Origin of the sequence: Lentisalinibacter orientalis (assembly GCF_040706535.1) — a bacterium.
Taxonomy (GTDB): Bacteria; Pseudomonadota; Gammaproteobacteria; order Steroidobacterales; family Woeseiaceae; genus Lentisalinibacter; species Lentisalinibacter orientalis.
In genome coordinates this window covers 1,759,852-2,217,321 of sequence record NZ_JAPDRJ010000001.1, presented here as the reverse complement: position 1 = coordinate 2,217,321, position 457,470 = coordinate 1,759,852, and the positions used below count along the sequence as shown (strand labels likewise).

Genomic DNA, 457,470 nt, shown 5'->3' with positions numbered 1-457,470 from the left:
AGGCATCGACAATCGCGGCGACGACGTCCTGGGCCTTCCGCCGGTTAACGTCTCTGAAAGAGATATCGAAAACGTTCTGGTCGCGATTGCCGCTCACCTGGATACGCTTCTGGAGGTTCGTGATCAACTCCTCCATCTCCTCCGGCGTGTCCGCACGCAGGTCCAGGTCCGTCTCTCTGGCCACGCTTTCGAGATTGGGCCGCGTCAGGAGGGCGCGGCTGACCGCTTCGACCTGAGCTGAAACGTTATCGGACAGCGCTAGGCCTTCGAAAACCGGCCCCATGAGACTCTTGGTGTCCACATAGACTTTCGCGCTGGCCGCATACTCGTCGGGCATCGAGTAGACATAGAACCAGCCGAACACGGCTATGAGCCACGCCACGCCGGCCGCCCACCAGCGGTAGCGCCACATGCCACGGAGATGCTCCAGTATCTCGGAGATGATTTCCTGGATATTCAAGGCGGGACTTCCTCGCTCAGAAGAACGATTCGGGGATAATCAGGACGTCACCCGGCAGCACCCGGATGTTCTCCTCGATACGACCGTCGTTCAGCAGATCGTCCAGCTTGACCCGGATATCCACCGATTCGCCGTTCACCTTGCGCACGATCTTCGAACGATTTCCGGCTGCGAATTCGGACAACCCTCCGACCTGGATCATGACGTCCAGCACGGTCATCCCTTGCCGGTAGGGAACCGCCGCAGGCTCCGCCGCCTGACCGACGACACGCACCTGTTGCTGCGCCTCTCCCTCGAAGCCCTGCATGATGACGGTTACGACCGGCGAGCGCACGTATTCCGCAAGGACCGTCTCGATATCCCGGGCCAGCTCTGTAGGCGTCTTGCCCGCAGCCTGCAGGTCCTCGACAAGGGGCGTCGATATCCTGCCATCGGGGCGCACCTGCACCGACGTGGACAGGTCCGCGTGATCCCAGACGAATATCTGCACACCGTCTCCCGGGCCGATTCGGTACTCGTCGGACTGCGACGCTACTTCTTCCGGCAAATTCCCAGCGTCGTAATCCGCACCGGCGCAGGCAGAAAGTGCGAGTGCAGCCGACAGAACCACCAGTGCTCTCAGTCGTGTCGTGTTGAACATAAGCGGCTCGTAACCCCCATAATTTTTCAAGACTATCACCGAATTAAGGAAGTTTGCTTAACTTGGTTGGCACTTCTCCAATGAGCGTACTCAGAGGGTTTCCAGGAGTTCCTCGGCGGCCCCCCGGCTCGCGAACTCCTCGTCGGAGGCGAGCAGTTCCTGCAGCAACTGCCTGGCCTCACCGGATTCACCCGCCTTCGCCAGAGCCGCCGCCAGATGGTACTTCACCTGGGCACGCCCATTGCTCAATTCCAATGCTCGTCGCAGCGTCGAGATGCCGTCATCCAGATCGCCGGTATTGACCTGTATCCAGCCGAGGGTGTCGGCCACCGACCCGTTCTCCGGCGACTGAGCGTACGCCCTGCGGGCTATGTCCTCCGCCCGTGAGTCGCCCCTCTGGAAGTACTCCCAGGCGAGATTGTTCAGGGCAACGAAGTTTTCGGGGGCAGTCTCGAGTACCTGCTCGTACTCGGCTATCGCCCGGTCGCTGTCACCCTCACTCTGAAATCGCTGCGCGACTATCAGGCGCATATCAGCATCCAGGGGACGCTTGTCCAGATAGGAAAGGACCGGCCGCTCGGGCTCCGGCAGATCGCCCAGGTTACGAATGCGGAAAGCCCGGAGGACCAGCCGGCGATCATCATCGCGTAATTCCACCGCCCGGTCGTAGGCAACTGCGGCCGCCGCGAAATCGCCGGCAGAGGCGAGCAGCTCGCCCTCGAGAGCATAAGGCAGGCCGTCCTGAGGATGGCGTTCCTGCAACCTCTTCGCAATTCGCATGGCCCCTTCCGTATCACCCTGCCTGGCGAGAGTGGCTGCCAGGATCAGGGATGCCCGGAGGTTATCGGGATCGCCACCGCCGGCTTCACGTATAGTCTGCTCCGCCGTGGCCTCGTTGCCCAGGGCCATCTGCGCACGGGCCTCGTTCATGCGGTAGGTCGTCTCCTCGGCATCGAGATCGCCGGCGCGCTCGAAATTGACCACGGCCGCTCCGTTGTCGCCAAGTCCGGCCTGCGCCAGGCCGAGCAGGTTGTAGGCCTCGGCGTTATTGTCCGCCAATGCGATGGCCTCCTCCGCGCTGGCTCGCGCCTTCTCGAATTGCCGATCCTCGATATATAAACGTGCCAACAGCAGCCTTGGCGCGAAAGCGGCGCTATCCGCCTGCCGCGCTTTCTCCAGCCACTCCATGGCTGCCGCGCGATTCTCCATCCGCGCCTCGAGCTGCGCGAGGGCAACCATCAGGTTTGCCGCATCCGGCGCCCTGTCGAGTGCCGCGAGGTATTGCGTCCTGGCTTCCTCGAGGTTGCCCGTCCGCAGGTCGATCCGCGCGATATTCACGTAGCTGGCAACCTCGTCGGGTGCAAGGTCGCGAGCCGCGACGAAACTCTTGCGGGCCTGATCAAGACGATCCATGGAGAGCGCAATACCGCCCTTGAGGTTCAGGATGCGCGAATCCTCCGGCCAGCGCTCGGACATGGCTTCCGCCTCGGCCAGCGCGGATGCCGGATCCCCGCGGCGCAGCGGCGTCATTACCTGCAGGAGGTCGCGTCGGTAGCTGGCGTCGCCAGCCTCGGCCGGCAGATCCGACATCAAGGCTTCGGCCTCCTCGATGCGGCCCGCGGCGAGATAAGCACTGACGAGGTCCAGCTTCCGCTCAATGTTATCGGGATCCCGCTCGAGGCTCGCCTCCAGGAAACCGATGGCATTGTCGTACTGCCCCGCCGCCATGCTTGCCCGGACCGCAAGGCCCAGAGCGGCCACGTTTTCATCCTCGGCATCGAGCACGGGCCGCAGAATCTCCGCCGCCTCTTCGGCGCGGTCCTGCCGCAGGCGCGTCTCTGCCAGCAGCCGGCGCGCGTCCACATTATCGGGTGCGGCGGCCACGACAGCCGACAGATGCATCTCCGCCTGGCCGAGATTGCCTCTCTGCAGGTGTACCGCTCCCATGAGGAACTGAGCGGGGCGGTATTCCGGAGCCGCACTCAGGACCGCCTGTAGCTCGTCCTGTGCCGTCTCGAAATCCTGCTCGGCCACGGCGACGCGCGCGACAAGATACTTCGTGATGACGTTTCCGGGCGACACTCCGACGAGTTGGTTTATCGCTGCGCGCGCACCGGCAGTATCTCCTGCGGCCAGGCGCGACTCCACGAGGCCGCGGAGAGCGGAGATGCGATCACCGTCGTCGCCCTCGGCTTCCGCAAGCTCAAGAGCCTTCACGAAATCCGTAATCGCAGCGTCGGCATTACCTGTTGTGAGGTGCAACGAGCCCGAGGCGAGCCAGGCTGCCGTATGATCCGGGTCCATCGCCAGCGCCTCTCCCAGAACGCGGCGCGCCGCCTCGAAGTCCCGTTGCGCGGCAAAGGACGATGCGACACCGAGTTTCGCCTCGATGTCCGAAGGGCTCGATTCGAGCACCTCGAGGAAGATATCTCTCGCGGACTCCGGCAGCCTGAGCCCCATGTGAGCATTTGCGCGGAGCTTGAGAATTTCGAGGCGTTCCGACTCGCTGGAACCTATTTCGGGTCGGAGCTCGTCCAGCACTTCGTTGAACTGCCCCAGCTGCAGCATCGCCCGACCCAGGTCCGCGGCCACCGTGTTGAGGGGCGCACCGAGCTCCACCGCTCGCCGCAGTTCCTTCTCGGCAGTCGCCGCGTCTCCCTGCCTGAGAGCCGCCCGGCCCAGCAGTTCCCTGGCTGCGCGGTTATCCGGCTCCTGTTGCAGTATGTTACGGAGGTCTATGACCGCCGCCCGGTAATCGGCCTGCTGATAAGCCTCCTGGGCTCGCTCCAACCTGGCTTCATTGGTTAGCGCCAGACCGCACGCAGCGGTGGTGGCAAAGATAATCGCTAGCAGGGAGCGCACGGCGACGCTCCGGCCCGACGGACGGAAAACTCTAAGCATATTCAGGCGGTCCCTCGTCGTAAGTCCCTGTAATGACTGGCAAGTACCAGAGGCCACTTTACGTCAGTCCGGGACCCGGATTCTATACCGCCGGGCGGTTTGCGCCATGGGAAAATAGTACTTACCGAATGTGATGGCTGTCACAATGCTCCCATGGCGGTCGCGCGGCGTCCTGCGTGCTCCCGGCCGGGGCCTCGCGGGCCAGTGCGGCGCCGGTCACGAGCGGGGTGAGTGGTAGGCGCGGGTAGGGATCGAACCTCCGACCTCTGCCATGTAATGACAGTGCTCTACCACTGAGCTACGCGCCTGCTACTGCCGGCTAGAGTAACCGATCAAGGCCACATGCGGAGGGACTAAGTCACAAATCGCCCTGTGAAGGCGCCACACAAGAAAAACCCCGCGCGAGGCGGGGTTTCTGGGAGAAACTCCTGAGCGGCAGAGTCAGCGGTTACGGCGTCTGCGTGCCACGCCAACCGCTAGCATGCCAAGCCCCAGCAGGCCGAGCGTTCCCGGCTCCGGCACTTTGCTGTACTCGACGACATATCCGGTCATCGTATTGCGATTGTCCATATCGTCCCAGAGCGGTAGCGAAGGCCAGAAATGCAGGTAATGCTGGGTGCCGCCGACACCATTGTTGGGTTCGCCACTGGCCCAGCGCGACGCTGCAAACACGGGGTCCCAGTACTCGCCGCTCGCCCAGGCCCAGCCACCGTCAGGCTCGGCCGACAGATCGCTCTGGTAGCCACCCAGCCAGTAGCTGTCGAACGGGCCGGTCGCACCACTTACCAGTTCTGCGACGAAGCTATTTTCGGCTTCGCTGGTCAGGGAGACCAGGTAGCCGCCCATCGATTCCGCCAGCGCCGATGCTTCCTCCCACGTCAGGGAAGAGCCATGATCGATGACTTCGTAAGCATTTCCATTGCCACCGTCGCTCTCGGACCAGATGATCGGATCCGCATGGGCGATGCCGGTCATGAGCGTGAGCGTCAGGATCAGGGACATCGTCGCTTTCATTGGCTTTCCTTGTTCGGGCAAGAGTTGTCTCGCTACCGAACAAGCAAGTTGCGGGCCAAGTTTGTAACTTTATGATTCTGTTTAACAAAGTTTGATGCTTGAGTCCGTGATTTTGGACTTGTAAACACTTCCGACACTGGGCGGGGATGTTGTGGTTCTTGTGACACCATATATTTGGTGGTGGCGTCGGGCCGAGAGTGGGGAAGGCGGGTGATCGGGGCTAAAGCCCCTCCTACATTGCCAGGGGGAGCACCATCGAAACTCGGGTTCCCTCCCCCACGACGCTCTCCACGTGCAGCTCGCCGCCGCTGGCTCTCACCGTCTCCCGGACCTGATAGGCGCCGATGCCCATCCCGGAGGTGCCCTTGGTGCTGTCGAAGGGCTTGAACAGCCGGGTCTCGATGAACTCGCGTTCCATGCCCCGGCCGGTATCGATGACCCGGATGGCGCACTCGCCGCCGCAGGGCTCGACGGTCACGCGGATGCTCCCGTCCGCGGGCGTGGCGTCCTGCGCGTTGCGGATGGCGTGGATCAGCGCCGCCAGCAGCCGTTCCCGATCCGCCCGTATCCACAATCGGTGATCACCGATCTCCGTGCGCGGCTCGGGCCGGCGGTCGGCGCACTGGGAGACCGCCTCCATCACCAGCTTGCCCACTTCGATGCGGCTCGCGGCCTGCATGGGCGCGCCCTGCTTGAGCTGCTCCAGCACCTTCTTCATCCGCGCGACGCCGCTCTCCACCGTACGGATGGCGTCGTCGATGAACTCCGGCTTGTCCTTGTGCTTGTGGGCGTTTTCCACCACCAGGGACTGCTGGGCGATCAGATTCTTGAGGTCGTGCATCAGGTAAGCCGTCAGGCGGTTGAAGGCCTCGAACTGGCGGCTCTCGGCCAGCTGGTATTTCTTCTGCTCCTGGTCGAGATAGCTCGCGATCTGGCGCCCGGCGGTCTTCAGCAGGTCGTGGTCCTCGTAATTGAGGCTGCGCGGCCGCTCGGAGCGCGCGAGGGCCACGAAACCGAGCATCTGCTCCTCGCCCACCAGTGGCACGATCACGCCGGGCGGGTCGACGCCCAGCACGCCGAGATCGGCTTCCAGGCCCTCGTAGCGCGGCGGCTCGCGCCGGTACTCGTCGGCGTCGATCACCCAGCCGCTCTGCTCCAGGAACCAGGGCAGTGAGTGTTCCGCCGCCAGGCTCTCGCCGTCCGGCCCGGTGTTCCAGCCCGCCGTGCAGCGAAAGCGGCCGTCCTCTCGCAGGTAGAGCACGCCGGCGGGTGCCTCCAGGATGTCGCAGAGCGCCTTGATGCCGCGCTTGGCCAGGGGCAGGCCCGGCTCCTCGGGCGCCGACAGCGTATGCATCAGGCGCAGCCACTCCTCGCGATAGTCGTAGCGGTTCCTGAAGAAGTGCTTGCTGATGAAGACCTTCAGCTGCGCCCGCAGCCGCTCGGAGAAGATCAGGATCCCGAGTATGAGGATGGCTGCCGCGAAGAAGACCACCTGCCCCGCCGGGCCCCACTCTCCACCGAAGACCTTGATGTAGTAGCCGACCGCGGCCATCAGGATGAGGTAGACGCCCACGCCCATCAGGGTGGTGGTGTAGAAGACCACCTGGCGGGAGACAAAGATGCCGACGGACCAATCCGGGTTGCGCTGGGCGGAGACGGCGATCAGCGGCACGCAGAAGGCCGCAACAATACCGCGCACGCTCCAGAGCACCTGGTCGATGCGACCGAACAGAATGGCCTGGGAATAGAGCACCAGGTCGTAGGCGAACAGGCCGAGCAGCCCGAGGCAAAGAAATTTCAGTGCCGCCCGCTGGGCGGAGCGGGCGTTGCGATAAATCTGCTCCACCATGATCAGCGCGAACAGCGACAGGCCGAGCGAACCCGTGATGAGCGCCTGACCGACGCCGGGAGACGGCATGCCGGCCGCCTCGGCAATAAACAGGCCGACGCCGCCCAGCAGCACGGCAGCCGCCAGCGCGGGCCCACCGAATACCAGCACCCGGTGGCCGGCGCCGCCGCCGAGGCCGCCGGCGAAGAGCGCGGAGAGGAAGACCAGCCAGGCGCCGTTCCTGAGCGTCTCGGCCACGAAGACCTTCAGCACGCCGAGGGCGGGGTCCGGCGACAGGCTCACGGCCAGGGCGATACCCCACAGTGCCGAGAAACCGGCGGCGGTGGTGAGCAACGCTCCATGGAGACGCCCCTGCCAGCTGGTCAGCAGCAGGACGGTGAGGATCAGGAATGCCGCGCCAGCCAGGCCGTAGCCGATCGCGGGCAGGCTCGCGAGCATGGTTCTAGCGGGCGCCCTTGCCCCAGAGGATGACTTCGGCGGTCTGCAGCATGATCACCAGGTCCAGCAGCAGGCTGTGGTTCTTCACGTAGTAGAGATCGTACTGCAGTTTCTCGATGGCGTCCTGTTCGGTGGAGCCGTACTGGTACTTGAGCTGGGCCCAGCCGGTGATGCCCGGCTTCACGGTATGGCGCTCGGCGTAGAAGGGGATGTTCTGCTTCAGCTGTGAGACGAACTCCGGCCGTTCCGGCCGGGGTCCGACGACGCTCATCTCGCCTTTGAGCACGTTCAGGAGCTGGGGCAGCTCGTCGAAACGCAGCTTGCGCAGCACACCACCCACCCGCGTCACCCTGGGGTCGTTCTTCTCGGCCCATTGCGCCTGACCCGGCGCCTCGGCGTTCTGGATCATGCTGCGGAACTTGAGCACGTCGAAGTTCTCGCCATAGAGACCGACCCGCCGCTGACGGTAGAACACCGGTGCGCGGAGGCCGTCCTCCAGCTTGATGGCCAGGGCGGAGACGGCCATCACCGGCAGCGCGATGACCATCGCGAGCAGGCTCACGAACAGGTCCAGGCCGCGTTTGGTGGCCCGGCGCAGCGGCGTGATGCGGAAGCCGGAGGAGAAGATCATCCAGCTCGGGTTGACCAGATCGATGCGGATCTTGCCGGTCTCGCGCTCGAGGAAGCCGAGCAGGTCCATGCAATCGATGCCCCGCACCTTGCAGGCCAGCAACTCGTCGATGGGCAGGTTGCCACGCCGGTCGTCCATGGCCACCACGATCTCGTCGGCCTCGCGCTCGAGGGCTATCGCCAGCAGCGGCCTGTCGTGGTCAACATACCTGTCGCAACGGTTAACGCTGCCGTCACCGGCGGCGCCCACGTTCGCCACGACCCGGAATCCACGTCGATCGGCCTTTCTGCGAATCTCGCGGATGGCGGCCGCCCGTTTGCCGGCGCCGAAGACCAGCGTGCGACGGCGGAAGATGTTCTCGTCGGCGGTACGCAGGAAGTAGTACCGGATGCCGGAGAGTCCGGCGAAGGCCACCAGCGCGGCGATGGCGGCCACACCCCGGGTCGGCGCCACCTGCGGGAACGTGTACCAGACGACGGCCAGCGGGAAGCCGGCCAGGATGAAGGCAACCGCCAGGCGGGCAAGCGACTCTTTGAAATACAGGCGCTGATGGAACTGATAGAGCCCGAGCGCGATGAGGCAGATGCAGACGATGACCGCCAGCACCGCCGCCTGGGGCCAGATCGGCCCGTGGATCAGCGAGTACGCCTGGAAATTCCAGTCGAACCGCGCCCAGGCGGCCACGTACAGCGATGCGAACACCACCGCGCATTCCGCGGCAGCCAGCAGCACCACCGGCAGCCGCAGGTAGTTATTGAACAGGCGGAATGGCATCAGGCCGATATGCACCGTGTCTCCCGGCGTGCGGGCATGGGTATTTTACCAGTGGGCTAACGAATCCCACCGGGCCCTGTTGTTGATTGACATTATAGGCCAAAGGTTTCAGCAGGTTGTGACGCATTCCACAGAATTATGTGAAACACTTATCAACCGGCCGAGTCAGGATAGCGGGCCCGCGTGACGCGCGGATGACTCCCGGTTTCGTGCACGCGTTGCTCGCCGCCGAAATTCGCGCCGCAGCGTGACGGGACTTGAGCTTGCGATGCCGGTCATCCATGCTTTCCGGCGCCTAGACGAAGACAGGTGACTTTGTTGGCCGGAATCCCCAGGAAGCAGGATGGCAAGCGCGGGTCGGGCGGACTGCTGGCGCTGCTCGACACGCTCGAGCCGCTCGACGAGCCCTTTCCGGACATCGACGAAGACCTCCCGCGCGCCGAAGAGGTGGACATCCCCGCTCAACCGACCTCGACGCCCGATACCGGGTCACGACCTCGCCAGGTGCGGTCGCCGGCCGACGACGGGCGAGAGGGGTGATATCGACCCATAGACCGTTATTGCGCCTGCTCGTCCTCGCCGGCTTCGGCGTCGTCATCCTCCTGCTCGGCCACCTGCTGCCGCTCGGCGGCCACTCCTACATCGGCCAGTCGCTGCGGGACTCCCTGCACGGCCTGGCGTTCTTCGTCTTCACGCTGATCATCTTCCGGCTCGCGCTGCCGCGGCTGGGCGTTTACGGCGCTGCGCTGTTTGCGGCCGCCGCCTCGCTCCTCGCGGGCCCGGCCGGCGAACTCGCCCAGTGGCTCAACGGCCAGGAATACTCGCTCCGGGACATCGGCCAGGATGCGCTCGGCACGGCCGCCGCGCTGTGTCTGATGATCGGCCGCCACGGCCGCCGGGAAGGCCGCCTGCGGGCCGACCGGGCCCGCGCCGTGATGGCCGGCGGCGGTTTCCTGCTGATTGTGGTGCTCGCGCCGGTAGTCTGGTGGACCTGGGTGCTCGCGGCCCGCACGGCCGCGGCGCCGGTGATCGCCGACTTCGAGGGTGCGTGGGAGACGGCGCTGATTACCGCCGGAGAGCGGGTGGAGACTCCCGCGGCGTGGCCCGCGACCGGGGATTACCTGCTCCGAGTGGAGACGCCGGCGCGGCGCTACGCCGGCGTGCAGTTCCGGGATCCATACCCGCACTGGGGCGGGTTCACGGAGCTGCGCTTCGTCGCGGCGACCGGCGACGGCGCGAGCCACAACCTGACGCTGCGCGTCCACGACGAGGCCCACGACAACCGCTTCGCCGACCGCTTCAACCGGACCTTCGCGATCGGTCCGGAGCCGCGGAAGTACTGCATCCCGCTCGCCGACATCGAGAACGCGCCGGAGGGCCGCCGCATGAATCTCGCCGCCATCGAAGGGATGACGTTCTTCCTGATCGATACGGAAGGCACCGAGGTGTTCCTGCTGGATGCCATTCGGCTTGGCGCCGGCGAGCCCGCCTGCGCCGGGAGCCCCTGAGCGGTCCGCCGGGAGTCCCTGCGCACTCACAGGAGCAGCCGACCGGGATCTCGCGCGCGCCCGCCGGAACCTTGATCGCGGAAGCCGTTTTGTTACACTCGCAACGACTATGAAGAGGCCCGCAGAGGCCTCCATTCCGCGCTGAAGCGACTTGCCCGGGTCGCTGTTCCCGGGCCGGATCGACGGGGGACATCATCATGGCGCGTATCATCGCTTTGCTGTTCGGCATCGCCGCCTACGGCGTGTTCTTTCTCACCTTTCTCTACCTGATCGGCTTCATCGGCAACCTGGTGGTGCCGAAGAGCATCGACGCGGGGCCGGCGAGCCCCGCCCTCTCGGCGCTCCTGATCAATCTCGGCCTGATCGGCCTGTTCGGGCTGCAGCATTCCGCGATGGCCCGGCAGGGGTTCAAGGCGCGCTGGAAGCGTATCGTACCGGCATCGGTGGAACGCTCCACCTACGTCCTCATCTCGAGCGCGGTCCTGATACTGCTGTTCTGGCTCTGGCAGCCGATGGGCCAGGTGGTCTGGAATGTCGAGGCGCCCTGGGCGCGCACGCTGATGTGGTCGCTGTTCGCTGCGGGGTTCGTGATCGTGCTGCTGTCCACGTTCAACATCGATCATTTCGACCTGTTCGGGCTGCGCCAGGTTCTGGCGAACCTGCGCAGAAGCGCCTACCGGCATCCGCGTTTCCAGGTGACCTGGTTCTACCGCTTCGTGCGCCACCCGCTCTACAGCGGCTTCATTCTGGCGTTCTGGGCGACGCCGACCATGACCCTCGGCCACCTGCTGTTCGCCGCCGCGATGACCACTTACATCTTCATCGCCATACGCTACGAGGAACGGGATCTGCTCGCGTTCCACGGGGACGCGTACCGGGAATACCGCGAGCGGGTGCCGGCCCTCGTGCCGCTGCCCGGCGGCAGCCATGAGCGGGTGGATGCGAACGACCAGGTGGGGAGCTACTGAATCAGCACCTTGCCGGGATTCGTCAGCCCTTCGGATCCGGCGCCGCCTTGATGGCGCGCATGGCGGCGCGCACGGCGGCGCGCGCCATGGCCGGCGTCGACTAACCTGGCGGGAAAGGCCCCGGAGATTCGATTTAAGATAATAAGAGGGGCTGAATTCGCCGGGAGCAGGCGGGGGAGGACGCGCATGACCGACAAGCGCAAGAGTGACCGGCTGCTGGAAACGGGCGGCGGGCTGGATCTGCTGGCGAACATCTCCGGCATGGACGAGATCGATTTCGTCGGCAGGGAACTCGGCGACTACCGCATCACCGGCCTGATCGGCGCAGGCGGGATGGGGAAGGTCTATCGGGCCAAACGCATCGACGGCAGCTTCGAGCGCGAGGTCGCCATCAAGATCGCACCGGTCGGCGGCTTCGACGAGGACATGCGGCGCCGGTTCCTTCGCGAGCAGAGACTGCTCGCCGAGCTGATCCATCCGAACATCTCCCGGCTCTACGACGCCCAGGTCACGGAACAGCAATGGCCCTACATCGTGATGGAGCTGGTGGACGGTCGGCCGATCGATCGCTACTGCGAGGAGGCCGGCCTTGGCCTCGATGACCGGGTGCGGCTGCTCATCCAGGTGGCCGAGGCGGTGGCCTATGCCAACGCCAGGCTCATCGTGCACCGGGACATCAAGCCCGCGAACGTCCTCGTCGACCGGGAAGGTACGCCGAAGCTGCTGGATTTCGGCATCGCCAGGCTCATCAGCGGCGATATGGATGTGCACACCCGCACCCTCGCCATGACGCCGGGCTATGCCAGCCCCGAACAGCTGCTCGGCCGTCAGGCCAACGTCGCCTCGGACGTCTACCAGCTGGGGCTGCTGATCCATGCCACGCTCACGGGGCAATCGATCAGTGGCGGAGACACCCTGAACGACGCGATCGAGCGGGCGGCGGCCGGCCGGTCGCTGCAGATTCCGGCGTCGTCCCGCAGTGAACTGCCCCGGGAGCTCGTGCTCGTGATCGAGCAATGCCTGAGGCCGGACCCGGACGATCGCTATCCGGACGCCAACGCGCTGAAGGACGACCTGAAGGCTTTCCTCGCCGGATTTCCGGTGCGCGCCGCCGGCATGGGTCCCGCCTACCGGTTCCGCAAGCTGGTGGGACGCAACCGGCCGATGGCTGCGGTCGTGGCCCTTGCGCTGATCTCGATCGTCGGCTCCACCATCTGGTACACGCGAGCCGTTGGCCTGGAGCGCGACGAGGCGCTGCGCCAGACGCGGATGGCGGACGCATCGCTCGACTTTCTGCTCGATGTCTTCGAGGCGGCGGCGCCGGAGAACGCCCAGGGCCGCGAAATCTCGGCCACGGAACTGCTCGATCAGGGTGCCGCGCGCGCCGCCGGGGAAACGATCAACGAGCCCGCGGTGCGGGCGCGCGTGCTGCTTTCCCTCGGCTCGGTGTACAAGAGCCTGGAGCAGCTCGACAAGGCGCAGTCCATGGTCCTGCAGGGGCTGGAAGTGAGCGAGGCAGAATTCGGCGCCGACAGCGCGATGCACCTCCGGCTGCAGGGCATCCTCGGCAACATCCACCGCGAGAAGGGAGACCTTGCCGTGGCCACGCCCCTGCTGGAGCACGTTCTCGAGCGGACCCGGGCGCTGTTCGGGCCGGACGACGAACTTACCCTGGGCGCTCGCGCCAATCTCGCCTCCAGCTATCTCGACGAGGGGCGGCTGGACGAGGCCCTGGGCATGATCCGGGAGATCTACGGCCAGCGCGAGGCGCGGGATCCGGAAGCCGAGAGCACGCTTCGCAGCGCGGTGGCGCTCGTCAACGTATTGCATCGGCTGGGCCGCCACGAGGAGGCGATCGACGTCGGCACCGAAGCGCTCGCACGCGCAGACGCCGCGCTGGGCGAGAACCATCCCGTCTCCATGAGCCTGCTCAACAACATGGCCGCCTCGGTCTACGTGGTCCGCGGAATCGGCGAGGCACTGCCCTACAACGAGGATGTGCTCGCGCGACACCGGGTGGTGTATGGTCCTGACGACTTCCGCACCCTCCGCAAGCAGGCGTTCGTGGGCGCCATGTACGGCGAGCTCGGCGAACTCGAGAAGAGCGAGGCGCTGCAGCGCACCGCCATCGAGAAGATGATCGCGATCCGCGGACCCGACAACGTGCGGATCCTGACAGCCCAGTCCAACCACGCCTCGACCCTCATCACCATGGGCCGGACCGAAGATGCCCTGGAGATCCTGCCCGGGCTGGTGCAGCGTCTCGAGAAGACGCGCGGGCTGGAGAATCCCGCGACGTTCTACACGCAGCTGATCTACGCCAAGGCGCTCATCGAGAGCGACGCCCCGGGGGCGGTGGATTATGCGCTCGAGCTGCGAGAGCGATTCGCCGGCACGCTCGGGGAAGAGCACCACTGGTACGGCGAACTGGTGGAGTTGCTGCCTGCCGCGCTGCAGGGAAAACCGGAGACCGCGGCGTCTTCCGACTGAGCTCCGGCTACAGCACCTTCCCGGGATTCATCAGCCCCTTCGGATCCAGCGCCGCCTTGATGGCCCGCATGGCCGCCAGCGCCTCCGGATCCTTGTAGGTGGCCAGCTCGCCCTTCTTCAGCTTGCCGACGCCGTGCTCGGCGCTGAAGCTGCCGCCGAGCTCCGCGGCGAGGTCGTGGACGCATTTCGACAGCGCCGGGCCGTGCTCGCGCTTGAATGCCTCGGCGTCCTCGCCGGCGGGCGCCAGCAGGTTGTAGTGCAGGTTGCCGTCGCCGATGTGGCCGTAGATGGAATAACGGCACTCTGCAATATCCGCCAGGCGTTTCGGCGCCTCGGCCAGGTACTCGGGGATGCGGTCGATGGTGACGGAGACGTCGTGCTTCACCGAGCCGCCCTCGTGCTTCTCCGACTCGGGGATGGACTCGCGCAGCCGCCAGAGCTGCTCGCGCTGCTGGCCGGACTCGGCGATGACGCCGTCGGTGATTTCGCCCTCCTCCATCCCGGTCATGAGGATGGCCTCGCTGACCTCGCGCAGCTGCTCCTCGCTCTGGCCGGAGGAGAGCTCCAGCAGCACGTAATGATCGTGGGGTTCGTCCAGGGGATCGACCAGGCCGTCGGCGTGCCGGAAGGCGAGTTCCAGCGACGGCCGGGTGACGTATTCGAAGGAGGTGACGCAGTCGCCGCTCTCCCGCCGGGCCCGGCCGAGCAGCCGGCAGGCGGCCTCGGCATCGGCCACCGCCAGCCAGGCGGTCTGGCGCGACCTGGGCTGGGGGAAGAGCTTCAGCGTGGCGGCGGTGATGATGCCCAGCGTGCCCTCGGCGCCGCAGAACAGCGACTTCAGGTCGAAGCCGGTGTTGTCCTTACGGAGGCCGGTGAGGCCGCGGATGATACGACCGTCCGGCAGCACCACCTCGAGGCCCAGGCAGAGCTCCCGGCCGGTGCCGTAGCGGAGCACCGCCAGGCCGCCCGCGTTGGTGGCCAGCACGCCGCCGATCTCGGCGCTGCCCTCGGAGGCCATGCTCAGGGGAAAAAGCAGGTCGTGCTCGGCCGCGGTTGCCTGGGCATTCGCCAGCACTACGCCGGCTTCTGCCGTCATCGTGAAGCCAACGGGGTCGATCGTGCGTACTCCGTTCATGCGCGAGAGGGAGATGAGCACCTGTCCCTCGGCGTCGTCCGGCGTGGCGCCGCCGCAGTAGCCGGTGTTGCCGCCCTGGGGCACGATGCCGAGCCCGGCCTGGTAGCAGGTGGCCATGACCTCGGCCACCTCGGCGGTGTTGGCGGGGCGCACGATGAGGGCGGCCTCGCCGCGGTAGAGGCGGCGCTCGTCGATGAGGTAGCCCTCGGCGGCCGCTTCGTCCACCAGGCCCTTCGGGCCGACGATCTCGCGGATGCGGTCCAGGGCCTGTTGGCGCTGGTCGTTGGTGCCGGCCTCGCTCATCAGTGCAGCAGGCGGGCACGGATGGTGCCCTCGATGCCCTTCAACCGATCGACCAGCGGCCGGGCGTCGTCCAGCTCCACATCCATGACCACGTAGCCGATGCGGGGCGAGGTCTGCAGGTACTGGGCGGCGATGTTCACGCCCTCATCCGAGAAGATGTGGTTGATCTTCTCCAGCACGCCGGGGACGTTGCGGTGCACGTGCAGGATGCGCCGGTAGTCGACATTGTAGGGCAGTGAAACCTGGGGGAAATTCACGGCCTGGGTGGTGGAGCCGTTGTCCGAATACTTGATCAGCTTGCCGGCCACCTCCAGCGCGATGTTCTCCTGTGCCTCCTGGGTGCTGCCGCCGATGTGGGGCGTGAGCACCACGTTGTCGAACCTCGCGAGCGGCGAGACGAAGGGGTCGGTGTTCGACTTCGGCTCCTCCGGGAAGACGTCGACGGCGGCGCCGGCCAGGCGGCCGGATTCCAGCGCCGCGACCAGCGCGTCGATGTCCACGACGCTGCCCCGGGAGGCGTTGATGAGGTGGGCGCCCTCCTTCATGGTCTCGAGCTCGCCGGCGCCGATCATGCGGCGGGTCTCCGGCGTCTCGGGCACGTGCAGGCTGACGACGTCGGCCTCGGCGAGCAGGTCCGACAGGTGGCCACGGGAGGAGGCGTTTCCCAGCGGCAGCTTGTTCTCGATGTCGTAGTAGATGACCTGCATGCCGAGTGCCTCGGCCATGATGCCCAGCTGGCTGCCGATGTGGCCGTAGCCCACGATGCCGAGTTTCTTGCCGCGGATTTCGTAGGAGTCGGCCGCGGTCTTGGCCCACTCGCCGCGGTGGGCGGCGGCGTTCTTGGCCGGGATGCCCCGGAGCAGGAACACGACTTCCGCCAGCACCAGCTCGGCCACGCTGCGGGTATTGGAAAACGGCGCGTTGAACACCGGCACGCCTTTCAGCTCGGCGGCCTCGAGATCCACCTGGTTGGTGCCGATGCAGAAGCAGCCGACTGCCGCGAGCTTGTCGGCCGCGGCCAGCACGTCGGCGGTGAGCTGGGTGCGGGAGCGGATGCCCACGAAGTGGACGTCGGCGATGGCCTGCTTGAGGTCGTCGCCGGTCAGCGAGCCGCTGACGGACTCGACGTTGGTGTAACCGGCCTCGCGCAATGCCTCACGGGCGACCGGATGGACCCCTTCCAGCAACAGGAAGCGGATGCGGTCTTTCGACAGCGACAATCGGGTCATAGGGGCCCTTGTCAAAGTGCCGATCCAGCGTGCCGGTCGGAATGCCGGCGGCTGGCCCGTCACCGTGGTGGACTGGTGGGCGATGCAAGGATCGAACTTGCGACCTCCGCAATGTGACTGCGGCGCTCTCCCAGCTGAGCTAATCGCCCGCCCGAGGGATGGCAATAATACAGGAAAATGATTTTATGTAGGAGGGGATTGTAGGAGGGGATTTATCCCCGATTCCCTGAATCAATCGGGCCTGAAGACCCTCCTACTGCTTCTCGCGCCGTGTCCCAGCCCGGGAAGACCAGGACCGCGGGGTGGCAGCGCAGGGCCCGGGCCAGCGTCTTCGCGCGCTCGACGCCCAGCCGGACGCGCCCGTTTTCGATGGCCGATATCGTCCCCTGGGGGATTCCGGAGAGTTCTGCCAGTTCGTTCTGGCTCAGCTCCTGGAGTTCGCGCAGGATACGCAGCGATTCTCCAGGGGAGACATCGATATGCTGTCTGGCGGCGACGAAATCTTTCATGGTCACTTCCTGCGGTAATCGTGTGGGGTCAGATCCACGACGAGAACCAGGATCCGGTCGCGGTCGACGCGGTAGATCACTCGATACTGATTGTTCAGGCGCGACGATCGATGTCCCTTCCACTGCCCGGTGAGGCTCTCATCCCGGAAGCCGCGGATGACCCGCAACCCTTCCGGACCGGATAGCGAGACGATGTCCTTCCATTTTTCGTAGCGCTTGAGAATCTCTTCCGGCAGCTTCGGAGCGCGACGGCCGATCCTTCGATGCTCGAGCACCCGCCACATGTCTTATTTAGTATACATACTATTTATGGTATGGCAAGACAAATTCGATGCTTGCGACCGGCCGGGCCTGGAGGCCCTCCTACCCGCGGCGCCGACGGACGGGGCGCAGCTGCGGCTGGCCAGGCGGCGTGTGCTTTCGCGCTCGATGAGCGCCCGCAGGCCTTCGTTCACCAGGGCCGCCGTGTCCTCCACACCTGTGATCCTGCGGGCCTCCGCTACCAAGTCGTCGTCGATGTTCAGCGTCATGCGCATGATGATCTCGCGTCGTCGTTTTCGGTGCTTGAACAGTATCGTCGTTCGATACCCATATTTGAAGAATGTCGCAGGATCTGCCGGGCGGCAGCATGAGTCGGCAATTGTTTGCGCAATGCTAATCCCGGGCGGCCGTCACATCGGGCGCCCCCCCTCTCTGCTATCCTTCGCCGCGAAATCTCATGTAGGAGGGGATTTATCCCCGACCCATTACGCAATCGGGCCTGAAGGCCCTCCTACCGGCAGGAAAATCAATGAAAACCGTCCATCTCATCGCCGCGGCGCGGCCGAATTTCATGAAGGTGGCGCCGCTGTACCACGCGCTGGCCGCCACCGACTGGTGCACCCCGCAGATCGTGCACACCGGCCAGCACTACGACTACAACATGTCGGATGCCTTCTTCCGCGACCTCGGCCTGCCCAAGCCGCACCATCACCTGGGCGTCGGCTCGGGCTCCCACGCCGAGCAGACCGGCGGCGTCATGATCGCCTACGAGAAGGTGTGTCTGGCCGAGAAGCCGGACGCCATCATTGTGGTGGGCGACGTCAACTCCACCGCCGCCTGCGCGATGGTGGGCACGAAGCTCTGGATCCCGGTGGTGCACCTCGAGGCGGGACTGCGCAGCCGGGACCGGCGCATGCCGGAGGAGATCAACCGGCTGGTGACCGATGCCATCGCCGATCTGCTCTGGACCCCGTCAGCCGACGCCGACGAAAACCTGCAGGCCGAGGGCGTGCCGGCGGAGAAGATCGATCTCATCGGCAACATCATGATCGACTCGTTCGAGCTGTTGCGGGACAAGATCGAGGCGTCGACGGCGCGCAAGGACCTGGGGCTGGACGGCGAGGACTACGCCATCGTCACCCTCCACCGCCCGTCCAACGTGGACGCGAAGGCGACGCTGGAACCGCTGGTCGGCGCGCTCACCACGGCGGCGCAGTCCCTGAAACTCGCCTTCGTGGCCCATCCGCGCACGACCAAGAGCCTGGAGCGGCACGGGCTGAAGGACGCGCTGGAGCAGGTGGAGAACATCCAGCTGCTGGAGCCGATCCCCTACATCGATTTCATGAACGTGGTCACCGGCGCGAAGCTGGCCATCACCGACTCCGGCGGGCTGCAGGAGGAGACCACCTATCTCGGCATCCCCTGCCTCACGCTCCGGGAGAACACGGAGCGGCCGGTGACGGTGACGATGGGGACCAACGAGTTGATCAACGCCGCCACCCTGGCCGACAGCGTGGCGAAGATCATGGCCGGCGAGTGGAAGACCGGCGAGCGGCCGCCGCTGTGGGACGGGGAGACCGCGGGCCGTGCGGCAGACAGCCTGAAGCGCTTCCTGAACGTGTAGGAGGGCCTTCAGGCCCGATTGTTTAACGGATCGGGGCTAAAGCCCCTCCTACCCGTTCTTGCCGGGCCGGTGCGGACCGCGCCGTCGAGAATTTCTGCCAACCGGCCGGCCTGGTGCCAGCGATCGTAGCGGGTGACCATCGCCGGATCAGGACGGCGTTCGGTACCGGCGTCCAGGTCCGCCAGCAGGCGCCTGAGTTGCTCTGCGATCTCCACCGGTGACTCCAGATCCGCGTAGTACGGAATCCCGGCGCCCTCCATCAGGCGCCGGGATTCGCTCTCGCTCGAGGCCAGCGTGACGACCGGCCGTCCCGCGCGCAGATACTCGTACGCTTTCGCCGGGATCTGCCTTTCGAAACGCCGGCCCTGCATCAGCAGCAGCACATTGGCTTCCTGCATCTCCCGCACGGCTTCGGCATGGGTCACTGTCGGACCGGTGCGCACGTGGTCGGCAACGCCGTGGCGCTCCGCCATGCGGCGGATGAATCCCTCGTCACCGGGCGCACGGAACATGACCGAGAAGTCCTTGCCGTCCAGCTCGCCGTGCCGCTTCAGCTCGGCGATCGCGGCGAGCAGCGGGCCGGGATTGCGCTCCTCCGGGTAGAGATAGCCGCTGTGCAGCAGGCGTACCGATCCATGCGGAGCAGGCGCAGCCGGTCCCGCTGCGCGAAAATCCGCTTCATCGTAGCCGTTCGGCAGCAGGAGCCAGTTCGAATCATCCAGGTGGGGATAGCGGCTTCGGTACAGCTCCCGCGAACTCTCCGTGGTGAAGACGGCGGTGTCGCTGTCGTGGAGGACCAGGTGCTCGATCAGCCGATACAGAAAACGCTTTAAGCGGCCGGCCGGATAATCCGCATCCGTCATCCAGTCGCGGAAGTCGGCAACCCATGGCAGGCCTACAGCCCGCGAAAGCGTGCGAGCGATGAGATGAGCCGTTGCCACCGGGTAGGTCGACCAGACGGCCGCCGGTTGATATTCGTCGATGATCTGCAGTCCCTTGCGGACGCCGGACGGCCACCAGCTGACCCAGCGATCCGGCAGCGCCAGCATGCCGGGATGGCGGCCGAGAAATGCCAGATGCCGCGCGGTATCCAGACAGAAACTGCGGTAGACGGGCACATCCGCCGGCACTTCCTCGAGGCCGCAGCCGGAGGTCTTCACGTAGGCACGAGGCTCGACGGTGAGCACCACGGGCTGCCAGCCGTGGTCGCGAAGGTAGCGGCAGAATTTGAGCGTGCGATGGAGGCCGCTGCTGCCCACGAAAGGCGGAAAGTGGTACGCGACCATCAGGACCGTGGATTTGCCGTTCGACCTCATCGTGGAGACTCCTTTCCCGTCGAAATTCCTGGTCGCGTGCGGAAAGAAGGCTAACAGTCGCGTCGGTCAGGAAAAAGCAGCACTTTTGGAAACGTTAATAAGGCTGGAGTTGAGAACCCGTTGTCGGGAATCCTTACAGAATGGCTTTCGCCCGAGCCGGCACTATTGGACAAAGCCCTGATTTTTATTGGACTTTCTGACCCGGCACGATGCTTGCTTATATAGACCATCAACAGCAAGGCACATCCATGGAGCTGATCGTGAAAATTCGCCCGCTGATTCTGACCACCGCACTCGCTCTCGCCTCCGCAGGCGCGGTTCAGGCCGACATCATCGACTATGACAATGACCCGTCAGACTTCATCGATGCGACCGGTGCGGAAACGCTGACCGGCGCTCTGCCGGACTTCGGCAGCACGAGCCAGGGCACGTCCATCACGCTTGGCGATGCCACAGTCACCGCCGACAACGCGCTTTTCGTCGGCAGCTACTACACCTCCGAGCGCAATTCGATCGCCATCAGCGGACCGGAGAACCTGGAAATCGCCATCAACGTGGGTGAATCGACCTCGTTCGGATTCTGGTTCATGGAGCCGATCGAGAGCACGGGACGTCTCGATGGATGCAACTGGTCCAGCTGCACCGATTCGATCTTCGAGATCGGCTTCTACCTGGACGGCAGCTTGATGGGATCGACCACTTTCAATGGCGCGAACGACGATTGGCGCTTCTACGGCATCACCCCCGGTTACATCTTCGATGAGATTCGCTTTGCGGAAACCACCGGTTCAGCCGACAACGAGTTCTTCGGTGAAATGTACGTGGCGAAGGTGCCGGAGCCCGGCACGCTGGCGCTGCTGGGTATCGGTCTCGTCGGAGCTGGTTTCGCTCGCAGGCGGAAGAAAGCGGAATAATCGCTCGCCGCCTGCCTGCTAAAGCCCCGCCCAGTGCGGGGCTTTTTTTATGTAGGAGGGGATTTATCCCCGATTCCATGCCCAATCGGGCCTGAAGGCCCTCCTACATTGAGCTTGAAGGGACTAATTGTCCCATATACGATCAACTGTGACGCGGTTCACAGTTCGCGCCACGTGCGAACCCACACAATCCCGCCAAAGTCATCCGACGGAGGCCACCATGTTCACAGATCGATCTCCCCGACTCATCGGCGCAATCGCCTGCTCGGCGCTCCTCGCCGCCGGCTGCGGCGGCAGCAGCGGCGATTCCGCCGCCACCGGCAATCTCACCCTCGGCCTCACGGACGGGCCGGTCGAGAGCGCGGATGCGGTCGTGGTGCAGTTCACCGGCATCGAGGTGAAGCCGGCGGACGGTCCGGCGCTCGATCCGTTCATCCTGGACGAGGACTCCTGCGATACCTGGGATGCCGCCACCGAGACCTGTTCCATCGACCTGCTGGACCTCGTCGGCACGAACCGCCGGGTGGTCTTCAGCGAGGAACTGCCCGCCGGCGACTACGCCTGGGTGCGCTTGCTGGTCAACGCCGAGCGCAATGTCATGGACTCGTACCTGACGACCACCGACGGCATGGACTGCCCTCTGTACATCCCGAGCGGTTCCGAACGCGGCCTGCAGATCGTGAGCGGCATCACCGTGACGGCCAACGGAGCCTCCGACTACACGCTCGATTTCGATGTCCGCAAGTCCATCACGAATCCGCCGGGCCTCGCGGGCTCCGCCATGGACATGTGCAACGAGAATTACGTGCTGAAGCCGGCCATCCGCATCGTCGACACGACCGAGGTGGGAGCCATCGCCGGCACCGTGGACGACAGCACCGACTCCGCGCTGGCGCAGAGCTGCACGGCCGACGAAGCCACCGGCCTGTACGAGAACGTGGCGGTCTATGTCTTCGAGGATCCGAACGAGGACGCGACACCCGACGACATCGACGGAGACGATGGCGACCCGGTGACCACAGCCACGGTCGCATGGAATGATGTCGACGAGGTGTACGAGTACGAGGCGGGCTTCCTGCTGGCGGGCACCTACCGGGTGGCGCTCACGTGCAGCGCCGACGCGGACCTGCCCGACAGCGACGAGTACGACCCTGCCTCGGAGGACCCCCAGGAGTTCGGCTTCATCGCCGATCAACTGGTTGAGGTGCAGGTGGACGCGACGGCGGACGGCTCATTCTAAAAGTCACCCCCTGTAGGAGGGCCTTCAGGCCCGACCGAACGCTGGTGGCCCGACCGAACGCTGGTGGCACAACCGAACACCATCTGGTCGCGGCTGAGGGCCCGGTCGCGGCTGAAGCCGCTCCTACAGGGTGGACTTTATACCCAAGAATCCAGGATCCTGGCCGCCGTCGCACCGGCCGGGTCCGGCTCGATTTCTCGCCACTCGGAGCCGCCGGTGAGCGCGCCATCCAGGACCGCTTCCCACTCCCCCGAGAAGAAGGTCTCGAGGGTCGCCACCGAGCAACGCCCGGACCGCTGCATCTCGGCAATCAGACACGGCGTCTCGCGGAAGCCCGGCCGTTCGAGCATCGCGAACGGCACGCGGTGGGTCAGGCACTCCGACGCCAGACCGTAGCCCGGCTTCCCGATGACGACGTCCGCCGCGGCAATAAGGTCCGGCATGCCCAGACCTCTCGGCAGCGAATGCCCGAGCCGCAGGCACGGTGCGTCCGCCGTGATCGGCAGATCCCCGACCGTCACGAGCTGAAAGTCACCGGGCTTCGCCTGGATGGCCGGCCATTCATCGGCCGTCCACCCGCCGGGACAGACTACCGCGAGCCTGCCGGGCCCGAGTTGCAGCATCTCGCGGACCCTGGCCGGTGGCGTAACGGCGCGCCGCGCTATCAGGGGCGCCGGCTCGCTCCGCGGGAAACTGCTCGTCTCGGGGCCGAACGGCAATCGCAGCTGGCAAGTGCCCAACCCATAGGCCTCTCGCAGCGTCTCGACCATCCAGCCGTCCTCCGTCCCGCACCAGGGCTCCAGTATCCAGTCCCAGGTGAAGTTGGACACGCCGATGGCCGGGATGCCGAACTCGCTCGCCGCCCGGACGGCCAGGGCCGATATATCGCTCACCACCAGGTCGACCCCGTTCGCCCGAAGAAACTCGCGTTCCTGCTCGAGACTCTCGGGAAACTCCTCAAGAAATCCCCGGTAAGCGTCCAGGGTGGACGGCACGTCCACCTCGAAGCAATTGCGCTGCATCGCGCCGGGCTCGTAGTCCTGCCGGCGCCAGACGACCGGAAAATCCAGCTGCTCGCGGATCCAGGGCGAGTCGATGGTGGTCGATGCGTGGATGGTGCAGGACGGCCGGAGCCGGTGGAGGGCCCGCATCAGCGCGAGCGAGCGGGTCAGGTGCCCCAGCCCGTGAGACGTGATGGCGAAATGGATGGCGAGGTTCGACATGCCGTGCTTGTAGGAGGGGCTTTAGCCCCGACCCATTAAACAATCGGGCCTGAAGGCCCTCCTACATCCCCATCCGGCCGATCAGAGCGAATCCAGCAGATTCAGTATCTCCGCCGTCTTCCGCTCCATCAGCCCGCGGTCGCCGCGGCTCTCCACGTTCAGCCGCACGACCGGCTCGGTGTTGGAGGCCCGCAGATTGAAGCGCCAGTTCTCGAACTCGAAGCCGATGCCGTCGGTCTCGTCCACCGAGAGCGCCTGGTCTTCGTAGCGCTCGCGCACGGCTGCGAAAGCGGCGTCCGTGCCCGAAATCTCCCGGTTGATCTCGCCGCTGGCCGGGTAGGCGGCGATGCGCTCGGCCACCAGTTCGGAGAGCGGCTTGCCCTGCCGGCTCATGATCTCGGCCACCAGCAGCCAGGGGATCATGCCGGAGTCGCTGAAGGCGAAGTCGCGGAAGAAGTGGTGCGCGCTCATCTCGCCGCCGTAGATGGCGTCTTCGCGGCGCATGGTCTCCTTCATGAAGGCGTGGCCGCTCTTCGACTGGATGGGGATGCCGCCGGCCTCCTCGACCATGGCGATGGTATTCCAGGTGAGGCGCGGGTCGTGGACGATCTTCTCGCCCGGCTGCTTGACCAGCATGGAGATGGCGAGCAGGCCGACGATGTAGTAGCCCTCGATGAAGCCGCCGTTCTCGTCGAACAGGAAGCAGCGGTCGTAGTCGCCGTCCCAGGCGATGGCGAAATCGGCGCCGTGCTCGCGGATGGCGTCGATGGTGACGTCCCGGTTCTCCGGCAGCAGCGGGTTCGGGACGCCGTTCGGGAACGTGCCGTCCGGCTCGTGATGGATCTTGATGAACTCGAACGGCAGGTGCGGCTCGAGGGCGTCGATAACCGGGCCCGCACCGCCGTTGCCGGCGTTCACCACCACCTTGTAGGGCTTCAGCGCAGAGACGTCCACATAGCTCAGCAGCTTCTCGACGTAGGCCGGCCAGATGTCGTGCTCGGCTCGCGTGCCCCACTCCCGCGGCTCGTAGCGCTCGTCCTTCTCCGCCAGGCGGCGGATGTCGGCAAGGCCGGTGTCCGCGCTGATGGGCTTGGACTCCTCGCGCACGAACTTCATACCGTTGTAGTCGGCCGGGTTGTGGCTGGCCGTGATCATGATGCCGCCGTGGGCGTCCAGCGCCTCGGTGGCGAAGTAGACGAGCTCGGTGCCGCCGACGCCCACGTCGATGACGTCCGCGCCACCCTGCATGAGGCCCTTTGCAATGGCGTCGGCCATCTCCGGGCTGGAGAGCCGGATGTCGCGACCGATGACCACCTTCTCCGCCTTCAGGAACTCGGCCGTGGCGTTGCCGATGCGGTAGGCGATGTCGGCGTTCAGCTGGCCGGGGATCTGGCCGCGGACGTCGTAGGCCTTGAAGCAGGTGATCTCGATGGGCATGGAGGGGTCCTTCAGCTATTGACCATGTAGGAGGGCCTTCAGGCCCGACCCATTATAAGAAAATCGGGCCTGAAGGCCCTCCTACGTGTTTGGTCAGGCTGCCTCGACCAAGGCAGCCCGGGTCTCTTCCGGAAGATCCGCCTCGACGAAGCACCGGGAAGGATAAAGGTAATCCTCACCGGACTCGTCAATGATGCGGATATGATCGCGCTGCTCGGCGGCCCCGTCCGGCACCACCTCATAGAGTTTCCGCCGCTCGAGCGAGACCGGGTAATCCCGGTTGTCTATGCAGATTACGAATCTCGTGGAGTTCATGTTCCGGTTCTCAATCGAGGAATTGCTTGATCTTGAACTCTCTCCTGCCGATTCCGGCTGCCTCGTACCAGTGTATCTCAGCACGGTGAAGCGAGCCATCTGCTAGTCGGACCATCGCGATGCCTTTTCGCTTTCGCCAGCGGCCTTTGCCGTGAATCCGCTGCAGCCGGCCTAGCTCGCGGATGCCGCGTCCTGCGGCGAACGTTCTTGCGTTCTCAATCTTGCCCAGGATCCGGAATTCCACCGCCAGCCTCCGAATCGTTATCCGTCTGGCTGGCGATGGTCTCAATCGGCGTGGGCTGCTGCCGCCGGCCTTTCGACCCCCGTTGTCGAGATTCTGGTTGTAGGAGGGGCTTTAGCCCCGATCCATTATAAACAATCGGGCCTGAAGGCCCTCCTACTGAGAATCCTCCAGATAGCGGAAGAAGTCCGAGTCGGCCCTGAGCATCAGCGTGCTGTTCTCGCCCAGCGCGCGGTAGCTCTCCAGCGTGCGAAAGAAGGCGTAGAACTCCGGATCGGCGCCAAAGGCCTCGCCGTAGATGCGGGTGGCTTCGGCGTCGGCGTTGCCGCGGATCTCCTCGGCCTCGCGGGCGGCCTCGGACTGGATGCGCTGCAGCTCGCGCTGCATCTCGCCGAGTATCTCCTGGGCGCGGCCCTGGCCTTCCGCGCGGAAGCGTTCCGCAATCGACTGGCGCTCGGCGATCATGCGGGCCTCCACCTGGCGGCGGACGGACTCGATGTAGTTCACGCGCTTCACGCGCACGTCCGCCAGCTCGATGCCGAGCTCCGGCATCAGCCGCCGGGCGCGGGTGAGGATCTCCTCCTCCAGCAGCTCGCGGCCGAGTTTCGGCTTCTGCTGCAGGTCCACGTCGTCGCGCTGGGCCAGCGCCGGGTCATCGTCCTCCAGCGCCTCCATGTCCACTTCCCAGTCCCGGGAGCGGATGATCTCCTCCAGCTGGGTGGAGGAGACCATGTCGCGCACGACGGAATCCACGATATCGTCCAGCCGGGTACGGGCGCCGAGTTCGTCGCGCACGCTCCTCAGGAACTGGAGCGGATCGGCGATGCGCCAGCGTGCCGTCGTGTCCACCAGGATGAACTCGCGGCCCAGCGTCGGGATCTGGGTGACGTCGCCGTCCCAGCTCAGCAGACGCTTGTCGAAATAGCGCACGTTCTGCCAGGGCATCTTCACGTGCAGGCCGGGCTCGGTGACGACGTCGCCGATGGGCTCGCCGAACTGCACGATGATGGCCTGCTCGGCCTCGTCCACGATATAGAACATCGTAAAGGCGGCCACGGCGAGTACGAGCGCGGCGCCCGCTGCAATCACGGTCTTCATTCGTCACCTCCCGTGCGCGGCGCGCGGTTGCGATTGACGTCCAGCAACGGCAGCGGCCCCACCTGCTCGTCCTGCACCACCAGCACCTGGCCGATGGTCGGCAGCACCTCGTTCAGCGTCTCCAGATACAGCCGCGAGCGCGTCACCTCCGGCGCCTCCCGGTACTCATCCAGCACCGCGGTGAAACGCACGCTCTCGCCGAGCGCCCGGTTCACCCGCTCGGTGGCATAACCTTCCGCCACCGCGACGGTGCGGATGGCCGCACCCTCGGCCCGCGGAATCTCCTGGTTCACCCGCTTCTGCGCCTCGTTGATCATGCGCTCGCGCTCCTGGCGCGCCTCGTTCACCTCGTTGAACGCCGGCTGCACCGCGCGCGGCGGCACCACGTCCTGCAGCTCCACCGTAATGATGTAGATGCCCGAGTCGTAGCGGTCCATGATCTGCTGGATCTCGTCGCGGCCCTGGGACTGGATATCCACACGCCCGACGGTCAGCACATCCGAGCCCAGCCGGTTCCCCACCACCCGGCGCATCACCGACTCGGAGATGTCGCGCAGCGTTCGTGTGGGCTCGCGCAGCTCGTACAGGAACTTGATGGGGTCGTTGATGCGGTACTGCACCACCCACTCGACGTTGATGATATTCAGGTCGCCGGTCAGCATCGCGGACTCGTTGTCGAACTCGCGCTCGCTGTACTGGGTGGGGCCCTGCTCGCGCACTTCCTGCGAGCGGAAGCCAAACTCCTGCTTCAGCACCCGCTCGGTGGCCACGAACTGGGTCTGGTCGATGCCGAAGGGCAGCTTGAAGTGGAGGCCGGGATCGGAAATTCCGATGACGTCGCCGAAGCGCTTCACCACCGCGCGCTGCTCGGGCTGCACCGTATAGAACGAGGTCATCGCCCCCCAGGCCAGCAGCAGGACGACGATGCCAATGATGATCGGCTGCGACGACGGCCCGCCGCCACCGCCGCCGCCCGCGGATTTCAGGCGGTTGATGATGTCGGAAATGTCGGACGGCCCGTCACCGCCGCGTCCCTTGCCGTTCGAGTCGACCACTCGGATCATGTCTCGCTCCCTGAAGAATCAGGGGGAGAGTGTACGGGTTTTGGATGTAACAATGTAGGAGGGGCTTTAGCCCCGATCGTTTAACGAATCGGGGCTAAAGCCCCTCCTACATTCCTTTTAATCCCCCGCCGGTACCACCCGAATGCTCATTCCTCCTTCCACATCCTTCGTCCGCAGCACCAGCGGCAGCGTATCGTTCACCAGCCAGTAGTTCAGCAGGTTGCCGTAGAACGGGTTGTCGATGCCGAACAGGAAGCTCGGCACGCCGCTCGTGCCGCCGGCCCAGACGGATTCCGCGTTGCTGCGGAAGGCGCCCTGAGGCTCGCTGGTGTAACGGCGTACCGGACCGCTGCCGAACATGAAATCGTTCAGGCCGTCGGCGCGGGCGCTGTGGGATGACGCATCCACCACGTTGAAGCCGCCGTCCGTCGGGTAACCGGGCAGGCCCGGTACCGGCTGCGGGAAACCGCCCTGCGCCGGCAGGTCGGCCGCATCGATGAACGGATGATCCAGCACGATGCGATGCAGCTTGCCCCAGCGGTAATCCGCGAGCGTCGGCGAGTCGCCGAAGGCCGGCGCGAACTCGTCGCTCGCCAGCAGATCGAGGGCACTGCGCATCGCCGCCAGCAGCAGGTAGTCGCGCCGGTCGTCGAAGTCGCTCAGGCCGGGTACCTCGAAAAACGGGATGACACCCGTGCCACCCTGGCTGCGGATCAGATGCTGCAGCGAGGTCATCGCCTCGGTGCTGCCCGGCGTCGGCAGGCCGAGTGCGTTCAGCGGCGCGTCGACAATACTGCGCACCGCCTGGCCGCGCCAGACGCTGTAAAGAGTTGCCGCGATGCTGTGGGCGATCTCGGCCTCGCTCGGCTCCGGCAGGTCGGTCCAGCTCGCGACGACCGGATCGCCCGCGTCGTAGCCCGGCTGGATGCCGGTGGGCGTGGTGAAGTCCCAGTCGCGGAGATAGTCGACGGCGTCGGCGAGTTCGTCGTCCGCGGCAAAAGCCGCCAGTTCGGCGACTGCCGAGCCGCCGGCGTTGTCGAAGGCCGCCGTGATATAGGGCACGAACCACTTCGCATCCAGCAGCGAGACGTCCGCCTGGATGGACTTGAGGTCCGCCTGGCTCAGCTCGCCCTGGGTGGCCACATACTCGCGGATGCGGTTCGTGATGGTGCCGGCCCGGAAGCCGCCCGCATAGCCCGGGTTCAGGTAATAGATGCCCTCCCCGCCCTTGCGCAGCTGGTTCAGCGGATCGTTGTCGAGCACCGTGCCCGCCGGATCGTTGTTGGCGTTCACGAACCAGCCCGCCGGCGGGTTGATGGTATGCGGCAGCTCGTCCTGGCGCAGGATCTCGTAGGGGATCGCCTGCCCCGGCTGGGGATTCTCCACGGGCAGCCACTCGTGGGCGCCGCTGGTCCCGTCCCGGATCAGCCAGGGCGGGATGCCCGCACCCGGCGGGAAGAAGGCCGGGTTGCCGGGTGCCACCGTACCCTGATGCAGGTCGGTACGGATCGGCATCTCGGCGCTCGCGAAATAGGCGACGTTGCCCGCGTTGTCGCCGTAGACCCAGTTCTGGGAGCCGAAATCGAAATACTGCAGGCCTTCCTTGAAGTCATTCAGGTTGCGGGCCTCGTTCCAGAGACGGAACGTGTCGAGTTCGCGGGTGGCACTGAAGCCGGTGTACTGCACGCTGAGCGCGGGTATCGTCGCGCCGGGAGCCGGGTCCGCCAGCGTCGTGATAATCGGACCCTGATTGCGCCGCGGCACGATGATGGTGGCCGCCGGCACGCCCGTCGCCTCTACGAGCCCGCCGCTTCCGTCGCTGTAGAAGAACGTCTCCGGAATCAGCTCGACGGGCTCGGGCTGACCCTGGAAGATCGTGGCCACCGGCGTGCCGGTCTCGTCGAAAGCGAGCAACTCGAAGAACGTGTCCGTCACGTCCATGGGATTAGTGGTCGCGCCCCAGTGGATGTGCTTGTTGTGGCCCAGCACCACGAACGCCACGCCGGGGAAAGTGCTGCCGAACACGTTCAGCCCCGGCGCCTCCAGGCCCATGGGGTAGAAGGTGGACGGCGTATTCAGCGCCAGATGCGGATCGTTGGCGATGATCGGGCGGCCGTTCGCACCGAGGGCGCGCGTGATGCCCCACTCGTTGGAGCCGATCTCGCCGTCCGCATCCAGCACGTTCTGTATGTAGGGCGAGCGGCGCAGCTTGGCGGACGCCTTGCCGGCCAGCGCCGAGAGCGCGGCGGAAGCGCTACCCCTGCCCCGGGCGGCGGCGGACGCCTCAGCCGGACCGCCGGCCTCGTCCCGTCCCCTTGCCTTGCCCTTGCCCTTGCCCTTGCCATTGCCGACAGTCTCCACCGTCGCATCCGGGCAGGCGAACGGGTTCGGCACCATCGGCGGCGCCGGCTCGAACGGATACTCGCCCGTCGCGTCCGGCACCGTGGAGGCGCAGTCGAAGGGCTGCGAGCGGAACACGTCCTGGGAGAAGACCAGCGCGCCGATCGGGCCCAGCGTTCCGACGTAGGCCTCGAGACTCTGCGTGAGGCCGGTATCCACGTCGAACGACAGACCGAAGGCGATCAGCTTCGCGATAACAATACTGTCGACGACGTTCCACGGACGGAAGTCCTCCCGCTCCGTGAAGCCGAGGAAGGCGTACTCCGGCGGCAGCCCGTTCGGGTTCAGCATCACCCAGTCGTTGACGCCGCGGGCGTAGGCCTCGAGAGCCTCGATGGTCTCGCGGCTGAGCACGTCCACGGAGCGCTCGGCCGCACGGCGCAGCCCGATGGTGCGCAGTTCCACGTCGCCGGGGATCGACGACGGACCGAACAGCTCCGCCAGCGTGCCGCTCGGCTGACGCCGACTGAGGTCCATCTGGAACAGCCGGTCCTCGGCGTGAACCCAGCCCTGCAGGTAATAGAGATCCGCCCGGTTGCGGGCGCGGATGTGGGCGATGCCCTGCTCGTCGCGGACGATCTCCGCCGGCTGCGAGAGCCCGGGCAGTTCCACCGTCTCGGCGGACACCGGGAATGCCAGCAAGAGTGAAAACAGAACCGTCGCGATCGAAGCCCCGATTCGATTAAACATAACGTGTTCTCCTGGTCTGATGCGAGACGCAACGACCAGGCAGGTCTGGGGATCGCTCCGGGAAGGGAAATGCTTATCGGCCGTCAGAGACGCGAGATTCCCCCTCCCGTCTGCTCTGCGTGGCCGCTTTTATTATGTGGGTTAAAGAGTCGCAGACGGATGGGACGGCGTCAATCGAATTGTGGGAGGGGCTTTAGCCCCGATTGGGTAATGGATCGGGGCTAAAGCCCCTCCTACCAGGCCCTCCTACAACCTAGAGTTCCGAGCGGCGCTGTTCCTTCAGCCACTCCACAATCTTCTTCACGTCCTGGGCGCGGTCCTTCGGCAGCACCATCACCGCGTCTTCGGTCTCCACCACCACGAAGCCGGTGAGTCCAACGGCGGCCACCAGTCGGCTGCCGGCACTCACGTACGTGTCGCGGCAGTTATCGGCGATCACGTCGCCGAACAGCGAATTACCGTCCCCGTCCTTGTCGGCCACGTCGTGCAGCGCCGACCAGCTGCCGACGTCGCTCCAGCCGGCATCCAGTGGCACCATCATCGCCCGGTTCGTCTTCTCCATCAGCGCGTAGTCGATGGAATCCGACGGGCAGGCGCCGAAGGCCTCGGCGTCCAGACGGACGAAGTCGCCCTCCTCCCGCCCCTCCACCGCGCGGCGGCAGGCGGCGAGGATCTCCGGCGCGTGCGTCTCCAGCTCCGCCAGCAGCTCGCGCACCGGAAAGAAGAACATGCCGCTGTTCCAGAAGTGTTCACCGCCGGCGACATAGCGCTCGGCGGTCGCGGCGTCCGGCTTTTCTTCGAAGGACGCCACCGGCACGGCGCCCGCGCCCTCCGGCTTCGCCTGGATGTAGCCGTAACCCGTGTTGGGATGATCCGGCACCACGCCGAAGGTCAGCAGATTGCCCGCCTCCGCCGAAGGCAGCGCCGTGCGCACCGCGGCGACGAAGGCGTCTGCATCCCGGATCATGTGGTCCGCCGGCAGGATCAGCAGGAGCGGATTCTCGACGGGGTGGGCGGCCTCGGCCAGGAGCGCGGCCACTGCGGCCGCCGGTGCGGTGTTCCTGCCCGCCGGCTCCAGGATGATGGAAGCGCTGGATGCAGCTTCCGGCCCCAGTACCTCCAGAAGCTGTTCGCCGACCGCAAATCGATGCTGCTCGTTGCAGACCACGATGGGCGGGGCACAGTCGCCGGCCAGACCCTCCAGGCGACGCAGGGTCTCCTGAAGCAGCGAACGCTCGCCGGTCAGGCGCAGCAGCTGTTTCGGGTTCCCCGCCCGGGACGCCGGCCAGAGCCGGGTGCCGGAACCGCCGCAGAGGATGACGGGGATGATCACCCGGCATCTCCTTGCTGTCGGTACCAGTCGTAGGTAGCCGCTATTCCGTCACGCAGCGACCACTTCGCCTTCCAACCGAGGCCATTCAGCCTCGAGACATCCAAGAGTTTCCGTGGCGTGCCATCCGGCTTCGAGGTGTCGTACTCGAGCGACCCCTCGAAACCAACTACCTCCGCCACGAGCTCGGCGAGGTCACCGATCCGGATATCCTCCCCGACACCGATATTCAGCATCTCCGCGTCACTGTAGTTCTCGGCAAGGAACACCACCGCGTTGGCGAGGTCGTCCACGTAGAGAAACTCCCGACGCGGATTCCCCGTCCCCCAGATCGGCACCGTGGCATCGCCCCGCTGCTTCGCTTCGTGAAACTTGCGGATCAGCGCCGGCAGCACATGCGACGTCTGCAGATCGAAATTATCACCTGGACCGTACAGATTGGTTGGCATCAGGGAAATGGCGTCAAAACCATACTGCTTGCGATACGCCTGACACATCTTGATGCCCGCGATCTTAGCCACTGCGTACCACTCGTTAGTCGGTTCGAGCGGGCCGGTCAGAAGCGTGTCCTCGCTCAGCGGCTGCGGCGCCATCTTCGGATAAATACAGGACGAACCGAGGAAAACAAACTTCCCGACGCCTGCCTCGTAGGAGTACTGGATGAGGTTCGTCTGTATCCGCAGGTTGTCCCGGATGAAGTCGGCGGGATAACTATCGTTGGCCAGAATTCCGCCGACTTTGGCTGCTGCGTCGATGACGACGGCCGGGCGCTCGGCCTGCAGGAAGTCCCGTACAGCCGCGCCGTCCGTCAGGTCGACCTCGCTGCGCGTCTTCAGAACCAGATTCTCGTAACCCTGCCGCTCGAGTTCCCGGACCACTGCCGACCCCACCAGTCCTCGGTGACCGGCCACGAAGATGCGGTCACCCTTATTCATGGTAATTGAAGGCGCGATACCCCTCACGCTGAATCAGCGCGTCCCGACCGGCAATCTCGAGGTCCGACTGAACCATCTCGGTGACCAGTTCCCTGAAACTGATCTTCGGCGTCCAGCCGAGTTTCTCTTTGGCCTTCGTCGGATCGCCGAGCAGCGTTTCGACTTCCGTGGGGCGGAAATAGCGAGGATCTATCCGTACGATCACGTTGCCCTCGCCATCCAGTCCCTGTTCGTCAACACCCTCACCTTGCCAGCTGACATCGATGCCCAGCTCCGCAGCGGCTATCTCCACGAATTCTCGTACAGAATGCTGCTCGCCTGTCGCGATCACGAAGTCCTCCGGCTGATCCTGCTGCAGCATCAGCCATTGCATCTCTATGTAATCACGAGCGTGACCCCAGTCCCGCAGTGCATCGAGATTGCCGAGATACAGGCAGTCCTGAAGACCGGTCTTGATGCGAGCCAGCGCCCGCGTGATCTTCCGGGTGACAAAGGTCTCGCCACGGATCGGCGACTCGTGATTGAAGAGAATGCCGTTGCACGCATAGAGTCCATAGGCCTCCCGGTAATTCACCGTGATCCAGTAGGCGTAGAGCTTCGCCACGGCATAGGGCGAACGAGGATAGAACGGTGTCGTCTCGCTTTGGGGAATCTCCTGCACGAGACCGTACAGCTCCGACGTGGAGGCCTGGTAGAACCGGGTCTTCTCCTCCATACCCAATATGCGAATCGCCTCGAGGATACGCAGACAGCCCACGGCATCTGCATTCGCCGTGTACTCCGGCGTCTCGAAAGATACCGCCACATGGCTCTGGGCAGCCAGGTTGTAGATCTCGTCGGGCTGCACCTGCTGGATGATCCGGATCAGATTCGTCGAATCCGTCAGATCGCCGTAATGCAGGATAAGCTGGGGATTGGGTTCGTGGGGGTCCTGGTAGAGGTGGTCGATCCGGTCGGTGTTGAATGACGAGGCCCGGCGCTTCACGCCATGGACCTCATAACCCTTCTTCAGCAAAAACTCCGCCAGATAGGCGCCATCCTGGCCGGTGACGCCGGTAATCAGTGCCGTCTTGCCCATATCGCTCTTCTGCTTTGGTTGTGTGTCAGTCGTCCTTCCGCCGCTTCGGCGTCGCTACGCGTGCCTCCCGCCCCGGGATGTGCCCGCGGCCGATGGCGTAATAGGTGAAGCCCATGTGCTCCATCAGGTGCGGCTCGTACAGGTTGCGCCCGTCGAAAATTACTGGCTGCGCAAGCTTGTCCTTGATGAGATCGTAATCCGGACTGCGGAACTCCTGCCACTCTGTCACGATTGCCATCGCGTCCGCGCCTTCCAACGTCTCCAGGGACGACTCGCAGAAGACCAGGTCGTCGCGCTTGCCGTAGATGCGTTCCGCCTCTTCCATCGCCACGGGGTCGTAGGCACGCACTTTCGCACCGGCGTCCCACAGCGCCTCCATCAGCACCCGGCTGGGTGCCTCCCGCATGTCGTCGGTCTTGGGTTTGAAAGCCAGCCCCCAGAGCGCGAAGGTCTTGCCGGCAAGGTTGCCCTCGTAGTGCTCGCGGATCTTCTCGAACAGCCGTCGCTTCTGACGGTTGTTCACGGACTCCACCGCGTTCAGCAGTTCGGCATCGTAGCCCACGGCCGTCGCCGATCGGGCCAGCGCCTGCACGTCCTTCGGGAAGCACGAACCGCCGTAGCCGATGCCGGGATAGATGAACTGATAGCCAATGCGCGGGTCAGAGCCGATACCGATACGCACCTGTTCTATATCCGCATCGAATCGCTCGGCCAAATTGGCCAGCTCGTTCATGAAGCTGATCTTCGTGGCCAGGATCGCGTTGGCCGCGTATTTGGTCAGCTCCGCCGAGCGCACGTCCATGGCGATTAATCGGTCGTGCTGGCGGGTAAAGGGCTCGTACAGCACCCTCAGGAGTTCGGTCGTGCGCGGATTGTCGGCGCCGACCACGATACGGTCCGGCTTCATGAAATCCGTAACGGCCGCACCCTCTTTCAGGAATTCCGGGTTGGAGACCACGTCGAACTCCAGCGGCAGACCCCGCTTGGCCAGCACCTTGGCGACGCGCTCGCGGACCTTGTCCGCCGTGCCCACCGGCACCGTGGACTTGTCCACAATGATGCGGTACTCCTTCATGTGCTCGCCGATACTCTCGGCGACGGCAAGCACGTGCTTCAGGTCTGCTGAGCCGTCTTCGTCCGGCGGCGTGCCCACCGCGATGAACTGGAAGGTACCGTGGTCCACGCCCTTTTCGATGTCGGTGGTGAACTCGAGACGGCCCGCCTCGACGTTTCGCTCGACCAGCGGCTCCAGCCCGGGTTCGTAGATGGGAATCTCGCCCTTGTTAAGGCGCTTGATCTTGTCCTCGTCGATGTCCACGCAGACCACGTGGTTGCCCATCTCTGCCATACAGGCGCCCGTGACCAGGCCCACATAGCCGGAGCCGAAGATAGTAAGTCTCATTTCGCCAACCTTATGGTGTCAGATGCCGCGGACGGCATGAATGATGCTGAGCGCCGCAATTATAGCGATTGCACGAGCACGGTAAGTGACAGATTCGGCAGATTTCGGCGTGACACGCGCCGATATCAGCTGCTACGGCGGGCCGCTATGTCGGTGACGCTGGCGCTCTTCTTGCCGGAGGCCAACACCTTGCGCCGCCGCCAGACGAGGTCGTCAATCTCGTTCGTCGGCTGATATTCGGTCACCGCCTCCAGCAACAGTGAGCGGGCGGTCTCGCAATCGCCCAGCTGGCAGGCGTCCCACAGCGTCTTTATGCGGGGCTCCAGGTCGTCCCAGGACAGATAAGCCTCCGCCGCCCGCATGATGCGCTGATGATCCGTACCGACGACATCGTTGCCGATGAGGAGCTCCTCGTAGAGCTTCTCCGCCGGCCGCAGACCCGTGTAGTGGATCTCGATGTCGCCGTCCGGATCGTTGTCGTCGCGGACGGTCAGGCCCATGAGATGGATCATCCGGTAAGCCAGATCCCGGATCAGCACCGGCTTGCCCATATCCAGCACGAACACGTCGCCGCCTTCGCCCATGGAGCCCGCCTGGATCACCAGCTGCGCGGCCTCGGGGATCGTCATGAAATACCGGATGATGTCCGGGTGGGTGACCGTCACGGGACCGCCCTGTCGGATCTGCTCCCGGAACAGCGGTACTACCGAGCCCGAAGAGGCCAGCACGTTGCCGAAGCGGACCATGCAGAATTTGGTCGACTCGGAGCGCTCTTGCAGCGCCTGCAGCACTAGCTCAGCGAAGCGCTTCGTCGCACCCATGGTGTTGGTGGGATTCACCGCCTTGTCCGTGGAGATCAGTACGAAAGTCTCTACCTTCGCCTCCAGCGCCGCCTCGGCCGTATGCAGCGTTCCGAACACGTTGTTGTGTACGCCTTCCAGCACGTTGTGCTCCACGATGGGCACGTGCTTGTAGGCCGCCGCATGGTAGACGGTGTGCACGCCATACGAGGCCATCACGCTCCGCACCCGCGGCTTGTGATGGGCGGAGCCGAGCAGCGGAATCAGCTCGAATTCGAGCGACTCCGTTTCCTTCAAAGCGCGCAGTTGCTTCTCGATGTTGTAGAGTGCAATCTCGGAAATCTCGAGAAGAATCAGCCGACTGGGGCCGAGTTGGGCAATCTGCCGGCAGAGCTCCGAGCCGATGGAGCCGCCGGCGCCTGTCACCATCACGGCCTTTCCACGGATACATGCGTCCAGCAGCTCCGGCACAGGGGGCACCGGGTCACGGCCCAGGAGATCCTCGACGTCGACGTCCTGGATGGAGTCTACCTTCGCGCGGCCTGTCACCAGATCACTGATGTCCGGAATGGTCTGCACGTGGACGGCAAGGGATTCCAGCTTGAGGAGAATATCCCGACGGCGGCGACGGGAAGCGCTCGGGAGTGCGAGGAGCAGGCGGGATACATCGAGCTCATCGACCAAGGTCGGCACTGAACGCGGCGGATGCACCTCGAGGCCGTTCAGCACACTACCCCACAGCTTGTCATTGTCGTCGACGAAACAGACGGGTAAGTAGTCCTGCCCGCTGGCCAGCGACTGCGCCAGACGCACACCGGCCTCGCCGGCGCCATAGATGATTACCCGATCAGCGCGCTGGCGTGAGCCGCGCAGCACAAGCCGGGCCATCAGACGGCTGCCCGAAATCCAGATGAGGATCCCGGCCCAGATGACCACAATGGTCCGGATGGGGAGCTGGACCGTAGGGAGCAAGACGCTGAGTAATGTGAGCAATACCGCGGACAGGGTCGCCACGCGGAACGCGTTGACGAAGAGGTCCAGGCCCATGAATCGGACCACCGAGCGGTGGAGTCCCATGCCCCACATGACGGGGACCGTAGCCATCAACACCACGCCCGCCACGGTCGTGCCGAGTCCAACAGAAGGCCACCCTGGCGCGACCGTCACGGCGAGCGCAATCAGTGAAATGAGGGGTATGGCGACGGCATCCGCCGCCAACATGACCGTCTGCTTGGCAGGCCGAGATAACTGGACAATGGATGCCCGAATGCGTCCCAGCGATTTCCGTTCCTGTGGGCTCACGTGCTCCCCGTTGTAACGTCAGCGAAAACAGTCCTTATTGAGGCAATTCATAGCCTTGCCGACGATATTTGACATAGTATAAACAAATGATGCGAAAAAGTGTGCTCGAATTCCAATTTTGGCCCACGAGTTCGATTGCCCGGCGGCGCTGACCGGGAATGATCGGGGAGCCGTTCGAGCCACCGTCACGTCCGCACTCGGTCACCAGAGCCCTTGCCCAAGACAGTCGCCAAGATATAGCGAAGATAGCTGGAAACCGACAGTGACTCGAGCATCTGCGCATCAGTTTCGGCGAGCCGGACGGGCGTTGACATATCGATGCCCCTGATCTGAGACAATCCGGTGATTCCCGGCCGCACGTCGAATACCCCGCGATTGACCCGCTCCAAAATAAGCTCCTCCTGAGCCAACAAACACGGACGCGGACCGACTAGACTCATATCTCCCTTCAAGACGTTCCACAGTTGCGGCAACTCATCGAGTTTCGACCGACGGAGAACTCGTCCCAACGGTGTAACCGCGTCGGTATCCGCGAGGTGCGTACCGACCTCCCTGGTTTCAGGTTTCATCGTACGGAACTTTATCAGCGTGAAGGGCTTTTGGTCTTGACCGACTCGACGCTGCCGGAAGAACGGCATGCCGGTATCAAGCAAACCCGCAAGTATCAGGACTATTAGCAGCGGGGAGGCGACAATTAGACCAAGTGCGGAGAGCAAAATATCCAGGAATCGGATCATCTCGGTTCCACTACGTCAGTTGCTCTGGCTTGCGAAAGCTCGACGCAGGCTTTCACCAATGCTCATAGATGGACTCCATCCCAATCTCTCCCTCGTATGCGAAATATCTACTTGGAGAGACCCAAGCAACCGCTGCAGCTCCGGCGAGCGTCCGATGGCTTTTCCTGCGATCTCTAATAGGCGGGGCGGACATGGGAACAAATGCGCGGACCGACCCATCGCTGCCGCGATCTTTCGCACGAACTCAGGGGTTGATAGGTCGCGCCCATCGGACACAAGAAACGAGTGACCGGCCGCATTCGGGTGTTTCATGCAGAGCACCAAGAACTCTACAAGGTTGTCTATCCCTATAACCGCCCGACGATTATCGACACTCGCAAGCGGTAATGGTAGCCCGGACGCTACCAGCTTAACTAGTCGGGAGAAGTTACCAGGGGCTCCAGGTCCATAAACCAACGGAGGCCTCACGATCACGACCTCAAGCCCGGTCCGAACTGCGACATCCTGAAGAACGACTTCAGCATCTTTCTTTGATACCGAATAGGGATCGAGAGGGTTCGGTAACGAATTTTCATCCAGCGAACCGCCTCCTTCCGTGCGGCTTCCAAGTACCCCTATCGAGCTAAGAAAAACAAACCTCTTAACCCCTTTTGCCACCGCCTCCTCTGCCAACCATCGAGTGGCGTTGACGTTTATCCGTACCAGGTCTGCTTGCCCGTCACCAGACGCTTTACCATGTGCCAAACCTGCCGCATGCACGATGCAATCAACACCTTCCAGGACCGCATCCAAGCTCGGCCGGGCGCCGAGATCCTCAATTACCACACTACCGGGAGCATCACACGCCCTGCGTACCAGGCGTCGGACCGAAATCCCCGACGAATCCAGGTTCGCACACAGGTGCTGACCGATAAATCCGGAAGCGCCGGTTACGATGACAGACATTGATTACTGTGCCCGTCAGACCTTACGCGAACGCGATTCAGCCGTCGCGGCCTCGCAGATCACGTCATAGTATTGCGAAAGACCAAGTTCTTTCGAAAGGTGCGCATTATAATATCGCCGAGCATTACTGCCGAGCGTATGCAGCGCGTCGGGATTGTCCCCAATTGACGCGAAGAACCTTGCTATTCCGTCCGTGTCATCGTTGGAATAGACCACCCCCCCGCCAGAAACCTCAATCAGGTGCGAGACATCGGACGGTGGCCCGATATAAACGGTTGGGACGCCACGGGCCATATAGCCAAGAAGCTTACTCGGAACCACCAATCCTTCGAAACCGGGATTAAGTGTAACCAACGCGACACTCGCGACCCCGATAGACTCTGGCAACTGATCTATGGGCACCAGACCTCGAAATTGGACTCGATCTTCAAGGCCTCTCTGACTGACCAAAGACTTGGCTTCCTGGAGACGCGTACCGCTGCCAATAAACAATAGCCGCAATGCCGAAGCACTGACCAACGCTTTCTCGAACGCTAGAATCGGGGCCGAAATGTCATGAGATATGCCGATATTTCCAGAGTACAGAATAACGGGAAAGTCTGTTAATCCCCACTTCGCCGCCAGCGTATTCGCCGGCCCTCGAACAATATCGACATCTCCGGTTGCCCAATTGGAGATGATTTCCACTTTGTCCGATGCCACACCCTTCTCTAGCAATCTCTCCTTCATGGACGGCCCCAGCGCAATCACCTTGGTCGCGCGCCCGTATGCCCAGCCCATGAGCTTCGAAACGAATCTTCCGAAGAGAGAGTCCATACGGGCCATTCCATGGGCGAACATAACCTCCGGATAGAGGTCCATCGCGATGAGTACGAAATCTCTACGGTGGATTAGTGCGACCGCTGCTACGATGGCAGGCATTAACGGAGGATTGGTCTGACTGACATACACAGTCGGTGGACTGCGAAACAAGAGCATTGGCAAGGATGCCAGATAGAACCACAATTGCCGGAGCAATTTGTAACGATGGATTCCCGCGCTTCGAATAAGTCGTGGAACGCGGACAATCTTGACCCCATACTCTTCGGGATTTTCCGACGCCTGATCTTTCACGAAAGCATATTGATCTGAACCGCAAAGGGCTCGGACATGAATACCTCGCGATGCCAAGTGGATCGCTATGCTCCGCGGAATCTCAGCGCCAGACCAGCCTTCCGGGTAGAAAAACTGCTCAATCAGCATGACCTGAAAAGATATCCCGTCACTGTCCATACAATGTCAGTCCGCCATCAGTTGTTAATAGAAAGCACGTAGCAATCGTCGAATTGCCAACCTGTTTCAGTCGGATAGCTGCCGACACCGAGTGAGTGCGGTAGCAATGTGTCAGCCAGACACCAACCGCCGGCGCCGCGATACTCCACCCACGAAGTTTCTACTCGGCTAATATCGCATGACAATTCTACGATAAATGGCAGACAATTTTCCGCCGCACCACAGCCTGATATGCTCGCCTCCGGGGGAGAACACCTAACACCTCAGCGGACACCGTTGCCCTTATGAACAATGATGCCCCGATCGTCCTAAACGCCATCAACGCCAAAAGCGCCGGCACATACAACATTACGCGCTTGATGATCGACCAGCTGGGGCGTTCACCGTCTAAGCAAGTCTACGTCTTCCTCGTACCCAAACTTCCCGGCCTCGATTTTGGTCACAGCAACGATCGAGTCAGGGTGATGTACATCGAGGCCCCACCAGGACTCCAGCGCCTACACAGGGTACTGTTTGAGCTATTCACGCTCCCGAGGCTAATCCGACGACTAAAACCGCGCCATCTTATCGTTCTTGGAAACTATTCGGTGCGACGATTTCGATGCCCAAAAACCGTATTAGTGCGCCATCCGTATCTCTTGGAGATGACGCGTCGAGATGCGGAGCAGCTCCCAATACGGCGGCGGCTGCAGGAAGCAGCACGTCGCTTCCTTTTCCTGCTTACGACTCGATGTACTAAACACTGGGTGGTGCAAAGCGGGCAGATGAAACGAATTCTATGCACTCGATGGGCAATCTCTCAATCCTCCGTCGTCGTAGCACCTAACCCAATTGACCAATTTCTCGTAGGCGGCCGGTCCGTACATGCAAGTCGCCCCTTGCAACGCAAAATCCTAATCTATCCAAGCCGGTGGTATGAACACAAGAACCACCATCTCCTGATTGAGTTCGCGAAGAATTCAAGAGAGTTTCTTGCAAGCCACAGCCTGCAATTTGTAACCACAATTGCGGAAAGCACGTCAACAAGACGTCTGCTACAACGCGCAGGCGACTCAAAGCTCGGCGAAGTATTCGTCAATATTGGAGAAGTCACCAGAGTTGAGCTTTTCAGGTGGTACGCCGAAAGTTACGCGATAGTGTTCCCCTCAGAAAGCGAGACATTCGGAAACGGACTTCTGGAAGGCGCCTGCTTTTCCCTTCCCATTTTGGTCGCCGACCGACCATACGGCCGTGCTTTTGGGCAAGAAAATGTTATAACTTTTGAACCACGAGATTTCTCGTCATGGAGGGCGGCGATTTCTCATTTGATTGAAAATTATGCCGTCTACGCCGAGCGTTCCGGGCGAATCGCTAAAGAGAATGCAATCGACTCACAGACGTGGATCAACAGAGTGCTCGATGAGAATGCGATTTAGCCTTACATGGAGGAACTAGTTTGCTCATACTAAACTTGGGGTGCGGCGCTCGCACAAGTGATCATTTCTCGGTCGTGAATATCGACTGGTCTCCTCTTTTGAGGTTGAGGCAGCATCGCTGGGCTACCTCGCTCGCCTCCTCCTTTCTTGGGCCAGATCGACTTCGCAGGCTGCGGTCGCTCCCGGACAACATAGTCGTACATGATCTGCGGAGTGGGATACCGTATCGTGACGAGACCGTGGATGCCGTTTATCACTCCCATATGCTCGAACACCTCGACCGCGAAGACGCCGAAGCCTTTCTGCGAGAGGTCCACAGAGTGCTGAAGGCCGGTGGCATTCACAGAATCGTGGTCCCCGATATGGAAAGCCTCGCCCGCGAGTATCTAGGCAGCCTCGAAGAGTGTCGGCGAGCCGTTGACCCGGAATTGAATCGCTCGCACGACACCAAGCTTGGTGCTTTGATCGAGCAGAGTGTGCGCCGCACTGCTGCCGGAACGAGCGGACAATCCGCACCACGAAGACTACTGGAAACCGCAGTGTTTGGAGACGCCCGAAGGCGTGGCGAGACACATCAGTGGATGTACGACGAAATCACCTTGCGGCAGAAGCTAGCCGATGCCGGTTACCGGAATCCACGTCGAGTCACTCATCGCGAGAGCGAAATTCCGGAATGGTCTGCAATTGGTCTGGATACGCTGGGCTCTGGTGAGCCTTATAAGCCCGGCTCTCTTTACATAGAAGCGACCAAATGAGTACGCGATCCCCTTTAGGGTGACCGAGTACCTGCCCTCTCTATATACTCTTGAGAATCGACAAACAACAGGAACAGCAAAGGCGCTGCTCCCAGCACGATCACCTGCACAACCGAGGCGGAGAAATCTCCGAGTCGCGAAAAGAACAATAATAGGCAAAGCGACATCACATAACCCACAACACTCGCGAGCCGCCCTGATGATGCCCTCTGGTGAAGACGCTCTGTCACCAGCCCAAACAAGAAATAGACGGCAATCACGAGGCCTATCCCCGCAGTCTTATACGCCGAGACAAAACCGAATATCGGCGCGCCCGCATCTACGTCCACGTTTCTCGTAGCCCACCAGTACATTTCTCGCCCTATGGTCACCGGCGTAATATCAAACGGAAACAATGATCGAGGCGTGAGCTCAACGGGCCAAGCGATCCATCTGTACCAAAAGCTTCCGAGCGGGAATTCCGCGTCCCCCCATAGCAAGAGTCGCACCGACATGTCTGTGATCGCCTGCTCTCCACCATCGCTGATGAGAAATTCCGTATAAAGACCAGCGTATCCAAATAGGGTTCCAACGTCTCGCTCCCAGGAGCCGGCCAACCGAAATGCCTTGAAGCTAACGAAAGTGAGGATCGCTAGCACTAGCAGTGGCAGAGCTTTTCGGAAATCGATTTTTTGCTGGCCGAAATAGCTCGTCGCGACAAACAGAAGTGCTCCCCATACTATTGGAGTCGCCCGGCCATACACCGCAGTAACGGCACACGTTGTTCCGAACAATATCCAGGCGAACCAAGTCCGGTTCAGACTCTCTACGCGCGCTCGTCCTGCAATTACCATTGGCGCCGCGATCCAGGTTAGGGACGAGAGCATTAAAATGACGCCTCCACCCCGAACCGACTTTGACTCAGACAGGGACGAAGCGACTGTCGAGATACCGCCAAGAAGCACGATATACGCCGAAAGTCCTGCAAGGCCGAGAAGCCACGGAACAAGTGAGAGAGCGGCGGAGTACCTTATCGCCTTTACTGACACAGCCTTCCGCTGCTTACTTACCCATGAGCCCGAATGCAGGGCAATCGTCGCAATCACCGCCAGGGCAATCAGGAGAAGGCAGCCCACCGCCCGTTCATTAGGCGTGGTTCCCGGCAACCAGCGAAACTTCGCATCCATCCACAACAACATGAAGAGCCGCGGATACATCAAGACCAGTAAGAACAGATGCCAGGCAGTCAAAGGGGCGAGAATCTCTCGCATGCCGTTAACTAGCAAAACTCGCCCACTAAATAGGCTGGCGGCGAGAATCACGACAAACGCTAACCAGAGCATCACGTCATCTCAGCTGTTCTGTCACCGCTGAGTACAGTAGGCGCCACAGAGGTATTTTGGTCTTCAAGACCTTTGCCGCCCGCGCCTCCTGCTCGGCTACGAAACTCGTAGCTTGGTCCGCTTGGCTCGCGTTTATACTCGAATCGTTCTGATGACGAATTCGAACTCTTGGAACGAACCGGAGCTTTAGTCCCGCCTCACGGCTACGCCACGCCAGGAGATCCTCCTCACCGAACATAAATAGATCCTCATCCAACTGAGGATAGCGATTCAAGAATGCTCTCGTTAGCATAAAAAACGCACCATGCAGCTTATATACCGTCAACGAATCCGTACTCGGTTCTCCACTGACTAGTGCCCTCTTCCTTGGAAAATGCCCCCTAATCGAGGTCCAGAGCGACCTTCCCGGCCTTCCCCACATAAACCACGCTAAAGCTGCCCAATAGCGCATGTCCAACTGCCAAACCGATGGGTTTTGTTCGGACCCATTCGGGACATAAATCGTTGGCCCAATAATTCCCACAGTTTCCGTTGCTTCAGCTCCGAACACCCTAATTATTTCGGTACTTACGACCTCTGTGTCGCTCGTCGCGAGGATTACATGATCGACACCTCGGTCGCGCAAGTACCGTATACCGATATTGTGCCCATAAGAGAATCCTCCGTTTCTCGGTGCGCGAATTAAGCGAGTATTCTTGAGATTCTTGCATTCTTCTGTGAGTCTCTCCCACGATTGATTCGGAGACGCATTGTCGACAACCACAATATAATCCGGGAGTGGGTCACATCTTGCGAAGCTCGCCAGGCACTTCAGAGTAGCTTCGTAGTCGACGTAATTCAGCACCGAGACACCAATAATACTCATCGCAAAAACCTGCTAGACCCACGGGGCTCTTCGGCCGATAAATCGTTCCAGTAAAATCCTGTCGGCGGAGAAATATTCGTGTAGTCGTTCCCTAGTCTGTTGGCTCAAGACTTCAGGAGCATCCTCAGCCCGCACACTGAAGTGCGTCTCGTATCGGAACCTCAAAGCCTTGCGCTGCGAGGGCGTCAGCAGGAACCGGGCACACGCGCGTACTGCTCCGTTTGAGCGCAAAACACGATCAAGACGCCCAAACCGGGCAGTGCCACCGCGATGCGCATGCGGGAATTCGCCCAGACGTAGCACCGCATCTGGCGACAGATACTCTTGGATATCCGCGGCCAATGGTCTTGAGTCACCAATCAACTCTTCAAGAAAGTAGACGCGGAGTTGACCGCGGTCCGCCATCTGCGCAAATCTCGTCAACTGACGGCCATACAAACCGACCGCCAGGAAATCATGATCCATATCCGGTTCATCGACTTCCTCTCCGGCTTTCACCAGAAGCTCGTCGATACAGGCATCAAGAGATTGACGTGTCCGACCTCGACGGACAGTCATTCGGTAATGCGATAGTGCTCGTTCGACTGGATCTCTAAGAACAGCGATTAGCTTGGTGCCGGGGCAGTGAAACTTGATGCGCTCTGACGCCTTCTTAGAGCACAAGTATTGTGGTGACGCTTCTCCGAGGATCAACGAATCGCTCGCATGGGGAAATAGGCTACGGTAGTAATCCATGCCCCGGGCATACTCGTCTTCGTTGCTAAAAAACTGGAGTTCCTTTTCAACTGGCATTGATATCGTTGGACTGGCGCTCAACCACGCATGCATTGACGTAGTACCAGCTTTTTGGGCACCGATGACAATGAAATGCGGAAACGCGTTCATGGTTTTCTCCCGCTCTGGGAACCTCTGGACAAGAGCACTCCAATAATTGACGAATCGACGCTCAATAGGTTCTTGACAAGTCCTAGCATAATCAGGTTAGACGCCGAAATGCTTAGTGCGGAAGCTACCGCTGCCCCGACAAGTCCATATCGCGGAATGAGTAACACGTTGAGAACCAAATTTAGAGCGGCGCACAAGACTAGGACGCGAGCCGCTCGGGATTCGTGCCCCGTCATCGTCAATAGATATGCTACCGGGCCTGCCAGGACGTTGATGAACTGCGCCACAGCCAAAATGCAAAGAGCAGAGTATGCCTGCCCGAACTCCGCACCGAAGAGCGTGCCTAGAATCCAAGCACCAAAGAGAACAACGACAATGAATAACGGAATGGTGAGACCAACGATTAGAGAGTTGCCCCGCGAGATGGCTTCTTGCAGCGAACGCGTATCGCCGCGATGGTGGCAGCCTGCAAATATCGGAGCCAATATTGCATTCACCGCTTGTAGCACGAAGGGAATGAAAAGAGCAGTCTGACTTGCGGCCCGATAAAGGCCGACATCTTTGCTTGTGCTTAATATTCCCAGCAACAGCAAATCCGAGTAAGAGACAAAATAGTGCACTCCAGATACGACGACCAACGGTCCCAGCGCCCTATACCAGTTCTTGACCTGAGTCGGGTCCGGAGTTCTTCGACCGTGACGCGCCCCGACTCGCTTAAGGAAGGCTGATGCAAACGAAAGAGATATGGTAGCTGCCACAGCATATAGCAGCATCGCTAGCGAGGCTGTCGGCATGATCCTAGTGACGCCGGCTTGCATCAGAGCGATCAGGAAGATTAAGACGAGGGGACGAATCACGTACTCTGGCAATTGGCCCAGAGCAACGTGACGTAACCCGATCAACACGGCTGAACGCACTGCGCCGAACAACACGATCGGCACGAGCGCGAACGCGAAGAATAGAGGCCACGCATATGCAGCTAGGACATTACGCTGCGCAAAGAAGAGCATCACTATCGCGACAGTAAGCAGCGAAAGTGAGCCCATCCGCACAAGTCGATTCGCCCAAGTCCAAAGGGCTGCTCTTCCGACCGGATCCTTACTCGCTTTGAATCGACTCGTTTCACGAACGATCAGCGCAGCGACGCCGTGTTGTAGTGGCATAGCTACGATGCCAGCCGCAGCAAACGCAAAGCTATAGACGCCGAATTGCTCTAGACCAAGAAATCTCGCCAATAGGACCGCGACTAGGTAACCCAACGCAGCATGTGAAAGACGAATCCCTATGCTGATCGCGCTCTTTCGGTGCACACTCAATATCCAGTCTAGCCACGCATCACGGATCAGCCGCTATCACGATGCCACCGTGTCGATGCAGCCCATGACACGTTCTCAACAGACCCAAACGAGAAGCGACCGTGAATCTACCGACGCATGGTCGAAGCGACTAGTCTCGAATCCAATTTACCGTGGTCCACGGTCAACTTAGCCGGCAGACGCCTGCTGTTGGGGATGCATCGACCGATTTACGCGCAGGAGCAAGCGCACATAAGCGACTATGAAAGCCAGGACTGCAGCAAATAGCATAGAAGTAATGACGATCAGCAACTTCTTGGGATGGTATGGATACTTCGGAATCTGTGCCGAATCGAGTACACGAAACGCGTATTGCTCATTTCCTTGTGCCAATACAACCTTTTGCAGTTCTCTTTCAAGAACCCGGCTAAGCGCCTGCTGGGTCGCCAACTGATTTGTCTGGGAGATCTGCTGATCAAGATACTCTATTCGTGCTTGCGCCTCTCGGAGCACCCTAGTCCGCATCTCATGGTTGACCATACTCACCAATTCGTTTGCCCACTCTGCTGCCTGCGCTGGATTCTTCCACTGAATCTGCAGCGACAACAGATCATTACCCGCCTCTTCTCTGAGCACACGAACATTATCGGCAAAATACTGTATACCGTCTCGCACGTCTGGCTGGTCCTCTTGATCTACTCGCCATCTTTGATTTTTTGCATCCCATTCCCCTTCAAAAAAAACAGGCAGAAGCTGACGCTTCTCAATAAACTCGCGAGCTAAATCTCTAGATTCAAGAACGGCTCGCGCCTCGACCGCCGTAGATTCTGAGACATCAAGGCCGATCAGGCTGGCCACCCCACCAAGTTCGGATGGAATTTGCGGCACAGATTGGTCGTTTGCGGGAGAAAGTACGACTTCCGCTCGATACCAGTCTGGCGCGATCATCACATAAGCTCCGGCAGCGATACCTGCAGCCAGAGCGACGCATAGGATCCAAATTCGCGACAACCACGCGGCCCTCAGAAACCTGCTGATGGTAACTTCATCGAGAGCTATAGAATTCAGGGCGTCGTAGTCTTGATCTGTAGCTGCTGAAGGTTTTTTCATGCTCGGAATATGCTGCGAACGTGCCGTATTGGATCGCGCCAATCAGAACGAATTCACCGCGGCCGCAGCGATCGCAAGGTTATATACGATCTGGGTCGCATTAGACCACAGCGCAATGGGCTTTACTCGATCCGCATGTAGCGGCACAACTATCGTGTCCCCTGGCTGAATATCCAACCCCGTTGAACGAGCAAAAAAGCGCGACTGGCTACCGACAACAACTTCCCCATTTGCTCGCACGACATACGTACGCGTCTTGTCGGCTTTCCTGGTAAAGCCGCCGCTCTTGTCAATGTAGTCGTCTCGTCCTAGCGAAGGGTCATGCAAGTGCGAGGTAGTGTATTGCACCTCGCCGATTACAGTCACCTCCTGCGCAAGGACCGGCACAATCAAACGATCGCCGTCGCGCAGAATCACATCGTCAGCTGCGTCTGCTAGGACAGCCGGAAGATCAATCACGAGGCGGCCAACGGGCTTGGCTTCTCTTAGTTGCTCGAGCAGCGCCCTACCAGTACTGACCGCTTCCGATTGCCCCGGATCTGAAAGTGACATCGACGCCAGGTCGCCCTCCAGCCGATTCGCCAGCACGTCGAGCTGCTCTCGCTCCCGATCCTTGAGCGCTTCCCGCGTAAAGACACTGCCCTTGGGAAAGGCCATATCTGTCAGACCTCCGGCGCGTTCTAGCACATGTCTCAGTGTCTCTCCCTGCTTGATCGGATAGCGGCCAGGGAACGCGACTTCACCGAGGATCTCGACAAATTCCTGATCTCGCCAGCGCGGAATCTCCTTGATATTGAGGTAATCGAACGACTGCAGCACAATGTTCTGTACCGGATCGCCCGCCAGTGCTGCTTTGAGATTTATCTGGATCAGTTCTGTCTTTCTCGCCTCACCATTGACAAGCTCATATCGCGTCAATTCTGCTTCTTCGAGATATGCGGATTCTGCCAATCCACCACCCGCACGCACCAGGTCAGCGATGCGCATGCTCTGCTCTAGCGGGTACTCACCTTCGGCGCTCACCTGGCCACCGATCCGCGCCACTCGCAGCGGTTGGGTTCTCGAGGATCGGAGCCGCAACTCATCGATGAGCGGGGACACTATATGTTCCCGCCCCACCTTAAGATCGAACACATAAACCGTATCCCGCGGCTCCAGGAGCACGTCTTCTTCACCTTTAGGCGCACCCCAGGCTGCCTGCAGGTCTGCCGAGACAACGGCGAGTTCCGCGTTCGCCACCACTTCCCGGCGGATCAACACATAGTTGAGGTCGCTGTTCTCTTTAAGGTCGCGGCTGCTGCGAATTAGATCGGTGATACGGAGTCCATCCCGCCACTGGTAGTCGCCCGGCCGCTGGACATTGCCTACCAGCCGCACAGCCTGTTCGAGCTGGGCGACACCTTTCGGCACCACGATCGTGTCCCCGTCCGCGACCTTTAGCGAACGGCCCTCGATCTCGTTCTGATTCGCTTCGAGCACCAGCAAGCCGGCACCCGGCTCAAGCCTTTCAATCTTGATTCCGGGCTTGTATGCAGTGGGCTTCAGACCGCCAGCCAAACCAATGACGTCTTCCACATTGGCGGCACCGCGGTACTCGTATATCGCCGGCCGGTTGACCTCGCCCGCGACCGTTACCCGGGTGCCAACCGGCGGAACGAAAACGACGTCGCCCGACTGGAGCCGCACGTCCTCCCGAGTGTCCCCTTGAAGTAATACATCGTAGACATCCAGCGTCTTCACCACTTCACCCTGGCGCTTGAGCTGGATACGACGCAAGCTGCCCTGGCGCGCTACTCCCCCGCTCACGGCCAACGCGGTCGTAATCGTCGACATCGGGCTGACAGCATAAGAGCCCGGCGATTTGACGTCGCCTACCACGAATACCTGAAGAGCGCGCAGCTCACCCAGCGTTACGCTTACCTGGGTACCGATAAACTGTTCGCGGACCCGTTCCCCTATGAGTTGCTGCACATTAGCGTAACTGCGACCGGCAACCGAGATGGGACCGATTTCCGGGAAGCGAACCATGCCGTTTCTCTCGACCGGCAGCTCGTAATCAACGTTTTGATTTCCGAAGAGCTGAATTCGGAGCGTGTCCCCGGGCCCAAGCATGTAGTCTGCGGCTACGGGCACCGCTCGATTCGGCTCCAGCCGCGCCGGATCCCGCTCGAAGAGTTCATAGCCAAATGGCTCCAGCGCATCTACCCCGACCGGTTCCAGCGGGAGCCGGTTCACATTGATGCTCAGCTGTGACAGCGACGGCTCCGCGGCGAGCCGCATAGTCGCCTGTTCCTCTGTGAGGCCGGAGAGAGGTATCTCACCCACGCCCGACAGCATGAGGCGCCCGAGCGCATCGAGTTGATACGGATTACCATTCATGACACGTTGCATCAACGCGTCGCGGGACTGCTGTACCGCCCCGGATAGCGCCGGCCCACTGGTCTCCCTTGCACTAACATTCAGCACCAACGTATCGTCAGCCCGAAAAACCGGCGGCCCCTCCGGCTCGTCTTCCTCGAGAGGAGGCAATAGCATAGGCGGCGTAGTCTGCTCATCGCTGTCTTTGCTGACCTCCCGCTGCCCGCCCGACGAAACCCGCAAGTTACGAAGCTGCTCAAGCGCCGCCTGACGCTGCGAGGGCGGCAACTGGTTCAACATGCGCTGTTGCTCGGGAGTGAGCGAGACTGACTGGCTGTAGGCCGAGGGTGCGGCAGCCATCAGTACCGCGGCAGCCACGACGAGCACGGTGAGACTGGCGAAAAACCTGAGAAAACGTTGCACGGCTATCCGAACTGTTGTGTGAGCCTTACGAATACGCGCACATCGGTGGAATCCGTGTTCGCGACCTTGTCATCCAGTTGTTGCACGCCGACGCCGAGATCGAGCTTGCCGAACTTCGTATCACGACTATGGGTGATGCTGACGTCCAGAAGATCCTTTGGCGTGGACGTGACGGTATTGCCCTTGTCCGGCGCGCCGCCCCGGTTTAGCTCGGCGAAATTTGCGGTCACGTGCCATTTACCGTATTTGTCGTGGCGCGCGAGGACGCCGGCGGTAACGGTACGGGCGTCGTTGTCCGTGGAATATCCGATCGAACGATCTTTGTAGCGGTAGCCGGTAGGGTAAGAGCCATTGTTATAGGCGCAATTGAAGCCTTTGGAGCTCTCATAGAAATTGCACGTCGTATCGGATATCTCCACGTACGCATGCCAGTCGGACTGCACAGCATCGCTTCTTCCCCAGAATTCGACGCCGCCCATGCCCATATAACGGCTGGGGAAGCCGCCCGCCTCGTCCTCGCCTATGAGCTGTCCGTAGACGGCGTAGGGCAGATTGCCAATCGGCGAATGCCAGCGGAAGTCGTAACCCGCGAGCTGATTCGCCTCGTCGCTCGCGCCGCTCTCACCTTCCTCCACGTTCGTGTCACCCGCCAGCACTTTCAGGAACGCATCGATGTCACAGGGCCGCCCCGAACCACACCACTGTGCCGTACGCAGCAGCCCGATCTCCAGCGACTGCAGCGGCCGGAAGTTCACTCGCCAGCCGAAGAACCGCGCATTGGGCTCCGCACGCCCGCTCTCGAGCTGACCCCAGACGACGCTGGTGGACCAAGGGCCGATCCAAGACAGCCACGGGCTCTCGAAGGGGGTGGAGAAGTTCCGCTCCAGCACCAGCGCCGGTATCGGCCGGGCGTTGTTGGAGAGTATCAGGCTGCCACCCCAGCCGGGGCCCCACCAGCGGTCGACGACTGCGGCACCGATCATCCAATTGCCGAGCGCCATGGTGGCGTAGGAGCCGTCCATGCGGAAGTCCTGGTCGTCCACCGGATCATCGGAGAAGCCGGCGCGCACCTTTATGGCGAAGCGATCACCTGTCCAGTCGGTGGAGGCCCAGCCTTCTTCGTCGCCCCGGGGCACGTCCTCGAAGCCGCGGATGAGCAGTGGATTCTCGGCGAAGCTCAGCTCGCCCTCGGTGCGCCACACCTTGGTGCGAGTCTCATACTTCGCCAAGTCACGAATGCGGGTAAGGGCGGAGGTGGCCGGCGCGGAAAGGTCAGTGTCCTCCCGAAAGCGGTTGACGTCTTCGGCGATGTCGCCCATGGACAGAGGCCAAGCGGAGACCGGACTAGTGATGACGCCCTCGTCGGCTAGGCGCTGGATATCGGCCTTCAACCAGGGGTCGCCGGGCGCGATCCACGGTTCTGCGGAGGCTAAAGTCGGGAGCGCCAGAGTCAGGGCCGCCGCAAACGGCAGAAGCCGTCTCCACCCACGATCCCCGTCGTGGTTACTCCTGTGTCCCTGGAGAAGTCCCACCGATTCAGTCGCCCAAGCCCGAAAGACGGAATTCTAGAGAGCCGAAGCCAGCGTGGCAACTTATGTCATCCGGTCAGCGGCGTCGTAAGGCGATTATTGCCCGCGAGCCGGAAGGCGAATCCTGTCGGGAGCACATGCTATCCAGGCAACTCTGACTCCCGCAGAACCGACCCAGCCTCATCCTTGCCAGAAAGCAAGGGCAGCTCCCCCGTCGGGATGGGCCAGCCAATGCCTATATCGGCGTCGCTCCACAGAATCGAGCGCTCGAATTCCGGCGCATAGTAGTCCGTGCACTTGTACTGAAATTCTGCGATGTCCGAAGTGACGTAGAAGCCATGCGCGAATCCGGCTGGCACCCAGAGCATGCGGAAATTTTCCGCAGACAACGTCTCACCTACCCATTGCCCGAAGGTCGGAGATCCCCGGCGGATATCCACCGCCACGTCGAACACCTCACCCAACGTGACCCGCACGAGCTTGCCTTGGGCTTGCCGAACCTGGTAATGAAGCCCCCGCAGCGTCCCCCGAACTGAGCGGCTGTGGTTATCCTGCACGAACTCTTCCGTTATCCCTGCGTCGGCAAATTTCTTCTTCTGCCAGGATTCCAGAAAGAATCCCCGCTCATCGCCGAATACATCCGGCTCGATAACCACGACCTCGGGAATTGCGGTTGGAGTAAACTTCATCGCCTCAGAACACCCGGTCTTCGGCCACGCGCTTCAGATACTCGCCGTAAGCGGTCTTCGCGAGGCCCGCCGCCAGCTGCCTCAAGCCGTCCACATCGATGAAACCCATGCGGTAAGCGGTCTCTTCGGGTGAGGATATCTTCAGCCCCTGGCGCTTCTCGATGGTCTCGATGAAGGTGGCGGCGTCGAGCAGGGATTCGTGCGTTCCCGTATCGAGCCAGGCGTATCCCCTGCCCATCACCTCGACATTAAGGGACTGGCGCTCCAGGTAGGCTTTGTTGACGTCTGTGATTTCCAGCTCGCCCCGAGCCGAGGGCTTCATCTGCTTGGCGATGTCGACGACGTCCTCGTCGTAGAAATACAGCCCGGTGACCGCATAACGGGACTTAGGCGCCGTCGGCTTTTCTTCCAGGCTGACAGCGCGCCCACCCTGGTCGAACTCGACCACGCCGTAGCGCTCGGGATCCGCCACCGGGTACGCAAAGACCGTGGCACCGTCTTGCCTTCGTGCCGCACGCTGCACCAGCGCTTTCAGGTCATGGCCCTGGAAGATGTTGTCCCCAAGAATCAGCGCACTCGGATCCCCCCCGATGAACTCCTCGCCGATCAGGAAGGCCTCAGCAAGGCCGTTCGGCTGGTCCTGCACCGCATAAGCCAGACTCATTCCCCATTGGCTGCCATCACCCAGCAGTTCGCGGAAGAGAGGAGTGTGCTCCGGCGTGGAGATGATCAATATATCCCGGATATCCGCCATCATGAGCGTGCACAGCGGGTAATAAATCATGGGTTTGTCGTAAACGGGAAGCAGCTGCTTCGACACCGCGTGGGTCACCGGGTACAGCCGGGTGCCACTGCCACCGGCGAGAATAATCCCTTTCCTCTTCATGAGTCTTATTCGCCTCGTTGGTTTCGCACCAATTGATCGACAACGTCATCGACGCCTTTCCGCCAGTCCGGCATGGGCTCACCCAATGCGCGCTCAAGTTTACGGCAATCAAGCCGGGAATTGAGCGGCCTTCTCGCGGCGGTGGGAAAAGCCTCAGTTCCTACCGGCGTGATCTTCTCGGGGTCCACTAGAACGGGCCATCCGCCGTTCCGGGCACGTTCAATGGCATGACACGCATAGCGGTACCAGGTGGTCTCTCCGGCGGGGGCGAGATGATACAGCCCGGCGGTGCCGGATTTTCGGTTCAAGAGCTCGACCATCCGGATCGTGACGTCGGCGATCAGGCTGGCACCGGTGGGCGCGCCCCACTGGTCGTCCACCACGCTCAGCGCATCGCGCTCGGTTGCCAGCCGGAGCATGGTCCGGAGGAAGTTCTGCCCATTAGCGGCGTATACCCAGCTCGTGCGGAAGATGAGGTGGCGGCAGCCGCTCTGCCTGATCGTCTCCTCCCCTGCCAGCTTGGTCTGCCCGTAGGCATTGACGGGGTCCACGGGGTCGTCCTCGCGCCAGGGCTGCGACCCGTTGCCGCTGAAAACGTAGTCCGTCGAGTAATGCACCAGGGAAGCACCCGTCTCCCGGCATGCTTCGGCCATCGCCCCGGACGCCTCGGCGTTGATCTTATGGGCGACCTCCTGCTCTTCTTCCGCCCGATCGACAGCAGTGTAGGCCGCCGCGTTCACGACCAGGTCCGGATTGAGGGAACGAATGACCGTCGCTACAGCCGAGGGATTGCTGAGGTCACCCGACATGCCATCACTCCCTTGACGGTCGAGCGCAAACAGTTGGCCCCGGTCCCTCAGCAACGGCACGAGCGCCGAACCGACCTGCCCGGTCTTGCCGAAAAGCAGGATCCTCATTCGGTCGCCGTGCGCTTACCGTAGTTGGTTTCCATCCACTGGCGGTACTCGCCGGAGCGCACGCGGGACACCCACTCGTCATTGTCCAGATACCAGCGGACCGTCTTCTCCATGCCGGACTCGAACGTCTCGCGGGGTGTCCAGTCGAGTTCGGACGCGATGCGGGTATCGTCGATGGCATAGCGCTGGTCATGCCCTGGCCGGTCGGTCACGAATTCGATCAGCCTCTCGTACGGGCCGTCATCCCCCGGCGCTATGCGGTCGAGAATGGCGCAGATACCCCGCACGACATCGATGTTCTTGCGTTCGCAGCGACCGCCGATGTTGTAGGTCCGCCCGATCTCGCCACGCCTAAGCACGGTAAACAGGGCTCGGGCATGATCCTCGACGTAGAGCCAGTCACGAACGTTCTCGCCCTTGCCGTAGACGGGTAGCGGTTTGCCCTCCAGCGCATTGAGAATCATCACCGGTATCAGCTTCTCGGGGAACTGATAGGGACCGTAGTTATTGCTGCAGTTCGTGATCAGGACGGGAAACCCGTAGGTGCGCCGCCAGGCCCGGACCAGGTGATCGCTGGACGCCTTGCTCGCCGAATAAGGGGAGCTGGGTGCGTAAGGGGTGGATTCGCTGAAAGCAGGGTCCTCAGGCTGGAGGTCGCCGTATACCTCGTCCGTGGAGATGTGGTGGAAGCGGAACCGGCGCTTGCCATCATCATCCATGCCGTTCCAATAGGATCGGGCTGCCTCCAGGAGTGTGTAGGTCCCGACGATGTTGGTCTCGATGAAATCGGCTGGACCGTGAATCGATCGGTCTACATGAGATTCCGCGGCCAAGTGCATCACGGCGTCGGGCCGGTAGGTTTCGAACAGGCGATCCAGCGCCTGCCGGTCACAGATGTCCACCCGTTCGAACTGATGGTTCGGGTGTTCCAGTGCCTCTGCGAGGGAGTCGATATTGCCCGCGTAGGTGAGCTTGTCCACGTTCACGATGCGGCAATCGGTTTCACGCACCAGCATGCGAATCAATGCGGAACCGATGAAGCCTGCCCCGCCGGTCACCAGTAACGTCTCAGGTTGTGAACTACCTGCCATTTCGTCTTCCGAAAAGACCGACATTATTGCCGCAGCCGCCGCATCCGCTCCAGTAGCGTCTCCGTCGAGGAATTGCGGCCCTCGTATTTCGAAGGCTTGTCTACCGCCGGCACCAGCCCCGTCGCCCGCTTCTTCCCAAGCTCCACCCCCCACTGGTCGAAGGCATTGATGCCCCAGATCACGCTCTCCACGAACACCTTGTGCTCGTACAGCGCCACCAGCTGACCCAGAGTCCTCGGCGTCAGCGTCTCGAACAGGATCAGGTTGCTGGGCCGATTACCGGGGTGCACCTTGTGGGGCACCAGCGCCTCGATCTCGTTCGGATCCAGCCCCTTCGCCTCCAGATCCGCGCGCACCTCGTCCTCCGACTGCCCCTCCATCAGGGCCTCGGCCTGGGCCAGGCAATTCGCAATCGCGAGGTCCTGCTGCTCCTGGCTCGCGCCGGAGGATTTCGCCGGCAGCAGGAAGTCCACCGGGATGAAGCGGGTGCCCTGGTGCAGGAGCTGGTAGAAGGAGTGCTGAGCGTTGGAGCCGGCCTCGCCCCAGATGACCATGCCGGTGGCGCAGCGTGCGGGCTTGCCGTCGATGCGCACGCGTTTGCCGTTGGACTCCATCTGCAGCTGCTGCAGGAAGGCCGGGAAGCGCTCCAGTCGATTGTCGTAGGGCAGGATCGCCTGGGTTTCCGCGTCGAAGAAGTCGTTGTACCAGACCGCCAGCAGCGCGAGGATCACCGGCATGTTCTCGCCGAGTTTGGCCTCGCGGAAGTGGCGGTCCATGGCGTGGCCGCCGGCCAGCAGCTCGCGGAAGTTATCCGTGCCGATGGCCAGCGCGATGGAGAGCCCCACGGCGGACCACAGCGAGTAGCGGCCGCCCACCCAGTCCCAGAAGGCGAAGCGGTAGTCCGGGTGCAGGCCGAATTCGTCCATGGCCTCGTGGTTGGTGCTGGCGGCGGCAAAGTGGTCCGGCACGGCCTCCTCGCCCAGCTGTTCGGCCACCCAGCGCCGGGCGGCTTTGGCATTGGTCACGGTCTCCAGGGTCGTGAAGGTCTTGGAGCAGACGACGAACAGCGTGGTGGCCGGATCCAGCGTCTCGGTGAGATCGGCCAGCTGGGTGCCGTCGATGTTGGAGACGCAGTGCAGGCGCACGCCCTTCACCCGGTGATGATGGAGCGCGGTGGCGGCCATGACGATGCCGAGGTCCGAGCCGCCGATGCCGATGTTGACGACGTCGGTGAAGCGCTGGCCGCCGCTACCGCGGATGCCGCCCGCGTGCACGCCGTCGACGAAGGCGGCCATCTGCTCCAGCACCTCGTGGACGTCGTGGCTGACGTCCTGTTCGCCGTCGCGGTAGGCCTCGTCCCGGGGCGCGCGCAGGGCGGCGTGCAGGACGGCGCGGTCCTCGGTGCGGTTGATGTGCTGGCCGGCGAACATGGCGTTCCTGAGTTTCGGCACGCCGGCCTCCCGCGCGAGCGCGGTGAGGAGCTTCAGGGTCTCGGCGGTGATGAGGTTCTTGGAGTAATCCAGCAGGAGGTCGCCGGCTTCCAGCGTGAGCCGGGTGGCGCGTCGCTTGTCCTTGCGGAACAGCTCAGCCAGGTGGATGTCCCGCAGCTTCTTGCGATGATCTTTCAGCCGGCGCCAGGCCGGCAGGTCGGTGGGATAGCGGGCGGAGAGCTTGCGCGGGTCCGCCATGGGCTCAGGAGGCCGCGCGGGCGGGCAGGTCCACCTCGTAGAAGTCCACGTACCACTCCACGAAGCGGCGTACGCCCTCCTCCACCGTGGTGGCGGGCTGGTAGTCGACATCGGCGACGAGGTCGGCCACGTCCGCCCAGGTGTCCGGCACGTCGCCGGGCTGCATGGGCAGCAGGTTCTTCTCGGCCTCGCGGCCGACGCACTGCTCGATCACCTGGATGTAGCGCATCAGCTCCACCGGCTGGCTGTTGCCGATGTTGTAGATGCGGTACGGCGCGCGGCTGGTGCCGGGATCGGGATTGGCCGGGTTCCACTCCTCGTTGGGCTCGGCCACGTGGTCGAGGGTGCGGATGACGCCCTCGACGATGTCGTCCACGAACGTGAAGTCCCGGCGGTGGTTGCCGTAGTTGAACACGTCGATGGGCTTACCCTCGATGATGTTCTTGGTGAACATGAACAAGGCCATGTCCGGCCGACCGAAGGGGCCGTAGACGGTGAAGAAGCGCAGGCCCGTGGTCGGCAGGCCGTAGAGGTTCGAGTAGGTGTGGGCCATCAGCTCGTTGGCCTTCTTGGTGGCGCCGTAGAGGGCCAGCGGATGGTCCACGTTGTGATGGATGGAGAACGGCATCTCGGTGTTGGCGCCGTAGACCGAGCTGGAGGAGGCGTACACCAGGTGCTCCACATTGTTGTGGCGGCAGCCCTCCAGCACGTGCAGGGTGCCGACGATGTTGGAGTCGATGTAGGAGTGCGGGTTCTCCAGGGAGTAGCGCACGCCGGCCTGGGCGGCGAGGTGCACCACCCGGTCGAAGCCCTCCTCGGCGAAGAGCTTGTCCATGGCCGGGCGGTCTTCCAGGCTGATCTTGACGAAGCGGAAGCCCTCGCGGCCTTCCAGGTTGGCGAGACGCGCGAGCTTCAGGTTGACGTCGTAGTACTCGTTCAGGTTGTCGAGGCCGACGACCGTATCGCCCCGGTCCAGGAGATATTTGGCGGTGTAGTAGCCGATGAAGCCGGCGGCGCCCGTGACGAGTACTTTCATGTCAATGCCTTAGGTCGATCCTTGGTCCGCGGCCGGGGTCAGAGCCGGTCGTCCACCGCGTCGGCGGGCAGGACGTACTTGATATCGTACAGCACGGACTGCTGCTTGCCGAACGCGCGGATGCCCTCGGCGCCCATCTCCTTGAACTGGCGGTGGCCGACGGCGACGATGATGCCGTCGTAGTCGCCCTTCTTCGGGTTCTCGACGAGGTCGATGCCGTATTCGTGGCGGGCCTCGGCGGGGTCCACCCAGGGATCGTGCACGTCGACATGCAGGCCGTAGGATTCGAGCTCCGCGACGATGTCCACCACCCTGGTGTTCCGCACGTCCGGGCAGTCCTCCTTGAAGGTGAGGCCCATGATGAGCACCTTGCCGTCCTTCGGCTGCATGCCGCGCTGGATCATGAGTTTGATGACCTTGCCGGCGACGAAGTAGCCCATGGAGTCGTTGATGCGGCGCCCGGCGAGGATGACCGTAGGGTTGTAGCCCACGTCCTCGGCCTTGTGGGTGAGGTAGTAGGGATCCACGCCGATGCAGTGGCCGCCCACCAGGCCCGGGCGGAACGGCAGGAAGTTCCACTTGGTGCCGGCGGCGATGAGCACCTCCTCGGTGTCGATGCCGATGCGGTCGAAGATGAGGGCCAGCTCGTTGACCAGTGCGATATTGAGATCGCGCTGGGTGTTCTCGATGACCTTGGCGGCCTCGGCCACCTTGATGCTGGAGGCGAGGTGGGTGCCTGCGGTGACGATGGTCTTGTACACCGCGTCGATGTATTCGGCGGCTTCCGGTGTGGAGCCGGAGGTGACCTTCAGGATGTTCGGCAGGCGGTGCTGCTTGTCGCCCGGATTGATGCGCTCCGGGCTGTAGCCCACGTAGAAGTCCTTGTTCATCTTCAGGCCGGAGCCTGCCTCGAGCAGCGGCACGCAGAACTCCTCGGTGGCGCCCGGGAAGACGGTGGACTCGTAGACCACCGTGTCGCCGGGCGAGAGCACCCGCGACAGGGTCTCGCTGGCTGATTTCAGCGGCGTCAGCACCGGGCGCTTCGACTGGCCGATGGGGGTGGGCACGGTCACGATGTAGAAGTTGCACTCGGCGAGCTTGTCCGGGTCCGTGGTGTAGCTGAGGTGCGCGGCCGCGGCCAGCTCCTCCGGGGTGGTCTCCAGGGTGGAGTCCTCGCCGGACTTGAGCTCAGCGATGCGCTCGGCCTTCAGGTCGAAGCCCACGGTGGGGTAATGGCGGCCGAACTCCACGGCCAGCGGCAGGCCCACGTAGCCGAGGCCGACCACGCCGATGCGGATCTTTTCGATGTCGAACACGGTCCTTCCAGTGCCGGTTAGCCGGCGGTGGTGGTTCAAATTGGGGGGATTCTAGCGCGGGTTTGGAGGTCTGGCATGGATGCGGATCACATGTAGGAGGGGATTTATCCCCGATTCATTATTCAAATCGGGCCTGAAGGCCCTCCTACAGCCCCGATCCGTCAGCCTCTCCAGATCGCGCCCCCGCTGGCTTCCTCTATCCGCTTCAGGAACGCCTCGTGGGCCGCCACCTCTTCTTCCGAGGCCTCGATGACGCGCAGGCGGGCGTTGCCGCGGTCGATGCTGACCACGGTGTCCACGGCCGCGCCGTCGCCACCCTCGGCGGCATCCAGCGACAGCGCGCCCTGGCCGCCGGTCATGGCCAGGTAGACGTCGGCCAGCAGGCGGGCGTCGAGGAGCGCGCCGTGGAGGTCGCGCTGGGAGTTGTCCACCTCGTAGCGCTTGCAGAGCGCGTCCAGGCTGTGGCGCTGGCCCGGGTGCATCTTCCGGGACAGGGACAGCGTGTCCAGGATGCCGCAGTGGCCATCCAGCTGGCAGATGCGGTGCTCGATGAGCTTCAGCTCGTGCTCCAGGAAGCCCACGTCGAAGGGGGCGTTGTGGATGACGAGCTCGGCGCCGGCCAGGAACTCCAGCAGCTCCTCGGCGATCTCGGCGAAGCGGGGCTTGTCGGCCAGGTCCTCGTTGCGGATGCCATGGACGGCAATGGCGCCCTCCTCGATCTCCCGGTCCGGGTTCAGGTAGCGGTGGAAGTGCCTGCCGGTGGGCCGGCGGTTCACCATTTCGATGCAGCCGATCTCGATGATGCGGTGGCCCTGCTCCGGGTCCAGGCCGGTGGTCTCGGTGTCCAGTACGATCTGCCGCACGCCTGTCTGCCCTCCTCTCTTATCTTATCGTCCGCCGGTCCGCTGTCAGCCCGGCCCGTCAGCCCAGTTCGTCGATGCCCCGGTTGGCGAGTTCGTCCGCGCGCTCGTTGCCGGGATCGCCCGAGTGGCCCTTCACCCAGCGCCAGTCTACCTCATGGCGCTCCTGGGCCAGGTCCAGGGCCTGCCACAGGTCCTTGTTCTTAACCGGCTTCTTCGCCGCCGTCTTCCAGCCCTTGCGCTTCCAGTTGGCGAGCCAGGACTTGATACCGTCGCGCAGATAGATGGAGTCCGTATGCAGGACCACGTGGCAGGGCTTTTTCAGCGCGTTCAGCGCCTCGACGGCCGCGGTCAGCTCCATGCGGTTGTTGGTGGTGTGGCGCTCGCCGCCCCAGAGCTCCTTTCGGCGGCTGCCGGAGAGGAGCAGCGCGCCCCAGCCGCCCACGCCGGGGTTGCCGCGGCAGGCACCGTCCGTATAGATGTCGACCCGGGGGAGGCTCAATTCTCTTCGCGGAGCTCGTGCACGGTGCGGGCCGTGGGCCGCGCGAGGCCGCCGACCGCCGCGGCCGGACGGCGCCAGCGCTGGCGGACCGGGGTGAGGGTGTAGAGCTGCTTCTTGGCCGTGAGGGCGTAGCAGCTGGCCAGTTCCGGCCACCAGCGGTCTCCAATCGCCTCCCAGCGCCGGACGGCGGGCTTGCGATTGCCGCCGACCGGCCAGCGGAAGAAGTAGCGGCGCACGCCGTGGATCTTCATGTCCAGGAGCCGCAGCCAGTCGGAGAGCTGGCGATCCGAGATCATGGTGGGGCGGCCCGGGGGGTAGCTGCCCCAGGTCAGGAGCCGGCGCAGGCCCCAGAGCCCGCCGGGGCGGAAGCCCATGACCACCAGCTGGCCGTCGGCGCGGAGCACCCGGTAGACCTCGCGCAGCACCGCGTGGGGGTGGTCGGTGAGGTCCAGCGTGTGGGGCATGAAGACCACGTCGACGGAGTCGCTCTCGATGGGCAGCCGGGCCGGCTCGGCGATGACGTCGCCGGTCTCCGGCGAGCCGGGCATGGTGGCGATCCAGGCCGACTGGGTGCGGGCGGACGGCAGGAACAGGTCGCGGCTGCCCCACAGCCCGATCTGCAGCAGCTGCTCGCCGAACAGCCCGTCCAGCATCTCGCGGGCGAGGCGGGCCTCCACCTCCAGCAGCGAGCTGCCGATGGGGGTCTGCAGCCACTCCTGCAGCGGATCGGTAAATGTGGTGGTCGCGATCGGTGCCATAAGCCTGCCGGGTCCTCGGAAAACGGTCCGACTGCCAAGATGTGAGCCGCGTGCTTGCGCCGGCCCGCCTGGTGCGTAGGATAGCCGAATGCGCGTCGTCACCAGAAGCCTGATGTTGTTTGTGGCCGCCCTGGGTGTGGGTGGGGTGGTCGCGGCTGAAGCCGCTCCTACAGGGAGCGAAGCCACCGTAGGAGGGCCTTCAGGCCCGATTTTCCATGCGGAAAGGTACGCGGACGGCGTTGTGGGGGGTGGCGCCGGAATCGGCACCGGAATCGGCACCGGAATCGGGGATAAATCCCCTCCTACATTCAATCCAGCCCCGGAAACCCACCCTTCCCTCCACCCGGCCCTGCGCCGCGACGTCCTCCGCCCCCTCGGCGAGCCGAAACCGGTGGGGCCGGTCAACCTGATCGACCGCATCCGGGACGGCATGTCGCTGCCGGTGCCCGACGAGCGGCGGGTGCGCCAGGAACTCGCCTGGTACGCGCGCCATCCGGATTACCTGGACCGGGTGCTGACCCGGGCCTCGGCCTACCTGCCCCACATCGTGGCGGAAATCGAGCGCCGCGGGCTGCCGATGGAGCTCGCGCTGCTGCCGGTGGTGGAGAGCGCCTACGACCCCTTCGCCTATTCCCACGGCCGCGCCGCGGGGCTGTGGCAGATCATCCCGGGCACCGGGCGGCGCTTCGGGCTGAAGCAGAACTGGTGGTACGACGGCCGCCGGGACGTGGTGGAGTCCACCCGCGCGGCGCTGGACTACCTCGAGTACCTGCACGGGCTGTTCGACGGCGACTGGGAGCATGCCATCGCCGCCTATAACTCCGGCGAGGGCAACGTGGGCCGCTCCATCCGCCGCAATAAGGCCGCGGGCAAGCCCGTCGACTTCTGGAACCTGCGCCTGCCGCGGGAGACCAGCGCCTACGTGCCGCGGCTGCTGGCGCTGTCGAAGCTGGTGGCGAATCCGGCCGCGCACGGCATCGTCCTGCCCGCGGTGCCGGACGAGCCCACCTTCGAGGTGGTGGAGATCGGCAGCCAGCTGGACCTGGCGCTGGCGGCGGAGCTGGCGGGCATCGACATCGACGAGCTCTACGCCTACAACCCGGGCCTGAACCGCTGGGCCACGGACCCCACGGGGCCGCACCGGCTGACGGTGCCCATCGAGGCGGCGGAGCTGTTCCGCGAGCGGCTGGCGGGCGTGCCCGTGGCCGAGCGGGTGCGCTGGAAGCGCCACAAGGTGGCGAGCGGCCAGACGCTGTCGGAGATCGCAGAACTCCACGGCACGACCATGGGCGCCATCCGCAGCAGCAACAACCTGAACGGCAACCTGATACGGGCGGGCAGCTACCTGCTGATCCCGGCCGCGACGAAGCCGCTGTCGGCCTACTCCCTCAGCGCGGACGCGCGGCTCGCGAAACTCCAGGAGCGCCAGAGCGGCGCCGGCACCGTCGAGCACGTGGTGCGCGGCGGCGAGAGCTTCTGGACCATCAGCCGCAAGTACGGGGTGGGCGTGCGGGAACTCGCCAAGTGGAACGGCATGGCGCCCGGCGACACGCTCTCCGTGGGCCGCAGGCTGGTGGTGCACAACGCCACCGTGCGCGAGGCGCCCACGCCGACGGCGTCCATTGAAGGCAAGGTGCGCAAGGTGCGCTATACGGTGCGGCGCGGGGATTCGCTGTCGCTGATCGCGAGCCGCTTCAGAGTCAGCGTGCGGGAGATCACCCGCTGGAACGGCATCGATGCGTCGAAGATCCTGCGGCCGGGCGACAAGATCACGATGTACGTGGATGTGACGGCACAGTCGAGCTGACGCACGTAGGAGGGCCTTCAGGCCCGATTCCTCCTACCCGACTCCTTTCTATTGTGGCCGCCCTGCGGGGGTATCCATCTTGCTCCCGACAAAAGGTTGCGGCGATGGATACCCCCGCAGGGCGGCCGTGCTCGCGGTGGCCGAGAGGATCCGCCAGTCAGTGGCGCCTGCTGACTGGTGCCAAACCGCTCGGCGACGGGCCCGTCAGCGGGTGGGCAAGGGTCGCGGGGTCGTCCGGACCGACTGGAGCCATGACGGCGGGAAGGAGGTCTGGCCGAAGCGAAGGAGGACAGGACGTCCGACTGTGCGTCGCCAGCGGTCCACCCCAGCCGATGGCGGGCCAACGCCAGAAGAAAGCCGGATCGGGCCTGAAGGCCCTCCTACATCGTCAGTCGTCGAGCGACATCCCGATGTTGTGGTACCCGCCGTCCACGTAGATGATCTCGCCGGTGATGCCCGCGGCGAGGTCCGAGCAGAGGAACGCCGCCGTGTTGCCCACGTCCATCGCCGTGATGTTGCGCTTCAGCGGCGAGACCTTCTCCACGTGCTTCAGCATCTTGCGGAAACCGCCGATGCCGGCCGCGGCCAGGGTCTTGATGGGGCCTGCCGAGATACCGTTCACGCGGATGCCCTTCCCGCCCAAGTCGGCGGCGAGGAAGCGCACGTTGGCCTCCAGGCTCGCCTTGGCGAGGCCCATGACGTTGTAGTTGGGCACGGCGCGCACGGCGCCCAGGTAAGTCAGTGTGAGGACCGAGGCGTCGCGGCCCTCCATCATGGGCAGCGCGGCCTTGGTGAGGCCGGCCAGGCTGTAGCTGGAAATGTCGTGGGCGATCTGGAAGCCCTCGCGGGTGACGCTCTCCAGGTAGCCGCCGGCGAGCTGGTCCCGGGGCGCGAAACCCACCGAGTGGACGAGGATGTCCAGCCCGTCCCAGGCCTTGCCGAGTTCGGCGAAGACGTTGTCGATCTCTTCGTCCGAGGCGACGTCCAGCGGGTAGCAGAGCTCGGAGCCGACCTCGGCGGCCATGTCGACCACGCGGCTCTTCAGCTTGTCGTTCTGGTAGGTGAAGGCGAGTTCGGCGCCCTCGCGGTGCATGGCCTGGGCGATGCCCCAGGCGATGGAGCGGTTACTGGCGAGCCCGACGATGAGCCCTTTCTTGCCGGCGAGAAATCCCATTGTGACCTTCCGGTGCCTGCCTGACGATGCCGGCATTGTAACGCCGTTAACCTATACTACCCAGGGTCTGGCAATGCAGCCAGGCGGCGGAGCGGTGGATGCGGGATGCGCATGAATGATCTGGGGAGGCGCCGTCACGGCGCAGGGCGGCAGCGGTGAACGACGGCCGTTTCCCCTGGGCGCGCATGAGCTTCTGGCTGCGACGGACGCTGCGCCAGCTCTGGGTGCGGGTCGCCGGCTTCGCCATCCTCGCCATCGCCTCGGCCGTACTGGCCCGGCTCCTGTCGCCTCTCGTGCCCGCCCAGCTCGCACCCCGGCTGGGGGCGGAATCCGTCGGGCAGATACTCACCATACTCGCGTCATCGATGCTCGCGGTGACCACCTTCTCGCTCTCGATCGCCGTCTCGGCCTTCGCCGCAGCTGCCAGCACGGCGACGCCTCGCGCAACCGCCCTGCTGCAGCAAGACAACACCACGCAGAACGTGCTCGCGACCTTTCTCGGCGCGTTCCTCTTCAGCCTGCTCGGACTCATCGGGCTGCAGGCCGACCTCTACAGCGACTCGGGCCAGGTCATCCTGTTTTTCTTCTCCGTCCTGGTCGTCACGCTGGTCGTCGTCGCCCTGATCCACTGGATCGGACATCTCGCCGATTTCGGGCGGATGAACGACACGCTGGACCGCGTGGAGGCGGCCGCCACGGCATCCTTCGAGCGCCGGGTCGAGCGTCCCTGCCTCGGTGCGAACCCCATGCCGGACGCGATACCTGCGCACACCATGGCCATTCATGCCGACGAAATCGGCTATGTGCAGCACATCGACGTACAGGCCCTGGAGGAGTGCGCGGTTGATCTGGACACCCTGATCTATGTCACCGCGCTGCCCGGCAGCTTCGTGCATCCCGGTGCGCCGCTGCTGCGGTTGCCGACGACCGGCGTCGATGCGGAGAACGCGGAGCGCCTCCGCGCCGTCTTCTCGCTCGGCTCGGATCGCACCTTCGAGGAGGACCCGCGCTTCGGCCTCATCGTGCTCTCGGAGATCGCCTCCCGGGCCCTGTCACCCGCAGTGAACGATCCCGGCACGGCGATCTCGGTCATCGGCAGGCTCGTCAGGATCCTCGCGCTCTGGCGGCCGGCGGACGACATCGACGTCCTTTATCCTCACGTTTTCGTCCCGCCGATCACGCCGCAGGAGGTACTCGAGGATGCTTTTCGCCCGATCGCACGGGATGGCGCGATGCTGATCGAAGTGCAGCTGCGCCTGCAGGCTGCCTTCCGCGCGTTGCAGCAAACGGTGCACCCGGTATTCGGGGACACGTTGGAGGCCGCATCCCGGGCGGCCCTGGAGCGCTCGGCGGCCGCCGGCCTCCGGCCCGGCGAACTCGACGCGCTCGAGAGAGCTGCCATCGCGGTGAACGCCCATGAATAGGCCAGCCCGTACCCCGGTCTCCGGAGACGAGTGCGCAGTCCGCAGGCCGGAGCGCTCTCCCGTACGCCTCCCGACACCCGCAGCACTGTCATGAAGGAACTGCATCGCCAGATCCGCTTGCTCTACACCGGGCGCAGCCGCAGAGCTCGCCGGTTCCGCTACGGGCTGATCACGTTCGATGCGGTGTCGATCATCTACTTCATCCTGACGGCGCCTCTGACTCACACACCGATGATGTACGGCATCAACGCCGCACTCGGCATCCTGATACTTGCGGATCTGGCGGCCCGGCTGTGGATTTCCGGGGATCGGCGCAGGGAATTGCGCAGGATCTATACGCTGGCCGACATCCTGGTGGTCGCCTCGCTGTTGCTGGCCCCGCTCTTCACGGATGCCGTCGCCTTTCTGCGCATCCTGCGTGGTCTGCGGCTGATCCACTCCTATCACCTGATCCGCGACCTGCGGCGCGAGAGCCGGTTCTTCCGCCTGCACGAGGACGCGATCTACGCCGCCGTGAACCTGTTCGTCTTCATGTTCGTGACGACGTCGTTCGTGTTCGTATTCGCCTTCGACGAGCGCACCGGCGCGGAAGCCTATATCGATGCGCTCTACTTCACGGTGGCGACGCTGACCACGACGGGGTTCGGCGACATCACCATGACGACACCCGGCGGCAAGCTGGTCTCGGTGTTCATCATGGTGGTCGGTGTGGCGCTCTTCATCCAGCTCGCGCGCACCATATTTCAGCCGTCGAAAGTGCACTACAAGTGCCCGGAGTGCGGCCTGACCCGGCACGATCCGGACGCGATCCACTGCAAGCACTGCGGCGAGTCGCTGAAGATCGAGACCGAAGGCAGCGAGGGGTAGGAGGGCCTTCAGGCCCGACCCCTCTGTGGGAGGGGCTTCAGCCCCGATTCCTTCTATCCTGGCCGCCCTGCGGGGGTATCCATCTTGCTCCCGACAAAAGGTCGCGGCGATGGATACCCCCGCATGACGGCCGTGCTCGCGGTAGCGTGCAGGAAGCGCCAGTCAGCATCGCTTACTGACTGGTGCCATCCCTCACGGCCAAGGGCCCGCCAGCGGGCGGACACGGGTTGCGGGGTCGTCCGGGCCGACTGGAGNGCGGGGGTATCCATCTTGCTCCCGACAAAAGGTCGCGGCGATGGATACCCCCGCATGACGGCCGTGCTCGCGGTAGCGTGCAGGAAGCGCCAGTCAGCATCGCTTACTGACTGGTGCCATCCCTCACGGCCAAGGGCCCGCCAGCGGGCGGACACGGGTTGCGGGGTCGTCCGGGCCGACTGGAGCCAAGACGGCGGGAAGGAGGCCCGGCCGAAGCGAAAGAGGACAGGACGTCCGACTGAGCGTCCCCGCAACCCGTGTCCGCCCGATGGCGGGCCAACGCCAAAAGAAGGATCAGCGCGAAGTCAGCGCGATGTTCGTCTCCTCGCCCTCCAGCCGCGCCACAATGGTCGCGCAGCAGGCATCGCCGAAGACGTTTACCGCCGTGCGAGCCATGTCGAGGATGCGGTCGAAGACGAACAGCACGCCGATGGCCTCCAGCGGGAGACCTATCGTCTGCAGGATGATGGCGATGGCCACCAGCGAGGCCTGGGGCACGCCGGCGACGCCGATGGAGGTCACCAGCGCGGTGAGCACGATGATGAACTGCACGCCGAGGGTGATCTCCAGCCCGTAGGCCTGGGCGATGAACATGGCGGCGACGCATTCGTACAGCGCCGTGCCGTTCATGTTGACGGTGGCGCCGAGCGGCAGCACGAAGCTCGCGATCTTCTTCGACACGCCCACGTTGTCCTCCACGCACTCCATGGTCACCGGCAGCGTGGCCGAGGACGAGGCGGTGGAGAAGGCGGTCAGGAGCGCCGGCGCGGTACCGCTGAACATGGCCGCCGGCCGCACCCGCGCGATGTAGCGCAGGAACAGCGGCAGCGTCAGGAAGGTGTGGATGGCGAGCGCGCCGGCGACGATCAGCGCGTACTTCGTGAGGATGGTGAGGAAGTCCGCCACCTCGCTGAAGTCGAGGCTGGCGATGACCCCGGCGATGAGCCCGAACACGCCGATGGGAGCGAAGCGCATGATGAGGTCGGTCATGCGCATCATGACCTCGAACACCGCCTCCCAGAACCGGTACAGCGTGCCGGCGTAGGCGTCGTCCAGGCGGGTCATGAAGTAGCCGAACAGCAGGCTGAAGAAGATCAGCCCGAGCATCTCGCCGTTGGCTGCGGCGGCGATGATGTTGGGCGGGACCATGCGGATGAAGATCTCGACGATGTCGCTGGCGTCGCGGCCGCCGACCCGGTCCTCCACGTCCTCGGTGCTCGCCTCCAGCGCCAGCAGCTGCTTGGCCGGCTCGCCGTTGTAGATGCCCGGCTGGAAGATGTTGACTAGGATCAGCCCGACCAGGATGGCGGCGAGACCGGTGGTGGCGTAGAAGAGCAGCGTGCGTGCGCCCAGGCGGCCGATGGCGCTGCCCTTGCCCATGCCGGCCACGCCCACGATGATCGACGAGGTGATCAGGGGCACGATCAGCATCTTCAGGGCGTTGACGAAGAGGTCGCCGATGAACCCGTAGCTGGCGGTGAGGAAGCCGCGGCCTTCCGACTCCGCCGGCAGCAGGCCGGTGGAGATGCCCGCGATCAGCGCCAGGAAGATGGCGATGGCGATCTGCCAGTGGAGTTTTAAACGCAGCACAATGCCCCCGCGGATTGTGTGTCTGGTTAAGGGATCGGGCCTGAAGGCCCTCCTACATGCTTCGGTGACGTATTCCCAGCATGTAGGAGGGGCTTTAGCCCCGATCCCCCCGTGATCCCACCACCGTCACCCGATGCACGCGATCCCGGCGCGCGGTCCCAATCAGAACCGATCCTCGAACGGTGCCGCCGTGCCGCGCACGATCTCCGCCTCTTCGACCAGCTGGTCGATGAACGCGCTCAGGTCCGAGACGCCGGCCTGGCGGGCGAGACCCAGGCGGGCCTGCTCGCGCTGCTCCGGCGGGATGGCCTCGGGCCGGCCCGGCGATATGTCGGTGAGGCGGTAGAGCACGTAGCCGCCGTCGGCGGTGGCGACGCTGCCCACCTTGGCGCCATCTTCCGGCATCTCGGCGGAGAATACGGCGGCGACCAGTGCCTGGGGCAGGTCCGGCGCGTTGCGGTTGATCTGGCGGTCGGCCACGGCCTCGGCTTCCACCTCGGCGGCGGCTTCCTCGAGCGGCGTGCCACCCTCCACGTTCGCGCGCAGCTCCTCGAGCTTCGCCCGCGCCATGACGGCAGCCGCCTCGCGGCGGGCCCGGCGCTCGACCTGGTCGCGCACGTCGGCCAGCGGCTGACGGGAGGCTTCCCGGCGCTCGGTCAGCTGCACGACCATGACCCGGTCTTCGGCCAGGTTCAGGAGGTCGCTGGTGGCGCCTTCGGCCAGGGCGTTTTCGCCGAACAGGGTATCCAGCAACATCGGGGCGGGCGCTAGCTCGGCGCTGCCGCTGCGGGTGTACTCCTCGGCCGTGCGCACCCGCATGTCCAGCGCCGCCGCCGCCTCTTCCAGGTTCGGCGTGTCGAAGAGCTGGTCGGCGAGCGCGTTGCTGAGCTCGAGATACTGCTCGCCGATGCGCTCGGCCCGATAGGCGGCCACGAGTTCGTCGCGGACCTCGTCCAGCGTGGGCGAGCCGCCGCCGCGAACGCCGTCGAGACGCAGCACGTGGAAGCCGAATTCGCTCTCCACCGGCCCGCGGATCTCGCCCTCGTCCATGTCGAAGACGGCCTCTTCCACCGGCTCGACGAACTGGCCGCGGGCCACCCAGCCCAGGTCACCGCCCTGCTCCGCACTCAGCGTGTCGTCGGAGTACTCGGCCGCGAGCCCGGCGAAGTCCTCGCCGGCCTTCGCCCGCTCGGTCAGCTCTGCGGCCAGCGCGCGGGCCTCGTCCTCGCTGCGCTCGTCGGTGGTGATGAGGATGTGGCTCGGGTTTCGTTCCTGGTCCCGGGTGTAGGAGTCCTTCACGTCGTCGAAGTAGGCGGCGAGCTCCTCCTCGGAGGGCGTGATGCGCTCGGCGATGGTGTCCCGGGAGATCTCGATGTAGTCGAAGGTGACGCTGGCCGGCGTCTGGAACAGCTCCGGATGGCTGTCGTAGTAGGCCTGCAGTTCCTCGTCGCCGATCTCGACAGCGCCCAGGAAATCCTCGATGCCGAACTCGAGGTAGCTGATGGTGCGGGTCTCGCGGTCCAGCTCGATGTAGCGGCGCAGCTCCGAGGGCGTGGAGAAGGCGGTGGCCTCGACGGCGCTCTGCAGCTGGTCGATCTGCAGCGCGCGGCGCTGGTCGGCCTCGAAGCTGGCCGGGGCGATGCCGCGGCTGGCGAGCAGCCCGCGGTACAGCTCGAACGAGAACCGGCCGTTCTCCTGGAAGGCCGGTATCTCGCGGATGGACTGCTGGATGGCGGCATTGCTCACCCGGTAGCCCTGCTCGCGCAGGTACTGGGTGAGGAGCGTCGAGCGGATGACGCCCTCGTAGGCGGCCTGGCGGAGCTGGTCCTCGAGCACCGGCGGGATCTCGTCCAGCTGCTCGCGGATGCGGGCGGCCTGGTTCTGGTAGGCCACGCGGATCTGCTGGGGCGGGATCTCCTGGCCGTTGACCTTGACCGCGAACCCGCCCTGCGCCATGCCGCCGTAGTTGTAGCCGACGAATATGAACGGGATGCACAGCAGGGCGAGGACGACGAGCGCCATCGGACCGGTGATCTTCTGTCTGATGTTCTGGAGCATGGCGTGAACTCTGAAGCGATACCCTCATAAACGAAGGGCCTCCGCGTGGAGGCCCTTCTTCTTATGGCGGAGTGGACGGGACTCGAACCCGCGACCCCCGGCGTGACAGGCCGGTATTCTAACCAGCTGAACTACCACTCCATTGCTGGTGGGTGCTGAGGGGATCGAACCCCCGACCTTCGCCTTGTAAGGGCGACGCTCTCCCAGCTGAGCTAAGCACCCGGGCGTTCCGACGGTTCGATCAGGCGGTCTTTCGACCTCCCTGCAGCACGACACCGGGCGAGCCCGGTGCCGAAAGGCCGGCTAGTTTACGGCATCCTTCAGGCCTTTGCCAGCCTTGAATCCGGGCACATTGCTGGCGCTGATTTGGATGCTTTCGCCCGTGCGCGGGTTGCGCCCGGTGCGTGCAGCGCGGTGCTTCACCGAGAAGGTTCCGAAGCCTACCAGCGAGACAGTGTTGCCCTGCTTCAGGGCACCGGTGATGCTGTCCAGGACAGCGTCCACGGCACGCGTCGCATCCGCCTTGGAAAGGTCGGCTGAATCGGCAACGGCTTCGATCAGTTCAGCTTTGTTCATTACTCACCCTCGAATGACTTCCTCAAGAAATTTCAGGCACGGACAGTCCGCCACCCCCCTGTTTCAACGGGCAGACTACTCCTAAAGCGCCCATGACTGCAATTGCGGCGCTGCGCAACGCATCGTCCCGATCAGTGCGCCCGCACGGCGTCGCCGCCCTTCTCCTCGGCGGGCTTGGCCGCTTCCTTGTCGGCGGTCGCGGCCTCGTCGGTGGCCGGCGCCGGCATGTGCTGCAGCGCCACCTCGAGCACCTGGTCAATCCACTTCACTGGAAGAATATTTAGCTTGTCCTTGATGTTCTTTGGTATTTCAACCAGGTCCTTCGCGTTCTCTTCCGGTATCAGCACCGTGGAGATATTGCCGCGGTGCGCCGCCAGCAGCTTCTCCTTCAGCCCGCCGATGGGCAGCACCTCGCCTCTCAGCGTGATCTCGCCGGTCATGGCGACGTCGGATTTCACCGGGATGTCGGTCAGTGCCGAGACCAGCGCCGTGCACATGCCGACGCCCGCGCTGGGGCCGTCTTTCGGCGTCGCGCCCTCGGGCACGTGGATGTGGACGTCGGTCTTCTGGTGGAAGTCCGGGTCGATGCCGAGCAGCTTGCTGCGCCCGCGCACGATGGTCATGGCCGCCTGGATGGACTCGGTCATCACCTCGCCCAGCTGGCCGGTGTGGGTCAGCTTGCCCTTGCCGGGCACCACGGCCGCCTCGATGGTGAGGAGCTCTCCCCCCACCTCGGTCCAGGCGAGGCCGGTAACCTGGCCGACCTGGTCCTTCTCCTCGGCGCGACCGTAGCGGAAGCGTTCGACGCCGAGATAGCGGTGCACGCTCTTCGGCCGGATCGTCACCCGCTTCTTCTGCTTCTTCAGCAGCAGCTCCTTCACCACCTTGCGGCAGATCTTGGCGATCTCGCGCTCGAGATTACGCACGCCCGCCTCCCGCGTGTAGAGCCGGATGATCTGGTAGATGGCCGGCCGGGTGATGTGCAGCTCCTGGTCCTTGAGACCGTTCGCCTCCAGCTGTTTCGGGATGAGGTAGCGCTCGGCGATGCTCGCCTTCTCGTCCTCGGTATAACCGGGCAGCCGGATGACCTCCATCCGGTCGAGCAGCGGCGGCGGGATGTTCAGGCTGTTGGCCGTGCACACGAACATCACATCGGAGAGGTCGAAGTCCACCTCCAGGTAATGGTCGTTGAAGGTGGAGTTCTGCTCCGGGTCCAGCACCTCCAGCAGCGCCGATGAGGGGTCGCCGCGGAAGTCCATGGCCATCTTGTCGATCTCGTCCAGCAGGAACAGCGGGTTACGCGATTCCACCTTGGCCAGGTTCTGCACGATCTTGCCCGGCAGCGAGCCGATGTAGGTGCGCCGGTGGCCGCGGATCTCGGCCTCGTCGCGCACGCCGCCCAGCGACATGCGCACGAACTTGCGGTTGGTGGCCCGCGCGATCGACTGGCCCAGCGAGGTCTTGCCCACGCCCGGCGGTCCCACCAGGCACAGGATGGGGCCCTTCAGCTTCTTCACCCGGTGCTGGACGGCCAGGTACTCGAGGATGCGCTCCTTCACCTTCTCCAGCCCGTAGTGGTCGGCTTCCAGCACGTCCTCGGCCTTCGCGAGGTCGCGCAGGATCTTCGTGGACTTCTTCCACGGCACCTTCACCAGCCAGTCGATGTAGTTGCGCACCACGGTGGCTTCCGCCGACATGGGCGACATCAGCTTCAGCTTGTTCAGCTCGGCGGTGGCCTTCTCCTTGACCTCCTTCGGCATGCCGGCCTTCTCGATCTTGTTCTCGAGATCCTGAAGCTCGTTAGGCGCGTCCTCCATCTCACCCAGTTCCTTCTGGATGGCCTTCATCTGCTCGTTGAGGTAGTACTCGCGCTGGCTCTTCTCCATCTGCTGCTTCACGCGGCCGCGGATGCGCTTCTCGATCTGCAGCACGTCGATCTCGCCCTCGATGAGCGCGAGCACCTGCTCCAGCCGCGTCTTCACGTCCTCGATCTCGAGGATGCGCTGCTTCTCGGAGAGCTTCAGCGCCATATGGGCGGCCACGGTGTCGGCGAGGCGCCCCGCCTGGTCGATGCCGGACAGGGAGGTGAGTATCTCCGGCGGCACCTTCTTGTTCAGTTTCACGTAATGCTCGAACTGGGCGATGATCGAGCGCGTGAGCACGTCGATCTCACGCTCGTCATAGCGGTCGTCGTCCGGCAGCAGCGTCACGTCGGCGGAGAAGTGCTCGGCCTCGTGCAGCGCGTCGATGTGCGCGCGCTCGCCGCCCTCCACCAGCACCTTCACGGTGCCGTCGGGCATCTTCAGCAGCTGCAGGATGGTGGCGACGGTGCCGATGTCGTACAGGTCGCGGGCGGCCGGCTCGTCGGTCTCGGCCTCGCGCTGGGCCACCAGCAGGATCTCTTTGCTCTCCTCCATGGCCAGATCCAGGGCCACCTTGGACTTCTCCCGGCCCACGAACAGCGGAATCACCATGTGGGGGTACACGACCACGTCGCGCAGCGGCAGCACCGGGATGCCGTGGCGTTCCCGGCCGGATTCGGTCGTTAGAAGATCTTCGTTGGACACTGATCAGACCTCGTGGCTTGTAGCCTCCCGGCGCGCGGGAGACGGGGAGTGTGCGGATTCAGCGGATACCCGTTGCCTTTCTACTGCCACAGGATACCCGGATTCACGGTCGGATTGACACGGGATATGGGGCCGGGAGACGGCCGATCAAGTCCCGTCGAAGGGACGGCTGCCGCCGCCCGGGCGGCAGTCTCAGTGCCGGTCGGAGCCCGTGGGCCGACGCTCTTCCTCGACGGCCACCGGCGCCGGCTCGTCCGACTCGTAGATGACGTAGGGCTTGGTCTCGCCGGTCACCACGGCCTCGTCCACCACCACCTTGCGGGCGTTCGCCGCCGAGGGCAGTTCGTACATGGTGTCGAGCAGCACGTTCTCCAGGATCGTCCTCAGGCCCCGCGCGCCGGTCTTGCGCGCCATGGCCTTGCGGGCGACGGCACGCAGCGCGTCGTCGCGGAACTCGAGCTCCACGTTCTCCATGTCGAACAGACGATGGTACTGCTTGGTGAGGGCGTTGCGCGGCTCCACCAGGATGGTGACCAGCGCGTCCTCGTCCAGCTCCTCCAGCGTGGCGACCACCGGCAGGCGGCCGACGAACTCCGGGATGAGGCCGTACTTGATGAGGTCCTCCGGCTCCACGTCGTGCAGCACCTCGCCGACGTTCATGACGTCGTCCACGCTCTTCACCTCGGCGACGAAGCCGATGCCGCTCTTCGCCGAGCGGTTCTGGATGATCTTCTCCAGGCCTGCGAAGGCGCCGCCGCAGATGAACAGGATGTTGCCGGTGTCCACCTGCAGGAACTCCTGCTGCGGGTGCTTGCGTCCGCCCTGGGGCGGCACCGAGGCCACCGTGCCCTCGATCAGCTTCAGCAGCGCCTGCTGCACGCCCTCGCCGGAGACGTCCCGCGTTATGGACGGGTTGTCCGACTTCCTGGAGATCTTGTCGATCTCGTCGATGTAGACGATGCCCGTCTGGGCCTTGTCCACGTCGTAGTCGCACTTCTGCAGCAGCTTCTGGATGATGTTCTCGACGTCCTCGCCGACGTAGCCCGCCTCGGTGAGCGTGGTGGCGTCGGCAATCGTGAACGGCACGTTCAGGAGCCGCGCCAGCGTCTCGGCCAGCAGCGTCTTGCCGCAACCGGTGGGGCCGATCAGCAGGATATTCGACTTGGCGAGCTCGATCTCGTCCTTGCCGCCCTTGGCACTGCCCTTGTTCTCGAGGCGCTTGTAGTGGTTGTACACCGCCACGGAAAGCACCTTCTTGGCGCGCTGCTGGCCGATGACGTATTCGTCCAGCACCGCCTTGATCTCGTGGGGTTTCGGCAGCTTGGTGCGGCCCTGGTCGGCATGCTCCTCGAGTTCCTCGCGGATTATGTCGTTGCAGAGCTCGACGCACTCGTCGCAGATGAACACGGACGGGCCGGCGATGAGCTTGCGCACTTCGTGCTGGCTCTTGCCGCAGAACGAACAGTAAAGGAGCTTGCCTTCGTCGTTCTTGCCGCGGGTGTCGTCACTCATAATATTTCCTTCCCGGCCGCGTCTTTACGCGCAGAACGCCTCATTCAGACCCGGTTTATATAACATGCGCAAGTGCGGGCGTGCAAAGACGAATGTCTCGTCTCGCGGCCTTATAACCAGCGGCTATTTCTTGACGGGCGAGCCCTCCGTCGAACCCAGTTCGGTGCGGCGCTCGAGCACGGTGTCGATCAGGCCGTAGTCCACGGCCGCCTGGCTGCTCATGAAATTGTCGCGCTCGGTGTCGTGCTCGATCTTCTCCACGCTCTGCTTGGTGTGGTGGGCGAGGATGTGATTCAGCCGGCGCTTCATCTCCAGGATCTCCCGGGCGTGGATGTCGATGTCCGTCGCCTGGCCCTGGAAGCCCGCGCTGGGCTGGTGGACCATGATGCGCGAATGGGGCAGCGCGAAACGCTTGCCCGCCGCGCCGCCTGCCAGCAGCAGAGCGCCCATGCTGGCCGCCTGGCCCACGCAGATGGTGCTCACGTCGCATTTCACGAACTGCATGGTGTCGTAGACCGAGAGCCCGGCCGTCACCACGCCGCCCGGCGAGTTGATGTACAGGTGGATGTCCTTGTCCGGGTTCTCGGACTCCAGGAACAGGAGCTGGGCGACGATGAGGTTCGCCATGCCGTCTTCCACGGGGCCCACGGCGAACACCACCCGCTCTTTCAGCAGCCGCGAGAAGATGTCGTAGGCGCGCTCGCCCCGGGCGGTCTGCTCGACCACCATCGGCACCAGGTTCATTGCGGTTTCGTTCATACTTTCTTGCCTCGGCGATTCAATTCGTGTGTGCGCGCCAGTCAGATTCCCTGCGTTTCGGAATCGGGCCTGAAGGCCCTCCTACATGCTTCGGTTGACGTTTTCCTGTGGTCAGGGTCGGGGCTGAAGCCCCTCCTACCCGCGCTCCTACGGGGTCTGCATGTAGTCTTTGAAGGGCACCTTCTTTTCTTCCGTCTGGCCGTTGTCTATCAGCCAGTCGACGGCTTGCTCCTCCAGCACCACCGGGCCCAGCCGGGAGATGAAGTCCTGGTTGCCCAGGTAGGCGGAGACGAGCTGCTCGGACTGATCGTAGCCGGCGAACATCTCCTCCACCTTGGCCCGCAGCCGGTCCGTGTCGAGCTGGATGTCCTTGTCGCTGATCAGCTGCTGCACCAGCAGGCCGAGGCGCACGCGGCGCTCCGCCATCTCGCGGAAGTTGGACAGTTCCGGTGCCTGCTCGGGATCCTCGATCCCCATGCGCTGCATGGCGTCTTTCTGCAGCGACTGCGACTCCTGCTGCACCAGGGCCTCCGGGACCTCCAGCGGATTGTGGCTGAGGAGCCCTTCCATGGCCTGGTTCTTCATGTCCGCCTTGATGCGGCCCTCGAGTTCCTGGCGCATGTTGTCCTCGACATCCGCGCGCAGCTGCTCGACGCCGCCCTCTTCGACGCCGTAGGCCTTCGCCAGGTCCTCGTCCAGCGGCGGCAGCACCTGGGCCTGCACCTCGTGGACCACGGCCTTGAACTCCGCCTTCTTGCCGGCCAGGTCCTCGGCGGGATAGTCCTTGGGATACTTGACCTTGAAGGTCTTCTCGTCGCCGGCGGCAACGCCGGTGAGCGCCTTCTCGAAGTCCTCGATCATGCGGCCCTCGCCCAGGATCACCGGAATCTTCTCGCCCTTGCCGTTCTCGATGGGCTCGCCCTTGATGGAACCCTCGAAATCGACAATGACCTTGTCACCCTCGGCGGCCGGCCGCTCGACGTTCTCCCATTCGGCCTTCTGCCGGCGGAGATTCTCCATCATCTCGTCCACGTCGGCCGCGCGGATCTCGACCACGGGACGGGTGACCGAGATCTTGTCCAGGTCCCTGAGCTCCACCTCCGGGTAGACCTCGAAGGTGGCCGTGTAGACCAGACCCTCGTCGCCGGCCTTCTCGGGCTGGATCTGCGGGCCGCCGGCGGGCACGAGACTCTCGCGCTGCAGGGCCTCGGAGTAGCTGGTCTGCATCATCTCCGAGAGCACTTCCTGGCGCACCTGATCGCCGTAGCGCTGACGGATCACCTTGGCGGGCACCTTGCCCGGGCGGAATCCCTTGATCTTGGCGGTCTTGCCGACCCGGCGCAGCCGGTTCTCGATCTCTTTGTTGATGCGCTCAGCCGGCACCTCGACGCGCAGGCGTCGCTCCAGATTACCGGTGGCTTCCACTGAAACCTGCATGTTCTCGGACATCCGTAATTACTTTGAACCGTGACAAAAAAAAGGCGGCCCGCTCCCTACAGAACCGGGACCGGCCCGGGACCCACCCGGGTCGAGTGGTGCGAAAGGAGAGACTCGAACTCTCACGGGTTGCCCCACAGGAACCTAAATCCTGCGCGTCTACCAATTCCGCCACTTTCGCCCGGTCTCGGGAGCGCGCTCACCGAACAGGCAATTGTAACGCAAGCGACGATACGCGTGTAGGAGGGCCTTCAGGCCCGATCCTGCCAGACCCCCCTTCTATTGTGGCCGCCCTGCGGGGGTATCCATCTTGCTCCCGACAAAAGGTCGCGGCGATGGATACCCCCGCATGACGGCCGCCTCGCGGTGGCGTGAAGGCGCTGCCAGTCAGCAACGCCCGCTGACTGGTGCCGTGCCTCTCGGCCGCGGGCCCGTCAGCGGGCGGACAAGGGTGGCGGGGTCGTCCGGGCCGACTGGAGCCAAGACGGCGGGAAGGAGGCCTGGCCGAAGCGAGGGAGGACAGGACGTCCGACTGAGCGTCCCCGCGACCCTTGTCCGCCCGATGGCGGGCCAACGTCGATAGAACGTGGGGTCGAGGCTGGCAGGATCGGGCCTGAAGGCCCTCCTACCTGGGGCGGGGTCAGGCGAGACCGACGCTCAGCAACAACATCAGGAAGAGGAAGATGAGCGCCCTGAATGCAGGCCGGATATGCATGAGGCGGTCTGCCCTCCGGGCCAGGATGGATTGTGTGGCGGAGCATTGCATGAGTGTCTCAATTCCAGCACATCGCCGCCGTGATGACCTGCGTGGGCACCCCTGTTTTTTTGCCATCCTGTACCCAAATTTCGGATACTTGGATACCTATATTTGGGATGATCTGGACTGTCGGACCTTTCCGGGCCCGGCGTTGGGGAACTTCGTTTGCTGATAGAGCGGGAAGAGCCGCTGTCGACACTACTGGCGCTCAGGGAGCGCGCCGACGGCGGCCAGGGCGCCATCGCGCTGGTGGGCGGCGAGGCGGGCATCGGCAAGACCACGCTCACCGAGGAGCTGCGCCGGCGGCTCGAGCCGGACAGCAACGTGGTGTGGGGCGGCTGCGACTCCCTGTTCACGCCCCGCCCGCTGGGACCGGTGCACGACATGGCGCTCGGCCTCGGCTCCCGCATACGCGAGCTGCTCGACGAGGGCGCGCCGCCCATCCAGCTGTTCCAGGCCGTGGTCGAAGAGCTGGAGCGAAACCCCGCCACCACCGTGCTCATCATGGAAGACGTCCACTGGGCGGACCACGCCACGCTCGACTTCCTGAAGTTCCTCGGCCGCCGCGTGGCGATGATGCGCACCCTGCTGGTGGTCACCTATCGCAACGACGAGATCGACCACGACCATCCGCTCACCCACGTGCTCGGCGAGCTGCCGCCCTCGTTCACGTGGCGCATAGACCTGCAGCCGCTGACGCCGGCGGGCGTCGGCCAGCTGTGCGCTGACTCCGGCTACAGCGCCGACGAGCTCTACGAGATCACGGAAGGCAATCCGTTCTTCGTCTCCGAGCTGCTCGCCTACGGGAGCCCCGGCGAACGGGCCATTCCTGCCTCGGTGCGCGACGCCGTCAATGCCCGGCTGAATCGACTGGCGCCGGCGGAACGGGAATTCCTGGAGACCGTCAGCCTCATCCCCGGCGGCATCCCGGCGGCGCTGCTGGAGCCGCTGTTCGGGGAGGCCGGCGAGACCCTCGCCATGGCCGCCGTCGGCCGCAATCTGCTGGTGCACGGGGAAGCCGACGGTCTGCACTTCCGCCACGAGCTGGCCCGGCTCGCCACGCTCGAACGGCTGTCCGCGAGCCGGCAGAAAGCGGCGCACGGGCGCATCCTGGCCGCCTACCTGGCTTTACCGGTACCGCCGAGCCTGGATCAGCTGGTTTTCCATGCCGCAGGCGCGCTGGATGCGGCGAAGGTGCTGGAGTTCGCGCCAAGGGCGGCGGAAGTGGCGGCGCAGGTAGGCGGGCACCGGGAAGCCGCCGCGCACCTCGCCACCGCGCTGCGCTTCGTGGACGAGGCCACGCCGCAGCTGGCCGCCACCCTGTACGAGAGCTGGGCCTACGAGGCGGGGCTCGCGCTCGGCATCGACGACGACGTGATCGAGGCGCGCCGTTACGCCATCACCCTGTGGCGGGCGCTGGAGCGCATGGACAAGGTGGGCGAAAACCTGCGCTGGCTCTCCCGCATGCACTGGTACCGTGGCGAAGCCGGCGAGGCGGACCGCTTCGCCGACGAGGCCATCCGCGTGCTGGAGAGCGCGCCGCCGTCCGCCGAGCGGGCCATGGCCTACAGCCTGCGCTCCCAGCTGCACATGCTGAACGACCGCATGGACGAGGCCGTCCGCTGGGGCGAACGTGCCATCGAACTGGCGGACGAGCTGGACGCGGTGGAGGTGAAGGTGCACGCGTTGAACAACGTGGGCACCGCCCGGGCGTTCCGCGGCAACAAGGAAGGCATTTCCCAGCTGGAGGAGAGCCTGGCGCTGGCCTCGCGCCACGGCCTGCACGAGCATGCCGCGCGGGTTTACACCAACCTGGCCGAATACGGCGTCGACTTCCGGGACTTCACCCTGGCCGAGCGGATCATCTCCGAGGGCATTGCCTTCGATACCCAGCACGACCTCGACGCCTGGACCCACTACCTGGTCGGACGCCAGGCCCAGCTGCGCCTCGAGCAGGGGCGGCTCAGGGATGCGGAGACCATCGCCGAGGGCGTGCAGAACCTCGACCGGCTGACGCTGCTGATGCGCCTGCCGGCGCTGATCGTCCTCGCCCGCGCCCGCCTGCGCCTGGGCGAGCCGGACGCCGACGAGTTGCTGGACCGGGCGATGCAGGACGCCATTGCCACCGACGAGCTCCAGTACATGATCCCGGTGCGTCTCGGTTTCGTGGAGGCGGCCTGGCTGCGCGACGACCCGGAAGCGGCGATACCGCACCTGGAGGCACTGTGGTCGATGGGCGCAGAGCGCATGAACCAGTGGAGCGCGGGCGACGCGGCGGCCTGGGCGCGCCGCCTGGGCATCGAGGGCATGGAGGCGCCGGAGGCCTTCACCGCCGACTCGCCGGCGCCCTACGCCGCCGAGATCGCAGGCGACCCGGCCGGCGCGGCGAAGCAGTGGCTCGCTCTCGGCGCCCCCTACTCCGCCGGCCTGGCCTGGCTACAGGTGCAGGGCGACGGAGCCGCCGAGGCGCTCGCCAGCGCCGCGAAGATCTTCCGCCGCATCGAGGCAGCCGCGGCGCTGGAGAAGACCAGCCGGGTAGCGAAGGTCCTGGGCGTTGCCAACCGGCTGCCGCGCACCCGCCGCGGACCCTACAAGGCCGCGCGCAACCATCCGCTGGGCCTCACTCGCCGGGAGCAGGACATCCTGGCGCTGATGGTGCAGGGGGCGAGCAACGCCGAGATCTCGGAGCAGCTCTCGCGCTCGAAGCGCACCGTCGAACACCACGTCTCCTCGATCCTGACCAAGCTGAACGTGCAGAACCGCATGGAGGCGACGCTGCGCATCCACAACGAACCCTGGCTGATGCCAAAACCGTAGGAGGGCCTTCAGGCCCGATCCCGCTGTGGGAGGGCCTTCAGGCCCGATCTCTTCCTGCCCTATCCCCTTCTATTATGGCCGCCCTGCGGGGCTATCCATCTTGCTCCCGACAAAAGGTCGCGGCGATGGATACCCCCGCATGACGGCCGCCTCGCGGTGGCGTGCAGGAACTGCCGGTCAGCAGCGTCTGCTGATGGCGCAACACGCTCGGCTACGGGCCCGTCAGCGGCTGGGGCGGAGTGCGGGGGTCGTCCGGACCGACTGGAGCCATGACGGCGGGAAGGAGGTCTGGCCGAAGCGAGGGAGGACAGGACGTCCGAGCGAGCGTCCGCCGCAGTCCGCCCCAGTCGATGGCGGGCCAACGCAGAAAGAAATGTGCTTCACCTAGCAAAATGCGGGTCGGGCCTGAAGGCCCTCCCACATGAGCGGAAGCGGGAAAATGGTGGGCCGTGTAGGAATCGAACCTACAACCAATGGATTAAGAGTCCACTGCTCTGCCAATTGAGCTAACGGCCCTTCCGATTAGAGCGCTTGAAAGAACTGGGGTGGACGATGGGACTCGAACCCACGACGACCGGGATCACAACCCGGGGCTCTACCAACTGAGCTACGTCCACCATTGTTCCAGCCGGGCATTATAACCCGTAATTTCCGACTTGGCGCGCCCGGCAGGACTCGAACCTGCAACCCTCGGCTTAGCTTACCAGCTACCGCTTTCGCGGCCCCGCAACGCGGGTTTGTGGTCTGGACTATCTCTTCGCCGTCTCAGGCGCCGCACGTATAGTCTCTACGGAGCCCCGCGACGTCCAGGGGCTGAACTATGCAGGTTTCCACGGGATTGCCATCAGCACTACCTGTTAAGGTTTCCCCGTTACGGTGCGGTCCACTGCAGCGGTTCCGTTTCCCGCTGCAGGCTCCTCACTCAAAGGCCGATGCTCTATCCGATTGAGCTACGGGCGCGTCGTTTACTCGATAGACATTCTCCGAACCACGATCACTTGGTCGGGGCAGACGGATTCGAACCGCCGACCCTCTGCTCCCAAAGCAGATGCGCTACCAGACTGCGCCATGCCCCGCCGGGGCGCCGATAATACGCCACCCCGGCAGCGGAAACCAATTCCGGAGACGGCCGGCCCCACGCCGAATTGAGTTAACCGTCACGGAAATTAGCGGGTAAACTGCGCGCCATGACGGCGAAGATAATCGACGGCAAGGGGATCGCGGAGGAGATCCGCGAGGAGGTCCGCCAGCGGGTCGAGAAGCGGATGGCCGGGGGCAAGCCCCAGCCGTCGCTGGCGATGATCCTGGTGGGCCACGACGCCGCCTCCCAGATCTACGTGCGCAACAAGCGCAGGGCCTGCGACGCCGCCGGCATGCGCTCGGTGGACTTCGATCTGCCCTCGACGACCACCGAGGCGGCGCTGCTGGAACTGATCGACGAGCTGAACGCGGACGAGAGCGTGCACGGCATCCTGGTGCAGCTGCCCCTGCCCCATCAGATCGACGCGGTGAAGGTGATCGAGCGCATCGACCCCGCCAAGGACGTGGACGGCTTCCATCCGTATACCGTCGGCAGGCTCGCCCAGCGCATCCCGACGCTGCGCCCGTGCACGCCCTTCGGCATCGTGACGCTGCTGGGTCGCATCGGCGTGGATCCGAAGGGCAAGCACGTGGTGATAGTCGGTGCCTCGAACCACGTGGGCCGGCCGCTGGCGCTCGAATTCCTGCTGATGGGCTCCACCACCACGGTCTGCCACCGCTTCACCCGCCACCTGCGCGAGCACGTGGAGCGGGCCGAGATCCTGGTGGTCGCCGTCGGCAAGCCGGGCCTGATTCCGGGCGACTGGGTGCCCGAGGGTTCGATCGTGATCGACGTGGGCATCAACCGCCAGCAGGACGGCAGGCTGGTGGGCGACGTCCAGTTCGACGCCGCCAGGGAGCGCGCCGCCTGGATCACGCCCGTGCCCGGCGGCGTCGGCCCGATGACCGTGGCCATGCTGATCTACAACACGCTGGCGGCCGCCGAGGCTGCCGACGACTGACGACTGACGACGGCCCGGCGCGGCCGTCCCGAGCTGCCATCGAACGGAGAACGAGGAACCCGATGAGTGCGACCACTGTAATGAGACCGATCAGAGCGACCCGTGCGGCCCTGGCGGCCCTGGCCGCCGGCATGGCGCTGGCCGGCGGCGCGGCCTGCGCCGCCGACGCGCCCTCCTTCCCGCAGGTGGAGGTGCGCACCACCGAAGGCACGTTCGTGCTGGAACTGAACGGCAAGCGCGCGCCACTGACCGTCGCCCACTTCCTGTCGCTCGTGGAGTCCGACTTCTACGACGGCCTGGTCTTCCACCGCATCGTGCCGGGTTTCGTGATCCAGGGCGGCGGCTTCACGCCGAAGTACGAGCTGAAGGAGCCCGACGACAGCATCCCGAACGAGTCCGGCAACGGCCTGAGCAACGAGCGGGGCACCGTTGCCATGGCCCGCACCAGCAACCCCCACTCCGCCAATACGCAGTTCTTCATCAACCTGGTGGACAACGGGCCGAAGCTGGATCCGCAGCCGGAGCGCTGGGGCTATGCCGTGTTCGGCTCGGTGATCCACGGCATGGACGTGGTGGACGCCATCGCCACGCTGCCCACCGGCGCCGGCGGTCCGTTCCCGGCCGACGTACCGACCATGCCCGTAATCATCGAGGACATGATCTATCACCCCTCCGGCTACACGCCGCCGGAATAGCCGCGCACGCGATCCGATGACGAAGCTGTTCATCTCCGACCTGCACCTGCAGGCCGCCCGGCCCGACATCACCGAGCGCTTCTTCCGCTTTCTGGAGACCGAGGCGGCGGAGGCGGAGGCGCTCTATATCCTGGGCGATTTGTTCGAGGCCTGGATCGGCGACGACGATCCCGACGAGCACAACCGGGAGGTGCAGGCGGCCATGCGCCGGCTCACCGACGCCGGCGTCGCCGGCTACTTCATGCACGGCAACCGGGACTTCCTGATCGGCGATACGTTCGCGGAGCGCACGGGCTTCACGCTGCTCGACGATCCGGTGGTCCACGACCTGTACGGCACGCCGGTGCTGCTCAGTCACGGCGACGCGTATTGCACCGACGACGTCGAGTACCAGGCCTTTCGCCGCCAGTCCCGTGACCCGGCCTGGCAGCAGCAGGTGCTGTCGATGTCGGTGGAACAACGACGGGCGCTGGCCGGCCAGGCCCGCGAGGAGAGCCGCGCGGCCATGGTCGACAAGGCCGAGGACATCATGGACGTGAACGCCGACGCCGTCGCCGCCGCCCTGCGCGAGGTCGGTGTGACCACGCTCGTCCACGGCCACACCCACCGCCCGGCAGTGCACGAACTGGACCTGGACGGCACCCCCGCCACCCGCATCGTCCTCGGCGACTGGTACGAGCAGGGCACCATGCTGCACTGGACCCCCGAAGGCCCCGACTACCGCTGGAAAGTCCTGTAGGAGGGCCTTCAGGCCCGATCCTGCCAGCCCGGAGGCCGCTTTCTATCGGCGTTGGCCCGCCATCGGCTGGGGCGGACTGCGGTGGACGCTCACTCGGACGTCCTGTCCTCGCTCGCTTCGGCCAGACCTCCTTCCAGCCGTCATGGCTCCAGTCGGTCCGGACGACCCCCGCAGTCCGCCCCAGCCGATGGCGGGCCCGTAGCCGTGAAGTGTGGCACCAGTCAGAAAGCGTAGCTGACGGGCAGCGCCTCCACGCCGCCGCGAGCACGGCCGTCATGCGGGGGTATCCATCGCCGCGACCTTTTGTCGGGAGCAAGATGGATACCCCCGCAGGGCGGCCAGGAAAGAAGGAATCGGGCCTGAAGGCCCTCCTACGTGGTCGGCGGGGGTGGGCCGCTGTGGAAACGGAGTTCGGTGTCCGGGGATGTGGCCAGTTCGTTCTCCACGACGCGCAGGTCGGTCAGGCGCGCCTCGACGCCGTCCGTCTCTTCCCCCGTCCCGGCCAGTGCCAGGTAGTTCTCGAAGTGGCGTGCCTCGGAGGCCAGCAGACCGGCGTAGAGCGCCGCCATGCGCCCTTCCAGCCGCGGCGCCAGCAGCGCGAAGCGCTCGCAGGAGCGGGCCTCGATGAGGGCACCGATGAGCAGCAGGTCGGTGAGTCGGCCGGGATCGCGGCGGCGGGCGGCGTCGCGCAGGCCGGCGGCGTAGCGCGAGGCGCTCAGCGGCCGAGGTGTAACACCGAGCCGCTTCATCAGCCGCTGCACCTGCTCGTAGTGACGGAGTTCCTCCCGGGCCAGCCGGGACATCTGCCAGCCGATGTCGGTGCGCTCGGGGTAGCGGTAGATGAGGTTCATGGCGGTGGAAGCCGCCTTCAGCTCGCAGTTGGCGTGATCCATCAGGATCAGGCCCGGCTCCGCCGCCGCGGCATCCACCCAGGCCGCCGGCGTGGCGGCGCCCAGGAACTCGCGTATCGCCTGCGGGACGGCCACGGGCTCGTTCGCGGGCGCGTTGTGCCGCGCTTGATCCCGCGCGCTATCCAATCCGCCCGGCTTCATGCCTGCCACGCCAGCACCTCGTCCGCGCACTGGAAGCGATCCGCCGGGTCTTTGGCCAGCAGGCCGTCCACCAGCGGCTGCAGGGCGGCGGTTTCCGCCGGCAGCCGCGGGATGTCCGCATGGCCGTGCTTGTAGATGATGCCCATGGCGGAGTCGGCGGTGTACGGTTTCTCGCCGGTCAGCATCTCGTGCAGGATGACGCCGAGGCTGTAGAGGTCCGAGCGCTCGTCGGTGTCGCGGCCGTGACCCTGCTCCGGGCTCATGTAGTACGGGGTGCCGAAGATCTCGCCGGTGCCGGTGATTTCCGCCCGCAGCCGCAGCCGCTTGGCCAGCCCGAAATCGATGAGCGCGATGCTGCCGTCCTCGCGCAGCATGATGTTGCCGGGCTTCAGGTCGCGGTGGAGGATGCCGACGGCGTGGATGGACTTCAGGGCGCCGGCGATCTGGCGCGCGACGTCGAGCGCCTCGTCGGGCGCCATGCCGGCGCGTATGCGGGTGCGCAGGTCGCCGGCCGGAAAATACTCCATGGCGATGTAGGCGTGATCGTCGCCGATGCCCAGATCGTGGATGCGCACGATGTTCGGGTTGTCCAGCTCGGCGATGACCTCGGCCTCCTGCAGGAAGCGGGTCAGCGCGTCCTCGTCTTCGTCGCTGGAGTCCGGGACCTCGCGCAGGATCTTCAGCACCACCTCCCGGCCGCTGGCCTCGTGCTCGGTGAGGTATACGGCCGAGCCGTCACCGGAGGCGATCTTGCGCCGCAGCCGGTAGCCCCGCGCGCTGCCGCCCTTGCCCCCCTTGCCGTCCTCGCCGCTCTCGCCGAAGAACAGGCTGTCGGTGGAGGCGAGGCTGCGGCGCGAGCCGAGCGCCCGGCGCAGCGCGGCGATGAGGGCCGCATGGCCGACATCGGATTTGTGGAAGAAGCTCTGGGCGCCGTACTGCAGCGCCCGGGCGCCGTCGGCCGGATCCCGGCTGGACGTGAAGAAGATGGTCGGCGGGAACGAGGGGCGCGCGCAGTAGCGGCGCAGCGCCTGCAGCCCGTCCATGCTGCCCAGCCGGTGGCCGATCAGGACGACGTCGTGATCGGCGCCGCCGAAGGTGTCGGCGAGCGCGCCGGAGACGTGGGGGTCGTACTCGGTGATCACCGCGTCGCGCCAGACCGTGGTGATGTGATGCATCAGCAGTGTCCGGAATTCCGGATGAGCGTCGATGATCATGAATCTGTGGCTCATCCCGGAGCTCTCCCGCCGCTGCGGCCAGGTCTATGGTCTGTGGTCCATACGGGCCGCCGCGCCCTAGACCGCGCTCATGGTCGCGTCGCTGTCTTCCGTGCCCTCGTCGGCCGCCTGCCCGGCGCCGCCCTCGTCGCCACCATGGCCGCCCAGCCCCAGGAAGAGCTGCTTTGCCTCGTCGGAACGGGCGCTCTCGAGCTGGCGCAGATAATCCTCGGTGACGTCGCCGGTGACGTACTTGCCGGAAAAGCAGGAGGTGTCGAACTCGTTGATCTCGGCGTCGTCGTGCTGTACCGCCCGCACCAGGTCCTCCAGGCCCTGATAGATCAGCCAGTCGGCGCCGATCAGCTTCTCCACCTCGGCCTCGGAGCGGCCGTGGGCCACGAGCTCGCTCGCCGCCGGCATGTCGATGCCGTAGACGTTCGGGTAACGCACCGGCGGCGCCGCCGAGGCGAAATAGACCTTGCGCGCGCCGGCCTCCCGCGCCATGCGGATGATCTGCTGGGAGGTGGTGCCGCGCACGATGGAGTCGTCCACCAGCAGCACGTTCTTGCCGCGGAACTCGAGATCGATGGCGTTCAGCTTGCGCCGCACGGAGCGCTCGCGCATGGCCTGGCCCGGCATGATGAAGGTGCGGCCGATGTAGCGGTTCTTGATGAAGCCCTCCCGGTACTTCACGCCCAGTCGATGGGCCACCTGCACCGCCGCCGTGCGGCTCGTATCCGGGATGGGGATCACCACGTCGATGTCGTGGTCCGGCCGGGCGGCCAGGATCTGGTCGGCCAGCGTCTCGCCCATGCGCAGCCGGGTCTTGTACACGCTCAGCCGGTCGATGATGGTGTCCGGCCGGGCGAAATAGACGAACTCGAAGATGCAGGGCGCGTAGGCGCGCTGCTCGGCGCAGGCGCGCATGTGCAGCTCGCCCGCCGTATCCACGAATATCGCCTCGCCCGGCAGGATGTCGCGCACCAGGCGGAAGCCGAGCGCGTCCAGCGCCACGCTCTCCGAGGCCACCATGTACTCGGTGCCGGCCGGCGTGCGGCGGCTGCCCAGTACCAGCGGGCGGATGCCGTAGGGGTCGCGGAAGGCGAGCATGCCCTGGCCGATGATGAGTGCGGTGACCGCATAACCGCCGCGGCAGCGCTCGTGCACGGCGGCGACGGAGTCGAAGACGACGTCCGGCGTGAGTTCGCCGCCCGCCCGCTGCTGCAGTTCGTGGGCGAATACGTTCAGCAGCACCTCCGAGTCGGAGCCGGTGTTCAGGTGCCGCCGGTCTTCGCGGCGCAGCAGCTCCGAGAGTTCGGCGGCGTTGGTCAGGTTGCCGTTGTGCCCCAGGCAGATGCCGTAGGGGGAGTTCACGTAGAACGGCTGGGCCTCGGACGAACTGGAGCAGCCGGCCGTGGGGTAGCGCACGTGGCCGATGCCGATGTTGCCTTTCAGACGCAGCATGTGGCGCTGATGGAAGACGTCCCGGACCAGGCCGTTGCTCTTGCGGGAATGCAGGCGGTGGCCGTCCCAGGTGACGATGCCGGCGGCATCCTGACCCCGGTGCTGCAGCACGGTCAGCGCGTCATAGATGGCCTGGTTGACCGGGCTGGTACCCGCAATGCCGACTACGCCGCACATGAGATCCTCCCGGGCGATTCAGAGGCGGGTCGCATCGCCGGCGGGCCCCTCCAGGGAGTCGCCGTCCGCGCCGCCCATGTCGTCGATGCCGTCTATCGCCTCCAGCGCCCGCGGCGCCAGTATGCGGATGCCGTTGCCGATGCGCTCGGCGTAGGGCATCAGGCGCGACTCCTGCCACCACTGGTCCTGGGAGAAGCCGAGATAGCCGCCGGCGAGCGCCAGCACGCCGGCCAGCAGCGCACCGCGGCCGAAGCCGAAGCCGAGGCCGAGGAACCGGTCCGTGCCGCTCAGGCCGCTCGCCTCCACGACCATTGAGATCAGCCAGCCGACGAGGCCGCCGATGAGCAGCACCGCCACGAAGATCAGGCCGCGTCCGATCCAGGCCTGCAGCCCGTCGGAACCGATCCAGTCGCCGGCCACCGTATCCACGACGCTCGCGCCGAGGGGGGCGAGCTGGAAGGCGAGCCAGATGGCGACCACCAGGGAGATGACGGAGACGGCCTCCTTGAAGAACCCGCGCCAGGCCCCGACGATCATCGAGATCAGGACCAGCACGGCGATGGCGATATCTGCGACCGGGACCATGGCGTGTGTTCGCTCAGTATCGTCAGTAGGGCACGGAGACGGCGCTGTGCCGGAGGGCGGTCAGTTTATCAGACTCACAATGGTCCTCACGATTGTAGTCACAATCATCATCACGATCGTACAGACGATCCTCATCACGATCGTACTGACAATCCTCATCACGATCGTACTCACAATCGTCATCACGGATGGGTGACCACCTGCCCCTGCTGCCCTGCCTTCGCGAGCGCCGCGGCGACTTTCTCCGCCTCGTCGCGGCTGCCCTGCGGCCCGACGCGCACCCGATGCAGCGTGCGTCCGCCGCTCTGCACCCGGCTGAGGAAGGCCGGGAACCCCTGGTCGCGCAGATCGGCCGCCAGGCCCTCCGCGTTCTCCTCGTTGGAGAAGCTGCCGAGCTGCACCGCCCACAGCGACTCCGCCGCGGCGGACGATTGCTGCTGCGCCGGCGCGGCGGCGGGCCTGGTCTCCGGCTCGGGTTCCGGCTCCGGTTCGGGTTCACGGGCGGCCTGCGAGGCCGGATCGGGCGCGTCCGCCTGAGCGGCACGGGGGGGCTCGGGGTCCGCCTGGCTGTCCGCCTTGCCGTCAGCCGACGATGCTCCCTCGGCCGCTGCGACCGCATCGTCCGGTGCCTCCTCCGTTGCGCTGCCGCTCGCGGGCGCCGGCAGCCTTCGCGTCGCCGGCGGCGGGTCGGTGATCTTCTCGCCGGCCTGCTCGCCGCGCACGGTCTCCGACCGGGGATCGAGCACGATGCGGCGGGTGCGGGTCGGCTGGCCCTCCTGTCCCGGCAGGTCCACGCTCTGGCGGACCGTCCCGGTCTCCTCTTCCGGGCCGTCGAGGAACACCGGGATGACGAGCCAGGCGACGGCGACGAGCACGATGGCCCCGGTCAGGCGTTCTTTGGTCGATCGATCCATGGCGACAGGCAGCTATACCCCCATCCGGATTTCTGTCCGCATTTCTATCCGCATTGCTATTCGTGTTTCCATTCGAGTTCCGTCAGTGCCGTTTCTCCGGCCCGGCTTGCCGGGTCTGACCGCCCGGCGGCAGCGGTTGTTGCTGTTCCCGCTCCGGCGGCGAGTATAGCCGAAGCGCCTCGAGAGCCGGGCCGACGACATAGAACGAGCCCGCCGCCACGACCCGGTCGGCCGGGCCGGCCAGCGCCTGCGCCGTCGCCACCGCCGCGGCCACCGAGGGCTCGATGCGGCAGGGCCGGCCGGTCGCGTTCGCGACGGTGGCCGCAAGCTCGGTCACCGGGGTGCCGCGCGGGGATTCCAGCGGGACCGCCAGCCACTCGTCGACGACGCCGGCCAGGGCCGTGGCGAACTCCGCCGCGTCCTTGTCCGCCAGCAATCCGACCAGCGCGAAGGTGGTGCCGGCAGACGGTTCTGCGGCCAGACGGTCGGCGAGCGCCCGGGCGGCGGCGCCGTTGTGGGCCACGTCCAGCCACCAGTCCGCACCGTTCGCACCCATCCGCAGCCGTTGCTGGCGCCCCGCGGGTCCCGGCAGCTCGAGCGCGCGCGCGACGGCGTCCGGCTGCAGCCAGGCGTCCAGACCGAGCGCCTCCAGCAGCGCGAACACCGCGGCGGCATTCTCCATCTGCTCGGGTCCGCCGAAGACGGGCCGAGGCAGCCCGGTCAGCGTGATGCGGCGCCCTTCCCAGTCCCAGCGGCCCCGGGCGCCGCGGCCGTTGCCCGGGCCATCGACCGGGCCATAGTCCGGACCATAGTCCGGGGTCACGGCGCGGAAATCCCGGTCCGCCAGTCGCAGGTCGGCGCCGACCGCCGCGGCCTGCTCCGCCACCGAGGCCGGCGGCTGCCGGCCGCCGAAGACGGCGGGGCGACCGTGGCGCATGATGCCCGCCTTCTCCCGGCCGATCGACTCGACGTCGCTGCCCAGCCACTCCTCGTGATCCAGGGAGACGCTGGTGATGATCACGCCGTCGGCGTCCACGGCGTTGGTGGCGTCCAGCCGCCCGCCGAGGCCCACCTCCAGCAGCACGCAGTCCGCGCCGGCTGTCTCGAAGGCGGCCAGCGCGGCCAGCGTGCCGTATTCGAAATAGGTCAGCGGCACCTCGCCCCGGGCCGCCTCCACCCGCCGGAAGGCCGACATGATCTCGTCGTCGTCCGCCTCGCGGCCGTCGAGCCGGATGCGCTCGTTGTAGCGCACGAGGTGGGGCGAGGTGTAGACGCCCGGCCGGCGGCCGGCGTGGCGAGCCAGGTGCTCCAGCAGGGCCACGGCCGAGCCCTTGCCGTTGGTGCCGCCCACGGTGATCACCAGCGGCGGACGAGCGAGCCCCATGTCGCCGAGCACGCGAGCCACGCGCTCCAGGCCGAGCTCGATCTCGGCGGCGCTGAGCCCGGACTGCCAGTCCAGCCACTCGTCGAGGGTCTCGAAATCCCTGCCGTTTGCGAGGGGAGCGTCCACGCGGGCGCGAACCAGACTCAGGCCGGCAGCGGCGAGGGGCGGCGCTCCAGCATGGCGATGACGTCGGCGATGGTGTCGCGCATCTGCCGCCGGTCGACGATCATGTCCAGCGCGCCGTGATCGAGCAGGAACTCGCTGCGCTGGAAGCCCTCCGGCAGCGTCTGGCGCACCGTCTGCTCGATGACCCGCGGGCCGGCGAAACCGATCAGCGCGCGCGGCTCGGCGATGTTGACGTCGCCGAGCATCGCCAGGCTGGCGGAGACGCCGCCGGTGGTGGGGTCGGTCATGACGGAGACGAACGGCACTCTGGCTCGTGCCAGTGCCGCCAGCGCGGCGCTGGTCTTGGCCATCTGCATGAGCGAGAACAGCGCCTCCTGCATGCGTGCCCCGCCGCTGGCCGAGAAATTGATCAGCGGCATGCTGGTCTCGCGCGCATGCTCCGCGGCGCGGGCGAAGCGTTCGCCGACCACCGAGCCCATGGAGCCGCCCATGAAGCTGAATTCGAACGCGGAGCACACCACCGGGCGGCTGTGCAGCGCCCCGGTGACGGTGACCAGCGCGTCCTTCTCGCCGGTCTGCTTCTGGGCCTGGGACAGGCGGTCCCGATAGCGCTTGCTGTCGCGGAACTTCAGCGGGTCGCGGGGCTGTATTCCCGCGTCCAGCTCGTTGATGGAGTCTTTGTCCAGGAACGACTCCAGCCGCTGCCGCGCGCCGATGCGCATGTGGTAGTCGCACTTCGGGCAGACGTGCAGGCTGCGCTCCACCTCGGCGCGGTAGAGCTGCGCGTCGCAGGCCTGGCACTTGATCCAGATGCCCCGCGGCACCGAACGGGTGCGTCCCTCGGTGCTGATGCGGGACGGCATGATTTTCGAGAACCAGCTCATGCGGCGATGATACCCCCTCGTCCTGTCCCTGTCAGACCCGCGGCAGCCCTGCCGGCAGGCCCGCGAAATCACGGCCGTCGGGCAGGCCGAACTCCTGCGGATAATCCACGGCGACGAGCGTCAGGCCCGCCGCGGGCGCGGCGAAGGCGCCGGCGGTGCGGTCCCTGCCGGCCAGCAGCTCCGCCGCCCAGTCCGGCTCCCGCTCGCCCCGCCCCACCGTGATCAGCAAACCGGCGATGTTGCGGACCATGTGCTGCAGGAACGCATTCGCGCTCACGTCGATGGCGACCCACTCGCCCTGCCGGGACACCGTGATGGCGGTAACGTTGCGCATCGGCGAGCGGGACTGGCAGCCGGCGGCACGGAAGGCGGAGAAATCGTGCTCGCCGACGAGATGGCGTGCCGCCTCGCCCATGCGCCCCTCGTCCAGGGGCTGGTGCACCCAGCACGCCCGGTGGCGGTGCAGCGCCGAGCGCACGGGCCGGTTCAGTATGAGATAGCGGTAGCTGCGCGACACGGCCGAGTAACGGGCGTGGAAGTCGGGGCTGACGGCATGCGCCCAGCTCACGCTGACGTCGGCCGGCAGGTTGCTGTTGGTGCCCAGCAGCCAGCTGCGCAGCCGGCGCCGCACCGGCGGGTCGAAGTGGATCACCTGGCCGGTGGCGTGCACGCCCGAGTCGGTACGCCCGGCGCACACCGCCTCCACGGGCCCGTCGGCCACTGCCGACAGGGCGGCCTCGAAGGCGTTCTGGATGGCGCGGCCGTGGGACTGGCGCTGCCAGCCCTGGAACGCGGTGCCGTCGTACTCGACGCCCATGGCCACTCGGTCGGCCAAGCCGTCGGCCGGGCGGTCCCGGTCGGCCACTCAGTCGGGCAGCGCGTCCAGCAGCCGGTTGGCCTCCTGGCGCTGGCCCTCGTCGCCCTCCTCGAGCACCTCCTGCAGGATGCTGCGCGCACCCTCCGGGTCGCCCATGTCCACGTAGGCCCGCGCCAGGTCCAGCTTGGTTCCCACCTCGGTCTGGGTGCGGCCCTCGCCGGTCTCCTGCATGCCCGTCTCGGTGGGTGCATCGTCCTCGTCGGAGAGGTCCTCGCCCACGTCGAGGTCGAGGATGGAGTCCAGCTCGTCGTCGTCGAACACCTCGCTGCTGAAGCGGCCCGTGGCATCCGTCGAGGTGGGCTGCTCGACGGTGTCGTCCTCGTCCCGCGGCGTCTCGAGGTCGCCGAGGTCGCCCTGCCTGATGGCGGCCGTCAGATCGTCCAGGTCGACGTCCACGTCTTCTCCGCCCAGGCGGGGCATGCGGCCCGTGGCGCCGGTGTCGTCGTCATCGTCGCGCTCGTCCAGCGCCTCGGTCTCGGCGAAGTCCCTGTCCGCCGCGGGCGCCAGGGTGGTCGCGTCGTCGTCGCCGGGCTCGTCGCCCCGGTCGCCGCGGCCCACGGGCTCGTCGGCGCCGGCGGCACCCGGCGCGAGCATCGTCGCGTCGTCGTCGCCCAGCACCTGGGTCTCGCCGGTACGGTCCAGCAGGTCGTCGTCGGACTCGCCGACGTCCTCCTGGAACTGCAGCACGGTGGCCGAACGCTCGCCGGACTCCTCGAGCCCGTCCAGATCCAGGCCGAGGTCGTCCAGGTCGATCTCGGCCGTCTGCTCGGAGCGGCGCTGCTCTTCCTCGCTGGCTGCCGGCAGCTCGGTGGTCTCGTCCTCGCCCAGGCCCTCTCCCAAGCCCCAGGTCTCGATGGTCGGGGTCTCCTGGGTAACCTCGTCGTCCGCGTCGGCAGCCGCACCGGCCGGCGTCTCCACCGTCGGCGATTCCCGGGTGTCCTCTTCCTCGAACGGCGTCTCCAGGGTGGGCGACTCCTGGGTGTCCTCCTCGTACGGAGTCTCCAGCGTCGGCGATTCCTGGGTGGGTTCCTCGCCGCCGAGGCTGTCGTCCGAAGCCTCGTACTGGCCATACTCACCCGTCTCGGCGAGGTCCGCCGGGTCCAGCAGCATCTCGTTGGTGCCGGTGCGCTCGCCGGTCTCGTCGAGCACGAAATCCAGGCCGCCCGAGGTTCCCTCCAGGTCGGCCTCGCCGCTGTCCTCGTCGCCGAAGGCCAGATCGACACCGCCTTCCTCGTCGGCGCCGAAGTCCACGTCCAGCGTGCCGACGCCGCTCTCCTCGTCGAAGGACAGGTCGACGTCGCCGCCGCCGGCCGCCGCGGCGCCCGCGAACAGCTCGTGGTCCGGCGCGATCTGCTGCCCCATGATCACGATCTTGTCCCAGTCGGAGTCCTTCTCGCCGGCCGCGCCACCCAGGGCGTCGTGCAGGTTCTCGGCCGCGTCCACGAATGCGTCCTTGTTGCCCCAGACGAAGTACACCTCGGCCAGCTTGGCCTTCAGATCGGTGCGGTCCGGGTCCGCCGCGATGGCGTTTCGCATCAGGTCCGCCGCCTGGTCGTACAGCCCGTAAGCCATGTGGAAGTCGGCCTCGGCCAGCGGGTCGGACTGATCCAGGTTGATCGCGGTCTCGCTGCTGAAGGTGTCCTCCAGCGAATAGGAGCCGCTCGCACCGGTATCCGGCTGCTCGTCGGCCCTCGCCGCCGCGCCCGCCGCCGCTGCCGCGGCGCCTGCGCCTGCGCCTGCTAACGCCGCTGCGGCGCCGGTGCCGGAGGTTTCCTCTTTCTCCACCACCAGGATGGAGTCGTCGTCGCTCGCGAGCGCGCGAAGGCGCTCGGTGGCCTCGCGCTCCTCGTCGTCCTCGAAGTCGTCGTCCAGCGCCTCCCAGGTGCCCGTGCTGTCCTCGACCTCGCCGCCGCGGCGCCGCGCGAGCACGAGCAGCAGCAGGGCGATGACGACGACGCCCAGGCCCACGTAGGTCCAGATGCTGCCGAGCAGACCGCCCAGCAGCCCCATGATGCCGCCCTCGTCCTCGCGCCCGGTCGTTACGACGGCCGGCGTCGTGCGGGCGGGGGCCGGTTCCCGTGCCGCCGGCTGCTCGGCCTCCGCCGCCGTCTCGTCGGCTTGCGCACCGGTGCCGGGCTCAGCCTCGAGATCGGACTCGGCCTCGGGCTCGTCCTCGGCGAAGATCTCGTCGCCGCCCGCATCCGCAGCCGCTTCGCCCTCGGCCTCCAGATCGACGCCCGGCGCTGCCGTAACTGCTTCGTCCCCGGCCGCCGCCGGCGGCGTCTCCGCGGCGTCTTCACGGCTCGCCAGCTGCTCGCGCAGCCGGGCGAGTTCCTGGTCCTTGATGGCGAGCAGGCGCTCGCGCTCGGCCAGCTCCGACTCGAGCCGGCGCAGCCGCTCGGCCTCCGCCGCACTGGTGCCGGCCGCGGTACCGCTCGTCCCGGCGCCCGAGCCCGGCGTCGGTGCGGCCGCCGTCGCCGGCGCCTCGTCGGGGGGTACCAGGCGCAGGCTGCCGGACTCGCCGCCCTGCCAGGCCTGGTTCTGCCGGCTGACCTCGGCCACCGCCTCGGAGCGGTTGATGCCGTACATCGCATCCTCGGACGGGATGCGCAGGACGGCGCCCTCACGCAGTCGGTTGATGTTGCCGTCGAAAGCCTCGGGGTTGTTCTCGTACAACGCCACCATGACCTGGTTAATGGTCAGGCCGCTCGGCCGCACACGCTGGGCGATGCCCCACAGCGTCTCGTTGCGCGGCACCCGGTAGGTGTCGCCGGCATCCAGCCCGGGCGAGGTCTGCCGGGGCTCCGGTGCACGGCGGATGCTGCCCGCATCCGCACTGCGCTGCGCCGGCGCTGCCGGCGCCCGCACGGGGGCCGCCTGCTCCGTCGACTCCTCGCTCGCGAAGGTCGGCGGGTCCAGCAGCACGGTGTACTCGCGCAGCAGACGCCCCCGCGGCCAGACCGCTTCGGCCAGGAAGGTCACGAAGGGCTCGGTGACCGGCTCGCTGGAGGTAATGCGGACCACGCCCCGGTCGCCCGGCAGCCGCCGGACATCGAACCGGAATCCGCTCAGGAACGGCGGACGGTCGATGCCGTAGCGCCGGAAAGTGTCGGTCGCCGCCAGCTGGACGGTGAGGCCCTCGAGTTCTTCCGGCGTCACCGACAGGAGTTCGATCTCGGCCCGGAAAGGCTCGTTCAGCGCCGACTCGAGCCTGATGTCCCCGAGGCCCAGGGCCTGAGCCGTCCCCGACCACGCCAGGAGCAGAATCAGCGTGGCGCCAGCGAGTCTTCCGAGCATAAGTCTTCTCCGGCTCATAAAACTGACCCGCAGCCGTGCGACGCGGGCAGGCTGCGGGGTCAGATTAGCAAGCTCGTTTAACATTAATCCGTGGCCAACTATAGCCTATAAATAATTTTTGACCAATATTTCAGCTATTTGCACGCTATTTAGAGCCGCGCCCTTACGTACGTTATCCGACACCACCCACAGGTCGATGCCGGACGGGTGACTGATGTCCTCGCGGATGCGGCCGACGTAGACCTCGTCGGTGCCCGCGCCCTCGGTAACGGCCGTGGGATAGGCCCCGGCCTCGTGGCCGTCGATCACCTTCACCCCGGGCGCATCCACCAGCAGCGAGCGCACGTCGTCCGCGCTCAGCTTCACCTCGGTCTCGATGTGCACGGCCTCGGAATGGCCGTAGAACACCGGCACCCGCACCGCCGTGGGGTTCACCTCGATGGTGTCGTCGTCGAAAATCTTGCGGGTCTCCCACACCATCTTCATCTCTTCCTTGGTGTAGCCGTTATCCAGGAAGACGTCGATGTGAGGCACGGCGTTGAACGCCACCCGCTTCTCCGGCCCCTCCTCGTCCGGCGGATTGCCGCCCAGCATGGCCGCGGAGTCCTTCGCCAGCTTCTCGACGGCGCTGCGCCCGGCGCCGGAGACCGCCTGGTAGGTGGCGACATTGATGCGCAGGATGCGGGCGCGGTCGTGGATGGGCTTCAGCGCCACCAGCATCTGCATGGTGGAGCAGTTGGGATTGGCGATGATGCCACGGGTGGTGTAGCCGGCGATGGCCTCGGGGTTCACCTCCGCCACCACCAGCGGGATGTCGTCGTCGTAGCGGAAGAAAGAGGTGTTGTCGACCACGACGCAGCCGGAATCCCAGGCCCGCGGCGCGTGTACCTCCGAGACGGAGCCGCCGGCGGAGAACAGCGCGATCTGCGCCCGGGAGAAATCGAACTCGGCGAGATCCTCCACGTCGACCTCCTCGCCGCGGAAGGTCACCGTGCGGCCGACCGAACGGGCACTGGCGAGCGGATACAGCCGCCCCACCGGGAAGCCCCGGCTCTCCAGGATCCCGATCATGGTTTCGCCCACGAGGCCGGTGGCCCCGACGACTGCGACGTCATACGTATTCGACATGGGTTTTCGTCTATCTCCTTACGTCTCTAATGCATGTAGGAGGGCCTTCAGGCCCGATTCATTATTCCTCAATCGGGCCTGAAGGCCCTCCTGCATTATCTGTCACATCCGCGTTCTGGCCGCGGTGCCGCAGATAGTGATCCATCAGCACCAGCGCCACCATCGCCTCGGCGATGGGCGTGGCGCGCAGCCCCACGCAGGGGTCGTGACGGCCCTTGGTCACGATGTCCGTCTCCGCCCCGCTCCGGTCGACCGTGCGGCCCGGGATGCGGATGCTGGAGGTGGGTTTCAGCGCGATGCTCACCAGGATGTCCTGGCCGCTGGAGATGCCCCCCAGCGTGCCGCCGGCCCGGTTGCTCAGGAAGCCGCCGGCGTCGATCTCGTCCCGGTGCTCGCTGCCCTTCTGTGCGACCACGGCGAAACCCGCTCCGAATTCCACCCCTTTTACCGCGTTTATGCTCATCAAACCGTGAGCCAGGTCCGCCTCCAGCTTGTCGAACACGGGCTCGCCGAGTCCGACGGGCACGCCGCTGGCGCGCACGGTCACCCGCGCGCCGATGGAGTTGCCCTCCTTCCTGAGCGCGTCCATGTAGGCCTCGAACTCGGGCACGCGGTCGGGATCCGGACAGAAGAAGGGATTATCCTCGGCCGCCGCCGGATCCTTCGCCTCGATCACGTGGGGGCCGAGCTGGGAGACGTAGCCGTGGATGGCCACGCCGAGCCGTTCGGCGAGGTACTTCCGGGCGATGGCGCCGGCGGCCACCCGCATGGTGGTCTCCCGCGCAGACGCCCGGCCGCCGCCCCGGTAGTCCCGGATGCCGTATTTCTGCTGATAGGTGTAGTCCGCGTGGCCCGGGCGGAACTTTTCCTTGATCTCGGAGTAGTCCTTCGACTTCTGGTCGGTGTTCTCGATCAGGAGGCCGATGGGCGTGCCGGTGGTCACCCCCTCGAACACGCCGGAGAGGATCTGTACCTGGTCCGGCTCGCGGCGGGGACTCACGTGACGGCTCTTGCCCGGACGGCGGCGCTCGAGATCGCGCTGGATATCGGCCTCCGCGAGCGCCATGCCCGGCGGGCAGCCGTCCACCACGCAGCCGAGCGCGGGGCCGTGGCTCTCGCCGAAGGTAGTGACCGTGAATAGCCGGCCGAATGTGTTTCCGGACATGCTTCGCTCAGGTTGTCGTGGCGCCGCCGGCGCGTTCCAGATCCCCGGCCGTCAGCAGGAAGACGCCGCTGCCGCCGTGCTCGAACTCGAGCCAGACGAACGGCAGATCCGGCCGCGCCCGCTCCAGCGCCTGCTGGCTGTCCCCCACCTCGACCACCAGCACCCCGTCCGGCGCGAGATATGCGCCCGCATTATTCAGGATAGTCCGCACCGATGCCAGACCGTCCTCGCCCGCGGCCAGGCCGATGGCGGGCTCGCGGCGGTACTCCGCCGGCATGGCGGCCATGGCCTCGGCGTCCACGTAGGGCGGGTTGCTGACGATGAGGTCGTAGCGCCGCCCGGCCACCGGCGCGAACAGGTCGCCCTCGAGCAGTTCCACCCGCTCGCCGAGACCGTGCTCGCGGACGTTGCGGCGGGCGACGGCGAGCGCGTCGGGGGACACGTCGACCGCGTCCACCCGCGCGTCCGGGAACGCGTGGGCCAGAGCGCAGGCGATGCAGCCGCTGCCGGTGCCAATATCGAGGATGCGCCGCACCTGCTCCGGCCGCACCCAGGGGGCGAAGCACTCCAGGATCAGCTCCGCCAGCGGCGAGCGCGGCACCAGCACGCTCTCGTCCACGTAATAGCGCCGCCCGGCGAACCAGGCCTCGCCGAGCAGGTAGGCCAGCGGCACCCGCTCGCCCCGCCGGCGCGTGGCCAGCGCGGCGATGCGCTTGCGTTCGGCGTCGCCGAGCAGCCGTTCCGGCGCGGTCGGGTCGTCGAAGTCGACCCTGGCCACCGCCAGCACCAGCCAGGCGGCCTCGTCCAGGGAATTATCGGTGCCGTGGCCGTAGCAGAGATCCGCCGCCTCGAACCAGTCCGCCAGCCAGGGGATGGCGTCGGCGATCCTCGGCGGGATGCGGGCAGCGGCGAGGGCCGGGTTGCCGGCCGTGGTGGCGGGACTCATCTGACGGGGACCTGGAACGTGGCTGGCGCGTGGGCGTTTCGGGTGACGACCGGTAACCCGCGATGATAACGCGAAGCGGAACCGGGAACACGGTAGAATCCGCGACCGAACCCCGAACGAATTCAAGCGTCAAACCCCTGCATCACGCCCAGCGACGAGCCTCTCTTCATGACCCGATCCAGCACGATACTCCTGCCCGCCGCCGCCCTCGCGCTGGTGGCGGGGATCGTCATCGGCGGCCTGGTACTGCCCCGGGACGTCGTGGTGGAGAGCGCCACCCTGCTCTCTCCCGGCCGCCCCCTGCCCGCCTTCGAACTCGTCCGCGAGGACGCGAGCGCGTTCACCCGCGCCGATTTCGAGGGCGACTGGTCGCTGGTGTTCTTCGGTTTCACCCACTGCCCGGACATCTGCCCCGCCACCCTCGAGACCCTGGCGGCGGTGAAACGCCGGCTGGAGAGCGAGGGCGACCCGGTGCCCCGGGTGCTGTTCGCCAGCGTGGACCCGGAACGTGACGACCCGGGCACGATCGCCGATTACGTGCGCTACTTCGACCCGGCGTTTCAGGGCGCCACCGGCACGCCGGAAGCCATCGAGGCGCTCACCCGCGAACTCGGCATCATCAGCGCGAAGGTCTGGAACGAGGACCGTTCGGCCTACACCGTGGATCACAGCGCCTCGGTGCTGCTGATCGGGCCGGACGCGCGGCTGCGCGCCGTCTTCGGCACGCCGCACCGGGTGGAGCCGATGGCGCGGGACCTCGCCGCCATCCTCGAGGGCCGGGCGGTACCCGCCGCCCCCGGAGGCACGGGCTGATGCGCTCGCCGGCGGTCTTGCTCGCGGCGCTCGCCGTGCTGGCCGGAACGGGCATGCTGGCCGCTTGTCAGCCGGACTCGCCGACCGGAGGCATCGCCGTCCGGGATCCGTGGATACGGGCGGTGCCGCCGACCGCCTCCGCCACCGCCGGCTACTTCGTCCTCGAGAACGGCAGCGGCGAGGACCTGGTGCTCGAGGCAGTGACGGCCGCCGGCATCCCGCGGACCGAGATCCACGAGACCACGATGGCCGACGGCGTCATGCGGATGCGCCGGCTGGACGGCGTGACCATACCGGCGGGCGAGAGCGCGGCGTTTGCGCCCGGCGGCCGCCACCTGATGCTGTTCGCCGACAGCCTGCCCGCCGCGGGCAGCACCGTGACCTTGGAACTCGCGTTCGCGGACGGCCGGGTGCTGGCCTTCGAGGCGCCGGTGCGCCGCGGCGCCGACTGACCCGTGTCGGGCACCTCCCTCGGCATCGGACCCCGGCTGTTCGTGCTGGCGCAGTACGTCACGCCCCAGCAACTCCTGACCCGGCTCGTCTACCGCCTCACCCGTATCCGCAACCGCCTCGTCCGCAATGCCACCATCCGCTGGTTCTGCTGGCAGTTCGGCGTGGACACCTCGGAGGCCGAACGGCCGGTGCCCGACGGCTACGAGCACTTCAACGACTTCTTCACCCGTCGCCTCAAGCCGGGGCTGCGCCCCCAGCCGGAGGACGACCGGGCCCTGGCCTCGCCCTGCGACGGCGTCATCAGCCAGTCCGGAAAGCTGGAGGGGCGCCGCCTGCTGCAGGTGAAGGGCTGGCACTACGATGCCACGGAACTCCTCGGCGGCGACCCGGCACTCGCCGGTGCCTTCACCGACGGCGCCTTCCTCACGGTGTATCTCGCGCCCTACGACTATCACCGCGTGCACATGCCGCTGGCGGGCCGGCTCGTCCGCACCGCCCACGTCCCGGGCCGCCTGTTCAGCGTCAACGCCGCCACCGCGGCCGGCGTCCCGCGCCTGTTCGTGCGCAACGAGCGGCTCGTCACCGTGTTCGACACCGCCTGCGGGCCGATGGCGGTGGTGCTGGTGGGTGCGCTGAACGTGGGCACCATCGGCACCGTGTGGCAGCCGGAGTACCGGGCCGGTAATCGTTTCCCGACCCGCCGGGACTGGCGCGGCGACGCGGATGCGCCGGCTCTCGCCCGCGGCGACGAGCTGGGCTGGTTCAACATGGGCTCCACCGTGATCCTGCTGCTGCCTGCCGGCGCCGCGGAGTTCTCGGCCGGCCTGGTGCCGGGCACCCGCCTGCGCACGGGCCAGGTGGTGGGCAACCTCACCGTCCCGGCACCGTGAGCGCGGACGGGGCGCACTGGCGGCCGGGCGCCGACTGGCCGGTGCTCGCCCTGCGGGCCCGCCTGCTGTCGGCCGCCCGGGCGTGGTTCGCGGAACGGGGCCTCACCGAGGTAGACACGCCGATGCTGACGCCCCGGGGCGTCACGGACGCCAACATCGAGAGCGTCCGCGCCGAACTCGCGGCCACGCCGGGCCGGCGCTGGTTCCTGCACACCTCGCCCGAGTACGCCATGAAGCGGCTGCTGGCCGCCGGCGCGCCGGACATCTACCAGATCTGCCACGTCTTCCGCGACGGCGAACACGGCCGCCGCCACCAGCCCGAGTTCACCATGATCGAGTGGTACCGGCACGGCCAGGACCTGGACGCCGTGGTCGCCGATACCCTGTCGCTGCTGGCGACGCTGATCGGACCCTCGCGGGGCGAGCTGCGCACGGTCGCGCGGCGACACCGGGACCTTTTCCGCGAGGCTGCCGGCGTCGACCCGGTGGAGGCCGGCGACGAGGCCGTGCTCGCCGCGGCGGCCGCCGCGGGAGCCGGCGCGGCGGCAGACGACCGGGATGCCGCGCTCGACTTCCTCATGGGCACCGTGGTCGCGCCCACCCTCGCCGACCCCGGGACGCTTACCGCCGTCACCCACTACCCGGCCGCCCAGGCGGCGCTCGCCGCCCTGGACCCCGCCGACCCGCGGCTCGCGCTGCGTTTCGAGGTCTTCCTCGACGGCCGGGAACTGGCGAACGGCTGGGTGGAACTCACCGATGCCGCCGAGCAGCGGGCCCGCTTCGAGGCGGACCGCGCCGCCCGGCGCGCGCGGGGCCGGCCGGACATGCTGCCGGACGAGGCGCTGCTGGCGGCGCTGGCGCACGGCCTGCCCGAGACCGCCGGCGTGGCGGTGGGCTTCGACCGGGTGATGATGGCCGCAGCCGACATCGACGACATCCGCCGGGTGCAGCCCTTCCCGGTCATCGACCCGGACCGGGACGGCGTGCCGGAGCAGGACACGGATCAGGACGTGGAGCAGGAATCATGAGCCGCACATCGACTGCCGACGAGGACGATCTCATCACGGCCCTGCGGGCGCTGCTGGCCGGCGAGCACGACCCGCTGGCCACCTGCGCGAACTTCGTCGCGGCGCTCTACGAGCGCATGCCGCGGGTCAACTGGCTCGGGCTCTACATCCGCCGCGGCGACGAGCTGGTGCTCGGCCCGTTCCAGGGCAAGCCCGCCTGCGTGCGCATCCCGCTCGGCCGCGGCGTGTGCGGCACTGCCGCGGAGCGGCGCGAGACGCTGTGCGTGGCGGACGTGCACGCCTTCGAGGGCCACATCGCCTGCGACCCGGATTCACGTTCCGAGGTGGTCGTGCCGCTCATCCGCGACGGCGAGGTCTATGGCGTGTTGGACGTCGACAGCCCTGAGCCCGGCCGCTTCGCCCGCGACGACGTCGCGCGCCTGGAAGCGGCCGCCGCGCTGCTCACCGCGCACCTGGGGCAGGCGGCTCACTCGCTGTAGGGCGACGGCTCGCCGCGGCCTCGTGGTTGCCTGGCGCCAGGATACTAGTCCTTCACGCGCGAGACGTACTCGCCGGAGCGCGTGTCGACGCGGATGACGTCGCCCCGCTCCAGGAACAGCGGCACGCGCACTGTGGCGCCCGTCTCCAGTTTCGCCGGCTTCACGCCGCCCTGGGCGGTGTCGCCGCGGATGCCCGGGTCCGTCTCGGTGATCTCCAGCTCGACGAAATTCGGCGGCGCGACGGCCAGCGGGGAGTTATTCCACAGGGTCACCACGCAGGTGTCCTGCTCCTTCAGCCACTGGCGCGCCTCGGCGATGGCATTCTCGTCCGCCGCGTACTGTTCGAAGGTATCGGGCACCATGAAGTGCCAGAACTCGCCGTCGCTGTAGAGATACTGCATCTCGGTCTCCATCACGTCGGCGGCCTCCACGCTGTCACCGGACTTGAAGGTCTTGTCCACGACCCGCCCCGTCTTCAGGTTGCGGATCTTCACCCGGTTGAACGCCTGACCCTTGCCCGGCTTCACGAACTCGTTCTCGACGATGTTGCAGGGATCGCCGTCGAGGATGATCTTCAGGCCGGAGCGGAATTCGTTGGTGCTGTATGTTGCCATTAGGTCGTCGCCATCTTGTCCTGCGAGGAGTGTGCTCGATCCCGCCATGATACCGCGACGGATGCACCCCGCGTAAGGCGCCGCCGCTGTCGATCCGGCCGCGGCCGCCGCGGCCGCGGCATGATCTGTGTCACGTTTTTGCGACGCGGAAAACAACCGGCGCAAACGCTGATGTAGTATCCGGCCGGACTAGGGCGGCCCCTGACTGTCGATTGAATATCTCGGGTAAAGACACACCCCCGACGCCTTGCACGGCCGCCGCAGAGCCGTAACCGGAGCCCTCCAGGTTGACCCAGAAGACAGGCGTACCACTGGCGGTCCTCACCGCCACCCAGGACAACGTCGAACGCGTGAACAGCGCGCTGCGCGACGCGGGCCACCCCGCCCATTGCGTCTGGGTGCGCAGCACGGAGCAGCTGGAGGAGGCCCTCGCCGACGACCTGGAGCTGATCCTGCAGGTGCTCGACGATCAGATCGCCGAGGTCACCGGCGTGGCCCGCCTGCGCGACCGCTATGCCCCGGAGACGCCGCTGGTACTGATCGGCCGGGTGGTGGACGAGGATGCAATCGCCGCCGCCATGCAGGCGGGTGCGCGGGACCTCGTCTCGTTCGACCAGCGCCATCGCCTGCAGGCCGTGCTGGAGCGCGAACTCAGGAACCACCGCATGGAGCGCGCGCTCAATGCCACCCTGGAGACGGCCACCGAATACAAGCGCCAGCTGCGCGCCTACATGAACCAGTCGGCGGATGCGATTGCTTACGTGCAGGAAGGCATCATCGTCGACGTGAACCCGGCCTGGCTCGAGCTCTTCGGCGCCGCCGACGCCAGCGCCCTGGTGGGCATGCCGCTGATGGACAGCTTCGCCCCCGCCTCCCAGGGTCCGCTGAAGGGCGCGCTGGTGGCGGCGGACAAGGACAAGTGGAAGGACGACGTCCTGCAGGCCCGCGCAGTGACCGGCGACGAGACCGATCTGGCGGTCGAGCTCGAACTGAAGAAGACGGAGCACGACGGCGAGCCCGCCATCCGGGTCTCCATCGCACCGTCGGCGCCGGAAGGCGGCGAGACCGGCGAGATGGTGCACCGGGCCCTCACCGCCGACCCCAGCACCGGCCTGCTCGCCCGCAAACACTTCGTGGACGCGCTGGACGCCCGCCTGGCCGTGCCCATGGAGTCCGGCGTGCGCGTGCTGGCCTGGGTGAAGCCGGACCGCTTCGGCGACGTGCAGTCCAAGGTGGGCATCTTCCGCTCCGAGGACGTGCTGGCCGAGTTCGCAGCCCTGCTGCGCGAGGAACTGGGCGAGGACGAGCTGGCGGGCCGTTTCGAGGGCACGTCATTCCTCGCGCTGCTGGAACGCGGTTCGGAGCGGGACGCGGAGCGCTGGGGCGAGCGTCTGCTGGAGAAGATCAAGGCGCACCGCTTCTCGGCGGAAGACGGCGCCGTCGGCCTCACCTGCACCATCGGCCTGTGTGCCGCCACGGGCATGATCCGGGAATCCGGCCCGCTGATCGCGAGTGCCGCGGAGGCCCATGCCCACGGCCGGGATGCCGGCGGCGGGACGGTGCTGATGAACGAGACCGCGGAGACCGACACCCGCATGCGGCGCAACGATGCCATCTGGGTGCGGCACCTGAAATCGGCGCTGATGGAGAACCGCTTCCGGCTGCTGCAGCTGCCCATCGCGAGCCTGGACGGCGAGCAGCAGGGCATGTTCGACATCCTCATCCGCATGCTGGACGAGCAGGGCAACAAGGTGCTGCCGTCAGAGTTCCTGCCAGCCGCCGAGCGCAACAATCTCATGCAGGTGATCGACCGCTGGGTGATCGGCGCCTCCTGTCAGCTGGCTGCCTCCACCAAAGCGGGCAAGCTGTTCGTGCGCCTGTCCCGGCATTCGATCGTGGACGAGACCCTGCCGGACTGGCTGCGCGAGCAGTTCAGCGCCTTCGGCGCCGAGCCCGTCCAGTTCTGCTTTCAGCTGGCCGAAGAGGACGCCATCCGCTACCTGCACCAGTTCTCCGTGCTCGCGCACACGCTGCGCAGCCTGGGCGCGAACTTCGCCCTCGAACACGTCGGCACGGGCGAGCGCTCGCTGCGGACGGTGGAGAAACTGAAGCCGGATTACGTCAAGATCGACGGCTCGCTGATCCAGTCGCTGGCCCGGGATGAAGCCCTGCAGCGCCAGGTGCAGACCTTGGTGGAGCGCTCCCGCGCCGTCGGCGCCCGCACCATCGCGGAACGGGTGGAGGACGCCAACACCATGGCGGTGCTCTGGCAGCTCGGCATCTCCTACATGCAGGGCTACTACGTGCACGAACCCGAGGTGGTGCTGCAGGAGACCGCCTGAGGACGTCCCTCCCGTGTGACCCGGTTCACACTCTGTCCGCATACGGGACGTCCGGTCCCGCTTTTTTCCGAAATTATGACGGGTTTCATGGTGCGCCAGCGCGCGAGCGGCGATGCTCCTGCGACACTCACCCGCGAACCGCGCATCGCGGGCCCACAGCGAACGAGGATATCGCCGCCGATGAACGACGAAACCAAGCAGGCGACCGGTACGGCCGTCGACCGGGCGGGCCCCCCATACCGGTCCACCCCGCGGTCAATCTCACCATCGACGCCACGATCGACCCTGGTAGCCAGCTGTGTCTGCGCGCTGCTGGCCGGCGGGCCCGCCGCCGCGCTGGAACTGGGCGAGCCGGTCGTGCGCTCCGGCCTCGGCCAGCCGCTGGAGGTGGTCGTCCCCTACGCCACGTGGGGCAACGAACGGCTCACGGCTGACTGCGTGAGTCTCGTGCGCGGCGATCCGACGGGACTGCCGGCGCTGACGGCAGGCCGGGTGAGCTCCACCGCCGGCAACCGCCTGGTGATCCGCAGCGACCGCGGCATCCGCGAACCGCTGCTGGGCATGAACCTCAAGGTGGACTGCGCCTCGACCCCGTTCATCATCCGCTCCTACACGCTGATCATCGATCCGCCCGGTCTCGCGCCGGTCGGCGCGGAGCCCGCGCCCGTGCCGGCACCGCGGCGCGCGCCGGCGGACCCGGCGGCCGTGCTGCCGGCGACGCCCGCCGGCGGGCGCGACAGCCGGGCGACCGCGCCGGCACCCGCGGAGCCGCTCAGCCCCGGCAGTGAATATCGGGTACGGGTCGGCGACACGCTCTCGACGATCGCCCAGCGGGTCACCGACCGCCCCGGCGGCATCTGGGCGACCGCCGAACGCATCTTCGCGGCCAACCCGGAGGCCTTCATCGACGGCGACATGAACCTGCTGCGGGCCGGCAGCGTGCTCGAGATCCCGGCGACGGACGCGAGGACGGCGGGCGCCGAACCGGCAGCCGCAGCCGCTGCGACGACGGCTGCTGCCGCCATGGCACCGATGCCGGCCGCACCGCCCGTCGATCCATCCGCGGCGGCCGGCGAGCCCGGCCTTTCTGCCCCAACGGCCGGGGCCGGCGCGAGCGCGGCAGCGGCGGCACCCGCCGCAACCACACCGGCCGTTTCCGTCCCGTCGACCACCTCGGCCTCGTCGGCCTCGTCGGCCTCGTCGGCAGATCGGATACGACCTGCCGTGCGCCAGGCCATGAACGAGATGGCCGCGGAACCGCCGAGTCCGTTCAAATCCGAGGCCGCAGACGATGCCTCCATCGGTGACGACGGCCTGGTGCAGACGCCCGCCGGTCCGGCGCCCCGTATCGCGGACGCCGATCCCGCGACGCGCTCCTCCGTGAGCCCGCTGTTCGCCGCCCTCTTCGGCGCCGGCATCGGCCTGCTGCTCGGACTCGTGATCTTCCGTTCCAGCCTGCGTGAGTTCTTCCGCCGCGCGCCGACGCCTGCGGCCGCACGCAGGGGCGTGCCGGCGGCCGGCGCTGCCGCCGTGGCCGACCGCAGCAACGGCGCCGCAGCCGACGGCGGAGATACCGACGTGATCGCCACGCCGGTCTTCGAGCGGGAGGAGCCGGACGTGATCGTCTCCGAAGAGGAGTGGTCCGACGCCGCCCATTCGAAGCTGAAGTCCCTCGATCTCGATTTCGGCGACGAGGAAGACGGCTTTGCCGGCGGCGAGGCAATGGACGACCTGTCGGACGACGTCATCACCGAGCAGCAACTGGCCGTCGCCCGCATGAACTTCCCGGATTTCGACGACAGCGAGACCGTGGAGGAGACGGACGGCGCCGCCGTGCTGCCGCCCGACGAGCGCATCGACGAGAGCATGATCATGGAGGTCGATACCGGCGCCGAGCTGGCCGCGGACGCCGACGCCGGGCAGAACGGCAGCGGCAAGGCCGAGGACACCGGCACCCTGGCTACGGTGGCCGACCTGGAGATGCTCGAGGAAGACTACGAGCAGGAATTCACCGCTACCCAGCGGCTGGCGAAGCAGCTCGCCGACGCCGCCATCGCGCTGGACCAGGAGATCTCCAGCCACGGCGACGAGATCGACGAGAGCATTGCCGAGACCATTGCCGAGACCATTGCCTCGACAAGGGCCGCGGAGGCGCGCGCGGCGGCTGCCGACGGCACGGAGGAGACGGGTGCCACCGCCGTCCTGGATCGGGATGGCGACATCATCGACGAAAGCGACCAGACCGCGGTGCTGTCGGCCGACGACGCGACCACGGAGATGCCGCTGGAGCCGGAAGACGAAGGCGATACGGTGGAACACACGGGCGTGTACGCCGCGGCCACGGCGGAGCTACCGTCGGCCGAGCAGTCCGATGCCCGCACTGCGTATGGCGAGGGCGCGGACGAAGACGACCAGAGCGACCGGGAGACCGCCGTCATCCCCCTGTCGGAGAAGCGCCGCGCCTGACGGCTGACGCCGCGCCTCAGTCGAGGCCGAGCCGGTCGACCTTGCGGTAGTTCCGCGACAGCATCGCGCCGCGACGGCCCCGCTCGCCCAGGTAATGCTCCAGGTCGCCGGCCTTCAGCGTCATGTGGCGGTTCCCGCAGTGCACCACCAGACCGGCGCCCGGCGGCACCGCAGCAACGGCCACCATCCGCTCCTCGCCGCTCTGGTACTTTTTCGTGGGAATGCCAATGATCTTGTTGCCCTTGCCCTTGGCGAGCTCGGGCAGGTCGTCGAGGTCGAACACCAGCAGGCGGCCGGTGCTGCTCACGGCGGCCAGCAACTCGCCCTCCACCCACTCGGTGGGCGCCGGTATCACCGCGTTACCGCCCTTCGGCACCCGCAGCACCGCCTTGCCGGCCCGGGCCCGGGTCGCCAGCTCGCCCAGCGTCACCACGAAACCGTAGCCCGCATCGCTCGCCAGCACCCAGCGGTCGTCGGCGTCGCCGATCATGACGCCCTGGAAGCTCGCGCCGTCGGGCGGGTTGAAGCGCCCCGACAGGGGCTCGCCTTGCCCCCGCGCCGAGGGCAGCTGGTGCGCGAGCACGTTGTAGACGCGGCCGGTCGAATCGATGAACACGGCGGTCTGGTTGCTGCGCCCCCGCGCGGCCGCGCGAAAGCCGTCGCCCGACTTGTAGTTCAGCGTGGCCGGGTCGATCTCGTGGCCCTTGGCCGCCCGCGCCCAGCCGTGCTCGGACAGGACGACCGTGACCGGCTCGCTGGCCACCAGCTCCGTCTCGTCCAGTGCCTGGGCCGCCTCCCGCTCGACGATGCGGGTGCGCCGCTCGTCGCCGTAGCGCTCCGCATCCGCGCGGATCTCCTTCTTCAGCAGCGTCTTCAGGCGCGCCTTGCTGCCCAGCGTCTTCTCGATGTCCGCGCGCTCGGCGGCCAGCTCGTCCTGCTCGCCCCTGAGTTTCATCTCCTCCAGCTTGGCCAGGTTCCTGAGGCGCAGGTTCAGGATGGCCTCCGCCTGGGCGTCGGTCAGGCCGAAGCGCTCCATCAGCACGGCCTTGGGCTCGTCCTCCTCGCGGATGATCGCGATCACCTCGTCGATGTTGAGGTAGGCGATCAGCAGGCCTTCCAGGATGTGCAGGCGCTCCGTGACCTTCTTCAGCCGGTACTCGAGCCGGCGGGTCACCGTGGCCTTGCGGAACTCCAGCCACTCGGTCAGCAGCGACTTGAGATCGAACACCCGCGGCCGGCCGTCCAGGGCGATGACGTTCAGGTTCACCCGGAGCGTGCGCTCCAGCGAGGTGGTGGCGAACAGGTGCGACATGAGCTGCTCGCTGTCCACCCGCTTCGACTTGCGCGTGATCACCAGCCGCGTGGGCTCCTCGTGGTCGGACTCGTCGCGCAGATCCTCCACCATCGGCAGCTTCTTCGCGCGCATCTGGGAGGCGATCTGCTCCAGCACGCGGGAGCCGGAGATCTGGTGCGGCAGCGAAGTGACGACGATGTGCTCGCCTTCCTCCCGCCAGGCCGCGCGCAGCCTGAGCGTGCCGCCGCCCGTCGCGTAGATCTGCTCGATGTCGGCCGCCGACGACACCAGCTCGCCGCCGGTGGGGAAATCCGGCGCGCGGATGTGCTGCATGAGGTCGCTGATCGTCGAGCGCGGCTTGTCCAGCAGCAGCACCAGCGCCTCGGCCACCTCGGTGAGGTTGTGGGGCGGGACGTCCGTGGACATGCCCACGGCAATACCCGTGGTGCCGTTCAGGAGCAGGTTCGGCAGCCGCGCCGGCAGCACCAGGGGCTCGTCCAGGGAGCCGTCGAAGTTGGGCTCCCAGTCCACCGTGCCCTGGCCGAGCTCGGCCAGCAGCAGTGCCGCATACGGGGTGAGCCGCGCCTCCGTGTAGCGCATCGCGGCGAAGGACTTGGGATCGTCGGTGGAGCCCCAGTTGCCCTGGCCGTCGATGATCGGGTAGCGGTAGGAGAACGACTGGGCCATGTGCACCATGGCCTCGTAGCAGGCGGCATCGCCATGGGGGTGGAACTTGCCGAGCACGTCGCCCACCGTGCGCGCCGATTTCTTGTGCTTGGAGGCCGCCGAGAGCCCGAGCTCGCTCATGGAATAGATGATGCGACGCTGCACGGGCTTCAGGCCGTCGCCGATGCGCGGCAGCGCCCGGTCCAGGATGACGTACATCGAGTAGTCGAGATACGCCTTCTCGGTGAATTCCTTCAGCGGCTGGCGTTCCACGCCCTCGAGATTCAGGGTGTTCTGCATAGTGTTGACCGGTTGTCTGTGTCCCCCGCGGGGGTGGCGGCCGCCGTCAGACGTCCGCCAGATTGCCCTTCTGCTCCAGCCAGCGGCGCCGGTCGGAGGCGCGCTTCTTGGCCAGCAGCATGTCCATCAGCTGGTCGGTCTGCTCCTTGCCCTCGACGGTGAGCTGGACCAGCCGCCGGGTGTCCGGGTTCATGGTGGTCTCGCGCAGCTGCGCGGGGCTCATCTCGCCGAGGCCCTTGAAGCGGGTCACCGCCACCTTCGCCTTGCGGTTCTCCGCGGCCAGGGAGTCGAGTATGCCGCGGCGCTCGCCCTCGTCCAGCGCGTAGTAAACCTCCTTGCCCACGTCGATGCGGTACAGCGGCGGCATGGCGACGTAGACGTGGCCCGCCGCCACCAGGTCCGGGAAATGGCGCAGGAACAGCGCGCAGAGCAGCGTCGCGATGTGCTGTCCGTCGGAGTCTGCGTCCGCCAGGATGCAGATCTTGTGATAGCGCAGGTTGGCGGTATCACCGCTGACCGGGTCCACGCCGAGCGCGATGCTGATGTCGTGCACCTCCTGGGAGCCCAGGATCTCCGCGGTATCCACCTCCCAGGTGTTCAGGATCTTGCCCCTGAGCGGCATCACCGCCTGGGTCTCCCGGTTACGCGCCTGCTTGGCCGAGCCGCCGGCCGAGTCGCCCTCCACCAGGAAGATCTCCGAGAGCTCCGGCTGCTGGCTGGTGCAGTCGGCGAGCTTGCCGGGCAGTGCGGGTCCGGACACGACCCGCTTGCGCACCACCTTCTTGGCCGCCTTCAGACGCCGCTGGGCCTTGCCGATGGCCAGTTCCGCGATCTTCTCGCCGGTCTCCGGATGCTGGTTCAGCCACAGCCCGAAGCTGTCCTTCACCACGCCGGAGACGAACGCCGCGGACTGGCGTGACGAGAGCCGTTCCTTGGTCTGGCCGGAGAACTGGGGATCCTCCAATTTCACCGACAGCACGTAATCGACCCCGTCCCAGACGTCCTCCGGCGCGAGGCGCACGCCCCGGGGCAGGATGCTGCGGAACTCGCAGAACTCGCGCACGGCGTCGGTGAGGCCGGTGCGCAGGCCGTTGACGTGGGTGCCGCCCTGCAGGGTGGGGATGAGGTTGACGTAGGATTCGCCCACGCCGGTCCCGCCCTCGCCCGCCTGCCAGTACAGCGCCCAGTCCACCGCCTCCTGGTTGCCGCTCATGCTGCCGGAGAACGGCGTCTCCGGGAGGTGCTCCACGTCGCCCGCGGCCTCGGTGAGGTACTGCTCCAGGCCGTCCTGGTAGCACCATTCCTCGGTCTCCTTCGTCTTCTCGACGGTGAGGCGCACGGTGAGGCCGGGACAGAGCACGGCCTTCGCCTTCAGCACGTGGCGCAGGCGCGAGAGCGAGACTTTCGGCGAGTCGAAGTACTGCGGATCGGGCCAGAAGCGGATGGTGGTGCCCGTATTGCGTTTGCCGACGGTGCCCACCACCTCCAGCTTGCTGCGTTTGTTCCCGCCCGCGAAGGAGATGTTGTATTCCTTGCCGTCCCGGCGGATCCAGACTTCCAGGTGCTTCGACAGGGCATTCACCACCGAGACGCCGACGCCGTGCAGGCCGCCGGAGAACTGGTAGTTCTTGTTGGAGAATTTGCCGCCGGCATGCAGGCGCGTGAGGATCAGCTCGACGCCGGGCATCTTCTCCTTGGGATGGATGTCCACGGGCATGCCGCGGCCGTCGTCGCTCACGGCCACCGAGCCGTCGTCGTGCACCGTGACATCGATCAGCCGGCAGTGGCCGGCCAGCGCCTCGTCCACGCTGTTGTCCACCACCTCGTGGGCGAGATGATTCGGACGGGTGGTGTCGGTGTACATGCCCGGGCGACGGCGCACGGGCTCCAGACCGCTCAACACCTCGATGTCGGCGGCGCTGTATCTCTGATTCATAGGGTGTTACGCAACGGGACGGCGAGTGTCACGGCCGGGATTCTAGCAGGATGCCCGGCCGGGCTGGGCAGAAAAAACCCCGGCGGTCCCGCAGATATGCCGGGAGCCGCCGGAGGCCGCCAGGGCCGTTGCAGCGGGAGCGTTGCGGGGCCTCAGTCGAGGTCGGCGGTGAGCGAGCGCCGCGTGGCCTCGGGCACCGGATCCACCTCCGCCTTGTAGCGGTCGTGGTCGATGCCCGCGGAGAGTTTCGCGCCGCCCTTCAGCGCCTGGACCATCTCCGGCGCCAGTTCGAAGCGCATGAAGTGGACGGCGGAGGTCTTGGTGTCGTCCTCGCGCTCCAGATCCTCGTCGGAGATGGCGCGGATCTTCTCGCAGCCCTCCACCTGCAGCCAGACCGCATCCTCGATGCCGCGCAGGAGCTTCAGCTGCTCGCGCCGCTCCTGCTCGTCCGGGAACTCCACCATGAAAGTGGCCTTCCAGTTGCTGCCGTCCGGGATCAGCGGGTTGTAGGCGTCCAGCTCCTCGGCGATGCCCTCGGGCTCGAAGATTTTCTCGATGCGCAGCATCTCCTGGACCTGGTACTGCATGGTCAGCCGGTCCTCGAAGTACAGGGTGGCGTTCTCGCCCAGGTTGATCTGGCGGTTCTTCTTGTGCTCCAGCACCTTCGCCCTGAAGCCGGCCCGTTCCCGAGCGTAGGTCTCCAGCGTCATCAGGTCGTCGGCGGTCAGTTTGTCCATAGTCTTCGCGTCCCTGTGGTCGATTCGGTCGTCAGTCTCAGATTCCGTAGGCGCTGCGCAGCAGGCTCATGGGATGGTTGGCGTCCACCTTGTCGGTGCCGCGGGCGATCTGCTCGGCGGCCATGGGGCAGTCGCTCACGAAGTGATCGGGCGCCGCGGAGTCCACCTGGCGGACCACCGGGCGGGCGATCTTCACCGAGGTGTCGTGGAACTCCTGCTTCACGGCGTAGGTGCCGTCGTGGCCGGAGCAGCGCTCGATGGCCTTCACCTCGGTATCCGGCACCAGCGCGAGGATCTCCCGGGTCTTCTGGCCGATGTTCTGCACCCGCAGGTGGCAGGGGATCTGGTAGGAGACCTTGCCCAGCGGCTGCGAGAAATCGGTCTTCAGCTTGCCTTCCTTGTGGCGGATGGCCAGATACTCGAACGGGTCGAACATGGCGTCGCGCACCTTCGCCACCTGCTCGTCCTCCGGGAACAGGAGCGGCAGTTCCTGCTTGAACATCAGCGCGCAGGAGGGCACCGGCGCGACGATGTCCCAGCCCTCGTCGACCCAGCGCGCGAGTTCCGGCACGTTGACGTCCTTCGCCTTCGCCACCGCATCCAGATCACCCAGCTCGAGCTTCGGCATGCCGCAGCAGCGTTCCTTCGCGGCGAGCGTCACCGGTATGCCGTTGTGCTCGAACACGGCGACCAGGTCCTCGTCCATGGACGGCAGGTTGCGGTTGCCGTAGCAGGTGGTGAACAGCACCACCCGGCCCTTAGTGCGGCCGGCGGGCTCGGCACCCTCGCCGCTGCGCCCCTGGTGGGACTTCAGCCGCTTGCGGGCCGTGGACGAGTGGTACGGCGGCAGCGGCGCGTCGGGATGCACGCCCAGCGTCTTCGACAGCAGCTTGCGCCCCGTCCTGCTCCGGTTGGCCGCGTTGACCGCCTGCACGACGACGGGAATGCCGGCCAGTTTGCCCACCGTATCCGTCGACGAGAGGATCTTGTCCCGGGTGGAGGCGCCGTCGCGGCGGAAGCGGAACGCCTTCGCCCGCAGCATGAGGTGGGGGAAGTCCACGTTGAAGGGATGGGGCGGCACGTACGGGCACTTCGACATGTAGCACATGTCGCAGAGGTAGCAGTGGTCGACCACGTCCCAGTAGGCCTTCTTCGGCACCGAGTCGAGCTCCATGGTCTCGGATTCGTCGACCGCGTCGAACAGCGTGGGGAAGGAGTGACAGAGGTTGAAGCAGCGGCGGCATCCGTGACAGATGTCGAACACGCGCTCCATCTCGTCGAACAGCGCTTTCTCGTCCCAGAATTCCGGATTCTTCCAGTCGATGGGATGGCGTGTGGGCGCCTCCAGACTGCCTTCCCGACGCTCGTCGCTCATTCTTGTTCTCCCGCAGAAAAGACCTCAGAAAAGACAAGGGGCGGCCGGACCGCGCCGGCCCGGCCGCCCCCTTCAGCCGGATCAGCTGTCCAGCGTGTCCAGGGCCTTCTGGAAACGGTTGGCGTGCGAGCGCTCGGCCTTGGCCAGCGTCTCGAACCAGTCCGCGATCTCGTCGAAGCCCTCGTCGCGGGCGGTCTTGGCCATGCCGGGGTACATGTCGGTGTACTCGTGGGTCTCGCCGGCGATGGCGGCCTTCAGGTTCAAGGCGGTGTCGCCGATGGGCTCGCCGGTGGCCGGGTCGCCGACGGCTTCCAGGTACTCCAGGTGGCCGTGGGCATGGCCGGTCTCACCTTCCGCGGTGGAGCGGAACACGGCGGCCACGTCGTTGTAGCCCTCGACGTCGGCCTTCGACGCGAAGTACAGGTAACGGCGGTTGGCCTGGGACTCGCCGGAGAACGCGTCCTTCAGATTCTGTTCGGTCTTGCTGCCTTTCAGTTCCATCTCGATGCTCCTTAAGCAGGGTGGGTGAACGGTGGGTTTAGACTGAGTCTAAAGTTAGGAGGAAGTCTAGAAAGGCCCCCTGCCCCTGTCAAGCGCCCGCGCGCGGGCGCGCGTTGACCCGCCGGGGTGGCGCCGGTAGCGTAGCCGCAATCTGCAAGGGGAACGCCCATGGCCGGCAAGAAACACAAAGATATCAATCTGGAACAGGCGCTCGGCGAACTGGAGTCGCTGGTCGAGGAGATGGAGACCGGCGACCTGCCGCTGGAGGAAGCCATGAAGAAATTCGAGCGCGGCATCACGCTGACGCGCCAGTGCCAGACGGCTTTGCGCGACGCCGAGCAGAAGGTGGAAGTGCTGCTGAAGAAGGCCGGCGGCGAGGAGGAGACCGCCCCGTTCGAACCGGGAGACTAGTGGCGTCAGCCCGCCTCGCCCATACCGGCCGTCAACCGGCCGGGTGCACGTCGTGGGGCGCGGTGTCTTCCAGCGGCTGGCTGGCGAGCTGCAGGCGATGGATCATCGAGCGCAGGAACACCTTGTTGAAACGCAGCTGGCAGGATGAGGACACCTGCTCCATCAGGGTGGCGCTCACCCTCAGCAAGGTCAGCGGCTTGCGCGCGCTGATGGACGCCAGGGTCTTGGCGCCGCTGACGTAACTCGACTCGCCGAAGCACTCGCCCGGGCCGAGGCGGCCGACCTCGCGGCCGTGGTTCGACACCGACACCTGGCCGGCGACGATGATGTAGAAGCGGTCGTCGATCTCGCCCTCGCGCACGATCTCCTCGCCTTCCTTGTATTCCCGCCAGTCGCTCGCGCGCAGCACTTCCCAGATCTCGCTGTGCGAGAAGTCGTGGAAGAAACGCAGCTGGCGCAGCAGGTTGAAGTGCTCGTTGTTGTCGAGGCTGTCGTAGCGCTCGCGCAGCTGCTGGTAGACCCGGGTCAGTTCCGCGGCCAGCGCGAGACCGTTGGCGTAACGCTTGTCCGGATCCTTCTGCAGCGCCACGGCCACCACGTTCTCCAGCTCCTCGCCGATGTCGTCGCGGTAGCGCAGGATGGGCTGGGGCGTGGCGTAGACGATTTGGTGCAGCAGCTTCGACAGGTTGTTGGCGCGGAAAGGCCGGAAACCGGTCAGCAGCTCGTACATCACCGCGCCCAGCGAATAGAGGTCAGAGCGGTTGGTGAGCGCGTGGGACTGCACCTGCTCCGGCGACATGTAGCTCGGCGAGCCGGCGATGCCCTGGATCTGGGAGACGTCGGAGTCGTTCACCAGCGCGATGCCGAAGTCGATGATGCGCACGTCGTTGTCGGTCGTGAGCATGATGTTGCTGGGTTTGATGTCGCGGTGGATCACGCCGCGGCTGTGCGCGTAGTGCAGCGCCTTCGCGCACTTGTAGATGATCTCCACGACGTCGTCGACGCGCAGCAGGTTGTCCGGCTTGCAGTACTTGGCCAGCGTGCGCGCGCCGTGGACGTGCTCGGTGACGACGTAGTACTTGCCGTCTTCCTCGCCGGCATCGTAGATGGGCAGGATGTTCGGGTGCTGCAGCATGCCCACCATGTGGGCCTCGTTGAAGAACATCTTGCGGGTGACCCGCGTGCGCTCCGCGTCGTCCTCGTCGTTGCCGATGTTGTAGACCTTGATGGCGACGTCGCGCCGGTAGTACGGATCGTGCGACAGGTAGACGTTACCCGTACTGCCCCGCCCCACCTCGTTGATGATGACGTACTTGCCGATCTTCTCCGGCAGGACGGACGAAGAGGCGTGTGTGGCGACTGGCTGTCCCATTTAACTTAACGAGGTGCTGCTGATCCATTCGAGGACGGCGAGAGCGAGGGCGCCGTAGACCCCCGCAACGACGTCGTCGAGCATAATTCCGGCGCCTCCGTGGAGTCTGTGATCCAGGTCCCGAATCGGCCAGGGTTTCCAGATGTCGAACAGCCGGAACGCGGCGAATCCGGCGACGAGCCACACGAGCTCCGGGCCGGCCACCAGCAGCGTCAGATAGCAGCCCGCGATCTCGTCCCAGACGATGCCGGGGTGGTCGTGCTCGCCGAGCCGCCGGGCGCTCTCGCCGCAGATGCCGAAGCCCGCCACGATCAGCACCGCCAGCAGCGCGAGCTGGGCCGGCAGCGCCCAGCCGGCGGTGAGCCAGGCGAGCGCCACGCCCCACAGGGAGCCCACGGTGCCGGGCGCCTTAGGCGCCAGGCCCGCGCCCGCGCCGAAGGCCAGGAAGTGGATCGGATCGCCGAAGACGGTGCGCGCCGACGGCCGGCTCATGGCCCGTCTCCGAAGTGCCGATAGCCGCCCCCCGGCAGCGGCACGTCGCGCCCCTGCCGGCGCAGCCGGATGCCCGGCTCCGGCGTCATGACGCCGATCTCGGTGACGGCCACATCGGCGGAGAGCTCGTCCGCAGCCACGTCAGGCGGCAGCGTGAAGCAGAGTTCGTAATCGTCGCCGCCGGTCAGCGCGAGCTCGGCCGCGCGCTCGCGGCCCGCCACCTCGAGCAGTGCCGCCGACAGGGGCAGACGCTCCTCGTCGATCACCGCGCCGGCGCCGCTGGCCTCGCAGATGTGCGCCAGATCGGCCAGCAGGCCGTCGGAGACGTCTATGGCAGCTATAGCGGCTATGCCGGCGCGGGCCCGGTCCGCGAGCGCGAGGCCGAGGCCGAGCCGGGGCTCGGGCCGCAGGAAGCGCGCGCGCAGCCGGCGTTCTGCCGCACCGGCGGGCGACGACAGGCCGAGGCCCGCCGCGGCATCGCCCGGCGTGCCGCTCACGAAGACCCGGTCGCCCGGCCGGGCCCCGCCGCGCAGCAGGCGGGTACCCGCGGGCAGGTGGCCCAGCACCTCCACGCTGACGGTGAGCGGCCCGCGGGTCGTGTCGCCGCCGACCAATGCGACGCCGTGGCGCTCGGCCAGGCCCCAGAGGCCGGCGGCGAAGCCCTCCAGCCAGTCGGCGTCCGGCGCCGGCAGCGTCAGCGCCAGCGTCATCCAGGCGGGCTCCGCACCCATCGCCGCGATATCGCTGAGGTTCACGGCCAGGGCCCGGTAGCCCACGTCCGCGGGCGTCATGTCCGCGGGGAAATGCACGCCGGCGACCAGGGTGTCGACGACCACGACCAGTTCGCGGCCCGGCGGCAGCCGCACGATGGCGCCGTCGTCGCCCACGCCCACCTCGACGCCGGCGCTGCCCGGAGGCGGCCGGTGGAAGTAGCGTTCGATGAGCTGGAATTCGTCCAAGGGGTCCCCGGCGTCGGGTCGGAGGGGCTAGCGCCGGACGACGGCCTTCTCCGGCTGGCGATAGCGCGCCGCGGCCTTGTCCAGGATGGCGTTGACGTACTTGTGGCCGTCTTCCGCGCCGTAGCGCCGCGCCACCGACACCGCCTCGTTGATGACCACGCGGAACGGCACTTCCGGGTGATGGCGCAGCTCCTCCAGCCCCACCAGCAGCACGGCGATCTCCACCGGATCGAGCTGGTCGAAGGGACGGTCGGCGAACCCGGCGATGTCCGCCTCGTGGTCGGCCCGGTGCGCCATGGCCCCTTTCAGGATCTCGCGGAACCAGTCCTTATCCACCCGCGCGTACTCGTCGCGCTCGGCGAACTGACGGGCGAGTTCGGCGTGCTCCTGGCCGGTCAGCTGGGCCTGGTAGAGCGCCTGGGCCAGGAGTTCCCGCGAGCGGCTGCGCCGGGAGGTTGCGGGGGCTCTGCTCATGGGCGGCTCAGTCGAGGCGCCTGAGCAGATTGATCATCTCGATGGCCGACAGCGCGGCCTCCGCGCCCTTGTTGCCCGCCTTGGTGCCCGCCCGCTCGACCGCCTGCTCGATGGTGTCCACCGTGAGCACGCCGAAGGCCACCGGCACGCCGTGGCGCTCGCCCGCGGCCGCGATGCCCTTGACGCACTGTCCGGCGACGTAGTCGAAATGCGGCGTGGCGCCGCGGATCACCGCACCGAGGGCGATGACCGCCTCGAAGCGCCGCCCGGCCGCCGCCTTGTCGACGGCCAGCGGGATCTCCCAGGCGCCCGGCACCCGGATCAGCTCCAGATCCGCCTCGGCCGCGCCGTGGCGCAGCAGCGTATCGACGGCGCCGCCCACCAGCCGGTCGACGATGAAGTCATTAAAGCGCGCGGCCACGATGGCGATGCGGGCATCGCGCAGGACCAGGTCGCCTTCCACGGTCTTGATATTGTCCATCGATTTCCCGTCCGTCACCCGGTGGCCGGTCACTGGCCCTGAACGTAGTCCACCACCTCGAGGCCGAAGCCCGAGATGGCATGCATCTGTTTCGGCGCGGAGAGCACCCGCATGCGGTGCACGCCGAGATCGCGCAGGATCTGGGCGCCCACGCCATACGTGCGCAGCACGGCCGCCCCGTCCCGGCGCCGCTCGAGCTCCTCCACCGGGCGCTCCATGGCGGCCACGGCCTCCATGAACTCCCGCGGGCCCTCCTGGTCGCGCAGGATGACGATGACGCCGCTCTCCTCCGCCGCCACCCGGCGCATGGCGTCGCGCAGGGGCCAACCGAAGGCCGGGTCGCGCACGCCCACCACGTCGCCCAGGGTATCCTGGATGTGCACGCGCACCAGCGGCGTCGAGTCCGGCCGGATCGTGCCGTGCACCAGGGCCACGTGCACGGTGCGGTTGACGTGATCCTCGAAGCAAAACAGGCGGAATTCGCCCTCGCCGGTCTGCACCGAGTGCTCGCTGATGCGCTCGACCGAGACCTCCTTCTCCAGCCGGTAGCGGATCAGGTCGGCAATCGTGCCGATCTTCAGCCCGTGCCGGTTGGCGAAGGCCTCCAGGTCCGGCCGCCGGGCCATGCTGCCGTCCTCGTTCAGGATCTCGACGATCACCGCCGCAGGCTCCATGCCCGCCAGGCGGGCCAGGTCGCAGCCGGCCTCGGTGTGCCCCGCGCGGGTCAGCACGCCGCCGGGCTGGGCCATGACCGGGAAGATATGGCCGGGCTGGGAGAGGTCCTCCGGCTTCGCGTCCGGCGCCACGGCGGCCTGGACGGTGCGGGCCCGGTCGTGGGCCGAGATGCCGGTGGTGATGCCCTCGGCCGCCTCGATGGAGATGGTGAAATTGGTGGCGTGCATCGCGTTGGTGTGGCCCACCATCAGCGGCAGGCGCAGCTGCTCGCAGCGCTCACGGGTCAGGGTGAGACAGATCAGGCCGCGCCCGTAGCGGGCCATGTAGTTGATGTCCTCGGGCCGCACGCTGTTCGCGGCCATGATGAGGTCGCCCTCGTTCTCACGGTCCTCGTCGTCGACCATGATCACCATGCGCCCGGCACGGATGTCGGCGACGATCTCGTCGATGGGCGAGAAACGGATCTTCTCGCCCGTGTCCTTCTTTGCGGTCTCAGGCATAACCATTGGCCTTCAGTAAATCCAGATCCACGCCGCCGCCTTCCGCGCTCAACAGCCGTTCGGCGTAGCGCGCCATGAGGTCCACTTCGACGTTCACGGCGGCGCCGGGGGCGAGCTCGCCCAGGGTCGTGACGGCCGCCGTGTGGGGGATGATGTTCACCTCGAAACGCTCCGGCCCGACCTCGTTCACCGTCAGGCTGACGCCGTCGACGGCCACCGAACCCTTGCGGGCCACGTAGCGCGCGTACTCCCGCGGCAGCGAGAACGTGAGTCTAACCGAGCGCGCGTCCTCGCTGCGACTCTCCAGCCGGCCGAGGCAGTCCACGTGGCCCGTGACCAGGTGGCCGCCGAGCCGGTCGCCCAGCGCCAGCGAGGGCTCCAGGTTGACCCGGCTGCCCACGCCCTTGTCGCCGAGGCTGGTGACGTCCAGCGTCTCCCGCGACACGTCCGCCTCGAAACCGCCGGCGTGCAGGTTCAGCGCCGTCAGGCAGACGCCGGAGACGGCGATGCTCTCGCCGGTGCCGTAGACGCTGCAATCCAGGTCGGGGCCGGTGGCGATGGCGAGGCGGACGTCGCCGCCGCGCTGGTCGATGCGCTCGATGCGGCCGACGGCGCGCACGATACCGGTGAACATGTCAGGTCTCCGTGTCGGTTTCTGCGCGGCCCCGGCGGCGCGCGACGGGCCGGGCCGTGATGCGCAGGTCCGGCCCGAACTGCCGGACGTCGATGACGTCGACCTCGCCGCGCTCGGCCAGCCGGGTCCATCCCGGCGTGACGAAGGGGCGGCGGGTCTCACTGCCCATGATATGGGGCGCGAGGTAAATCACAAGCTCGTCGACCAGTCCGGCGGCGAGGAAGGCGCCGCAGAGTTCCGGGCCGGCCTCCAGCAGGACGTCGTTCACCTCCCGCTCGGCCAGCAGGGCCAGCACCGCGCCCAGGTCCAGCCCCGCGGGGCCGGCGGGCACGGCGACGCACTCGGCGCCGCCGGGCAGCGCGTCCGGCCGGGCAACCGCCGGGCCGTGCACCAGCAGCGCTCCCGCGGCGGCCAGGACTTTCGCCTCCGCCGGCGTGCGCAGGCGGCTGTCGAGCACGACCCGCAATGGCTGCCGGGGCCCGGCACCGAACTCCTCGCCCCGCACCGTGAGGCGCGGATCGTCGGCCAGCACGGTGCCGATGCCGGTGAGGATGGCCCCGCTGGCCGCACGCAGCCGCTGCACGTCCCGACGTGCGGCCTCGCCGGTGATCCAGCGGCTCTCGCCGCTCGCCATGGCCGTGGCCCCGTCCAGGCTGGAGGCCGTCTTCAGCGTCACCCGGGGCCGGCCGTGGCGCATGCGCATGACGAAGCCCGCGTTCAGGCGCTGCGACTGCGCGGCGAGCAACCCGCCGGCCACCCCGATGCCGGCCGCCCGCAGCCGCGACGCCCCCTCGCCGGCCACGCGGGGGTTGGGGTCCTCGGCGCCATAGACCACGCGGGCCACGCCGGCCTCGATCAGCGCGTCCGTGCACGGGCCGGTGCGCCCGTGGTGGCAGCAGGGCTCCAGGCTGACGTAGGCGGTGGCGCCCCGCGCGGCGGCGCCGGCCGCCGCCAGCGCGGCGATTTCGGCGTGGGGTCCGCCGGCGCGCTCGTGCCAGCCCTCCCCCACGACCTCGCCGCCGCGCACGAGCACGCAGCCCACGCGCGGATTCGGCGCCGTGGTGTAGCGCCCGCGCTCCGCCAGACGCAGCGCGCGGGCCATGCAGACCCGGTCGTGCACGTCGAACTCAGTCGCCGTCATCGTCGTTCCCGCCGGCAGTATTGCCATCACCACGGCCGCCGGCCTTGCCGCCCGCCCTGCCCTCGAGATCCGGCAGCAGCGACATCTGCTCCCGGCTGGCGCCGGACAGGGCCTGCAGCTTGCGAATCTCCTTCTGGAACTCGGTCACGTCCTGGAAGCTGCGATACACGGAGGCGAAGCGCACGTAGGCCACCTCGTCCAGCTCGCGCAGCTCCTCCATCACCATCTCGCCGAGCAGGGTCGAGGAGATCTCCCGCTCGCCGAGGGTGCGCAGCCGGTGGATGAGATGGCCGATGGCCTGCTCGAGCGCCTCGGCGCTGACGGGCCGCTTCTCCAGCGCCCGCGCCAGGCTGCCGCGGAGTTTTTCCTCGTCGAAGGGCTGGCGCCGCTCGTCGCGCTTGATGATGCGCGGCATGACCAGCTCGGCGGTCTCGAAGGTGGTGAAGCGCTCGCGGCAGTCCTCGCACTGGCGCCGGCGGCGGATCTGCCGCCCTTCCGCGGCGAGCCGGGAGTCGATGACCTTGGTCTCGGCGTGTCCGCAGAACGGGCAGTGCACGGCGGCGCCCTCAGAGCATCGGCCGGTACGTGGGCCAGCGCATCGGCCGGCGCATCAGCCGTAGACCGGGAATCGTCCGCAGATCTCGAGCACCTGCCGGCGGACCGCGTCGATGCGGCTCTGGTCCGTGATGTCCTCGAGCACGTCGGCGATCCAGTTGGACAGCTGCCGGCACTCGGCCTCGCCGAAACCGCGGGTGGTGACCGCCGGGGTGCCCATGCGCAGCCCGCTGGTGACGAAGGGCGAGCGCGGCTCGTTCGGCACCGTGTTCTTGTTCACGGTGATATTCGCGGCGCCGAGGGCGGCGTCCGCGTCCTTGCCGGTGATGTCCTTGGCGATGAGGTCGAGCAGGAACAGATGATTGTCGGTGCCGCCGGAGACGATCTTGTGGCCCCGGCCGATCAGCTCGTCGGCCATGGCCCGGGCGTTGTCGATCACCTGCTGCTGGTAGTCGCGGAACTCCGGCGCCATGGCCTCCAGGAACGCCACCGCCTTCGCCGCGATCACGTGCATCAGCGGCCCGCCCTGGGTGCCTGGGAAGACCAGCGAATTGAACTTCTTCGTGATCTCGTCGTTCTCGCGGGCGAGGATCAGCCCGCCGCGGGGCCCGCGCAGGGTCTTGTGGGTGGTGGTGGTGACCACGTCGGCCACCGGCACCGGGTTCGGATAGACGCCGGCGGCGACCAGACCGGCCACGTGGGCCATGTCCACCAGCAGCCAGGCGCCGACGCTGTCGGCGATATCGCGGAACTTCTGCCAGTCCACCACCCGGGAATAGGCGGAGAAACCGGCCACGATCATCTTCGGCTTATGCGCCTCGGCGAGCTCGGCCACCTGGTCGTAGTCGATGTAGCCGTCCTCGTCCACGCCATACTGGTGGGCGTCGAACAGCTTGCCGGAGAAGTTCGGCGCGGCCCCGTGGGTGAGGTGGCCGCCATCGGAGAGGCTCATGCCGAGGATGCCGTCGCCGGGCTTCAGCAGGGCCAGGTAGGCCGCCGCGTTCGCCTGGGAGCCCGAGTGGGGCTGCACGTTGGCGTAGTCGGCGCCGAACAGCTCCTTCGCCCGCTCGATGGCCAGCTGCTCGGCGATGTCCACGTATTCGCAGCCGCCGTAGTAGCGCTTGCCCGGGTAGCCCTCGGCGTACTTGTTGGTGAGCACGGAACCCTGGGCCTCCAGCACCCGGGGGCTGGCGTAGTTCTCCGAGGCGATGAGCTCGATGTGTTCCTCCTGGCGCCTCGACTCCCCGGCCATGGCCGTGGCGAGTTCCTCGTCGAAGCTGGCGATGCTCATCGTCTGTGGGTACATCCGGTCCTCCGGTGTGTGGGCGGAAAATCCGGTAATTGTATGCCCCGGGCGGGCGAGCGTCACTGTGCGTCGAGCAGGCTTCTAACCACCGCCCGCCAGGCGCGGGCGAGATTCGGCCGGTTGTAGCCGCCGCCGCCGGTGGCGAGCAGCCTCCCCTCGCAGTGCTCCGCGGCGATCTGCCACAGCCGGGAGGCCGCGTGCGAATAGGACGCCTCGGTGTAGGCCAGGTGGGTGATGGGGTCGCCGGCCATCGCATCCGCGCCGCATTGCAGGATGATGAACTCCGGCCGGTTCTCGGCCAGATAGGTCTCCACCTGGCTCCAGGCCGCGCGGAACACGCTGTCGTCCGCGCTCGGCGGCATGGGGATGTTGAGCTTGGTGCCCTCGGCGGCGCCCTTGCCGGTCTCCCAGCGATGGCCGGTGCCCGGGTAGAGGAAGCGCCCGTCCTCGTGGATGTCGGCGAACAACAGGTCCGGATCGTCCTCGAAGCCGTAGAACACGCCGTCGCCGTGATGGGCGTCGATGTCGACGTAGGCGATGCGCTTCAGACCGTGTTCCCGGCGCAGGTATTCCACGGCGATGCCGCAGTCGTTGAAAACGCAGAAGCCGCCCGCGCTGTCGCGGCGCGCGTGGTGCAGGCCGGCGATGGGCACGAAGCCGGTGCGGCACTCGCCGGCCATGATGGCGTCCACCGCGTGCCGGACCGTGCCGACGACGGTGCTGGCCGCCTCGTAGACGCCGGGGAAGGCCGGGGTGTCGCCGGCATCCAGCCAGCCGTTGCCGGTGGCCGACGCTTTGGCCACCCGGTCGATGTAGGCGTCGGTATGGAACAGGGCCAGCAGGTCCCGGTCGCCGTCGCAGGGGTCGGCGTAACTCACCTCGATGTCCATGCCGGCCTCCATCAGGCCGTCATGGAAGACGTCGTGGCGGTCCGGCCCGAAGGGATGGTCCTCGCCGAAGCCGTAGCGGGCCAGTGCACTGCCCTTGTAGACGCGTACGCGTTCCGTCATGACGCCGCAGGCCTCCCCCCGCGCTGGCCAGCACCTGTGCCATCACCGATAATGGGCGCCGGGTTCAAAAGATAACGGGACATGGCTCAATACATTTACACAATGAACCGGGTGGCGAAAGTGGTGCCGCCCAAGCGTTACATCCTGCACGACATCTCGCTGTCGTTCTTCCCCGGCGCCAAGATCGGCGTGCTGGGGCTCAATGGCGCCGGCAAATCCACCCTCCTGCGCATCATGGCAGGCCTCGACAAGGAATTCGAGGGCGAGGCACGGCCGCAGCCGGGCATCAATATCGGCTACCTGCCCCAGGAACCGGAACTGGATCCGGACAAGGACGTGCGCGGCAACGTCGAGGAAGGCGTGGCGGAGACCAAGGCGCTGATCGAGCGATTCAACGAGATCAGCATGAAGTTCGCCGAGCCCATGGACGACGACGAGATGAACGCGCTGCTGGAGGAGCAGGGCAAGCTGCAGGACGCCATCGACGCGGCCAACGCCTGGGAGCTGGAGCGCCAGCTCGAGGTGGCCGCCGACGCGCTGCGCCTGCCCGAATGGGATGCGGACGTGACGAAGCTCTCCGGCGGCGAGCGCCGCCGGGTGGCGCTGTGCCGGCTGCTGCTCTCCAAGCCCGACATGCTGCTGCTGGACGAGCCCACCAACCACCTGGACGCCGAATCCGTGGCCTGGCTCGAGCACTTCCTGGAGGAGTATCCGGGCACCGTGATCGCCGTCACCCACGACCGCTACTTCCTCGACAACGTGGCCGGCTGGATCCTGGAGCTGGACCGGGGCCATGGCATCCCCTGGCAGGGCAACTACTCCTCCTGGCTGGAGCAGAAGGAAATGCGCCTCGCCCAGGAAGAGAAGACCGAGCAGGCCCGGCGCAAGGCCATGCAGGCGGAGCTCGAGTGGGTGCGGCAGAACCCGAAGGGCCGCCAGGCCAAGGCCAAGGCCCGGCTGCGCCGTTTCGAGGAGCTCTCATCGCGGGACTATCAGAGCCGCAACGAGACCAACGAGATCTACATCCCGCCCGGCCCGCGCCTGGGCGACCTGGTGCTGGAACTCGACGGCGTCACCAAGGGCTACGGCGAGAAGCTGCTGATGGAAGACCTCTCCTTCAGCCTGCCGCCCGGCGGCATCGCGGGCGTGATCGGCCCGAACGGCGCCGGCAAGACCACGCTGCTCCGGATGATCACGGGCACCGAGGAACCGGATGCCGGCACCGTCCGGGTGGGTGACACGGTAAAACTGGCCTACGTGGACCAGTCCCGCCAGAGCCTGAACGACGACAACACGGTCTGGGAGGAGATCTCGGAGGGCCAGGACATCCTGAAGGTCGGCAACTACGAGACCCCGTCCCGGGCCTACGTGGGCCGCTTCAACTTCCGCGGCGCCGACCAGCAGAAGAAGATCGGACTGCTGTCCGGCGGCGAACGTAATCGGGTCCATCTCGCCAAGGTGCTGCGCGACGGCGGCAACCTGCTGCTGCTCGACGAGCCCACCAACGACCTCGACGTGGAGACGCTGCGCGCGCTGGAGCAGGCGCTGCTGGAGTTCCCGGGCTCGGCCATCGTGATCTCGCATGACCGCTGGTTCCTGGACCGCATCGCCACCCACATCCTCGCCTACGAGGGCGAGAGCCAGGTGACCTGGTTCGCCGGCAACTATCAGGAATACGAAGAAGACCGCAGGCGGCGCTTCGGCGACCGCGCGGAACGGCCGCAACGCATACGCTACCGGAGGCTGAGCGCCTGAGGGGGACGGCATGAGTTTCTACCTGGACCGGGAACAGGGGCTGCATACGGCGGATGCGGGCCACTTCGCGCTGGAGTGCCCCTACTGCGACGTCTACGCGCACATGACGCCCCAGTCGGTGCCCGACGTGGATCAGCTGCTGCGCACCCGGCCCACCCGGGTGGGGCTCGTGTTCCAGTGCGACTCCTGCGCCGCGCCGGTATTCCTGCGCTTCTCGGTGCGCGAATACGCCGGCCAGCGGGTGGAGCTCTACAGCAACTTCGCCGAACTGGAGCGGCCGAAGGAGAAATTCCCGTTCAACTACCTGCCCGAGGAGACCCAGGGCCTGTTCCGCGAGGCGCTCGGCTGCTACTCGGACGGCCACCTGAACGCCTTCGCCTCGATGTGCCGGCGCACCGCGGAGAGCGCTTTCGCCGCCGCCGGCGACGGCGGCAAACTCGCCGCTTTCGACATCGTCATGTCGGCGAAGAAGCTGGCGGGGCTGGACGACGAGATCTTCCAGCCGGCCCGCCGGACGCTGTTCGACGGCTCGCCCGAGAACGCGCCCCTGCCGGAACTCGGCCGCGCCGAGGCGGGCGTGCTGCTGGAGCTCGCCAAGGACATGCTCTATCAGCTGTTCGTGCGCCGCTCCAAACTCACCCGTGCGCTGAAGGTACGACAGCTGTTCGTGCGCGAGACGCCGGACGAGCGCGACATCGGGTGAACCAGGCCGGGATCGGCCGAGGCGACCTGACCGTCAGCCGACGGCCACCCGGGCGTTGCGGAACATCCTCAGCCAGCCGCCGTCCTCGCCCCAGTCGGCCGGGTGCCAGGAATTCTGCACGGTGCGGGCCACCCGCTCGGGATGGGGCATGATGACGGTGGCGCGGCCGTCCGCGGTGGTGAGCGCGCAGATGCCGGCGGGCGAGCCGTTGGGGTTCGCCGGATAGACTTCGGTGGGCTCGCCCCGGTTGTCCACGTAGCGCACGGCCACCAGGCCCGCCTCTTCGCAGGCGCGACGGTCGCCCTCGCTGTCGAATGCCGCCCTGCCCTCCCCGTGGGAGGTGGCGATGGGCAGCCGCGAACCCGCCATGCCGGCAAGGAACAGCGACGGCGAGGCTTCCACCCGCACCAGCGACAGCCGGGCCTCGAACTGCTCCGAGCGGTTGGCCAGAAACCGCGGCCAGTGTCCGGCACCAGGAATTAGACTTTTTAAAGTTGCGAGCATCTGGCAGCCGTTGCAGACGCCGAGCGTGAAGGTGTCGCCGCGCGCGAAGAAGGCGGCGAAGCGCTCGCGCATGGCCTCGTCGTAGAGGATGGATTTGGCCCAGCCGCCGCCGGCGCCGAGCACGTCGCCGTAGGAGAAGCCGCCGCAGGCGACGAGGCCGGTGTAGTGCGCCAGGCTGTCCCGGCCGGCCGCGAGGTCGCTCATGTGCACGTCCACCGCCTCGAACCCGGCCGCCATGAACGCCGCCGCCATCTCGTGCTGGCTGTTCACGCCCTGCTCGCGCAGCACGGCCACCTTCGGCCGCGCACCCGCCGCGACGAATGGCGCGGCCACGTCCTCCGCGGGGTCGTAGGTGAGGGCCGCGTTCAGCCCCGGATCGTCGTCGTCCGCGATCTGCCCGTGCTGCTCGGCGGCGGTCTCCGGGTTGTCCCTGAGCGCCTGCATCCGGTAACTGGTCTCCGCCCACGCCTGCTGCAGCGGCCCGCGCTCGAAGGCGACGGGTTCGAATTCGAAGGGTTCGCCGCCCCCGTGGATCACCAGGCGCTGGTCGTCCCGCAGCCGGCCTGCCCGATGCACGCAGTCCGCGAGTCCCGCCTCCGCCAGCACCGCCTCCACGGCCTCGAGTTCGCTCTCGCGCACCTGCACCAGAGCGCCGGGTTCCTCGGCGAACAGCGCTCCCAGCGGACCGTTGGCGCCATGCGGAGGCGTGAGGTCGATGCCGATCCGCCCCGCGAACAGCATCTCTGCGGCGCAGGCGAACAGCCCGCCGTCGGAGCGGTCGTGATAGGCCAGCAGGCGGCCCTCCCGGTTCAGCCGCTGCACGGCGGCGAAGAAGCCGCGCAGCCGCGCCGGGTCGTCCAGGTCCGGCGGCTCGCCGCCCTCCCGGTTATAGACCTGGGCCAGGCAGGAGCCGCCCAGCCGGTTCGCGCCCGCGGACAGATCGATCAGCAGCAGGTGCGAGGGCTCGTCGGTCTGCCGCAGTTGCGGCGTCAGCGTCAGCCGCACGTCCTCCACCGGCGCGAAGGCGGAGACGATCAGGGATACCGGCGCCACCACCTGGCGGTCGCGGCCGTCTTCCTGCCAGGCGGTGCGCATCGACAGCGAGTCCTTGCCCACCGGGATGGCGATGCCGAGCGCCGGGCAGAGTTCCAGGCCGACGGCGCGTACCGTGTCGTAGAGCTTCGCATCCTCGCCCGGGTGGCCCGCCGCCGCCATCCAGTTCGCCGACAGCCGGATGCGGCCGATGCCGCCGGCGTCACGGCTGTCGACTGCATTGCCCGCGTCGCCCGTGTCGCCCGTGTCGCCAATGGCCGCGGCCGCGATGTTGGTCACCGCCTCCGCCACCGCCATGCGGCCGGACGCCGGCCCGTCCAGCAGCGCCAGCGGCGTGCGCTCGCCCATGGCCATCGCCTCGCCGGTGTAGCCCCGGAAGCCGCTGCAGGTGACGGCCACGTCGCTGACCGGCACCTGCCAGGGGCCCACCAGCTGGTCGCGGGCGGTGAGGCCGCCGACCGTGCGGTCGCCGATATGGATCAGGAACGACTTGTCCGCGACCGTCGGATGGGCCAGCACCCGCGCGCAGGCCTCGGCCAGGTCGATATCGCCGGTCTCCAGCGCCGCCGCGGGCGGCACGAGCCGCTCCGCCTCCCGGCTGAGCCGGGGCGTGCGGCCGAGCAGCATCTCCATGGGCAGGTCCACCGCCGGCTCGCCCAGCCAGCGGTCGGTGACGGTCAGCCGGCCGTCATCGGTGATCTCGCCGAGTACCGCATAGGGACAGCGCTCCCGGCGGCAGAGCTCGCCGAACTCGTCGAGGCGGTCTGCGGCGATCACCAGCACGTAGCGCTCCTGCGCCTCGTTGCACCAGATGGCCATCGGACTCATGCCGGGCTCGTCGTTGGGCACCTCGCGCAGCTCGAAGCGCCCGCCCCGCTGGCTGTGATCCACCGCCTCCGGCACGGCGTTGGACAGCCCGCCCGCGCCGACGTCGTGGATCAGCACGATGGGGTTGTCATCGCCGCGGGCCCAGCAGCCGTCGATCACCTCCTGGGCCCGGCGCTGCATCTCCGGGTTGCCGCGCTGTACCGAGGCGAAGTCCAGCTCCTCGCTGCTGGCGCCGCTGGCCAGGCTCGAGGCCGCGCCGCCGCCGAGGCCGATGAGCATGGCCGGGCCGCCCAGCACCACCAGCCGGGTGCCGGCGGGCACCTCGCGCTTCACCGCATGGCCCTCGCGCACGTTGCCGAGCCCGCCCGCGATCATGATGGGCTTGTGATAGCCCCGGCTCTCGCCGTCCGGCAGCCAGTCCGGCTGCGCCTCCCAGGCGCGGAAATAGCCGGCCAGGTTGGGCCGGCCGAACTCGTTGTTGAAGGAGGCCGCGCCGATGGGTCCTTCCAGCATGATGTCCAGCGCCGGCGCGATGCGATCCGGCCGGCCGCTGTCGCGCTCCCAGGGCCGGGGCGCATCGGGGATGTGCAGGTGGGAGACCGTGAAGCCGGTCAGCCCCGCCTTCGGCTTCGCCCCCAGGCCGGTGGCGCCCTCGTCCCGGATCTCGCCGCCGGAGCCCGTGGCCGCGCCGGGGAAAGGGGATATCGCCGTGGGATGGTTGTGGGTCTCCACCTTCATGAGGATGTGCACCGGCTCTTCCACGTAGCGATAGCGCCGCGTCCCCGGCTCGGGGATGAGCCGCGGCGCCCGCCAGCCCTCGATCACGGCGGCGTTGTCGCTGTAGGCGGAGAGGATGCCGTCCGGGCTGCGCTTCGTGGATTCCCGGATCATCGCGAACAGGCTCAGCGGCTGCGCCTCGCCGTCGACGGTCCACTCGGCGTTGAAGATCTTGTGCCGGCAGTGCTCGGAGTTCGCCTGGGCGAACATCATGAGTTCGGTGTCGGTGGGGTCGCGGCCGAGGCCCGCATACGCGTCGGCCAGGTAGTCGATCTCCTCGTCCGCGAGCGCGAGCCCCAGTTCGCCGTTGGCCCGCTCCAGCGCGGCGCGGCCCTGTGCGGCCAGCGGAATCCTGCGCTGCGCGGCCGGCTCCCGGTGGGCGAACATGGTCGCCAGGTCGGCCGCATCCCGGAATACGCTCTCGGTCATGCGGTCGTGCAGGCGCTCAGCCGCGGCACGCAGGATGCCCTCCTCCGCCCGCACGCCGGCCAGACGCCAGGCGATGCCCCGCTCCACCCGCCGCACGGCATCCAGGCCGCAGGCGTGCACGATGTCCGTCGCCTTGCTCGACCAGGGCGAGATGGTGCCGATGCGGGGCGTGGTCACCAGCGTCGGGGCATCCCGCCGCTCGGCCGGGTCGTCGTCCCGCGCGCCCAGCAGCGCGCCGAGGACACCACGCTCGGCGTCGTCGAGCTCCCGGCCGGCCTCCACGAAGTAGCGGTAGCGGGCCTCGAGCCGCCCGAGGCCCGGCAGCAGGGGTTTCAGCGTGTCGCGCAGGCGCTCGAGACGGAACGCGGAAAGGGCGTCTCCGCCGGCCAGCACGAACAGAACGGATTCCGGAGCGGAATCGGGAGCGGAATCGGGAGAGAGGTCCGCCACGCCGCCCGGCCGGCTCAGGACTTGTCGCCCGGGGGCGAGTACATGGGCATGGGGAACTGGGTGACGTTGCCCCCCTCCGCCTTGCTGATCTTGCTCGCGCCCTGCTTCTCGACCTCGTCGATCCGCAGCACCGAATGCAGGGGCAGATAGGTGCGACCGACGCCCTCGAATTCGGCCTTCACCTTCTCCTCCGAGGGGTCCACCACCACGCTGCTGCGCTCGCCGAAGAGCAGGTCCTCGACGGTCAGGAAGCCGAACAGATCGCCGTGGCTGACGCCGCCGGCGTAGACCTCGTAGACCTTGCCCTGATTGACGAAAGAGATCCTGTAGATGCGTTTCGCTGACATGGTTCCGGGACGCTCCGTTTTCTGCGGGCGAGTGTAACCGAATTCCGCCGCCGGCTGTCGGCGCCGGAGCAACGGAATCGGGCATCCGGGCGGAAATTCAAGGGGTTTCTGCGCCCCGGCTGGCGTAAATGTGAACTGGGACAATGCCGCCACGTAACGCAGTCACCAGAATAGGCCACTGTCCGTCCGTGTACACGGAAGTCACGGGACTGGCCATGGCACTTGGGGCCCCCATCGACAGAGAGGCCAACGATGGCACTGACACTCGAAGTAACCAGCCGCGCGCAGAGGGGTCGGCTCGGCGACCACGTGGTCCGGCAGTTCGGCCGCGAAGGCGGCACGATCGGGCGCGCCGAAGACAATGACTGGCGCCTGCCGGACCCGGAGCGCTACATCTCCAGCCACCACGCCACCATCGACTTCCAGGCCGGCAGCTACTACCTGATCGACACGAGCATGAACGGGGTCTACATCAACGGCTCCGAGGTGCCCGTGGGCCGCGCGAAGCCCCAGCGGCTGTTCGACGGCGACGTGCTGCGCATGGGCGAATACATCATCAGCGTCACCATCGACGAGGGCTTCGGACTCCTCGCCGAGGAGGAGGACCACAGGAGCTCCATCGCCCGGGAGGACCTGGTGCAGCTGGACGACGACTCGGACGAGTTCTCCCTGGTGGATGCCGAGGAGATCACCGGGGCCCGGGAACTGAGCTCGCGGCTGTTCGGCGACACCGTGACCGACAGCTACGTCAAGCGGCAGAAGGCCGAGGACAAGAAGAAGGCTGAGCGGAAGAGTGCGAAGGTCACCCGCATGCCCCGGCCCGAGGGCAAGAAGCCCGCCAGGCCGGAGCAGACGCCGCCGGCGGCGCCGCGGGATAGCACCCCGCTGCCGAAGGATGCCGTGGAGGCCTTCCTGCGCGGGCTCGGCATGAGCGCCGAGGATCTCGGCAATGCGGACAGCCGGCGCATCCTGCACAACGCCGGACTGGCATTGCGCGAATTCGTGCTGGGCGCCATGGAGCTGCTGCAGAACCGGGCGTCGGTCAAGAACAGCTTCCGTCTGGAGCAGACCACGATCCAGCCCGGCTCCAACAATCCGCTGAAGTTCTCGGCCAGCGCCGACGATGCCGTGCGCACGCTGCTCACGGGCAGCCGCAACGAATACGGGCCGGCGGTGGACAGCGTTCGGGAGGCCGTGCGTGACCTGAAGCACCACGAGATCGCCGTGATCTGCGCCATGCGCGAGGCACTCGACGACTTCGCCGACCGCTTCGACCCCGAGGACCTGGAACAGAAGTTCGAGGGCACACTGAAGCGCAGTTCACTGTTCGGCGGCAACAACAAGGCGAAGTACTGGGACCTCTACTCGGATCTCTACGAGGTGCTGACCCGCCACGCCGAGGGCAAACTGCCCGGCCAGTTCGGCGAGGACTTCGCCCGCGCCTATGCCGAGCACCTGGAGCGTCTCGAGCGCGACGCGCAGCGCCGCGGTGACGGCGACGACCGGGCCCGCCAGGCCGGCCGCTGAGCCGCCCTTCCCGGCGACACCGAGCCGGCACCGGGTCGGCGCTGAGCCGGCACTGAGCCGGCGCGGAGCGCTCAGCGGTTGCGCCGGTTCTCGATCAGGTCATCGACCACCCCCGGGTCGGCCAGCGTGGAGGTATCCCCCAGGTTGCCGTAATCGTTCTCGGCCACCTTGCGCAGGATGCGCCGCATGATCTTGCCCGAGCGGGTCTTCGGCAGCCCGGGCGCGAACTGGATGAGATCCGGCGAGGCGATGGGGCCGATCTCCTTGCGCACCCACTGCCTGAGTTCGGCCAGCACCTCGTCGCTGGCCTCGACACCCTCCATCAGCGTCACATAGGCGTAGATGCCCTGACCCTTGATGTCGTGGGGATAACCCACCACCGCCGCCTCGGCCACCTTCGGATGCGCCACCAGCGCGCTCTCCACCTCCGCGGTGCCCATGCGGTGGCCGGATACGTTGATCACGTCGTCCACGCGGCCGGTGATCCAGTAGTAGCCGTCCTCGTCGCGGCGGGCGCCGTCGCCGGTGAAATACGCGCCCTCGAAGGTCGAGAAATAGGTGTCGACGAAGCGCTGGTGGTCGCCGTAGACGGTGCGCATCTGCCCCGGCCAGCTGTCCTTCATGATCAGGTTGCCCTCGGCGGGCCCGTCCAGGGCGTTGCCGTCGTTGTCCACCAGCGCGGGCCGGATGCCGAAGAACGGCCGCGTGGCCGAACCCGGCTTCAGGGGCGTGGCGCCCGGCAGCGGCGTGATCAGGATGCCGCCGGTCTCGGTCTGCCACCAGGTATCCACGATCGGGCAGCGGTCCCCCCCCACCACGTGGTAGTACCACTCCCAGGCCTCCGGGTTGATGGGCTCGCCCACCGAGCCGAGCAGCCGCAGCGACTTCCGCGACGTCTTCTTCACCGGCTCCTCGCCCTCGCGCATCAGCGCGCGGATGGCCGTGGGGGCCGTGTAGACGATGTTCACGTCGTGCTTGTCGCAGACCTGCCAGAAGCGGCTGGAATCCGGGTAGTTCGGCACGCCCTCGAACATGAGCGTAATGGCGCCGTTGGCGAGCGGGCCGTAGACGATGTAGCTGTGGCCGGTCACCCAGCCCACGTCCGCGGTACACCAGTAGACGTCGCCGGGGTGGTAGTCGAACACGTGCTGGTGGGTCAGCGAGGCGTACACGAGATAGCCGCCGGTCGTGTGCAGCACGCCCTTCGGCTGGCCGGTGGAGCCCGAGGTGTAGAGGATGAACAGGGGATCTTCGGCGCCCATCTCCTCCGGCGGGCAGTCGGCGTCCACGCCCTGCTCGGCTTCGTGCAGCCACACGTCCCGGCCGGCGTCCCACTCGATGTCCGCCCCGGTGTTGCGCACCACCAGCACCTTCTTCAGCGTGGTCACGTCCGGCTTCGCCGCGGCGGCGTCCACGTTGGCCTTCAGCGGCACCTTGCGGCCGCCCCGCAGGCCCTCGTCGGCGGTGATCACCACGTTGGAGTCGCAGTCGACGATGCGCCCGGCCAGCGCGTCCGGCGAGAATCCGCCGAACACCACCGAGTGCACCGCGCCGATGCGGGCGCAGGCCAGCATGGCCACCACCGCTTCGGGGATCATGGGCATGTAGATCGTGACCCGGTCGCCCCGCTCGACGCCGATCTTCTTCAGCACGTTGGCGAAGCGGCACACGCGCTCGTGCAGCTGGCGATAGGTTATGGTCTCGTCCCGGGCCGGGTCGTCGCCCTCCCAGATGATGGCCGGCTGGTCGCCCTTGTCGTCGAGGTGGCGGTCGACGCAGTTGTAGCAGACGTTCAGCGTGCCGTCGGCATACCAGCGGATGTGCAGGTCGTCCGCCGCGTAGGAGACGTCCTTCACCTCGGTGAAGGGCTTGATCCAGTCGATGCGCTCCGCCTGCTCGGCCCAGAAACCCTCGTTATCCGCGAGGGAACGCCGGTACATGTCGTCGTAGGTTTTCTCGTCGATGTACGCGCGATCGCGGAAGTAGTCGTTGACCGGATAGACCTTGCTCATCAGCACCCCTCCTCGATGACTGCAATGTTCCTCGCCGCTTTCCCTGGCCAATTTCCCTGGCCGCTTTCCCTGGCCGCTTTCCCTGGCCGAGCTCCCTGGCCGACTTCTCCGGCCGCAGTGTAACGGATGCGCGCGGCCGCCCTCAGCGACCGGCCGCGGCCCTGGCCAGCGACAGCACGCGCCGGGCCTGCAGCAGATGCGGACGGTCCACCATGCGGCCGTCCAGATTCAGCACGCCGGCGTCCGGCTCCGCCTGGAAGGCCTCCACGATGCGCCGGGCGTCCGCCACCTCGGCTCCCGTAGGCGTGAAGGCCTCGTTGATCACCGGCACCTGGGCCGGATGGATGGCCAGCATGCCCAGGAAGCCGTCCCGACGCGCGGCGCCGGCATAAGCGCGCAGCCCGTCCATATCCCTGAAATCGGTGTATACGGTGTCGATGGCCGGCACGCCGGCCGCGGACGCCGCCAGCACGCACAGCGAGCGCACCGTCTGGAAGGTGGGCAGCCAGCGGCCGTGGGCATCCCGCGCGCTCATGGCGCCGATGGCGGCGGACAGGTCCTCGGCACCCCAGGACAGCGCGGCCAGGCGCGGACCGGCCTCGGCATACTCGCCCAGACGGAATACCGCGGCGGGGGTCTCCGTGGCGATGGCCAGGATCCGCACGCCGCCCGGCGTCATGCCGGCAGCGGCCTCCAGCGAACCCAGCCAGCGATCCAGCCGCAGCACGTCCTCGGCACCGCCGGCCTTGGGCACGACCACGCCGTCCAGGCCCTCGACGACCACCGACGGCAAATCCGCGCCCGCCGCGCCGCTGGCGAGCCCGTTGATGCGCACCCAGCGCTCGGCCCGGCCCCGCGGCCCGGCCAGGAACTCGGCGGCGAGCCTGCGAGCGACCTCGCGCCGTGCAGGGGCGACGGAGTCCTCCAGGTCCAGGATAAGGGCGTCGGCGCCGGCCTCGTCCGCCTTCGCCAGCTTGCGCTCGCTGTCGGCCGGGACGAAGAGATAGGAGCGCATCAGGCGTCCCCGGGTTTGCGCAGCATCAGCGCACTGCGCCGGCAGCTGCCCACCAGCACGCCTTCCTGGTTGTACGCGCGATGGGCGAAGACCACGATGCCGTTCTCCGGCCGCGAGCGGCTCTCGCGCACCTCGAGCACCTCGGACTCCACCCGGATGGTATCGCCGTGGAACAGGGGATGCGGGAAACGCACCTCGTCCCAGCCCAGGTTGGCGACGGTGGTGCCGTGGGTGGTGTCGTTCACCGAGATGCCCACCATGAACCCGAGGGTCAGCGCGCTGTTCACCAGCGGCCGGCCGAACTCCGTGCCCTTGCAGTACTCGGCATCCAGGTGGATAGCGGCCGGGTTGTGGGTCAGCGCCGTGAAGAAGACGTTGTCGGCCTCCGTGATGGTGCGCCGGATGGGATGGTCGAACGTCTGTCCGACGGTGAATTCTTCGAAATACAGGCCAGGCATGGTCAGGGATGATAGCGCGCCCGCCAACCCGCGTGTAGGAGGGCCTTCAGGCCCGATCCGGCTTTCTTCTGGCGTTGGCCCGCCATCGGATGGACAGGGGTCGCGGGGACGCTCACTCGGACGTCCTGTCCTCGCTCGCTTCGGCCGGGCCTCCTTCCCGCCGTCCTGGCTTCAGTCGACCCGGACGACCCCGCAACCCCTGTCCACCCGCTGACGGGCCCGTAGCCGGAATGTCTGGCACCAGTCAGCAATCGCTACTGACTGGCAGCCCCTTCACGCCACCGCGAGCACGGCCGTCATGCGGGGGTATCCATCGCCGCGACCTTTTGTCGGGAGCAAGATGGATACCCCCGCAGGGCGGCCATAAAAGAACGGGGATCTGGCAGGGCGGATCGGGCCTGAAGGCCCTCCTACACGGTCGTTAGGAGAGTTCTTTCTCGTGCAGCCAGGCCGCGTGCTTCGGCGCGCGCTTCGTCTGCGACCACTCCTCCAGCATCGCCGGGGCCACTTCGCGAAGTTTCTCCAGCATCTCGTCGGTGGCGGTGTTGGCCGCGATCTCCAGCCGGTGGCCGTTCGGGTCGAAGAAGTAGATGGACTGGAACAGGCTGTGGTCGGTCGGGCCGACCACCTCCAGGCCCTCGGCCTCGGCCTTCTTCTTCAGCCGCAGCAGTTCGTCCATCGACTCCACCTCGAAGGCGATGTGCTGGACCCAGGTCGGCGTGTTCGGGTCCCGGCCCATCTCCGGCGAGTTCGGGATCTCGAAAAAGGCGAGCACGTTGCCCATGCCGGCGTCCAGGAAGACGTGCATGTAGGGGTCCGGCTCCTTCGTCGACGGCACCTCGTCCTCGGCGATGGCCAGCAGGAAGTCCATGTCCAGCACCCGCTGGTAGAACTCCACCGTCTCCTTCGCGTCGCGGCAGCGGTAGGCCACGTGATGGATGCGTTTCAGTGCCATGGCGCTGCCCTCAACCCGTCTGCTTCAGCACGCCGCGGCGCAGCTGATCGCGTTCCATCGACTCGAACAGCGCGGTGAAGTTGCCCTCGCCGAAGCCCTCGTCGCCCTTCCGCTGGATGAACTCGAAGAACATCGGGCCGATCTGGGTCTCGGAGAAGATCTGCAGCAGCAGGCGCGTGTCGCCCTCCTCCGTGCTGCCGTCCAGCAGGAGGCCGCGCTTCTTCAGCTCTTCGACCGGCTCGCCGTGGCCCGGCACGCGCTCCTCCAGCATCTCGTAGTAGGTGTCCGGCGGCGGCGTCATGAACGGCATCCCGCGCTCCTTCAGCGCATCCCAGCTCGCGAAGATGTCGTCGGTGGCGAGCGCGATGTGCTGGATGCCCTCGCCGTTGTACGCCATCAGGAACTCCTCGATCTGGCCGGTGCCCTCGGAGGCCTCCTCGTTCAGCGGGATGCGGATCTTGCCGTCCGGCGCCGTCATGGCGCGGCTGTGCAGGCCGGTGTATTCGCCCTTGATGTCGAAGTAGCGGATCTCGCGGAAGTTGAACAACCGCTCGTAGTACTTCGCCCAGTAGTCCATGCGGCCGCGATAGACGTTATGGGTGAGGTGGTCGATCAGCTGGAAGCCGCAGCCCTTCGGGTGCCGGTCCACGCCCTCGAAGAACTCGAAGTCGATGTCGTAGATGGAGTTCTGATCGTCACCGTAGCGGTCGACGAGATACAGCGGCGCACCGCCGATGCCCTTGATGGCAGGCAGGCGCAGCTCCATCGGGCCGGTCGGGATGTCCATGGGCTGGGCGCCCCGCTCCAGCGCCAGGGCGTAGGCCTTGTGGGCGTCGCGCACGCGGAATGCCATGCCGCAGGCCGACGGCCCGTGCTCCTCGGCGAAATACCAGGCCGGGTGCTTCTTCTCGTTGTTGATGATGAAGTTGATCTCGCCCTGCCGATACAGGGTGACGTCCTTCGAACGGTGCTTCGCAACCGCCGTGAAACCCATCATCTCGAACACCGGCTCGAGCACGCCCGGCTCGGGAGACGCGAACTCGACGAACTCGAAACCGTCCAGTCCCATCGGGTTTTCGAACAGGTCTGCCATTGTGTCTCTCCCTGCGCGGTATTCCCGCGCCCTGTGCGAAAACCACCATGTTAGTTACAGATGAAACCACATTCAAGGACGAAGTTCGGGTAGGAGGGCCTTAAGGCCCGATCCGGCTTTCTGTTGGCGTAGGCCCGTCATGCGGGGGTATCCATCGCCGCGACCTTTTGTCGGGAGCAAGATGGATACCCCCGCAGGGCGGCCATCATAGAAGGGAATCGGGCCTGAAGGCCCTCCCACAGCCGGGTCGGGCCTGAAGGCCCTCCTACGTTAGCGGTCGACGTTGCGGCCCGCGTCGAGCACCCGGCGGAGCAGCGCTGCACGTTCCTCGGCCGCGGCGGCCGCCGCCTCGCCGGAGGGCTCCCAGTTCTCCAGCGCCTCCCGATCGACTACGCCCTGCTCGACCAGCAGCGCCTCCAGTGCGGCCACCCGTTCGCGCAGGACCCAGTGCTCGCCGAGGAAAGCGGTCAGCATGGCCAGCAGCCGGTCCGCGGCCGGATCCTCGAAGAAGGCCTTGCGCCCGCCCCTGACCTCCCGGCTCAGTGTCTCGTCAGCCATGTCCTCAGCGCCTCGCACCGAAGCCATACCACATGATGATGTCCGACAGCCGCCCGGTGTCCTCGTCGAAGGCGGCGTCGGCGGAGATCGCCGCGGCGAAGGCATCTTCCTCCACGTAGCCGTAGCGCGGCATCACGGCCTCGAAGAAGGCCTCCTCCGAGAAGCCTGCGCTCGTGCAGAGTTCCTTGTAGTCCTGGTCGCGAAAGCCCTTGTAGTAAGGCTCGTTGTTGTAATAGCTGTCCCAGTCCAGGTAGAAGCCGTCGTAGGGCGCGGTGGCCGAGTTCGGCGGCAGCTCCATGTTGATCAGCACGCCGCCGGGCCGCAGCACCCGATGGGCCTCCGCCAGGAACGCCCGTATCGACTTCAGCGGCAGCTCGTGCAGGAACATGGAGGAGAACACCACGTCGAAGCTCGCGTCCGGGAAGTCGAGCGATTCCGCCGCCTGCTGATGGAAATGCACCGTCTCGCCGAGGGCCTGGGCGCGCGCATGAGCGTAGCGCAGGCAGGGCGCGGCGATGTCGACGCCGTGCACCTCGGCCTCGGGAAAGGTGCGTTTCCACGGCACCGTGTTGTGGCCGATGGTGCAGCCCACGTCGAGGATCTTCTCCGGTTGCAGGTCCGGGAAGCGCAGACGCACGAAGTTCGACATGGACAGCCCGATGTCGTCCAGATGCTCGCCCATGACGCCGAAGGCGAAGACGTTCAGGCCGTTGTCGTAGATGGCGCCGGCCACGGCGTCGTCGTCGCCGGAGGCACGGGAGCCATGATAGTTGCCCGGCATGAGATGCACGTCCACAGCCGTGGCCGAGCGCGGCAGCTCCAGCGCCGGATCCAGTTCCAGCGTGCCCTGGGCCCGTGACTGGTCGGCGGCGATCTCGGCGCAACGCCGGTTGAAGGCCTCGACGTCGTCTTCCAGTTCGTCGATGACCGCGTTCCACACGGCCTCCTGGGCGGTGCAGCGCAGGCTCGAGTAGAAGCGGAACTGCGGATGAGGCTTCAGCGCGGCATGCACTTCCTCGGCGTTGGCCGGGTCCCGGTCGTGCTCGGCGCGGAATGCGGGCAGCACGTCGGTCTCCCACGCCTGCTTCATGGACTCCGCCACGTCGGTGAGCACGTGGGCTCGCAGCGAGGAGACGAACCGCTCGCGAGCGCGTTCGTCGCGGGATTTCGGGATGTCGAGGCCGTGGCCGAGACGCGTATCGATCATGCTGCTCTCCCCCATCGCTGAACCGTCATGCGGTGCGGGCGATGCTACCACAGCCCGCTGTCTGCCCCTGGTCGGGCCTGAAGGCCCTCCTACCGGGTGCCCGTGGGAGAGGCTTTAGCCTGTGGGAGGGGCTTTAGCCCCGATTCATTATTCAATCGGGCCTGAAGGCCCTCCTACAGGCCCGATCAGATGGGCGATCAGAGCGGCGGCGGCCGCTGGCTGTCCTCGTACATGCGGATGAAGAAGCCACGGATCGCGTTCTCGGCCTCGGCCCGGGTCATGAGCCGCTTCTCTTCCATCAGCTTCGCCATGTCGGCGATGGAGCGTCGGCCGTCGATCATGCTCATGATGAACGCATGCACGCGCGTGGAGACCGCCTGCATGCGGAAGTTCTCCAGTGCCGGCACGGGCTCGGAGCCCACCACCAGCCAGTCCGGCAGCGCCTTGTGGCGGGGCGGCCGCTCGACCTCTGCAGTCTTCTCCGCGACGACGGTGACCACCTGCTCGCGGCGGCCGTGGCGGCTCAGCGGCGAGTCCATGTAGGGAATCTCCCGCTCGGTCACGGACGGTTCGCCGAAACCCGCCACAGCAATGATCTCCAGCGCCTCCTCGAGGCTGTAGTTACGCTCCGGCGACGGCGTGCGGAAGGCCGCCGAGCCAAACCAGACCCAGCGGCCGCCGGCGGCAAGCAGACGGTTCCAGCGTGCCGCCTGCACGGCGAGGTCCTCGGGCAGCACGTCCACCAGCCAGGGAGTGACGACGGTGTCGAAGGCGCCCGCGCGGAAAGGCGGCCTGAGCGCGCTCGCCAGGACGTGCTGCAGACCCGGGCGCGCCGCCTCCGGCGCCGCCAGTTCCCGTGCCACCGCCACGTCCCCGACCCGGCGCGGCGCGATCGGGAACTCGTGCAGGGATACGGTCTCGCCGGCGCTGAGCTTCGCCGCAGCCAGCACGAGCAGCGGATTGAAGTCCAGGGCGACGGTGAGCTCGGGGGCAAGCGTTTGATGCAGGTCGTAAGCAAGCCGGCCCGCGCCGGCGCCGAGTACCAGCATGCGGCCGGGCGCCTGGCCGCCCAGCGCCCCGGCCACCGCCTCGAGCGACTGCCGGTTCTCCTCGTCGCCCCAGGCCCAGTCCCGGTGGAGGTTCGAATAGTAGGCGGTCAGGCCGACCTCCGTCGGCAGGCGGGTGCGCAGCGCCAGATGCGTCTCGTAGGTCGCCTCGGAGGCACCCGCGCCCAGCGGCGCGAGCAGGGACTTCAGCTCTTCGGCGTGAGCGCGCCAGGCCTCGACCTGACGGCGAAGCCGGCGCTCGGTCGACGCGAGCAGCCCGCCCTTCTCCAGTGCGGCCACGGCCGCCTGCTCGTCCTTCGCGATATCCGTCAGCGCGAAGTCGAAGCGCTGACGCCACTCCGCCAGCGCAGTGTCCGGGTCCGCGAACAGCCAGGGCACGTCGGCGAGCGACGGGAAGCCGGTGTCGCAGCCCGGGCAGCGCAGCGAATCGCCGTCGGCCTCGAGGGACCGGTCGCAGCGCGGACAGGCCAGCAACGACAGCAATGCAGCATCCCTCGCCATGTTCAGCCGCCCTCCCCGACGATGCGCTCGGCCAGCAGTCTGCCGTTGCGCACGCAGTCGTTCATCGCGATGCCGCGATAGGCATTGCTGTTCAGATAGAGCCCCCGGTGGCTCGCGAGCCGCTCGAAGATGGCATCCACGCGCGCGATGTGCCCGGGCGCATAACTCGGGATGCCGCGGGGCCAGCGCTTCACGTAGGTGACCTCCGGGTCGTCGGTCAGGCCCATGGTGGCACGCACGCCCTCGAGCGCAGTGCGGACCAGACCCTGTTCGTCCTGGTCGACGAGTTCCGGGTTGCGCTGACCGCCGATGATGAGCCGGAGTATCCGGCCGCCCTCCGGCGCCCGGTCCGGAAAAATACTGCTGTCCCACAGCACGCCCAGCACGGGCAGTTTCGCGCTGGTGGTCGTCAACAGCCCGAAGCCCGGCAGTTCCCGATCCAGCTGCCGGTAGCCGAGCCCGACGACCGCCACCGGCGAGTACCCGATCGCGCCGATACGCTTGCCCAGTCCGGCGTCGAGGTCTTTCACCATCTCCGCCGCCGCGTAGGACGGCGAGGCGATCACCACACGGTCGAATTCCGGGGTGTCGGACGGCGTGCGCAGCACGTAGCGACTGCCACGGTTACCGCCGCTAGCCTGTTCACCCTGGCGCAACACCCCGGTCACCGGCTCGCCCAGGCGCCATTCCGCGTCGATGATCTCATGCAGGTGCCCGATCAGCGCGCTCACCCCACCCTTGAAGCTCATCAGGATGCCGCCGGGGCCCGCCTGCTTCTTGCGCCGCGCCAGCATGCCGCGGAAGAGTCCGCCGTGCTCACGCTCCAGCGCCACCACCAGCGGGAAAGCGGCCTCGACGGAGACCTTGTCGGGTGTCGTCGCATAGATGCCGGCCACCATCGCGTCCAGGAAGACGTCGGTGAAGCCCTTGCCGAGGCGCCGATAGCCGAACTGCTGCAGCGTCTCCGGCGTCGTCTTCTTCCGCCGCGGGACCAGCGGCTCCATGGCCACCCGCAGCTTGGCCGGCCAGCCGATCAGCTTCGTCTTCAGGAAGGCGGGAGGCGATTCCGGCAGCGGATGCAGGCCGTCCTTGTAGATGAATCGTCGCCGCGCGAGATCGGAACTGGGCAGCAGGAGGTGATCCGCGCCGGCATCCTCCACCAGCTGCTGGCTGTCCGGCTTGTTGGAGAGAAAACCATTGCCGCCCGCCTCGAAGCGGAAACCCTCCACGTCTGCCGTGTACATGGTCCCGCCCGGGACGGGTTCGGCGTCGAATATCGTCAGTTCCCAGTCCGGCCGGGCGCGTTTGACATAGAAGGCAGTGGTGAGACCGCTGATGCCGGCCCCGACGATGGCGATTTTCATAATGCCCGGCAGTTTCCACGAGCCTCCGCGGGAGTACAAGTGAAGGCGGCGCGGGCCGTCGGCGGATCGCGCCGCGGCCCCCGCCGCTCGCGACAGGCCTCATTCTCTTGGTCCACGCGGCCGAACCATACCGGCCGCCGGCTGCTCAGCCGCCCGTCGATGCCTCCCAGGCATCCTGGGCTACTTTCCAGGTGACGAGCGCAACGGTGTTGCCGTCGTCATCGACGAAGTTCAGTGGACCGAGGAACGTCATGTAGAACTCGCTGTCCTCGGGGAAATAGGTCTTCATGTGCAGCGCCTGGCAGGCCTCGTAGCCATATCCCGGCGCCACCGCAGTCTCGCCACCATCGCCGGCGCCTCCGCGCACGTCCATCCGGCCCTTGGTCAGGAAATATTCGCCGGGCCCGATATGTACGTGGGGCGCAAAAGATGAACCTTTCGGACAATCGAAGATGGCCGTCCAGGCTCCCATCTCCGGCGAGACATTCAGGAGTTTCCAGCGAATCCCGCCGTCGCTGAGAGCGGTCGGAAAATCGACCCAGTCCACCTGATCCATCTGCACGTATCGACCCTTGACCGGGTCCATGTGTTCGGGATTACTCATTTGTCAGTCTCCTATTCCTGTCACCTGCTCGGATGCCTGAGCGACATCGTCAAATCCTTCCCATGTCGGCTGCGAGTTCGGCGAGGCTGTTCGCCTCGAGGATCTCGATCCAGTAGCCGTCGGGGTCCTTTATAAAAGCCAGTCCTTTCATCTTGCCGTCCTCCGGTCGCTTCACGTATTCGACGCCGAGCGAATCGAAGCGATCGCACGCCGCCTGCACGTCAGGTACCGACAACCCGATATGACCGAATCCCTGCGGCTCCTTGTTACCGTCGTGATAGCCCGCGAAATCCTCGTCATCCTCCGTGCCCCAGTTGTGGGTGAGTTCGACGAGAGCAGGCTGGCGGAACGTGTAGGCAGTACGCTCTTTCGCGTCGGCGGGAACCTCCTCGTCGCCGGGTCGGACGTAACCGACGAAATACAGCGAGAATCTCATCTCGGGGAAATCGAGTCGCTTGAGCAGCGTCATGCCCAGAACCCCGGTGTAGAAACCGAGCGAGCGTTCAGGGTCGCGTATGCGCAGCATCGTCTGATTCATCACGTAGCCGCTGGTCTCGGGACTCGAAGTGACCTTCCCCTCTTCGATCCCATAGCGCGAACTTGTGTCCGAGGCTACATCTGACATCTCCTCTACCTCCTTGCCGATTCCACTGGACAGGTCGTTGCGAGCCAGGAGTTCAGAACGCGTAACGTGCCGACACGACAACCCGTCGCGGTTGCTCCAGCGTTCCGATCACGACAGACCCCTGAGCGGTGGGCAGCGATGATCCCGCGAAGTTCGGAAACTCCTGCACGTCGATGTAGTACTCCTCATCGAAGAGATTCTCGACGTAAATATCGAAGGTCCAGTCGCGCCACTCCATGCCTGCCGTGACGTCTACGACCGTAAAGCTGGGGTTATCCCAGGCAGGGAATGCATCCCCCGGGACGTCGAAGAACTGGGAGTTCGTTGCAGAATCGGATTTGTAGCGGAGCTGCACACGACCGAACATTCGGCTTTCCGCCGAGAGGTCCCGGCTGTAATCCAGAGCGGCCGTCAGACTCCAGTCGGCCGTATTCGGTGGCGTCTCCCCCGACAGATCCGCTCCGGAGACGGGCGAAACCGTCCCGTCGTCCCATTCCGCATTGACGTATCCGAACCCCAATGATGCGGTCCAGGCATCGCCTAGGTACCACTGGAGGTCACCCTCGAAGCCCCACTGCGTCGAATCACCGGCATTGATGATGCCCTCGACGAAACCGCCCGTGGGATCGCTCGCCTGGAGTTCGAACTGACGGTCCTTGTAGTCGATGTAGAAGGCGGCCAGCGATAATGCGATCCGATCATTCGCAAGCCTGTCCTTGTATCCGAGTTCGAACTGGGTCGCTTCTTCCGGCCCGTAGCCGAACAGCGTGTCCTCGCCCGCGAAATTCGTCAGGTTGAAATCACCGGGCTCGAAGCCTTGGGAGATCGTGCCGTAGACCATCGTTTGCCCCGGATTCGGGAACCAGGCGAGCGAGGCGCGGCCCAGCACTTCAGTCTCCGACTGGCTGCCAGACAGTCCGCTGTCGAGATTCCGGCGGCTGCTTTCCCATCGGTCAAGACGAACGCCGGCACTGAACTCGAACTGCTCCGAGAGCTCGTATTGGAAGTTGGCGAATGCGGCACGCTGCTCGCGCTCGCGCCGGCTGAATTCGAAAGGCAGCGCTACCAGAAGCTCAGCCGCTTCAGGCCCGGGCAGCGGATCGCAGACGCCCGGATCGAGGAAGCAGAAACCGCCGCGGACGAGCAACTCCCCGTCGAGATCACGATCGTAGTTCAGGGCATAGACACCAGCCTGCCACTGCAGCGCGCCATCGCCCGTCGAGCTGAAGCGCAACTCCTGCGTGACCACATCCAGCTCTTGCGGCCTGAACAGATCGAGTATGAACTCGTTGGAGATATCGAGATCGGTCTCACGCTTCGAGTCCGTGTTGGTGTACGAGCTGATAGACGTGATCGCTATCGAGTCCAGCTGGTAGGTGAGCTCGAGACTGAGACCGACGGTGTCGCGATCGTGCCGGGGGTTGAAGCTGGTATCGACGACGTTCGAATGCTCCAGGTCTCCGTCCAGTTCGCGTATCCAGACATTGTTGGGGCCGTCGAGCGTGTTGTAGCGAGCCGTCGCATACAGCGACAGGCGATCGGTCAGGGACCCGGAAAGGGTGAGGCGCGCCCCGGACTCCTCCGTCTTGCCGACATCGGGATCGCTCGGGATCACGTCGCCGGACAAGAGCGCCGTATCAGGGTTGACCAGATAGGAATCATCAGTCATGGAGAATCCGAAGAATCTGGCCGCCCAGCCGTCGCCAAGCGGTACATTAAGCTGAACCGACCCGTCGAAATAGCTGTCTTCCCCGGCCCGGAGTTTGGCGCTGCCGCCAAATGCACTCGGATCCGGCCGTGTCGATACGAATTTGATTGCCCCGCCGATATTCGAACCGCCGTAGAGAATGCCCTGAGGACCTTTCAGGACCTCGATCCTTTCCAGATCACCGAAACGGGATGAGGCGTCCGAAAAAAGTTGCACATCGTCCAGATAGAAGCCCACGCCCTGCGTATTTCCGAACGCACCCATACCGCGCACCGAGACGTTCGGGAACCCGTCCAGGCGGCGGGTCATGTACAGATTGGGAACCAGAAGACCGATATCGCCGAGATCGTCGATACTCGCACGCTCGATCTGCTGTTCCGAAAAGGCGGTAACCGTCTCGGGCACCTCCAGCAGGCTTTCCTCACGCTTGCGCGCGGTCACCTTGATCTCGTCGATGACCGCACCCTCCTGCGCGACCGCAGATTCGCTGACCGGCAATGTCGAAGCGAGCGCCCCGACGACAATCAGCGCCACAACACTCGCCGGTTTGCGGTCGAATCCACTTTGTGCAGACCGCCGGATGCAGCATTCTCCCGCACTGTTATAGCCAAGCATCAATCCGTTCATTTCTCCCCCTCCTGCCGCCGCGAAACTGGCCGCGAGCGCGGCGTTGCGGATACGCAAACAGCCCATGGCCGCGCCCTCTTGATTCTCGTTCGCTTTCGCAAATGCTTCTCAGCACATTAGCGGAGATACGGCTGGCGCCGGTTGCCTCTGCGAGCAGGCGCACTTGACCGAGAGCGCAAACGCATACGTATTTTCCACAGGCCCTGATGTATACTCGAAGCGTTGAAGACGAAATCAGGGATTTTTCGTCAAATATTTCATAGAGTTAGACAGCCTGTTAAAGCGATGGACGGTTAACCCGGTTCTACGGGGAAGTCTCACTTCGCTTTATCGGCGTACGGGATAGCGGTTACCCCGGGGGGAGAGGAACCATGAGTCCTGAGACCGTCAGCTGGAGCGTCGACGAGCATTCGTCGGGCGAGCGTTACGACGCGTGGGTGGATGTCCTGAATCAGACCTACGGCTCCTGGAACGTGCCAGTATTCCGTGGCAAGGAATTCTCAGCCGCAATTACTATCAAGAACTTCGGGCAGTTCAGCGTCGCCGACTGCTTGTGCGATCCGTGCGGAGGCCAGAGAGGACGCGGAGATATCTCCCGCAACGAGCAGGAAATCCTCGCCATCCAGCTGACGCTGGCCGGCGAGGAACATATCCACTTCAGCGGAAACGACTACCTGCTGGGCGCAGGGGACATAATGATCTGGGACAGCACACGACCGATGTCCTTCGATGTCCGGAAAGATCTCCACAAGATCTCGGTCATCCTGCCGCTCAGCAGTCTGCAGCGCTGGCTGCCCCGCGGATGGCATAGTATCCCACGCCGGATTCCTGCGGAATCGCCAATGGGGACGCTACTAAAGTCGTACGTGCTGTCTCTTGCGAGTTCCGACTTCAGCGACTGCCAGGTGGACAGCGATGCTCTCTCGGAGGCAACCATGGCCCTTCTGGTCGGGACGATTGCTTCCGGACAGCCGGAACACCGGGACGTCTCGCTGCGACAGATCCAGTTACGAGGCGTCGAGGCGTTCATTGAGCGGAATCTCGACAAGCCGGACCTGTCGGTGACCGCGATCGCCGCCGCCAACAAGATCTCGAAAAGGTATTTGCATTGGCTGTTCCGCTCGACGGGCAGGACGGTGTCCCGTTATATTCAGGAAGAACGCCTCGAGCGTTGCCGTCGCGATCTCATGAACCCCTCAATGACCCACCGCACCATTGCCGAGATAGCGCTCGACTGGGGGTTCGGCGATCCCGCCCACTTCTGTCGTCGCTTCAAGCAGCACTACGGTGAACGACCCAGCGATATCCGGCCACGCGTGCGACGAAACAGCTGAGTCGGGCGCCCAGCGCCGCCAAGCCTAGCGGACCGTCATCGCATTCACGAAAGCATCGTAGTCCGCGAGCCCGCAGCGGGCCGTAATCTCCTCCGCCCAGCTCCGCGCCAGTTCGCCTTCGATCGCCGGTGTCAGCTCGCGCTTGTGGGCGCCGGTCTCTCCCCGGCGCACCTTGGCGGAGTCGCTGCCCTCGGGCAGCCCGATGCGGCGTTCGCTCAGTTCGCGCATCAGACGGTCGTCGTAGCGGTGGCGGTGGGCCAGCATGTACTCCATGGACGAGCGCTCGAGGGTGAGGTCCAGCAACGCATCGTCGAGGGCGACGCCAATGAACTCCGCGATACGCCGGACGGTGCCGGCTCGATCCGCCCGCATGCCCTCGTAGCAGAGCAGCAGTACGTCGCCGTCGTCGCGCCTCGGCCACCAGGAGGCGAGATGATGCCAGTAGTCCCGCCCCTCGCCGCGCGGCAGGAACTTGCCACGGGCGAAGGTCTCCATGTCGATCGTGCCGGGCTCGAAGAACCAGCCCTCCATGAAGTGGTACATGGAGACCAGCGCGTCGCCGGGATTGCGCACGCTGACGATGTAGCGGGCGCCGGCCGGCACGCGGTCGGCCGGCAGGTGGCTCTTGAACGCGCGGGGCTCCGCGCGCTGGGCGGCATCCAGGTCGATGCCGACGTCGTGAGCCGTTTCGATCCAGGGCACCACCGCCGAGATGTCGTCGAAGTCCTCGTCGCCGCCGGTGCGCAGCGTGTGGACGATCTGCTGCAGCCAGGTGGTGCCGGACTTGGCGAAGGGCGTGATGATCACGTCGTCCGGCCGCGGCCGAAAGGCCATGCCCCGGGCGACGCCCTGGTCGCTGACCAGCGTCTCCAGCGCGGCGGCGAACTCCTCGAAGGTCCGGGCCCGCCGGCCGCGGGGCGGAAGCGTCATGGACGGCGACGGTCAGGCATAACCGATCTCGTCCAGGTGATCGTCGTCGATGCCGAAGTAGTGGGCGATCTCGTGCAGCAGGGTCTTGCGGATCTCCATCAGCAGCTCGTCGCGCGGCAGGCCCATCTCCAGATGGGGGTTGCGGAAGATGTAGACGATGTCCGGCAGCTCCGCCACGTCTTCGACGCTGCGCTCGGTGAGAGGGATGCCGACGTACAGGCCGAGCAGCCCGCCGCCCTCCGGGTCCAGCTCCTCGTCCGCCTCGTCCATCACCATCACGTCGATGTTGTGCAGGGCGTCGCGCACCCAGTCGGGCAGACCGTCGATGGCCTCGCGGACCACGCCTTCGAATTCATTGCGCTTCATGGTCCGGCGAGTTTACCAGCGGGGCCCGAATCTGGTATCCAGAAGATCGGACAGGGACGCGTCGACCGGGGGGATCACAATGAGCATATCGATGAAGGCCGTCGCAGCCATGACGTTCATGGCTGTCGTTTACCCGCTGCACGAATCTCCGGCGTCGCCCGCCGCGCCCCCCGCCGAGGCATTCGCGCGCCTGCCGGCGATCGAACACCCGAGGATCTCACCGGACGGAGACAAGCTCGCCTATTTCCGGCTGCTCGACGGCGAGCCGACCCTGATCATCCAGGGGCTCGACGGCAGCGGACTGGTGACCGTGCCCGCCGGCCAGGACTTTCGCTACCTCTGGGTGGAATGGGCGAATAACGACCGGCTGGTCTTTTCCATCGGCTTCGCCGCAGCGCGGCGCACGGTCGAGACCCAGGAGACCCGGCTGGCCGCGATCGACAGCGACGGCTCGGACTTCGCCTTCATCGTCAAGCCGGACACGGAAGTGCCGGTGGGCAGCCGCGTCGCCAGCCGTGAGCTCGCGCCGCCGCAGATCCAGGACGACATCGTGAGCTGGCTGCCGGACGAGCCTCACCACATACTGGTGGCGGTGGACGGCAACCACGACGCCCGATCGGAAGTCCGCAGGATCGACATCCGTGACGGCGACTATTCCATCGTGCAGGGCGGCCGACGCGGCATCCAGCACTGGGAGGTGGACCGCGAGCACGTGATCGCCGCCGGCTGGGGCTACGACCTGACCGGATTCCGGATCTCCCTCAAGGGGCCCGACGGCGAATGGCACGACAGCGCAGATCTGGCGTGGGCGGCCGACGGGCATACGCCGGGCGCATTCGCCGCCGATCGGCGCTACCTGTATGTCTTCGGGCCGTCCGACGAGGGGCTCGAGGCGCTGAAGATCGTCGACCTGGAGACCCAGGAGATCGCCGAGACCGTGTTCGCGCATCCCGAGGTGGACGTGTCCTCCCTGCTGCTCGCGCCCAACGGCGATCGCGCCATCGGCGTCACCTACACCCACCACGAGCCCGAGGTGCACTACTTCGACGACGAGTACGGCGTGCTGCAGATGTCGGTGGACCGGGTGCTGAAGGACACGACCAACCGGATCGTCTCGGCCAGCGAAGACCGGCAGAAGATCATCCTGGCGGCCTCCGCCGACACCCAGCCCACGATCTACTATCTGTGGGACCGCGCCAAGGGGCAGATCGCGATCGTGTCCGAGACCCGCCCCGGCCTGACCGCGGAGGCCTTGAGCCCGATGAAACCGGTGACCTACGAGGCCCGGGACGGGGTGGAGATTCCGGCCTACCTGACGCGGCCCGCAAACGCTGCCGGAGACGAGCCGCTGCCCACGGTGGTGCTGCCCCACGGCGGGCCCCACGTCCGGACGAGCCGGGATTTCGACTACCTGCGCCAGTTCCTGGCCAGCCGGGGCTATGCCGTCTTCGAGCCGAATTTCCGCGGCTCCGGCGGTTACGGCGAGGCCTGGCGCGCGGCCGGCGAGCAGCAGTGGGGCGGCCTGATGCAGGACGACGTGACCGACGGCACCCGCTGGCTGGTGGAAGCCGGTATCGCGGACCCCGCGAGACTCTGCATCGTCGGCGGCTCCTACGGCGGCTACGCGGCGATGATGGGCGCGATCAGGACACCCGACCTCTTCCGCTGTGCCGTCAGCATCAACGGCGCCCTGGACCTGCCTCACCTGATCATGGAAGCCCGCAATTACATCGGCGGACGGGAGTGGACGAAGTCGATCGGCCTGTCCGACGAGAAGGCCGCGGCCGTCTCGCCCCATGACCGTGCCGGCGAGATCGATATTCCGGTGCTGGTCGTCCAGACGGCGGACGACCGGGTGGTGCCTCCCGATCAGGCGCAGCGCTTCGCGGACAGGCTCAGGGGACTGGACAAGGACGTGCGGTTCGAATGGCTCGAGGCCGGCGGGCATGACCTGTATGACGCCGAAGCGCGGCTGCGCATGCTCGAGGCGCTGGAGAGATTCCTGGCGGCGACGATCGGGGCGGGTCGGGACTGACGCCGCGCGTCGCGTTACGCTCAGTCGGCGTGCGGAATCCTGCCGACCAGCACCTTAAGGCACTCGGTGCGCATCGCGATGTCCTCTTCCAGCAGTTCGATCTCGTTCAGGATCTCCTGGGTGATGGTCTCTTTGCTGGTCTTGGCTGCCATGATGCTGTCGAGCTCTTCCAGGGCCGCGCGCAGCTTCGGGTGGGTTCTCATGACACCGGCTGCCTTGCCCTCTCCGTCTTCCTGTACCCGCGGGAACTTGTAGGTACGGCTCGACGGCAGTATCGAGCCCTTCGGGCGCTCGTACGTGACCCTGAGGACATCGACATAATTCAGGCTGGAGATGTAGTAGCGGGCGATCTGCTTCGGGCTCTCAACACCCATTTCGGCAAGAGTCGGATATAACGTGCTTGAACTGGCTTTGCTCATCTTCTGTGCTCCCCGTGCGATAGTCGGGCCGCCCCGGCCCGGATAGTCTGGCAAAAACTGACAACGCTGTCATCTATCCGGGTGAACCGCTGGCCGCAGATCGCCGGCGCGGCCGGCGCCCTCCGGTCACGCATAAGGAGAGGTCACCACTGACACGCCCCGCCCGCGCGGTTAGTATCGCCGATTTCGAATGTCGGGGCTTCACCGGATGAACCCACTATCGTCCCGCGCAGCGGTCGCATCCGCCGTCGCCCTGCTGGTGCACGGCGCGCCGGCTGCCGTGGCGGCGCCGGACGACACCGGCGGCGCCGGGCCCGACTCGCGACCGATCGAAGAGATCGTGGTGACCGCGCGGCGCCGCACCGAGAATCTGCAGCAGGTCCCGATCTCGATCACCGCCATGAGCGGCAGCGAACTCGAGGCGCGGCAGGTGCATGCCATGGACCAGCTGGGTGCCGTGGTGCCGAACCTGCAGTTCGACAAGGCGGCGCCCTCCTCCGGTTCCAGCTCGGTCGGCCAGATCTTCATCCGCGGCATCGGCCAGTCGGATTACACCCCGGTCACCGACCCGGGCGTCGCGCTGTACGTGGACGGCATCTACCTCGGCCGCTCGCCCGGTAACGTGCTGGACCTCATCGACGTCGAGCGGGTCGAGGTCCTGCGCGGGCCCCAGGGCACGCTGTTCGGGCGCAATTCCATCGGCGGCGCCATCAAGGTTCACAGCCGGCTGCCGGAGTTCACGGAGACCGCCGGCCGCGTCGGTCTGCGGCTGGGCAACGACAACCTGACCGACCTGACATTTCGCGGCAACCTGCCCCTGAGCGACGCACTGGCCGCCGGCGTCGCGCTCGGCCGCCTGCAGCGTGACGGCTACGTGGAGCGGCCGTTCGACGGCCTGCGTACGGGCGACCGGGACCGCTGGTCCGCACGCGGGGCGGTACGCTGGGAGCCGACCGACGCCCTCGCCGCCTCGCTCGTCGTCGATTACACGACCATCGACGAGAACGGTGCGCCGGTGCTCTCCGGCGGCGTCAACGACCGGCAGCCGTTCGCCACCTTCGGCAATGCCGTCCTGGCGAGCTGCGACGCCGTGGTCATCAATCCGGCGTTCGACGGCACGCCGGAGAGCGGCCCGCCCACCTTCCCGCCGCCCGGCGCGGTAACGGGTAACGCGCCGGGATGCTACGGCGCCGACTCGGCGCCCGGACCTTTCGTCTCGGAAGGCACCTTCCCGGTCGCCTCCGAGCTCGACAGCGGCGGCGCGGCGCTCACGGTCGACTGGTCGCTCGACGATCGCTGGGGGGTCAGGTCCACCACCGGCTATCGCGAGATGACCCTGTTCTCGTCCCGGGACGGCGACAATACGCCCGCCAATATCTTCGCCACCCGCGACGACTTCGAGCACGAGCAGTTCAGCCAGGAGCTGCAGCTGCGCTTCGCGGGCGAGGACGACGGCCTGTCCGCCGTGCTCGGGCTGTTCTACTACGACGAGTCGGGTTTCAACCTGGTCGACGTGACGGTGCCGACCGGCGCCATCCAGAGCGGCGGCTACTACGACAACCGGTCCTGGGCGGTGTTCGCCCACGGCACGCTCGACCTGACCGGGCGACTGGCGCTGTCCGTGGGCGCCCGACACACGGAAGACCGCAAGGCGTATCTGCCGGACCAGCTGTCCCTCGGCGATGCCTCGGCAGGATCGGCGCCCGGCTTCTTCCCGCCGACCTGGCCGGAGCTGGCCGGTTTCTACCTGGCGCCGACCGGCCCGCTGGCGGCCGGCGAGCGCATCCTCCACCTGCGCGAGAGCGAGCTCGACTTCGACGCGACCGATACCACCATCGATCTGAGCTACCGTTTCTCCGACGGCGTACTCGGCTATGTGACCCACGCCACGGGCTACAAGAGCGGCGGATTCGATCAGCGCTTCGTCGGCCCGACCCCCGACCGGGCGCCGAGCTCGTATCGGCCGGAGACGGTCGACAGCCTGGAGGCGGGCGTGAAGGCGTCGTCGCCCGGCGGCCGTCTGCGAGTGAACGTCTCGGTATTCGATGCCGACTATGAAGACCTGCAGATCATCGTGCGCGAATCCTTCAATCCCCTGACCGTGAACGCCGGCGCGGCCCGGGTACGCGGCGGCGAACTCGAGCTGGAGTGGTTCCCGGCCGACGACTGGGAGATCGGTTTCGCGGCGGGTCGCCTGCATACGGAATACCGGCAGCTGAACCAGCCGGCGCAGGACTCGGGCGTGCGCCTGGACAATGCGCTGCCGAACTCCCCCGCCTGGACCCTGGCCGCAGGCACGTCCCGGCGGCTGGGGCTCGGGCGACTGGGCGAGGCGACCGCGCGCGTAGACTGGTCGTGGCAGGACACCGAGTACCACGATGCGGTGAACAGCCCGCAGATCCGTCAGTCGGCGTTCCATCTCGTCAGCGCATCGCTCGCGTACGTGCCGGCTGGCGGGCGCTGGGAGATTACCGTCGCGGCACGGAACCTCCTCGACGAGACCTACCTCGTCACCGGCAACTCGGCCTTCGACACCGCGGCCGCCTATGTGGAGCAGGTGTACGGGCGGCCGCGGGAGCTGCTGGTGTCGGTCGGCTACGAGTTCTGATTTCTTATCCCGATGACGTCGACGCCTCACAACGGTCCGGGAACGCGAAGCGCCGCGAAGCCGCCGAACATCTGGCTGCTGGGCATGCGCCCGCGGACACTCACCATGGCAGCCGTGCCGGTCACGGTCGGCGCCGTGCTCGCCTGGGCGCGGGGCGTGAGTCCCGACTGGCTGACCTTTGCCGCCACACTCGCCTGCGCGCTGCTCATCCAGATAGGCACGAACCTCTTCAACGACGCGCGGGACGGCGAGCGCGGCGCGGACGGCCCCGACCGCATCGGCCCGTTGCGCATCACCGGCGCCGGCCTTGCCCAACCGGGGCAGGTGCGGCGCGCTGCCGTCGGCTGTTTCGTCGCGGCGCTCGTCGCCGGCATCTACCTGGTATTCGTCGGCGGTATCCCGATACTCGCCATCGGCCTCGCCTCGCTGGTGGCCGGTTATGCGTATTCCTCGGGTCCGCGGCCGCTGTCGCACGGACCCTTCAGCGAGGTGTACGTGATCATCTTCTTCGGGCTGATCGCAGTGGCAGGCAGCTATTACCTGCAGGCGAAGGCGCTGCCGGGCACCGCCGTCCTGCTGACCGGCATCGCCATCGGCAGCTATGCCGCCGCCGTGCTGCTGGTGAACAACCTCCGTGACACGGCCGCGGATCTGAAAGCGGGCCGCAGGACGCTGGCCGGCCGGTTCGGCACACGCGGCTCCCGCTGGCTGTACGGCTTCCTGCTGCTGGCGCCCTTCCCGCTGCTCGCGGCCGCCTGGGGCGTGCGGCCGCTCGGCTTCGTCTGGCTCGCCCTGCCGGTCTGCCTGTGGGCGATCGCGCTGTTCTCCCGCATGCCGGTGGGCCCGGGCATGAACGCGCAACTCGGCCGGACCGCCATGATCCAGGTGCTGGTGGGGGTGCTGCTGATCGTGGAAAAGCTCACGTGAACCCGGTGCTCTCGACGCTGCTGCCGGCGGGCCTCGCCTTCATCATGTTCGCGCTCGGACTGAAGCTGAGCCTCGCGGACTTCCGCCGCGTGCTGACCTTCCCGCTGGCGGTGGGCCTGGGGCTGGCGGCGCAGACGCTGCTGTTGCCGCTCACTGCGTTCGGCATCGCCTTGCTGTTCGATCTGTCGCCGGAGGCCGCGGTCGGACTGATGATCCTCGCGGCCTGTCCGGGCGGCGTCACTGCGGCGATGATCACGGATCTGTCGCGGGGCGACACGGCCCTGTCCGTCACGCTCACCGCCTGTACGAGCCTGCTGTCGTTCATCACGGTGCCGGTTATCGTCGGTCTGTCGCTGCAGCACTTCCTCGGCCAGGCGGCGCCGGTCGACTATCCGCTGGGCCAGGCCATCGGCAGCCTGTTCCTGATCACCCTGCTGCCGGTCGCGGCGGGCCTGGCGTTCAATCAGGCCGGCTGGCTGGCACCCGCCGTGGCGAAGGTCATCGGCAAGGTGGCTACGACCGTGTTCCTGATGATCGTGTTCGTGACCTTCTACACGGAATGGCCCAGCATCACGGAACATTTCTCGAAGGTGGGTCCGGCGATCCTCGTGCTGAACGTTACGACCATGGCGACCGGGGCGCTGCTGGGGGTGATCGGCCGCCTGCCCACCGCCGGGCGGATCGCGCTGGCGGTGGAATGCGGCATCCAGAACAGCGCGCTGGGCATCACGGTGGCCGTCAGCCTGCTGAGCGTGTCCGGGCTGGCGGTACCGAGCGTGATCTATGCGTTCCTGATGAATATCACGGCGCTGGGCCTGATTGTGGTGCGCCAGGTGCAGGTCGGGCGCGCGATGGCGCCGCCTGCCTGAGGGGGCCGAACCGCGCCGTCAGTTATCGATTTCGATCGCGCCGATGTCACCGGCGAGGTCCGCCGGCCGGAGATTGCCGAGCTGGTCGGAAGCGAGTGCTTCGACGCCGACGACCCGCTCGTCGAGATGGACCGCGATGCCGTTGAAGTAACTCAGGCCGAGGCCGAAGAGCGAGACCCAGACGTCGTCGTTCACGAGCGCCGGACCCATGCCGGCGATCTGACCGACGTCGACCGCGGGGATTTCGCCGGCCAGCGCCGCATCGAGATGATGCCAGAACTCGATGTAGGCATGGTTGTAGGCCATCTGCGGCCATGTCTGCGCAGGACCGCACCAGTATGCCTGCTCGATGGTGTCCACGGTTACGTCGTTGCAATTGAGATACTGCTGGGTTCCCGCGGCGTCCGGATCCAGATCCGACAGGTAGCCCTGGAAATAGTCTCTGAAGTCAGCCGCGAAGGCGGGCTGACCGTAGCTCTCGCCGATGCGATCCAGCACCAGCGGCAGGAGCAGCGGGTTCATGCCCTCATCCGGCCCTCCGTCCAGCTCGCCGAGGACTTCGCGTACCTGGTAATCGCCGGTCGGAAGCTGGTCCAGTGCGCTGCCCGCGGGATCGTAATAGAGCACCGCGTACGGATCGGCTTGCACCCCGGACGAACTGATGTAGGCGGAGCGCGTCGCGTTGCCGAGTACGTCGCCCGGCGCGACGCCATCCACGTCATTCGTCTTCGGATAGTGCCTGCGCGAGAGTGAAGCCCAGCCCGGCTCCCCGATCGGCACCAGAATCTGGCTGAAGTCGATGGTTCCGATCCGGTTGTAGCCCATGCTGCGGAACTCGAAGACGGATCCGGTGAAGATGTCGTGGGGATAGACCGCCCCGATCGTATAGCCTCCCGGTTCGATCCCTTCGATCTCGTGCACCGTATTGCCGACGACGATGGAGTGACCGATGATCATGTCCTCCACGGCGTGCGCGTTGCCGATGGTCGCGGCGATGCCCCCCGCCATATTCGGCTTGTCGAGCTCGGTCGACCGCGGTCTCCCGAAGACCTGGTTCTCCACGACCGTGCTGCCCCGGACCTGCATGTAACCGTTGGACATGTAGAGTCCGCCGCCCCGCCAGTAGCCGATATCCAGCAGGTCGAAAAGGAACGCGGGCAGTGCGGGCGGCTCGACGAGATTCCTCGCGATCGTGCTGTTCTCGACGTGAATCCGGGTCGAGAGTCCGATGCCGCCTCCATCCGAGTACACACCGCCGCCGTAGGCGAACAAACCGGCAATCCGGTTCTCCGTGATCGCCGATTGCGCGATCGACGAGATGCCGACCCCGGTATCACGCCCGCCGACCGAGAAAACGCCGCCTCCCGCTGCGCCGCCTCCGTAGACCGTATTGCCGCTGACGATGCAGTTCTCCATCCGCACGGTGTCCGCATAGACACCGCCGCCGTAGGCACCGCCGTCACGCGACGTATCGGCGTCGTCTCCGACCGCATGATTGTCGTAGATGACGCAGTCGATCAGGGTAGCGACACCCCAGACGGCAACTCCGGCGCCGCGCGCCAGCGTCGACGTCTGGTTGTCGTCCGGGTGCTGGCCGACATCCTCGGCAACATCAAAAACGCTGTTGCCGCCGGTGACGGATACGTTCTTCAGGGTCAGATCGCCGGACACCGCCAGTACCCGCGCCGGTTCTGCACCGTCCCAGTTCAGCGTTATGCCCCGCGGAAGCTCCGATGCATCGATGACGACGTCCTTGTCGGCGAACAGCGCGGATCGCCCGTAGTCCCGGTCGAAGTATCCGACCAGGTAGGAAATATTGTTGGCGGTATCGAAGCCCATGACCTCGCCGACCAGCACCGTATGCTCTTCGTCCACAAAGATCAGATCGATGGTCCCGCCGTCGAGACTCGGATCGAAGGTGATCGGCTGTCCGGACGTCGCGGAAGCCAGCGCGGACCGCAGGGTTACCGTGCCGCTGGCAGGCGAGGCGTCGTCCAGCAGGCTGTTGACGACGATCGCCGGCGGCGCAGTCCCGCCACCACCGTCGCCACCACCGCCACCGCCGCAGCCGGAGACTCCCGTCAGCGCGACGAGACAGCACACGGCGATACCGGTGACGCGGTGCCGGCTGGCAAGTAGAGACGGCCTGCCCGGCATCGGAAAACACCTCCAGGGACCGGCTCGCAGACGGCGAGTTCGTCCCGAAAAGACCATGCTCTGCATATTCTAGGTCCGATGCTGCTGTCGGAGAGTCCGGGAATGACGCAGTGAGGCGTGGGGTTGATTCGCGCCTTCGGCGCTCACCCTGCGGGCGGCGGCGCCAAACGCTGCCGTCTGCCGCGCGGCGAAGCCGCGCTCGGATCGGACCCGGGTGGGTTCGTCCACGGCACCCCGCACCTCAAGAATCAAAAAAGGGGCACGAGGGCCCCTTTTTCGATTTTTTGGCGGAGGGGGTGTCCGCTAACTAGACACGTAAATTACTGTATATAATACAATTATCTGGGTACTTTCTGACGTACCCATGGACCTACCCATCCTTTCGCTCTATCTAACGTCCACGCAGAGAACGTTAGATGTGGGATCAGATTCATAACTGATACAGCAAGAACAGCACTTGAGTACCGCCAAGATGACACTGCAGAAATCACCTACGGCGTGCAAGGCTCTACTTGGCGACGGCGCTACATCACCTGCCTGACTCTCCTGCGCGCCGTAGGCCATGTCTTGGATAAGGTCGATGGGAACACATCCGCCGAACTCCGACGAGCGATAGACGATGGATGGGCCGATGTACAGAGCACGAAGCCATAACCTCCCATCTTTGGCAGCTCATCGCTTTAGACCGCGACGCGCCGCTCAAGAAATTTCAGCAAGAGGCAGCTCAGGACGTCTACATGGGCCCCCTAACTCGCTACACGGACTCGTTCAATTCGGATCCGTCTCCAGGGAAGGGATCAGAGAGACGTTCTCGTGGAGGCTCTGAGCTTCTGGAAAAGGTAACTCGACGATATTGACCGTGAAGCCAATCGACTAACTACATCCACTCAAAAGTAAAGTCACTGAATAACGCATAAATGCGATCGACGATGCCACCTAGCTCTGATAGTAGAGATCACGGATAGCACGCATCTGGAGAGTATCACCACCGACGGATTGTTGCCTCGGATTCGGTAGAGTCTGACATGATTGCCGAATCTCCTCGCATCCATGGTGGTCGCTTCGCCATATTGCAGATTGGCCAATTACCTCACGGCTCGCCAGTCCTCGTGCAATTTGCCATCGATTAGCCACTACACGGCCAAGACCGCGTCCACTTGTCGAGGACGCTGGATCACCCCATTCTATCAACAGGTTTATCAGCACACGTGTAGTTGCTGTCGATATCTAGGTGGTACAAGCAGAGCGCGTCCGGCCGAAGTAGCTCCCGCACAGAAGACGCAATCCGCTCCGCAAAGTACACCGATCGGTGTCTCCCGCCGGTACAGCAGAAGCCTACTCGACAAGTCTTATACTCTTTCTCGATGAAAGTTCGCAGAGTGCTGTGCAGTAACTCGGAAACGTCGCCGAGAAAACGTTGGGCGCGTAAGTCCCGATCAAGAAAGTCGGTAACCTCCATATCTAGCCCCGTTTTGTCTTTTAGCTCAGCGATACGGCCAGGGTTTGGCACGCCTCGACAGTCAAAGACGAAATTGAAGAAAGGCGGCCCGAACGGAAACTTCCTGCGGTATTTGATTGAATAGCTATAGACGCTAACTCTTGTCATTCTCTACTATCTTCTCGATCCTATTCCGTAACGTCGGGCAATCGAGAGTCTCAGGCCATTTATTGAGCAAATATCGGCAGTTCGCTAGTGCGAAGGGGATTGACTCGCGAAAGTACTTCTTTCCTTGACCCAGACCCAGCTTTCCGTATGCGCCCAGATTCTGGAGGGCTCGGATTAAGACATACACGTAAAAGTCATTCCTGAAGTCCCTTTCGTCGAAGTCAATAAATTCCGCCAAAGTCTCGATGTAGTGGTCCAGTAGCTCCTCCCTTAATCGATAAGGGAGATCGGCTTGGGACTGAAAAAGCAGCGAAGCGACGTCGTATTGCAGGGGACCTTCACGACCAGACTGAAAATCGATATACCAAGGCTCGTTGTCCCTAATCATGATATTCCTAGATTGGAAGTCACGGTACATGAAAAAACCGCGCAGATATTTCTCCCCATACTGACGAAGCTCGCAAATATCTGCATCTAGTTCATGTTTGCTCTCCGCTCCAACGCTGCGTGCAAGGTATTGCTCTTGGAAGTAACGAACATCGAGCTCGATCGCGTCACCATCAAAACGGGCCCCTTGGTAGCAAAGCTCTGGATCAATCACACCCAACCCTTGCACTTGAAATACAACTAGGTCCTCTAGAGCTCTTTCGTAATGGCCCCTCACAGTCTGACTTATTTCGCCCGCGGCCCGCGCGCTGACAAGACTGTCCATAAGTGTTACGTCGCCGAGATCAGTCTCAATATAGGCTGCCGGATAAGTGGGTGAATAAATCCTAGGCACTCGTAGACCGATGCCGAGAAACGCTCGAGCGAAATCTATAAATGCCGCGTTTTCTTCGTGGGCATCATTCCATATACCCACGACAGTGAACCCATCAGCCAAAAAAATCCTGTATATCCTTCTAGCTGACCCGTGGGCTCGCAATGGCGAGATCTCTTCTATGCGTCCGAGTCCGGCTTCCGCCACGATCTGAGATAAGACCCGTTCTTCTTTACTTTCTGACATTGAAACTTCGCTACGAGAAATACGTTGAGACCAGCGCAATAAATTAGCTAACCACCCATGGCCATAGCAGGTATAGCCAAGCTCCTACGAACATAATTGGAATGAGGACTGTTGAGGCCAAACCTATCGAAACGACCCAGCGTGAGCGGCGACGAGTAAAATCCCTAAACTCTGGATGATCGTCAAGGAACATGTTTAACGCGTGCCGCGTGTCGTTCGCACTAACAATCGCGGCCCAGACTGACACTAAAATCAAGACCGAAATCGCCAGAGCAAGAATCGGAATGAGCGGATAGTATACGCTCTGCTCGAGAGACAATTGGCGGTCCGGACTGCGATCCAGTCCTACAGCCAAGGAGCCAAAGAAAAAAGCCTGTGCAGTCACAAACCAGCTAGTACGCTGGACGATAAGATTCGCTTCGTAGCTTATCTCGCTGCGAAGGCGGTCAAAGTGGTATTTCTCATCCTCTGATGGCATAGGTTGCTCCCTAAGTCCGTTCTTGAGCCTATCGACATAGAATATGAGAGTGTCCAAGGCATGCTCGTCGCTCGACGACCATCCGCAGCCAGATTTTGATCATACATTTGCAAGGCCAAGCTGTCGTGCCGTACTGGCCAACAGGTCGAACAGCTTAGCGCAGCACCACAAGACGACTTCAGTTTCTACCTGTCGCTCAGTCGGGGAAGCTTACGCATTAATCTCCGAACACTGTGCGAAATTGACCTGCCAGCACCTGCGTTCTTCCTTCCTCTACGCTGGCGAGCGTTCTTTCGCGGCATCTAGGAATCCCAAGAGTGTCTCAAGCTCCCTGTGAAATCCCGTACCAGGCTTGGCGATGCCTTGAGCGATTTGTCGCAATGTAGACTTCTCGTAGGCAGTGGATATGAGTCCAAGCGCATAAGTCGCCACATCCACATCTTCGCTCCTCAATAGAGTCTCAATTTCCTGCACGTGAAGACTCAAAGTGGCATCAGCAATCGACTCTATAGCTTTACAGCGGGTCTCTGTTTCGAGGGTCGTGTCCGAAGCTGACGCGAGCCAATGCAATAGACGCGTGCTGTCCGGCTCGCTGACTTCTGCAGATGTCTCGAGTACGCCCAATTCACGTGTACGCAGAAACTCCGGGAAGGTCGTCATGAGGAATCTAGCGGCGCCTTCCCTGATAACCCTAGCACCCTCGGGTACCGTGCCTTCAGCGAATACCCCAGACCTCGAAACAACAAATGTTGGTTTGTCCTTCGCACAATCGACGCATACATCACGCATGTGCGGATCGCGCAAGGAAGAGCCAAGAAAAACGGCGACTTCTGCGCGTTTCGCCCTATGCCTAAAAAAGGCTCCTGATGCGGGAAACGGAAAAAGCGTTGTTAGCTTCTCGCGGGAGGGCAAGATCAGACCACTCACAAGAGCTCGGCCCTCCAATTCGGCCTGGTGCAGCTCGAGCTCCCCGAACAAAGGCATCGGATGCCGAAGTTTAAATACTTCATCGCTCGCAGTTCGATACCAATCCGTGGAGCCGTGTAGTTTTAGAAGCTGTATTCCTTCCTGGCCCTCTTCGAACCCGACCCACTGCGCATACTCCTTACCAGAGTATTCGCGAAACCCGTCAACTAAATTGATCGATAGACGTGCTGCTGCAATCTCTACAGCCCGGTCATAGTTTGTAGTAGCGATGGTTAGACCTTCATCCTGTGCATAGCGAAGGGTAGGCGACCACATTAGCACGGCGGCGTTAGCGCGAATCTGCTCACAGCAATGTTGGACGAACCACTCAGCCTCCTGGCGTATAGTGACGTAAGGCACGATTTCTGATTCATCGAGAGTTTCACCCAGCTTACGTCGCGATTGATACCCGCGTTCAACACCATCGATGATGTCTATAACCTGCTCCATATCGTTGTTGTTGTCTCCAACGAGCTTGTCTATCTTCTCGACGACGTCTCCAGGCAATGCTAGGTCATGCAAATGATCCCGGAACTGCTCAACCATTCTCCGCATGGCTGGAACGCCAAGCTCGACCGAAGCACCAGCACCTGTAAACAAAAGAACGTTCACGGCAGCAAGGACCGAAGGTACTGCCGTCTAACCAGTCCAAGGCGTTCGATCTCCGGGTGGCGCCGGCGCAACAGATTGCCGACCTGATCCAGCCGGCCTTCGCCTGGCGCATGCATCATGCATGCGACCCAGAGACCAAGATGCCCCTCATTTCTCTTGCAGATCTCTTCCAGAATCTTCTGCCCCGACTCGGCTTCCACATTTATCCAGATTTCATCCGCTACCGTCAGGAACGGAACGGAACCCGCACCGAGATTCACAAGCTTTACCACGGGAACAGTTGTATAGACTTCAGCCAGGCTTTGTTGGCGGACCAGCTCCTGCGCGACACCCTGAACTTCTATGATCTGTGGCAGTTCTTCCCGGAACGCGTTAAGCAGTAACCACGAGGAATATTGGGCAGGCACTGACACAGTGGACAGGTACCCGCCGTCACGCTTCAAGCCCTGAACAACCGTTTCACCCCGACCGCGAAGTACACGAATGGCCTGACCCACTATCGGGTTAGCGGAGTCGAGCTGGTCAGGCGCAAGGTAAATCTTCGCAGCATTGAGCTGCTGTACATCCGTGATTGATACTTGGCGATCCTCGGTCTTACCAAGTAGTCGAAAAACCTTAAGCGAGCGAAACTCTGAATCCCATAGCTCGACGGCTCTCGAATAAGGCTCTTTGCGCGGAACCGCGAGCCAAAGAGTAATCGCCTTGTTTCTGCTCCAATCGTCTTTCGAAGTGAGCAAGTCTTGGATGCAGCCGATAGCTGATTCAAGAACTGCTGGATGAGCGGACTGAAGGAAGGGCGTCATTTCGGCTTTGAGGGTTTCACCGACGAAACCTTCACGATTAAGCATGGGCCGAAAGTGCTTCGGATCGACGTGGATGGCTCCCTCTAGGCCCCACAGCTGTTCGACGCTTAGCCGCTCGACGAATACTCCTCGATACAGCACATCAATTTGCGCTCTGCCATCATAGCTGTCCCATATGCTCAAATCCTCCGGAGGACCAATCTCTGCGCTCTCGATCCAGTCAGGGAGTTCCGGCGGCGTAATCATCCTTACCTTTCTGCTCAATCCACCCTGAACAATCTCTTGGTCTTCAGGCAAGACCCAAGCCTCCAATCCGCGAACGCTCCTCATCCAGTGGGAAAAGCGCTTAAGGCAGAGATCCAGGAGATCAGAAGAGGAAACGTGAAGCTTCAGCGTTGTTCCTGTATCAGTCCTCGTAGGCGTGATCTCGGTCGCAGTCGTCACCCCATCAAGCATCTGCTTAGAAAATCTTAGAGATAGCCGCTCAGATTCGGATTTACGGGTATCGATGTCGTACTCGTCAGCAACCAGAAAATAGCTAAGCGCGCCAATCCCAAACTCGCCTACAGCCCGATAGTTGCCCTTAAGCTGCGCTGCAGAAGCACCAACTTTTGAGAATAGATTCGACAGCGCGTCCCTACCCATGCCATCGCCGTTATCTGCAATCTCGATGGTCTGGTTATCTTTGTCGAAGACAACGCTAATCTCAGGGTCTACACCCCCACGTCGCCCGATCGCATCAATTGCGTTCAGGACAGCCTCCCGCAAGGCGGCATCTGCGGAAGAATAGAAGTTCTCCCCGGTAAAGAGCTTCAATACCGGCTCGGTTTCTAGCGTCAGTGCAGGAGGCCAGTCGGACATTCTTCTTATTCTGTTTCCCTTACCTCACCCCACCTCACTCTTTCGGCAGCAGCTCCGCCACACCATCGAGCGGGACCTTGACGGGCTTCCATCGACGCATCCTCTCTCGTAGTAACCGGTAATAGCGCTTCGTGAGCATAAGATGGGACTGATGAGAGATCTTGTCGATGGGGAGGATAGGACTCAAGCGACCTTGTTTCGCAGGCGGGAGCGCCGCAAATCGCGGGGCTCCCGCCTTCTACATTGAACTACTGGACTGCGCAGACTGCTTCTTTGGAGTATGCAATGTTCGATTGAGCAATCTTGTCCTTGTACCAATCGTGCCAAACTTTATTTATGTAACAACCTTTGACCCAGAATACCTCTTGGCAAAACTCGTTGTGGGAATCACAGTGCGGCGCCCGACCGCAAAGTCCTCGGCCTGCAACTCGAACTTCACGCTTTCCCATATCGATCAAATCAAAACCAGGGCGGGGCTTATCGTTCGGTATCACGCCTCCACAGTAAAGCATCGCGTGCGCCGCACCTCCTCCCCAGTACCCCTTAGTGGCGATGTGTTGCCCGTCGAGTCGAAAGACAGTCTTTACTATGTCAGGTTCTGGTATGAGACCATCTTTGTAACGCTCCTCAAATGAATACAAATAAGGAGATAGAGGGTTGCCAATTGAGATCGATCCACCAGGTAAGACCTTATACGGTTCGCCAAGCCGCTCGACCTCAACATAGGTCCTCTGGCAAACGAAACTGTGGTATTCAGCCGGCCGGATTTCAATGTCCGGGGGAATGCTTGTGTCGCAGGTTACACCCCTTCCTTCATTAGAGATAACACTTAAGCTAGTGAGCTTTTGCCGATTGTTTGTTCCGTTCTTTATGCGAAATTGAAAAACATTGTCATCCAGTGATGGGCTCACTCGAATAATGAGGTTACTTGCATATGCCTCAATACACTGCGACCAGTTCTGAATGGCAGTTGCCATTACTTGATTTTCAATCCGTTCGTATCCTTGCGTCCTTCGGCTGTAGCGCTCATTCTCGTTGCACCACTTAGCTTGTTCCTGCCTACTGCCCGAGAATCCGACAGGGAGTTTCCCCACGAGCAAGTCTATGCCCGCGCTTGACGACCCGGATGATGAGCCGCATTTCTTTGCGTAAACCCATGATTTCTTATCGTCCAGCGAAAACTCCCGTGCGTAGACGTTCGCCGCATGCGTAAGGACAGCCTCACAGACCGCGGGTCCGCCATTGTCAAGCGACATCGCCTGAGGATCGAAAGCAGCAGCCTCCGAGAGTTGAGATTCAACCAACTCTGGCGAAACCAAGAACCGAGGCTGGTCTTGAGGCACTTCGGGTGCATCAGGTGGCATGTCGTCTTGAGCCTTAGCCAAGACGCAATAGCCGAGCAGAAATGCACCACAAACAACGAAAGACAGACCCGATAGACTTCCGTGTAACGTCGTCCCCTTGCGTTCTCCAACGAGTTGAGTGGCCATATAAACATCCCCCATGTTTTACCGGTGATTCTGTCTGAAGCGCGGCATCGGTTTGATTGGTTATAGCTTTTCCCGCCGGGCTAGCCATTCCATAATACTCGCAGCAATCCTTGGCTGTCATGCCGGACGGGCCACGAGCCTCTGATCTCGTTGACCCATATTTCTTGCGGCAAGTCCATGGACACGGTCCGGGGATACGCGTGCGGTTGGTGCCAATGATCTTCACCGCATCGATCAGGCTTTACCGATTATCGCTTGCGAGGAGTGCCGTTGACGTACCGCTTACATTGTTTCTGGATCGCATCGACGACCATGTCGCCGAGGATAGCTCCGTCCAGGTGATCTGTGTCTTCATTTATTGTCGCGATACCTCGGACCTGCGATTGAAGTCGGATCCGGCCGCCACGGGCCGCAGTGTCATCACCCGAGGACGATTCTTAAGCTTCATGTCCACGACTATCTGATCCGCGTCGAGTCATCGCGTCAATTGGAGGATGAGGCACAAGGATAAACGACCGGAAACGCAGGCATCGAGTAACACTTTGTAACCTCTTGAGGTAACCAATCGTAAACGTCAGTAACCCCTGTGACGCGAGCGGAAGTAACCACTCGTAACCCCTTGCTTCTAATAGCAAGGGGTACGGTTACCTACTCGCCAAGCTTCGCAATTGATTCTGGCGGCTTCCACTCAAACCCCGCAGCTTTTAGCGCAATCCACTTATGGCGTTCGAATGAGTTCACTACCTTCGTCACAGCCTGCTTTCGAATTCCAGCTTCCGTCATAGCTAACCTGAACGTGGACATCGTGATGTAGGTCCCGTCTGCATTCTCGGAGTGACTTGCCGAGATGAGCGAATTAAGAATGCGAATGGCGGCAACTTGATTCTTTCCGATCCTCCTAGGTACATGTTGTCCCCGATCGACCTGTGGAGCTTCGCTAGCTTGCGCTACGACACAGGACGTTATCGTCTCTCCCTCATCGTCCTGCTTATTGAGTCTTACATTAATCAAGCGGTACGGAATCTCTCCACAGCCCGCACCGTGTCTGCACTTGAGTTTGCCACCCCCAATCAACCTAAAGAGCGCTTCATCATGTGGGCACCGATCCACCCTGAGTTCTACGTCCGGATTCCGCCGCAGAAGATTCGAGCCTTGCGGTCGAGTTCTATCGCTATGCCCAGTATGGTGCACGACAACCACAGCTGCACCGGTTGCTAAACGAAGTTGACGTATAGCAGCGCAGAATGCAGCCATATCTGCCGCGGAATTCTCATCGCCTGGGCCGAGATTCGCCGCGAGCGTGTCGATGACAATCAAGTCGAACGGGTCCTCTTCAGCTTCAATGAGTGTAAGTAGCTCGTCAAAACTGTCATCCAGGAGCATTTGCATGGGATGTTCCGTCACACGCAGGTTGGCTTGCACATCTTTATCTGTCTCTATCCCGTAGTAGTGCAACCAGGCCTCTATCCGATCGGCAAGCAGCCGACCGCCTCCCTCGCCACACACAATCAAGCATCGTGCGCGTCTCGTCTTTCTCCCGATCCATTGCCTGCCATGTATCAAGTGCAGGCACCAGTCTATGATCAAGAACGTCTTTGCAGCGCCTTGAGGCCCGAAAAGCACAGTTTCCGTCCCTGAGTAGAGAACTCCACTAATGAGCGATTGTGGACGCGCCATCGACTGTAGATCCCGAAATCGAAGGAGTCGATTCTCGCCTAGCAAGAGTTGGTCTCTTTGCGGGCTTAGATTTATCGCTGGAGCTGCCATGAGAGCGGCTTTAGCGAGGCCAGTCAACGAACAAGCGACCGTCAGTGTCTCGCCGACGCGCCTCTAGCCTGTAGCAGACAACGCAGCGTGCAGCCTGCCTGTAAAGAGCTCCTGCCAGATTTAGCAGTGCGGCATCATTCATCGGGCCGGTCTCGATGATTAGCACGCTATCATGCGATACTGGCCAACTATATCGGTGAGGGTTGCCGCCGCTGGGCATCACCATGACCGGCCACGGCCTCTGCCTAGCGTACTCCCACCCGAGCGGCCCGCACGCAACCCACGGCCCGGCTGAGGGCCTCTCGATGACGAAGGCTCGCCCGAATGGTGGGAGTGGAGGTAAACGTCGCGCACGCCCAAACATCGCTGATTGTCTTACCAAAGCACTACTGACCGAACCCACCATCAGCTTCCTGCGATCGGGCCGCGTCGCTCCCGCACAATCTGCTGCTCTATCCAGCCGATAACTTCTGCCTCCACCCAGGCGACGGAGCGTCCATGTGCTCCCAGACGAACGGGCGATGGAAAGTCTTGCTCGGCAATTTTGGCGTAGATGCTACTGCGGGAAAGTCCCGTCCTCTGCATTACATCTGGAAGTCGCAAGAATCGGTGAGCCATTTTCGGACCTCTCGTCATCTATCTGGTTTCAAGAGGAATCAGGATCTTCCAATTCTCGGTGCCCCAACAAGGCTTTCGAGGGTTCTGTTTTGCTTATTTAGCCTTGCCGCGCCCCCCTTGCTTTCCGAAAGCGCTCCTTCTCGCCACCTCCTTCTCCCAAGCCTTCGCTGCTGGGCGCAATTCGCGAATCTTGCTCTTCAACCCGAGGATGACCCATTGGTAGTACGTCTCCATATCCTTAGCCGCCGCTACTTCACTCGGCCTTGTAGCTACGCCGATTTCCCCTTGTCCTTCCACCGGCTCGACATCTTTTGCCTCCCAAAAGACAGCGTTCAAAGAGGATTTCGTAGTGGGAAATTCTTCGGCCAACCAGGAGATTACTGAAGGGCGATAAAGGACCTTCTGGGCTCGGACGCCTCTCGCTGCGATTCGTCCTTGCTTGATCGCATCGCGCAAACGCTGCCCAATGTAGTTTCGGCCCGCTTTGCGGGCTTTGAGCTCGTGTACTTCTGCCAATAGCTCCGAAACTAGCCCCCTATGCGATATCCAGTTCGCATCCGAATTCAGCAGTGGATACAGATCTGGTGACGTTATAGATACAGACCTTCTCTTCATCGGCGATCTCCTTTCAACGTTCAGTGAGCTCTGAAGATGTTCAGTGAGATACGATAAAGTCGCTTAGTAGGAAAAGAAACGGGGGAAAATCCTATTTCATGAGAAAACGATCAATTCGGACCGCCTGTCGGGCAATTGTTGGATCCGCTGACGCTCACCTCCTTTGAACGAGGCCGCGGCCGATGACACGCATTGCCGGCGGCGCATCCCTTAGAAACTCACCATGGGCCGCCGTTGCTGGCCTTAGGTAGTCGTCTTGTACCGCCTTGTAGCGCCTTGTACCGCCTCCGGGACGATCTGGGCGGACCAATGGCAGAGTAGCGGCCTTTTCAGCGTCGCTTAGCGGGGCACAGGGGCCGCTTTAGGAAGCCGTCGTCAGCTACTCGGACGAACTACAAGACCCAGCGCAACGATTCATTTCAAACGCCAACGTCTCTCTTCCAATCTGTGTTTTCCGTTGGAAATCACTGTCGGCGGTTAGGCTCCGTGGACACCTTCACTTGTAACGGTCATCTTCGCTGATAACCTACCGCTATAGCGTCACAGTCAGACAAGGAGTGTTTCGGCCATGACGATGACCGTCGCTTACTACGATGAGGCGGGTGATGATGGCTATCCCCGCTATTCCTCCCCAGTGTTCGTCCTAAGCGTTCTGTACCTTGACTACAGAAACTGGCAGGCAATCTACCAAGCAATAGTAGATTTCCGCCGCAGCTTAAAAGAAGACTATGGGTTTCCCGTGAAGTTAGAGATGCACTCGCGCTATTTCTTGCTGAACAAGAAGCCCTATACGCGGTTTGGATTCACGCCCGCGACTCGCATTGAAATTTTCAGCAGGTTCTGCGAGTTCATTGGCCGACAAGAACTGAAGATAATTAATGTCGCTATCCTCAAACCTCCGATCATAAATCCAGGGTACGAGGTGCTGGACACGGCACTGAAGTTCTCCGTGCAGCGAATCGAAAATGACCTCAACCCTCGCGCTAATGCGGAGCATCGCTTTCTCGTCATCACGGACGAGGGCCGCGTGGGTAAGATGCGGAAGACGACGCGCCGTATACAGCAAATAAACTACATACCCTCCAAATTTGCGGCGACTTCACGTCGTAGGGAGATCGTAGGACTGATCGAAGACCCGCTGCCTAAAAGCTCTGCTCAGTCACACTTCATTCAGTTAGCGGACGTCGTTGCTCAAGTCGTCTACTATCGCGCCCTAACCTCGAAGGGAATCGCCAGCCTACCAAAGCGACTCAGGCCGTTCGTGACTACCACGACAATAGATGGCTGGCTAACCGCAATCGAACCAAGCCTCAACAAGGCCGCGGCCGGCGACGACCATTTTGGAATTCGATACCATCCGGCCTAAACAAAAAGGCGGCCTCGCGGCCGCCTTTCTCACCACCTACGGCGCATTCGCGCTTTCAGTGGTTCGTGAGTAATAGTACTACAGTTAATTGGCGGATGCGAACTGAGTCATGGACAACGATGATCTCGAACTACCTGAGTACCTGAAGAATCGAATCGACAAGGAATTCCGCAAGGAAGTTGCTGCTACCTCGTTTCTGCCACTTTACGAACTATCCCTTTTTAGATGGCACATAGAGGAGACCGAAGCCCTATACGAGAAGATGCGCAAGACGGAACTTGCGTACATTGGACAGCAGTCAAATCTCAACGTCGAAGTCATAAACGACAGCGGCATGATTGCGATCGACTACTTCTACAAGCGCATTCGATACTCAGACGTCATTTATTTAGTATCACTTTTGGAATCGGCCCTTGAGGCTGCCTGCAGCCGCCTAAAGGCGGTCTTGCCTGAAGATTCCGTACTTTTCGAGGTAAGAAACCTTGCAGGTCAGAAATGGGAGAGAACAAGACTCTACTTGGAGGCTTATGGGCGATTTGCGAGGCCGAAGCGTCTTTGGAAGCCGATCATCAGACTGATAAACCTACGTAATGCGATTGTCCATGACAACGGAAGCACTCTTGGTCTCAATCGACAGCGGAGGCGGGCAATTGAGAAGTGTGACGGAGTCCGCGTCTCAGATGGCCAAATCAGTGTGACAGCAGAGTACGTACAGTGCGCGGTTAATGATCTGGAAGCCTTGCTGAGCTATTACCAAGATAACGTCGCGACAGCTATCGAGCGAATTGAATAGCCAATCAGTCCTCCGTCACGCATACACGCTCTGTCCGTCCCCAAAGTACGAGTTATAGACGTGCCTGTACGCCTGCTCGCACTTCTCCTCGAAGATGTCCTCACCGTACGATTCAGGCAGCTTGTCGAGCTGTAGCTCAATCGCTCTGCGTACCCTCGCCCGGTTCCGCTGAGTGACCCGCCAGTTGAGAACGAGCTGCTCCCGCTTCAGCGTCGCCATCATCTCCTTACAGACCCGCTTGACGTTCGCCTCTTCCGACTTCGAAAGGTCTGGCCCCGGCCGGGTAAGGATGTCGAAGATGGCCAGCTCTTCCTCAGAGAGCCCCTCACGGACTCCTCGCTGGTCCTCCTCATTCAGGCTCTGGGCGAACCTGATCAGCTCCTCGAAGAACGCCTCGATGTTCTTACTGCCTGAGTTGTACTCGTCGATCATCTGCTGGAACTTCTCAAGGTAGTCCACGCGGGAGCGGTTGCGGACCACCATGTCCTGCAGCGTCCGCTCGATCATCGCCTTGAGCTTCTCTGCCTCCGTCCGCTTGCGGGAGGTGCTGAACTGCTCCCGCAGCTTGTCGAAGTCGATCTGACTGAGGTCGATGAGATGCTCCTGTCCCTCCGTGTCGGGCATCTCGTAACCCTCCGCGGCGATGGAGCGGTCCAGCAGCTCCTCCACATGTCCCATCACCTCGGAGATGTCCGGGGGAGGCGTGAGGGACCTGATCTTCTGAGCGAGGACGGAGAGCAGCACGGCGTCGGGAGCGAACTGACTGGCCACTTTGTCCGGCAGCACTGCCCGGTAGATACGGTTCACCTTCGCGGCACGGCTCAGGAAGTTCTTCTTGGTCTCCTCGCTCTCGATCAGTACCTCTACCGCATCGTCCAGCAGACGGACCCGTTCGAAGCCGGAAGCGTCCTGGATCGCTTTGGTGTCGATGCCCTTCTCGTGGCAGAAGGCCAGCACCTCGGCGATGAGCTGCTTGAGGTACTCGACCAGCTCCTCCTTGTTCTTGATCGGCGTATCGCCGCCACCCGTAGCGCCACCATAGATCGCCAGAGCCTTCTGCAGATTCCTGAAGACGCCGACGTAGTCAACGATCAGGCCCGCCTCCTTCGATCCGTGGCGACGGTTCGCGCGGGCGATCGTCTGCATAAGCGTGTGGTTACGCATCGGCTTGTCGAGGTAGATGGTGGAGCATGACGGGACATCGAACCCAGTGATCCACATGGCGCAGACGAAGACGAGTCGAAGGGGGTCGTGCGGGTCCTTGAACTTCTCGTCGAGGTCCTCCTCCACGAGCCGCTTGCGGTGCGGCACGATGTCCACGCCTTTCTCTGCCATCTGGGCGACTTCGTTCTGAGCCTGGGAGACGACGACGGCCATGTCCGTCGCCTCCAGCTCTCTTATCTCGTCCTCTAAGGCCTCACGCTTCGCGCCTGAAACTCTCGGTATCGCTGCCTTGAGTTTCTCGATCCTGTCCTTCCACCGTGCCTGTACACGGTCGTACATCTTGACCGCGGTGGCCTTGTCGATGGCGATAAACATGGCCTTACCGCGATGCCCGCGGCCAATGAAGTGATCGACGACATCCTCCGCGACCTTGTCCAGCCGTTCGTCGCGAGTGATCAGGTGGTACTCCCGCCCGAACTCACGGGCGAGCTTCTTCTCCTGCTCCTCGTCCAGCAGAGCGTTCTCAAGGAGGTCTTCAAGATCGTCGTTGAGGTTCTCGTTGGTGAGCTGCAGCTCTGGGATGCGGTTCTCGTAGTAGAGGGGAACGGTTGCGCCGTCAGCCACGGACTGCGAGAAGTTGTAGACGGAGACGTAGTCACCGAAGACCTCACGGGTTCGCTCTTCCTCTCCTGAAATCAACGGGGTCCCGGTGAAGCCAAGGAAGGCCGCGTTGGGCAGTGCGTTCCTCATGTTCAGCGCGAGAGTGTCGTACTGACTTCGGTGGGCCTCATCGGTGATAACGATGATGTCGTCGCGATCCGAGAGCTTCGGGTACTCCGTACCGTCCCGCGCCTGGAACTTCTGGATCAGAGTGAAGACGTAGCGGTGGTTCTCTTGGAGCAGCTGCTGTAGGTGCTTGCCACTGGTGGCCTGCGCCTTCTCCTCGGTCACCGCGCCTGTCGCGGCGAAGGTCCCGTAGATTTGATCGTCGAGTTCCTCGCGATCCGTTACGACGACGAAGGTCCAGCTCCCAGGGACCGTCCGAAGGACCTTCTGTGTGAAGAAGACCATGGAGAGGGACTTCCCGCTTCCCTGCGTGTGCCAGAAGACGCCCAGGCGGCCCTGGTTCTCCCTGATCTCCTGCACCTGGTGAATAGCTTTGTTGACGCCAAGGTACTGGTGGTTCTTGGCCAGCTTCTTGATCAGCCCGCCCCGCTCCTCCTCGTAGACGATGAAGTTCTCGATCAGGTCCAGCAGGCGGTCCTTCTCACAGGTCCCCATTATGGCCGTCTCAAGGGAGACGATGCCACGCTCCCCTTCGTCGTTGATCCGCTTCCATTCGTAGAAGTGTTCCCACGGTGCGAAGGAGCTGCCGATCTTAGTGGCGCTACCGTTCGACAAGAGAACAAAGGCGTTCGGAGTGAACAGTTGCGGGATTGTGCTGCGATAATCCGTGAGGTTGTAGTCGTATGCGTGCTTGATGGGCTGCTGGCTGGCCTTAAACTCAAATAACAGCAGAGGGATTCCGTTCACAAACCCGATCACATCGGGGCGCTTCCGGTACATGTCGCCGGCGACCCAGAATTGCGATGCCGCGAAGAAGTCGTTTGCCGGAGGATCACGCCAGTCCACAACAAGCACGGTAGTCGTGTCATCCCCTCCCCGGCCATCCGGCACCTTTATCTTTATGCCACCCTTGAGGAGGTCGTAAAGCTCGTTGTTAGCGTTAACGGGGAGCAGCTTTGACCGGTCAGCGGTTAGGGTCTCTATCGCCTTCTCTATCCCGTCATCAGGAACATCTGGATTCAGTCGCCGCAGGGCCGACCTCAGGCGAGGCACCAAGAAGACGTCATGCTCAGACTGTCGGCCTTCTGAGGAGCGTCCTGCGGCCCACTCTTGATAGAGGTTCGCTGTCTCCCATCCGAGGTCTGATAGCAGCTCAAGGCTCGGCCGCTCTACCGAGGCGTCCTCCGTGTAGCCGTGAGGACTCACGCAGTCGCTTCCTCCCGATTCGCGGACGCCTGCCGCACCCTCTGCTTCCCAGAAACCAAGCGAGGGAGCAGGAGGTCCCTCTGTTGCCTGAGATTTGCGTTGATCTCCACCAGACGATTCACGAGATTGCGCATCGGTCGAACCACTCCGTCAAACTCACTGACAACCTCGCGCGGCGGAACGACGATCTCAGGCGACGTCATCAACTTTGCGCTCGCACTCTTCCTCGTTGTGCCAGTGCTTGCCCCCGAAATGAAGTCCTGATAGCGGCGCGCCGAAAGCGTATAGAACAAGAACAGAGGACTAACGACATCATCACGAATCGTAAAGCGGACCAAGTATGATGCGAACACCGCATCAACATCCTTCTCAACGAGTGCCACCTTGCCGGGGTCGGCCATACGGATCATCAGTACATCACCCACCCGCAGCTGGAACTTCTCGTGATCCTTTGGAGTGATTGGGCAGTAAGGAACAGTTGTCCAATCTATGTGCGTCCGCTTATTAATGTCCATACCGCGAAGGAAATGCGGCCCGACAGGGTCGTCGCTGGCTGATGCCGTGTAACCATACTGGGTCTGTACAAGATCGGATAACGCCATCTTCCGCCACCCTCTCGGTAACGCACCGTTCTCAGTACTCGGTGAGGCAGACGGGCATCGAAAGCTAACAAACCACTCCTCATAGACCCGCCAGGCCATCTCTTCGAGTATCGCGATGCGACGCGTGTTGTTCTCTATGAGGTCGTCGTAGGCGGAGAGCATGGAGGCAATGCTCCGCTGCATCGGGAGGGGTGGAAGTGCGATCTCAATCTTCTTCAGGGCAGCGATTGTATACGCCGCCTGGGAAGATCCAATGACACACTTTGCCAGCTCCGCTCTTCCTGAGGGAGACAAGAAAAAGTAGCTCAAGAACCGACTGTCCAAATTGTGGAAGTTCCTGAACCAAGTCAGATTTCCGTCCGCAAAGTGAAACCGATCTGTCGCTCTGACAACGTAGGGAACGCCCAGTGTACCTCGCGATGTAAGAAGCACATCTCCTGCTTCAGGGGCACCGGTCTGCTCAATAATCTGCTGAAACCGCTCTTCCGAGATAAATAGAAGGTTCGAGTGGCCTTGGCCATTCACCTTCTCGATAATCTCCTTGCTCTTCAGAAATGGCACACCTGAAGGGACCAATTCCTTCGCATAGATTCGTTTGCTCGACGTGACATCACAAAGTTCCTCGAGTCGCATGCGTGGCCAAGCAACCGACATCACGCCACCATGATCTCGGCGACATTTTTGGCTATGGACTCTTCCAGCTCGCGGGCTTGCGCACTCAGGAATTCAAATTCTTCGCTCAACATTTCGAGCTGCTCCCGGAAGTCCTCGTTGCTCACATCTTCTCCCGGCGCGACGCCGACGTAGCGGCCTGGGTTGAGCGACCAACCCTGCTCCTCGATTTCCTGCAGCGTGGCGGCCTTACACAAGCCGGGGAAGTCACTGTAGGCCAAGGCCTCGCCGAAGACCTCCTTGAGCTTCGCCTCGGCATCGTCTCCGCCGTAAGCGAGGTCGGGATTCTCATTTCGGTAAAGGCGCACAAGATTGGCGAGAAAGCCTATCTGAGCGGGGGTCCAGTCGCGGTGGGCGCGGTCCACCTGCCGATAGATGTGGCGGGCATCGACGAATAGCACCGTGTTGGCGACCGATGTCTCCACCTTGCCTCGGTCAAGAAACCACAACGTACAGGGAAGCGTGACCGTGTAGAACATGTTTGGTCCGACGGAAACGATGGCATCGACGATCCCGGCTTCAATCAGCTTCTGCCGTATCGTTTGGTCAGACGCCCTTGCGTCTCCAGCAGAGTTCGCCATCACGAAACCGGCTCGGCCCCTGGCGTTCAACGCAGAATAGAACTGCTGAATCCAAAGGTAGTTGGCGTTGTCCGGCCGAGGCATCCCAAAAGGAAAGCGAGGGTCCCCCTCAAGCCGCTCTTTATCCACCCCAGACACGTTGAAGGGCGGGTTAGCCATCACGAAGTCGAACTTGCCGACCTGATCGAAAGGGTCCTCGTAGTAGGAGTTGGCAACCCGTACGTAGCCCGACAGGCCGTGGACCGCGAGGTTCATCTTGTTGAGATTCACGGTGGTCGCGTCCTTCTCGACGCCGTAGATGTTGATCTCTTTGGTCGGGTCCTTCTTGTGCCGCTCCACGAACTTCGCGCTATGGACGAACATGCCACCTGAGCCGCAAGCTGGATCCAAGATCTCGCCATGGTATGGCTCGATGATCTCCACGATCAGCTTTACGATGGACTCAGGGGTGTAGAAGACACCACCCTTCTGCCCCTCCTTCATCGCAAACTTACCGAGAAAGTACTCGTAGACCTTGCCGAAAGCGTCCCCGGTCAGATCAACCGGCGCGAGCAGTCTCAAAAGCTCGACGAGCACCCAGTTTTCTATTTGCGTATAGGTCTTCGGTAGGGCGCCCTTTAAGTCCGTGTTCTCTACCTCGATGGCCTTCATGGCATCGTTCAGAGCTTTGCCGAGATTCGCGTCTTCGGGGAGCGACTGGAGGTAGGAGAAGCGTGCCTTTTCGGGCAGGAAGATGACGCCCTCGGCGATGTAGTCGGTCTTGCTGACCTTGCGCCTTCCCCCTGAGCCGAGCGGCCCAAGCTTCTCCTCAACCTCAGCGTAGGTCTTCTCGGCGTACCGCAGGAAGACCAGTCCCAGGACGGGCACGGAGAACTGCGAAGGCCGCAGTCCAGTGTTCGCCCAAAGCTGATCTGCGGCGGCCCACAGGCGTTGCTCAACGTCCCCGTCTACCATCCTTGTCCCCTTCCCTTGGCTGGCCTTTCGGGGGGAGGTTAGCGTGTGAAACTGCACGGCTCAACGCCTGAGAGCAGCGCGGCGATCACTCCGGGTCGAGGTAGCAGAGGACGACGTCGCGGAGATTCGCTCCTGTCGGGCCCCGTACGGTCACCTCCATCTCCACCTCAGGCCTGCCGCAGACCCGCCCTACGCTGACGACAGCAATCCTCGCGGTGACCACTCCGTCCTCCTCCGAGATCACTTCCGGCCGCCCGATAAACATCCTCTCCATGATGCCAGTCTGCCATTCGGCAGCGGGAGCTATGAGAGTCAAATCTTGCGAGAAGAGCGAGGAATTCGCGCCAACGCGACCATTTCAGCACTACGCCGCGCGCTACAGACCTGGGTTCTTCAGGTATCTTAGAGACCATCTCAGTCTTAGCTGCCCAAAAATCGGGATCTCTCCCAAACGGAGGCGTCAAGAGGTGACCAATCTTTTTACCGAAGTCGAGGGTCAGCGCAAGGAAAATCTCGCATCCTCCGCACTCCGCTATCTCCTAGCAGAATCAGGAGAACTTCGGAGTGCTTTCTTGGGGCTGCTCAGCAGCATGTTTGGTCCGATAGGGTCATCGACGCATTTCGCCTCCGAATGCGAGTTTTCAACGTCAAGCCCCAACAACGCTGCCAACTCGGATGGGCGACTTGATCTACTTGTCGAGACTGACGAAGCTCTTATTGGCATAGAAGCCAAAATCTGGGCTCAATTCCAAGACGGTCAGCCTGAAAAGTACATTCCCAGTTTAATCGCGCATGCGGCCCTGCTGAAGAAGGTACGCCGTTCTTCAAGCTATCCCGTCTTCTTGATCGTGCTGGGACCGGAGTCTCGTCGCGCCGAGATCGAACAGACATTGCAACACAAGGGCTCAGACGGTGCTTTCGGACAACTGGCATTGCCTTGCCAATTCTTATCTTGGAGTTCGTTGCTAGCGACCTTGGAGAAAGCCGCAGCGCCACAGTCCTATATAGCATTTCTCACCAGAGAGCTACGATTATACGTCGCGAAGATGGAAGGAGCTCTGGCCAACTTCCCTGCGCTGGCTCCGCATTTGGCACGGTGGGAGCCGCATGGTTCTCGCTGGCATCGCGACGTACTCGGCGGCCTTTGGCACCTAATTCCTGGATCCGGGAAGCGCCTTGGTGTCTCTGAGTCATGGTGCGGATACGGGATTTCGACGCGAGATGGTGGCCTCGCGGGTTGGTTCGGATTCCTGCCCAGGAGTGAATTCGAAGACTCGACGGGACTCAACGAAGCCGAACTCGTAATCTGGCTACAGAATAGTATTGGCGCCTTGGATTCCAGCAATAGCGTCAAAAACAAGCGGAAACTCGTTCGTCACCGTTGGAGTGAACAATTCGATGCGTACCCGGTGAAGTATGAACTGGACTGGGACACAACAAAGTGGCGGGAGTTCCTGGCGCCGCTCTGTGATGTATTGCTGGATGAGGGATGACGGGGAGAGTACGAACCTATCTCTACCGTAGAGGCGTGCACTTCTCTCTGGATCCACCATGCCAAGCGCCGGACCCCAAACTTGGTCTCTTAGTCAGGCTCGCTCCTACTAACTCCAGTGCTTTCGCACGCGAGCAGTGACGTGAGCGGGACATTCAGGGCAGCAGCGACCTTTTCCATATTGTCGATGGCGATGTTGCGTTCGCCTCTTTCGACGGAGCCCACATAGGTTCTGTGCAGTCCCGCCCGGTCTGCCAATTCCTCCTGCGACAGACCCATGTGCAAGCGAATCTCTCGCATGTTAGATGCGAATATTAGTCGAGCCGGTTTTGGCGAGCGTCGTGGCACGCCCGCAAGAATTCTGTCTTGACGACTATACGTCTACAGACTATAAGTAGCGGTCGGGCTAGCACCTTACCGCTACTCACGCCGCAGGATGACACTAATCGGCGACAATCTGCGCTCGGACTCCCCATCTCTCGCGGATCCATTCGGAGAAGACGAATGGATCCCCGTAGAAGTGCACGACGCACAAGCTCTTGCCACAGATACTCCTTTCGATCTAACGAATTTTCTTGCGGCGGCACTGGGTATGTCGCTTCCAATTTCTGTATTGGCGTTCGCCGGTGCTTACTGGGGAATCCTCCGACGGCGGGATCAGAAGCTGCCAGCGTTCACAGCTGTCGTCGTGTTCTTGTTGCTGTGGATGCTCCTGACCGCTTGGCAGATCACTATCTCACTGACACCACTGAGCGAACCTTCCTCGCCGTGGGCACCGATTGTGGATCTCTGGCTACCGCTAGCTCTTGGAGTGGTTGTTGGCCGTCTGCTCGCCGCGCGTGCGATGCATTTGGTGCCAACATCTCCTGACAGTGCGACTACGCGGTCGGCGTCAAACCAAGAAGCTCTGCCGCGTCGTATCTCAACCATGGTGTTCGCGGCATTGCGAAAGGCTGAGCCCCGTCACTCCTTGCTCGCGGCAGCATGCCTCGTTCTATTGACTTGGATTTTCCCTCCGTATTCGGTTACTTACAACAACACCGAAATAGCACTGGGGTGGGGCCTTATATTTAGCCCCCCGGAATACTCGGGCCGTCTGGCTGGCAGCATCGACGTCAGTCTGCTCGTGGCTGAGTGGATTGCGATTCTGATCGTCTGCGGTCTTTCGTGGCTTTACCTCTGGAGTCAGAAATCGCAGTAGTCTCGCTCTAGGCGTGCACGCTTTCAGCGGGGATGAGGCCGCCGCCATGCCGATTGGTACTCCAAAGCTGAATCCGCGAATCCTCGGACCTGATCCCGCTCTGAGGAATCGATGCTTTATGGTTCGTTCTATCCCCTGGCCGATGCTCGCCGCAGCCGACAACTGACTGATTTTCTGAATGAAATCGAAATAGCCGATCGCCATAGGGCTGGCCTGAACTTAGATCGGCCTGCAGCTGTGCGAGCTTCCGATACCTGAGCGTAGGGGGAAAATCCTCGGTTTATCGCGTCTCTCATAGGAGGATTTTCCGGAGATTTGCTTCCAAAAGGCCCGATCCTGAGACAAAGTCGGCATTTGACAGGATTTCCCTACAAATTGACGCGTTATGTACCTGATTTAAAAACAATAAATGAACTGGGCTTTCGGCCTGTGGATAACTGACCTAAAGCAGCAGAATGCTGCTCGCGTATGGCTTCTGGTAATTAACGTTGTCGGAAGAACGCGTCCAACTCATTGATTGATAGTCACTCTAGCTGGCGATATCTGTAATAAACAGCGTCGAAGAGCGAATTGCCGATTATCCAGAAAGCGGTCGCTCAAGCGTCTTGTTTGGGAAACAGCGAACTTCCGCTAACGGCCAGAACCAGCCGCTCAAGAGTTGTTTCGAATTGCCTTTAGCCGCGCAAGCACATAGTGGCCTAGCGCCGCGTATTCGTCTTCGGGTAGGTCGAGATTCTCTATCGAATCTTTGTCGTAAGACTTGCTGGTAACGAATACGCGATGAGTCCAAGTGCTTGGCTGGCCGCCATCGTTTTCGACATCATCAAGTGTGACCCGAATCGAATCGTCATCCGTATCGAGCAGACTGACGACTACTCCATGAACACCTCGTCGACGATCGTCCGAGTCCATATTCGATCCTTTTAAACAAGTTTCAGTGAAATTGTGACCGGCTGGTATGGGTCGAAAGCGGAAATCATCACTCAGCTGGAACTGGCTTCTGATTCGCGTCAATAGCGGTCGCCCAGAAAACGATACTCCAGATTTCCGCTCTATTCAGTATAGCCGTCGTTCAATCACTCTCCGACACTTCTAATTACGAACTTTTAACCTTCGCGTTCGCAATAAAAGGAAGTTATCTATTTCTCCCGACACTTTTAATTTCAAACCGACGCTTTTAATCACCAGAAACCGCTCACCATTCTCTCGGTGAGCCTTATAGCGTTGTCACCCTCCCTTCGATCCCTGTCGTAGCGGAACGACCGCCGCGGTCACAGCTTTGGCACAGTGGCGGCACCAATCGCGCATCATCCGCTGGCGCTTCGGCAGCAGCTTGGCACGGAGATACGCCTGTTGCGTCTTGTCACCCACGATGTGCGCCAATGCCATTTCAGCGACCTCGGCGGGATAGGCGGTCTGCTCGGCTGCCCAATCGCGGAACGTGGATCGGAAACCGTGTACCGTGATGTCGGATCGTCCCATACGCCGCAGCACAGCAATCATGGCCATATTGGACAGGGGCTTCCGTTCCTTCGCGCCGGGGAAGATGTAGCCGTCGGGCTCGTCCTCGTCCCTCATCGAATTCAGCACCGCCACCGCCTGATCGCACAGCGGAACCGTGTGCGGCTCGCCGGCTTTCATGCGCTCCGCCGGGACGGTCCACAGCTTACGCTTGCGGTCGATCTCGGCCCAGGTGGCATTCAGTACCTCCGAAGTACGGGCCGCGGTCAGGATGGCGAACTCGAGCGCACGGGCGGCATTGCCTTCCTGCTCGCGCAGCTCGCCCATGAACTCCCCGACCTCGGTATACGGAAGCGCGGCATGGTGGCGCGATCTCTTGACCTTGCCGGGCTTCGGCAGCAGGTGATCCAGGTGGCCGCGCCAGCGGGCCGGGTTGTCGCCTTCACGGTACTGCTGGACCGTCGCCCACGACAGAATGCGCTCGATCCTCCCCCGGACCCGTGTAGCCGTTTCCGTCTTCTCGGCCCAGATCGGTTCCAGCACCCGCATGACTAGCCCGGTGTCCACGTCTGCTACTGGAATGTCCCCGATGATGGGGTAGGCATACGCCTGCAACGTGGCGTGCCACTGCTTGCCGTGCTTCTCGTTGCGCCAGCCGGCCTCATTCGTGGCGATGTACCGCTCGGCGCAGTCTCGGAACGTCAGTGAGCGGGCATCTTCCAGCCGTGCCCGCAGCTCGCCCTTGCGCCGCTGGTCCAGGGGATCCAGTCCGTCGATCAGCATCAGGCGGTACTCTTGGGCCCTCTCCCGCGCGCGTTTCAGGGATACATCCTCCGCAGATCCCAAGCCCATATCGTGCGCCTTGCCGCCCCTGCGGTAGCGGAAGACCCAGCTTTTCGTCCCCCAGCGGCTCACCTGCAGGTACAGGTTGCCGCCATCGGCGTACATGCCGGGCTCGGTGAGGGTGCTCGCCTGCCGCGCTGAGAGTCGATTCCGTGTTCTGGCCATGCTCTCCATCCTCTTACCCATACTCGGAGATTTGATTGTACAGGATCTCCTCGGACGTTCTCGTAAGAGGAAGTGCGAATCTAGCCTATTTTTTTGGGGGAAAAGTGCAATTCCTTGGATCACTATGGAACTGCTTGGAATAGGGGGGATGGCGGAGGGGGTGGGATTCGAACCCACGGTACGCTTACGCGCACACCTGATTTCGAGTCAGGCCCGTTCGACCACTCCGGCACCCCTCCGTACTTGAAATGCGGATCAGCGGCCTAATCATATCAACAGGTTAGGTGCCGCACCGCCCCATTGCACGTTTTCGGGGCAGGCCGCGCCCGGTTGCCGCTTTGCCGGGAATGGGCTGCGGATCATGGTCACGTGTGAGACGGCTGTCAAGCCGCGGCCGCGTGTGGCGCCTATAATGGAGATACGGCCGGGGACACGGCGATGCGTCCGCCGCCGCCAAGAGCAAGCAGAAGATGGCGGTCGGGCGACGAAGGAGATTGATGATCATCAGAATCCTCATCTATCTGGCGATCGCGGCACTCCTCGGCACCTGCCAGGAACTCCCGCCCCAGCTCGAGCAGGTGAAGACACTCGGCGAGCTGCGCGTTGTCACCCGCAACAGCCCCACCGCGTACTACATCGGCGTCAACGGCCCCGTCGGGCCGGAGTACGACCTGGTGAAAGGCTTCGCCGACAGCCTCGGCGTGGAGCTGAAGATCACGGCGGTGGACAGCTTCGACCAGATCATCCCCACCATCGCCGCCGGCGAGGCGCACATGGCAGCCGCGGGGCTCTCGGTGACCGAGTCCCGCAAGGAACAGGTGCAGTTCAGCATCCCGTATCACGAGGTGACGCAGCATCTGATCTACCGCCTCGGCACCGGCAAACCCCGCAGCGTGGAAGAGCTGACCGACGGGCGCATCGCAGTGATGGCGGGCAGCAGCCACGTGGAGACGCTGGAGTCGCTGCAGCAGGAAGTCCCTGCGCTGAACTGGACCGAGGAGCGCAGCGCCGAGGTGGCCGATCTGCTCATGAGCGTCGCCGCCGACGAGATCGACTACACGGTGGCCGACTCCACGGATTTCAACATCATCCGCAACTACCACCCCGAGCTGCGCGTGGCGCTGGATCTCGAGATGGCCGACCCCATCGCCTGGGCGTTCCCGGCCGACGCCGACGACAGCCTGGTGGAAGCCGCCAACCGGTACCTGCGGCGCACGGAGCAGGGCGGCCGGCTCGCCCGCATCCTGGAGCGCTACTACGGCCACACGGACAAGTTCGACTACGTGGGCACCCGCGCCTTCATGCGCCACTACGAGCGGCGTCTGCCCCGCTACCGGGAGATGTTCGAGGAGGCGGCCGACGAGAACGCCATCGACTGGCGCCTGCTGGCCGCCATGGGCTACCAGGAATCCCACTGGCGGCCCGGCGCCGTGTCGCCCACCGGCGTGCGCGGCATCATGATGCTGACCGAAGCGACGGCGGACTATCTCGGCATCGAGGACCGGGTGGATCCGGAGTCGAGCATCTCCGGCGGGGCGCGTTTCCTCCGCCGGCTCAAGCAGCGGCTGCCGGATTCCATCAAGGAACCGGACCGCACCTGGATGTCGCTGGCCGCCTACAACGTGGGCTACGGCCATCTCATGGACGCCCGGCGCATCGTCGAGATCCAGGGCGGCAACCCGGACGCCTGGATCGACGTGAGCGAGACGCTGCCGCTGCTGGCCCAGCGCAAGTGGTATTCGCGGCTGATGTACGGCTACGCCCGGGGCTGGGAGCCGGTGCTGTACGTGGAGAACGTGCGCACCTACCTCGACATACTCCGCTGGCTCACCGAGCGCGAGCAGCGTGAGCAGGAGCGCAAGGGCGGTACCGTGCTCGCGCAGGAAGACGGCGAGGAAGCATCCGCCGGCGAGACCGGTAGCGACGAGGAGTCGCAGGCGGCGGCGGTCGATTAGCCGGCGGTCTCGGCTTCGCCGCTGGCCGTTCCCCGGCGGGCCCGGAAGAACGCCCGCAGCAGCTCACCGCACTCCTCCGCCAGCACGCCGCCCGTGACTTCCAGGTCGTGGTTGGCGCCGGGGCCGCGGCACAGATCCACCACCGTGCCGGCCACGCCGCTCTTGGGATCGGCGGCACCGAAAACCAGGCGCTCGACCCGCGCATGACGCATGGCGCCCGCGCACATGATGCACGGCTCCAGCGTCACATAGAGCGTGGTGCCGGTCAGCCGGTAGTTGCCCAGCCGATGCGCCGCCTCCCGCAAGGCGCCGATCTCCGCGTGGGCCGTGGGATCGCAGGAGCCGATGGGCGTGTTGCGTCCCCGGCCGACGATCTCGTCGTCCTTCACGATGACGGCGCCCACCGGCACCTCGCCGAGACGCTCGGCCTCCCGCGCCTCGGCGATGGCGAGGCGCATCATGGCCTCGTCCGTTCTCTCGATGCTGTCCGTCGTCTCGTCCATTGCCTTGTTGATGGTAGCGCTTTTGGCTAAGTTTGCCCTCTGCGTCCCGCCTTACATCCGCCACAGGAGACCAGCATGGGCACCCTGCGACTCGCGCCCGCCTCCACCGAGGACTACCGCCGCCTCGCCGAGCAGCGGCTCCCGCGCTTCCTGTTCGACTACATCGACGGCGGCGCCTACGACGAGGTGACACTCGCGAAGAATGTCGCCGACTTCCGGGCGCTGGGCGTGAAGCAGCGGGTGCTGCGGGACGTCTCCCGCATCGAGACCGGCATCGAACTGCTGGGCGAGCAGTGGACCATGCCGGTGGCGCTCGCGCCGGTGGGCCTCGCCGGCATGATGGCGCGCCGCGGTGAGGTGCAGGCGGTGCGCGCGGCCGACGCCCTCGGCGTCCCCTTCTGCCACTCCACCGTGGGCATCTGCTCCGTCGAGGAAGTGGCGGAGGCGGCACGGCGTCCCTTCTGGTTCCAGCTCTACATGATGCGCGACCGGGGCCACGTCAGGGAGCTCGTGCAGCGGGCCGGCGCCGCCGGTTGCCGGACGCTGGTATTCACCGTGGACCTGGCCGTGGTGGGCGCCCGCTACCGGGACGTGCGCAACGGGCTCAGCGGCGGCACCGGGCTGTGGGGCAAGTTGCGCGGCAAGCTCGGCGAGATCCTGCTGCATCCCCGCTGGGCCTGGGACGTGGGCGTGAACGGCAAACCGCACGTGTTCGGCAATCTGACCGAGTATGTGCCGAAGGCATCCACGCCGGACGACTTCCGCGAGTGGGTGGATTCCCAGTTCGACCCCGCCGTCACGTGGAAGGACATCGAGTGGCTGCGCTCCATCTGGGACGGGCGCATCGTGATCAAGGGCGTGCTGAGTCCGGAGGACGCGGTGGCGGCGGCGGAGGCCGGCGCCGATGCGGTGATCGTCTCCAACCACGGCGGCCGTCAGCTCGACGGCGTCTCCTCCACCATCAACATGCTGCCGCGGGTGGTCGAGGCCGCCGGCGACAGGACCGAGGTACTGGTGGACAGCGGCGTGCGAAACGGCCAGGACGTGGTGCGCGCGCTGGCCAGCGGCGCGAAGGCGGCGCTGATCGGCCGGCCCTGGATCTGGGCGGTGGCCGGCCGGGGCGAGGCGGGGCTGCGAGCGCTGCTGAAGACCTTCCAGGCCGAGATGAAGGTGTCGATGGCGCTCACGGCCTGCACTTCCATAGCCGACCTCACGCCGGAGATCCTCGAGCCGCGCGACGAAGACTAGCGGCGACCCCGGCTCGCCCTACTCCCACTCGATCGTCGCCGGCGGCTTGCCGGAGATGTCGTAGGTGACCCGGGAGATGCCGTCCACCTCGTTGATGATCCTGAGCGACACCCGTTCCAGGAACTCATACGGCAGGTGCGCCCAGCGGGCGGTCATGAAATCGATGGTCTCGACCGCACGCAGCGCTATCACCCAGTCGTAGCGCCGCCCGTCGCCCATGACGCCGACGGAGCGTACCGGCAGGAACACGGCGAAGGCCTGGCTGGTCCTGTCGTAGAGGTCGTGGGCGCGCAGCTCGGAGATGAATATCTCGTCCGCGCGCTGCAGGAGTGCGGCGTATTCCCGCTTCACCTCGCCCAGGATGCGCACGCCGAGGCCGGGGCCGGGGAAGGGGTGGCGGTAGACCATCTCCCGCGGCAGGCCGAGTTCCACGCCGATGCGCCGCACCTCGTCCTTGAACAGCTCACGCAGCGGCTCCACGAGCTTCAGGTTCATCTTCTCGGGCAGGCCGCCCACGTTGTGGTGGGACTTGATGACGTGGGCCTTGCCGGTCTTCGCGCCGGCGGATTCGATCACGTCCGGGTAGATCGTACCCTGGGCCAGCCAGTCGATGCCCGCGAGCTCGCGGGCCTGCTCGTCGAAGACGGCGATGAACTCGCGGCCGATGATCTTGCGCTTCTCCTCCGGATCCGCAACGCCTTCCAGCGCCGCGAAGAAGCGCTCGGCGGCATTCACGCGGATCACGTTCACGCCGAGGTGACGGCCGAACGTGTCCATGACCTGGTCGCCCTCGTTCAGGCGCAGCAGGCCGTGGTCGACGAATACGCAGACGAGCTGGTCGCCGATGGCCTCGTGCAGGAGCGCGGCCACCACCGAGGAGTCCACGCCGCCGGAGAGCCCCAGCAGCACCCGGCCGTCGCCCACCTGCTCGCGCACGGCGGCTATGGCGTCGGCGACGATGTTGCCCGGCGTCCAGTCGCCCGGGCAGCCGCAGATGTCGCGCACGAAGCGGAAGACGATCTGCTCGCCCTGCAGGGTATGGGTCACCTCCGGGTGGAACTGCAGGCCGTAGAAGTGGCGTTCGGGGTCTTCCATGGCGGCCAGCGGCGAGTTGTCGCTGGACGCCGCGGCAGCGAAGCCGGGCGGGAGCGCCTCGACCCGGTCGCCGTGGCTCATCCAGACCTTCAGCACCGCCGTGCCGTCGGCGGTGTGCTCGTCGGCGAGTCCTGCCAGCAGTTCCGACCGGCCGGGCCGGATCTCGGCGTAGCCGAACTCCCGCTGGGCCGAGGCCTCCACCCGGCCGCCCAGCTGGGCCGCCATGGCCTGCATGCCGTAGCAGATGCCGAGCACCGGCACACCGAGATCGAACAACGCCTCGTGCGCCCGCGGCGGGTCGTCCAGGTTCACGGACTCGGGGCCGCCGGAGAGGATGACGCCGCTGGCGCCGTAATCGCGGATCTCGCCCTCGTCCGTGTCCCAGGGGTGGATCTCGCAGTAGACGCCCGCCTCACGCACGCGCCGGGCGATCAGCTGGGTGTACTGGGAGCCGAAGTCGACGATCAGGATGCGGTGCGCATGGATGTCCCGTGACATCGGCGGCTCACTCGGTGCGGTAGTTCGGGGCTTCCTTCGTGATCGCGACGTCGTGGACGTGGCTCTCGCGCATGCCCGCGCCGGTGATGCGTACGAACTGGGGCTTGGTGCGCATCTCGTCGATGGAGCTGCAGCCGGTGTAGCCCATGGCCGCGCGCACGCCGCCCATCAGCTGGTGGACGATGGCGACGATGCTGCCCTTGTACGGCACCCGGCCCTCGATGCCTTCCGGCACCAGCTTCTCCAGTTCCTCGGTGGCGTCCTGGAAGTAGCGGTCCTTCGAGCCCTTCGCCATCGCCGCGATGGAGCCCATGCCCCGGTAGGACTTGTAGGAGCGGCCCTGGTAGAGCTCCACCTCGCCCGGCGACTCCTCGGTGCCGGCGAACAGCCCGCCGATCATCACGCAGTAGCCGCCGGCCACCAGCGCCTTGGCGATGTCGCCGGAATAGCGGATGCCGCCGTCGGCGATGAGCGGTACCCCGCTCGGCGCGAGCGCATTGGCCACTTCGGCCACGGCGGAGATCTGCGGCACGCCGACGCCCGCCACCACCCGCGTGGTGCAGATGGAGCCCGGGCCGATGCCCACCTTCACGGCGTCGGCGCCGGCTTCCACCAGCGCCAGCGCGGCCTCAGCCGTGACGACGTTACCGCCGATGACCTGGGTGTCCGGATAATGCTGCTTGATCCAGGAGACGCGGTCGAGCACGCCCCGGGAGAAGCCGTGCGAGGTGTCGACGACGATCACGTCCACGCCGCTCTTCACCAGCAGCTCCACGCGTTCCTCGGTGTCCGCGCCCGTGCCCACCGCGGCGCCGACGCGCAGCGCGCCGCGCTCGTCCTTGCAGGCCAGCGGGAAGTCGGTGGCTTTCTGGAAGTCCTTGGCGGTGATCATGCCGCGCAGGCGGAAGTCGTCGTCCACCACCAGCACCTTCTCGATGCGGTGCTTGTGCAGCAGGGACAGAACCTCCTCCTTGCCGGCACCCTCGCGCACGGTGACCAGCTTGTCCTTCGGCGTCATCACCGAGGAGACGGCGGCGTCCAGCTTCGTCTCGAAGCGCAGGTCCCGATTGGTGACGATGCCCACGGTCTCGTCGCCGTCCACCACCGGCACGCCGGAGATGTTCTTCGACCGGGTGAGCTCCATCACCTCACGGATGGTGAGATCCGGCGATACGGTGATGGGGTCGGAGATGACGCCGCTCTCGTATTTCTTGACCAGCACCACCTGGCGGGCCTGCTCCTCCGCCGTCATGTTCTTGTGGATGATGCCGATGCCGCCTTCCTGGGCGATGGTGATCGCGAGGCGTCCCTCGGTGACCGTGTCCATGGCCGCCGAGGTCAGCGGAATGTTTATCGGGATCTCCCGGGTCAGCCGGGTGGCCAGGCTGACCTGCCTCGGCAGCACCTCGGAATAATCCGGCTGCAGGAGGACGTCGTCGAAAGTGAGCGCTTCCTTCGCTATGCGCATGGGGTTCTGCCTGGCGGGTGGGGTTAAACCGACTATTGTATTCCTCGGCGCTCGGCCGGTAAACCGGATGCCCGGCCACGCCCGGGCTTTCACCGGTGCCCTATACTGTCGCGCCATGGAACCCGTGGATGCCCCTCTCCCCGGCGCCGGCCGGGAACGCCCGCTCACCGTCTCCGAGCTCAACCGGGACGTGCGAACGCTGCTGGAGACCGAGCTGCCCCGCCTGTGGGTGGAGGGCGAGATCTCCAATCTGGCCCGGCCGGCCTCCGGACACGTCTATTTCAGCCTGAAGGACGACGGCGCGCAGATCCGCTGCGCCTTCTTCCGCCAGCGTCAGCGCGGCCTGGCTTTCCGCCCGGAGAACGGACAACAGGTGCTGGTGCGCGGCCGGGTGAGCCTGTACGAGCCCCGGGGCGACTACCAGATGATCGTCGAGCAGATGGAAGAAGCCGGCGAGGGAGAGCTTCGACGGCGCTTCGACGCGCTGAAGAAGAAGCTCACCGCGGAGGGGCTGTTCGACGAGGCGCTGAAGCGGCCCATACCGCGCCTGCCGCGGCGGATCGGCATCGTCACCTCGCCCACCGGCGCGGCCGTCCGCGACATCCTGCACGTGCTGGCGCGGCGCTTCCCGGCGGTGCCGGTCATCGTCTATCCCACCGCCGTGCAGGGCGACGCCGCAGCGGCGGAGATCGTGGCCGCGCTGGAGACGGCGGGGCGGCGCGCCGAGTGCGACGTGCTCATCCTCGCCCGGGGCGGCGGCTCGCTGGAGGACCTGTGGTCGTTCAACGAGGAGGCGGTGGCCCGCGCGGTGCGCGCCAGCCCCGTGCCGGTGGTCGCGGGCGTGGGCCACGAGATCGACTTCACCATCGCGGACTTCGCCGCGGACCTGCGCGCGCCCACGCCTTCGGGCGCGGCGGAACTGGTGGTGCCGGACTGGCGTGAATGGTCCGCGCGGCTGGAGCAGGCCGGCCGGCGGCTCGCCACGGGCCTCGACCGCAGGCTGGAAGACCGCGGCCAGACCCTGGACCGTCTGGCGCGCCGCCTGACGCTGGCGAGCCCGGCGCGCCGGCTTCGCCACCAGCAGGAACGCCTGGACTCGCTGTCGCGTCGCATGACCTCCGCCCGCAGCGCGCTGCTGACCGCGGCGGGGCACCGTCTCGAGCGCCTGGAGGCGCGCCTTCTCGCCGCCTCACCGGGGGGCCGGCTGAAGGAACTGCACGGCCGCTGGACCCTCGCGGACCGAGCGCTGCGCCGGACCATGCCCGAGCGCCTGCAGGCCCTGCGAACCCGTCTTGCCGGCGACGCCCGGGCGCTGAACACCGTCAGTCCGCTCGCCACCCTGGAACGCGGCTACGCCATCGTCACGGCCGAGCCGGACGGTACCGTCCTGCGAGACGCCGCCGGAGTCGAGCCCGGCACGCGGATCCGTGCCCGCCTCGCCCGCGGCGCGCTCGCCGCCACCGTGCAATCCGCCGAGGTCCCGGAGGACGAGGAATGAGACTGCAGAGGATTCGACACGCGATCACGGGCCCGCGGGCCGTCGTTATCGTGACCGCGATCGTGACCGCGATCGTGACCCCGCTCGTGACCGCACTCGTGACCGGCCTGGCTGCCGCCGTGCCCCAGGCCGCGCAGGCCGCGCAGGCCGACGGCACGGCCCTGCCCCACGCGCCCCGGCCGGGCGGTATCGCGGCCGTGACCCTGCCGGACACGGCCTCTCCTCCCGCCCGGGCCTTCCTCGGCGAGCACCGGGTCATGCTGCGCCGGCAGGACGGGCGTTGGGTGGCGGTGGCCGGCATCCCGCTGGACCGGGAGCCGGGCACGGCGACCCTGTCGGTCGAGACGGCGGACGGCGAACGCACCGAGGTGCCTTTCGAGATCGGCGAGGCGGACTACGCCACACAGCACCTGACGGTGCCGAACCGCCGCCACGTGACGCCCGATCCGGCGGACCTCGAGCGCATCGGCCGCGAACGCGGGATCATCGACGCGGCCCTCGGCCGCTTCAGCGAGACACGAGTGCCGGAACTCGGCTTCGAGGCCCCGGTGCCGGGCCGGCGCAGCTCCAGCTTCGGCCTGCGCCGCTTCTTCAACGACCAGCCCCGCTCGCCCCACAAGGGCATGGACATCGCGGCACCCACGGGCACGCCGATCGAGAACCCGCTCCCCGGCCGGGTGGTCGCCACCGGCGACTATTTCTTCAACGGCAACACGGTCATCGTCGATCACGGCCAGGGCCTCGTCACCCTCTACTGCCACCTCGAGCGCATCGACGTCGCGGAAGGGCAGGACCTGGACGCAGGCGCACGGCTCGGCACCGTCGGCGCGACCGGCCGGGTGACCGGCCCGCACCTGCACTGGGGCGTGTACCTGAACGCCACCGCGGTAGACCCGGCCCTGTTCCTCCCGCCCACCGCCAACGGCACGTAGGAGGGCCTTCAGGCCCGACCCGGCCCTGCCAGATCCCCGTTCTTTTATGGCCGCCCTGCGGGGGTATCCATCTTGCTCCCGACAAAAGGTCGCGGCGATGGATACCCCCGCATGACGGCCGTGCTCGCGGTGACGTCAAGGAAGCGCCAGTCAGGAGCGCTTGCTGACTCGTGCCATTCCTTTCGGTTACGGGCCCGTCAGCGGCTGGGGTGGACTGATGGGGTCGTCCGGGCCGACTGGAGCCAATGGACAATGTTAGGAGCGGCTTCAGCCGCGATTGATCGGGCCTAAAGGCCCTCCCACATGAGCGTCCCCAGCAGTCCACCCCAGTCGATGACGGGCCTACGCCAGCAGAAAGCCGGGTCGGGCCTGAAGGCCCTCCTACGGGGGTTAGCTGCAGGTCTCGAAGAAGCGGCAGATCACCGGCCGGAAGGAATCCATGTCCACCAGGAACGAGTCGTGGCCCTGCAGGGAATGCAGCCGCACGAATTCCACGTCCCGGCCCGGCTTGCGCAGGCCGTCGGCCAGCTCTTCCTGCTGGCGGATGGGGAACAGGAAGTCGGTCTCCACGCCGATCACCATCGCCCGCTCGATGTCGATGCGCGAGAACGCGACCTGGCGGGAGCCGCCGTGGTCGCCCAGGTCGAACAGGTCGCTGGCCCGGGAGAGGTACAGATAGCAGTTGGCGTCGAACTGGCCGGTGAACTTGCGGGCGTGGTTCTCCAGGTACGACTCCACGGAGAAGTCGATGCAGAAGGGGTCGCCGGACAGATGCTCCTCCGACACCCGCTCGCGGCCGAAGCGCTGCTCCCACTCCTTCGCCGAGCGGTAGGTGATCATGCCGAGCTTGCGGGCGAGTTGCATGCCGGTGATCGGGCCCCTGCCCAGTTCGTAGTTGCCCTCGTTCCAGTCCGGGTCCTTGCGGATCATTTCCCGCTGCAACGAGCGCAGGGCGATGGAGAACGGCAACGCTCGGTCGCAGGACGAGATGGAGACCATGTGGCGCGCCCTGCCCGGGTACTGGAGGCAGTAGGCGAGCGCCGTCATGCCCCCCATGCTGCACCCGATCACCGTGTGCAGCCGCTCGATGCCGAGGTGCTCGACCACGGCATGGCCGCCGCGGGCGACGTCCTCCAGGCTCAGCACCGGGAAGTTCAGCCGGTAGGGCTCGCCGGTGGTCGGGTCGACGGAGGCCGCACCGGTGGAGCCGTAGCAGCTGCCCAGCGAGTTCACGCAGACGACGAAGTAGCGCTCGGTGTCCACCGGCCGGTCCGGCCCGACCATCTCTTCCCACCAGCCCGGCGCGGGGTCCTCACGGGAAGACGTCGCATGAGCCGAGGGCGACAAACCGGTGAAGATCAGCACCGCGTTGTCGCGGGCGGCATTCAGCCTGCCCCAGGTCTCGTAGGCGATCTGCGGGTCCACCAGCACGCCGCCACGGCGCATGGGGAACTCGCCCTCGATGCAGTGGATCTTCCTGGCGCTCGGCCTCGGTTCCTGTTTCGGTGCGTCCATCAGGCCTACATTGTGCGGGGTGACGGCAGCGCTTGCTACCGTGCGTCCCCGCGGCGGCGTCAGCGCAGGAACTTCTTCGCCATGCCGAAGAGGTCGTCGGTCACCGAACCGTCGCGGTCGCCGTCCAGCATGCCGGACAGCAGCCCGCCGAGTCCGCCGGCACCGCCGCCCTGCTCTTCCCGCAGAGCGCTGCCTTCGGCGCTTTCCTTGCTCAGCGAGCCCATCGCCATCGCAGCGACCAGCGGCAGCATCTGCTTCAGCTTGCCGACGTCGATGCCAGTCTCCTGCGCGGCCTCCGCCGCCACCCGCCGGCTCACGTCCTTGCTGCCGAGCAGATGGCCGAGGATGCCTTTCCCGTCGCGCACGGTCTCTTCGCTGGCGAGCCGGGCGGGGTCCTCGATATAGCGGCGATGGGAGCCGTTCTGCAGGGCCGCCAGCAGGGCTTCCGCGCCACCCGGCGCCGCCGCGTTCTTCTTCAGGCCCGCGGTCAGTGCGGGCAGCAGTTTCGCCACCGCCGCGCCGGCCTCCGCGTCGTCCAGGCCGAATTGCGCGGCCAGCTGCTTCACGGCGCCGCCGTTACGCGCCTCGAGTATGTCCTGCAGTATCTTCATGGCGGAGTCCTTCTTCCGGTTGGTGTCGTTCCCTTCAGTCAGGTCAGCGCTTGACATGCTTGATCAGGCGCTTGCGGTGCCGCTGCTGTCGCGGCGTGAGTTTGTTGCGGCGGCCCTTGTACGGGTTGTCGCCGGTGCGCAGACTGAGCCGTATGGGGGTCCCGTCCAGGCCGAAGGTCTGGCGGAAGTGGTTGATCAGGTAGCGCTTGTAGCTGCCCGGCAGCCGCTCGGTCTGGTTGCCGTGGATGACGATCACGGGCGGATTGCGCCCTCCCTGGTGGGCGAAACGCAGCCGGACACGCCGGCCCCTGACCAGCGGCGGCGGATGGGCCTCCACCGCGGATTGCAGCGCCCGGGTGAGATCCGGTGTCGGCAGGTCGCGCCAGGCCGCGGCGTAGACGGCATCGACGCTCGCCATGAGGTCGCCCACGCCGGTGCCGTGCAGCGCCGAGATGAAGTAACGTGGCGCGAAATCCATGAAGGGCAGCCGCCGGTCGAGTTCGTCGCGGATCTGGCGACGCCGGTCGCCGGCGAGACCGTCCCACTTGTTGATGGCGACGATAATGGCACGCCCGCGCTCCACCGCCAGCCCCATGAGGGAGACGTCCTGCTCGGTGATGCCCTCGCGGGCGTCCACCACGGCAATGACCACGGCCGCCTCTTCCATGGCCTGCAGTGCCTTGACGATGCTGAATTTCTCGATGGACTCGTGCACGCGGGCGCGGCGCCGCACACCCGCGGTGTCGATGAGCGTGTAGTCTCTGCCGCCGCGGCTGAAGGGCACGCGCACACTGTCACGGGTGGTGCCCGGCTGGTCGAAGGTAACCAGGCGCTCCTCGCCCAGCAGCCGGTTGATCAGCGTGGACTTGCCCACGTTTGGCCGGCCGATCACCGCGACGGCGACGCTGTCGCCCGGCGCCTCGGCCGGCCCCATCTCGGGCTCGAAGCCGGCCAGGATGGCATCCATCATGGCCGACACCCGGTCGCCGTGGGCCGCCGAGATCACGACGGGATCGCCGAGCCCCAGCGCATGGAACTCGCTCGCCGCCAGGTCGCTGGCGAGCCCCTCGCCCTTGTTCACGGCGATGGTCACCGGCACGTCGCGACGGCGCACCAGGTCCGCCACGTGCTCGTCGGCGGCGGTGAGGCCCTCGCGGGCATCCACCAGGAAGACGACCCGGTCCGCCTCTTCCAGCGCCTTCAGGGTCTGCTGCTCCATGAGCTCGTCGATGCCCTCGCGGGCACCGGCCAGGCCGCCGGTGTCGATGACGATGTAGGGCACGGGGCCGAGTTTGCCGAAGCCGTACTGGCGGTCCCGGGTGAGTCCCGGGAAGTCGGCCACCAGCGCGTCACGGGACTTGGTCAGCCGGTTGAACAGCGTGGATTTGCCGACGTTGGGGCGTCCGACGAGTGCGATGACGGGCAGCATGATGTGATACCGGCGTCCCTGGCGTTACCCGGGCCGGCGGCAGCCTCTTACTCCCCGCCGCCGTCCGGCAGCGCGAAGCCGACCAGGCGGCCGCTCTCCGTCTGGGCGTAGATGCGGCCGTTCTGGACGTAGAGATCGCCGCTGATGCGGGAGTTGTCCACCCGCTCGCGGGCCTGCATCTCGCCGGAGCGCGCGTCCAGCCAGTGGAGATAGCCCTCGAAATCCCCCACCACGACCGAGCCGGTCATGGCCGCCGGCGTGGACAGCCCGCGGCGCAGCAGCGCGTCCTGGCGCCAGTACTCGGTGCCGTTGGCGCGCGACAGGGCCACCACCTCGCTCTCGTCGGTCACCAGGTAGACGCTGGTGAAGTCCACGCCGAGGCCGGAGTAGCTCGACAGCTCGCGTGACCACAGGGCGGAGCCGGACTCGAGTGCCAGCGCCGCCACCCGGCCCTGGTAGCCGGCCACGTAGATGTCCTGACCGATGGCCGCGACCGCGCCGTCGATGTCCACCAGCCGATCCAGATCGGTGCTGCCCTGGGGCGGCGTGATGGTCTGCTCCCACAGCACCTCGCCGTCCAGCAGGGAGGCCGCCAGCAGGCGGCCGTTGTCGAACCCGCAGACGACGGCGTCGGCCACCAGCACCGGCGCGGAGGTGCCGCGCAGGGTCAGCGGGGGCACGCTCTGCTCGAGCTGCCAGAGCTGACTGCCGTCGTCCCCGGCCAGCGCGAGCAGCCGCCCGTCGGCGGTGCGCAGGACGACCCGGTTGCCGCCCACGGCCGGGCGGGCGAGTACCTCGCCGGCGATGCGCACGCGCCAGAGCTCCCGGCCGTCGCCGGCCGCCAGAGCGATGACGTCGCCGTCGCTGCCGGCGACCACCACCCGTCCGTCGCCGACGCCGGGCCCGGCGGAGAGCTGGACCTCGAGCCGGGTCTCCCACAGCCGATCCGAGCTCTCGCCCTCGAAGGCGTGCACCCGGCCGTCGCGGCTGGCGGCGAAGACCCGCGTGCCGTCGCCGGCCGGCGCGAGCGCCAGCCGCAGATCTTCTGCGCCGCCGCCGAGACCGGTGGAGAGCACCCGGCGCACGTCCAGCGTGGAACGGAAATCCACCAGTTCCGCGGGCGGTGCGACGGCCTCGTCGCCGCCGCCGAATATGCCGCAGCCGCCGAGCAGCAGAGCGGCCGCTATCGTCGATACGCGTGTCGCCAGGCGTCCGTCCGAATGGGGCGCGGGCGCAGCCCTCACGGTGCGCCTCCCTCCGGCGTCCCGGTACCGGCCTCGGCCACCGCGGGCGCACCCAGCTCGTCCAGCTTCATCTGCACGAGCCGCATGTCGATCAGCGGCGGGTCACCCGGCTCGGCGATCGCCGCCGTCCAGGACTCCCGAGCCTCCCCGGTCCGCCCGAGCGCAAACTGCGCGTCTCCGCGGAGTTCGAGGAAGCGGGGCCGGAACGCCCCTGCATCCGGGACGTCGAGCACAGCGAGCGCCTCCTCCGGCTTGTCCTGGTAGAGCAGCACGCGCGCAAGGCGGTGGCGGGCGATCAGGCTGACGGGCGGCTCGCCGTCCTGCACGAGGGCACGCAGCTCGGCGGCGGCCTGTTCGGTCTCCCCCTGGTCCATGTAGAACTTGGCCATGGCGAGGTGCGCCTGCAGCGCGTAGGGCGTGGAGGCATACTGCTCGGCGAGCGTGGCCGCATGGGCCTTCGCGTCGTACTCGCTGCCGTTCTCCACCGCGGCGACCAGCTTCTCGAACACCGAGGAGGCGGACTCCGCCTCCTCGGCCTCGTGAGCCTGCCACTGATTCCAGCCGACCAGGCCGCCCACGCCGAGCACGATGCCGGCGATGATGAATTTGCCGTTCTCCTGCCACCAGTTACGGATGGCTTCGACGGTTTCCTTCTCGGATAGATCGTTCAATGTCTCTGACCCTTTCTCGTTGAGTGCCGGCCGCGGGGGGCCGACATTCTAAACCTTCTGACCTTGCCGCGTCCCGCCGCCGTCCAGCCGCCGGGCTAGCACCGCCGCCAGCTCGTCGAAAGCGACGCTCTGCTGAGCTTCGTCCGTCCGCAACGGCTTCAGGCCCGCCTCGCCGGCGGCGATCTCGTTCTCGCCCAGGACGACGGCGTAGCGCGCTCCGCTGCGGTCGGCACGCTTCAGCTGCGACTTGAAGCTGCCGCCGCCCGCATTGACCTCGACCGCCTGCCCCGGCAGGCCGTCGCGCAGGCGCTCGGCCAGCGCGAAGGCCGTGGCCGCGGCCGTGTCGCCCACGGCCACCACGTAGACGGCCGGCGCGCCGTCGGGTTCCGCGCCGCCTTCCTCCTCGAACAACGCCACCAGGCGCTCCATGCCGAGCGCCCAGCCGATGGCCGGCGTGGGAGCGCCGCCCAGGTGCTCCACCAGGCCGTCGTAACGGCCGCCGGAGCACACGGCGCCCTGGGCGCCGAGGGCATCGGTCACCCACTCGAAGACGGTGCGCGTGTAGTAGTCCAGGCCGCGCACCAGCCGGGGGTTCACCGTGTAGTCGACGCCGGCGGCCGAGAGGATGCGCTGCAGCTCCGCGAAATGCGCCGCGGATTCCTCGTCCAGATGCTCGGTGATGTCCGGCGCGCCGGCCACGACGTCCTGCATGTCCGCGTTCTTGCTGTCCAGGATGCGCATCGGGTTGGTATCCAGGCGGCGGATGCTGTCCTCGTCCAGCCGGTCACGGTGCGCCCGGAAGTACTCCACCAGCACCTCCCGATAATGCTGCCGCGAGGCCGGCGTGCCCAGCGAGTTGATCTCCAGCCGGATCCGGCGGATGCCGAGCCGCCGCCAGAGCCGCGCTGACATCAGGATCATCTCGGCGTCGATGTCCGGCCCTGGATAGCCCAGCGCTTCCACGTCGATCTGGTGGAACTGCCGGTAGCGCCCTTTCTGCGGACGCTCGTAGCGGAACATGGGCCCCGCGGTCCACAGGCGGTGGCGCTGGTTGTGCAGCAGGCCGTTGCTGATGGCCGCGCGCACGACGCCCGCGGTGGCCTCCGGGCGCAGGGTGAGGCTGTCGCCGTTGCGGTCCTCGAAGGTGTACATCTCCTTCTCGACGATGTCCGTGACCTCGCCGATGGAGCGGCGGAACAGCTCGGTGTACTCGAGCAGCGGCAGACGCATCTGCCGGTAGCCGTAGGACTCCAGCACGTCGCGCACCGTGTCTTCCAGGTGCTGCCAGCGGCCGGTATCCGGCGGCAGCACGTCGTTCATGCCCCGGATCGGGCGTACCTTCGCGCTCATGGGTTCCTTCCGGGGGCCGGGCCGCTCACGAGCCCGGCACCGTGATGCGTGCCGTGCGGCCGCGCCGGTCCGCCGGGCCGATGGGATAGGGTTCGCCGTCCACCTCGATACTCGCCGCATCCGCGTTGCCGAGGACGAGGGATACCGGCGGGACCGCGCTGAAGCGGCGCACCTGGCCGCCCCGGGCGATGCCGGCGTAGAGCCGCTCGCCGTCGCCGTCGGTCACCTGCAGCCAGCATTCGTCGGTGAAGCTCAGGGTCAGGGCCAGTGCCGCGGGGGCGGACTGCGGCGGCTCCGGATCCGCACCGGCGGTGTCGGCAGCGCGGGCCGCAAGCGTCGGTTCGGCCGCCGCGGGCGCCGTACCGGCGGCGCCGTCGTCGGCCGCCTCGTCGACCGTCTCGGTCGTGGCGGCGGCCGGCGGGGGTGCGGTTCCCGCCATCGTGGCGGGGGTGCCGGCGGGCGCGTCTTCCCTGCGGGCGGGCAGCAAGGGCTCGCCTGCACCGCCGCTGGCTACCTCCGGCACCGGCTTCAGCACGGCCCCGCTGAAGGCCCACCAGCCGAGCAGACCCAGAAGAACGGCCAGCAGCACGAGCAGCACCGCCTGCAGGGACGGCACGTAACGGGGACGCGCGCGCGGCGACTTGATGACCACCGGCGGCGGTCCGGCGGCATCGCTGAGTTCCTCGAAGCCGGCCAGCACCTCGCCCTCGGCGACGCCGACCAGGCCCGCGTAGCGGCGCAGATAGCCCTTGGTGAAGACCGGGGCGCTGAAGACCTCGAAGCGATTGGACTCGAGGGCGCGCAGCTTGTCCGCGTCCAGGTGCAGTTCCCGGGCGATCTCGTCGAGGGAGATGTTGCGGGCCTGCCGGGCCGCCTTCAGCCGCGCGCCGGCCTTCGGTCCGCGGGCAGCAGGCGTCTCGGTGCCGCCGTCGACCTCCTCTTCCTCGCGCGACTCCTGCTGACCCGTCTCGTCCTGGCTCATGTCGTCACGAGTCATCGGACTCCTCGTTCAGCCGGAGCGTCTCCCCCGAAGCCGGGAATTTCTCCCGCAGGACCGCGGCATGCCGGGCCGCCGCGTCGCGATCGCCGAGCGCGCGCTCGGCCTGCACGCCGATCCACAGGATCTCCGGCGCGGCCGGATGCTGGGCCAGATAGCGCTGCACGAACGCCCGGGCGCGCAGGAAATTGCCCCGGTCGACGCTCAGCGCCGCCATCTGCAGCAGGGCCTCGCTGTAAGCCGGGTTGCGCTGCAGGGCGCGGCGGAAGTACTGCTCCGCCTGCACGTAGTCCGGCTTCTGCAGCAGGCAGACGCCGGCATTGGTGAGTGCCGCCTCCGGCGTGCCGTAGCGGGTGTTCGATGCGGCGCGGGCGAAATAGTCCATGGCCTCGTCGTAACGCTGGCGCTTGCACAGAAACACGGCGTAGGTGTTCTGCACGCTGGCGTCGTTCGGCGCGAGCCGCACCGCTCTCCGGTACTGGTCGTCGGCCAGCTCGGTGTCGCCCTGGCGGTCGTAGACCAGCGCCAGCGTGGAGCGCGCCACTGCGAGGTCCGGATCCTGGGAGACGGCCCGCTCGAGGCGCTCGCGGGCGAGTTCCAGGTTACCCTGGCGGATGTACTCGGCGCCCAGCTCGTAGTTGATGCGCGCCGCCTCTTCGGGCGATCCCTCGGAGCGGGGCTTGCCGGTATCGGTCGTGACGCAGCCGGCAAGCGCGAACGCCGCCGCGAGCAGCAAAGTCTTCGGCAGGGTCTTCCGCAACGCCAGTAAGCTCATCGGCTTCATCCTCCGGACAGCGCCCGTCGCACGGGCTTCTCGCTCAGCCGGATACGCACCCGGTCGGTGACCTGGCCGGCCAGCTGGCCGCAGGCGGCGTCGATGTCGTCACCGCGGGTACGGCGCACCGTGGCCACGATGCCGCGGCCGCGCAGACGGTCGCGGAACTCGTCGATGACCCGGGCCGGCGAGCGGCGGAACTCGATGCCCGGGAAGGGATTGAAGGGGATCAGGTTCACCTTCGCGGGCCGGCCGCGCAGGAGCTTCGCCAGCCGGTCCGCGTGGGCCGGCGAGTCGTTCACGCCGTCCAGCATCACGTACTCGAAGGTGATGTGCCGATTGCTGCGGGCCGCTGCGTAGTCCCAGCAGGCGTCCAGCAGCTCGGCGATGGGATGCATCTTGTTGATGGGAACGAGGCGGTTTCTCAACTCGTCGTCCGGCGCATGCAGCGACACGGCGAGCGAGACGTTGCACTCTTCCCCGAGCCGGCGCATCTGCGGCACCAGGCCGGAGGTGCTCACGGTGACGCGGCGGCGGGACAGCCCGTAGGCATAGTCGTCGATCAGCAACCGCAGCGCGGTGACCACGCTGCGGTAATTGGCCAGCGGCTCGCCCATGCCCATGAAGACGACGTTGGTCACGGCCGGGTCGCCGTTCGGCCGCGGTTCGAGTTCCCGCTGCGCCAGCCAGACCTGGCCGATGATCTCTGCCGCGGTCAGATTACGGTTGAAGCCCTGCTTCGCCGTGGCGCAGAAGGCGCAGTCCAGCGCGCAGCCCACCTGCGAGGAGATGCACAGCGTGCCCCGGTCCGGCTCGGGTATGAAGACGGTCTCCACTGCCTGCCCGCCGCCGGCCGCCGTCAGCCATTTCACGGTGCCGTCCGCGGACTGGTGCCGGGAGATGACCCGCGGCAGCGAGACCGAGGCGGTGAGCCCCAGCGCCGAGCGCAGGGACTTCGCCAGATCGGTCATCTCGCCGAAGTCGGTGATGCCCCGGCGATGCAGCCACTGCAGGAGCTGGCGGGCGCGGAACGGCTTCTCGCCGAGACCGGCGAAGAAGCCCTCCAGCTCGTCCCGGGACAGCCCGAGCAGTTCCTGTCTTTCCACGGGGGTGGTCATGATCCGGCCCTCGGGCGGCGATCAGCCGCGGGTACGCTCGCAGACGCCGTCCGGGAAGAAGAAGGCGATCTCCTGGGCGGCCGTCTCCGCCGCATCGGAACCGTGCACCACGTTTTCCTCGATGCTCTTCGCGAAATCGGCGCGGATGGTACCCTCGTCGGCCTCCGCGGGGTTGGTGGCACCCATGAGCTCGCGGTTGAGCGCGATGGCATTCTCACCCTCCAGCGCCTGCACCATCACCGGCCCGGAGGTCATGTACGAGACCAGGTCCGGGAAGAAGGGGCGCTCCTTGTGGACGGCGTAGAAGCCCTCGGCCTGCTCCTTCGTCAGGTGCAGCATGCGCGCCGCGACGATGCGCAAGCCCGCGTTCTCGAACCGGCGGTAGATCTCTCCGATGATGTTCTTCTCGACGCCATCGGGCTTGATGATGGAGAGCGTGCGCTCACGAGCCATGGTCTTTCCTTCGTTGTCTGGTCAGAGGGTAGTTGTCGGGAGTACGAAAAACTCCCGGCCCGCGTGCGGGTCGGGAGCATAAGCTATTAATTTTACTCGGCTTAGCCGGACTCGGCAACGCTTTCAGACGTTGAAGCTCTCGCCGCAGCCGCATTCGCCCTTCACGTTCGGATTGCGGAACTTGAACGCCTCGTTCAGCCCCTGCTTGACGAAGTCCACTTCCGTGCCGTCGATGTAGGAGAGGCTGTCGCCGTCCACGACGATCCTGACGCCGTGATCCTCGAACACGTGGTCGCCGTCCGCGATCTCGTCGGCGTAGTCGATGACGTAGGCGAACCCGGAACAGCCCGTCTTCTTCACCCCCAGGCGCAGGCCCAGCCCCTTGCCGCGGGTGCCGATGTGGTTTCTTACCCTGTCCGCTGCGGATTGTGTCAGTGAGATGGCCATATCCGTACTCGCTCAACTATGCTCGTCAGTTCGTCCGTCGTCAGATCTGTCGTCGGATCTGACGACGGCGCCTTCGCCTGCCGCCAGCGCCCGGCCGAGTTCGGCCAGCGCATCCTCTACGACCAGCAGACTGCCCGTTTTCTCCGCCGGCGCCGCCAGCGCCCCGGCCATCGCGGCCGCATTCAGTGCGGCCAGGCCGGCCGTCGGACCGCCTTCGGCCTGCCGGCAGGCCCATTCGCACGCCGCGATGACCCACGGACAGCCGATGGCGCCGTAGCGCATGCGGGCTATTCTACCGCCCGCGACCCCGGCGCTGAAAACGACCTCCACGTCGCCGGTACGCCCCCGGGCGCGGCCGCTGACGCCGCCCTCCACCTGCCCGGCGTGGGCGGCCTCCCGGAAAAGGGTGAGGACTTCGGCGCCGTAATTCAAGCCGCACGGCCTCCCAGCGGCGCGGCGATGCGCCGCAGGCGGTGCACCGCAGCGGTGAAAATGTCGAGCGCCCGGTCCACTTCATCCTCCGTCGTGTAACGGCCCAGGCTGAAGCGCACCGAGGCGCCGGCCAGGCGGTCGTCGCGGCCCAGCGCACGCAGCACGTAGGAAGGCTCGCCCGAGGTGGTATTGCAGGCCGAGCCGGACGCCACCGCGAGCGGTTCCAGCGATGCGAACAGGCTCTCCCCGTCCACGCCCGCCACGCTCACGTTGACGATGCCCGGGATCCGCTCGGCGCCGCCGCCGTTGACGAGAACGCCGTCCATGGCGGTGAGGCCTGCACTCAGCCGGTCCCGGAGCGCCGCCAGCCGCGCCCGTTCCGCGGGCAGCTCCTCCCGGGCCCGCGCCGCGGCGGCACCGAGCCCCACGATCTGGTGCACCGGCAGCGTGCCCGGCCGCAGCCCCCGTTCCTGGCCGCCGCCGTAGAGGAGCGGCTGCACCTGCACGCCGGGACGATCCGCGATATACAGCGCTCCCACGCCCTTCGGGCCGTAGAACTTGTGGGCCGTGAGGGCCAGGAAGTCGACCGGCAGGCGCGCGAGATCGATGGCCAGTTTGCCCACAGCCTGCGCGGCGTCCACGTGGAACAGCACGCCCCGCTCGCGGCACAGGCGGCCGATGGCCTCGACGTCGTTCACCACGCCGGTCTCGTTGTTCACCCACATGACGGCGGCGAGCACGGTGTCGTCCCGGAGCGCCGCCCCGACCGAAGCCGGGTCGATGCGGCCCTCGGCGTCGGGCTCGAGCCAGGTCACCTCCCAGCCGTCCCGCTCGAGGCGGCGGGCGGCATCCAGCACCGCCTTGTGCTCGATGCGCGTGGTCACCAGATGCCGGCCCCGGTCGGCGAAATACCGAGCCGCACCGATGACCGCGAGATTGTCCGCCTCGGTCGCGCCGGAGGTGAAGACCAGTTCGCCGGGCCGGGCGCCGATCAGCGCGGCGAGTTCCGCGCGCGCGGCATCCACGGCGGCGGCGGCGCGCCGGCCGGGTTCGTGCATCAGCGAGGCCGCGTTGCCGTACACGCCGTCCCGGCCGAGGCAGTGCGCCATGGCCGCGGCCACGGCCTCGTCCACCGGCGTGGTGGCCGCGTAGTCCAGGTAGATGGTGCGGGCGTCATTCACGGTCGCTTCTCCGCTCGGCGGGCGCCAGCGAGGCCAGTATGCCTCGCAGGATGTTGATCTCGTTCATGTCCGGCTCGGCGCGGGCGAACAGCCGCCGCAGCCGCTTCATCAGGTGCCGGGGATTGTCGGGGTCGAGGAAGCGGGCGGCGAGCAGCAGCTCTTCCAGATGGCGGTAGAAGTTCTCCATCTCGCCCGCGGTCGCGGGCCGCACCTCCCTGGCCGGCGGCTCGCGGCCGGCCGCGCGCTGCATCTGCACCTCGTAGGTCACCACCTGCACCGACATCGCCAGATTCAGCGAGCTGAAGTCCGGCGCCGTGGGGATGTAGAGCAGCGCCTGGCAGCGGGCCAGGTCCTCGTTGCTCAGGCCCGACTTCTCCGGACCGAACACCAGCGCGACCGGCCCGGACGCGGATTCGGCCATGGCCTTCTCCGCCGCCTCCCGGGCGCTCAGCTCGGGCCAGGCAATGCTGCGCTGGCGTGCGCTGGCGCCGGCCACCCATACGCAGTCGGCGACCGCGGCCTCCAGCGTGTCGACCACGCGCGCCGCGGCGAGCACGTCCTCCGCGCCCGACGCGCGGGCCGTGGCCTCCTCGTGTGGAAAACTGCGCGGCGCCACCAGCACGAGTTCGCCGAGGCCCATGTTCTTCATGGCCCGCGCCGTAGCTCCGATGTTGCCCGGGTGGGTCGTGCCCACCAGTACGATACGAATCGTCATCTGCCCTCGTTCATCTCTCCGGCCGTCTCGCCCGCCATCCGGTCTGGTATTCTACCGCCCGCACCCACACACCCCGCCACCGGATACGAACCGCGCATGCAACCACTCGCCAACATCGCCGCCATGGCGGCACGCAAGGGCGGCGACATGCTGCTACGCCAGCTGAAACAGCTCGACCGGCTCAAGGTGGAAACCAAGGGCCGCAACGACTACGTCAGCGAGGCCGACCGGCAGGCCGAGGCGGTCATCGTCGATACCATCCTGAGCCACTACCCGGACCACGCGATCCTGGCCGAGGAAGGGGGCGCGCGCGGCGAATCCGACCATGTCTGGATCATCGACCCGCTGGACGGCACCACCAACTTCCTGCACGGCTTCCCGGTGTTCTGCGTCTCGGTGGGCCTGCAGATCCGCGGCCGCCTGGAGCATGGCGTCATCTACGACCCGCTGCGCCAGGAGATGTTCACCGCGTCCCGCGGCGAGGGCGCGCAGCTGGACGGGCGCCGCATCCGCGTGACGAACCGCCGCGATCTGGCCGACGCCCTGATCGGCACCGGCTTCCCGTACCGGCGGGGCACCGCGGGGCTGGACCCGTACATGGCGCTCCTGAAGGACGTCATCCGCAACGCCGCCGGCGTGCGCCGGCCCGGCGCCGCCGCGCTCGACCTGGCCTACGTGGCCGCCGGTCGGCTGGACGGGTTCTGGGAGACGGGGCTGAAGCCGTGGGATCTCGCCGCCGGCGCGCTGCTGATCCGCGAGGCGGGCGGGATCATCAGCGGCCTGGACGGCAGCGAGGGGTTCATGGAGACCGGCCACGTGCTCGCCGGCAGCCCGAAGATCTACGCGGCGCTCGCCCGGCTGACCGCTCCCCACCTCGACGGCATCCTCGCCTAGAGGCCCGCCCGGGCCGCGAAAGACCCGCCAGGACGGAGACCGGTCAGGGCAGGTCGTCGATCTCTTCGGGATCCTTCTCCGGCGGCATCAGGTCCTGGGCGCTGACGCCCAGCTCCAGCGCGGTGGCACTCGCCGTGTAGATGGACGAATACGTACCGATGATGATGCCGACGATCAACGCCACCGAGAACGGCCCGATCGCCTCGCCGCCCAGCACCAGCAGCGCCACCAGGACCAGCAGCGTCGTCAGGCCCGTAATAATGGTGCGCCCGAGCATCTGGTTGATCGAGGTATTCATGACGTCGACCGGCTCGAGGCCGCGCAGCTTCAGGAAGTTCTCCCGGATCCGGTCGAACACGACCACGGTGTCGTTCAGCGAGTAGCCGATCACGGCCAGGATGGCCGCCAGCACCGACAGGTCGAAGGGCAGCTGGAACAGCGAGAAGAAGCCGAGCGTGATGATCACGTCGTGCGCCAGTGCCGCGACCGCGCCGGCCGCGAAGCGCCACTGGAAGCGGAACATGACGTAGGCGAAGATCATGATCAGCGTGAAGATCATGGCCAGCCCGCCCTTCTCGGTGAGCTCCTCGCCCACCTGGGGCCCCACGAAGTCCACGCGCCTCAGTTCCACCGCCGGCTCGTCGGCCTGCAGCACGTCGCGCAGATCCTCCCGCACCTCCGTGCCGCTTACGCCTTCCCGCGGCGGCAGCCGCACGAGCACGTCCCGTGCCGTGCCGAAGTTGGTCACCTCGGCCTCGGGGAAGTCCGCCTCGCTCAGCACCCCGCGGATGCGCTCGAGATCGGCGGCCTCCGGGTAGCCGAGCTCCAGCAGGATGCCGCCGGTGAAGTCGATACCGAAGTTCAGGCGCTGCACCGCCAGCGAGCCGACGGAGACCGCGATGAGGATCAGCGACAGGATGATGGCCGGCCAGCGCCGGCCCATGAAGTCGATGTGGGTATTGTCTGGCAGCAGCTTGAGGCTCATACCGGCACCGTCTGGATCCGCCGGGAACCGTAGACCGCATTGACCACCGCCCGGGTCCCGATGATGGCGGTGAACATGGAGGTGATGATCCCGAAGGTGAGCGTGATGGCGAAGCCCTTGATGGGGCCCGTGCCGAAGGTGAACAGCACGATGGCCGCGATCAGCGTCGTGATCTGGGCGTCGGCGATGGAGGAGAATGCCTTCTCGTAGCCGGCGTGGATCGCCGCCTGGGGCGAGTTACCGTTGGCTACCTCCTCGCGTATTCGCTCGAATATCAGCACGTTGGCGTCCACGGCCATGCCCACCGTCAGCACGATACCGGCGATGCCCGGCAGTGTCAGCGACGCCTGGAACAGCGACAGCAGCGCCACGATCAGCACCAGGTTGGTGAATAGCGCCAGATTGGCGATCAGACCGAAGGACCGGTAATACACGGCCATGAACAGCACCACCGCGAGGAAGCCGATGGTCACGGCCATGAAGCCCCGGTCGATGTTCTCCTGGCCCAGGCTCGGCCCGATGGTGCGCTCCTCCACCTTGAAGATGGGCGCCGCCAGCGAACCGGCGCGCAGGAGCAGCGCCAGGTCCCGTGCCTCGGCCGGGTTCAGCCCGGTGATCTGGAACTCGTTGCGGAACACGCCGCGGATGGTGGCGACGTTGATGATCTCCTCGGAGCGCTGGGTCACGTACTCGATGTCGCCGTTGCGCTCGACCACGTCCCGGGTGGTCTCGATGAACAGCACCGCCATGGGCTTGTCGATATTGGCCCGGGTGGTCTTCAGCATGCGGTCGCCGCCGGCGGCGTCCAGGCGGATGAACACCGCGGGCCCGCCGTCCTGGGAGAAGCCGGAACTGGCGTCCACGATCTGGTCGCCCGAGGCGATGACCTCGCGCTTCAGGCAGGTGTCGGGCCCGTCGCGGAAGGGATAACGCTGCGAGCCCAGGCCCGAGCAGTCCTCGTCCACGAGGCGGAATTCCAGTGTGGCCGTGGCGCCGAGGATGGCGTCGGCCCGGGCCGGGTCCTGGATGCCGGGCAGCTGGACGACGATGCGGTCGACGCCCTGGCGCTGCACCAGCGGCTCGGCCACGCCCAGCGCGTTCACCCGGTTCCTGAGCGTGGTGGTGTTCTGCTCGATGGCGAAGTTCTGCCGCTCGCGGATCTGCTGCTCGGTCATCGTGACCAGCAGGGACTTGCCGTCGCCGCCATCCGCGATGTTCAGGTCCTGATCCGCGTTGCGGATGATGCGGCGCGCCTCGGCGAGGTCCTCGGCATCGCGCACCTGCACCCGCACCCGGTCGTCTTCCACGCGCACCCGGCGGGAGATGCCGGCCTCGGTCAGCCGGGTCTCGAAGTCCTCCACGTACATCTCGAGCCGCTTGCGGATGGCGGCCTCCATGTCCACCTCGTAGAGGAAATAGACGCCGCCGCGCAGATCGAGGCCGAGGCTCATGGGTTCCAGCCCCAGGTCACGCACCCAGGCCGGCGAGCGGGAAGCCAGCGTCAGCGCCACGGCATAGTCGTCGCCGACGGCCTCGCGCAGCGTGTCGCTCGCCTGCAGCTGCCGCTCGACGCGGTCGAAACGCATCACCACACGGCCGTCGTCCAGGTAGGCAGCCTCGGGCGTGAGTTCCTCCTCCACCAGGATGTCACGGAAGCGGTCCACCATGGAGGCGTCGAGGGGCTCCGCATCGGTGCGCGCCACCTGCAGGGCCGGCACCGTGCCGAACGCATTCGGCAGGGCGAGCAACGCCCCGACGGCGACGATGCCGATGACGAGGGCATACATCCACGCGGGATATCGATTCATGGCGGACCAGAGGGGTTTGGAAGAATGGACCCGGCGATCGTCCGACGATCAGCCGGCGCTCTCCACCGTGCCCTTCGGCAGCACGGCGCTGATGGTCTGTCTCTGTATCTTGAGCTCGACGCCGTCTGCGACCTGGATCGTGAGGAACTGATCGCTCACCGCAGTGATCTTGCCGAGGATACCGCCGGCGGTCACCACCTCGTCGCCGGCGGACAGCTGGGAGACCATCTCCCGGTGCTGCTTCTGGCGCTTCTGCTGGGGCCGGATGAGCAGGAAATAGAAAGCCGCGAACAGGATGATCATCGGCAACAGGAACCCAAGGGGGCTCTCCTGGGCCGGCGCACCCTGCGCCCAGGCATTCTCGATCAGGAAATCCATAATGACACCGTCTTAGCGGGGATACGGCGCGCTATTATTACACAACACGCGGCCCGGTTGTCCCGTGCCGCGCCAGGAACTCCGCGGCGAATGCCCCGAAGGTACCGGCCTCGAGCGCCGCGCGGATATCGCTCATCAGCCGCTGGTAGAAATGCAGGTTGTGCAGCGTCGCCAGCCGGGGGCCCAGCATCTCGTTGCACTTGTCGAGGTGGCGAAGGTACGCCCGGCTGTAATGGGTGCAGGTATAGCAGTCGCACTCCGGGTCCAGCGGACCCAGGTCCTCGGCGTAGCGGGCGTTGCGTATCTTCAGCGTGCCGCTCGAGGTGAACAGGTAGCCGTTGCGCCCGTGGCGGGTCGGGATCACGCAGTCGAACATGTCCACGCCCCGCGCCACCGCCTTGACGATATCCGATGGCGTGCCCACGCCCATGAGATAACGCGGACGCCCGGCGGGCATGTGCTGGACGATCGCATCCAGCACGGCGAGCCGCTCGTCCTCACTCTCGCCCACCGACAGCCCGCCGATCGCGTAGCCGTCGAAACCGGTCTCGACCAGCCCCGCCAGCGAGGCCTCCCGCAACGCGGGGTACATGCCGCCCTGGACGATGCCGAACACGGCCTCGCCGCGCCCCGGCTCGCGCTCGCGCGGCTCGTCGAAAGCGCGGCGGCTGCGCGCCGCCCAGCGCAGGGAGAGCTCCATGGATTCCCGCGCCTCGCGCTCGCTGGCCGGATACGGCGTGCACTCGTCGAAGATCATGGCGATATCCGAGTTCAGGGCCTGCTGCATGGCCATGGCCCCTTCCGGCCCGAGGAAGATCTCGTCGCCGTTGACCGGTGAACGGAAGGTGACGCCCTCCTCGCTGACCTTGCGCAGCGCGGCGAGGCTGAACACCTGGTACCCGCCGGAGTCCGTCAGGATCGGGCCGGGCCAGTTCATGAACTCGTGCAGTCCGCCGTGGGCGCGGACCACCTCCGGTCCCGGCCTCAGCATGAGATGGAAGGTATTGCCGAGGATGATCTCGGCCCCGGTGCCGGCCACCTCCTCGGGCGTCATGGCCTTCACCGTGCCGTAGGTGCCGACCGGCATGAAAGCAGGCGTCTCCACCGTGCCGCGGCGGAAGGCGAGGCGGCCGCGGCGGGCGGCGCCCTCCCGGTTCAGCAACTCGAAGTTCACGGGCGCGGCTCGAGCGCGCCCGGCGCCGGCCAGACGAGCATGGCGTCGCCGTAACTGTAGAACCGGTAGCGGCTCTCCACGGCGTGGCGGTAGGCGGCGAGCACGTTGTCCCGCCCCGCGAAGGCGCTCACGAGCATCAGCAGCGAGGACTCCGGCAGATGGAAGTTGGTGATCATGGCATCGACCACCCGGAACCGGTAGCCGGGCATGATGAACAGCTCGGTCTCCCGGCGGCAGGGCGCGAGGGTGCCGTCGGCCGCGGCGGTCTCCAGACTGCGCACGGCCGTGGTGCCCACGGCCACCACCCGCCCGCCGCGCTCGCGCGTACGGCTCACCGCTTCGCAGAGCGCCTCGCTCACGTGCACCCGCTCGGCATGCAGCCGGCCGGTGGCGATGTTCTCCTCGCGCAGCGGCTGGAAGGTGCCCGCGCCGACGTGCAGCGTGACGAAGGCGCGTTCCACGCCCGCGGCTTCCAGCGCGCCGAGCAGGGCTTCGTCGAAGTGCAGGCCCGCCGTCGGCGCCGCCACGGCGCCCGGCTCCCGCGCGAAGACCGTCTGGTAGTCGCCCCGGTCGCCGGCGTTATCGGGGCGGCGGATATAGGGCGGCAGCGGCACGTGGCCGTGGCGCTCGAGGTGTTCGAGCACCGGCACGTCGAAGGCGACCCGGAACAGGTCGCCGTCGCGCCCGGTCACCGTCGCGGTGGCGCCGCCCTCGAGCGCGAGCGACGTACCCGGCCGCGGCGACTTGCTGGCCCGCAGATGACACAGGGCGTCCCGCTCCGCCAGCACCCGCTCCAGCAGGAGCTCCACGCGGCCGCCGGTCTCCTTGCGGCCGTGGATGCGCGCCGGGATCACCCGGGTGTCGTTGAAGACCAGCAGATCGCCCGGCGAAAGCAGGCCGGGCAGCGCCGTGACCGCGGAATCGACGAGCGAGCCGTCGCCCTGCAGCACCAGCAGACGGCTGGCACTGCGGGGGCGGGCCGGCTCGTGAGCGATCAGCTCATCGGGCAGCTCGTAACTGTAGTCCTGCGCGCGCATGGCGGCGCATGGTATCAGACCTCCGGCAGGCCGAAATCCGCTTGCGGAGGCGGTGCCGGAGCCCGCTCCGGCGCCGCCGCGGGCGGGCGGATGCCGGGCAGCGCCGGCAGCCGGGGCGGCGGCGCGAGCCGGCCCTGGCTCGCCGGTATCTGCACCGACAGTTTGCGGCTGCGCTGCTCGCGCATGATCTCCAGCTCGAGCTCCTCGCCCTCCTCGTAGGAGCGGAGTATCCGGATCGCGTGGGAGACCGATCCGGGTTCACGGCCGCCGATGCGGCGAATGACGTCGCCGTCCTCGAGCTTCAGCGCGGGGTCCGATGGCGCCCTGACGACCAGCAGTCCGCTGTCGGTGCCAAAATAGCGGCCGAGGCCGGGCGAGAGCTCCACCAGCTCCATGTCACCCCAGGGACGGGCGGGGCCGAACCAGACCATGGGCGCGTCGGCACGAAAGTCGAAGTCGAAGTTCGCGCCGTCGCCGAAGAAGGTGAATGCCTGGGCCTCCCGGTCGCGGGTCTTCACCCCCAGCCTGAGTTCCTGGCCGTCCCCCCGGCGCAGCTCGATGTCGATGGTGTCGCCGGGTTCACGCTCGGCCAGGGCCTGCAGCAGGCGTCGGTTGGCGGCGGCGGGATCTTCGGCGGCCAGGGACTCGCCGTCGACGGCGGTCAGCACGTCGCCGGCCCGGATGCCGGCCTCCGCGGCCGCGCTGCCGGGCGAGACGCCCAGCACCTCGACGCCCTCGACCGGACCCTCGCCTTCTCCGGCACCCCCGCCGATGCTGACGCCCAGCACGGGACGGCGGGCGGAGGCGATGACGCCGCGGGCGTACTCCACCGCGCCGGGCACGACGCCGGAGGTGATCTCGGCGATCTCCCGGGCGGCCTCGGCCAGGCGCTCCTCCGCGGCGGCCAGCCTTTCCTCGGCCGCGCGCAGCCGCTCCGTCTCCGCCGCGCTGCGGGCCTCGTCGGCCGCACGCCGTTCCTCGCGAATGATGACGCGCCGCTCGGCCGCCTCTTCCCGCTCGGCCTCCGCCGCGCTCTCCTGCGCCGCCGCCGGCGCCGCCAGGCCGGACAGCCCGAGCGCCAGTACCAGCATGCCCGGGCCCGCTATCGTCGTTTTCATCGTGTCACTCCCAGTCCCAGTTCCAATCGATTACCAGTCGCTGACCAATCGCTGACCAATCGCCGACCAATCGCCGACCAGCCGTTTGCCGTTGTCCGGGTTGCCGTTGCGCCTGCCGCCAGCGCGGCCGGTTCAAAGCACCACCCGGCGTGCCTGCGCGTAACGCAGCTGCACCAGTGAATCCATGAGCTGCACCCGCTCGCGCCACAGCGCCCTGGCTTCGGCCTCGCTCAGCGGGCGCTCCGGAAAACTCAGCTGCTGGTCGATCATGGCGATGCGGTCCTCCAGCGTCGCGATCGTGCTCGCGGTGCTGGCGCGCATCACCCGCGGGGTCTCGGGGGCCGCACGCAGCGCTTCCTCCAGCAGCCGGGAGCGGGCCATCAGACTGCCCAGGCTCGCGTCGTTCTCGGCCGGGGTGGCGGCGAAACCGGCTTCGTCGACCGGAGCCGCGTCGTCCCGGGGCGAGGTCCCGGACAGCGGCAGGTCCAGCAGCGCGAAGACCACGGTGGCGGCCACCGCGCCGGCCGCCAGCCATTCCAGGTCCCGCCGCATGCGTCGCCGCCGCGGCGGCCTCACCAGCCCCTCGCTCTCGGCCCGGTCGCGGATCTCCCGCCATGCGCCGCGGGGCGGCGCATGCTGCGGCAGCCGCCGCAGCGCTTCGGCCAGATCCCCATTGCTCCTCATGCCGTTCTCCTCGTCCATCTTCAACCTCCCGGCAGCACCCCGGTCACCCGGCCGGTCGCATCGCCCGGCGCGCCGGCACCGCCTTCCAGCAGGCCGCGCAGCCGCCGGTGGGCGCGGGACAGCTGGGACTTGGAATAGCTCTCGGTCTTCTGCATCACCATCGCGATCTCCCGGTGGGTGTAGCCCTCGACGTCGTGCAGCCAGACCACCACCCGGCTCTCGGCCGGCAGGCTGGCCAGCGCCGCCTCCAGGTCCATGCGCAGGCCCACCGAGTCGGCCACCGGCGCACCGCCGTCCACCGGCTCGTCGCCGTCGCCGAGTTCGCCGGCGCGCCGGTTCCAGGCCGAGCGCAGGTGCATCAGGCACTTGCTCACGGCGATGCGGCGCACCCACGTGGCCAGCGAGGCGTCGCCCCGGTAGCGGGGCAGGCTGCGCATCACCTCGATGAAGGTCTCCTGCAGCATGTCCTCCGCGGCGGCCGGCGCCTTCACCAGCCGCAGGGCCAGCGTGTAGACGGCCGGCGCCAGCGTCCGGTACAGGGACTCGTGGGCACCCGCATCCCCGCGACGAGCGCGGCGGATGACCGCTTCATCCACGTTGATGCCTGCAAATCCCGACATGTCACAGCTCTTGATGCGCGAGGGGAGACGACCGTCGCAAAGATCGCCGCAAAGATGGTGGCGAAGTTCTTCGCGAGGTGGCCTGGCAGACGACCGCAACCTATACTAGCGCCCTCCTGCCGGGATGGCGGAACTGGTAGACGCGCTGGACTCAAAATTCAGTGGGGTGACCCGTGTGGGTTCGAGTCCCACTCCCGGCACCACAAGCAGCAACCCGCGGCGCGGACGGCCCGCCATCCGGCGACACGTCCGCCCCGCGGCATCTCCCGTACTCTCCCGTATGAAATATTGTTCCAACTGCGGCAGCCTCGTCTCCAAGACCATACCCGCCGGCGACAACCGCGAGCGCTGGGTCTGCAGCGAGTGCGACTACGTGCACTACCAGAATCCGAGGATCGTCGTCGGCTGCGTGCCGGCGCGGGGCGACGAGGTGCTGCTATGCCGCCGCGCCATCGAGCCCCGGCTCGGCTACTGGACCGTGCCCGCGGGCTTCATGGAACTGGGCGAGACCATGGAGGAAGGCGCGGCCCGGGAGACCCGGGAAGAGGCGCTGGCCGAGGTGGAAATCGGGCGCCTGTTCGCCACCGTCGACGTAGTGCAGGCGGGCCAGGTGCACGTGTTCTACACCGCCCGGCTGCTGGGCGGCTTCGGCGTCGGCGACGAGAGCCAGGAGGTGGACCTGTTCGCCGAGGCCGACATTCCCTGGGACGAGATATCCTTTCCCAGCGTCCGTTTCGCTCTCGAGCGCTACTTCGAGGATGCCGGCCGGGACCGGGGCGTGCACAGCCACAAGGCGCCGCGCATCCGGCTCTGACGAGGCTCTGAGCGCCCGGCGGACTCTATGGCATAATCCGGCCTCCGCTCCGGCGGGCCACGGTTCAAGAGGAAACAGAGGTAACCATGACCTTCGTCGTCACAGAGAGCTGCATCAAGTGCAAATACACGGACTGTGTCGAGGTCTGCCCGGTGGATTGCTTCCACGAAGGCCCGAACTTCCTGGTCATCGACCCCGAGGAATGCATCGACTGCACGCTGTGCGAACCGGAATGCCCGGTGGAGGCCATCTACTCCGAGGACGAGTTACCGGCGGGCCAGGAGAAATTCCTGGAGCTGAATGCGGAACTGAGCCGCGAGTGGCCGGTGATCACCGAGGCGAAGGATCCGCCGGAGGACGCGAAGGAATGGGAAGGCGTCCCGGACAAGCTGGAGCACCTGGAGCGCTGAACCTGGAGCGCTGAGCCGCGCTCCCGACCGTCACTCCCCGCCGTTACTCTCCAGCCGCTCCAGCAGCTGCGCCGGCGGCAGGTAGCCGCTCACGAGTTCCCCCGTCTCGGTCACGATGGCCGGCGTGCCGCGCAGGCCGATGTCGCGGCCGAGGTCGTAGTGGTGCTGCACCATGGACGCGTCGCACTCGCGGGACTGCACCGGCTGGTCGTTCTTGGCCCGCGTGAGCGCCGTATTCCGGTCGTCGGCACACCAGACGCTCTCCGCCTTCTGCCATGACGCCTGGCCGGGACCGCTGCGCGGATACAGCAGATAGCGCACCGCGATGCCCGCCTCGTTGTACTCGTCGATCTCGCGGTGCAGCTTGCGGCAGAAGCCGCAGTCGATATCCGTGAAGATGCTGACCGTGTGTTTCGGATCGGCCGGCGCGAACACGATGGCGTCGTCGTCCGGCAACGCATCCATCACGCGCCGGCGCTCGCCGTTCATCGCCGCCTCGGTCAGGTTGGTGCGGGTCTCCAGGTCGATGAGGTCGCCCTGGAACAGGTAGCGTCCGTCCGTGGTGACGTAGGCCACCAGCACGCCCTGCCGGATCTCGAAGAAACCCGGGATCGGACCTTCGTTGATGCTCTCCGGATCGAGCTGCGGGAAGCGCTCGGTGATCTCCGCCCGGACGCGCGCGAGATCCTCGTCGGCGTCTGCCAGGGCCGCGGCGGGAGCCAGGCCGGCGGCCAGCGAGACAGCGAGCGAGACGACTGCCGGGAGAATCGGCGACAGCGATCCGATGACACTACGCATAGAGAGTCCTCTGATTGACGGTTGACCGGCGGCGCCTGGGGCAGGCCGGGGACATGGGGGATGGGACAAGACGATCCGTCCATCGTTCCCGCCCGGGCCGGGCGGTGCGCATTGTAGCAGAGGGCGCGCCGGGATCCGGCAGCCCGACCGAATCAGCCCCGGGGGTGATGCGCCCCGTGCAGGTCCTTCAGCCGCTCCCGCGCCACGTGGGTGTAGATCTGCGTGGTGGACAGGTCGCTGTGGCCGAGCAGCAGCTGCACCACGCGCAGGTCCGCACCGTTGTTCAGCAGGTGGGTGGCGAAGGCATGGCGCAGTGTATGCGGGGAGAGCTTCTTCTTCACGCCGGCTTTCTGGGCGTAGCGCTTGATAATGTGCCAGAAGGCCTGCCGGGTCATGCGGTCGCCCCGGCGGGTGGGGAACATGTAATCGGTCTGGCGCTCCAGCAGGATCTCGACCCGGGGCCCCTCCATGAAGTCCCGCAGCCAGCGCTGGGATTCCTCGCCGAGCGGGATCAGCCGCTCGCGGTCGCCCTTGCCGACGATGCGCAGGACGCCCTGGTTCAGGTTGACCTGGTTCTGCTTGAGGTTGATCAGCTCCGAGACCCGCAGGCCGGTGGCATAGAGCAGCTCCAGCATCGCCCGGTCACGGTGGCCGAGAGGCTCTTCCGTATTGGGCGCGGCCAGCAGCGATTCCACCTCCTCCTCGGTGAGCGACTTCGGCAGTGAGCGGCCGATGCGCGGCATCTCGATGTCCGCTGTCGGATCGTCGGCGATGACGCCTTCGCGGCAGAGATAGCGGTAGAAGCGGCGGAAACTGGACAGCTGTCGCGCCGTGGAGCGGGGTTTGGCGCCCTGCTCCACCCGCCAGGCGATGAAGGCCAGCAGCTCCGGCTTGCCGGCCTTGACGATCTCCGTGCCGTCGTCGGCGACGAAGCGAGCCAGCGCCATGAGGTCGGCGCGATAGGCGCCCAGCGTATTCTTCGACAGGCCCCGCTCCATCCAGATGGCGTCGAGGAACTTGTCGATCATGGCCTCGGAGGCGGCACTGACGGCGGCCTCCTCGGTCTGTTTGCGCGCTGGGCTGTAGCTCATCTTGCGTATCTTCGGTCGCTGCTCGCTGGGTGCCGCGGATTGCACCGGCCACGTGCCGGCCAATTACAATGGCCATTGCCGGATCGGAGAGCGAGTATGTCCGCCCGGCCCCAGGGGGGGCGTGACCGCTGTCACAGATTCCCCAAAGCATTAACATAACGTGACCGGGTTCACACTCTACGATGCGAACCCGCTACGCTGAGGGAAGATGGCCAGACTGATCGGACTCGCCCGCGAGGCGTGGCACGCGCTGTACGGCCTGTGGTTCGCTGCCGTGTTCCTCGTCTGCGTCCCCGTCACGCTGCTGCTGGTCACCGTCCTGCCGGGACTGGGCCGGCGGCGGGCGGCGGCGCGCAGCGGCGCCCGTCTGCTCTTCCTGGCCACCGGCATGGGCCCCGGCATCGACAACCGCCGTCACCTGCCGGGGCGGCCCTGCGTGGTGGTGGCCAACCACGCGAGCTACCTGGACGGCATCATCCTCTGCGCCGCGCTGCCGCCGCGCTTCGCCTTCGTGATCAAGAGCGAGATGCAGCGGGTGCCGCTGGCGCATTACCTGCTGCGGCGCATCGGTGCCCAGTTCGTGGAGCGTTTCCACCACGGCCGCAGCGCGCGGGATGCGCGCACCATCCTGCGCCGCGCGCACGTGGGCGAATCGCTGGCCTTCTTTCCGGAGGGCACCTTCCACGCCGAGCCCGGGCTGCGCCGCTTCCGCGGCGGCGCCTTTGCCGTCGCCGCGAAAGCACAGGCGCCGCTGGTGCCTGCCGTGATCCACGGCTCCCGCCATGCGCTGCCATCGAGCCGGCTGCTGCCGCGGCCGCAACGCCTGCGCGTCACGCTGCTGGAGCCCATCGACACCGCCGGCCAGACTCCGGCCTCTCTCGCCACCCTGTCACGGACGCGGATTCTCGAGCATCTGGACGAGCCCGACCTGCATCCGGCCGCTGAGACGCCGGCGCCTGCGGAAGACCGGCGGGACGAGACGATGACGGAGGCCGAAACCAGGATGGAGGCGCGCGGTCCGGCCGGGACGTAGGGCTGGTTGACCAGGGCCTTTTGACAGGCCCCGGCCGGACGGCTTCAGCCGGAGGCGATCCGCGCCGCCTCGACGGCCTGGCGGTCGCGCACGAAGGCGATCCAGGCGGCGGCATTCTGGCGCTCCTTGGCGTCGCCGGTCTCGCGGACCCTGTCGAAGGCCTGCAGCGCCTCGCCGAGGCGATCGAGCTCGGTGTAGGCCATGCCCATCAGCAGCCAGGCCCGGGCGGGCGTCTCCGTGCCGGCGTCGAGCGCCTGGCGGGCCGCCGCGATCACGTCCTCCCAGCGCGCCTGCTCGTTCAGGATGCTCGCCTTGTCCATGTAGTACTTGGGATCGCCGGTGAGCTGTCCCAGCTGGTCGATCACGGCGACGGCGCGGTCGTACTCCTTCGCCGAGGTCCACGCCGAGCGCAGCAGGTTCAGATTGTCTGCGTCGCGCTCCAGCGCACCCTCCTCGATGCCGCGGGCGAGTATCCGGCCGGCAACGTAGGGGCTGTCCAGGTAGAGATTCAGGCGCACGAGGTTGAGAATCTTGGGGCCTTCGGTGATCAGGCCGCGGTTGTAGGCGGCCATCATGGTGGCCAGCGCCAGCTGGTCCTCCTTCAGCTCCAGGTACACGCCCGACAGGGTCTCCCAGTAGCGACGCTTGTCCGGCCAGAGCCGGACCATCGTGCGCAGGACGTCGACGGCCGGCCTGAAGGCCTCTTGCTCCATGTGGATGGCCAGCTCCAGCTGATACCACGATTCCTTCGGCTTGTCGGCCTTCTCGATGGCCAGCTGCACGCAGGGCAGCGCCTCCCGATAGCGCTCGAGTTCGGCGAAACTGCCGCCCACCAGGATGTAGGCTGCGGCGTCGGGCTCCTCGGCGTAGCGGAACCAGGTGCGCATGGTCTCGATGGCGTCCTCGTAGCGGCCCTCGGACTGGTACAGGCCGGCCAGCGAGTAGAGCATGCCCTGCTGGGCCTGGGTGCTGAGAGCGTCCTCGGCCAGGCTGCGCTCGAAATAATCGATGGCCTTGCCGAAATCGCCGCGCGCGGAATAGATGAAGCCGTAGGTCTGCCACATCAGCGCCTTCTCGTAGTCGTTCAGGCGCATGTTCTCCATCTTGCCGATCTCGGTGAGGGCGTCGTCGTAACGATCCTCGCCCATCAGCTCGTGGATCTTTGACAGCCGCTTGTAGGCCAGCTCGCCCATGGTGCTGCCCGGGTCGTCGCGCTCCACGGCGGTGGTGTCCAGGCAGACCTTGCCCTGGGCCAGGGCCGGCCCGGTTGCCAGCAGGAGCAGCGCGGCCAGGGCGCCCATGGCGCTCCGCGCGATACTTGCGCAGGAGAAGGCCCGACCGCTCATGTCGCCTCGTCGATGTTGAAGTCGATCCGCTGCGTGGCCCTGCGCTTCACCGGCTGACCGTCGATGATGCGCGGCTTGAACTTCCACTTGAAGATGGCGCGCAGCGCGTTGCGCTCGAACATCCGGCGCGGCTCCGCGTCCACCACCTCCGGATCGGAGACCGTGCCGTCCTCGTTGATGGTGAACTCGATCAGCACCCAGCCGCTGATGCCCTCGATAAGGGCCTCCCGCGGCCACTGGGGCTCGATGCGCACGATGGGGATGACGTCGCCCTCGGCACCGGGGTCGCCGGCGCTCCACTGGCCGAGATACGGCCCGCCGCCCGCGCTCGCCGGCATGTCGATGCGCGGAGTCTCCATGCGCGGCAGGTCCGGCCGCGGTTTGTCCTGAGAGGGCTGGCTCAGCTTCGGCGGCGGCGGCGGCTCCTTCGGCTTCTCCGGCTCCGGCGGCGGCTTGCGCTCCTTGATGTTCTCGATCTCATCCTGCTCCACGCGGACGAAGTCGAGTGACAGGCGGTCGTCGTCGTCCTTGCGGATGTCGGGCGAACCCGAGATGAGCTGGTGCATCAGCAGGAACAGGCCAAGCGCCACCAGGATGCCGGCACCGAGGGATACCAGGAACCTCATGTCCTGCCTCCCCGCCCGTGCGCCTGCGTGCCCTTCTTCCTCACGTGCCCTCCGGCTCGGCCGCCACCGAGATGTCGACCACACCCCCGAGTCTCACCTGATCCATGATGTCGATCAAGGTGCCCGTGGGCGATTCCTGGTCGGCGATGATCACCGCCGAACTCTCCGGATTCTCGGTCAGGGCGTCCTCCACGATCTGGCGGATCTGGTTCAGCTCGACTTCCCGCTTGTTGATCCAGATGTCGCCGGTCTCGTTCACGCCGATCAGGATGTTGCCGCGCGGGCGCGCCTCCGCGGTCTCGGCCTCCGGCCGGTTGGGATCGATGCCCGTCTCCTTCACGAAGGAGGTGGTCACGATGAAGAAGATCAGCATGATGAACACGATGTCGAGCATCGGCGTGATGTTGATCTCCGTCTCGTCCTCCGGCGTCGAATGCTTGCGCGGCATGGTTGTCCCCGATCCGTCAGTCGGCCAGCGCCGCCAGCGAGACCTTGCTGGCGCCCGCCACCCGGGCCTGGTCGACCACCCGCACCAGGATGCCGGCGTCGGCGTTGCGGTCCGCCGCGATCACCACCGCGGCATCGGGATCCACCGCGAGGCCGCTCTCGATGTTGGCCCGCACGGCGCGGATGTCCGTGGGCCGGCCCTTGATGGAGATCTGCCCCGTGTCGCTGATGCGGATGGCGATCACCTCGGAGAGTTTCTGATCCTTCGGCGGCTCGCTCGAGGGACGGTTCAGGTCGACGCCGAACTCCTTCACGAAGGAGGTCGTGACAATGAAGAAGATCAGCATGATGAACACGATGTCGAGCATCGGCGTGATGTTGATCTCCGCCTCCTCGTCGTGCCGTTTCAGCCGTCTGCGCATCGCTTGCTCCGCGGCCCCCTCAGTGGTGGACCAGCATCTCCTCGAATCGTTGGACTTCCTTGCCGGCGCGCCGTTCGAGATAGGTGGCCAGATAGAGGCCGGACAGCGCCGCCACCAGACCGGACATGGTCGGGATGGTGGCCGCCGAGACGCCGCCCGCCATCAGGCGCGCGTTGCCAGTGCCGGCGAACGCCATCACGTCGAACACCAGGATCATCCCGGTCACGGTGCCCAGCAGGCCGAGCAGCGGCAGGATGGCCATCAGTGTCTTGATCATCAGGATATAGCGGTGACTCTCCACCGAGATCTCCGAGATCAGCTGGTCGCGGATGCGCCGGGCGTACCACGAGTCCGTGTCCTCGCGCTGATCCCACTCCTCGACCGCCCGTCGTTCCAGCCCGGGCAGCACCCAGCGGAAGAACCAGAACCGCTCGATGATGAGCGTCCACATCAGCGTGGTCACCGCAAGGATGGCCCAGAGCACGTCGCCGCCGGCTTCGAAGAAGCTGCGGATGGCGATGAATGCGGACTCGAGCAGATACATGCTGACCGTCCCGGCTGACCGTTAAACGCCCCTCTCGGAGTGGCGCGCGATCATGCCCGCGCTCTGCTCCTCCAGCACTTCCACCATCGCGCGGCTGCGCGCGGCGACCAGGCTGTGCAGGAACACCAGCGGGATGGCGACCACCAGCCCCAGCACCGTCGTGACCAGCGCCTGGGAGATGCCGCCGGCCATGAGCTTCGGGTCGCCCGTGCCGAACAGCGTGATGGCCTGGAAGGTGCGGATCATGCCGACCACCGTGCCGAGCAGACCGAGCAGCGGCGCCACCGCCGCGATGACCTTGATCCAGCCCTGTCCCTGCTCCAGGCGCGGCGTCTCCTTGAGGATGGCCTCGTCCAGCTTCAGCTCCAGGGTCTCGGTGTCGATGTGCTTGTTGTCCTCGAACACCTTCAGGATGCGGCCGAGCGGGTTGCCCTCCGAGGCGCTGTCGCGCTTCAGCTGCGAGCTGAGCTTGCGGCCGGTGACCAGCAGCGCCAGCAGGCGCCACAGCGCGATCAGCAGGCCGATGCAGCCGATGGCGATGATGACGTAGCCCACGGTGCCGCCCTGATTGATACGCTCGCCGAGACTCGGTGACTGCACCACCAGGCTCAGCAGCGCGCCGCGACTGGGATCCACCGCCATACGGGCGTTGCCTTCGCGCGCGGTGTACAGGTTCTCCGCCAGGCTGCGGAAGCGGTCGTCCGGCTGCCGGGCCAGCTCCTGCAGCTCGTCCGCCGCCGGGTCGTACTGCAGGAAGCGGTTGCCGGTGATCACGTTGAACAGCCCCACCCGCACCACTTCGGCGCTCTCCTCCTGGCCTGCCGCGTTACGGATGGTGGCCGCGAACCGGTCGACGTCGCCGGAGCCCGCCATCTCCTCCAGGATGAGCACCTGCAGGGACTTGAGGTCGGCGATGGAGGGCAGGCCGCGTGCGGAGGCCAGCTCCGTCGCGATCGCGCCCCGGTCCGGATACTCGGCGGTGATGAGCGAGGTATCCACCATGCCGTTGACCTCGCCGGCGGTCTGGCGCACGACGCCGAACAGCTCGCCCATGTCGCCGACCCGGATGCGCAGCGTCTCGTTCAGCTCCTCGAGCTGGCGCTCGTTCTCGTCGAACTGCGTCTTCAGCCGCTCGCTGCGCCGCTCTTCCTCGGCCAGCGCGCGCTTCGCGCTCTCCAGCAGCGCCTGCTGCTGGTTGCGCTTCTGCAGGAACTCCTGTTCCCGCTGCCGGTTCTCCTGGCTCAGTCGCTGGCCCTGCTCGCGAACCGTCTGCAGCAGCTCGTCCATGTCGCGGGGCGCGTCCTGGGCGAGTGCCGCGCCCGCCCCCATCGTCACGGCCAGGACCAATACGCCGGCCGCCGTGGCCGCCTTGCTTCTGGCCGACTTACTCGTGGCTGCGCTCATCATTCCTGCTCCGGGGCCGGGACCGGCAATGTCAGCAACTGCGGGGCGGCCTGCTTCCTGGCAATGGCGATGCCCTCGGTGATCGGGCGCCGGTACGAGGAGTCGAGCTCCTCCCACTGGCGGGTCTGCTTGTTCCAGAAGCCGGTGCGGGACCGGTCGGCCGTCTGATAGGCGAGCAGGACGCGCCCGACCCTGAGGAACGTGACCCGGGTATCGACGCCGTCGATGTCCAGGCTGCCCGTGTACGCCTCGATGTTGCGGCCGAAGCGGGCCTCTTCCTTGTAGGCCTCCATGATCTGGCGGTATTTCTCCGACACGGTGAGGTCGGAGCGCTCCATGTTGTCCTCGAGCCGGGTCAACCGATCCATGCGCTCACGCAGCTGGAACGGCATGTCCAGCTCGATGAAGGCGCGCAGGTCCGAGATCATCTCCAGCATGAGGGGCACGATGCCCTGCTCCACGTCGCCGAACTCCTCGAGCTGGCGGGTGATGGATGCCTTCTCCTCCTCCTGATCCTCGACCAGCCGCTGGAGGTTGTCGTTGTAGATCCTGATCCGGTCGAGCTGCTGGGTGGTCACCCGGTACTCGCCCAGCAGCTCCGAGGTCTGATCGGCCAGCTGGCTGATACGCACCTGGGAACGCTGCGCCGAGCGGTTGATTTCACTCTGCTCGCTGAGCACCTGGCCGAGCGTGGTCTGGCCGCCGGCCGGCGCCGCCAGCACGAAGACGGCCAGCAAACCGGCCGGGAAGCGACTCACGCGGACGGACCGCAATCGCGGGAATCGAACCATTATGAGAATTCCTTGGACTTCAGAGGTGTCCCGGGGCGCGCCCTGTCGCGCCAGCGGATCGCCGGAAACTAGCAGAATAGCGGCGCAAAAAAAAGCGCGGCAACCCCGCCGTAACCGCCGGCGCCGGGCGAATGCCGGCCGGATCGTTACGGATGCAACCGATTAGGCCGGAGCCTATAATCGTCGGATGATCGATAGCCCGGAGCGCACGCGCAGGCGCTGCGCGCGGGCTGCTGTCGCCGTGCTTTTCCAGGAGGGGGATATGGAACTGTTCGACACCATGAGCGACCGCGGCCACGAGCAGGTCGTGTTCTTCCAGGATCGTCCCACCGGCCTCAGGGCCATCGTCGCGATCCACTCCACGGTGCTCGGCCCGGCGCTGGGCGGGCTGCGCATGTGGCCTTACATCAACGAGGAGGAGGCGCTGCGCGACGTCCTCAGGCTGTCCCGGGGCATGACCTACAAGGCCGCGGTGTCCGGCCTGAACCTGGGCGGCGGCAAGGCCGTCGTCATCGGCGATCCCGAGCAGGACAAGAGCGAGGCCCTGTTCCGCATGCTGGGCCGCTTCATCGGCTCGCTGTACAACCGCTACATCACCGCCGAGGACGTCGGCACCACCGTCGACGACATGGACCACATCTTCCAGGAGACCGACCGGGTGGTGGGCGTGCACGAGGTGCACGGCGGCAGCGGCGACCCGTCCCCGTTCACGGCGCTCGGCACGCTGAAGGGCATCGAGGCCTGCGCCGAGCGCAGGTTCGGCCACGCCGACCTCGGCAAACTCAGCTTCGGCGTACAGGGCGTCGGCCACGTGGGCCGCCATCTCGTGCACAGGCTGCGCGAGCGCGGCGCCCGGGTGACCGTCACCGACATCAACGACGAGCGCGTGCAGTCGGTGGTGGACGAGTACGGCGCCGACGCCGTGCCCATGCAGAACATCTACGACCTGGACATGGACGTGTTCGTGCCCTGCGCGCTCGGCGGCGTCATCAACGAGGACACCGTGCCGCGCCTGAAGTGCAGCATCGTGGCCGGCAGCGCCAACAACCAGCTGGAGTCCGAGGCCTGGGGCACCGCGCTCGAGGAGCGCGGCATCCTGTATGCGCCGGACTACGCCATCAACGCGGGCGGCCTCATCAACGTGGCCATCGAACTGCAGGGTTATGACAAGGAACGCGCCCACCGACAGGTCTCGCTCATCTACAATAACCTCGCCCGGATATTCGACATCGCCGAGCGCGACGGGATACCGAGCTGGCAGGCGGCCGACCGCATGGCCGAAGAGCGCATCGCCGCGGTGGGCCGCACCAAGCTGCCCTATACCCGGCGGTTCAAGGACCGGCTCTCGGGCCGGGCCCATCACACGACCACCACGCACTGACACCGGAGCGCGCCGAGCCCCATGATCAACACCCGCATCAGTGAAGAGATCGACCTCCTGCGCGAGACCGTGCGCCGTTTCGCCGAGGAGGAGATCGCGCCGCGGGCGGCCGAGATCGACGCGAGCAACGAGTTCCCGGCCGACCTCTGGCCGAAGCTCGGGGAACTGGGGCTGCATGGCATCACCGTCCCGGAAGAGGACGGCGGCACCGGGCTCGGCTACCTGGCCCACGTGGTGGCGATGGAGGAGATCTCGCGGGCCTCCGCCTCGGTGGGGCTGTCCTACGGCGCGCACTCCAACCTGTGCCTGAACAACCTGTACCTGAACGGCACGGAGGAGCAGCGCGAGCGCTTCGTGCCCGGACTCGTGAGCGGCGAGATGCTGGGCGCGCTCGCCATGTCCGAGCCGGGCGCGGGCTCGGACGTGGTGGGCTCGATGAGCTGCCACGCCGAGAAGCAGGACGACGGCAGCTGGCTCGCCAACGGCTCGAAGATGTGGATCACCAACGGCCCGCGCGCCGACGTGATCCTCACCTACATGCGCACCGCGCCGAAAGAGGACGGATCGCGCTCCATCACCGCCTTCCTGGTGGAAAAGGACATGCCGGGCTTCCGTACGGCGCAGAAGCTGGACAAGCTGGGCATGCGCGGCTCGGACACCTGCGAACTCGTGTTCGAGGACTGTCGCATACCGGCGGAGAACGTCCTCGGCGAGGTGAACCGGGGCGTCTACATCCTGATGCGCGGGCTCGACTCCGAGCGGCTCGTGCTCTCCGGCGGTCCCATCGGCATCATGCAGGCCTGTCTCGACGCCGTGATGCCCTACCTGCGCGAGCGCAAGCAGTTCGGCCGGCCCATCGGCAGCTTCGGCATGATGCAGGGCAAGCTGGCCGACATGTACACGGCGCTGCAGACCTCCCGGGCCTTCACCTACCGCACCGCGGCCCAGTTCGACCAGGGGCTGCCGACCCGCCAGGACGCCGCGGCCTGCCTCCTGCACGCCTCCCGCGAGGCAGTGACGGTGGCGCTGGAGGCCATCCAGAGCCTGGGCGGCAACGGCTACATCAACGAATACCCCGTGGCGCGGCTGCTGCGCGACGCCAAGCTCTACGAGATCGGCGCCGGCACCACCGAGATCCGCCGCATGCTGATCGGCCGGGAACTCCTGGCCGCCGACTGAGCGCCTCCCGCGCTACAATGGCCGCCCGCCCAGGAAGACGGAGCAAGAGATCGCCATGAGTCAGGACCCCATCGTCATTGTCGCCGCCCGACGCACGCCGATAGGCGCCTTCCAGGGCGGCCTCGCCCCGGTGCCCGCCCCCGAGCTGTCGGCGGCGGCCAGCCGCGCAGCGCTGGCCGACTGCGGCCTGGACCCCGCGGAAATCAGCGAAGTGCTGCTGGGATGCGTCCTGCCCGCCGGCATCGGTCAGGCACCCGCACGCCAGGCGGCGCTGGCCGCCGGCCTGCCGGAGTCGGTGGGCTGCACCACCGTGAACAAGGTCTGCGGCTCGGGCATGAAGACCGTGATGGTCGGTGCCGACCTCATCCGCGCCGGTTCCGCCGCGGTGGTCATGGCCGGCGGCATGGAGTCGATGACCAATGCGCCCTACCTGATGCCCGGCGCGCGGGCGGGCCTGCGCATGGGCCACAAGGAGATCCTCGATCACATGTTCTTCGACGGCCTGCAAAACCCCTACGACGGCAACATGATGGGGCACTTCGCCGAGGAGACGGCGAAGAAATACGGTTTCAGCCGGGCAGACCAGGACGCCTTCGCCATCGCTTCGGTGGAACGCGCACGGGCGGCGGCGGACGGCGGCGCCTTCGACGCCGAGATCGCGCCGGTCACCGTGAAGACCCGCAGGGGCGAGACCACCGTCGACACGGACGAGGAGCCCGGCAGGGCCGACGTCGAGAAGATCCCGAACCTGCGGCCGGCTTTCGCGAAGGACGGCACCGTGACTGCGGCCAGCTCGTCTTCCATCTCGGACGGCGCCGCGACGCTGCTGCTGATGAGCGCCACCGAGGCGGAGCGCCGCGGCCTGGCGCCGCTGGCCCGCATCGCCGGCCACAGCGGCTACGCGCAGGACCCCGCCTGGTTCACCACCTCGCCGGTGTACGCCATCCGGGCGCTGCAGGACGAGCTCGGCTGGTCGCCGGACGACGTGGACCTTTACGAGGTGAACGAGGCCTTCGCCTGCGTCACCATGGCCGCGATGCACGACGTGGGCATCGCCCACGAGCAGGTCAACGTCAACGGCGGTGCCTGCGCCCTCGGCCATCCCATCGGCGCCTCCGGCGCCCGCATCGTCGTCACGCTGCTGCACGCACTGCGCAACCGTAACGCGAAGCGCGGTATCGCCTCGCTGTGCATCGGCGGCGGAGAGGCCGTCGCCCTGGGCATCGAGACGGTCTGACCCCGTGCCCGCCCTGAAGAGCCATCTGGATCCCGCGGATGGCCGCGTGGCCGAGAACGCGCGCCACATGCAGGGGCTGGTGGACGAGCTGCGCGAGAAGCTGACGGCCACGGCCCGCGGCGGCAGCGAGCGCGCACAGGCGAAACACGCCGAGCGCGGCAAGCTGCTCGTTCGCGAGCGCATCGACGCGCTGCTCGACCGCGGCAGCCCGTTCCTGGAACTCTCGCCGCTGGCCGCCGACGGCCTCTACGACGGCGCCGCGCCGGGCGCCGGCATCGTGACCGGCATCGGCCGGGTGCACGGCCGCGAGGTGATGGTGGTGGCGAACGACGCCACGGTTAAGGGCGGCACCTACTTCCCGATGACGGTGAAGAAGCACCTCCGGGCCCAGGAGATCGCGCTGGAGAACCACCTGCCCTGCGTCTACCTGGTGGACTCCGGCGGCGCCTTCCTGCCACGCCAGGACGAGGTCTTCCCGGACCGTGACCACTTCGGCCGCATCTTCTACAACCAGGCGACTCTCTCTGCCGCGGGCATCGCACAGCTTGCCGTCGTGATGGGTTCATGCACCGCCGGCGGTGCCTACGTGCCGGCCATGAGCGACGAGGCCATCATCGTGCGCAATCAGGGGACCATCTTCCTCGGCGGCCCGCCGCTGGTGAAGGCGGCCACCGGCGAGATCGTCGACGCCGAGGACCTGGGCGGCGGCGAGGTGCACAGCCGGGTCTCCGGCGTCACCGACTACCTGGCCGAGGACGACAACCACGCGCTGGCCATCGCCCGGGACTGCATCGCGCGGCTGGCGCCGGCCCGGGACACGGCACCCCCCCACGCGCCGGCGGAACCGGTGATGGACGCCGACGGCATCTACGGCGTGGTGCCGACGGACCTGAAGCAGCCCTACGACGTGCGCGAGATCATCGGGCGCATCGTCGACGGCTCCGAGCTGCAGGAGTTCAAGCCGCTGTACGGCAAGACCATCGTGTGCGGCTTCGCGCGCATCCATGGTTATCCCGCAGGCATTATTGCCAATAACGGCATCCTGTTCTCCGAATCCGCGCTGAAGGCCACCCACTTCATCGAGCTCTGCAACCGCCGGCGCATCCCGCTGGTGTTCCTCCAGAACATCACCGGCTTCATGGTGGGGCGCAAGTACGAGAACGCCGGCATCGCCAAGGACGGCGCCAAGATGGTGAACGCGGTGGCCACGGCGACGGTGCCGAAGCTGACCGTGGTGATCGGCGGCAGCTACGGCGCCGGCAACTACGCCATGTGCGGGCGGGCCTACGGCGGCCGCTTCCTGTGGATGTGGCCCAACGCCCGCATCTCGGTCATGGGCGGCGACCAGGCGGCCAGCGTGCTGGCCACCGTGCGCCGGGACGGCGCAGAGGCCCGCGGCGAGGAGTGGCCGGAGGACGAGGAGGCCGCCTTCCGCGAGTCCATCCGCCGCCAGTACGAGGACCAGGGCAACCCCTACTACGCCACGGCCCGGCTGTGGGACGACGGCATCATCGATCCGCTGGACACCCGCCGCGTGCTGGCCCTCGGACTCGCGGTGACCGCCGGCGCGCCGGACCCGGGCGAGGGTCCCTACGGTATCTTCCGGATGTAGGCGGGGGTAGCCGGGGTAACCATGTTCCAGCGCATCCTGATCGCCAACCGCGGCGAAATCGCCTGCCGCATCATCGAGACCTGCCGCCGGCTCGGCATCGCCACCGTCGCGGTCTACTCCGAGGCCGACGGGCGCGCCCGCCACGTGCGCATGGCGGATGCCTGCCTGCCGATCGGCCCGGCGCCGGCCGCCGAGTCCTACCTGGACGGCGAGCGCATCGTCCGCGCGGCGCTGGACGCCGGCGCGGAGGCCGTGCATCCCGGCTACGGCTTCCTGGCCGAGAACGCCGATTTCGCCGCCGCCGTGCGCGCCGCCGGCCTGGTCTTCATCGGCCCGGACACGGACACCATCCGCAGCATGGGCTCCAAGCGCGCGGCCAAGGACATCATGGACGCGGCCGGCGTGCCGGTAATCCCGGGCGTGTCGGGCATCGGCAGCGTCGACGAGCTGCGGCGCAGCGCCCAGAGCCTCGGCCTGCCGGTCCTGCTGAAGCCCTCCGCCGGCGGCGGCGGCAAGGGCATGCGGGTGGTGCGCGATCCCGCGCAGCTGGAGGAAGCATGGAAGGCCGCCAGGCGGGAGGCGCTGGCCGCCTTCGGCGACGACGAGATCATCCTGGAGAAGTTCATCGAGCGTCCGCGCCACGTGGAGGTGCAGATCTTCGGCGACAGGCACGGCAACCTGGTGCACCTGTACGAGCGCGAGTGCTCCATGCAGCGCCGCCAGCAGAAGATCCTGGAGGAGTCGCCGGCACCGGGGCTCACCCGCAACCAGCGCGACGCGCTGCACGGCGCGGCACTGGCAGCCGGCCGCGCCGTGGGCTACGTGAACGCCGGCACCGTCGAATTCATGCTGGACGACCGCGGCCAGTTCCACTTCCTGGAGATGAACACCCGCCTGCAGGTCGAGCATCCGGTGACGGAGCTGACCACCGGGCTGGACCTGGTGGAGTGGCAGCTCAGGGTGGCGAGCGGCGAGCCGCTGCCGGCCGCGCAGGGCGAGATCGCGAGCCGCGGTCACGCCATCGAGGCGCGCATCTATGCCGAGGATCCGGCCCGGGATTTCCTGCCGTCCACCGGCGCCATCGAGGTATTCGACTGGCCCCGGCGCGACCCCCTCGTACGCATGGACCACGGATACGAGGCCGGCGACGCCGTCGAGCGCTACTACGACCCGCTGGTCGCGAAGCTCATCGCCAGCGGGCCGGACCGCGACGCCGCTCTGCGACACCTGCAGTCCGCGCTGGCCGGCTGCGTCCTGTTCGGCCCGCGCAACAATCTCGCCTTCCTGCGCCGCCTGGCCCGCACGCCGGCGTTCGTGAAAGGCCGCAGCGACACCGGCTACGTGGACCGGGAACTCGAGAGCCTGACCCGGGCGACGCCGGTGCCGGACGGAGTCCTGCTGACCGCGGCGGCAGCCGTCATGCGCCGCCTGCAGCGCGGCGGCGGCGAGGATGCCTCGCCGTGGGCCGCCGCGGACGCCTGGCGCGGCCGGCCGGCCGCCGGCACCACCATCGCCTTCGATACGGCTGCGGGCGAGCGGCGGATCACGGCCCGCGGCGGCCCGCAGACCTTCTCCATGGCCATCCGGGATGCGCGTGAGGGGGCCACCGATGACGCAGACTGGCACCGGGTGCGGCTGATCGATACCGGCTGCCGCGGGCTGGTGGCGGAGATCGACGGCGCCTCCCGCGCGGTGGAGATCGCCTGTACGGCTCGCCGGGTCCAGGTCACGGTGGACGACGAGACCCGGGAGTTCGACATCGCCGACCCGTGGGCCACGGAATCGGCCATGCCCGAGACCGACGCCCACCCGGCGGCGCCCATGCCGGGGCGGGTCGTCGAGGTGGCCGTGGCCGAGGGCGACCGGGTTTCCGAAGGCGACAAGCTGCTGGTGCTGGAGGGCATGAAGATGGAGTTCACGCTGCGCGCGGGTACGGCCGGCCGGGTCGAGCGCGTGCGCGTGGCGGAAGGCGATTTCGTGGAGGCCGAGGCCGTCCTGGTCGACATCGAACCCGACGGCGACGGCACCGAAGACGGCAGAGAAGACTGACAGGAGCGAACATGGATCTCGGCGGAGTAAAAGCGATAGTCACCGGCGGCGCATCCGGCCTGGGACGGGCGACGGCGGAGCACCTGCTGGCGGCGGGCGGCAGCGTGACGCTGCTGGATGTCAACGAGGAGGCCGGCGCCGAGGCCGCCGAGGCGCTGGGCGAGCGCGCCGGTTTCATCCGCACCGACGTCAGCGACGAGGCGGACGTGCGCGCGGCCGTCGGCCGGGCGGCCGAGGCGATGGGCGGACTCACCCTGGCCGTGAACTGCGCCGGCGTCGTCGCTCCCGGACGGGTGCTCGGCCGCGACGGGCCGATGGACTCGGCCTATTTCACGCGCACGGTGATGATCAACCTGGTCGGCTCCTTCAATATCGCGAAGGAAGCGGCGGCACTCATGCAGAACAACGAGCCGAACGGGGAAGGCGAGCGCGGGGTGATCGTGAACACGGCCTCGGTCGCGGCCTACGAGGGCCAGATCGGCCAGGCCGGCTACTCGGCCTCGAAGGGCGGCGTGGTCGGCATGACACTGCCCATCGCCCGGGAGCTGGCCCGTTTCGGCATCCGCGTGATGACCATCGCGCCCGGCATCTTCATGACGCCGATGATGGCGGGACTGCCCGACGAGGTGCAGCAGTCGCTCGCGGCGCAGATTCCGTTCCCGTCGCGCATGGGCCGGCCCGAGGAATATGCCGACCTGGTTGGCTACATCTACACGAATCCGATGCTGAACGGAGAGACCATCCGCCTCGACGGCGGCATCCGCATGCAGCCGAAGTAGGCGCGGCGCCGGCGCGCCGGCCGGCCTCACATACCGGTGTAGTTCGGGCCGCCGCCGCCCTCCGGCGTGACCCAGCGGATGTTCTGCTTCGGGTCCTTGATGTCGCAGGTCTTGCAGTGCACGCAGTTCTGCGCGTTGATACGGAAGACCTTGCTGCCCTCCTCTTCCACCACCTCGTAGACGCCCGCCGGACAGTAGCGCTGGGACGGGCAGTCGTAGGTGGGCAGGTTGAACTCGATGGGCAGAGACGGGTCCTTCAGCTGCAGGTGGACGGGCTGGTCTTCCTCGTGGTTGGTACCGGAGAGATAGACGGACGACAACCGGTCGAAGGTGATCACCCCGTCCGGCTTCGGGTAGTCGATCTTCTCGCACTCGGCGGCGGGCTTCAGCTCCTCGTGGTCCGGCACACGGTTGTGCATCGTGAACGGCATGCGCCCGCGCATGATGTTCTGGTCCAGGAACGTGAATGCCGCGCCGAAGAAGGTGCCGAACTTGTGCTGCGAGGGTTCGAAATTGCGCGCCTTGTACAGCTCCTCGTGCACCCAGGAATTCTTCACCCGCTCCTCGTGGGCGACCAGATCGCTGCCGCCCTCGTCGCCGGCCTCGAAGGCCTCGAACACGGACTCGGCGGCCAGCATGCCGGTCTTCATCGCCGTATGCGCGCCCTTGATCTTCACGCCGTTCAGGTAACCGGCGTCGCAGCCCACCAGGAGCCCGCCGGGGAAGCAGGTCTTCGGCAGCGCCTGCAGGCCGCCCTTGTTGACGGCCCGTGCGCCGTAGGAGATGCGCTCGGCGCCGTCCAGGTACCGGCGGATCTTCGGATGGGTCTTCCAGCGCTGGAACTCGGCGAAGGGATCGAGATGGGGATTCGAGTAGTTCAGCGCGATGATGAAGCCGAGATACACCTGGTTATTCTCGGCGTGATAGAGGAAGCCGCCGCCCTCGGTGTTGTTGCGCAGGGGCCAGCCGAGAGAATGCACCACCAGGCCTTCCTCGTGCTTCGCCGCCTCGATCTCCCAGACCTCCTTCAGGCCGATGCCGTAGTGCTGGGGGTCGGAATTCGCCCGCAGGTCGTACTTTTCCATCAGCTCCTTGCCGAGGTTGCCGCGCACGCCCTCGGCGAAGATGGTGTAGCGGGCGCGGAGCTCATAGCCCGGGGTGAACGCGTCTTTCTGCCTGCCTTCCCGGTCCACGCCCATGTCGCCGGTGATCACGCCCGCGACCTTGCCGTCCTCGTACAGCACCTCGGCGGCCGCGAAGCCGGGGAACACGTCGACTTCCAGCGCCTCCGCCTGCTCCGCCAGCCACACGCAGAGTTTGCCGAGGCTGATGATGTAGTTGCCCTCGTTGTGCATGGGGCCGGGCACGAAGGGCCCGGGCACCTTCACGGCGCCCTTCTCCGAGGTCATGTAGTAGATGTCGTCACGGGTGACGCCGGTGGTCACCGGCGCGCCGCGCTCCTTCCAGTCGGGGAACAGCTCGTCCAGGGCCCTGGGCTCGAAGACGTTGCCCGAGAGGATGTGCGCGCCGATCTCCGAGCCTTTCTCCACGACGACGACGGAGAGTTCCCGGCCTTTCTCCTGCGCCAGCTGCTTCAGCCGGCAGGCCGCGGCCAGACCGGCCGGCCCGGCGCCTACGATAACGACGTCGAATTCCATGGATTCGCGTTCCACGTGTCATCCCCTCTGTTGGTATCGGATCGGGCCTGAAGGCCCTCCTACATGGTTCGGGCCTGAAGGCCCTCCTGCGTGCGATTCGTGCGCTTGCGAAGTATCCCGGCAATTCTAACATCCCGTGCCCGGGCGGCGCCTGTCGAGGCCTTGTGGAGGCAGAGGCGCGGACGGTGTACGCTCCGTTGCGCCATGACCATCCACCACCGCTACCTGGACTGCGTGCGCCGGGAGGACCTGACCCGGGATCCGGCCCAGGAGGCGGCCGTCACCGAGCTGCAGCGGCTGCACGACGAGCTGACCCGGGACACCGGCACGGCGGCGACGCTGCGCCGCGCCCTGGCGCGGCGGTTCCCCGGGCGCTTCGCGCTCGAGCCGGTGCGCGGCCTGTATCTCTGGGGCGGCGTCGGCCGCGGCAAGACCCTGCTCATGGACCTGTTCTTCGAGGAGCTGCCCTTCGAGGACAAGCTGCGCATCCACTTCCACCGCATGATGCGGCGCGTGCACGAGGCGCTGAAGCGCCACGGGCGGCTGGAGGATCCGCTCGACCGGGTCGCAGCGGATATGGCGGCGGAGACCCGCGTGCTCTGTTTCGACGAGTTCTTCGTCTCCGACATCGCCGACGCCATGATCCTCGGCCGGCTGCTCCGGGCGCTGTTCCGGCGCGGCGTCACGCTGGTGGCCACCTCGAACCTGCCGCCGTCGGAGCTCTACCGCGACGGCCTGCAGCGCCAGCAGTTCCTGCCGGCAATCGAGGCCATCGAGCGCCACTGCCGGGTATTCCACCTGGATGCCGAGACCGATTACCGGCTGCGCGTGCTGGAGGAGGCGGAGATCTATCACGCGCCCCTCGATGAGGCCGCGGACCGCAACCTCGCGCGCTACTTCCGGCGCATCGCCTCGGGGCGCGAGGAGAGCGGCCGCACGCTCACCATCCAGGGCCGGCCGGTGCGCACAGTGCGCCTCGCCAGGGGCGTCGCCTGGTTCGAGTTCGCCGAGTTGTGCGACGGGCCGCGCAGCCAGGACGACTACATCGAGATCGCCCGGCGCTACCACACGGTGATCCTGGCGGGCGTGCCCGTGTTCGACCGCGCGAGCGAGAACCCCGCCCGGCGCTTCATCGCCCTGGTGGACGAGTTCTACGAGCGCCGGGTCAACCTGATCCTGTCGGCGGCAGCCCCGCCCGACGAGCTGTACCGGGGCCGGCGCCTCGCCTTCGAATTCGAGCGCACCGTGAGCCGGCTCGTCGAGATGCAGTCCCGGGAGTATCTCGCCGCGCCGCACCTCGCCTGATGCCCCGCCGCGTCGTTGCGGCATCTCCGGGCTGGCCACCGACCTTCGCGGAGGCTAACCTCACCCGGTCTGCGGCGACATGCCGACGCGATGGACGGAGACCATGGCCGAGAAGCAACAGGAACTGATACTCGAGGACTTCCTCCCCTACCGCCTGTCCATACTGTCGAACACGGTGAGCGCCACCATCGCGGGCGCCTATTCGAAGCGCTTCGGGCTGTCGATACCCGAGTGGCGCATCATGGCCGTGCTGAGCCGCCACCCGGGCCTGTCGGCCTCGGAGGTGGCCGAACGCACGCTGATGGACAAGGTGGCCGTGAGCCGCGCGGTGGGCAAGCTGATCAAGAGCGGGCGCATCAACCGGCGCTTCGCCGACCAGGACCGGCGCCGTTCCATCCTGCACCTGTCGCCGGCCGGCGAGGAAGTGTATGCGGAGGTGGCGCCGCTGGCGCTGAAGTTCGAGCGCGAACTCCTGCACGGGCTCAGCGACGACGAGGTGCACACCCTGGACGTGCTGCTGGAGCGCCTGCTCGCGCGGGCCCGCCTGCTGGGCGCGCCCCACTACTGAGTCAGGTGCCGTCGGCGAGTTCCGTGCGCACCCGGATCAGTTCCGGGAAGAAGTCGTAGTCCAGCGCCCGCTTCAGCCAGGTGACGCCCGCCGTGCCGCCGCTGCCGCGCTTGTGGCCGATGATCCGCTCCACCGTCTTCAGGTGGTGGTAGCGCCAGAACTGGAAGTTGTTGGACACGTCCATGAGCGCCTCGGCCAGTTCGTAGGCCTGCCAGTAACGCTCGGGCTCGGCATAGATCTCGCCCAGCGCGGCCACCACCCGGTCGTCGGGTTCGCGCGGCGCGGCGAAGTCCCGCTCGATGGCCTCCCGCGGCACCGGCAGGCCGATGCGCGCCAGGTGGCGCAGGAACTCGTCGAAGATGGCGGGCGCCTCCAGCGCGGCGCGCAGCCGCCGGTGCCACTCCTCGTGACGCGCGAATACGGCGATCTTCGCCGGGTCCTTGTTGCCGAGCATGAACTCCACCAGCCGGTACTGGGGTGACTGGAAGCCGGAGGCCTGCCCGAACACGTGGCGGAACTCGGCGTACTCGCTGGGCGTGAGCGTATCCAGCACGTCCCACTGGCTGTAGAGCTGGTGCTGCACCTGCTTCACCCGCGCCAGGATCTTCGCCGCGCGCCCGAGATCGTCCTCGCGGATGGCGGCCATCGCCGCTTCGAGCTCGTGCACCGTCAGCTTGAACCAGAGCTCCGCCACCTGATGCTGGATGACGAACAGCATCTCGTCGTGGTGGGGCGGGTCGCTCAGCGGGCGCTGCGCGGACAGCAGCCGGTCGAGACGGAGATAACCGGCGTAGTCCTCGCGGGGATCGAGGTCGGTGTGGAATGCGTTGTCGTAATGGTCGGTCGCCATGGGGGACGTTCTCCTCCTCGCACGCCGGCGCCGCTGCCGGCGGCCTGTCATGACTGGATGCGCGGCAGGATACCAGCAAGCGCGCGGCCACGGCGGGGCGGTGTCGTCGTGTATACTGGCGCCCCGTTGGAAGACGGTCACACCCCCGCCGGGATCGCGGCCGGCGGCGTCAGGAACTGCGATCATAGTGAGCCCCAAAGCGCTGCGCCGGAACACGGACCAGAAGGACCGGATCCTCGAGGAGATCGTCGCCGCCGTGCGCGGCTCCGGACCGTTCAGGAACCGCGCGCGCCTCGGCACCTTCATCCGTCATTACTACGCCGACGTCGACGTCGAGGACCTGCGCGCGGCCACGGCGGAGAACCTGGCCGGGGCGGCACTCGCCCACCTGGAACTCGGCATGACCCGCCGGCGCGGCCGCCACCGGCTGCGCATCTACAACCCCGACCCCGAACGCGACGGCTGGGACTCCAGCCACACCATCGTGGAGATGGTGAACGACAACATGCCGTTCCTGGTGGACTCGCTCGGGATGGCGGTGGCGAGAATGGGCGCCAACGTGCACCTGACCGTCCATCCGCTGGTACGCGTGGAGCGCGACGCGCAGGGTGTGCTGACCGGCGTCCATCCCCGCTCCGCCCGGGAAGGCCGGGTGGAGTCCTTCGTGCGCCTGGAGATCGACCGGGAGACGAGCGACCGGCGCATGGCGGCCCTGAAGCGCGCGCTGGAGGAGACGCTGCGCGACGTGCGCGTGGCCGTGCGGGACTGGCGCCGCATGCGCGAGAAGATGCTGGAGGCCGCCGCCGCGCTGGAAGGCCCGGCCGGCCGCGTGGACCAGACCCTGGTGGAGGAGAGCCGCCGGCTGCTCGAGTGGATGGCGGACGACCACTTCACCTTTCTCGGCTACCAGGAATACGAGGTCGTGCGCAGCAACGGCGAGGCCCAGCTCCGGCCGGTGGCGGACACGGGCCTCGGCATCCTGTCGAAGCGCCGCTCGGCGGAGCGGCGGGTGACCATGACCCCGGAGATGCGGCGCGAGGCCCGCGGCCGCGAGCTCCTGATCCTGACCAAGGCGAATGCCCGCTCCACGGTGCACCGCCCCAGCCATCTCGACTACATCGGCGTGAAGGTCTTCGGCGAGGCCGGCGAGCCGGTGGGCGAAAAGCGCTTCCTCGGGCTGCTCACCTCGGTGGCCTACAACGAGAGTCCACGCGCCATCCCGCTGCTGCGGCTGAAGGTCCGGCGCGTCATCGAACGGGCGGAGCTGGATCCGAGCGGCCATCGCGGCAAGGCGCTCATGCACGTGCTGGACACCTACCCGCGGGACGAGCTGTTCCAGGCCTCGGTCCGGGACCTGTCGCGCACCACGGCGGGCATCCTGAACCTGCAGGAACGCCAGCGGGTGAAGCTGTTCCTGCGCCGGGATGCCTTCCGCCGCTTCTTCTCCTGCCTCGTCTACGTGCCACGGGAGAAGTACAACACCCGGGTACGCCAGCGCATCGAGACCATCCTGATGCAGGCGTTCGACGGGCTCAGCATCGAGTCGTCGGTGGAGTTGTCGGAGTCGGTACTCGCGCGGCTGCACCTCATCGTCCACATCGAACAGGGCCGCAAGCCGCGGATCTCCATCCGCCAGATCGAGAAGGACATCGGCGAAGCCGTGGTGACCTGGCAGGACCGCCTCGCCCACGCGCTGGTGGAGCATCTGGGCGAGGCCCGCGGCATCGCGCTCGCCCGCCGCTACGGTCATATCTTCCCGCTGGCCTACGAGGAAGACGTGCTGCCGGCCGCCGCCTGCGGCGACGTGGAGACGCTGGACCGGCTGACGAGCGGCGAAGCGGGTGCGGGCGAGGACACGGAGCTGTACCGCCCGCCGGGCGTCACCGAACGGCTGCATTTCAAGATCTTCCGTCCGGGGGAGCCTCTGCCTCTCTCCGACGCCCTGCCCATCCTCGAGAACCTGGGCGTGCGCGTGGTCAGCGAGCGGCCCTATCACCTGGAACCGGACGACGGCAGCGCCTGGTGGATCCAGGACTTCGAACTCGAGCACCCCCGCGGTGCCGCCATCGACCCGGCGGAGGCCGAGCGCCGCTTCGAGGATGCGTTCTCGCGGGTACTCGCCGGCGAGTGCGAGAACGACGGGCTGAACCGGCTGGTGCTGGAGGCCGGTCTGAGCGCCCGGGAGACCTCGATATTGCGCGCGTTCTCCAAGTATCTCCTGCAGCTTGGCCTGCCCTTCTCCCAGCCCTACATGGAGTCGGTGCTGGCGCGCTATCCGCAGATGGCTGCGCTGCTGGTGCGCCGGTTCCGGCTGCAGTTCGACCCGGATGCCGACGCCGAAGCCGCGCGCGCCGGGCTCGAGGAGTGCCGCCGCGAGATCGCCCGGCTGGTCGCCGAGGCGGCGACGCTGGACGAGGACCGGATCCTGCGCGCCTACACGGGCGTACTCGATGCGGCGCTGCGCACGAATTTCTTCCGCGTCGACGAAGCCGGCCGGGAGCCGCCGGCCATCGCCATCAAGTTCGACCCTTCCGCACTGGAAGAGGCGCCGCTGCCCCGTCCCCGCTACGAGATCTTCGTATACTCGCCGCGGGTGGAAGGCACGCATCTGCGCGCCGGTCCGGTGGCCCGCGGTGGCATCCGCTGGTCGGACCGGCGCGAGGACTTCCGCACCGAGGTGCTCGGCCTGATGAAGGCGCAGACGGTCAAGAACACGGTGATCGTGCCCACCGGCGCCAAGGGCGGCTTCCTGCCGAAGCGATTACCCGAGGCTGACAGGGACGCGGTGCAGGCGGAAGTGATCGCCTGCTACCGCATCTTCATCGGCTCGCTGCTGGACATCACCGACAACATCGTCGAAGGCGAAGTAGTGCCGCCGGACCGCGTGGTGCGCCTCGACGGCGACGACCCCTACCTGGTGGTGGCCGCCGACAAGGGCACGGCCGCGTTCTCCGACATCGCCAACGGCATCTCGGCGGAGTACGGCTTCTGGCTGCACGACGCGTTCGCCTCCGGCGGCTCGGCGGGTTACGACCACAAGAAGATGGGCATCACCGCCCGCGGCGCGTGGGAGGCCGTGCGCCGGCATTTCCGCGAGATGGGCATCGAGACCCAGAGCCAGGAGTTCACGGTGGTCGGCATCGGCGACATGAGCGGCGACGTGTTCGGCAACGGCATGCTGCTGTCGCAGACCATCCGCCTGCTGGCCGCTTTCAACCACCAGCACATCTTCCTGGATCCGAACCCGGACGCCGCGGCGAGCTTCGCCGAGCGCGAGCGCCTGTTCGCCCTGCCCCGCTCGAGCTGGGAGGACTACGACAAGCGGCTGATCTCCGCCGGCGGCGGCATCTGGCCCCGCTCGGCCAAGAGCATCCCGCTGAGCGCCGAGGTGCGCGCCATGCTGGGCGTCACGGACGAGAGCCTGAGCCCGCCCCAGCTGATACGCGCCATCCTGCGCATGGACTGCGACCTGCTCTGGAACGGCGGCATCGGCACCTACGTCAAGGCCGGCAGCGAGTCCCACACCGAAGTGGGCGACCGCAGCAACGACGCCGTGCGCGTCAACGCCGGCGAGCTCGGCTGCCGGGTGGTCGGCGAAGGCGGCAACCTGGGCCTGACGCAGCGGGCGCGCATCGAGTTCGCGCTGGCCGGCGGACGCATCAACACGGACTTCATCGACAACTCGGGCGGCGTGGACAGCTCCGACCGGGAAGTGAACATCAAGGTGCTGCTCGGGCAGGTGGCCGAGACCCGGCGCATGACCACCGGCCGGCGCAACCGGCTGCTGGCGGACATGACCGAGGACGTGGGCGCGCTCGTCCTGCGCAACAACTATCTGCAGACCCAGGCCATCAGCATGATGCAGGCCACCGGGGTCGACCGCCTGAGCGAGCATCTCTATCTCATCCAGGCGCTGGAGAAGACCGGCCTGCTGGACCGGGAGCTCGAGTACCTGCCGGACGACGAGACCCTGGAGGAACGGCGCCAGCGCGACCTGGGGCTCACCCGCCCCGAACTGGCGGTGCTGCTCAGCTATTCGAAGATCGAGCTCTACGCCCGCATGCAGGCCGCCCATATCCCCACCGACGGCTATCTGGCGAAAGAGCTCGAGCAGTACTTCCCGGCGCCGCTGCCCCGCCGTTACGGCGACCTCATCCGCGAGCATCGCCTCGGCGGCCAGATCCTGGCCACGCTGATCACCAACAGCATGGTCAACCGGATGGGCCCTGCGTTCGCCTGGCGGGCTGCGGACGAGACCGGCGCAGATGCGGTGAGCGTGGCCCGGGCGTACGCCGTGGCCCGGGAGGTCTGCGGCGCGCGCGACATCTGGGCAGACATCGAGGCGCTGGACAATGTCATTCCGGCGGAGACCCAGTACCTGGTCATGTTCGAGGTCAGCCGCAAGCTGCGCCACGCCTGCTACTGGCTACTGCGCCGCGAGCAGCCCTACGAGAGCATCGAGGCCGCCGTGCAGACACTGAAGCCCGGCGTCAGCCTGGTGTTCCAGAAACTCGGCTCGCTGTTGCACGACAGCGCGCGCCAGCGCCTTGCGCGCATGAGCAACGAGTTCGAGTCCATGGGCCTGCCCGGCCGGCTCGCCCAGCGCATCGCCGCGCTGACGGCGGTCACCTCGGCGCTGGACATCGTCGACATCGCCGGCGACCGGGACCTCAGGCGGGTCGCGCGGCTGTACTTCGAGCTGGGCCGCGGACTGCGCCTGGACTGGGTGCGCGAGCGGATCGACGAGCTGCAGGCGCGCGGCCACTGGCAGGCCCTGGCGCGCAGCCGCCTGCGCGACAACATCCGCAACGTCCAGCGCACGCTCACCGAGCGGCTGCTGGAGGAGACCGGGCCGGAGCTCGGCACCGGCGAGGCCGTGGTCAGCTGGCTGGACGGCGCCGGCGAACGGGTGCGCGTGGCGCGCCACATGCTCGACGAGATGCAGAAGAGCACCCGTACCGATTTTGCTACGCTCTCGGTCGCCACCGACGAGCTGACTAAACTCACGGGCCGCTGACAGGACCGCGGGACGCCGACGACCATCCCGGACACATCCCCGAACAACAATGGCTGACAGATAATGGCAGACGAACAACTCATCGCGGTATTCATCGACTTCGAAAACCTGGCGCTGGGCGCCAAGGAGACGCCCCAGGGCACCTTCGACATCAAGCTGGTGCTGAAGCGCCTGCTCGAGAAGGGCCGCCTGGTGTACAAGCGCGCCTACTCCGACTGGAGCCGCTACCAGAAGTACGTGCGCGACTTCCACGAGCAGGGCATCGAGCTGATCGACATCCCGCAGACCAAGTTCAGCGGCAAGAACAGCGCCGACATCCGCATGGTGGTGGACGCCATCGACCTCTGTTACGCGAAGAGCCATATCGACGCCTTCGCGCTGGTGTCCGGCGACAGCGACTTCTCGCCGCTGGTCTCCAAACTGAAGGAGAACGACAAGCGCGTGATCGGCTGCGGCATCAAGAGCTCCACCTCGGATCTGCTCATCGGCAACTGCGACGAGTTCATCTACTACGACGACCTGGCCCGGGTGGCCGGGCGCAAGCAGACCCAGGGCGCGAAGAAGAAGAAGACGGAGCAGAGGACCGGCGCGAACGGCAAGCGCCAGGAGGCGCTGGAGATGCTGGTGGAGATCGTCGACTCGCTGGAGGCCGATTACGACCCGCTGTGGGGCTCGCTGGTCAAGCAGACCATGCGCCGCGTGCATCCGGGCTTCAACGAGAACTACTACGGCTTCAAGAACTTCTCCGAGCTGCTGGAATCGGCGCAGAAGGAGAAGCTGATCCGGATCGACTTCGACGACGCGCGGGGCAACTACATCGTGCACACGGTGTGATGCGTAACCGCCGACACCGGCAACGGACCGAGAGAGGTAACTAGCGAGATGCCAGGACAACTGATCCTCTGCCGCCACGGCCAGAGCGAGTGGAATCTGAAGAACCTGTTCACCGGCTGGACCGACGTGGATCTCACGGCGAAAGGCATCGAGGAGGCGAAGGAGGCCGGCCGCACGCTGGCCGAGGCCGGCTACCGCTTCGACGTGGCCTACACCTCCGTGCTGAAGCGCGCGATACGCACGTTGTGGCTGATCCAGGACGAGATGGATCTCATGTGGATACCCGTACACCGCAGCTGGCGTCTGAACGAGCGCCACTACGGCGCGCTGCAGGGCCTGAACAAGGCGGAGACGGCGGAGAAATACGGCGAGGAGCAGGTGCACGTCTGGCGGCGCAGCTACGACACCCCGCCGCCCCCGCTGGAGGAAGACGACGAGCGCCACCCCCGCTTCGACCGCCGCTATGCCGGCATCGCCGACCTGCCCGCCACCGAATCCCTGAAGACCACCCTGGAACGGGTGGTGCCCTACTGGGACGACGTGATCGCGCCGGACCTGCTGGCCGGCCGGCACGTGCTGATCGCCGCCCACGGCAACAGCCTGCGCGCGCTGGTGAAGATGCTGGACGGCATGTCCGACGACGAGATCACCGGTTTCAATATCCCCACCGGCATCCCGCTCGCCTATGACCTCGACGACGACCTGAAACCGCGCGGTCGGGAGTTCCTGGGCGACCCGGACGCGGTGGCGAAGGCCGCCGCCGCCGTGGCGAACCAGGCGAAAGGCTGAGGAGAAGAGCATGATCCACGATCTCGGCGATGCGAGCCCCGACATCCACGAAGACGCCTGGGTGGCGCCCGATGCCCGGGTGATCGGGCGCGTGCGGCTGAAGGCGGGAGCCAGCGTGTGGTTCCAGTCCGTGCTGCGCGGCGACAACGAGTGGATAGAGATCGGCGAGGGCTCCAACGTCCAGGACGGCACGGTGATGCACACGGACATGGGCTATCCGCTCACCGTCGGCGACCGGGTCACGATCGGCCACAAGGTCATGCTGCACGGCTGCACCATCGGCGCCGACACCCTGATCGGCATCGGCAGCATCATCCTGAACGGCGCGCGCATCGGCTCGAACACGGTGGTGGGCGCCAACAGCCTGGTCACCGAGGGCAAGGAGTTCCCGGACGGCGTGCTGGTCCTCGGCGCACCGGCCAAGGTGGTGCGCGAGCTGAGCGACGAGGAGATCGCCATGATCGGCCACTCCGCAGAGCATTACGTGGAGAACGCCCGGCGCTACCGGCGCGATCTCGACTGACGCCGGCCCGTAGCCGCGGGCGCCGGGACGCGGCTAGCGGCTAGCGGCTATCGGCAATCAGCTATCGGCAATCAGCTATCGGCAATCAGGCATCCGGCAGCTGCGAGCGCAGCCAGACGAAGCCGAACGCGCCGGCGGTCGTGAGCGCCAGCGGCAGGAACAGCGCGTAGATGCCGAGCCCTGCCTCCATGCCCTGCAGGATCTGGTAAGCGCCGACGCCGGCGATCGGCGCCAGCAGGCCGCGCACCCCGGTCAGGGTCACGTGCAGGCCCATGTATTCCGTCGCGCGGGCATCCGAGGCGAAGTCGTTATGGCCCAGGTTCCAGCCCAGGCGCCCGCCGGCATAGCCGGTGCCGAGCAGCGCCGCACCGAGCCACAGCACCTCGATGCGCGCGGTGAACACGCCGGTGAGGAACGCCGCCATGGCGGCCACGAAGGACCAGCTCTGGATGGCGCGGTAGCGCACGATGTGCACGCGGTCGAAGAAGCGGGCCCACAGCGGGATGGAGAGCGGGATCACCGCGAAAGGAATGGACGAGGTGATCAGCATCTGCTGCAGCCGCGACAGGCCGAGCTGCTCGTTCAGGATGATCACCAGCTGGGCCACCACCATCAGGTTGCCGCTGCCGAACACGAACATGCAGGTGAGATAGCGCCGGTAATCGTGGTCGGTGCGCAGGATGCCGAACAGGTCCCGGCGCCGGCGCCGCCCGGGCCCTGCCTGCTCCGCCCGCTCGGCGGCCACCAGGCGCCGATGGCCGCGCACACGCACCCGGGCATACAGCGCCATGCCGGCGAACATGGCCAGCGCGGCCGCCGGATAGACGTAGCGGAAGGCGAGCGGGTCCCGGTCCAGCAGCAGGCCGGTGACGACGCCGGTCGTGGCCATGCCCAGCGCCGCCAGCACCGTCACCCGCGCGGTGAAGTTGCCGCGGACGTGGCGGGGATAGTTGGCGCGCCAGATCGCCGAACGCACCGTGACGATGCCGGACCAGAACAGCCGGGCGCCGATGACGCCGGCGACGAACAGGGCCAGACCCCAGCCGTTGATGGGCGCCAATGCGATGGCGACCAGGCTCAGCCCGGCGGCGAGCTTCAGCGCGGTCAGGACGCGCACCTTGTCCCGGCCGCTGGCCATGCCCGCCCACAGGAACGAGAGTATGTTGGCGAACGCCGGCGCTCCCGCCACCAGCGCCACGCTCTGATTCAGGGCCATGTCGCCGACGGCGCCGGCGAAGGCGTTTTTGGCGATGACGCCCACCACGCCGCCCTCCACGGCGCCGAGGCCGAGGGAGAAGAGCGTCCAGGCGCGCAGCTCGCGGCCGTACAGCGCGCGGGCCACGAACGGCATCCGCGCCGAGAAGAACCAGCTCAGATAGTGGCGCATGGACTAGCGGCTCATCGGCTACTGGCGCAGGGACGGTTGGCGCATAAACTTTTAACGCAGGGACTATTGGCGCAGGGACCGGGACCCGGGCAGGCGCGTTGGCGGGCGCACACCGCGATCAGTCCTGCGCGGCGGCGCTTCTGCGCTTGCGCTCCAGCGGCTCGCGCCAGACCCGCACCAGGCCCTCCTGGGCCGTTGAGGCCACCAGCGTACCGTCGCGGCTGAAGATCTGGCCGCGGGAGTAGCCCCGCCCGGCCGACGCGTTGGGACTGTCGAAGCGGTAGAGCAGCCACTCGTCCACCCGGGCCTCGCGGTGGAACCACAGCGCATGATCGAGACTCGCCATCTGCACGTTGCCCGTGCCGAAGCGCAGCCCGTGGGGCAGCGTCGCCGTGCCCAGCAGCTCGTAGTCGGAGAAGTAGGCCAGCAGGTTGCGGTGCAGGTCGGGGTCGTCCGGCAGGCGGTCGGCGGCGCGCACCCAGACGTGCTTGACCGGCGGCCGCTTCTCCGGCTTCAGGAAGTCCGGCGGATCGACGGGGCGGAACTCGAACGGCCGCTTCTGGGTGAAGAACCGGCGCATCTTCTCCGGCAGCACGTGGACGATCTCGGAGGCGAGTTCGTGGGAGTCGCGCAGTTCCTCCGGCGGGGTCACCTCCGGCATCTCCGCCTGGTGCTCGAGGCCCTCCTCCGGCACCTGGAACGACGCGGACAGGTTGAAGATGGGTCGCCCGTGCTGGATGGCCACCACCCGGCGCACGGAGAAGCTCCGCCCGTCCCGGGCGCGGTCCACGTCGTAGACGATCGGCGCCTCCACGTCGCCGCGGCGCAGGAAATAGGCGTGCAGGGAATGGGCCACCCTGCCCTCCACGGTGTGATGGGCCGCGGACAGAGCCTGACCGAGCACCTGGCCGCCGAATACCTGCGCGCTGCCGATGTCGCGGCTGTCGCCGCGGAAGATGTTCTCCTCGATGCGCTCGAGCTTCAGCAGTTGCAGCAGATCGGCGAGTACGGCGTCCATTCGGAGGCTCCGTGGCGGGGGGAACGAGGCGCGTATTCTAGCAGGCGCGCCCGGCAGGCCGGCCGGCAGCCGGGCGGCGGAATCGACGGGGCGTGGCAGCCGGGTTTATAGTGGTTTCCCCGCAGGCGGAGGAATCCTCGGAGGAGGTAGGCGATGGCTGACGAACTCGGCGGCGGCTCCGCGTGGCCGCGGCGACTGGGGCGCTTCGCGCTGTACGCGGCACTGGCTGCCGTGATCGCGCTGGTGATCGCGGGGCCCGGCCACCGCTTCGGCATCGTCGGCGTCATGCCCGGCATCTGGCTGGCGATGGCCGGCGGCGCCCTCGCCCTGGTGGCGCTGCTGGTCGGCATTATCGCGGTCATCGGCATCCTGCGGGTGCCGGGTCAGCCCGCGCTCGGCAGCGCGGTGGTGGCCGTGGTGATCGGTGCCGCGATCTCGGTGCAGCTCTACGGCTGGTTCGCCCAGGCGCGCAGCGTGCCGCCCATCCACGACATCAGCACCGACCTCGAGGACCCGCCGGCCTTCTCGGCCATCGCGCCGCTCAGGGCCGGCGCACCGAATCCGGCCGCCTGGGCCGGAGAAGAGAGCGCCGAGCAGCAGCGCCGCGCCTATCCGGACCTGGACAGCCTGGTCGTGGATGCGCCGCCCGCCGAGGTGGTCAGCCGCGCCGCGGAGATAGCCCGGGCCTTCGGCTGGGAGGTGGTGGCCGCCGAACCCGAAACCGGCCGGCTGGAGGCGGTGGACACCACCTTCTGGTTCGGCTTCCGCGACGACGTGGTGGTGCGCGCCCGCCCCGTGGCGGGCGGCACCGAGGTGGACGTGCGCTCGAAGTCCCGGGTGGGGCGGAGCGATCTCGGCACCAACGCCGCGCGCATCCGTGAGTTCCTGGCCGCGCTGGAGGAGACTCTGGCCACGTCAGGCTAGCCGGCGGGCCACCCCGCCGGCCTCTCCAGGCCGGATTCCGTCGCTGCCTGTCGGCCGTTTCGGGCCGCTGTTAGCCGCTGCCCGTCGTGATCAGGGCGCCTGCATCGCGCCGCCGTCCACCCGGATGTCCTGGGCGCTGACGAAGGCGGCGTCGTCCGAGGCGAGGAACAGCGCCACCTTGGCCACGTCCAGCGGCTCGCCCAGCCGCCCGGCGGCCGACTTGCCGATCCAGAAATCGCGGAACTCCCGATCGGCGCGGAAGGCCTGCCGGGTATTGCTGGTGACGATGGCGCCCGGCTCGAGGAAATTGGCCGTGATACCGTCGCGGCCGAGTTCGCCAGCCAGCGTGCGGGTGAGGCCGGAGACGGCGTGCCGGCAGGCCGCATAGGCGGCCCGGTCCTCGGCGCCGAAACTGGACATCACCGAGCCGATGTTGATGATGCGGCCGGCGGGGCTCTTCTTCAGGTACGGGATCGCGGCGCGGCAGAGACGGGTCATGGCGTCGAGATTGACGTCCAGCGCCTCCTGCCAGTCGCCCTCTTCCGCGGCGCCGACCGGCAGCACGACGGTGCCGTTCACCAGGATGTCCAGGCCGCCGAAACGCTTGGCCACGGTCTCCATGACGACCTCCACCGCGCCGTCGTCGGTGAGTTCCAGCGCCAGCGGCAGGATGGCGTCCCGCCGACGGAAGGCCTGCTCGAGGCCACTGTCCGGTCCGTCCACGGCGAGCACCTCGGCGCCGTGTTTCGCGAACAGCAGCGCCACCGCCTCGCCGATGCCGCCGGCGGCGCCGGTGACGATCGCCTTCATGCCGTGCAGCCGCTGATCTACCGTCATAATCCGTTCCCTCTGCTATGGATGGCGCGGACTATACCGCCCCGCCCGCCGCCGTGCGCGGGAGCGGTTCACGGACCGGAGGATCCGCGGGAACCCTGCCCTGTCTCCTGCCTGTCTCCTGTCGTCGGTCAGGAGGCCTTCTCGGCCGGCAGCGTGTAGTCGCCGAAGTCCTTGCGCAGGTCCGTCTTGCGGATCTTGCCCGTGGCCGTGTGCGGCAGCTCGTCGACGAACACCACGTCGTCGGGCAGCCACCATTTCGCCACCTTGCCGTCCAGGAATTCCAGGATGTCCTCCCTGCTCACGTCCGAGCCTTCCTTGCGCACGACGACCAGCAGCGGGCGCTCCGTCCACTTCGGGTGATGGACGCCGATCACGGCCGCCTCGGCCACGTCGGGATGGCCCATGGCCGCGTTCTCGAGATCGATGGAGCTGATCCACTCGCCGCCGGACTTGATCACGTCCTTGGTGCGGTCGGTGATGGTGAGGAAGCCCTCCGGATCGATGTGGGCGACGTCGCCGGTGTCGAACCAGCCGGGCTCGGCATGGGCGTCGCTCTCGCCCTCCAGCTTGAAGTAATCGCTGCACACCCAGGGGCCGCGCACCTTCAGCGCGCCGGAGGACTTGCCGTCCCAGGGCAGCTCGTTGCCCTGGTCGTCGACGATCTTCATCTCGAAACCGAAGATGCCGCGGCCGGCCTTGGCCATGATGCGGTATTGCTCGTCCTTCGGCAGTTCCTGCTGATGGGGCTTCAGCGTGTTGGTGACGCCGAGCGGGCTCGTCTCCGTCATGCCCCAGCCCTGCTGCACCGTGACCCCGTGCTTCTCGTCGAAGCGGCGGATCATCGACTCCGGCACCGCCGCGCCGCCCACCAGCGTGCGCTCCAGTGTGCTGGTGGTCACGCCCGCCTGGTCCATGTACTGCAGCAGCGCCAGCCAGACCGTGGGCACGCCGAGCGAGATCGTGACCTTCTCCGACTCCATCAGCTTGTACAGCGCCTCGCCGTCGCCCATCTTCGGGCCGGGGAAGACCAGCTTTGCGCCCACGATCGGCGCCGCATACGGGATGCCCCAGGCGTTGACGTGGAACAGCGGCACCACCGGCAGCACCGTGTCGTCCAGCGACAGGTTCAGGATGTCGGGCATCAGGCCCGCATAGGCGTGCAGGACGGAGGAGCGATGGCTGTAGAGCACGCCCTTCGGATTGCCGGTGGTGCCCGAGGTGTAGCAAAGGCCGGAGGCCGTGTTCTCGTCGAACTCCGGCCACTCGTATTCGTCGCTGCAGCCGCCGATGAAGCTCTCGTAGGACACCGCGCCCTTCAGCGTGGTCTCCGGCATGTGCTCGTCGTCGGTGAGGATCACGAAGCGCTCGACCACGCCGATCTGGTCGGCCAGTTTCTCCAGCAGCGGCACGAACATCGGGTCGGTCAGCAGCAGCCGGTCCTCGGCATGGTTGATGATGTAGACGATCTGCTCGGGGAACAGCCGGGGGTTGATGGTGTGGCAGACGGCGCCGATGCCGGAGATGGCGTAGTAGGCCTCCAGATGCCGGTAGTCGTTCCAGGCCAGCGTCGCCACGCGGTCGCCGAGCTTGATGCCGGCCTCTTCCAGCGCATTCGCCAGCTGCCGCGAGCGGCGGAAGCAGTCCCGGTAGGTGTAGCGGTGCAGCGGGTTGTCGCCCGTGACCGAGACGATCTCGGAGTTGCCGTGGAACCGCTCCGCATGCTTCGCGATCGACGAGATCAGCAGCGGCATCTGCATCATGAGACCTTGCATCTTCTTCCTCCCCCGACAGTGCGTCGATGATTCCAGCCGCGCCGGCGGCGGCACGGTGGCAACCGATACTACACAATGAGCCGCGACGGTGGGAATGCCCGCCGGGCGGTGCGCCGGGTTACACTGACGCCTGGTCCGTACAGGGAGCCTGCCCATGAATTTCTCGGTCTGGATCGTGGTGGCGGCCGTCGCCAACCTGATCGCCAGCATCGGCGTCATCGCCGCCGTCGTCCTGCTGGCCCGACACATCCGGGACAACAGCGAAGCGGTGCGGATGAACGTGCGCCAGAGCGCCCTCTCGCTGCACGGCAACTTCACCGACCTGATCATCCAGAACCCGGACCTGCAGGACATCTACCGCCGCGGCCGCAAGGACTACTGGAATCTGAAGGGCCAGGACCTGTACCGCTTCTCCAACCTGGCCCAGAAGGCCTTCTGGTATTTCTCGACGCTTTACCACCAGCGGCACATGGGCAACCTGGAAGAGCACCAGTGGCACGAAGGCCGGGCACACCTGAGCTACTGGCTGCAGTCGGAGGGCGTGCGCCAGTGGTGGCAGGATTTCGGCTCGAAGAGCGCGGCGCCGGATTTCCGCCGCTTCGTGGACGAGGAGCTCGAACGCCTCGGCCCCATCGGACGGCACCGCCGATGAGCGCGCCGGAGGCCCGCCCGCCGGTCATCGAACGCTGGCACCGCGTGGTCGCCGACCGGGACGTGGCGGCGCTGGATGCGCTGCTGGCCGACGAGGTTGTGTTCCACTCGCCCGTCGTGCACACGCCCCAGGCCGGCAGGCCGCTGACGCGGATGTACCTGCAGGCGGCCATGCACGTGCTCGGCAACGAGCACTTCCGCTACGTCGGCGAGTGGTACGCGCCCCGGGGCGCGGTGCTCGAGTTCCGCACCCGGATGGACGACGTCGAGATCGACGGCATCGACATGATCTCCTGGAACGACGAGGGGCGCATCACCGAATTCAAGGTGATGGTGCGTCCGCTGAAGGCCATCAACCTGCTGCACGAACTGATGCGTCGCATGCTCGAAGCCGCGCAGGCCGGCGGGTCCGCCTCGGACGGCGGCCGCTGAGTCTGAACGCAGCGATGGCCGGGCTGCGAGACTATCTCCTCACACACATCCCGCTGACGGCGGCGATGGGTGTCGAAGTGCATGTCGAGCGCCCGGAACGTGTCGTCCTCGCGGCACCGCTGGCGCCGAACCTCAACCACCAGGCAACCGCCTTCGGCGGCAGCGTCGCCGCGCTCGCCACCCTGGCCGCGTGGTCGCTCATCCGCGTGCGTCTCGACCAGGCGGGCCGGGCGGCCAATGTCGTGATCCAGCGCAGCAGCATGGAATACGACGCCGCCATCGACGGCGAACTCAGGGCCGTCTGCGAGTTCGGCGACGAAGACCTCTGGCGCAGGACGATCGAACGGCTCGACCGCCGTCGCCGGGCCCGCCTCGAACTGCACAGCCACCTGGAGCACGCCGGCAAGGCCGCTGCTCGCTTCTGCGGCACCTTCGTGCTGCTGGACGAACGGGAGCGCGGCAACCCGTGAGCGAATCCGTGCGCATGATCCCGCTGGCCAACCTGGCCCTCGCCTTCATACCGGTCGCCGTGGTCATCGGGCTGCTGATCCGCTGGTCCGAGGACTGGCGTGGCGCCGCCTATGCGGTGCTGCGCATGGTCGTGCAGCTGCTCCTGATCGGCTATCTGCTCGTCTGGATATTCCGCGCGGACACGTTCTGGATCGTGGTTGGCGTGGTCGCGGTCATGATCGTCGCCTCTTCCTGGATCGCGTTGCAGCCGGTCCGCTCGCGCCGCCGCGCGCTGCTGGGGCCGTCGCTGACCGCCATCGCCGCCGGCGGCACGGCCACCCTGCTGCTGATGACCGAAGTCGTGCTGGACCTCGCGCCCTGGTACCGGCCGGACTACTTCGTGCCGCTCGCCGGCATGGTCTATGCGAACGCCATGAATACGGTCAGTCTCGCGGCCGAGCGCCTCCAGGCGGAAGTCGCAGCCGGCGTGGCGACAGCGGATGCCCGCCGTCGCGCCTTTCGTGCGGCAATGATCCCGGTGACCAATTCCCTGCTCGCGGTCGGGCTGGTCTCCCTGCCGGGCATGATGACCGGCCAGATCCTCTCCGGCGTGGACCCGCTGGTGGCGGTGCGCTACCAGATCCTGGTGATGTGCATGGTCTACGGCTCGGCCGGCCTGTCGGCGGCCTGCTTCCTCGCCCTCCTTGCCCGCTCCGAGGCCGGCGCGCCACCGGACGAGGCAGCCGGTAGCTGACGGCGCCGCCCGTGGTAAATCCGGACTGGGACCGGCGATGCGGCCCGCCTACACTGAACCCCGATGAGCCCTGCGCAGAGAATCGTGCCGCCGGTGTACTTCCTGGCGAGCCTGCTCGCCATGCTGGCGCTGCACCGGTATGCGCCGATCGCGCGCATCGTGGAGCCGCCGCTGACCTGGCTGGGGCTGGTGCCGCTGGTGCTCGGCCTCGCCACCGCCATAGCCGGCGCTCGGGCCTTCGGCAGGACCGGCACCACCGTCCGTCCGTTCCGCGAGGCAAGCGCGCTGGTGACCGACGGCATCTTCCGGGTGTCGCGCAATCCCATGTATCTGGGCATGATTTCGGCGCTGCTCGGGGTGGCTATACTGCTGGGCACGCTCGGTGCGTTCCTGCCGGTGCCGCTGTTCTTCTTCGTGCTGCAGCGCTGGTTCGTACGCCCCGAGGAGAAGATGCTCGAGCGCCTGTTCGGCGAGCATTATCTGGATTACCGGCGCCGGGTGCGGCGCTGGATGTAGGTTTTTTACTGCCACGAGGAGATCGGCAATGGCGAACGAGGGATACCACGAGCCCGTCAGCGAACTCAGCGACGAGACCCGGGACATGCACCGGGCGATCATCTCGCTGATGGAGGAACTGGAGGCCGTGGACTGGTATCAGCAGCGCATCGACGTCTGCAAGGATGACGAGCTCAGGAGGATCCTGGAGCACAACCGCGACGAGGAGAAGGAGCACGCGGCCATGGTGCTAGAGTGGATCCGGCGGCGGGATCCGAAGTTCAACGACGAACTGAAGGACTACCTCTTCACCGAGGAGCCTATTGCCCACGGCTAGGACACACGGCTAGGCGCTGACGGCCGCCAGGCGCGGCCCGCCGATGTCCTCCAGCCCCGCGCCGGTCAGCAGCAGCATGCCGCTGCCTTCGGCGGTCTTGGCGCTCTGCTTCACCCGGCTGAGTTCGGCGGCCACCTCGTCCGCATTCGCGTAGGGGCGGGAGTCGGAGGCGACGGCGGCCACCGTCATCGTCAGGAGCGGGAAGTGCCGCTCTACCCCGTAGCGGTCCCTGGCCGTGATGCCGCGGGCCGCCCGGTGTTCTTCCGAGTAGTAGGACGGGATCTCCTTGTCGAAATCCCGCACCAGGCTGCGCAGACGGTCCTGCCAGTCGTCGCTGCGGAAGACGGCCACGAAGTCGTCGCCGCCGATGTGGCCGACGAAGTCCGACACCGGGCTCGCGTAGCGGGTCAGCAGCTGCGCCATGTGCATCAGCACCTCGTCGCCCCGGGCATAGCCGTAGAAGTCGTTGAACGGTTTGAAGTTGTCCAGGTCCACGTAGCAGGCCGTGAACGCCGTGCCCGAGCGCAGCAGCGCGTTGATGTGCTGGTCGATCGACTCGTTGCCCGGCAGCGAGGTCAGCGGATTGGCCGAGCGCGCCCGCCTCACCTGCTGCTCGGTCAGGCGCTTCAGCAGGTCCAGCGTCCGGGCCATGCCCGCGTAGCGGCCTTCGCGGGTCAGGATGAAATCGTGCTCCAGCCTGAGCTTGGAGTGGGCCGTCAGCAGATGACTCACCTGCTCCAGCCGTAGCCCCACGTCCACGCACAGCGGGTCGGTCTCCATCACGGCGCTCACCGGCTTGCGCCCGTAGACCTCCATGTGCAGCGGCTTGGACAGGATCAGGAACAGCCGGGCACGGCGCACGATGCCGACCGGGTGGCCCGATTCCACCACCGCGATGGACGTGCGGTCCTCGTTCTCGCTGAAGATGCGCAGTAATTCCCGTACGGACTCCGAAGCCGCGACCGGCGGCGCCGGGTTGAGGAGGCGTCCGGCCAGCACGCCGTCCGGCGTCTCGAATTCGTTCTGCTCCGGATCCGCCAGACAGGCCTCGATGCGCGTCCTGTCCGGCGCGGGCGGCTCCAGCGCAGGCTCGCTGAAGTAGAAGCCCTGCAGGTACTCCACCCCCAGGTCGGCCAGCTCCCGGCATTCCCCGGCGCTCTCCACGCCCTCGGCGATCACCGCACTCTGGCCGGCGCGGGCGATGTCGATGATGGAACGCAGGAATTCCGACCTCAGCGGGTCGACGTCGATGTGACTCACGAAGTCGGGGCTCAGTTTCACGAAGTCGGGGCGCAGCTCCGACCAGGTGCGCATGCTGGAGTAGCCGGCGCCCATGTCGTCCATGGCGATGCGGCAGCCGAGATCGCGGATGCCGATCACCGCCTCGCGCATGGACTCGTAGTCCCGCATCATGGACTGCTCGGTCAGCTCGAGGATCACTTCCGCCGGCTTCACGCACCAGCGGTTCATCGCCTCCCGCAGGTAGTCCACCTCCTCGCGGAAATGCAGGAAAGTGGCCGGCGAGGCGTTCAGGAACAGGTGACCCTGCAGCCCGCGGCTGACGAACGCCTCCAGTGCCGCCTCGATGCACAGCAGCTCCAGCTCGCGCGCACGCCCGAAGGCGCTGGCGGCTGCGAACAGGTTCAGCGGCAGATGCAGCGGGCTGCCCGAAGGCCCGCGCACGAGGGCCTCGTAGCCGAAGACGCGGCGCTCGCGGCGGTCGATCACCTCATGGAACAGCGTCTCTATCGCCCGCTCCTCCATGATGCGGGCGAGCTCTTCCATCATGCTCTGCTGCCTGGGGGTCGACATGGGTCGTGCCTGCCGGTCTTCGATCCGGAGCAGGGTAGCCGCTCGCGCCGGCCGCGGGCGTGACCCCCATCACACGATCACGGGCCATGGGTGCGCCGGGGTCGGAGTCGGAACGCCGATCAGACAGCCGATCAGACAGCCGATCAGAGCGCCGGCGAGTACGCCTTCTCCTGGGCCCACTCGGCCAGCAGCTGCTGCGAGTCGATGGCATGGTCGCCCGGCTCGCAGTGCACATAGTCCCCGTCGGGCAGCATCTGCCAGGCATTCTCGGTGTCGGCCAGCTGCAGATCCAGGATGTGGCGCAGGGTCTCGCGCAGCCGCTCCTCGCGCACCGGCACGATGGTTTCCACCCGGCTGGTCAGGTTGCGGCTCATGCAGTCGGCCGAGCCGATGTAGTACTCCTCGTCGCCGCCGTTCCGGAAGTAGTAGATGCGGGTGTGCTCGAGGAAACGGCCCACCAGGCTGCGCACGCTCACGGTCTCGGAGATACCCGGCAGGCCCGGTCGCAGCCGGCAGGTGTCGCGCACGATGAGCTGCACCGGCACGCCCGCGCGGGAGGCCTCGTACAGCGCGCAGGTGACGTCCGGGTCCTCCAGCGCATTGGTCTTCAGCTGGATCAGCGCCTCGCGGCCGGCCGCATGGTGCTCCGCCTCACGGCGGATGCGCGCGAGCAGCGCCGGCTTCATGTGGTCCGGCGCCGTCACCAGCTTGCGGTAGTTGCGCCGCCGCGGCGAACCGGTGGTCAGGGAGTTGAAGAACTCGGACGCATCCGCACCCAGGTCCTCGTCGGCGCTGATCACGCCCAGGTCGCAGTACTGCCGGGCGGTGCCCGAGTGATAGTTGCCGGTGCCCACGTGCACGTAGCGCTGCAGCCGGCCGCCCTCGTCCCGCACGATCAGCATCATCTTGGCGTGGGCCTTGTAGCCGACCACGCCGTAGGAGACGTGGATGCCCGCCTCTTCCAGCCGGTTGGCCCAGCGGATGTTGGCCGCCTCGTCGAAACGCGCCTTGAGCTCCACCACCACCGCCACCTGCTTGCCGTTGGTCACGGCATCGATCAGCAGCGGCACGATCTGCGAGTCCTCGGACGTACGGTAGAGGGTGGTCTTGATGGCGAGCACGGCCGGATCCGCCACCGCCTCGCGCAGCAGCCGGATCACCGTCTTCGTGAAGGACTGGTACGGGTGCTGCAGCAGCAGCGGGCCGTTGGCGCGGATCTCGTCGAACACCGAGGTGGCACGCACCAGCCGCTCGTGGGCGGCCGGCGTGTGTGGCGGATAGAGGAGATGCGCCACCGGCAGCGTGGCCAGCTGCATGTAGTCCGCCCGGCCGAGCAGCCCGTCGGTCTCGAAGATGTCGTCCGCGCTGGTCAGCTCCAGCTGGCGGCGCAGGTAGTCCCTCCCCTCCTCGCTCATGGCGTGGCTGACCTCCAGCCGCACCACCGGGGCGAACCGCCGCTCGCGCAGCTCGGACTCGATCAGCTCCAGGAGGTCGTTCGCCTGCTCCTCGTCGCGCTCCACCACGGCGTTGCGGGTCACGCGGAAGAAGTCGCAGGAGACGATATCGACGCCGGGCAGCACCAGGTCGAGATGATGCTCGATGATCTGCTCCAGCGGTACGAACGCGTGGCCTGGGCCGAGCTGCACGAAACGCGGCGTGCGCGCGCCCAGCGGCACCTTGATGCGCACGATCGAAGGCTTGTCGTCGCCGCGCTGGCACACCTGCACCAGCAGGTTCACCGACAGGTTGGAGATGAACGGGAAGGGGTGGGCCGAGTCGATCACCAGCGGCGTCAGCAGCGGAAAGACGTTCAGCTCAAAGAAGCCGCGGGCCTGCTCGCGCTGCTCGGCGTCCAGCTCCTCGAAGTCCAGCACCCGGATGCCCTCGGCCGCGAGCGCCTTCATCAGCTCGCCGAGGATGACCGACTGGTCGGCCAGCAGGTCGCTGATCTCGGCATAACACTCGGCGATCTGCTCGGAGGGGCTGCGCCCGTCCACGGTCAGCGTGCTCACGCCGGCGCCCTCCTGCTGCTTCAGGCCGCCGATGCGCTTCATGAAGAACTCGTCCAGGTTGGAGCTCACGATTGCCAGGAACTTCAGCTGCTCCAGCAGCGGGTTGCGCTCGCGCTCCGCCTCCGTGAGCACGCGCCGGTTGAACGCGAGCCAGGTGAGCTCGCGGTTCAGGTAGAGCGCCGGGTCGTCCGGGTCGAAGCGGACCTCCTGCGGTTCGTCGGGTCCCTTGTTACCGAACTCGTTACCGAACTCGTCGGCCGCCGTGGACATGTGCGTCGCTTCCCTGTCGAGTGTACGGAGATAACAAAATACACCCGCGCCGCGGCGCGAACCAGGGAACAGCTCTCACTTCCCCGCCCACTCCGTGACGGGGAGGTTACGGCGGCTTCAGCGGGCGGCGACGGGCGGCGTCGCCGCCGCGAAGTGATCCAGCAGGGCGCCCGTGATCTCCGGCAGGAAATACGGCTCCATGGCGTGCCCCATCTCCTCGACCACGAGCAGCTCGGCGCCGGGCACCAGCTCGGCGGTGTGGCGGCCATGCTCGACGGGCACCAGGGGATCCGCCGCGCCGTGGATCACCAGCGTCGGCGCGCCGATCTGCGGCAGCAGCTCGTTCCGGTCGCCGGAGCCTAGCACCGCCCAGAGCTGGCGGCCGACGCCCGGCGTGTAGTGGCTGCGGTCGTAGCTGCGGCTGAGATACGCGTAGAGATATTCCTCGCTGTAGCCGTGGGTGGGACTGCCGATGGCCCCCACGAGGTCGACGGTGCGGGCGATCGCCTCCTCGCGGCCGGCCGACTCCGACGAACGGGTCAGCAGCTTCTCCGTGACCTCTGCATCACCGGGCGGCAGGTCCGCATCGCCGCTGGTCGACATGATCGAGGTGAGCGTGAGCACCCGGTCCGGGTGCCGGGCCGCCACGATCTGGGCGATCATCCCGCCCATCGAGGCGCCGACGACGTGAGCCTCCTCGATGCCGAGGGTGTCCATCAGGCCGACGGTATCCGCCGCCATGTCGTTCAGGTCGTAGGGCGGATCCAGGTCCCAGCCGAGCCGGAACTTGATCATCGGCCACCAGCCCAGCCTGTCCGCCTCCCACAGCTTCTCCGACAGGCCGGCATCCCGGTTGTCGAACCGGATCACCCGGTAGCCGGCCTCGGCGAGATCCAGCACCAGCTGATCCGGCCAGTGTATGAGCTGGGCGCCGAGACCCATCACCATGAGCACCACCGGATCGTCCGCGTCCCCGAACTCCTGATAGGCGACAGAGATGCCGTTGGCATGGGTGAAGTAGGTCGGGTACTCCGTGAACTCCGCGGGCTGCGCCTGCACGCTCGCGACGGCGAGCAAAACGACGGCGGCGAATATCCTCAGTCTTCTCGGCATGGAGCGGTTCAGCATCGGTGCGGTCCCTGTTCGAACACGCCGATACACTATGTGAAGTAGCCCCCTTTGACCACCCCGCCGCACGGGTGCGTCATCGCGGCCGCAGCATGTGAAGTCCCCTCCGACCTGCTAAACTCGACGACGGCAATTAGCGTGCCGCCGGTCGGTTACGCAATGTGACCGGCCGCTTCAAATCTGTAAGGGGGAGGATTATGAAGCGTGTCTCATTACGCCGCCGGTATCTGCCGGCAGGCGCAACCGTGCTATTCGTCTCGGGGCTGCTCGCAACCGGCTCCGCAATCCAGGCGCAGGAAGAATCATCAGAAAGACCGTCGGGAAGAACGGCTGAAGGCGTCTTCGTCGAGGAAGTCGTGGTCACGGCCCAGCGCCGGGCCCAGTCGCTGCAGGAGGTGCCCATCGCGGTCTCCGCGTTCGACGCGGCAGCGCTGGAACGCCTGCAGATCGAGCAATTCACCGATCTGCAGTTCTCCACGCCGAACGTCTCCTATTCCAAGGCGAACTTCACCGGCAACAACTTCCAGATCCGCGGCATCGGCAACGCCCTGGTGGCGGCATCTTCCGACAGCGGCGTGGGCATCCACGTGAACGACCTGCCGCTGAACGCGCCGCGCCTGTTCGAGCTGCCCTACTTCGACATCGAGCGGATCGAGATACTGCGCGGCCCCCAGGGCACGCTGTTCGGCCGCAACGCCACCGGCGGCGTCGTCAACATGATCACGAACAAGCCGGGGGACGCCTTCGAAGCCTCGACGGAGGTGGAACTCGGTGACTACTCGAGCACCCAGGCCAAGGGCATGGTCAATATCCCGCTGACGGACGACCTGTTCGCGCGCTTCGCCGGCATCGTCACCAAGCGCGACGGCTACACGGAGAACCTGTTCACCGGCAACGACGTCGACGACAGGGACAGCTACGCCGTCCGCGCCGCTTTGCGCTGGCTGCCGAGCGACGCCACCACCGTCGACTTCATGGCCTCCTGGTTCGACGAGGACTCGAGCCGTACCCGGTCGCAGAAGCAGATGTGCAACAACGACCCGACCGCGGTGCTGGGCTGTCTGCCGGACCGGCTGGAGTTCGAGCTGCCGAATTCGGCCGCGACCATCGCCGGCGGTCTCTCCAGCGACCTGATCCTCGGCCCGGTGGCGCTGGCGCCGTTCGGACTGGACCTGTACGCGAATTCTCCGAATCCGGCGGACTTCCGTCAGGTCTACATGGACTTCGACCCGGTCTACAAGTCCGACGAACTCTTCCTGGATTTCCACATCGAGCATCGTTTCGAGCGCCACACGCTGAATCTGCTCGCGGGCTACCAGGACACCAGCGTGTTCTCGGAAGCCGACTACAACAACGCGGTGGGGCAACCCTATCCCGCACTCTCCGACCCGGTCTGGGCGGCGACGATGCAGGCGGCCTTCCCGATCGTCTACAACACCTATTTCTCCCAGGGCACCGTGCCGATCTCCGAGATCACCGATTCCAGCGTGGGCGTGATCGGCGGCGAGATTCGCGGCTTCTCGAATCTGGTGGACGCCTACGACCGTTCCTCGGGCGAGAGCGACCAGGTCATGTTCGAGCTGCGGCTGTCCTCCGACTACGACGGCGCCTGGAACTACCTCGTCGGCGCCAACTGGTTCGACTACGAGAACTGGACGGACTACTTCGTGGTGTCGAACGGGCTCGACTACTTCTCGCTGCTCGGCTCCGGCGTGGACGGCATCGCCATCCCCACGCCGTTCTTCCACAGCGATACCGACTTCTACGGCCTCACCTCCTCGGCGGCTTTCGGCGAGCTGTATTTCGCGCCGGCGGACACCGTGAGAATCACCATGGGCCTGCGTTTCACCCGGGACGAGAAGGAGATTCGCGACCGGGCGCCGCTGTTCGCGGGCCAGCCGACGCCGATCGGCTCGGACAGCGTCGTGCTGCCGCCCTACCGGGAAGATACGGTGGAGTTCACGGAGACGACCGGGCGCCTGGTGGTCGACTGGACGCCGGACATCGGCTTCACGGAGAGCACGCTGGTGTACGGCTCCTACTCGCGGGGCTACAAGGGCGGCGGCTTCAACCCGCCGTTCGATCCGGCCGTGTTTCCGAACACCAGCCCGAACTTCGAACCGGAATTCATCAACGCCTACGAGATCGGCACCAAGAACACCCTCGCCGGCGGCCGCATGCAAGCGAATCTCACCGGCTTCTACTACGACTACGAGGGCCTGCAGGTCTCGCGCATCCAGAACCGCACCTCGTTCAACGACAACGTGGATTCCAAGATCTGGGGCGCCGAGCTGGAGCTGACGATGCTGCCCTCCGACCGGTGGCTGATCAACGCGAACCTGTCCTATCTCAAGACGGAGATCGGCGAGGTATCCCTGGTCGACACACGGGACCCGACCGGCGGCGATCCGGGTGCGACGCTGATCAAGGACTACACCAACTACTCCAACTGCGTCATCAACGCCAACGGCGGCCCGCCGGTGATCCCGACGCTGCAGTCGCTGATCGGCGCCGTGCCCGCGCTGGCTCCGGTGTTCGGGCCGCTGCCGTTCTCCGTGTGTGAGACGCTGGCCGGCCTCGACTTCTCGGCTTTCGGCCTGCCCTACACCTGGACGGACGGCAACCGGATACCGCTGGAAGGCAACGAGCTGCAGAACTCGCCGGAACTCTCGTTCAGTTTCGGCGCCCAGTACACCTTCCCGCTGGCCAGCGGCTACGAGCTGAGCATTCGCGGCGATTACTACTGGCAGGACGACAGCTGGGGACGCATCTTCAACCGCGATCCGATCGACCGCATCGAGAGCTGGGACATCATCAACGCACAGGTGACGCTGACGCCCGACGACGGCAGCTGGTATCTGCGCGGCTTCGTGCAGAACCTGACGGACGACGACAACGTGACGGGTCTCTACGTCACCGACCCCTCGTCCGGCCTGTTCACGAACGTCTTCACGCTTGAGCCGCGTCGCTACGGACTGGCCTTCGGCATCAACTTCGACTGAGGGCGCTGCCGTCGGCCGGCGACGGCGGACCGGACCCGCCCGATCGGGTCCGGTCATCGACAAGGGGCGGCGGGCTTCGGCTCGCCGCCTTTTTTTGCGGACCGCCGCGGTTTCAACCGGACGGACGATGTTACATAATCGACGCGCGCGTCCCGTTTGCGGGACAGCCGTCAGTCCAGATGAGGCCCAGACATGCTGCAGCACCGATTCGACGTCCGCCGCCGACTCCTCTTCGTTGAGCCGGAATCCGAACTGAGCGAGGAGGACTTCCGCAAGCTGGCCAAGGCGGTGGACGGCTTCATACGCATGCACGGCGACCTGAACGGCGTGGTGATCCACGCGGATGACTTCCCCGGCTGGGAAGACTTCGGCGCCCTCGTCGAACACCTGACCTTCATCCGCCAGCACCATCGCCAGGTGGCCAAGGTGGCGCTCGCCGGCGACGACCGGATCATGAAGCTTATCCCGCACATCGTCGGCCATTTCGTGGCCGCGGAGACCCGCCACTTCCCGGCAGGCGAGTTGGACGCCGCGACGGAGTGGGCTGCCGCGCCCTGACTGCCCGCCGGGCGCCCCCGCCCCGGCTCCCGCATCCCGGCTTGGTCTGAAGCGGCAGCGCCGGTAAGCTGCCGGTAGTCAGTGCGAAGGCCGCCGGGGACCGAATGGAAGGGCCATACACCATCTACGGGGCGCTGGGTTCGCCCTACTCCATGAAGATGCGCGCCGTGCTCCGCTACCGGCGGCTGCACTATATCTTCGTGAGCGCCACGCCCGGCGACGAGGCCATCGCCCACGTGCGCCCGCCGGTGATACCGGTGCTGCTGTTCCCGGACGGCAGCTGGCACGTGGACTCCACGCCGATGATAGAGACGCTGGAGCGCGATCTCCCGCCCATGCGCTCCCTGCTGCCGGATGACGCCGCGCTCGCGTTCCTCGTCTGGCTGATCGAGGACTTCGCCGACGAGTGGGGCACGAAGATGATGTTCCACTACCGCTGGTACCGGCAGCCCGACCAGCAGGCCTTCAGTCACTGGGGCGCCTTCGACCGGCTGGCGGGACACGGGCGCGCGGCCATCGAGCGCACCGCCGCGGCCTTCGCGGAAAGGCAGATCGCCCGCATGCCGCTGGTGGGCTGCACGGAGGGCAACCGACCGCTCATCGAGGAGACCTTCCGCGAACTCGTCGGGCTGCTCGATGCCCACGTCACCGAGCGGCATTTCCTGTTCGGCAGCCGGCCCTCGGTGGCCGATTTCGGCCTGTACGGGCAGCTCTCCCAGCTCGCGAGTGACCCCACGCCGGCCGCCCTCATGCGCAGCGAGACGCCCTACGCCTTCCGCTGGGTCGCGCACCTGGACGACGCCAGCGGCATCGAGGGCGAATGGCCGGATTTCGAGACGGCGGGCAGCCCCCTGCTGGACGGCCTGCTCGCGCTCTGCAGAGAAGTCTATCTGCCCTTCCTGGCAGCGAACGCCGCGGCCGTCGATGCCGGCAAAGACGAGTTCGAGCTGACGATCCGCGGCCATGGCTGGCGGCAGGGGACGTTCCGTTACCAGGCCAAGTGTCTGGCCCGGCTGCGGGAGCGCTACGCGGCGCTCGGCGACCGGGACCGTCAGCGGGTGGACGGACTGCTCGGTGATCCGGCCGTTGCAATACTCGCGGAGAGTGCGCCGTGAGCGCCCTGCACAACCCGCGGCTCGACGGCGAGCTGCCGCGGGTGGACCGCGGCCGGCTGCTCGCCGCCCTGCGCGCGCTGCTGCCCGCCGAGGCGGTGCTCGACAGCGACGAGGCGATCGCGCCCTTCGAGTGCGACGGGCTCTCCGCCTACCGTCAGCGTCCCGCCGCCGTGGTGCTGCCGGAGACGGTGGACCAGGTGCAGTCGCTCATGCGCCGGATGAACGACATGGGCGTGCCGGTGGTTACCCGTGGCGCCGGCACCGGCCTGTCCGGCGGCGCGCTGCCGCTGGCCGAAGCCGTGCTGCTGGTGATGACCCGTTTCAACCGCATCCTCGAGGTGGACGCGGACAACCGCTGTGCACGAGTGCAGCCGGGCGTCACCAACTCCGCCATCTCCGAGGCGGTGCGGGACCTCGGCCTCTATTACGCGCCGGACCCCTCTTCCCAGATCGCCTGCTCCATCGGCGGCAACGTGGCGGAGAACGCCGGCGGCGTGCATTGCCTGAAGTACGGGCTGACCGTCAACAACGTCCGTGCGCTGGAGGTGGTCACCATCGACGGCGAACGCCTGCGCCTCGGCTCGGCCGCGCTCGACGGCCCCGGCTTCGACCTCACGGCGCTCCTCACCGGCTCAGAGGGCATGCTCGGCGTCATCACGGAAGTCACCGTCAACCTCCTGCCGGTACCCGCCTGCCGGCGCGTGCTGCTGGCGGGTTTCGACGCGGTCGGCGCCGCCGGCGACGCCGTGGCCGCCATCATCGCCGCCGGCATCGTGCCCGCCGGGCTGGAGATGATGGATGCCCCGGCCATCCGTGCCGCCGAGGCGTTCTGCGGCGCCGGCTACCCCACCGATGCGGCCGCCATCCTCATCTGCGAGCTGGACGGCGTGGAGGGAGACGTGGCCGACGAGGCGACCCGTGTGCACGCCATCCTGGATGCCGCCGGTGCCCGCGGCGTCCGCGAGGCGACGGAGGCGGCCGAGCAGGCGCGGCTGTGGCAGGGGCGCAAGAGCGCCTTCCCCGCCGTCGGCCGCATCTCGCCGGACTACTACTGCATGGACGGCACCATCCCCCGGCGGGAGATCGCGCGGGTACTGCAGGGCATCAGCGACCTCGCCGAGCGCTACGGGCTGGGCGTCGCAAACGTGTTCCATGCCGGCGACGGCAACCTGCACCCGCTGATCCTCTACGACGTCATGAACCCGGGCGAACTCGAGAAGGCCGAGCGCCTCGGCGGCGACATCCTGGAGCTCTGCGTGAGCGTCGGCGGCACCATCACCGGCGAGCACGGCGTGGGCCGGGAGAAGATCGACCAGATGTGCGTGCAGTTCTCGGCGCCCGAGCTGGCCGCCTTCCACGGCATCAAGGCCGCCTTCGACCCGCGCGGCCTCATGAACCCGGGCAAGGCCGTGCCGACGCTCGCCCGCTGCGCCGAGATCGGCGGCATGCACGTGCACCAGGGCGAGCTGCCCCATCCCGAGCTGGAACGCTTCTGACCGTGGCGCAGGCGAAGCCGACGGGCGACGACGACGCACTGGCGCAGCTGGCCGGGCGCATCCGCGACGCCGCCGCCGCCGGCGAGGCGCTCGCGATCCGGGGCGGCGGCAGCAAGGAGTTCCTGGGCCATGCCGTGCGCGGCGCGAAACTCGGCACAGACCATTGCCGCGGCATCGTGGCCCACGAGCCGAGCGAACTGGTGATCACCGCCCGGGCAGGCACGCCGCTGGCCGAGGTGGAGGCCGCGCTGGCCGCCGAGGGCCAGATGCTGCCCTTCGAGCCGCCCCGCCTGGCACCGGCGAGCACCCTGGGCGGCACCGTCGCCGCCGGGCTGTCCGGACCGGCGCGGCCGTTCCGCGGCGCGCTGCGGGACTACGTCCTCGGCTGCCGCGTCCTGGACGGCCGCGGGCAGGCGCTGGCCTTCGGCGGCCGGGTCATGAAAAACGTGGCCGGCTACGACGTCTCCCGCCTGCTGGCGGGCAGCATGGGCTGCCTCGCCCTGCTGACCGAGGTCTCCCTGAAGGTGCTGCCCGCACCGCCGGTCACGATCACCCTGGCGCGTGAGTGCGACGAGGCCGACGCCATCCGCCAGATGTGCCGGCTCGCCGCGCAGCCGCTGCCGCTGAGCGCGGCGAGCTACGGCGACGGCGTCCTGCGGCTGCGCCTGTCCGGTGCCGCGGGCGCGGTCGCCGCGGCCAGGCACGACATCGAGCGATCCCTCGGCGGCGAGGAGAGCGATGCGGGCCACTGGGAAGCGCTGCGGGATCAGCGCACCGGCATCTTCGCGACGCCGCTGCCCCTGTGGCGCCTGTCGGTCCCGGCCGCCACGCCGCCGCTCGCGCTGCCCGGACGTCAGCTGATCGACTGGGCGGGCGCCCAGCGCTGGATCGCCACCGAAGCCGACGCGGCCACCGTCCGTGCGGCTGCGACAACTGCGGGCGGCCACGCCACCCGTTACCGGGGCGGCGACGATGCCGTCCCCGCCTTCCACCCGCTGCCCGACGCGCTGCTCGCGCTGCACCGCCGACTGAAGGCCGCGCTGGACCCGGCGGGCGTCTTCAATCCGGGCCGGATGTACAAGGCGCTCTGAGATGGAGACGCACCTCACCGCGGACCTGAGAGACCGGCCCGAGGGCCGGCGCGCCGCCGAGGTCATCCGCACCTGCGTCCACTGCGGCTTCTGCAACGCCACCTGTCCCACTTTCCAGGTGCTCGGCAACGAGCTCGACGGTCCCCGCGGACGCATCTATCTGATCAAGCGCGCGCTGGAGGGCGGCGAGGTGACGCGGGAGACCCAGATTCACCTCGACCGCTGCCTCACCTGCCAGGCCTGCGAGACCACCTGTCCCTCGGGCGTGCGCTATCACGAACTGCTGGACATCGGCCGCGCCCGGGTGGATGCCCGCGTGCGCCGGCCGCTGGCGGAGCGCCTGCAGCGCCGGGCCCTGCGTTTCCTGTTCGGCTCGCGCCGGCTGCTGCGAGCGATGCTGCAACTGGGCAACGCGTTTCGCTTCCTGCTCCCGCCGAATCTCAGGCGCCGCCTGCTCGCGCCCGGCCGGCCCGAACCCTGGCCCGCACCCCGCCACCCGCGGCGCATGATCGCCCTGAACGGCTGCGTGCAGCCGGTGGTCTCGCCCGGCATCGACCGGGCGGCGGCGCGCCTGCTGGATGCCGCTGGCGTCTCCCTCACGCCCGCGCCGCCAGGCTGCTGCGGCGCCATGGACTATCACCTCGGCGACCGGGCCGGCGGCCTCGCGCTCGCCCGGCAGCGTATCCGGGACTGGACGCGCGCGCTGGACGAGGGCGCGGAGGCAGTGGTCATCACGGCCACCGGCTGCGGCGCGTTCGTGCAGGACTACGGGCGGCTGTTCGGCGACGATGCGGAACTGGCCGAACCCTCCCGCCGGGTGGCGGCCGCGGCGAAGGACATCGGCCGCGTGCTCGCCGCCGAGAAGCTCCCGCCGCTGCAGGCCCCGCAATCGCCAGCGTCGCAACAGTCGCAACAGTCGGAGCCGTCGCCCGCCGCGGGCGGCAAGGTGGCCTTGCATTGCCCCTGCACGCTGAAGAACGCGCTGGGCGAGGCCGACACGGTCAGGGAGCTGCTGGCCGGCCAGGGGGTGGACCTGGCGCCGGTGGGCGAGACCATCGCCTGCTGCGGCTCGGCCGGCGCGTACTCGCTGCTGCAGCCGGCGTTGTCCGAACGCATCCGCGAGCGCAAGCTGGCGGATCTCGAGGCGGGCGAGCCGGCGGAGATCGTGACCGGCAATATCGGCTGCCTGCACCACCTGGCCGCCGGCACCGACCGGCCGGTGCGCCACTGGGTGGAGCTTCTTGCCGAGCGCCTGCCGGCGGAGCGCTGAGGGCGCCGGCTCAGTCCGGGAAATATCAGGCCAGGAAGTCTCAATCCAAAAAATATAGGCCGATGGTCTCGGCGATGCAGGCGGGCTTCTTCTGCCCCTCCACCTCGATGCGGATCTCGCTCACGAGATGCAGCGCGCCGGCGCGCTGACGGGCCTGCTTCACGATGGCCCGCGCCCGCACCCGGCTGCCGGACGGCACCATGCTCTGGAAGCGGACCTTGTTGCAGCCGAAGTTGATGGTCCGGGTGAGCGTCGGCATCTCCACGAAGTCGGCGGTGAGCGCCGGTATCAGTGCCAGCGTCATGTAGCCGTGCGCGATGGTCCTGCCCCCGGGCATCTCCTCCGCCGCGCGCTCGGGATCGACGTGGATCCACTGGTGATCGCCCGTCGCCTGCGCGAACAGGTCGATGCTGTGCTGATCCACCGTGACCCAGTCGGAGACGCCGACCTCCTCGCCTTCCAGCGCCTTCGCGTCCTCCACGCTGCGCACGACCGGCATCAGACCCGCCCCCCGTCGCAGACGATGCACTGGCCGTTGATGTAGTCGGCCTCGGGGGTGCACAGCAGATAGACGGCACCGGCCGCCTCCTCCGGCGTGCCGCCGCGGCCGAGCGGCACGGTCTTCGCCGCGGCGTCGAGCCGTTCCTGGCGCACGCCCACGCTGATGTCGCGCCCGCCCACGTCGATGCTGGCCTGCTCGCCCTTGAGCGGCTGGGTGAGCCGGGTGTGGATGAGCCCGAAGGCGACCGCGTTCACGTTGACGTGGTAGCGCCCCCACTCCTTCGCCAGCGTCTTCGTCATGCCGACGATGCCGGCCTTGCCCGCCGCGTAGTTGATCTGCCCCAGGTTGCCGTACACGCCGGAAGTCGAGGAGATATTGACCACCTTGCGCTGCACGATGCGGCCCACCTCCTCTTCCGCCGTCACCGCCTTGCGGATGTGCGGCAACGCGGCGCGCAGGATGCGGAACGGCGCCACGAGATGGATGTCCAGCATCGCCTGGAACTGCTCGTCGCTCATCTTCTGTATGACGTTGTCCCAGGTGTAGCCGGCGTTGTTGACGATGATGTCGACACCGCCGAACTGCTCGACCGCCGCATCAACGAACTGCTGCGCGAAGTCCGCGTCGCAGACGTCGCCGGGCACGGCCACCGCCACGCCGCCGGCCGACTCGATCTCGTGCACCGTCTCCTCCGCCGGGCCGGCGTCCAGGTCGTTCACCACGACGTGCGCCCCTTCAGCGGCGAGCTTCATCGCGATGGCGCGGCCGATGCCGCGGCCAGAGCCCGAGACAATAGCGCTCCTGCCTGCCAGTTTCGTCATAGCTGTCGTTCCCCCGCCCGGCGGAGGCTTCCGCCGGTTGTCGAAAGAGCGGTCATTATAGGTGGCGCCCCGCCGAATGCCCAAGCGGACCGCCGTGCCATAATGCCCCGCGAGGCGCCGCCCGGCGCCGGTGTCTGGGCGAGGAGTCCCCGTGTCGTCGACCGCCGAAACCGCAGCGAAATCGTCACCGGTGGCGTCCGGGGAACGGTCGGCAGCGCCGGACCCGGGCGGCCTGGCCCCGTTCCGCCGGCCCATATTCCGCTGGCTCTGGGTTGCGCTGCTGGTCTCCACCGTCGGCAGCTGGATGCACGATACCGGTGCCGGCTGGCTCATGACCTCGCTCGCGCCGGATCCGGTGATGGTCGCGCTGGTGCAGGCGGCCGCGCTGCTGCCCACCTTCCTGCTCGCCCTGCCCGCCGGCGCACTCGCCGACATCGTCGACCGCCGCCGCTTCCTGCTGTTCGCACTGAGCTGGCTGATGGTCTCCGCCGGCGTGCTGGGCGTGCTCACCGTCACCGGCACCATCACGGCGTGGGGGCTGCTCGCCATGACCTTCGCCATGGGCACGGGCGCTGCGATGATGATGCCCGCCTTCTCGGCGCTCATCCCGGATCTGGTACCCCGCTCCGAACTGCCGGCCGCGGTCACGCTGAACGGCATCGCGTTCAACGTCTCCCGCGCCATCGGCCCCGTGCTGGCCGGGCTGCTGCTGTCCGCGGCCGGGCCGGGATTCGTCTTCCTCATCAACAGCGCGAGCTATCTGGGCGTGCTCGCCGTGCTGTTCTTCTCGCGCACGCCGCGGCGCCAGAGCACGCTGCCCAGCGAACGCTTCTTCGGCGCCGTGCGCATGGGCCTGCGCTACGCCCGACGCTCCGCCGGCCTGCAGGTGGTCATCGCCCGGGGCATCCTCTACTTCGTGCTGGTCAGCGCCCCGGTGGCCTTCCTGCCCCTGATCGTGCGCGAGGAGATGGGCGCCGGGCCCGAGGTCTACGGCCGCCTGCTCGGCGCGGTGGGCGTCGGTGCGGTCCTGGTCGGCCTGAACCTGGCCCGGCTGCGCCGCTATCTGTCCGACGACGCCCTGGTGGCGCTGGGCTCGGCGGGCACCATCGCCGCGACGCTGGCGCTGGCCTTCGTCCGGGACGCCGGGTGGCTGGCGCCGGCCATGCTGTTGCTGGGCGCCTCCTGGGTCTCGGTGCTGTCCACCCTGCAGGTGGTCGCGCAGCTCTCCCTGCCCGAGTGGGTGCGCGCCCGCGGGCTGGCCGTCTTCCTGGCGAGTTTCATGGGCACCGTGGCCGGGGCGGCGGCCTTCTGGGGCAAGATCGCGTCGCTGACGTCGCTGTCCGAGGCGCTGGTGTACGCCGCGGTCATCGGTGTGATCGGTGTCGCGCTCGGCGTGCCGCTGAACATGCGCCGCTACGCCAGCGCCGACCCGACGCTGGTGACCCCGATCCCCGACCCCAGCGTGCCCTTCACCATCCAGCAGGACCAGGGTCCCGTGCTGGTGGAGATCCGCTACGAGATCGATCCGGCGAACGCCGACGACTTCGCGGCCGCCATGCAGCCGGTACGGAAGCTCAGGCTGCGCAACGGCGCCATCACCTGGGGGCTGTTCCAGGACACCGAGGACGAGCGGCTGTTCGTGGAGGTGTTCGTGGACGAATCCTGGCTGGAACACCTGCGCCAGCACCGCCGGCTGACCCGCGGCGACATGGAGGTGCTCGCCGCCGCCTTCCGCTACCACCGCGGCGAAGAACGTCCGCGGGTCTCGCATCGCATCGCGCGGCAGCGCCGGGGCTGACGTGAACGCGCGCGACCCGGTGCTGTTCGCCCTGATCCTCGCCGCCGGCGGCTCGCGGCGCCTCGGCTCGCCGAAACAGCTGCTGCGCCACGGCGGTGAGACCCTGGTGCAGCGCGCGCTGCGCCTGGCGGCCGGCCCCTGCGGCGGCCGCACTCTGCTCGTGCTCGGCGCGGAGTATGCGCGGGTGCTGAGGAGTGGCGGCGAAGCGGTGCGGTACTTCGTGGTGAACGAGCGCTGGCAGGAGGGTCTGGCGGGCTCGCTGACCCTCGGCCTCGAGTGCCTGCCGGAGGACTGCGACGGGGTGCTCGTGCTGCTCGCCGATCAGCCTCTGGTCGACGAGACGGACCTCGCAAGGCTGGCGACGGCCTGGCGCAACCGGCCGGACGCCATCGCGGCCAGCCGTTACGGCGGCCGGGGCAGCGAGATCCTGGGCGTGCCGGCCGTCTTCCCGCGCCGGCTGTTCCCCGAGCTGCGGGAGCTCACGGGCGACCGCGGCGCCCGGCCGGTGATCGAACGACAGCGGAGACGGCACCCGCACGCCGTGGTGGCCGTGGATTGCGAACACGCCGCGGTGGACATCGACACGCCGGCCGACGCGGCGGCGCTGGCCCGAGGGTCTGCCGACCCGGAGAACTAGGGTCCGGCGCGGTGGGCGCTAGGTCCTGCCGGCGCCCTCGGCAGCCGCCGGCTCGCGGTGACCGGCGGCGCAGCGCTCGCAGTTCACCCAGCCGGAATCGCCGTCGGTGTAATGCTCTTTCTTCCAGATGGGCAGCCGCACCTTCACCTCGTCGATGATGTAGCGGCAGGCGGCGAAGGCCTCGTCGCGGTGCGGCGAGACCACGCCCACCCACACGGCGCACTCGCCGATCTCGAGCACGCCGGTGCGATGCACGCAGCGAGCCGCGATGATGGGCCAGCGCTCGCGCGCCTCGGCGATGATGCGCTCGCCCTCCTTCTCCGCCAGCGGGGCGTAGGCCTCGTATTCCAGGCGCTCCACGTCGCGGCCCTCGTTACGATTGCGAGCCCGGCCCTCGAAGCCCACGTAGGCGCCCGCACCCGGATCCGCGAGTGCGGCGCCGAGCTCGCCGGCCGCGATCGGGCGGGCACTGATGACCATGTCGCTCATCCGCCGGCCACCGGCGGGAACAGGAGCACCGTGTCCCCGTCCTTCAGCGGCGTGGACCAGTCCGCCATCTCGTCGTTGATGGCCACCTTGCAGTGGCCCAGAGGCTCGGCCGAGCCGTGCCGGTCGCGCAGCGCCTCGAACAGGTCCGCGGCGGTATCCGCGTCGGTGTCCACGGTCTCCTCCGCGCGACCCGCCCGCTCCCGGAAGGCGGCGAAGTAACGCACCGTCAGTTGCTTGCTCACGAGCCCGCCACCCGTTCCAGATCTTCGGGCGTGTTCACGTTATCCAGCGCGCCCGGGGTGGGCTGTGCCAGCAGCGGCACGGACCAGCGGATCAGCGCCTTGCGCGGGCACAGCATGTCCTGCTCGAACTGTTCGCGCAAAAGGGCTGCGGCGCGGGGGTGCCAGACCGCGCAGAGCGGCTCCGGCAGCCCGTCGGCCACGCTCCGGTAGGCCGTCGTGGGCAAGCCGGGATCGGCGTTATCCAGCAGCACGGCAATGGTCTCGTCGTCCACCCGCGGCAGGTCGCAGGCGAGCACCAGCCAGGAGACGCCGGGGAAGGTCTCCAGCGCCGAGAGGATGCCGGCGGCCGGGCCCTTGCCGTCGTAGCGGTCCTCGATCAGGTCGAAGCCGGACCGGGCGGGGTCGTCACGCTGGTCGGCGCGCACGGAGACGAAGACCTTCGAGACGTGCCGGCGCAGCAGCGCGACGGAGCGGGCCAGCTGGCTCTCGCCGCGACCGCCGATCGCCAGCGCCGCCTTGTCCCGACCCATGCGCCGGCTGCGCCCGCCGGCGAGCACCAGCCCGTACACGGCCGTGCGATCGTCAGTCCGCGTGGTGAAAGTCACTCTTGCCTCCGGTCTTGGAGATCAGCCGGGTCTCGCCGATGACGATGTCGTGGGACAGCGCCTTGCACATGTCGTAGACGGTGAGCGCGGCCACGCTGGCCCCGGTCAGCGCCTCCATCTCCACCCCGGTCTTCGCGGTGATGCGGCAGCGGCAGGTGATGGCCAGGGTCGCCGGGTCGCGTACCTCGACGTCGATGGCGCAGTCGTCCAGTCCCAGGGGATGGCAGAACGGGATCAACTCGTGGGTGCGCTTGGCGGCCATCACGCCGGCCACGACCGCGGTCGCGAACACGGGTCCCTTGGCGGTGGTCAGCTCGCCGTCGGCGAGACGGGACGCGACGGCCTCGGGCAGCCGGATCAGCGTGCGCGCAACGGCCTCCCGGCGCGTGACGGCCTTGCCGCCGACGTCGACCATGCGGGGTCTGCCCTGCTCGTCCACGTGGCTGAGATCGGATGGTGCCATTGCTCTCGTCCCTGCCGGAGTCAGCCGCCGATCCGGTACATCTCGACCTTGCGCAGCACGTGGGCCTGAGCCGCGCCCGGCGTCCTCAGCTCGCTGTAGCGGTCGGCGCGCTGCAGCCAGATCCTGCGCATTATATCCGCAAGTTCGTCCACGTCCGCGCCGTCGCGCAGCACCTCGCGCAGATCCGTGCCGTGGCTGGCGAACAAACACGTGTACAGCGTGCCATCGGCCGACAGCCGTGCCCGGTTGCAGGTGCCGCAGAACGGCTCGGTCACGCTGGAGATGAAACCGATCTCGCCGGCGCCGTCTTCGTACACGTAGCGCCGGGCCACCTCGCCGGGGTAGTTGCGGCCCACCGGCGCAAGGGGCCAGCGCGCCGCGATGCGCGCGAGCAGTTCCCGGGACGGCACCACCTCGTCCATGCGCCAGCCGTTGCGGTTGCCGACGTCCATGTACTCGATCAGCCGCACGATGTGGCCGGTGCCGCGGAAATACTCCAGCAACTCCGGCACGGTGTGATCGTTGACGCCTTTCTGGATGACCGCGTTGATCTTCAGTGGCGAGAGGCCGGCCTCGTCCGCCGCGCGGATGCCCGCCAGCACGTCCTCCAGCCGGCCCCGCCCGCCGCTCATGCGCCGGAAGACCTCCGGATCCAGGCTGTCCAGGCTGATCGTGACCCGCGAGAGGCCCGCCTCGGCCAGCCGGCCTGCCACCGGCGCCAGCAGCATGCCGTTGGTGGTCAGCGCGAGGTCTTCGACGCCCGGGATGCCCGCGAGCAGCGACACCAGCTCCGGCAGCCGCTTCTCCAGCAGGGGCTCGCCGCCGGTCAGGCGCAGCTTGGTGACGCCCAGGCCGGCCGCCGCGCGGGCCACCCGGTGGATCTCGTCGAAGGTGAGGCGCTGGCGCTGCTTCAGGAACTGATAGTCGGCATGGAAAGTGGACTCCGGCATGCAATAGGGGCAACGGAAGTTGCAGCGGTCCAGCACCGAGATGCGCAGGTCGCGCAGCGGGCGCGCCAGCGCGTCGGTGACGACCGGTGTCTCGGGTGTGCCGCGGGTCATGGTAGTCCCTCTGCCGTACAACGGACGGGCGCCGCGGTCCATCTGGCCCACGTGGCCAATGTAGCCAATGGCAGCGCCTGAAGCACGGAACCATAGCATGCCGGCGCCGCCCCCTGTCGAGCCGCCGACCGGGCGCCGGAACACAGGTTCTGTCCGGGTTTCCGCGGGGTTCACCGCATTGTTGTGCACTGCAATATAGTGCTATTCTGCGGACGTTGAGGGGGTCCCGGGCCTACGCCCGGGACTGTTTCGGCGGCCGCCTCCGCTGCGGTCGCAGCGGCCGTTGCGTGCCCGACCGGGCGCGGCCGCGGACACGGGGTCTCGCGCCCCACTTGTCAGTATCAGGACAGCACCATGGATGTAAATTTCACCGCCGAGGAGAAAGCATTCCGCGAGGAAGTCAGGAACTTCCTCGACGAGAAGTACCCGGAGGACATCGCCTACAAGATGAACAACGGGATCGAGCCCGATCCCGAGGACTTCATCCGCTGGCAGAAGATTCTCTACAAGCAGGGCTGGATCGCGCCGAACTGGCCGGTCGAGTACGGCGGCACGGGCTGGAGCCCGGTGCAGAAATACATCTTCTCCATGGAGATGGCCCGCTACAACACGCCGCGGCTCATTCCCTTCGGCCTCAGCATGGTGGGCCCCGTCATCTACACCTTCGGCAACGACGCGCAGCAGGAGCGGTTCCTGCCCGACATCCTGGAGAGCAACGTCTGGTGGGCCCAGGGTTACTCCGAACCGGGCGCCGGCTCCGACCTGGCCTCGCTGAAGACCCGCGCCGACCGCGACGGCGACGAATACGTCATCAACGGCACCAAGACCTGGACCACGCTCGGCCAGCACGCCGACTGGATCTTCCTGCTGGCGCGCACCAGCCAGGACGTGGAGCGCCGCCAGGAAGGCATCAGCTTCATCCTCTGCGACATGAAGACGCCGGGCGTCAGCGTGAAGCCCATCATCACCATCGAGGGCGGCCACGAGGTGAACGAGGTGCACTTCGAGGACGTGCGCGTGCCCGTGCAGAACCTGGTGGGTGAGGAAGGCAAGGGCTGGACCTACGGCAAGGTGCTGCTCCAGCACGAGCGCACCAACATCGCCGACGTGGCCCGCTCCCAGTACCGGCTGAACCGGCTGAAGGAGTTGGCGCGCTCTTCCGTGCGCGGCGGCGAGCCGCTCATCGGGGACTGGAGCTTCCGCCGCAAGCTGGCCGAGGCCGAGATCTCGCTGAAGGCGCTCGAGTACACCGATCTGCGCACCCTCGCCGCCGTCGCCACCGGCAAGGCGCCGGGCCCGGAGAGCTCCATCCTGAAGATCCGCGGCACCGAGCTGCAGCAGCTGATCGACACGCTGTTCATGGAGGCGGCCGGCTACTACGCCATCCCCTTCGTGCCGGATCAGTACCAGGTGGACTTCGCCGAGGAAGACTACGTGGGCGAAGGCGCCGAGACCCGCACCTCGCTGGTCTACTTCAACAACCGCAAGGCATCGATCTACGGCGGATCCAACGAGATCCAGCGCAACATCGTGGCCAAGCACGTGCTCGGCCTGTAGAGCCGGTCGCCCCTTAAGCGGAGATATCGAGCATGGACTTTGCAATCACCGAAGAACAGTCACTGCTGCAGGACAGCGTGGCGAAATTCATCGACAACGACTACGACTTCGAGAAGCGCATGAAGCACTCGGAGAGCGAGCTGGGCTACAGCGCCGAGGACTGGCAGGAGTTCGCCAACCTGGGCTGGACCGCCGTGCCCTTCGCCGAGGAGGACGGCGGTCTGGACGGCGGCCCGGTGGAACTGATGCTGATCATGGAGCAGTTCGGCCGCGGACTGGTCGTCGAGCCCTATCTCGCCAGCATCGTGCTGGCCGGCGGCGCGCTGCGGCGCACGGCCGACGACGCGCAGAAGGCCGACTGGCTGATGCCGCTGATCGAGGGATCGAAGACCGGCGCCCTCGCCTACCTCGAGCCCCAGAGCCGCTACCGTCTCGCCGACGTCGCGCTGAGCGCGAAGAAGGACGGCGACGACTACGTGCTGAACGGCGAGAAGGGCGTGGTGCTGAACGGCGCCACGGCAGACGTGCTGGTGGTGAGCGCGCGCACGACGGGCGGGCAGAAGGACGAGGACGGCATCAGCCTGTTCGTCCTCGCCGCGGACAGCGACGGCGTGACGCGGCGAGGCTATGCCACGGTCGACGGCCAGAAGGGCGCGGAGATCACGTTCAGGGACGTCCGCGTGCCCGCCGCGCAGCTGCTCGGCGAGGAAGGCAAGGCGTTCCCGGTCCTGCAGTCGGTGCTCCAGGAGGCCACGCTGGCCGTCTGCGCCGAGGCCGTGGGCATCATGGAGAAGCTGAACCACAAGACGCTGGAGTACACCAAGAGCCGGGTCCAGTTCGGCGTGCCCATCGCCGCATTCCAGGCGCTGCAGCACCGCATGGTGGAGATGTTCATGCTCTACGAGCAGACCAAATCGCTGCTGCTCTGGGCGGTGATGGCCCAGGAGAGCGAGGACGCCGACGAGGCCCGCCGGGCGATCAGCGCCATCAAGTACCAGGTGGGCACGGCCGGCCGGCAGATCGGCGAGGAAGCCGTCCAGCTGCACGGCGGCATGGGCGTCACCTGGGAGCTGGACGTCGCTCATTACTTCAAGCGGCTGACGGTGATCAACACGCTGTTCGGCAACGCCGACTTCCATGTCGAGCGCTACGCCGGCCTGATGTGAGCTACAGGGAGCGCGGGTGCCCGCGGCATGCGGCTGCGGGCACCCCCTTCCCGACCTGGCGCTCCCCGGTCTGCGGATAGTCCATGTTCCCCGAAGCACTGTCCGCGTTCTTCGCCGCCAACCAGGAGGCGCTCTGGCTGACCACGCTGGTGGCCGACCTCGCCTTCACGGTCATCCTGTTCCGCCTGTTCGGCCGGGCGGGCCTGCAGGCGGCCATCGTCACCGCGATCATCCTCGCCAATCTGCAGGGGCCGAAGCTCACCGAGATATTCGGCCTGCAGACCAGCCTCGGCGTGATCTTCTACTCCAGCATCTTCTTCGCCACGGACGTCCTCAGCGAGAACTACGGGCGCAAGGCGGCCAACCAGGCGGTGCGCCTGGGCTTCTTCGTCAGCGTGATCATCGTCATCATGCTGAGCCTGGGACTGCAGTATCTGCCGTCCACCGACCCGAAGACCGCCGCTTTCTCCCGGGACGTGCACGCCGCCTTCGTCACCATCCTCGACTTCACGCCACGCTTCGTGGCCGGCTCGCTGCTCGCCTACCTCATCAGCCAGAGCTTCGACGTGTGGGCCTTCCACCGCATCCGCCAGGCCACCGGCGGGCGCTGGCTCTGGCTGCGCAACACCGGCTCCACCATGGCCTCCCAGGCGCTGGACACCACGCTGTACTCGCTGGTGGTGTGGTGGGGCGTGGTCGACCTCGCCACCGCCCTGCAGCTGGGCGCCGCCAAGTACCTTTTCAAGCTCGCCATCGCCGTCATAGACACGCCGTTCATCTACTGGGCGCGCTGGTGGCACCGCTCCCGGCGCACGGCCGACCCCGCCCCCGCCTGACTGACCGCGCCGCCGCGGCTGGGGTAAGCTAGACGCCTCGTCTCGAGGGAGAGGGTGCAGAGTTGGCTTCCGGCGTCGTCACCATCACTACGGATTTCGGCCACAAGGGGCCCTTCGTCGGCGTCATGAAGGGGGTGATACTGGCCCGCTTCCGGGGCGCGAAGATCGTCGACCTCACCCACGAGATTCCGGTGCACTGGCCCGCCGAGGCCGGTTTCTGGCTGCAGCGCTCGTATTACTACTTCTCCCCGGGCACGGTGCACGTGGCGGTGGTGGACCCCGGCGTGGGCACCGAGCGCGACATCATCGTGGCCGAGGCCGACCGCCATGTCTTCCTCGCCCCGGACAACGGTCTTCTGGCGCCGCTGCTGGACGCCGTCGCGGACGCGGCGGTCCATCGCGTGGACGCCGCCGGCCTGGAGTCCCTGTCGCTGCCGCCGGCCAGCGCCACCTTCCACGGCCGCGACATCTTCGCCCCGCTGGCCGCCGAACTCGCGTCGGGCCGGCTGGCGCCGTCTGACCTGGGCCCCCGCGCGGACGACTGGACGCCGGGCTGGCTGGACGAGCCGGAGAGCGCCAACGGCCGCGTCGTCGGCGTGGTGGTGACGGTGGACAATTTCGGCAACCTGATCACGAACATCGGCGAGGAATATCTGGAGAGCTTCGAACGCCCGCTGATCCTCGCCGGCGGCCACGAGTTCGAATTGCGCGAGACCTACGGGCGCTCGAAACCCGGCGAGTATCTCGCCCTGGTGAACTCCTTCGGCGTGCTGGAGATCGCGCGGGCGGAGTCGAGCGCCGCCGCCGGGCTGGGCCTGGACCGGGGCGCGCCGGTGCGCATCATGGAGGCCGGCTGAGCGGAGGCGGCTAACACTCCGCGCCGAAACCGTACTACCATCCCGGCTCGTCCCGACGTCGACGCCACCCATTCATGCCGAACGAAAACCCCCGCAGCGACGGCGAATACCTGAACACCCTGGCGCGGGGGCTGACGGTGCTGCGCTCGTTCACCAAGGAGCGTCCCGAGATGAGCCTCAGCGAGGTCGCCGCCGCCACCTCGCTCAGCCCTGCCGTCGCCCGGCGCTGCCTGAACACGCTGGTGCACCTGGGTTACGTGGGCAAGAAAGGCAAGCGCTTCCTGCTGACGCCGGAGGTGATCGGTTTCGCCTCCGCGTTCCTCGAGTCCATGAACGTGGAGGAGGTCATCCGGCCCTACCTGCAGGAGGTGCGCGACCGCACCGGCGACAGCTCGTCGCTCGCCGTCCTGTCCCGGCAGAACATCCTCTACCTCGTGCACGTCTCCACCAACCGCATGGTGCGGCTGGCCGCCGGCGTGGGCACCCGCTTTCCCGCGTACTGCACGTCACTCGGCCGCGTGCTGCTCGCCCATCAGCCCGATGAGGTGCTCGAGTCGCTGCTCGCCGACATGCGGCCGGAGAAGTTCACCGACAAGACCGAGACCTCGGTGCCGGCGCTGCGCGAGATTCTGGGCGAGGTGCGCCGCTGCGGCTACGCCTCCATCCAGGACGAGCTCGACTACGGCATCGTCTCGGTGGCGGTGCCGGTGCGCATGGACGACGGCACCGTGATCGCGGCCATCAACTGCTCGACGGCCACCACGAGGGTGAACGAGGCAGAGATGGTGGAGACCCGGCTGCCGCACCTGCGCAGCGCCGCCGAGCGGATCGAGACCGAGCTGCGCCGCTATCCGGTGCTGGTGCACTCAATCCGCGGCGCCGCGGACTGAGTTCCCAGAGCCGCCATTGCCGTCATTGCCGCCATTGCCGCAACTGCCACAATCGACGTCGCGGCAGAATTCCCGCACCGCCCGGTTGTAGGCGTCCGGCTCGCTGAGGTTGCCGAGATGTCCGCTCGCTGCCAGCAGCACCTCGCGGGCGCCGGGCACCTTCTCGACGAGCAGTCCGGCGAGGCGGCGCCGCGCCTCCGTCTCGCGGGCGCCGGTCAGCACCAGCAGGGGCAGTTCTGCGGCAGCCACGGCGGCGAGCACGTCGTCGGACCAGGCATAGGCTTCGGGACGGAAGTGTGCGAGATCCTCGCCCCGGTAGTCCGCCAGCATCTGTCGCAGCAGCGTCTCCGCTTCCGGGTGGCCCTCGCCGACTCGCATCATGGGATGACGCAGCCAGCGGCGCCGGACCTCGTCCATGCGGCCCTCGGCCGCCAGCGCGGCGTATTCCGCGACCGGGATGCGCTCCTCGTCGGGGCCGCCCGGCTCCTCACCGTCCACGGCGGCGCCCTGCAGGATCAGCGAACGCAGCCGGCCGGGATACCGGGCCGCATAGCGCAGCGCGATGCGACCGCCCTGGGACATGCCGAGCAGGTGGAACGGACCGCCGATCAGCTGCCGGGCGATGGCGTCGATGTCCCCGGTTTCCCGCGAGAGATCGGGTTCGCCCCCGGACAGGCCGAAGCCCCGCCGGTCGAACGCGATCACGCGGAAATCCCGGGACAGAGCCTCTGTCTGGGGCCGGAACACGCGGTGGTCCATCGCCCAGCCGTGCACCAGCAGCAACGGTGCGCCCACGCCGATCGCCTCGACGTGCAGACGCGCCCCGTCCGAGACCACCTCGTGGGAGCGGCTCACCGCCGGCGCCTCCGCCGCCATCACGGCTCGTAGTCCACGGCCTCCTGGGCCGCCTCCCAGATGGCCGGGGCCGCCGGCTCGGACATCTCCTCGAAGACGTGCCCCACCAGCCCGGCGCAGCGGGCCGTCAGCACCACCCCGCGCATGAGCCGGGAAGGGATGCCGGCCTCGGCCATGGCGGCCGCCATCGCCGCGCTGATGTTGGTCACCAGCGGCTTGCCCAGTTCCTCGCGCAGGGCGTCCTGCAGCAGATACATCGCATCGATGGCCTCGCCGCCGGCGCCGGCGGCGCGCACGATCTCCAGCAGCCGGTCGACCCGCGGGTCTTTCGTCTGGTGGATGGGATGACCGAAGCCGGGTATCGGGCGGCGGATGCTGCGATAGCTCCGCACCTCCTCGAGCGCCCTCGTCTTGCGCTGCGGCTCGTCCGCCTCGAGGATGCGCTCCAGCACCGCGCCGCATTCGCCCGCCGTGCCGGCATAGCGGTCGCCAACCCCCAGCAGACCGGCCACCACCGCGCCCTGGAAGGATTCCGGCGCGCCGTAGTGCGTGAGCCGGCTCACCACCGCCGAGGGCACCATGCCGTGCTCCATGATCGTCACCATCACGGCGTCGACGATGCCCACCTGGGTTTCCGTGGGCTCCTTCCCAAGCGCCTGCAGCAACATCAGCTGTGTGAAACTGTAGTTGCCCATGATGTCGGTCACGAGATTCCGGCCGCGAATCAGGATGTTGTCCGCGTCGTAGCCGCAGATGCCCGTGCGCCCCGTCGTGCTCTGGTCTGACATCGTCTCCCCTCCGTCGACACGTTTTCGCATAGCGAAGTTGAATTCGGTATGCGAAAATTATAGCATCCCGCCCATCCTGTCCAAAAACTGCTCGGGGGAGAGTCAAGAATGAAGCTATCGACCAGGATCGCTCTGTGCCTGCTGGCACCCACGCTCGCCGTGCCCTTCGTCGAAGTCCGCGCCCAGGGGCAGGTTATCGAGGAAGTGGTGGTCACCGCTCGCAAGCGCGCGGAATCGCTGGAGGACATCCCGGTCTCCGCGCGGGCGTTCACCGCCGACGAGATCGAGTCCGCCGGCATCAACACGCCGCAGGACTTCATCCAGCTGACGCCGAACGTGACGCTGGTGCAGACCCAGAACGCGGGCAACTCGTTCATCAACATCCGCGGCGTGTCCCAGGCGCGCAACAGCGAGATGTCTGCCGCGGTACTCGTGGACGGCGTGCTGATGGCCAACCCGGCCCAGTTCAACCAGCAGCTGTTCGACATCCAGCAGATCGAGGTCCTGCGCGGGCCCCAGGGCGCGCTGTACGGGCGTAACGCCATCGGCGGCGCCATCACCATCGTGACCAAGCAGCCGACCGACGAGATCGAGGGCCGCATGGAACTCGGCGCGGACGACGGCCCGGGCTTCACCGCCCGCGGCGCCGTCAGCGGACCCGTCGGCGGCAGCGAGACGCTCAAGTTCCGCGCCTCCGCTTCCTACGTGGACACGGACGGCTGGATCGAGAACGAATTCCTGGACGAGGAAGCCGATCCCTACCGGGACATCTCCGGCCGCTTCAAGCTGCTGTGGGAGCCGACGGACCGCTTCTCCGCGGACCTGCGGCTGTCCGCGTCGCAGCTCGACACCCAGGCGCTGTATTTCGTCATCGGCCCGGAGGCGGACGACACCGACATCCCGGTACGCGTCAACAACCCGGGCAAGAACGAGCGCGATCTCTACAACGCCACGCTGAAGCTCGACTACGAGTCGGACTTCGGCACGTTCACCTCCATCACCGCCTATGACGATCTCGAGGAACTGCTGACCGGCGACCAGTTCAACTTCGTTCCCAGAGAGGAATCGGTGGTGAACTTCTTCGACTTCGCGCCGCTCATCCGCGACCTGACCGGCGACGAATTCGTGGACCTCAGCCAGACCCAGTACCTCGAGTCCGATGCCATCAGCCAGGAGTTCCGCTTCACCTCGCCTGCCGAGAACCGCCTGCGCTGGATCGCCGGCACCTACTTCATCCAGACGGACCGGTTCATCTCCACCGGCAACATGATCGACCGCGGCAACGGCGTGCCCGACGTCACCACCGAGCCGCGCGTCTCGGTGTTCGTCGACCCCACGGATCCGAGCCCCCAGTTCGGCCTGCTGGTGGACGAGCAGGACAACTTCGCCTGGGCGGTCTTCGGCGAGATCGCCTACGACCTCACGGACACCTTCGAGGCGTCGGTATCCCTGCGCTACGACGAGGACGAGCGCGAGAACACCACGCTGACCGAGCCGCTGTACGACCCGACGGGCGGCCTGACCACCTTCGGCGAAGTGCGCAAGGAGACCTGGGACGCCTGGCAGCCCAAGGTCACGCTGACCTGGCAGCCGAGTGACGCGATGACGGTCTACGGCGGCTACAGCCGCGGCTTCCGCAGCGGCGGCTTCAACCAGTCCGGCGTGGGCGGCGCGGTGCCGGAACCCGGCGTCGAAGACATCTTCGAGGAGCAGATCGCCGACACCTGGGAGGCCGGCATCAAGGGCACTTTCTGGGGCGGCCGGGCCAGCGGCTCCGCGAGCGTCTACTACACCGACTTCGAGAACGCCTATTTCTTCTTCTTCGATCCGGGCACCAGCACGCAGAACCTGGGCAGCATCCCCGAGGTCACCTACCAGGGTCTCGAGATCGAGGGCAGCGCGCTGGTGACCGACAACCTCAGCCTGAATTTCGGCCTCGGCTACACCGACAGCGAGATCGAGCGCGCGGCGGATCCCGCCGACAACGGCAACCAGGCCCCGCTCGTCTCCGAGTACACGCTGAACCTCGGCCTGCTGTACCAGCGGCCCACCGAGCTCTTCGGCGGCGTGAACGGCATCGTGCGCGTCGATTACCAGCGCACCGGCGACACCTGGTGGGATCCGGGCAACATCTCCGTGCGCAGCCCCTACGACCTGGTCGACGTGCGCATCGGCGTCGAGATGCCGGACGACTGGTCGGTCATGCTGTGGGCGAAGAACGCCCTCGACGAGGAATACAATACCGAGTTCTCGCCGGGTCCCGTGCCGGGGGCGAACTTCCTCTGGCCGGGCATGCCCAGGCGCTGGGGGGTCGAGTTCTCCAAGCGCTTCTGAGCAGACCCGAAGCAGACGGAACAGACGAGGAGTTTCAGACCATGCAAGCACCGAGAGTAAATTCCCGACTCCACCACAACGCCCACGTCACCCGCGACCTGGAGGCCGTGCGCCACTTCTATGAAGACATCATCGGTTTCCCGCTGACGGCGACCTGGTGCGAGAAGACCGACCTGTTCGGCAAGGAGCGCGTCTACGCGCACTGCTTCTTCGATATCGGCGACGGCGAGGCGCTGGCCTTCTTCCAGTTCGCCGACGACGAGGATGCCGAGGAGTTCGGCCCCGAGCTGCCGCTGTCCGGCTTCCGCCACCTCGCGCTGAAGGTGGACCAGGAGAGTCAGGACGGCATCAGAGAACGCCTCGAGGCGGCCGGCTACAAGGAGCCGGACATGTACATCCTGAATCACGGCTACTGCTATTCGCTGTACGTGTTCGACCCGGCGAAGCTGCTGGTGGAGTTCACCGTCGACCACCCGGACGTCGAGAAGATCAACGCCGACCAGCTGCCGAAGGCCCACAGCGAACTGAAGCGCTGGCTGGCGGGCGACCACTCGCCGAACAACGAGCAGTATCACCGCTAGCCGAAGCGCGGCCGCCTGCCCGGCGGCCGGCACCGCGGGCTCCCGACGTCAGGGCCGGAGGACACGCACTCCGGCCCGCGGACCCGCTCGGCCCGCCGCCGGGGAAAAGATCCGAACAACTGCGAGAAAGAAGCCGAGAGAGGAATCATGTCCACGAAGATCTGCATCGTCCATCACAGCGGCTACGGCCACACCGCGAAGCAGGCGGCCGCCGTCGCCGAGGGCATCCGCCGCATCGACGGCGTCGAGTGCGTCGAGCTCACCGTGGCGGACCTCGAAGACGCCGAAGCCGCGGGCTGGTCCGAACTGGACGAGGCCGCCGCCATCGTCTTCGGCAGCCCCACTTACATGGGCAGCGCGTCGGCCGACATGAAACGCTTCATGGAGGCCACTTCCGGCCGCTGGATGGAGCAGAAGTGGGCGGACAAGCTCGCTGCCGGCTTCACGAATTCCGGCTCCCAGAACGGCGACAAGCAGAACACGCTGGTCTCTTTCCTCACGCTGGCAGCCCAGCACGGCATGGTCTGGGTGAATCTCAACCTGCTGCCGGGCAACAACAGCTCGAAGGGCAGCGTGGACGACGTCAACCGGCTCGGCGGCTCGCTGGGCGCCATGGCCCAGTCCAACGTGGACGAGGGCCCCGACGTCTGCCCGCCCGAGGCCGATCTGGAGACCGCGCGCCGCCTGGGTCAGCGCGTCGCCGAGTGCACGTTGCGCTGGAACCGCGGCTGAGCGCATCCCGATACAACCGGACCCGAAACAAAAAAGGTGGTCCCCGATGATCTATGACAAGGACACAGAGACGCGCCCGGTAGAAGAGCAGTTCGCCCTGGACCGCGAGACCTACCGGCGCCAGGTCGCCTACCTGTTCGAGCATTCCGCCTTCTACCAGCGCAAGCTGCGCGAGGCCGGCTTCGACGAAGCCGCCGCCGTGGGTGAGCTGGACGACATCGCGCAGCTGCCCTTCACCGAGAAAGACGAGCTGCGCGCCACCCAGGCCGACGCCCCGCCTTTCGGCGAGCACCTGGCCGCACCGCCGGAGAAGCTCATGCGGGTGTTCAGCACCAGCGGCACGACCGGCGTGCCCTGCTACCTCGGGCTGACCCGTAACGACGTCGACGTCTACGCCACCAACGTCGCACGCGGCTACACCGCCGCCGGCTTCTCGGCGGGCCAGCGCATCGCCGTCGGCTTCAACGCGGGGCCGTTCGTCGCCGGCGCCGTCTACTACGGCTTCGACAAGATCGGCTGCACGGTCATCCCGGTCGGCACCGGCAACACGGAGCGCCTGGTGACGGCCATCCGCAACCTGAAGGCCACCGGCGTGAGCTGCACGCCCTCCTACGGCCTGTATCTCATCGACTGGTGCCAGGAGAACGGCATCGACACCCGCTCCCTCGGACTCGCCAACATGATCACGGCCGGCGAGCCCGGCGGCGGCGACCCGCTGGTGCGCGGCCGCATCGAGGAGGCCTTCGGCTGCAAGGTGCGCGAGTCCATGGGCATCGGCGACATCTCGCTCTCCGCCTGGGCGGAGGACGACGACGGCAACGGCATGCATTTCATGGCCCGCGGCTACGTCCACGTGGAGCTGATCGACTCGGCCAGCGGCGAACCCATTCCCTGGGATGACGGCGCCGAGGGCGAGCTGGTCTACACGGCACTGCAGCGCGAGGCCATGCCGCTGCTGCGCTTCCGCAGCCGCGACCACGTGGTGGTCAACATGCAGGAGAACCCCACCGGACGCACCGGGCCGCGCATCCGCTGCGTCGGGCGCACCGACGACATGCTGATCGTGCGCGGCGTGAACCTGTTCCCCTCCGCCATCCGCAGCCTGCTGAAAGACTTCGCCCCCGACGTCGGCGGCCTGCTGCAGGTGCGGCCGAGGGAGCGCGGCGTGCTGCAGTCGCCGCCGCTGCCGGTGGTCGTCGAACTCGGCGAGGGCATGTCGAGCGCGCCGGAAGGACTGGCCGAGCGCATCCGGCAGGAGATCCGCTCGCGCCTGCTGGTGACCACCGACATCGAGCTGGTGCCCTACGGCACCCTGCCGCGGGAGACCTACAAGTCCAAGCTGATAGACTACTCGGACGCCGACAAGAAGGAGGCCGCCTCCGGCTGAACCACCATGGCATCCGCACGACCGCTCTTCCCCTGTACCATCGTCGGCAGCTATCCGCAGCCGGACTGGCTCATCGGCCGGCAGAAGCTCTCGGGCCGCTTCCCGCCCCGCACGCGGGCGAAAGAGCTCTGGCGCATCGACGAGAAATTCCTGCAGGAAGCCCAGGACGACGCCACCCGCATCGCCATCCAGGACCAGGAGCGGGCCGGACTGGACATCGTCTCCGACGGCGAAATCCGCCGGGAGAGCTACTCCAATCACTTCGCCACCGCGCTGGACGGCATCGACCTCGACAACCCGGGCCAGGCGCTGGACCGCAGCGGCGAGCCCGTGTTCGTGCCCCGTATCGTCGGCCCCATCCGCCGCCGGCATCCGGTGGGCGTGGACAGCCTGCGTTTCCTGCGGGCGAATACCGACCGGGCCGTGAAGTTCACCGTGCCCGGACCGTTCACCATGGCCCAGCAGGCGCAGAACGAACACTATGCGACCGACCGGCAGGCCGCACTCGCGTACGCAGACGCGGTGAACGCCGAGATCCGCGACCTGTTCGCGGCCGGCGCCGACGTGGTGCAGATCGACGAGCCCTACATGCAGGCGCGGCCCGACCAGGCGCGGGAATACGGCATCGAGGCGCTGAACCGGGCGCTCGACGGCGTCGACGGCCGGACCTGCGTGCACATCTGCTTCGGCTATGCGGCGCTGATCCACGAGCGGCCCGAGGGCTACTCCTTCCTGCCCGAGTTCTCCGGCGCCTGCTGCAGCCAGGTCTCCATCGAGACCGGCCAGTCGAACCTGGACTGCTCGGTGCTCGCGTCCCTGCCGGACAAGGAGATCCTGCTCGGCGTGCTCGACCTCTCGAGCAACGAGGTGGAGTCGGTGGAGACGATCAAGGAGCGGGTCCGCCGGGCGCTGGAACACGTCGACGCCGAGCGCATCCTGCTCGCGCCCGACTGCGGCATGAAGTATCTCAGCCGCGAGGCCGCCTTCGGCAAGCTCGCGGCCATGTCGAAGGCCGCGGCCGAGCTGCGCGCCGAGGTCTGACGGAGAGGAAGCGATGAGTACCGGCGCGGACCGTATACTGACCACCCACACCGGCAGCCTGCCCCGCCCGGACGACCTCATCCGCATCATGTGGGCGAAGGGCGACGGCATCCCGGTGGACGAGGCGGCACTCGCCGAGCGCGTGGCGAGCGCCGTGCAGGAGATGGTGGACCGCCAGGCCGCCGCCGGCATCAGCATCGTCAACGACGGCGAGATGTCCAAGCCGAGCTACGCCACCTACGTGAAGGACCGGCTGCACGGCTTCGGCGGCGAATCGGTGCAGAACTACTTCTTCGGCGACCTGGTCGACTATCCCAGAAGCGCGGAGATCGTGGCCGCCAACCCGGGGCGCCGCAAGCGCTCGGCGCCGGCCTGCAATGCCCCCATCTCGGTGAAGGATACCGACGCGGCGGCGCTCGACATGGTCAACCTCACCAACTCCGCAAAAGACGCCGACGTGGCGGGCATCTTCTCCAGCGCCGCCTCCCCCGGCGTGGTCACCATCTTCTTCGGCAACGAGTACTACAAGAGCGACGAGGAGTACGTATTCGCCGTCGCCGAGGCCATGCGCCACGAGTACGAGGCCATTGCCGCGGCCGGCGCCTATGTCCAGCTCGACTGCCCGGACCTCGCCATGGGCCGGCACTCGGCGTACGCGGACATGGACCTCGCGCAGTACCGCAAGCGCGTCGCCATGAACATCGAGGCGCTGAACCATGCCGTGCGCAACATCCCGGAGGAGAAGCTGCGCATGCACCTGTGCTGGGGCAATTACCCCGGCCCGCATCACTGCGACGTGGCCATGGGCGAGATCATCGACCTGGTCTGGAAAGCGAAGCCGCGTACCATCCTGTTCGAGGCCGCCAATCCCCGCCACGCCCACGAGTGGACCCTGTTCGAGACCGAGCAGGTGCCGGACGACAAGATACTCTGCCCGGGCTGCATCGAGCCCCAGTCCAACTACATCGAACACCCGGAGCTGGTGGCCCAGCGCATCGAGCGCTACGCGCGCCTCGTCGGCCGCGACCACGTGATGGCCGGCGTCGACTGCGGTTTCAGCGTGCACGTGGGCATGCAGGGCATCGACCCGGACGTGGCCTGGGGCAAGCTCGCATCCCTGGCGGAGGGCGCCGCAATCGCCACCGATCGGCTCTGGGGCTGACGCTCGGCCGGAATTCTCCGGCTTGCAGGCGCGTTAACTCCGCCCCTGCTCCGCCAGGCGCTCGAGCAGACGAACCGCACGGCCGATGCCGTCTTCACGGCGAATCTGCGCACCCAGTTCTTCGGCCCGCCGACCGATTGCCGTATCGGTACAGGCGCGCTCGATGGCGCCGGCCAGCCCCGCCGCGCTCAGCCGCTTCTGTGGAATCGGGGCGGGACCCACGCCGAGCTCCCGGACCCGCCGACCCCAGAAAGGCTGGTCGCCGAAGAAGGGGCAGATCACGCTCGGCCGTCCGGCCCGCAGGCCGGCCGCTGTCGTGCCGGCGCCGCCATGGTGGACGGTGGCCGCAACCCGGGGCAGCAGCCAGTCGTAAGGCACCGCATCGATGACGTACACATCGTCCGGGACGGCGTCGGGCGCCAGCCCGCCCCACCCCGTCACGAGGATGCAACGCCGGCCCGTCCGTGCAATCGCCTCCAGAACGATGGCCGTCGTCCGCGCCGGATCGCGCCCTGCCATGCTGCCGAAGCCGACGTGGACGGGCGCCGGTCCGGCAGCCAGGAAGTCCGTCAGCCCGGCCGGCGGCGACCACGCCTCGGCTCGGTCGAGAAACCAGTAGCCGGTGACGTAGACGTGGTCGGGCCAGTCGTCCGGGCGCGGGACGACGTTCTCGCTGTAGCAGTGCAGTACCGGGACCGCATCGCCGTCGCCTCGCCGCAGGAGACCGAGACCCTCGGCCGGCGGCAGACCCTGCGCGCGCCTCCATTCGCTGACGAACTTCCCGCCGATCCGGTCCGCGGCGGCATGCACCACCCTGTAGGTGAGACGGTTGTAGATCCTGCCCAGCGGGAGACGCGGGAAGCCTAGTGCCGGGAAAGTACCCGTCGGCACGAACTGCGGCAGCGGCATGGCCAGGACGGCAGCAGTGCCGAGCCTGTCGGCATAGTGGGCTCCCGCCATCTTGGAGTTGAACAGGATCAGGTCCGGGTCGACCGAGCTTGCCGCGTCCCAGCCTTCTGCCAGCATCGAGCGCTGGATGTCGCTGCTCTCGCGCATGAGTCGGGGTACCGTGCGGATTGCGCGGAAAAAGCTGCCCATGTCTTCGATCGCACCGCGGCCCGTCTCGGTATCCAGCAGATCGACCAGGCTACTGTTGAGAAAAGCGTATCCGAGCCCGCGCTGCTCGACGAAATCACGGAACCGATCGCAGGTATTCACCGTGACCCGGTGGCCCGCACGCAGCAGACCCTCTCCCAGCGCGACATAGGGTTCGACGTCACCCCGCGAACCGGCGGTCTGGATCAGGATATTCAAGGTGAAACCGAAGTCGTCATGACCTCAGGGTAGTGGCTATGCCGGCATTTCAGAAGATCTAGTCCGGCAAATACCCTGTCGAAACGCCCGGGTTCCGTTCACGCGGGACGGATGTTGGCATTCAGCCTGAACAGGTTCGTGGGATCGTATTTCTGCTTGATCTTCAGCAGGCGCGGGAAGTTCTCCCGATACGTCTGGTTCACCATCTTCTGGGACTGGTCGTAATAGTCATTCACATAGAAGCCGCTGGTGAACGGTTCCGCCTTCGACCAGTGCGCGTTGATGTAATCGACATGCTCTGCACTGTCTTCGCCGGTCTTCCAGCTGACGAACGACAGGAGATTGTAGTTGGAGTCCCTGTGTGCAAAGGCGGTGTCCGCGTTGGAGACCCGGCCTATGGCCCCGCCTGCGTGGCCGAAGCCGAATCTGGTGGCGCGGTCGGGATGTGCCTCGAAATTGTCGATCAGGGCGTCGATAAAGTCGTCCGATATGGACCTGACGAAGCCGGACTTCATGTAGCCGGTGAACGCGCGCGTGTCATCCATGTCGCCGGATCGCTGAACCGCGACATAGTCCATCGTCCGGACAGCCTCGTTGACGACAGTGCCGGCCTTGCGCAGCGGTGCAAAATGTTTCTCGGCCCTGGCCGGATCACCACTCCACACGAAGTACATGGCAACCCCGGGCTCGTCGCCGAGGCGACTGCCCACTCCGGCACCGATGGACATCTCGTCCGGCACCTTCCCGGAATAGTCCGCGTAGAAGCCGAGGACTTGCCTGGCCTCAGACAGCGGGAAGGCGAAGTATCCGGTTACGACGTCGCGCTGCATCTCATGCAGCTGAAACAGGAACGAGGTCACCACGCCGAAATTGCCGCCGCCGCCGCGCAGCGCCCAGTAGAGGTCCGCGTCGTTGTCGGGACCAACGCGGCGCAATCTGCCGTCCGGCGTAACGATGTCCATCTCGAGGACGTTGTCGATGGTCAGACCGTAGCGGCGCGCGAGCCGGCCGAAGCCGCCGCCCAGCGTGAGACCGCCGACGCCGGTGTGCGAAACCGAGCCCGCCGTCGTCACCAGGCCGTGCGACATGGACTCGTGATCGAGATCGCCCAGCAGGCTGCCACCGGCGATACGCGCGGTCCTGGCGTTACTATCGACCCGCGCATTGCGCAGTTGCGAGAGATCGATCTGCATGCCCTTGTCGCAGCTCGACGTGCCGGCCGCGGCGTGTCCGCCGCATTTCACGGCCAGGAGCAGGTTGTTCTCCCGGGCAAAGGTCACGGCGTTCTGTACGTCCGCCGCGCCGGTCGGCCGTACCACGAATGCCGGATACTTGTCGTACTCCGCATTCAGTAACCAGCGGGCCTGATCGTATGCGTCACCGCCGGGCAGCAACAACCTGCCCCTGAGACTGTCACTGAGCTCCTGAACGGCGGCACGCTTCAGGGTGATTTCTGCACCGTCGCCGGTGACCGCGTCGATGTCCGACGGCACACTGGTCGGGCTGTGCAGTAGCGATTCGGCAAGCACATCCCACTGCGGCAGCGATGCGGCAATCGCAACGGAAAGCGACGAACGGATAAAGCGTCTACGATTCATCTCTGACTCCCCCGAGAGGTCGCACTGATTCTTGGAATAGTTCTCTTCTCAGGACCTCATTCGATTGCCCGCATAGTTGCAGAAAATCGATGGAACCGCCAGATTATCAGCCGGGCCCGGGTCTACGGGACGCGAGACAGTGTCGTCGCGATCTACCGTCAAACCGGCTGAGCCGCCGACTGCACCGTATGGCTTCGGTAGTTGTGCCGCCTGAACCTCAGTCAGGACCGCCGTAGCGGGTCGACTCCGGAAACCTCGCGGCCGACGACCGGCATGGACGCTTTCCAGCCAAAAGGGGAAGTGGTCGACGCGAGGAAAAATACCGCAGCTGCCTTGCGTATCGGCTTTGGCCAGATAAGCTGTCTTGGAAACACATATAACTCGAACGGCTACATTTCGGGATTGGTTCAAGCGACAAACGGCGTGATTGATTTCTCGATGGATGTGACGAAAAGCGTAATCCTGTGAGAGACAACAATAAATCCACGGCTCTCATGGTGCTGGTCTCGTTCGTGGGCCTGACCGGCTGTGTGCGCACATCAGCGTACGAACACTTCGACTTCTCTCCCAGCATGACTGTCACGGAAGTGGGCAAGCCAGAAGGAATCTACACCCTTGGCGTCGACGTGTATCCGATTCGCTATCAACTACAGAGGGAAGCGTACACGTTGCATGCAGTAATTGATCCTTACTCAAACAGGCCGGCGGTCGTGTTTTGGGCCGTCGACTCTACCGGGTCGGTCTTGCCAGTCGAGGCTCAGCCAATAAGGTGTAGAGCCGGCTTCCGATACTTGGGTAAGGGCGCCCAGCTAAGGAAAGAATTCCCGGTCGAAAAAGAGTTCGTTTGGATACCCACTAGCGTTGGCCCGTGTCGGATTGAGAATGCGAATGAGTCCGGCCTATTTACGCTGGAATTGAGTATTGGTGATTCACGCTGGACAACTTACGACGAGTCGGTGATCTTCCGCGTCGTGCGAAACGGATTGCAGTGGGAGTTGGATTGGATCTAGATTCAAAGAATCCGTTGCGCTAGGCAGGTTTTTCTGTCGCAGCTACCAGATCATGATAAGTGTGCCGAATCTTCGCGATCATGCGGCACCGGCAACAACTCATAAAACTCTGCGATTGACGAGTGGTTCCCCCGGGTCAGGAACAGCCGGTCTCAATGAGCTGACATGAGGACGGCCAGGAGAGTGAGTTCAGGCGCTTGCATTTATCTCGACGTGTATCCGGCAGAAACAGACTCGGCCCGCGCAGCGCGTCACACTCCGCCCGCCTGCTGCATGGCCTGCTTCTCGACCTTGGCCCAGGAATCCCGCAGCGTGACGATGCGGTTGAACACCGGCGACTCCACGCTCGAGTCCGGATCGGCGGTGAAATAACCCAGCCGTTCGAACTGCACCGCATCGCCCGGAGCGAGTGCGGCGATGCCCGGTTCCACCTGCGCTGCGGCGGTCTTCAGCGAATCCGGGTTGATCGCCTCGTGCCAGTCGCCCTTCACCCCCGGCGCCGGCTCGGTGAACAGCCGATCGTAGAGCCGCACCTCGGCGGGCACCGCATGCTCCGCGGACAGCCAGTGGATGGTGCCCTTCACCTTGCGCTGGGCACCCGCGGCGCCGCTGCGGGTCTCCGGGTCGTAACTGCAGAGCAGCTCGACGACGTTGCCGTCTTCGTCCTTCACCACCTCGTCGCAACGGATGATGTAGGCATAGCGCAGCCGCACCTCGCCGCCCGGGCGGAGCCGGAAGAACTTCTTCGGCGGGTCTTCCATGAAGTCGTCGCGCTCGATCCAGAGCGTGCGCGAGAACGGCAACTCCCGCTCGCCCATGGACGGATCGTTGGGATGGTTCTGCGCCGTCATCTGCTCCACCCGGTCCTCCGGGTAGTTGGTGAGGGTCACCTTCAGGGGATCGATCACGCCCATGACCCGGGGCGCCGAGGGGTCCAGCACCTCGCGCACGGTCGCCTCGAGGAAGCCCATCTCGATCAGCTTGTTCTTCTTCGTGATCCCGACCCGGCGGGAGAACTCGCGCAGCGCCGCCGGCGGATAGCCGCGGCGGCGCATGCCGGCCAGCGTCGGCATGCGCGGGTCGTCCCAGCCGGCCACGGTGCCGCGCTGTACGAGCTCGGCCAGCCGGCGCTTGCTGGTGACCGTGTAGGCCAGGTTGGTGCGCGAAAACTCGTACTGGCGCGGGCGATGCGGCAGATCGAGCTGATCGAGCAGCCAGTCGTACAGCGGCCGGTGATCCTCGAACTCGAGCGTGCACAGCGAATGGGTGATGCCCTCGAAGGCATCCGACAAACCGTGCGCGAAGTCGTACATCGGATAGATGCACCACTTGTCGCCGGTGCGCTGATGGGGAATGTGGCGGATGCGATAGAGCGTCGGGTCGCGCATGTGCATGTTCGGCGCGGCCATGTCGATCTTCGCGCGCAGCACCTTCTCGCCGTCGGCGAACTCGCCGGCGCGCATGCGCTCGAACAGATCCAGGTTCTCCTCCACGCTGCGGCCGCGCCACGGGCTCTCCCGCCCCGGCTCCTTCAGCGTGCCACGGTACTCGCGGATCTCGTCCGCGCCGAGGTCGTCCACGTAGGCCTTGCCCTGACGGATCAGGTCGACGGCGCAGTCGTACAGCTGATCGAAGTAATCCGACGCATGGGTGAGGCGGTCGCCCCAGTCGAAGCCGAGCCAGCGGATATCCGCCTCGATGGCGCGCACGAACTCGATGCTTTCCTTGCCGGGATTGGTGTCGTCGAAACGCAGGAACGTGACGCCGCCGTTCTCCTCGGCCACCCCGAAGTTCAGGCAGATGGAGGTGGCGTGGCCGACGTGCAGGAAGCCGTTCGGCTCCGGCGGGAAGCGGGTGACGACCTTGCCGCCGTGCTTACCCGCGGCGATGTCGTCGGCGATGATCTGGCGGATGAAATCCCTGCCGGCGGTGGTTGTGTCGGACATGACGGTCGGAGGCCTGGTGATGAGCGCGAATCAGGAGCCCGGTATTGTACGGGAATCCTCCGCGGAGGTGACCGGCCCGGCGACGCGGCGCAGCAGCCGCGCCACCTGTCCCGGCCCGGGGCGCAGCGGCGCGAGCTGCTCGGGCTCGACGGCCCGCGCGCCGCCCGCCTCCAGCCGGCCGACGGCGAAACTGAACACGTAGACCGGTTCCACGCCCATGCGCAGGTCCGTCATCACGATCCGGTCGTCCTGGCGCGAGACCCGGTAGAAGCCGTGGGTGAACCAGGCGAGACGCCGCACGGCCCAGGTATCGCGGATGCCGTCCAGCAGCTCCGGGCGCGACTCGTGACGCTCGAAAGACAGCGTGCCCGGGGGATCCAGCAGGGAGTAGAAGCCCTCCCGGTAGCCGCCCTCATCCATTGCGACGATGCGCCACAGCACGATGTTGAACGGCGCCGGCGTCGTGAGCACGCCCCGGTGGGCGATGCCCGCCTCCGCCAGCGCGTCACGGGCCACCCGCTCCACGTGCAGCTTGGCCGCAATCGACAGACCCAGATAGGCCACGCCGAGCGTCAGGCCACCGACCACGGCCGCCCGCGCGCGGTGCTCGTCGCGGACCAGCAGCGCGACCACGAGGCCGACCGCCAGGGGCACGGTGAACGCCGGGTCGATGATGAACAACGTCGAGCCGCTCACCGGATGGTTGCTGAACGGCAGGAACAGCTGGGTGCCGTAGACGGTCAAGGCGTCGAGCAGCGGATGCGTGAACAGGGCGAGCCAGATGAGCGCGAGCCAGCGGCGCGGCCGCTCACGGGCAGGCGCATTGAATCTCGCGACCAGCCACCAGATCGCCGGCGCCGCGACACTCAGCACCAACAGCGAATGACTGTAGCCCCGATGCCAGGTGAAGTCGGACACCGGATCGCCCAGGGGAACGAGCACGTCGAGGTCGGGCAGCGTGCCGCAGGCGGCGCCCAGCGCGGCCCCGCGCCGGCGCTCGCCGTGCCCGGCCACTGCGGCGCCGATCGAGGCGCCGAGTACGGCCTGCGTCAGGGTGTCCACGTCATGCCCTGGCAGCGCGATGCAGCCGCCGCATGTTGCGCAGCCGCGACACCGGAACGGCTTTCATGTCTATCCGACGGCACAGGCAAGATTGTATACAAACAATCACAAGTCATTGGCTTTTCCGCGCTTTTTCTGGACGCACTGCCCCACTTTTGTATACGATACCCTGGGGGCCGACAAGAGCCGACTACAACGATGTATGCCATAACCGACATCGTTGCGGAACACGAAGACCGATCCAGATCAGGAGAGAGACCTATGCGTGCGAAGACCCTGCTTTGCGGCGTCGCGAGTGTACTCGCTTTGACCGCCGGTTATACCGTACCCGCCGTGGCGCAGGAGGCCCAGGGCATCGAGGAAATCATCGTCACAGCCCGGCAACGCGAGGAAACGCTGCAGGACGTGCCGGCCACCGTGACGGTACTGACCGAGGATCGCCTCGAGCGTGCCGGCGTGGAGCGCGCGGAGGACTTCATCAAGCTCACCCCCGGCGTGAGCCTGGTCGACGCGGCCGAGGTCGGCGACACGCAGATCAACATCCGCGGCCTGAACGGCGCCCGCGATGCCGAGAACAGCGTGGCCTTCATCATCGACGGCATCCTGATGACGAACCCGGCGGCCTTCAATCGGGAGTTCTCGAACCTGCAGCAGATCGAAGTCCTGAAAGGCCCGCAGGGCGCGCTGTACGGCCGCAATGCCGCCGCCGGCGCCATCATCGTCAGCACGAAGATGCCCGGCGACGAACTGGGCGGCAACGTCAAGGTGAGCGCCGCGGGCGACAGCACTTATTACGCCACGGGCTACGTGAGCGGGCCGCTCACCGACACCGTTTCGTTCAGCCTCGGCGGCGACTGGCGCGACACCGACGGCTATTACACGAACTCCTTCCTGGGCGCCGACGTGGTCGACGACTTCGAGAACTACAACATCAACGGACGGATGGTCTTCGAGCCCACCGACCTCCTCACCGTGGACGTCAAGGCTCGCTACGGCCAGGTGGACGCCGCCTCGATCAGCTTCAACGCGGCCTTCCATCTGCCCACGTTCGCCGAGGTGTTCGCCCCGGCCCTGGACCCGCTGTTCGGCGAGGGTTTCGCGTCGCACTTCTACGAGGACGTCGACGACCACGAGTTCGTGTTCCAGCCGAACATCGACCCGACCAACGATCAGGAAGCCACCGAGTTCTCCATCAAGGCGGACTACGAGCTCGGCTGGGCCAGCCTCACCAGCTGGCTGCTCTACAGCAACATCGAGAACTCGCTGTCCTCGGACGGCACCAGCGCGGCCTTCGGCTTCTTCAACGCCGACGACGCCACGCCGGACTCCTGCCTGCCCAACTCCATCGCCCTGACGCTCGCCGGCGTCACGCTGCCGCCGCCGCAGATTCTGCTGCCCGTCGACGGCAGCTTCGGAGCGGACCCCATCCTCGGCCCCTATTCGCCGACCACCTGCGACGGCACCCAGTACCAGGAGCGCAACCAGGAGGACATCAGTTTCGAGCTGCGCCTGGCCTCGCCGGGCGACCAGGCCCTGCGCTGGATCGCCGGCCTGTACTACCTCACCCTGGAGCGTGAGGTGGGCGTGAACCTGGCCATCGACCGGGGCTTCGGTGTCATCCCGACGCTGTACACGGACAACCCGAACAACCCCACCGAGCAGCTGCTGTGGGACCAGTTCGACACCGACGTCTGGGCCGTGTTCGGCCAGCTCGCCTACGACTTGAGCGACCGTACGGAGCTCGCCCTCGCCCTGCGCTACGACCGCGAGGAGCGCGAGGCCCGCAGCCTGGTGCCCACCGCGCCGCGCACGGAGTTCGTGGACTTCACCAACGACGGCGTCTTCAGCGGCGGTGCGCCGCTGAACCCGGCGCTCGACCCGACCCTGAACCCGGGCGGCGTGCAGCCCCAGAGCCGCACCTTCTCCCAGGTTCAGCCCAAGCTCTCTCTCAGCCACGACGTGAACGACGCTGTGACGCTGTTCGCCTCCTGGGGCATCGGATTCAAGAGCGGCGGCTTCAACAACCAGGGGTCGGCTGCCACCATCGACGTGTTCATCAACCAGCCGCTCGGCAAGGACCTGGATATCCGCGACGAATTCGACAAGGAGACCTCCAGCGCGTTCGAGCTCGGCTTCAAGTCGCAGCTCGCCGAAGGCCGGCTCTCCCTGGAAGGTGCGGTCTATCGGATGGACGTCGACGACATGCAGTTCTTCGAGTTCCAGGTGGGCCCGTTCGGTCTGCTGCGCGTGGTCTCCAATATCGATGAGGTGAAGCTGACCGGCGCGGAGATCGGAGCGAACTACCTGCTCAACGACTACATCACGCTGGGCGGCGGCTGGGCCTACACGGCCAGCCGTATCGAGGCCAACTCGGTGCGTCCGAACACGGTCGGCAACAAGTCGCCCTCCACGCCCCAGTACACGGGCAACGTCGAGATCGAGGTGAACTATCCGCTCGGCAACGGCTGGGATCTCTACGGCGGGCTGTACGGCTCCTTCGTGGGCCAGACCTGGTTCCACACGGCTCAGGACGAGGAGCGTCTGACGCTGTTCGACCTCAGCTTCCCGGGACTCGGCACCGCCGACTACACGGTCACCGAGCGCGACCCCTACCAGACCTGGGACCTGCGGGTCGGGTTCGGCCGGGACAACTGGCGGGTGACCGCCTTCGGCACCAACATCCTGGACGAGGACATCGTCGAGGAAGTCATCCTGGCGGCCGAGTTCGGCGGCTCCTTCGTCCATCCCGGTGCCGAGCGGCGCTGGGGACTGGAATTCAGCTACGAATTCTGACGCTCACCGCGCGAGCGCTTGCTCGCCAGCACGGAAAAGCCGGCCTCGCGCCGGCTTTTCCTTTTCCGGCGAGCGGCAATCAGGAGCGGCAGCGGCTGCAGACGCCCTGGATCTCCAGCATCTGGGTCTCCGCGCGGAAACCGGCCTCCGCCACCTTCGCGTTGACCACCCGCTGCAGCTCGGCATCGTCCAGCTCCGCCACGGACCGGCAGCGGCGGCAGATCAGGAACTGACCGGCGTGGGGATGCTCCGGGTCGCGGCAGCCGACGAACGCGTTGAGGGAATCGAGGCGGTGCACCAGGCCCGCGTCCATCAGGAAGTCCAGGGCGCGGTAGACCGTGGGCGGCGCCGGGCGGCGGCCCTCGTCGCTCATGGCCTCCAGGATGTCGTAGGCACCCACCGGCTGGTGGCTGGTCCAGACGAGTTCCAGCACCCGCCGTCGCCTGGCGGTCAGGCGCAGCCCCCGCTCCCGGCACAGACGCTCGGCATTGGCCAGCGCGTCCGCCACGCAATGGCGGTGGTCGTGATTCTCCGGCGGGAATACCGGGCTGTCCTGGTCGGCGTCTGCGCTGCTCATGAGCCTCTTCGGGCGGCGTGTCCGGACTGGCGCCGCATGATAACGCAGCGCCGGCGGCACTGCGCGCCAGGCTACGAATGCGCCGCGCCGTCGCGTAGAATAACGGCCTTTTCGCGGTCCGACGCCGGCCAGTCGCACAGCAATCGCACACCAATCGCACACCATTCGCTGACCAACCGCTGACCATTCGCAGCCCAGAGAGCAACATGCCATCCATCACCCTGCCCGACGGTTCGAAACGGGAATTCGACAAGCCGGTCACCGGCCTCGACGTGGCCGGGAGTATCGGCCGCAAACTGGCGAAGGACGCCGTGGCCGTCCGGGTCGACGGCGAACTGCGCGACCTCGCCCGGGAGATACCCGGAGACGCCGCCGTCGAGATCGTCACCCGCGACAGCGAGGACGGGCTGGAACTGCTGCGTCACGACGCGGCCCACATCATGGCCGAGGCGGTGAAGGAGCTCTATCCCGAGACCCAGGTGACCATCGGGCCCGCCATCGAGAACGGCTTCTACTACGACTTCGCCCGCGAGACGCCCTTCACGCCCGAGGACCTGGAGAAAATCGAAGCCCGCATGCGCGACATCGTCGCCCGCGACGAGACCATCGTCCGCGAGGTCTGGGACCGGGACGAGGCGGTGCGTTATTTCCGCGACGACGGCGAGGAGTACAAGGCCCGCATCATCGAGGACCTGCCGGCGGAGGAGGTCATCACCGTCTACCGCCAGGGCGACTTCCTCGATCTGTGCCGCGGCCCGCACCTGCCTTCCACCAGCCGGCTGGGCAATGCGTTCAAGCTGACGCGGGTGTCCGGCGCCTACTGGCGCGGCGACTCCCGCAACGAGATGCTGCAGCGGATCTACGGCACGGCCTGGGCCAGCGACAAGCAGCTGCGCACCTATCTGCACCAGCTGGAGGAAGCGGAGAAGCGCGACCACCGGCGCCTCGGCCGCCAGATGGGTCTCTTCCACTTCCAGGAAGAGGCGCCGGGCGCCGTGTTCTGGCATCCGCGCGGCTGGACGCTGTACCAGCGCCTGGTCGACTACATGCGCGAGCGACAGGATGCGGCCGGCTACCGGGAGATCGCCACACCCATCGTCATGGACCGCTCGCTGTGGGAGTCGTCCGGCCACTGGGAGACCTTCGGCGAGAACATGTTCACCACGGAACCCGAAGAGGGCCGCGTCTATGCGCTGAAGCCCATGAACTGCCCGGGCCACGTCCAGGTCTTCAACCAGGGCATCACCAGCTATCGGGAGCTGCCGCTCAGGCTGTCGGAATTCGGCACCGTGCATCGCTACGAGCCCTCCGGCGCCCTGCACGGCATGCTGCGCGTGCGTGCCTTCACCCAGGACGACGCGCATATCTTCTGCACCCGCGACCAGATCACCGCCGAATCCATCGCCGTGTGCGACCTGATCCTCGGCATCTACCGTGACTTCGGCTTCGAGGACGTGCGCATCAAGTTCGCGGACCGGCCGGAGGTGCGCGTGGGCGCCGACGAGGTGTGGGATCAGGCCGAGGCCGCGCTGAAGACCGCCATCGAGACGACCGGGCTCGACTACACCTACAACCCGGGCGAGGGCGCCTTCTACGGGCCGAAACTCGAGTTCGTGCTGCGCGACGCCATCGGCCGGGACTGGCAGTGCGGCACGCTGCAGGTGGACCTGAACCTGCCGGAGCGGCTGGGCGCGAGTTTCGTGGGCGAGGACGGCAACAGGCACACCCCGGTCATGCTCCACCGCGCCATGTTCGGCTCGCTGGAACGCTTCATCGGCATCCTGATCGAGCACTACGCCGGCGCGCTGCCGCTGTGGCTCGCACCGGTGCAGGCAGTGGTGACGACCATCACGTCGGACGGCGACGAGTACGCCTGCGAGGTGGCCGAGGCACTCCGGGCGGCGGGACTCGAGGCGGAGACCGACCTGCGCAACGAGAAGATCAGCTACAAGGTGCGCGAGCACAGCGTGGCCAAGATCCCCGTGATCATCGCCGTCGGCAAGCGCGAGGTGGAGGAGCGCACCGTCGCGATCCGCCGTCTGGGCAGCAAGCGCCAGCAGGTGCTGCCTCTCGCCGAGGCAGTCGAGGCACTGGCCGCGGAGAACCGGGAGCGCCGGGCCCCGCCCACCGACTGACTCCCGGCCGCCCGGCGGCCCCGCCGGGCCTGCAATGCGCACCAGTACCGCCGGGAGTGTGTCCCAGGTCACACTTTGACATATTCGCGCTGGCCAGCCGGCCGCCGGCGGCACGTGCGCGCATATACTCGGCGTTCGATAACCGCCCGGGAATCAGACCGCTAGAGGCATCGGACGCCGTGCAAACGTTCAAGACTCAGGTACTGCTGCTGCACTCCGAGCAGAGCACGCTGGACCGCTTCAGCGCCTCGCTCGGCGACGCCTATTCCGTGCATCTGGCGACCAGCGGCACCGAGGCACTGAATACCCTCGGGCTGACCCCCATCCACGTCATGGTCTCGGCCCAGCGGCTGCCCGGCATGAGCGGCATCGAGGCGCTGCGCGAAGCGCGGAAGCGCTCGCCGGAAACGCTCGGCATCCTCATCGCGCCGAAGGACATGAGCGGCGCTGAAGCCGAAGCACTCGTCGGCAGCGAGGAACTGTTCCAGGTCATCCGCGGCCTCGGCACGCCGGAGGAGATGCGCCGCGTGATCGACGAGGCCGTCGACCAGCTGCGGCTGAGCACCCTGCAGGAATCGGCCAACGACCGTTCGGCAGGTCCCCGGCCGCGCGTGTCGCCCACGGCGCCGCCCCGCGAGGCCGGACCGGCCCGACAGGCCGCCGCAAGCGCGGAAGTCAGCGGCACGTATCCCGCGGCCGCCGGCGCCACCGTGACGGAGCTGGTGGTGCTCAGCAAGGACGAGGTGTTCCTGGATACCATCCGCCAGGCGCTCTCGCCGCGCCAGCCGGTCCACGCCGTGGACGATCTGCGGGCTGCCGCGCAACTCGTCGGCGACGCCACGAGCGCGGTGCTGGTCACCGACGCCGCCGTCGCTCCCCGGGACGTCGAGGCTATCACCACCCGGCTGCGCAGCCGCCAGCCCGGGCTGGTGACCATCGTCGCCGGCCGCCGCGACGACGGCGACCAGCTGATGGACCTCATCAACGCCGGCATGGTGTACCGCTTTCTGCTGAAGCCCATTTCCCCGGGACGGGCGCGACTCGCCATCGAGGCGGCCATCCGGCGGGCGCAGGAGAAGGCGAAGCCTGCCGCGCCGGCCGCGCCTCCGGCCGCACCCGCACCGCCGACACCGGCGACGCCGGCCGCGCGCGTCGAGCCGACCATTGCGGACTTCGACGGCGCCGAGGAAGTGGTGCTGAGCGAGGAGGAACCGACCCGGCGCATGCCGGTCTGGACGGAGACGCCCCGGCCCGCCGCCGCGAAGCCGAAGGTCCGTCGCAAGGAACCGAAACCGAAGGCGCCGGAAGACACCCGGCGGAAGGACGAGGCGCCGGAGGAGAACGCCAACAGCGGGCGTTTCCCGCGTCCGGCATTGCTCGCGGGCGCGGGCGCGCTGCTCGCGCTCATCGCGGTCGGCGGCATCTGGTCGCTGACCGGCAGCCCGGATGACGACGCGTCGCCGTCGCCGGCCACGACATCGGCGGACGCGTCGGCGCCCATCGCGGAGCCCGCCGGAGAGGCCCGTTCCGAACCGCCTGCCCCGCCGCCGGTCAGCCGCGACCTGCGTCGCGCCCGTGAGGCCGTGGCGGCGGGCCGCCTGCTCGCGCCCGGTGAGGACGGCGCGCTCGCACTCTACGCCGCCGCGCTGGCCCAGGCACCGGATGATGCGGCCCTGGCGGCGGAAGTCGAGCAGGTGGTCGCCGAGGCGATCGCCACCGTCGCGGCGGCACTGGATGCCGGACGCCCCGGCGAGGCCCGCGCCGCGCGCAGCGTGATTCGCGCCAGCTTCCCGGCCGCGCCCGGCCTCGAGGCCATCGACACCCGTCTCGCCGTCGTGGAGCGGGACCGGCTGCTGGCGCGGGCCGACGAGTTGGCTGCTGCCGGCGACACCGCAGGGGCCATTGAGATACTCGACGAGGCCGCCGCCCTGTTGCCGGGCCGCAGCCCGGCGGTCGAGGCGAGGCGTGAGTCGATCCTGGCGGCCGCGGACGGCCGCGGCCGTACGCTATTGCTCGAACTCGGCAATCAGCGCCTGCTCCAGGGACAGCTCGTCGAGCCGGCCGCCGACAACGCCCGTTACTACTACCGCGCCGTGCTCGCCCAGGACAGCGAGAGCATCGCCGGCCGCCAGGGCATGGCCTTCCTGCGCACCGCCCTCATCACGCGCATACGCGAATCGGTGGAGGCCGGCGACCGCGCCGCCGCAGAGCATTGGCTGGAGGAGGCCCGCCTGAGCGGTGTCGAGGAGCCGCGCCTGGCGCCGTTCCGGGAAGCCGCAGGGCGCCTGCCCGCCGCACCGGCCGCGCAGAGCCCGGCGGCGCTTCCGGACGCCACACCCGAGCCGGCGCCGGAACAAAGCGCTCCCGCATCGGAGGAGCGCGCGGCGGAGCAGAACGACGGCACCGACCGGCTCGGCGACCCGGTGGATGGGATGGCCGATGAGATGACCAATAATCCGGCCTCCGGGCGCACCGACGGCGGGTCGGACCAGACGACGCCATCCGCGACGGAAGCCTCGGAGGCCACGGAAGCCCCGGATGCTGCCGCGACCCCCTCCACGGATGCAGCCGCTGATGCAGCCGCAGATGCGCCCGCAGCGGCGGACGACTCTGCCGCGGCGCCGGCCTCGGACGCCGTGGAGACCGGCGAGCCGGCGGTCAGCCGGGAGGAAGCCGTCGCGGAAAGCGCTCCGGCCCCGACGCGCCCCGAACGCATTACCTACGTGCCGCCGACGTATCCCCGTGCCGCCGAGGTGCGCGGCCTGGAAGGCTGGGTGGACGTCGAGTTCTCGCTAACGCCCGCGGGCCTGCCCGCAGACATCCGCGTGACGGACGCCCGCCCCGCCGGCACCTTCGACCAGGCGGCCGTCGAGGCCGTCGGCCAGTGGCGCTACGAGCCGCTCGCCGCCGCCGACTGGCCCGTCGGCGAGCGGATCCGCGTCCGCATCAATTTCGGCATCGATCGCTGAAACGTCCCCCGTCGGAAGCCCCGCGCGGTCTCGACGGCGAGGGAACCAATTGGCATTCTCCCCATCGAAGAACCACACACTTTTCGCATGGGAAGTCCGAATGACCACACAAAGTGCTGCCAGCACCGGCCGGCGCATGCAGCGCCGCAGCCTGGACACCCGACGGCGGCTCGTGGACGCGGCCATCGCTGCTTTCGCCGAGGCCGGCTACGCCGGGGCGGCGACCCGGGATATCGCCGAACGCGCCGGGGTCCATCATCCGCTGATCACGTATCATTTCCGCAATAAGGCGCGCCTGTGGCAGGCTGCCGCCGAATACCTGCTGGGCGAACTCAACGAGCGCCTGGAGCGTGCCGTATCGGGCGCGGAGGCGGGAGACGACCGCCAGCGGCTGACCGGCGCGATTCGCACCCTGACGCTCTACTCCGCCGAGCACCCGGAGTGGTATCACTTCGTGCGCGACGCATCCGCGGAGGGCGGCGACCGGGCCCGCTGGCTCACGGAGAACCACATGGGCCGGCTGTTCGGGATGCTGATCCCGCTGCTCGAGTCGCTGCAGTCGCGGGGCCTGATCGCCGGCGGTGAACCGGCCCAGGTCTGCGTCGCGCTACTGGGTGCGACCGGCTGCGCCGTCTCGTTCGGCACCCAGTACGAGCAGCTGACCGGACGCAACGTCCTCGACGGCGACGCCGGCGGTTACGCCGATTACGTGATCGGCCTGTTCCTGGGTACGAATACCGACTGAGCCGCAACCGCGGTTCAGGGTGAGCCGAGCGGCCGGCCCGGGGCGGTCGGGCCGGCCAGCACCGCCTGGATCTCCGCGGCGATGGACAGGGCGATACTCTCGGCGCCGCGTGCGCCGATATCGAGGCCGGCCGGGCCGTGCAGCCGCGAGGCGAGGCGCTCTCCCGCCTCGCCGAGGTCGGCCAGCAGCTGTTCGCGCCGCCGCCGCGGTCCCAGCAGTCCCGCATAGGGGACGTCGCTCTGCGCCAGCGCCCGCAGGTAGGTGCGGTCGGTGGCGAGATGGTGGCTCATCACCATGACCGCCGCGTAGGGCCGCAGATCGTCTCCGTCCAGATCCTCCGGCGGGCCCGAGATGCACTGCTCGGCGCGGCCGAAGTCGCCCTTGTCGAAATACGCCGGCCGGTGATCGCGCACGGTAACGCGCCAGCCGAGGCGCGCGGCGATATCCACGAGCGGCACGGCGTCCAGGCCGGCGCCCAGCACCAGCAAACGGGGCGGCGGCTGGATGGCAGCGAACAACACGGTCACATCGCCGTCCCGCAGGGAGACGGTACCCGTCGCGGAGCTGCCGCTCTCCAGGTGCGGCATCGCCGCTTCCTCCACCGCGCCGGCTACCGATCCGCTCAGCGTGGTATGCCGGACTCCGCGGCGATCCAGCAATGCGAACTGCCCCGGCTCGGCCACGGTCACGCCGCTTTCGATCACCGTCGCCAGTACGGCGGCGTCATCGCCCTGCAGGCATTCCGCCACGGCGGCGAACGGCTGGTAGTCGGGCCGCGGCAGCGGCTGCAGGAAGATGCGCATGGTGCCGTCGCAGCCGACGCCGAGGCCGAACAGTTCGTCGTCCGCGCCGCCGAGATCGTAGGTGACCGTGTCCGGTTCACCCGAGGCGCTCACCCGGGCGGCGCGCTCGGCGAGGTCGCCCTCCAGGCAGCCGCCGCTCAGGAGGCCCTGGAAGTCGCCGTCATCCGCGATGAGCATGTGCGTGCCGGCCTTGCTGTAGGTAGAGCCGGCGGTTTCGTACACGCTGGCGAGCACGAGGCGCCGGCCCGCCTCGCGCCACTCGGAGAATCGGCGCAGTATCTCGCTGGTGTTCATCGCGGTCTTGTCTGCCTCCTTGCCTGCAGGGAGCCGCCCAGCCGGGCCGCGAGGCCTTCCAGGCTGTCGACGTTGTGGGCCGGGACCAGGTCGTCGGCATGGGGCAGCATGAGCCGCATGCCGCGCGCCTGCGGTCGGAATTCATCATAACGCAGCAGCGGGTTCAGCCAGACGAGTCGCCGGCAGGACTTGCCGAGACGCTCCATCTCCCGGCCGAGCCGCGCGTCCGGATCGCGCTCCAGCCCGTCGGTGAGCAGCAGCACGACCGCGCCCTGCCCCAGCACCCGCCGGCCCCAGTCACGGTTGAATTCGTGCAGTGAGTCCGCGATGCGCGTGCCGCCGTCCCAGTCACGGATGTCGTCGGCGACGAGGGCCAGCGCCCGGTCCGGATCACGGTCGCGCAGCCGGCGGGTGACCGCGCTGAGCCGGGTGCCGAACAGGAACGTGTGTACGCGTTCGCCGCGCGCCGTCAGGGCATGCGCGAAATGCAGGAACATGCGCGTGTACCGGCTCATGGACCCGGAGATATCCGCCAGCAGCACGAGGGGCGGCGGGCGCAGGCGTCGGCGGCGCCGCTCCAGCTCCATGAACTCGCCGCCCTGCCGCACGCCGCGGCGAAGCGTCGCGCGCAGGTCGGGCCGCGCGCCGCGAGCGTGCCGGGTATAGCGCCGGGTACGCAGCGTCGCCAGCGGCAGCGCCGCCTCCCGGAGCATCGCCCGGGCCATGCTCCGCTCCTCCGCGCTCATCTGTTCGAAGTCCTTCCGCCGCAGCACCTCCAGCGCGGAGGCGCCGCCGTCCCGCTCTCGCTGCCGTCGGCGGCTCTCGCGGGGCCGTTCCCGGCCGTGCCCGGCGGCGGCCAGCGCCTGGGCGAGGCGGCCGAGTCCGTCCTGCGCTGCACCGTCGTCGGCGGTGGCGACGGGTTTCGCGGCCGCATCGGCCAGCCGGCGCAGTGCCCGGGGCCGCTCGAAGAACAAACCGAAGGCCTGCCGGAACAGGGGCATGTCCCGGGGACTGCGCACCAGCGATGCAGCCAGCGCCCGGCGCAGATCGTCGCGGTCGCGGAGACCGGTCGCGGCCGCCGCCTCCAGCGCTCCCCGGGTGTCGCCCGGCCCCAGGCCGAGTCCGGCATGACGCAGGGTGCGCACGAACAGGATGAGGTGTTCGCGGAACGACTCTCCGGCCGCCGCCCCGTCAGCGCTCACCCGGACGCCTGCTGCGCTCCGCTGCCCAGCAGCCTCCCGAGTTCCTCGCCGCGGACCCGCGCGATGTCGTCCTGGTACTTCAGCAACGCGCCCAGCGTGGAGTCCACGACGCCGGCGGCCAGCCGGTCGGCACCCAGCTGGGTCAGCGCGGCCGCCCAGTCCAGCGTCTCGGCCACCCCGGGGCGCTTGTACAGATCGGCCTCGCGCAGCCCCTGCACGAAATCGATGATCTGCGCGCCCAGCTCCGCGGTCACCGCCGGACACTTGCGCGCCAGAATCTCCCGCTCGACGTCGGCAGTCGGGTAGTCCACCCAGTGATACAGGCAGCGGCGGCGCAGCGCATCGTGGATCTCCCGGGTGCGGTTCGAGGTGATGACCACGACGGGCGGCTCGGGCGCCGCCACCCGGCCGAACTCGGGGATGGTGATCTGATTGTCGGAGAGGATCTCGAGCAGGAAGGCCTCGAAGGGTTCGTCGGCCCGGTCCAGCTCGTCGATCAGCAGCACCGGCGCACCGCCCGGTGCCGGCTCCAGCGCCTCTAGCAGGGGGCGCTTCACCAGGTATTCGGACGAGTAGATGTCGTCGGCGACCACGCCGCCCTCGCCCCGGGCCTCGGCCAGGCGGATGGCGAGCATCTGCCGCGGGTAGTCCCACTCGTAGGCCGCCGAGGCCAGATCCAGGCCGTCGTAGCACTGCAGCCGCAGCAGCCGGCGGCCGAGCCGGTCGGCGAGAACCTTCGCCACCTCCGTCTTGCCCGTGCCGGCCTCGCCCTCCAGCAGCAGCGGCCGCGGCAGGCTCAGCGCCAGATACACGGCGGTGGCGAGGTCGCGGCCGGCCACGTAGCTGCCCTCGGCGAGCAGGGCGACGGTATCGTCCACCGATGCCGGCATCCGCACCGGCTGACCGGAGCCCTCAGCCACGGGCGGCGGCAACCGCTCTCCGCGCCATCACGCCGATCAGGTGGGCGCGGTATTCGGCGCTGGCGTGCAGATCCTCGTTCAGTTCGTCGGCGGGCACCTCGATGCCGGCCAGGGCGTCGGGCGAGAAGTCCCGGCTGAGCGCCGCCTCCATCTCGGCGACGCGGAACACGCAGGGCCCGGCGCCGGTGACGGCCACCCGCAGCCCGTCGGCGGTGTCCGCCACGAAGACGCCGACGACGGCGTAGCGGGAGGCCGGATTGGCGAATTTCGCATAACCGGCGCGGGCCGGCTTCGGGAAGCTCACCGAGACGATGATCTCCTCCGGTTCCAGCGCCGTCTCGAACATGCCGCGGAAGTATTGCTCGGCGGGGATGCGGCGCCGGTTCGTGCGGATGGTCGCGCCCAGGCCCAGCACCGCCGCCGGATAGTCCGCCGCCGGATCGCTGTTGGCCAGCGAGCCGCCGATGGTGCCCCGGTTGCGCACCTGGGCGTCGCCGATGCCGGCCGCCAGCGCCGCCAGCGCGGGGATGTGGCCGGCCACCTCCGCCGACGCCGCCACCTCGCCATGGGTGGTCATGGCGCCGATCACCACCGGGTCGCTGCCGCTGACGCCGCGCAGTTCCTCCACGCCGCCGAGATCCACCAGCACGTCGGGCTGGGCGAGTCGCAGCTTCATCGTGGGCAGCAGCGTCATGCCGCCGGCCAGCACTTTCGCCTCGCTGTTCGCGCCGAGGCGCTCCGCCGCCTCGTCCACGCTGCCCGCACGGTGATACTCGAAATCGTACATCTCAGCCCTGCCCCCGCATCTCGGCGGCGGCCGCACGCACCGCGCGCACGATGCCGTGATAACCGGTGCAGCGGCAGAGGTTGCCCTCGAGCCATTCGCGGATCTCCGCGTCGTCCGGGTCCGGGTTGGTCCGCAGAAGATCCAGCGCGCTCATGATCATGCCGGGCGTGCAGTAACCGCATTGCAGCCCGTGGTGCTCGCGGAAGGCGGCCTGCAGCGGATGCAGCCCGCCGTCGGCGCCGACGCCCTCGATGGTAGTGACCCGGCGTCCGGCGGCCTGCACCGCCAGCAGTGAGCAGCTCTTCACGGAGCGGCCGTCCAGGTGCACCACGCAGGCGCCGCACTGGCTGGTGTCGCAGCCGACGTGGGTGCCCGTCTTGCCAAGGCCGCCGCGCAGGGCATCGACCAGCAGCGTGCGAGCCTCCACCTCGAGGCTCACCGGCTCTCCGTTCAGTTCGAATTCGACTTTATGCATGGTTCCTACCGGCCGAACAGCAGCCACAGCAGCACCAGGACCGCGGCGGCCCCCGCCACCGCCCAGGCGGTCCTGCCCCCGAGGCGGGGGGCGCCCGACGGCTCGGCCTCCTCCACCTCGATCTTCGTCGCGCCCGGGTCGAGCTCGCGGGAGAAGTTGGCGAAGAAATCGTCGGCGGTCTTCTTCGTGGCGCCCAGCACCAGACGCGAGCCCACCTGCGCGAGCTTGCCGCCCACCTTGAACTGAGCGGCGTAACGCAGCACGGTGATCTCGCCGTCCTCCACCAATTCGACGTCGGCCGCGCCCTTGCCGAAACCGGCCGCGCCGCCCTTGCTGACGCCGACGAGGCGGTAACTCGCCGGCGGGTTCAGATCCTCCAGCGTCAGCGTGGTGTTGAAGCGCGACTTCACCGGCCCGATGGCGGCCATCACCTTCGCCTGCATCTCCTCGTCGGAGACCCTTTCCAGGGACTCGCAGCCCGGGATGCAGCGCCTGAGGACCTCCGGGTCGTTCAGCGCCAGCCACACCCGATCCCGGGTGTTGGCGATCCTGTATTCTCCCTTTATGTCCACGCCTTGCTCACGTTGCTGCCGCTGTTACCAGGATCATTGTGGTCGTTACCGCCGCAGAGCTTAGTATACTATTCGCGCAGACGACACCTCGCGCCGGCGCCCCGCGCCGGCGAGTACCCGTTTCCCCCAGATGATGCACGACGCGACGCAAAACGGTCCGCTGCCGGTGCTTGCGGCCACCGGCCTCCGCTTCGGCTGGCGGCCGTCCGAGCCGCTGCTGGATATCCCCGCGCTGGCGATCGCGCCCGGCGAGAAGGTGCTCATCCGCGGCGCCAGCGGCTCCGGCAAGTCGACGCTCCTGAATCTCTTCGCCGGCATCCTCACACCTGTGACGGGCACGGTATCGCTGCTCGGCACGGATCTCTCTGCGCTGCGGGGGGCCGAACGGGACCGCTTCCGGGCAGAGCACCTGGGCATCATCTTTCAGCTTTTCAACCTGCTGCCCTATCTCCCGGTACTCGACAACGTGCTGCTGCCCTGCCGCTTCTCCGCCCGGCGCCTCGCCCGCGCGCGGGCGAGCGACGGCAGCGAGGAAGCCGCGGCGCAGCGCCTGCTCGCCGAGCTCGGACTGCCGGACGCGGCTGCCGCTTCCGCCGCGCGACTCAGCATCGGGCAGCAGCAGCGGGTGGCGGCGGCCCGGGCGCTCATCGGCAACCCTGAGATCGTGATCGCCGACGAGCCCACCTCGGCACTCGACGAGGACAGTCGCGCGGCCTTCCTCGCCCTGCTGCAGGAAGAATGTGAGCGTGTGGATGCCACGCTGATCATGGTCAGCCACGAGCGCTCGCTGGAGCCGCTGTTCGACCGGGTCATCCCCATGCGCGAGCTGACCGGAGGCGCGCCGTGAGCGCCCGCTTTCCCATCGCGCGGCTCGCGCTGCGCAGCATCGCATCGAGGCGCACCAGCGCCGCCCTGACCTGCTGTGCGGTGGCGCTCAGCGTGCTGCTGGTGCTGGGCGTCCAGGAGATGCGGGAGAGCGCGCGGCAGAGTTTCGCCAGCACCATCTCGGGCACGGACCTGCTCGTGGGGCCGCGCACCAGCGGCGTCAACCTGCTGCTGTACGCCGTGTTCCGCATCGGCCAGCCCACCAACACCGTCTCGTGGCAGAGCTACGAGCGCTACGCCGCGGCGCCGGGCGTGGACTGGAGCATCCCGCTCAGCCTGGGGGATTCCTACCGGGGCCATGCCGTGGTCGGCACCACGGACGCCTACTTCCGGCATTTCCGCTACGGCCGCGACCGGCGCCTCGAGCTGACGGCCGGCCGCGTCTTCGGCGCAGGGGCGGAGGCGGTGCTCGGCGCGACGGCGGCACGGGAACTCGGCCACCACGTGGGCGACCAGATCGTCATCGCCCACGGGCTGGGCGCCACCAGCTTCCTGAAGCACGACCGCCACCCGGTCACAGTCACCGGGATACTGGCGCCGACCGGGACCGTCGCCGACCGGGCGGTCTACGTGAGCCTCGCGACCCTCGACCGCGTCCACGAGACAGCGACGCCGTCCTTCGCGCCGGCGCCGGCGGACGACCACGGTCACGGTCACGGCGCACACGCGGAGCCCGGCGAGTCGGCCGACATTACGGCATTCCTGCTCGGCCTCGAGTCCCGGGTGCAGGTGCTGCGGCTGCAGCGGACCATCAACGAGTACGAGGGCGAGCCGCTCACCGCGGTCATTCCGGCCGTCGCCCTGTTCGAGCTCTGGTCGGTGATCGGCGTGGCCGAGAATGCCCTGCTCGCGGTCGGTGCCCTGGCGGTGCTCACCGGCCTGGTCGGCATGCTGGTGGCCATCCTCGGCACGCTGAACGAACGCCGGCGGGAGATGGCCATCCTGCGCTCGGTGGGCGCTCGCCCGCGCCAGATCTTCCTGCTGCTGGTCTCCGAGGCCGGGCTGCTGGCGCTCGCCGGGGCCCTGCTCGGGGTCGTGCTGAAAACGGCGGTGCTGGGCGCGCTCGCCTCGCCCGTCCAGGCCCGCACCGGTATCCTGCTCGAGAGCGTCTGGCCCGGCAGCGCGGAGGCCGTGGTCGTCGCCGTCGTCACGGCGGCGGGACTCGGCCTCGGCGCCCTGCCCGCGTGGCGCGCCTACCGCAACTCGCTGGCCGACGGGATGACCATTCGCCTATGAGCCTGTCTATGAGCCTGCCTGTGAGGCCCGACCTGCGACCGGCCCGCCGACTCACGGCCGTCCTGGCAATCCTCCTGCTTGCCGCCGCAGCCACGGCACAGGACGCCCCGAAGCTCACCTGGGAGGAGATGGTGCCGGCGAAGACGTCGAGCGACCCGCTGGCCGTGACCTCCAGCGCGCCGGTACTGGCCCTGGACGGGCGCACGGTGCAGCTGCCGGGCTTCATCGTGCCGCTGGAGTCCGACGAGGGCGGCCTCATCAGCGAATTCCTGCTGGTGCCGTACTTCGGCGCCTGCATCCACGTACCGCCGCCGCCGCCGAACCAGCTGGTCTACGTCACCCTCGAGGAACCGTTCAACCTGGTCTCGCTGCAGCAGCCCTACTGGATCGAGGGTACTCTGCACGTGGAGGAATACTCGAGCGAGGTGGCCGACAGCCACTACACCATGCGGGCGGACCGCATCAGCAAGTACAATTACTGAGACCTTGAATCCCCCGGCGCCCGCCCCATCTCGACGCACAGGAGGCGCAACCGGCGATCGGGACCGCCACACAGGATAGCCAACCACAGGAGTTCTCCATGGCCAGCGACAAACTGATCGAAGTCGGCGACAGTGATTTCCAGCAGAAGGTGCTGGATTCCGACAAGCCCGTGCTCGTGGATTTCTGGGCGGAGTGGTGCGGCCCCTGCCGCATGCTCGGGCCCATCATCGAGCAGCTCGCCGACGAGTATGAAGACAAGGTGACCGTGGCCAAGCTGGACGTGGACTCCGCCCAGCAGGTGGCGATGCGCTACGGCATACGCTCCATCCCCACGGTGATGCTGTTCAAGGACGGCCAGGTGCAGGAGACGCTGATCGGCGTGCGCCCCAAGGGCGACTACGCCCGCGTGCTCGACTCCGCCGCCGCCTGAGCCGCGCCCGAGCGCCGCACGGCCTCGACGATGCCTGCCTGGTGGCCCGGCGCCATCAGGTGGGCGCCGTCGATGCCGGGTATGGCGGCCGCAGCCGCCAGAAGTTCGGCGCAGATGTCGATCCCCGTCTCTTCCGGGTCGGCGGCCTGCTCCATGCGCCGCAGGAGTTCCGCGGGCATGACCGTGCCCCACAGCGTTTCCGCCATCCAGCGGGCGACGCGCGCGGAGCGCAGCGGCCCCAGACCCACCAGATAAGGCACCGCCGCGGGCAGGCCCGCGTCGCGCAGCCTGCCGACGTGGCGGCGCATGCGCTCGGCGTCGAAGCAGTATTGTGACTGGACGAAGCCGGCGCCCGCCCGGACCTTCGCGAGCAGCGGCTCCGCCGACCAGTCCGGCGAATCCGGATCCAGGCACACGTCGGCCGCGCCCAGCAGGAACGGCGGGCGGGGCGACACCGGTTTGCCCGACAGCGTGACGCCTTCGTCGCGCAGCGCGGCGAGCGCCTTCAGCAGCGCCCGGGAATCCAGGTCGAATACCGGCGTGGCGTCCGGGTGGTCGCCGGCTGCCACGGAATCGCCGGTCAGCACCAGCACGTTGTCGATGCCGAGCGCGGCCGCGCCGATGAGGTCGCTCTGCAGCGCGATCCGGTTGCGGTCCCGGCAGGTCGCCTGGGCGATGGGTTCGTAGCCGGCCCGTTTCAGTATCGCTGCCGCGGCGATGCTCGACATCCGCACGTTGGCGCCGGCACCATCCGTGACGTTGATGGCATCCACGGCCTGCGCCAGCTCACCCGCCTCGCGCAGCAGACGGCCGGTATCCGGCCCGCGGGGCGGCGTGATCTCGGCGGTGACGACGAACGCGCCGCTCGCGATTCGGTCGCGCAGCGCTGGCATGACGGATTCCGTAACCATAAGGGTTTTCGTGACTCACTGCGGCCGGGAGGATGCGGCCGCGGGGAAGAGTACCGCCCTGCAGCGACGATATCCACGGCGGCTCCGGCATGAGAGGCCGCCGCCGGCCGGACGGCTCTTCGTCAGAGTGCGGCGGCCGCCGAGGCCAGCCGGCCGATCGCCTCGAAGTCGCCGGCCGCCAGCAGCGCCGGCGGCGCGATCCAGGAACCGCCCACGCAGTCGACGTTCGGCAGCGCGAGGTACTCCCGTGCCAGGGCCTCGGTGATGCCGCCGGTCGGAAAGAAGCGGGCCTCCGGCAGCGGCGCGCCCAGCGCTTTCAGCATGGCGGTGCCGCCGGCGCCTTCGGCGGGAAAGAACTTCTGCAGGATGTAGCCCCGCTCCAGCAGTCGCATCACCTCGCTGGCCGTCGCGGCGCCCGGCACGAGGGGCACCTCGGCGTCGTCCGCGGCGTCGAGCAGTCCGGGACTGGCGCCGGGACTGACTGCGAACTGCGCGCCGGCCTCCACGCACTGACGCAGATGCGCGGCACTGCGCACGCTGCCGGCGCCGACCACGGCCTCGGGCACCTCGGCGGCGATGCGCCGTATGGCTTCCGCCGCGGCATCGGTGCGCAGGGTGATCTCCAGCACCGGCAGGCCCGCCGCGCACAGCGTCCGCGCCAGCTCCACCGCCTGCCCGGCATCCTCCAGCACGATCACCGGGACCACCCGGGTGCCGCCGAGGAGCGTGCGGATGTCGCTCGCCGAGCCGGCCATCAGCCCAGGTCCGTGAAGATGGTGGCGCCGTTCTCCGCGCCGTTGACGCCGCGGCGGAAGACGCCGAACAGCTCACGGCCGAGGCCGACGTGATGAGCGGAGAGATCGGCTTCGACGGCGGGCCGGTCGGTCAGCTCGCCCTCGGGCACCTGCACCGACAGCACGCCGGCATCGGCATCGATGAGCACGGTATCGCCGTCCCGCACCAGGCCGACGGGACCGCCGCCGAGCGCCTCCGGGGTGAGCTGGATGGCGGCCAGCACCTTGCCGGAAGCGCCGGACATGCGGCCGTCGGTGAGGAGTGCGACCCGGTGACCCCGGTTCTGCAGCACGCCCAGGTAAGGCGTCAGTTTGTGCAGCTCCGGCATGCCGTTGGCGCTGGCGCCCTGCCAGGGGACCACGGCGACGAAATCGCCATCCAGCAGGCCGGCCTTGAATGCGCCGATGAAGGCCTCCTGGGTCTGGAACACCCGGGCCGGCGCCTCGATGCGGTAGTGTTCCGGGTCCACGGCGGAGACCTTCACGATGGCGCGGCCGAGATTACCCTGCACCAGGCGCAGGCCGCCCTCCCTGTCGAAGGCCTCGCTGCACGGCCGCACGATCTCGGTGTCGTGGGACCGGCGGGTGGCGCCGCGCCACTGCAGGTTGCCGTCCTCCAGGAAGGGCTCGCGGCAGAATCCGGACAGGCCCCGGCCCATGATGGTGGTGACGTCCTCGTGCAGCAGCCCGGCCTCCAGCAGCTCGCTCATGACGAAACCGAGTCCGCCGGCGGCGTGGAAATGATTCACGTCGGCGACGCCGTTCGGATACACCCGGGCCAGCAGCGGCACCGCCCGGGAGAGTTCGGCGAAATCGTCCCAGTCGATGCGGATGCCGGCCGCCGCGGCGATCGCCACCAGATGCATGGTGTGGTTGGTCGAGCCGCCGGTGGCCAGCAGGCCCACGATGCCGTTCACCAGACTCTTCTCGTCCAGTATGTGGCCGAGCGGCGTGTAGCCGCCGGCCGGACGGGTCAGGGCGATCACCCGGCGGACGGCCTCACGTGTGAGCGCATCCCGCAGCGGCGTGCCGGGGTTGACGAAGGAGCCGCCGGGCAGCTGCATGCCCATGAACTCCATCAGCATCTGGTTGCTGTTGGCGGTGCCGTAGAAGGTGCAGGTGCCGGGCCCGTGATAGGCGGCGGACTCGGCCGCCAGCAGCTCCTCGCGCCCGACCTCGCCGGCCGCATACTGCTCGCGCACGCGGGCCTTCTCCTTGTTCGACAGGCCGGACACCATCGGCCCCGCCGGCACGAACAGGACGGGCAGGTGGCCGAAGGACAGCGCGCCGATCACGAGTCCCGGGATGATCTTGTCGCAGACCCCCAGGCACAGCGCACCGTCGAACAGATCGTGGGAGAGCGCCACCGCCGTGGACAGCGCGATGACGTCGCGGCTGAACAGCGACAGGTCCATGCCGTGCTGGCCCTGGGTGACGCCGTCGCACATCGCCGGTACCCCGCCGGCGAACTGGGCGACGGCACCGGCCTCAGTGGCCGCCTCCTTGATCAGCCGCGGGAAGGTCTCCAGCGGCTGGTGGGCGCTCAGCATGTCGTTGTAGGCGGAGACAATCGCGATGTTCGGCGTCTCGTCGCTCGTCAGCCGGCTCTTGTCCTCGTCGCTGAACGCGGCGATGCCGTGGGCGAGGTTGCTGCACGACACCGCGCTGCGCGTCGGGCCCCGGTCAGCGGCCGCCCGGATTTTCTCCAGGTAGCGGCCGCGCGAATCGGCGCTGCGTTCGCGGATGCGTTCGGTGACGGTCTCTACGGTTGGATGCATGTGTACTGTCCCTGCGTGGTTATCCGTGGTGAGTCAGGGCGCCCAGACGACCCGCACCGGGGTCGACGCGGACGCCAGCAGCGCAGCCACGGGCAGGCTGGTGTCGCCGTCCCTGGCGCGCTCGTAGACCGCCCACTTCTTCTCGCCGAAGATCAGCAGGACGATCTCTTCGCTCTCGGCCAGCGGCGCGAGCGTGAGGGTGACGCGCGGCAGCTCGCTGGCCGCCGTGACGACCGGCAGGCAGAGCGAGTCGCCGGCCGGGTCGAGGCCCGCCGCCAGCGCGGCGCTGTCCGGGAACAGGGAGGCGAAATGGCCGTCCTCGCCCATGCCGAGCAGCGAACAGGCGAATGGCCGCGGCAGGCGGCCGGTGTCGGCGTCCGCGATCAGGGCCTCGCAGCCCTGCTCCGGCGACATTCCCTCCCGGTAGAGGGGCACGAAGTCCGCCTCACGCGCCTCTCCCCGCAGGAGCCGGTCGCGGACCAGGCGCTCGTTGCTCGCCGCGTCACCGGCGGACACCCAGCGCTCGTCGCTCAGCGTGACCCGGACGCGTGACCAGTCCAGGCGCGCGGCCGACAACGCGTCGTAGCAGCGTCCCGGCGTGGTGCCGCCGCTGCAGACCAGCACGGCTTCGCCGCCGGCCGCCAGCCGCCGCCGCAGCGCGCTGGCGATGCGTTCCGCCGCGATGGCGGAGGCCATCTCGCGCTGGGAGTAGATCTCTTCGATGGGACGCCGGGCGGTCACGATCTTCTCTGCCTTCATCTGTGCCTTCGTCTGTACATTCATGTGTGCATTCATGTGTTCGGGTACCAGCAGCGGCCGTCGCGGTCCAGGAGATTGGCCGAGCCGATCGGCCCCCAGGTGCCGGCGACGTACGTCTCCACCGGCTGCCTGACCTCCTCCCAGCCGGCGATGATGCCGTCGATCCAGCGCCAGGCCGCCTCCACCTCGTCGCGGCGCATGAACAGGGCCGGGTTGCCGCGCAGCACCTCCATCAGCAGCCGTTCGTAAGCGTCCGGATAGCGGATGCCGAAGGTCTCCTCGAAGCTCAGGTCCAGGGAGACGGAGCGCAGGTCGAAGCCGCCCGGGCCCGGTTCCTTCGCCATGACCGAGAGCTTCACGCCCTCGTCCGGCTGCAGCCGGATGGTCAGACGATTCGGCAGGATGTCGAACCGGTTCTCCGGGAAGATGGAATGCGGCACGTGGGAGAACTGCATGGTGATCTCCGAGTGCTTGGCCTTCAGGCGTTTGCCGGTGCGGATATAGAACGGCACGGTGGACCAGCGCCAGTTCTCGATCTCGACCTTCAGTGCGGTGAATGTCTCGGTGAGGCTCTCCGCGGAATCCAGACCGTCCCGATAGCCGGGCACGGCGACGCCGTCGATGGCCCCGGCGGAGTACTGCCCCCGCACGGTGTAGCGTTTAACGTCGGCGCCGGTGATCGGTTTCAGGGCGCGCAGCACCTTCAGCTTCTCGTCGCGCACCGCATCGTGATGCAGGCTGGCGGGCGCCTCCATGGCCACCAGACACAGGAGCTGCATGATGTGGTTCTGCACCATGTCCCGCAGCGCGCCGATCTGGTCGTAGAACTCGATGCGGCCCTCCACGCCCAGCTGCTCCGCCACGGTGATCTGGACGTGGTCCACTTCGCCACGGCGCCACAGCGGCTCGAACAGCGAATTGGCGAAGCGCAGGGCGAGCAGGTTCTGGACGGTCTCCTTGCCGAGGTAGTGGTCGATGCGGAATATCCGGTCCTCGGGGAAGCACTCGCCCACGCTGTCGTTGATGCCGCGGGCCGACTCGTAGTCGTGGCCCACGGGCTTCTCCAGCACGATGCGGCCAGCCTCCGTGATCAGGCCGTTCGCCCGGATGCCCTGGGCGATGCCGCCGAACAGCGACGGCGCGGTGGCCAGGTAGAAGACGCGCGTCCGGTCGTCCCGGCCCTGCAGCAGCTCACACAGCGAACCCCAGCTCTCGTATTCGAGGGCATCGGCCACCGTGTACGTCAGCCGCGAGCAGAAAGACCGCCATTGCTCGTCGTCGAACTCGCCCTCGCCGAGATTCTCGCGCAGTGCCTCCTCCACGCGGCCGAGGTAGTCCTCGTCGCTCATGGGGCTTCGACCCAGCGCGATCACCCGGCTGTCGGCGGGGATCTGCCCGTCCCGATCGCGGTGGTAGAGCGCCGGCAGCAGCTTGCGCAGGGACAGATCGCCCGCACCGCCGAATATGATCAGGTCGAAGGGTTCGACCGGTATGAACCTGGCCATTCTGCTCCCACAATTTGTAGTTATGCTACGTCGGACTGATTATTGCCCGGGAATCCGTGGATATTATCTCAGAATTATTGTAATTTTACTACATGCTGGCGCGAATCGAACATCTGCTGCCCACGCTGAGCCCCGCCGAGGCGCGGGTGGGCCGCTGGCTGCTCGACCATCCGCGGCAGGGCCTCGAGGCGACGCTGTCCGAGGTCGCCGCCGGCGCCGGCACCAGCGAACCGACCGTGGTGCGCTTCTGCCGGCGCCTGGGGCTGGGCGGTTTTCGCGAACTCAGGATCCGCCTGGCAGAGTCCCTCGGCCGCCCTGCCGATTACGTGCACCGCGGGGTACTGCCGGACGACTCGGCCGCCGACGCGGTCGGCAAGGTGATCGACAGCGCCGTGGGAACACTCATGGGGCTGCGCGACAGCGTCGGCCTGATGCCGATCGCGGAGATCGTGGAGGCGATGGCGAAAGCGCGCCAGATCGTCTTCGCCGGGCTCGGCGCGTCGGGCTACGTGGCGCGGGATGCGCGCCAGAAGTTCTTCCGCCTCGGCATACCCTGCGCCGTGGCCACCGACGGCCCCACCATCCTGCAGAGCGCCGCCATCGCGGACCCGCAGGACGTCTTCGTCTGCGTCTCGCATACCGGCGCGCAGGGCGAACTGATCCGCGCGGCGGCCCTGTGCCGGGAGCGCGGTGCCGCGGTGGTCGCCGTGACCCGAGCCGCGTCCGATCTGGGGCGGGCAGCCGGCTACATCCTGGAGAGTCATTCCAGCGAGGACACGAGCCTCTACACCCCCATGGAATCCAGGCTCGCGCAACTGGCGATCCTGGACGCCGTCCAGGTCGCCCTGGCCCTGCGGCTCGGCGAGGCGGGCGCCGACAACCTGCGCGCCGCGAAGATGGCGCTCACGGACGAGGGGACGGCGGCGGTACCCCGCCGCGCGTAGACGGGTACTGTCCGCCACCCGTCGGACGGGTGTCCTCCCGCGCCGCGCCAGCCGCGCTTCGCGCTACTCCATCGTCGGCATCGAGAACTGCGCGCCGGCGCGGATGCCGCCGGGCCAGCGCGAGGTCACCGTCTTCAGCCGGGTGTAGAAACGCACGCCCTCCTCCCCGTGCACGGCCATGTCGCCGAACAGGGAACGCTTCCAGCCGCCGAAGCTGTGGAAGGCGAGCGGCACCGGGATGGGCACGTTCACGCCCACCATGCCCACCTGGATGCGGGCGGCGTATTCCCGCGCGGCATCGCCGTCGCGGGTGAAGATGGCCGTGCCGTTGCCGTACTCGTGGCCGTTCACGATGGCCAGTGCCTCGTCGAAGTCCTCCGCCCGGATCATGACCAGCACCGGCCCGAAGATCTCCTCCTGGTGGATGCGCATGCCCGGGCGCACGTGATCGAACAGACAGGGCCCGAGGAAGTAACCGGATTCCTCCGCCAGCGGATGCCGGCGGCCGTCGACTACGAGGGTCGCCCCCTCCTCCACGCCCAGGTCCACGTAGGAGCGCACACGGTCCCGGTGCTCCGCCGTGATCAGCGGTCCCATGTCGGCATCCGGCTCGGTGCCGGGCGCCACCCGCAGCTGCTCGATCTTCGGCAACAGCTTCTCGAGCAGCGGTTCGGCCGCATCGCCGACCGTGACCGCCACCGAGATCGCCATGCAGCGCTCGCCGGCCGAGCCGTAGGCGGAGCCGATCAGCGCGTCGGCGGTCTGCTCCATGTCCGCGTCCGGCATCACCACCAGGTGATTCTTGGCGCCGCCGAGCGCCTGCACCCGCTTGCCGGCCTCGGCGGCGGTGCGGTAGACGTGTTCGGCCACCGGGGTGGAGCCGACGAAGCTCACCGCGGCGACGTCCGGATGGGTGAGCAGCGCATCCACCGCCTCGCGGTCGCCGTTGACCACGCTGAAGATGCCCGGCGGCAGGCCCGCCTCATCCAGCAGCTCGGCAAGCCGCAGGGAGCACGAGGGATTGCGCTCGGAGGGCTTGAGCACGAAGGCGTTGCCGCACGCGATCGCCAGCGGGAACATCCACATCGGCACCATGGCCGGAAAGTTGAACGGCGTGATGCCGGCGCAGACGCCGAGCGGCTGGCGCATGGAGTAGCTGTCGACGCCGGTGCCCACCTGGGCGCTGTAGTCGCCCTTCAGCAGCTGGGGGATGCCACAGGCGAACTCCACCACCTCCAGGCCGCGCTGCACTTCGCCGGCGGCGTCGGACAGCACCTTGCCGTGCTCGGCGGTGATCAGCGCGGCCAGTTCGTCGCGATGGGACTCGATCAGTTCCTTGAAGCGGAACATCACCCGGGCCCGCTTCAGCACCGGCGTCGCCGCCCAGGCCGGCAGGGCCTCCCTGGCCGCGGCCACCGCCGTGTCCACATCGGCGGCGCTCGCATAGCACACCCGCTTCGTCGTCTCGCCCGTGGCCGGGTCGTGGACCACGCCGCTGCGCTCGCCGGTGCCGTGGTTGCGCCCGCCGGCGATCCAGTGGCCGAGCTCCGGCAGCCGGTCGATATCCCTCGCTTCTGTCGCCATGTCGTTACTCCTCAGTCGGCCTGCCGCAGCGCCTCGCGCAGCGTGTCCACGATGGTGGCGATGTGGTCCTCGTTCACCGTCAGGGGCGGCGTGAGCGCCACGATGTCGCCGGTGGTACGCACGATGACGCCGGCATCGAAACAGCGCCGGAAGACATCCATCGCCCGCGCCGTCGGCTTGCCCTCGATGGGCTCGAGTTCCACGGCGCCGAGCAGGCCGTAGTTACGGATGTCGATGACGTGGGGCTCGCCGCGGAGATCGTGCAGCGCGTCCTCCAGCACCGGCTCCATGGCGTGGGCGTGCTCGAACAGCCCCTCGTCCCGGTAGACGTCCAGCGCCGCACAACCGGCCGCCGCCGCGAGGGGGTGGCCGGAGTAGGTATAGCCGTGGGGGAACTCGATGGCCCCCTCCGGCGCGCCCATGAAGGCCTGGTAGATGGACTTGCTGGCGAGCACGGCGCCCATGGGCACGTGCCCGCTGGTGAGGCCCTTCGCCAGCGTCATGAGGTCCGGCGTCACGCCCATGCGCTCCGCGGCGAAGGCCGCGCCCACCCGGCCGAAGCCGCAGATCACCTCGTCGAAGATCAGCAGGATGCCGTGGCGGTCGCAGATCTCGCGCAGGCGCTTCAGGTAGCCCTGCGGCGGCATGAGCACACCCGCGGAACCTGCGATGGGCTCGACGATGACCGCCGCGATGGTGGACGGATCGTGCAGCGCGACGATGTTCTCCAGTTCGTCGGCGAGATGGGCGCCCCACTCCGGCAGCCCGCGGGAATACGCGTTGTGCTCGATGTGATGGGTATGCGGCAGGTGGTCGGTACCCGGCAGCAGAGCGCCGAACAGCTTCCGGTTGGGCGAGATGCCGCCCACGGAGATACCGCCGAAGCCGACGCCATGATAGCCCTTCTCGCGGCCGATGAAGCGGGTCCGCGCACCCTCGCCCCGCAGCCGATGGTAGGCCAGCGCCATCTTCAGCGCGGTGTCCACCGCCTCGGAGCCGGAGTTGACGAAGAAGGCGTAATCGAGCCCGTCGGGCGCCAGGTCGGTGAGCTTCTCGGCCAGTTCGAACACCTTCGGGTGACCGACCTGGAAGGCGAGCGCGTAGTCCAGTGTGTCTATCTGATCCTTCACCGCCTGCACGATGCGCGGGTGGCAGTGGCCGGCGTTGCAGCACCACAGCCCGGCGACGCCGTCCAGCAGCCGCTTGCCGTCGTGGGTCCAGCAGTAGACGCCTTCGGCCCGGGAGATCAGCCGCGGGTGGCGCTTGAAGTACTGGTTGGCCGTGAACGGCATCCAGAACGGTTCCAGGTTCGGCAGCCCCGCTTCGGCCGCCTGCATCGGATTGGCTTCGGTCATGACGTCTCTCCCCTTTGTCCGGCCCGGCCGCTCAGAGGATCTCGCGCAGCCGGTAATACAGCATGCCCAGCGCCAGCGCCGGATTGGCGAACCAGCGCCCCCCCGGCAGACGCCAGTGGCGGATGCGGGCGAAGACGTCGAAGCGCTCCGCCTGGCCGGCGATGGCCTCGGCCAGCACGCGGCCCGCGAGATGGGTGGGCGCGACGCCGTGCCCGGAATAGCCCTGGGCATAGTAGATGTTCGTCCCCAGCCGGTTGAGCTGGGGGATGCGGTTGATGCTGATGCCGATGTCGCCGCCCCACTCGTAGTCGATGGCCGTGCCGGCGAGCTGTGGGAACACCGTGAGCATGTTCGGCTCCAGGCTCGCGCGGATGCTCTTCGGCCTGCGGCCGGAGTAATTGCACATACCCCCGAACAGGAGCCGGCGGTCCGCGGACAGGCGGTAGTAGTCCAGCGCCACCCGCTGGTCGCAGACGGCCGAGTCCTGCGGCAGGATCTCGCGGGCCCGTTCCTCGGACAACGGCTCGGTGGCGATGATGTAGCTGCCGGCCGGTATCACGGTGCCCGAGAGTTTCGGGATGAGGCCGTCCAGATAGGCGTTGCAGGCGACGACGACGAAATCCGCGGTGACGCGCCCGCGCTCGGTGTGCACGATCGGCCGGTCGCCCGGCTCGATGCGCAGGACCGGCGAGCGCTCGAACACGCGCACGCCGGCCTCGGCGGCGGCGCGGGCCTCGCCGAGACAGAGATTCAGCGGATGGAGGTGGCCGTTGCCCTGGTTGAGTACGCCGCCGATATAGCGCTTCGAGCCGATGACCTCCGGCAGGCGCTCCTCCGGTATGACCTCGACCTTGTGCGGATAACCCGAGGCGTGCTTCTCGGCGGCGTCCTCGCAGAGGTCGCGCAGCTCGCTCGGCTTCATCGCGACGTCGAGATAGCCGAACTTGAGATCGCAGTCGATGCCGTAGCGCTCCACCCGCTCGACGACGATGTCCCGGCACTCGAGCCCCATCTGCGCGGCGATGCGGGCCGCCCCGTCGCCGAGACGCTTCCTGATCTTGGCCGGTTCGGCGAAGCCGTCGATGAGCTGGCCGCCGTTGCGACCGCTCGCGCCCCAGCCGATGCGGCTCGCCTCGAGCAACGCCACGCTGTAGCCGCGCTCGGCGAGTTCCAGCGCGGCGGACAGGCCGGTGAAGCCGCCGCCGATCACCGCGACGTCGGCGCTCTCGGCACCCTCGAGCGCGGGATAGTCGGTGCCTCCCTTCGCCGTGGCGGCGTAGTAGGAGGGCGCGTGTTCGGCCGGCTGGTACATCCTGTTCAGGTTACGCCGGGCACCGAGGTTTAACAATATTTAAACGCCGAATATTTTTTGTCTTGTATTTCAGTGATCTGAGGGCTTATCGTTCAGCATGTTAAACACTTTAACGGACCGGGACCGATGCAGGACACGGGCAGGCGCCTGCGGCGCGTACGCGAGGCGAAAGGACTCTCCCAGCGGGCGCTGGCGCGGGCGGCGGGCGTGAGCAACGCGACCGTCTCGCTGATCGAGAGCGGGCGGACGGATCCCTCGCTCGGCATGCTGAAGCGCATCCTCGATGCGCTGGAGACCTCGGTGGCGGATTTCTTCGCCCTGGACATGCCCCGCGAGGAGCAGGTGTTCTTCCGCGCCGGCGAGCTGTCGCAGATCAGCCGCGGCGCCATCTCCTACCGCCAGCTCGGCGGCGATCTCAGCCGCCACCGGCTGCAGATCCTGTACGAGCGCTATCGGCCGGGGGCGGACACCGGCGGCTCGCCGCTGGCCCACGATGCCGAGGAAGGCGGCGTCATCATCGCCGGCCGCCTCGAGGTCACGGTGGACGGCCGCACCGAGACCCTCGAGCCGGGCGACGCCTACCTTTTCGACAGCCGCCTGCCCCACCGCTTCCGCAACCCGGGCCCGGACGACTGCGTGGTAGTCTCCGCCTGCACCCCCCCCACCTTCTGAGGTGCCGGACCGAACTTTTGCAACTTATTGAACTTTTGCACCGACAGGCGGCACGAGGGACCGATAGCGACCGTTTCCCCGGGATTCGGCGGACCGCGGTCCCGCCGTCACGGTTACCGGACCAACCGCTGCTGCAGCGCCGCTCTGCCAACGGATGACAGCGCTATCAAGCTGGATGCTTCGCGCTATAATCGCCGACGGCGAGCCACCGGTCGATAAACGGTTACGCCCGCCGAGGGGGAAAACGCTATGGGAAGAGTCACGATCGAAGACGTCGCGAGTCTTGCCGGCGTTTCAATCAAGACCGTGTCGCGCGTGGTCAATCGCGAACCGAACGTCCGCTCCGACACACGACAGCGCGTTGAAAAGGCGATCCGCGAACTTGACTACACGCCGAATACGTCCGCCCGCAGCCTGGCCGGCAATCGCAGCTTCCTGATCGGTCTCCTCTACGTGAATCCGGCTGCCAGCTACATCATCAACATCCTCACCGGCGCGGTGGATGCCTGCCGGGCAGGAGGCTTCGAGCTGCTGCTGCATCCCTGCAACTATACGGATGCCGACCTGCCCGGGCAGATCAGCGAACTCGCCCGCAACACGCGGCTGGACGGCCTGATCCTGACGCCGCCCCTGTCCGACCTGGGCGAGCTGATCGCGGAACTCGACACAGCCGGCATACCTCTGGCGCGGATAGCACCGGGCGCGCACGACGACGCCGGCCGTTCGGTCTGCACCAACGATAAGGAAATCTGCGCCGAACTCGCCCGCTATGTGATATCGCTCGGCCATCGGGATATCGGCTTCATCGTGGGACACCCCGATCAGCTCGCCGTGCAGCAACGCTACGCCGGTTTTCGCCTCGCCCTCAAGGAAGCCGGGCTGAAAGTCCGGAAATCACTGGTCTGCCACGGCGACAACTCGTTCGAATCCGGCGTCGACTGCGCCCGTCGCCTGCTGCAGCGCAAGCGCCGCCCCACGGCCGTGATCGCGAGTACCGACGACATGGCCGCCGGTCTGATCAGCGTCGCCCACGAACTCGGTATCCGGATCCCCGACGAACTGTCGGTCACCGGTTTCGATGACGTCCCGCTGGCGCACAAGGTCTGGCCTCCGCTCACGACCATACGCCAGCCCATGCAGGCGATGGGCGAACGGGCGGCCGCGTTGCTGCTGGCACGACTAAGCGAAGATGGCAGCGGCGAGGAGGGCGCGAACATACCCTCCGAGATCGTCATCCGCGAGTCGACGGGCCCCGCTCCGGAGTGAGCCGGGCCGGCGCGTCGACGAGCAGCGCCTCCAGTTCCTCCAGCGAGCGCCCTTTCGTTTCCGGCATCAGGCGCAGGATGATCAGGAACCCCGCGACGGCGAACAGGCCATAGATCAGGAAAGTGCCCGCACTCCCGATGTTCGCGATCTCCCACGGAAACAGCAGCTGCACGAGAAAGCTGACGGAGGAGTTGACCAGCCCGACGAAGGAGATGGCGAGACCGCGTAGCCGGTTCGGAAACAGCTCCGAGAACAGCACCCACATGACCGGACCCAGCGAGACGGCGAAACTCGCCACGAATCCCAGTATGCCCGCCAGAATGAGGCCGCTGTCCGCGCGGATCGCAGCCGCCACGAGTAGCGACTCGTACTCGGCGAGGGTTTCCGGTCCCGCTGCGGCAGCCACGGCCGCCTTGAACGCGACGTCACTCTCGAAGGTGATCCCCGCCAGCGACGCGAGCGCGCCGCCGTCGACGGCAGCCGGCAGCGCCGCCAGCGCGTGGTCGGTGAGCGTGTACGTGGCCGAGCCGAAGGCCCACGCGAGCAGGATCATGCAGACCGCGACACCCGCGGTACCGGCGAGCAGCAGCGGCCGGCGGCCGAGACGATCGATCAGCAGCAGCGCGGCGACGGTGAACGCCAGATTCACCAGGCCGACGAACACCGCCTGCATGAACGCCGCGTCCGTACCGATGCCCGACTGCTCGAAGATCATCGGCGCATAGAAGAACACGGCGTTGATCCCGGTGATCTGCTGCACGACGGCGACGACCAGTGCGATGACCAGCACGCGGCGCATCGACGTGCCGAACAACTCGCTCAGCGGGATCGCGGACGCGGGGCGGCCAGGCTCTGCCGTCGCATCCAGCGCGGACAACACCCGGTCGGCGCCGGCGGCACCGTGCACACGCTGCATGATCATCCGGGCCTCTCGCGTGCGCCCCTGCATACCCAGCCAGCGCGGGCTCTCCGGCACCAGCAACAAGGCTGCGAAATACACCAGCGCGGGCAGCGCCTCGACGCCCAGCATCCAGCGCCAGTTCCAGACGCCGAGCCCGAGGGTCCCGGCCCACGGAGTATCCGACTGCCCCAGCTGCAGGATCAGGTAATTGCTGAAGAAGGCAGCCGATATACCGACGACGATGTTGAGCTGATTCAGCGCGACCAGGCGGCCGCGGATATCCGCCGGCGCGATCTCCGCGATGTACATGGGCGCCACGATCAGCGCCGCACCGACGCCGAGCCCGCCGAGCATCCGTGCGACCACGAGCAGCAGGAAATTCGGTGCCAGTGCGGAGGCCACCGCGGAGAGACCGAACAGCAGCGCCGCGATCCTGAGCACGCGGCGGCGCCCGTAACGGTCCGCCAGCGGGCCGCAGACCATCATCGACACGGTGGCACTCAGCGTCAGGGATGCCACCCCCCAGCCCAGCTGTATCTCGGTCAGCCGGAATTCGGTCTCGATGAATCCGACGACGCCGGATATGACCGAGGCGTCGAAACCCATGAGGAAGCCGCCGAGCGCGACGGCGAGGGAGACCAGCCAGCTGTAGCGCCTGCCGGCCGCTTCGCGCGTCATCCGATCGGCCCGGGCGCCGTTGCGGCGCGCCTCAGAGCCTGCCCTTTTCCCGTGCCGCCGCCTCCCCGCGCGGGCTGGTGGCGTACAGGCTGATCAGCTCGCCGGCGATGCGCGCACCGGCCAGCGCCGTAATCTCGCCCGAGTCGTACGGCGGCGCCACTTCCATCAGGTCCATGCCGACGATGTTCAGGCCGCGCAGCCGGCGGATGATCGAAAGCGCCTGGTGGGTGGTCAGCCCACCGCAGACGGGCGTGCCGGTGCCGGGGGCATAGGCCGGGTCCAGGCAGTCGATGTCGAAGGTGAGATAGACCGGGTCGTCGCCGATGATGCGGCGGATCTCGGCGACGGTTTCGTCCGCGCTGTGGTCGTGTACCCAGGGCGCATCGAGGATGTTGAAGCCCAGGGTGTCGTCGTTGGTGGTGCGGATGCCCACCTGGACGGATTTCGCGGGGTCGATCAGGCCTTCCTTCGTGGTGTGGAAGAACATGGTGCCGTGATCGACCCGGGGCGACTCGTCGTCCCAGGTATCCGTGTGCGCGTCGAAGTGCAGGAGCGACAGGCGTCCGAATTTCTCCACGTGGGCCTGCAGCAGCGGCCAGGTGGCGAAGTGATCGCCGCCGAGTGAGAGCAGCGCAGGGCCCTGGTCGATGATGTACTTGGCATGGGCGCGGATCTCGGCCGGTACCTGCTCCGGCACGCCGGGGTCGAACATGCAGTCGCCGTAGTCGATGACGGCCAGTCGCTCGAAGGCGTCGAATTCCCACGGGTAGAGGCGTTCCCAGGCCATGAAGCTCGAGGCCGCCCGGATGCCGCGGGGGCCGAAACGGGCGCCCGGGCGGTTGGATGTGGCCGTGTCGAACGGGATGCCGGTGACCGCCACGTCGACGCCGGTGAGGTCGCGCGTATAGCGCCGCCGCAGGAAGGACAGCGCGCCGCCGTAGGTCGGCTCGATGTGGCGGCCGTAGTTGTCCTCGGCGGTGAAGGCGAAATCGGTCTCGTGCTTCTGGCTCATGAAGGTCATCGCGAATAAGTTGCAAAAGTTGCGTTTGTGGTGCCGGTCACCGGAAGTGAAGTAGCACCAGGTCCGGGCCCATAGGCACCGCACCTCGACACTGCGAGCCTTTCCGGTGCCGCCTCAGGCAGCCGCCTAACGGAAAAGTTCAGAAAGTTGGAAAAGTTCGGTCCGGCACCTAAAGCCCTAAAGCGCGTTCATCGTAGCATCCAGGGTGGTGCGGGCCTTTTCCACCAGCTCGTCCGCCTCGGCGTGGGAGAGGATCAGCGGCGGGGCCGTCACCATCGTGTCGCCCACGGCGCGGATCACCAGCCCGTTCTCCACCGCCAGGTCGCGGCAGATCGTGCCGGCTTTGCCTTTCTCTTCGAAGCGCTCGTCCTTGCGTCCCGGCGGCACCAGCTCGATGGCGCCCATCAGGCCGCGCATACGGGCCTCGCCCACCAGGTCGTGATCGGCGAGTTCCTGCCAGCGCTTCTGCAGGTAAGGGCCGATGTCGTCCCTCACCCGCTCGAGCAGGTTCTCCTCCTCGAGGATGCGGATATTCTCCAGCGCCACCGCGCAGGCCGCCGGATGCCCCGAGTAGGTATAGCCGTGGTGGAATTCGCCGCCGCCCTCCACCAGCACGTCGGCCACCCGGCCGCCCACCATCACGCCGCCCAGCGGCAGGTAGCCGGAGGTGACGCCCTTGGCGAACGGCATCAGATCCGCCTCGATGCCGAACTCCTCGGAGCCGAACCAGCGGCCGAGGCGACCGAAGCCGGTGATGACCTCGTCGGCGATCAGCAGGATGCCGTGCCGCCGGCAGATGGCCTGGATCTCCGGCCAGTAGCTCTCCGGCGGGATGATAACCCCACCCGCGCCCTGGATGGGCTCGCCGATGAACGCGGCCACCTTGTCGGCGCCCACCTCGGCGATCTTCTCCTCCAGCGCCCTGGCGCAGGTCCGGCCGAACGCCTCCGGATCCTCGCCCTGCCCCTCCCCGAACCAGTAGGGCTGGCGGATGTGCACGATGCCCGGGATGGGCAGGCCGCCCTGCGCGTGCATCGGCTTCATGCCGCCGAGGCTCGCGCCCGCCATGGTGCTGCCGTGATAGGCGTTCACCCGGCTGACGATCACCTGGCGCTCGGGCTCGCCACGGATGTCCCAGTAACGGCGCACCATGCGCACGATGGTGTCGTTGGCCTCCGAGCCGGACCCGGCGAAGAACACCCGCGGGAAGCGCGCGCCGGCCAGCTCCGACAGCCGCTCCGCCAGCGCGATGGCCGGCGGATGGGCGCACTGGAAGAAGCTGTTGTAGTAGGGCAACTCGCGCATCTGCTCGGCGGCCGCGTCCACCAGCGACTGCCGGCCGTAGCCCACGTTCACGCACCAAAGACCCGACATGCCGTCCAGGATGCGGTTGCCGTCGGCATCCCACACGTAGACGCCGTCGGCCTTCGTGATGATTCTCGCCCGCTGCTTGCCGAGCGCCTTGTGATCCGTGAACGGATGCAGGTAATGCTCGGCGTCCGCCGTCTGCCAGTCTTCCCGGCTGCGCTGCTCGATGGCTGCCATGCGCTCTCCTTTCCGGGCCTGCGCCCGCTCAGACGTTCAGGAGCAGGAGTTCCCGCTCCCAGGGAGTGATGATGTGCTCGAATTCGGCGTATTCGGCCTTCTTCAGGCCGCAGTACAGATCCACGAAGCGGTCGCCCAGCGTGCCCCGCATCGCGGCGCTGGTCTGCAGGCTCTCGATGGCGAACCAGATATTCCACGGTAGCGTCCGCTCGCCGTCGTAGGCGCTGCCGGTCACGGGTTCCGAGGCCTGCAGGCCCTCCACCATGCCGAGATAGCCGCAGGCCAGCGTCACCGCCGTCGCCAGATACGGATTCACGTCCGAGCCGGCGAGCCGATTCTCGATGCGGCGATTCTCCGGGCCGGACTGGGGCACGCGCAGGCCGACGGTACGGTTGTCGATGGCCCAGGCCAGATTCACCGGCGCCGCCGAGTAGGTCTGGAAGCGCCGGTAGGAGTTCACATAGGGCGCCAGCACCAGCATGGATTCCGGAATGTATTTCTGCAGACCGCCCAGGAATGCATAGAAGAGATCGCTGGGCTCGCCCTCCGCCGTGGAGAACACGTTGCTGCCGTCCTCCGTGCTCACCACGCTCTGGTGGATGTGCAGCGCGCTGCCGGGCTCCTCCGCCATCGGCTTCGACAGGAAGGTGGCGTGCATCTCGTGGCGGATGGCCGCCTCGCGCACCGTGCGTTTGAACAGGAACACCTGGTCGGCCAGGTCCACCGGGTCGCCGTGCAGGAAATTGATCTCGAACTGGGCCGGGCCCATCTCCTGGGACAGCGTATCGATGCGGATGCCCTGTTCTTCGCAGAACTTGTAGACGTCCATGATGAACGGCTCGAAGTCGTTCATGGTGTCGATGCTGTAAGGCTGGCGCGAGAGGTCCGTGCGCCCCAGCCGGCCCTCGGGCGGCTCCACCTCCTCGTCGGGGTCGGTGTGCGACTTGATCAGGTAGAACTCCACTTCCGGCGCCACCACTGGCCGCCAGCCGCGCCGCTCGTAGAGTGCCAGCACCTGGCGCAGGATCTGCCGCGGCGAGGTGGCCACCGGCTGGTCGTCCAGGCGCAGACAGTCCAGGAACACCGAGGCGGCCGGATCCACGGCCCAGGGCACCGGACGCAGGGTGTCCAGGTCCGGCTTCAGGATCATGTCCCGGTCTTCCTGATTGGACGGGTCGTCGATGTACTCGCCGGAGATGGTCTGGGAGAAGACCGCCTCCGGCATCTTCATGTTCTGCTCGGTGAACTTGTCGGCCGGAATCACCTTACCCCGCGCGGCGCCGGCCATATCGGGCACGAAGGCCTCGACATCCTCGATGCGGTGCTCAGTCAGCCACTTTTTTGCGTTTTCCTTTTCACTCACACATCACCTCTGCGGTGCGTGGCCCGCTGCAGACAGGCCTCGCCGAACGCGCGAAAAATCGCGAGATAGAAGGGATTATCCACCACCTGCCACTCGGGATGCCATTGCACGCCCAGGGCGAACGACCGCGCGCCGTCCACGGTGAACGCCTCGATCAGTCCGTCGTCGGCGCGCGCTTCCACCGTCACGCCCGGCGCCAGGCGGTCGACGCCCTGGCCGTGGAGCGAATTCACCGGCTGCTCGTCCCGGCCGCCGGCCAGACCGGCCAGATAGCCGCCCGGGACGAGGTGGACGGGGTGCGCCGGCGCGTACTGCTCGGCGAGCGGCGCCTCGTGGTCCTCCCGGTGGTCATGATAACCGGGCATGCGCTCCACGTGCTGATGCAGGGTGCCCCCCAGCGCCACGTTCATCTCCTGGAACCCGCGACAGACGGCCAGCACGGGCACGCCCATTTCCAGCGCCTGCAGGATCAGCGGCAGCGTCATCTCGTCGCGCTCAGGATCGTGCAGCGTGCCCTCCTCGCTCGGCGGGCCGCCGTAATGGTGCGGCTCCACGTTGGACGGGCTGCCCGTGAACAGCAGGCCGTCCATGGTCTCCAGCATGTGGGTGCGGTCGATGTGGCGGCCGAGGGCCGGGATCATCAGCGGCAGACCGCCCGCGCCGTCCACGACGGCGCGCAGGTATTTCTCTCCCACGATATGGAAGGGGTGGGGACCCACGATGCGTCGATCCGCGGGCACCCCGACGGTGGGGATCAGGCTCATACGTTCCTCTCGCTGCCGTTCCGGCACCATTGTACGATTGCGCCGTTCTAATCGCTCGCGTGCGCGCCGGCGCGGACGGCGGCGGCCGGGCCGCGTTGTGGTAGATTACGCGCCGGGCCGAAACGGTCCCGGCCACGAATCTCTGATGAAACTCTACGGCTATTATCGCAGCAGCACGAGCTATCGAACCCGTATCGTACTGAATCTGAAGGGGATCGATTACGAATACGTGCCGGTCGCGCTGGACCGGGGCGAACAGCACGACGAGGCCTTCCGGGAACTGAATCCGATGGGCGCCGTGCCTGCCCTGGCCACCGAAGACGGCCTGTTCGTGCAATCGCCGGCGATCATAGAGTACCTGGAGGAGCGCCATCCGGAGCCCGCCCTGCTGCCGGCGGACCCGGTGGGCCGCGCCCGCGTGCGCGAGATCACGACACTGATCGCCTGCGACATCCACCCGGTCAACAACCTGCGCATCATGCGCTACCTCGGCGAGCACTACGGTCAGGACCGGGCCGGCATCGGCGAATGGTACGCCCACTGGATCCATGCCGGCTTCGGGCCGCTGGAGCGGCTGCTGGCCGCCCGCTCGACGGCGGGACGCTACTGCATGGGCGACGCCGTGACCCTGGCCGACGCCTATCTCGTGCCCCAGGTCTACAACGCACGCCGCTTCGGCGTGCCGCTGGACGACTACCCGACGATCGGGAGCGTGGACGCACACTGCGCCGCACTGCCCGCCTTCGCGGCCGCCCACCCGGATCGCCAGCCCGACGCACCGGAGGCCACATGAGCGATACGGCGACAGACGGGGACATCGGGGAGCGCATCCGCCAACTGAATGGCGGCGCGCCGCCCTGTGTGCAGAGCCTCGGCGGCCGGGTCGAGGACTACGACCCCGAGCGCCGGCTCATCGTCATGAGCTTCTCGATGCCGCTCAATTTCTGCCATTCCGGGAACATCGTGCAGGGCGGCTTCGTGACCGGCATGCTGGATGCCGCGATGGCCCACGCCGTGTTCATGGAACTCGGCATGCGCATCGCGCTGCCCTCGCTGGACATCAACGTGAGCTTCCTGCGCCCGACCCTGGCCGGGCCCCAGCGGGCCCACGGGCACATCCTGCGGCTCGGCCGCTCGGTGGCCTTCCTGGAGGGGGAGCTGTTCGACGAAGAGGGCCGGCTCACCGCCCGCGCCACCTCGACGGCGCGGGTGATACGTCGGGACGAGCCTGGCGGAGCGGCCTAGCTGAAGAGGCCGCTCACCTGCATGGCCTTGGTCATGTCGCCGTCCACCTTGAGCTTGCCGCTCATGAACGCGCTCATCGGCGGCAGGTCGCCGTCCACCATGGCTGCGAGGTCCTCGGGCGTCACGCCGAAGGTCGTCTCGGCCGGCTTGTCGTCGTTGCTGACTTCCATCGGCGTGGTCGTGCCGTCCACGTGGATGACCCCCTCGTCGCCGAGGTCGAATTTGATGGGGAACCCCAGCGGGGTCTTGTCCGCAAACTCGTTGCGCAGTTTTTCGGTTAGTTGTTCAAGCACGGCGAGTGCCTCTTCTTCTGTCAGTGGAAAACGGACACTATGCGGACTCCGTCCGCTTCAGGCAAGAGGGCCGCGGGACGCGCTACACTCCGCAGCCGGCCCGTCATTATGATCGCCGGAATAACCGCAGAGGAGTCATAAGATGAGCGACAGGCTGGGCGAGCCGCTGACACTCCCCTGCGGGGTCACGCTGCCGAACCGCATCCTCAAGTCCGCCATGACCGAGGGTCTGGCCGACGAGCGCGACCGCGCCACCGAGCGACACGTGCGGCTCTACCGCCGCTGGGCCGAGGGGGGCGCGGGCACGCTGATCACCGGTAACGTGATGATCGACCGGCGTTTCCTCGAACGGCCGGGCAACGTGGTCATCGACGACCCGGACGACGGGGAAGCGCTGGCGGCGCTGCGCGCCTGGGCGGAAGCCGGCTCCGGGGCGGGCAATCAGCTGTGGATGCAGCTGAGCCACCCGGGCCGACAGTGCGGCCGGATCGTCTCCTCGCGGCCCATGGCGCCCTCCGAGGTGCAGCTCAATCTCATGGGTAACTTCGGCCGGCCCGTCGCCATGACGGAACACGACATCGAGATGGCCCTGGGCGGCTTCACGCGGGCGGCGGCCGTCGCCCGGGACACGGGCTTCACCGGCGTGCAGATCCACGGCGCCCACGGCTACCTGATCAGCGAATTCCTCTCGCCGAAGCTCAACCGCCGGGAGGACCGGTGGGGCGGCTCCCTGGAGAACCGGGCCCGATTCCTGCTCGAGGCCGTCCGCGGCGTGCGCTCGGTGGTGGGCCCCGCCTTCCCGGTCTCCGTGAAGCTCAACTCCGCCGACTTCCAGAAGGGCGGCTTCAGCTTCGAGGACAGCCTGCAGGTGGCCGCATGGCTCGACGAGGCGGGCGTGGACCTCATCGAGATCTCCGGGGGCAATTACGAGCAGCCGACCATGTTCGGCATCGAGGGCCGTCCGGAGGACGCGGCCGACACCCGGCGCGAGAGCACGAAGCGGCGCGAGGCCTTCTTCCTGGAGTACGCGGCCCGCATGCGCGAGCGCATCAGGGCTCCGCTGGCCGTCACGGGCGGCTTCCGCACGCGGCAGGCCATGCAGGAGGCGCTGGCCAACGACGAGGTGGACGTCATCGGACTGGCACGCCCCCTTTGCACCGAACCGGACCTGCCCCGCCGGCTGATCGACGGCAGCGCGGAGGAAGCGGTGCGCTGGGAGGAGAAGATCGGCATCGGCAAGGGCCGCTTCGGCCCGGACAGCAACATATTCCTGTTCAAGGCGCTGAATGCCTTCTCCGCCATCGCCTGGTACTACCGCCAGATCGTGGCCATGGCCGACGGCAAACCGCTGCGCCTGGACCTGCATCCCCTGCGGGCCCTGTTCGAGCACCAGCGCGCGGAGATCCGCATCGCCCGCGCCCGCCGCCTGTAGGAGGGCCTTCAGGCCCGATTCACTGTGGGAGAGCCTTCAGGCCCGATGCACTGTGGAAGGGCCTTCAGGCCCGATCCAGCCGGGCCCCGCCCGCCCGCACCCCTCGTCACGGTGAAGACGACCGCGCTACAGTAGCGCCTCATATCTGCGGGAAACAGAGACAGGGGTGATCCGATGAGCGAACTCGTCTTCTACACGAACCCCCAGTCGCGCGGGCGTATCGCGCGCTGGATGCTCGAAGAGGTCGGCGCGCCGTATTCCACGGAGATCCTGGAATACGGCACCACCATGAAGTCGCCGGAGTATCTGGCCATCAACCCGATGGGCAAGGTACCGGCCATCCGGCACGGCGACACGGTGGTCACGGAGTGCGCTGCGATCTGCGCCTATCTGGCGGACGCGTTCCCCGAGGCCGGGCTCGCGCCGCCGCCCGCCGAGCGCGGCGCCTATTACCGCTGGCTCTTCTTCGCCGCCGGACCGCTGGAGTCGGCCATCGTCAACGCCGCTCTCGGCTTCGAGGTGCCGGATGACAAGCGGATGACGGTGGGCTACGGCACGAAAGACCTCGCGCTGGACACCATCGAGACTGCCATCGCCGACTCGCCGTACGTGGCCGGCGACGCCTTCTCCGCCGCAGACGTCTACGTGGGCTCGCAGATCGCCTTCGGGCTCCAGTTCGGCACGGTCCCGAAACGCGACAGCTTCGCCGCCTACGTGGCCCGGGTGACCGACCGGGACGCCTGCCGCAGGGCGGCCGCGATCGACGACGGCGGCGGCGGATAGCGGGTCGGGCCTGAAGGCCCTCCTACACGGGCCGTTTCATCATATCGGGTCGCCGGCGCGCTTCAGGTCGCCCGGCAGGTGACGGCCTGCCAGGTAGTAATGCACCGCCACCCACAGGTTCAGCAGCGCGAAGATCGCCAGCGCCCAGCGCAGCGAGTCGTCGCCGTACATCGGCACCAGCAGGTCGCTGACGGCACCGAGGGCCCAGGGTCCGGCGCCGAGGCCGATGATGTTGATGATGAAGAGCAGGATCGCCGCGGCGACGCCGCGCATGCGCAGGCCGACCAGGCTCTGGGTCTGGGCGAAGGTGGTCGCCTGGTAGAAGTTGCCGAGGACGACGGGCACGCAGAACACGAGCAGCGCCCAGCCGGGGGTCTCGAAGAAGTACACGGCCACTGCGAACGGCAGGGCGACGATCGCGGCGAGGCCCGCCGTCCAGAGGCTCCAGCTCGGGTTGGTCGAGCCCAGCCGGTCGGCGAGATAACCGCCGACGAAGATACCGATGCCGCCCGGGATGCCCAGGATGAGGCCGAGCCAGGTGCCGATCTCGCCCGTGGTCATACCGTGCGTGCGCACCAGGAAGGCAGGGAACCAGGTGGCCACGCCGTAGCCGCTGAAGGCCGCAAGCGCCGCGCCGAACGCGAGATGGATGAACGACCGCCGCCGGGACAGGAAGCTGAAAGTCTGCAGGATGCCCGGGCGACTCTCGTCGGCGATGCGGTTCTCCGACAGGCCCCGCTCCGGCTCCACCAGCGTGAAGCGCACGACGAACGCCAGCAGGATGCCCGGCACGCCCACGACGAAGAACGCCATGCGCCAGCCGAAGAACTCGTTGACCCAGCCGCCGGCCAGCAGGCCGAACATGATGCCGAAGGGGATGCCCAGCGAGTAGATGCCGAGGGCCGTGGCCCGCTGCTGGGGCGGATAGTAATCGGAGATGAGCGAATGGGCCGGCGGGCTGCAGCCGGCCTCGCCGATGCCCACGCCGATGCGTGCGAGCGCCAGGTGCCAGTAGTTCTGGGCCAGCCCGGAGACGGCCGTCATGCCGCTCCAGATGGCGAGCGCCCAGGCGATCAGGTTGCGCCGATTGCCCCGGTCGGCCCAGAGCGCAATCGGTATGCCCATGGTGGCGTAGAACGCGGCAAACGCGGCCCCCGCCAGAAAGCCCATGGCCTGGTCCGAGACGCCCAGATCGTTCTTGATCGGCTCGATCAGGATCGAGAGGATCTGCCGATCGATGAAGTTGAAGGTATAGACGAATACCAGCACGAACAGGGCGTAGTGCCTCGCCCCCGGGCTCATGGACTGGCGCTCGGCCGTCGCGGACTGCTCCACTGATTCTCTCCCCCTGATGACAGGCCCGCCGTTGCGGGCCGGGCCATTCTAGCCTATTGGGGCCGAATCGGGCCGAATCGGGGCGAGACGGATCGGCGGGCTGGCGGGCGCCTCAGTAGCCGTGCGTCTCCGTCACCTTGCCGCGGAACACGTAGTAGGAATACGCCGTATAGCCGAACACGGCCGGCAGCGCGATCAGCGAGCCGATCAGCAGAAACTGCTGGCTCTCCGGCGCGGCGGCCGCCTCCCAGAAAGAGATCTCGTGGGGGATGATATTCGGCCACAGGCTGATCGCCAGCCCGGCGTAACCGAGCGTGAACAGGCCGATGGCCAGCAGGAACGGCGAGGCGTGCCCGTCGCCCGTAGTCTTGCGGAACAGCAGGTAACCTGCCACGGCCGTCAGCACCGGCACCGGCGAGAGATAGAGCAGGTTCGGCATCGTGAACCAGCGCTCAGCGATCTGGTTTTCCAGGAATGGCACCCACATGCTGATCACCGCCAGGAACATCACCACCGAGGCGAGCAGCGGGACGGTCACCCGCCGCGCCCACTGCTCGAGTTCACCCGGCGCCTTCATGATGAGCCAGGTGCTGCCGAGCAGGGCGTAGCCCGCCACCATGGCGAGGCCCACGATCAGCCCGAAGGGCGTCAGCCAGTCGAAGGTGCCGCCCACATAGCGCGTGCCCTCCATGGCGAACCCGCTCACGAAGGTGCCGAGGATGATGCCCTGGAAGAAGGCGGTCACCACCGAACCGCCGGTAAAGGCCAGGTCCCAGAGGTGACGGTTCCTGCCGGATTTGAAGCGGAACTCGAAGGCCACGCCGCGGAACACCAGTGCCAGCAGCATGAAGATGAACGGCAGATAGAGCGCCGGCAGCACGATGGAGTAGGCCAGCGGGAACACGGCGAACAGTCCGCCGCCGCCCAGCACCAGCCAGGTCTCGTTGCCGTCCCAGATGGGCGCCACCGAGGTCATCATGGTGTCGCGCGCCTCGTCGTCCGGGGCGAACGGGAACAGGATGCCCGTACCGAGGACGAAGCCGTCCAGCAGCACGTACATGAAGATCGCCACGGCGATCAGGACGATCCAGATCAGTGGCAGCCAGCCGCCTTCCATCACGTGCCCTCCTCTGCCGGCCTGCCGGCCGCCGACAGCGGCCGGCGGGGCGTGCCTTGCTCCGGCTCGCCCTCGACCTCGCCCGGTCCGCTGCGGATCAGCTGCAGCAGGTAGTAGATGCCCGCACCGAAGACGACGCCGTAGACCAGGAAGAACAGGAGCAGCGACGTGGCCACGCTGGCCCCGGGCACCGGCGACAGCGCGTCGGCCGTGGTCTGCAGCTCCCACACCACCCAGGGCTGACGTCCGATCTCCGTCGTGAACCAGCCGGCCAGGACGGCGATGAACCCGGTCGGCCACATCCACGTGTAGAGCTTCAGCAGCCAGCGGGTCTCGTAGAGCTTGCCGCGGATGAGCTGCACCACGCCGGCGCCGGCGGCGAACAGCATCAGGACGCCCAGGCCCACCATGATGCGGAAGGCCCAGAACACCGGCGCCACGGGCGGCCGCTCGTCCGGGGGGAATTCCTTCAGCCCGGTGACCGGCGCATTGATGTCGTGTTCCAGAATCAGGCTACCCAGCCCCGGGATGCCCAGCTGGAAATGATTGGTCTCGTTTTCCTCGTCCGGTATCGCGAACAGGATAAGCGGCGCCCGCGGCTCGGACTCCCAGTGGGCCTCCATCGCCGCCACCTTCTGCGGCTGGTACTCCTTGGTGTTGAGACCGTGGAAATCACCGATGAGTACCTGTGCCGGGACCACGATCGCGCCGAAGATCACCGACATGAAGAACATGTGCCGGGCACGCTGCCGGAAGCGCCCCTCCAGCAGGTAGCGCGCCGAGACCGCGCCGATCACGAAGCAGGTGGTGAGATACGCCGCCAGCGTCATGTGCACCAGGCGATACGGGAAGGACGGGTTGAAGATGATCTGGAACCAGTCCACGGGGTAGAAGATGCCGTCCTCCACCCGGAAGCCGGCCGGGGTATTCATCCAGCTGTTGGCCGAGAGGATCCAGAAGGCCGAGATCAGCGTGCCGAGGGCCACCATGCAGGTGGCGAAGAAATGCAGGCCCTTGCCCACGCGGTTGGCGCCGAACAGCATGATGCCGAGGAAGGTGGCTTCGAGGAAGAACGCCGTCAGTACCTCGTAGCCGATCACCGGTCCCAGTACATTGCCGGTGGCCTCCGAGAAACCGCTCCAGTTCGAGCCGAACTGGAAGCTCATGACGATGCCCGAAACCACGCCCATGCCGAAGGACACGGCGAAGATCTTCAGCCAGAACTTGTACAGGCTCATGTAGGCCGGCTTGCCCGTCTTCAGCCACAGCGCCTCCAGCATGACCAGCCAGCTGGCGAGGCCGATGGTGAAAGCCGGGAAAAGGATGTGGAAAGAGACGGTGAAGGCGAACTGGATGCGTGCCAGCATTTCGGCTTCCATGGGATCCTCGCTCCTCCTGAGATGCTGTCGGCCACGCGCATGAGCGCGTTTAGAACGAGTCTAAGGGGTTGGCCCGACACGGGAATCCGGAGATACCCGTATCCGGGCGGGGCTGCGCCGATACGCCGTCTCGACAGGGTTCAGACGGCAGGCTTCTGGCGGGAGTCCCGCTTGCGGTCGCTCTCCGTCAGCAGCTTCTTCCTGAGCCGGATGCTCGCCGGCGTGACCTCCACCAGTTCGTCGTCGTCGATGAACTCCAGCGCCTGCTCCAGCGAGAAGCGGATGGGGGTGGTCAGCAGGATATTCTCGTCGGAGCCGGCCGCGCGGATGTTGGTGAGCTGCTTGGCCTTGGTGGGGTTCACCACGAGATCGTTGCCGCGGCTGTGGATGCCGATGATCATGCCCTCGTACACCTCGGCGCCGTGGCCGATGAACAGCCTGCCCCGCTCCTGCAGATTGAACAGCGCATAGGCGAGCGCCTTGCCCTGCACGTTGGAGATCAGCACGCCGTTGATGCGCTGGCCGATGCCGCCCTCCACCGCGGGGCCGTACTCGTCGAAGACGTGGTGGATGAGGCCGGTGCCGGCCGTGGCGGTCAGATACTCGGTGCGGAAACCGATCAGGCCCCGGGACGGGATGCGGTAGTCGAGGCGCATGCGGCCCTTGCCGTCCGGCTGCATGCCCAGCAGTTCGCCCTTGCGTTCGGCCAGCCGGCTCATCACCGCGCCCTGGTAGTCCTCGGCGAAGTCGACGGTGAGCAGCTCCCAGGGCTCCAGCCACTTGCCGTCCTTCTCGATGCGGATGACCTCGGGCCGGGAGACGGCCAGCTCGTAGCCCTCCCGGCGCATGTTCTCGATCAGCACGGAGAGGTGCAGCTCGCCCCGGCCGGAGACCCGGAACTTGTCCGGATCCTCGGTGCGATCCACCCGCAGGGCCACATTATGCTTGAGCTCCTGATCCAGCCGCTCGCCGATCTGGCGGCTGGTGAGGAACTTGCCCTCCTTGCCGGCGAACGGCGACTTGTTCACCTGGAAGGTCATGCTGATGGTCGGCTCGTCCACCGACAGCGCGGGCAGGGCTTCGGGATGCTCCCGGTCGCACAGCGTGTCGGAGATGTGCAGGGTCTCGATGCCCGAAAAGGCGACGATGTCTCCGGCCGAGGCGGACTCGATCTTCTGCCGCTCCAGGCCGTGGAAGCCGTAGAGCTCCAGCACCCGCCCGGGCCGGTGCGAGCCGTGGGCGCCCACGATGGTGACCGAGCTCGCGGCCCGCACCGTGCCCCGGGTGATGCGGCCGATGCCGATCACGCCGACGTAGGGGTCGTAGTCCAGGCTCGAGACCTGCAGCTGCAGCGGCCCGTCGGGGTCGACGTCCGGCGCGGGCACCCGCTCGACGATGGTCTGCAGCAGCGGCGTCATGTCGCCGTCCGTGACGTCGGGCTCCAGGCCCGCGTAGCCGCCCAGTGCGGAGGCGTAGACCACCGGGAAGTCCAGCTGCGCGTCGGTGGCGCCGAGACGGTCGAACAGGTCGAAGGTCTGGTCCAGCACCCAGCCGGGGCGCGCGCCGTCCCGGTCGATTTTGTTGATCACGACGATGGGCGTGAAGCCCCGCGCGAAGGCCTTCTGGGTGACGAAGCGGGTCTGGGGCATGGGCCCGTCCACGGCGTCGACCAGCAGGAGCACGCTGTCCACCATGCTGAGCACCCGCTCCACCTCGCCGCCGAAATCGGCGTGGCCCGGGGTGTCGACAATGTTCACCCGCCATTCGCCCCAGCGGATGGCGGTGTTCTTCGACAGGATGGTGATGCCCCGTTCCCGCTCGAGGTCGTTCGAATCCATGATGCGCTCGCCGAGATCGGCGCGCGCATCCAGCGTGCCGGACTGCTGCAGTAGCCGGTCCACCAGGGTGGTCTTGCCATGATCGACGTGGGCGATGATGGCGATGTTGCGCAGACGATTGACCTTGCTCATGTCAGTGCACGCAGGCCTGGCCGGCCGCGAGGCAGCGGACCAGGGCCGGGCCCATGCTGGCCGCGTCGGGCCGGCGAGGATCCGAGACGCCGTAGAAATAGCCGTCCCGGTACATCACCGACTGCAGGCTGCCCATGGACCAGCGGGCATCCGCCAGCTCGTGACCGCGGGCGCGCAGCAGCGCCAGCGTGTCCGGGCTGAAGCCGGGTTCGATGCCCAGCACGTCCGGCATCCACTGGTGATGTACCCGTGGTGCGTGGGTGGCGTCCGCAATCCCCATGCCGTGGTCGATCACGTTCACCAGCTGCTGCAGCACGGTGGTGATGATGCGGCTGCCGCCGGGCGTGCCGGTGGCGAGCAGCGGCTCGCCGTCCCTGAAGACCAGCGTCGGCGTCATGGACGACAGCGGCCGCTTGCCGGGCTCGATGGCGTTCGCCTCGCCGCCGAGCAGGCCGAAGGCGTTGGGCACGCCGGGTTTCGCCGAGAAGTCGTCCATCTCGTTGTTCATCAGGATGCCTGTGCCGGGAATGGTGATGCCGGAGCCGTAGGAGAAGTTCAGGGTATAGGTGTTGGCCACCGCGTTGCCGTCGGCGTCCATCACCGAATAGTGGGTGGTGTCCCGGCTCTCCGCCGGCGGCGCCGTGCCCGGGCGGATCTCAGTGGAGGGTGTCGCCTCGTCCATGTCGATGGCGTCAGCCAGTTTCTTCGCGTAAGCCTCGCCGGTGAGCCAGTCGACCGGCACGCCGTAGTAGTCGGGGTCGCCGAGGTGCTTCGCGCGGTCGGCGTAGGCCCGGCGCATGACCTCGGCCAGCAGGTGCAGGCCGTCGGCGCTGCCGTAACCCAGGTCCGCGACCGGGAACCGCTCGAGCACGTTCAGCATCTGCACGATGTGCACGCCGCCGGAACTGGGCGGCGGCATCAGCGCCACCCGGTGGCCCCGGTATTCGCCCACCACCGGTTCGCGCTCCGCCACGCGGTACCCGGCCAGGTCCTTCAGGGTGATCAGCCCGCCGTTCGTCTGCATCTCGGCGGCGATCTTCTCCGCGATGGCACCCTCGTAGAATGCGGCCGGGCCCTCGCGGGCGATCAGCGCCAGCGTGGCGGCCAGGTCCGGCTGGCGGAAGCGCTCGCCGCGCTGCCAGGCGGTGCCGTCGGGCTTGAAGTAGGTGGCGGCCGTCGCGGGATGGCGCAGCAGCCGCTCGCTCCAGCGCTGCAGGCTCCAGGCCATGTCGTGGCTGACCAGGAAGCCGTCACGCGCCAGTTCGATGGCGGGCGCGATCACCTCCGGCCAGGACATCGTGCCGTAGCGGGTCAGGGCGTGATGCATCCCCGCCACCGTGCCCGGCACGCCGGACGCGCGATGGCTGAACCGCGACGCCTCCTTGTCCACGTTGCCCTCGGCATCCAGGTACATGTCGCGGCCTGCCGCGGCCGGCGCCATCTCCCGGTAGTCGATGGCGATGGTGCGGTCCTCTTCGGCGAGATGAACCAGCATGAAGCCGCCGCCGCCGAGATTGCCGGCGCGGGGCAGCGTCACCGCCAGGGTGAAGCCCACCGCCACGGCCGCGTCCACGGCATTGCCGCCCTCGGCGAGTATGCGCGCGCCCACCTCGGTGGCGATGGCGTTCTGGGTGGCCACCATGCCCTCGGCATCGATCACGGGGTGATGGATGGCGTCGTAGCGGATGATGGGCTCGCCGACGGGCTCCCGCGCCTCGAGGGCGGGGGCCAGCGCGAGCAAGGCGGCGGTGAGCGTCAGCAGGGGGCGTGCGAGCAGGCGTGGCAACATGTACGGGAGTTCTCCTGGCGCCGCGGGGGCGCCCGTCCGGGTCGGTGCAGCCCGTCAGTATAACGCGGCCGGATGATGTAGCATCTCCGCCCGATAACAAAGATGCGTCGGGGAGAGAGCATGGATCTGGACCAATGGCGGCATCGCGGCCGCCGGGTGAAGGCGGGCGGCCACGAGCTGTTCCTGATGGATACGGACCCGGCCGGGGAGCGCCCGGGCGCGATCTTCTTCATCCACGGCTTCCCGACCGCGGGCTGGGACTTCCACCGTCTCTTCCCCGGTCTCGAGCCCGGCTACCGGCTCGTGGTGCCGGACATGCTCGGCTTCGGTTTCTCCGACAAGCCGAAACGCCACGATTACACCATCCACGAGCAGGCGGACCTGCTGGAAGAGCTGATCGCCGGCCTCGGTCTGGACCGCTTCCACGTGATGGCCCACGACTACGGCGACACCGTGGCCCAGGAGATGCTGGCGCGGGAGAACGCGAGGCCCCGCGAGGAACGCCGGTGGCTGTCGCTGTGCCTGCTGAACGGCGGCCTGTTCCCGGAGACCCACCACGCGCGCCTCTCGCAGAAGCTGCTGCACGGTCCGCTGGGCCCGGTGATCGGCCGGCTGATGAGCCGGGGCACGCTGGAGCGCAACCTGCGCGCCGTGTTCGGGCCGCAGACGCCGCCGTCGGCGGAGGATCTCGACGCCTTCTGGACACTGATCACCGAGAACCGCGGCGACTACATCGCCCATCGGCTGATCCGCTATATCCGTGACCGCCGCCGCCACCGCGAGCGCTGGGTGCAGGCGCTGCGGACGGCGGCGATCCCGATCCAGCTGATCAACGGCTCCATGGACCCGGTGTCCGGCGCTCACATGGTGGCCCGCTACCGGGAACTCGTGAGCCAGCGCGACATCGTCGAGCTGCCGCGGATCGGCCACTACCCGCAGGTGGAGGCGCCGGAGGAGGTGCTCGCCCACTACCGGGAGTTTCTTGATGCGCATTTCCCCGCCGGGGAGAATGCCTGACCCGTAACCATTGCCCGCAGAGGGGGAGGAATCGCCGGTGACCGACAAGTTCTGGGATCTGCTGATCCGGGGAGCCAGGGTATTCGACGGCTCGGGAGAGCCGCCGAGGGTGGAGGACGTCGCCGTGCGCGACGGCCGGATCGCGGCCCGGGGCGTCGGCCTGCCGGAGTCCGGCGCGGCCGAGGTGATCGACGCCGACGGCAAGTGGCTGATGCCCGGCCTGCTGGACATCCACACCCACTTCGATCTGGAGGTGGAGATTGCCCCCGGCCTGCCCGAGGCGGTGCGCCACGGCACCACCACCGTGGTGGTAGCGAACTGCAGCCTGGGGCTCGCCTTCGGCAACCAGCGCCGCAACGGCGCGGACCCGGTGGTGGACTGCTTCGCCCGGGTGGAGAACGTGCCAAAGCACGTGCTCTCCAAGGTCGCGGACCAGGCCGACTGGCACGACAGTGGCGCGTATCTGGAGCACCTGGACTCGCTGCCGCTCGGCGCGAACCTCGTCACGATGATCCCGCACTCCATGCTGCGCATCGAGGTAATGGGGCTCGCGGACAGCATCAGCCGCGAGCCCACCGAGGCCGAGCTGGACGAGATGGCGGCGCTGCTGGACAAGGGCATGCGCCAGGGCTATGCGGGCTTCTCCACGGATGCCCTGCCCTTCCACTATCTCGCCAACGACCCGCACCGGGACCGCAAGATCCCCACCCAGTACGGCAGCTACGGTGAGCTCAAGCGCCTGACCGGAGTGGTGCGCCGCCACGGCCGCGTGTGGCAGGCCACGCCACCAAAGGACAGCGTGAGCCAGACGCTCAGGAATCTGCTGCTCACCAGCGGCCGGCTGCACGGCAAGCCGCTGAAGACTACGGTGGTGGCCGCACTGGACGTGGCCACCAACCGGGGCATCGCGAAGCTGGGCATGATGCTCGCGCGGCTGCTGAACTCGCGCGCCGTCGACGGGCGCTTCGCGCTGCAGGCACTGGCCGGCCGCTTCAAGGTGTGGTCCGAGGGGCCGATCAACCCGATCTTCGAGGAGATCCCCGTCCTGCGGCAGCTGAACATGACCGATCTCGAGGACCGGGCGGCCCGCCGCGCGCTGCTGGAAGATCCGCTGTTCGTCCGCGACTTCCGCGAGATGTGGCACAAGGGCAAGAGCGGTTTCGGTCTGGACGCGATCAAGCGGCGGCTGAAGCGCGAGGACCTGGCCTTCGGCCGTTCCCTGGAGGACATGGTGGTGGACACGTGCCCGGTACCGGACTGGTCCGGCGAGGCGATGTCCGACATCCACGAGCGGCTGAGGAGCTGGCAGGCGGGCGATCGTTCGATGGCCCGATCGGAGACCGAGAGCGAGGCTTTCGCCGCGTTTCCGGACCCGATACGGGACGACGCCGATTTCTTCCTGCACCTGCTGAAGGTCTACGACACGGACCTGTACTGGTACATGATCACCGCCAACCGGGATGCGGAGATGACCCGCAAGCTGATCATGCACCCGAAACTGCTGCCCGGCTTCAACGACTCGGGCGCGCATCTCACCAACATGGCGTTCTACGACTGCAACCTGCGGGCGCTGCAGCTGGCCTCGGCGGACGGCGACGAGGGCGTGGCCTACATGGTGCGGCGGCTGACCCGGGACCCGGCGGAATTCTTCGGCATCCCGGCCGGACGCATCGATCCGGGCTCGGCGGCGGACATCACCATCGTGGACCCGGAAGCGCTGGCCGGCTACGACGCGGAAGCCAACATCCGCAGCGTCTATCGGGAGGACTTTGAGCACAGCCAGCTCGTGAACCGCTCCGACGGCGTAGTGCCGTGGGTGATCGTCGGCGGGCGGGTGGTCTGGCAGGGCGACGCCTACACGCCGGTGTTCGGACAGGAGAAGTGCGGCCGCGTCCTGCGCGCCGCCTGAGTGAGGGGGACGGTCGGCGCGATTCGTATGCGCCGACCGTCCCCGCGACGATGCTGACGAGGCCCCTCTAGAGGATCCTCTCTCGACGTGCCTCAGTCGCCGATCGCGAGCGGCATGCGCGCGCGGCCGAAGTTGGCCTTCGAGGGCTGCGCGCCGATGACCTCCAGCGTGTAGGCGCCGGGCCCGGGGGGCGTGACCGCGCCGTCGAAGCGGCTGGGCTCGCCCGCATAGTCCAGGGCGCCCGTCGCGACGACCTTGCCATCGCGGAGCAGACGCGCCGTGAGTTCGACGGTGCCGGCGTCCCAGAGGCCGCCCGGGGTAAGCGGACAGCCGCACATCATGCCGACGTTCACGAGCACCCGGACGGGCTCGTCGGCGGTGCCGGCGGCTGCCTCCAGGATCTCGATGTTCAGTCCGTGCAGCGTCAGCACGACGCCGTCGCCGGTGATCTCGGCGCCCGGCGTGACCAGCATCTCGGTGGTCGCCCGCATGCTCGCGTCCGGATTACCGAGCGGGCCGGTCGCGCCGATGCGCACGACCGTCGGCTCGTCGATATCGAATTCCGCCACGAAGACCGCGGCGCCTTCGGTGTCGAACAGCACGGTGTCCCGTTCCTGGGGATCGAGCCGCATGATCCGCTGCGTATCGCCGGTGGCGCCGCGGTGGGCGCCCTGGGCGAGCATCTCGCCGGTGGCGGCGTCCGTGACCGTCACCCAGGCGCCGCCGACGCCGCTGCCGATCAGCTTGGCGTCCTGGGACAGGACGTGCACGGGGATGCGGGTGGTCTCCGCGCCGGCCGCCGCGGGCATTGCCATCACCACGGCGATGACCATGGCCATCGCCAATGTCGTCGTCGTGGCCAGCCACGTCATCGTGGCGTTCACCAGTTTCCCTGCAGGCATCTGATCCTCCTGTGGTCGTTGCAGCCCGGTGTGCCGGGTGGATAGGGATGGGCCCGTCGGCATCAGCGCACGACGAACGCACCGCGAAGGTCACCGGCACTGTAACCGGTCGCGCGGTCTTGCGGGTAGCGCTTCGCAATCGCTTCGGCTACCGCCTCCGGGACGTCGCTGCCGTGGCACATCAGGCACGCCGGCTCGGCCACGATGGGTTTCATCCAGAGGAAGTCGCCGCCGTCGCTCGCGAAGGGTTCCAGCGCGGCGGCGGGCGTGCCGGCATCGATCTTGTTGCGCCACAGCTCCAGCACCGCGCGCTCGCGGGCGTCCGGGGCGTTGTCGGGATTGCGCGTCTTCAGGCTGGTGCGCGACACCGTGAGGCCGGCATCCGCCGAGACCTCGCGCGCGATCTCCGGCGCCTCCTCCGAACATACGCGGATGGCCGCGACGGGGCCCTCGCTGCCCATGGTTTCCATCAGGCGGGACTTGAGCCGCTTGCCGAGTTCGGCGGCTGCCGCCCGGGCTTTCTCCACCTTCTGCGGGGATACCTCCGGCGCGCCGGGCTCTGCCGGCGGTTCGGCGCCGCAGGCGGTGATCAGCGCGGCAAGCGCCAGCGCGCCGGTCAGGCGGCCGGCGCGCCGGGCAAACAAGTTGGAAAAGTTGCGAAAGTTCGGTCCGGCACCTGTCATGTTGTTGCCAGTTCCTTCTCGGTGCGCATGCCGAGTTTATGCATGACCATCGCGGCCGGGCAGAAGCCGGTGAAGGCGCTCTGCAGCAGGTTCGCGCCCACGAAGACCGTGAGCCAGACGAACCAGGGGTGCACGAAGTAGGTCAGGAAGACCGAGAGCAGGACCATGAAACCTGCGAATGCGAAGATGCCTCTTTCGACTGACATGATGATTTCTCCTGTAGTCTGAATTGTCGCTCAATAGTTGTAGCGGATACGCACGTAAAGATTGCTGTTGTCTTCGAGCTGGCCGAAGAACGTGTGATCGTCCCGGCCGCCGAACCAGTTGCCGCCGGCGGTGAACTGCCATTCGTCGCTCTGGCGGAATGTCACCGACGGGCGCAGGTAGAAGTCCTCGTCCGAGGGCGAGAGGAACGTGAACAGGGACAGCGTCCAGCGGTCCTGGTCGATGCGGTAAGTGAGCCGGTTCGTGAGCACCTGCCGGTACTCCTCGGGCTCGAACTGCGGCGTCGGCGAGTTCGCGATCAGCGTGTCGTGGTCCCGGGTGTACTCCACGTAGTACTGGAAGCCGGCGGTGAAATTGGCCACCAGCTCGCGCTCGAACCCGGCCAGGAAGCGCACCTGGCTGTTGGGGACGGCCGGGTCGTCGCCGTCCTCGTCGTCCCGGGAGTCGTACCAGGCGAATTCCGCATTGAAGAGCCCGGACCACAGCGGCAGCCGCACGCTGGCGCCGAGCGACGTCAGCGGCGCGAAGGTCAGCCGGCCGTCGGCGTCCACCGCCGTCGGCTGCTTGAAGTAGCCGTGATAACCGTAGGCGGCGTATTCCACGCCGCGCACCGTCTTGTAGAGCCGCAGCGCCAGCTCGTACCGGCTCGGCTCCACCGCGCCGATCGGCGGGTCCGGCGCCACCACCTGCCCGGCCAGGGGCGAGAAGAACGAGAAGCGCTGGCCGGTCAGATACTCGTCGGGTTGATAGCGGGGCGTCCAGGCAACGTCCACGTTGGCGAGGTCGTTGTAGAAGCCCACCCGCACGGTATCCGACGGCGCCTTCAGGTATTCGTCGTCCCGGCCGGCGAAGAAGGAGACGAAGTCCTTCGGGAACAGGTCGTTCAGGAACAGGAGATCGCCGGTGCCCCAGGTGAGCACCTGCCGGCCGGCGGTGACGTCGATGTCCTCCGTCGGCGAGAAGGCGACGGTCAGGTCGCGTACCTCCACCTCGAAGTCGCTCGTCACCGCGTCGTACCAGACGTCGCCCACGGCATTGGCCTCGAGGGCGTCACCAATCCACTCGGCCTCCGCACGCAGGCGGGCATCGCCCAGCGTCATGCGCCGGTCCACCGGGCCGTCGCTATCCGCCCGCATGCCCGCGGCGAGTTCCGTGAATCCGGTAAAGACGATGCCGCCGCCCTCGTCTTCCCAGCTATCTTCGAAGGAGTTTCCCCAGCCCTCGGCCCACTCGTCGCCGCTCTCCTCCGCCCACGGGTCCTCGCTGCCCTCGCTCGCCCGCTCGTCCGCCCCCTCATCCGCCCACGGGTCTTCCTCCTGGGCGGCGGCGAGGCCGGCGGCGAGCATCACCATCAGCATCAGGGCCGCCAGCAGTACGATGGCGAGGACGCGTGGCATCAGCTGCCGCCCTCCGTGCGCTCCAGCCACTCGCGGGGCGGGCGGCGCAGCGAGCGCTCGGTGAAGATATCGGCGGGCAGGCCGATGTCGTAGTCGATGAAGCGGAACTGCATGAGCGTGTAGCCGCCCAGCGACTTGTCCTCCACCCGGCTCTTCGTCACCGTCGGGAAACCCTCTATGGTCTCGACGGCCCCCGCCTCGATGGTCCGGTACGTCTCGCCGGCGGCGTTCCGGTACTCGATGCGCATCGGCAGCCAGGTCTCCTTGTCGATCCAGGTCGTGTAGTCCTCGAACTCCACCATGTCCGGGTCCTTCGGGACGTGGCGCAGCACGTAGTAGTCCTCCGTCTCCTCGACGAACTCGTGCTCGTCCTCCTCGGGGCTGCGCCCGGAGACGTCCTCGTAGAAGTAATGGGCGCCCACGAAGCTCGTGCGCTTGTCACCCGCGGAGATGCGCTTCACGAGATCCAGGCCCGGCAGGTAGAGCCAGCGGTCGTCGTCGCTGCCGACGTGCTTCTTCACCAGGAAGGTCGTGCCGCGCACGTCGGAGGGCCGGCTGAACACCACCAGGAACTCCTGGTCGCCGCCGTCCTCGATGTCCCGACGCAGGATGGTGAACTGGCGGCGCTGCTCGCGGCCCTGCTCGTCGTAGATGATCATGCGCACCTCGGAGCGGCCGCCGTCGCCCGCGTAATAGGCGGCGAGATTGGCTTTCTCGACGATGGTGTCGACATCCGGGGTGGACTGGGCGGCCGCCAGCGGCGGCAGCGCCAGCAGTGCCGCCAGCAGTGCCGCGGGCATTGCCGCGAGCCGGGTCGGTTTCGTCTTCAGGTCGGTCATGGGTCTTTCTCCTTGCCTCCGCCTCTCTCTAGTCATTCGACGAGGCCTCGGCGGTAGGGTTCTCTCCCGGGAAGAACAGGCGTCGCGCGACGCCCAGCAATCCCGGCAGCAGTATCAGTGTGGCGACGCCCGAGATGGCCATGATCGAGGCCATGAAGGCACCCACCGTGATGTAGGGCACCAGCGGCGCCAGGAACAGCGGCGTGAAGCCGAGCGCGATGACGATCGCGTTACGGGATATCGCCCTCGCCGGCTCCTCGAACACCGCCTGCGCCGCCCGGGCGAAGGAACCGAGCTCCGCGTGCAGCGAGCGCATGCGCTGGATGAAGTGGATGGCGAAGTCGATGGACAGCCCCAGCGTCAGCGACGAGAGCACGGCGATGGGCATGTCGTAGTCCTTGCCCACCCAGCCGATGAGTCCGTACACGCCCAGGATGGTCGCGGACAGCGGCAGCATCGCGAGCACGCCGAAGCGGATCGAGCGGAACAGGAACGCCATCATCAGGAACACGACGACGAAGGCGGACAGCAGCGCATAGAGCATGCCCTCCACCATCTCCTGCTGCCAGACCCGGTTGATGTAGGTCTTGCCTGCCCAGCGCGCGCTCACCGCCTCCGGCAGCGGGTTGTCGTCCAGGTAGTCCCGGGTGGCCTCGATCACCCGCTCCATGTCCTGGTTGTCGCCGCTGGTGAGCTGCAGCCAGAGCGTGGTCTGCTGATAGTCCGGCGTCACCATGTGCCAGAGATCCTGGGGCCGGTGCGAGGACTGGAACTGCAGGAGCGTCTGCGCGACGCCGCGCTGGGAATCCGGTATGCGGTAGTCTTCCGGCTCGCCGGTCCTGAGCTCGCGGTTGACCGTCTTCACGACGTCCGGCAGCGCGTTCACCTTGCCCACCTTGCCGGTATCCACCAGCGCCTGCTGGAGACTGTCGATCATGGCCAGCGCCTCGGGGCGCTGGAAGTAGTTCGAGCGCGACGACGCCTGCTCGGCCGTGGAGAGGATCTCCTCCAGCGTCTCGATGTCGTCGTCGGCGCTCACCTCGAACAGCGCATCGTCCGCGGCACCGATCACCCGGTCGAGCCAGGCGCCGCTCTCGTCCTCTTCCGCGTCGACGGCCTCGCGCACGGCGTCCAGCGCCGGGCCGGAGCCGAGCTCTCCGGCGAGCTCCCCGAGTTCGCGGCGGGTCTCGGCCCGGTTGGCCTCGTTGTCGTAGCTCAGCACCAGATAGGCATCGTAGGTGCCCGCGAAGTGATCGTTCAGCACCCGGTCGGCGATGCGGATGTCGTGGCTGGACTTGAACCAGCGCACCGGGTTGTCGTTGATCTGGATGCGCATCACCCCGGCGACGCTCAGTGCCACCACGATAGCCGTGACCGCGAGGATCAGTTTGCCGTTGGCGAACGCCGCAGAGCCCGTCCTGCGCAGAACCCGGGCGAGCAGCGTGTCGCTCTCCTGCTCCTCGGTGCCGAGCCGCGCCAGCACCTTCAGGCTGTCCGGCTTCATCCGCACCACGTAGGCGGGGATGAACACGATGGTGACCAGGAAGGCCAGCAGGATGCCGAAGCCGACGAACGCGCCGAATACCCGCACCGGCGGTATGGGCGTCAGCAGCAGGGAGAAGAAGCCCACCGACGAGGTCAGCGAGGTGAACAGCATCGGCCGGAACAGGTGGCCGACCACCTCGCGGATGGCCTTCTCGGCGGATTCGCGTCCGCCGTAGCGGTCGGCGAACTCGGACATGATGTGCACCGAGTCCACCACGGCGATCGGCATGAGGAAGATCGGAATCATCGAGCTCATGATGTGCACGGTGAAGCCGAGGCCGATCAGCAGCCCCATGGTGGCGATCACCGTCACCATGGCCACGATCATGGGCGCGATGATGAGCCGCACGCTGCGGAAGAAATACCACATCAGCAGGAAGATCATCAGGCCGGCCAGCGGCGCCGAGATGGCCATCTGCACGAACATCTCGTGACCGAAGGTGTCCTCCGCCACCGGCAGGCCGGTGATGTGGATCTCCTGGTCCGGCGCGTGCTCGGCGGCCAGCGCCCGGATCTGCTGCGACAGCGTATAGCTCAGGTCCTTGCTCTCGATGGGCACGTAGATGGCCGCGGCCTTGCCGTCGCCGGAGACCAGCGTGTCCCGCAGCATCGGCAGGTCTTCCACGTGGTCGCGCAGCGCCGCCGCCTCCTCCGGGGTCTCCGGCGGCTGCTTCATCATCCATTCGAAGCGCAGCTGACCCTGCTCGCCCTGGGTGATGTTGTCGGCCACGGCCAGCGACATGAGGTCGGGCCGGATCACGCCGTCGAGCTGCAGGATCTCGTCCGTGAGCCTGTGCAGCGCCGTCATGCTCTGCACGTTGTAGACGCCCTCGGGATGACTCGTGTTGACGAGGCCGACCACCAGCGCGTCGTGCAGACGGAAGGTCTCCTCCACCCGGTTGTGGAACACCCGGTCCGTCTGGTCGTCCGGCAGCATGTTCTCCGGATCCGTGTCGATCTGGATGCGCGGAATCTGGGATCCCAACAGCACCGTCAGGAGCACGGTGAGGACGTAGACGATACGGGGCTTGCCCGTGGCCAGCTGCATCAGGGGTTGTCTCATGAGGGCTGCCTCAGCTTGTCGACGCCGAGCAGACGCATCACGAGCCGTTCATACACGGGCTCGGTCTGGCCGCGGCGTACCTTGCGCAGGAAATACTTCTCGAAACCCACCTTGGCGAGATGCACCCACTTGCCCTCGCCGGACCAGTTGGTGTTGCGCGGCGGGATCTGCGGCAGCGCCACGAAGGCCACGCCCCGGTCGCCGAAGTCCGCCAGGCAGACCGCGTTCCAGGTGGCCCGGTGGCCCGGCTCCCGACCCGCCATGGCATCGGCGATGTTGTGGGTGGCCGCCGTCGCCATCGACTCGATCATGTAACCGGTCTTCGGCGTGCCCAGCGGCACGGTGGTGGGCCCCACCGGCGGGATGGCGACGCAGACGCCGATGGCGTAGATGTTGGGATACTTCGGGTTGCGCTGATGGTCGTCGATGACCACGAAACCGCGCGGGTTGACCAGCCCCTCGACGTCGCGCGCGGCGTCGATGCCGCGGAACGCGGGCAGGATCATCGCATGGCGGAATTCGATGTCGTGTTCCTGGCCCACCTTGTCGGCGGAGGCCATCTCCGACACCCGGACGCGGCCGTCCGTCACCTCGTCGATGCGCGCGTTGGTCACCCAACGGATATGGCGTTCGCGCAGCTCGGATTCAAGCATGCTCTTGGTGTCGCCGACGCCGTCCAGGCCGAGATGGCCGATGTAGGGCTCCGGCGTGACGAAGGTCATCGGCACCCGGTCGCGGATCTTGCGGCGCCTGAGCTCCGTCTCGAGGATGAACGCGTACTCGTAGGCCGGGCCGAAACACGACGCGCCCTGGGCAGCGCCCACCACCACCGGGCCGGGGTCCGCCACCAGCTTCTCGAAGTCGTCCATGGCCTGGCGGGCATGATCGGTCTTGCACACGGACTGGGTGTAGCCGTGGGGTCCGAGGCCCTGTATCTCGTCGAAGGCCAGGGCCGGCCCGGTCGCGATCACCAGGTAGTCGTAGTCCACGTTCTCGCCGTCGGCCAGCTCGATGCGGTTTTCCTCCGGGCGCACCTTCGCCGCCGCCTTGCCGATGAAATGGACGCCGTGGCGGCCGAGCGCGTCGGCCAGATCCACGCGGATGTCGGACGGCTCCCGCCAGCCCACCGCCACCCAGGGGTTGGACGGCGTGAATTCGAAATACGGCAGGTCGCTCACGACGGTGATGCGGGCCTTGTCGGACAGCGCCTGCTTCAGCTCGTAGGCCTGGGTGATGCCGCCGAGACCGGCACCGAGTACGACGATATGTGTCATGTTCCACTCCCTGGGAATGCGTCGACGGGAATCTTCAGGTAGGAGACGCCGTTGCCTTCCGCGGGCGGCAGGCGGCCGGCTCGGATGTTGATCTGGATGGCCGGGATGATCAGCCGGGGCAGGCCGAGCCCGGAGTCGCGCTCCTCGCGCATGCGCACGAACTCCTCGCGGGAGACGCCGTCGCGCAGGTGGCGGTTGTGTTCCCGCTGCTCGGCCACGGTCGTCACCGAGCGGGGCTCGGCGGCCTCGGCCGGATAGTCGTGGCAGAGATACAGGCGGGTCTCGGGCGGCAGTTCGAACAGCCGCCGGACGGATTCGTAGAGCCGGCCCGCATCCCCGCCCGGAAAGTCGCAGCGTGCGCTGCCGTAATCGGGCCGGAACAGCGTGTCGCCGACGAAGACGGTGTCCTCGCCGACCCGGTAGGCGATGCTGTCGTCGGTGTGGCCCGGCACCGCCATGACGCGTACCGGCAGCTCGCCGATGGAGAAGCCGTCGCCGTCCGCGAACAGGCGGTCGAACTGGGAACCGTCGGCGGGGAAATCGGGTCCCAGGTTGAAGGTACGGCGGAAGTTCTCCTGCACGTCGCGGATGCCGGCGCCGATGCCGACGGGGGCGCCGGTCCGCTCCTGCAGATACTCGGCCGCCGTCACGTGATCCGCGTGCGCATGAGTCTCGAGGATCCAGGCGACGCGCAGGCTCTGCCGTTCCACCAGGGCCAGCAGGGCATCCACCGATTCCGTCGAAGTGCGCCCGGAAGCCGGGCAGTAATCCAGCACCGGGTCGATGACCGCTGCCTGCCGTGTGGCCGGATCGGACACCACATAGGAGAACGTATTGGTGTCTTCGTGGTAAAAAGTATCGACTTTCGGGGTGCTCACGGGACAAGCTCCGCTGTTCATCTCGGATATTATATTTGTATATTATAATTTGGCCATATACAATCGTGGTTATTACGGAATCGGAGGGGACCAGGCGATGCCGTCGAAATCCGTAGAGGCGCCCTTTAGGGCCGCGGCCGAGCGCGATTTCTCGGAAATCCACGAGCACGCGGGAGAAGCCGCGCAGCTCATGAAAGCGCTGTCGAACGAGAACCGGCTGATGATCCTCTGCACCCTCGCCGGCAGCGAGATGACCGTGGGTCAGCTGAACGACCGCATCCCCATGAGCCAGTCCGGACTGTCGCAGCAGCTCGGCATCCTGCGCCGCGAGGGCCTGGTGAACACCCGCCGGGATGCCCAGAGTATCTATTACTCGCTGGTCCCCGGCCCGGCCACGGAGATGATCAACCTCCTGCACGACATCTACTGCGGCACCGACGCCTGACCCATGTAGGAGGGCCTTCAGGCCCGATCCGGCTCTTCTGACCTCTGACTGCGGCATCCTTCTATCGGGGTCGGCCCGCCATCGACTGGGGCGGACTACGGGGGACGCTCATGTGGGAGGGCCTTCAGGCCTGATCAATCGCGGCTGAAGCCGCTCCTAACATCGTCTATCGGCTCCAGTCGGTCCGGACGACCCCCGCAGCCCGCCCCAGCCGCTGACGGGCCCGTAGCCGTGAGGTTTGGCACCAGTCAGCAAGCGCTCCTGACTGGCGTTTCCTTCACGCCGCCACGAGCACGGCCGTCATGCGGGGGTATCCATCGCCGCGACCTTTTGTCGGGAGCAAGATGGATACCCCCGAAGGGCGGCCATAATAGAAGGGAATCGGGCCTGAAGGCCCTCCTACGGGTCGGTCAGCGGTTTCGGTGGGTGTGGGTGGTGATCAGGTCGGTGAGCTGGTCGTAGAGGCCTTCCGGGAGGTTGTGGCCCATGCCCGGGATCAGCTCCAGGCGCGCGTCGGGGATGTGCTCCGCCGTGTCCATGCCCCCTTCCACCGGCACCAGCGGGTCGTCCGTGCCGTGGATCACGAGGCTCGGCCGGCGGATGGCCCGCAACCGGCTGCGGCGGTTGCCGTCGGCGATGATCGCGCCCACGTGGCGCATGATGCCTTCGGGGTAGTAGGCCCGGTCGTAGGCCTCCTCCGCGTGGGCCCGGATGGTCTCCCGGTCCACCGGATAACGGGGGCTGCCGATCAGCTCGATGGTACGCACCGCGTGGGCCACCACCTCCTCGCGGCTGGCGTCGGCCGGGCGGGCCTGGAAGATGTGCTGGCGTACCTCCCGGCGCGGCCGCGGCAGCGAACGGTGGCCGCTGGTGGACATGATGGAGGTCAGCGACTGCACCCGCTCGGCGTGCTTCGCCGCCAGGATCTGGCCGATCATCCCGCCCATGGACACACCCACGACATGTGCGCGCTCGATATCCAGGGCGTCGAGCAGGGCGACGGCGTCCAGCGCCATGTCGGAGAGCGTGTAGGCCACTTTCTGGCGCATTCCCAGCAGGCCGCGGAACACCACCGTGGGTATGGCCGGCGTGCGCAGGTGGCCGAAGCGGGTCGAGAGCCCGGTGTCGCGGTTGTCGTAGCGGATCACCCGGTAGCCGGCGTCGGCGAGCAGCCGGCAGAACGGTTCGCGCCACGCGAGCAGCTGCATGCCGAGCCCCATGATGAGCAGGATGGCCGGGGCATCGCGCGACCCGAACTCGTCGTACTCGATCTCGACTCCGTTGGCATCGGCTCTGGGCATGGGCGGCTCTCTCCGTTTCGAGACGGCGATGAAGAGTAACGAAAGCCCGGAGGGGCTGCCAGCCCGCGGCGTGGTGCTACACTGCAGCATGGCCATGCCGGCAGACGACGCAGACGACACGCTGGCGTTCCGCCAGCTCGGACCCGCGGACATCCTCGACTCCATCGAGGCGCTGGGATTCCTTGCCGATGGCCGCCTGCTGGCGCTGAACAGCTACGAGAACCGTGTCTATCAGGTGGGCATCGAGGACGGCCCGCCGCTGGTCGCCAAGTACTACCGCCCGGGCCGCTGGAGCGACGAGGCCATCCTCGAGGAGCACGCCTTCGCGCAGGAGCTGGCGGACGCCGAGATCCCGGTGGTGGCGCCGATGTCGATCGACGGGCGGACCCTGCACCGCGTCGGCGGGTTCCGGCTGGCGGTGTACCGGCGCCACGGGGGTCACGCGGCCGAGCTGGACGACGCGCGGCTCCTGCGCCAGATCGGCCGGTTCACGGCCCGGCTGCACAACTGCGGCGCGCGGGAGCCCTTCCTGCACCGGCCCACCCTGGATATCGAGAGCTTCGGCGACGCATCGCGGGAGTTCCTGCTCGACGAGAGCTTCATCCCCGACGAGCTCGCCACCTCCTACGATACCCTGAGCGCCGACCTGCTCGCCCGCGCCGAGCACTGCTTCGAGGCCGCGGGCGAGGTGCGCCACCTGCGGCTGCACGGCGACCTGCATCCGAGCAACCTGCTGGTGCGCGACGAACAGGTGCACATCGTCGACCTGGACGACGCGCGCATGGGTCCCGCCGTGCAGGATCTCTGGATGTTCCTGTCCGGAGACCGGGAGGAGCAGACGCCCCAGCTGGCCGAACTGCTGGCCGGCTACACCGAGTTCCGGCCGTTCGAGGCGCGGGAGCTGCGCCTGATCGAGGCGCTCAGAACGCTGCGCATCATGCACTACGCCGCCTGGCTCGCGCGCCGCTGGGAGGACCCCGCCTTCCGCATCGCCTTCCCCTGGTTCAACACCCAGCGCTACTGGGGCGAGCACATCCTGGCACTGCGCGAGCAGGCCGCCCTCATGGACGAGGAGCCGCTCCCCTGGACGGAGCCCTGGTAGCCCGGCGCCTCGCTTCCTGCGATCGAATCTTTCGCTTGTTAGCATGGGGCTTTGGCCCTATTCTCCGCGTCCCGGCGGCCCCCTCGGGTGAGCCGGACGCCCATGCCATCCGGAGGTCCCCGCAATGACTGCCATCACGGACTTCGTCCACCACCATTTCCGTCACTTCAACAGCGCCGCGCTCGTGGACGCCGCCGACGGCTATCGCCGCCATATCGATACCGGCGGCAAGATGTTCATGACGCTCGCGGGAGCCATGAGCACGGGCGAGCTCGGCCTGTCGCTGGCCGAGATGATCCGCAAGGACAAGGTGCATGCCATCTGCTGCACCGGTGCCAATCTGGAGGAGGATCTCTTCAACCTGGTGGCCCACGACCATTACGTACGCATCCCCGGTTACCGTGACCTGACCCCGGAGGACGAGGAGCAGCTGCTCGCGCGCCATCTGAACCGCGTGACCGATACCTGCATCCCCGAGGACGAGGCCATCCGGCGCATCGAACACGCCGTGCTGAAGGAATGGCAGACGGCCGACAAGGCCGGCGAGTCGTACTTTCCCCACGAGTTCCTGTACCGGCTGATCCTGTCCGGCGAGCTGGAGGAGCACTACCAGATCGACCCGGCTGACAGCTGGCTGGTGGAGGCCGCGAAGCGGGACCTGCCCCTGTTCGTGCCCGGCTGGGAGGATTCGACGCTGGGCAACATCTTCGCCTCCCACTGCATCACCGGCGACGTCGGCAACGTGCACACGGTGCGTAACGGCATCGAGTACATGATCGCGCTGGCCGGCTGGTACCAGAACACCTGCGCGGACGCCTCCATCGGCTTCTTCCAGATCGGCGGCGGCATCGCCGGTGACTTCCCCATCTGTGTCGTGCCGATGATCGAGCAGGATCTGGGCAAGGAAGACATCCCCCGCTGGGGCTACTTCTGCCAGATCAGCGACTCCACGACGAGCTACGGCTCCTACTCCGGCGCGGTGCCGAACGAGAAGATCACCTGGGGCAAGCTCTCGGCCGACACGCCGAAGTACATCATCGAGTCGGACGCGACCATCGTCGCGCCCCTCGTTTTCGCCTGCGTGCTGGGTATCTGAGGGCCGCCGATGAGCGAGCAGAGCGACGCGCGGCCGCTCCCCGAGAGCGCCGAGGCCTGGACCATCGCCGACACCGCCGAGTTCTACCGGGTGGAGGTCTGGGGCGACGGGTTCTTCCTGATCGACGGCTCGGGCCACGCCGCCGTGCGCCCGGACGAGGAGAGCGATATCGCCATCCGCATCGCCGACGTGGTGGCGGACCTCGCCGAGCGGGGCATCCAGCCGCCCGTGCTGCTGCGCTTCCAGGACGTGCTGCGCTCGCGCGTGCGGCGCATCAACGAAGCGTTCCGGCGGGCCATCGAGCGCCACGAATACGAGGGCGAGTACCGCAGCGTCTACCCCATCAAGGTCAACCAGCTGCACGAGGTGGTCGAGGAGGTACTGGACGCCGGCGAGCCCTACGGCCTGGGCCTGGAATGCGGCTCCAAACCGGAGCTGGTGGCAACCCTGCCCCACCTCACCCGTGACGAGACGCTGCTGATCTGCAACGGCGTGAAGGACGAGAGCATGCTGTCGCTGATCCACGCGGGTCAGCGCCTCGGCAAGAACGTCATCCCGGTCATCGAGAAATTCGGCGAGTTCGAGCAGTGGATGGCGCTCACCGCGGCCAGCGGGACCGTGCCCGCGTTCGGCGTCCGCGTGCGGCTGACCACTGCCGGCGCCGGCCGCTGGGCGGAATCCGGCGGCGACCGCTCGAAGTTCGGCGTCTCCATCCCGGAACTGGTGACGCTGCTCGAGCGGCTGCGCGAGAGCGGCCGCGAGGAGGCGTTCGTGCTGCTGCACTTCCACGTGGGCAGCCAGGTCTCCGACGTGCAGGTGCTGCGCAGCGCGGTGAAGGAGATCACCCAGGTCTACGCCAAGCTCACCCGCCGCGGCATCAACATCCGCTATATCGACGTGGGCGGCGGTCTCGGCGTGCGCTACGACGAGGGCGAGGAGAGCGGAATCACCTACAGCCTGCAGGAATACGCCAACGCGGTGGTCTCGGCCGTGCACGACGTGTGCGAGGAACAGTCGCTGCCCCACCCCACCCTGATATCCGAGAGCGGCCGCGCCATCACGGCGCACCATTCGGTGCTGGTCGTGGAGTCCCTGGGCAGCTACGGCAAGGACATGATCGCCGACGACTTCCGGCCCGGCGACGAGGACCATGCGCTGGTGCAGAAGCTCTACCGGGTGCTGGACCGGCTGCGCCGGCGCACCGCGCAGGGCAAGGCCGGGCCGGCGCTGCTGACCGAGGCCTACCACGAGTGCCGGGACGTGCGCCGGGATGCCGAGGCCAGCTTCCGCCTGGGCTACATGCCGCTGGAGCAGCAGGCACTGATCGAGCGGCTGTTCTGGAGCGCCTGCGCGCTCATCGCCGAGGGGCTGCGCGCTGCCGAGCTGGACCCGCCACCGGCGGAGCTCGGCATGATCGAGGAGGCGCTGGTGGACCAGCACCTGTGCGACTTCTCGGTGTTCCAGTCCATGCTGGACCACTGGGCCATCGGCCAGACCTTCCCGCTGATGCCGCTGGCACGCCTCGACGAGCGCCCGGAACGCCGTGCCGTGCTGGTGGACCTCACCTGCGATTCCGACGGCAAGATCCACCACTACGTCACCGCCAACGCGGACAAGACCTACGTGGCGCTGCACGACCCCCGCCCGGGCGAGCGCTACTACATCGGCCTGTTCCTGATGGGCGCGTATCAGGACATCATGGGTGACGCCCACAACCTGTTCGGCCGGGTGGCCGAGGCCCATGTCTATGCCGACGACGAGGAGCCGGGCAACTACTGGGTGGAGAAGATCATCCCGGGCACCCGGGTGCAGGAGATCCTGGGCCAGGTGCAGTACTTCGCCAACGACCTGGAACGGCGCATGAGCGCGCTCGTGCGCGAGAAGATCAACGCCGGCGTGCTGCGCCCGAAGCAGGGCATGGACATCCTCGACGAGTACATCCGCACGTTCGCCCGCTCCACCTACGTGGAGCACGACTAATTCATGTAGGAGGGCCTTCAGGCCCGATTGTGTGATGAATCGGGGCTAAAGCCCCTCCTACATGCCCATCAGCGGGTCGGGCCTGAAGGCCCTCCTGCAGCAGGACAAAAAAGGCCGCCCGGGGGCGGCCTTTTCGCGTCACAGGATCGCGCGGAGCGCGAGCCTCGATCAGTAGCGGTCGCGACGCTGGGGTCGGTCCTCGCGCGGACGCGCCTCGTTCACTCGCATGTTCCGGCCCTGCAGGTCCTGCTCGTTGAGCGCCTCGATGGCTGCCGAGGCAGCACTCGAATCCGGCATCTCGACGAAACCGAAACCCTTGGAACGGCCCGAGAACTTGTCCATGATCACGTTTGCACTGGAGACTTCGCCGTACTCGGAGAAGACTTCGCGGAGGTCGTCGGAGGTCACGCTGTAGGCCAGGTTACCGACATAGATATTCGTCATCTTTCAATCACTCTGCGGTCCGTAGAACAACACCGTCAGGGCAGCCAGACCGCCGAGCTTCTGACGGAAACCGGGCCGGGGTTCGGCCCACTTCACGCTACGCAGAGCGGACCGTGAAATACACGGGGTCCCGTCATACGTCGTCGCAGTGTACTCCCCGTGCTGGCGCCGCACCAGATTTATTTATTGCCCCGCGCCAGAGAATCGCAGCCCGTACAGTCAGCCGGCGGCCGTGAGCCGGCGGATGGCCTCCGCCTCCCGCGCCTCCGGTATCCAGCGCCGGGGATTGGCCCGACGCTCCGCCGGCAGACCCTGCCACCATGCGTGGGTGGCCAGCGCGGTCTCCGCGAGGGGCCGGAAACTCAGGCCTGCGGCCAGCGCGCCCTCGTTCACGAAGTGGAACGATCCGCCCTCGCTGCCCAGCATCGGCGGTACGATCTCGAGTTCGGCGAGCAGGGCCGGCTCCGACCAGTGCAGGCGCACGGGCGCCGCCGTGGTCGCGGCGATGCCCCAGAGCATGCCGCGGCGGTCCACCGGCGCCGCGGGCCCTGCGGCGTTGAACACGCCGGGCGTGTCGTTCTCCGCGAGCCGCACGATCCAGGGGCAGAGGTCCCGGGCGTCCACCCACTGGATTTCCGCCTCCGGCATCGCCGGCGCCAGGATGTCGCCGCCGCGGTGGAGGCGCTCCACCCAGTAGGTGAAGCGATCCGTGGTGTCGCCCGGACCCACGATATAGGTAGGCCGCACGATGGTCGCCCGGTCGCCGAGCGTCTGCTGCACGATGCGGTCGCACTCGGCCTTCAGCGGACCGTAGGTCTCCGCGGTCACCCGCTCGACCGCCGGATCCTCGAGCTCGGCCAGCGGCCCGTCGACGTCGAATTCCGAAGCGGCCGCGAAATCGTAGACGGCCACCGTGGAGACATACAGGTATCGCCCGACGCGCTCCCCCAGCAGTTCCACGGTGTCACGGACGTGCCGCGGCACATAGCCCGAGTTGTCGATGACCACGTCCCAGGTGCGATCGCCGGCCAGCGCGGCCAGCCCTTCGTCGATGCGCGAGTCCCGGTTGCCGATCAGCTCCACCACCCGGTCGCCGTACGCGCCCGGGTTGCTGCCACGGTTGAACATGGTCACCCGATGCCCGCGGGCGAGCGCGTATTCGATCTCGTGCGGGCCGATGAAGCCGGTGCCGCCGAGCACCAGGATGTCCAGCGGCTTCGCCGCCGGCCCCGGCTGCGCCATCGCCGCCGCCAGAGCGGACGGTCCCAGCCCGAGCCCCAGTCCGAGTCCGACGCCGCCGGCCGCGGCCCCCAGGAATTCCCTTCTCGTCGTCATGCGCTCCCCCCTTTGTGAGACGCGATAGCCGCCGCCGGCCGGCGGCTATTTCTTTTTCTTGGTGGTGCGCCGCGGCGATGAGGCTTCTTCGTCTTCCTCCGTCTCCATCGTCGCATCGGGCGCCTGGCGGCCGCGCAGCGCCGTGCCCACGGCCTTGCCGAGGAAGCGCTGCACCTGCGCCGAGGTCTCCAGACCCTGGCTGACCCAGGCGTTGAAGAGCTTCGATGCATCGAAATTCTTGATGTCGTTCTCCACCCGCTTCTGCAGCGCATCCACCGCCTTCTTCTGCAGCCCGCTCACGTCCGGCAGGCCGAGGCTGTCGCGGAATTCCTTAGGGGTCAGGTCGAATTCGAGTTTGATCTTCATACTGTCTTCCTCTGCGTTGCCGCCCGCTCAGTCCGCAAGGCGATAGTTGCGTTCGTCGAAGTGGCGGGTCCGCCACCAGTACTCCGGCGTGTTGCCGGCCCAGTTGTTGGTGATACGTCCGTGGTCCATGTACCAGCTGCGTCCCACCAGCGCCCAGGCCTTGTGCTCGAGACGCCGCTGCAGCTTCTCGTTGTACTGCCGCTGCACGTCCTCCAGCACCTCCACGCGCTCGGTGCCCCGCGCGCGCATCAGCTCCAGGCACTCCACGATGTAGCGCACCTGGCACTCGATCATGATGAGGATGGAGGAATGGCCCAGGTTGGTGTTAGGGCCGTAGGTCATGAACAGGTTCGGGAAGCCGGCCACCGTGATGCCGAGGTACGCCTGCGCCCCCTCGCTCCAGGCGTCGCGCAGCGCGCGGCCGTTCGCACCGGTGATCTCCATCGGCGCCAGGAACGGATTGGTGCGGAAGCCGGTGGCGAGGATCAGCACGTCGGCCGGGATCTCGCGCCCGTCCCGCGTGCGCACGCCGCTCGGCGTGACCCGCTGGATGGACTCCGTCACCAGTTCCACGTTGTCCCGGTCCAGCGCCTCGTAGTAGTCGTCCGAGAACAGGATGCGCTTGGCCCCGAACGGGTAGTCCGGAATCAGCTTCTCGCGCAGCGCCGGGTCGCGGATGGTCTCCTCGAGGTACTTGCGCGTCTGGCGCCTGCCCCACCACTTGTACAGCCGGTTCAGCCCCATCATCGGATACAGCACGAGCTCGCTCATCAGCCAGATGCGCAGGCGGTAGAGACGCTGCAGGAACGGCACGCGCTGGCCCAGCCACTTCTCGAACTCGGTGTACTCCCGGTCGTTCTTCGGCAGCATCCAGTTCGCGGTGCGCTGGAAGACGGTGAGCGAGCCTACCTCCGGCGCGATCCGGGGCACGAACTGCACCGCGCTGGCCGCGTTCCCGATCACCACGACGTCGCGGCCGGCAAGCTCGACGTCATGGTCCCAGCGCGCGGAGTGGAACGAGGGGCCGGCGAACTCGTCGAGGCCCGGAATCTCCGGCACGAACGGACGGCTGAGCTGACCCACGCCGGTGACGAAGACGTCGAAGACCTCCTCCGACCCGTCGCCGAGCGTCAGATGCCAGCGCGCCTCGTCGTCGTCCCAGCGCGCCTTCGCCACCTCGGCATTGAAACGGATGTGCGGATACAGCCCGTACTTCGCCGCGCAATGCTCCATGTAGCGCAGGATCTCGGGCTGGTGGGACCACTTGTGGGTCCAGCGCGGGTTCGGCTCGAACGAATAGGAATACAGGGCCGAAGGAATATCGCACTCGGCACCCGGATAGGTGTTGTCCCGCCAGGTGCCGCCGATGGCGTCGGCCTTCTCGAACAGGGTGAAGTCCTCGAAGCCGGCCTCCCGCAGCTTGATGCCCATGCACAGACCGGAGAATCCGGTACCGACTACGGCGATGCGCATGGCACCCCTTCGCTTGCAGGCTGTTCGGTCTCCATAGACCGCCAGTCTACCGAATTCGGCGCTGCGCGATAATCGCGATTATCGCAACGATCACGACAATGCGTCGTCGCAGCGCGGCCCCGGCCTGCGCATGCCATAATGACGACGATCAAGCCGCACGAGGACTTATGGAACTCTTCTACATCCTGCTCGTACTGCTGCTCGTCACCCGCGTCTTCGGCGAGTGCGCCAAACGCTTCAGCCAGCCCGTCCTGGTGGGCGAGCTCCTCGCCGGCGTCATCCTCGGCATCCTCGCCAGCAGCTTCAGCGAGACGTTCCCCGTGCTCGCCGACGTCAGCCACAACGAGGTCTTCAAGGCCATCACCGAGCTCGGCATCTTCTTCCTGATGCTGCTCGCCGGCATGGAGATGCGACCGAAGGACCTCACGGAGGCCTCCGGCTCCGCGGCGGCGGTCGCCATCGGCGGCATGGCGCTGCCGCTGGCCATGGGCATGGGGCTCGGCTGGCTCTGGCTGCCGGAGTCGGACTGGCGCTTCGCGCAGATGCTGTTCATCGGCGTCGCGCTGTCGGTGACTGCGGTGCCCATCACCATCGCGACGCTGATGGATCTCGGCAAGCAGAACACCGAAGTGGGCAAGATCATCGTCTCGGCGGCGGTGTTCGACGACGTCATCAGCCTGTTCCTGCTCGCGATACTCACGGCGCTCCTGCAGAGCGGCGGCGGCCTGACGGCGGAGACCCTGCTCGTGCTCGGCGGCAAGGTGCTCGTCTTCTTCGTGCTGGTCACCCTCGCGGGCCGCTACCTCATGCCGCTGAGCGGGCGACTCAGCGAGCGGCTCCGCATCGGCCACATCGAGTTCAGCGTGCTCATGGCCTGGGGCCTCGGCTTCGCGGTGCTGGCCGAGTCGCTGGGCATGCATTTCATCCTGGGCGCCTACGCGGCGGGCCTGTTCTTCAAGCGCGACACCATCGATCCGGAAGTCCATGAGGTGCTCTACCGCCGCATCGAGACCTTCTCCGCCGGTTTCCTCGCGCCGATCTTCTTCGCCTCCATCGGCATGGCGATCAAGCTGGAGGCCCTCACCGCCGTGCCTGGGTTCCTGCTGGCGCTGATCGCCGTGGCCTTCCTCGGCAAGCTGGCGGGGTCCGGCGTCGCCGCGCGGCTCACCGGCCTCTCCAACCGGGATTCGCTGGCCACCGGCGTCGGCATGAACGCCCGCGGCGCCGTCGAGCTGATCGTGGCGGGCATCGCGCTGGAGGCGGGCCTGTTCTCGCATCCGGAACCGGTACCCGAGGTGGTGGGCAGCCTGTTCTCGGCCATCGTCATCATGGCGGTGGTGACCACGGTGGCCTCGCCCATGTGGCTGCGCTGGCTGCTCGGGAGTGGCGACAAGAACTGAAGGCGCGCCGAGGGCGTTTCAGCGCAGGGATTCGTCGTTGCGAATCTCCAGCAGCGCGCGCATGCGCTCGGCATACCGGTCCGGCTCCTCGATGAAGAGCCGGCGCCCGAGGCTCCAGGCTTGCGCCCGCAACTCGGCGCTGCGCCGCCGGCTCAGCGCGATCAGCGCGGCGCGCTCGTCGGCGGCCCCGCCGGCCTCCTCCTCCAGTGTCGCGCGCAGCACGGCGAGATCGTGGTCGTCGCCGAGCAGGTCGCTCAGGTGTTTCGTCTCCTTGTAGCGCGCCTTCGTCACCTTCGGCCAGATCGGCGTCAGCAGCCGCAGATGATAGCGGTGGTATTTCACCCGCTTGCGCCACTCGTGGAAGTCGCGTGACGTGCCGTCGTCTGCGGCGACGGCCATCGCCCTGCGCGCCCGCTTGTAGGTCTTCGCAAGGCCCGCCTCCAGCGCGTCCGCCCCGGCCGAATCGAGCCGCCAGCCTTCGATGCGAGCCAGCGCCTCCGGCAGCTCGGCGCGGATCACGTCCACCTTCTCCCGCGCGTCGCGCTCCTCCGTCAGGGTCTCGCGCCGCCTGCCCAGCCATTCGCCGATGCCGCCGTAGGCATCCGCATCCAGGTCGTCCGCGTAGTGCTTTACCAGGGCGGCAACGGATTCCTGCATCGAGGTCGCATCGCGCAGCGCGGAGAGCTCGCCGGCCAGATCCCGGAACCAGGCGTTCTCTGTGGAATAATCGGGGAAGCCCGGCCGCACCAGCCGGATGAGGCCACGGATCTTCTTGCAGCGCTTGCGGAACTCGTGCACGGCCTCGTGCAGGTCGTCGTCCGCGCCCTCGAGGTCCTCTATCGCCTTCGCCACCTGTTCGCTGGCCACACGCTTCAGGAACTCCTCGGTGCTTTCGTTTTCCAGCAGCCGATAGGCCATGGGCGGGTTCTCCGTCGCTCACGTTGACCGCACTGTGGCATAACGCCGCGGCAGCGATAAATACGGGGAAGCCGGCCCGCCCGCGGCACGGTCCCGCCGTCCCGGCTATCATTGGGCCGCCATCGACGCGGATCCCCGACCCTGACTTCACCGGAACCCGGAAACCAGACCGTAACGGCACCCGATGCCGTCTCGCCCGAGCGCAGCGGCTTCCGCTGGGTGATGCTGGCCGGCGTCTCCCTGCTGTACGGCTGCTTCGGCCTGCTGATGGCGGCCACCGCGGCCCTGGTCACGCCCATCCGCGCCGACCTGGGGCTGTCCGGCGCGGCGATGGGCACCATCCTCGGCGCCTGGCAGTTCGTGTATCTCTTCACCGCCATCCCGGCCGGTTCGCTGCTCGACCGCTTCGGGCTCAGGCCCTGCCTGCTGGCCGCCGCGCTGATCCTGGCCGCATCGGCGGCGCTGCGGGCGCTCGCCGACGACTACTGGACCCTGCTGATCGCCATGATGGTCTACGGGGTCGGCGGGCCGCTCATCTCCATCGGCGCCCCGAAGCTCGTGCGGCGGTGGTTCGACGACCGCTCCCGCGGCCTCGCGATGGGCATCTACACCTCCAGCACCGCCATCGGCAGCATCCTCGGCCTCACCCTCAGCAACGCCGTACTGATGCCCCTGGTGGACTACCGCTGGCGCACGGTCTTCCTCGTCTACGCCGCGGTTCTACTGGCGGCCGCGCTCATCTGGTTCGCCATCATGACGCGGCCGACGAGCCGCCTCGGCCAGCGCCGCAGCCCGGGCGCTTCGATGATCGACGTCGGCCTGGTGGCCGAACTCGTGCGTTATCCGTCGGTGCGCAACGTGCTCCTGCTGGCCGCCGGCGTCTTCCTGTTCGCCCATTCCATGGGCGCCTGGCTGCCGGAGACCCTCCATTCGCTGGGCTACAGCCTGGCCGCGGCGGGCGCGTGGTCCGCCGTGCCGGTGGCCGTCGGCATCGTCGCCACGCTCGTCATCCCCCGGCTGGCGGTGGGGCCGCGCCGGGTCACGCTGTTCGCGCTGCTCTGCGTCGTCGGCGCGATATCCCTGCTCGGCCTCTACAGCGAGTCCCGGGCGCTGATGACCACCAGCCTCGTGCTGCAGGGCATCTCGCGCAGCTGCATCTTCCCCATCGCCATGCTGCTGCTCATGGAGAGCCGGCGCATCAACAGCGACAACATGGGCGCGGCCGGCGGTTTGTTCTTCACGGCCGCGCAGGTCGGCGGCGTACTGGGCCCGGTGCTCTTCGGCGTACTGGTGGACGCCACCGGCGACTATCGCTATCCCCTGTGGTCCCTCGCGGCCGTGTGCATCGCAATGGCGGTGTGGGTGCGGCGCCTGCGGCGCCTGCGGTGATGCTGTGGTGCCATCTGGTGTCTTCGTTGCCGACCGCTTCATGGCAGGACCGATCAACGACGCCAATCCCGTCGGCGTCGAATACGATCCCGAGGACTGGCTGGCGCAGGTACGCGCGGGCAAGTCCTTTGCGGACTTTCGGACGCGCCGGGTGCACGAGCCGGTGTCGCGCCCGTATATCGGCGAAGGCCGGCGTACTGGTGCCGTTACGCCGGTGCTGATGCCGGTCCGGACAGAATGGCGGCGGGCAACGCCCGCCGCCNCCGCCTCTGTGCGTCTATGACTCGTCAGTCACGAATCTTCCCCGACCGTATGCTCTCTACCAAATACACCCGGGCATCGTCACACTCGTCGAGCCTGGCGAAGATCTCCTGAGACACGTCGCGTCCGCCTCCATTGGCGAAATTCTCTATGTCGGATCCCACCTCTTCGAAACTGGCATAGGCCGACACGACCTTGTAGTCGAATTCGGCATCGCCGCCGCCGAACATCGGCATCCAGTGATAGTAGGCAGCCTTGGATCCCGACTTTTCGAGGTGGTCCATCCACTTCAGTTCGGCCGCCCTGACGTCGGTGTATCGATATCCCTCATTCAGCTCGCAGTCCATGATGCTGATCACTCCCGACCCGGGTGCCCCGCCGCTCGGGGGTGCTTTGTACATAGCGGAGGAGTAGGCCACGTGCGCGCCGCAATCCAGCACCTCCTCGAATGCCGCATTCATTTCCCTGCCCTTCGAGATCCAGTTCTGCAGGCCCGCACCCATGGCGTTGCCATCCGCGTAGGCGCCCAGCCAGAGGATGTCGAAATCCTGCGCCGGCGTGTAGAAGAAAGGCCTGAGTAGCCAGGCAGCATAATCGTCCATGTCATTGTCGTCGGCGAACTTGGTCCAGCGTTCGATCACCTTGGACAGATCCGCATGATCCTTACCCTGCTTGAAGTTGCACGCATACAACTCGACCGGTAAGACCTTGCCCATGCCATCGGCGCTGACCTGAGCGAAACCCGGTGTGGCGCTCAGCAGCATGCTGGCAACGGCCCAGCAGATTAAAGTTCTGGGACTGTTCATAAATCTCCCCCTGTGCCTGTTTGGCATTCTGATGTAACCGCCCATAAGCGGTCGGATTTCTCGCTCCCCCTACCCCCGGATGTACCGAAACAGGGCGATGAGTGAAACTAGTTTAACGATTGGAAAAAGTCCAGCGAAATTGACGACGGTGGTGACCCCGGGGTGAGGAGTCTCGATTGCTCGACGTCACCGTCGGGCCGTCAGGCGACCGTTTGCGCGCGACGCCCGGAGTCCAATGCGGCGGGACCGCCTGGGGTCGACAAGCGAATGCGGCGGCCCCGTTCAGGGAGCCATGTCGTGTTCGACGAAGATCAGTTCGGACGTGTCGTATCCTGCCGCCTCGGCTTTGGAGACCAGCTCGTCCAGCAACGCCCTGGGCAGCTCCGGTTCCCTCGCGAGAATCCAGAGATAGGAACGGTCGGGGCCGGCAACCATCGAGTATTCGTAGTTTTCGCCAAGCTCGAATATGTTGTAAGCGCCGTAGAAAGGACCGAAGAACGATACCTTGAGCCGCCCGACGCTGGAGTCGCCGATGAAGTAGGCTTTGCCTTCAGCCTCGTCCCACTCGCCTGTGTCAGTGCGATAACCGCGGTTCAGTACGCGGACGCCGCCGTCCTCGCGCATCGAGTAGTCTGCAGTCACGTTCGACAGCCCGCGCTCGAAACGGTGATCGAGACGCGCTATCTCGTACCAGGTGCCGAGGTACGGTACGAGCTCGAAGTCATCGACCGGATCGATGCCTTCGGGAATGCCGGTGCAGCCCGACAGTGCGAACACGGCAACCAGTAGCAATACTCTCATAAGGGCGTTCCTCGGGATCAATCGACAGTACGGAAAGGACAGTCTAGCGGGAACGGCATCGGGCCATCGAATGCTTCCGCCCATCACGGGCGAAGGGTTCAGGTTCCGGATCCACACGCTGGCGCAGCGGCCCGCACCGAGGCAGACTCGTTCCTTTCAGCGAGAGACCAGAACCATCGGGGCGAGAGAATGGACGACCTCCAACTCCTGATCGATCTGCACAGGGACGGACAGCGCCAGGGGCCGGGCGGAGACGCCGAGACGCGTCTGGCCGTTGCCCTCTCCGGCCTGAAAGGAACTGCAGGCCTCAGGATCGCGGACATCGGCTGCGGGACCGGCGCCTCCACGCTCGTGCTGGCCGACGAACTCGACGCCGACATCACGGCGGTCGACTTCCTGCCGGAATTCCTGGCCGCACTCGAGGAGGCGGTTCGCCGCGCCGGCGTCTCGGATCGCATCACGACACTATCCGCCTCCATGGAGTCGCTGCCCTTCGAGGCAGGCGCGTACGACGCCTTCTGGGCGGAGGGCGCGATCTACAACATGGGGTTCGCGGCAGGGGCCGAGGCGTGGCGCGCGTATCTGAAGCCGGACGGCATCCTCGCGGTGTCGGAGCTGACCTGGCTGACCGACCGCCGCCCCACGGAACTGCAGAGCCACTGGGAGCAGGAATACCCCGAGGTGGACACGGCCTCCGGCAAGATGGCCGTCCTGGAGCGCCTCGGCTACTCCCCGATCGGGTATTTCCCGCTACCCGAGCACTGCTGGCTCGACAACTACTATCGACCGTTGCAGGAACGCTTCCCGGCCTTCCTCGACCGGCAGGGCAATTCGGACGCGGCACGGGCGGTGGTGGCCGCCGAGGAAACCGAGATCGCGCTGTACGAGCGCCACAGGGCCTTCGTCAGCTACGGGTACTACGTCGCGCGGAAGGTCGAGGGGTAACTTCCCGGCCGGAACTGCCGGCGGTCGTTCCGCGCCTCAGAGAGGTTCGGCCCGCCCCTCGGCGCCGTGTTCGCCGAGGTTGCCGTAGCGGTGATAGTTGTCGCTGATGCTCTGCTCGCGCAGGTACCAGATGAGCTCGATACGGCCTTCGGCCAGCACCGGCGTGCGCACGATGTAAACGCCGGTCTCGGCGGATGCGCGCAGCAGTGCCTCCGGCACGCGCTCCGGGCGCGCGTAGCGTAGCCGGCCCACGGTGCCGGCCCGCATCATCCGCACCAGGTCCTCGTCGGACTCGCGCACGAACTCGATGCCGCCGGCCCAGGATTCCGTCAGCGTCTCCAGCCGCTCCACCACGGTGCTGTCCGTACCCGGCGGCACGCCGACGACGGCTCTCGAACCGACCACGTGCGCCGCGACCGCGCGCGCATAGATCTCGAACACGCTGTCGTCGGGGTGCACGCGGATGCGCACCACCGGCACCGGCAGATAACGGCGGATATTGTCCTGGCCGAGCAGCCGGAAGTGGTCGTGCTCGCGGCCGAATTCCTCGCGGTAGTTGCGCTGGTAGCTCGAGCAGGCGTGGATGAGCCGGTCGATCTCGTGGTCCGGGAAAGACGAGCTGCCGCGCACGTCCGCAAGCGCCTGCTGGAACTCCGCCACCGGACCCTCCGTCACCGCCGTCTCTTCCAGGTCACGGTCGTTGAAGTCCATGAGCTGGGCCACGTAGTTCGGCCCGCCGGCCTTGATGCCGGGCCCGAAGGCGGACTTGCCGAAGCCGCCGAAGGGCTGGCGCAGCACCACCGCGCCGGTGGTCACCCGATTCACGTACAGGTTGCCGGCGGCAATCGCGTCCTTCCACTCGGCCTGCTCCCTGTCGTCCAGGCTCTCGATGCCGGAGGTCAGCCCGTAGCCGGTCTGGTTCACGAATTCGACAGACTCGTCGAGATCACGGGCCATCATCACCGCCAGCACCGGCCCGAAGAACTCGGTCATGTGGGTATAGCTGCCCGGCGTCACGCCGTACTTCACGCCCGGCGACCACAGCTGCGGATTGTCCGGGTCCACCCTCGGCTCCACCGCCCATTCCTCGCCGGGTTCCAGCGTGGTCAGCGCGCGGTGCAGCTCGTCTCCCGGCGGCGTCACCAGCGGACCGACCCGCGTGCGGCGATCCCACGCCGGTCCCACCGGCAGGCTCTCGACCGCATCGCTCAGCATGCGCCGGAATTCCTCGTCGGCGTACACCTCCTCCTCCAGCACCAGCAGGCTCGTGGCCGAGCATTTCTGGCCGCTGTGGCTGAACGCCGAGTGCAGGATGTTCGCAACCGCCTGGTCCCGGTCGGCCAGGGCGGTAACGATCGTCGCATCCTTGCCGCCGGTCTCGGCCATGAGATTCATGTCCGGCCGGGCATCCAGCATTGTGAGCGCCGTGTCCGTGCCGCCGGTGAGGATGACGGCATCCACCCGCGGGTCGGCGACGAGCTGCGCGCCCACGCCAGAGCCCCGGCAGGGCATGAACTGCAGCGCCTCCTTCGGCACGCCGGCGGCCCAGAAAGCCTGCGCGAGTTCCCAGGCCACCAGCACCGTGGCCGAAGCGGGCTTCAGGATGACGCAGTTGCCGGCGGCGAGCGCGGAAGCCACGCCGCCGCAGGGGATGGCGATGGGGAAATTCCACGGCGGCACCACGGCCACCACGCCCTTCGGCTTCGCCTCCACTCCCGGCAGGCGGTGGAAGTACAGCGCGCTGCGGCGGTAGAACTCCACGAAGTCGATGGCCTCGCTCACCTCCGGGTCCGACTCGGGGATGGTCTTGCCGCCGTCCGCCATGGCGGCGCCGATCAGTCGGGCGCGGGCCAGCCGCAGGTTCCCGGCCACCTCGCCGAGAATCGCGCAGCGCTCCTCCGGCGAGCGCGACCGCCAGCCGGCCGGGTCCGCCTCGGCGCAGGCGAGCGCGTCCTCCAGATCGGCCTCCGTGGCGTCCGGGTAACGCGCCACCACCACGCCGGGCCGCGACGGGTCGCGGCATTCCTTCGCCGCGCGATCGCCGCGCCGCTCCTCGCCGGCGATCATCAGCGGGAGATCCATGGCGACATCGCCGCGTACCTGCGACCATTCCTCGATCAGCGTCTTCGCCCACTCCACGTTCTGGGGCAGCGAGAAGTCGGTGTCGGGCTCGTTGCTGAAGGTGGCGAGCTCCGGCGCCGGCGTCACCGGCCCCCGCAGCTCGACGCGGCGGTCCTGGGTGCGGCGCGGCCCGTCGGACAGGGTGTCGATCAGCAGGAACGAGGCCAGGAACTGCTGCTCCAGCTCCTGCCACTCCTCGCTGCCCACCTCGATGCGGAAGGAATGGGCCAGGAAGTTGTCCGGGCCGGTGTTCTCGTCGAGTCGGCGCACCAGGTACCCGATCGCATGGATGAAGTCCTCGCGCTTGGTGGCCGGCGCGTACAGCAGCAGGTTCTCGGTGAGTTCGTTCAGGGCCCGGCGCTGGTGGTTGGCCATGCCCTCCAGCATCTCGAACTGCACCCGGCTGAGCGCGCCCTCCCGGGCGGCGAGTATCAGCGCATAGGCCACGTCGAACAGGTTGTGCGAGGCGACGCCGAGATGCACGGCCACCAGGCTCTCCGGAACCATGCCCTCGTGCAGCATGCGCTTGAAGTTGGCATCCACTTCGGCCTTGGTCTTGTAAGGCGCCTGGGGCCAGCCGCGGATGGAGGCCTCCACCCGCTCCATCTCCAGGTTCGCGCCCTTCACCAGCCGGATGGTCACCGGCGCGCCGCCGGCGGCCACCCGCCGCCGCGCCCAGGTATTGATGCGTTTCTGCACCAGGCAGGAGTCCGGGATGTAGGCCTGCAGCGCGATGCCGGCGCCCGTGTGCTCCAGGCCCGGGCGCTCCAGCGCGCGCATGAACGCCTCCGAAGTGACGCTCATGTCCCGGTACTCTTCCATGTCCAGGTAGACGAACTTCGGCACCTCGGTGCCGTCGCTGCGGGTGAAGCGCCGCGCCGCGGCCTCCCGGTAGAGCTTCTCCAGCCGCTCGCTCAGGACCTCGACGGTGTTCTCGAACGCGAGCGAAGACACCTGGGAGTAGATGGTGGAGGCTTTCACCGAGATGCATTCGATCTCCGGCCGGGCCAGCGCGGCCAGGTAGCCGGCGAGCCGGGCCTTCGCCGCCTCCTCACCGAGCAGCGCCTCGCCGAGGAAATTCACGTTCATCCGCAGGCCGGTCTTCTGCCGGGCCTGCAGGTGCTTCGGCAGCACGTCCTCCTCGGCGGGCAGGATCACGTTGGCCGTCTCCTGGCGCATCTTGTCCTGCACCAGCGGCACGGCGACGCCCGGCAGCCAGCCGCCGAAGGACTGGAAGCCGCGCAGCATCGCGCGGTCGAAAGGAGTGAAGAACCGGGGCACGCCCTGCACGTCGAGGATATGGGTGAGCTGATCGACCGCGCGGCGCGCGCGGTGCGAGCGCATGGACTGGTCGGTCATCTGCATCAGCGTCGCCTTGTCGTGGGGCGACGCCATCATGCGGGCGAGTTCGTGCTGCTGCTTGCGCTCGGCCGGGGTCTGCAGCTCCGTCGCGCGGCGCTGGAGCAGACGTGCGAGCGCCACCGCCTGCTGGGCAAGCGATGGCGCTTCCGCGTTCTCGTCGAACGGCAGATCCGCAAGCAGGGTCGAGAGGTCGCCCTTCAGTGGCTGCGCGGATTTGCCGGCCATGTCACACCCCGGTTGTGCTCCCAGTCGCTCCTACTCGCCCCCGATCTCCAGCTCGCCGATGTGGTACCGGAAGCCGAGACCGAATAGCAAGACGTTGTAGTCATACGGATCGGCGCCGAAGGTCAGCACCGTCGGCAGGGTGGTCGGCTCCAGGCCGGCGATAGCCCAGTCCTCGGTGGAGAAGCTCTCGTAGCGCACCTCGGCGCTCCACACCATCCGCTCGGACGAGCGCCATGCCAGCTCGACGCGCACCGAGTCCAGCGTGGACTCGAGGTCCGGGAAGAAGCTCTCGTCCACGCTGATGATCGTGGTGCCGAGAGCGCGGCTGTAGTCGAAGGTCAGTTCGATGTTCTCGGTCAGCTCCGCGGCCCTGAGGCCGAAACCGAAGGTGGTGAACTCGTCCTGGTGCAGCGCCTGCCAGTCCGGGATGCCGAAGGCCTCGCTGCCCACCTGGTCGGACTCGATCTCCTGATAGCCCGCGTGCACGTACAGCGACGCCTTCTCCGTGGCCGACCAGCTCATGTCGCCGGCGATGCGCATGTCGGTGCTCTCGCGCAGACCGAGCAGGGACTTCGTGTAGCTGTCCTCGGCGTAGAAGGCGGTGCCCGCGAACGATATCGGCTTCTCCGGCACCGTAGCGAGGGCGGTCACCTCGCCGAACTCGCGATAGCGGTAAGCCAGGTGATACTTCCTCAGCAGCGGGTTCTGGCCGAAGCTGGCCGCCACGCTGGTGTCGTAGCCGTCGGCCTCGCGCTCGGCGACGCCGCCCTTGGCACTCAGCTCGAACCAGCCGCTGGGCCGCCAGGCGAGCTTGCCCCAGCCGGTGTCCTCGTCCTGGGACTCCACCTCCTGGAAGGTCCGGTCGATGGTGTAGCGCTCCACGCCCGCTGCCACCGTCAGGCTGTCGAGCAGGTCGTAGTCGCCGCTCAGGGAGAAGCGGGACCGCTCGAAGCTGTAGGGCGTGTTCGTCTCGGCATCGTTCGTCGGGAACAGGTCGGTGATCACCCGGGTCCAGGTGAACTGCGGCGTCTGGTTGTCACGCTCGTCGTAGTGCCAGGCGAAGCGCACGCTCGCCTTCGGCAGCGGCCTGGAGGTGATCGTGAGCCCGAGCTTGGTGGTGTCCACCTCCGCGTCGAGCGAGCGCGTCGGCAGCGCCGGCGCCTGCAGATCGCCGTTGATGGTATACGGCAACAGGTAGTCGTCCTGCTCGCCCCGGCCCAGCGCGGCGACGAAGCTCGCCGTGGTCGCATAGTCCACCCAGGCGTAGCTGGCGGACAGGCTAACCTGCTGAAACCGGCTGTCGGCCGGCTCGCCGTTCCTGCCCTGATCCACCCCGGTGAAGGGATTGTCCCAGGTGAGGCCGACGCCCTGGTTCTGGAAGAACGAACCGTAGTAGGCCAGCGTTACCTGGCCGGCACCGAGGCTGTAGCGCGCGCCCAGATCCACCTCGTCGGTGGAATAGTCGAACGGTCGCGGCAGGTACACCGCATTGGTGTACAGCGAACCGGTCGAGATGGCGGTGCCGTCCTGCTCCTGGCGCCGATAGTCGGCAAACAGGCGCAGGCGCGGCGACGGCAGGTACTCCCCGCCCACGGTCAGAATCTGGCGATCGCTCTCGATGTTCTGCCCGCGCAGCGCGCCGGGCAGCGCCGTCATGCCGTCGGTGCTGAACGCGTCCACCCAGCCGGAGGGCAGGGTAAGCAGACTGTCGCCGCTCTGCACGTAGGGCGTCACCGTCGTGTCGAACACCCGCTCCGGGATCTCCCGGTAGCCGAGGTCGAAACCGAAGGTGCCCTGGCGGCCGCCTTCCAGGCCGAAGGCCCGAGAGTCGAGACCCAGGTCCTCCGCCATCCACTTCATCTGATAGCCGTCGCTGGCGTAGCGGCCCTGGCCGTCGAGGTTGGGATAGACGCCGGACTCGTCGTAGCCGGTGTAGTTACCGTGGCGGAAGGCGTCGTCGCCCACGTTCGTGGCGCCCACCTCGGTGTCGGCCGTATAGCCCTTCTCGAACGGACAGCGTTCGCACTTCCACGAACTGGTGTCCGGTGCGGCAAGCGCCGGTCCGCCGGGGACCGAGAGCGCCAGCAGGGTCGCGAGGGCCGGCGCGAGGGTTTGTAGTCTGGGGAGCTTGCTCATCACGTCACCGCATCAACTTGGATCCCGAAGGATGATTGGAACCGTGCACCTGGGTGTGGCAGTTCAGACAGTTCTGGCCCAGCAGCAGGCGTGAAGGTGTGCCGCCCGGCAGACCGTCCGGCGTGCTCGTCACGCTGGGATGGCCGGCCTGGGAATGGCAGCTCTGGCAGAGCATCGGCCCGCGCAGGCTGAGCATGCCCGGGTGGCTCGAGCCGTGGGGCTCGTGGCAGTTGGTGCAGTCCTCGGACACCGGCGCATGCTCCCAGATGAACGGGCCGCGGGTCTCCGCATGGCACTGCCAGCAGGTGTCGTTCACCGTCTGGCGCGCCATCTGCAGCTCGGCCGTGGTGCCGTGGGGGCTGTGGCAGGAGCTGCAGTCCATCTTGCCCTCGTCCACCGGGTGGGCGTAGGGCTTCATCGCCGCGATCTCCTGGGTGCGGTGGCAGTCGTAGCACACCTGCGCCTGGGAGGACGTTGCGAGCACCGGGTCGTCCGGCTTGTGCGAGCTGTGGCAGTCCGCGCAGGCCACCTCGTTGGCGTCGTGGGGCGTACCGTGCCAGGTGACGGGTACCGTGGATTCGTGGCAGCTCAGGCACATGGCGTTCTGCTTCTCCACCGGCGCGGCCTTCTCGTCGGAGCCGAAGTAGACCACCGGCGGGCGCGGGTCGCCCCGGCGCACGCGTCCGGTGTGCTCCCCGCCGGGACCGTGGCAGGCCTCGCACTGGAGCTGGTTGTGGCCGAACGGGCTGCGCTCGTCGGTGGGCACGCCGTGGGGCGTGCGGAACACACCCAGGGTCTCCTGGTCGCGGTGACACCTGAGACAGGTATCGGCGCCGTCGCGGCTGTATTCGGGTTCGGCGCCGGCTTCGTCCTGCGCGGACGCTAGCGACGGGAACGCCAGTACCGTGCCGAGAACGGCCAGGCGGATGAGGATGGATGCTTTCATTGCGTTACGTCTCTGCGGCTGCGGGTTGCGAGGGCAGCGGGCATCGGGATCAGGGGGCGCCCGTCACCGGACGCCCCCGCTCCGTCAGTTGAACTGGAACTCGCCGACGCCGTGGACCTCGGCCACGTCAGCCGAACGGCCGGGGCCGTGGCAGACGTTGCAGGTCTCGACGCCGGAGGAGATCAGCGAGGAATCCGCCGCCTTCGTCGCGTTGAAGTCGCCGCCGTTCTGCACCATGTGCTCGCGAGCCAGATCGCTCGCGTGGCAGCTGGAGCAGACCGCCGTGTTCGGCGAGATCACCCGGTCGTCGGCCGGGGTCGTCGGGTCGTTGGCATCGACCGTCGTACCCAGGATCTCGCCCGGATCCACCGGATAGTAGGCACCCGGCTCGTGGCAGCCCTCGCAGTTGTTCAGCCTGCCCGGGTAGACCACGTCGAAGTACGGGTGCGCCGAACTGCGGAAACCGCAGATACCGGTATTGCCCGCGTGGATGGCGTGCACCATGTACTTCATGTCGATGGTCTCGTCATCCAGGCCGAGTACCGTCTCGCACTCCGTGCCGGCAACCCGCACCGGTATGTCGGTGGCATTCGGGTTGTGGCAGACGGCGCAGACTTCCGGCTTGTCGGTGCGGTTATTGCCGTGCAACGACAGCTGCTTGTGGCACTCATCGCACTTCTCGATGGCGACGGCGTTGCGACGCGGCACCGCGTCGGCACCGTCGATGCCGAAGTACTCGATGGCATTGGTGACCGCGATGCGATCGGAGAACACACCGTCGCCGTCGAGATCGCCGGCCGGATGGCCTTCCAGTGCCACGGCGATGGTCTCCGAGCCGCCGAGACCGGCCGGGATCGCCGTCGGCGAGGTCACGGTATAGACACCGTCACCGTCCGGGTCGGTGGCGCTGCCGCCGCAGGCGACCAGCGCGTTGATGGAGATCGGCTCGGCGTTCTCGACGCCGTTGTCCTGGTTGTCGAAGTCGTCCGTCGTCCAGCCGATCGCGATGGCGAGACGGCTCGCGCCGCCTGCGCAGGTCGTGAAGGCCGGGTCGTTGGCCAGGTCGTACGGGGTGCCACTCGGGTCGGTAACCGAGAAGTCGACCTCGACCAGCCCGCCCGTCACCACGTTACGCGCGTCGACGATGTTATAGACGAAGTCCTGGCTCGCCTCGAGCGACGGAATCCTGTGGATCTCGGCCGTGCGTACGAGCTCGCCGTCAGGGTTCGTCGTGTTCGAGTTGGGGCCATGGCAGGCCAGGCACTGGGAATCGTCCGTGAAGCTGATGCCCGGCGGATGCTCGCCCTCCTCGATCGCCCACTGGTCGTCGCCGTCACCGGCGCCGTCCACATCGTAATGGCAGGTGCCGCAGGCGGCGCGGTTGGCGACCTGACGCCAGTTGCTGGCGTCGGGCGTATCCGCATCGCTCTCCTCGTGGCAGGTCTGGCAGTTGCGCACGTCCTGGGTGAACTCGATGTTCGAGTAGTCGTACACCGTGCCGCCGAAACCGACCACCACATAGCCGTCACGGCCGACGTGGATGTTATGAATCATGACCTTCATGTCCACCGAGTTACCGGTGTTGCCGTCGAGCGAGGACGGGTTGTGGCAGGTCACGCAGTAGGGCACGTCGGTGCGGGGACCGCCGTGGAACTCCAGCACGTCGTGGCAGGCGTTGCAGGTGTCGTTGTCCACCACGTCGTAGGTGAAGGTGGGCGCGCCGCCCGCCGGCACGAAGTTGTAGATGCCGTTGGTCGAGATCGGCGCCTGCCCGCGGATCTCGACGCCGAGACGATGGGTCTTGGTGGCATCGAAGGCCGGGCCGGCCGGATAGGCGGTCAGCGCCTGCGCGAACGTATAGGTATAGGTGCCGTCGCTGTTGTCGGTGAACGTGCCCGCCGTCGCCGTCTCGGTCGTGGCCTGGACATCTGTGACGCCGCCGTCGTCGCGGGTCACGTAGCTCTGCCACTCGGCGGACTCGCCGCTGCCCGCCGGCGGCGGTGACAGCTGTGCCAGCACGAAGCGGATGTCGCCGGCCGGCAGTCCCGTGAGGCCCCGGGTCAGGTCGTCGGTGAGGCGCAGCTCCACGGTGGGCGCGCCGCCGCCCGCGGGGACGGTGACCTCGGTGACCTCGATATTGATCCGCTCGGCGGTGTCGACAGGCACCGTATTGGAAGACGGCGGAGCCGGCGGCCCCGGCGGTCCCGGGATCCCGGGTTCACCTGCCGGTCCCTGCGGACCGGGCGAGCCGTCGTCGCCCTCGCATCCCCACATCAGGAATGCCGAGAACAGGATGACTGCAAGGCGGTTTGCAGTGCTTTTGATGCCTTTCATCGCTACCGTCCCCTATGCTGCATTGAGTGGCACACGAATGCGTGCCAACTACTGGTTTAGCGCGTCAGTTCTAACAGATGGGTACTGCCGCTTTCATACCGGGATATACCTATAGCTGTTGCGACCGTGACACGGTGCACAGCGTGCGGAATCGCACACCCCGGAAACCTCCTGTGGCAGAATCGCCACATGCGGCCGGCCGCGGGCCCGGCCACGGCGCGAAACACGAGGAAACCGCCCACCATGAGATACGCAGACGACCTCGCCGACTGGCTGGAGCAACTGTTCCGCACCATAGACGACACCGACGCGGACGCCTTCGTGCAGTTCATGACGTCGGACTGCACCTACCGCTTCGGCGCAGCCGCGCCGCTCCGGGGGCACGCCGAAATCCGCGAGGCGACAGCCGGGTTCTTCACCACGATCGCCGGGCTCAGCCATCGCCTGCACCGCACCTGGCAGGACGAGGACAGCGTCGTCTGCGAGGGCTCGGTCACCTATCGCCGCCTCGACGGCAGCGAGATCACCCTGCCGTTCTGCAACGTGTTCGTGCTGAGCGACGGGCTGATCCACCGCTACAGCATCTACGCCGACCTGAATCCGCTGTACGCTGACTGAAGCACCGGCGGACCGGCCGCCGGAGACCCTGCCGACGGACCCTCGCTACGGACCCTCGCTACGGACCCTCGCTACGGACCCTCGCTACGGACGATATCGACATGGATGGCGCCCAGGTCAGAGAACTCCTGCGCCCCGGAGCGTTCCCGCACCCGGTCGGGGACCTGCGGCTGATCGAAACCCACATCTCCTGGGTGATCCTGACCGGGGATTACGCCTACAAGATCAAGAAGCCGGTGGAGATGGGCTTCCTCGACTTCTCCAGCCTGGAATCCCGTGGGCATTTCTGCCGCGAGGAGCTGCGCCTGAACCGCCGCCTGGCCCCGGAGCTCTACCTGGACGTGGCCGAGATCACCGCAGACGATGGCGGGGCGGCGATCGGCGGCGCCGGCGAGGTGATCGATTACGCCGTGCGCATGCGCCAGTTCGACCAGCGGCGCCTGGCCAGCCGCATGGCCGCCGAGGGCCGGCTCACGCCGGCTCGCTGCCGCGACATCGGGCGTACCATCGCCGGGTTCCACAACGCTCTGGAGCCCGTCCGCCCGGACGCGCCGGACGGCCCGGGCACGCCGGCCGCCATCTTCGCCGCCGCCCGGCAGAACTTCCGCCAGATCGACGACGCCCTGCCGCCGGAGGCGGACCGGCGGGTGCTGCGGGAGCTCGAGGAAGCGGCGCTTGCGGACTTCGACCGCATCCAGCCACTCATGCAGCAACGCCTGGCCGACGGCTTCGTGCGCGAATGCCACGGCGATCTGCACCTGGACAACATCGTGCTGACCGAAGACCGCGTGCTCGCCTTCGACTGCATCGAATTCAACCCGGACTTCCGCCTCATCGACATCCAGTGCGAGATCGGCTTCGTGGTCATGGACCTCGACAGCCGGGAGCTGCCCGGCCTGGCCAACCGGGCGCTGAACACCTGGCTCGAGTACACCGGCGACTACGCCGGCCTCGCCCTGCACGCCTTCTATGACGTCTACCTGGCCATGGTGCGGGCCAAGATCAGCCTCTACTCGGCGCTGGCCGCCGCCGACGGGGAGCCCGACCTGGCAACCTACCGGCGCTACCTCGCGCTGGCCGCGGCGGGCCGGCGGCGCTTGCCCGGCTTCCTGTGCCTGATGATGGGCGTCTCCGGCAGCGGCAAGTCGACGGTCGCAGAGGCGCTGGCGGCGCGGTTCTCGGCCATCCGCCTGCGCTCCGACGTGGAGCGCAAGCGGCTGTTCGGACTGGCGCCGGACGCCGACAGCGCCGCGGAAGGCCTGGAGGACGAACTCTACCGGGCCGGGACCAGCGACCGGGTATTCGAGCGGCTGGCCGGACTGGCCGACAATCTGCTGTGCGCCGGACTGCCGGTGGTGGTGGACGCGACCTTCATCGAGCAGCAGCGCCGGGAGCCTTTCCGGCAGCTCGCCGCGCGGCACGGTCTGCCGCTGCTGATCGTCCACTGCACGGCGGACGAAGCCGAGCTGGAGCGCCGCCTCACCGCGCGCAGCCGGGAAAGCCGGGAGGCCTCCGAGGCCGGCGTCGCCGTCATGCGCGGCCAGCTCGGCGCCCTGGAGCCGCCGACGGCGGAGGAGATGGACCACGTGCTGGTCGTCGACACACAGTCGCCGGATCACGAACAGCGCCTGGCCAGCGCGGTCGAACGGCGCATCACGAGGCGCAGGGAACGCTAGACTAGGCGGCATGGATCAGGAAACGAATCAGCAGCGGCAGCCACCCGGACGCAGGGCGGTGGTCATCGGGGCCAGCGGCTATATCGGCACGAACCTCGTGCCGCGCCTGCACGCGGAGGGCTGGAGCGTGCGCGCCACCTCCCGCAACACGGACGTGCTGGCCGCGCGCGGCTGGCACGGCGTCGAACTGATGGCCGCGGACGTGCTCGACCCGGAATCGCTGCGCCGTGCCGTCGAGGGCGCGGACGTGGTGTTCTATCTGGTGCACCTGATGGCGGCCGGCGGCGATTTCGCCGAACTGGAGCGGCGCGGCGCGCACAACATGGTCGCCGCAGCCGACGCGGCGGGCGTCGAACGCATCGTCTATCTCGGCGGGCTCGCGCCGGAGAAGCCGAAGTCCCGGCACCTGCAGGCGCGGCTGGATACGGGCGAGATCCTGCGCACCGCCGCCTGCCGGGTGGTGGAGATCCGCGCGCCCATGATCGTGGGGCCGGGCTCGGCCGCCTGGGAGGTGATGCGCGACCTGGTCAATCACCTGCCGGTGATGGTGACGCCGCGCTGGGTGGCCTCCCGCTCGACCCCCATCGCGCTGGAGAACCTGCTGACCTATCTCATCGGCGTGGCCGAGGCGGAAGTGGACCACCACCCGGTCTTCGAGGTGGGCGGCCCGGAGATCTGCACCTACGAGGAGATGATGCGCACCTATGCGGACATCCGTGGCAAGCGCATACGCATCGTCACGCTGCCGGTGCTGACCACCCGGCTTTCCAGCTACTGGCTGCGGCTCATCACCGCGGTCCCCACGAAGATCGCAGCGGCGCTGATCGAGGGGCTGTCCCACGACTACATTGCCGAAGACGCGGCCATCCGCGAGCTCATCCCCCAGCGCCTGCTCACTTTCCGCGAAGCCGCGGAGGCGGCGCTGGAGGCCGAGCAGACCCACACGGTGGAAGGCCGCTGGGTGGAGGGCTCGCTCGCCTGCCGGGAGTGGAATCCGGATTACGCCTATTACGCCAAGCGCGCCACGGGCGTCGCCGACTCCACGGCCCAGGTGGAAACCCTGTGGCGGCAGGTACTGCTGATCGGGCGGCGCGGCGACTTCTTCTACGCCAACTGGCTGTGGTGGCTCCGGCGTCTGCTGGACTGGATGGTGGGCGGCACGTCGATGCGCCGGCGGCGGCGGCATCCCACCCAGCTCAGAGTGGGCGACGTGTTCGACGGCTGGCGCGTGATCGGCCTGATCCCTCGGGAGCGCCTGACGCTGCTGATGGAGATGCGCGCCCCCGGCGGCGGCGTGCTGGAATTCGAGATCGGGGCCACGGAGACCGGCAGCCGAGTGCGGATGACCGCCTACTGGCACCCGGCCGGCGTATGGGGCCTCATGTACTGGTACGCCCTGTTGCCCGCCCACCTGTTCCTGTTCCGCGGCACCACGCGGGAGTTGGCGCGCCGGGCCGAGGCAGCCGAGCAGCGGGCCCGCCTGCGCACCGGCTGAGGTGCCGGAACCTACGTATTGACCCTCGCGGGTCGTATCGGGATAAACGGCGCGAGGGAGGCTCTTCATTTGAAATCGACCACACTGACAGGCGGGGTCCGCGACCCCGGGCGCGAAGCCCGTTCCCAGCTGCGCTACGAGATCGCCAGCGGCGCCACCGGTCTCGCCCTGGCGCTGTTCATGTTCGGCCACATGACGTTCGAGGCCTCGATCCTGTTCGGCACCGTCGCCTATGACGAGATAGCCACCCTGCTCGAGGAGTTCTGGATCGCACAGCCGACGGTCATCGGCGTCATCGTGCTGTTCCTCGTCCACGCCGTCATGGCCAGCCGCAAGATCCCGGCCCAGCTCGCCGAGCGCAAGCGCATGATGACGCTGGCGAAAGGGCTGCGCGAGTCCGGCGCCGTGGGCGGCGAGGCCTTCCGCCCGCACGTCGAATCCATGCTGTGGATCTGGCAGGTGCGCACCGGGATGATCATCCTGGTGCTCGGCAGCTTCCACCTGGTGCTGGTGGTGATGGACGTCTTCACGCCGCTGTACGGCGAGATTCGCGGCATCGAGGCCGCCGTGTCCATGGAGCGCGTCCGCGCGGGCCTGTGGGTGCTGTACGCCGCGCTGGTGCTGGCCGTCACCTTCCACCTCGCCGTCGGGCTGTACCGGCTGTTCGTGAAGTGGGGCGCCGACCGCTGGCTGAGCCGGCGCACGCTCTACCGTCTGGAACAGCTGATCTTCTGGGGCGTGCTGGTCGTCGGCGTCGTCACCATCGCCGTGCTCGCGGGGGTCATCGACCCGCCGTTCGCATTCCTGCTGGAAGGCTCATGAGCGCCGGGCGCATCGTCACCACCGATGTACTGGTGATCGGCGGCGGCCTGGCCGGCGAGCGGGCCGCCATCGAGGCCGCCGCGGCCGGCCAGGAGGTCACGGTGCTCTCCCTCGTTCCTCCCCGGCGCAGTCACAGCTGCGCCGCCCAGGGCGGCATGCAGGCGGCGCTCGGCAACTGCGTCAAGGCCGAAGGCGACAACCCGGACTGGCACTTCCTGGACACCGTACGGGGCTCCGACTGGGGTGCCGACCAGGAGGTGGCGCGCATCTTCGCCGAGGAGGCGCCGGTGGCGGTGCGCGAGCTCGCCCACTTCGGCGTGCCCTGGACCCGCGTGCGGCCGGGCCGCAATACCTATTTCATCAAGGGCGAACGGGTGGAGATCGACGAGCCCGCCGAGAAGGCCGGGCTGATCATGCACCGGGACTTCGGCGGCACCGCCAAGTGGCGCGCCTGCTATGCCGCGGCCGGCACCGGCCACGCCGTGCTCTACGCCGTGGACAGCGAGGTGGTGCGCCTCGGCATCACCGTGCGCGACCGCATGGAGGCCGTCGCCCTGCTCCACGACGGCGACCGCTGCTGGGGCGCGGTGGCACGCTGCCTGCGCACCGGCCGCCACCTTTCCTTCCTGGCCAAGGCCACGGTCATCGCCACCGGCGGCTTCGGCCGGGTCTACGGCCAGCACACCACCAACGCCACCATCAACGAGGGCACCGGCGCCGCCATCGCGCTGGCCACGGGCCGGGTTCCTCTCGGCAACATGGAGGCCATCCAGTTCCATCCCACGGGCCTCGCGCCGAGCGGCATCCTGATCACCGAGGGCTGCCGCGGCGACGGCGGCTACCTGCTGGACAGGGACGGCGAGCGCTTCATGGTGGAGGCGGAGCCGGAGAAGCAGGAGCTGGCCAGCCGCGACGTCGTCTCCCGCCACATGATGCAGCGGATGCGCGACGGCAAGGGCGTGGACACGCCCTACGGCCAGCACCTGTGGCTGGATCTGCGCCACCTCGGGGAGAAGCACCTGCGCACGAAGCTGCGCGAGGTGTGGGACATCTGCCGGGACTTCGTCGGCGTGAACCCGGCCGAGGAGCTGATCCCCGTCAAGCCGACCCAGCACTACTCCATGGGTGGCATCCGTACCAACAAGGACGGCGAAGCCTACGGCATGCGCGGGCTGTTCGCCGCCGGCGAGGCGGCCTGCTGGGACATGCACGGATTCAATCGGCTGGGCGGCAACAGCCTGGCCGAGACCATCGTCGCCGGGCGCATCGTCGGCCGCCGCGTCGCCGAGTTCGCAGCAGCGGAATCCCTGGACGCGAACACCCGGCTCGCCCTCGACGGCGTGGCGGCGGCCGAGGCCACGGCCCGTAACTGGCTGGAGCGCAGCGGCGACGGCCCGGGCGTGTTCGAACTCCGCGACGCGATGGGCGAGACGATGATGCACAAGGTCGGCATATTCCGTAACGGCGGCGAGCTCGAAGAGGCCGTGGCCACGTTCCGCCGGCTGCTGGACGACTGCCGCCGCGCCGTCCTGCGCACGAAGACGCCGGGCATGAACCCGGAGCTCACCTTCGCGCTGAAGCTGGAGGGCATGCTGCGGCTGTGCCTGATCGCCGCCGAGGGCGCGCTGGCACGCACCGAGAGCCGGGGCGCCCACTACCGCACCGACTATCCCCGCCGCAACGACGCCGACTGGCTGAACCGCACGCTGGCGCGCTGGCCCGAAGGCGCGAGCGAGCCCGGGCTGTCCTACGAGCCAGTCGGACTCATCGACCTGCCCCCGGGTCACCGCGGTTACGGCAGCGACGACCGCGTGGCGATGAGCGAATCCGTCGAGGCCTACAACGACAGCGTGGCCGCCACACAGGCCGCCGAGGGGCGCCTGCCCACTCGCGAGGAGCCGGGCAGCCGCATGAACTGGGGCCACTGGAAGCAGACCGGAGTGAGCGCATGAGCGAGCAGGTCGAACAAGCCGTCTCCGCACGAAATGTCACGAGGGGCCGGCGACTTACCTTCGAGATCTTCCGCTACAACCCGGAAGACCCCGCCTCCGAGCCGCACATGGACACCTTCCGGCTGGAGGAGGCCCCGTACATGTCGCTGTTCCTCGCGCTGAACGAAATACGCGAGAAACAGGACCCTAGCCTGCAGTTCGACTTCGTCTGCCGCTCCGCCGTGTGCGGCTCCTGCGCCATGATGGTCAACGGCCGCCCGGCGCTGGGCTGCCGTACGCTGACCCGGGACCTGCCGGACACCATCCGCCTCTATCCGCTACCCGTCTTCAAGCTGGTGGGCGACCTCTCGGTGGATACCGGCACCTGGTTCCGCCAGATGGCCGAGCGGGTGGAGAGCTGGGTGCACGAGCGCCTGCCCTTCGACGAGAACGCCGTCGAGGAACGCATGGACGACGATGTGGCCCAGGCCATCTACGAGGCGGACCGCTGCATCGAGTGCGGCTGCTGCATCGCCGCCTGCGGCGTCGCCAACGTCAACAGCGACTTCGCGGGACCCGCCGGCCTGAACCGGGTGGCCCGCTTCATGCTGGACCCGCGGGACACCCGCGAGGATGCGGACTGGTTCGAGGTGGTCGCCAACGAGGACGGTGTGTTCGGCTGCCTCGGGCTGATGGCCTGCCAGGACATCTGCCCCAAGGAGCTCTCCCTGCTGGAGGTCTACAGCTTCCTGCGGAGGAAGATGCTGGGGGCGGGGCTGGCGAAAAGCTAGCGTAGGGTCACGCCCGGCGCGGCCCGTCGGCGATGGACATCAGCGCCCGCAGTACGTCCCTGCGGCTGATCTGGCCCACCAGCCGGGTATCGTCCATCACCGGGAAGCGGCGCAGGCGGGATTCCTGGAAGCGCCGCGCCAGGTCGATGATGCTCATGTCCGCAGGCACCGTGATGACGTCTCTGGTCATGAACTCGCTGACGCGGCCGCCCCACTGACCGTGGTAGCTGGAGTCCAGCGCCACCTTCATGCAGTCGAATTCCGACAGCATGCCGACCATGTTGCCGTGATGGTCCACCACCGGCGCGCCGGCGATGCGCGCCTCCACCAGCCTGGCCAGGGCGTCCATCACGTCCATGTCCGGCTTCAGGGTGACCAGATTGGCGGCCATCCAGTCCTTTACCAGTACCGATCTCAAAGGCATCTTCATCTCCCCCTCTCGCCGCCCGTCAGGCGCCGGCTTCGTTCTTCTTGCGCCGGCATTTACCCCGGTTGGAGCAGAGCTCGCAGCGGCCGCCGCTGTTCAGCCCGCCGCAGCTGCCGCTGATCGGCTTGCGGCCGGCCATCACGCCGACCGCCATCGCGAGCATCGCGACCAGGATCACCAGGAAGCTCACGACCGTTACCAGTACCGTCGACATCACATTACCTCTCTCTCGGCGAAGGCGGACGTCCACCGGGCCATCACGCCGTCGCCGCTGCGCACGACGAAATACGCCGCGATATCCGTCCGTTCGGCCAGCTCGCCGCCGGCCTTCGGTCCCAGCACCAGCAGGGCCGTGGCCAGCGCGTCGGCCAGGGCCGCGCTCTCGTCCAGCACCGTCACGGATACCAGATCATGTGATACAGGCCAGCCGGTGCGTGGGTCAATAGTATGGGAATAGCGCTCTCCTTCATATTCGAAGAAGTTGCGGTAGTCCCCCGAAGTTGCAATAGCCGTGTCGGTAACGTTGAGCACCCGGTGCACTTCCCGGCCCGCCGCCAGCGGGTCTTCCACGGCCACGGTCCAGCGCTCGCCGCGCCGGTTGTGGCCGGCCACGCGCAGCTCGCCGCCCACCTCGATCAGGTAATTGACGACCGCCGCCTGCTCCAACACCGCCGCGACCCGGTCCACGGCGTGCCCCTTGGCGATGCCGGAGAGGTCGACGGCGAGATCGGCGCCGGTCTTGCGCAGGGCCGGCGGCGCCTCCCGGCTCTCCAGCGCCGCGTAGCCCACCCGCGCCAGAGCGGCCGCGATCTCGGCTTCCGCCGGCGGGGTCACCCGCACCGGATCGGGACCGAAGCCCCAGAGGTCCACCACCGGCCCGACGGTCACGTCGAAGGCGCCGCCGCTCATGCGGGCCACCGCTTGAGCCATCGCGACCAGTGCCGCGGTGTCTTCCGAGACCGGGAACCACTCGCCCGGCGGCGCGGCATTGAACAGCGACACCTCGGAGTCGTCCCGCCAGGTGGACATGCGCCGGTTGACGTCCTCCAGCGCAAGCTGGATGCGCCGGGTGATCTCGTCGATGGCCATACCTTGCGGCGGCTCGACGATGCGCACGCTGTAGGTGGTGCCCATGGTGGCGCCGCTGATGCGCGCCTCGGGCATGCCCTCGTCCCGGCCGCAGCCGGGCAGCGCCAGCGCCACCAGCAGGAGCGGCAGCAGTGCGAAGCGCTGTAGCCTCGCGGCCACCGGCTCAGCCGCCGAAATCGTCGAGCATGATGTTCTCGCGCTCGACTCCGAGGTCCTCCAGCATCTTGATCACGGCCGCGTTCATCATGGGCGGGCCGCACAGGTAGTACTCGCAGTCCTCGGGGGCGGGATGGTCCTTCAGGTAGCGCTCGTAGAGCACCTCGTGGATGAAGCCGGTGGGACCTTCCCACTCGTCCTCGGGCAGCGGGTCGGACAGCGCCACGTGCCAGTCGAAGTTGTCGTTCTCCGCGGCCAGGCGATCGAAGTCCTCCACGTAGAACATCTCCCGTTTGCTGCGTGCGCCGTACCAGAAGGTCATCTTGCGGTCGGTATGGATGCGTTCCAGCTGATCGAAGATGTGGGCGCGCATGGGCGCCATGCCCGCGCCGCCGCCGACGAAGACCATCTCCGCCTTCGTGTCCCTGGCGAAGAAATCGCCGAACGGCCCGGAAATGGTCACCGGGTCGCCGGGCTTCAGCGAGAAGATCCAGGAGGATACGATACCCGGCGGGATGTCCTTGTCGGCCCCCGGCGGCGGTGTCGCGATGCGCACATTCAGCATCACGATGCCCTTCTCCAGAGGGAAGTTGGCCATGGAGTAGGCCCGCTCCACCTTCTCCTTCGTGTGCGACTCGTAGCGCCAGAGGTCGTAGCGGTCCCAGTCCTCGCGGAAGCGCTCCTCCACCTCGAAGTCGCTGAACTTCACGTCGTGGGGCGGGCACTCGATCTGGATGTAACCGCCGGCCCGGAAGTCGAGTTCCTCGTCTTCGGGCAGGGCGAGTTTCAGCTCCTTGATGAAGGTGGCCACGTTGTGATTCGAGATCACCTTGCAGTCGAGCTTGCGCACGCCGAACACCTCGTCCGGCACGCGCACTTCCATGTCCTGTTTCACCGTGACCTGGCAGGACAGGCGGCAGTTCTCGTCCATCTCCCGGCGGGACAGGATCGAGGCCTCGGTGGGCAGCACCGCGCCGCCGCCGGAGAGCACCTGCATTTTGCACTGACCGCAGGTGCCTTTGCCGCCGCAGGCCGAGGCGATGAACAGGCCGGAGTCGGCCAGCCCGCCGAGGAGCTTCACGCCCACCGGCATCTCCAGGTGGCGCTCGCCGTTCACCAGGACGTCCACCTCGCCCGTGGCGACGAGCTTGCGCCGGGCGAGCAGGATGACCGTGACCAGTACCAGGATGATGGCCGTGAACAGGGCCACCCCCAATGAGATCTGCAGTGTCGCGCTGGAGGCCGCCATCAGAGCTGTATCCCGGAGAAGCCCATGAAACCGAGCGACATCAGCCCGGTGATGATGAAGGTGATGCCGAGGCCCTGCAGCCCGTCGGGCACGTCGCTGTACTTCAGCTTCTCCCGGATGCCGGCCAGGGCCACGATGGCGAGCGCCCAGCCCACGCCGCTGCCGAAGCCGTACACGGCCGATTCGGAGAAGGTGTAGTCGCGCTCCACCATGAACAGCGTGCCGCCGAGGATGGCGCAGTTCACCGTGATCAGCGGCAGGAAGATGCCGAGAGCGTTGTAGAGGGCCGGCACGTAGCGATCGAGCGCCATCTCCAGGATCTGCACCAGCGCGGCGATCACGCCGATGTAGCTGACCAGCCCCAGGAAGGACAGGTCGACCTCGGGCAGGCCGGCCCAGGCGAGCGCCCCCTCGGCCAGGAAGACGTTGTAGATCAGGTTGTTCACCGGCACCGTGATGCTCTGCACCGCGACCACCGCCAGGCCGAGGCCGAGTGCCGTCTCTATCTTCTTCGACACGGCCAGGAACGTGCACATGCCGAGGAAAAAGGCGAGCGCCAGATTCTCGACGAAAATCGCTTTGACGAGGAGATTGAGATGGGCTTCCATCACATCACCTCCGTCCGGTGCACTTCATGAATCTGGAATTCCGGCTCCTCCTTCTGCTCCGGCTTCCAGCTGCGGATGGCCCAGATCAGCATGCCGATGATGAAGAACGCGCTCGGCGGCAGCAGCATCATGCCGTTGCGCTCGTACCAGCCGCCTTCGCTGATCAGCGGCAGTATCTGGACGCCGAGCAGCGTGCCGGCGCCGAACAGCTCGCGCACCACGGCCACCGCGATCAGGATGATGCTGTAGCCGAGCCCGTTGCCGAGGCCGTCCAGGAAACTCATGCCGACGCCGTTCTTCATGGCGAACGCCTCGGCACGGCCCAGCACGATGCAGTTGGTGATGATCAGCCCGACGAATACCGACAGCTGGCGGCTGGCGTCGAAGGCGAATGCCCGCAGCGCCTCGTCCACCATGATCACCAGCGAGGCGATGATGGTCATCTGCACGATGATGCGGATGTTCGACGGGATCCGGTTGCGGATCAGGCTCACGCCGGCGTTGGCGAAAGCGGCGACGCTGGTCAGCGCAAGACACATCAGCAGCGTCGGCGCCAGGGAGGTGGTGACGGCGAGCGCCGAGCAGATGCCGAGCACCTGCAGCGTGATCGGGTTGTTGTCGACCAGCGGATCCAGGATGACTTTCTTCGCTTCTCCGTTCATGACTGCTCCACGCTGCGTCTCCAGACCTTCTCCAGGTAGGGCCGGTAGGCGTCATCACTCATCCAGTAATGCAGCAGGTTGGTGACGCCACGGGAAGTCAGCGTCGACCCCGAGATGCCGTCCACCTGGAATATGGCGGCGCCGCCCCTCGCGGTGGCGCCCGTCCAGCCGGCGGCGGCGCCCACCGTGCCCTTGGCGACACGAATGCGGATGTCGCCCTCCTCGTCATAGATGCGTTTGCCGGGCCAGTTGGCGAGCCATTGCTCGTTGTCCACCTCGCCGCCGAGCCCCGGCGTCTCGGCGTGCTTGTAGAACTTCAGGGCCTGCACCGTGCTGCCGTCGGGGCCGAGGGCGATGAAGCCGTACATGGTGGACCACAGCCCCATGCCGTAGACCGGCAGGATCACGGTTTCCACTCCGCCCGCCTCGTCGCGCAGGATGTAGACCTCCGCGTACTTGGCGCGGCGGCCGATGCCGGCGATGTCTTTCCCGGCCGGGATATCGACGGACATCGCAGGGTCGCTGGCCGCCTCGATCATGTCGTACTCGGCCGGATCGATCTCGTCATGGTATTCGCCGGTGGCCAGATCCACGATGTGGGTCTCGACCATCCCGAAGCGCTCCTCGACGTCGATGCCCGGCTCCAGCAGGCCCGCCACCAGCAGTACGTTCTTCTTCATGTTCAGCGCTTCGTTGCGCTCCTGCATCGGTTTCAGGATCACCGCCGTGGCGGAGACCAGCACCGAGCAGACCAGAGACAGGCTCACCGCGACGATGAGCACGTTCTTGATGCTCTCGCGGTTGAACCCCTTGCGGGCGCCGCGGCCGGCGTCCTGGGCCTTGCGCTCCTCAGACACTGCGTTTCAACCTCCGCTTGATGTTGGCCTGCACCACGAAATAGTCGATGACAGGCGCGAAAATGTTGCCGAACAGGATGGCCAGCATGATCCCTTCCGGATAGGCCGGGTTGACCACCCGGATCAGCGCCGTCAGCACGCCGATGAGGATGGCGTAGATCCAGCGCCCGGTATCGGTCTGCGCTGCACTCACCGGATCCGTTGCCATGAACACGGCGCCGAACAGGAAGCCGCCCGTGACCAGGTGCCAGTGCCAGGGCATGGCGAGCATCGGATTCGAGCTCGCATCCATCTGGTTGAACAGCAGCACCGGCACGATGAGGCCGATGATGCAGCCGACGATGATCCGCCAGGAGGCGATGCCGGTGTAGATCAGGATCGCCGCGCCGACCAGGCAGGCCAGTGCCGAGGTCTCGCCGATGGAGCCCTGGATGGAGCCGACGAAGGCCTGGCTCCAGGTGATGCCTGCCTCGGCGATGCCGGCCATGCCGTCGATGGCGGCGAGACCCAGCGCCGTCGCCCCGGTGAAGCCTTCCGCCGCGGTCCACACGGCGTCGCCGGACATCTGCACCGGGTAGGCGAAGTACAGGAACGCGCGGCCGGTGAGCGCCGGGTTCAGGAAGTTCTTGCCGGTGCCGCCGAAAACCTCCTTGCCGATCACCACGCCGAAGCTGATGCCGAGCGCGGCCTGCCACAACGGGGTGGTGGGCGCGAGGATCAGCGCATACAGCAGCGAGGTGACCAGGAAACCCTCGTTGATCTCGTGGTTGCGGATGCCGGCGAACAGCACCTCCCAGAGGCCGCCCACGAGCACGGTGACCACGTACAGGGGCACGAAGAACGCCGCGCCGTACATGAAGTTGTCGTAGAAGCTCGCCGGGTCGTAGCCCGCGCCGAGCAGCGCCAGTACGGTGCCGCGCCAGCCGTCCAGTCCCTGCACGCCGAGGTCCGCCATGGCCGTGTTGGCCTGCAGCCCCAGGTTCCACATGCCCACCAGCGCGCAGGGCGTCACGGCGAACACCACCATGATCATCACCCGCTTCAGGTCCAGCGCGTCGCGCACGTGCGGCGCACTGCGGGTGACGTCCGACGGGGTATAGAGCAGCGTGTCCACCATCTCGTAGAGGGCGTAGTACTTCTCGTAACGCCCGCCCTTGGCAAACAGGGGGTGCAGCCGGTCCAGGAATCGCCGCAATGGTTTCATCAGCCGTTCTTCTCGATGTCGGTCAGGTTCTCGCGCAACGCGGGGCCGTAGTCATACTTGCCGGAGCAGACGAACGAGAGCAGTGCCACGTCGTCCTCGTCCAGCTCCAGGCAGCCGAGTTTGCGCGCGGTCTCGGTGTCGCCCACCACCAGCGCCTTCAGCAGCGGCGCCGGCAGGATGTCCAGCGGCATCACCTTCTCGAAATTGCCGATGGGCACCATGGCCCGCGGGCTGCCGTTCTGCGAGGTGGTCAGGCGGAAACCCGCCTTCTGCAGCACGGGACCGGCGTAGGCGCGGACGCCCGAGAACTTCTTCGTGCCCGGCAGCGCCCAGCCGAGGAATTCCCGCTCACGGCCCTCCGGCAGCGCGGTCAGCTGGTTGTGATAGCGGCCCATCCACGCAGCCCAGTCGCTGGCGCGCCGGCCGCTCAGCACGGAGCCGGAGATCACCCGCGTATCGGTGTCGTCGTCCAGCTCGCCGGCGATGAGATCCTCGGTGCTGGCGCCCACGCGGGTGCGCAGCAGCCGCGGCCGCCGCACCATGGGGCCGGCGATGGAGACGATCCGCTCGGTGGGCAGGCGACCGGTTGCGAACAGCCGGGCCACGGCAATCACGTCCTGGGAGCCGATGGTCCAGACGGTCTTGTTCTCGCTGACCGGGTCCAGGAAGTGGATGTGGGTGCCCGGCAGTCCGGCGGGATGGGGTCCGGAGAACTCGGCATGCACGAAGGGCTTCTCGCCCGGTACCGCGATGCGGGAATCCGGTCCGGTGCAGACGTAGACCGGGCCGTCGGTCAGCTTCGCCACCAGGCGCAGGCCCGCGGCGAACTCGTCGGCGGCGTCCGCGACGATCACCTCGGCATCCGGCGCCAGCGGATGCGTGTCCGTGGCCTTGACGAAGATGGCGTGCGGCCGCGAACCCGGCGCCGGCACCCTGCTGTAGGGACGCGTGCGGAAGGCGGGCCAGAGACCGGCGGCCAGCAGCTTCTCCTCCACGGCCTCGCCGTCGAGGGCCTCGCGGTCGCCGGCCGCGACGCTGCCGAAATCCACCGCCTCGTCGCCGTCCAGGTCGATCACCACCGACTGCAGCACCCGGCGCATGCCCCGGTTGACGTCCCGCACGACGCCGGCTCCCGGCGCCGTGTAGGTCACGCCCGGCGTCTGCTTGTCGCTGAACAGCGGATCGCCGAGCCGCACCCGGTCGCCGGGCTTGACCGCCATGCGCGGTTTCAGGCCGATGTAGTCGAGCCCGAGCAGCGCGACGCTGCCGACGGGCCGCGCAGACTCGATCACCTGCTCAGGCTTGCCGGCCAGCGGGATGTCGAGGCCCTTGCGTATCCGGAATGAGAGACGTTCTGTCACGGGATCATGACCACCAGATTGTGAACAGGACACAGGCGGTCGCCCACAGGCAACCGATCGTATGACTCGCGAGCGTAAACTCGATGGCACCCAGCACGCCGGCCGGATCGGAGCCGGAACGGCGCACCGCGCCGGCCACCCGCAGCGAGAGCGCCAGCAGCACGAAGGGCACCGCGGGCGCCAGCAGCGGCAGGTGGCCCGCCACCGTGAGCCACAGCGTCGAGGCTGCCGCGATCAGGTGCAGACCGACGTAGATGCCCGCCGTCGCCGTGCGGCCGAAGCGCACCGGCAGGGTGGCCTTGCCCACGGCGGCATCGGCATCGAGATCCGGCACCTCGTTGATGAGCACGATCGCCGCCACCCAGGCGCTGACCGGCAGGGCAAAGACGATCAGGGGGAGATCCACCACCCCCGTCTGCAGCCAGGCGGCGCCGCTCACCGGCAGCACGCCGAATGCGATGCCGATCGCCAGCTCCCCGAGGCCCAGCGAGGACAGCCGCACCGGCCCGAGGGAATAGACGACGCCGAGGGCGACGCCCGCGAGACCGAACCACAGCACGCCGATGCCCCGCAGCCAGATCAGCGCGAGGCCGATCAGCGCCGCGATCGCCAGCAGCTGGATGCCCCAGCGGGCCATCTCGCCCGTGGACATGATCTGGTTCTGGATGAAGCGCGAGCCGCCCGTATAAGGGTAGATCCGGCTGGTATTGCGCCGGTCGCTGCCGCCGGTCTCGTCGCCGACGTCGTTCAGCACGTTGCCGGCGCCGTGCACCAGCATGGTCGCGACGAGGGCGAGCAGGGCCACCAGGACGTCGATGCCGCCCGCCTGCACGGCGCCCCAGGCCGTGCCCGCGAGCACGGGCAGGACGGACGCCGGGAAGAACTTCGGACGGGTCGCGTGGAACAGGCGTTTTAGCCGGCTGTCGCCGAAATCGCCGGCGCGCGGCTCCATGACAGCCGTCTTGTCCGCGCTCATCTCCATACCCCCGAAAAACACATCCTGCCTCTGTCCATTACCCGGTTCCTCCGCATAAAACGGGCCGCCGAGCCTCCCGCCCGGCGGCGCGCGGCACAGTGTAATGGATTTTGCGTACCAACCGGCCCGGCATCACCCCGGCGGCGGCCTGAAACCACGGATTCACCCCTCCGCTGCCTAACTTACCGGCCGCTGCGCGTATGAGAATAGGCGTTATTACTTACGGTTAGCGGCGCCCTGTGTGGTTATCCTCGGCACTCGGCGCAGTCTTGCGTCATCGGTAATCCAATGCCGCGTGAAGGGGGTTTACGCATGTGTCTCGCAGTCCCGATGCAGATCAAGTCCATGGACGAGTTCACCGCTCGCTGCGAGGCGAAGGGCGTCGAGCGCGAGGTCAGCCTGTTCATGCTCCGGGACGAGAGCGTGGAGCCGGGCGACTACGTCCTGGTGCACGTGGGTTACGCCATCCAGAAAGTCACGGAAGAAGAGGCGGCTTCCAGCTGGGAGCTCTTCGACCAGGTCCTCGCGGCAGCCGATGCATGAGTTGTCCGTCTGCCAGGCGCTCATCGGGCAGGTCGAGACCATCGCCCGACGTGAATCCGCGGCCCGCGTAACCGCCATCCACCTCGCCATCGGTCCGCTCTCGGGCGTCGAGCCCGAACTGCTGCGCCGCGCCTGGCCCCTGGCCGCCGGCGCCACCATCGCCGAGGAGGCCGAACTCCTCATCGAGACGGCCGATATCCGGGTAGAATGCTCGGTCTGCGGCGCCGAGTCGGCCGCGAAGGCCAACCGGCTGCTGTGCGGCGAATGCGGCGACTGGCGAACCCGGCTGGTGAGCGGCGACGAGATGCTGCTGACCCGCCTCGAACTCGAACGCACCGGCGGCGTCCAACAGGGAGACACCGGCGCCACCACGGAGGACTCCAGACATGTGTGATACCTGCGGCTGCAACATCACGGCCGGAAACCAGCACCTCATCCGCCCCGGCGGCAAGTTCGAGCGCACGGCGAGCGGCGCCGAGTCCGTGGACGTGCTGCGGGGGCTGCTGAGCGAGAACGACCACCAGGCAGCCCACAACCGGGAGCATTTCGACGGCCACGGCGTGCTGGCGGTCAACCTGATGTCCTCGCCGGGCGCCGGCAAGACCGCGCTGCTGGAGGCGACCATCCAGGCGCTGGCCGGCGAACTCCGGGTGGGCGTCATCGAAGGCGACCTCGAGACCGAGAACGACGCCGAACGCATCCGCCGCCACGGTGTGCCCGCCATCCAGATCGCCACCGGCACCGCCTGCCACCTGGACGCGCACATGGTGCACGACGCCGTGCACGAGCTGTCGCTGGACGATCTCGACATCGTCTTCATCGAGAACGTGGGCAACCTGGTGTGCCCGGCCAGCTTCGACCTCGGCCAGCACCGCAACATCACGCTGCTGTCCGTACCCGAGGGCGACGACAAGCCGGCCAAGTACCCGGTGATGTTCCGCGCCGCCGACCGGATCCTGCTCACCAAGAGCGACCTGCTGCCGGTACTGGACGACTTCGATCCGGATCGGGCCCGCGCATGCGTACGCGATCTCGCCACGCCGGCCGTCATGCAAACGGTCTCCGTGAAAAGCGGCGAGGGAATGACCGAGTGGCTGGAGTGGCTCCGCGCCGAGCGCGCCGCCCAGGGCGAGCGGGTGGCGCGGGGCGAGTCGGCGCGACCGGCGGTGCAGCCCGACGGCGCTCATCTGCACACGGACGCCGGCGCCACGGCGCGCTAGGCTCCGCACGGCAGACCCGGCAGGCCCATCATCCGTCAACCGCCAACAGTTCGACCGCAATAGCGACGAGCAGGGGGATACCGACATGGCACACGACGCGCACTACTGGCTGGACCAGCTGAAGGCCCTGCCGCTGCCCGACCGGGTCCGCATCATGAACGTGTGCGGCGGCCACGAGCGCTCCATCACGACGGCGGGCCTGCGCACCGCCATCCCGTCCCAGATCGAGCTCATCCCGGGGCCCGGCTGCCCGGTGTGCATCTGCCCCGAGGAAGACGTCTACGAGGCCATGCAGCTCGCCCTGAACGAGGACGTGATACTGGTGGCCTTCGGCGACATGCTGCGGGTGCCGGTGAACGTGCCGAAGCGCGAACCGCGCTCCCTGGAGCAGGCCAAGGCCGCAGGCGCCGACATACGGCCCATCGCGAGCCCCACCGAGGTGGTCGCCGTGGCACGGGAGAATCCGGACCGCCAAGTGGTGTTCTTCGCCGCCGGCTTCGAAACCACCACCGCGCCGGTGGCCGCCATGCTGGCCGAGGGCGCGCCGGACAACCTGAGCGTGCTGCTCTCCGGCCGGCTCACCTGGCCCGCGGTGGCCATGCTGCTCGAGTCCGGCGAGCCCGGCTTCGACGCCCTGATTGCGCCCGGCCACGTCTCCACGGTGATGGGCCCCGAGGAATGGGGCTTCGTCCCGGAGAAGCACGGCATCCCGGCCGCGGTGGCCGGTTTCCGCGCCGACACCCTGCTGGCCGCCATGTACTCCGTGCTGCGCCAGCTCATCGAGGGCAAGCGCTTCCTGGACAACTGCTACCCCGAGGTCGTGCGCCCGGGCGGGAACGCGGTGGCCCGCGAATGCCTGGACCGGGTCATGCACGTGCAGGACGCCACCTGGCGCGGCATCGGCGTGATACCGAAGTCGGGCTATGGCCTGCGCCCGGAGTACGAGCACTGCGACGCGCGCGTGCAGTTCCCCTCCTACGCGGACGACTCCCGCAAGCGGGTGGGCGAGATGCCGCCGGGCTGCGACTGCGCCAAGGTCGTGCTCGGCAAGATCTATCCCAACGAGTGCCGCCTGTTCGGCGCCGCCTGCACACCGCGCAAGCCCATCGGACCGTGCATGGTCTCCGACGAGGGTGCCTGCCGCATCTGGTGGTCCGCCGGCATGCGCGAGAATGTCTGGGAAGGCCGCAAGAAAGCCGGCACCGCCGCCGGCTGAGCGGGTGGCGCCCGCCGCCGCCCGCGAGACGCGCCGGATCTGCCTCACGGGCCACGTCCAGGGCGTGGGCTTCCGCCCGTTCGTCTTCCGCCTTGCGCACGAGCACGGCATTGCGGGCTGGGTGCGCAACCAGCTGGGCGAAGTGGAGCTGCGGGCGCAGGGCGCGCCCGACGCGGTCGCCCGTTTCCGCGACGCCCTGATCGCCGATGCGCCACCCCTGTCCCGGCCGGAGCTGACCGCCGACGAGGCCGTTGACGAGGGCGATTTCGACGGCTTCCGCATCCTGGAAAGCGCCATCTCCGAATCCCCGCGCATCTTCGTGCCGCCGGACTACTTCATGTGTGAGGACTGCCGGCATGAGCTGGCCGACCCCGCCGACCGGCGCCATCGCTACCCGTTCATCAACTGCACCCAGTGCGGGCCCCGCTATACGCTGATCGAGGCCCTGCCCTACGACCGGCCCAACACCAGCATGGCGGCCTTCCCGCTGTGCGCGGACTGCGAGCGGGAATACCTGGACCCGACGGACCGGCGCTTCCACGCCGAGCCCGTCGCCTGCCCGGTCTGCGGCCCCTCGGTGACGCTGCGCGCCGGCGGCGAGACCCTGGCGGCGCGCGAGGAGGCCATCGCCGCCGCAGTGGATCGCCTGCGCGCCGGCGAGATCCTGGCGGTGAAGGGCATCGGCGGTTATCACCTGATGTGCGCGGCCGGCGACGCCGGCGCGGTGGCACGCCTGCGCGAGCGCAAGCCCCGGCCACACAAACCGCTGGCCGTGATGTTCCCGCTGGCGGGCCTCGACGGCCTGGACGCCGTGCGCCGCTCGGTGGACCTCAGGCCGGAGGAAACCGCCGAGCTCCTGAGCCCCGTGCGTCCCATCGTGCTCGCCGCCCGCCGTGCCGACTGCCCGCTGGCGGAAAATCTCGCGCCCGGCCTCGGCGAACTCGGCATCTTCCTGCCCTACAGCCCGCTGCACCAGCTGCTCACCGGCGATTTCGGCGCGCCACTCGTGGCCACCTCCGGCAACGTCAGCGGCGAACCGGTGCTGACGGATCCCGACGAGGCGGAACGGCGCCTGCAACACATTGCCGATGCCTTCCTGCAGCACGACCGGCCCATCGTCCGGCCCGCCGACGACCCGGTATTCCGGCGCGTGGGCGGCCGGGTGCGCCCCATCCGCATCGGCCGTGGCTGCGCGCCGCGGGAGCTCACCCTGCCCTGGCGCCAGCCCGAGCCGGTGCTGGCCGTCGGCGGTCACATGAAGAACACCCTGGCGCTGGCCTGGGACGACCGGGTGGTGGTTTCGCCCCACATCGGCGATATGGGGACGCCGCGCAGCATGCAGGTCTTCGAGCAGGTGGCCGGCGACCTGCAGTCGCTGTACGGCGTGGAAGCCCGCCGGGTGCTGGCCGACGCCCATCCCGGCTACGACACCCACCGCTGGGCCCGGCGCTCGGGCCTGCCCGTGGCGACCGTCTGGCACCACCATGCCCACGCCTCGGCCGTGGCGGCGGAGCACGGCGGCGGCGGGTCCTGGCTGGTATTCGCCTGGGACGGCGTGGGCTACGGCGAGGACGGCAGCCTGTGGGGCGGCGAGGCGTTCCTCGGCCGGCCCGGCGCCTGGCGCCGCGTCGCGAGCATGCGCACCATCGCGCTGCCCGGCGGCGACAAGGCCGGCCGCGAGCCCTGGCGCAGCGCCGCCGCCATGCACTGGGCCTGCGGCCTGGACTACACGGACGGGCCGGAGCACATGGATCTCGCCCGCATCGCGTGGGAACAGGGGCTGAACTGCCCCGTCTCGAGCGCAGTAGGCCGGCTCTTCGACGGCGCCGCGGCCATGGTCTGCGGCATCGGCATCGCGAGCTTCGAGGCCCAGGGGCCGATGATGCTGGAATCCATTGCCGCCGGTGCCGCCGGCGCGATCGACGCACTCGCCACAAGCAGCCCCGGCACCGCCGTCGAGTTGCCGGTGGCCGCCGATGAGACCGGTGTCCTGCGCACCGACTGGGCGCCACTGCTGCCGATGCTCTGCGATGCCGGGCGCCCGGCCGCCGAGCGCGCGGCCGACTTCCATGCCTCGATGGCCGAGGCACTGGCCGTCCAGGCAGGTATGATCGCAGGACGGGAAGGCTTCGAACGCATCGGCCTCACCGGCGGCGTATTCCAGAACCGGGTCCTCGCCGATGCGGTGCTGGAGCGCCTCGCGGCCGCGGGCCACACGGCGGTCATGGGCACGGCGCTGCCGGCGAACGATGCCGCCATCTGCTTCGGTCAGGCCGCGGAGTTTGCGGCCCGGTCGGGATAGTCGCCGGACACCATAAAGACGGGCACTGGCCCTGGTCGATAGAACGGACACTAGCCCTGGTCGATAGAACGGGCACTGGCCCTGGCCGATAAAACGGGCACTGGCCCTGGTCCAGAAAACGGGCACTGGCCCGATGGGAGAACAATGGAAGACGATCGCATCAGTCTCGCCCACGGCAACGGCGGACGCTTCATGCGCGAACTCATCGACGAGATCTTCGCGCGCCACCTCGCCAACGACGACCTGGACGTGCGCGCCGACGCCGTGCCGCTGAAGCTCGACGAGGGCGAAGTGCTGTTCACCACCGACGGCTTCACCGTGCAGCCGCTGGAGTTCCCCGGCGGGGACATCGGCGCGCTCGCCGTGCACGGCACCTGCAACGACCTGGCCGTGGCCGGCGCCCGCCCCTGCTACCTGAGCCTGAATGCCTTCATCGAGGAAGGACTGGAGATCGCGGTGCTGGACCGGATCATCGCCAGCCTGGCGCGGGCCGCGGCCGAGGCCGGCGTGCGGGTGGCCGCCGGCGACACCAAGGTGCTGCGCCGCGGCGAGGGCGGCGGGCTGTATCTCGCCACCACCGGCGTCGGCGTGCGCCTGCCCGGCGTGAAGCCCTCCTTCGACAACATCCGCGCCGGCGATGCGCTCATCGTCAGCGGGCCCATCGGCGATCACGGCACGGCGGTAATGCTGGCGCGGGAGGATTTCGGCCTCCGCGGCGACCTGCAGTCGGACGCCGCCAGCATCGCGCCCCTGGCGGCGCGCCTGCTGGACTTCGACGGCCTGCGCTTCATGCGCGATCCCACCCGCGGCGGCCTGGCGACGGTCACCCACGAGATCGCGGCCATCACCGGCCTGGGGGTGCGGCTCCGGGCGCCGGACGTGCCGGTGCGCGAGCCGGTGCAGGCGGTCTGCGAGATGCTGGGCTACGACCCGTATTACCTGGCCTGCGAGGGCCGGGTGGTCGCCGTGGTCGACCCGGCCCAGGCGGACGAGGCGGTGGCGGCGCTGAGAGAGCTGCCCGGCGGCGACATGGCCGCGCGCATCGGCCACGTCACCGACGCCGCGAAGCGCGTGGTGCTGGAGACCGAGCTGGGCGGCGAGCGTTATCTGGAAGAACTGGAGGACGATCCCCTGCCGCGCATCTGTTAGGCCCGTCGACAGGGCCGGCAGCGGGACCACGTCGAGGTAGCCGTCATGGGCAGCGAACAGCACGTAGCGCCGAAGCCGGACATCGAGATCGCCCGGCAGGCCGAACTGCGCCCGATCGTCGAGGTGGCCGGCGAGCTCGGCATCGGCGAGGAAAACCTCCTGCCCTACGGCCACGACAAGGCCAAGGTCTCGCTGGACTATATCCGCACGCTCGGCGACCGCCCCGACGGCAAGCTGATCCTGGTGGCCGGCATCACCCCCACAAAGGCGGGTGAAGGCAAGACCACCGCCACGGTGGGCCTGGGCGACGCGCTCCGGCGCATCGGCCGGCAAGCCTCGATCTGCCTGCGCGAGCCCTCGCTGGGCCCCTGCTTCGGCATGAAGGGCGGCGCGGCCGGCGGCGGCTACGCCCAGGTGGTGCCCATGGAGGACATCAACCTCCACTTCACCGGCGACATGCACGCCATCGGCGCGGCCCACAACCTGCTCGCCGCGCTGGTGGACAACCACATCTACTGGGACAACGAGTGCGGCATCGACAGCCGCCGGGTCGTCTGGCGCCGGGTCATGGACATGAACGACCGGGCGCTCCGGGAGATCACCGCCGGACTCGGCGGCGTCACCAACGGTTATCCGCGCACGGACGGCTTCGACATCACCGTGGCCTCGGAGGTCATGGCCATCCTCTGCCTCGCCGAGGGTCTTACCGACCTGCGTGAGCGCATCGGGCGCATCATCGTCGGCTACGACCGCGCCATGAATCCGGTCCATGCGGCCGATCTGGAGGCCGACGGCGCGATGACCGTGCTGCTGAAAGACGCCATCCAGCCGAACCTGGTGCAGACGCTCGAGCACACGCCCACCTTCGTCCACGGCGGGCCGTTCGCGAACATCGCCCACGGCTGCAACTCGGTGCTGGCCACACGTACGGCGCTGAAGCTCTCCGACTACGTCGTGACCGAGGCCGGCTTCGGCGCCGATCTCGGCGCCGAGAAGTTCTTCGACATCAAGTGCCGCAGCGCCGGCCTGAAGCCGGACTGCGCCGTGATCGTCGCCACCATCCGGGCGCTGAAGATGCACGGCGGCGTCACCGAGGACAAACTCGACCACGAGAATCTCGTGGCGGTGGCGAAAGGCTTCGACAACCTCGCCCGGCACGTGGAAAACACCCGCAGCTTCGGCGTGCCGGTGGTCGTCGCCCTGAACCGTTTTTCCACCGATACGAAGGCGGAGTTCGACATGGTGCGCCAGGCCTGCGCCGAGCTCGACATCCTGTGCGTGGCCTGCGACCACTGGGCGGAGGGCAGCGCGGGCGCCGTCGAACTCGCCGAGGCGGTGGTGGACCTGATCGAGCGGGACGGCGCCGAGTTCCGCTATCTCTACCCCGAAGACATGCCGCTGTGGGACAAAATCCGCACGGTGGCCCAGAACATCTACCGCGCGCAGGGCATCATTGCCGACCAGAAGGTGCGCGACCAGATCGCCCGCTACCAGGAGACCGGCTACGGCCACTTCCCGGTGTGCATCGCCAAGACGCCGCTGAGCTTCACCACGGACCCCAACGTCAAGGGCATCCCGAAGAACCACGTCGTGCCCGTCCGCGAGGTGCGGCTGGCCAACGGCGCCGGCTTCCTGGTGGCCATCTGCGGCAACATCATGACCATGCCCGGCCTGCCCCGCCGCCCGGCCGCGCGCAACATGCGCATCGACGCCGACGGCAAAGTGGACGGCCTCGCCTGAAGCACGTAGGAGGGCCTTCAGGCCCGATTCCTCCCTACCCAATCCCCTTCTTTCCTGGCCGCCCTGCGGGGGAATCCATCTTGCTCCCGACAAAAGGTCGCGGCGATGGATACCCCCGCAGGGCAGCCGCCTCGCGGTGGCGTGCAGGGAGCACCAGTCAGCAGCGCTTACTGACTGGTGCCATCTTTCACGACCAAGGGCACGTCAGCGGGCGGACGCGGGTTGCGGGGTCGTCCGGGCCGACTGGAGCCGGTAGACAATGCTAGGAGCGGCTTCAGCCGCGATTGATCGGGCCTAAAGGCCCTCCCACAGGAGCGTCCCCGCGGCCCGTGTCCGCCCGATGGCGTGCCAACATCAAGAGAAGGCGGTATCGGCCAGGAAGAGCCGAATCGGGCCTGAAGGCCCTCCTACAGCCGCTCGCAGACCGATCCTTCAGCCCTCCGAGCGCGATTTTGCTATCCTTCGCAGCGTCATTTCGGGAGAGTAAACATGGCTGACCGGCAGAAGATTTTCGTCATCCTGGACCCCACCACCATGAACCAGCCGTCGCTGGTCATGGCCGAGACCATCGCCGCCGACGAGCAGGCTTCGGGCGCGGCCGACGTCGCGCTGCACCTTTATTGCTGCATAGCGGAAGAAGAGGTTCGGCGGCCGCCGAACCTGGACGATGCGACGGCCATCGCCGAGGAATTGTCCCGCATCGAGAGCTGGGTGGACCGGCTGGCGGAGCATGGCCGCGCGAAGGGCCTGCAGGTCGACACCGAGGTGGAGGTCAAGGCGGACTGGCGCCAGGCCATCGTGGATGCGATAGCCCGCGGCTCGAGTACGCTGGCCGTCAAGAACATGACCAATCAGTCGCGTCTGCGGCGCTGGCTCAGGGAGACCTCGGACTGGCGTCTGCTGCGTGACGCACAGTGTCCGGTGCTGCTCGTGAAGTCCTATGCCCGCCGGCACATCAGCAAGGTCCTCGTCGCAATCAAGCACCGGCCGGAGACTGACGCCTATCGCGCCGCCAACGATCGTCTGCTCGAAGCCGGGCGCAGGATCGCCACCAACGTCGGCGCGGAACTCAACGTCGTCACGGTGTACCCGGACACGAGCGATTACCCGGACCGCCAGCGCTTTGCGGACCGCTGCGGCCTGCCGCGCAACCAGGTCCGGGCGGAGATGGGGAAGCCTGAAGACGCGATCGCCACCGCAGCCAGGGAACTGGAGGCGGATCTGGTCGTCATCGCACGCGTATCGCAGCCGGACGCCGACGCCAGGCTCGGGCACACTGCCGAGAAGGTCATCGACGGCCTCGACTGCAATATTCTCGTGCTGCCGATGACCGAGGAATCGAAGGCCTGACCGGCGGCACGCCGGCCGGGGGCCTCAGTTCTCCAGGCGCTCGGCCCGGCGTACGATCTCCCGCACGGCGCCGCCGACGAGCGGCCCGTAGAACGGCAGGTGCGCGTACCAGTACATCAGCCCCCAGATGCCGGCCGGGTGCCAGTAGCAGCAGAGTTCGACCACCCGTTTGCCGGACGATTCGCCCTCCCGCTCCCGGATGGTGAATTCCTGCAGGCCCGAGCCCGGCGCCCGCATCAGCATCGACCAGGTAATGCGCTCGTTCTGCTCGATCCCGAGCACGCGCCAGCCATCGACCACATCGCCCATGCGCACCGCGTCGGGGTCTCGCCGTCCCGTGCGGAAGCTGGGTCCGCCGATCAGCCAGTCGAAGGCGCGCCGCAGCCGCCAGAGGAATCGGTACGAGAAAAAGTCGCCGTCGGCGCCGAAGCCCTGCAGCACCCGGAAGACGGACTCCCGGCTCGCCGTGGTCTCCGCCGCTCCGCAATAGCGCTTGGCGTAGAACGAGTATTCCGGGTTCCAGTCCCGGCAGGCGATCGACCCCTCCACCCAGCGCGCCGGCACGTCGTGGTTCTTCTCCGCCTCCAGCGTGGCGGAAACGGACTCGCGGAACGTGAGCAGCCGCTGCGGGACGAGCCTGCGAATCTCCTCGTCGTCGCCGACGTAATCGTGAGCCAGGCCCTCGACCAGGGACATCGCCGTGGTTGGAGGCACCGAGGTCACGAAGTACAGCCAGTAGCTCGATAGCTTCGGCGTCAGCACCGGCACGGGGATGACGAGCGGGTTCTTGCCGACGAACCCCGCGTAGATGTCCATGATCTCCTGATAGGTCAGGACGTCGGGCCCTGCCAGCTCGAACGTCTGATCGCCCTCCAGCGGCAGATCCGCTCCCGCGATCGTATAGGTGAGCACGTTCTCCAGCGCGATGGGCGTCGAGCGCTTGCGTACCCACTTCGGCGTGATCATCAGAGGCAGGTAGTTCACGAGGTCGCGGATGACCTCGAAGGCGGCCGACCCCGGACCGACGATCATGGCCGCCTGCAGCTCGATGACCTGGATGGAGCCGTCCCGGAGCGCATCGCCCACCACGGCGCGGCCTTCCATGTGCCGGGACCGCTCCTCCTTCGGCATGATGCCGCCGAGGTAGACGATGCGGCGCACGCCGGCGGCCTCGCAGGCCCTGCGGGCGTTCTCGGCGGCGCGTCGTTCGACCGGCACGAAGTCGCCGCCGCTCCACATCATGTGCACCAGGTAGTAGACGACGTCGGCGCCCTCGAGCACGGGCGCGAGGGTTTCCGGCGCGAGCACATCTGCGGACAGGCAGTCGACGCCCTCCCATTCACGCGCCTCCAGCACGGCGGCATTCCTGGCGACGGCGCGCACGTGCCAGCCCTGGCGGGCCAGGGCCGGCGTGAGGTTGGAGCCCATGTAGCCGCTCGCACCCAGCACCACGGCAATCCGCCCCGCCCCGTCGGGGAGTTCGTACGAGTCGACGCGATCGTCGACGGCCGGGCTGTCCGCGCTCATGAGGCCATTCTACGGCAGCGTCGCTGTCGTCGGCGTAAGCGAATAACGCAGCGTCGATCAGTAAATTGCGTATCCGCCGTCGACTCGTAGGGTCTCACCGGTGACGAAGTCCGAAGCGGGCGACACCAGAAAGACTGCCGCCCCGATCAGCTCGTCTGCCTGACCCCAGCGGTCGGCGATAGCAACGGATGCTCCGGCCTGCGCCAATCCCAATGCCAGGCTCCGGTCGATGCCACCGTTGCCGCCGGTGACCAGCGCTACGCGACCGCCGAGGTCGAACAGCGATGAAGGACTCATGATAGGTACCTTTGCAGGCGGGCTCGAATGGCTTCGAGTATAGTCTGTCGGCAGGAATACGCCCGTTAATGCCCGGTCGACTCGGTTCGGGACAGCGCGCGGAGTCCTCTTCCCTCAATTGCACTGGCGCTGCGAGCCGAATGATCCCGCGAAGCGGATCGGGGGGCCGCGATGAAAAGGAGAACAAGAAGATGCCCGTCGAGACGACCCGATTGTTCGCCGGCAGGTTCCGCTTGCTTGCCATCATCCTCGCACTGCCCGCACTCGCGTTCTCGACGATGCTGCGAGCGGACGACGGCTGTGAAGGCTCGGGCGACTATTCGTACCTTTGCGGCCCCGTGAACGCGGAAGACCTCGTCCTCATTCCGGGCACGAAATGGATCATCGCGAGCGGATTCGGCGGCGATGCGTCCCTTTACCTCATCGATTCCGAGCGCAAGACCTGGGTGGAGTTCTACCCGACCGACGAACCACGCGCCCGGCAGAATATGGCTACCTACGGTGCATGCCCGGGGTCGCCTGATCCCGATGCTTTCGTGGCCCATGGGCTGAACATTCGTCCCGGAACCGACGGCCAATCCACGCTATACGTCGTCGGCCACGGCGAGCGCGAAGCCATCGAGGTTTTCGATGTGGATGCGAGCGGCACCGCGCCGGTGCTGACCTGGACCGGTTGCGTCATGACCCCGGACGGCATGGAGGCCAACAGCGTGGCCTCGTTTGCCGATGGCTCGCTGGTCGCAACGATTCCACTGTATCCGGGCATCCGCATCAACGAGATATTCGGCGACAGACCTTCCGGCGCCGTCTACGAATGGTCGCCGGGCGATGCCGGCTTCACGAAGATCCAGGGCACAGAGATGCCCTACGCCAATGGCATCGAAGCATCCGAGGATGGTCGGGAGTTCTACGTCGCTTCATCCGGGCTGCGGCAGGTACTGGCATTCTCGAACAGCAATCCCGCGCGGTTGCTGCGCACGAGCGGCGAGTTCTCTTTCATCCCGGATAATCTGCACAGGGACGACGAGGGCAACCTGATCACTGCCGGGCTGGAGATCTCCGATCCCGTCTGCGGCGAAGTTCCGATGTCGCAGGAATTCGATTTCGAGAAGTTCGCGAGCTGCCCGAGGCCCTTTACGGTGCTTTCCATCGATCCCGAGTCTCTGCAGGGCAGCGTTGTCGCGAGTTCACCGGCTCACGAACATTTCACTAATATCACCATGGCGCTCGAGGCAGGCGCCGAACTGTGGGTGGGCACTTTCGCGGGCGATCGTATCGCCTACAGGAACCTTCAGCCGAGAGAAGAGCAATGACATTGAGCGTAATCGGAACGGGCGTCGGCCGCACAGGCACCTATTCGCTGAAGCTGGCACTGAACCGCCTCGGCGTGGGCCCGTGCCATCACATGGAGGAAGTCCTCCACAACATGCCCGTCCAGGTACCGCTCTGGTCGGCGGCCGCTGCCGGGAAGCCGGACTGGTCGCAGATCTACGCGGGTTACGGCAGCGCAGTGGACTGGCCCACCGCCGGCTTCTTCCGCGAACTGGCAGGGGAATATCCCTCCGCCCGATTCGTGTTGACGCTGCGTGACCCGGAAAGATGGGCCGACAGCTTCGGTGCGACGATCTATACCCTGCTCGCCGGCAGAGACCGGGCTCCCGAGGAGATGCACGCCTGGCTGGACATGGCCGCCAGCGTGATCGCCAGGACGGGTTTTCCGCCCGGCCTCGATCGCGACGGGCTGGTCGCGGCGTTCAGGGCGCATAATGACGCCGTCAGAGACGCCATACCGGCCGACCAGCTCCTCGTCTTCGAGGTAAAGCAGGGCTGGGAACCGCTCTGCGCCTTTCTGGGCGTGCCGGTCCCGGATGAAGAATTCCCCCGCACCAATCACCGGGAGGAGTTCTGGGATCGCGTCAACGGCAACATCTGACCCGGGACACCGGCATAAGCGAGGACATCGGCATGGCCACTGAATACACCGGAGGATGCCTCTGCGGAAGCGTCCGCTTTTCCTGCAGTGCGGAGCCCGAATACACGTTTTTCTGTCACTGCACGGACTGCCAGCGCACCGGCGGCAGCCCGTTCTCGGTGGAGCTGATGGTCCTGGCGGAGTCGTTCGACGCGCAGGGCGAGTCCCAGACCTACACCGTCGTCGGCGACTCGGGCAAGGAGGTGCACCGGCACTTCTGCCCCGCGTGCGGATCGGGCCTCTGGCTGGAATGCGACTCCGACCCGGGCTATGTTTTCCTGAAGGCGGGCGCCCTCGACGACGCAGGATGGGTGAAGCCCGACATGCACATCTTCACGGAGGCGAAGCAACCCTGGGTCGAACTGGGAGATTCGCTGCCGCGCTACGAGAGAATGCCGCCGGCGTAAGCCGAAGGCAGAGACAGGCCACTCTGCCGCGGCTCCGGTAGAGAGTTGCTAATTTCCGGAGTCGACCCGAATCCGACAACACGCGACTGACTCGCACAAGAATCCTGTGCACTGTTCGCAAAGCGGTGCTGAGGTCGATCGCGATCGTACGCTGAGGTGCTCCCGTGGTCCGAAAGCCGCCGCGCTGGTCTGGGCCGTGGGAAGCCGCAGGGGCTTCGCGGCCATGCTCGCTCAAGGGGGACAGGCAGCGGACTCGAAAAACTCAGAAAGCGAATCGCACGCCCAAGTTCCAGGTGGTGATCTTGCCGAACTCGTAGCCAGTGATCAACGCGCTGTGAGGCCGGAAGTACCAACGGCCGTTCAGGGCGACCAGAATGTCGGAGTCGAAGGTATCGGTGCCCTCGGTAGCGACCTCGCCGACCGAGGTGTAGCGCACATGGCCCTGCAGTTGGAGTGCTGGCGTCGCTGCCCAGATCACACCGAGTTCGCCGCCAATGCCGTTGTCGTCGACGTCGGCGTCGAGATCGATGCCGGCGACCCGCACGTCCTTGAACTCCGCATTGTCAAAGCTGAGGCGGCCGTAGAAGCTCGCTGTGGGCGAGAACGGGTAGGCATAACCAACACCGATCCGCCACCGCACCACGTCGAAATCACCCTCGACGGTGTCGATGCCGTCGCCGACCTCGAGCTCCTGACCGGTCAAGGAATAATCACCGAACAGGTGCATGTTCTCCGAGAACTGCCACGCGCCACCGATGAAGCCGCCGCCGCCGGCATCGGTCTCGAGATCGAACGTGCCGTTGTCCGTGAACGTCTCGGAATCCTCCACGTCGTTGACGAAGCCGGCGATGTAGCCGCCCTCGAGGTAGGTGAAGCTGAGATCCTGTGCCCCGGCAGCCATCGGCGCGCCCAGCGCGACCACCACGGCAAGTGGGAGCATCCTGTGACGAGTGGACATACAGTCACCCCTGTTTGGGAACTGACAAATACTGCCGGTCATCACGGCCGGGACTGTGTGAGACGACCTGTGGGCGACGTCCCGCTGTACACAATACTCCGGGGGGCAGACCGGCGACAAGGTGAAGCTGCCCGAACAGGGCACAGGCCAGATCATCATGCCTGCCGTTGTCATGCACCCGGCTTGCCGCGAAGCGACCCTGACGCCGTTCTGAGGTAGGATTCCCGCTATCGACCTACTCCAGTCACTCAAGACGTTCTGATGCTTTACTCTACGGATTGTATGGAGGAGTCCAGCAATGCTGTTACGTAAAGTCACCATGCACGTCCGGGAGCAAAACTGGACCGCCGTTTTCATCGATTTCGTAATTGTTGTCGTCGGTGTATTCGTCGGTCTACAGGTCCAGGACTGGAACGAGTTCCGCAAAGATCGAAATGAAGAGCAGCAATTGCTCGTTCGCCTGCTCGAAGAGACTGAACTATTGCTTGATGCTCATGAGCAGGAGCTGGGGCAGTTTCGCTTTCGAGCCGATGTACTCATGGGCGTCAATCCAATCTTATTCTCTCAAGCGCCAAGCAGGGCAATTACAGATCGTGAATGCTTGCAAATCACGTTTTCACACGTACAGAGGAGAGCGACTGACGAGCTTCCCGTCCTCGATGAGATTCTGGAGACCGGTCGGTTCAGTTTGCTGAAAGAGCCTCGTATAACGGATAGCCTGCGAACTTACCTGTTACGTCGAGAGCGCAGCCGAGCACACTATGACGAAGTGGTAAACGAACTCTTTCGTCTGCACAGCAGATACCCGGGACTCTTTTCCATTCGCCGCTTACCCGTGCCTGCCGGCAGCACTGCCGAATGGGAAGCTTTAGCCGGCGACGGCTATCAGTGGATCCCGGAGTGTAGCGTCGACGAAATGAGAGCGAATGCAGCGTTTTTGAACGAATATGTCGACAACCTGAGCCGGATAGAATCCATGGGAGGTTATGTGACCGAGCGCAGAGGCCACCTCATCGAGCTTAGACAGCTTCTCACCAATGCTATTCAGGGTACGCTGCATCCAGATTGATGAGAAACAAGTAGGCCTGCGCAGAAAAAAAAAGTAGCGCAGTTGACGATATTGACGGCCGCTCCTGGCCGACTCCGGAAGTGCGCGCCATAGTCCTTCCGGCGGGCGGAATGTCTGCTTACCGGCAAGGAGCAGACCGTCCCGGAAGGCCTGACCGCGTTTCCGCGGAAACATTTTCCGGAATCTGTTCGAAGCACTCTCGCCTGGGCATATCCGCCGAACAGCGTACGACGTAGCTGCTCGCGACGCCGATGGATAACCGGCAGATGCCCGGGACACGGATCATCTTCGCCTACCGCCCTGCGGCGCGCGATACGCGAATCTCCATGATTCACGCAGAAATGGCTCGGAAAAGTGGTTCTCACCCGCGTCGGGGTGCCCCCTGAAGTCACCGGCCCGGTTCCGGTAAACTGCCCGTAATCAACGTCGTCGGAGAACCCATGGACACCCTGCTGCAAGTCCTGCTCTATATCATCCTCGCCATCGCGCTGCTGTGGGCGGGAGCCCGCGTCTTCCTCCGCGGCCCCGACCTCGGCGGCTACGATCAGCCCGCCGGCAAGCTCGCGAGCGCCGCCGAGCGGCCCGGCGAGGACAACAGGCAGATCAGCCTGCTGCTGAAGGACCTGGAGGGGAAGATCCAGGCGGTGCCGCGGAAAGCGCGACTGCAGACCATCCGGGAACTGGTGGACAAGGGCTTCACTGACGTGATTCCGGAGGATCAACTCGGCGTCGAGCGGCGAAGCGTGGATGCCGCCGGCGTGCCGGCCGAATGGGTGCTGGCGCCCGACGCGGACCCGGCGCGCCGCCTCCTCTACATCCACGGCGGCGCCTTCTACGTGGGTAGCCCGTCGAGTCACCGCACACTCACCGCCGCGCTGTCGCGCACCGCCGGCGTGGCCGTGCTGGCCATCGATTACCGCCTGATGCCGGAGCATCCCCGCATGGCGAGCATCGAGGACTGCCTGACGGCCTGGCGCTGGATGCTGGAGCACGGGCCGGACGGCGATAGCGCGCCTGCCGATGCCTATGTGGCCGGCGATTCCGCCGGCGGCAATCTCACGCTGACACTGATCGCCGGGATCCGCGACCACGGTCTGCGGCAGGCGGACGCTGCGGTGGCGCTCTCGCCCATCACGGACAGCACCTACTCCAGCCCCAGCATGCGCTCGAACATCGTCACCGACGAGATGCTGGGGCCCATGCTCGGCCCGCTGATGCGGGTGCCCCGCTGGGCGCTGGCCTACGCCACGCTCTACCTGGCTCGCATGAAGCCGCAGAATCCTCTCATCTCGCCCATCTTCGGCGACCTCTCGAATCTGCCGCCGACGCTCATCCAGGCCTCGACCAGCGAGATGCTCACCGACGACTGCCGCCGCTACGTGAACAAGGCGCGGGAGGCGGGTTCTCCGGCGGAGCTGCAGCTCTGGCCCGAAATGGTGCACGTCTGGCAGTTGTTCGAGCCGGTCTCCGCCGAGGCACGGGAGGCCATCGGCCGCATCGCCGAGTTCCTGAGCCGCCACTCCGGCCGGCGCGAGAGCGCCGCCGCCTGACCGTTCCCCGGTCTCCGTCGGACGAGGATCAGGCGGCGGTCGCACCCCGGCGCTTCCAGATCAGGTAGATCGCGGGTATCACCAGCAGCGCCAGCGCGAGCGTGCTGACCATGCCGCCCACCATCGGCGCGGCGATGCGCTGCATCACCTCGGCGCCGGTGCCGCCGCCCCAGAGGATGGGCAGCAGACCCAGCGCGATGGAGGCCATGGTCATGACGATAGGCCGCAACCGCCTGAGCGCGCCTTCCTGTACGGCCTCGCGCAGCTCCTCGCGGCTGACGCCGCCGCCCTGCTCCCGGTGCTGCGCCAGCGCCAGATCCAGGTACACCAGCATCAGCACGCCGATCTCGACGGCGACGCCGGCCAGCGCGATGAAGCCCACGGCGACGGCCACGGAGAGGTCGAAGTCCATCCAGTACAGCAGCCAGATGCCGCCGGTGAGCGACATGGGCACCGTACCGAGGACGATCAGCACTTCCGTGAGGCCGCGGAAGGCCAGATACAGCAGCAACGCGATGATGGCCAGCGTCAGCGGCACCACCAGCGCCAGACGTTCCTTCGCCCGCTCCATGTACTCGTACTGTCCCGACCAGTTCAGCGAGTAGCCTGCCGGCAGATCGAGCCGCTCGCGCAGGAGCTCACGGGCGGCTGCCACGTAGGAGCCCACGTCGCGCCCGTCGATGTCCACGTACACCCAGCCGGTCAGGCGCCCGTTCTCGCTCTTCAGCATGGGGGGGCCGTCCTCCACGGCCACCTGCGCCACGTCGCCCAGCCGGATGCGGGCGCCGCCCGGCGTCACCACCGGCAGCTCGCGGATGGCTTCCACGTTCTCCCGTACTTCCCGCGGATAACGGATATTTACCGGGAAGCGCTGCAGACCCTCGACGGTCTCGGTGACATTCATGCCGCCCACGGCGCTCATGACCACCGTCTGCACGTCGGCGATGTTCAGCCCGTAGCGGGCCGCCTTCCCGCGCTCGATGTCCACCACCACGTAGCGCCCGCCGGCCACCTTCTCGGCGAACACCGAAGCGGTGCCCTCAACCTCGGGCAGCAGCTCCTCGATGCGCACGCCCAGCCCCTGGATCACGTCCAGGTCGGGCCCGTTGATCTTGATGCCCACCGGCGTCTTGATGCCGGTGGCCAGCATGTCGATACGGGTCTTGATGGGCATCACCCAGGCGTTCGTCACGCCGGGCAACTGCACGCGCTCACGGATCTCGGCGCGGATGTCCTCGATGTCGTAACCCTCGCGCCACTCGCTCTCCGGCTTGAAGCGGATCAGCGTCTCGATCATGGTGAGCGGCGCCGGGTCGGTGGCCGTCTCGGCCCGGCCGATCTTGCCGAATACCTGGGCCACCTCGGGCACGCTCTTGATGAGCCGGTCGGTCTGCTGCAGCAGCTGCCCGGCCTCGCCGATGGACAGCCCCGGCCGGGTGGTGGGCATGTACATCCAGTCGCCCTCGTCCAGCGGCGGCATGAACTCGGTGCCGAGACGGCTGGCCGGGTACAGCGCCGAGAGCATCAGCAGCAGACCCGCCACGACGAACAGCCAGGGCGCCCGGCTGACCCAGCCGATCACCGGCCGGTAGGCGGCGGTGAGCGCCCGATTCACCGGGTTGGCCTCCTCGGGCCGGATGCGCCCGCGCACGAGATAGCCGATCAGTACCGGCACCGCGGTGATGGCCAGCGCGGCGGAAGCCGCCATCGCCCAGGTCTTGGTCCAGGCCAGCGGCGCGAACAGCCGGCCCTCCTGGGCCTCCAGCGTAAAGACCGGTAGGAAGGACAGCGTGATGATCAGCAGCGAGAAGAAGATGGGCGGCCCCACCTCGGTGGTGGCGCGGGCCACGATCTCCCAGCGGCTGCGCCCGGACTTGTCCTCCGCCAGGTGCTTGTGAGTGTTCTCGATCATGACGATGGCGGCATCCACCATCGCGCCGATGGCAATCGCAATACCGCCCAGGGACATGATGTTGGCGTTCAGGCCCTGCGCTCGCAGGATGAGCAGCGCGGCCAGGATGCCCAGCGGCAGCGTGGCCACGGCCACCAGCGCCGAGCGGGCGTGCAGCAGGAAGATGGCGCAGATCAGCGCCACCAGCAGGAACTCCTCCAGCAGCTTGCCCTGCAGCGTGTCGATGGCGCGGCCGATCAGCTCCGACCGGTCGTAGGTGGGCACGATCTCCACGCCCTCGGGCAGGCTCGGGCGCAGCTCCTCGATGCGCGCCTTCACCGCGTCGATGGTCTGCTGGGCGTTCTCGCCGAAGCGCATGACGATGATGCCGCCGGTGACCTCGCCCTCGCCGTCCAGCTCGGCGATGCCGCGCCGCAGCTGCGGCCCGAGCCGAATCTCGGCCACTTCCTCCAGCAGCACGGGCGTGCCTTCCGGCGAGATCTTCACCGGGATCTGACGCAGCTCTTCCAGGCCTTTGATGTAGCCCGTGGCGCGCACCATGAATTCGGTTTCGGCCATCTCGATCACCGAGCCGCCCACCTCCGAGTTGCCCTGGCGGATGGCGTCGCGTATGGCCGGCAGGGTGAGGTCGAAGGAGCGCAGCCGGTCCGGGTCCACCACCACCTGGTACTGCTTCACCATGCCGCCGACGGTGGCCACTTCCGCCACGCCGGGCACGGTCTGCAGCTCGTACTTCAGGAACCAGTCCTGGATGGCGCGCAGCTGGGAGAGATCGTGCCGACCGCTGCGGTCCACCAGCGCGTACTCGTAGATCCAGCCGACGCCCGTCGCGTCCGGCCCGATGGCGGGTCTGGCCTCGGCCGGCAGTCGGGGCGCCACCTGGCTCAAATACTCGAGCACCCGTGATCGCGCCCAGTAAAGATCCGTGTCGTCGTCGAAGATGACGTAGACGTAGGAGTCGCCGAAGAAGGAATAGCCGCGCACGGTCTCGGCGCCGGGCACCGACAGCAGCGCCGTGGTGAGCGGATAAGTGACCTGGTCCTCGACCACCTGTGGCGCCTGGCCGGGGTAAGACGTCTTCACGATCACCTGCACGTCGGACAGGTCCGGGATCGCGTCCACCGGCAGTGTGCGCAGGTTCAGCGTGCCCGCGACCGCCAGCGCGGCCAGGCCGGCGAGGACCAGGCCACGGTTGCGGATCGACCAGCCGATGATTGCGCCGATCATCGGCCGGACTCCGTGCCGTCGCCGTCGCCACCCATGTCATGGCCACTGTGGTCCATCCCCTCCATGTCATGGCCCGAGTGATCCATCCCTTCCATGTCATGGCCGGAATGATCCATGCCCTCCATGTCGTGGCCGGCGTGCGGATCCGGCTCCTCCAGCCGCGCGAGCGCCTGCTCGCCGCCGGCCTCGGCGTCGATGAGGAACTGCCCGGAGGTCACGACACGGTCGCCTTCGTCCAGCCCCTCGAGCACCTCGACTTCGCTGCCGCTGGCGAGTCCGGTGACCACCGGCTGCACGCGAAAGCGGCCGTCGCCGGCATCCAGCACGACGCGCTCGCCGGCACCGGAACGGATCACCGCCTCGCGGGGAATGTGGAGCACGTCCGGCCGGGGCTCGCCCTGGATACGCACCTTGGCCAGCATGTTCGGGCGGAGCCGGCTGTCGGCGTTGTCGAAGACGAGGCGCAGCCTGAGCGTGCGCGTCTTCGGGTCGAGAGCGGGATAGATGTAGGCGATCCGGCCTTCCCAGGTCTCACCCGGATAGGCCTCGAAACTGGCGTAGGCCGGCAGGCCCTCGGCCATCCAGCCGATATCCTGCTCGAAGACTTCCACCTCGGCCCAGATGGTCGAGAGGTTCGCGACGGTCAGAACGTGGGTGGCCGGCGTGACGTAGTTGCCGTCCCGGCCCTCCATGGCAATCACCACGCCATCCTGCGCCGCGCGCCTGGGCAGGTTCTGCTGTACGCTGCCGCCGCGCTCGATGCCGGCGATCTGTTCCGCGGTGAGACCGAGCGCACGCAGACGATCCCGCGCTGCGCGGGTGAGCGAAGCGTTACCCGAGGCGCTGGCCGTCAGCAGTTCCTGCTGCGCGGAGATCAGCTTGGGCGAGAACAGCGTATACAGCACCTGCCCGGCCCGCACGCGATCGCCGACGCTCGCGATGCCGAAGGACTCGAGCCAGCCCTCTGCCCGCGCGTGGTACATGGTCACGGTGGATTCGTCCCAGACGGTGTAGCCGACGGTGTCCAGGCGGCGCGCGAACGCCCCTCGCTCCGCCTTTGCGGTGCGCACGCCCAGCGTCTGGCGCACGGCGGAGGAGACGGCGATGCCGTCGCCGCCGCCGCCGCCGCCGCCGGCACCATCCGCGTAGACGGGCACGAGGTCCATGCCCATCGGCGATTTACCGGGCTCGTCCCGGCGATAGTTGGGGTCCATGGGTGCGACCCAGTAGAGGATCTCCCGCTCGCCGCTGTCGCCGGCGTCGGCCGCGGCGCCGGGCGTCTGCCCGCCGTCGGTGCTGCCCAGCCAGAATCCGAGCATGCCGGAGATGGCCGTCACGACGATCACGATGGCCCAGAACATGGATTGTGGTTTCATGGGGATGTCCTCCCGACGTCGGCGTCGATGCCCGTCAGCGCCTCGATGCCGGCAACGGTCATCAGCCGGTCGGCGCGCGCGCGGGCGAGGGTGAGTTTTGCATCGAGCAGAGCCGTCTCCGCGTCGATCACGTTGGCGAATTCCCCGCGGCCGGACTCGAAGTCGGCGCGGGCGGCGTCCAGTCCCTGCTGCGACAGGGGCACGATCCGATCCCGGTACAGCGCCACGGTCTGCTCCGCCTCGTCGAGGCGGGCGAGCAGGGAGCGCAGTTCGGCGCGGAGCCGGAACGCCAGGTCCTCCCGCTCGGCCTGCAGGCGGTCCTGTTCGAGTTCCGCGGACGAGACCGCGGAGCGCCGCTTGTCGCCGCCGAACGGCAGGTTGATCTCGGCGCCGATCTGCCAGCGCTTCTGCGCCGGGTCCAGCGCGCCGACGTAGCCCGTGTACACGCGGAAGTCGGGCCAGTAGTCCTTGTGCGCCAACTGCAGCCGGGCGCGGGCGCCGACGAGCGAGGCATCGATCCGCGCCAGCGCCGGATGGCTGGCGACGAGCGCATCGGCCAGTTCGGCCTCCGGCGCCACCACCGGTGCCGGCGGCATGGGCGCCGGGCTCGGCAACGGCGCGTCGGCGGGCCGGCCCCTGAGCGCGTTGATCTCGGCGATGAGTGCGGTACGGCGCTGCGCTAGCGCGAGACGCTGATGCTCGAGCCGCAAAGCCCGGGTCTGCACGCGCAACAGGTCCTGCTGCAGTCCCAACCCGGCGGCGTACTGCGCCTCGGCGACGGGCTCCAGCTCTTCCACCAGGCGGAGCTCCTCGGCACTGCGGGCCAGCGCCTCGTGCACGTACCACCATTCCGCCCAGAGCCGCTCGGCCCGGGCCGCCAGCTCCCTGGCGAGCACGCGCTCGGATTCTCCGGCGGCCTCGGCCACCGCCAGCGCGACATCGCCGCGCAGCCCGCGCTTGCCGGGCCAGGGCAGGCTCTGGCTGAACTGGATCTGGCCGCGGCCGTCCACCCGGTGGCCGAAGGTATTCGGTGCGGCGCTCAGCATGAGGCGCGGGTCATCGAGGTCGTCGGCCGCCTCGGCCTCGCTCAGCAGCGCGGCGGTGGCGGCACGCCGCCCGGCCAGCGCCCGGTTTGCGGCGAGCACCTCCTCGGTGAGCATCTCCGCCGTGAGGGCGAGCGGGACCTGGTCGGCGGCCCAGCCCCGCGGCAGGAATATTGCCGTCAGGCTCAGCGCGAGCAGCAGGCCCGCGCAGCGTCGGATAAACATGTGAAGTCTCCGTCATTCGTCTTCGTTCAGTCGCCGCGCGGACGCGTGCGACAGCGGTCCGCCGCCAGGCGGACGGTCAGGAGACGACGATCGGAGGTCTGAGGAGGTACTCGGGGGCGCGTTCCGGGGGCGGCGCGGCGGAGAGCGGCAGCGCGTGCCGGGCCGGCGCGGGCAGGGCCTGCGGGATCGCCGTCTCCAGCGCGCTCAGCGGCATGCTGACCGCAGTGCAGAGACAATCGATGCAGTGGGCCGCCGGGGCATCCTGGTCGCAGCAGTCCATGGTCTGATCCATGGACTGATACATGGTCTGATCCGCGGCATGGCCGGCGGCCTGCGGTCCGGTACCGTGACAGGGCATGGCGGCATTCCCGTCGTTCGCGACCGCGCGGGCGGTCTGCGCGGCGGGCTGCGGCAGGACGTCCATCGCGCAGGCGTGGGCCAGCTCTCCGGCCGAGGCGGCCAGGATGCTCACGATCACGGCGATGGCGGTCAGCCTGCGCATGCGTGGATTAGAACCCATGCCGCGGCGTCAGTCCAATGCGCGGCTCCCGAAAACGGACATCGGCCGCGGATGGCGGCGGCCGGCCCGGCGGCTCCGGGACCGGCGCCGACCGCCTGCCGCCGGCCGTTCCGGGTTAACATTCGCCGGAAACGCAAGGATCCGCCCCATGCCGCTCGCAGACATCGCCGCCGTCATCATCACGCGGGACGCCGAGGCCACGCTGGCCGAGACGCTGGCGAGTCTCGCCCGCCTGCCCGAGGTGGTCGTCTACGACAACGGCTCGACGGACGGCACGGAAGACATCGCCCGCGCGCACGCGAACGTGTGCTGGTTCAGCGGCGAGTTCATGGGCTTCGGGCCGACCAAGAACCACGCCGCCGGGCTGGCCGAGCGGGACTGGATACTGTCCATCGATGCCGACGAGGCGGCCAGCGAGGAACTCGTCGCGGAACTCGACGCGCTGGATCTCTCGGACCCCGCGCGGCTCTACGAGGTGGACCGCCACAACTACTTCATGGGCCGGCGGGTCCGCCGTGCCGGCTGGGGCAACGACTGGCTGCCGCGCTTCTATCATCGCGGCCGCCATGCCTACAACCAGGCCAGCGTGCACGAGCGCATCGAGCCGCAGGTCGGCACGACAGTCGTGCGCCTGCGCTCGCCGCTGTATCACCGGGCCGTCGAGCGCCTCGGCGCCTTCCTGCAGAAGGCGGACCGCTACTCCGAGATCCGCGCCGGTCGCGCCCATGCCGCCAAACCGCCGGTGCTGATCTTCCTGCGCGCGGTGTGGGCATTCCTGCGCACCTATTTCATCCGGCTGGGCTTCCTGGAAGGCTGGCGCGGACTGGTCATCGCCTGGGGCGACGCGGACGGCGTGTTCTACAAACACATGAAGGCCACGGCCCGGGAACGCGCGGCGGCCGGCCGCTGATCCGCCTCCGCCCATGCCCGCCGACAGACCCGAGATCACCCACATCAACCTCGCCCGGGGTTTCCGCGGCGGCGAAAATCAGACCCTGCTGCTGGTGCGCGAACTCGCGCGCCGGGGCTGGCGCCAGCAGTTCATCGGCCGCGGCGGCGAACCGCTGGCGGAGCGCCTCGCGGGTGTCGACGGCCTGAGCATCACGCCCGTCGGCGGCGTGCTGGGCGCGGCGGTGCGGGTGGCAGCGCCGCTGGTGCATGCCCACGAGGCGCGGGCGGCGCAGGCGGCCTGGATCGCGTCGAAGCTGCGCGGCTGCCGTTACCTGCTGACGCGCCGGGTCATGAAGCCGCCGTCGCACAGTGTGCTGACGTCGCGGATCTACCGGGACGCGGCCGCCGTCACCGCCCTCTCCCGTGCCATCGCCGATGTGCTAGCCGAACGTTTTCCCGGCCTGGACGCCGCCGTGATACCCAGCGCGCTGGCCGCCGCCGAGCCTGATCCGCGCCGCGTGGCCGAGATCCGCAAAGCGATGCCCGAACCCTTCCTGGTGGGCAACGTCGCAGCGCTGGACGTGGCGAAGGGCCAGCTCGAACTGCTCACGGCGGCGAAGACGCTGACGGCGGCGCATCCGGACATGGGCTTCGTCTTCGTCGGCGACGGCGCCGACGGCGAGACCATCCGCGCGGCCGCCGCCGGTCGGTCCGGGATCCACTTCACCGGCTTCGTCGACAACGTGGCGGATTATCTGGCCGCCTTCGACGTGTTCGCCTTCCCGAGTCACCACGAGGGGCTGGGATCTGTGCTGCTCCAGGCGATGGCCGGCGGCACCCCCGTCGTGGCGAGCGACACGGGTGGCATTCCCGAGCTGATCCGCCACGAGGAGACGGGACTGCTGGTACCGCCCCGGGACGCGACCGCACTGGCCGCCGCCATCGAGCGCCTGTATGGCGACGAGGAACTGCGGCAGCGGCTGGCCGGCGCCGCGCGCCAGCGGCTCGGCGCGTTCTCGATTGCCGGCGTCGCGGAACGGCTGGAGGCGCTGTACCGCGGCCTCGGTTAGGCGCGGCTGCCCCGATCGGCACTTCTCAGGTCCGCGTAGGCATCGGGCAGACTGTCCGGCCGGCCCTTGAACTTGCGGTGCACCCAGTAGTATTCCGCCGGCGCCTCGCGGATCCACTCCCCCACCATCTCGTTGTAGCGGGCCGCATCCGCCACCGGATCGCCGGAGGGAAAATCGGCCAGCGGCGGATAGACGGTGATGCGGTAGCCCGCATCATCGGGCAGCCGGCGCGGGAACAGGGGCAACACCACGGCCTTGCCGAGCTTGGCCAGCGCGCTGGTGGCCGTGTTGGTCATCGCCGGTTCGCCCATGAACGGGATCAACTCCGACTGCTTGCGCCGGTAGCTCTGATCCGGCGCATACCACACCGGCACCGCTTCGCGCAGGCTGCGCACCATGGTCTTGATGTCGCTCTTCTCGATGGTGCGCCGGGCCGAGCGCTCGCGGCCGCGCCGCCAGATCTCGTTCACCAGCGGACTGCGGTGTTTGCGGTACACGGCATCGAACGGCGGCAGGTTCATGTACAGCACGGGGCCGCTGAACTCCAGCGTCGTGAAGTGGGCCGTGAGCAGGATGGCGCCGCGGCCCTGCTCCACCGCGCGGTGCACGTGTTCCGCCCCTTCGATGGTGGCGAGCCGCGCGATGAAGGCGTCGCCGCGCCACCAGGCGCTCGCCGTCTCCAGCAGCGACATGCCGAGCGAGCGGAAATGGGCGCGGGTCAGCGCCTCCACCTCGTCCGCCGACTTCTCCGGGAAGCACAGGCCGATGTTGCGGCGGGCCACCGCGACGCGTTTCGGCAGGAGGCTCGCGGCGAGCCCGCCGAGGGCGCGGCCGAGTCGCATCTGCGCCCGGTACGGCAGCAGGCAGGCCAGTCTCAGCACGGCGATACCGAGCCAGGCGGGCCAGTAGCGGGGATGCAGAAAGGCGGTGAGGCGGGGGCGGTCTTCGGACATGGCAGCGCCAGTTTAGCCGTGCCCGCAAAAAAAATCGGCCCCGCCGTCAGACGGGGCCGATTGCGGAGGCGGGGGAGGATGCCTCAGAAACGATATTCGAACGTCCCCATCACACGACGGGGGTCGCCGTAGAAGGCGGTGATGCTGCTCTCCAGGCCGAGATCCGGGAAGTAGTAACCCGCCACCTTGTACTCCTTGTCGGTCAGGTTCTTGCCGTGCAGGCCCAGGCGCCAGCGGCCGTCGGGGTCCTCGAGCACGAAGCTGAGGTCCCACAGCGTGTAGGCATCCTGGTCCAGTTCCGGCGTCGGCACCTCGAACTGACTGGTGTCGTCCCGATACGAGAGCGTGTTGCGTACGGAGAAGTTCGTGTCGCGCCCGATCACCTGCATCGGCCGCTCGTAGATGAGCGTGGCGCTGGCGGTCACTTCGGGCGTGTTCTGGAAGACGCGCTCGTCCGCCACGTCGTTGCCGAGCGCATCGATGAACTCGTTGAACTCCGCATCGATGTAGCCGAGCATCCAGTTCAGCCGGAACGCATCGGAGAGCTGCGCGGCACCCTCGAACTCCACGCCGAAGATGTCGGCGTCCGCGGCGTTCGACGTGATGCCGATGAAGGTGTCCACGACGCCGTCGTTATCCGAGTCGATGCCCACGGAGCCCGGGATCTGCACGTCCTGGTAGTCGGCGAAGAACACCGCGATGTTGGTGTTGACGGTGTTGTTCAGCCACGAGGACTTCACGCCGAATTCGTAGGAACTCACGGTCTCCGGCTGGAACAGCATGAACTCGAAGATGTCCTGCTCGTCGACGTCGCCGTCGCCGTCGAGATCGGGCGCCGAGCTGGTCTGACCGCGCGGGTCGAAGCTGCCGCCCTTGAAGCCTTCGCTCCAGGTGAAGTACAGGTTCTGGGTATCGCTGGGGGCGTAGCTCACCGAGAAGCGCGGCGTGAACTCGGTGAATTTCTCGCTGCCGTCGAAGTCCGACGTCGTCGCGATCGGGATGGCCGAACCGCCGAAGTAGCTCGACGTGCCGCCAATCAGCGTCTGCCGCAATACCCGGGAGCTGCGCTCGTCCGAGGTGTAGCGGCCGCCGACGGAGACGGCCCAGACATCCGTGAGCTGATAGGTGAAGTCCGCGAACAGTGACCAGGTCTCCGTGTCCACGTCACCCAGCGTGAAGGCGTTCAGCCCCGGCAGGCCCAGGAGGTCGCCGGTGGTGCCCAGGATGACGTCGAAGGCCGTGAAGGCATTGGCGTCCAGATAGTAGGCGCCGGCCACGCCGGACAGGCGGTCACCCTCGTACAGCACCTGCAGCTCCTGTGAGAACTGGTCGTTCTCGTACACGGCGGGCACGTCGAGGTCCGCGGCGGGCAGGCTGTCGAAGTCGATCGGGGTGTAGGTCTGGTCGTCACGGTAGGCCGTGATGCTTTTCAGCGTGAACGCCGGGGTGATGTCCCACTCTGCCAGCAGGGACATGCCCCGCGCCTGCACTTCCTGGGTGGGATTGTTGAGGCCGGCCCGGGTGTCGTAGACGTCGTCCAGGATGGGCGCTCCGGACAGGTTGCCGACCGTCAGACGGTGACCCTGGCGGGGGTCGGAGTCGTCATCCAGGTAGTCGCCGGTCAGGCGGAAGAACAGGGTGTCGCTCGGCAGCCACTCGACGCTGAAGCGCCCGGCCAGCAGGTCTTTCGCGTAGTTCTCGGTGCCGGGCAGGTTCAGGTTGTCGCCGAAGCCGTCGTGGCTGAGACGCGCCACCGAGCCGCCGATGCGCAGCGTGTCGAAGACGGGCGTCGAGGCGCTCACCACCGTGTCGAGCTGATTGTAGCTGCCCACCGCCACCTTCACCTTGGCCTCGGGCTCGTCCGAGAGACGCTTGGTCACGTACTTGATGGCGCCGCCGATGGTGTTGCGCCCGTACAGCGTACCCTGCGGGCCGCGCAGCACCTCGATGCGCTCCACGTCGTAGATGTCGAGCACCGCGGCCTGCGGCCGGTTCAGATAGACGTCGTCGATATAGATGCCGACACCGGCCTCGAAGCCGGGCACCGGGTCCTGCTGACCCACGCCGCGGATGAAGGCGGTGATGGTCGTGTTCGTGCCGCGGGAGACTTCCAGCGTCACGTTGGGCGTCGTCTGCCCGACCTCGGTGATATTCAGCGCGCCGATACGTGCGAGATCGTCACCGCTGAATGCCGTGATGGAGAGCGGCACGTCCTGCAGCGACTCCTCCCGGCGCCTGGCGGTCACCACGACTTCCTCGATGGCGCGAGCGCCCTGTTCGGTCTCCTGGGCGACGGCGACCGGACCGAAACCGGTCACGGGCAGCGCGACGGCCAGGACTGCACCCAGTCTCCGGGCATAGCGGTAGCGTATAGGCATGACAGATTCCCCCGTTGGTTGTGATAGCGGCACCGGAGTGCCCGCGCTCGGGCCGTTGCAGCCAAAATTCAACGAACGCTGAATGAATCCTATTTCAACGCTGGTTGAATTACAAGACCGCAGACCAACGGCCGTAGGAGGGCCTTCAGGCCCGATCCGGCCCTGCCAGACCCACGTTCTATTCTGGCCGCCCTGCGGGGGTATCCATCTTGCTCCCGACAAAAGGTCGCGGCGATGGATACCCCCGCATGACGGCCGTGCTCGTGGCGGCGTGACGGAACTGCCGGTCAGAGACGCTCACTGACACGCGCCAGACCTTTCGGCTGCGGGCCCGCCATCGACTGGGGTGGACTGCGGGGGACGCTCAGGTGGGAGGGCCTTTAGGCCCGATCAATCGCGGCTGAAGCCGCTCCTAACATCGTCTATCGGCTCCAGTCGGCCCGGACGACCCCCGCAGTCCACCCCAGTCGATGGCGGGCCTACGCCGATAGGAAGGTGCTCCGGTCAGAAGAGCCGGATCGGGCCTGAAGGCCCTCCTACAGGCCCTCCTACCCTTCTGCCAGGGCGCGGAAGCCGGCGGCGACGAAGCGGGGCATGCGCTCGCTGATGGCCTCCATGTCGGTGGAGCGGCACAGGCCGCCGGACAGGTTGTCGATGCGGCCGGTCTCGGCGAAGGTGAGGGTCAGGGCGCCGGAGAGGAAGTGATAGGACCAGTAGATCTCGGCCTCCGACCACTCGGGTTTCGCCCGCATCAGCGCTTCCAGGAAGCGCTTGACCAGGGGGTCGAAGAAGCGGGTCATGAGCTCGCCGCCCCACTCCGGCGAGTTGTTGATCTGGGCGATCAGCGCGAAGTAGTGCTTCCACTTCTCGTGGTCCTCCACCAGCAGCTGCAGCAGCGGGTTGGTGAAGGCGGCGATGATCTCCTCCACGCTCGGCAGGTCGTCGGTGTGCCGGGCCTCCACTTCCTCCAGCGCCTGCAGGCGGATGGCGTTCAGCACCTCGGCGTGGCGCAGCAGCACGGCGTCGAAGAGGTCGCGCTTGGACTTGAAGTGGTAATAGGCCAAAGCCACGTCGGCGCCAGCCTTGCGCATGATCTGGCGCACGGTGACGCCGTCGAAGCCGTGCTGGGCGAACAACTCCTCGGCAGCGTTCAGTATGCGTTCCCGGGTCGCTTCGGTCTTGCGCTGCTTCTTTGCCATCCAGATCACCGTGGGGTCAGTGCTCCTGCATTCTAGGGGCCGCCCCCTTGCAACTCAACAAATGTTGAAATACGCTTCAACGAGCGTTGAAATTTGCGACAGGGGGATCGCATATGGCCTGGTTCAGCGCCGGGGAAGCCTATCTGCCCGGCATCATCGACCTGAACGCGCGCTGGCTGGCGAGCAAGCCGGCGGTGATCTGCAAGGGAGAGACGCTCTCCTGGTCTGCGTACCGCGAGCGCCTCGGCGGCGTGGCCGCGGGCCTCGCGGCGCTGGGTCTCGAGCCCGGCGACCGGGTCATCGTGCTCATGCGCAACGGCATCGAGATGGCCGAAGCCCTGTTCGGCACCATCTACGGCGGCTTCGTCGCCGTCCCGCTGAACGTCTCGGTGAGCGACGAGGGCATCCTCACGCTCATCCGCGACAGCGGCGCGAAGGCGGTCATCGCCTCCCACGAGCATGTACAGAGGCTGGCCGACATGGGCGAGGATCTGCCCGCCACACTCACCGGCCGCATGATCGGCCACACGGGCGCCGGCGCACCGGCGGCCGGTTTCATCGAGTACGCCGAATGGCGGGATCACCATCCCGCCCGCGCGAGCGGCCATCCGGTGGCCGCCGGCGACGAGTGCAACATCATCTACAGCTCCGGCACCACCGGCCTGCCGAAGGGCATCGTGCACTCCCACGCGTGCCGGGCGGCCTGGGCGTACGACATGGCGCTGGCGCTGCGCTATCACGGCGGCGCGCGCACGCTGTGCGCGCTGGGCCTGTACTCCAACATCACCTGGGTGGCGATGCTCGCCACCTTCTGGTGCGGCGGCACCATCGTGGTCATGCCCGCCTTCGACGTCGGGGAGTTCCTGGCCACCATCGAGGACGAGAGCATCACGCACTCGGCGATGGTCCCGGTCCAGTTCCAGCGCGTCTTCGAGCATCCCGCCTTCGGCAAACACGACCTCTCGAGCCTGGACAGCCTCATGTGCTGCGGCTCGCCGCTGCACGAGGCGCTGAAGCAGCGTATCTACGACGAGATCTGCGGCGACTTCATCGAGCTGTACGGCCTCACCGAGGGGCTGGTCACCACGCTGCAGCCGGAGGACGCCGCGCTGCGCATGAACTCCGTGGGCCGGCCCTGCCCGGGCCAGGACATCGTGATCCTGGGCAATGACGACGAGGTGATGCCCGCGGGCGAGCCCGGCGAGATCGTGGGCTACGGCCGGCTGCTGATGACCGGTTACCTGAATCGCGACGATGCCAATGAGGAGGCTACCTGGACCGATGCCGAGGGCCGGCGCTGGCTGCGCACCGGCGACATCGGCCGCCTGGACGAAGAGGGTTTCCTCTATCTCGTCGACCGTAAGAAGGACATGATCCTGTCGGGCGCGCAGAACATCTATCCCGCCGACATCGAGGCCGTGGCCGCGCGGCATCCTGCCGTGGCGGACGTGGCCGTGATCGGCGTGCCCAGCGAGAAGTGGGGCGAGACGCCGTTGGCGGTGGTGGTGCGCGGCGAAGACGCCGACGTGGAGGCCGATGCGCTCGCGGCATGGATCAACGAGCGGGTGGGCAAGCAGCAGCGGGTGGCCGGGGTGGCCTTCGTGGCCGAGCTGCCCCGCAACCCGAACGGCAAGGTACTGAAGCGCGAGCTGCGCAAGGACTACGCCGACACGACATTGTGAGGGCAGGGCCATGAGCGACCCGGGCGACCGTGCCGACGCCGGCAACTACAGCGACGAGTACTACGAGAGCGAGGACGGGCTGCGGCTGCATTACCGCGACTATCGCCCGCCGGGCGGCGCCGACGACCGGCCGCCGGTCTTCTGCCTGCCCGGCCTCACCCGCAACTGCCGGGACTTCGAGGCCATCGCCCGTCACCTGTCGCAGGACCTCTCACCCGGACGCCGGGTGATCTCGCCGGACTTCCGCGGCCGCGGCCTGTCCGACTACGACCCCGAATGGCGGAACTATCATCCGCTCACCTACGTGCGCGACGTGGAGAAGCTGGTCGCGGAACTCGGCCTCGAGCGGATCGTGTGCCTGGGCACCTCCCTCGGCGGGCTGGTCTCCATGACGCTGAACCAGCGCAGACCGCAGCTGGTGGACCGGGTCATACTGAACGACGTCGGCCCCGAGATCGCGCCGGAAGGCCTGGCCCGCATCATGGGCTACGCGGGCAGGACGCCGGATATCCGCTCCTGGGAGGACGCCGTCGCACTGTCGAAGGCCAACTACGGCGTCGCCTATCCCGACCTCACCGACGAGGAATGGCTCGCCTACGCGCGCACCGCCTACCGGGAGGACGAACACGGCGTGCCGCGGCTCGACTGCGACCCGAAGATCGGCGATGCGCTGCGTGAGGTGGGCGGCGAGCTGGACGATCCCTGGGTGCTGTTCGCCGGTCTGGCGGAGACGCCGACGCTGGTGATCCACGGCATGCTCTCCGACATCCTCACCGACGAGATCGTGGCGAAGATGCGCGCCGCCAAACCGGACCTGGAAGTGCTGCCCGTGCCGAACCGGGGCCACGTGCCCATGCTGAACGAGCCGGCCTGCCTGGCCGGCATCGACGCCTTCCTCGCCTGAGCCGACCCTACTCGAACTCGATCAGCAGGTCCTTCGCCTCGACCTGGGCGCCGGGGCCGGCGACCACCCGCTTCACGGTGCCGTCCCGCTCGGCCGACACGGCGGTCTCCATCTTCATGGCTTCCATGGTCAGCAGGGGATCGCCCCGCTCCACCTTCTGGCCGGGCTCGACCGCGACGGAGACGACCAGGCCCGGCATGGGCGCAGCGACATGGCTGGAGTTGGACAGGTCGGCGCGCTCGTGCAGGACCTTGTCGTGGGCCAGCGCGTTGTCGGCGATGCGCACCGAGGCCGGCCAGCCGTTCACCTCGAAGAACAGGTGGCGCACGCCTTCGGGGTCGGCCTCGGAGGCCGTCAGATAACGGATCACCGCCTGGCGCCCGTCCTCGACGATGGTGACCGTGATGTCCTCGCCGGGCTCCATGCCGTAGAAGAACACGTGGGTGGGCAGGACGCTCACGTCACCATACTCCTGCCAGTGGGCCTCGAACTCGGCGAAGACCTTCGGATACATGTTGTGGCTGGCCACGTCCAGCTCGGAGGCCGGCCGGCCGATGGCCTCCGACAGCTTCTCGCGTTCGGCCGCGAGATCCACGGGCTCCAGATGCTTGCCCGGCCGGTCGGTGAACGGTTTCTTCCCGCGCAGCACCTTCTTCTGCAGGTCGCGCGGGAAACCGCCCGGCGGCTGGCCGAGTTCGCCGGCGAAAAACGCCACCACCGAATCGGGGAAGGAGATGTCACGCTCCAGGTCGCAGACCTGCTCGATGGTGATGTCCTGGGTCACCATCATCAGCGCCATGTCGCCCACCACCTTCGAGGACGGCGTCACCTTGACGATGTCGCCGAAGGCCTGGTTCACATCCGCATAGGCCCGCGCCACCTCGTGCCAGCGACGGCCGATGCCGAGCGAGTTCGCCTGCTCCTTGAGATTGGTGAACTGGCCGCCGGGCATCTCGTGCAGATAGACCTCGGAGGCACCCGCGCGGATATCCGGCTCGAACGCGGCGTACTGGCCGCGCACCTGCTCCCAGTAATTGGACAGCGTGCGGATGTGGGTCTCGTCCAGGCCGGTGTCGTGATCGGTGAACTTCAGCGCCGCCACCGCAGAGCCCATGCAGGGCTGGGAGGTGAGGCCGCTCATGGCGTCCATGGCGGTGTCGAAGGCGTCCACGCCGGCGGCCACCGCCGCCAGGATGCTGGAGACCGCGGCACCGCTGGTGTCGTGGGTGTGGAAGTGGATGGGCAGGCCGATCTCCTGCTTCAGCGCGGTGATCAGCTTCGTCGCGGCCGCGGGCTTCAGCAGCCCGGCCATGTCCTTGATGGCCAGGATGTGGGCGCCCGCCGCCTCGAGCTGCTTCGCCAGCTCCACGTAATAGGCCAGGTCGTACTTGGGCCGGGCCGGGTCCAGGATGTCGCCGGTATAGCAGATGGCGGCCTCGGCGATCTTGCCGGTCTCGCGCACGCTGTCGATGGCGACGCGCATGTTCTCCACCCAGTTCAGGCAGTCGAAGATGCGGAACACGTCGACGCCCGCCTCCGCCGCCCGGTGGGTGAAGTGGCGCACCACGTTGTCCGGGTAGTTGGTGTAGCCGACGCCGTTCGATGCCCGGAGCAGCATCTGCTGCATGAGGTTCGGCATGGCCTCGGACAGGTCCGCCAGGCGCTGCCACGGGTCTTCCTTCAGGAAACGCATGGCCACGTCGAAGGTGGCGCCGCCCCAGGACTCCACGGAGAACAGGCCCGGCATGAGCCGCGCGTAGTGCGGCGCGATCCGCAGCATGTCCACCGAGCGCATGCGGGTGGCGAGCAGCGACTGGTGGGCGTCGCGGAACGTGGTGTCGGTCACCACCGGCACGGGTTGTTCCTTGAGCCAGTTGGCGACGGCCTCGGGCCCGTCGCGCTCCAGAATCTGACGAACGCCGTCGACGACCGGTACCTCCGGCAGCGGCGGCGGCTCCGGCGCCCGACGGCTCGCCGGCCGCGCACGCCCCTCCACCTGGGCGTTGCCGTTGACGATCACCTCGCCGATGTAGTGGACGAGCTTGGTCGCGTGGGTCTGCGGCAGCGGCAGGTCGAGCAGCTCCGGCGTCTCGTCGATGAAGCGGGTGTTGTAATCGGCCTCGAGGAAGCGCGGGTGGGTCACCAGGCCCTGCAGGAACTCGAGGTTAGTCTCCACGCCGCGCACGCGGAATTCGCCGAGCGCACGGCGCATGCGATGGACGGCCTCCAGGTCGTTCTGGCCCGATGCGGTGACCTTCACCAGCAGGCTGTCGTAATGGCGCGTGATGACCGCGCCCGAATACGCGGTGCCCGCGTCCAGGCGGATGCCCGGACCCGCCGGGCTGCGGTAGGCGACGATGCGGCCGAAATCCGGGATGAAGTTGTTACGCGGATCCTCGGTGGTCACCCGGCACTGCAGCGCCGAGCCGCGCATGCGGATGTCGGCCTGCGCCGGGATGCCGCAGGTGTCGGGGTCGCCGATGCGCCCGCCGGCGGCGATCTGGATCTGGCTCTTGACGATGTCGAGCCCGGTCACCTGCTCCGTGACGGTGTGCTCCACCTGCACCCGCGGGTTGACCTCGATGAAGTAGTAGGCGCCGGTGTCCACGTCCTGCAGAAACTCGACCGTGCCGGCGTTCGTGTAATCGACCGAACGGGCGAGCCGCAGCGCGGCGTTGCAGATGTCCTCCCGGGCCGCCTCGTCCAGGTAGGGCGCCGGCGCGCGCTCCACCACCTTCTGGTGACGGCGCTGCACGCTGCAGTCCCGCTCGAACAGATGCACCACGTTGCCGTGCTCGTCGCCCAGCACCTGCACTTCCACGTGGCGGGCGCGGCGCACCAGTTTCTCCAGGTACACCTCGTCGTTGCCGAAGGCCGCCTTCGCCTCACGGCGGGCCATGTCGATCTGGCTGTGCAGCTCCTTCTCGTCCTCGATGACCCGCATGCCGCGGCCGCCGCCGCCCCAGCTCGCCTTCAGCATCACCGGGTAGCCGATCTCCGCCGCCAGGCGGGAGATCTCGGCCGGGTCGTCCGGCAGCGGCTCGGTGGCCGGCATCACCGGCACGTCGGCGGCCTCGGCGATCTGGCGGGCCTGCACCTTGTTGCCGAGCCGGCGCATCACCTCCGGTTTCGGGCCGATGAAGGTGATGCCGGCCTGCGCGCAGGCCTCGGCGAAGTCCGGGTTCTCGGACAGGAATCCGTAGCCGGGATGCACGGCATCGCAGCCGGACTGGCGCGCCACCCGCAGCATCTCGTCGATGTCCAGGTAGGCGCCCGTCGGCGTGAGGCCGTGGCCTATCCGGTAGGCCTCGTGGCCGCTGAAGCGGTGCAGGGTGAGATGATCCTCGTCGGAATAGACGTTGACCGCCTCGAGTCCCAGCTCGTAGGCGGCGCGCACGATCCGGATCGCGATCTCGCTCCGGTTCGCGACGAGGATCTTGGTGATATTTTTCCCGGCCACGGGGCGCTCAGAGGGCCTTCAGGACGGCGTCCAGGCTCTCCCTGGCATCGCCGAACAGCATGCGCGTGTTCTCCTTGAAGAACAGCGGGTTCTGCACGCCGGCGTAGCCGGTGGCCATGCTGCGCTTCAGCACGATCGTGGTCTTGCCCTTCCACACCTCCAGCACCGGCATGCCGGCGATGGGGCTGTCCGGCACCTCCTGGGCGGACGGGTTCACGATGTCGTTGGCGCCGATCACGATGGACACGTCCACGTCCGGGAAGTCGTCGTTGATCTCGTCCATCTCGAACACGATGTCGTAGGGCACCTTGGACTCGGCCAGCAGCACGTTCATGTGGCCCGGCATGCGGCCGGCCACCGGATGGATGCCGAAGCGCACGTTCACGCCCTTGTCGCGCAGCATGCGGGTGAGTTCGTAGACGATGTGCTGGGCCTGGGCCACGGCCATGCCGTAGCCGGGCACGATCATGACTTCCTTGGCGTCTTCCAGCAGCGCGGCGGTGTCCTCCGGGGTGATGGGGTTGACCTCCCCCTCCTCGCCGTCGCTCGCCGCGGCCATGCCGCCGCCGGTGCCGAAGCCGCCGGCGATCACGTTCAGGAACTTGCGGTTCATGGCCCGGCACATGATGTAGGAGAGGATGGCGCCGCTGGAGCCCACCAGCGCGCCGGTGACGATCAGCAGATCGTTGCTGAGCATGAAGCCGGTGGCTGCCGCCGCCCAGCCCGAGTAGCTGTTCAGCATGGAGACCACCACGGGCATGTCCGCGCCGCCGATGGCCATCACCATGTGCACGCCGAAAGCGAGCGCGATGAGGGTCATGAAGACGAGCGGCCAGAACCCGCCGCCGGCCGCCGACTGCTGGACGAACTCGGCACCGAACCAGACGGCCCCGATCAGGAGGCCCAGGTTCAGCCAGTGACGCGCTGGCAGCAGCATCGGACTGCCGCCGATGCGCCCGGAGAGCTTGCCGAAGGCGATCACCGAACCGGAGAACGTGACGGCACCGATGAGGATGCCGAGATAGGTCTCCACGTCGTGGATGGTCTTCTCCACGCCGGTGAAGTGCACCGACGGGTCGCCGAAGTTGACGAAGCCGACGCACACGGCGGCCAGGCCGACGAGGCTGTGCAGTATGGCGACCAGTTCCGGCATCTGCGTCATCTGCACGCGCCGCGCCACCAGCAGGCCGATGGTGCCGCCGATGGCGAGCGCCACGATCAGCAGCACGTAGTTGTCGGTGACGATGCCGAAGATGGTGGCGAGCAGGGCGATGGCCATGCCCGTCATGCCGTAGTAATTACCCCGCCGTGCGGTCTCCTGGTTGGAGAGCCCGCCAAGCGCCAGGATGAAAAGGACGGTTGCGCCGATGTAGGCGACGGTGACGATTCCCTGTGGCATGTCTGTCTCCTACTTGCGGAACATCTGCAGCATGCGCTGCGTGACGGCGAAACCACCCGCGATATTCACGGCGGTGATGAGCACGGTGAAGCCCGCCATCCAGGCGATCCAGCCCACCGGCGAGGAGATCTGCAGCAGCGCGCCGATGATGATGATGCTGGAGATGGCGTTGGTGACGCTCATCAGCGGCGTGTGCAGCGACGGCGTCACGTTCCAGATGACCATGTAGCCGATGAAGCACGCCAGCACGAACACGGTGAAGTGCTGCATGAACGACGGCGGCGCCACCGAACCCAGGCCGAGCAATGCCAGCGCGCCAGCGCCGAACAGGATGATCGGGCCCATGACGCTGGGCTTCTTCGGCTCGGGCGGTGCCGGGGCCGGTTCGGCCTCCTTTTTCGTCGGCGGTGCCGCGCTGATCTTCGGCGCCGGTGGCGGCCAGGTCACCTCGCCCTCCTTCACGACGGTGGCGCCGCGCACCACCTCGTCATCGAAATCGACGACCAGATTGCCGTCCTTCTCGGGCGTCATGTCGGTCAGCAGGTGACGGAGGTTGGTGCCGTAGAGCTGGCTGGACTGGGCCGCGAGCCGGCTCGGCAGGTCCGTGTAGCCGATGATGGTCACGCCGTGCTGCTCCACCACCTCGTTCGGCTCGGTCAGCTCGCAGTTGCCGCCCTGCTCGGAGGCCAGGTCGACGACGACGCTGCCGGGCTTCATCGACTCCACCATCTCGGCGGTGATGAGCTTCGGCGCCGGCTTGCCCGGGATGAGCGCCGTGGTGATGATGATGTCCACGTCCTTCGCCTGCTCGGCGAACAGGGCCATCTCGGCCTTGATGAACTCCTCGCTCATCACCTTGGCGTAGCCGCCCTCGCCCGAGCCCTCTTCTTCGAAGTCGAGCATCAGGAACTCGGCGTCCATGCTCTCCACCTGCTCCTTCACCTCGGGGCGGGTGTCGAAGGAGCGCACGATGGCGCCCATGCTCTTGGCCGCCCCGATGGCGGCCAGCCCGGCCACGCCGGCGCCGATCACCAGCACCTTGGCGGGCGGGATCTTGCCGGCCGCGGTGATCTGGCCGGTGAAGAAGCGCCCGAAATGCTGGGCGGCCTCGATGACGGCGCGGTAACCGGCGATGTTCGCCATGGAGGAGAGCGCGTCCATTTTCTGGGCGCGGGAGATGCGCGGGATGGAATCCATCGCCAGCACCGTCACCTTCTTCTCGGCGAGCCGGTTCAGGAGATCCTCGTTCTGGGCCGGCCACAGGAAGCTCACCAGCGTCTGGCCCTCCTGCAGGAGTTCCACCTCCTCGCTCTCGGGCGGGCGCACCTTCAGGACGATGTCGCTGGTCTTCCAGAGTTCGTGGGCGTTCTCGACGACGCTCGCGCCGGCCTCGCTGTAGGCATCGTCGGAGAAATCCGCGGCGCTGCCGGCGCCGCTCTCCACCTGCACCGAGAATCCGAGCTCGATCAGCTGACCGACCACCTCGGGAGTGGTGGCCACGCGTTTCTCGCCGGGCCATGTCTCCCGGGGCACACCGATCTTCATAGGGTTCTCCACGTTGAGTTCTTCGTTCTCGGGCCCTTCGGCGGGCCGGGCCAATCCCCAATGATACGGAAGAATCGCCCCCGCGTCAGACGGTGATGAGGTGCCAGACCCAGGCGACGGCCAGGATATTCAGTACGGCGGGGAGGATGCCGAGCACCCGGGCGAGCCCGCCCAGCACGCGCAGGCGGGGCAGTGTCTGCAGCAGCAGCCACACGGCGATCAATGCGGCCAGACTCAGCAAAGCCAGCACGGCCAGGGTGGCCGTGGCGCCCGGCGCCGCGCCATCCGCGGGCACCAGGCGCGGCGCGACCGCCGCCGACAGCATCACCAGCGCCCACAGCGCCGCGAGGATGTAGGTGCCCTGGGAAGAAGGTCTGGGAGCTCCGTCGTCCATGGCCCCAGTCTAACTCAGCCTGCGGCAGCGGCCTTTGTCACCGATCCTGCCACCGAGCTTGGCACCAGGGCCTCGCGCTCGGCGATCTTGCGCCGCTCGACGCCGTCGGGATCCAGGCCGATCAGCAGCAGCAGCGCCAGCAGCGGCATGAGCCCGCCCAGCAGGTACAGCTCGTCCAGGCGCAGGTCGTAGCCGGCGACGTCCAGCCAGGTCAGCAGCTTGGCGCCCAGCGCGTAACCGAGGTTGCCCATGGCCATGTACAGCGTGAACTGGGTGGCCGCGGCCGCCGTCCAGGAGACCTTCATGTAGAGCGAGAACATGGCGACCGTCGAGAATGCCATGGCGCCCTTGAAGGCCGGCAGCAGCACCACGTGGCCTCCGTCGGCATCGAAGGAGCCGGCGAACAGCAGGCCGAAACCGCCCATGGACGCGGCGAGTACCGTGAGCCCCACCGCGGCCATGCGCCGGCGCCCGTACCGGTCGCAGAGATAGCCGCCGGCCAGTGCGCCCACCAGCTCGCCGAGCACGCCCCAGGTCCCCTGGGCCCGCGAGAAGCGCTCCGCGCTCCAGCCCAGCCCCTGCACGAAGAACTCCGTGGTCAGGGGATAGAACAGGCCCTCCGTCGAGACGTGGATGACACCGAAGATCAGCAGCGTCGCGGTGGTACGGTTGGAGAAGGCCCGCTTCAGTTCCTTCAGCGTGATCAGCGGCCCGAAATCCCGTGCCGCGGCGACGCCCCGGGCCTGGCCCGCGCTCCACGGCAGCCGCTTCTCGCCCGCGCGCTCCGGCCAGGCGATGACTACCGCCAGCACGGCAATCACCATCACCGCCTGGATGATGACCGCCGTCGGTATGCCCCAGCGGGCGGCCACGAAGCCCATGCCGGCGCCGCCCACCGCGATGCCGGCGAGCTTCGAGCCCCACATGAAGCCGTTGACCCGGCCCCGCTCGCTGTCGTCCAGCAGATCCACGGCCAGCGCGTCCGCCGCCACGTCCTGCATCGACGCGAAGCAGTTGTGGATGAAGAACACCCAGGCGATCCAGGTCAGCGTGCCGGTACTTTCCAGGGCGCCCGTGTACACGGCACCCAGCAGCGTCACGGCCATAGAGGTCTGGGCGAACATGAGCCAGGGACGGCGCAGCCCCATCGACGGGAACCGCAGCGAGTCGATCATCGGCGCCCAGACGAACTTGAAGCTCCAGGGCAGGATCGCCATGGCCGTCACGGTGGCCGTCTGGGCCTTGTCGTGGCCCGCCTCGCTCAGGATGGCCAGCAGCGCGACGGTGGCGAAACCCCAGGGGAATCCCTGGGTGAAATACAGCAGGCACAGCAACACCCGGCGGGCGTAGCGGTTATCCGCCAGACTCAAGGGCGCTCGGGCATCCACGTCTTTCCCCCGCGATCCTGCCGGGCTCGCACCCCCGGCGGCGCTCCCCCGAGTCAGCCGCCCGCCGAAAGATGCAGAATACCGACCGGGCTGTCAATTTTTTGCCCGGTTCAGGCGACCGCCCGACTCGCGCCCTCCACCATCCAGAGCACGACGGCGTAGCGGGCCCCCTTGCCGATGCCGACCAGCAGCAGGAACAGCCAGAGGCGCACCCGCATCAGCCCGGCGACGAAGGTGAGCGCATCGCCGCCGATCGGCGCCCAGGCCATCAGCAGGGACCAGACGCCGTAGCGCTGGAACCAGGCCTGGGCGCGGCCCAGATTCTTCTCCCGGAACGGAAACCAGCGCCGGTCCTCGAAGCGCAGGAAGAAGCGGGCCAGCGCCCAGTTCACCGCCCCGCCCAGCGTGTTGCCGGCCGTCGCCCAGGTCCACAGCGCCAGCGGGTCGTAGCCTTCCACCAGCAGGCCGGCGAACAGGACCTCCGAGTAGAACGGCAGCAGCGTGGCCGCCAGGAGCGCGGTGAAGAAGAGTCCGACGTAGGTGATCAAGCGTGCGGGACCCCCGATCGATAGTCCCGGGCCGCCGCCACCAGCCGGCGGAACAGCCGCCGCTGGCGGGAGAGATACAGCAGGAACTCCGGATGCCACTGCACACCCATGAGGAAACGGCGACGGGGTTCCTCCACGGCCTGCACGATCTCGTCGAGATCCCGGCCGGACACCTCCAGCCCCTCGCCCAGCCGGTCGATGCTCTGGTTGTGAAGGCTGTTGATCTTCAGTTCCTGTCCGCCGAGAAGGCCGGCCAGCCGGGTGTCCTCGCGCACGCACAGCGTCTTCAGCGGCAGCAGCGTGCGCCGGTGCGAGGTGCGGTGGCGGCGGCTGCGCAGGTCCTGGAACAGGGTGCCGCCCAGCCGCACGTTCAGGAGCTGCGCGCCCCGGCAGATGCCGAGCAGCGGCGTGCCGTCGGCGAGCGCGCAGTCGATGATCTCCGATTCGAAGGCGTCACGCTCCGGGTCGTAGCGGCCCTCCACCTCGGCCTCGGCCTTGTAGAGCACCGGTTCCACGTCGTGCCCGCCGGTGACGATCACGCCGTCCAGGTCGCCCGTGGACACCCGGTCGCCGGGCCGCAGGTGGCGCGGCCGGCCGCCGGCCAGCAGCACGGCAACATGCACGCAGACCCGCGGTCCCCACGCCCCACGGCGCGGGCCGGTGATGCCGATCAGCGGTCTGCCGTCCGGCCCAGCCAAGACTCGACCTCCCGTGCCCAGTTCTCCAGCAGGTGCCCGAGCGGCTCGTCCAGCCAGCGGGCATAGGCCCTGCAGATGCGAATGAGCCTCGCGCGGTCCGCCGCCAGCGCCTCCACCTTCAGCCAGTCGGCCCAGGCGAGATGGATGCCCCAGTAGGGCCGATCGATCTCGCAATTCGGCAGGCGGTAATGGAAGGTGGGGCGCGGCTTCACCCGCGGGTCGTCCACCACCGCGCGCACCCGCTGCTCGTCCAGATGGAGAAACAGCGGCAGCAGGTCCAGCGCCCGGTTGCGCGTGGGGTTGTCCGCCAGGTAGTCGTCGATCAGGCGCGCCTGGCCGGGCTGGTAATCGGGATCCACCACCTTGCGCACGTAGCGGGCGGGGAACGGCGCCATGAAGCGGGTCAGCCGGCGCGTGAGATCGGGTGCCGAGCGCTTCTCCAGCCAGTCGTACAGGCAGAAGAAGGCCTTGAGATAGGCGACGACGGTGTCCGGGTCCAGGGACGGCAGCTCCGGATTGAGCTGCAGGCCGAAGGCGTAGGAGATGCCGGCCCCGGTGCCCCGGGCACCTGCGTGGCGCAGCCGCGCGATCAGCGACTGCACCTCGGCGAGGCGCTCCATCGGCAGCGGCGGGCTGACCACCTCCACCGGCACCACCGCTTCGGCGCCGGCGCGGACGAGACTCTCGGCGGCCTCGTCGATGAAGGCCGCCAGGTCCGACTCCGGGTCTTCCTCCCGGCCCTTCTGCTTCAGGTACTCGTAGTCGAGCTCCACGCCCCAGTCGCCGGCCGGATCGCCGTGCACCAGGTGCTCGTCGCGACTCTTCTCCTCCACCTGCCCGCCGAAGTGAGTGGCCACCAGCCGGCTGACCTCGGCCACGCCGGGGCCGATCATCTCCAGCTCGACGCCCACCCGCCGGGGCTCGCCGTCCGGGTTGTCGGTAACCGGCGGCAGCGGCACGCGCCAGTCGCGGAACAGGTCTTTGTAGTCGGCTTCGTCCATCCGCTCGACACTAGCAGATGCCCTGCGCAGATGCCCATTTGCCGGCGAGGCGGACGCACCGGGGCCTCAGCCGGAGTGCTAGCATAAGGGCCAGCCCGGAGCCGATCGATGTCATTAGCCGCCAATCCCGCCTCGCTCGCGCTGCTCGTGCTGACCCTCGCGGTCAGCCTGGCTGGCCTGTATGCCAACCCGCGCATCATCGAGGCGAACCTGTTCCGCCCCGCCCGGCTCGGCCGGGGCCGCGACTGGCACACCGCCATCACCAGCGGCTTCATCCACGGCGACGTGCCCCACCTCGCGTTCAACATGATCACGTTCTTCTTCTTCGGCCTGCCGCTGGAGCGCCACATCGGCACCGTGCCGTTCGTGATCCTCTATGCGATCGGCCTGCTGGCGAGCCATGCCGGCACTTTCATGAAGCACCGGGACAACCCCGCCTATGCCTCGCTGGGCGCCTCGGGCGCCATCTCCGCGGTGCTGTTCGCATTCATCGTGTATTTCCCGACCTATTCCATCTTCATCCTGCCCCTGCCGGTACCCATCCCGGCGCCGCTGTTCGCGGTGGCCTATGTCGTCTACAGCTGGTATTCGGCGCGCCGCGCCGCGGGCAGGATCAACCATGACGCGCACCTCTGGGGCGCGCTGTCGGGGCTCGTATTCGTGGCCGTCACCGACCCGGGCGCCTGGCAGCGGCTGTTCGCCATGCTCGGCTGACGCGCGCCGCTCCGGCCCTACTCCAGGAAGCGCTCGCGCAACAGTCCCAGATCCGCATCGTCCAGCCCGAGCGCTGCGCGGAGGTAGGCCTCCGTGTCGCCATAGCGCCGGTCGATCTCCTCGAAGGCCGCGCTGAGGTAGTCCTCGTGGACGGAGCAGAACGGCGCCACCGTCTCGTCGTCCCACGGCCCGGCCAGCGAGTCCTCGATGGTCTGCCGGATGCGGGCGAGGATTTCTTTGGGCGGATAATAGGTGGAGGACAGCAGGTAGTCCTCGAGGATGTCCTCCCGGGGTACCTCCAGGGCACCGAGCAGCAGGGCGGAGGCGATGCCGGTGCGGTCCTTGCCGACCATGCAATGGATGACCACCGCATGCTCGTCGGCGGTGGCCAGCAGCTTCAGCAGACGGCCGAAGCGCTCCGCGAACCCGGTGACGTAGCTGCGGTAGGCGTCCACCATCATGTCGTGGGTGGACTCGCGGGTGGCCGTGCCCGACTCCAGCCGCCGGCGGTAGCTCTTCGTGCTGCCGACGTCGATATCGAAATGGTGGCTGCGGATGCCGGGCGGGATCCGGTTGGCATAGGCCTCGGACTCGCCGGTCCGGCGCAGGTCGAACACCTCGCCGATGTTCAACGCGGCGAAGCGTTCGCGATCGGCCGGCGTCAGCCAGCCGAGGTGGCTGCTGCGGAACGCGCGGCCCCAGGCGACCCGGCGGCCCTCGGCCGTGGTGTAACCGCCGAGGTCGCGGAAATTCGGCGCCCGCTCGAACGGGATCAGGCGGAGCGGCTCTTTGGGGGATGCGGCAGTCCGGGTCATGAGCGTTTCGGGCAATGGAACGTTCCGTTATTTTGCCACGCCCGCCTGACTCTGCACGCGGAGCGCGGACCTGTCGAAAAAAGAAGAGGCGGACCCGGCAACCGGATCCGCCTCCGTGCGATCAGTCTGTCCGACGAGGCGAGGGCCGTACCGGCCGCCGCCCGAGGGCTCAGGTGAGATCGACGACCTTCGCCCCTTTGGCGGCGCGAGCGACGGCCTGGATACCGTTGTCGCGGCTCGACTCCGACTCGTAGTTCTGGCTGGTGCCGATGACCTGGTGGTTCTTCGCCTTCATGTTGAAGCGGAATTTGCCCGTGGGAGTCGTGTTCTTGACGAAGCAATTGGCGTCGCCGCAGTTCTTCTGCACCGACTCCGCACCGTTCACGGCGCTCGACTTCGACTTGTAACCCTCGCTAGCGAGCAGATTCTCACCGTTGCCCGCTACCAGACGGAATCGATACTCGCCCTTCTTGTCCTTATAGATCTCGAATTTGCCAGCCATTGCCTGTTCCTTCTCCGGTTCTTGGTTGTCCGAGCGCACGAATATACCATCAAACCGGCCGCTGTCAGGTGCATGGCCGCGGGATCAGCCGGCCTGCTGCCGGACGGCGGTCTCGGCGGTGCCGACCGCGCCGCCCTCGCAATAGCGTTGCGACCAGGCGATGGCGGAGCGGCAGAAGGGACTCCCGGCGACGTCGATCTCGAAGACCGGGGCGTACTGGCGCAGCTTGTCCGCACCCGCCGCGACGAGCCTGCCCGCGAATTCGGCGTCGACCTCGACGCTGGGCGAGAAGCGCTCCACCAGCCGGACGAGGGCCGCGTCCTGGGCCTCGTGGTCGTCCATGCCGGCCACGTCGCAGAGTTCCTCGGCGAATATCGCGATATCACGCAGCCGGTCCGCCTCCGACGCCGGCTCCTCCGGCTCGTCGTTGGGCAGCCCGCGGATCACGTCGATGATGGCGTCCGGCAGTTTCCACACCCGGGCGACGGCGGCGCCGAGATCCTCGTAGCTCACGCCGAGCACGCCCCGGGATGCGGCCATCTTGGACAGCTCACGGGTCACCATCAGACGGCGTATCTCGCCGTGCTCCTCGGGGAAGTAATAGATGACCAGGTTCTCGCCGAGGTTGCGGAACAGGCCGTAGATGAAAGCCTCTTCCGCGCCGGCGAGACCACGGCGCCGTGCCAGGTGGCGGGCCATGAGCCCGCACATGAACGAGCGGGTGGTGGCGTCCTTCAGCTCCGGGCTGCCCTGCATGCGCCCGAAGAAGGTGAGGCTGTTGGCGATCATGCGCACCTTCTCGAAGCCGAGCAGCATCACCGCATGGGAGATGCTGGTGACCTCGTTGGCGATGTGGCCGTAGAAGGCGGAGTTGACCAGCTTCAGGAGCTTGCTGGTCAGGGCGTAGTCGCGCAGGATCACGTTGGCGAGCTTCTCCGCCGGCGCGTCGCTGCCGCTGGCGGTGAGCCGGTTGATGTCCACCAGGGTGCGCGAGATGGTCGGGAAGTCCTGCTTGCGCTGCATGCGCCGCAGCAGGAATTCCACCGTGCTGTGCGACTGGGACTGCGCCTGCTCGCCGAGGCCCGACTCCTGCAGGAACAGCCGGAACGCCTCGCGCATGGCGCCGGCGTCCTGGTAGCGAGCGGCGGGGTCTTTCTCCAGCGCCCCTTTCAGGAAGGCCGCGAAGAGTTCCCCGGCGGGCCAGCCCTGCAACGGCGCCATGTCCACGGACCTCTCGCAGAGCTGGTGGATGATGGCGGGCGCGGAATCGCCCTGCATCGCCGGGCGGCCGGCGACGAGTTCGTAGAAGGTGCTGCCCAGGGCGAACACGTCGGTCGCGGGTCCCAGCTCGCCGCCGCGGAAATGCTCCGGCGCCATGTAGCGCAGCGTACCGGTGGCCGTGTCCTTGCTGCGCCTGACCCGGCCCACCACCCGGGACAGGCCGAAGTCCATGATGCGGGGGCGCTCGTCCTTGTCCAGCAGCACGTTGCGGGGATTGAGGTCGAGATGGATCACGTCCTCCTCGTGGGCCGCCGCAACGCCGTCCAGGATGGGGCCGATCAGCGCGCACACGCGCTCCAGCGGCAGGGCGCCGTGCTGGCTCAGGATGTGGCGCAGCGTCTTGCCCTGCACGTACTCGAAGACGAGGTACGGCAGTCCCTTGTACTCGCCGGCGTCGTAGATGAAGACGATATTGGGATGGCGCAGCCGGCTCGCGATGCGCCCCTCCAGCGGGGTGCGGCCGTCGTCGTCCACGGCTGCGAGCTCCGGGTTGCTGGCATTCAGCAGCTTGACCGCGACCAGCCGCTCCAGCGACGGATCGTGCGCCAGGTACACCGAGCCCTGGGCGCCGCGACCGAGGCGCTGCTTCACTTCGAATCGTCCAATGCGTTGTTGTTGCTGTTCTTCCATGCTGCCCCGGCTGCTGATCCCCGACGGTATGACCCGGCCTTCATCGCCTCGCAGGGAATCTTAGCGGCCGCTCAGTTCCCGACCTGAGAAGTGAGTCGCGAAACCGTGACCCAGTTCCGTCCCGACGGCCGGCGCGCTTATGTGCCGCGGATCACACCGCCGCCGCGTCCGATTATGTAGGGTGGCCGCAACGACCGAGACGGAGAACCCGCGAGTGATGCCGACATCCACCGATGCCAGCGGCGAGACGACGCGCCTGCAGCTGTTTCATTCCCTGCGGATGCTGGACGCGCCGGAGGACGAGCGCTTCGACCGGGTGACCCGCCTGGCAAAGCGCCTGTTCGGCACGCCGGTGGCACGGGTGCGCCTCAACGGCGAGCGCGGGGCCATCGACGGCGCGCCGGCGGCACCGGACCCGGCCGCCACGCTGGCGGCCGACGACGTCTTCGTCGTCCACGACACGGCAGCGGATCCCCGCTATGCCGATCACCCGCTGCTCGGCGACGGTGCCGGCTTCCGCTTCTACGCCGGCTATCCGCTGTCCGCGCCGGGCGGCTCCCGGGTGGGCACCTTCTTCACCGTGGACAACGTGCCGCGTCTGTTCTCCGTGGAGGACATGGAGATGCTGTGCGAACTCGGCGAGATGGTGGAGGCGGAGCTCGAGAACATGACCCTGGCGGTCACGGACGAGCTCACCCGGCTGGCCAACCGGCGCGGCTTCCTGCGCACCGCGGAGCGCCTGATGCGCCTGTGCGCCAACCACGACAAGCCGGCTGCGCTGCTGGTCATCGACCTGGACGGGCTGAAGGAGATCAACGACGCCCGCGGCCACGAGCAGGGCGACCGTGCCATTCGCACCTTCGCCCGGCTGCTCCTGAAATCGTTCCGCCACTCCGACGTGGTGGCACGGCTGGGCGGCGACGAGTTCTGCGTATTCGCGGCGGATATCGGCGCCGCGGACCTGGCCGCCCCGCTGGAGCGGCTGGCCCGGCGGGTGACGGACTGCAACGCGGAAGCCGGGCAGGACTATCGGCTGGCCTACAGCGTCGGGCGCGTCCTGTTCGACCCGGACCGCCACGGCGATCTCGACAGCATGCTGCGCGAGGCCGATGCCCTCATGTACGCGCAGAAGCGGAGCAAGCGCTCGCCATGACGGCCTCCAGGCTGTCGCCCAGCAGCCGCTTCAGCCGTCCCCAGCGGGGATCGCCCCCGCTCGCGATGTCCTGACAGACCTCCAGTTCGATGCCGACGTAGCGCCCGGCGGGGAAACGCCGGCGCAGCCGGGTCACCAGGCCGTCGGCAACGCCCCGGTAGGGGTAGTTTCGCCGTACGCGCAGGCCGGGCTCGGTCTGCAACAGCGACTGCCACCGTCGACAGAGCGCCCTCTCGCGCTCGCGGCCCGGATCGTAGAGCAGGCCCACGTCCGCATTCCTCTCCTGCCCGTCCAGCACGCGGGCGAAACTGTGCACGGAGACGTGCAACACCGTCTGCCCCGCCTCGATGCCGCGTGCGACGTCGGCCTCGACCGCCTCGCGGTAGGGCCGGTAGTAGCGCTCGAGCAGGCGTGCCCTCTCGGCGGCCGGCAGGGCGCGGCTGAATTCGGAGTAGAGCCCCGGGTGGCCGGGCGAGCGGTTGCAGTCGACCAGCAGCCGGGTCACCCGTGCGCGGTGCGGCCGCACGCCGGTGCGGCGCGCGAGACAGGCGGTCAGCTCCGCGCTGCCCAGATCCACGGCGCGGTGGCTCGACAGCAGCTCGTCGGCCCCGCGGAAGAGCTCCGCATAGCGGGCCGGCACCGCGGCGGTGCCGTGCTCGCTGGTCAGGACGAGGCGGGTCTCAGGGCACGAAGCCATGGCCGGCGTCGAGGCAGTCGGCGAGCTGGCGATAGACCTCGCGCAGCTCGTTGCGGCCCGGCTCGGGCGGCAGCGCCCGGCGAATGCGGCTCGCCAGCGTGCCGTGGCGGAGATACAGCTCGAGCGGCTCCTCGGATGCAGGCAGCAGCCAGCCCCGCGCACTCAGGTCCTCGGCCAGCCGCCCCCACAGGTGGCTCACGGTCTCCGAGCTGCCGTCGTAGCCGAAGCAGCGCAGGAAACGGGAGTCCGTGATCTCGAGGGACTCGGCCCGCTCTTCGGTGAGCGCCAGCAATCGCACCAGGTCGTCCTGGGGCCAGGCCGCGATCGTCGCCAGCGGCGCCCAGGTCTCCTCGACCAGCGCGCGGATCACGCCCGCCGCGAGATCCGCGATCGCGAGGTCGGCCGCCGGGCACTCCTGGCTGTCGATGACGCGGATCTCGATGGCCATGCGGTCGAAACGGGCGATGGCGCCGCGGGCGTTCACCCACTCGTGGCGCAGCACGCCGTCCGGATCGAGCGGCGCGAGGTCGCCGTAGATCCGCTCCAGTATGCGCTCGTGGTAATCGCCCATGCCCGCAACCGGCTCCGGCACCACCTGCCCGGTTACCGAGGGCACCCGGGCGCAGTTGCTGCGATAGACGCGCAGCCGGTTGTCACGGCGCTCGGTGACGAAACCGTCGATGACGGGCGAGCTGGCCGCGATGCCGGGCAGGAGCGGCAGCGCCAGCCGCACCCCTGCATGCAGCGCCGCGAATTCCCGGTCGCCGCGGAACGGCAGGTTGATCTGCATGCTCTGCAGGTTGCCCCAGCCGTGGCCGCGGCAGTCGAAGATGCGGTCGAACGCCTGGTAGATGTCGCGCTGTCCGTGGGGCCACAGACGGATGTCGGTGGCGGGCTCCAGCCAGGGATGCATGGCCCCGGGCAGCAGACACAGCCCGCGGCCGGCCAGTATCTCGCCGGCGCGGGCGACGTTCGCCTGGAAGTGGCCGGCCACCCCCTCCAGGGAGGGCACCGGCCCGTTGGTCTTGAACTCCACCACGTGCAGGGCGAGTTCGTTATTCCAGGCGATGGCGCCGTTGTCGTATTCGTCCGTGAGCTCGCCCGCGGCCTCGGTGAGCAGCCAGTCGCAGGCCGGCGCCGGGTCCAGGCTGGCCGCATCCACGATCATGTATTCGATCTCGATGCCGTAGCCCTCGAACAGGCCCAGCGTGTCCCGGTCAGCCATTGGCGCGGCCCCGCTTGCGGGCTTCCACCCGCGCCAGGAAGACGGCCATGATGCGGTCGTAGAGCTGATCGCCGAGCACGGCGTCCTCGACCCCGCCGTCGAGGCTCGGGTTGTCGTTCACCTCGATCACGTAGCAGCGCTTCCCGGTCTGCTTCACGTCCACGCCGTACAGGCCGTTGCCGATGGCGTTGGCCGCCCTGAGCGCGATGTCCGTGACCTCGGCGGGCACGTCGTCGACGGGCATCGTATCCCAGCGCCCCGAACTCACCCGCCCGGTGTCCGAACGCTGGTAGATCTGCCAGTGCCGCTCCACCATGTAGTAGCGGCACGCGAACAGGGGCTGGCGATCCAGCACGCCGATCCGCCAGTCGAAGTCCGTCGGCAGGAAGGCCTGGGCCACGACCAGGTCGGACTTCTCGAACATGGCCTTCAGGGCGGCGTCCAGCTCCGCCGGGTCGTCCGCGCGGGTGACGCCGGCCGAGAAGCTGGAGTCCGGCTGCTTCAGCACGCAGGGGAAGCCTAGCCCCTCGGCGATGGCTGCCGCGTTCTTGCGGCTGACGATCAGCGTCTTCGGCGTCGGCACGCCGAGCCGGCGCATCATCTCGGCGAGATAGACCTTGTTCGTGCAGCGAATGATCGAGATGGGGTCGTCGATGACCACCAGCCCCTCCAGCTCGGCGCGCCGGGCGAAGCGGTAGGTGTGGTGGTTCACGCTGGTGGTCTCGCGGATGAACAGCGCGTCGAACTCCGCCAGGCGGCCGAAATCGTCCCGCCCGATCAGCTCCACGTTGAAACCGGCCCGGCGGGCGGCGCGCGTGATGCGGCGCAGCCCCTGCGCATCCGACGGCGGCGACGCCTCCTCGGCATTGACCAGCACGGCCAGGTCGTAACCGCCCGGAACCTCGCGCCGGCGGCTCGGCCGACGCCGGGCGAAGTGGGCCTCGATGGACTCCAGCAGGAAGTCCCGGTGGGATTCAGGGATCTCGCCCACCGGCACCGCGCGCACGTTCTCCAGCAGCCACTTGCCGTCGCGGCGGCGGAACGAGGCCCGGATCAGCGGCGCCGGGAACAGGTTGAACAGCGCTCTGGCGAGCCGCTCGTGGCGCCGGGCAATGTTGCGGCCGAAGTACACGCTCAGGATGAATTCTTCGGACTCCAGCGTGTGCAGGCTACGCTGGATGATCGCATCCAGATCGTCGCTCGCCAGACGCGGCAGCGTACGCGTCTTAAGATCCTGGATGGTGGCCACGTCCGGCAGCGGCCGCTGCCCGCGCGCCGTCGCCAGCAGCGAGACGTAGTAGCCGTACTGCTGGTAGCGGTACGACGCGCAGAGATTGAACACGCGCAGGCCGCGGCCGCGGCTGAACTCCTCGGCCGTGAGATAGGTGAGCGCATCCACCACCCGGGCCCCGGCGATCTCCCCGGGCCAGTGCTCGCGGTCGTCGACGACGATCAGGTTGGTCATGCCTGCTTGCCCCGCGGACGGATGACCAGCAGGTTGGCGTCGTAGGTGGCGATGCCGAGAAACACGGCGCCGATCAGACGCCGGATGTCCACCGGGTAGTAGCCGTCCGCCGAGTAGGGATTGGCCCGGTAGGGATCCGCCACCTTCACCTGGCGCGTGCGCCGGTCGTAGCCGGAGAGCACCACGAAATGACCGCAGGGCTCGCCGCGGATGTCGTCCGCGGCCATCGTGTCCGGGATCTCCCGGGCGCTGCGGTACAGGTAGGTGGCGCTGAGCCCGGTCATGATCGGCACCCCCTTCTTCAGGTAACGGCGGATCAGGCTGGTGGTGAGATCCTCATAGCGTACTTTTCCGCCGAGTTCGAGGAAGCGCAGGTAGCCCGCCGTCGCGGCCTGCAGCCGGCCGTCGCGCTTGACTTCGCGCTGGCGCCGCAGCCGTTCGGAAAGCGCATCCGCACCGGCCGGGAACCAGGACGGATCGAACACGTGCAGGTTGTAGGTGAAGATGGTCACGTCATAGCCGCGGGCGAGCGCGTGGTTGGCCAGGAATACGTCGAGGGTGCCACCGGCCGGCAGCATGCGCACCTCGGCGAGCAGACGATCGAGTCCGATGGGGTCGTCCCAGTAGGCGTAGACGGCGTGCAGGCAGGTAGGCCCGCAGGTCATGTCGTCCGGCTGGGGAACGATCTCGAGTTGGAGGTTGGTTGCCAATGTGGCGAGTCGACCGGCCGCGGCGCGGCGCCGAGAGACGCTAGCATACGCCGAATACGGCGGCCGTAAAGAGCCCGCTTCAGCCTCTGCCCTGCTCCCGCTGGGTGCGGCCGAAGAACGCCTCCCGGGTTTCGTCGCTGGGGTTGCCGATGACCTCCCGGTCGGCGAGCAGCGCCATGCCCCGGCGCAGCGCCTGGCGCTCGCCGGCGCGCTCGAACCAGCGTCGCACGTTCGGGAACTCGTCGATATCGATCTCGTGCAGCCAGCGCACGTCGATCCAGGGGTACACGGCCATGTCTGCGATGGAATAGTCGCCGGCCAGCCATTCCCGTGCCGCCACCCGCCGGTCGAGTACGCCGTACAGCCGCAGCGCCTCTTTGCGGTAGCGTTCGATGGCGTAGGGGATGCGCTCGGGGGCGTAGCCGAGGAAGTGCCCGCACTGGCCGAGCATCGGCCCCAGGCTCGCCACCTGGAAATTCAGCCACTCGAGCACCCGGTAGCGGGCCGCCGTCTCACGGGGCAGGAAGCGCCCGCTGCGCTCGGCCAGGTACTGCAGGATGGCGCCGGACTCGAACAGCGGGAACTCGCCGCCCGGTCCGTCCCGGTCGACGATGGCGGGGATCTTGTTGTTGGGGCTGATGGCCAGGAACTCCGGCTCGAACTGCTCGCCCTTGAGGATGTCGACCGGCCGCAGTTCGTAGTCCAGCCCGCACTCCTCCAGCATGATCGCCACTTTCTTGCCGTTCGGCGTCGGCCAGTAATAAAACTCGATCATGCCCTCGCCTCCCGGGCGGCCAGCACCGCCTCCACCGCCGCCCGGTGCTGCTCCGGCGAGGTGTCGCCGTCGTAGGGCCGGCGGTAATGGCTGCGCACCGACGGCCGCTCGCAGGCCGCGGCGAACCAGTCGGCGAGGCCCGGCCAGCGGCTGCGCCACTCGCCGCAGGGATTGCCCGGGATGTCGTCCCGGCCGCTCGCCCAGCCGTCGACGTAGCTCACGCCCTGCAAGAGTCCGGCATGGCCGATGTCGAAACCGAGCCACTGCCCGGCCTCCCGCTCCAGGACGTCGAACGAGCGGGTCACCTTCGGCCACAGCCAGTCGAACAGGCCGGCCCGGCGCTCCGCCGGTTCGCGCCAGCATTCCATGCTCATCTGCACGGCGCACTCGAACAGCGCGTCACCCAGCGAGAGCCGGCGCAGGGCGTCGAAGCGGGCGAGACCGCCGGCCGGATACAGGGGCTCGCCGCGGGCCAGACTGTCGAGGTACTCCACCACCACCTGACTCTGGTACAGCACGGTGCCGTCGTCCAGCGCGAGGAACGGCACCTTGCCCAGCGGGTTCAGCGCCGTCGTGTCGTAGCGGCCGGCCACCCACTGCCCGTCCAGATTGCGGAACGGGAAGGACGGCACGGTCACGATCTCGCCGGCCAGCCCGGCCTCGTGCGCCACCACGAGCACCTTGTGGGCGAAATCGTGGAAGGGTGAGTAGAAGAGCCTCACGGCCGCTCCGGCTCGAACACCACGCCCACGCCGCCGGTCCGATCCGGCGCGACGGCCAGCCCTTCCGGCACCTGCCGGAACGGCACGGCATTCGCCGTCAGCACGGCCGCCGCCGCCTGCGGATCACGCACGGCCACCCCGATGCCGGCGAACGGCGGGCAGCTTTCGACGCCATCGCCGAACAGGGCGGCCAGGGCCGCGACAGGCCGGGCTTCCAGCGTCATGCCCTCGTCGGCAGCGAGTGCGGCGTAACCCTCCGGAAGCCGTTCCCCCGTGTACAGGAGCCGGGTGATGCCGGTCGCCGTGTTCGGGTGCTGCGCCACGGTCGGCTGGAAGACGATCTCCGGCGTCTCGTGGCGCACGCAGGCCATCAGTACGTCGGGGCAGGCCTCGGCGGCGACGGGGAACCAGCGGAACCGCGCGGTGCCGCCGGCACCGTAGTGGATGTCGCGCGCCGCCTCGCTCACGGGCCCCGGCGCCAGACCCCGTGCCTCCAGCGCCGCCCGGCGGGACTCGATGTCGTCGGCGGCGAGGATGACGAGGCGCAGGCCGTCGCCCCGGCCCAGGAACCGGCCGAGGTGATGGTCCGGGGACGGCCGCTCGACCGCCGTGAGTTCGATATAGTCCTCCGCGAACATGACGTGGGCGCTGAACTGCCCGAGGCCCCGGGGCTCGCCGTCCTCGCCGATGCCGATCAACTCCTCCGGCCCCACCACCCGGAAGCCCAGCGCCTCCCAGTCGCGCTTCAGGGGCGCGATGGCCTCGCCGAGGATGCCCACATGGTCCACCGGCAGCCGGCAGGCCGTCGTCACCGGGCGGCCTCCCCGACGGGCGCGGAGAGTTCGGCGATGGTGCGCCGGAACGGCTTCTGCGCGAAGGTGAGCAGGACGATCGAGAGTATCCCGCCCACCAGCGCGATGGTGGCGATGGACCAGTGCAGCATCATGTCGTCACGGAAGACGAAGTCGGTCACGAGCGCCGTGGCCGTGCCGCCGAAGCCGATGCCGGTGAGATTCACCACGAACAGATACACCGCCGACATCTGCGCCCGCATGGCGGGCGGCGTCATGAGCTGCAGCCCGGCGGCCGCCGGACCGAACGGGAAGCTGGAGAAGAACAGCACCGGGGCGAACAGGAACAGGGACAGGCGCGGGTCGGGCACCAGCGTGGCGGTGACCGCCACCGGCGTCAGGCAAATGGCGCCCGTGAGCGCCGCTTTGACCGGGGCGTCCGTGTGGCCGCGGGCCGAGAGCCAGTCCGAGAACAGGCCGCCGCAGATGATGCCCAGCCCGCCGAAGACCACGGTGAGCAGGCCGAGCTGCGGCCCGATGGTGCCCCGGTCCACGCCGTGGATGCGGATGAAGTACTCGGCCGCCCAGGCCATGATGCCGTTGAACATCAGGGTGATCATGGCGAAGCCGACGAAGTGCAGCGCATACACCCGGCGGTTGCGCACCGCGTAGGCGATCACCTCCGATACCGGCATGGAGCCGACCAGGTCGCCCCGCCCCCGGCGCTCCGGCTCCTTCAGCGTCAGCATGAACAGCGCCACCAGTATCCCCGGCGCGCCCACGATGATGAAGGTGGCCTGCCAGGCCGCCAGGTGGCCGACCACCGGCAGGGTGATGCCGCCCATAGCCTCGATGGTGGCGATGAGCACGCCGCCGATGATGAACGACAGCCCGATGCCCACGAATACGCCGCTGGAGTAGATGCCGATGGCGCGGCCCAGCTTCTCCTTCGGGAACAGGTCCGCCAGCATGGAATAGGCGGCGGGAGAGAGCGCCGCCTCGCCCACGCCGACGGCGACCCGCGCGGCGAACAGCTGCCAGAACGAGCGGGCCAGGCCGCAGCAGACGGTGGCCAGGCTCCAGAACGCCACGCCCAGTGCGATGATGTTGCGCCGGTTCCTGCGGTCGGCGAGGCGCCCGATGGGCACGCCGAGCAGCGTGTAGAAGACGGCGAAGGCGAGCCCGTGCAGGAGGCTGAACGCCGAGTCGCTGATACCCAGGTCCGCCCGGATGGGACCGACCATCAGGGAGAGAATCTGACGGTCGATATAAGAGAAGGTGTAGGCCACCGTCAGGATGCCCACGGCATACCAGGCCATGGGCGGTGCGGCAGGCACCGCGCCCTGCCGGGCCCGGATCTCGGTATTGGCCTCCGTATTGGCCATGCGCATCCCCCGTTTGCGGGCGCCGCGCCGCCGGCGCTCGGGCCGGCGGCGCGATGCTCGCCCTGCGGATCAGAACCTCAGCGTGGCTTCCACGCCCCAGGAGCGGCCCGGAGCCGGGTAACCCAGCCCTGCGCCGATGTTGAAGCGATCCGCCGGATTGCCCTCGCTGAGAGAAGTGAAGCGCACCGTGTTCTGGAAGTACTCCTCGTCGGTCAGGTTCTTGCCGTAGGCGGCCAGCTCCCAGTTGCCGTCCGCCGAGACCCAGGCGACGCGGCCATCCACCAGCGTGGTGGCATCCTGGCCGATGAGCGGGTCGTTGAACTGGGTGTGGAACAGCTCGCTCTGGTAGCTCACCTGGCCGAAGATGCGCACCTCCGCACCGCTGCGAAGGCCGACGGTGTAGGTGCCGTTGACGTTGCCCTTCCACTCCGGCGCGTTCTGCAGGTTATTGCCGGAGACGTCCACCACGCGAGTCTCGCCGGGCCCGACGCCCATGCAGGGTCCGGCCAGCTCGGCCGGCGTGGCATCGGCGGGGCAGCGGCCGAAGGCCGAGAGGAACTCCTCGAACTCCGTGTTGAGGTAGCCGATGCTCGCGTTCACCACCAGCGCCGGGATGGGACTGGCGGAGAGCTCGAACTCGGCGCCCCAGACCGTCGCGTCGGCGGCGTTGGTGGTCACGGTGAGGCCGTCCTGGAAGGTCGAGACCTGCAGGTCCGTGTAGTCGTAATAGAAGAACGAGCCGTTGAGCCGCAGGCGCCCGTCGGCGCTGTCGGACTTGAAGCCCGTCTCGAAGGCCCAGATCTCCTCCGGCTCGAAGGCGGGCGTCGCGTCGAAGGCGTTCCAGCCGCCGGACTTGAAGCCCTTGGTGACCGAGCCGTAGATCATCAGCGCGTCCCGCGGGCGGTATTCCAGCACGAAGCGCGGGGAGACGTCCTCCCAGCTTTCCGTGGAGTCGCGGGTGGTGAAGACGGTGACCGGGTTCGGGCTCGCCAGACCCGAGTTGTCGCCGAAGATGGCGCCCACGCTGGTGAAGTCCTTCTTCTCCTCGTCGGAGTAGCGCAGGCCGAAGGTACCCGTCCACTGCTCCGAGAAGTCGTAGCTCACCTCGCCGAACAGGGCCTTCGCGCGGGTCTCGTCGGTGTTGGGGATGATGAAGCTCACCACGCCGAAGGAGGGATGGGTCGCCCGGCCGAGGCCCAGGGCGCCCTCCTTGTCCTCGTCGAGATAGTAGCCGCCGATCAGCCACTGCACCGGGCCCTCACCCGTCGAGGAGAGCCGGATCTCCTGGGACAGCTGGTCCGACTCGTACTGGAAGTAGGAGCGGGTCACCTCGATCTCGGTGCCGTCGGTGTTGAAGAAGAAGTCGCTCTCGTAGTCGCGCCAGCCGGTCACCGAGGTCAGCATCATGGTCTCGCCCACCGGGATGTTCAGCGTGGCCGTGAGTCCGGCGGTGTCCCAGTCGTGGAACGTCGGCAGGTTGTTGCGGGTCTCGTCGAAGGCCTGGGGCAGTGCGCCGTTCACGACGGCGAACGACAGGTCGTCCAGCGGCTTCGAAGAGCGGTTGCCGCTGGAGAAGTCGCTGTAATCGGCGATCAGCGTGAAGTCCGCGCCGTCTTCGCCCTCGTACTGCAGGATCGCCCGGGTGGCGACCAGGTCCTGGTCGTCGATCTCCTCGGCGCCGCCGGGCTCCAGGTCGTCGGTGAAGCCGTCGTCCTTCAGGTAGCGGGCGGCGATGCGGCCCTGCCAGTTTTCGCCGAGCGGGCCGCTCAGCGCACCCTGCAGCTCGCGCCGGTCCCACTCGCCGTAGCCCGCGGTCACGTAGCCCTCCGTCTCGGGCGTCGGCATGCGGGAGATGATGTTGATGGCGCCGCCGGTCGCGTTACGTCCGTACAGCGTGCCCTGGGGCCCCTTCAGGATCTCGATGCGATCCACGTCGAGGAACTGGGTGAGTCCCATCTGGGGACGGCCCAGGTAGACGCCGTCCTGGTGCAGCGCGACGCTCGGGTCGATGGTGACGCCGAACGCATCGGTACCGATGCCGCGGATGTAGATCTGCGCCTCGCCGCCGGCCCGGCTGAACGACATGCCCGGCGTCTGCACGTACAGATCCATCACGTCGTCGATATTGAGTTCCTCCAGCCGGTCGCCGCTCACTGCCGCGATGGAGATGGGCACCTCCTGCAGGCTCGCCTCCCGTTTCTCCGCCGTGACGACGATCTCCTCCAGCGCCGGCTCCTGCGCCTGCGCCGTGCCCGCCGCAGCGAGCAGCACGGCCGCCATGATTGTTGTGGTTCCTGATCGCATTTTCTCTCTCCTGGGTCGTCTTCCCGTTCCGGCCGTCCGCCGCGGACGCACCGTTATCCTGCCGCTAGTCCGCCCGATCGCCGGAGCGGAGTCTCTCCGTCTCTTCCCTGTCCACGTCACGGCCGTCGTCCGTCAGAACGACGCCGTAGTCACGGCGGGCCTCCGCCGCCGTGATCAGTCCGTCGAGCACGTCATCGAGCACCGCCTGCGGATCGCGCAAGCGGGGATCGCCGTAACCCGCGCTGCACACCAGCCGTATCTCCAGCCGGTCGCCCGCGTGCAGCTGGCGGTTCGAGACCTTGGCGGGCAGCGACTCCGCGTCCGCCGTGCCCGGATTCAGTATCACCTCGCCGGGCCGGCCGTCGGCGCCGCCGAACAGCCCGCGCGGCGGGTCGATGCTGCGGTTGTCGCCGGTGGAGCTGATGCCCGTGTCGGCCAGGAAGCGCCAGCGCTTCACCGCGCCGAGGCCGCCGCGCCAGCGTCCGGCCGCGGGCGGCTCGTCGCGCAACTCGTAGCGCTCGCACAGGAGCGGCGCGCCGAGTTCCATCTCCTCCACCGGGTTGTTGCGGGTGTTGGCCATGAGCGCGTCGATGGCGTCGAGGCCGTCGCTGCCGTGGCGGCCGCCGTAGGAACCCTCGTTCACCTCGATGATCACCCAATAGTCGTCCGCCCCCTTGCCGCCGCGGCCGCTGTAGGCGAAGCAGGAGACGTTGGCGGAATTCCCCGCCGTCACGGCCTCCGGCATGACCTCGGCCAGGCATTGCATCACCTGGTCGGGGATGCGGTTGATCTGGGTGAAACGCGCCTCGCAGCCGTGCGGATGCTCGGGGTTGAAGATCGTGCCCTCCGGCGCGATGACGTGCACCGGCCGGAACACGCCGTCGTTCTGGGGTATCTGGCCGCCCGGCTTCGCCTCGTCGAGCAGCAGTGCGCGCACCGCGAAATTGGCGGTGGGCAGCACGCTGCCCTCGAACGGGCAGTTGAATCCGGTCTCCACCTGCTCGTTCGAGCCGGTGAGATCCACGTAGATGTCGCTGCCGTCGACCAGCACCCGCGTGGCCACCCGCAGCGGTTCGCCGAAATGCTTGCCGTCGTCCTCCAGCCAGCCGAGCGGGGCCTCGTAGAGTCCGTCCGGCAGCGCCTCGATGCGCCGGCGCATCAGCGCCTCCGCATAGTCCATCCACTCTTCGGCGGCGCTCATCACCGTGTCGATACCGTAGCGGCCGGCCAGCTCGCCGAAGCGCCGGGCACCGAGACGGCAGCAAGCGATCATGGCCTCCAGGTCGCCGGTGTTCGCCTCCGGCGTGCGCACGTTGTCCATGATCAGCGACCACACCGCGTCGTTGCGCCTGCCCGCCTCGTAGATCTTCACGGCGTCGATCACCTGGCCCTCCGCCCAGAAGTCCGGCACGTCCACGGAGAAGCCGGGCGTAGCCGCGCCGATGTCGACCATGTGCCCAGTGCAGCCGGCGAAGCCGATGTGCCGCTCGCCCGCGAAGATGGGCACCAGCACACCGTAGTCCGGTGCGTGGGAGGCGCCGTGATAGGGATGGTTGTGCAGGATCACGTCGCCGGGCGCGTAGCTGCCCCGGTGCTTGCGGTCGATGCCGCGCACGTAGGCGGGCAGCGAGCCGCAGTGCATCGGCGTCGAGTCGCTCTCGCAGATCTGGCGGCCGTGAAAATCCAGGATCCCCGCGCCGATGTCCCGCGACTCGCGCATGATGGAGGAGTACGCCATGCGATAGAGGAGCTCGGCCATCTCCGTCGCCACCGCATGCAGTGCGCCGCCCACCACCTGCAGCGTGACCGGATCCACGGCCACCCGCTCCCAGCGCCGCTCCACGTCCGCGCCGATGCCGGTCGAACGTGCCGAGGCGCGGTCGATGGCCGCGCCGGCGTCCTCCAGCTTGCGCACGCCCTCAGCCATCCGCAGGCCCCGTGAAACCGACGATGAGATTGCCGTAGCGGTCCACCTCGGCCAGGGTGCCGGGCGGCAGTATCGTGGTGGTATCGGCCTGCTCGATGACCGCCGGGCCGGCGATCCGGTTGCCGGCCTTCAGTCCGGAGCGGGCATAGAACGCGGTTTCGTGACCGATGGCTTCGTTGCCCTGCACGAAACGCACCGGGCGCGTATCGAGCAACGCTGCCTCGTCCGGTTGCGCGCCGCCCGCCTGCACCTCCGGCGCAACCGGCGGCGGTACGTGGCCGATGCCGGCGAGGCCCACGTTCACGATCATCACCGGCTTGTCGTCGAATCGCCGCAGGTAGGCCTGCTCGTGGGCCCGATGGAAACCCTCGATCACCGCGGCCACCCAGTCGCCGTCGACCGGCGGGGCGGGAATCTCCACCGGCAGCTCGTAGCCCTGCCCCACGTAGCGGCACTCGGCCAGCCAGCGCAGCGTCGTATCCTCCTCCGCGAAACCCGCGCGGCGGAGCTGGCCGGCCGCCTGCTCGGCCAGCGTGCGGTAGGCGGACTCGATGCGTGCCGTGTCGGGCTCCTGCAACGACGCCCACAGCGTCGCCCGGTACTCGTACCTGGTGTCGGTGGCCAGCAGTCCGGCCGCCGCGCCCACCCCCGGGCGCGTCGGCACGACCACCCTGGGGATGGCCAGCTGGGCCGCCGCCTCGCAGGCGAACGCCGCGCCTGCACCGCCGTAGGGCACCAGCGCGAAGTCCCGCGGGTCGTAGCCCTTGGTCACGCTGTTGATGCGTATGGCTTCCACCATGTTGCTGACCGCGATGCGGTAGATACCCGCGGCCGCCTCGTAGAGGTCGAGCCCGAGCGGCTCGGCGATGCGGCTGCGCACCGCCTCCGCGGCAGCCGCGACGTCGACGGTGAGGCCCGAGGCCGCGAGCGCCTCTTCCCGGAACCACCCGAGCACCACCATGGCGTCGGTCACCGTGGGCTCGGCGCCGCCGCGCCGGTAGCAGGCAGGCCCGGGCACGGCGCCCGCACTGCGCGGGCCGACGCGGAACATGCCGCCTTCGTCCCGCCAGGCGATCGAACCGCCGCCGGCGCCGATGGTGTCGATGTCGACCATCGGGATCATGGCGTCGTAGCCGCCCACGCGGGTGTCGAGCAGGTGCTTCATGCGCAGGTCGCCCGCCGGTGCCACGCCGATATCCGCCGACGTGCCGCCCACGTCCAGGGTGATCACGCTCGGATTGTCGGTCTGACGGCCCACCCGGATACCGGCGATGAGGGCCCCGACCGGACCCGACAACAACAGCGACACCGGCCGCTCGCGGGCCTCCGCGGCGGGCACGAGGCCGCCGGCGGAGGTCATCAGGTTCAGCTCGCTGGCCACGTTCATGGCGGCGAGCTCGGCCGCGAAGCGGTCCAGGTAGCGGGCGGTACGGGGGCCCACGTACGCGT

The 457,470-nt window shown here is 67.1% G+C and carries 389 protein-coding genes, 10 tRNA genes and 2 pseudogenes (2 of these 401 cut by a window edge); 134 read left to right on the top strand and 267 right to left on the bottom strand.

The features are described from left to right. The 7 genes from ACJMK0_RS09790 to ACJMK0_RS09760 form a co-directional block, all read right to left on the bottom strand. On the bottom strand, window positions 1–460 hold the start of the coding sequence (locus tag ACJMK0_RS09790) for an XrtA system polysaccharide chain length determinant (RefSeq protein ID WP_405237805.1). It extends 1,139 nt beyond the left edge of the window; only the first 460 of its 1,599 coding nucleotides appear in the window; the start codon lies at window positions 458–460; its stop codon lies off the left edge, out of view. A gap of 16 nt (window positions 461–476) precedes the next feature. Beyond that, window positions 477–1,100 carry an XrtA/PEP-CTERM system exopolysaccharide export protein gene (locus ACJMK0_RS09785; protein WP_405237803.1) on the bottom strand — a complete coding sequence of 208 codons (624 nt, stop codon included), beginning with the start codon at window positions 1,098–1,100 and terminating at the stop codon, window positions 477–479. A 90-nt stretch (window positions 1,101–1,190) separates the two neighbouring features. Continuing rightward, window positions 1,191–3,962 (bottom strand): XrtA/PEP-CTERM system TPR-repeat protein PrsT, encoded by a 2,772-nt coding sequence (prsT, locus tag ACJMK0_RS09780; protein ID WP_405237801.1) that lies wholly within the window; start codon window positions 3,960–3,962, stop codon window positions 1,191–1,193. A 271-nt stretch (window positions 3,963–4,233) separates the two neighbouring features. Continuing rightward, a tRNA-Val gene (locus ACJMK0_RS09775) sits at window positions 4,234–4,309 on the bottom strand. A gap of 133 nt (window positions 4,310–4,442) precedes the next feature. Continuing rightward, complete coding sequence (locus tag ACJMK0_RS09770) at window positions 4,443–5,015, bottom strand: PEP-CTERM sorting domain-containing protein (protein WP_405237800.1); 573 nt, start codon at window positions 5,013–5,015, stop codon at window positions 4,443–4,445. Between the two features lie 232 nt (window positions 5,016–5,247). Continuing rightward, window positions 5,248–7,302, bottom strand: a complete 2,055-nt coding sequence (prsK, locus tag ACJMK0_RS09765) for an XrtA/PEP-CTERM system histidine kinase PrsK (protein ID WP_405237798.1) — start codon at window positions 7,300–7,302, stop codon at window positions 5,248–5,250. 4 nt (window positions 7,303–7,306) lie between these two features. Further along, entirely contained in the window at window positions 7,307–8,722 is a 1,416-nt protein-coding gene (locus tag ACJMK0_RS09760) for a TIGR03013 family XrtA/PEP-CTERM system glycosyltransferase (protein ID WP_405237797.1), read from the bottom strand. Between the two features lie 303 nt (window positions 8,723–9,025). Between ACJMK0_RS09760 and ACJMK0_RS09755 the strand changes: the two genes are divergently transcribed. From ACJMK0_RS09755 to ACJMK0_RS09740, 4 genes are all read left to right on the top strand, one after another. Beyond that, window positions 9,026–9,247, top strand: a complete 222-nt coding sequence (locus ACJMK0_RS09755; protein WP_405237795.1) for a hypothetical protein — start codon at window positions 9,026–9,028, stop codon at window positions 9,245–9,247. Window positions 9,248–9,267: 20 nt separating this feature from the next. Continuing rightward, complete coding sequence (locus ACJMK0_RS09750; RefSeq protein WP_405237794.1) at window positions 9,268–10,215, top strand: hypothetical protein; 948 nt, start codon at window positions 9,268–9,270, stop codon at window positions 10,213–10,215. A gap of 197 nt (window positions 10,216–10,412) precedes the next feature. Beyond that, entirely contained in the window at window positions 10,413–11,183 is a 771-nt protein-coding gene (gene mddA, locus ACJMK0_RS09745) for a methanethiol S-methyltransferase (RefSeq protein ID WP_405237792.1), read from the top strand. Window positions 11,184–11,369: 186 nt separating this feature from the next. Further along, window positions 11,370–13,673: a protein kinase domain-containing protein gene (locus ACJMK0_RS09740; protein ID WP_405237790.1), complete on the top strand. Its 2,304-nt coding sequence runs from the start codon at window positions 11,370–11,372 to the stop codon at window positions 13,671–13,673. A 7-nt stretch (window positions 13,674–13,680) separates the two neighbouring features. On the opposite strand, the gene ACJMK0_RS09735 is transcribed toward ACJMK0_RS09740, so the two are convergent. The 6 genes and pseudogenes from ACJMK0_RS09735 to ACJMK0_RS09710 all read right to left on the bottom strand — a co-directional run. Further along, window positions 13,681–15,111, bottom strand: a complete 1,431-nt coding sequence (locus tag ACJMK0_RS09735) for an FAD-binding oxidoreductase (protein WP_405237788.1) — start codon at window positions 15,109–15,111, stop codon at window positions 13,681–13,683. Continuing rightward, a complete protein-coding gene (gene serA / locus ACJMK0_RS09730; RefSeq protein WP_405237786.1) occupies window positions 15,111–16,340 on the bottom strand; it encodes a phosphoglycerate dehydrogenase in 1,230 nt (409 codons plus the stop codon). The genes ACJMK0_RS09735 and serA overlap by 1 nt, the downstream gene beginning before the upstream one ends. Before the next feature lie 73 nt (window positions 16,341–16,413). Beyond that, window positions 16,414–16,489: transfer RNA gene (locus tag ACJMK0_RS09725), tRNA-Val, on the bottom strand. A gap of 63 nt (window positions 16,490–16,552) precedes the next feature. Beyond that, window positions 16,553–16,849: a helix-turn-helix domain-containing protein gene (locus ACJMK0_RS09720; protein WP_405237784.1), complete on the bottom strand. Its 297-nt coding sequence runs from the start codon at window positions 16,847–16,849 to the stop codon at window positions 16,553–16,555. Between the two features lie 2 nt (window positions 16,850–16,851). Beyond that, on the bottom strand, window positions 16,852–17,133 hold the full coding sequence (locus tag ACJMK0_RS09715; protein ID WP_405237782.1) for a type II toxin-antitoxin system mRNA interferase toxin, RelE/StbE family: 282 nt from the start codon (window positions 17,131–17,133) through the stop codon (window positions 16,852–16,854). Window positions 17,134–17,208: 75 nt separating this feature from the next. Then, a pseudogene (locus ACJMK0_RS09710) lies at window positions 17,209–17,385 on the bottom strand (type II toxin-antitoxin system VapB family antitoxin); the annotation flags it as partial. 254 nt (window positions 17,386–17,639) lie between these two features. Between ACJMK0_RS09710 and wecB the strand changes: the two are divergent. Beyond that, a complete protein-coding gene (gene wecB / locus ACJMK0_RS09705) occupies window positions 17,640–18,734 on the top strand; it encodes a non-hydrolyzing UDP-N-acetylglucosamine 2-epimerase (protein ID WP_405237780.1) in 1,095 nt (364 codons plus the stop codon). 8 nt (window positions 18,735–18,742) lie between these two features. Here wecB and ACJMK0_RS09700 read toward each other — a convergent pair whose 3' ends face one another. Further along, complete coding sequence (locus ACJMK0_RS09700) at window positions 18,743–20,050, bottom strand: glycosyltransferase (protein WP_405237778.1); 1,308 nt, start codon at window positions 20,048–20,050, stop codon at window positions 18,743–18,745. Window positions 20,051–20,298: 248 nt separating this feature from the next. Here ACJMK0_RS09700 and ACJMK0_RS09695 point away from each other — a divergent pair, with 248 nt between their 5' ends. Beyond that, a complete protein-coding gene (locus ACJMK0_RS09695; RefSeq protein ID WP_405237776.1) occupies window positions 20,299–20,964 on the top strand; it encodes a PEP-CTERM sorting domain-containing protein in 666 nt (221 codons plus the stop codon). 220 nt (window positions 20,965–21,184) lie between these two features. Next, window positions 21,185–22,204: a DUF4382 domain-containing protein gene (locus tag ACJMK0_RS09690; RefSeq protein WP_405237774.1), complete on the top strand. Its 1,020-nt coding sequence runs from the start codon at window positions 21,185–21,187 to the stop codon at window positions 22,202–22,204. Between the two features lie 137 nt (window positions 22,205–22,341). Here the strand turns inward: ACJMK0_RS09690 and ACJMK0_RS09685 are convergent, their stop codons facing one another. The 15 genes from ACJMK0_RS09685 to ACJMK0_RS09615 all read right to left on the bottom strand — a co-directional run bounded on the left by ACJMK0_RS09685 (window position 22,342) and on the right by ACJMK0_RS09615 (window position 40,473). Next, the gene (locus tag ACJMK0_RS09685; RefSeq protein WP_405237772.1) at window positions 22,342–23,427 is read right to left on the bottom strand and encodes a glycosyltransferase family protein; all 1,086 of its coding nucleotides are present in this window, start codon (window positions 23,425–23,427) and stop codon (window positions 22,342–22,344) included. An 81-nt stretch (window positions 23,428–23,508) separates the two neighbouring features. Then, the gene (locus tag ACJMK0_RS09680; RefSeq protein WP_405237770.1) at window positions 23,509–24,864 is read right to left on the bottom strand and encodes a phosphohexomutase domain-containing protein; all 1,356 of its coding nucleotides are present in this window, start codon (window positions 24,862–24,864) and stop codon (window positions 23,509–23,511) included. 93 nt (window positions 24,865–24,957) lie between these two features. Next, on the bottom strand, window positions 24,958–25,179 hold the full coding sequence (locus tag ACJMK0_RS09675; RefSeq protein WP_405237768.1) for a hypothetical protein: 222 nt from the start codon (window positions 25,177–25,179) through the stop codon (window positions 24,958–24,960). 10 nt (window positions 25,180–25,189) lie between these two features. Beyond that, window positions 25,190–25,423: a hypothetical protein gene (locus ACJMK0_RS09670; RefSeq protein WP_405237766.1), complete on the bottom strand. Its 234-nt coding sequence runs from the start codon at window positions 25,421–25,423 to the stop codon at window positions 25,190–25,192. Between the two features lie 153 nt (window positions 25,424–25,576). Beyond that, the gene (gene hflC / locus ACJMK0_RS09665) at window positions 25,577–26,518 is read right to left on the bottom strand and encodes a protease modulator HflC (protein ID WP_405237764.1); all 942 of its coding nucleotides are present in this window, start codon (window positions 26,516–26,518) and stop codon (window positions 25,577–25,579) included. Further along, window positions 26,515–27,582 (bottom strand): FtsH protease activity modulator HflK, encoded by a 1,068-nt coding sequence (hflK, locus tag ACJMK0_RS09660; protein ID WP_405237762.1) that lies wholly within the window; start codon window positions 27,580–27,582, stop codon window positions 26,515–26,517. Before hflK ends, hflC begins: the two co-directional genes overlap by 4 nt. Window positions 27,583–27,699: 117 nt before the next feature. Next, window positions 27,700–30,672 carry a penicillin acylase family protein gene (locus ACJMK0_RS09655; RefSeq protein ID WP_405237760.1) on the bottom strand — a complete coding sequence of 991 codons (2,973 nt, stop codon included), beginning with the start codon at window positions 30,670–30,672 and terminating at the stop codon, window positions 27,700–27,702. A 253-nt stretch (window positions 30,673–30,925) separates the two neighbouring features. Further along, window positions 30,926–32,005, bottom strand: coding sequence for a mannose-1-phosphate guanylyltransferase/mannose-6-phosphate isomerase (locus ACJMK0_RS09650; protein WP_405237759.1), 1,080 nt, complete (start codon window positions 32,003–32,005; stop codon window positions 30,926–30,928). Continuing rightward, on the bottom strand, window positions 32,002–32,937 hold the full coding sequence (fcl, locus tag ACJMK0_RS09645) for a GDP-L-fucose synthase (protein WP_405237757.1): 936 nt from the start codon (window positions 32,935–32,937) through the stop codon (window positions 32,002–32,004). Before fcl ends, ACJMK0_RS09650 begins: the two co-directional genes overlap by 4 nt. After that, complete coding sequence (gmd, locus tag ACJMK0_RS09640; RefSeq protein ID WP_405237755.1) at window positions 32,930–34,015, bottom strand: GDP-mannose 4,6-dehydratase; 1,086 nt, start codon at window positions 34,013–34,015, stop codon at window positions 32,930–32,932. The genes fcl and gmd overlap by 8 nt, the downstream gene beginning before the upstream one ends. A 25-nt stretch (window positions 34,016–34,040) precedes the next feature. After that, window positions 34,041–35,417: a UDP-glucose dehydrogenase family protein gene (locus tag ACJMK0_RS09635; protein WP_405237753.1), complete on the bottom strand. Its 1,377-nt coding sequence runs from the start codon at window positions 35,415–35,417 to the stop codon at window positions 34,041–34,043. Between the two features lie 125 nt (window positions 35,418–35,542). Continuing rightward, the gene (locus ACJMK0_RS09630; protein WP_405237751.1) at window positions 35,543–37,519 is read right to left on the bottom strand and encodes a polysaccharide biosynthesis protein; all 1,977 of its coding nucleotides are present in this window, start codon (window positions 37,517–37,519) and stop codon (window positions 35,543–35,545) included. 185 nt (window positions 37,520–37,704) lie between these two features. Beyond that, window positions 37,705–38,256, bottom strand: a complete 552-nt coding sequence (locus ACJMK0_RS09625) for a sugar transferase (protein WP_405237749.1) — start codon at window positions 38,254–38,256, stop codon at window positions 37,705–37,707. A gap of 15 nt (window positions 38,257–38,271) precedes the next feature. Next, window positions 38,272–39,201 (bottom strand): NAD-dependent epimerase/dehydratase family protein, encoded by a 930-nt coding sequence (locus tag ACJMK0_RS09620; RefSeq protein WP_405237747.1) that lies wholly within the window; start codon window positions 39,199–39,201, stop codon window positions 38,272–38,274. Window positions 39,202–39,216: 15 nt separating this feature from the next. Beyond that, window positions 39,217–40,473 (bottom strand): glycosyltransferase family 4 protein, encoded by a 1,257-nt coding sequence (locus ACJMK0_RS09615; protein WP_405237745.1) that lies wholly within the window; start codon window positions 40,471–40,473, stop codon window positions 39,217–39,219. A gap of 284 nt (window positions 40,474–40,757) precedes the next feature. Here ACJMK0_RS09615 and ACJMK0_RS09610 point away from each other — a divergent pair. The 3 genes and pseudogenes from ACJMK0_RS09610 to ACJMK0_RS09600 all read left to right on the top strand — a co-directional run. Further along, window positions 40,758–41,297, top strand: a pseudogene (locus ACJMK0_RS09610) (hypothetical protein); the annotation flags it as partial. A gap of 54 nt (window positions 41,298–41,351) precedes the next feature. After that, window positions 41,352–41,888 carry a glycosyltransferase gene (locus tag ACJMK0_RS09605; RefSeq protein WP_405237944.1) on the top strand — a complete coding sequence of 179 codons (537 nt, stop codon included), beginning with the start codon at window positions 41,352–41,354 and terminating at the stop codon, window positions 41,886–41,888. Window positions 41,889–41,962: 74 nt separating this feature from the next. Next, on the top strand, window positions 41,963–42,643 hold the full coding sequence (locus ACJMK0_RS09600; RefSeq protein ID WP_405237743.1) for a class I SAM-dependent methyltransferase: 681 nt from the start codon (window positions 41,963–41,965) through the stop codon (window positions 42,641–42,643). A gap of 14 nt (window positions 42,644–42,657) precedes the next feature. Here the strand turns inward: ACJMK0_RS09600 and ACJMK0_RS09595 are convergent, their stop codons facing one another. From ACJMK0_RS09595 to ACJMK0_RS09515, 17 genes are all read right to left on the bottom strand, one after another. Continuing rightward, a complete protein-coding gene (locus ACJMK0_RS09595; protein WP_405237741.1) occupies window positions 42,658–43,968 on the bottom strand; it encodes a hypothetical protein in 1,311 nt (436 codons plus the stop codon). 1 nt (window position 43,969) lies between these two features. Beyond that, window positions 43,970–44,830 carry a glycosyltransferase gene (locus ACJMK0_RS09590; protein WP_405237739.1) on the bottom strand — a complete coding sequence of 287 codons (861 nt, stop codon included), beginning with the start codon at window positions 44,828–44,830 and terminating at the stop codon, window positions 43,970–43,972. A 12-nt stretch (window positions 44,831–44,842) separates the two neighbouring features. Continuing rightward, complete coding sequence (locus ACJMK0_RS09585; RefSeq protein WP_405237737.1) at window positions 44,843–45,715, bottom strand: sulfotransferase family protein; 873 nt, start codon at window positions 45,713–45,715, stop codon at window positions 44,843–44,845. Then, window positions 45,712–47,025, bottom strand: coding sequence for an oligosaccharide flippase family protein (locus tag ACJMK0_RS09580; protein ID WP_405237942.1), 1,314 nt, complete (start codon window positions 47,023–47,025; stop codon window positions 45,712–45,714). Before ACJMK0_RS09580 ends, ACJMK0_RS09585 begins: the two co-directional genes overlap by 4 nt. Before the next feature lie 174 nt (window positions 47,026–47,199). Then, window positions 47,200–48,120: a Wzz/FepE/Etk N-terminal domain-containing protein gene (locus tag ACJMK0_RS09575; RefSeq protein ID WP_405237735.1), complete on the bottom strand. Its 921-nt coding sequence runs from the start codon at window positions 48,118–48,120 to the stop codon at window positions 47,200–47,202. A 42-nt stretch (window positions 48,121–48,162) separates the two neighbouring features. Then, on the bottom strand, window positions 48,163–50,901 hold the full coding sequence (locus ACJMK0_RS09570) for an SLBB domain-containing protein (protein WP_405237733.1): 2,739 nt from the start codon (window positions 50,899–50,901) through the stop codon (window positions 48,163–48,165). 2 nt (window positions 50,902–50,903) lie between these two features. Next, window positions 50,904–52,292 carry a capsule assembly Wzi family protein gene (locus ACJMK0_RS09565; RefSeq protein WP_405237731.1) on the bottom strand — a complete coding sequence of 463 codons (1,389 nt, stop codon included), beginning with the start codon at window positions 52,290–52,292 and terminating at the stop codon, window positions 50,904–50,906. A 278-nt stretch (window positions 52,293–52,570) separates the two neighbouring features. Beyond that, window positions 52,571–53,119, bottom strand: a complete 549-nt coding sequence (gene rfbC / locus ACJMK0_RS09560; protein ID WP_405237729.1) for a dTDP-4-dehydrorhamnose 3,5-epimerase — start codon at window positions 53,117–53,119, stop codon at window positions 52,571–52,573. A gap of 4 nt (window positions 53,120–53,123) precedes the next feature. Further along, complete coding sequence (gene rfbA / locus ACJMK0_RS09555; protein WP_405237727.1) at window positions 53,124–54,005, bottom strand: glucose-1-phosphate thymidylyltransferase RfbA; 882 nt, start codon at window positions 54,003–54,005, stop codon at window positions 53,124–53,126. A gap of 5 nt (window positions 54,006–54,010) precedes the next feature. Continuing rightward, window positions 54,011–54,922 carry a dTDP-4-dehydrorhamnose reductase gene (gene rfbD / locus ACJMK0_RS09550; RefSeq protein WP_405237725.1) on the bottom strand — a complete coding sequence of 304 codons (912 nt, stop codon included), beginning with the start codon at window positions 54,920–54,922 and terminating at the stop codon, window positions 54,011–54,013. After that, a complete protein-coding gene (rfbB, locus tag ACJMK0_RS09545) occupies window positions 54,919–56,013 on the bottom strand; it encodes a dTDP-glucose 4,6-dehydratase (RefSeq protein WP_405237723.1) in 1,095 nt (364 codons plus the stop codon). The genes rfbD and rfbB overlap by 4 nt, the downstream gene beginning before the upstream one ends. A 23-nt stretch (window positions 56,014–56,036) precedes the next feature. Beyond that, on the bottom strand, window positions 56,037–57,701 hold the full coding sequence (gene pgi, locus ACJMK0_RS09540) for a glucose-6-phosphate isomerase (RefSeq protein WP_405237721.1): 1,665 nt from the start codon (window positions 57,699–57,701) through the stop codon (window positions 56,037–56,039). Between the two features lie 4 nt (window positions 57,702–57,705). After that, window positions 57,706–58,737: an NAD-dependent epimerase gene (locus ACJMK0_RS09535; protein WP_405237719.1), complete on the bottom strand. Its 1,032-nt coding sequence runs from the start codon at window positions 58,735–58,737 to the stop codon at window positions 57,706–57,708. Between the two features lie 38 nt (window positions 58,738–58,775). Continuing rightward, window positions 58,776–60,053, bottom strand: a complete 1,278-nt coding sequence (gene tviB / locus ACJMK0_RS09530; RefSeq protein WP_405237717.1) for a Vi polysaccharide biosynthesis UDP-N-acetylglucosamine C-6 dehydrogenase TviB — start codon at window positions 60,051–60,053, stop codon at window positions 58,776–58,778. Window positions 60,054–60,214: 161 nt separating this feature from the next. Next, window positions 60,215–60,916: a DNA polymerase III subunit epsilon gene (gene dnaQ / locus ACJMK0_RS09525; RefSeq protein ID WP_405237715.1), complete on the bottom strand. Its 702-nt coding sequence runs from the start codon at window positions 60,914–60,916 to the stop codon at window positions 60,215–60,217. 58 nt (window positions 60,917–60,974) lie between these two features. After that, window positions 60,975–61,415, bottom strand: coding sequence for a ribonuclease HI (gene rnhA / locus ACJMK0_RS09520; RefSeq protein WP_405229919.1), 441 nt, complete (start codon window positions 61,413–61,415; stop codon window positions 60,975–60,977). Next, window positions 61,412–62,173: a class I SAM-dependent methyltransferase gene (locus tag ACJMK0_RS09515; RefSeq protein WP_405229918.1), complete on the bottom strand. Its 762-nt coding sequence runs from the start codon at window positions 62,171–62,173 to the stop codon at window positions 61,412–61,414. The genes rnhA and ACJMK0_RS09515 overlap by 4 nt, the downstream gene beginning before the upstream one ends. A 391-nt stretch (window positions 62,174–62,564) precedes the next feature. Between ACJMK0_RS09515 and ACJMK0_RS09510 the strand changes: the two genes are divergently transcribed. Next, complete coding sequence (locus tag ACJMK0_RS09510) at window positions 62,565–63,980, top strand: LysM peptidoglycan-binding domain-containing protein (protein ID WP_405237713.1); 1,416 nt, start codon at window positions 62,565–62,567, stop codon at window positions 63,978–63,980. 388 nt (window positions 63,981–64,368) lie between these two features. Here ACJMK0_RS09510 and ACJMK0_RS09505 read toward each other — a convergent pair whose 3' ends face one another. Then, entirely contained in the window at window positions 64,369–65,154 is a 786-nt protein-coding gene (locus tag ACJMK0_RS09505) for an enoyl-ACP reductase FabI (RefSeq protein ID WP_405237711.1), read from the bottom strand. Between the two features lie 155 nt (window positions 65,155–65,309). Here ACJMK0_RS09505 and ACJMK0_RS09500 point away from each other — a divergent pair, with 155 nt between their 5' ends. Both ACJMK0_RS09500 and ACJMK0_RS09495 read left to right on the top strand, forming a co-directional pair. Then, the gene (locus ACJMK0_RS09500) at window positions 65,310–66,578 is read left to right on the top strand and encodes a DUF2254 domain-containing protein (RefSeq protein ID WP_405237709.1); all 1,269 of its coding nucleotides are present in this window, start codon (window positions 65,310–65,312) and stop codon (window positions 66,576–66,578) included. Window positions 66,579–66,668: 90 nt separating this feature from the next. Continuing rightward, a complete protein-coding gene (locus ACJMK0_RS09495) occupies window positions 66,669–67,445 on the top strand; it encodes an ion channel (RefSeq protein WP_405237707.1) in 777 nt (258 codons plus the stop codon). 549 nt (window positions 67,446–67,994) lie between these two features. Here the strand turns inward: ACJMK0_RS09495 and ACJMK0_RS09490 are convergent. The 10 genes from ACJMK0_RS09490 to ACJMK0_RS09445 form a co-directional block, all read right to left on the bottom strand. Continuing rightward, a complete protein-coding gene (locus tag ACJMK0_RS09490) occupies window positions 67,995–69,290 on the bottom strand; it encodes a dicarboxylate/amino acid:cation symporter (RefSeq protein ID WP_405237705.1) in 1,296 nt (431 codons plus the stop codon). A 162-nt stretch (window positions 69,291–69,452) separates the two neighbouring features. Continuing rightward, a complete protein-coding gene (locus ACJMK0_RS09485) occupies window positions 69,453–71,348 on the bottom strand; it encodes a SurA N-terminal domain-containing protein (protein WP_405237703.1) in 1,896 nt (631 codons plus the stop codon). A 64-nt stretch (window positions 71,349–71,412) separates the two neighbouring features. Next, window positions 71,413–71,489 (bottom strand) — tRNA-Asp (locus ACJMK0_RS09480). A gap of 5 nt (window positions 71,490–71,494) precedes the next feature. After that, window positions 71,495–71,570, bottom strand: a tRNA-Val gene (locus tag ACJMK0_RS09475). An 81-nt stretch (window positions 71,571–71,651) separates the two neighbouring features. Beyond that, window positions 71,652–71,924: an HU family DNA-binding protein gene (locus ACJMK0_RS09470; protein WP_405223984.1), complete on the bottom strand. Its 273-nt coding sequence runs from the start codon at window positions 71,922–71,924 to the stop codon at window positions 71,652–71,654. 131 nt (window positions 71,925–72,055) lie between these two features. After that, a complete protein-coding gene (gene lon, locus ACJMK0_RS09465; protein WP_405237698.1) occupies window positions 72,056–74,491 on the bottom strand; it encodes an endopeptidase La in 2,436 nt (811 codons plus the stop codon). A 192-nt stretch (window positions 74,492–74,683) separates the two neighbouring features. Next, window positions 74,684–76,003 carry an ATP-dependent Clp protease ATP-binding subunit ClpX gene (clpX, locus tag ACJMK0_RS09460; protein WP_405237696.1) on the bottom strand — a complete coding sequence of 440 codons (1,320 nt, stop codon included), beginning with the start codon at window positions 76,001–76,003 and terminating at the stop codon, window positions 74,684–74,686. A 123-nt stretch (window positions 76,004–76,126) separates the two neighbouring features. Next, entirely contained in the window at window positions 76,127–76,762 is a 636-nt protein-coding gene (gene clpP / locus ACJMK0_RS09455; RefSeq protein ID WP_405237694.1) for an ATP-dependent Clp endopeptidase proteolytic subunit ClpP, read from the bottom strand. Window positions 76,763–76,909: 147 nt separating this feature from the next. Further along, window positions 76,910–78,211 carry a trigger factor gene (tig, locus tag ACJMK0_RS09450; protein WP_405237692.1) on the bottom strand — a complete coding sequence of 434 codons (1,302 nt, stop codon included), beginning with the start codon at window positions 78,209–78,211 and terminating at the stop codon, window positions 76,910–76,912. Between the two features lie 84 nt (window positions 78,212–78,295). Beyond that, window positions 78,296–78,380, bottom strand: a tRNA-Leu gene (locus ACJMK0_RS09445). 741 nt (window positions 78,381–79,121) lie between these two features. On the opposite strand from ACJMK0_RS09445, the gene ACJMK0_RS09440 reads away from it, so the two are divergent. Further along, the gene (locus ACJMK0_RS09440) at window positions 79,122–81,773 is read left to right on the top strand and encodes a helix-turn-helix transcriptional regulator (RefSeq protein ID WP_405237690.1); all 2,652 of its coding nucleotides are present in this window, start codon (window positions 79,122–79,124) and stop codon (window positions 81,771–81,773) included. Window positions 81,774–82,213: 440 nt separating this feature from the next. On the opposite strand, the gene ACJMK0_RS09435 is transcribed toward ACJMK0_RS09440, so the two are convergent. The 3 genes from ACJMK0_RS09435 to ACJMK0_RS09425 form a co-directional block, all read right to left on the bottom strand. Further along, window positions 82,214–82,289 (bottom strand) — tRNA-Lys (locus ACJMK0_RS09435). 25 nt (window positions 82,290–82,314) lie between these two features. Beyond that, window positions 82,315–82,390 (bottom strand) — tRNA-His (locus tag ACJMK0_RS09430). Window positions 82,391–82,772: 382 nt separating this feature from the next. Continuing rightward, window positions 82,773–82,849: transfer RNA gene (locus ACJMK0_RS09425), tRNA-Pro, on the bottom strand. 111 nt (window positions 82,850–82,960) lie between these two features. On the opposite strand from ACJMK0_RS09425, the gene folD reads away from it, so the two are divergent. The 3 genes from folD to ACJMK0_RS09410 all read left to right on the top strand — a co-directional run bounded on the left by folD (window position 82,961) and on the right by ACJMK0_RS09410 (window position 85,249). Beyond that, complete coding sequence (folD, locus tag ACJMK0_RS09420) at window positions 82,961–83,815, top strand: bifunctional methylenetetrahydrofolate dehydrogenase/methenyltetrahydrofolate cyclohydrolase FolD (protein WP_405237688.1); 855 nt, start codon at window positions 82,961–82,963, stop codon at window positions 83,813–83,815. Window positions 83,816–83,895: 80 nt separating this feature from the next. After that, a complete protein-coding gene (locus ACJMK0_RS09415; protein WP_405237686.1) occupies window positions 83,896–84,510 on the top strand; it encodes a peptidylprolyl isomerase in 615 nt (204 codons plus the stop codon). Between the two features lie 16 nt (window positions 84,511–84,526). After that, window positions 84,527–85,249 (top strand): UDP-2,3-diacylglucosamine diphosphatase, encoded by a 723-nt coding sequence (locus ACJMK0_RS09410; RefSeq protein WP_405237684.1) that lies wholly within the window; start codon window positions 84,527–84,529, stop codon window positions 85,247–85,249. 371 nt (window positions 85,250–85,620) lie between these two features. On the opposite strand, the gene miaE is transcribed toward ACJMK0_RS09410, so the two are convergent. From miaE to prmB, 12 genes are all read right to left on the bottom strand, one after another. Next, window positions 85,621–86,310, bottom strand: a complete 690-nt coding sequence (gene miaE / locus ACJMK0_RS09405) for a tRNA-(ms[2]io[6]A)-hydroxylase (RefSeq protein WP_405237682.1) — start codon at window positions 86,308–86,310, stop codon at window positions 85,621–85,623. Further along, complete coding sequence (locus ACJMK0_RS09400) at window positions 86,298–87,530, bottom strand: serine/threonine-protein kinase (protein WP_405237681.1); 1,233 nt, start codon at window positions 87,528–87,530, stop codon at window positions 86,298–86,300. The genes miaE and ACJMK0_RS09400 overlap by 13 nt, the downstream gene beginning before the upstream one ends. A 63-nt stretch (window positions 87,531–87,593) precedes the next feature. Further along, on the bottom strand, window positions 87,594–89,156 hold the full coding sequence (gene purF, locus ACJMK0_RS09395) for an amidophosphoribosyltransferase (RefSeq protein WP_405237679.1): 1,563 nt from the start codon (window positions 89,154–89,156) through the stop codon (window positions 87,594–87,596). An 18-nt stretch (window positions 89,157–89,174) separates the two neighbouring features. After that, the gene (locus ACJMK0_RS09390) at window positions 89,175–89,741 is read right to left on the bottom strand and encodes a CvpA family protein (RefSeq protein ID WP_405237677.1); all 567 of its coding nucleotides are present in this window, start codon (window positions 89,739–89,741) and stop codon (window positions 89,175–89,177) included. Between the two features lie 182 nt (window positions 89,742–89,923). Continuing rightward, entirely contained in the window at window positions 89,924–90,655 is a 732-nt protein-coding gene (locus tag ACJMK0_RS09385; RefSeq protein WP_405237675.1) for an SPOR domain-containing protein, read from the bottom strand. A gap of 82 nt (window positions 90,656–90,737) precedes the next feature. Then, window positions 90,738–92,165: a bifunctional folylpolyglutamate synthase/dihydrofolate synthase gene (locus ACJMK0_RS09380; protein WP_405237673.1), complete on the bottom strand. Its 1,428-nt coding sequence runs from the start codon at window positions 92,163–92,165 to the stop codon at window positions 90,738–90,740. Between the two features lie 17 nt (window positions 92,166–92,182). Then, window positions 92,183–93,049 (bottom strand): acetyl-CoA carboxylase, carboxyltransferase subunit beta, encoded by an 867-nt coding sequence (accD, locus tag ACJMK0_RS09375; RefSeq protein ID WP_405237671.1) that lies wholly within the window; start codon window positions 93,047–93,049, stop codon window positions 92,183–92,185. Window positions 93,050–93,080: 31 nt separating this feature from the next. Further along, window positions 93,081–93,866 (bottom strand): tRNA pseudouridine(38-40) synthase TruA, encoded by a 786-nt coding sequence (gene truA, locus ACJMK0_RS09370; protein WP_405237940.1) that lies wholly within the window; start codon window positions 93,864–93,866, stop codon window positions 93,081–93,083. Window positions 93,867–93,914: 48 nt separating this feature from the next. Continuing rightward, entirely contained in the window at window positions 93,915–97,223 is a 3,309-nt protein-coding gene (locus ACJMK0_RS09365; RefSeq protein WP_405237669.1) for a FimV/HubP family polar landmark protein, read from the bottom strand. A 105-nt stretch (window positions 97,224–97,328) separates the two neighbouring features. Beyond that, window positions 97,329–98,351 (bottom strand): aspartate-semialdehyde dehydrogenase, encoded by a 1,023-nt coding sequence (locus tag ACJMK0_RS09360; protein WP_405237667.1) that lies wholly within the window; start codon window positions 98,349–98,351, stop codon window positions 97,329–97,331. 61 nt (window positions 98,352–98,412) lie between these two features. Next, the gene (aroC, locus tag ACJMK0_RS09355; protein WP_405237665.1) at window positions 98,413–99,516 is read right to left on the bottom strand and encodes a chorismate synthase; all 1,104 of its coding nucleotides are present in this window, start codon (window positions 99,514–99,516) and stop codon (window positions 98,413–98,415) included. Window positions 99,517–99,523: 7 nt separating this feature from the next. Then, entirely contained in the window at window positions 99,524–100,462 is a 939-nt protein-coding gene (gene prmB, locus ACJMK0_RS09350) for a 50S ribosomal protein L3 N(5)-glutamine methyltransferase (protein WP_405237663.1), read from the bottom strand. Between the two features lie 168 nt (window positions 100,463–100,630). On the opposite strand from prmB, the gene ACJMK0_RS09345 reads away from it, so the two are divergent. From ACJMK0_RS09345 to ACJMK0_RS09325, 5 genes are read left to right on the top strand one after another with little or no spacing between them, the layout of a single operon-like run. Continuing rightward, window positions 100,631–101,275: an SCO family protein gene (locus ACJMK0_RS09345; RefSeq protein ID WP_405237661.1), complete on the top strand. Its 645-nt coding sequence runs from the start codon at window positions 100,631–100,633 to the stop codon at window positions 101,273–101,275. Beyond that, complete coding sequence (locus tag ACJMK0_RS09340; RefSeq protein ID WP_405237659.1) at window positions 101,275–101,727, top strand: copper chaperone PCu(A)C; 453 nt, start codon at window positions 101,275–101,277, stop codon at window positions 101,725–101,727. The genes ACJMK0_RS09345 and ACJMK0_RS09340 overlap by 1 nt, the downstream gene beginning before the upstream one ends. Before the next feature lie 3 nt (window positions 101,728–101,730). Continuing rightward, window positions 101,731–102,618: an archaetidylserine decarboxylase gene (gene asd, locus ACJMK0_RS09335; RefSeq protein WP_405237657.1), complete on the top strand. Its 888-nt coding sequence runs from the start codon at window positions 101,731–101,733 to the stop codon at window positions 102,616–102,618. Then, window positions 102,615–103,646: an EF-P lysine aminoacylase EpmA gene (gene epmA, locus ACJMK0_RS09330; protein ID WP_405237655.1), complete on the top strand. Its 1,032-nt coding sequence runs from the start codon at window positions 102,615–102,617 to the stop codon at window positions 103,644–103,646. The genes asd and epmA overlap by 4 nt, the downstream gene beginning before the upstream one ends. Continuing rightward, complete coding sequence (locus ACJMK0_RS09325; RefSeq protein WP_405237653.1) at window positions 103,643–104,125, top strand: GAF domain-containing protein; 483 nt, start codon at window positions 103,643–103,645, stop codon at window positions 104,123–104,125. The genes epmA and ACJMK0_RS09325 overlap by 4 nt, the downstream gene beginning before the upstream one ends. A gap of 44 nt (window positions 104,126–104,169) precedes the next feature. On the opposite strand, the gene efp is transcribed toward ACJMK0_RS09325, so the two are convergent. Next, on the bottom strand, window positions 104,170–104,739 hold the full coding sequence (gene efp, locus ACJMK0_RS09320) for an elongation factor P (RefSeq protein ID WP_405237651.1): 570 nt from the start codon (window positions 104,737–104,739) through the stop codon (window positions 104,170–104,172). Between the two features lie 287 nt (window positions 104,740–105,026). Here efp and ACJMK0_RS09315 point away from each other — a divergent pair, with 287 nt between their 5' ends. Beyond that, window positions 105,027–107,081: an EAL domain-containing protein gene (locus ACJMK0_RS09315; protein WP_405237649.1), complete on the top strand. Its 2,055-nt coding sequence runs from the start codon at window positions 105,027–105,029 to the stop codon at window positions 107,079–107,081. A gap of 180 nt (window positions 107,082–107,261) precedes the next feature. Further along, window positions 107,262–109,547, top strand: a complete 2,286-nt coding sequence (locus ACJMK0_RS09310) for a type IV pilus assembly protein FimV (RefSeq protein WP_405237647.1) — start codon at window positions 107,262–107,264, stop codon at window positions 109,545–109,547. A gap of 16 nt (window positions 109,548–109,563) precedes the next feature. Here the strand turns inward: ACJMK0_RS09310 and parC are convergent, their stop codons facing one another. The 5 genes from parC to ACJMK0_RS09285 form a co-directional block, all read right to left on the bottom strand. Further along, window positions 109,564–111,807, bottom strand: a complete 2,244-nt coding sequence (parC, locus tag ACJMK0_RS09305) for a DNA topoisomerase IV subunit A (protein WP_405237645.1) — start codon at window positions 111,805–111,807, stop codon at window positions 109,564–109,566. Between the two features lie 46 nt (window positions 111,808–111,853). After that, window positions 111,854–113,743, bottom strand: coding sequence for a DNA topoisomerase IV subunit B (gene parE / locus ACJMK0_RS09300; RefSeq protein ID WP_405237643.1), 1,890 nt, complete (start codon window positions 113,741–113,743; stop codon window positions 111,854–111,856). 152 nt (window positions 113,744–113,895) lie between these two features. Next, window positions 113,896–114,480, bottom strand: coding sequence for a DUF3501 family protein (locus ACJMK0_RS09295; RefSeq protein ID WP_405237641.1), 585 nt, complete (start codon window positions 114,478–114,480; stop codon window positions 113,896–113,898). 37 nt (window positions 114,481–114,517) lie between these two features. After that, a complete protein-coding gene (locus ACJMK0_RS09290; RefSeq protein WP_405237639.1) occupies window positions 114,518–115,855 on the bottom strand; it encodes a heterodisulfide reductase-related iron-sulfur binding cluster in 1,338 nt (445 codons plus the stop codon). A gap of 81 nt (window positions 115,856–115,936) precedes the next feature. Further along, window positions 115,937–116,356 (bottom strand): rubrerythrin family protein, encoded by a 420-nt coding sequence (locus tag ACJMK0_RS09285; RefSeq protein ID WP_405224047.1) that lies wholly within the window; start codon window positions 116,354–116,356, stop codon window positions 115,937–115,939. A 168-nt stretch (window positions 116,357–116,524) separates the two neighbouring features. Here ACJMK0_RS09285 and ACJMK0_RS09280 point away from each other — a divergent pair, with 168 nt between their 5' ends. After that, window positions 116,525–116,767, top strand: a complete 243-nt coding sequence (locus tag ACJMK0_RS09280; protein WP_405237637.1) for an exodeoxyribonuclease VII small subunit — start codon at window positions 116,525–116,527, stop codon at window positions 116,765–116,767. A gap of 31 nt (window positions 116,768–116,798) precedes the next feature. Here ACJMK0_RS09280 and ACJMK0_RS09275 read toward each other — a convergent pair whose 3' ends face one another. Genes ACJMK0_RS09275 through ACJMK0_RS09225 form a run of 11 tightly spaced genes read right to left on the bottom strand, consistent with a single transcriptional unit; the run spans window position 116,799 to window position 126,366 of the window. Beyond that, on the bottom strand, window positions 116,799–118,139 hold the full coding sequence (locus ACJMK0_RS09275; protein ID WP_405237635.1) for a protein kinase domain-containing protein: 1,341 nt from the start codon (window positions 118,137–118,139) through the stop codon (window positions 116,799–116,801). Further along, on the bottom strand, window positions 118,140–118,631 hold the full coding sequence (locus tag ACJMK0_RS09270; RefSeq protein ID WP_405237633.1) for a phosphatidylglycerophosphatase A family protein: 492 nt from the start codon (window positions 118,629–118,631) through the stop codon (window positions 118,140–118,142). After that, window positions 118,628–119,590 carry a thiamine-phosphate kinase gene (gene thiL, locus ACJMK0_RS09265; protein WP_405237631.1) on the bottom strand — a complete coding sequence of 321 codons (963 nt, stop codon included), beginning with the start codon at window positions 119,588–119,590 and terminating at the stop codon, window positions 118,628–118,630. Before thiL ends, ACJMK0_RS09270 begins: the two co-directional genes overlap by 4 nt. Before the next feature lie 27 nt (window positions 119,591–119,617). Further along, window positions 119,618–120,064: a transcription antitermination factor NusB gene (nusB, locus tag ACJMK0_RS09260; protein WP_405237629.1), complete on the bottom strand. Its 447-nt coding sequence runs from the start codon at window positions 120,062–120,064 to the stop codon at window positions 119,618–119,620. 7 nt (window positions 120,065–120,071) lie between these two features. Continuing rightward, on the bottom strand, window positions 120,072–120,545 hold the full coding sequence (gene ribH / locus ACJMK0_RS09255; protein WP_405237627.1) for a 6,7-dimethyl-8-ribityllumazine synthase: 474 nt from the start codon (window positions 120,543–120,545) through the stop codon (window positions 120,072–120,074). 29 nt (window positions 120,546–120,574) lie between these two features. Beyond that, the gene (gene ribBA / locus ACJMK0_RS09250; protein ID WP_405237938.1) at window positions 120,575–121,684 is read right to left on the bottom strand and encodes a bifunctional 3,4-dihydroxy-2-butanone-4-phosphate synthase/GTP cyclohydrolase II; all 1,110 of its coding nucleotides are present in this window, start codon (window positions 121,682–121,684) and stop codon (window positions 120,575–120,577) included. A 28-nt stretch (window positions 121,685–121,712) separates the two neighbouring features. Further along, complete coding sequence (locus ACJMK0_RS09245) at window positions 121,713–122,354, bottom strand: riboflavin synthase (RefSeq protein ID WP_405237625.1); 642 nt, start codon at window positions 122,352–122,354, stop codon at window positions 121,713–121,715. Window position 122,355: 1 nt separating this feature from the next. Further along, window positions 122,356–123,495, bottom strand: coding sequence for a bifunctional diaminohydroxyphosphoribosylaminopyrimidine deaminase/5-amino-6-(5-phosphoribosylamino)uracil reductase RibD (ribD, locus tag ACJMK0_RS09240; RefSeq protein WP_405237623.1), 1,140 nt, complete (start codon window positions 123,493–123,495; stop codon window positions 122,356–122,358). Continuing rightward, the gene (gene nrdR / locus ACJMK0_RS09235; RefSeq protein ID WP_405237621.1) at window positions 123,482–124,051 is read right to left on the bottom strand and encodes a transcriptional regulator NrdR; all 570 of its coding nucleotides are present in this window, start codon (window positions 124,049–124,051) and stop codon (window positions 123,482–123,484) included. Before nrdR ends, ribD begins: the two co-directional genes overlap by 14 nt. 54 nt (window positions 124,052–124,105) lie before the next feature. Beyond that, on the bottom strand, window positions 124,106–125,356 hold the full coding sequence (gene glyA, locus ACJMK0_RS09230; RefSeq protein ID WP_405237619.1) for a serine hydroxymethyltransferase: 1,251 nt from the start codon (window positions 125,354–125,356) through the stop codon (window positions 124,106–124,108). A 59-nt stretch (window positions 125,357–125,415) separates the two neighbouring features. After that, window positions 125,416–126,366 (bottom strand): acetoin utilization protein AcuC, encoded by a 951-nt coding sequence (locus tag ACJMK0_RS09225; protein ID WP_405237617.1) that lies wholly within the window; start codon window positions 126,364–126,366, stop codon window positions 125,416–125,418. Between the two features lie 81 nt (window positions 126,367–126,447). On the opposite strand from ACJMK0_RS09225, the gene ettA reads away from it, so the two are divergent. Continuing rightward, window positions 126,448–128,121, top strand: coding sequence for an energy-dependent translational throttle protein EttA (ettA, locus tag ACJMK0_RS09220; RefSeq protein ID WP_405237615.1), 1,674 nt, complete (start codon window positions 126,448–126,450; stop codon window positions 128,119–128,121). 10 nt (window positions 128,122–128,131) lie between these two features. Continuing rightward, entirely contained in the window at window positions 128,132–128,824 is a 693-nt protein-coding gene (locus ACJMK0_RS09215) for a hypothetical protein (protein WP_405237613.1), read from the top strand. Between the two features lie 33 nt (window positions 128,825–128,857). Here ACJMK0_RS09215 and purL read toward each other — a convergent pair whose 3' ends face one another. Both purL and ACJMK0_RS09205 read right to left on the bottom strand, forming a co-directional pair. Continuing rightward, window positions 128,858–132,814, bottom strand: coding sequence for a phosphoribosylformylglycinamidine synthase (gene purL, locus ACJMK0_RS09210; RefSeq protein ID WP_405237936.1), 3,957 nt, complete (start codon window positions 132,812–132,814; stop codon window positions 128,858–128,860). Window positions 132,815–132,879: 65 nt separating this feature from the next. Beyond that, on the bottom strand, window positions 132,880–133,212 hold the full coding sequence (locus ACJMK0_RS09205) for a DUF1820 family protein (RefSeq protein ID WP_405237611.1): 333 nt from the start codon (window positions 133,210–133,212) through the stop codon (window positions 132,880–132,882). Between the two features lie 252 nt (window positions 133,213–133,464). Between ACJMK0_RS09205 and tagH the strand changes: the two genes are divergently transcribed. Beyond that, the gene (gene tagH / locus ACJMK0_RS09200; RefSeq protein ID WP_405237609.1) at window positions 133,465–134,739 is read left to right on the top strand and encodes a type VI secretion system-associated FHA domain protein TagH; all 1,275 of its coding nucleotides are present in this window, start codon (window positions 133,465–133,467) and stop codon (window positions 134,737–134,739) included. A 71-nt stretch (window positions 134,740–134,810) separates the two neighbouring features. Here tagH and acs read toward each other — a convergent pair whose 3' ends face one another. From acs to ACJMK0_RS09140, 12 genes are all read right to left on the bottom strand, one after another. Beyond that, window positions 134,811–136,754: an acetate--CoA ligase gene (gene acs / locus ACJMK0_RS09195; RefSeq protein ID WP_405237935.1), complete on the bottom strand. Its 1,944-nt coding sequence runs from the start codon at window positions 136,752–136,754 to the stop codon at window positions 134,811–134,813. Between the two features lie 139 nt (window positions 136,755–136,893). Further along, window positions 136,894–137,766, bottom strand: coding sequence for an HpcH/HpaI aldolase/citrate lyase family protein (locus ACJMK0_RS09190; protein WP_405237607.1), 873 nt, complete (start codon window positions 137,764–137,766; stop codon window positions 136,894–136,896). Then, on the bottom strand, window positions 137,766–138,224 hold the full coding sequence (locus ACJMK0_RS09185; protein WP_405237605.1) for a MaoC family dehydratase: 459 nt from the start codon (window positions 138,222–138,224) through the stop codon (window positions 137,766–137,768). The genes ACJMK0_RS09190 and ACJMK0_RS09185 overlap by 1 nt, the downstream gene beginning before the upstream one ends. Before the next feature lie 421 nt (window positions 138,225–138,645). Beyond that, the gene (locus ACJMK0_RS09180; protein ID WP_405237603.1) at window positions 138,646–139,179 is read right to left on the bottom strand and encodes a VOC family protein; all 534 of its coding nucleotides are present in this window, start codon (window positions 139,177–139,179) and stop codon (window positions 138,646–138,648) included. Window positions 139,180–139,189: 10 nt separating this feature from the next. Further along, a complete protein-coding gene (gene hppD / locus ACJMK0_RS09175) occupies window positions 139,190–140,272 on the bottom strand; it encodes a 4-hydroxyphenylpyruvate dioxygenase (RefSeq protein ID WP_405237601.1) in 1,083 nt (360 codons plus the stop codon). A 270-nt stretch (window positions 140,273–140,542) separates the two neighbouring features. Continuing rightward, on the bottom strand, window positions 140,543–140,830 hold the full coding sequence (locus ACJMK0_RS09170) for a hypothetical protein (RefSeq protein WP_405237599.1): 288 nt from the start codon (window positions 140,828–140,830) through the stop codon (window positions 140,543–140,545). A 4-nt stretch (window positions 140,831–140,834) separates the two neighbouring features. Further along, window positions 140,835–142,037 (bottom strand): class I SAM-dependent methyltransferase, encoded by a 1,203-nt coding sequence (locus tag ACJMK0_RS09165; RefSeq protein WP_405237597.1) that lies wholly within the window; start codon window positions 142,035–142,037, stop codon window positions 140,835–140,837. Between the two features lie 197 nt (window positions 142,038–142,234). Next, the gene (locus ACJMK0_RS09160) at window positions 142,235–143,605 is read right to left on the bottom strand and encodes a hypothetical protein (RefSeq protein ID WP_405237595.1); all 1,371 of its coding nucleotides are present in this window, start codon (window positions 143,603–143,605) and stop codon (window positions 142,235–142,237) included. 2 nt (window positions 143,606–143,607) lie between these two features. Then, window positions 143,608–144,969: a protoporphyrinogen oxidase gene (gene hemG, locus ACJMK0_RS09155; RefSeq protein WP_405237593.1), complete on the bottom strand. Its 1,362-nt coding sequence runs from the start codon at window positions 144,967–144,969 to the stop codon at window positions 143,608–143,610. A 145-nt stretch (window positions 144,970–145,114) separates the two neighbouring features. Continuing rightward, window positions 145,115–145,573, bottom strand: a complete 459-nt coding sequence (locus ACJMK0_RS09150) for a cupin domain-containing protein (RefSeq protein ID WP_405237591.1) — start codon at window positions 145,571–145,573, stop codon at window positions 145,115–145,117. 49 nt (window positions 145,574–145,622) lie between these two features. Then, window positions 145,623–146,111 carry a lactoylglutathione lyase gene (gene gloA, locus ACJMK0_RS09145; RefSeq protein WP_405237933.1) on the bottom strand — a complete coding sequence of 163 codons (489 nt, stop codon included), beginning with the start codon at window positions 146,109–146,111 and terminating at the stop codon, window positions 145,623–145,625. A 139-nt stretch (window positions 146,112–146,250) separates the two neighbouring features. Beyond that, window positions 146,251–148,599 carry a TonB-dependent receptor gene (locus tag ACJMK0_RS09140; RefSeq protein ID WP_405237589.1) on the bottom strand — a complete coding sequence of 783 codons (2,349 nt, stop codon included), beginning with the start codon at window positions 148,597–148,599 and terminating at the stop codon, window positions 146,251–146,253. A gap of 305 nt (window positions 148,600–148,904) precedes the next feature. Here ACJMK0_RS09140 and ACJMK0_RS09135 point away from each other — a divergent pair, with 305 nt between their 5' ends. After that, window positions 148,905–149,867, top strand: coding sequence for a helix-turn-helix domain-containing protein (locus tag ACJMK0_RS09135; protein ID WP_405237588.1), 963 nt, complete (start codon window positions 148,905–148,907; stop codon window positions 149,865–149,867). A gap of 24 nt (window positions 149,868–149,891) precedes the next feature. Here the strand turns inward: ACJMK0_RS09135 and ACJMK0_RS09130 are convergent, their stop codons facing one another. Beyond that, complete coding sequence (locus ACJMK0_RS09130; RefSeq protein ID WP_405237586.1) at window positions 149,892–150,797, bottom strand: sulfotransferase domain-containing protein; 906 nt, start codon at window positions 150,795–150,797, stop codon at window positions 149,892–149,894. 12 nt (window positions 150,798–150,809) lie between these two features. Further along, complete coding sequence (locus ACJMK0_RS09125; RefSeq protein ID WP_405224100.1) at window positions 150,810–151,163, bottom strand: metallopeptidase family protein; 354 nt, start codon at window positions 151,161–151,163, stop codon at window positions 150,810–150,812. 91 nt (window positions 151,164–151,254) lie between these two features. Here ACJMK0_RS09125 and ACJMK0_RS09120 point away from each other — a divergent pair, with 91 nt between their 5' ends. Then, entirely contained in the window at window positions 151,255–153,198 is a 1,944-nt protein-coding gene (locus ACJMK0_RS09120) for a S9 family peptidase (RefSeq protein ID WP_405237584.1), read from the top strand. A gap of 20 nt (window positions 153,199–153,218) precedes the next feature. Here the strand turns inward: ACJMK0_RS09120 and ACJMK0_RS09115 are convergent, their stop codons facing one another. After that, window positions 153,219–153,617: a DUF3461 family protein gene (locus ACJMK0_RS09115; protein ID WP_405237582.1), complete on the bottom strand. Its 399-nt coding sequence runs from the start codon at window positions 153,615–153,617 to the stop codon at window positions 153,219–153,221. A gap of 208 nt (window positions 153,618–153,825) precedes the next feature. Between ACJMK0_RS09115 and ACJMK0_RS09110 the strand changes: the two genes are divergently transcribed. Genes ACJMK0_RS09110 through ACJMK0_RS09100 form a run of 3 tightly spaced genes read left to right on the top strand, consistent with a single transcriptional unit; the run spans window position 153,826 to window position 158,021 of the window. Continuing rightward, window positions 153,826–156,225 (top strand): TonB-dependent receptor, encoded by a 2,400-nt coding sequence (locus tag ACJMK0_RS09110; protein WP_405237580.1) that lies wholly within the window; start codon window positions 153,826–153,828, stop codon window positions 156,223–156,225. Window positions 156,226–156,237: 12 nt separating this feature from the next. Continuing rightward, window positions 156,238–157,152: a 1,4-dihydroxy-2-naphthoate octaprenyltransferase gene (gene menA / locus ACJMK0_RS09105; RefSeq protein WP_405237578.1), complete on the top strand. Its 915-nt coding sequence runs from the start codon at window positions 156,238–156,240 to the stop codon at window positions 157,150–157,152. Further along, window positions 157,149–158,021, top strand: coding sequence for a bile acid:sodium symporter family protein (locus ACJMK0_RS09100; protein WP_405237576.1), 873 nt, complete (start codon window positions 157,149–157,151; stop codon window positions 158,019–158,021). The genes menA (ACJMK0_RS09105) and ACJMK0_RS09100 overlap by 4 nt, the downstream gene beginning before the upstream one ends. 18 nt (window positions 158,022–158,039) lie before the next feature. On the opposite strand, the gene ACJMK0_RS09095 is transcribed toward ACJMK0_RS09100, so the two are convergent. The 9 genes from ACJMK0_RS09095 to ACJMK0_RS09055 all read right to left on the bottom strand — a co-directional run bounded on the left by ACJMK0_RS09095 (window position 158,040) and on the right by ACJMK0_RS09055 (window position 171,000). Beyond that, a complete protein-coding gene (locus ACJMK0_RS09095) occupies window positions 158,040–160,178 on the bottom strand; it encodes a hypothetical protein (RefSeq protein ID WP_405237574.1) in 2,139 nt (712 codons plus the stop codon). Between the two features lie 1,174 nt (window positions 160,179–161,352). After that, a complete protein-coding gene (locus tag ACJMK0_RS09090) occupies window positions 161,353–161,784 on the bottom strand; it encodes a RapZ C-terminal domain-containing protein (protein WP_405237572.1) in 432 nt (143 codons plus the stop codon). Then, complete coding sequence (locus ACJMK0_RS09085; RefSeq protein ID WP_405237570.1) at window positions 161,771–162,790, bottom strand: aminoglycoside phosphotransferase family protein; 1,020 nt, start codon at window positions 162,788–162,790, stop codon at window positions 161,771–161,773. The genes ACJMK0_RS09090 and ACJMK0_RS09085 overlap by 14 nt, the downstream gene beginning before the upstream one ends. Before the next feature lie 751 nt (window positions 162,791–163,541). Continuing rightward, a complete protein-coding gene (locus ACJMK0_RS09080; RefSeq protein WP_405237568.1) occupies window positions 163,542–164,780 on the bottom strand; it encodes an SIR2 family protein in 1,239 nt (412 codons plus the stop codon). A gap of 62 nt (window positions 164,781–164,842) precedes the next feature. Next, entirely contained in the window at window positions 164,843–166,510 is a 1,668-nt protein-coding gene (locus ACJMK0_RS09075; RefSeq protein ID WP_405237566.1) for an ATP-binding protein, read from the bottom strand. A gap of 248 nt (window positions 166,511–166,758) precedes the next feature. Next, entirely contained in the window at window positions 166,759–168,000 is a 1,242-nt protein-coding gene (locus tag ACJMK0_RS09070) for a hypothetical protein (RefSeq protein WP_405237564.1), read from the bottom strand. A 648-nt stretch (window positions 168,001–168,648) separates the two neighbouring features. Continuing rightward, window positions 168,649–169,677 (bottom strand): AAA family ATPase, encoded by a 1,029-nt coding sequence (locus ACJMK0_RS09065; RefSeq protein ID WP_405237562.1) that lies wholly within the window; start codon window positions 169,675–169,677, stop codon window positions 168,649–168,651. A 495-nt stretch (window positions 169,678–170,172) separates the two neighbouring features. After that, complete coding sequence (locus ACJMK0_RS09060; protein WP_405237560.1) at window positions 170,173–170,385, bottom strand: helix-turn-helix transcriptional regulator; 213 nt, start codon at window positions 170,383–170,385, stop codon at window positions 170,173–170,175. 93 nt (window positions 170,386–170,478) lie between these two features. Next, entirely contained in the window at window positions 170,479–171,000 is a 522-nt protein-coding gene (locus ACJMK0_RS09055; protein WP_405237558.1) for a hypothetical protein, read from the bottom strand. Between the two features lie 568 nt (window positions 171,001–171,568). On the opposite strand from ACJMK0_RS09055, the gene ACJMK0_RS09050 reads away from it, so the two are divergent. Beyond that, complete coding sequence (locus ACJMK0_RS09050) at window positions 171,569–172,366, top strand: DUF3800 domain-containing protein (RefSeq protein WP_405237556.1); 798 nt, start codon at window positions 171,569–171,571, stop codon at window positions 172,364–172,366. A 109-nt stretch (window positions 172,367–172,475) separates the two neighbouring features. After that, window positions 172,476–173,159, top strand: a complete 684-nt coding sequence (locus tag ACJMK0_RS09045; protein WP_405237555.1) for a hypothetical protein — start codon at window positions 172,476–172,478, stop codon at window positions 173,157–173,159. Between the two features lie 15 nt (window positions 173,160–173,174). Here the strand turns inward: ACJMK0_RS09045 and ACJMK0_RS09040 are convergent, their stop codons facing one another. From ACJMK0_RS09040 to ACJMK0_RS09025, 4 genes are all read right to left on the bottom strand, one after another. Then, a complete protein-coding gene (locus tag ACJMK0_RS09040; RefSeq protein ID WP_405237553.1) occupies window positions 173,175–176,315 on the bottom strand; it encodes a type I restriction endonuclease subunit R in 3,141 nt (1,046 codons plus the stop codon). Further along, a complete protein-coding gene (locus ACJMK0_RS09035; protein WP_405237551.1) occupies window positions 176,312–177,550 on the bottom strand; it encodes a restriction endonuclease subunit S in 1,239 nt (412 codons plus the stop codon). The genes ACJMK0_RS09040 and ACJMK0_RS09035 overlap by 4 nt, the downstream gene beginning before the upstream one ends. Before the next feature lie 20 nt (window positions 177,551–177,570). After that, window positions 177,571–179,124: a type I restriction-modification system subunit M gene (locus tag ACJMK0_RS09030; protein ID WP_405237549.1), complete on the bottom strand. Its 1,554-nt coding sequence runs from the start codon at window positions 179,122–179,124 to the stop codon at window positions 177,571–177,573. An 85-nt stretch (window positions 179,125–179,209) separates the two neighbouring features. Further along, a complete protein-coding gene (locus ACJMK0_RS09025) occupies window positions 179,210–179,398 on the bottom strand; it encodes a hypothetical protein (RefSeq protein WP_405237547.1) in 189 nt (62 codons plus the stop codon). Window positions 179,399–179,591: 193 nt separating this feature from the next. On the opposite strand from ACJMK0_RS09025, the gene ACJMK0_RS09020 reads away from it, so the two are divergent. Further along, complete coding sequence (locus ACJMK0_RS09020) at window positions 179,592–180,617, top strand: PD-(D/E)XK nuclease family protein (protein WP_405237545.1); 1,026 nt, start codon at window positions 179,592–179,594, stop codon at window positions 180,615–180,617. Between the two features lie 89 nt (window positions 180,618–180,706). On the opposite strand, the gene ACJMK0_RS09015 is transcribed toward ACJMK0_RS09020, so the two are convergent. Beyond that, on the bottom strand, window positions 180,707–180,916 hold the full coding sequence (locus tag ACJMK0_RS09015; protein ID WP_405237543.1) for a helix-turn-helix domain-containing protein: 210 nt from the start codon (window positions 180,914–180,916) through the stop codon (window positions 180,707–180,709). Window positions 180,917–181,136: 220 nt separating this feature from the next. On the opposite strand from ACJMK0_RS09015, the gene ACJMK0_RS09010 reads away from it, so the two are divergent. Further along, window positions 181,137–181,817, top strand: a complete 681-nt coding sequence (locus tag ACJMK0_RS09010) for a hypothetical protein (protein ID WP_405237541.1) — start codon at window positions 181,137–181,139, stop codon at window positions 181,815–181,817. Between the two features lie 651 nt (window positions 181,818–182,468). Here ACJMK0_RS09010 and ACJMK0_RS09005 read toward each other — a convergent pair. The 3 genes from ACJMK0_RS09005 to ACJMK0_RS08995 all read right to left on the bottom strand — a co-directional run bounded on the left by ACJMK0_RS09005 (window position 182,469) and on the right by ACJMK0_RS08995 (window position 184,525). Then, complete coding sequence (locus tag ACJMK0_RS09005) at window positions 182,469–182,729, bottom strand: hypothetical protein (RefSeq protein ID WP_405237539.1); 261 nt, start codon at window positions 182,727–182,729, stop codon at window positions 182,469–182,471. A gap of 315 nt (window positions 182,730–183,044) precedes the next feature. Continuing rightward, window positions 183,045–184,286 (bottom strand): tyrosine-type recombinase/integrase, encoded by a 1,242-nt coding sequence (locus ACJMK0_RS09000; protein ID WP_405237537.1) that lies wholly within the window; start codon window positions 184,284–184,286, stop codon window positions 183,045–183,047. A 149-nt stretch (window positions 184,287–184,435) separates the two neighbouring features. Next, a tRNA-Ser gene (locus tag ACJMK0_RS08995) sits at window positions 184,436–184,525 on the bottom strand. Window positions 184,526–184,783: 258 nt separating this feature from the next. Here ACJMK0_RS08995 and mltF point away from each other — a divergent pair. After that, entirely contained in the window at window positions 184,784–186,241 is a 1,458-nt protein-coding gene (mltF, locus tag ACJMK0_RS08990; RefSeq protein ID WP_405237535.1) for a membrane-bound lytic murein transglycosylase MltF, read from the top strand. Here mltF and tadA read toward each other — a convergent pair. Further along, complete coding sequence (tadA, locus tag ACJMK0_RS08985; RefSeq protein WP_405237533.1) at window positions 186,238–186,744, bottom strand: tRNA adenosine(34) deaminase TadA; 507 nt, start codon at window positions 186,742–186,744, stop codon at window positions 186,238–186,240. The genes mltF and tadA overlap by 4 nt on opposite strands. A gap of 75 nt (window positions 186,745–186,819) precedes the next feature. Here tadA and ACJMK0_RS08980 point away from each other — a divergent pair, with 75 nt between their 5' ends. After that, on the top strand, window positions 186,820–187,992 hold the full coding sequence (locus ACJMK0_RS08980; RefSeq protein WP_405237531.1) for an L-lactate dehydrogenase: 1,173 nt from the start codon (window positions 186,820–186,822) through the stop codon (window positions 187,990–187,992). Between the two features lie 18 nt (window positions 187,993–188,010). On the opposite strand, the gene guaA is transcribed toward ACJMK0_RS08980, so the two are convergent. After that, window positions 188,011–189,585, bottom strand: a complete 1,575-nt coding sequence (guaA, locus tag ACJMK0_RS08975; RefSeq protein WP_405237529.1) for a glutamine-hydrolyzing GMP synthase — start codon at window positions 189,583–189,585, stop codon at window positions 188,011–188,013. A gap of 7 nt (window positions 189,586–189,592) precedes the next feature. Next, complete coding sequence (guaB, locus tag ACJMK0_RS08970) at window positions 189,593–191,053, bottom strand: IMP dehydrogenase (RefSeq protein WP_405237527.1); 1,461 nt, start codon at window positions 191,051–191,053, stop codon at window positions 189,593–189,595. 124 nt (window positions 191,054–191,177) lie between these two features. On the opposite strand from guaB, the gene xseA reads away from it, so the two are divergent. Continuing rightward, window positions 191,178–192,551 (top strand): exodeoxyribonuclease VII large subunit, encoded by a 1,374-nt coding sequence (xseA, locus tag ACJMK0_RS08965; protein WP_405237525.1) that lies wholly within the window; start codon window positions 191,178–191,180, stop codon window positions 192,549–192,551. Continuing rightward, window positions 192,548–193,483 carry a peptidoglycan DD-metalloendopeptidase family protein gene (locus ACJMK0_RS08960; RefSeq protein WP_405237523.1) on the top strand — a complete coding sequence of 312 codons (936 nt, stop codon included), beginning with the start codon at window positions 192,548–192,550 and terminating at the stop codon, window positions 193,481–193,483. Before xseA ends, ACJMK0_RS08960 begins: the two co-directional genes overlap by 4 nt. Window positions 193,484–193,873: 390 nt before the next feature. Here the strand turns inward: ACJMK0_RS08960 and metX are convergent, their stop codons facing one another. From metX to ACJMK0_RS08890, 14 genes are all read right to left on the bottom strand, one after another. After that, window positions 193,874–194,998, bottom strand: coding sequence for a homoserine O-acetyltransferase MetX (gene metX, locus ACJMK0_RS08955; RefSeq protein WP_405237521.1), 1,125 nt, complete (start codon window positions 194,996–194,998; stop codon window positions 193,874–193,876). A 59-nt stretch (window positions 194,999–195,057) separates the two neighbouring features. Beyond that, complete coding sequence (locus tag ACJMK0_RS08950; RefSeq protein WP_405237519.1) at window positions 195,058–195,609, bottom strand: DUF937 domain-containing protein; 552 nt, start codon at window positions 195,607–195,609, stop codon at window positions 195,058–195,060. 43 nt (window positions 195,610–195,652) lie between these two features. Continuing rightward, window positions 195,653–197,038: a ribosome biogenesis GTPase Der gene (gene der, locus ACJMK0_RS08945; protein WP_405237517.1), complete on the bottom strand. Its 1,386-nt coding sequence runs from the start codon at window positions 197,036–197,038 to the stop codon at window positions 195,653–195,655. Window positions 197,039–197,085: 47 nt separating this feature from the next. After that, window positions 197,086–198,282 carry an outer membrane protein assembly factor BamB gene (gene bamB, locus ACJMK0_RS08940; protein ID WP_405237516.1) on the bottom strand — a complete coding sequence of 399 codons (1,197 nt, stop codon included), beginning with the start codon at window positions 198,280–198,282 and terminating at the stop codon, window positions 197,086–197,088. Further along, window positions 198,279–198,953: a YfgM family protein gene (locus ACJMK0_RS08935; RefSeq protein WP_405237514.1), complete on the bottom strand. Its 675-nt coding sequence runs from the start codon at window positions 198,951–198,953 to the stop codon at window positions 198,279–198,281. The genes bamB and ACJMK0_RS08935 overlap by 4 nt, the downstream gene beginning before the upstream one ends. 48 nt (window positions 198,954–199,001) lie before the next feature. Further along, window positions 199,002–200,303 (bottom strand): histidine--tRNA ligase, encoded by a 1,302-nt coding sequence (hisS, locus tag ACJMK0_RS08930; protein ID WP_405237512.1) that lies wholly within the window; start codon window positions 200,301–200,303, stop codon window positions 199,002–199,004. Between the two features lie 25 nt (window positions 200,304–200,328). Further along, a complete protein-coding gene (locus tag ACJMK0_RS08925; protein ID WP_405237510.1) occupies window positions 200,329–201,300 on the bottom strand; it encodes a helix-turn-helix domain-containing protein in 972 nt (323 codons plus the stop codon). After that, window positions 201,290–202,075, bottom strand: a complete 786-nt coding sequence (pilW, locus tag ACJMK0_RS08920; RefSeq protein ID WP_405237508.1) for a type IV pilus biogenesis/stability protein PilW — start codon at window positions 202,073–202,075, stop codon at window positions 201,290–201,292. Before pilW ends, ACJMK0_RS08925 begins: the two co-directional genes overlap by 11 nt. A 5-nt stretch (window positions 202,076–202,080) precedes the next feature. Next, window positions 202,081–203,193: a 23S rRNA (adenine(2503)-C(2))-methyltransferase RlmN gene (gene rlmN, locus ACJMK0_RS08915; protein WP_405237506.1), complete on the bottom strand. Its 1,113-nt coding sequence runs from the start codon at window positions 203,191–203,193 to the stop codon at window positions 202,081–202,083. Window positions 203,194–203,214: 21 nt separating this feature from the next. Continuing rightward, entirely contained in the window at window positions 203,215–203,646 is a 432-nt protein-coding gene (ndk, locus tag ACJMK0_RS08910) for a nucleoside-diphosphate kinase (protein WP_405237504.1), read from the bottom strand. A 123-nt stretch (window positions 203,647–203,769) separates the two neighbouring features. Continuing rightward, window positions 203,770–204,093 carry an iron-sulfur cluster assembly protein IscA gene (gene iscA, locus ACJMK0_RS08905; protein WP_405237502.1) on the bottom strand — a complete coding sequence of 108 codons (324 nt, stop codon included), beginning with the start codon at window positions 204,091–204,093 and terminating at the stop codon, window positions 203,770–203,772. 12 nt (window positions 204,094–204,105) lie between these two features. Beyond that, window positions 204,106–204,525, bottom strand: a complete 420-nt coding sequence (locus tag ACJMK0_RS08900) for a hypothetical protein (protein ID WP_405237500.1) — start codon at window positions 204,523–204,525, stop codon at window positions 204,106–204,108. Beyond that, window positions 204,522–205,706: a cysteine desulfurase family protein gene (locus tag ACJMK0_RS08895; RefSeq protein ID WP_405237498.1), complete on the bottom strand. Its 1,185-nt coding sequence runs from the start codon at window positions 205,704–205,706 to the stop codon at window positions 204,522–204,524. The genes ACJMK0_RS08900 and ACJMK0_RS08895 overlap by 4 nt, the downstream gene beginning before the upstream one ends. Then, window positions 205,699–206,421 carry an RNA methyltransferase gene (locus ACJMK0_RS08890; RefSeq protein WP_405237496.1) on the bottom strand — a complete coding sequence of 241 codons (723 nt, stop codon included), beginning with the start codon at window positions 206,419–206,421 and terminating at the stop codon, window positions 205,699–205,701. Before ACJMK0_RS08890 ends, ACJMK0_RS08895 begins: the two co-directional genes overlap by 8 nt. Before the next feature lie 96 nt (window positions 206,422–206,517). On the opposite strand from ACJMK0_RS08890, the gene ACJMK0_RS08885 reads away from it, so the two are divergent. Beyond that, a complete protein-coding gene (locus ACJMK0_RS08885; RefSeq protein ID WP_405237494.1) occupies window positions 206,518–207,315 on the top strand; it encodes an inositol monophosphatase family protein in 798 nt (265 codons plus the stop codon). 43 nt (window positions 207,316–207,358) lie between these two features. On the opposite strand, the gene secF is transcribed toward ACJMK0_RS08885, so the two are convergent. The 8 genes from secF to ACJMK0_RS08845 all read right to left on the bottom strand — a co-directional run bounded on the left by secF (window position 207,359) and on the right by ACJMK0_RS08845 (window position 215,119). Next, window positions 207,359–208,300 (bottom strand): protein translocase subunit SecF, encoded by a 942-nt coding sequence (gene secF, locus ACJMK0_RS08880; RefSeq protein ID WP_405237492.1) that lies wholly within the window; start codon window positions 208,298–208,300, stop codon window positions 207,359–207,361. Beyond that, window positions 208,297–210,108, bottom strand: coding sequence for a protein translocase subunit SecD (secD, locus tag ACJMK0_RS08875; protein WP_405237490.1), 1,812 nt, complete (start codon window positions 210,106–210,108; stop codon window positions 208,297–208,299). The genes secF and secD overlap by 4 nt, the downstream gene beginning before the upstream one ends. 48 nt (window positions 210,109–210,156) lie before the next feature. Continuing rightward, complete coding sequence (yajC, locus tag ACJMK0_RS08870; protein WP_405237488.1) at window positions 210,157–210,486, bottom strand: preprotein translocase subunit YajC; 330 nt, start codon at window positions 210,484–210,486, stop codon at window positions 210,157–210,159. Between the two features lie 37 nt (window positions 210,487–210,523). After that, window positions 210,524–211,660 (bottom strand): tRNA guanosine(34) transglycosylase Tgt, encoded by a 1,137-nt coding sequence (gene tgt / locus ACJMK0_RS08865; protein WP_405237486.1) that lies wholly within the window; start codon window positions 211,658–211,660, stop codon window positions 210,524–210,526. Continuing rightward, window positions 211,657–212,697 (bottom strand): tRNA preQ1(34) S-adenosylmethionine ribosyltransferase-isomerase QueA, encoded by a 1,041-nt coding sequence (gene queA / locus ACJMK0_RS08860; RefSeq protein WP_405237484.1) that lies wholly within the window; start codon window positions 212,695–212,697, stop codon window positions 211,657–211,659. Before queA ends, tgt begins: the two co-directional genes overlap by 4 nt. A 14-nt stretch (window positions 212,698–212,711) precedes the next feature. Further along, window positions 212,712–213,815: a PDZ domain-containing protein gene (locus ACJMK0_RS08855; RefSeq protein ID WP_405237482.1), complete on the bottom strand. Its 1,104-nt coding sequence runs from the start codon at window positions 213,813–213,815 to the stop codon at window positions 212,712–212,714. A gap of 132 nt (window positions 213,816–213,947) precedes the next feature. Beyond that, on the bottom strand, window positions 213,948–214,517 hold the full coding sequence (locus ACJMK0_RS08850) for a hypothetical protein (RefSeq protein ID WP_405237480.1): 570 nt from the start codon (window positions 214,515–214,517) through the stop codon (window positions 213,948–213,950). Window positions 214,518–214,519: 2 nt separating this feature from the next. Next, window positions 214,520–215,119 (bottom strand): RNA polymerase sigma factor, encoded by a 600-nt coding sequence (locus ACJMK0_RS08845; protein WP_405237479.1) that lies wholly within the window; start codon window positions 215,117–215,119, stop codon window positions 214,520–214,522. A gap of 118 nt (window positions 215,120–215,237) precedes the next feature. On the opposite strand from ACJMK0_RS08845, the gene ACJMK0_RS08840 reads away from it, so the two are divergent. From ACJMK0_RS08840 to fdxA, 3 genes are all read left to right on the top strand, one after another. Further along, window positions 215,238–215,322 (top strand) — tRNA-Leu (locus ACJMK0_RS08840). A 77-nt stretch (window positions 215,323–215,399) separates the two neighbouring features. Continuing rightward, window positions 215,400–215,933: an NUDIX hydrolase gene (locus ACJMK0_RS08835; protein ID WP_405237477.1), complete on the top strand. Its 534-nt coding sequence runs from the start codon at window positions 215,400–215,402 to the stop codon at window positions 215,931–215,933. An 86-nt stretch (window positions 215,934–216,019) separates the two neighbouring features. Then, a complete protein-coding gene (fdxA, locus tag ACJMK0_RS08830) occupies window positions 216,020–216,343 on the top strand; it encodes a ferredoxin FdxA (protein ID WP_405231784.1) in 324 nt (107 codons plus the stop codon). A gap of 30 nt (window positions 216,344–216,373) precedes the next feature. Here fdxA and ACJMK0_RS08825 read toward each other — a convergent pair whose 3' ends face one another. Together ACJMK0_RS08825 and xerD are read right to left on the bottom strand one after the other, a co-directional pair. Next, window positions 216,374–217,141, bottom strand: coding sequence for a DsbC family protein (locus ACJMK0_RS08825; RefSeq protein WP_405237475.1), 768 nt, complete (start codon window positions 217,139–217,141; stop codon window positions 216,374–216,376). 152 nt (window positions 217,142–217,293) lie between these two features. Continuing rightward, window positions 217,294–218,232 carry a site-specific tyrosine recombinase XerD gene (gene xerD / locus ACJMK0_RS08820; RefSeq protein WP_405237473.1) on the bottom strand — a complete coding sequence of 313 codons (939 nt, stop codon included), beginning with the start codon at window positions 218,230–218,232 and terminating at the stop codon, window positions 217,294–217,296. A 208-nt stretch (window positions 218,233–218,440) separates the two neighbouring features. Between xerD and ACJMK0_RS08815 the strand changes: the two genes are divergently transcribed. Next, a complete protein-coding gene (locus tag ACJMK0_RS08815) occupies window positions 218,441–219,265 on the top strand; it encodes a lysophospholipid acyltransferase family protein (protein WP_405237471.1) in 825 nt (274 codons plus the stop codon). Window positions 219,266–219,309: 44 nt separating this feature from the next. Here the strand turns inward: ACJMK0_RS08815 and ACJMK0_RS08810 are convergent, their stop codons facing one another. The 7 genes from ACJMK0_RS08810 to ACJMK0_RS08780 are packed head-to-tail and all read right to left on the bottom strand — an operon-like array spanning window position 219,310 to window position 224,812. Beyond that, window positions 219,310–220,611: a tetratricopeptide repeat protein gene (locus tag ACJMK0_RS08810; RefSeq protein ID WP_405237469.1), complete on the bottom strand. Its 1,302-nt coding sequence runs from the start codon at window positions 220,609–220,611 to the stop codon at window positions 219,310–219,312. Then, window positions 220,608–221,237: an energy transducer TonB gene (locus ACJMK0_RS08805; RefSeq protein ID WP_405237467.1), complete on the bottom strand. Its 630-nt coding sequence runs from the start codon at window positions 221,235–221,237 to the stop codon at window positions 220,608–220,610. The genes ACJMK0_RS08810 and ACJMK0_RS08805 overlap by 4 nt, the downstream gene beginning before the upstream one ends. A 40-nt stretch (window positions 221,238–221,277) precedes the next feature. Beyond that, a complete protein-coding gene (locus ACJMK0_RS08800) occupies window positions 221,278–221,685 on the bottom strand; it encodes an ExbD/TolR family protein (RefSeq protein WP_405237465.1) in 408 nt (135 codons plus the stop codon). Window positions 221,686–221,701: 16 nt separating this feature from the next. Next, on the bottom strand, window positions 221,702–222,106 hold the full coding sequence (locus tag ACJMK0_RS08795; protein ID WP_405237463.1) for an ExbD/TolR family protein: 405 nt from the start codon (window positions 222,104–222,106) through the stop codon (window positions 221,702–221,704). A 19-nt stretch (window positions 222,107–222,125) separates the two neighbouring features. Continuing rightward, a complete protein-coding gene (locus ACJMK0_RS08790; RefSeq protein WP_405237461.1) occupies window positions 222,126–222,650 on the bottom strand; it encodes a MotA/TolQ/ExbB proton channel family protein in 525 nt (174 codons plus the stop codon). Between the two features lie 21 nt (window positions 222,651–222,671). Further along, a complete protein-coding gene (locus tag ACJMK0_RS08785) occupies window positions 222,672–224,057 on the bottom strand; it encodes a MotA/TolQ/ExbB proton channel family protein (protein ID WP_405237459.1) in 1,386 nt (461 codons plus the stop codon). Continuing rightward, window positions 224,054–224,812: a DUF3450 domain-containing protein gene (locus ACJMK0_RS08780; RefSeq protein WP_405237457.1), complete on the bottom strand. Its 759-nt coding sequence runs from the start codon at window positions 224,810–224,812 to the stop codon at window positions 224,054–224,056. Before ACJMK0_RS08780 ends, ACJMK0_RS08785 begins: the two co-directional genes overlap by 4 nt. 295 nt (window positions 224,813–225,107) lie before the next feature. Here ACJMK0_RS08780 and ACJMK0_RS08775 point away from each other — a divergent pair, with 295 nt between their 5' ends. Genes ACJMK0_RS08775 through ACJMK0_RS08750 form a run of 6 tightly spaced genes read left to right on the top strand, consistent with a single transcriptional unit; the run spans window position 225,108 to window position 233,082 of the window. Then, window positions 225,108–226,226, top strand: a complete 1,119-nt coding sequence (locus ACJMK0_RS08775) for a Glu/Leu/Phe/Val dehydrogenase dimerization domain-containing protein (protein WP_405237455.1) — start codon at window positions 225,108–225,110, stop codon at window positions 226,224–226,226. 21 nt (window positions 226,227–226,247) lie between these two features. After that, on the top strand, window positions 226,248–227,405 hold the full coding sequence (locus ACJMK0_RS08770; RefSeq protein ID WP_405237453.1) for an acyl-CoA dehydrogenase family protein: 1,158 nt from the start codon (window positions 226,248–226,250) through the stop codon (window positions 227,403–227,405). A gap of 55 nt (window positions 227,406–227,460) precedes the next feature. Next, window positions 227,461–228,642 carry an acetyl-CoA C-acyltransferase gene (locus ACJMK0_RS08765; RefSeq protein ID WP_405237451.1) on the top strand — a complete coding sequence of 394 codons (1,182 nt, stop codon included), beginning with the start codon at window positions 227,461–227,463 and terminating at the stop codon, window positions 228,640–228,642. Window positions 228,643–228,646: 4 nt separating this feature from the next. Then, window positions 228,647–230,254 carry a carboxyl transferase domain-containing protein gene (locus ACJMK0_RS08760; RefSeq protein ID WP_405237449.1) on the top strand — a complete coding sequence of 536 codons (1,608 nt, stop codon included), beginning with the start codon at window positions 228,647–228,649 and terminating at the stop codon, window positions 230,252–230,254. Between the two features lie 21 nt (window positions 230,255–230,275). Continuing rightward, window positions 230,276–232,303, top strand: coding sequence for an acetyl/propionyl/methylcrotonyl-CoA carboxylase subunit alpha (locus ACJMK0_RS08755; protein ID WP_405237447.1), 2,028 nt, complete (start codon window positions 230,276–230,278; stop codon window positions 232,301–232,303). Between the two features lie 11 nt (window positions 232,304–232,314). After that, window positions 232,315–233,082: an SDR family NAD(P)-dependent oxidoreductase gene (locus tag ACJMK0_RS08750; protein WP_405237445.1), complete on the top strand. Its 768-nt coding sequence runs from the start codon at window positions 232,315–232,317 to the stop codon at window positions 233,080–233,082. A 26-nt stretch (window positions 233,083–233,108) separates the two neighbouring features. On the opposite strand, the gene ACJMK0_RS08745 is transcribed toward ACJMK0_RS08750, so the two are convergent. Continuing rightward, window positions 233,109–234,755, bottom strand: coding sequence for an electron transfer flavoprotein-ubiquinone oxidoreductase (locus tag ACJMK0_RS08745; RefSeq protein ID WP_405237443.1), 1,647 nt, complete (start codon window positions 234,753–234,755; stop codon window positions 233,109–233,111). Between the two features lie 189 nt (window positions 234,756–234,944). On the opposite strand from ACJMK0_RS08745, the gene zapE reads away from it, so the two are divergent. Beyond that, complete coding sequence (gene zapE / locus ACJMK0_RS08740; RefSeq protein WP_405237442.1) at window positions 234,945–236,045, top strand: cell division protein ZapE; 1,101 nt, start codon at window positions 234,945–234,947, stop codon at window positions 236,043–236,045. Window positions 236,046–236,148: 103 nt separating this feature from the next. After that, window positions 236,149–236,613, top strand: a complete 465-nt coding sequence (locus tag ACJMK0_RS08735) for a MarR family winged helix-turn-helix transcriptional regulator (RefSeq protein WP_405231802.1) — start codon at window positions 236,149–236,151, stop codon at window positions 236,611–236,613. 1 nt (window position 236,614) lies between these two features. Here the strand turns inward: ACJMK0_RS08735 and ACJMK0_RS08730 are convergent, their stop codons facing one another. Then, on the bottom strand, window positions 236,615–237,463 hold the full coding sequence (locus ACJMK0_RS08730; protein ID WP_405237441.1) for a tryptophan 2,3-dioxygenase: 849 nt from the start codon (window positions 237,461–237,463) through the stop codon (window positions 236,615–236,617). Window positions 237,464–237,650: 187 nt separating this feature from the next. Between ACJMK0_RS08730 and ACJMK0_RS08725 the strand changes: the two genes are divergently transcribed. From ACJMK0_RS08725 to ACJMK0_RS08710, 4 genes are all read left to right on the top strand, one after another. Then, window positions 237,651–242,480: an NAD-glutamate dehydrogenase gene (locus ACJMK0_RS08725; protein WP_405237439.1), complete on the top strand. Its 4,830-nt coding sequence runs from the start codon at window positions 237,651–237,653 to the stop codon at window positions 242,478–242,480. Window positions 242,481–242,543: 63 nt separating this feature from the next. Next, window positions 242,544–243,314: an NYN domain-containing protein gene (locus ACJMK0_RS08720; RefSeq protein WP_405237437.1), complete on the top strand. Its 771-nt coding sequence runs from the start codon at window positions 242,544–242,546 to the stop codon at window positions 243,312–243,314. Window positions 243,315–243,362: 48 nt separating this feature from the next. Further along, complete coding sequence (gpmA, locus tag ACJMK0_RS08715; protein ID WP_405237435.1) at window positions 243,363–244,103, top strand: 2,3-diphosphoglycerate-dependent phosphoglycerate mutase; 741 nt, start codon at window positions 243,363–243,365, stop codon at window positions 244,101–244,103. A gap of 10 nt (window positions 244,104–244,113) precedes the next feature. Then, window positions 244,114–244,626 carry a gamma carbonic anhydrase family protein gene (locus ACJMK0_RS08710; RefSeq protein ID WP_405237433.1) on the top strand — a complete coding sequence of 171 codons (513 nt, stop codon included), beginning with the start codon at window positions 244,114–244,116 and terminating at the stop codon, window positions 244,624–244,626. Between the two features lie 85 nt (window positions 244,627–244,711). On the opposite strand, the gene ACJMK0_RS08705 is transcribed toward ACJMK0_RS08710, so the two are convergent. Together ACJMK0_RS08705 and tesB are read right to left on the bottom strand one after the other, a co-directional pair. Beyond that, on the bottom strand, window positions 244,712–246,013 hold the full coding sequence (locus ACJMK0_RS08705) for an MFS transporter (protein ID WP_405237431.1): 1,302 nt from the start codon (window positions 246,011–246,013) through the stop codon (window positions 244,712–244,714). 118 nt (window positions 246,014–246,131) lie between these two features. Continuing rightward, window positions 246,132–247,031, bottom strand: coding sequence for an acyl-CoA thioesterase II (tesB, locus tag ACJMK0_RS08700; RefSeq protein WP_405237429.1), 900 nt, complete (start codon window positions 247,029–247,031; stop codon window positions 246,132–246,134). A 153-nt stretch (window positions 247,032–247,184) separates the two neighbouring features. On the opposite strand from tesB, the gene ACJMK0_RS08695 reads away from it, so the two are divergent. Next, complete coding sequence (locus ACJMK0_RS08695) at window positions 247,185–247,955, top strand: DUF1499 domain-containing protein (RefSeq protein ID WP_405237427.1); 771 nt, start codon at window positions 247,185–247,187, stop codon at window positions 247,953–247,955. Window positions 247,956–248,045: 90 nt separating this feature from the next. Here ACJMK0_RS08695 and ACJMK0_RS08690 read toward each other — a convergent pair whose 3' ends face one another. Both ACJMK0_RS08690 and ACJMK0_RS08685 read right to left on the bottom strand, forming a co-directional pair. Further along, window positions 248,046–248,792 carry an SDR family NAD(P)-dependent oxidoreductase gene (locus ACJMK0_RS08690; RefSeq protein ID WP_405237425.1) on the bottom strand — a complete coding sequence of 249 codons (747 nt, stop codon included), beginning with the start codon at window positions 248,790–248,792 and terminating at the stop codon, window positions 248,046–248,048. A gap of 128 nt (window positions 248,793–248,920) precedes the next feature. Next, complete coding sequence (locus ACJMK0_RS08685; RefSeq protein ID WP_405237423.1) at window positions 248,921–250,564, bottom strand: 3-(methylthio)propionyl-CoA ligase; 1,644 nt, start codon at window positions 250,562–250,564, stop codon at window positions 248,921–248,923. Window positions 250,565–250,718: 154 nt separating this feature from the next. Here ACJMK0_RS08685 and ACJMK0_RS08680 point away from each other — a divergent pair, with 154 nt between their 5' ends. The 6 genes from ACJMK0_RS08680 to ACJMK0_RS08655 all read left to right on the top strand — a co-directional run bounded on the left by ACJMK0_RS08680 (window position 250,719) and on the right by ACJMK0_RS08655 (window position 253,683). Continuing rightward, window positions 250,719–251,216, top strand: coding sequence for a hypothetical protein (locus ACJMK0_RS08680; RefSeq protein WP_405237421.1), 498 nt, complete (start codon window positions 250,719–250,721; stop codon window positions 251,214–251,216). Continuing rightward, the gene (locus ACJMK0_RS08675; RefSeq protein WP_405237419.1) at window positions 251,213–251,647 is read left to right on the top strand and encodes a nuclear transport factor 2 family protein; all 435 of its coding nucleotides are present in this window, start codon (window positions 251,213–251,215) and stop codon (window positions 251,645–251,647) included. Before ACJMK0_RS08680 ends, ACJMK0_RS08675 begins: the two co-directional genes overlap by 4 nt. Before the next feature lie 14 nt (window positions 251,648–251,661). Further along, window positions 251,662–252,117: a YiiD C-terminal domain-containing protein gene (locus ACJMK0_RS08670; protein ID WP_405237417.1), complete on the top strand. Its 456-nt coding sequence runs from the start codon at window positions 251,662–251,664 to the stop codon at window positions 252,115–252,117. After that, window positions 252,114–252,851 (top strand): ABC transporter permease, encoded by a 738-nt coding sequence (locus tag ACJMK0_RS08665; RefSeq protein ID WP_405237415.1) that lies wholly within the window; start codon window positions 252,114–252,116, stop codon window positions 252,849–252,851. The genes ACJMK0_RS08670 and ACJMK0_RS08665 overlap by 4 nt, the downstream gene beginning before the upstream one ends. A 63-nt stretch (window positions 252,852–252,914) precedes the next feature. Continuing rightward, complete coding sequence (locus ACJMK0_RS08660) at window positions 252,915–253,367, top strand: methyltransferase family protein (RefSeq protein WP_405237413.1); 453 nt, start codon at window positions 252,915–252,917, stop codon at window positions 253,365–253,367. A 28-nt stretch (window positions 253,368–253,395) separates the two neighbouring features. Beyond that, window positions 253,396–253,683, top strand: a complete 288-nt coding sequence (locus tag ACJMK0_RS08655) for an encapsulin-associated ferritin-like protein (RefSeq protein WP_405224321.1) — start codon at window positions 253,396–253,398, stop codon at window positions 253,681–253,683. Between the two features lie 9 nt (window positions 253,684–253,692). On the opposite strand, the gene ACJMK0_RS08650 is transcribed toward ACJMK0_RS08655, so the two are convergent. From ACJMK0_RS08650 to ACJMK0_RS08640, 3 genes are all read right to left on the bottom strand, one after another. Further along, window positions 253,693–255,495, bottom strand: coding sequence for a GGDEF domain-containing protein (locus tag ACJMK0_RS08650; protein WP_405237411.1), 1,803 nt, complete (start codon window positions 255,493–255,495; stop codon window positions 253,693–253,695). A 143-nt stretch (window positions 255,496–255,638) separates the two neighbouring features. Continuing rightward, on the bottom strand, window positions 255,639–257,777 hold the full coding sequence (gene ppk1 / locus ACJMK0_RS08645; protein ID WP_405237409.1) for a polyphosphate kinase 1: 2,139 nt from the start codon (window positions 257,775–257,777) through the stop codon (window positions 255,639–255,641). A 117-nt stretch (window positions 257,778–257,894) separates the two neighbouring features. Continuing rightward, window positions 257,895–258,890: an alpha/beta fold hydrolase gene (locus ACJMK0_RS08640; protein WP_405237407.1), complete on the bottom strand. Its 996-nt coding sequence runs from the start codon at window positions 258,888–258,890 to the stop codon at window positions 257,895–257,897. Between the two features lie 371 nt (window positions 258,891–259,261). Here ACJMK0_RS08640 and ACJMK0_RS08635 point away from each other — a divergent pair, with 371 nt between their 5' ends. From ACJMK0_RS08635 to glcF, 6 genes are all read left to right on the top strand, one after another. Beyond that, complete coding sequence (locus tag ACJMK0_RS08635; RefSeq protein ID WP_405237405.1) at window positions 259,262–261,907, top strand: TonB-dependent receptor; 2,646 nt, start codon at window positions 259,262–259,264, stop codon at window positions 261,905–261,907. Window positions 261,908–262,099: 192 nt separating this feature from the next. Next, window positions 262,100–262,465 carry a SpoIIAA family protein gene (locus ACJMK0_RS08630; protein ID WP_405237404.1) on the top strand — a complete coding sequence of 122 codons (366 nt, stop codon included), beginning with the start codon at window positions 262,100–262,102 and terminating at the stop codon, window positions 262,463–262,465. A gap of 104 nt (window positions 262,466–262,569) precedes the next feature. Further along, entirely contained in the window at window positions 262,570–263,580 is a 1,011-nt protein-coding gene (locus tag ACJMK0_RS08625) for a glutathione S-transferase N-terminal domain-containing protein (protein ID WP_405237402.1), read from the top strand. Next, window positions 263,577–265,076 carry an FAD-linked oxidase C-terminal domain-containing protein gene (locus ACJMK0_RS08620; RefSeq protein WP_405237400.1) on the top strand — a complete coding sequence of 500 codons (1,500 nt, stop codon included), beginning with the start codon at window positions 263,577–263,579 and terminating at the stop codon, window positions 265,074–265,076. The genes ACJMK0_RS08625 and ACJMK0_RS08620 overlap by 4 nt, the downstream gene beginning before the upstream one ends. A gap of 2 nt (window positions 265,077–265,078) precedes the next feature. Continuing rightward, entirely contained in the window at window positions 265,079–266,167 is a 1,089-nt protein-coding gene (glcE, locus tag ACJMK0_RS08615) for a glycolate oxidase subunit GlcE (RefSeq protein ID WP_405237398.1), read from the top strand. Between the two features lies 1 nt (window position 266,168). Beyond that, window positions 266,169–267,437: a glycolate oxidase subunit GlcF gene (gene glcF, locus ACJMK0_RS08610; RefSeq protein WP_405237396.1), complete on the top strand. Its 1,269-nt coding sequence runs from the start codon at window positions 266,169–266,171 to the stop codon at window positions 267,435–267,437. A gap of 40 nt (window positions 267,438–267,477) precedes the next feature. Here the strand turns inward: glcF and ACJMK0_RS08605 are convergent, their stop codons facing one another. Beyond that, complete coding sequence (locus tag ACJMK0_RS08605; protein WP_405237394.1) at window positions 267,478–267,936, bottom strand: MaoC family dehydratase; 459 nt, start codon at window positions 267,934–267,936, stop codon at window positions 267,478–267,480. Then, on the bottom strand, window positions 267,936–268,760 hold the full coding sequence (locus tag ACJMK0_RS08600) for an SDR family NAD(P)-dependent oxidoreductase (protein WP_405237392.1): 825 nt from the start codon (window positions 268,758–268,760) through the stop codon (window positions 267,936–267,938). Before ACJMK0_RS08600 ends, ACJMK0_RS08605 begins: the two co-directional genes overlap by 1 nt. A 151-nt stretch (window positions 268,761–268,911) precedes the next feature. Here ACJMK0_RS08600 and ACJMK0_RS08595 point away from each other — a divergent pair, with 151 nt between their 5' ends. Together ACJMK0_RS08595 and ACJMK0_RS08590 are read left to right on the top strand one after the other, a co-directional pair. Then, window positions 268,912–270,558 (top strand): MFS transporter, encoded by a 1,647-nt coding sequence (locus ACJMK0_RS08595; protein ID WP_405237390.1) that lies wholly within the window; start codon window positions 268,912–268,914, stop codon window positions 270,556–270,558. 1 nt (window position 270,559) lies between these two features. Further along, complete coding sequence (locus ACJMK0_RS08590; RefSeq protein WP_405237388.1) at window positions 270,560–271,195, top strand: nucleotidyltransferase family protein; 636 nt, start codon at window positions 270,560–270,562, stop codon at window positions 271,193–271,195. Window positions 271,196–271,213: 18 nt separating this feature from the next. On the opposite strand, the gene ACJMK0_RS08585 is transcribed toward ACJMK0_RS08590, so the two are convergent. The 5 genes from ACJMK0_RS08585 to moaA are packed head-to-tail and all read right to left on the bottom strand — an operon-like array spanning window position 271,214 to window position 274,055. Next, window positions 271,214–271,675 carry a molybdenum cofactor biosynthesis protein MoaE gene (locus tag ACJMK0_RS08585; protein ID WP_405237386.1) on the bottom strand — a complete coding sequence of 154 codons (462 nt, stop codon included), beginning with the start codon at window positions 271,673–271,675 and terminating at the stop codon, window positions 271,214–271,216. Between the two features lie 5 nt (window positions 271,676–271,680). Next, window positions 271,681–271,926 (bottom strand): MoaD/ThiS family protein, encoded by a 246-nt coding sequence (locus tag ACJMK0_RS08580; protein ID WP_405237384.1) that lies wholly within the window; start codon window positions 271,924–271,926, stop codon window positions 271,681–271,683. Beyond that, window positions 271,923–272,531, bottom strand: a complete 609-nt coding sequence (mobA, locus tag ACJMK0_RS08575) for a molybdenum cofactor guanylyltransferase (RefSeq protein ID WP_405237382.1) — start codon at window positions 272,529–272,531, stop codon at window positions 271,923–271,925. Before mobA ends, ACJMK0_RS08580 begins: the two co-directional genes overlap by 4 nt. Then, entirely contained in the window at window positions 272,509–272,994 is a 486-nt protein-coding gene (gene moaC, locus ACJMK0_RS08570) for a cyclic pyranopterin monophosphate synthase MoaC (RefSeq protein ID WP_405237380.1), read from the bottom strand. Before moaC ends, mobA begins: the two co-directional genes overlap by 23 nt. Window positions 272,995–273,014: 20 nt before the next feature. Then, on the bottom strand, window positions 273,015–274,055 hold the full coding sequence (gene moaA, locus ACJMK0_RS08565) for a GTP 3',8-cyclase MoaA (RefSeq protein ID WP_405237378.1): 1,041 nt from the start codon (window positions 274,053–274,055) through the stop codon (window positions 273,015–273,017). 354 nt (window positions 274,056–274,409) lie between these two features. On the opposite strand from moaA, the gene ACJMK0_RS08560 reads away from it, so the two are divergent. The 5 genes from ACJMK0_RS08560 (at window position 274,410) to ACJMK0_RS08540 (ending at window position 279,361) form a co-directional block, all read left to right on the top strand. Further along, window positions 274,410–275,612: an acyl-CoA dehydrogenase family protein gene (locus ACJMK0_RS08560; protein WP_405237376.1), complete on the top strand. Its 1,203-nt coding sequence runs from the start codon at window positions 274,410–274,412 to the stop codon at window positions 275,610–275,612. 32 nt (window positions 275,613–275,644) lie between these two features. Further along, window positions 275,645–276,778, top strand: coding sequence for an acyl-CoA dehydrogenase family protein (locus ACJMK0_RS08555; RefSeq protein ID WP_405237374.1), 1,134 nt, complete (start codon window positions 275,645–275,647; stop codon window positions 276,776–276,778). Between the two features lie 83 nt (window positions 276,779–276,861). Beyond that, the gene (locus ACJMK0_RS08550; RefSeq protein WP_405237372.1) at window positions 276,862–277,614 is read left to right on the top strand and encodes a queuosine precursor transporter; all 753 of its coding nucleotides are present in this window, start codon (window positions 276,862–276,864) and stop codon (window positions 277,612–277,614) included. Between the two features lie 62 nt (window positions 277,615–277,676). After that, window positions 277,677–278,471, top strand: coding sequence for an SAM hydrolase/SAM-dependent halogenase family protein (locus tag ACJMK0_RS08545; RefSeq protein WP_405237370.1), 795 nt, complete (start codon window positions 277,677–277,679; stop codon window positions 278,469–278,471). A gap of 74 nt (window positions 278,472–278,545) precedes the next feature. After that, window positions 278,546–279,361 (top strand): IclR family transcriptional regulator domain-containing protein, encoded by an 816-nt coding sequence (locus ACJMK0_RS08540; RefSeq protein WP_405237368.1) that lies wholly within the window; start codon window positions 278,546–278,548, stop codon window positions 279,359–279,361. Here ACJMK0_RS08540 and ACJMK0_RS08535 read toward each other — a convergent pair. Together ACJMK0_RS08535 and ACJMK0_RS08530 are read right to left on the bottom strand one after the other, a co-directional pair. Continuing rightward, window positions 279,338–280,237: an alpha/beta fold hydrolase gene (locus tag ACJMK0_RS08535; protein WP_405237366.1), complete on the bottom strand. Its 900-nt coding sequence runs from the start codon at window positions 280,235–280,237 to the stop codon at window positions 279,338–279,340. The two genes, ACJMK0_RS08540 and ACJMK0_RS08535, sit on opposite strands and share 24 nt — an antisense overlap. After that, window positions 280,237–281,004: a citryl-CoA lyase gene (locus tag ACJMK0_RS08530; protein WP_405237364.1), complete on the bottom strand. Its 768-nt coding sequence runs from the start codon at window positions 281,002–281,004 to the stop codon at window positions 280,237–280,239. Before ACJMK0_RS08530 ends, ACJMK0_RS08535 begins: the two co-directional genes overlap by 1 nt. A 108-nt stretch (window positions 281,005–281,112) precedes the next feature. Between ACJMK0_RS08530 and ACJMK0_RS08525 the strand changes: the two genes are divergently transcribed. The 6 genes from ACJMK0_RS08525 to ACJMK0_RS08500 all read left to right on the top strand — a co-directional run bounded on the left by ACJMK0_RS08525 (window position 281,113) and on the right by ACJMK0_RS08500 (window position 288,241). Continuing rightward, window positions 281,113–283,338 (top strand): TonB-dependent receptor, encoded by a 2,226-nt coding sequence (locus ACJMK0_RS08525; protein ID WP_405237363.1) that lies wholly within the window; start codon window positions 281,113–281,115, stop codon window positions 283,336–283,338. A gap of 41 nt (window positions 283,339–283,379) precedes the next feature. Beyond that, window positions 283,380–283,919, top strand: coding sequence for a VOC family protein (locus tag ACJMK0_RS08520; RefSeq protein WP_405237361.1), 540 nt, complete (start codon window positions 283,380–283,382; stop codon window positions 283,917–283,919). A 147-nt stretch (window positions 283,920–284,066) separates the two neighbouring features. Then, window positions 284,067–284,651, top strand: a complete 585-nt coding sequence (locus tag ACJMK0_RS08515) for a flavodoxin family protein (RefSeq protein ID WP_405237359.1) — start codon at window positions 284,067–284,069, stop codon at window positions 284,649–284,651. Window positions 284,652–284,697: 46 nt separating this feature from the next. Then, the gene (locus ACJMK0_RS08510) at window positions 284,698–286,038 is read left to right on the top strand and encodes a phenylacetate--CoA ligase family protein (protein ID WP_405237357.1); all 1,341 of its coding nucleotides are present in this window, start codon (window positions 284,698–284,700) and stop codon (window positions 286,036–286,038) included. A gap of 6 nt (window positions 286,039–286,044) precedes the next feature. After that, window positions 286,045–287,079, top strand: a complete 1,035-nt coding sequence (locus tag ACJMK0_RS08505; RefSeq protein ID WP_405237356.1) for a uroporphyrinogen decarboxylase family protein — start codon at window positions 286,045–286,047, stop codon at window positions 287,077–287,079. Between the two features lie 13 nt (window positions 287,080–287,092). Beyond that, entirely contained in the window at window positions 287,093–288,241 is a 1,149-nt protein-coding gene (locus tag ACJMK0_RS08500) for a cobalamin-independent methionine synthase II family protein (RefSeq protein WP_405237354.1), read from the top strand. A 33-nt stretch (window positions 288,242–288,274) separates the two neighbouring features. Here the strand turns inward: ACJMK0_RS08500 and ACJMK0_RS08495 are convergent, their stop codons facing one another. Further along, window positions 288,275–289,555, bottom strand: coding sequence for a glycosyltransferase (locus tag ACJMK0_RS08495; protein ID WP_405237352.1), 1,281 nt, complete (start codon window positions 289,553–289,555; stop codon window positions 288,275–288,277). 98 nt (window positions 289,556–289,653) lie between these two features. Beyond that, window positions 289,654–291,153, bottom strand: a complete 1,500-nt coding sequence (locus ACJMK0_RS08490) for an FAD-binding oxidoreductase (protein ID WP_405237350.1) — start codon at window positions 291,151–291,153, stop codon at window positions 289,654–289,656. Window positions 291,154–291,426: 273 nt separating this feature from the next. Between ACJMK0_RS08490 and ACJMK0_RS08485 the strand changes: the two genes are divergently transcribed. Further along, the gene (locus ACJMK0_RS08485; RefSeq protein ID WP_405237348.1) at window positions 291,427–291,621 is read left to right on the top strand and encodes a hypothetical protein; all 195 of its coding nucleotides are present in this window, start codon (window positions 291,427–291,429) and stop codon (window positions 291,619–291,621) included. Window positions 291,622–292,414: 793 nt separating this feature from the next. Here the strand turns inward: ACJMK0_RS08485 and ACJMK0_RS08480 are convergent. Together ACJMK0_RS08480 and ACJMK0_RS08475 are read right to left on the bottom strand one after the other, a co-directional pair. Further along, the gene (locus ACJMK0_RS08480; protein WP_405237346.1) at window positions 292,415–294,109 is read right to left on the bottom strand and encodes a glutamine--tRNA ligase/YqeY domain fusion protein; all 1,695 of its coding nucleotides are present in this window, start codon (window positions 294,107–294,109) and stop codon (window positions 292,415–292,417) included. A 30-nt stretch (window positions 294,110–294,139) separates the two neighbouring features. Further along, complete coding sequence (locus ACJMK0_RS08475; RefSeq protein WP_405237344.1) at window positions 294,140–295,171, bottom strand: metal-dependent hydrolase; 1,032 nt, start codon at window positions 295,169–295,171, stop codon at window positions 294,140–294,142. Window positions 295,172–295,432: 261 nt separating this feature from the next. On the opposite strand from ACJMK0_RS08475, the gene ACJMK0_RS08470 reads away from it, so the two are divergent. After that, the gene (locus ACJMK0_RS08470; protein WP_405237342.1) at window positions 295,433–297,964 is read left to right on the top strand and encodes a TonB-dependent receptor; all 2,532 of its coding nucleotides are present in this window, start codon (window positions 295,433–295,435) and stop codon (window positions 297,962–297,964) included. Window positions 297,965–298,043: 79 nt separating this feature from the next. On the opposite strand, the gene ACJMK0_RS08465 is transcribed toward ACJMK0_RS08470, so the two are convergent. Further along, window positions 298,044–298,541 carry a Fur family transcriptional regulator gene (locus ACJMK0_RS08465; protein WP_405231853.1) on the bottom strand — a complete coding sequence of 166 codons (498 nt, stop codon included), beginning with the start codon at window positions 298,539–298,541 and terminating at the stop codon, window positions 298,044–298,046. Between the two features lie 206 nt (window positions 298,542–298,747). On the opposite strand from ACJMK0_RS08465, the gene thrS reads away from it, so the two are divergent. The 3 genes from thrS to ACJMK0_RS08450 all read left to right on the top strand — a co-directional run bounded on the left by thrS (window position 298,748) and on the right by ACJMK0_RS08450 (window position 304,390). Continuing rightward, window positions 298,748–300,676 carry a threonine--tRNA ligase gene (thrS, locus tag ACJMK0_RS08460; RefSeq protein ID WP_405237340.1) on the top strand — a complete coding sequence of 643 codons (1,929 nt, stop codon included), beginning with the start codon at window positions 298,748–298,750 and terminating at the stop codon, window positions 300,674–300,676. 179 nt (window positions 300,677–300,855) lie between these two features. Further along, on the top strand, window positions 300,856–303,645 hold the full coding sequence (locus ACJMK0_RS08455) for a TonB family protein (RefSeq protein ID WP_405237338.1): 2,790 nt from the start codon (window positions 300,856–300,858) through the stop codon (window positions 303,643–303,645). Between the two features lie 100 nt (window positions 303,646–303,745). After that, complete coding sequence (locus tag ACJMK0_RS08450; protein WP_405237336.1) at window positions 303,746–304,390, top strand: TetR/AcrR family transcriptional regulator; 645 nt, start codon at window positions 303,746–303,748, stop codon at window positions 304,388–304,390. A 14-nt stretch (window positions 304,391–304,404) separates the two neighbouring features. Here ACJMK0_RS08450 and ACJMK0_RS08445 read toward each other — a convergent pair whose 3' ends face one another. From ACJMK0_RS08445 to ACJMK0_RS08420, 6 genes are read right to left on the bottom strand one after another with little or no spacing between them, the layout of a single operon-like run. Beyond that, complete coding sequence (locus ACJMK0_RS08445; RefSeq protein WP_405237334.1) at window positions 304,405–305,487, bottom strand: XdhC family protein; 1,083 nt, start codon at window positions 305,485–305,487, stop codon at window positions 304,405–304,407. Continuing rightward, window positions 305,484–306,689, bottom strand: a complete 1,206-nt coding sequence (locus tag ACJMK0_RS08440; protein ID WP_405237332.1) for a vWA domain-containing protein — start codon at window positions 306,687–306,689, stop codon at window positions 305,484–305,486. The genes ACJMK0_RS08445 and ACJMK0_RS08440 overlap by 4 nt, the downstream gene beginning before the upstream one ends. Next, window positions 306,686–307,579 carry an AAA family ATPase gene (locus tag ACJMK0_RS08435; RefSeq protein WP_405237931.1) on the bottom strand — a complete coding sequence of 298 codons (894 nt, stop codon included), beginning with the start codon at window positions 307,577–307,579 and terminating at the stop codon, window positions 306,686–306,688. The genes ACJMK0_RS08440 and ACJMK0_RS08435 overlap by 4 nt, the downstream gene beginning before the upstream one ends. A gap of 22 nt (window positions 307,580–307,601) precedes the next feature. Beyond that, complete coding sequence (locus ACJMK0_RS08430) at window positions 307,602–308,396, bottom strand: FAD binding domain-containing protein (protein WP_405237330.1); 795 nt, start codon at window positions 308,394–308,396, stop codon at window positions 307,602–307,604. Window position 308,397: 1 nt separating this feature from the next. Then, entirely contained in the window at window positions 308,398–308,871 is a 474-nt protein-coding gene (locus ACJMK0_RS08425) for a (2Fe-2S)-binding protein (RefSeq protein ID WP_405237328.1), read from the bottom strand. 5 nt (window positions 308,872–308,876) lie between these two features. Beyond that, entirely contained in the window at window positions 308,877–309,443 is a 567-nt protein-coding gene (locus ACJMK0_RS08420; protein WP_405237326.1) for an SRPBCC family protein, read from the bottom strand. Between the two features lie 133 nt (window positions 309,444–309,576). On the opposite strand from ACJMK0_RS08420, the gene ACJMK0_RS08415 reads away from it, so the two are divergent. From ACJMK0_RS08415 to trxA, 4 genes are all read left to right on the top strand, one after another. Further along, the gene (locus ACJMK0_RS08415; RefSeq protein ID WP_405237929.1) at window positions 309,577–310,290 is read left to right on the top strand and encodes an ABC transporter ATP-binding protein; all 714 of its coding nucleotides are present in this window, start codon (window positions 309,577–309,579) and stop codon (window positions 310,288–310,290) included. Then, window positions 310,287–311,564, top strand: a complete 1,278-nt coding sequence (locus tag ACJMK0_RS08410; RefSeq protein ID WP_405237324.1) for an ABC transporter permease — start codon at window positions 310,287–310,289, stop codon at window positions 311,562–311,564. The genes ACJMK0_RS08415 and ACJMK0_RS08410 overlap by 4 nt, the downstream gene beginning before the upstream one ends. A gap of 8 nt (window positions 311,565–311,572) precedes the next feature. Next, complete coding sequence (locus ACJMK0_RS08405; RefSeq protein WP_405237322.1) at window positions 311,573–312,046, top strand: DUF3299 domain-containing protein; 474 nt, start codon at window positions 311,573–311,575, stop codon at window positions 312,044–312,046. 98 nt (window positions 312,047–312,144) lie between these two features. Beyond that, window positions 312,145–312,477: a thioredoxin gene (gene trxA, locus ACJMK0_RS08400; protein WP_405231865.1), complete on the top strand. Its 333-nt coding sequence runs from the start codon at window positions 312,145–312,147 to the stop codon at window positions 312,475–312,477. Here trxA and ACJMK0_RS08395 read toward each other — a convergent pair. The 5 genes from ACJMK0_RS08395 to zwf form a co-directional block, all read right to left on the bottom strand. Then, complete coding sequence (locus tag ACJMK0_RS08395; RefSeq protein ID WP_405237320.1) at window positions 312,444–313,370, bottom strand: methylenetetrahydrofolate reductase; 927 nt, start codon at window positions 313,368–313,370, stop codon at window positions 312,444–312,446. The genes trxA and ACJMK0_RS08395 overlap by 34 nt on opposite strands. A 140-nt stretch (window positions 313,371–313,510) precedes the next feature. Beyond that, the gene (eda, locus tag ACJMK0_RS08390; RefSeq protein ID WP_405237318.1) at window positions 313,511–314,143 is read right to left on the bottom strand and encodes a bifunctional 4-hydroxy-2-oxoglutarate aldolase/2-dehydro-3-deoxy-phosphogluconate aldolase; all 633 of its coding nucleotides are present in this window, start codon (window positions 314,141–314,143) and stop codon (window positions 313,511–313,513) included. Then, window positions 314,143–315,960 carry a phosphogluconate dehydratase gene (gene edd, locus ACJMK0_RS08385; RefSeq protein ID WP_405237316.1) on the bottom strand — a complete coding sequence of 606 codons (1,818 nt, stop codon included), beginning with the start codon at window positions 315,958–315,960 and terminating at the stop codon, window positions 314,143–314,145. Before edd ends, eda begins: the two co-directional genes overlap by 1 nt. Before the next feature lie 33 nt (window positions 315,961–315,993). Further along, window positions 315,994–316,743, bottom strand: a complete 750-nt coding sequence (pgl, locus tag ACJMK0_RS08380) for a 6-phosphogluconolactonase (RefSeq protein ID WP_405237314.1) — start codon at window positions 316,741–316,743, stop codon at window positions 315,994–315,996. Between the two features lie 8 nt (window positions 316,744–316,751). After that, window positions 316,752–318,224 carry a glucose-6-phosphate dehydrogenase gene (zwf, locus tag ACJMK0_RS08375; RefSeq protein ID WP_405237312.1) on the bottom strand — a complete coding sequence of 491 codons (1,473 nt, stop codon included), beginning with the start codon at window positions 318,222–318,224 and terminating at the stop codon, window positions 316,752–316,754. A gap of 92 nt (window positions 318,225–318,316) precedes the next feature. Between zwf and ACJMK0_RS08370 the strand changes: the two genes are divergently transcribed. Continuing rightward, complete coding sequence (locus ACJMK0_RS08370; RefSeq protein WP_405237310.1) at window positions 318,317–319,168, top strand: MurR/RpiR family transcriptional regulator; 852 nt, start codon at window positions 318,317–318,319, stop codon at window positions 319,166–319,168. Between the two features lie 63 nt (window positions 319,169–319,231). Here the strand turns inward: ACJMK0_RS08370 and ACJMK0_RS08365 are convergent, their stop codons facing one another. Genes ACJMK0_RS08365 through ACJMK0_RS08355 form a run of 3 tightly spaced genes read right to left on the bottom strand, consistent with a single transcriptional unit; the run spans window position 319,232 to window position 323,419 of the window. After that, complete coding sequence (locus tag ACJMK0_RS08365) at window positions 319,232–320,752, bottom strand: CoA-acylating methylmalonate-semialdehyde dehydrogenase (RefSeq protein ID WP_405237308.1); 1,521 nt, start codon at window positions 320,750–320,752, stop codon at window positions 319,232–319,234. Window positions 320,753–320,763: 11 nt separating this feature from the next. Further along, entirely contained in the window at window positions 320,764–322,107 is a 1,344-nt protein-coding gene (locus ACJMK0_RS08360; RefSeq protein ID WP_405237306.1) for an aspartate aminotransferase family protein, read from the bottom strand. A gap of 31 nt (window positions 322,108–322,138) precedes the next feature. Next, entirely contained in the window at window positions 322,139–323,419 is a 1,281-nt protein-coding gene (locus ACJMK0_RS08355) for an NAD(P)/FAD-dependent oxidoreductase (protein WP_405237305.1), read from the bottom strand. A gap of 126 nt (window positions 323,420–323,545) precedes the next feature. Between ACJMK0_RS08355 and ACJMK0_RS08350 the strand changes: the two genes are divergently transcribed. Together ACJMK0_RS08350 and ACJMK0_RS08345 are read left to right on the top strand one after the other, a co-directional pair. Then, the gene (locus ACJMK0_RS08350; RefSeq protein ID WP_405237303.1) at window positions 323,546–324,091 is read left to right on the top strand and encodes a cupin domain-containing protein; all 546 of its coding nucleotides are present in this window, start codon (window positions 323,546–323,548) and stop codon (window positions 324,089–324,091) included. 249 nt (window positions 324,092–324,340) lie between these two features. Continuing rightward, a complete protein-coding gene (locus ACJMK0_RS08345; RefSeq protein ID WP_405237301.1) occupies window positions 324,341–325,357 on the top strand; it encodes a LacI family DNA-binding transcriptional regulator in 1,017 nt (338 codons plus the stop codon). On the opposite strand, the gene ACJMK0_RS08340 is transcribed toward ACJMK0_RS08345, so the two are convergent. The 5 genes from ACJMK0_RS08340 to ACJMK0_RS08320 form a co-directional block, all read right to left on the bottom strand. After that, a complete protein-coding gene (locus ACJMK0_RS08340; RefSeq protein WP_405237299.1) occupies window positions 325,323–326,936 on the bottom strand; it encodes a sugar porter family MFS transporter in 1,614 nt (537 codons plus the stop codon). The two genes, ACJMK0_RS08345 and ACJMK0_RS08340, sit on opposite strands and share 35 nt — an antisense overlap. Before the next feature lie 31 nt (window positions 326,937–326,967). Further along, on the bottom strand, window positions 326,968–327,948 hold the full coding sequence (speB, locus tag ACJMK0_RS08335; RefSeq protein ID WP_405237297.1) for an agmatinase: 981 nt from the start codon (window positions 327,946–327,948) through the stop codon (window positions 326,968–326,970). A 186-nt stretch (window positions 327,949–328,134) separates the two neighbouring features. Next, complete coding sequence (locus ACJMK0_RS08330) at window positions 328,135–329,502, bottom strand: aspartate aminotransferase family protein (protein ID WP_405237295.1); 1,368 nt, start codon at window positions 329,500–329,502, stop codon at window positions 328,135–328,137. A gap of 28 nt (window positions 329,503–329,530) precedes the next feature. Further along, window positions 329,531–330,865, bottom strand: coding sequence for a glutamine synthetase family protein (locus tag ACJMK0_RS08325; RefSeq protein ID WP_405237293.1), 1,335 nt, complete (start codon window positions 330,863–330,865; stop codon window positions 329,531–329,533). Then, window positions 330,862–331,629, bottom strand: a complete 768-nt coding sequence (locus ACJMK0_RS08320; protein ID WP_405237291.1) for a gamma-glutamyl-gamma-aminobutyrate hydrolase family protein — start codon at window positions 331,627–331,629, stop codon at window positions 330,862–330,864. Before ACJMK0_RS08320 ends, ACJMK0_RS08325 begins: the two co-directional genes overlap by 4 nt. Before the next feature lie 145 nt (window positions 331,630–331,774). On the opposite strand from ACJMK0_RS08320, the gene maiA reads away from it, so the two are divergent. Both maiA and ACJMK0_RS08310 read left to right on the top strand, forming a co-directional pair. Next, a complete protein-coding gene (maiA, locus tag ACJMK0_RS08315; RefSeq protein WP_405237289.1) occupies window positions 331,775–332,422 on the top strand; it encodes a maleylacetoacetate isomerase in 648 nt (215 codons plus the stop codon). After that, a complete protein-coding gene (locus tag ACJMK0_RS08310) occupies window positions 332,419–332,874 on the top strand; it encodes a PaaI family thioesterase (protein ID WP_405237287.1) in 456 nt (151 codons plus the stop codon). Before maiA ends, ACJMK0_RS08310 begins: the two co-directional genes overlap by 4 nt. Here the strand turns inward: ACJMK0_RS08310 and ACJMK0_RS08305 are convergent. Next, window positions 332,871–333,167, bottom strand: coding sequence for an SCP2 sterol-binding domain-containing protein (locus tag ACJMK0_RS08305; RefSeq protein WP_405224493.1), 297 nt, complete (start codon window positions 333,165–333,167; stop codon window positions 332,871–332,873). The genes ACJMK0_RS08310 and ACJMK0_RS08305 overlap by 4 nt on opposite strands. Before the next feature lie 142 nt (window positions 333,168–333,309). On the opposite strand from ACJMK0_RS08305, the gene ACJMK0_RS08300 reads away from it, so the two are divergent. Both ACJMK0_RS08300 and ACJMK0_RS08295 read left to right on the top strand, forming a co-directional pair. Next, entirely contained in the window at window positions 333,310–334,599 is a 1,290-nt protein-coding gene (locus ACJMK0_RS08300) for an NADH:flavin oxidoreductase/NADH oxidase family protein (RefSeq protein ID WP_405237285.1), read from the top strand. Between the two features lie 174 nt (window positions 334,600–334,773). Continuing rightward, window positions 334,774–335,382: a glutathione S-transferase family protein gene (locus ACJMK0_RS08295; RefSeq protein ID WP_405237283.1), complete on the top strand. Its 609-nt coding sequence runs from the start codon at window positions 334,774–334,776 to the stop codon at window positions 335,380–335,382. Window positions 335,383–335,421: 39 nt separating this feature from the next. Here the strand turns inward: ACJMK0_RS08295 and ACJMK0_RS08290 are convergent, their stop codons facing one another. From ACJMK0_RS08290 to ggt, 5 genes are all read right to left on the bottom strand, one after another. Beyond that, window positions 335,422–336,717: a spinster family MFS transporter gene (locus tag ACJMK0_RS08290; RefSeq protein WP_405237281.1), complete on the bottom strand. Its 1,296-nt coding sequence runs from the start codon at window positions 336,715–336,717 to the stop codon at window positions 335,422–335,424. Between the two features lie 112 nt (window positions 336,718–336,829). Then, complete coding sequence (gene cydB / locus ACJMK0_RS08285; RefSeq protein WP_405237279.1) at window positions 336,830–337,834, bottom strand: cytochrome d ubiquinol oxidase subunit II; 1,005 nt, start codon at window positions 337,832–337,834, stop codon at window positions 336,830–336,832. Continuing rightward, on the bottom strand, window positions 337,834–339,213 hold the full coding sequence (locus ACJMK0_RS08280; protein ID WP_405237277.1) for a cytochrome ubiquinol oxidase subunit I: 1,380 nt from the start codon (window positions 339,211–339,213) through the stop codon (window positions 337,834–337,836). The genes cydB and ACJMK0_RS08280 overlap by 1 nt, the downstream gene beginning before the upstream one ends. Window positions 339,214–339,353: 140 nt before the next feature. Next, complete coding sequence (typA, locus tag ACJMK0_RS08275; protein ID WP_405237275.1) at window positions 339,354–341,183, bottom strand: translational GTPase TypA; 1,830 nt, start codon at window positions 341,181–341,183, stop codon at window positions 339,354–339,356. A 1-nt stretch (window position 341,184) separates the two neighbouring features. Beyond that, window positions 341,185–342,972 (bottom strand): gamma-glutamyltransferase, encoded by a 1,788-nt coding sequence (ggt, locus tag ACJMK0_RS08270; RefSeq protein WP_405237273.1) that lies wholly within the window; start codon window positions 342,970–342,972, stop codon window positions 341,185–341,187. Window positions 342,973–343,092: 120 nt separating this feature from the next. Here ggt and ACJMK0_RS08265 point away from each other — a divergent pair, with 120 nt between their 5' ends. After that, the gene (locus ACJMK0_RS08265) at window positions 343,093–343,989 is read left to right on the top strand and encodes an alpha/beta fold hydrolase (protein ID WP_405237271.1); all 897 of its coding nucleotides are present in this window, start codon (window positions 343,093–343,095) and stop codon (window positions 343,987–343,989) included. A gap of 37 nt (window positions 343,990–344,026) precedes the next feature. Next, a complete protein-coding gene (locus ACJMK0_RS08260; RefSeq protein ID WP_405237269.1) occupies window positions 344,027–345,898 on the top strand; it encodes an N-acyl-D-amino-acid deacylase family protein in 1,872 nt (623 codons plus the stop codon). A 92-nt stretch (window positions 345,899–345,990) separates the two neighbouring features. On the opposite strand, the gene ACJMK0_RS08255 is transcribed toward ACJMK0_RS08260, so the two are convergent. From ACJMK0_RS08255 to ACJMK0_RS08220, 8 genes are all read right to left on the bottom strand, one after another. Beyond that, window positions 345,991–346,800 (bottom strand): hypothetical protein, encoded by an 810-nt coding sequence (locus ACJMK0_RS08255; RefSeq protein WP_405237267.1) that lies wholly within the window; start codon window positions 346,798–346,800, stop codon window positions 345,991–345,993. A gap of 62 nt (window positions 346,801–346,862) precedes the next feature. Next, window positions 346,863–347,483: a Tll0287-like domain-containing protein gene (locus ACJMK0_RS08250; RefSeq protein ID WP_405237265.1), complete on the bottom strand. Its 621-nt coding sequence runs from the start codon at window positions 347,481–347,483 to the stop codon at window positions 346,863–346,865. Then, complete coding sequence (locus ACJMK0_RS08245; RefSeq protein WP_405224527.1) at window positions 347,480–347,689, bottom strand: YgaP family membrane protein; 210 nt, start codon at window positions 347,687–347,689, stop codon at window positions 347,480–347,482. Before ACJMK0_RS08245 ends, ACJMK0_RS08250 begins: the two co-directional genes overlap by 4 nt. 30 nt (window positions 347,690–347,719) lie before the next feature. Further along, on the bottom strand, window positions 347,720–349,105 hold the full coding sequence (locus ACJMK0_RS08240) for a hypothetical protein (RefSeq protein ID WP_405237263.1): 1,386 nt from the start codon (window positions 349,103–349,105) through the stop codon (window positions 347,720–347,722). Beyond that, a complete protein-coding gene (locus ACJMK0_RS08235; RefSeq protein WP_405237261.1) occupies window positions 349,105–349,944 on the bottom strand; it encodes an outer membrane lipoprotein-sorting protein in 840 nt (279 codons plus the stop codon). Before ACJMK0_RS08235 ends, ACJMK0_RS08240 begins: the two co-directional genes overlap by 1 nt. Before the next feature lie 28 nt (window positions 349,945–349,972). Then, the gene (locus ACJMK0_RS08230; protein WP_405237259.1) at window positions 349,973–352,552 is read right to left on the bottom strand and encodes an efflux RND transporter permease subunit; all 2,580 of its coding nucleotides are present in this window, start codon (window positions 352,550–352,552) and stop codon (window positions 349,973–349,975) included. Beyond that, entirely contained in the window at window positions 352,549–353,826 is a 1,278-nt protein-coding gene (locus ACJMK0_RS08225; RefSeq protein WP_405237257.1) for an NAD(P)/FAD-dependent oxidoreductase, read from the bottom strand. Before ACJMK0_RS08225 ends, ACJMK0_RS08230 begins: the two co-directional genes overlap by 4 nt. Further along, entirely contained in the window at window positions 353,823–354,704 is an 882-nt protein-coding gene (locus tag ACJMK0_RS08220) for an MBL fold metallo-hydrolase (protein WP_405237256.1), read from the bottom strand. Before ACJMK0_RS08220 ends, ACJMK0_RS08225 begins: the two co-directional genes overlap by 4 nt. Before the next feature lie 97 nt (window positions 354,705–354,801). Between ACJMK0_RS08220 and ACJMK0_RS08215 the strand changes: the two genes are divergently transcribed. Beyond that, on the top strand, window positions 354,802–355,149 hold the full coding sequence (locus tag ACJMK0_RS08215; RefSeq protein WP_405237255.1) for an ArsR/SmtB family transcription factor: 348 nt from the start codon (window positions 354,802–354,804) through the stop codon (window positions 355,147–355,149). A 410-nt stretch (window positions 355,150–355,559) separates the two neighbouring features. On the opposite strand, the gene ACJMK0_RS08210 is transcribed toward ACJMK0_RS08215, so the two are convergent. Further along, window positions 355,560–356,450, bottom strand: coding sequence for an alpha/beta fold hydrolase (locus ACJMK0_RS08210; RefSeq protein ID WP_405237253.1), 891 nt, complete (start codon window positions 356,448–356,450; stop codon window positions 355,560–355,562). An 88-nt stretch (window positions 356,451–356,538) separates the two neighbouring features. Between ACJMK0_RS08210 and ACJMK0_RS08205 the strand changes: the two genes are divergently transcribed. The 3 genes from ACJMK0_RS08205 to speA all read left to right on the top strand — a co-directional run bounded on the left by ACJMK0_RS08205 (window position 356,539) and on the right by speA (window position 360,628). Further along, window positions 356,539–357,552, top strand: coding sequence for a serine/threonine protein kinase (locus ACJMK0_RS08205; protein WP_405237927.1), 1,014 nt, complete (start codon window positions 356,539–356,541; stop codon window positions 357,550–357,552). Between the two features lie 124 nt (window positions 357,553–357,676). After that, window positions 357,677–358,648, top strand: a complete 972-nt coding sequence (locus ACJMK0_RS08200) for a deoxyhypusine synthase family protein (protein WP_405237251.1) — start codon at window positions 357,677–357,679, stop codon at window positions 358,646–358,648. A 9-nt stretch (window positions 358,649–358,657) separates the two neighbouring features. Beyond that, window positions 358,658–360,628, top strand: coding sequence for a biosynthetic arginine decarboxylase (gene speA / locus ACJMK0_RS08195; RefSeq protein ID WP_405237249.1), 1,971 nt, complete (start codon window positions 358,658–358,660; stop codon window positions 360,626–360,628). 168 nt (window positions 360,629–360,796) lie between these two features. On the opposite strand, the gene ACJMK0_RS08190 is transcribed toward speA, so the two are convergent. From ACJMK0_RS08190 to ACJMK0_RS08175, 4 genes are all read right to left on the bottom strand, one after another. Further along, on the bottom strand, window positions 360,797–361,072 hold the full coding sequence (locus ACJMK0_RS08190; RefSeq protein ID WP_405231905.1) for an RNA recognition motif domain-containing protein: 276 nt from the start codon (window positions 361,070–361,072) through the stop codon (window positions 360,797–360,799). Window positions 361,073–361,291: 219 nt separating this feature from the next. Continuing rightward, entirely contained in the window at window positions 361,292–362,407 is a 1,116-nt protein-coding gene (locus tag ACJMK0_RS08185) for an NAD-dependent epimerase/dehydratase family protein (RefSeq protein ID WP_405237247.1), read from the bottom strand. Between the two features lie 45 nt (window positions 362,408–362,452). Beyond that, window positions 362,453–362,773 (bottom strand): DUF6489 family protein, encoded by a 321-nt coding sequence (locus ACJMK0_RS08180; protein WP_405237245.1) that lies wholly within the window; start codon window positions 362,771–362,773, stop codon window positions 362,453–362,455. A 27-nt stretch (window positions 362,774–362,800) separates the two neighbouring features. After that, window positions 362,801–364,246 (bottom strand): flavin-containing monooxygenase, encoded by a 1,446-nt coding sequence (locus ACJMK0_RS08175; RefSeq protein ID WP_405237243.1) that lies wholly within the window; start codon window positions 364,244–364,246, stop codon window positions 362,801–362,803. A gap of 167 nt (window positions 364,247–364,413) precedes the next feature. Here ACJMK0_RS08175 and ACJMK0_RS08170 point away from each other — a divergent pair, with 167 nt between their 5' ends. Then, window positions 364,414–365,646 carry a cation:proton antiporter gene (locus ACJMK0_RS08170; RefSeq protein WP_405237241.1) on the top strand — a complete coding sequence of 411 codons (1,233 nt, stop codon included), beginning with the start codon at window positions 364,414–364,416 and terminating at the stop codon, window positions 365,644–365,646. 18 nt (window positions 365,647–365,664) lie between these two features. On the opposite strand, the gene ACJMK0_RS08165 is transcribed toward ACJMK0_RS08170, so the two are convergent. Further along, window positions 365,665–366,564, bottom strand: a complete 900-nt coding sequence (locus ACJMK0_RS08165; RefSeq protein ID WP_405237240.1) for a CHAD domain-containing protein — start codon at window positions 366,562–366,564, stop codon at window positions 365,665–365,667. A 222-nt stretch (window positions 366,565–366,786) separates the two neighbouring features. Between ACJMK0_RS08165 and ACJMK0_RS08160 the strand changes: the two genes are divergently transcribed. After that, window positions 366,787–367,953: an MFS transporter gene (locus ACJMK0_RS08160; RefSeq protein ID WP_405237925.1), complete on the top strand. Its 1,167-nt coding sequence runs from the start codon at window positions 366,787–366,789 to the stop codon at window positions 367,951–367,953. Window positions 367,954–368,240: 287 nt separating this feature from the next. Here ACJMK0_RS08160 and ACJMK0_RS08155 read toward each other — a convergent pair whose 3' ends face one another. Then, window positions 368,241–369,020 (bottom strand): hypothetical protein, encoded by a 780-nt coding sequence (locus ACJMK0_RS08155; protein WP_405237238.1) that lies wholly within the window; start codon window positions 369,018–369,020, stop codon window positions 368,241–368,243. Between the two features lie 282 nt (window positions 369,021–369,302). After that, a complete protein-coding gene (locus ACJMK0_RS08150) occupies window positions 369,303–369,821 on the bottom strand; it encodes a lipocalin family protein (RefSeq protein WP_405237237.1) in 519 nt (172 codons plus the stop codon). Window positions 369,822–370,010: 189 nt separating this feature from the next. Here ACJMK0_RS08150 and ACJMK0_RS08145 point away from each other — a divergent pair, with 189 nt between their 5' ends. Beyond that, the gene (locus ACJMK0_RS08145) at window positions 370,011–370,766 is read left to right on the top strand and encodes a class I SAM-dependent methyltransferase (protein WP_405237235.1); all 756 of its coding nucleotides are present in this window, start codon (window positions 370,011–370,013) and stop codon (window positions 370,764–370,766) included. A 36-nt stretch (window positions 370,767–370,802) separates the two neighbouring features. Here ACJMK0_RS08145 and ACJMK0_RS08140 read toward each other — a convergent pair whose 3' ends face one another. The 4 genes from ACJMK0_RS08140 to ACJMK0_RS08125 form a co-directional block, all read right to left on the bottom strand. Continuing rightward, entirely contained in the window at window positions 370,803–374,474 is a 3,672-nt protein-coding gene (locus ACJMK0_RS08140; protein WP_405237233.1) for a bifunctional proline dehydrogenase/L-glutamate gamma-semialdehyde dehydrogenase, read from the bottom strand. A gap of 30 nt (window positions 374,475–374,504) precedes the next feature. Further along, window positions 374,505–376,610: an MtrB/PioB family decaheme-associated outer membrane protein gene (locus tag ACJMK0_RS08135; protein ID WP_405237231.1), complete on the bottom strand. Its 2,106-nt coding sequence runs from the start codon at window positions 376,608–376,610 to the stop codon at window positions 374,505–374,507. 4 nt (window positions 376,611–376,614) lie between these two features. Further along, complete coding sequence (locus ACJMK0_RS08130; protein WP_405237229.1) at window positions 376,615–377,556, bottom strand: DmsE family decaheme c-type cytochrome; 942 nt, start codon at window positions 377,554–377,556, stop codon at window positions 376,615–376,617. A gap of 84 nt (window positions 377,557–377,640) precedes the next feature. Beyond that, entirely contained in the window at window positions 377,641–379,890 is a 2,250-nt protein-coding gene (locus ACJMK0_RS08125) for an OmcA/MtrC family decaheme c-type cytochrome (RefSeq protein ID WP_405237227.1), read from the bottom strand. A gap of 243 nt (window positions 379,891–380,133) precedes the next feature. Between ACJMK0_RS08125 and ACJMK0_RS08120 the strand changes: the two genes are divergently transcribed. The 6 genes from ACJMK0_RS08120 to ACJMK0_RS08095 all read left to right on the top strand — a co-directional run bounded on the left by ACJMK0_RS08120 (window position 380,134) and on the right by ACJMK0_RS08095 (window position 387,223). Next, window positions 380,134–380,508: a nuclear transport factor 2 family protein gene (locus ACJMK0_RS08120; RefSeq protein WP_405237226.1), complete on the top strand. Its 375-nt coding sequence runs from the start codon at window positions 380,134–380,136 to the stop codon at window positions 380,506–380,508. 101 nt (window positions 380,509–380,609) lie between these two features. Then, window positions 380,610–382,184 carry a bifunctional aminoglycoside phosphotransferase/ATP-binding protein gene (locus ACJMK0_RS08115; RefSeq protein ID WP_405237224.1) on the top strand — a complete coding sequence of 525 codons (1,575 nt, stop codon included), beginning with the start codon at window positions 380,610–380,612 and terminating at the stop codon, window positions 382,182–382,184. Between the two features lie 10 nt (window positions 382,185–382,194). Continuing rightward, window positions 382,195–383,679: a DUF2867 domain-containing protein gene (locus ACJMK0_RS08110; RefSeq protein WP_405237222.1), complete on the top strand. Its 1,485-nt coding sequence runs from the start codon at window positions 382,195–382,197 to the stop codon at window positions 383,677–383,679. Between the two features lie 69 nt (window positions 383,680–383,748). Then, a complete protein-coding gene (locus ACJMK0_RS08105) occupies window positions 383,749–384,501 on the top strand; it encodes a hypothetical protein (RefSeq protein ID WP_405237220.1) in 753 nt (250 codons plus the stop codon). Further along, the gene (locus ACJMK0_RS08100; RefSeq protein ID WP_405237218.1) at window positions 384,498–386,453 is read left to right on the top strand and encodes a fumarate reductase flavoprotein subunit; all 1,956 of its coding nucleotides are present in this window, start codon (window positions 384,498–384,500) and stop codon (window positions 386,451–386,453) included. The genes ACJMK0_RS08105 and ACJMK0_RS08100 overlap by 4 nt, the downstream gene beginning before the upstream one ends. After that, on the top strand, window positions 386,450–387,223 hold the full coding sequence (locus ACJMK0_RS08095; protein ID WP_405237216.1) for a fumarate reductase iron-sulfur subunit: 774 nt from the start codon (window positions 386,450–386,452) through the stop codon (window positions 387,221–387,223). Before ACJMK0_RS08100 ends, ACJMK0_RS08095 begins: the two co-directional genes overlap by 4 nt. A gap of 7 nt (window positions 387,224–387,230) precedes the next feature. On the opposite strand, the gene ACJMK0_RS08090 is transcribed toward ACJMK0_RS08095, so the two are convergent. The 10 genes from ACJMK0_RS08090 to menA (ACJMK0_RS08045) are packed head-to-tail and all read right to left on the bottom strand — an operon-like array spanning window position 387,231 to window position 395,812. Next, entirely contained in the window at window positions 387,231–387,647 is a 417-nt protein-coding gene (locus ACJMK0_RS08090) for a CBS domain-containing protein (protein WP_405237214.1), read from the bottom strand. A 25-nt stretch (window positions 387,648–387,672) separates the two neighbouring features. Then, on the bottom strand, window positions 387,673–387,864 hold the full coding sequence (locus ACJMK0_RS08085) for an ApbE family protein (protein ID WP_405237212.1): 192 nt from the start codon (window positions 387,862–387,864) through the stop codon (window positions 387,673–387,675). Then, window positions 387,864–388,898, bottom strand: a complete 1,035-nt coding sequence (locus tag ACJMK0_RS08080; RefSeq protein ID WP_405237210.1) for an FAD:protein FMN transferase — start codon at window positions 388,896–388,898, stop codon at window positions 387,864–387,866. The genes ACJMK0_RS08085 and ACJMK0_RS08080 overlap by 1 nt, the downstream gene beginning before the upstream one ends. Window positions 388,899–388,902: 4 nt before the next feature. Continuing rightward, entirely contained in the window at window positions 388,903–390,144 is a 1,242-nt protein-coding gene (nqrF, locus tag ACJMK0_RS08075; RefSeq protein ID WP_405237208.1) for an NADH:ubiquinone reductase (Na(+)-transporting) subunit F, read from the bottom strand. Further along, the gene (nqrE, locus tag ACJMK0_RS08070; RefSeq protein WP_405237206.1) at window positions 390,144–390,752 is read right to left on the bottom strand and encodes an NADH:ubiquinone reductase (Na(+)-transporting) subunit E; all 609 of its coding nucleotides are present in this window, start codon (window positions 390,750–390,752) and stop codon (window positions 390,144–390,146) included. The genes nqrF and nqrE overlap by 1 nt, the downstream gene beginning before the upstream one ends. Beyond that, complete coding sequence (locus tag ACJMK0_RS08065; protein ID WP_405227968.1) at window positions 390,752–391,414, bottom strand: NADH:ubiquinone reductase (Na(+)-transporting) subunit D; 663 nt, start codon at window positions 391,412–391,414, stop codon at window positions 390,752–390,754. Before ACJMK0_RS08065 ends, nqrE begins: the two co-directional genes overlap by 1 nt. After that, a complete protein-coding gene (locus ACJMK0_RS08060; RefSeq protein ID WP_405237204.1) occupies window positions 391,411–392,271 on the bottom strand; it encodes a Na(+)-translocating NADH-quinone reductase subunit C in 861 nt (286 codons plus the stop codon). Before ACJMK0_RS08060 ends, ACJMK0_RS08065 begins: the two co-directional genes overlap by 4 nt. Then, the gene (locus ACJMK0_RS08055; protein WP_405237202.1) at window positions 392,264–393,475 is read right to left on the bottom strand and encodes an NADH:ubiquinone reductase (Na(+)-transporting) subunit B; all 1,212 of its coding nucleotides are present in this window, start codon (window positions 393,473–393,475) and stop codon (window positions 392,264–392,266) included. Before ACJMK0_RS08055 ends, ACJMK0_RS08060 begins: the two co-directional genes overlap by 8 nt. Beyond that, window positions 393,475–394,836 carry a Na(+)-translocating NADH-quinone reductase subunit A gene (locus ACJMK0_RS08050; RefSeq protein WP_405237200.1) on the bottom strand — a complete coding sequence of 454 codons (1,362 nt, stop codon included), beginning with the start codon at window positions 394,834–394,836 and terminating at the stop codon, window positions 393,475–393,477. The genes ACJMK0_RS08055 and ACJMK0_RS08050 overlap by 1 nt, the downstream gene beginning before the upstream one ends. A 4-nt stretch (window positions 394,837–394,840) precedes the next feature. Then, complete coding sequence (menA, locus tag ACJMK0_RS08045; protein ID WP_405237198.1) at window positions 394,841–395,812, bottom strand: 1,4-dihydroxy-2-naphthoate octaprenyltransferase; 972 nt, start codon at window positions 395,810–395,812, stop codon at window positions 394,841–394,843. 312 nt (window positions 395,813–396,124) lie between these two features. Here menA (ACJMK0_RS08045) and ACJMK0_RS08040 point away from each other — a divergent pair, with 312 nt between their 5' ends. From ACJMK0_RS08040 to ACJMK0_RS08005, 8 genes are all read left to right on the top strand, one after another. After that, window positions 396,125–396,355 carry a HypC/HybG/HupF family hydrogenase formation chaperone gene (locus tag ACJMK0_RS08040; RefSeq protein ID WP_405231931.1) on the top strand — a complete coding sequence of 77 codons (231 nt, stop codon included), beginning with the start codon at window positions 396,125–396,127 and terminating at the stop codon, window positions 396,353–396,355. Next, window positions 396,348–396,749, top strand: a complete 402-nt coding sequence (locus tag ACJMK0_RS08035) for a hydrogenase maturation nickel metallochaperone HypA/HybF (protein WP_405237197.1) — start codon at window positions 396,348–396,350, stop codon at window positions 396,747–396,749. The genes ACJMK0_RS08040 and ACJMK0_RS08035 overlap by 8 nt, the downstream gene beginning before the upstream one ends. Then, a complete protein-coding gene (gene hypB / locus ACJMK0_RS08030; protein WP_405237195.1) occupies window positions 396,742–397,575 on the top strand; it encodes a hydrogenase nickel incorporation protein HypB in 834 nt (277 codons plus the stop codon). The genes ACJMK0_RS08035 and hypB overlap by 8 nt, the downstream gene beginning before the upstream one ends. An 85-nt stretch (window positions 397,576–397,660) precedes the next feature. Continuing rightward, entirely contained in the window at window positions 397,661–398,791 is a 1,131-nt protein-coding gene (gene hypD / locus ACJMK0_RS08025) for a hydrogenase formation protein HypD (RefSeq protein ID WP_405237193.1), read from the top strand. After that, window positions 398,748–401,093: a carbamoyltransferase HypF gene (gene hypF / locus ACJMK0_RS08020; protein WP_405237192.1), complete on the top strand. Its 2,346-nt coding sequence runs from the start codon at window positions 398,748–398,750 to the stop codon at window positions 401,091–401,093. The genes hypD and hypF overlap by 44 nt, the downstream gene beginning before the upstream one ends. Window positions 401,094–401,237: 144 nt before the next feature. After that, window positions 401,238–402,242 (top strand): hydrogenase expression/formation protein HypE, encoded by a 1,005-nt coding sequence (gene hypE, locus ACJMK0_RS08015; RefSeq protein ID WP_405237190.1) that lies wholly within the window; start codon window positions 401,238–401,240, stop codon window positions 402,240–402,242. Window positions 402,243–402,287: 45 nt separating this feature from the next. Beyond that, window positions 402,288–403,982: a formate--tetrahydrofolate ligase gene (locus ACJMK0_RS08010; RefSeq protein WP_405237188.1), complete on the top strand. Its 1,695-nt coding sequence runs from the start codon at window positions 402,288–402,290 to the stop codon at window positions 403,980–403,982. A 489-nt stretch (window positions 403,983–404,471) separates the two neighbouring features. Continuing rightward, window positions 404,472–405,332, top strand: coding sequence for a universal stress protein (locus ACJMK0_RS08005; RefSeq protein ID WP_405237186.1), 861 nt, complete (start codon window positions 404,472–404,474; stop codon window positions 405,330–405,332). A gap of 24 nt (window positions 405,333–405,356) precedes the next feature. Here the strand turns inward: ACJMK0_RS08005 and ACJMK0_RS08000 are convergent, their stop codons facing one another. Then, entirely contained in the window at window positions 405,357–406,859 is a 1,503-nt protein-coding gene (locus tag ACJMK0_RS08000; RefSeq protein ID WP_405237184.1) for a DUF2867 domain-containing protein, read from the bottom strand. 57 nt (window positions 406,860–406,916) lie between these two features. Beyond that, a complete protein-coding gene (locus tag ACJMK0_RS07995) occupies window positions 406,917–407,156 on the bottom strand; it encodes an SDR family oxidoreductase (RefSeq protein ID WP_405237182.1) in 240 nt (79 codons plus the stop codon). Between the two features lie 191 nt (window positions 407,157–407,347). Between ACJMK0_RS07995 and ACJMK0_RS07990 the strand changes: the two genes are divergently transcribed. Genes ACJMK0_RS07990 through ACJMK0_RS07980 form a run of 3 tightly spaced genes read left to right on the top strand, consistent with a single transcriptional unit; the run spans window position 407,348 to window position 409,535 of the window. Continuing rightward, window positions 407,348–408,469 carry an SMP-30/gluconolactonase/LRE family protein gene (locus ACJMK0_RS07990; RefSeq protein WP_405237180.1) on the top strand — a complete coding sequence of 374 codons (1,122 nt, stop codon included), beginning with the start codon at window positions 407,348–407,350 and terminating at the stop codon, window positions 408,467–408,469. Then, window positions 408,466–409,089, top strand: coding sequence for a sulfotransferase family protein (locus tag ACJMK0_RS07985; RefSeq protein WP_405237178.1), 624 nt, complete (start codon window positions 408,466–408,468; stop codon window positions 409,087–409,089). The genes ACJMK0_RS07990 and ACJMK0_RS07985 overlap by 4 nt, the downstream gene beginning before the upstream one ends. A gap of 32 nt (window positions 409,090–409,121) precedes the next feature. Next, window positions 409,122–409,535: a GFA family protein gene (locus ACJMK0_RS07980; RefSeq protein WP_405237176.1), complete on the top strand. Its 414-nt coding sequence runs from the start codon at window positions 409,122–409,124 to the stop codon at window positions 409,533–409,535. Window positions 409,536–409,797: 262 nt separating this feature from the next. Here the strand turns inward: ACJMK0_RS07980 and ACJMK0_RS07975 are convergent, their stop codons facing one another. Further along, window positions 409,798–410,460 carry an outer membrane beta-barrel protein gene (locus tag ACJMK0_RS07975; RefSeq protein WP_405237174.1) on the bottom strand — a complete coding sequence of 221 codons (663 nt, stop codon included), beginning with the start codon at window positions 410,458–410,460 and terminating at the stop codon, window positions 409,798–409,800. Between the two features lie 331 nt (window positions 410,461–410,791). Between ACJMK0_RS07975 and ACJMK0_RS07970 the strand changes: the two genes are divergently transcribed. Together ACJMK0_RS07970 and ACJMK0_RS07965 are read left to right on the top strand one after the other, a co-directional pair. Beyond that, window positions 410,792–411,562: a hypothetical protein gene (locus ACJMK0_RS07970; RefSeq protein ID WP_405237172.1), complete on the top strand. Its 771-nt coding sequence runs from the start codon at window positions 410,792–410,794 to the stop codon at window positions 411,560–411,562. 440 nt (window positions 411,563–412,002) lie between these two features. Beyond that, a complete protein-coding gene (locus ACJMK0_RS07965) occupies window positions 412,003–413,112 on the top strand; it encodes an alpha/beta hydrolase (protein WP_405237171.1) in 1,110 nt (369 codons plus the stop codon). A 28-nt stretch (window positions 413,113–413,140) separates the two neighbouring features. Here ACJMK0_RS07965 and ACJMK0_RS07960 read toward each other — a convergent pair whose 3' ends face one another. The 4 genes from ACJMK0_RS07960 to ACJMK0_RS07945 all read right to left on the bottom strand — a co-directional run bounded on the left by ACJMK0_RS07960 (window position 413,141) and on the right by ACJMK0_RS07945 (window position 419,415). Further along, window positions 413,141–416,251, bottom strand: coding sequence for an efflux RND transporter permease subunit (locus ACJMK0_RS07960; RefSeq protein WP_405237169.1), 3,111 nt, complete (start codon window positions 416,249–416,251; stop codon window positions 413,141–413,143). Then, on the bottom strand, window positions 416,248–417,627 hold the full coding sequence (locus ACJMK0_RS07955; RefSeq protein WP_405237167.1) for an efflux RND transporter periplasmic adaptor subunit: 1,380 nt from the start codon (window positions 417,625–417,627) through the stop codon (window positions 416,248–416,250). Before ACJMK0_RS07955 ends, ACJMK0_RS07960 begins: the two co-directional genes overlap by 4 nt. After that, window positions 417,624–418,895, bottom strand: a complete 1,272-nt coding sequence (locus tag ACJMK0_RS07950; protein WP_405237165.1) for a TolC family protein — start codon at window positions 418,893–418,895, stop codon at window positions 417,624–417,626. Before ACJMK0_RS07950 ends, ACJMK0_RS07955 begins: the two co-directional genes overlap by 4 nt. Before the next feature lie 76 nt (window positions 418,896–418,971). Next, complete coding sequence (locus ACJMK0_RS07945; RefSeq protein WP_405237163.1) at window positions 418,972–419,415, bottom strand: hypothetical protein; 444 nt, start codon at window positions 419,413–419,415, stop codon at window positions 418,972–418,974. A gap of 148 nt (window positions 419,416–419,563) precedes the next feature. On the opposite strand from ACJMK0_RS07945, the gene ACJMK0_RS07940 reads away from it, so the two are divergent. Both ACJMK0_RS07940 and ACJMK0_RS07935 read left to right on the top strand, forming a co-directional pair. Next, window positions 419,564–420,325 (top strand): glycosyltransferase family 2 protein, encoded by a 762-nt coding sequence (locus ACJMK0_RS07940; protein WP_405237161.1) that lies wholly within the window; start codon window positions 419,564–419,566, stop codon window positions 420,323–420,325. Between the two features lie 13 nt (window positions 420,326–420,338). Continuing rightward, window positions 420,339–421,376, top strand: a complete 1,038-nt coding sequence (locus ACJMK0_RS07935) for a glycosyltransferase family 4 protein (protein ID WP_405237159.1) — start codon at window positions 420,339–420,341, stop codon at window positions 421,374–421,376. Here the strand turns inward: ACJMK0_RS07935 and lpxL are convergent. The 3 genes from lpxL to ACJMK0_RS07920 all read right to left on the bottom strand — a co-directional run bounded on the left by lpxL (window position 421,373) and on the right by ACJMK0_RS07920 (window position 425,906). Continuing rightward, the gene (gene lpxL / locus ACJMK0_RS07930) at window positions 421,373–422,329 is read right to left on the bottom strand and encodes an LpxL/LpxP family Kdo(2)-lipid IV(A) lauroyl/palmitoleoyl acyltransferase (protein ID WP_405237157.1); all 957 of its coding nucleotides are present in this window, start codon (window positions 422,327–422,329) and stop codon (window positions 421,373–421,375) included. The genes ACJMK0_RS07935 and lpxL overlap by 4 nt on opposite strands. A gap of 83 nt (window positions 422,330–422,412) precedes the next feature. Continuing rightward, window positions 422,413–424,707, bottom strand: a complete 2,295-nt coding sequence (locus tag ACJMK0_RS07925) for a TonB-dependent receptor (protein ID WP_405237155.1) — start codon at window positions 424,705–424,707, stop codon at window positions 422,413–422,415. A 548-nt stretch (window positions 424,708–425,255) separates the two neighbouring features. Then, window positions 425,256–425,906, bottom strand: coding sequence for a TetR/AcrR family transcriptional regulator (locus ACJMK0_RS07920; protein ID WP_405237153.1), 651 nt, complete (start codon window positions 425,904–425,906; stop codon window positions 425,256–425,258). A 113-nt stretch (window positions 425,907–426,019) separates the two neighbouring features. Here ACJMK0_RS07920 and ACJMK0_RS07915 point away from each other — a divergent pair, with 113 nt between their 5' ends. Next, complete coding sequence (locus tag ACJMK0_RS07915; protein WP_405237151.1) at window positions 426,020–427,588, top strand: class I adenylate-forming enzyme family protein; 1,569 nt, start codon at window positions 426,020–426,022, stop codon at window positions 427,586–427,588. Window positions 427,589–427,598: 10 nt separating this feature from the next. Then, window positions 427,599–428,492 carry an alpha/beta fold hydrolase gene (locus ACJMK0_RS07910; RefSeq protein WP_405237149.1) on the top strand — a complete coding sequence of 298 codons (894 nt, stop codon included), beginning with the start codon at window positions 427,599–427,601 and terminating at the stop codon, window positions 428,490–428,492. Between the two features lie 7 nt (window positions 428,493–428,499). Here the strand turns inward: ACJMK0_RS07910 and ACJMK0_RS07905 are convergent, their stop codons facing one another. The 8 genes from ACJMK0_RS07905 to ACJMK0_RS07870 all read right to left on the bottom strand — a co-directional run bounded on the left by ACJMK0_RS07905 (window position 428,500) and on the right by ACJMK0_RS07870 (window position 438,925). Next, window positions 428,500–431,952 carry a pyruvate carboxylase gene (locus ACJMK0_RS07905; RefSeq protein WP_405237147.1) on the bottom strand — a complete coding sequence of 1,151 codons (3,453 nt, stop codon included), beginning with the start codon at window positions 431,950–431,952 and terminating at the stop codon, window positions 428,500–428,502. A gap of 7 nt (window positions 431,953–431,959) precedes the next feature. Continuing rightward, complete coding sequence (gene pntB / locus ACJMK0_RS07900; RefSeq protein WP_405237145.1) at window positions 431,960–433,351, bottom strand: Re/Si-specific NAD(P)(+) transhydrogenase subunit beta; 1,392 nt, start codon at window positions 433,349–433,351, stop codon at window positions 431,960–431,962. 9 nt (window positions 433,352–433,360) lie between these two features. After that, a complete protein-coding gene (locus tag ACJMK0_RS07895; protein WP_405237143.1) occupies window positions 433,361–434,896 on the bottom strand; it encodes a Re/Si-specific NAD(P)(+) transhydrogenase subunit alpha in 1,536 nt (511 codons plus the stop codon). Between the two features lie 85 nt (window positions 434,897–434,981). Continuing rightward, window positions 434,982–435,290 carry a hypothetical protein gene (locus tag ACJMK0_RS07890; protein ID WP_405237141.1) on the bottom strand — a complete coding sequence of 103 codons (309 nt, stop codon included), beginning with the start codon at window positions 435,288–435,290 and terminating at the stop codon, window positions 434,982–434,984. A 14-nt stretch (window positions 435,291–435,304) separates the two neighbouring features. Further along, on the bottom strand, window positions 435,305–436,660 hold the full coding sequence (locus tag ACJMK0_RS07885) for an MFS transporter (RefSeq protein ID WP_405237139.1): 1,356 nt from the start codon (window positions 436,658–436,660) through the stop codon (window positions 435,305–435,307). 128 nt (window positions 436,661–436,788) lie between these two features. After that, window positions 436,789–437,226, bottom strand: coding sequence for a YqaA family protein (locus tag ACJMK0_RS07880; protein ID WP_405237137.1), 438 nt, complete (start codon window positions 437,224–437,226; stop codon window positions 436,789–436,791). Then, entirely contained in the window at window positions 437,223–437,924 is a 702-nt protein-coding gene (locus tag ACJMK0_RS07875; RefSeq protein ID WP_405237135.1) for a gamma-glutamyl-gamma-aminobutyrate hydrolase family protein, read from the bottom strand. Before ACJMK0_RS07875 ends, ACJMK0_RS07880 begins: the two co-directional genes overlap by 4 nt. Beyond that, a complete protein-coding gene (locus ACJMK0_RS07870) occupies window positions 437,897–438,925 on the bottom strand; it encodes an amidoligase family protein (protein ID WP_405237133.1) in 1,029 nt (342 codons plus the stop codon). The genes ACJMK0_RS07875 and ACJMK0_RS07870 overlap by 28 nt, the downstream gene beginning before the upstream one ends. A 108-nt stretch (window positions 438,926–439,033) precedes the next feature. On the opposite strand from ACJMK0_RS07870, the gene ACJMK0_RS07865 reads away from it, so the two are divergent. Continuing rightward, window positions 439,034–439,639 carry a rhomboid family intramembrane serine protease gene (locus tag ACJMK0_RS07865; protein ID WP_405237131.1) on the top strand — a complete coding sequence of 202 codons (606 nt, stop codon included), beginning with the start codon at window positions 439,034–439,036 and terminating at the stop codon, window positions 439,637–439,639. A gap of 17 nt (window positions 439,640–439,656) precedes the next feature. Here the strand turns inward: ACJMK0_RS07865 and ACJMK0_RS07860 are convergent, their stop codons facing one another. The 3 genes from ACJMK0_RS07860 to ACJMK0_RS07850 all read right to left on the bottom strand — a co-directional run bounded on the left by ACJMK0_RS07860 (window position 439,657) and on the right by ACJMK0_RS07850 (window position 442,867). Further along, window positions 439,657–440,454 (bottom strand): tyrosine-protein phosphatase, encoded by a 798-nt coding sequence (locus tag ACJMK0_RS07860; protein ID WP_405237129.1) that lies wholly within the window; start codon window positions 440,452–440,454, stop codon window positions 439,657–439,659. 169 nt (window positions 440,455–440,623) lie between these two features. Continuing rightward, a complete protein-coding gene (locus ACJMK0_RS07855) occupies window positions 440,624–440,956 on the bottom strand; it encodes a YegP family protein (protein ID WP_405237127.1) in 333 nt (110 codons plus the stop codon). A gap of 84 nt (window positions 440,957–441,040) precedes the next feature. Next, window positions 441,041–442,867 (bottom strand): protein kinase domain-containing protein, encoded by a 1,827-nt coding sequence (locus tag ACJMK0_RS07850; protein ID WP_405237125.1) that lies wholly within the window; start codon window positions 442,865–442,867, stop codon window positions 441,041–441,043. Between the two features lie 217 nt (window positions 442,868–443,084). Here ACJMK0_RS07850 and ACJMK0_RS07845 point away from each other — a divergent pair, with 217 nt between their 5' ends. Then, window positions 443,085–444,020 (top strand): sensor domain-containing diguanylate cyclase, encoded by a 936-nt coding sequence (locus tag ACJMK0_RS07845; protein WP_405237923.1) that lies wholly within the window; start codon window positions 443,085–443,087, stop codon window positions 444,018–444,020. Here ACJMK0_RS07845 and ACJMK0_RS07840 read toward each other — a convergent pair. The 11 genes from ACJMK0_RS07840 to ACJMK0_RS07790 all read right to left on the bottom strand — a co-directional run. After that, on the bottom strand, window positions 443,983–444,717 hold the full coding sequence (locus ACJMK0_RS07840; RefSeq protein ID WP_405237123.1) for an N-formylglutamate amidohydrolase: 735 nt from the start codon (window positions 444,715–444,717) through the stop codon (window positions 443,983–443,985). The genes ACJMK0_RS07845 and ACJMK0_RS07840 overlap by 38 nt on opposite strands. Further along, window positions 444,701–445,942: a carboxylate-amine ligase gene (locus ACJMK0_RS07835; protein WP_405237121.1), complete on the bottom strand. Its 1,242-nt coding sequence runs from the start codon at window positions 445,940–445,942 to the stop codon at window positions 444,701–444,703. The genes ACJMK0_RS07840 and ACJMK0_RS07835 overlap by 17 nt, the downstream gene beginning before the upstream one ends. Then, window positions 445,935–447,407, bottom strand: a complete 1,473-nt coding sequence (locus ACJMK0_RS07830; RefSeq protein ID WP_405237119.1) for a RimK family protein — start codon at window positions 447,405–447,407, stop codon at window positions 445,935–445,937. The genes ACJMK0_RS07835 and ACJMK0_RS07830 overlap by 8 nt, the downstream gene beginning before the upstream one ends. Beyond that, a complete protein-coding gene (locus tag ACJMK0_RS07825) occupies window positions 447,404–448,117 on the bottom strand; it encodes a C39 family peptidase (protein ID WP_405237118.1) in 714 nt (237 codons plus the stop codon). The genes ACJMK0_RS07830 and ACJMK0_RS07825 overlap by 4 nt, the downstream gene beginning before the upstream one ends. A 79-nt stretch (window positions 448,118–448,196) precedes the next feature. Next, the gene (locus ACJMK0_RS07820; protein ID WP_405237116.1) at window positions 448,197–448,892 is read right to left on the bottom strand and encodes a glutathione S-transferase family protein; all 696 of its coding nucleotides are present in this window, start codon (window positions 448,890–448,892) and stop codon (window positions 448,197–448,199) included. Further along, window positions 448,889–449,614: a glutathione S-transferase family protein gene (locus ACJMK0_RS07815; RefSeq protein WP_405237114.1), complete on the bottom strand. Its 726-nt coding sequence runs from the start codon at window positions 449,612–449,614 to the stop codon at window positions 448,889–448,891. Before ACJMK0_RS07815 ends, ACJMK0_RS07820 begins: the two co-directional genes overlap by 4 nt. Next, window positions 449,611–450,426, bottom strand: a complete 816-nt coding sequence (locus ACJMK0_RS07810; protein WP_405237112.1) for a VOC family protein — start codon at window positions 450,424–450,426, stop codon at window positions 449,611–449,613. Before ACJMK0_RS07810 ends, ACJMK0_RS07815 begins: the two co-directional genes overlap by 4 nt. Further along, window positions 450,423–451,790 (bottom strand): spinster family MFS transporter, encoded by a 1,368-nt coding sequence (locus tag ACJMK0_RS07805; protein ID WP_405237110.1) that lies wholly within the window; start codon window positions 451,788–451,790, stop codon window positions 450,423–450,425. Before ACJMK0_RS07805 ends, ACJMK0_RS07810 begins: the two co-directional genes overlap by 4 nt. A gap of 69 nt (window positions 451,791–451,859) precedes the next feature. Beyond that, window positions 451,860–454,094: a TonB-dependent receptor gene (locus ACJMK0_RS07800; RefSeq protein ID WP_405237108.1), complete on the bottom strand. Its 2,235-nt coding sequence runs from the start codon at window positions 454,092–454,094 to the stop codon at window positions 451,860–451,862. Window positions 454,095–454,158: 64 nt separating this feature from the next. Further along, a complete protein-coding gene (locus ACJMK0_RS07795; protein WP_405237106.1) occupies window positions 454,159–456,021 on the bottom strand; it encodes a hydantoinase B/oxoprolinase family protein in 1,863 nt (620 codons plus the stop codon). Then, window positions 456,014–457,470: the 3' portion of a hydantoinase/oxoprolinase family protein gene (locus ACJMK0_RS07790; protein ID WP_405237104.1), read on the bottom strand. It continues 637 nt past the right edge of the window; the window shows 1,457 of its 2,094 coding nt (coding positions 638–2,094); its start codon lies off the right edge, out of view; it ends in the stop codon at window positions 456,014–456,016. The genes ACJMK0_RS07795 and ACJMK0_RS07790 overlap by 8 nt, the downstream gene beginning before the upstream one ends.

Excerpts from the sequence above, each read along its gene's own strand:
- ACJMK0_RS09785 (WP_405237803.1), bottom strand. The coding sequence starts at position 1,100 with ATGTTCAACACGACACGACTGAGAGCACTGGTGGTTCTGTCGGCTGCA.
- ACJMK0_RS09770 (WP_405237800.1), bottom strand. The coding sequence starts at position 5,015 with ATGAAAGCGACGATGTCCCTGATCCTGACGCTCACGCTCATGACCGGC.
- prsK (WP_405237798.1), bottom strand. The coding sequence starts at position 7,302 with ATGCTCGCGAGCCTGCCCGCGATCGGCTACGGCCTGGCTGGCGCGGCA.
- mddA (WP_405237792.1), top strand. The coding sequence starts at position 10,413 with ATGGCGCGTATCATCGCTTTGCTGTTCGGCATCGCCGCCTACGGCGTG.
- ACJMK0_RS09740 (WP_405237790.1), top strand. The coding sequence starts at position 11,370 with ATGACCGACAAGCGCAAGAGTGACCGGCTGCTGGAAACGGGCGGCGGG.
- ACJMK0_RS09735 (WP_405237788.1), bottom strand. The coding sequence starts at position 15,111 with ATGAGCGAGGCCGGCACCAACGACCAGCGCCAACAGGCCCTGGACCGC.
- serA (WP_405237786.1), bottom strand. The coding sequence starts at position 16,340 with ATGACCCGATTGTCGCTGTCGAAAGACCGCATCCGCTTCCTGTTGCTG.
- ACJMK0_RS09720 (WP_405237784.1), bottom strand. The coding sequence starts at position 16,849 with ATGAAAGATTTCGTCGCCGCCAGACAGCATATCGATGTCTCCCCTGGA.
- ACJMK0_RS09715 (WP_405237782.1), bottom strand. The coding sequence starts at position 17,133 with ATGTGGCGGGTGCTCGAGCATCGAAGGATCGGCCGTCGCGCTCCGAAG.
- wecB (WP_405237780.1), top strand. The coding sequence starts at position 17,640 with ATGAAAACCGTCCATCTCATCGCCGCGGCGCGGCCGAATTTCATGAAG.
- ACJMK0_RS09700 (WP_405237778.1), bottom strand. The coding sequence starts at position 20,050 with ATGAGGTCGAACGGCAAATCCACGGTCCTGATGGTCGCGTACCACTTT.
- ACJMK0_RS09695 (WP_405237776.1), top strand. The coding sequence starts at position 20,299 with ATGGAGCTGATCGTGAAAATTCGCCCGCTGATTCTGACCACCGCACTC.
- ACJMK0_RS09690 (WP_405237774.1), top strand. The coding sequence starts at position 21,185 with ATGTTCACAGATCGATCTCCCCGACTCATCGGCGCAATCGCCTGCTCG.
- ACJMK0_RS09685 (WP_405237772.1), bottom strand. The coding sequence starts at position 23,427 with ATGTCGAACCTCGCCATCCATTTCGCCATCACGTCTCACGGGCTGGGG.
- ACJMK0_RS09680 (WP_405237770.1), bottom strand. The coding sequence starts at position 24,864 with ATGCCCATCGAGATCACCTGCTTCAAGGCCTACGACGTCCGCGGCCAG.
- ACJMK0_RS09675 (WP_405237768.1), bottom strand. The coding sequence starts at position 25,179 with ATGAACTCCACGAGATTCGTAATCTGCATAGACAACCGGGATTACCCG.
- hflC (WP_405237764.1), bottom strand. The coding sequence starts at position 26,518 with ATGAAGACCGTGATTGCAGCGGGCGCCGCGCTCGTACTCGCCGTGGCC.
- hflK (WP_405237762.1), bottom strand. The coding sequence starts at position 27,582 with ATGATCCGAGTGGTCGACTCGAACGGCAAGGGACGCGGCGGTGACGGG.
- ACJMK0_RS09655 (WP_405237760.1), bottom strand. The coding sequence starts at position 30,672 with ATGTTTAATCGAATCGGGGCTTCGATCGCGACGGTTCTGTTTTCACTC.
- fcl (WP_405237757.1), bottom strand. The coding sequence starts at position 32,937 with ATGAATAAGGGTGACCGCATCTTCGTGGCCGGTCACCGAGGACTGGTG.
- gmd (WP_405237755.1), bottom strand. The coding sequence starts at position 34,015 with ATGGGCAAGACGGCACTGATTACCGGCGTCACCGGCCAGGATGGCGCC.
- ACJMK0_RS09635 (WP_405237753.1), bottom strand. The coding sequence starts at position 35,417 with ATGAGACTTACTATCTTCGGCTCCGGCTATGTGGGCCTGGTCACGGGC.
- ACJMK0_RS09625 (WP_405237749.1), bottom strand. The coding sequence starts at position 38,256 with ATGATCCGATTCCTGGATATTTTGCTCTCCGCACTTGGTCTAATTGTC.
- ACJMK0_RS09620 (WP_405237747.1), bottom strand. The coding sequence starts at position 39,201 with ATGTCTGTCATCGTAACCGGCGCTTCCGGATTTATCGGTCAGCACCTG.
- ACJMK0_RS09615 (WP_405237745.1), bottom strand. The coding sequence starts at position 40,473 with ATGGACAGTGACGGGATATCTTTTCAGGTCATGCTGATTGAGCAGTTT.
- ACJMK0_RS09590 (WP_405237739.1), bottom strand. The coding sequence starts at position 44,830 with ATGAGTATTATTGGTGTCTCGGTGCTGAATTACGTCGACTACGAAGCT.
- ACJMK0_RS09585 (WP_405237737.1), bottom strand. The coding sequence starts at position 45,715 with ATGAACGCGTTTCCGCATTTCATTGTCATCGGTGCCCAAAAAGCTGGT.
- ACJMK0_RS09575 (WP_405237735.1), bottom strand. The coding sequence starts at position 48,120 with ATGAAAAAACCTTCAGCAGCTACAGATCAAGACTACGACGCCCTGAAT.
- rfbC (WP_405237729.1), bottom strand. The coding sequence starts at position 53,119 with ATGAAGTTTACTCCAACCGCAATTCCCGAGGTCGTGGTTATCGAGCCG.
- rfbA (WP_405237727.1), bottom strand. The coding sequence starts at position 54,005 with ATGAAGAGGAAAGGGATTATTCTCGCCGGTGGCAGTGGCACCCGGCTG.
- rfbD (WP_405237725.1), bottom strand. The coding sequence starts at position 54,922 with ATGAGGATCCTGCTTTTCGGCAAGACCGGGCAGGTCGGTTCGGCGCTC.
- rfbB (WP_405237723.1), bottom strand. The coding sequence starts at position 56,013 with ATGGCAGGTAGTTCACAACCTGAGACGTTACTGGTGACCGGCGGGGCA.
- pgi (WP_405237721.1), bottom strand. The coding sequence starts at position 57,701 with ATGGCGGACCCGCGCAAGCTCTCCGCCCGCTATCCCACCGACCTGCCG.
- ACJMK0_RS09535 (WP_405237719.1), bottom strand. The coding sequence starts at position 58,737 with ATGAAAGTACTCGTCACGGGCGCCGCCGGCTTCATCGGCTACTACACC.
- ACJMK0_RS09515 (WP_405229918.1), bottom strand. The coding sequence starts at position 62,173 with ATGGCACCGATCGCGACCACCACATTTACCGATCCGCTGCAGGAGTGG.
- ACJMK0_RS09505 (WP_405237711.1), bottom strand. The coding sequence starts at position 65,154 with ATGGGATTTCTCGCCGGCAAGAAAGGGCTCATCGTCGGGCTCGCCAGT.
- ACJMK0_RS09495 (WP_405237707.1), top strand. The coding sequence starts at position 66,669 with ATGAAGGAACTGCATCGCCAGATCCGCTTGCTCTACACCGGGCGCAGC.
- ACJMK0_RS09485 (WP_405237703.1), bottom strand. The coding sequence starts at position 71,348 with ATGCTCCAGAACATCAGACAGAAGATCACCGGTCCGATGGCGCTCGTC.
- ACJMK0_RS09470 (WP_405223984.1), bottom strand. The coding sequence starts at position 71,924 with ATGAACAAAGCTGAACTGATCGAAGCCGTTGCCGATTCAGCCGACCTT.
- clpX (WP_405237696.1), bottom strand. The coding sequence starts at position 76,003 with ATGAGTGACGACACCCGCGGCAAGAACGACGAAGGCAAGCTCCTTTAC.
- clpP (WP_405237694.1), bottom strand. The coding sequence starts at position 76,762 with ATGAACGAAACCGCAATGAACCTGGTGCCGATGGTGGTCGAGCAGACC.
- tig (WP_405237692.1), bottom strand. The coding sequence starts at position 78,211 with ATGTCCGAGAACATGCAGGTTTCAGTGGAAGCCACCGGTAATCTGGAG.
- folD (WP_405237688.1), top strand. The coding sequence starts at position 82,961 with ATGACGGCGAAGATAATCGACGGCAAGGGGATCGCGGAGGAGATCCGC.
- ACJMK0_RS09415 (WP_405237686.1), top strand. The coding sequence starts at position 83,896 with ATGAGACCGATCAGAGCGACCCGTGCGGCCCTGGCGGCCCTGGCCGCC.
- ACJMK0_RS09410 (WP_405237684.1), top strand. The coding sequence starts at position 84,527 with ATGACGAAGCTGTTCATCTCCGACCTGCACCTGCAGGCCGCCCGGCCC.
- ACJMK0_RS09400 (WP_405237681.1), bottom strand. The coding sequence starts at position 87,530 with ATGAGCCACAGATTCATGATCATCGACGCTCATCCGGAATTCCGGACA.
- purF (WP_405237679.1), bottom strand. The coding sequence starts at position 89,156 with ATGTGCGGCGTAGTCGGCATTGCGGGTACCAGCCCGGTCAACCAGGCC.
- ACJMK0_RS09390 (WP_405237677.1), bottom strand. The coding sequence starts at position 89,741 with ATGGTCCCGGTCGCAGATATCGCCATCGCCGTGCTGGTCCTGATCTCG.
- ACJMK0_RS09385 (WP_405237675.1), bottom strand. The coding sequence starts at position 90,655 with ATGGATCGATCGACCAAAGAACGCCTGACCGGGGCCATCGTGCTCGTC.
- accD (WP_405237671.1), bottom strand. The coding sequence starts at position 93,049 with ATGAGCTGGTTCTCGAAAATCATGCCGTCCCGCATCAGCACCGAGGGA.
- truA (WP_405237940.1), bottom strand. The coding sequence starts at position 93,866 with ATGGGCGTCGAGTACGACGGCACCGCGTTCCAGGGCTGGCAGCGCCAG.
- ACJMK0_RS09365 (WP_405237669.1), bottom strand. The coding sequence starts at position 97,223 with ATGCTCGGAAGACTCGCTGGCGCCACGCTGATTCTGCTCCTGGCGTGG.
- ACJMK0_RS09360 (WP_405237667.1), bottom strand. The coding sequence starts at position 98,351 with ATGTCGAATACGTATGACGTCGCAGTCGTCGGGGCCACCGGCCTCGTG.
- aroC (WP_405237665.1), bottom strand. The coding sequence starts at position 99,516 with ATGTCCGGAAACACATTCGGCCGGCTATTCACGGTCACTACCTTCGGC.
- prmB (WP_405237663.1), bottom strand. The coding sequence starts at position 100,462 with ATGAGTCCCGCCACCACGGCCGGCAACCCGGCCCTCGCCGCTGCCCGC.
- ACJMK0_RS09345 (WP_405237661.1), top strand. The coding sequence starts at position 100,631 with ATGACCCGATCCAGCACGATACTCCTGCCCGCCGCCGCCCTCGCGCTG.
- ACJMK0_RS09340 (WP_405237659.1), top strand. The coding sequence starts at position 101,275 with ATGCGCTCGCCGGCGGTCTTGCTCGCGGCGCTCGCCGTGCTGGCCGGA.
- ACJMK0_RS09325 (WP_405237653.1), top strand. The coding sequence starts at position 103,643 with ATGAGCCGCACATCGACTGCCGACGAGGACGATCTCATCACGGCCCTG.
- efp (WP_405237651.1), bottom strand. The coding sequence starts at position 104,739 with ATGGCAACATACAGCACCAACGAATTCCGCTCCGGCCTGAAGATCATC.
- ACJMK0_RS09310 (WP_405237647.1), top strand. The coding sequence starts at position 107,262 with ATGAACGACGAAACCAAGCAGGCGACCGGTACGGCCGTCGACCGGGCG.
- parC (WP_405237645.1), bottom strand. The coding sequence starts at position 111,807 with ATGCAGAACACCCTGAATCTCGAGGGCGTGGAACGCCAGCCGCTGAAG.
- parE (WP_405237643.1), bottom strand. The coding sequence starts at position 113,743 with ATGAATCAGAGATACAGCGCCGCCGACATCGAGGTGTTGAGCGGTCTG.
- ACJMK0_RS09295 (WP_405237641.1), bottom strand. The coding sequence starts at position 114,480 with ATGGACAAACTGACCGCCGACGACCTGATGACGCTGGAGACCTACGCT.
- ACJMK0_RS09290 (WP_405237639.1), bottom strand. The coding sequence starts at position 115,855 with ATGAGCGACGAGCGTCGGGAAGGCAGTCTGGAGGCGCCCACACGCCAT.
- ACJMK0_RS09285 (WP_405224047.1), bottom strand. The coding sequence starts at position 116,356 with ATGGAACTGAAAGGCAGCAAGACCGAACAGAATCTGAAGGACGCGTTC.
- ACJMK0_RS09280 (WP_405237637.1), top strand. The coding sequence starts at position 116,525 with ATGGCCGGCAAGAAACACAAAGATATCAATCTGGAACAGGCGCTCGGC.
- ACJMK0_RS09275 (WP_405237635.1), bottom strand. The coding sequence starts at position 118,139 with ATGGGACAGCCAGTCGCCACACACGCCTCTTCGTCCGTCCTGCCGGAG.
- ACJMK0_RS09270 (WP_405237633.1), bottom strand. The coding sequence starts at position 118,631 with ATGAGCCGGCCGTCGGCGCGCACCGTCTTCGGCGATCCGATCCACTTC.
- nusB (WP_405237629.1), bottom strand. The coding sequence starts at position 120,064 with ATGAGCAGAGCCCCCGCAACCTCCCGGCGCAGCCGCTCGCGGGAACTC.
- ribH (WP_405237627.1), bottom strand. The coding sequence starts at position 120,545 with ATGGACAATATCAAGACCGTGGAAGGCGACCTGGTCCTGCGCGATGCC.
- ACJMK0_RS09245 (WP_405237625.1), bottom strand. The coding sequence starts at position 122,354 with ATGTTCACCGGTATCGTGCGCGCCGTCGGCCGCATCGAGCGCATCGAC.
- ribD (WP_405237623.1), bottom strand. The coding sequence starts at position 123,495 with ATGACGGCGACTGAGTTCGACGTGCACGACCGGGTCTGCATGGCCCGC.
- glyA (WP_405237619.1), bottom strand. The coding sequence starts at position 125,356 with ATGTACCCACAGACGATGAGCATCGCCAGCTTCGACGAGGAACTCGCC.
- ACJMK0_RS09225 (WP_405237617.1), bottom strand. The coding sequence starts at position 126,366 with ATGACGGAACGCGTACGCGTCTACAAGGGCAGTGCACTGGCCCGCTAC.
- ettA (WP_405237615.1), top strand. The coding sequence starts at position 126,448 with ATGGCTCAATACATTTACACAATGAACCGGGTGGCGAAAGTGGTGCCG.
- ACJMK0_RS09215 (WP_405237613.1), top strand. The coding sequence starts at position 128,132 with ATGAGTTTCTACCTGGACCGGGAACAGGGGCTGCATACGGCGGATGCG.
- ACJMK0_RS09205 (WP_405237611.1), bottom strand. The coding sequence starts at position 133,212 with ATGTCAGCGAAACGCATCTACAGGATCTCTTTCGTCAATCAGGGCAAG.
- tagH (WP_405237609.1), top strand. The coding sequence starts at position 133,465 with ATGGCACTGACACTCGAAGTAACCAGCCGCGCGCAGAGGGGTCGGCTC.
- ACJMK0_RS09190 (WP_405237607.1), bottom strand. The coding sequence starts at position 137,766 with ATGCGCTCCTATCTCTTCGTCCCGGCCGACAGCGAGCGCAAGCTGGCG.
- ACJMK0_RS09185 (WP_405237605.1), bottom strand. The coding sequence starts at position 138,224 with ATGCCTGGCCTGTATTTCGAAGAATTCACCGTCGGACAGACGTTCGAC.
- ACJMK0_RS09180 (WP_405237603.1), bottom strand. The coding sequence starts at position 139,179 with ATGGCACTGAAACGCATCCATCACGTGGCCTACCGCTGCCGCGACGCG.
- hppD (WP_405237601.1), bottom strand. The coding sequence starts at position 140,272 with ATGGCAGACCTGTTCGAAAACCCGATGGGACTGGACGGTTTCGAGTTC.
- ACJMK0_RS09170 (WP_405237599.1), bottom strand. The coding sequence starts at position 140,830 with ATGGCTGACGAGACACTGAGCCGGGAGGTCAGGGGCGGGCGCAAGGCC.
- ACJMK0_RS09165 (WP_405237597.1), bottom strand. The coding sequence starts at position 142,037 with ATGATCGATACGCGTCTCGGCCACGGCCTCGACATCCCGAAATCCCGC.
- ACJMK0_RS09160 (WP_405237595.1), bottom strand. The coding sequence starts at position 143,605 with ATGGCGAGGGATGCTGCATTGCTGTCGTTGCTGGCCTGTCCGCGCTGC.
- hemG (WP_405237593.1), bottom strand. The coding sequence starts at position 144,969 with ATGAAAATCGCCATCGTCGGGGCCGGCATCAGCGGTCTCACCACTGCC.
- ACJMK0_RS09150 (WP_405237591.1), bottom strand. The coding sequence starts at position 145,573 with ATGAGTAATCCCGAACACATGGACCCGGTCAAGGGTCGATACGTGCAG.
- gloA (WP_405237933.1), bottom strand. The coding sequence starts at position 146,111 with ATGAATCAGACGATGCTGCGCATACGCGACCCTGAACGCTCGCTCGGT.
- ACJMK0_RS09140 (WP_405237589.1), bottom strand. The coding sequence starts at position 148,599 with ATGGGCTGTTTGCGTATCCGCAACGCCGCGCTCGCGGCCAGTTTCGCG.
- ACJMK0_RS09135 (WP_405237588.1), top strand. The coding sequence starts at position 148,905 with ATGAGTCCTGAGACCGTCAGCTGGAGCGTCGACGAGCATTCGTCGGGC.
- ACJMK0_RS09130 (WP_405237586.1), bottom strand. The coding sequence starts at position 150,797 with ATGACGCTTCCGCCCCGCGGCCGGCGGGCCCGGACCTTCGAGGAGTTC.
- ACJMK0_RS09125 (WP_405224100.1), bottom strand. The coding sequence starts at position 151,163 with ATGAAGCGCAATGAATTCGAAGGCGTGGTCCGCGAGGCCATCGACGGT.
- ACJMK0_RS09120 (WP_405237584.1), top strand. The coding sequence starts at position 151,255 with ATGAAGGCCGTCGCAGCCATGACGTTCATGGCTGTCGTTTACCCGCTG.
- ACJMK0_RS09115 (WP_405237582.1), bottom strand. The coding sequence starts at position 153,617 with ATGAGCAAAGCCAGTTCAAGCACGTTATATCCGACTCTTGCCGAAATG.
- ACJMK0_RS09110 (WP_405237580.1), top strand. The coding sequence starts at position 153,826 with ATGAACCCACTATCGTCCCGCGCAGCGGTCGCATCCGCCGTCGCCCTG.
- menA (WP_405237578.1), top strand. The coding sequence starts at position 156,238 with ATGACGTCGACGCCTCACAACGGTCCGGGAACGCGAAGCGCCGCGAAG.
- ACJMK0_RS09095 (WP_405237574.1), bottom strand. The coding sequence starts at position 160,178 with ATGCCGGGCAGGCCGTCTCTACTTGCCAGCCGGCACCGCGTCACCGGT.
- ACJMK0_RS09090 (WP_405237572.1), bottom strand. The coding sequence starts at position 161,784 with ATGACAAGAGTTAGCGTCTATAGCTATTCAATCAAATACCGCAGGAAG.
- ACJMK0_RS09085 (WP_405237570.1), bottom strand. The coding sequence starts at position 162,790 with ATGTCAGAAAGTAAAGAAGAACGGGTCTTATCTCAGATCGTGGCGGAA.
- ACJMK0_RS09080 (WP_405237568.1), bottom strand. The coding sequence starts at position 164,780 with ATGGTTGAGCAGTTCCGGGATCATTTGCATGACCTAGCATTGCCTGGA.
- ACJMK0_RS09075 (WP_405237566.1), bottom strand. The coding sequence starts at position 166,510 with ATGTCCGACTGGCCTCCTGCACTGACGCTAGAAACCGAGCCGGTATTG.
- ACJMK0_RS09070 (WP_405237564.1), bottom strand. The coding sequence starts at position 168,000 with ATGGCCACTCAACTCGTTGGAGAACGCAAGGGGACGACGTTACACGGA.
- ACJMK0_RS09065 (WP_405237562.1), bottom strand. The coding sequence starts at position 169,677 with ATGGCGCGTCCACAATCGCTCATTAGTGGAGTTCTCTACTCAGGGACG.
- ACJMK0_RS09060 (WP_405237560.1), bottom strand. The coding sequence starts at position 170,385 with ATGGCTCACCGATTCTTGCGACTTCCAGATGTAATGCAGAGGACGGGA.
- ACJMK0_RS09055 (WP_405237558.1), bottom strand. The coding sequence starts at position 171,000 with ATGAAGAGAAGGTCTGTATCTATAACGTCACCAGATCTGTATCCACTG.
- ACJMK0_RS09050 (WP_405237556.1), top strand. The coding sequence starts at position 171,569 with ATGACGATGACCGTCGCTTACTACGATGAGGCGGGTGATGATGGCTAT.
- ACJMK0_RS09045 (WP_405237555.1), top strand. The coding sequence starts at position 172,476 with ATGGACAACGATGATCTCGAACTACCTGAGTACCTGAAGAATCGAATC.
- ACJMK0_RS09035 (WP_405237551.1), bottom strand. The coding sequence starts at position 177,550 with ATGCGACTCGAGGAACTTTGTGATGTCACGTCGAGCAAACGAATCTAT.
- ACJMK0_RS09030 (WP_405237549.1), bottom strand. The coding sequence starts at position 179,124 with ATGGTAGACGGGGACGTTGAGCAACGCCTGTGGGCCGCCGCAGATCAG.
- ACJMK0_RS09025 (WP_405237547.1), bottom strand. The coding sequence starts at position 179,398 with ATGGAGAGGATGTTTATCGGGCGGCCGGAAGTGATCTCGGAGGAGGAC.
- ACJMK0_RS09015 (WP_405237543.1), bottom strand. The coding sequence starts at position 180,916 with ATGCGAGAGATTCGCTTGCACATGGGTCTGTCGCAGGAGGAATTGGCA.
- ACJMK0_RS09005 (WP_405237539.1), bottom strand. The coding sequence starts at position 182,729 with ATGGACTCGGACGATCGTCGACGAGGTGTTCATGGAGTAGTCGTCAGT.
- ACJMK0_RS09000 (WP_405237537.1), bottom strand. The coding sequence starts at position 184,286 with ATGGCCAGAACACGGAATCGACTCTCAGCGCGGCAGGCGAGCACCCTC.
- mltF (WP_405237535.1), top strand. The coding sequence starts at position 184,784 with ATGATCATCAGAATCCTCATCTATCTGGCGATCGCGGCACTCCTCGGC.
- tadA (WP_405237533.1), bottom strand. The coding sequence starts at position 186,744 with ATGGACGAGACGACGGACAGCATCGAGAGAACGGACGAGGCCATGATG.
- ACJMK0_RS08980 (WP_405237531.1), top strand. The coding sequence starts at position 186,820 with ATGGGCACCCTGCGACTCGCGCCCGCCTCCACCGAGGACTACCGCCGC.
- guaA (WP_405237529.1), bottom strand. The coding sequence starts at position 189,585 with ATGTCACGGGACATCCATGCGCACCGCATCCTGATCGTCGACTTCGGC.
- guaB (WP_405237527.1), bottom strand. The coding sequence starts at position 191,053 with ATGCGCATAGCGAAGGAAGCGCTCACTTTCGACGACGTCCTCCTGCAG.
- ACJMK0_RS08960 (WP_405237523.1), top strand. The coding sequence starts at position 192,548 with ATGAGACTGCAGAGGATTCGACACGCGATCACGGGCCCGCGGGCCGTC.
- metX (WP_405237521.1), bottom strand. The coding sequence starts at position 194,998 with ATGGACGCACCGAAACAGGAACCGAGGCCGAGCGCCAGGAAGATCCAC.
- ACJMK0_RS08950 (WP_405237519.1), bottom strand. The coding sequence starts at position 195,609 with ATGAAGATACTGCAGGACATACTCGAGGCGCGTAACGGCGGCGCCGTG.
- der (WP_405237517.1), bottom strand. The coding sequence starts at position 197,038 with ATGCTGCCCGTCATCGCACTCGTCGGACGCCCCAACGTCGGCAAATCC.
- hisS (WP_405237512.1), bottom strand. The coding sequence starts at position 200,303 with ATGAGCGCGAAGGTACGCCCGATCCGGGGCATGAACGACGTGCTGCCG.
- ACJMK0_RS08925 (WP_405237510.1), bottom strand. The coding sequence starts at position 201,300 with ATGACTCGTGACGACATGAGCCAGGACGAGACGGGTCAGCAGGAGTCG.
- pilW (WP_405237508.1), bottom strand. The coding sequence starts at position 202,075 with ATGAGCTTACTGGCGTTGCGGAAGACCCTGCCGAAGACTTTGCTGCTC.
- rlmN (WP_405237506.1), bottom strand. The coding sequence starts at position 203,193 with ATGACCACCCCCGTGGAAAGACAGGAACTGCTCGGGCTGTCCCGGGAC.
- ndk (WP_405237504.1), bottom strand. The coding sequence starts at position 203,646 with ATGGCTCGTGAGCGCACGCTCTCCATCATCAAGCCCGATGGCGTCGAG.
- iscA (WP_405237502.1), bottom strand. The coding sequence starts at position 204,093 with ATGGCCATCTCACTGACACAATCCGCAGCGGACAGGGTAAGAAACCAC.
- ACJMK0_RS08890 (WP_405237496.1), bottom strand. The coding sequence starts at position 206,421 with ATGACGATTCGTATCGTACTGGTGGGCACGACCCACCCGGGCAACATC.
- ACJMK0_RS08885 (WP_405237494.1), top strand. The coding sequence starts at position 206,518 with ATGCAACCACTCGCCAACATCGCCGCCATGGCGGCACGCAAGGGCGGC.
- secF (WP_405237492.1), bottom strand. The coding sequence starts at position 208,300 with ATGAGCCTCAAGCTGCTGCCAGACAATACCCACATCGACTTCATGGGC.
- secD (WP_405237490.1), bottom strand. The coding sequence starts at position 210,108 with ATGAATCGATATCCCGCGTGGATGTATGCCCTCGTCATCGGCATCGTC.
- yajC (WP_405237488.1), bottom strand. The coding sequence starts at position 210,486 with ATGGATTTCCTGATCGAGAATGCCTGGGCGCAGGGTGCGCCGGCCCAG.
- queA (WP_405237484.1), bottom strand. The coding sequence starts at position 212,697 with ATGCGCGCGCAGGACTACAGTTACGAGCTGCCCGATGAGCTGATCGCT.
- ACJMK0_RS08855 (WP_405237482.1), bottom strand. The coding sequence starts at position 213,815 with ATGAAAACGACGATAGCGGGCCCGGGCATGCTGGTACTGGCGCTCGGG.
- ACJMK0_RS08850 (WP_405237480.1), bottom strand. The coding sequence starts at position 214,517 with ATGGACGAGGAGAACGGCATGAGGAGCAATGGGGATCTGGCCGAAGCG.
- ACJMK0_RS08845 (WP_405237479.1), bottom strand. The coding sequence starts at position 215,119 with ATGTCGGGATTTGCAGGCATCAACGTGGATGAAGCGGTCATCCGCCGC.
- ACJMK0_RS08835 (WP_405237477.1), top strand. The coding sequence starts at position 215,400 with ATGAAATATTGTTCCAACTGCGGCAGCCTCGTCTCCAAGACCATACCC.
- fdxA (WP_405231784.1), top strand. The coding sequence starts at position 216,020 with ATGACCTTCGTCGTCACAGAGAGCTGCATCAAGTGCAAATACACGGAC.
- ACJMK0_RS08825 (WP_405237475.1), bottom strand. The coding sequence starts at position 217,141 with ATGCGTAGTGTCATCGGATCGCTGTCGCCGATTCTCCCGGCAGTCGTC.
- xerD (WP_405237473.1), bottom strand. The coding sequence starts at position 218,232 with ATGAGCTACAGCCCAGCGCGCAAACAGACCGAGGAGGCCGCCGTCAGT.
- ACJMK0_RS08815 (WP_405237471.1), top strand. The coding sequence starts at position 218,441 with ATGGCCAGACTGATCGGACTCGCCCGCGAGGCGTGGCACGCGCTGTAC.
- ACJMK0_RS08810 (WP_405237469.1), bottom strand. The coding sequence starts at position 220,611 with ATGAGCGGTCGGGCCTTCTCCTGCGCAAGTATCGCGCGGAGCGCCATG.
- ACJMK0_RS08805 (WP_405237467.1), bottom strand. The coding sequence starts at position 221,237 with ATGAGGTTCCTGGTATCCCTCGGTGCCGGCATCCTGGTGGCGCTTGGC.
- ACJMK0_RS08800 (WP_405237465.1), bottom strand. The coding sequence starts at position 221,685 with ATGCCGCGCAAGCATTCGACGCCGGAGGACGAGACGGAGATCAACATC.
- ACJMK0_RS08795 (WP_405237463.1), bottom strand. The coding sequence starts at position 222,106 with ATGCGCAGACGGCTGAAACGGCACGACGAGGAGGCGGAGATCAACATC.
- ACJMK0_RS08790 (WP_405237461.1), bottom strand. The coding sequence starts at position 222,650 with ATGTATCTGCTCGAGTCCGCATTCATCGCCATCCGCAGCTTCTTCGAA.
- ACJMK0_RS08785 (WP_405237459.1), bottom strand. The coding sequence starts at position 224,057 with ATGATGAGCGCAGCCACGAGTAAGTCGGCCAGAAGCAAGGCGGCCACG.
- ACJMK0_RS08775 (WP_405237455.1), top strand. The coding sequence starts at position 225,108 with ATGGAACTGTTCGACACCATGAGCGACCGCGGCCACGAGCAGGTCGTG.
- ACJMK0_RS08770 (WP_405237453.1), top strand. The coding sequence starts at position 226,248 with ATGATCAACACCCGCATCAGTGAAGAGATCGACCTCCTGCGCGAGACC.
- ACJMK0_RS08765 (WP_405237451.1), top strand. The coding sequence starts at position 227,461 with ATGAGTCAGGACCCCATCGTCATTGTCGCCGCCCGACGCACGCCGATA.
- ACJMK0_RS08755 (WP_405237447.1), top strand. The coding sequence starts at position 230,276 with ATGTTCCAGCGCATCCTGATCGCCAACCGCGGCGAAATCGCCTGCCGC.
- ACJMK0_RS08750 (WP_405237445.1), top strand. The coding sequence starts at position 232,315 with ATGGATCTCGGCGGAGTAAAAGCGATAGTCACCGGCGGCGCATCCGGC.
- zapE (WP_405237442.1), top strand. The coding sequence starts at position 234,945 with ATGACCATCCACCACCGCTACCTGGACTGCGTGCGCCGGGAGGACCTG.
- ACJMK0_RS08735 (WP_405231802.1), top strand. The coding sequence starts at position 236,149 with ATGGCCGAGAAGCAACAGGAACTGATACTCGAGGACTTCCTCCCCTAC.
- ACJMK0_RS08730 (WP_405237441.1), bottom strand. The coding sequence starts at position 237,463 with ATGGCGACCGACCATTACGACAACGCATTCCACACCGACCTCGATCCC.
- ACJMK0_RS08720 (WP_405237437.1), top strand. The coding sequence starts at position 242,544 with ATGGCAGACGAACAACTCATCGCGGTATTCATCGACTTCGAAAACCTG.
- gpmA (WP_405237435.1), top strand. The coding sequence starts at position 243,363 with ATGCCAGGACAACTGATCCTCTGCCGCCACGGCCAGAGCGAGTGGAAT.
- ACJMK0_RS08710 (WP_405237433.1), top strand. The coding sequence starts at position 244,114 with ATGATCCACGATCTCGGCGATGCGAGCCCCGACATCCACGAAGACGCC.
- ACJMK0_RS08705 (WP_405237431.1), bottom strand. The coding sequence starts at position 246,013 with ATGCGCCACTATCTGAGCTGGTTCTTCTCGGCGCGGATGCCGTTCGTG.
- tesB (WP_405237429.1), bottom strand. The coding sequence starts at position 247,031 with ATGGACGCCGTACTCGCCGATCTGCTGCAACTGCTGAAGCTCGAGCGC.
- ACJMK0_RS08695 (WP_405237427.1), top strand. The coding sequence starts at position 247,185 with ATGGCTGACGAACTCGGCGGCGGCTCCGCGTGGCCGCGGCGACTGGGG.
- ACJMK0_RS08690 (WP_405237425.1), bottom strand. The coding sequence starts at position 248,792 with ATGACGGTAGATCAGCGGCTGCACGGCATGAAGGCGATCGTCACCGGC.
- ACJMK0_RS08685 (WP_405237423.1), bottom strand. The coding sequence starts at position 250,564 with ATGCAAGGTCTCATGATGCAGATGCCGCTGCTGATCTCGTCGATCGCG.
- ACJMK0_RS08680 (WP_405237421.1), top strand. The coding sequence starts at position 250,719 with ATGAATTTCTCGGTCTGGATCGTGGTGGCGGCCGTCGCCAACCTGATC.
- ACJMK0_RS08675 (WP_405237419.1), top strand. The coding sequence starts at position 251,213 with ATGAGCGCGCCGGAGGCCCGCCCGCCGGTCATCGAACGCTGGCACCGC.
- ACJMK0_RS08670 (WP_405237417.1), top strand. The coding sequence starts at position 251,662 with ATGGCCGGGCTGCGAGACTATCTCCTCACACACATCCCGCTGACGGCG.
- ACJMK0_RS08660 (WP_405237413.1), top strand. The coding sequence starts at position 252,915 with ATGAGCCCTGCGCAGAGAATCGTGCCGCCGGTGTACTTCCTGGCGAGC.
- ACJMK0_RS08655 (WP_405224321.1), top strand. The coding sequence starts at position 253,396 with ATGGCGAACGAGGGATACCACGAGCCCGTCAGCGAACTCAGCGACGAG.
- ACJMK0_RS08650 (WP_405237411.1), bottom strand. The coding sequence starts at position 255,495 with ATGTCGACCCCCAGGCAGCAGAGCATGATGGAAGAGCTCGCCCGCATC.
- ppk1 (WP_405237409.1), bottom strand. The coding sequence starts at position 257,777 with ATGTCCACGGCGGCCGACGAGTTCGGTAACGAGTTCGGTAACAAGGGA.
- ACJMK0_RS08640 (WP_405237407.1), bottom strand. The coding sequence starts at position 258,890 with ATGCCGAGAAGACTGAGGATATTCGCCGCCGTCGTTTTGCTCGCCGTC.
- ACJMK0_RS08630 (WP_405237404.1), top strand. The coding sequence starts at position 262,100 with ATGCTGCAGCACCGATTCGACGTCCGCCGCCGACTCCTCTTCGTTGAG.
- ACJMK0_RS08625 (WP_405237402.1), top strand. The coding sequence starts at position 262,570 with ATGGAAGGGCCATACACCATCTACGGGGCGCTGGGTTCGCCCTACTCC.
- glcF (WP_405237396.1), top strand. The coding sequence starts at position 266,169 with ATGGAGACGCACCTCACCGCGGACCTGAGAGACCGGCCCGAGGGCCGG.
- ACJMK0_RS08605 (WP_405237394.1), bottom strand. The coding sequence starts at position 267,936 with ATGCCGGTCGTGCGCAGCGTGGAGGACGCGAAGGCGCTGGAAGGCGAG.
- ACJMK0_RS08600 (WP_405237392.1), bottom strand. The coding sequence starts at position 268,760 with ATGACGAAACTGGCAGGCAGGAGCGCTATTGTCTCGGGCTCTGGCCGC.
- ACJMK0_RS08585 (WP_405237386.1), bottom strand. The coding sequence starts at position 271,675 with ATGGTCATCAGTGCCCGCCCGATCGCGGCCGGCGAGCTCGGCGCCGCA.
- moaC (WP_405237380.1), bottom strand. The coding sequence starts at position 272,994 with ATGGCACCATCCGATCTCAGCCACGTGGACGAGCAGGGCAGACCCCGC.
- moaA (WP_405237378.1), bottom strand. The coding sequence starts at position 274,055 with ATGACCCGCGGCACACCCGAGACACCGGTCGTCACCGACGCGCTGGCG.
- ACJMK0_RS08560 (WP_405237376.1), top strand. The coding sequence starts at position 274,410 with ATGGATGTAAATTTCACCGCCGAGGAGAAAGCATTCCGCGAGGAAGTC.
- ACJMK0_RS08555 (WP_405237374.1), top strand. The coding sequence starts at position 275,645 with ATGGACTTTGCAATCACCGAAGAACAGTCACTGCTGCAGGACAGCGTG.
- ACJMK0_RS08550 (WP_405237372.1), top strand. The coding sequence starts at position 276,862 with ATGTTCCCCGAAGCACTGTCCGCGTTCTTCGCCGCCAACCAGGAGGCG.
- ACJMK0_RS08540 (WP_405237368.1), top strand. The coding sequence starts at position 278,546 with ATGCCGAACGAAAACCCCCGCAGCGACGGCGAATACCTGAACACCCTG.
- ACJMK0_RS08535 (WP_405237366.1), bottom strand. The coding sequence starts at position 280,237 with ATGGCGGCGGAGGCGCCGGCGGTGAGCCGCTCCCACGAGGTGGTCTCG.
- ACJMK0_RS08530 (WP_405237364.1), bottom strand. The coding sequence starts at position 281,004 with ATGTCAGACCAGAGCACGACGGGGCGCACGGGCATCTGCGGCTACGAC.
- ACJMK0_RS08525 (WP_405237363.1), top strand. The coding sequence starts at position 281,113 with ATGAAGCTATCGACCAGGATCGCTCTGTGCCTGCTGGCACCCACGCTC.
- ACJMK0_RS08520 (WP_405237361.1), top strand. The coding sequence starts at position 283,380 with ATGCAAGCACCGAGAGTAAATTCCCGACTCCACCACAACGCCCACGTC.
- ACJMK0_RS08515 (WP_405237359.1), top strand. The coding sequence starts at position 284,067 with ATGTCCACGAAGATCTGCATCGTCCATCACAGCGGCTACGGCCACACC.
- ACJMK0_RS08510 (WP_405237357.1), top strand. The coding sequence starts at position 284,698 with ATGATCTATGACAAGGACACAGAGACGCGCCCGGTAGAAGAGCAGTTC.
- ACJMK0_RS08505 (WP_405237356.1), top strand. The coding sequence starts at position 286,045 with ATGGCATCCGCACGACCGCTCTTCCCCTGTACCATCGTCGGCAGCTAT.
- ACJMK0_RS08500 (WP_405237354.1), top strand. The coding sequence starts at position 287,093 with ATGAGTACCGGCGCGGACCGTATACTGACCACCCACACCGGCAGCCTG.
- ACJMK0_RS08490 (WP_405237350.1), bottom strand. The coding sequence starts at position 291,153 with ATGAATCGTAGACGCTTTATCCGTTCGTCGCTTTCCGTTGCGATTGCC.
- ACJMK0_RS08485 (WP_405237348.1), top strand. The coding sequence starts at position 291,427 with ATGGACGCTTTCCAGCCAAAAGGGGAAGTGGTCGACGCGAGGAAAAAT.
- ACJMK0_RS08480 (WP_405237346.1), bottom strand. The coding sequence starts at position 294,109 with ATGTCCGACACAACCACCGCCGGCAGGGATTTCATCCGCCAGATCATC.
- ACJMK0_RS08470 (WP_405237342.1), top strand. The coding sequence starts at position 295,433 with ATGCGTGCGAAGACCCTGCTTTGCGGCGTCGCGAGTGTACTCGCTTTG.
- ACJMK0_RS08465 (WP_405231853.1), bottom strand. The coding sequence starts at position 298,541 with ATGAGCAGCGCAGACGCCGACCAGGACAGCCCGGTATTCCCGCCGGAG.
- thrS (WP_405237340.1), top strand. The coding sequence starts at position 298,748 with ATGCCATCCATCACCCTGCCCGACGGTTCGAAACGGGAATTCGACAAG.
- ACJMK0_RS08450 (WP_405237336.1), top strand. The coding sequence starts at position 303,746 with ATGACCACACAAAGTGCTGCCAGCACCGGCCGGCGCATGCAGCGCCGC.
- ACJMK0_RS08445 (WP_405237334.1), bottom strand. The coding sequence starts at position 305,487 with ATGAACACCAGCGAGATACTGCGCCGATTCTCCGAGTGGCGCGAGGCG.
- ACJMK0_RS08435 (WP_405237931.1), bottom strand. The coding sequence starts at position 307,579 with ATGCCGGCATCGGTGGACGATACCGTCGCCCTGCTCGCCGAGGGCAGC.
- ACJMK0_RS08430 (WP_405237330.1), bottom strand. The coding sequence starts at position 308,396 with ATGTACGATTTCGAGTATCACCGTGCGGGCAGCGTGGACGAGGCGGCG.
- ACJMK0_RS08425 (WP_405237328.1), bottom strand. The coding sequence starts at position 308,871 with ATGCATAAAGTCGAATTCGAACTGAACGGAGAGCCGGTGAGCCTCGAG.
- ACJMK0_RS08415 (WP_405237929.1), top strand. The coding sequence starts at position 309,577 with ATGCACGACGCGACGCAAAACGGTCCGCTGCCGGTGCTTGCGGCCACC.
- ACJMK0_RS08405 (WP_405237322.1), top strand. The coding sequence starts at position 311,573 with ATGAGCCTGCCTGTGAGGCCCGACCTGCGACCGGCCCGCCGACTCACG.
- trxA (WP_405231865.1), top strand. The coding sequence starts at position 312,145 with ATGGCCAGCGACAAACTGATCGAAGTCGGCGACAGTGATTTCCAGCAG.
- ACJMK0_RS08395 (WP_405237320.1), bottom strand. The coding sequence starts at position 313,370 with ATGCCAGCGCTGCGCGACCGAATCGCGAGCGGCGCGTTCGTCGTCACC.
- eda (WP_405237318.1), bottom strand. The coding sequence starts at position 314,143 with ATGGCCGGCTCGGCGAGCGACATCCGCACGCTCCTCGGCGGCACCCGG.
- edd (WP_405237316.1), bottom strand. The coding sequence starts at position 315,960 with ATGCATCCAACCGTAGAGACCGTCACCGAACGCATCCGCGAACGCAGC.
- pgl (WP_405237314.1), bottom strand. The coding sequence starts at position 316,743 with ATGAATGTACAGACGAAGGCACAGATGAAGGCAGAGAAGATCGTGACC.
- zwf (WP_405237312.1), bottom strand. The coding sequence starts at position 318,224 with ATGGCCAGGTTCATACCGGTCGAACCCTTCGACCTGATCATATTCGGC.
- ACJMK0_RS08370 (WP_405237310.1), top strand. The coding sequence starts at position 318,317 with ATGCTGGCGCGAATCGAACATCTGCTGCCCACGCTGAGCCCCGCCGAG.
- ACJMK0_RS08365 (WP_405237308.1), bottom strand. The coding sequence starts at position 320,752 with ATGGCGACAGAAGCGAGGGATATCGACCGGCTGCCGGAGCTCGGCCAC.
- ACJMK0_RS08360 (WP_405237306.1), bottom strand. The coding sequence starts at position 322,107 with ATGACCGAAGCCAATCCGATGCAGGCGGCCGAAGCGGGGCTGCCGAAC.
- ACJMK0_RS08355 (WP_405237305.1), bottom strand. The coding sequence starts at position 323,419 with ATGTACCAGCCGGCCGAACACGCGCCCTCCTACTACGCCGCCACGGCG.
- ACJMK0_RS08350 (WP_405237303.1), top strand. The coding sequence starts at position 323,546 with ATGCAGGACACGGGCAGGCGCCTGCGGCGCGTACGCGAGGCGAAAGGA.
- ACJMK0_RS08345 (WP_405237301.1), top strand. The coding sequence starts at position 324,341 with ATGGGAAGAGTCACGATCGAAGACGTCGCGAGTCTTGCCGGCGTTTCA.
- ACJMK0_RS08340 (WP_405237299.1), bottom strand. The coding sequence starts at position 326,936 with ATGACGCGCGAAGCGGCCGGCAGGCGCTACAGCTGGCTGGTCTCCCTC.
- speB (WP_405237297.1), bottom strand. The coding sequence starts at position 327,948 with ATGAGCCAGAAGCACGAGACCGATTTCGCCTTCACCGCCGAGGACAAC.
- ACJMK0_RS08330 (WP_405237295.1), bottom strand. The coding sequence starts at position 329,502 with ATGGCAGCCATCGAGCAGCGCAGCCGGGAAGACTGGCAGACGGCGGAC.
- ACJMK0_RS08320 (WP_405237291.1), bottom strand. The coding sequence starts at position 331,629 with ATGAGCCTGATCCCCACCGTCGGGGTGCCCGCGGATCGACGCATCGTG.
- maiA (WP_405237289.1), top strand. The coding sequence starts at position 331,775 with ATGAAACTCTACGGCTATTATCGCAGCAGCACGAGCTATCGAACCCGT.
- ACJMK0_RS08310 (WP_405237287.1), top strand. The coding sequence starts at position 332,419 with ATGAGCGATACGGCGACAGACGGGGACATCGGGGAGCGCATCCGCCAA.
- ACJMK0_RS08300 (WP_405237285.1), top strand. The coding sequence starts at position 333,310 with ATGAGCGACAGGCTGGGCGAGCCGCTGACACTCCCCTGCGGGGTCACG.
- ACJMK0_RS08295 (WP_405237283.1), top strand. The coding sequence starts at position 334,774 with ATGAGCGAACTCGTCTTCTACACGAACCCCCAGTCGCGCGGGCGTATC.
- cydB (WP_405237279.1), bottom strand. The coding sequence starts at position 337,834 with ATGGAAGGCGGCTGGCTGCCACTGATCTGGATCGTCCTGATCGCCGTG.
- ACJMK0_RS08280 (WP_405237277.1), bottom strand. The coding sequence starts at position 339,213 with ATGGAAGCCGAAATGCTGGCACGCATCCAGTTCGCCTTCACCGTCTCT.
- typA (WP_405237275.1), bottom strand. The coding sequence starts at position 341,183 with ATGAGCAAGGTCAATCGTCTGCGCAACATCGCCATCATCGCCCACGTC.
- ggt (WP_405237273.1), bottom strand. The coding sequence starts at position 342,972 with ATGTTGCCACGCCTGCTCGCACGCCCCCTGCTGACGCTCACCGCCGCC.
- ACJMK0_RS08265 (WP_405237271.1), top strand. The coding sequence starts at position 343,093 with ATGGATCTGGACCAATGGCGGCATCGCGGCCGCCGGGTGAAGGCGGGC.
- ACJMK0_RS08255 (WP_405237267.1), bottom strand. The coding sequence starts at position 346,800 with ATGCCTGCAGGGAAACTGGTGAACGCCACGATGACGTGGCTGGCCACG.
- ACJMK0_RS08250 (WP_405237265.1), bottom strand. The coding sequence starts at position 347,483 with ATGACAGGTGCCGGACCGAACTTTCGCAACTTTTCCAACTTGTTTGCC.
- ACJMK0_RS08245 (WP_405224527.1), bottom strand. The coding sequence starts at position 347,689 with ATGTCAGTCGAAAGAGGCATCTTCGCATTCGCAGGTTTCATGGTCCTG.
- ACJMK0_RS08240 (WP_405237263.1), bottom strand. The coding sequence starts at position 349,105 with ATGCCACGCGTCCTCGCCATCGTACTGCTGGCGGCCCTGATGCTGATG.
- ACJMK0_RS08235 (WP_405237261.1), bottom strand. The coding sequence starts at position 349,944 with ATGACCGACCTGAAGACGAAACCGACCCGGCTCGCGGCAATGCCCGCG.
- ACJMK0_RS08230 (WP_405237259.1), bottom strand. The coding sequence starts at position 352,552 with ATGAGACAACCCCTGATGCAGCTGGCCACGGGCAAGCCCCGTATCGTC.
- ACJMK0_RS08225 (WP_405237257.1), bottom strand. The coding sequence starts at position 353,826 with ATGACACATATCGTCGTACTCGGTGCCGGTCTCGGCGGCATCACCCAG.
- ACJMK0_RS08215 (WP_405237255.1), top strand. The coding sequence starts at position 354,802 with ATGCCGTCGAAATCCGTAGAGGCGCCCTTTAGGGCCGCGGCCGAGCGC.
- ACJMK0_RS08210 (WP_405237253.1), bottom strand. The coding sequence starts at position 356,450 with ATGCCCAGAGCCGATGCCAACGGAGTCGAGATCGAGTACGACGAGTTC.
- ACJMK0_RS08205 (WP_405237927.1), top strand. The coding sequence starts at position 356,539 with ATGGCCATGCCGGCAGACGACGCAGACGACACGCTGGCGTTCCGCCAG.
- ACJMK0_RS08200 (WP_405237251.1), top strand. The coding sequence starts at position 357,677 with ATGACTGCCATCACGGACTTCGTCCACCACCATTTCCGTCACTTCAAC.
- speA (WP_405237249.1), top strand. The coding sequence starts at position 358,658 with ATGAGCGAGCAGAGCGACGCGCGGCCGCTCCCCGAGAGCGCCGAGGCC.
- ACJMK0_RS08190 (WP_405231905.1), bottom strand. The coding sequence starts at position 361,072 with ATGACGAATATCTATGTCGGTAACCTGGCCTACAGCGTGACCTCCGAC.
- ACJMK0_RS08185 (WP_405237247.1), bottom strand. The coding sequence starts at position 362,407 with ATGACGACGAGAAGGGAATTCCTGGGGGCCGCGGCCGGCGGCGTCGGA.
- ACJMK0_RS08180 (WP_405237245.1), bottom strand. The coding sequence starts at position 362,773 with ATGAAGATCAAACTCGAATTCGACCTGACCCCTAAGGAATTCCGCGAC.
- ACJMK0_RS08175 (WP_405237243.1), bottom strand. The coding sequence starts at position 364,246 with ATGCGCATCGCCGTAGTCGGTACCGGATTCTCCGGTCTGTGCATGGGC.
- ACJMK0_RS08170 (WP_405237241.1), top strand. The coding sequence starts at position 364,414 with ATGGAACTCTTCTACATCCTGCTCGTACTGCTGCTCGTCACCCGCGTC.
- ACJMK0_RS08165 (WP_405237240.1), bottom strand. The coding sequence starts at position 366,564 with ATGGCCTATCGGCTGCTGGAAAACGAAAGCACCGAGGAGTTCCTGAAG.
- ACJMK0_RS08160 (WP_405237925.1), top strand. The coding sequence starts at position 366,787 with ATGCTGGCCGGCGTCTCCCTGCTGTACGGCTGCTTCGGCCTGCTGATG.
- ACJMK0_RS08155 (WP_405237238.1), bottom strand. The coding sequence starts at position 369,020 with ATGAACAGTCCCAGAACTTTAATCTGCTGGGCCGTTGCCAGCATGCTG.
- ACJMK0_RS08150 (WP_405237237.1), bottom strand. The coding sequence starts at position 369,821 with ATGAGAGTATTGCTACTGGTTGCCGTGTTCGCACTGTCGGGCTGCACC.
- ACJMK0_RS08145 (WP_405237235.1), top strand. The coding sequence starts at position 370,011 with ATGGACGACCTCCAACTCCTGATCGATCTGCACAGGGACGGACAGCGC.
- ACJMK0_RS08140 (WP_405237233.1), bottom strand. The coding sequence starts at position 374,474 with ATGGCCGGCAAATCCGCGCAGCCACTGAAGGGCGACCTCTCGACCCTG.
- ACJMK0_RS08135 (WP_405237231.1), bottom strand. The coding sequence starts at position 376,610 with ATGAGCAAGCTCCCCAGACTACAAACCCTCGCGCCGGCCCTCGCGACC.
- ACJMK0_RS08130 (WP_405237229.1), bottom strand. The coding sequence starts at position 377,556 with ATGAAAGCATCCATCCTCATCCGCCTGGCCGTTCTCGGCACGGTACTG.
- ACJMK0_RS08125 (WP_405237227.1), bottom strand. The coding sequence starts at position 379,890 with ATGAAAGGCATCAAAAGCACTGCAAACCGCCTTGCAGTCATCCTGTTC.
- ACJMK0_RS08120 (WP_405237226.1), top strand. The coding sequence starts at position 380,134 with ATGAGATACGCAGACGACCTCGCCGACTGGCTGGAGCAACTGTTCCGC.
- ACJMK0_RS08115 (WP_405237224.1), top strand. The coding sequence starts at position 380,610 with ATGGATGGCGCCCAGGTCAGAGAACTCCTGCGCCCCGGAGCGTTCCCG.
- ACJMK0_RS08110 (WP_405237222.1), top strand. The coding sequence starts at position 382,195 with ATGGATCAGGAAACGAATCAGCAGCGGCAGCCACCCGGACGCAGGGCG.
- ACJMK0_RS08100 (WP_405237218.1), top strand. The coding sequence starts at position 384,498 with ATGAGCGCCGGGCGCATCGTCACCACCGATGTACTGGTGATCGGCGGC.
- ACJMK0_RS08095 (WP_405237216.1), top strand. The coding sequence starts at position 386,450 with ATGAGCGAGCAGGTCGAACAAGCCGTCTCCGCACGAAATGTCACGAGG.
- ACJMK0_RS08090 (WP_405237214.1), bottom strand. The coding sequence starts at position 387,647 with ATGCCTTTGAGATCGGTACTGGTAAAGGACTGGATGGCCGCCAATCTG.
- ACJMK0_RS08085 (WP_405237212.1), bottom strand. The coding sequence starts at position 387,864 with ATGTCGACGGTACTGGTAACGGTCGTGAGCTTCCTGGTGATCCTGGTC.
- nqrF (WP_405237208.1), bottom strand. The coding sequence starts at position 390,144 with ATGGCGGCCTCCAGCGCGACACTGCAGATCTCATTGGGGGTGGCCCTG.
- nqrE (WP_405237206.1), bottom strand. The coding sequence starts at position 390,752 with ATGGAAGCCCATCTCAATCTCCTCGTCAAAGCGATTTTCGTCGAGAAT.
- ACJMK0_RS08065 (WP_405227968.1), bottom strand. The coding sequence starts at position 391,414 with ATGAACGGAGAAGCGAAGAAAGTCATCCTGGATCCGCTGGTCGACAAC.
- ACJMK0_RS08055 (WP_405237202.1), bottom strand. The coding sequence starts at position 393,475 with ATGAAACCATTGCGGCGATTCCTGGACCGGCTGCACCCCCTGTTTGCC.
- menA (WP_405237198.1), bottom strand. The coding sequence starts at position 395,812 with ATGAGCGCGGACAAGACGGCTGTCATGGAGCCGCGCGCCGGCGATTTC.
- ACJMK0_RS08040 (WP_405231931.1), top strand. The coding sequence starts at position 396,125 with ATGTGTCTCGCAGTCCCGATGCAGATCAAGTCCATGGACGAGTTCACC.
- ACJMK0_RS08035 (WP_405237197.1), top strand. The coding sequence starts at position 396,348 with ATGCATGAGTTGTCCGTCTGCCAGGCGCTCATCGGGCAGGTCGAGACC.
- hypB (WP_405237195.1), top strand. The coding sequence starts at position 396,742 with ATGTGTGATACCTGCGGCTGCAACATCACGGCCGGAAACCAGCACCTC.
- hypD (WP_405237193.1), top strand. The coding sequence starts at position 397,661 with ATGGCACACGACGCGCACTACTGGCTGGACCAGCTGAAGGCCCTGCCG.
- hypF (WP_405237192.1), top strand. The coding sequence starts at position 398,748 with ATGTCTGGGAAGGCCGCAAGAAAGCCGGCACCGCCGCCGGCTGAGCGG.
- hypE (WP_405237190.1), top strand. The coding sequence starts at position 401,238 with ATGGAAGACGATCGCATCAGTCTCGCCCACGGCAACGGCGGACGCTTC.
- ACJMK0_RS08010 (WP_405237188.1), top strand. The coding sequence starts at position 402,288 with ATGGGCAGCGAACAGCACGTAGCGCCGAAGCCGGACATCGAGATCGCC.
- ACJMK0_RS08005 (WP_405237186.1), top strand. The coding sequence starts at position 404,472 with ATGGCTGACCGGCAGAAGATTTTCGTCATCCTGGACCCCACCACCATG.
- ACJMK0_RS08000 (WP_405237184.1), bottom strand. The coding sequence starts at position 406,859 with ATGAGCGCGGACAGCCCGGCCGTCGACGATCGCGTCGACTCGTACGAA.
- ACJMK0_RS07995 (WP_405237182.1), bottom strand. The coding sequence starts at position 407,156 with ATGAGTCCTTCATCGCTGTTCGACCTCGGCGGTCGCGTAGCGCTGGTC.
- ACJMK0_RS07990 (WP_405237180.1), top strand. The coding sequence starts at position 407,348 with ATGCCCGTCGAGACGACCCGATTGTTCGCCGGCAGGTTCCGCTTGCTT.
- ACJMK0_RS07985 (WP_405237178.1), top strand. The coding sequence starts at position 408,466 with ATGACATTGAGCGTAATCGGAACGGGCGTCGGCCGCACAGGCACCTAT.
- ACJMK0_RS07980 (WP_405237176.1), top strand. The coding sequence starts at position 409,122 with ATGGCCACTGAATACACCGGAGGATGCCTCTGCGGAAGCGTCCGCTTT.
- ACJMK0_RS07970 (WP_405237172.1), top strand. The coding sequence starts at position 410,792 with ATGCTGTTACGTAAAGTCACCATGCACGTCCGGGAGCAAAACTGGACC.
- ACJMK0_RS07965 (WP_405237171.1), top strand. The coding sequence starts at position 412,003 with ATGGACACCCTGCTGCAAGTCCTGCTCTATATCATCCTCGCCATCGCG.
- ACJMK0_RS07960 (WP_405237169.1), bottom strand. The coding sequence starts at position 416,251 with ATGATCGGCGCAATCATCGGCTGGTCGATCCGCAACCGTGGCCTGGTC.
- ACJMK0_RS07955 (WP_405237167.1), bottom strand. The coding sequence starts at position 417,627 with ATGAAACCACAATCCATGTTCTGGGCCATCGTGATCGTCGTGACGGCC.
- ACJMK0_RS07950 (WP_405237165.1), bottom strand. The coding sequence starts at position 418,895 with ATGTTTATCCGACGCTGCGCGGGCCTGCTGCTCGCGCTGAGCCTGACG.
- ACJMK0_RS07945 (WP_405237163.1), bottom strand. The coding sequence starts at position 419,415 with ATGGGTTCTAATCCACGCATGCGCAGGCTGACCGCCATCGCCGTGATC.
- ACJMK0_RS07940 (WP_405237161.1), top strand. The coding sequence starts at position 419,564 with ATGCCGCTCGCAGACATCGCCGCCGTCATCATCACGCGGGACGCCGAG.
- ACJMK0_RS07935 (WP_405237159.1), top strand. The coding sequence starts at position 420,339 with ATGCCCGCCGACAGACCCGAGATCACCCACATCAACCTCGCCCGGGGT.
- lpxL (WP_405237157.1), bottom strand. The coding sequence starts at position 422,329 with ATGTCCGAAGACCGCCCCCGCCTCACCGCCTTTCTGCATCCCCGCTAC.
- ACJMK0_RS07925 (WP_405237155.1), bottom strand. The coding sequence starts at position 424,707 with ATGCCTATACGCTACCGCTATGCCCGGAGACTGGGTGCAGTCCTGGCC.
- ACJMK0_RS07920 (WP_405237153.1), bottom strand. The coding sequence starts at position 425,906 with ATGGCAAAGAAGCAGCGCAAGACCGAAGCGACCCGGGAACGCATACTG.
- ACJMK0_RS07915 (WP_405237151.1), top strand. The coding sequence starts at position 426,020 with ATGGCCTGGTTCAGCGCCGGGGAAGCCTATCTGCCCGGCATCATCGAC.
- ACJMK0_RS07910 (WP_405237149.1), top strand. The coding sequence starts at position 427,599 with ATGAGCGACCCGGGCGACCGTGCCGACGCCGGCAACTACAGCGACGAG.
- pntB (WP_405237145.1), bottom strand. The coding sequence starts at position 433,351 with ATGCCACAGGGAATCGTCACCGTCGCCTACATCGGCGCAACCGTCCTT.
- ACJMK0_RS07895 (WP_405237143.1), bottom strand. The coding sequence starts at position 434,896 with ATGAAGATCGGTGTGCCCCGGGAGACATGGCCCGGCGAGAAACGCGTG.
- ACJMK0_RS07890 (WP_405237141.1), bottom strand. The coding sequence starts at position 435,290 with ATGGACGACGGAGCTCCCAGACCTTCTTCCCAGGGCACCTACATCCTC.
- ACJMK0_RS07870 (WP_405237133.1), bottom strand. The coding sequence starts at position 438,925 with ATGGACGAAGCCGACTACAAAGACCTGTTCCGCGACTGGCGCGTGCCG.
- ACJMK0_RS07865 (WP_405237131.1), top strand. The coding sequence starts at position 439,034 with ATGTCATTAGCCGCCAATCCCGCCTCGCTCGCGCTGCTCGTGCTGACC.
- ACJMK0_RS07860 (WP_405237129.1), bottom strand. The coding sequence starts at position 440,454 with ATGACCCGGACTGCCGCATCCCCCAAAGAGCCGCTCCGCCTGATCCCG.
- ACJMK0_RS07855 (WP_405237127.1), bottom strand. The coding sequence starts at position 440,956 with ATGGCTGGCAAATTCGAGATCTATAAGGACAAGAAGGGCGAGTATCGA.
- ACJMK0_RS07850 (WP_405237125.1), bottom strand. The coding sequence starts at position 442,867 with ATGGAAGAACAGCAACAACAACGCATTGGACGATTCGAAGTGAAGCAG.
- ACJMK0_RS07845 (WP_405237923.1), top strand. The coding sequence starts at position 443,085 with ATGCCGACATCCACCGATGCCAGCGGCGAGACGACGCGCCTGCAGCTG.
- ACJMK0_RS07840 (WP_405237123.1), bottom strand. The coding sequence starts at position 444,717 with ATGGCTTCGTGCCCTGAGACCCGCCTCGTCCTGACCAGCGAGCACGGC.
- ACJMK0_RS07835 (WP_405237121.1), bottom strand. The coding sequence starts at position 445,942 with ATGGCTGACCGGGACACGCTGGGCCTGTTCGAGGGCTACGGCATCGAG.
- ACJMK0_RS07830 (WP_405237119.1), bottom strand. The coding sequence starts at position 447,407 with ATGACCAACCTGATCGTCGTCGACGACCGCGAGCACTGGCCCGGGGAG.
- ACJMK0_RS07820 (WP_405237116.1), bottom strand. The coding sequence starts at position 448,892 with ATGATCGAGTTTTATTACTGGCCGACGCCGAACGGCAAGAAAGTGGCG.
- ACJMK0_RS07805 (WP_405237110.1), bottom strand. The coding sequence starts at position 451,790 with ATGGCCAATACGGAGGCCAATACCGAGATCCGGGCCCGGCAGGGCGCG.
- ACJMK0_RS07800 (WP_405237108.1), bottom strand. The coding sequence starts at position 454,094 with ATGCGATCAGGAACCACAACAATCATGGCGGCCGTGCTGCTCGCTGCG.
- ACJMK0_RS07795 (WP_405237106.1), bottom strand. The coding sequence starts at position 456,021 with ATGGCTGAGGGCGTGCGCAAGCTGGAGGACGCCGGCGCGGCCATCGAC.